The organism is Streptomyces sp. NPDC102490 (assembly GCF_044765285.1).
GTDB lineage: Bacteria > Actinomycetota > Actinomycetes > Streptomycetales > Streptomycetaceae > Streptomyces.
The window spans coordinates 341,523-739,455 of record NZ_JBIWJU010000001.1 but is presented as its reverse complement, the minus strand read 5'-3'; the positions used below and the strand labels follow the sequence as shown (position 1 = coordinate 739,455).

At 72.0% G+C, this 397,933-nt stretch carries 370 protein-coding genes, 4 pseudogenes and 2 riboswitches (1 of these 376 running past the window's edge); of the genes and pseudogenes, 242 read left to right on the top strand and 132 right to left on the bottom strand.

All coding sequences use genetic code 11. The features are described from left to right. Window positions 1–96: 96 nt before the first annotated feature. The 33 genes from ACIRGB_RS03420 (at window position 97) to truA (ending at window position 22,845) form a co-directional block, all read left to right on the top strand. Complete coding sequence (locus ACIRGB_RS03420; RefSeq protein ID WP_403858149.1) at window positions 97–4,428, top strand: DUF6531 domain-containing protein; 4,332 nt, start codon at window positions 97–99, stop codon at window positions 4,426–4,428. Next, entirely contained in the window at window positions 4,416–4,931 is a 516-nt protein-coding gene (locus tag ACIRGB_RS03415; protein ID WP_403858147.1) for a hypothetical protein, read from the top strand. The genes ACIRGB_RS03420 and ACIRGB_RS03415 overlap by 13 nt, the downstream gene beginning before the upstream one ends. A gap of 453 nt (window positions 4,932–5,384) precedes the next feature. Continuing rightward, a complete protein-coding gene (rpsJ, locus tag ACIRGB_RS03410) occupies window positions 5,385–5,693 on the top strand; it encodes a 30S ribosomal protein S10 (protein WP_003948644.1) in 309 nt (102 codons plus the stop codon). A 16-nt stretch (window positions 5,694–5,709) separates the two neighbouring features. Beyond that, window positions 5,710–6,354 (top strand): 50S ribosomal protein L3, encoded by a 645-nt coding sequence (gene rplC / locus ACIRGB_RS03405; RefSeq protein ID WP_104634712.1) that lies wholly within the window; start codon window positions 5,710–5,712, stop codon window positions 6,352–6,354. Between the two features lie 8 nt (window positions 6,355–6,362). Beyond that, window positions 6,363–7,019: a 50S ribosomal protein L4 gene (gene rplD / locus ACIRGB_RS03400; RefSeq protein ID WP_403858145.1), complete on the top strand. Its 657-nt coding sequence runs from the start codon at window positions 6,363–6,365 to the stop codon at window positions 7,017–7,019. After that, the gene (gene rplW / locus ACIRGB_RS03395) at window positions 7,019–7,438 is read left to right on the top strand and encodes a 50S ribosomal protein L23 (protein WP_007443985.1); all 420 of its coding nucleotides are present in this window, start codon (window positions 7,019–7,021) and stop codon (window positions 7,436–7,438) included. The genes rplD and rplW overlap by 1 nt, the downstream gene beginning before the upstream one ends. Before the next feature lie 40 nt (window positions 7,439–7,478). After that, window positions 7,479–8,315 carry a 50S ribosomal protein L2 gene (gene rplB, locus ACIRGB_RS03390; RefSeq protein WP_030400225.1) on the top strand — a complete coding sequence of 279 codons (837 nt, stop codon included), beginning with the start codon at window positions 7,479–7,481 and terminating at the stop codon, window positions 8,313–8,315. Window positions 8,316–8,327: 12 nt separating this feature from the next. Next, the gene (rpsS, locus tag ACIRGB_RS03385) at window positions 8,328–8,609 is read left to right on the top strand and encodes a 30S ribosomal protein S19 (protein WP_003974263.1); all 282 of its coding nucleotides are present in this window, start codon (window positions 8,328–8,330) and stop codon (window positions 8,607–8,609) included. 41 nt (window positions 8,610–8,650) lie between these two features. Further along, the gene (rplV, locus tag ACIRGB_RS03380; RefSeq protein WP_003974262.1) at window positions 8,651–8,998 is read left to right on the top strand and encodes a 50S ribosomal protein L22; all 348 of its coding nucleotides are present in this window, start codon (window positions 8,651–8,653) and stop codon (window positions 8,996–8,998) included. After that, complete coding sequence (gene rpsC / locus ACIRGB_RS03375) at window positions 8,998–9,831, top strand: 30S ribosomal protein S3 (protein WP_003974261.1); 834 nt, start codon at window positions 8,998–9,000, stop codon at window positions 9,829–9,831. Before rplV ends, rpsC begins: the two co-directional genes overlap by 1 nt. Window positions 9,832–9,836: 5 nt before the next feature. Further along, the gene (gene rplP, locus ACIRGB_RS03370) at window positions 9,837–10,256 is read left to right on the top strand and encodes a 50S ribosomal protein L16 (protein ID WP_003974260.1); all 420 of its coding nucleotides are present in this window, start codon (window positions 9,837–9,839) and stop codon (window positions 10,254–10,256) included. Beyond that, the gene (gene rpmC, locus ACIRGB_RS03365; protein ID WP_005481220.1) at window positions 10,256–10,480 is read left to right on the top strand and encodes a 50S ribosomal protein L29; all 225 of its coding nucleotides are present in this window, start codon (window positions 10,256–10,258) and stop codon (window positions 10,478–10,480) included. The genes rplP and rpmC overlap by 1 nt, the downstream gene beginning before the upstream one ends. After that, window positions 10,480–10,767, top strand: coding sequence for a 30S ribosomal protein S17 (gene rpsQ / locus ACIRGB_RS03360; RefSeq protein ID WP_052839851.1), 288 nt, complete (start codon window positions 10,480–10,482; stop codon window positions 10,765–10,767). Before rpmC ends, rpsQ begins: the two co-directional genes overlap by 1 nt. A 106-nt stretch (window positions 10,768–10,873) precedes the next feature. After that, complete coding sequence (gene rplN / locus ACIRGB_RS03355) at window positions 10,874–11,242, top strand: 50S ribosomal protein L14 (RefSeq protein ID WP_003974257.1); 369 nt, start codon at window positions 10,874–10,876, stop codon at window positions 11,240–11,242. Between the two features lie 2 nt (window positions 11,243–11,244). Further along, the gene (gene rplX / locus ACIRGB_RS03350) at window positions 11,245–11,568 is read left to right on the top strand and encodes a 50S ribosomal protein L24 (RefSeq protein WP_104634710.1); all 324 of its coding nucleotides are present in this window, start codon (window positions 11,245–11,247) and stop codon (window positions 11,566–11,568) included. Beyond that, window positions 11,568–12,125, top strand: a complete 558-nt coding sequence (gene rplE, locus ACIRGB_RS03345) for a 50S ribosomal protein L5 (RefSeq protein ID WP_003974255.1) — start codon at window positions 11,568–11,570, stop codon at window positions 12,123–12,125. Before rplX ends, rplE begins: the two co-directional genes overlap by 1 nt. A 5-nt stretch (window positions 12,126–12,130) precedes the next feature. After that, complete coding sequence (locus tag ACIRGB_RS03340; RefSeq protein WP_003948630.1) at window positions 12,131–12,316, top strand: type Z 30S ribosomal protein S14; 186 nt, start codon at window positions 12,131–12,133, stop codon at window positions 12,314–12,316. A 209-nt stretch (window positions 12,317–12,525) separates the two neighbouring features. Beyond that, window positions 12,526–12,924 carry a 30S ribosomal protein S8 gene (rpsH, locus tag ACIRGB_RS03335; RefSeq protein ID WP_026248232.1) on the top strand — a complete coding sequence of 133 codons (399 nt, stop codon included), beginning with the start codon at window positions 12,526–12,528 and terminating at the stop codon, window positions 12,922–12,924. A gap of 24 nt (window positions 12,925–12,948) precedes the next feature. Then, window positions 12,949–13,488, top strand: coding sequence for a 50S ribosomal protein L6 (gene rplF / locus ACIRGB_RS03330; RefSeq protein ID WP_030145478.1), 540 nt, complete (start codon window positions 12,949–12,951; stop codon window positions 13,486–13,488). Between the two features lie 3 nt (window positions 13,489–13,491). Next, the gene (gene rplR, locus ACIRGB_RS03325; protein WP_003974252.1) at window positions 13,492–13,875 is read left to right on the top strand and encodes a 50S ribosomal protein L18; all 384 of its coding nucleotides are present in this window, start codon (window positions 13,492–13,494) and stop codon (window positions 13,873–13,875) included. 43 nt (window positions 13,876–13,918) lie between these two features. Then, window positions 13,919–14,524, top strand: coding sequence for a 30S ribosomal protein S5 (gene rpsE / locus ACIRGB_RS03320; protein WP_133887695.1), 606 nt, complete (start codon window positions 13,919–13,921; stop codon window positions 14,522–14,524). 2 nt (window positions 14,525–14,526) lie between these two features. Beyond that, the gene (rpmD, locus tag ACIRGB_RS03315; RefSeq protein ID WP_003974250.1) at window positions 14,527–14,709 is read left to right on the top strand and encodes a 50S ribosomal protein L30; all 183 of its coding nucleotides are present in this window, start codon (window positions 14,527–14,529) and stop codon (window positions 14,707–14,709) included. Window positions 14,710–14,711: 2 nt separating this feature from the next. Continuing rightward, entirely contained in the window at window positions 14,712–15,167 is a 456-nt protein-coding gene (rplO, locus tag ACIRGB_RS03310; protein WP_043381011.1) for a 50S ribosomal protein L15, read from the top strand. Between the two features lie 256 nt (window positions 15,168–15,423). Next, window positions 15,424–16,737, top strand: a complete 1,314-nt coding sequence (gene secY / locus ACIRGB_RS03305) for a preprotein translocase subunit SecY (protein ID WP_403858138.1) — start codon at window positions 15,424–15,426, stop codon at window positions 16,735–16,737. Beyond that, entirely contained in the window at window positions 16,737–17,390 is a 654-nt protein-coding gene (locus tag ACIRGB_RS03300; RefSeq protein WP_403858136.1) for an adenylate kinase, read from the top strand. Before secY ends, ACIRGB_RS03300 begins: the two co-directional genes overlap by 1 nt. Window positions 17,391–17,545: 155 nt before the next feature. Beyond that, window positions 17,546–18,382, top strand: coding sequence for a type I methionyl aminopeptidase (map, locus tag ACIRGB_RS03295; RefSeq protein WP_052839847.1), 837 nt, complete (start codon window positions 17,546–17,548; stop codon window positions 18,380–18,382). 160 nt (window positions 18,383–18,542) lie between these two features. After that, on the top strand, window positions 18,543–18,764 hold the full coding sequence (gene infA, locus ACIRGB_RS03290) for a translation initiation factor IF-1 (protein ID WP_003948620.1): 222 nt from the start codon (window positions 18,543–18,545) through the stop codon (window positions 18,762–18,764). Between the two features lie 68 nt (window positions 18,765–18,832). Then, window positions 18,833–18,946 carry a 50S ribosomal protein L36 gene (gene rpmJ, locus ACIRGB_RS03285; RefSeq protein ID WP_003974245.1) on the top strand — a complete coding sequence of 38 codons (114 nt, stop codon included), beginning with the start codon at window positions 18,833–18,835 and terminating at the stop codon, window positions 18,944–18,946. 205 nt (window positions 18,947–19,151) lie between these two features. Further along, window positions 19,152–19,532, top strand: coding sequence for a 30S ribosomal protein S13 (rpsM, locus tag ACIRGB_RS03280; RefSeq protein WP_003974244.1), 381 nt, complete (start codon window positions 19,152–19,154; stop codon window positions 19,530–19,532). A gap of 66 nt (window positions 19,533–19,598) precedes the next feature. After that, the gene (gene rpsK, locus ACIRGB_RS03275) at window positions 19,599–20,003 is read left to right on the top strand and encodes a 30S ribosomal protein S11 (RefSeq protein WP_003948617.1); all 405 of its coding nucleotides are present in this window, start codon (window positions 19,599–19,601) and stop codon (window positions 20,001–20,003) included. A gap of 132 nt (window positions 20,004–20,135) precedes the next feature. Continuing rightward, on the top strand, window positions 20,136–21,158 hold the full coding sequence (locus ACIRGB_RS03270) for a DNA-directed RNA polymerase subunit alpha (RefSeq protein WP_003966937.1): 1,023 nt from the start codon (window positions 20,136–20,138) through the stop codon (window positions 21,156–21,158). 183 nt (window positions 21,159–21,341) lie between these two features. Then, window positions 21,342–21,848: a 50S ribosomal protein L17 gene (gene rplQ / locus ACIRGB_RS03265; protein WP_356364095.1), complete on the top strand. Its 507-nt coding sequence runs from the start codon at window positions 21,342–21,344 to the stop codon at window positions 21,846–21,848. A 142-nt stretch (window positions 21,849–21,990) separates the two neighbouring features. Further along, window positions 21,991–22,845 (top strand): tRNA pseudouridine(38-40) synthase TruA, encoded by an 855-nt coding sequence (gene truA / locus ACIRGB_RS03260; protein WP_403858133.1) that lies wholly within the window; start codon window positions 21,991–21,993, stop codon window positions 22,843–22,845. A gap of 16 nt (window positions 22,846–22,861) precedes the next feature. Here truA and ACIRGB_RS03255 read toward each other — a convergent pair whose 3' ends face one another. Continuing rightward, complete coding sequence (locus ACIRGB_RS03255; RefSeq protein WP_403858131.1) at window positions 22,862–23,761, bottom strand: hypothetical protein; 900 nt, start codon at window positions 23,759–23,761, stop codon at window positions 22,862–22,864. A 74-nt stretch (window positions 23,762–23,835) separates the two neighbouring features. Here ACIRGB_RS03255 and ACIRGB_RS03250 point away from each other — a divergent pair, with 74 nt between their 5' ends. From ACIRGB_RS03250 to glmM, 4 genes are all read left to right on the top strand, one after another. Next, a complete protein-coding gene (locus ACIRGB_RS03250; RefSeq protein WP_403858129.1) occupies window positions 23,836–25,041 on the top strand; it encodes a glycosyltransferase family 87 protein in 1,206 nt (401 codons plus the stop codon). 208 nt (window positions 25,042–25,249) lie between these two features. After that, entirely contained in the window at window positions 25,250–25,693 is a 444-nt protein-coding gene (gene rplM / locus ACIRGB_RS03245; RefSeq protein ID WP_031041507.1) for a 50S ribosomal protein L13, read from the top strand. Between the two features lie 42 nt (window positions 25,694–25,735). Next, window positions 25,736–26,248, top strand: coding sequence for a 30S ribosomal protein S9 (gene rpsI / locus ACIRGB_RS03240; RefSeq protein ID WP_052839842.1), 513 nt, complete (start codon window positions 25,736–25,738; stop codon window positions 26,246–26,248). Window positions 26,249–26,472: 224 nt separating this feature from the next. Continuing rightward, the gene (gene glmM / locus ACIRGB_RS03235) at window positions 26,473–27,831 is read left to right on the top strand and encodes a phosphoglucosamine mutase (RefSeq protein ID WP_403858126.1); all 1,359 of its coding nucleotides are present in this window, start codon (window positions 26,473–26,475) and stop codon (window positions 27,829–27,831) included. An 86-nt stretch (window positions 27,832–27,917) separates the two neighbouring features. Here the strand turns inward: glmM and ACIRGB_RS03230 are convergent, their stop codons facing one another. Both ACIRGB_RS03230 and coaA read right to left on the bottom strand, forming a co-directional pair. Beyond that, window positions 27,918–28,859: a DUF389 domain-containing protein gene (locus ACIRGB_RS03230; protein WP_403858124.1), complete on the bottom strand. Its 942-nt coding sequence runs from the start codon at window positions 28,857–28,859 to the stop codon at window positions 27,918–27,920. A 32-nt stretch (window positions 28,860–28,891) separates the two neighbouring features. Continuing rightward, complete coding sequence (coaA, locus tag ACIRGB_RS03225; RefSeq protein ID WP_398912301.1) at window positions 28,892–29,881, bottom strand: type I pantothenate kinase; 990 nt, start codon at window positions 29,879–29,881, stop codon at window positions 28,892–28,894. A gap of 272 nt (window positions 29,882–30,153) precedes the next feature. Here coaA and ACIRGB_RS03220 point away from each other — a divergent pair, with 272 nt between their 5' ends. Continuing rightward, complete coding sequence (locus ACIRGB_RS03220; RefSeq protein WP_403858122.1) at window positions 30,154–30,960, top strand: hypothetical protein; 807 nt, start codon at window positions 30,154–30,156, stop codon at window positions 30,958–30,960. 111 nt (window positions 30,961–31,071) lie between these two features. Continuing rightward, complete coding sequence (gene glmS, locus ACIRGB_RS03215; RefSeq protein ID WP_403858120.1) at window positions 31,072–32,922, top strand: glutamine--fructose-6-phosphate transaminase (isomerizing); 1,851 nt, start codon at window positions 31,072–31,074, stop codon at window positions 32,920–32,922. Window positions 32,923–32,958: 36 nt separating this feature from the next. Here glmS and ACIRGB_RS03210 read toward each other — a convergent pair whose 3' ends face one another. After that, on the bottom strand, window positions 32,959–33,426 hold the full coding sequence (locus tag ACIRGB_RS03210; RefSeq protein WP_403858203.1) for an ASCH domain-containing protein: 468 nt from the start codon (window positions 33,424–33,426) through the stop codon (window positions 32,959–32,961). Window positions 33,427–33,476: 50 nt separating this feature from the next. Then, complete coding sequence (locus ACIRGB_RS03205) at window positions 33,477–34,952, bottom strand: NAD(P)H-hydrate dehydratase (protein WP_403858118.1); 1,476 nt, start codon at window positions 34,950–34,952, stop codon at window positions 33,477–33,479. Between the two features lie 79 nt (window positions 34,953–35,031). Here ACIRGB_RS03205 and ACIRGB_RS03200 point away from each other — a divergent pair, with 79 nt between their 5' ends. Further along, window positions 35,032–35,640, top strand: coding sequence for a helix-turn-helix domain-containing protein (locus ACIRGB_RS03200; RefSeq protein ID WP_403858116.1), 609 nt, complete (start codon window positions 35,032–35,034; stop codon window positions 35,638–35,640). A gap of 120 nt (window positions 35,641–35,760) precedes the next feature. Here ACIRGB_RS03200 and ACIRGB_RS03195 read toward each other — a convergent pair whose 3' ends face one another. Further along, window positions 35,761–36,132: a holo-ACP synthase gene (locus ACIRGB_RS03195; protein WP_403858114.1), complete on the bottom strand. Its 372-nt coding sequence runs from the start codon at window positions 36,130–36,132 to the stop codon at window positions 35,761–35,763. A gap of 62 nt (window positions 36,133–36,194) precedes the next feature. Between ACIRGB_RS03195 and alr the strand changes: the two genes are divergently transcribed. The 4 genes from alr to ACIRGB_RS03175 all read left to right on the top strand — a co-directional run bounded on the left by alr (window position 36,195) and on the right by ACIRGB_RS03175 (window position 39,619). Further along, a complete protein-coding gene (gene alr, locus ACIRGB_RS03190) occupies window positions 36,195–37,364 on the top strand; it encodes an alanine racemase (RefSeq protein ID WP_403858112.1) in 1,170 nt (389 codons plus the stop codon). Window positions 37,365–37,466: 102 nt separating this feature from the next. Continuing rightward, window positions 37,467–38,732, top strand: a complete 1,266-nt coding sequence (locus ACIRGB_RS03185; RefSeq protein ID WP_403858110.1) for an alpha/beta fold hydrolase — start codon at window positions 37,467–37,469, stop codon at window positions 38,730–38,732. Between the two features lie 70 nt (window positions 38,733–38,802). Then, window positions 38,803–39,273: a tRNA (adenosine(37)-N6)-threonylcarbamoyltransferase complex ATPase subunit type 1 TsaE gene (tsaE, locus tag ACIRGB_RS03180; RefSeq protein WP_403858201.1), complete on the top strand. Its 471-nt coding sequence runs from the start codon at window positions 38,803–38,805 to the stop codon at window positions 39,271–39,273. Window positions 39,274–39,418: 145 nt separating this feature from the next. Continuing rightward, complete coding sequence (locus tag ACIRGB_RS03175) at window positions 39,419–39,619, top strand: hypothetical protein (RefSeq protein ID WP_403858108.1); 201 nt, start codon at window positions 39,419–39,421, stop codon at window positions 39,617–39,619. Between the two features lie 33 nt (window positions 39,620–39,652). On the opposite strand, the gene ACIRGB_RS03170 is transcribed toward ACIRGB_RS03175, so the two are convergent. Then, window positions 39,653–40,207, bottom strand: coding sequence for a hypothetical protein (locus tag ACIRGB_RS03170; RefSeq protein ID WP_403858106.1), 555 nt, complete (start codon window positions 40,205–40,207; stop codon window positions 39,653–39,655). A gap of 181 nt (window positions 40,208–40,388) precedes the next feature. Here ACIRGB_RS03170 and tsaB point away from each other — a divergent pair, with 181 nt between their 5' ends. The 8 genes and pseudogenes from tsaB to ACIRGB_RS03130 all read left to right on the top strand — a co-directional run bounded on the left by tsaB (window position 40,389) and on the right by ACIRGB_RS03130 (window position 47,114). Beyond that, window positions 40,389–41,042, top strand: coding sequence for a tRNA (adenosine(37)-N6)-threonylcarbamoyltransferase complex dimerization subunit type 1 TsaB (gene tsaB / locus ACIRGB_RS03165; RefSeq protein ID WP_403858104.1), 654 nt, complete (start codon window positions 40,389–40,391; stop codon window positions 41,040–41,042). Beyond that, window positions 41,039–41,572 carry a ribosomal protein S18-alanine N-acetyltransferase gene (gene rimI / locus ACIRGB_RS03160; RefSeq protein ID WP_076975875.1) on the top strand — a complete coding sequence of 178 codons (534 nt, stop codon included), beginning with the start codon at window positions 41,039–41,041 and terminating at the stop codon, window positions 41,570–41,572. Before tsaB ends, rimI begins: the two co-directional genes overlap by 4 nt. After that, window positions 41,565–42,677 carry a tRNA (adenosine(37)-N6)-threonylcarbamoyltransferase complex transferase subunit TsaD gene (tsaD, locus tag ACIRGB_RS03155; protein ID WP_403858102.1) on the top strand — a complete coding sequence of 371 codons (1,113 nt, stop codon included), beginning with the start codon at window positions 41,565–41,567 and terminating at the stop codon, window positions 42,675–42,677. The genes rimI and tsaD overlap by 8 nt, the downstream gene beginning before the upstream one ends. Beyond that, window positions 42,674–42,922 (top strand): annotated as a pseudogene (locus tag ACIRGB_RS03150) (hypothetical protein); the annotation flags it as partial. The gene tsaD and the pseudogene ACIRGB_RS03150, both read left to right, overlap by 4 nt. Before the next feature lie 171 nt (window positions 42,923–43,093). Continuing rightward, a complete protein-coding gene (locus ACIRGB_RS03145) occupies window positions 43,094–44,146 on the top strand; it encodes a LacI family DNA-binding transcriptional regulator (RefSeq protein WP_403858100.1) in 1,053 nt (350 codons plus the stop codon). 129 nt (window positions 44,147–44,275) lie between these two features. Further along, window positions 44,276–45,313 (top strand): LCP family protein, encoded by a 1,038-nt coding sequence (locus tag ACIRGB_RS03140; RefSeq protein WP_403858098.1) that lies wholly within the window; start codon window positions 44,276–44,278, stop codon window positions 45,311–45,313. Between the two features lie 123 nt (window positions 45,314–45,436). Then, window positions 45,437–45,793: a YciI family protein gene (locus ACIRGB_RS03135; RefSeq protein ID WP_403858096.1), complete on the top strand. Its 357-nt coding sequence runs from the start codon at window positions 45,437–45,439 to the stop codon at window positions 45,791–45,793. A gap of 64 nt (window positions 45,794–45,857) precedes the next feature. After that, window positions 45,858–47,114: an RNA polymerase sigma factor gene (locus ACIRGB_RS03130; protein ID WP_403858094.1), complete on the top strand. Its 1,257-nt coding sequence runs from the start codon at window positions 45,858–45,860 to the stop codon at window positions 47,112–47,114. On the opposite strand, the gene ACIRGB_RS03125 is transcribed toward ACIRGB_RS03130, so the two are convergent. Beyond that, window positions 47,111–48,301 carry a methyltransferase domain-containing protein gene (locus ACIRGB_RS03125; protein WP_403858092.1) on the bottom strand — a complete coding sequence of 397 codons (1,191 nt, stop codon included), beginning with the start codon at window positions 48,299–48,301 and terminating at the stop codon, window positions 47,111–47,113. The two genes, ACIRGB_RS03130 and ACIRGB_RS03125, sit on opposite strands and share 4 nt — an antisense overlap. A 90-nt stretch (window positions 48,302–48,391) precedes the next feature. Here ACIRGB_RS03125 and ACIRGB_RS03120 point away from each other — a divergent pair, with 90 nt between their 5' ends. From ACIRGB_RS03120 to groL, 4 genes are all read left to right on the top strand, one after another. Continuing rightward, a complete protein-coding gene (locus ACIRGB_RS03120) occupies window positions 48,392–49,312 on the top strand; it encodes a polysaccharide deacetylase family protein (protein WP_403858090.1) in 921 nt (306 codons plus the stop codon). After that, on the top strand, window positions 49,309–50,037 hold the full coding sequence (locus ACIRGB_RS03115) for a polysaccharide deacetylase family protein (RefSeq protein WP_403858088.1): 729 nt from the start codon (window positions 49,309–49,311) through the stop codon (window positions 50,035–50,037). Before ACIRGB_RS03120 ends, ACIRGB_RS03115 begins: the two co-directional genes overlap by 4 nt. A gap of 319 nt (window positions 50,038–50,356) precedes the next feature. Next, window positions 50,357–50,665, top strand: a complete 309-nt coding sequence (gene groES / locus ACIRGB_RS03110) for a co-chaperone GroES (protein WP_019329594.1) — start codon at window positions 50,357–50,359, stop codon at window positions 50,663–50,665. Window positions 50,666–50,798: 133 nt separating this feature from the next. Beyond that, entirely contained in the window at window positions 50,799–52,424 is a 1,626-nt protein-coding gene (gene groL / locus ACIRGB_RS03105; protein WP_059300056.1) for a chaperonin GroEL, read from the top strand. Between the two features lie 212 nt (window positions 52,425–52,636). Here groL and ACIRGB_RS03100 read toward each other — a convergent pair whose 3' ends face one another. Together ACIRGB_RS03100 and ACIRGB_RS03095 are read right to left on the bottom strand one after the other, a co-directional pair. Beyond that, a complete protein-coding gene (locus tag ACIRGB_RS03100; RefSeq protein ID WP_403858085.1) occupies window positions 52,637–53,410 on the bottom strand; it encodes an SDR family NAD(P)-dependent oxidoreductase in 774 nt (257 codons plus the stop codon). Between the two features lie 54 nt (window positions 53,411–53,464). Beyond that, the gene (locus ACIRGB_RS03095; protein WP_403858083.1) at window positions 53,465–54,133 is read right to left on the bottom strand and encodes an MOSC domain-containing protein; all 669 of its coding nucleotides are present in this window, start codon (window positions 54,131–54,133) and stop codon (window positions 53,465–53,467) included. Window positions 54,134–54,229: 96 nt separating this feature from the next. Between ACIRGB_RS03095 and ACIRGB_RS03090 the strand changes: the two genes are divergently transcribed. Next, window positions 54,230–55,150 carry a LysR family transcriptional regulator gene (locus ACIRGB_RS03090; RefSeq protein ID WP_403858081.1) on the top strand — a complete coding sequence of 307 codons (921 nt, stop codon included), beginning with the start codon at window positions 54,230–54,232 and terminating at the stop codon, window positions 55,148–55,150. A gap of 116 nt (window positions 55,151–55,266) precedes the next feature. Here the strand turns inward: ACIRGB_RS03090 and ACIRGB_RS03085 are convergent, their stop codons facing one another. Next, window positions 55,267–55,599, bottom strand: a complete 333-nt coding sequence (locus ACIRGB_RS03085; RefSeq protein ID WP_356364186.1) for a WhiB family transcriptional regulator — start codon at window positions 55,597–55,599, stop codon at window positions 55,267–55,269. 381 nt (window positions 55,600–55,980) lie between these two features. Between ACIRGB_RS03085 and ACIRGB_RS03080 the strand changes: the two genes are divergently transcribed. From ACIRGB_RS03080 to ACIRGB_RS03065, 4 genes are all read left to right on the top strand, one after another. Then, window positions 55,981–56,592 carry a response regulator transcription factor gene (locus ACIRGB_RS03080; protein WP_003948568.1) on the top strand — a complete coding sequence of 204 codons (612 nt, stop codon included), beginning with the start codon at window positions 55,981–55,983 and terminating at the stop codon, window positions 56,590–56,592. A gap of 190 nt (window positions 56,593–56,782) precedes the next feature. Continuing rightward, entirely contained in the window at window positions 56,783–57,460 is a 678-nt protein-coding gene (locus tag ACIRGB_RS03075) for a sigma-70 family RNA polymerase sigma factor (protein WP_403858078.1), read from the top strand. A gap of 148 nt (window positions 57,461–57,608) precedes the next feature. Continuing rightward, window positions 57,609–59,114: an IMP dehydrogenase gene (gene guaB, locus ACIRGB_RS03070; RefSeq protein WP_403858076.1), complete on the top strand. Its 1,506-nt coding sequence runs from the start codon at window positions 57,609–57,611 to the stop codon at window positions 59,112–59,114. A gap of 123 nt (window positions 59,115–59,237) precedes the next feature. After that, window positions 59,238–60,362, top strand: coding sequence for a GuaB3 family IMP dehydrogenase-related protein (locus ACIRGB_RS03065; protein WP_003974202.1), 1,125 nt, complete (start codon window positions 59,238–59,240; stop codon window positions 60,360–60,362). A gap of 169 nt (window positions 60,363–60,531) precedes the next feature. On the opposite strand, the gene ACIRGB_RS03060 is transcribed toward ACIRGB_RS03065, so the two are convergent. Next, window positions 60,532–61,740, bottom strand: coding sequence for a nucleotide sugar dehydrogenase (locus tag ACIRGB_RS03060; protein ID WP_403858074.1), 1,209 nt, complete (start codon window positions 61,738–61,740; stop codon window positions 60,532–60,534). Between the two features lie 302 nt (window positions 61,741–62,042). Here ACIRGB_RS03060 and ACIRGB_RS03055 point away from each other — a divergent pair, with 302 nt between their 5' ends. The 8 genes from ACIRGB_RS03055 to ACIRGB_RS03020 all read left to right on the top strand — a co-directional run bounded on the left by ACIRGB_RS03055 (window position 62,043) and on the right by ACIRGB_RS03020 (window position 77,998). After that, complete coding sequence (locus ACIRGB_RS03055; RefSeq protein ID WP_403858072.1) at window positions 62,043–63,749, top strand: glycerol-3-phosphate dehydrogenase/oxidase; 1,707 nt, start codon at window positions 62,043–62,045, stop codon at window positions 63,747–63,749. 100 nt (window positions 63,750–63,849) lie between these two features. Then, on the top strand, window positions 63,850–65,931 hold the full coding sequence (locus ACIRGB_RS03050) for a protein kinase (RefSeq protein WP_403858070.1): 2,082 nt from the start codon (window positions 63,850–63,852) through the stop codon (window positions 65,929–65,931). A 185-nt stretch (window positions 65,932–66,116) separates the two neighbouring features. Then, window positions 66,117–69,425, top strand: coding sequence for a protein kinase (locus ACIRGB_RS03045; protein ID WP_403858068.1), 3,309 nt, complete (start codon window positions 66,117–66,119; stop codon window positions 69,423–69,425). A 145-nt stretch (window positions 69,426–69,570) separates the two neighbouring features. Continuing rightward, on the top strand, window positions 69,571–71,295 hold the full coding sequence (locus ACIRGB_RS03040; RefSeq protein ID WP_403858066.1) for a serine/threonine-protein kinase: 1,725 nt from the start codon (window positions 69,571–69,573) through the stop codon (window positions 71,293–71,295). Between the two features lie 93 nt (window positions 71,296–71,388). Next, window positions 71,389–72,501, top strand: coding sequence for a serine/threonine-protein kinase (locus ACIRGB_RS03035; RefSeq protein WP_403858199.1), 1,113 nt, complete (start codon window positions 71,389–71,391; stop codon window positions 72,499–72,501). 116 nt (window positions 72,502–72,617) lie between these two features. Next, window positions 72,618–74,357: a serine/threonine-protein kinase gene (locus tag ACIRGB_RS03030; RefSeq protein WP_403858064.1), complete on the top strand. Its 1,740-nt coding sequence runs from the start codon at window positions 72,618–72,620 to the stop codon at window positions 74,355–74,357. A 162-nt stretch (window positions 74,358–74,519) separates the two neighbouring features. After that, window positions 74,520–76,133 carry a succinic semialdehyde dehydrogenase gene (locus ACIRGB_RS03025; RefSeq protein WP_403858062.1) on the top strand — a complete coding sequence of 538 codons (1,614 nt, stop codon included), beginning with the start codon at window positions 74,520–74,522 and terminating at the stop codon, window positions 76,131–76,133. 38 nt (window positions 76,134–76,171) lie between these two features. Then, window positions 76,172–77,998 carry a GMC oxidoreductase gene (locus ACIRGB_RS03020; protein ID WP_403858060.1) on the top strand — a complete coding sequence of 609 codons (1,827 nt, stop codon included), beginning with the start codon at window positions 76,172–76,174 and terminating at the stop codon, window positions 77,996–77,998. 143 nt (window positions 77,999–78,141) lie between these two features. Here ACIRGB_RS03020 and ACIRGB_RS03015 read toward each other — a convergent pair whose 3' ends face one another. After that, on the bottom strand, window positions 78,142–79,155 hold the full coding sequence (locus ACIRGB_RS03015) for a hypothetical protein (RefSeq protein WP_403858058.1): 1,014 nt from the start codon (window positions 79,153–79,155) through the stop codon (window positions 78,142–78,144). 362 nt (window positions 79,156–79,517) lie between these two features. Continuing rightward, a complete protein-coding gene (locus tag ACIRGB_RS03010) occupies window positions 79,518–79,805 on the bottom strand; it encodes a chorismate mutase (protein WP_403858056.1) in 288 nt (95 codons plus the stop codon). A 356-nt stretch (window positions 79,806–80,161) separates the two neighbouring features. On the opposite strand from ACIRGB_RS03010, the gene guaA reads away from it, so the two are divergent. Further along, entirely contained in the window at window positions 80,162–81,742 is a 1,581-nt protein-coding gene (gene guaA / locus ACIRGB_RS03005) for a glutamine-hydrolyzing GMP synthase (protein ID WP_403858054.1), read from the top strand. A gap of 24 nt (window positions 81,743–81,766) precedes the next feature. On the opposite strand, the gene ACIRGB_RS03000 is transcribed toward guaA, so the two are convergent. Continuing rightward, window positions 81,767–82,252 carry a pyridoxamine 5'-phosphate oxidase family protein gene (locus ACIRGB_RS03000; RefSeq protein ID WP_403858052.1) on the bottom strand — a complete coding sequence of 162 codons (486 nt, stop codon included), beginning with the start codon at window positions 82,250–82,252 and terminating at the stop codon, window positions 81,767–81,769. Window positions 82,253–82,379: 127 nt separating this feature from the next. On the opposite strand from ACIRGB_RS03000, the gene ACIRGB_RS02995 reads away from it, so the two are divergent. From ACIRGB_RS02995 to ACIRGB_RS02985, 3 genes are all read left to right on the top strand, one after another. Continuing rightward, the gene (locus tag ACIRGB_RS02995; RefSeq protein ID WP_403858050.1) at window positions 82,380–83,183 is read left to right on the top strand and encodes a class II aldolase/adducin family protein; all 804 of its coding nucleotides are present in this window, start codon (window positions 82,380–82,382) and stop codon (window positions 83,181–83,183) included. A 193-nt stretch (window positions 83,184–83,376) separates the two neighbouring features. Then, window positions 83,377–84,672, top strand: coding sequence for a hypothetical protein (locus ACIRGB_RS02990; protein WP_403858048.1), 1,296 nt, complete (start codon window positions 83,377–83,379; stop codon window positions 84,670–84,672). A gap of 152 nt (window positions 84,673–84,824) precedes the next feature. Continuing rightward, complete coding sequence (locus ACIRGB_RS02985; protein ID WP_403858046.1) at window positions 84,825–85,340, top strand: DoxX family membrane protein; 516 nt, start codon at window positions 84,825–84,827, stop codon at window positions 85,338–85,340. A 61-nt stretch (window positions 85,341–85,401) separates the two neighbouring features. On the opposite strand, the gene ACIRGB_RS02980 is transcribed toward ACIRGB_RS02985, so the two are convergent. Further along, entirely contained in the window at window positions 85,402–85,647 is a 246-nt protein-coding gene (locus ACIRGB_RS02980; RefSeq protein WP_403858044.1) for a hypothetical protein, read from the bottom strand. Further along, window positions 85,634–87,028, bottom strand: coding sequence for a PspC domain-containing protein (locus tag ACIRGB_RS02975; protein WP_403858042.1), 1,395 nt, complete (start codon window positions 87,026–87,028; stop codon window positions 85,634–85,636). Before ACIRGB_RS02975 ends, ACIRGB_RS02980 begins: the two co-directional genes overlap by 14 nt. A gap of 180 nt (window positions 87,029–87,208) precedes the next feature. Here ACIRGB_RS02975 and ACIRGB_RS02970 point away from each other — a divergent pair, with 180 nt between their 5' ends. After that, on the top strand, window positions 87,209–88,504 hold the full coding sequence (locus ACIRGB_RS02970) for a PspC domain-containing protein (protein WP_403858040.1): 1,296 nt from the start codon (window positions 87,209–87,211) through the stop codon (window positions 88,502–88,504). Continuing rightward, window positions 88,501–89,247: a response regulator transcription factor gene (locus tag ACIRGB_RS02965; RefSeq protein WP_104635695.1), complete on the top strand. Its 747-nt coding sequence runs from the start codon at window positions 88,501–88,503 to the stop codon at window positions 89,245–89,247. Before ACIRGB_RS02970 ends, ACIRGB_RS02965 begins: the two co-directional genes overlap by 4 nt. Window positions 89,248–89,275: 28 nt before the next feature. Here the strand turns inward: ACIRGB_RS02965 and ACIRGB_RS02960 are convergent, their stop codons facing one another. Further along, on the bottom strand, window positions 89,276–90,331 hold the full coding sequence (locus ACIRGB_RS02960) for an NlpC/P60 family protein (protein ID WP_403858038.1): 1,056 nt from the start codon (window positions 90,329–90,331) through the stop codon (window positions 89,276–89,278). A 307-nt stretch (window positions 90,332–90,638) separates the two neighbouring features. Between ACIRGB_RS02960 and ACIRGB_RS02955 the strand changes: the two genes are divergently transcribed. Beyond that, the gene (locus ACIRGB_RS02955) at window positions 90,639–90,992 is read left to right on the top strand and encodes a hypothetical protein (RefSeq protein WP_403858036.1); all 354 of its coding nucleotides are present in this window, start codon (window positions 90,639–90,641) and stop codon (window positions 90,990–90,992) included. Here the strand turns inward: ACIRGB_RS02955 and ACIRGB_RS02950 are convergent. Further along, the gene (locus tag ACIRGB_RS02950) at window positions 90,970–91,986 is read right to left on the bottom strand and encodes a tellurite resistance/C4-dicarboxylate transporter family protein (RefSeq protein WP_403858035.1); all 1,017 of its coding nucleotides are present in this window, start codon (window positions 91,984–91,986) and stop codon (window positions 90,970–90,972) included. The genes ACIRGB_RS02955 and ACIRGB_RS02950 overlap by 23 nt on opposite strands. A gap of 27 nt (window positions 91,987–92,013) precedes the next feature. Further along, window positions 92,014–93,198: an NlpC/P60 family protein gene (locus ACIRGB_RS02945; protein ID WP_403858034.1), complete on the bottom strand. Its 1,185-nt coding sequence runs from the start codon at window positions 93,196–93,198 to the stop codon at window positions 92,014–92,016. Window positions 93,199–93,204: 6 nt separating this feature from the next. Beyond that, a riboswitch (cyclic di-AMP (ydaO/yuaA leader) is annotated at window positions 93,205–93,385 on the bottom strand. Between the two features lie 253 nt (window positions 93,386–93,638). Between ACIRGB_RS02945 and pcrA the strand changes: the two genes are divergently transcribed. After that, the gene (gene pcrA, locus ACIRGB_RS02940; protein ID WP_403858033.1) at window positions 93,639–96,128 is read left to right on the top strand and encodes a DNA helicase PcrA; all 2,490 of its coding nucleotides are present in this window, start codon (window positions 93,639–93,641) and stop codon (window positions 96,126–96,128) included. Between the two features lie 89 nt (window positions 96,129–96,217). Here the strand turns inward: pcrA and ACIRGB_RS02935 are convergent, their stop codons facing one another. After that, the gene (locus ACIRGB_RS02935) at window positions 96,218–97,888 is read right to left on the bottom strand and encodes a peptidoglycan DD-metalloendopeptidase family protein (RefSeq protein ID WP_403858032.1); all 1,671 of its coding nucleotides are present in this window, start codon (window positions 97,886–97,888) and stop codon (window positions 96,218–96,220) included. A 196-nt stretch (window positions 97,889–98,084) separates the two neighbouring features. Continuing rightward, entirely contained in the window at window positions 98,085–99,080 is a 996-nt protein-coding gene (locus ACIRGB_RS02930; protein WP_403858030.1) for an esterase/lipase family protein, read from the bottom strand. A 440-nt stretch (window positions 99,081–99,520) separates the two neighbouring features. Between ACIRGB_RS02930 and ACIRGB_RS02925 the strand changes: the two genes are divergently transcribed. Next, complete coding sequence (locus tag ACIRGB_RS02925) at window positions 99,521–99,937, top strand: cobalamin B12-binding domain-containing protein (protein WP_003974171.1); 417 nt, start codon at window positions 99,521–99,523, stop codon at window positions 99,935–99,937. Window positions 99,938–100,083: 146 nt separating this feature from the next. Here the strand turns inward: ACIRGB_RS02925 and ACIRGB_RS02920 are convergent, their stop codons facing one another. Both ACIRGB_RS02920 and ACIRGB_RS02915 read right to left on the bottom strand, forming a co-directional pair. Then, entirely contained in the window at window positions 100,084–101,907 is a 1,824-nt protein-coding gene (locus ACIRGB_RS02920; protein WP_403858028.1) for a DUF5691 domain-containing protein, read from the bottom strand. Window positions 101,908–101,915: 8 nt separating this feature from the next. Continuing rightward, entirely contained in the window at window positions 101,916–102,923 is a 1,008-nt protein-coding gene (locus tag ACIRGB_RS02915) for a hypothetical protein (RefSeq protein ID WP_403858197.1), read from the bottom strand. Window positions 102,924–103,142: 219 nt separating this feature from the next. Between ACIRGB_RS02915 and ACIRGB_RS02910 the strand changes: the two genes are divergently transcribed. The 6 genes from ACIRGB_RS02910 to sucD all read left to right on the top strand — a co-directional run bounded on the left by ACIRGB_RS02910 (window position 103,143) and on the right by sucD (window position 112,005). Further along, window positions 103,143–104,264, top strand: coding sequence for an AAA family ATPase (locus ACIRGB_RS02910; RefSeq protein WP_403858026.1), 1,122 nt, complete (start codon window positions 103,143–103,145; stop codon window positions 104,262–104,264). A 105-nt stretch (window positions 104,265–104,369) separates the two neighbouring features. Next, window positions 104,370–106,823, top strand: a complete 2,454-nt coding sequence (locus ACIRGB_RS02905) for a DUF5682 family protein (protein ID WP_403858024.1) — start codon at window positions 104,370–104,372, stop codon at window positions 106,821–106,823. After that, window positions 106,820–108,010, top strand: coding sequence for a VWA domain-containing protein (locus tag ACIRGB_RS02900; RefSeq protein ID WP_403858022.1), 1,191 nt, complete (start codon window positions 106,820–106,822; stop codon window positions 108,008–108,010). The genes ACIRGB_RS02905 and ACIRGB_RS02900 overlap by 4 nt, the downstream gene beginning before the upstream one ends. Window positions 108,011–108,180: 170 nt before the next feature. Then, entirely contained in the window at window positions 108,181–109,158 is a 978-nt protein-coding gene (locus ACIRGB_RS02895; RefSeq protein WP_403858020.1) for a hypothetical protein, read from the top strand. A 749-nt stretch (window positions 109,159–109,907) separates the two neighbouring features. Further along, the gene (gene sucC / locus ACIRGB_RS02890; protein WP_403858018.1) at window positions 109,908–111,092 is read left to right on the top strand and encodes an ADP-forming succinate--CoA ligase subunit beta; all 1,185 of its coding nucleotides are present in this window, start codon (window positions 109,908–109,910) and stop codon (window positions 111,090–111,092) included. Window positions 111,093–111,120: 28 nt separating this feature from the next. Then, the gene (sucD, locus tag ACIRGB_RS02885) at window positions 111,121–112,005 is read left to right on the top strand and encodes a succinate--CoA ligase subunit alpha (RefSeq protein WP_030145560.1); all 885 of its coding nucleotides are present in this window, start codon (window positions 111,121–111,123) and stop codon (window positions 112,003–112,005) included. A 100-nt stretch (window positions 112,006–112,105) separates the two neighbouring features. Here the strand turns inward: sucD and ACIRGB_RS02880 are convergent, their stop codons facing one another. Beyond that, window positions 112,106–113,242 carry a helix-turn-helix domain-containing protein gene (locus ACIRGB_RS02880; RefSeq protein WP_403858016.1) on the bottom strand — a complete coding sequence of 379 codons (1,137 nt, stop codon included), beginning with the start codon at window positions 113,240–113,242 and terminating at the stop codon, window positions 112,106–112,108. A 96-nt stretch (window positions 113,243–113,338) separates the two neighbouring features. On the opposite strand from ACIRGB_RS02880, the gene ACIRGB_RS02875 reads away from it, so the two are divergent. Next, the gene (locus tag ACIRGB_RS02875) at window positions 113,339–115,039 is read left to right on the top strand and encodes a DUF6350 family protein (protein ID WP_403858014.1); all 1,701 of its coding nucleotides are present in this window, start codon (window positions 113,339–113,341) and stop codon (window positions 115,037–115,039) included. 133 nt (window positions 115,040–115,172) lie between these two features. Here the strand turns inward: ACIRGB_RS02875 and ACIRGB_RS02870 are convergent, their stop codons facing one another. Then, the gene (locus ACIRGB_RS02870; protein ID WP_403858012.1) at window positions 115,173–115,952 is read right to left on the bottom strand and encodes a hypothetical protein; all 780 of its coding nucleotides are present in this window, start codon (window positions 115,950–115,952) and stop codon (window positions 115,173–115,175) included. A 294-nt stretch (window positions 115,953–116,246) separates the two neighbouring features. Here ACIRGB_RS02870 and purN point away from each other — a divergent pair, with 294 nt between their 5' ends. Together purN and purH are read left to right on the top strand one after the other, a co-directional pair. Beyond that, window positions 116,247–116,894: a phosphoribosylglycinamide formyltransferase gene (gene purN / locus ACIRGB_RS02865; protein WP_403858010.1), complete on the top strand. Its 648-nt coding sequence runs from the start codon at window positions 116,247–116,249 to the stop codon at window positions 116,892–116,894. Further along, window positions 116,891–118,468, top strand: a complete 1,578-nt coding sequence (purH, locus tag ACIRGB_RS02860) for a bifunctional phosphoribosylaminoimidazolecarboxamide formyltransferase/IMP cyclohydrolase (protein WP_403858008.1) — start codon at window positions 116,891–116,893, stop codon at window positions 118,466–118,468. Before purN ends, purH begins: the two co-directional genes overlap by 4 nt. Window positions 118,469–118,577: 109 nt before the next feature. On the opposite strand, the gene ACIRGB_RS02855 is transcribed toward purH, so the two are convergent. The 3 genes from ACIRGB_RS02855 to ACIRGB_RS02845 form a co-directional block, all read right to left on the bottom strand. Continuing rightward, on the bottom strand, window positions 118,578–120,161 hold the full coding sequence (locus ACIRGB_RS02855) for a serine/threonine protein kinase (protein WP_403858006.1): 1,584 nt from the start codon (window positions 120,159–120,161) through the stop codon (window positions 118,578–118,580). Beyond that, window positions 120,158–120,904 (bottom strand): FHA domain-containing protein, encoded by a 747-nt coding sequence (locus ACIRGB_RS02850; protein ID WP_403858004.1) that lies wholly within the window; start codon window positions 120,902–120,904, stop codon window positions 120,158–120,160. Before ACIRGB_RS02850 ends, ACIRGB_RS02855 begins: the two co-directional genes overlap by 4 nt. 123 nt (window positions 120,905–121,027) lie before the next feature. Further along, the gene (locus tag ACIRGB_RS02845; RefSeq protein WP_403858002.1) at window positions 121,028–121,582 is read right to left on the bottom strand and encodes a hypothetical protein; all 555 of its coding nucleotides are present in this window, start codon (window positions 121,580–121,582) and stop codon (window positions 121,028–121,030) included. A gap of 297 nt (window positions 121,583–121,879) precedes the next feature. Between ACIRGB_RS02845 and ACIRGB_RS02840 the strand changes: the two genes are divergently transcribed. The 9 genes from ACIRGB_RS02840 (at window position 121,880) to ACIRGB_RS02800 (ending at window position 133,976) form a co-directional block, all read left to right on the top strand. Further along, complete coding sequence (locus tag ACIRGB_RS02840) at window positions 121,880–122,734, top strand: bifunctional methylenetetrahydrofolate dehydrogenase/methenyltetrahydrofolate cyclohydrolase (RefSeq protein WP_003974148.1); 855 nt, start codon at window positions 121,880–121,882, stop codon at window positions 122,732–122,734. Next, window positions 122,724–123,299, top strand: coding sequence for a DUF3017 domain-containing protein (locus ACIRGB_RS02835; RefSeq protein WP_403858000.1), 576 nt, complete (start codon window positions 122,724–122,726; stop codon window positions 123,297–123,299). The genes ACIRGB_RS02840 and ACIRGB_RS02835 overlap by 11 nt, the downstream gene beginning before the upstream one ends. Window positions 123,300–123,688: 389 nt before the next feature. Continuing rightward, a complete protein-coding gene (locus ACIRGB_RS02830) occupies window positions 123,689–125,062 on the top strand; it encodes a DUF2690 domain-containing protein (RefSeq protein ID WP_403857998.1) in 1,374 nt (457 codons plus the stop codon). 363 nt (window positions 125,063–125,425) lie between these two features. Beyond that, window positions 125,426–126,415 carry a malate dehydrogenase gene (locus ACIRGB_RS02825; protein WP_052839772.1) on the top strand — a complete coding sequence of 330 codons (990 nt, stop codon included), beginning with the start codon at window positions 125,426–125,428 and terminating at the stop codon, window positions 126,413–126,415. 264 nt (window positions 126,416–126,679) lie between these two features. Next, window positions 126,680–128,209: an aldehyde dehydrogenase family protein gene (locus ACIRGB_RS02820; RefSeq protein WP_403857994.1), complete on the top strand. Its 1,530-nt coding sequence runs from the start codon at window positions 126,680–126,682 to the stop codon at window positions 128,207–128,209. 56 nt (window positions 128,210–128,265) lie between these two features. Next, on the top strand, window positions 128,266–129,798 hold the full coding sequence (locus ACIRGB_RS02815) for a GMC family oxidoreductase (protein WP_403857992.1): 1,533 nt from the start codon (window positions 128,266–128,268) through the stop codon (window positions 129,796–129,798). After that, window positions 129,795–131,057, top strand: a complete 1,263-nt coding sequence (locus ACIRGB_RS02810; RefSeq protein ID WP_403857990.1) for a glycine betaine/L-proline ABC transporter ATP-binding protein — start codon at window positions 129,795–129,797, stop codon at window positions 131,055–131,057. The genes ACIRGB_RS02815 and ACIRGB_RS02810 overlap by 4 nt, the downstream gene beginning before the upstream one ends. Then, window positions 131,057–133,006, top strand: coding sequence for an ABC transporter permease (locus ACIRGB_RS02805; RefSeq protein WP_403857988.1), 1,950 nt, complete (start codon window positions 131,057–131,059; stop codon window positions 133,004–133,006). The genes ACIRGB_RS02810 and ACIRGB_RS02805 overlap by 1 nt, the downstream gene beginning before the upstream one ends. 1 nt (window position 133,007) lies before the next feature. Further along, entirely contained in the window at window positions 133,008–133,976 is a 969-nt protein-coding gene (locus ACIRGB_RS02800; protein WP_403857986.1) for an ABC transporter substrate-binding protein, read from the top strand. 3 nt (window positions 133,977–133,979) lie between these two features. On the opposite strand, the gene ACIRGB_RS02795 is transcribed toward ACIRGB_RS02800, so the two are convergent. Genes ACIRGB_RS02795 through ACIRGB_RS02785 form a run of 3 tightly spaced genes read right to left on the bottom strand, consistent with a single transcriptional unit; the run spans window position 133,980 to window position 135,666 of the window. Next, window positions 133,980–134,714 carry an isocitrate lyase/phosphoenolpyruvate mutase family protein gene (locus ACIRGB_RS02795; protein ID WP_403857984.1) on the bottom strand — a complete coding sequence of 245 codons (735 nt, stop codon included), beginning with the start codon at window positions 134,712–134,714 and terminating at the stop codon, window positions 133,980–133,982. After that, window positions 134,711–135,160 carry a carboxymuconolactone decarboxylase family protein gene (locus ACIRGB_RS02790; protein ID WP_403857982.1) on the bottom strand — a complete coding sequence of 150 codons (450 nt, stop codon included), beginning with the start codon at window positions 135,158–135,160 and terminating at the stop codon, window positions 134,711–134,713. Before ACIRGB_RS02790 ends, ACIRGB_RS02795 begins: the two co-directional genes overlap by 4 nt. Further along, complete coding sequence (locus ACIRGB_RS02785; protein WP_403857980.1) at window positions 135,157–135,666, bottom strand: carboxymuconolactone decarboxylase family protein; 510 nt, start codon at window positions 135,664–135,666, stop codon at window positions 135,157–135,159. The genes ACIRGB_RS02790 and ACIRGB_RS02785 overlap by 4 nt, the downstream gene beginning before the upstream one ends. A gap of 46 nt (window positions 135,667–135,712) precedes the next feature. Here ACIRGB_RS02785 and ACIRGB_RS02780 point away from each other — a divergent pair, with 46 nt between their 5' ends. The 6 genes from ACIRGB_RS02780 to ACIRGB_RS02755 all read left to right on the top strand — a co-directional run bounded on the left by ACIRGB_RS02780 (window position 135,713) and on the right by ACIRGB_RS02755 (window position 142,214). Continuing rightward, window positions 135,713–137,098 carry a PLP-dependent aminotransferase family protein gene (locus tag ACIRGB_RS02780; protein ID WP_403857978.1) on the top strand — a complete coding sequence of 462 codons (1,386 nt, stop codon included), beginning with the start codon at window positions 135,713–135,715 and terminating at the stop codon, window positions 137,096–137,098. Between the two features lie 88 nt (window positions 137,099–137,186). Further along, window positions 137,187–137,555 carry a hypothetical protein gene (locus tag ACIRGB_RS02775; RefSeq protein ID WP_403857977.1) on the top strand — a complete coding sequence of 123 codons (369 nt, stop codon included), beginning with the start codon at window positions 137,187–137,189 and terminating at the stop codon, window positions 137,553–137,555. Between the two features lie 10 nt (window positions 137,556–137,565). Next, window positions 137,566–138,750, top strand: coding sequence for a glutathionylspermidine synthase family protein (locus ACIRGB_RS02770; protein ID WP_403857975.1), 1,185 nt, complete (start codon window positions 137,566–137,568; stop codon window positions 138,748–138,750). Window positions 138,751–138,810: 60 nt separating this feature from the next. Beyond that, a riboswitch (ZMP/ZTP riboswitch) is annotated at window positions 138,811–138,898 on the top strand. A 35-nt stretch (window positions 138,899–138,933) separates the two neighbouring features. After that, the gene (locus ACIRGB_RS02765) at window positions 138,934–140,379 is read left to right on the top strand and encodes a glycine hydroxymethyltransferase (protein ID WP_403857973.1); all 1,446 of its coding nucleotides are present in this window, start codon (window positions 138,934–138,936) and stop codon (window positions 140,377–140,379) included. 44 nt (window positions 140,380–140,423) lie between these two features. Then, window positions 140,424–141,446: a tryptophan--tRNA ligase gene (trpS, locus tag ACIRGB_RS02760; protein ID WP_403858195.1), complete on the top strand. Its 1,023-nt coding sequence runs from the start codon at window positions 140,424–140,426 to the stop codon at window positions 141,444–141,446. Window positions 141,447–141,635: 189 nt separating this feature from the next. Then, a complete protein-coding gene (locus tag ACIRGB_RS02755) occupies window positions 141,636–142,214 on the top strand; it encodes a 2'-5' RNA ligase family protein (protein WP_059302455.1) in 579 nt (192 codons plus the stop codon). A 7-nt stretch (window positions 142,215–142,221) separates the two neighbouring features. On the opposite strand, the gene ACIRGB_RS02750 is transcribed toward ACIRGB_RS02755, so the two are convergent. Further along, window positions 142,222–142,977: a decaprenylphospho-beta-D-erythro-pentofuranosid-2-ulose 2-reductase gene (locus ACIRGB_RS02750; protein WP_403857971.1), complete on the bottom strand. Its 756-nt coding sequence runs from the start codon at window positions 142,975–142,977 to the stop codon at window positions 142,222–142,224. Window positions 142,978–143,013: 36 nt separating this feature from the next. Beyond that, the gene (locus ACIRGB_RS02745; RefSeq protein WP_403857969.1) at window positions 143,014–144,387 is read right to left on the bottom strand and encodes an FAD-binding protein; all 1,374 of its coding nucleotides are present in this window, start codon (window positions 144,385–144,387) and stop codon (window positions 143,014–143,016) included. 133 nt (window positions 144,388–144,520) lie between these two features. On the opposite strand from ACIRGB_RS02745, the gene ACIRGB_RS02740 reads away from it, so the two are divergent. Genes ACIRGB_RS02740 through ACIRGB_RS02725 form a run of 4 tightly spaced genes read left to right on the top strand, consistent with a single transcriptional unit; the run spans window position 144,521 to window position 147,351 of the window. Beyond that, on the top strand, window positions 144,521–145,030 hold the full coding sequence (locus tag ACIRGB_RS02740) for a phosphatase PAP2 family protein (protein WP_403857967.1): 510 nt from the start codon (window positions 144,521–144,523) through the stop codon (window positions 145,028–145,030). Beyond that, window positions 145,023–145,976, top strand: coding sequence for a decaprenyl-phosphate phosphoribosyltransferase (locus ACIRGB_RS02735; RefSeq protein WP_403857965.1), 954 nt, complete (start codon window positions 145,023–145,025; stop codon window positions 145,974–145,976). Before ACIRGB_RS02740 ends, ACIRGB_RS02735 begins: the two co-directional genes overlap by 8 nt. Further along, window positions 145,970–146,440 carry a GtrA family protein gene (locus tag ACIRGB_RS02730; RefSeq protein WP_403857963.1) on the top strand — a complete coding sequence of 157 codons (471 nt, stop codon included), beginning with the start codon at window positions 145,970–145,972 and terminating at the stop codon, window positions 146,438–146,440. The genes ACIRGB_RS02735 and ACIRGB_RS02730 overlap by 7 nt, the downstream gene beginning before the upstream one ends. Next, a complete protein-coding gene (locus ACIRGB_RS02725) occupies window positions 146,428–147,351 on the top strand; it encodes a YihY/virulence factor BrkB family protein (RefSeq protein WP_403857961.1) in 924 nt (307 codons plus the stop codon). Before ACIRGB_RS02730 ends, ACIRGB_RS02725 begins: the two co-directional genes overlap by 13 nt. Here ACIRGB_RS02725 and ACIRGB_RS02720 read toward each other — a convergent pair. After that, a complete protein-coding gene (locus tag ACIRGB_RS02720; protein WP_403857959.1) occupies window positions 147,299–148,573 on the bottom strand; it encodes a D-alanyl-D-alanine carboxypeptidase family protein in 1,275 nt (424 codons plus the stop codon). The two genes, ACIRGB_RS02725 and ACIRGB_RS02720, sit on opposite strands and share 53 nt — an antisense overlap. Before the next feature lie 172 nt (window positions 148,574–148,745). On the opposite strand from ACIRGB_RS02720, the gene ACIRGB_RS02715 reads away from it, so the two are divergent. Beyond that, the gene (locus ACIRGB_RS02715; protein ID WP_403857957.1) at window positions 148,746–148,985 is read left to right on the top strand and encodes an SCO4848 family membrane protein; all 240 of its coding nucleotides are present in this window, start codon (window positions 148,746–148,748) and stop codon (window positions 148,983–148,985) included. Between the two features lie 54 nt (window positions 148,986–149,039). Then, on the top strand, window positions 149,040–150,350 hold the full coding sequence (locus tag ACIRGB_RS02710; RefSeq protein ID WP_403857955.1) for a metallophosphoesterase: 1,311 nt from the start codon (window positions 149,040–149,042) through the stop codon (window positions 150,348–150,350). 3 nt (window positions 150,351–150,353) lie between these two features. Here the strand turns inward: ACIRGB_RS02710 and ACIRGB_RS02705 are convergent, their stop codons facing one another. From ACIRGB_RS02705 to ACIRGB_RS02665, 9 genes are all read right to left on the bottom strand, one after another. Further along, entirely contained in the window at window positions 150,354–151,112 is a 759-nt protein-coding gene (locus ACIRGB_RS02705; RefSeq protein ID WP_403857953.1) for a TetR/AcrR family transcriptional regulator, read from the bottom strand. A gap of 11 nt (window positions 151,113–151,123) precedes the next feature. Further along, entirely contained in the window at window positions 151,124–151,612 is a 489-nt protein-coding gene (locus tag ACIRGB_RS02700) for a thiol-disulfide oxidoreductase DCC family protein (RefSeq protein ID WP_403857951.1), read from the bottom strand. Window positions 151,613–151,616: 4 nt separating this feature from the next. Further along, a complete protein-coding gene (locus tag ACIRGB_RS02695) occupies window positions 151,617–152,024 on the bottom strand; it encodes a hypothetical protein (protein WP_403857949.1) in 408 nt (135 codons plus the stop codon). A gap of 85 nt (window positions 152,025–152,109) precedes the next feature. Beyond that, window positions 152,110–152,520: a VOC family protein gene (locus tag ACIRGB_RS02690; protein ID WP_104634946.1), complete on the bottom strand. Its 411-nt coding sequence runs from the start codon at window positions 152,518–152,520 to the stop codon at window positions 152,110–152,112. A 176-nt stretch (window positions 152,521–152,696) separates the two neighbouring features. Continuing rightward, a complete protein-coding gene (locus ACIRGB_RS02685) occupies window positions 152,697–153,470 on the bottom strand; it encodes a succinate dehydrogenase iron-sulfur subunit (protein ID WP_123625875.1) in 774 nt (257 codons plus the stop codon). After that, on the bottom strand, window positions 153,470–155,224 hold the full coding sequence (sdhA, locus tag ACIRGB_RS02680) for a succinate dehydrogenase flavoprotein subunit (RefSeq protein WP_403857946.1): 1,755 nt from the start codon (window positions 155,222–155,224) through the stop codon (window positions 153,470–153,472). Before sdhA ends, ACIRGB_RS02685 begins: the two co-directional genes overlap by 1 nt. Before the next feature lie 19 nt (window positions 155,225–155,243). Beyond that, window positions 155,244–155,726, bottom strand: coding sequence for a succinate dehydrogenase hydrophobic membrane anchor subunit (locus tag ACIRGB_RS02675; protein WP_030145603.1), 483 nt, complete (start codon window positions 155,724–155,726; stop codon window positions 155,244–155,246). A gap of 5 nt (window positions 155,727–155,731) precedes the next feature. Continuing rightward, window positions 155,732–156,112 (bottom strand): succinate dehydrogenase, cytochrome b556 subunit, encoded by a 381-nt coding sequence (gene sdhC, locus ACIRGB_RS02670; RefSeq protein WP_003974113.1) that lies wholly within the window; start codon window positions 156,110–156,112, stop codon window positions 155,732–155,734. 259 nt (window positions 156,113–156,371) lie between these two features. Continuing rightward, the gene (locus ACIRGB_RS02665) at window positions 156,372–156,866 is read right to left on the bottom strand and encodes a 2-oxo-4-hydroxy-4-carboxy-5-ureidoimidazoline decarboxylase (RefSeq protein ID WP_403857943.1); all 495 of its coding nucleotides are present in this window, start codon (window positions 156,864–156,866) and stop codon (window positions 156,372–156,374) included. A 230-nt stretch (window positions 156,867–157,096) separates the two neighbouring features. On the opposite strand from ACIRGB_RS02665, the gene ACIRGB_RS02660 reads away from it, so the two are divergent. From ACIRGB_RS02660 to ACIRGB_RS02625, 8 genes are all read left to right on the top strand, one after another. Then, window positions 157,097–158,725 carry a glycoside hydrolase family 20 protein gene (locus ACIRGB_RS02660; RefSeq protein WP_403857941.1) on the top strand — a complete coding sequence of 543 codons (1,629 nt, stop codon included), beginning with the start codon at window positions 157,097–157,099 and terminating at the stop codon, window positions 158,723–158,725. A 131-nt stretch (window positions 158,726–158,856) separates the two neighbouring features. Beyond that, a complete protein-coding gene (locus ACIRGB_RS02655; RefSeq protein WP_403857939.1) occupies window positions 158,857–159,414 on the top strand; it encodes a hypothetical protein in 558 nt (185 codons plus the stop codon). Between the two features lie 87 nt (window positions 159,415–159,501). Beyond that, window positions 159,502–160,059: a hypothetical protein gene (locus ACIRGB_RS02650; protein WP_403857938.1), complete on the top strand. Its 558-nt coding sequence runs from the start codon at window positions 159,502–159,504 to the stop codon at window positions 160,057–160,059. 155 nt (window positions 160,060–160,214) lie between these two features. After that, window positions 160,215–160,643 carry a hypothetical protein gene (locus ACIRGB_RS02645; protein WP_403857936.1) on the top strand — a complete coding sequence of 143 codons (429 nt, stop codon included), beginning with the start codon at window positions 160,215–160,217 and terminating at the stop codon, window positions 160,641–160,643. 96 nt (window positions 160,644–160,739) lie between these two features. Continuing rightward, a complete protein-coding gene (locus ACIRGB_RS02640) occupies window positions 160,740–161,357 on the top strand; it encodes an RNA polymerase sigma factor (protein WP_403857934.1) in 618 nt (205 codons plus the stop codon). A 50-nt stretch (window positions 161,358–161,407) separates the two neighbouring features. Then, window positions 161,408–162,283 carry a hypothetical protein gene (locus ACIRGB_RS02635; RefSeq protein WP_403857932.1) on the top strand — a complete coding sequence of 292 codons (876 nt, stop codon included), beginning with the start codon at window positions 161,408–161,410 and terminating at the stop codon, window positions 162,281–162,283. Window positions 162,284–162,659: 376 nt separating this feature from the next. Next, window positions 162,660–163,322, top strand: coding sequence for an RNA polymerase sigma factor (locus ACIRGB_RS02630; protein WP_403857930.1), 663 nt, complete (start codon window positions 162,660–162,662; stop codon window positions 163,320–163,322). Then, entirely contained in the window at window positions 163,322–164,494 is a 1,173-nt protein-coding gene (locus ACIRGB_RS02625) for a hypothetical protein (RefSeq protein WP_403857928.1), read from the top strand. Before ACIRGB_RS02630 ends, ACIRGB_RS02625 begins: the two co-directional genes overlap by 1 nt. A 217-nt stretch (window positions 164,495–164,711) precedes the next feature. Here the strand turns inward: ACIRGB_RS02625 and ACIRGB_RS02620 are convergent, their stop codons facing one another. Further along, entirely contained in the window at window positions 164,712–165,557 is an 846-nt protein-coding gene (locus ACIRGB_RS02620; protein WP_403857926.1) for a L,D-transpeptidase family protein, read from the bottom strand. Between the two features lie 255 nt (window positions 165,558–165,812). Here ACIRGB_RS02620 and ACIRGB_RS02615 point away from each other — a divergent pair, with 255 nt between their 5' ends. Beyond that, complete coding sequence (locus ACIRGB_RS02615; protein ID WP_403857924.1) at window positions 165,813–167,393, top strand: methylmalonyl-CoA mutase; 1,581 nt, start codon at window positions 165,813–165,815, stop codon at window positions 167,391–167,393. A 19-nt stretch (window positions 167,394–167,412) separates the two neighbouring features. Here ACIRGB_RS02615 and ACIRGB_RS02610 read toward each other — a convergent pair whose 3' ends face one another. After that, window positions 167,413–168,855 carry an FAD-dependent oxidoreductase gene (locus tag ACIRGB_RS02610; protein ID WP_403858193.1) on the bottom strand — a complete coding sequence of 481 codons (1,443 nt, stop codon included), beginning with the start codon at window positions 168,853–168,855 and terminating at the stop codon, window positions 167,413–167,415. A gap of 81 nt (window positions 168,856–168,936) precedes the next feature. Between ACIRGB_RS02610 and ACIRGB_RS02605 the strand changes: the two genes are divergently transcribed. Continuing rightward, window positions 168,937–169,587 carry a TetR/AcrR family transcriptional regulator gene (locus ACIRGB_RS02605; protein WP_403857922.1) on the top strand — a complete coding sequence of 217 codons (651 nt, stop codon included), beginning with the start codon at window positions 168,937–168,939 and terminating at the stop codon, window positions 169,585–169,587. Here ACIRGB_RS02605 and ACIRGB_RS02600 read toward each other — a convergent pair. Further along, window positions 169,572–170,582 carry a class I SAM-dependent methyltransferase gene (locus ACIRGB_RS02600; RefSeq protein WP_403857920.1) on the bottom strand — a complete coding sequence of 337 codons (1,011 nt, stop codon included), beginning with the start codon at window positions 170,580–170,582 and terminating at the stop codon, window positions 169,572–169,574. The genes ACIRGB_RS02605 and ACIRGB_RS02600 overlap by 16 nt on opposite strands. A 148-nt stretch (window positions 170,583–170,730) precedes the next feature. Next, window positions 170,731–171,639, bottom strand: coding sequence for a class I SAM-dependent methyltransferase (locus ACIRGB_RS02595; RefSeq protein WP_403857918.1), 909 nt, complete (start codon window positions 171,637–171,639; stop codon window positions 170,731–170,733). Window positions 171,640–172,014: 375 nt separating this feature from the next. On the opposite strand from ACIRGB_RS02595, the gene ACIRGB_RS02590 reads away from it, so the two are divergent. Further along, window positions 172,015–173,124: an acyltransferase gene (locus tag ACIRGB_RS02590; RefSeq protein WP_403858191.1), complete on the top strand. Its 1,110-nt coding sequence runs from the start codon at window positions 172,015–172,017 to the stop codon at window positions 173,122–173,124. 64 nt (window positions 173,125–173,188) lie between these two features. Here ACIRGB_RS02590 and ACIRGB_RS02585 read toward each other — a convergent pair whose 3' ends face one another. From ACIRGB_RS02585 to ACIRGB_RS02570, 4 genes are all read right to left on the bottom strand, one after another. Next, on the bottom strand, window positions 173,189–174,544 hold the full coding sequence (locus tag ACIRGB_RS02585) for a polysialyltransferase family glycosyltransferase (protein ID WP_403857916.1): 1,356 nt from the start codon (window positions 174,542–174,544) through the stop codon (window positions 173,189–173,191). Window positions 174,545–174,547: 3 nt separating this feature from the next. Beyond that, entirely contained in the window at window positions 174,548–175,513 is a 966-nt protein-coding gene (locus tag ACIRGB_RS02580; RefSeq protein ID WP_403857915.1) for a glycosyltransferase family 2 protein, read from the bottom strand. 190 nt (window positions 175,514–175,703) lie between these two features. Next, window positions 175,704–177,038: a polysialyltransferase family glycosyltransferase gene (locus ACIRGB_RS02575; protein WP_403857913.1), complete on the bottom strand. Its 1,335-nt coding sequence runs from the start codon at window positions 177,036–177,038 to the stop codon at window positions 175,704–175,706. Then, window positions 177,035–178,024, bottom strand: a complete 990-nt coding sequence (locus ACIRGB_RS02570) for a glycosyltransferase family 2 protein (RefSeq protein WP_403857911.1) — start codon at window positions 178,022–178,024, stop codon at window positions 177,035–177,037. The genes ACIRGB_RS02575 and ACIRGB_RS02570 overlap by 4 nt, the downstream gene beginning before the upstream one ends. A 198-nt stretch (window positions 178,025–178,222) precedes the next feature. On the opposite strand from ACIRGB_RS02570, the gene ACIRGB_RS02565 reads away from it, so the two are divergent. The 13 genes from ACIRGB_RS02565 to ACIRGB_RS02505 all read left to right on the top strand — a co-directional run bounded on the left by ACIRGB_RS02565 (window position 178,223) and on the right by ACIRGB_RS02505 (window position 193,592). Continuing rightward, a complete protein-coding gene (locus ACIRGB_RS02565; protein ID WP_403857909.1) occupies window positions 178,223–179,560 on the top strand; it encodes a DUF6716 putative glycosyltransferase in 1,338 nt (445 codons plus the stop codon). A gap of 32 nt (window positions 179,561–179,592) precedes the next feature. Next, the gene (locus tag ACIRGB_RS02560; protein ID WP_403857907.1) at window positions 179,593–180,891 is read left to right on the top strand and encodes a cytidylyltransferase domain-containing protein; all 1,299 of its coding nucleotides are present in this window, start codon (window positions 179,593–179,595) and stop codon (window positions 180,889–180,891) included. Window positions 180,892–180,904: 13 nt separating this feature from the next. Next, entirely contained in the window at window positions 180,905–181,843 is a 939-nt protein-coding gene (locus ACIRGB_RS02555) for an N-acetylneuraminate synthase family protein (protein WP_403857905.1), read from the top strand. 43 nt (window positions 181,844–181,886) lie between these two features. Next, window positions 181,887–182,954, top strand: a complete 1,068-nt coding sequence (locus ACIRGB_RS02550) for a hypothetical protein (protein ID WP_403857903.1) — start codon at window positions 181,887–181,889, stop codon at window positions 182,952–182,954. Between the two features lie 239 nt (window positions 182,955–183,193). Next, a complete protein-coding gene (locus ACIRGB_RS02545; RefSeq protein ID WP_403857901.1) occupies window positions 183,194–184,432 on the top strand; it encodes a M20 family metallopeptidase in 1,239 nt (412 codons plus the stop codon). Between the two features lie 170 nt (window positions 184,433–184,602). Further along, entirely contained in the window at window positions 184,603–185,646 is a 1,044-nt protein-coding gene (locus tag ACIRGB_RS02540; protein ID WP_403857899.1) for a BMP family protein, read from the top strand. Window positions 185,647–185,930: 284 nt separating this feature from the next. After that, the gene (locus ACIRGB_RS02535) at window positions 185,931–186,977 is read left to right on the top strand and encodes a BMP family protein (protein WP_403857897.1); all 1,047 of its coding nucleotides are present in this window, start codon (window positions 185,931–185,933) and stop codon (window positions 186,975–186,977) included. Between the two features lie 238 nt (window positions 186,978–187,215). Further along, a complete protein-coding gene (locus ACIRGB_RS02530; protein WP_403857895.1) occupies window positions 187,216–188,811 on the top strand; it encodes an ABC transporter ATP-binding protein in 1,596 nt (531 codons plus the stop codon). Next, window positions 188,811–189,935 (top strand): ABC transporter permease, encoded by a 1,125-nt coding sequence (locus ACIRGB_RS02525; RefSeq protein WP_104634004.1) that lies wholly within the window; start codon window positions 188,811–188,813, stop codon window positions 189,933–189,935. The genes ACIRGB_RS02530 and ACIRGB_RS02525 overlap by 1 nt, the downstream gene beginning before the upstream one ends. Next, window positions 189,932–191,206 (top strand): ABC transporter permease, encoded by a 1,275-nt coding sequence (locus ACIRGB_RS02520; protein ID WP_403857893.1) that lies wholly within the window; start codon window positions 189,932–189,934, stop codon window positions 191,204–191,206. The genes ACIRGB_RS02525 and ACIRGB_RS02520 overlap by 4 nt, the downstream gene beginning before the upstream one ends. Beyond that, the gene (locus ACIRGB_RS02515) at window positions 191,203–191,595 is read left to right on the top strand and encodes a cytidine deaminase (protein WP_403857891.1); all 393 of its coding nucleotides are present in this window, start codon (window positions 191,203–191,205) and stop codon (window positions 191,593–191,595) included. Before ACIRGB_RS02520 ends, ACIRGB_RS02515 begins: the two co-directional genes overlap by 4 nt. 30 nt (window positions 191,596–191,625) lie before the next feature. Then, window positions 191,626–192,903, top strand: coding sequence for a thymidine phosphorylase (locus tag ACIRGB_RS02510; RefSeq protein WP_403858189.1), 1,278 nt, complete (start codon window positions 191,626–191,628; stop codon window positions 192,901–192,903). A 98-nt stretch (window positions 192,904–193,001) separates the two neighbouring features. Further along, on the top strand, window positions 193,002–193,592 hold the full coding sequence (locus ACIRGB_RS02505; protein WP_403857889.1) for a Uma2 family endonuclease: 591 nt from the start codon (window positions 193,002–193,004) through the stop codon (window positions 193,590–193,592). A 1-nt stretch (window position 193,593) separates the two neighbouring features. On the opposite strand, the gene ACIRGB_RS02500 is transcribed toward ACIRGB_RS02505, so the two are convergent. Further along, window positions 193,594–194,514: an AEC family transporter gene (locus ACIRGB_RS02500; protein WP_403857887.1), complete on the bottom strand. Its 921-nt coding sequence runs from the start codon at window positions 194,512–194,514 to the stop codon at window positions 193,594–193,596. A 131-nt stretch (window positions 194,515–194,645) separates the two neighbouring features. Between ACIRGB_RS02500 and ACIRGB_RS02495 the strand changes: the two genes are divergently transcribed. Further along, the gene (locus ACIRGB_RS02495) at window positions 194,646–195,032 is read left to right on the top strand and encodes an STAS domain-containing protein (protein ID WP_104634009.1); all 387 of its coding nucleotides are present in this window, start codon (window positions 194,646–194,648) and stop codon (window positions 195,030–195,032) included. On the opposite strand, the gene ACIRGB_RS02490 is transcribed toward ACIRGB_RS02495, so the two are convergent. Together ACIRGB_RS02490 and ACIRGB_RS02485 are read right to left on the bottom strand one after the other, a co-directional pair. Then, on the bottom strand, window positions 194,925–195,929 hold the full coding sequence (locus ACIRGB_RS02490; protein WP_403857885.1) for a sigma-70 family RNA polymerase sigma factor: 1,005 nt from the start codon (window positions 195,927–195,929) through the stop codon (window positions 194,925–194,927). The genes ACIRGB_RS02495 and ACIRGB_RS02490 overlap by 108 nt on opposite strands. A 127-nt stretch (window positions 195,930–196,056) precedes the next feature. After that, complete coding sequence (locus tag ACIRGB_RS02485; protein WP_403857883.1) at window positions 196,057–197,358, bottom strand: MFS transporter; 1,302 nt, start codon at window positions 197,356–197,358, stop codon at window positions 196,057–196,059. Window positions 197,359–197,421: 63 nt separating this feature from the next. Here ACIRGB_RS02485 and ACIRGB_RS02480 point away from each other — a divergent pair, with 63 nt between their 5' ends. After that, window positions 197,422–198,375, top strand: a complete 954-nt coding sequence (locus ACIRGB_RS02480) for a LysR family transcriptional regulator (protein WP_403857881.1) — start codon at window positions 197,422–197,424, stop codon at window positions 198,373–198,375. 56 nt (window positions 198,376–198,431) lie between these two features. On the opposite strand, the pseudogene ACIRGB_RS02475 reads toward ACIRGB_RS02480, so the two are convergent. After that, a pseudogene (locus ACIRGB_RS02475) lies at window positions 198,432–199,190 on the bottom strand (alpha/beta hydrolase); the annotation flags it as partial. A gap of 135 nt (window positions 199,191–199,325) precedes the next feature. Here ACIRGB_RS02475 and ACIRGB_RS02470 point away from each other — a divergent pair. After that, on the top strand, window positions 199,326–200,516 hold the full coding sequence (locus ACIRGB_RS02470) for an adenosine deaminase (protein ID WP_403857879.1): 1,191 nt from the start codon (window positions 199,326–199,328) through the stop codon (window positions 200,514–200,516). Between the two features lie 140 nt (window positions 200,517–200,656). Continuing rightward, window positions 200,657–201,025 (top strand): ATP-binding protein, encoded by a 369-nt coding sequence (locus ACIRGB_RS02465; protein ID WP_403857877.1) that lies wholly within the window; start codon window positions 200,657–200,659, stop codon window positions 201,023–201,025. 82 nt (window positions 201,026–201,107) lie between these two features. Here ACIRGB_RS02465 and ACIRGB_RS02460 read toward each other — a convergent pair whose 3' ends face one another. The 5 genes from ACIRGB_RS02460 to afsQ1 all read right to left on the bottom strand — a co-directional run bounded on the left by ACIRGB_RS02460 (window position 201,108) and on the right by afsQ1 (window position 204,989). Beyond that, window positions 201,108–201,311 (bottom strand): PspC domain-containing protein, encoded by a 204-nt coding sequence (locus ACIRGB_RS02460; protein WP_030145644.1) that lies wholly within the window; start codon window positions 201,309–201,311, stop codon window positions 201,108–201,110. Window positions 201,312–201,406: 95 nt separating this feature from the next. Further along, window positions 201,407–201,958 carry a VanZ family protein gene (locus ACIRGB_RS02455; protein WP_403857875.1) on the bottom strand — a complete coding sequence of 184 codons (552 nt, stop codon included), beginning with the start codon at window positions 201,956–201,958 and terminating at the stop codon, window positions 201,407–201,409. A 135-nt stretch (window positions 201,959–202,093) separates the two neighbouring features. After that, window positions 202,094–202,705: a hypothetical protein gene (locus ACIRGB_RS02450; RefSeq protein WP_403857874.1), complete on the bottom strand. Its 612-nt coding sequence runs from the start codon at window positions 202,703–202,705 to the stop codon at window positions 202,094–202,096. Further along, window positions 202,705–204,315 carry a two-component system sensor histidine kinase AfsQ2 gene (afsQ2, locus tag ACIRGB_RS02445; protein ID WP_403857872.1) on the bottom strand — a complete coding sequence of 537 codons (1,611 nt, stop codon included), beginning with the start codon at window positions 204,313–204,315 and terminating at the stop codon, window positions 202,705–202,707. Before afsQ2 ends, ACIRGB_RS02450 begins: the two co-directional genes overlap by 1 nt. Further along, complete coding sequence (gene afsQ1, locus ACIRGB_RS02440) at window positions 204,312–204,989, bottom strand: two-component system response regulator AfsQ1 (protein ID WP_003974066.1); 678 nt, start codon at window positions 204,987–204,989, stop codon at window positions 204,312–204,314. The genes afsQ2 and afsQ1 overlap by 4 nt, the downstream gene beginning before the upstream one ends. Window positions 204,990–205,197: 208 nt before the next feature. Between afsQ1 and ACIRGB_RS02435 the strand changes: the two genes are divergently transcribed. Continuing rightward, a complete protein-coding gene (locus ACIRGB_RS02435) occupies window positions 205,198–205,929 on the top strand; it encodes a SigE family RNA polymerase sigma factor (protein WP_356860279.1) in 732 nt (243 codons plus the stop codon). Between the two features lie 293 nt (window positions 205,930–206,222). Here ACIRGB_RS02435 and ACIRGB_RS02430 read toward each other — a convergent pair whose 3' ends face one another. After that, entirely contained in the window at window positions 206,223–206,825 is a 603-nt protein-coding gene (locus ACIRGB_RS02430; RefSeq protein WP_403858187.1) for a uridine kinase, read from the bottom strand. A gap of 192 nt (window positions 206,826–207,017) precedes the next feature. Between ACIRGB_RS02430 and ACIRGB_RS02425 the strand changes: the two genes are divergently transcribed. Continuing rightward, window positions 207,018–207,422, top strand: coding sequence for a hypothetical protein (locus ACIRGB_RS02425; RefSeq protein ID WP_403857869.1), 405 nt, complete (start codon window positions 207,018–207,020; stop codon window positions 207,420–207,422). An 89-nt stretch (window positions 207,423–207,511) separates the two neighbouring features. Here ACIRGB_RS02425 and ACIRGB_RS02420 read toward each other — a convergent pair whose 3' ends face one another. The 3 genes from ACIRGB_RS02420 to deoC are packed head-to-tail and all read right to left on the bottom strand — an operon-like array spanning window position 207,512 to window position 210,880. Continuing rightward, window positions 207,512–208,426, bottom strand: a complete 915-nt coding sequence (locus ACIRGB_RS02420; protein WP_403857867.1) for an aldehyde dehydrogenase family protein — start codon at window positions 208,424–208,426, stop codon at window positions 207,512–207,514. After that, window positions 208,419–209,879: an aldehyde dehydrogenase family protein gene (locus ACIRGB_RS02415; protein WP_403857865.1), complete on the bottom strand. Its 1,461-nt coding sequence runs from the start codon at window positions 209,877–209,879 to the stop codon at window positions 208,419–208,421. The genes ACIRGB_RS02420 and ACIRGB_RS02415 overlap by 8 nt, the downstream gene beginning before the upstream one ends. 5 nt (window positions 209,880–209,884) lie before the next feature. Beyond that, complete coding sequence (deoC, locus tag ACIRGB_RS02410; protein WP_403858185.1) at window positions 209,885–210,880, bottom strand: deoxyribose-phosphate aldolase; 996 nt, start codon at window positions 210,878–210,880, stop codon at window positions 209,885–209,887. 148 nt (window positions 210,881–211,028) lie between these two features. Between deoC and ACIRGB_RS02405 the strand changes: the two genes are divergently transcribed. Further along, a complete protein-coding gene (locus ACIRGB_RS02405; protein ID WP_403857863.1) occupies window positions 211,029–211,727 on the top strand; it encodes a PH domain-containing protein in 699 nt (232 codons plus the stop codon). 82 nt (window positions 211,728–211,809) lie between these two features. Here the strand turns inward: ACIRGB_RS02405 and ACIRGB_RS02400 are convergent, their stop codons facing one another. From ACIRGB_RS02400 to ACIRGB_RS02390, 3 genes are all read right to left on the bottom strand, one after another. After that, window positions 211,810–213,450 carry a phospho-sugar mutase gene (locus tag ACIRGB_RS02400; RefSeq protein ID WP_403858183.1) on the bottom strand — a complete coding sequence of 547 codons (1,641 nt, stop codon included), beginning with the start codon at window positions 213,448–213,450 and terminating at the stop codon, window positions 211,810–211,812. A 453-nt stretch (window positions 213,451–213,903) separates the two neighbouring features. Further along, window positions 213,904–214,728: a purine-nucleoside phosphorylase gene (locus ACIRGB_RS02395; protein WP_403857861.1), complete on the bottom strand. Its 825-nt coding sequence runs from the start codon at window positions 214,726–214,728 to the stop codon at window positions 213,904–213,906. Window positions 214,729–214,820: 92 nt separating this feature from the next. Continuing rightward, window positions 214,821–215,258 (bottom strand): gamma-glutamylcyclotransferase, encoded by a 438-nt coding sequence (locus tag ACIRGB_RS02390; RefSeq protein ID WP_403857859.1) that lies wholly within the window; start codon window positions 215,256–215,258, stop codon window positions 214,821–214,823. Between the two features lie 86 nt (window positions 215,259–215,344). On the opposite strand from ACIRGB_RS02390, the gene ACIRGB_RS02385 reads away from it, so the two are divergent. Together ACIRGB_RS02385 and ACIRGB_RS02380 are read left to right on the top strand one after the other, a co-directional pair. Next, window positions 215,345–216,793, top strand: a complete 1,449-nt coding sequence (locus tag ACIRGB_RS02385; protein WP_403857857.1) for an NAD(P)H-quinone dehydrogenase — start codon at window positions 215,345–215,347, stop codon at window positions 216,791–216,793. 178 nt (window positions 216,794–216,971) lie between these two features. Further along, entirely contained in the window at window positions 216,972–217,949 is a 978-nt protein-coding gene (locus tag ACIRGB_RS02380) for a DeoR/GlpR family DNA-binding transcription regulator (RefSeq protein WP_403857855.1), read from the top strand. 93 nt (window positions 217,950–218,042) lie between these two features. Here ACIRGB_RS02380 and ACIRGB_RS02375 read toward each other — a convergent pair whose 3' ends face one another. Then, window positions 218,043–219,815 (bottom strand): acetyl/propionyl/methylcrotonyl-CoA carboxylase subunit alpha, encoded by a 1,773-nt coding sequence (locus ACIRGB_RS02375; protein ID WP_403857853.1) that lies wholly within the window; start codon window positions 219,813–219,815, stop codon window positions 218,043–218,045. A 374-nt stretch (window positions 219,816–220,189) separates the two neighbouring features. On the opposite strand from ACIRGB_RS02375, the gene ACIRGB_RS02370 reads away from it, so the two are divergent. After that, window positions 220,190–220,675 carry a hypothetical protein gene (locus tag ACIRGB_RS02370; RefSeq protein WP_403857851.1) on the top strand — a complete coding sequence of 162 codons (486 nt, stop codon included), beginning with the start codon at window positions 220,190–220,192 and terminating at the stop codon, window positions 220,673–220,675. Here ACIRGB_RS02370 and ACIRGB_RS02365 read toward each other — a convergent pair. The 4 genes from ACIRGB_RS02365 to ACIRGB_RS02350 form a co-directional block, all read right to left on the bottom strand. After that, window positions 220,644–221,267, bottom strand: a complete 624-nt coding sequence (locus ACIRGB_RS02365; protein ID WP_403857849.1) for a nucleoside triphosphate pyrophosphatase — start codon at window positions 221,265–221,267, stop codon at window positions 220,644–220,646. The two genes, ACIRGB_RS02370 and ACIRGB_RS02365, sit on opposite strands and share 32 nt — an antisense overlap. A 32-nt stretch (window positions 221,268–221,299) precedes the next feature. Then, window positions 221,300–221,428 (bottom strand): morphogenic membrane protein MmpB, encoded by a 129-nt coding sequence (gene mmpB, locus ACIRGB_RS02360; protein WP_403857847.1) that lies wholly within the window; start codon window positions 221,426–221,428, stop codon window positions 221,300–221,302. Between the two features lie 134 nt (window positions 221,429–221,562). Continuing rightward, window positions 221,563–221,772, bottom strand: coding sequence for an acyl-CoA carboxylase epsilon subunit (locus ACIRGB_RS02355; protein ID WP_403857845.1), 210 nt, complete (start codon window positions 221,770–221,772; stop codon window positions 221,563–221,565). Window positions 221,773–221,781: 9 nt separating this feature from the next. After that, window positions 221,782–223,374, bottom strand: a complete 1,593-nt coding sequence (locus ACIRGB_RS02350; RefSeq protein ID WP_403857843.1) for an acyl-CoA carboxylase subunit beta — start codon at window positions 223,372–223,374, stop codon at window positions 221,782–221,784. 110 nt (window positions 223,375–223,484) lie between these two features. On the opposite strand from ACIRGB_RS02350, the gene ACIRGB_RS02345 reads away from it, so the two are divergent. Both ACIRGB_RS02345 and ACIRGB_RS02340 read left to right on the top strand, forming a co-directional pair. Next, window positions 223,485–224,360, top strand: a complete 876-nt coding sequence (locus tag ACIRGB_RS02345) for a biotin--[acetyl-CoA-carboxylase] ligase (protein ID WP_403857841.1) — start codon at window positions 223,485–223,487, stop codon at window positions 224,358–224,360. A gap of 115 nt (window positions 224,361–224,475) precedes the next feature. Beyond that, window positions 224,476–225,621: an adenylate/guanylate cyclase domain-containing protein gene (locus ACIRGB_RS02340; protein WP_403857839.1), complete on the top strand. Its 1,146-nt coding sequence runs from the start codon at window positions 224,476–224,478 to the stop codon at window positions 225,619–225,621. A gap of 73 nt (window positions 225,622–225,694) precedes the next feature. Here ACIRGB_RS02340 and ACIRGB_RS02335 read toward each other — a convergent pair whose 3' ends face one another. Further along, on the bottom strand, window positions 225,695–226,372 hold the full coding sequence (locus ACIRGB_RS02335; protein ID WP_403857837.1) for a hypothetical protein: 678 nt from the start codon (window positions 226,370–226,372) through the stop codon (window positions 225,695–225,697). 212 nt (window positions 226,373–226,584) lie between these two features. Here ACIRGB_RS02335 and ACIRGB_RS02330 point away from each other — a divergent pair, with 212 nt between their 5' ends. From ACIRGB_RS02330 to hutH, 3 genes are all read left to right on the top strand, one after another. Continuing rightward, window positions 226,585–227,385: an enoyl-CoA hydratase/isomerase family protein gene (locus tag ACIRGB_RS02330; protein WP_403857835.1), complete on the top strand. Its 801-nt coding sequence runs from the start codon at window positions 226,585–226,587 to the stop codon at window positions 227,383–227,385. A gap of 604 nt (window positions 227,386–227,989) precedes the next feature. Continuing rightward, the gene (locus tag ACIRGB_RS02325) at window positions 227,990–229,138 is read left to right on the top strand and encodes a diguanylate cyclase domain-containing protein (RefSeq protein WP_403857833.1); all 1,149 of its coding nucleotides are present in this window, start codon (window positions 227,990–227,992) and stop codon (window positions 229,136–229,138) included. A gap of 93 nt (window positions 229,139–229,231) precedes the next feature. After that, the gene (hutH, locus tag ACIRGB_RS02320; RefSeq protein ID WP_403858181.1) at window positions 229,232–230,770 is read left to right on the top strand and encodes a histidine ammonia-lyase; all 1,539 of its coding nucleotides are present in this window, start codon (window positions 229,232–229,234) and stop codon (window positions 230,768–230,770) included. A 115-nt stretch (window positions 230,771–230,885) separates the two neighbouring features. Here hutH and ACIRGB_RS02315 read toward each other — a convergent pair whose 3' ends face one another. Further along, the gene (locus ACIRGB_RS02315) at window positions 230,886–231,215 is read right to left on the bottom strand and encodes a hypothetical protein (RefSeq protein WP_403857831.1); all 330 of its coding nucleotides are present in this window, start codon (window positions 231,213–231,215) and stop codon (window positions 230,886–230,888) included. Window positions 231,216–231,324: 109 nt separating this feature from the next. On the opposite strand from ACIRGB_RS02315, the gene ACIRGB_RS02310 reads away from it, so the two are divergent. Together ACIRGB_RS02310 and ACIRGB_RS02305 are read left to right on the top strand one after the other, a co-directional pair. After that, entirely contained in the window at window positions 231,325–231,678 is a 354-nt protein-coding gene (locus ACIRGB_RS02310) for a hypothetical protein (protein ID WP_403857829.1), read from the top strand. A 230-nt stretch (window positions 231,679–231,908) separates the two neighbouring features. Next, window positions 231,909–233,153, top strand: coding sequence for an Ig-like domain-containing protein (locus tag ACIRGB_RS02305; RefSeq protein ID WP_403857827.1), 1,245 nt, complete (start codon window positions 231,909–231,911; stop codon window positions 233,151–233,153). A gap of 85 nt (window positions 233,154–233,238) precedes the next feature. Here the strand turns inward: ACIRGB_RS02305 and ACIRGB_RS02300 are convergent, their stop codons facing one another. Continuing rightward, a complete protein-coding gene (locus ACIRGB_RS02300) occupies window positions 233,239–234,114 on the bottom strand; it encodes a helix-turn-helix domain-containing protein (protein WP_403857825.1) in 876 nt (291 codons plus the stop codon). Between the two features lie 167 nt (window positions 234,115–234,281). On the opposite strand from ACIRGB_RS02300, the gene ACIRGB_RS02295 reads away from it, so the two are divergent. The 6 genes from ACIRGB_RS02295 (at window position 234,282) to narI (ending at window position 243,211) form a co-directional block, all read left to right on the top strand. After that, entirely contained in the window at window positions 234,282–235,322 is a 1,041-nt protein-coding gene (locus ACIRGB_RS02295) for an NAD(P)-dependent alcohol dehydrogenase (RefSeq protein WP_403857823.1), read from the top strand. Between the two features lie 162 nt (window positions 235,323–235,484). Next, the gene (locus tag ACIRGB_RS02290) at window positions 235,485–236,270 is read left to right on the top strand and encodes an SDR family oxidoreductase (protein WP_403857821.1); all 786 of its coding nucleotides are present in this window, start codon (window positions 235,485–235,487) and stop codon (window positions 236,268–236,270) included. A 215-nt stretch (window positions 236,271–236,485) separates the two neighbouring features. Next, complete coding sequence (locus ACIRGB_RS02285) at window positions 236,486–240,217, top strand: nitrate reductase subunit alpha (RefSeq protein WP_403857819.1); 3,732 nt, start codon at window positions 236,486–236,488, stop codon at window positions 240,215–240,217. Continuing rightward, complete coding sequence (gene narH, locus ACIRGB_RS02280) at window positions 240,217–241,848, top strand: nitrate reductase subunit beta (RefSeq protein WP_403857817.1); 1,632 nt, start codon at window positions 240,217–240,219, stop codon at window positions 241,846–241,848. Before ACIRGB_RS02285 ends, narH begins: the two co-directional genes overlap by 1 nt. Further along, window positions 241,845–242,501 carry a nitrate reductase molybdenum cofactor assembly chaperone gene (gene narJ, locus ACIRGB_RS02275; RefSeq protein ID WP_403857815.1) on the top strand — a complete coding sequence of 219 codons (657 nt, stop codon included), beginning with the start codon at window positions 241,845–241,847 and terminating at the stop codon, window positions 242,499–242,501. Before narH ends, narJ begins: the two co-directional genes overlap by 4 nt. Then, complete coding sequence (gene narI, locus ACIRGB_RS02270) at window positions 242,498–243,211, top strand: respiratory nitrate reductase subunit gamma (RefSeq protein WP_403857813.1); 714 nt, start codon at window positions 242,498–242,500, stop codon at window positions 243,209–243,211. The genes narJ and narI overlap by 4 nt, the downstream gene beginning before the upstream one ends. Window positions 243,212–243,214: 3 nt before the next feature. Here the strand turns inward: narI and ACIRGB_RS02265 are convergent, their stop codons facing one another. Further along, window positions 243,215–244,252: an aldo/keto reductase gene (locus tag ACIRGB_RS02265; RefSeq protein ID WP_403857811.1), complete on the bottom strand. Its 1,038-nt coding sequence runs from the start codon at window positions 244,250–244,252 to the stop codon at window positions 243,215–243,217. Window positions 244,253–244,480: 228 nt separating this feature from the next. Between ACIRGB_RS02265 and ACIRGB_RS02260 the strand changes: the two genes are divergently transcribed. Further along, window positions 244,481–245,077, top strand: coding sequence for a TetR/AcrR family transcriptional regulator (locus ACIRGB_RS02260; RefSeq protein WP_403857809.1), 597 nt, complete (start codon window positions 244,481–244,483; stop codon window positions 245,075–245,077). A gap of 96 nt (window positions 245,078–245,173) precedes the next feature. Here ACIRGB_RS02260 and ACIRGB_RS02255 read toward each other — a convergent pair whose 3' ends face one another. Together ACIRGB_RS02255 and ACIRGB_RS02250 are read right to left on the bottom strand one after the other, a co-directional pair. Continuing rightward, entirely contained in the window at window positions 245,174–245,767 is a 594-nt protein-coding gene (locus ACIRGB_RS02255; RefSeq protein WP_403857807.1) for a hypothetical protein, read from the bottom strand. After that, window positions 245,764–246,357 (bottom strand): DUF4291 domain-containing protein, encoded by a 594-nt coding sequence (locus ACIRGB_RS02250; protein WP_403857805.1) that lies wholly within the window; start codon window positions 246,355–246,357, stop codon window positions 245,764–245,766. Before ACIRGB_RS02250 ends, ACIRGB_RS02255 begins: the two co-directional genes overlap by 4 nt. 197 nt (window positions 246,358–246,554) lie before the next feature. Between ACIRGB_RS02250 and msrA the strand changes: the two genes are divergently transcribed. Continuing rightward, window positions 246,555–247,067 carry a peptide-methionine (S)-S-oxide reductase MsrA gene (gene msrA, locus ACIRGB_RS02245; protein ID WP_403857803.1) on the top strand — a complete coding sequence of 171 codons (513 nt, stop codon included), beginning with the start codon at window positions 246,555–246,557 and terminating at the stop codon, window positions 247,065–247,067. Window positions 247,068–247,130: 63 nt separating this feature from the next. On the opposite strand, the gene ACIRGB_RS02240 is transcribed toward msrA, so the two are convergent. Continuing rightward, window positions 247,131–248,249, bottom strand: coding sequence for a hypothetical protein (locus ACIRGB_RS02240; RefSeq protein ID WP_403857801.1), 1,119 nt, complete (start codon window positions 248,247–248,249; stop codon window positions 247,131–247,133). Between the two features lie 96 nt (window positions 248,250–248,345). Here ACIRGB_RS02240 and ACIRGB_RS02235 point away from each other — a divergent pair, with 96 nt between their 5' ends. Then, entirely contained in the window at window positions 248,346–249,500 is a 1,155-nt protein-coding gene (locus ACIRGB_RS02235; protein ID WP_403857799.1) for a cystathionine gamma-synthase, read from the top strand. Between the two features lie 27 nt (window positions 249,501–249,527). Here the strand turns inward: ACIRGB_RS02235 and ACIRGB_RS02230 are convergent, their stop codons facing one another. The 3 genes from ACIRGB_RS02230 to ACIRGB_RS02220 all read right to left on the bottom strand — a co-directional run bounded on the left by ACIRGB_RS02230 (window position 249,528) and on the right by ACIRGB_RS02220 (window position 251,019). Next, window positions 249,528–249,785: a hypothetical protein gene (locus ACIRGB_RS02230; protein ID WP_403857797.1), complete on the bottom strand. Its 258-nt coding sequence runs from the start codon at window positions 249,783–249,785 to the stop codon at window positions 249,528–249,530. A 94-nt stretch (window positions 249,786–249,879) separates the two neighbouring features. Continuing rightward, window positions 249,880–250,386, bottom strand: coding sequence for a sigma factor-like helix-turn-helix DNA-binding protein (locus ACIRGB_RS02225; RefSeq protein ID WP_403857795.1), 507 nt, complete (start codon window positions 250,384–250,386; stop codon window positions 249,880–249,882). A 132-nt stretch (window positions 250,387–250,518) separates the two neighbouring features. Next, window positions 250,519–251,019: a MarR family winged helix-turn-helix transcriptional regulator gene (locus tag ACIRGB_RS02220; RefSeq protein WP_403858179.1), complete on the bottom strand. Its 501-nt coding sequence runs from the start codon at window positions 251,017–251,019 to the stop codon at window positions 250,519–250,521. Between the two features lie 169 nt (window positions 251,020–251,188). Between ACIRGB_RS02220 and ilvA the strand changes: the two genes are divergently transcribed. From ilvA to ACIRGB_RS02205, 3 genes are all read left to right on the top strand, one after another. Further along, entirely contained in the window at window positions 251,189–252,418 is a 1,230-nt protein-coding gene (gene ilvA / locus ACIRGB_RS02215; RefSeq protein WP_403857793.1) for a threonine ammonia-lyase, read from the top strand. Between the two features lie 171 nt (window positions 252,419–252,589). After that, window positions 252,590–253,597: an ATP-binding cassette domain-containing protein gene (locus ACIRGB_RS02210; RefSeq protein WP_403857791.1), complete on the top strand. Its 1,008-nt coding sequence runs from the start codon at window positions 252,590–252,592 to the stop codon at window positions 253,595–253,597. Next, complete coding sequence (locus tag ACIRGB_RS02205) at window positions 253,594–254,451, top strand: ABC transporter permease (protein WP_403857789.1); 858 nt, start codon at window positions 253,594–253,596, stop codon at window positions 254,449–254,451. Before ACIRGB_RS02210 ends, ACIRGB_RS02205 begins: the two co-directional genes overlap by 4 nt. Window positions 254,452–254,522: 71 nt before the next feature. Here ACIRGB_RS02205 and greA read toward each other — a convergent pair whose 3' ends face one another. Continuing rightward, window positions 254,523–255,020, bottom strand: coding sequence for a transcription elongation factor GreA (greA, locus tag ACIRGB_RS02200; protein ID WP_052839654.1), 498 nt, complete (start codon window positions 255,018–255,020; stop codon window positions 254,523–254,525). A gap of 181 nt (window positions 255,021–255,201) precedes the next feature. Next, window positions 255,202–255,600: a DUF4307 domain-containing protein gene (locus tag ACIRGB_RS02195; RefSeq protein ID WP_403857786.1), complete on the bottom strand. Its 399-nt coding sequence runs from the start codon at window positions 255,598–255,600 to the stop codon at window positions 255,202–255,204. Between the two features lie 128 nt (window positions 255,601–255,728). On the opposite strand from ACIRGB_RS02195, the gene mca reads away from it, so the two are divergent. Together mca and ACIRGB_RS02185 are read left to right on the top strand one after the other, a co-directional pair. Then, the gene (gene mca, locus ACIRGB_RS02190; protein WP_403857784.1) at window positions 255,729–256,610 is read left to right on the top strand and encodes a mycothiol conjugate amidase Mca; all 882 of its coding nucleotides are present in this window, start codon (window positions 255,729–255,731) and stop codon (window positions 256,608–256,610) included. Next, the gene (locus ACIRGB_RS02185) at window positions 256,603–256,839 is read left to right on the top strand and encodes a hypothetical protein (RefSeq protein ID WP_403857782.1); all 237 of its coding nucleotides are present in this window, start codon (window positions 256,603–256,605) and stop codon (window positions 256,837–256,839) included. Before mca ends, ACIRGB_RS02185 begins: the two co-directional genes overlap by 8 nt. A gap of 47 nt (window positions 256,840–256,886) precedes the next feature. On the opposite strand, the gene ACIRGB_RS02180 is transcribed toward ACIRGB_RS02185, so the two are convergent. Beyond that, window positions 256,887–260,150: a tetratricopeptide repeat protein gene (locus ACIRGB_RS02180; protein ID WP_403857780.1), complete on the bottom strand. Its 3,264-nt coding sequence runs from the start codon at window positions 260,148–260,150 to the stop codon at window positions 256,887–256,889. A 560-nt stretch (window positions 260,151–260,710) separates the two neighbouring features. Between ACIRGB_RS02180 and ACIRGB_RS02175 the strand changes: the two genes are divergently transcribed. The 5 genes from ACIRGB_RS02175 to ACIRGB_RS02155 all read left to right on the top strand — a co-directional run bounded on the left by ACIRGB_RS02175 (window position 260,711) and on the right by ACIRGB_RS02155 (window position 268,289). Further along, window positions 260,711–262,204 carry a xanthine dehydrogenase small subunit gene (locus ACIRGB_RS02175; protein ID WP_403857778.1) on the top strand — a complete coding sequence of 498 codons (1,494 nt, stop codon included), beginning with the start codon at window positions 260,711–260,713 and terminating at the stop codon, window positions 262,202–262,204. Then, window positions 262,201–264,618 (top strand): xanthine dehydrogenase molybdopterin binding subunit, encoded by a 2,418-nt coding sequence (gene xdhB, locus ACIRGB_RS02170; RefSeq protein WP_403857776.1) that lies wholly within the window; start codon window positions 262,201–262,203, stop codon window positions 264,616–264,618. Before ACIRGB_RS02175 ends, xdhB begins: the two co-directional genes overlap by 4 nt. Window position 264,619: 1 nt before the next feature. Then, window positions 264,620–265,429 (top strand): xanthine dehydrogenase accessory protein XdhC, encoded by an 810-nt coding sequence (gene xdhC, locus ACIRGB_RS02165; RefSeq protein ID WP_403857774.1) that lies wholly within the window; start codon window positions 264,620–264,622, stop codon window positions 265,427–265,429. 204 nt (window positions 265,430–265,633) lie between these two features. After that, window positions 265,634–266,140 carry a nucleoside deaminase gene (locus ACIRGB_RS02160; RefSeq protein WP_403857772.1) on the top strand — a complete coding sequence of 169 codons (507 nt, stop codon included), beginning with the start codon at window positions 265,634–265,636 and terminating at the stop codon, window positions 266,138–266,140. Window positions 266,141–266,246: 106 nt separating this feature from the next. Beyond that, window positions 266,247–268,289 carry a thioredoxin domain-containing protein gene (locus tag ACIRGB_RS02155; RefSeq protein ID WP_403857770.1) on the top strand — a complete coding sequence of 681 codons (2,043 nt, stop codon included), beginning with the start codon at window positions 266,247–266,249 and terminating at the stop codon, window positions 268,287–268,289. 4 nt (window positions 268,290–268,293) lie between these two features. Here ACIRGB_RS02155 and ACIRGB_RS02150 read toward each other — a convergent pair whose 3' ends face one another. Together ACIRGB_RS02150 and ACIRGB_RS02145 are read right to left on the bottom strand one after the other, a co-directional pair. Then, the gene (locus tag ACIRGB_RS02150) at window positions 268,294–269,025 is read right to left on the bottom strand and encodes a Mut7-C RNAse domain-containing protein (RefSeq protein ID WP_403857768.1); all 732 of its coding nucleotides are present in this window, start codon (window positions 269,023–269,025) and stop codon (window positions 268,294–268,296) included. Between the two features lie 107 nt (window positions 269,026–269,132). Continuing rightward, window positions 269,133–269,837 (bottom strand): hemolysin III family protein, encoded by a 705-nt coding sequence (locus ACIRGB_RS02145; protein WP_403857766.1) that lies wholly within the window; start codon window positions 269,835–269,837, stop codon window positions 269,133–269,135. A gap of 287 nt (window positions 269,838–270,124) precedes the next feature. On the opposite strand from ACIRGB_RS02145, the gene ACIRGB_RS02140 reads away from it, so the two are divergent. Continuing rightward, complete coding sequence (locus ACIRGB_RS02140; protein ID WP_403857764.1) at window positions 270,125–271,954, top strand: phosphoenolpyruvate carboxykinase (GTP); 1,830 nt, start codon at window positions 270,125–270,127, stop codon at window positions 271,952–271,954. Window positions 271,955–272,305: 351 nt separating this feature from the next. On the opposite strand, the gene ACIRGB_RS02135 is transcribed toward ACIRGB_RS02140, so the two are convergent. Continuing rightward, window positions 272,306–272,728, bottom strand: coding sequence for a hypothetical protein (locus ACIRGB_RS02135; protein ID WP_403857762.1), 423 nt, complete (start codon window positions 272,726–272,728; stop codon window positions 272,306–272,308). Between the two features lie 93 nt (window positions 272,729–272,821). Further along, a complete protein-coding gene (locus tag ACIRGB_RS02130) occupies window positions 272,822–274,033 on the bottom strand; it encodes a pyridoxal phosphate-dependent aminotransferase (RefSeq protein ID WP_403857760.1) in 1,212 nt (403 codons plus the stop codon). Between the two features lie 233 nt (window positions 274,034–274,266). Between ACIRGB_RS02130 and ACIRGB_RS02125 the strand changes: the two genes are divergently transcribed. Continuing rightward, the gene (locus ACIRGB_RS02125) at window positions 274,267–275,094 is read left to right on the top strand and encodes a serine protease (RefSeq protein ID WP_403857758.1); all 828 of its coding nucleotides are present in this window, start codon (window positions 274,267–274,269) and stop codon (window positions 275,092–275,094) included. Window positions 275,095–275,130: 36 nt separating this feature from the next. On the opposite strand, the gene ACIRGB_RS02120 is transcribed toward ACIRGB_RS02125, so the two are convergent. After that, window positions 275,131–276,741 (bottom strand): amidohydrolase family protein, encoded by a 1,611-nt coding sequence (locus ACIRGB_RS02120; RefSeq protein ID WP_403857756.1) that lies wholly within the window; start codon window positions 276,739–276,741, stop codon window positions 275,131–275,133. An 11-nt stretch (window positions 276,742–276,752) separates the two neighbouring features. Next, complete coding sequence (locus tag ACIRGB_RS02115; protein ID WP_403857754.1) at window positions 276,753–278,048, bottom strand: amino acid deaminase; 1,296 nt, start codon at window positions 278,046–278,048, stop codon at window positions 276,753–276,755. Between the two features lie 189 nt (window positions 278,049–278,237). On the opposite strand from ACIRGB_RS02115, the gene ACIRGB_RS02110 reads away from it, so the two are divergent. From ACIRGB_RS02110 to ACIRGB_RS02085, 6 genes are all read left to right on the top strand, one after another. Next, window positions 278,238–279,293 (top strand): sugar kinase, encoded by a 1,056-nt coding sequence (locus ACIRGB_RS02110; RefSeq protein WP_403857752.1) that lies wholly within the window; start codon window positions 278,238–278,240, stop codon window positions 279,291–279,293. Next, window positions 279,290–280,054, top strand: coding sequence for an IclR family transcriptional regulator (locus tag ACIRGB_RS02105; protein WP_226025491.1), 765 nt, complete (start codon window positions 279,290–279,292; stop codon window positions 280,052–280,054). Before ACIRGB_RS02110 ends, ACIRGB_RS02105 begins: the two co-directional genes overlap by 4 nt. Beyond that, a complete protein-coding gene (locus ACIRGB_RS02100) occupies window positions 280,051–280,461 on the top strand; it encodes a RidA family protein (protein ID WP_403857750.1) in 411 nt (136 codons plus the stop codon). The genes ACIRGB_RS02105 and ACIRGB_RS02100 overlap by 4 nt, the downstream gene beginning before the upstream one ends. Before the next feature lie 127 nt (window positions 280,462–280,588). Further along, window positions 280,589–282,067, top strand: coding sequence for a GntP family permease (locus ACIRGB_RS02095; protein WP_403857748.1), 1,479 nt, complete (start codon window positions 280,589–280,591; stop codon window positions 282,065–282,067). A 102-nt stretch (window positions 282,068–282,169) separates the two neighbouring features. Continuing rightward, window positions 282,170–282,799 carry a hypothetical protein gene (locus ACIRGB_RS02090; RefSeq protein WP_403857746.1) on the top strand — a complete coding sequence of 210 codons (630 nt, stop codon included), beginning with the start codon at window positions 282,170–282,172 and terminating at the stop codon, window positions 282,797–282,799. 67 nt (window positions 282,800–282,866) lie between these two features. After that, entirely contained in the window at window positions 282,867–284,189 is a 1,323-nt protein-coding gene (locus ACIRGB_RS02085; RefSeq protein ID WP_403857744.1) for an Nramp family divalent metal transporter, read from the top strand. A gap of 52 nt (window positions 284,190–284,241) precedes the next feature. Here the strand turns inward: ACIRGB_RS02085 and ACIRGB_RS02080 are convergent, their stop codons facing one another. Both ACIRGB_RS02080 and ACIRGB_RS02075 read right to left on the bottom strand, forming a co-directional pair. Next, window positions 284,242–285,237 (bottom strand): hypothetical protein, encoded by a 996-nt coding sequence (locus tag ACIRGB_RS02080; RefSeq protein ID WP_403857742.1) that lies wholly within the window; start codon window positions 285,235–285,237, stop codon window positions 284,242–284,244. A gap of 139 nt (window positions 285,238–285,376) precedes the next feature. Then, window positions 285,377–285,721, bottom strand: a pseudogene (locus ACIRGB_RS02075) (hypothetical protein); the annotation flags it as partial. Between the two features lie 8 nt (window positions 285,722–285,729). Here ACIRGB_RS02075 and ACIRGB_RS02070 point away from each other — a divergent pair. Together ACIRGB_RS02070 and ACIRGB_RS02065 are read left to right on the top strand one after the other, a co-directional pair. Continuing rightward, window positions 285,730–286,299, top strand: coding sequence for an RHS repeat domain-containing protein (locus ACIRGB_RS02070; protein ID WP_403857740.1), 570 nt, complete (start codon window positions 285,730–285,732; stop codon window positions 286,297–286,299). A 12-nt stretch (window positions 286,300–286,311) separates the two neighbouring features. Next, window positions 286,312–286,866: a hypothetical protein gene (locus ACIRGB_RS02065; protein ID WP_403857737.1), complete on the top strand. Its 555-nt coding sequence runs from the start codon at window positions 286,312–286,314 to the stop codon at window positions 286,864–286,866. 94 nt (window positions 286,867–286,960) lie between these two features. Here ACIRGB_RS02065 and ACIRGB_RS02060 read toward each other — a convergent pair whose 3' ends face one another. After that, window positions 286,961–288,667: a chitinase gene (locus ACIRGB_RS02060; protein ID WP_403857734.1), complete on the bottom strand. Its 1,707-nt coding sequence runs from the start codon at window positions 288,665–288,667 to the stop codon at window positions 286,961–286,963. Between the two features lie 361 nt (window positions 288,668–289,028). Here ACIRGB_RS02060 and ACIRGB_RS02055 point away from each other — a divergent pair, with 361 nt between their 5' ends. The 13 genes from ACIRGB_RS02055 (at window position 289,029) to ACIRGB_RS01995 (ending at window position 298,932) form a co-directional block, all read left to right on the top strand. Then, a complete protein-coding gene (locus ACIRGB_RS02055) occupies window positions 289,029–289,961 on the top strand; it encodes a hypothetical protein (protein ID WP_403858177.1) in 933 nt (310 codons plus the stop codon). Between the two features lie 78 nt (window positions 289,962–290,039). After that, a complete protein-coding gene (gene cpaB, locus ACIRGB_RS02050; protein ID WP_403857731.1) occupies window positions 290,040–290,747 on the top strand; it encodes a Flp pilus assembly protein CpaB in 708 nt (235 codons plus the stop codon). Window positions 290,748–290,754: 7 nt separating this feature from the next. Next, window positions 290,755–292,011 (top strand): CpaE family protein, encoded by a 1,257-nt coding sequence (locus ACIRGB_RS02045; RefSeq protein ID WP_403857728.1) that lies wholly within the window; start codon window positions 290,755–290,757, stop codon window positions 292,009–292,011. Between the two features lie 14 nt (window positions 292,012–292,025). After that, on the top strand, window positions 292,026–292,421 hold the full coding sequence (locus ACIRGB_RS02040; RefSeq protein ID WP_403857725.1) for a TadE/TadG family type IV pilus assembly protein: 396 nt from the start codon (window positions 292,026–292,028) through the stop codon (window positions 292,419–292,421). A gap of 1 nt (window position 292,422) precedes the next feature. Next, on the top strand, window positions 292,423–292,785 hold the full coding sequence (locus ACIRGB_RS02035; RefSeq protein ID WP_403857722.1) for a TadE/TadG family type IV pilus assembly protein: 363 nt from the start codon (window positions 292,423–292,425) through the stop codon (window positions 292,783–292,785). Window positions 292,786–292,803: 18 nt separating this feature from the next. Continuing rightward, complete coding sequence (locus tag ACIRGB_RS02030) at window positions 292,804–294,141, top strand: CpaF family protein (protein WP_403857719.1); 1,338 nt, start codon at window positions 292,804–292,806, stop codon at window positions 294,139–294,141. 9 nt (window positions 294,142–294,150) lie between these two features. Continuing rightward, complete coding sequence (locus ACIRGB_RS02025) at window positions 294,151–295,095, top strand: type II secretion system F family protein (RefSeq protein ID WP_403857716.1); 945 nt, start codon at window positions 294,151–294,153, stop codon at window positions 295,093–295,095. A gap of 19 nt (window positions 295,096–295,114) precedes the next feature. Next, window positions 295,115–296,017, top strand: coding sequence for a DUF5936 domain-containing protein (locus tag ACIRGB_RS02020; protein WP_403857713.1), 903 nt, complete (start codon window positions 295,115–295,117; stop codon window positions 296,015–296,017). A gap of 331 nt (window positions 296,018–296,348) precedes the next feature. Next, complete coding sequence (locus tag ACIRGB_RS02015) at window positions 296,349–296,549, top strand: hypothetical protein (protein WP_403857710.1); 201 nt, start codon at window positions 296,349–296,351, stop codon at window positions 296,547–296,549. After that, window positions 296,549–297,145, top strand: coding sequence for a pilus assembly protein TadG-related protein (locus ACIRGB_RS02010; RefSeq protein WP_403857706.1), 597 nt, complete (start codon window positions 296,549–296,551; stop codon window positions 297,143–297,145). Before ACIRGB_RS02015 ends, ACIRGB_RS02010 begins: the two co-directional genes overlap by 1 nt. Window positions 297,146–297,178: 33 nt before the next feature. Then, window positions 297,179–297,757, top strand: a complete 579-nt coding sequence (locus ACIRGB_RS02005; protein ID WP_403857703.1) for a hypothetical protein — start codon at window positions 297,179–297,181, stop codon at window positions 297,755–297,757. Window positions 297,758–297,765: 8 nt separating this feature from the next. After that, entirely contained in the window at window positions 297,766–298,386 is a 621-nt protein-coding gene (locus ACIRGB_RS02000) for an OmpA family protein (RefSeq protein WP_403857700.1), read from the top strand. 246 nt (window positions 298,387–298,632) lie between these two features. Then, the gene (locus ACIRGB_RS01995; RefSeq protein WP_403857698.1) at window positions 298,633–298,932 is read left to right on the top strand and encodes a hypothetical protein; all 300 of its coding nucleotides are present in this window, start codon (window positions 298,633–298,635) and stop codon (window positions 298,930–298,932) included. 42 nt (window positions 298,933–298,974) lie between these two features. Here ACIRGB_RS01995 and ACIRGB_RS01990 read toward each other — a convergent pair whose 3' ends face one another. Then, window positions 298,975–299,361 (bottom strand): DUF192 domain-containing protein, encoded by a 387-nt coding sequence (locus ACIRGB_RS01990; RefSeq protein WP_403857695.1) that lies wholly within the window; start codon window positions 299,359–299,361, stop codon window positions 298,975–298,977. 235 nt (window positions 299,362–299,596) lie between these two features. Here ACIRGB_RS01990 and ACIRGB_RS01985 point away from each other — a divergent pair, with 235 nt between their 5' ends. Both ACIRGB_RS01985 and ACIRGB_RS01980 read left to right on the top strand, forming a co-directional pair. Further along, entirely contained in the window at window positions 299,597–300,259 is a 663-nt protein-coding gene (locus ACIRGB_RS01985; RefSeq protein ID WP_403857692.1) for a hypothetical protein, read from the top strand. 35 nt (window positions 300,260–300,294) lie between these two features. Then, window positions 300,295–301,290 (top strand): hypothetical protein, encoded by a 996-nt coding sequence (locus ACIRGB_RS01980; RefSeq protein ID WP_403857689.1) that lies wholly within the window; start codon window positions 300,295–300,297, stop codon window positions 301,288–301,290. Between the two features lie 24 nt (window positions 301,291–301,314). On the opposite strand, the gene ACIRGB_RS01975 is transcribed toward ACIRGB_RS01980, so the two are convergent. Continuing rightward, a complete protein-coding gene (locus ACIRGB_RS01975; RefSeq protein WP_403857686.1) occupies window positions 301,315–301,581 on the bottom strand; it encodes a hypothetical protein in 267 nt (88 codons plus the stop codon). A 204-nt stretch (window positions 301,582–301,785) separates the two neighbouring features. Further along, window positions 301,786–304,509 (bottom strand): BREX system ATP-binding domain-containing protein, encoded by a 2,724-nt coding sequence (locus tag ACIRGB_RS01970; protein ID WP_403857683.1) that lies wholly within the window; start codon window positions 304,507–304,509, stop codon window positions 301,786–301,788. 443 nt (window positions 304,510–304,952) lie between these two features. Here ACIRGB_RS01970 and ACIRGB_RS01965 point away from each other — a divergent pair, with 443 nt between their 5' ends. From ACIRGB_RS01965 to ACIRGB_RS01950, 4 genes are all read left to right on the top strand, one after another. After that, window positions 304,953–305,117: a MerR family DNA-binding transcriptional regulator gene (locus tag ACIRGB_RS01965; RefSeq protein ID WP_107487770.1), complete on the top strand. Its 165-nt coding sequence runs from the start codon at window positions 304,953–304,955 to the stop codon at window positions 305,115–305,117. After that, window positions 305,114–305,383 carry a hypothetical protein gene (locus ACIRGB_RS01960; protein WP_403857680.1) on the top strand — a complete coding sequence of 90 codons (270 nt, stop codon included), beginning with the start codon at window positions 305,114–305,116 and terminating at the stop codon, window positions 305,381–305,383. The genes ACIRGB_RS01965 and ACIRGB_RS01960 overlap by 4 nt, the downstream gene beginning before the upstream one ends. Window positions 305,384–305,413: 30 nt before the next feature. After that, window positions 305,414–306,298 (top strand): alpha/beta fold hydrolase, encoded by an 885-nt coding sequence (locus tag ACIRGB_RS01955; protein ID WP_403857677.1) that lies wholly within the window; start codon window positions 305,414–305,416, stop codon window positions 306,296–306,298. Window positions 306,299–306,824: 526 nt separating this feature from the next. Beyond that, window positions 306,825–309,467 (top strand): AAA family ATPase, encoded by a 2,643-nt coding sequence (locus tag ACIRGB_RS01950; protein ID WP_403857674.1) that lies wholly within the window; start codon window positions 306,825–306,827, stop codon window positions 309,465–309,467. A gap of 41 nt (window positions 309,468–309,508) precedes the next feature. Here the strand turns inward: ACIRGB_RS01950 and ACIRGB_RS01945 are convergent. After that, a pseudogene (locus ACIRGB_RS01945) lies at window positions 309,509–310,010 on the bottom strand (IS5/IS1182 family transposase); the annotation flags it as partial. A gap of 264 nt (window positions 310,011–310,274) precedes the next feature. Between ACIRGB_RS01945 and ACIRGB_RS01940 the strand changes: the two are divergent. The 10 genes from ACIRGB_RS01940 to ACIRGB_RS01895 all read left to right on the top strand — a co-directional run bounded on the left by ACIRGB_RS01940 (window position 310,275) and on the right by ACIRGB_RS01895 (window position 321,299). Further along, a complete protein-coding gene (locus tag ACIRGB_RS01940; RefSeq protein WP_403857671.1) occupies window positions 310,275–310,907 on the top strand; it encodes a hypothetical protein in 633 nt (210 codons plus the stop codon). A gap of 439 nt (window positions 310,908–311,346) precedes the next feature. Continuing rightward, window positions 311,347–311,664 (top strand): hypothetical protein, encoded by a 318-nt coding sequence (locus ACIRGB_RS01935; protein ID WP_403857668.1) that lies wholly within the window; start codon window positions 311,347–311,349, stop codon window positions 311,662–311,664. Then, a complete protein-coding gene (locus ACIRGB_RS01930) occupies window positions 311,661–313,013 on the top strand; it encodes a hypothetical protein (protein WP_403857665.1) in 1,353 nt (450 codons plus the stop codon). Before ACIRGB_RS01935 ends, ACIRGB_RS01930 begins: the two co-directional genes overlap by 4 nt. Before the next feature lie 87 nt (window positions 313,014–313,100). Continuing rightward, the gene (locus ACIRGB_RS01925; RefSeq protein ID WP_403857662.1) at window positions 313,101–313,694 is read left to right on the top strand and encodes a hypothetical protein; all 594 of its coding nucleotides are present in this window, start codon (window positions 313,101–313,103) and stop codon (window positions 313,692–313,694) included. Then, on the top strand, window positions 313,691–314,407 hold the full coding sequence (locus tag ACIRGB_RS01920; protein WP_403857659.1) for a hypothetical protein: 717 nt from the start codon (window positions 313,691–313,693) through the stop codon (window positions 314,405–314,407). Before ACIRGB_RS01925 ends, ACIRGB_RS01920 begins: the two co-directional genes overlap by 4 nt. 9 nt (window positions 314,408–314,416) lie before the next feature. Continuing rightward, window positions 314,417–315,292, top strand: a complete 876-nt coding sequence (locus tag ACIRGB_RS01915; protein WP_403857656.1) for an LLM class flavin-dependent oxidoreductase — start codon at window positions 314,417–314,419, stop codon at window positions 315,290–315,292. 2 nt (window positions 315,293–315,294) lie between these two features. Continuing rightward, entirely contained in the window at window positions 315,295–316,098 is an 804-nt protein-coding gene (locus ACIRGB_RS01910) for a class I SAM-dependent methyltransferase (RefSeq protein ID WP_403857653.1), read from the top strand. A 1,132-nt stretch (window positions 316,099–317,230) separates the two neighbouring features. Next, a complete protein-coding gene (locus ACIRGB_RS01905; RefSeq protein ID WP_403857651.1) occupies window positions 317,231–318,556 on the top strand; it encodes a PhoH family protein in 1,326 nt (441 codons plus the stop codon). A gap of 409 nt (window positions 318,557–318,965) precedes the next feature. After that, window positions 318,966–319,664, top strand: a complete 699-nt coding sequence (locus tag ACIRGB_RS01900) for a lytic transglycosylase domain-containing protein (protein ID WP_403857648.1) — start codon at window positions 318,966–318,968, stop codon at window positions 319,662–319,664. A gap of 162 nt (window positions 319,665–319,826) precedes the next feature. After that, a complete protein-coding gene (locus tag ACIRGB_RS01895; protein ID WP_403857645.1) occupies window positions 319,827–321,299 on the top strand; it encodes an AI-2E family transporter in 1,473 nt (490 codons plus the stop codon). Between the two features lie 74 nt (window positions 321,300–321,373). Here the strand turns inward: ACIRGB_RS01895 and ACIRGB_RS01890 are convergent, their stop codons facing one another. Both ACIRGB_RS01890 and ACIRGB_RS01885 read right to left on the bottom strand, forming a co-directional pair. Next, window positions 321,374–321,910: an alkyl hydroperoxide reductase gene (locus ACIRGB_RS01890; protein ID WP_403857642.1), complete on the bottom strand. Its 537-nt coding sequence runs from the start codon at window positions 321,908–321,910 to the stop codon at window positions 321,374–321,376. 6 nt (window positions 321,911–321,916) lie between these two features. After that, window positions 321,917–322,471, bottom strand: coding sequence for a peroxiredoxin (locus tag ACIRGB_RS01885; protein WP_403857639.1), 555 nt, complete (start codon window positions 322,469–322,471; stop codon window positions 321,917–321,919). A gap of 136 nt (window positions 322,472–322,607) precedes the next feature. Here ACIRGB_RS01885 and ACIRGB_RS01880 point away from each other — a divergent pair, with 136 nt between their 5' ends. Next, window positions 322,608–323,546: a LysR substrate-binding domain-containing protein gene (locus ACIRGB_RS01880; RefSeq protein WP_403857635.1), complete on the top strand. Its 939-nt coding sequence runs from the start codon at window positions 322,608–322,610 to the stop codon at window positions 323,544–323,546. A gap of 59 nt (window positions 323,547–323,605) precedes the next feature. On the opposite strand, the gene ACIRGB_RS01875 is transcribed toward ACIRGB_RS01880, so the two are convergent. From ACIRGB_RS01875 to ACIRGB_RS01855, 5 genes are all read right to left on the bottom strand, one after another. Next, a complete protein-coding gene (locus ACIRGB_RS01875; protein ID WP_403857632.1) occupies window positions 323,606–325,948 on the bottom strand; it encodes an ABC transporter permease in 2,343 nt (780 codons plus the stop codon). After that, window positions 325,945–326,634, bottom strand: a complete 690-nt coding sequence (locus tag ACIRGB_RS01870) for an ABC transporter ATP-binding protein (protein WP_403857629.1) — start codon at window positions 326,632–326,634, stop codon at window positions 325,945–325,947. Before ACIRGB_RS01870 ends, ACIRGB_RS01875 begins: the two co-directional genes overlap by 4 nt. Further along, window positions 326,631–327,155, bottom strand: coding sequence for a PadR family transcriptional regulator (locus ACIRGB_RS01865; protein WP_217164842.1), 525 nt, complete (start codon window positions 327,153–327,155; stop codon window positions 326,631–326,633). Before ACIRGB_RS01865 ends, ACIRGB_RS01870 begins: the two co-directional genes overlap by 4 nt. Before the next feature lie 172 nt (window positions 327,156–327,327). Then, window positions 327,328–327,606, bottom strand: a complete 279-nt coding sequence (locus ACIRGB_RS01860) for a hypothetical protein (protein ID WP_403857625.1) — start codon at window positions 327,604–327,606, stop codon at window positions 327,328–327,330. Beyond that, window positions 327,603–328,541 (bottom strand): SPFH domain-containing protein, encoded by a 939-nt coding sequence (locus tag ACIRGB_RS01855; RefSeq protein WP_403857622.1) that lies wholly within the window; start codon window positions 328,539–328,541, stop codon window positions 327,603–327,605. Before ACIRGB_RS01855 ends, ACIRGB_RS01860 begins: the two co-directional genes overlap by 4 nt. A 248-nt stretch (window positions 328,542–328,789) precedes the next feature. On the opposite strand from ACIRGB_RS01855, the gene ACIRGB_RS01850 reads away from it, so the two are divergent. Next, window positions 328,790–331,114 carry a transglycosylase domain-containing protein gene (locus ACIRGB_RS01850; protein WP_403857619.1) on the top strand — a complete coding sequence of 775 codons (2,325 nt, stop codon included), beginning with the start codon at window positions 328,790–328,792 and terminating at the stop codon, window positions 331,112–331,114. Window positions 331,115–331,195: 81 nt separating this feature from the next. Here the strand turns inward: ACIRGB_RS01850 and ACIRGB_RS01845 are convergent, their stop codons facing one another. From ACIRGB_RS01845 to ACIRGB_RS01830, 4 genes are all read right to left on the bottom strand, one after another. Further along, window positions 331,196–333,376, bottom strand: coding sequence for a SpoIIE family protein phosphatase (locus ACIRGB_RS01845; RefSeq protein WP_403857616.1), 2,181 nt, complete (start codon window positions 333,374–333,376; stop codon window positions 331,196–331,198). A gap of 297 nt (window positions 333,377–333,673) precedes the next feature. Next, a complete protein-coding gene (locus ACIRGB_RS01840) occupies window positions 333,674–334,384 on the bottom strand; it encodes a DUF402 domain-containing protein (RefSeq protein ID WP_403857613.1) in 711 nt (236 codons plus the stop codon). Between the two features lie 89 nt (window positions 334,385–334,473). Beyond that, on the bottom strand, window positions 334,474–335,859 hold the full coding sequence (locus tag ACIRGB_RS01835; RefSeq protein WP_403857610.1) for a class II fumarate hydratase: 1,386 nt from the start codon (window positions 335,857–335,859) through the stop codon (window positions 334,474–334,476). Window positions 335,860–335,951: 92 nt separating this feature from the next. Then, window positions 335,952–337,619, bottom strand: a complete 1,668-nt coding sequence (locus ACIRGB_RS01830) for a fumarate hydratase (protein ID WP_403857607.1) — start codon at window positions 337,617–337,619, stop codon at window positions 335,952–335,954. A gap of 214 nt (window positions 337,620–337,833) precedes the next feature. Between ACIRGB_RS01830 and ACIRGB_RS01825 the strand changes: the two genes are divergently transcribed. Further along, complete coding sequence (locus ACIRGB_RS01825) at window positions 337,834–338,517, top strand: DUF1707 domain-containing protein (RefSeq protein WP_403857604.1); 684 nt, start codon at window positions 337,834–337,836, stop codon at window positions 338,515–338,517. Window positions 338,518–338,624: 107 nt separating this feature from the next. Next, on the top strand, window positions 338,625–339,002 hold the full coding sequence (locus ACIRGB_RS01820) for a WhiB family transcriptional regulator (RefSeq protein WP_052840899.1): 378 nt from the start codon (window positions 338,625–338,627) through the stop codon (window positions 339,000–339,002). Window positions 339,003–339,315: 313 nt separating this feature from the next. On the opposite strand, the gene glpX is transcribed toward ACIRGB_RS01820, so the two are convergent. Further along, window positions 339,316–340,347 carry a class II fructose-bisphosphatase gene (gene glpX, locus ACIRGB_RS01815; RefSeq protein WP_087807460.1) on the bottom strand — a complete coding sequence of 344 codons (1,032 nt, stop codon included), beginning with the start codon at window positions 340,345–340,347 and terminating at the stop codon, window positions 339,316–339,318. A 135-nt stretch (window positions 340,348–340,482) separates the two neighbouring features. Between glpX and ACIRGB_RS01810 the strand changes: the two genes are divergently transcribed. Next, a complete protein-coding gene (locus tag ACIRGB_RS01810; protein ID WP_403858175.1) occupies window positions 340,483–341,007 on the top strand; it encodes a DUF4245 domain-containing protein in 525 nt (174 codons plus the stop codon). Window positions 341,008–341,120: 113 nt separating this feature from the next. Here the strand turns inward: ACIRGB_RS01810 and ACIRGB_RS01805 are convergent, their stop codons facing one another. From ACIRGB_RS01805 to ACIRGB_RS01790, 4 genes are all read right to left on the bottom strand, one after another. Beyond that, window positions 341,121–341,711: a malonic semialdehyde reductase gene (locus tag ACIRGB_RS01805; RefSeq protein WP_403857601.1), complete on the bottom strand. Its 591-nt coding sequence runs from the start codon at window positions 341,709–341,711 to the stop codon at window positions 341,121–341,123. Window positions 341,712–341,868: 157 nt separating this feature from the next. Then, the gene (locus ACIRGB_RS01800) at window positions 341,869–342,135 is read right to left on the bottom strand and encodes an exodeoxyribonuclease VII small subunit (RefSeq protein ID WP_403857598.1); all 267 of its coding nucleotides are present in this window, start codon (window positions 342,133–342,135) and stop codon (window positions 341,869–341,871) included. A gap of 9 nt (window positions 342,136–342,144) precedes the next feature. Continuing rightward, the gene (gene xseA, locus ACIRGB_RS01795; protein WP_403857595.1) at window positions 342,145–343,353 is read right to left on the bottom strand and encodes an exodeoxyribonuclease VII large subunit; all 1,209 of its coding nucleotides are present in this window, start codon (window positions 343,351–343,353) and stop codon (window positions 342,145–342,147) included. Between the two features lie 83 nt (window positions 343,354–343,436). Next, a complete protein-coding gene (locus tag ACIRGB_RS01790; protein ID WP_403857592.1) occupies window positions 343,437–344,819 on the bottom strand; it encodes an APC family permease in 1,383 nt (460 codons plus the stop codon). A gap of 127 nt (window positions 344,820–344,946) precedes the next feature. On the opposite strand from ACIRGB_RS01790, the gene ACIRGB_RS01785 reads away from it, so the two are divergent. Both ACIRGB_RS01785 and ppgK read left to right on the top strand, forming a co-directional pair. Beyond that, window positions 344,947–345,990: a 4-hydroxy-3-methylbut-2-enyl diphosphate reductase gene (locus ACIRGB_RS01785; RefSeq protein WP_403857589.1), complete on the top strand. Its 1,044-nt coding sequence runs from the start codon at window positions 344,947–344,949 to the stop codon at window positions 345,988–345,990. 29 nt (window positions 345,991–346,019) lie between these two features. Then, window positions 346,020–346,760 (top strand): polyphosphate--glucose phosphotransferase, encoded by a 741-nt coding sequence (gene ppgK, locus ACIRGB_RS01780; protein ID WP_403857586.1) that lies wholly within the window; start codon window positions 346,020–346,022, stop codon window positions 346,758–346,760. Window positions 346,761–346,974: 214 nt separating this feature from the next. On the opposite strand, the gene ACIRGB_RS01775 is transcribed toward ppgK, so the two are convergent. Then, complete coding sequence (locus ACIRGB_RS01775; RefSeq protein WP_403857583.1) at window positions 346,975–347,580, bottom strand: DUF6542 domain-containing protein; 606 nt, start codon at window positions 347,578–347,580, stop codon at window positions 346,975–346,977. A 185-nt stretch (window positions 347,581–347,765) separates the two neighbouring features. On the opposite strand from ACIRGB_RS01775, the gene ychF reads away from it, so the two are divergent. Continuing rightward, window positions 347,766–348,854, top strand: coding sequence for a redox-regulated ATPase YchF (gene ychF / locus ACIRGB_RS01770; protein WP_356360745.1), 1,089 nt, complete (start codon window positions 347,766–347,768; stop codon window positions 348,852–348,854). A gap of 107 nt (window positions 348,855–348,961) precedes the next feature. On the opposite strand, the gene ACIRGB_RS01765 is transcribed toward ychF, so the two are convergent. Continuing rightward, the gene (locus tag ACIRGB_RS01765) at window positions 348,962–349,387 is read right to left on the bottom strand and encodes a DUF6003 family protein (RefSeq protein ID WP_403857580.1); all 426 of its coding nucleotides are present in this window, start codon (window positions 349,385–349,387) and stop codon (window positions 348,962–348,964) included. A 534-nt stretch (window positions 349,388–349,921) separates the two neighbouring features. Here ACIRGB_RS01765 and ACIRGB_RS01760 point away from each other — a divergent pair. Both ACIRGB_RS01760 and ACIRGB_RS01755 read left to right on the top strand, forming a co-directional pair. Continuing rightward, entirely contained in the window at window positions 349,922–351,076 is a 1,155-nt protein-coding gene (locus tag ACIRGB_RS01760; RefSeq protein WP_403857577.1) for a globin domain-containing protein, read from the top strand. Beyond that, a complete protein-coding gene (locus tag ACIRGB_RS01755; RefSeq protein WP_403857574.1) occupies window positions 351,073–351,750 on the top strand; it encodes a pyridoxamine 5'-phosphate oxidase family protein in 678 nt (225 codons plus the stop codon). Before ACIRGB_RS01760 ends, ACIRGB_RS01755 begins: the two co-directional genes overlap by 4 nt. A 97-nt stretch (window positions 351,751–351,847) precedes the next feature. Here the strand turns inward: ACIRGB_RS01755 and ACIRGB_RS01750 are convergent, their stop codons facing one another. The 5 genes from ACIRGB_RS01750 to ACIRGB_RS01730 form a co-directional block, all read right to left on the bottom strand. Then, window positions 351,848–352,720 (bottom strand): hypothetical protein, encoded by an 873-nt coding sequence (locus tag ACIRGB_RS01750; protein ID WP_403857571.1) that lies wholly within the window; start codon window positions 352,718–352,720, stop codon window positions 351,848–351,850. A 149-nt stretch (window positions 352,721–352,869) separates the two neighbouring features. Then, a complete protein-coding gene (locus ACIRGB_RS01745; RefSeq protein WP_076976080.1) occupies window positions 352,870–353,112 on the bottom strand; it encodes a DUF6411 family protein in 243 nt (80 codons plus the stop codon). Between the two features lie 138 nt (window positions 353,113–353,250). Continuing rightward, a complete protein-coding gene (locus ACIRGB_RS01740) occupies window positions 353,251–354,438 on the bottom strand; it encodes a phosphatidylserine/phosphatidylglycerophosphate/cardiolipin synthase family protein (protein ID WP_403857568.1) in 1,188 nt (395 codons plus the stop codon). Between the two features lie 126 nt (window positions 354,439–354,564). Then, on the bottom strand, window positions 354,565–354,885 hold the full coding sequence (locus tag ACIRGB_RS01735) for a hypothetical protein (protein WP_403857565.1): 321 nt from the start codon (window positions 354,883–354,885) through the stop codon (window positions 354,565–354,567). Window positions 354,886–355,131: 246 nt separating this feature from the next. Continuing rightward, on the bottom strand, window positions 355,132–357,903 hold the full coding sequence (locus ACIRGB_RS01730; RefSeq protein ID WP_403857562.1) for an AAA family ATPase: 2,772 nt from the start codon (window positions 357,901–357,903) through the stop codon (window positions 355,132–355,134). A 161-nt stretch (window positions 357,904–358,064) separates the two neighbouring features. Here ACIRGB_RS01730 and ACIRGB_RS01725 point away from each other — a divergent pair, with 161 nt between their 5' ends. The 3 genes from ACIRGB_RS01725 to ACIRGB_RS01715 all read left to right on the top strand — a co-directional run bounded on the left by ACIRGB_RS01725 (window position 358,065) and on the right by ACIRGB_RS01715 (window position 361,650). Then, complete coding sequence (locus ACIRGB_RS01725; RefSeq protein ID WP_403857559.1) at window positions 358,065–358,979, top strand: MBL fold metallo-hydrolase; 915 nt, start codon at window positions 358,065–358,067, stop codon at window positions 358,977–358,979. 22 nt (window positions 358,980–359,001) lie between these two features. Then, a complete protein-coding gene (locus ACIRGB_RS01720; protein WP_403857556.1) occupies window positions 359,002–360,495 on the top strand; it encodes a carboxylesterase/lipase family protein in 1,494 nt (497 codons plus the stop codon). 528 nt (window positions 360,496–361,023) lie between these two features. Continuing rightward, window positions 361,024–361,650 (top strand): hypothetical protein, encoded by a 627-nt coding sequence (locus ACIRGB_RS01715; protein ID WP_403857553.1) that lies wholly within the window; start codon window positions 361,024–361,026, stop codon window positions 361,648–361,650. Window positions 361,651–361,673: 23 nt separating this feature from the next. On the opposite strand, the gene ACIRGB_RS01710 is transcribed toward ACIRGB_RS01715, so the two are convergent. The 4 genes from ACIRGB_RS01710 to ACIRGB_RS01695 all read right to left on the bottom strand — a co-directional run bounded on the left by ACIRGB_RS01710 (window position 361,674) and on the right by ACIRGB_RS01695 (window position 364,477). Continuing rightward, a complete protein-coding gene (locus tag ACIRGB_RS01710) occupies window positions 361,674–363,011 on the bottom strand; it encodes a M14 family zinc carboxypeptidase (RefSeq protein ID WP_403857551.1) in 1,338 nt (445 codons plus the stop codon). Then, window positions 362,992–363,126, bottom strand: a complete 135-nt coding sequence (locus ACIRGB_RS01705; RefSeq protein ID WP_403857548.1) for a hypothetical protein — start codon at window positions 363,124–363,126, stop codon at window positions 362,992–362,994. The genes ACIRGB_RS01710 and ACIRGB_RS01705 overlap by 20 nt, the downstream gene beginning before the upstream one ends. A 179-nt stretch (window positions 363,127–363,305) precedes the next feature. After that, complete coding sequence (locus ACIRGB_RS01700) at window positions 363,306–363,803, bottom strand: DinB family protein (RefSeq protein WP_403857545.1); 498 nt, start codon at window positions 363,801–363,803, stop codon at window positions 363,306–363,308. Window positions 363,804–363,850: 47 nt separating this feature from the next. Then, window positions 363,851–364,477 (bottom strand): class I SAM-dependent methyltransferase, encoded by a 627-nt coding sequence (locus ACIRGB_RS01695; protein WP_403857543.1) that lies wholly within the window; start codon window positions 364,475–364,477, stop codon window positions 363,851–363,853. Window positions 364,478–364,616: 139 nt separating this feature from the next. Between ACIRGB_RS01695 and ACIRGB_RS01690 the strand changes: the two genes are divergently transcribed. Continuing rightward, entirely contained in the window at window positions 364,617–365,213 is a 597-nt protein-coding gene (locus ACIRGB_RS01690; protein WP_403857540.1) for a helix-turn-helix domain-containing protein, read from the top strand. A gap of 40 nt (window positions 365,214–365,253) precedes the next feature. Here ACIRGB_RS01690 and ACIRGB_RS01685 read toward each other — a convergent pair whose 3' ends face one another. After that, on the bottom strand, window positions 365,254–366,177 hold the full coding sequence (locus ACIRGB_RS01685) for a LysR family transcriptional regulator (protein ID WP_403857537.1): 924 nt from the start codon (window positions 366,175–366,177) through the stop codon (window positions 365,254–365,256). Window positions 366,178–366,283: 106 nt separating this feature from the next. On the opposite strand from ACIRGB_RS01685, the gene ACIRGB_RS01680 reads away from it, so the two are divergent. The 9 genes from ACIRGB_RS01680 (at window position 366,284) to ACIRGB_RS01640 (ending at window position 375,604) form a co-directional block, all read left to right on the top strand. Continuing rightward, window positions 366,284–367,114: an oxidoreductase gene (locus ACIRGB_RS01680; protein WP_403857535.1), complete on the top strand. Its 831-nt coding sequence runs from the start codon at window positions 366,284–366,286 to the stop codon at window positions 367,112–367,114. Between the two features lie 57 nt (window positions 367,115–367,171). Further along, window positions 367,172–367,558 carry a YrdB family protein gene (locus ACIRGB_RS01675; RefSeq protein ID WP_403857532.1) on the top strand — a complete coding sequence of 129 codons (387 nt, stop codon included), beginning with the start codon at window positions 367,172–367,174 and terminating at the stop codon, window positions 367,556–367,558. Between the two features lie 249 nt (window positions 367,559–367,807). After that, the gene (locus ACIRGB_RS01670; RefSeq protein WP_403857529.1) at window positions 367,808–368,941 is read left to right on the top strand and encodes a DUF4190 domain-containing protein; all 1,134 of its coding nucleotides are present in this window, start codon (window positions 367,808–367,810) and stop codon (window positions 368,939–368,941) included. Window positions 368,942–369,088: 147 nt separating this feature from the next. Beyond that, entirely contained in the window at window positions 369,089–369,841 is a 753-nt protein-coding gene (locus ACIRGB_RS01665) for a GntR family transcriptional regulator (RefSeq protein ID WP_403857526.1), read from the top strand. Window positions 369,842–370,263: 422 nt separating this feature from the next. Beyond that, window positions 370,264–370,455 carry an SPOR domain-containing protein gene (locus tag ACIRGB_RS01660; protein ID WP_403857523.1) on the top strand — a complete coding sequence of 64 codons (192 nt, stop codon included), beginning with the start codon at window positions 370,264–370,266 and terminating at the stop codon, window positions 370,453–370,455. 17 nt (window positions 370,456–370,472) lie between these two features. Further along, entirely contained in the window at window positions 370,473–370,886 is a 414-nt protein-coding gene (locus ACIRGB_RS01655; RefSeq protein WP_403857520.1) for a (deoxy)nucleoside triphosphate pyrophosphohydrolase, read from the top strand. Between the two features lie 42 nt (window positions 370,887–370,928). Beyond that, entirely contained in the window at window positions 370,929–371,375 is a 447-nt protein-coding gene (locus tag ACIRGB_RS01650) for an ATP-binding protein (protein WP_403857517.1), read from the top strand. A gap of 300 nt (window positions 371,376–371,675) precedes the next feature. Further along, window positions 371,676–374,279: a SpoIIE family protein phosphatase gene (locus ACIRGB_RS01645; protein ID WP_403857514.1), complete on the top strand. Its 2,604-nt coding sequence runs from the start codon at window positions 371,676–371,678 to the stop codon at window positions 374,277–374,279. A gap of 188 nt (window positions 374,280–374,467) precedes the next feature. Continuing rightward, window positions 374,468–375,604, top strand: a complete 1,137-nt coding sequence (locus tag ACIRGB_RS01640; RefSeq protein ID WP_403857511.1) for a glycoside hydrolase family 18 protein — start codon at window positions 374,468–374,470, stop codon at window positions 375,602–375,604. 182 nt (window positions 375,605–375,786) lie between these two features. Here ACIRGB_RS01640 and ACIRGB_RS01635 read toward each other — a convergent pair whose 3' ends face one another. The 4 genes from ACIRGB_RS01635 to ACIRGB_RS01620 are packed head-to-tail and all read right to left on the bottom strand — an operon-like array spanning window position 375,787 to window position 379,694. After that, a complete protein-coding gene (locus tag ACIRGB_RS01635) occupies window positions 375,787–376,566 on the bottom strand; it encodes a succinate dehydrogenase/fumarate reductase iron-sulfur subunit (protein WP_403857508.1) in 780 nt (259 codons plus the stop codon). Next, on the bottom strand, window positions 376,563–378,512 hold the full coding sequence (locus ACIRGB_RS01630; RefSeq protein WP_403857505.1) for a fumarate reductase/succinate dehydrogenase flavoprotein subunit: 1,950 nt from the start codon (window positions 378,510–378,512) through the stop codon (window positions 376,563–376,565). Before ACIRGB_RS01630 ends, ACIRGB_RS01635 begins: the two co-directional genes overlap by 4 nt. 26 nt (window positions 378,513–378,538) lie before the next feature. After that, the gene (locus ACIRGB_RS01625) at window positions 378,539–379,375 is read right to left on the bottom strand and encodes a hypothetical protein (protein WP_403857502.1); all 837 of its coding nucleotides are present in this window, start codon (window positions 379,373–379,375) and stop codon (window positions 378,539–378,541) included. A gap of 28 nt (window positions 379,376–379,403) precedes the next feature. Further along, window positions 379,404–379,694: a hypothetical protein gene (locus ACIRGB_RS01620; RefSeq protein WP_403857499.1), complete on the bottom strand. Its 291-nt coding sequence runs from the start codon at window positions 379,692–379,694 to the stop codon at window positions 379,404–379,406. A gap of 303 nt (window positions 379,695–379,997) precedes the next feature. On the opposite strand from ACIRGB_RS01620, the gene ACIRGB_RS01615 reads away from it, so the two are divergent. The 12 genes from ACIRGB_RS01615 (at window position 379,998) to ACIRGB_RS01560 (ending at window position 397,226) form a co-directional block, all read left to right on the top strand. Beyond that, window positions 379,998–382,229, top strand: a complete 2,232-nt coding sequence (locus ACIRGB_RS01615) for an ABC transporter family substrate-binding protein (protein WP_403857496.1) — start codon at window positions 379,998–380,000, stop codon at window positions 382,227–382,229. Window positions 382,230–382,362: 133 nt separating this feature from the next. Further along, entirely contained in the window at window positions 382,363–384,279 is a 1,917-nt protein-coding gene (typA, locus tag ACIRGB_RS01610; protein WP_403857493.1) for a translational GTPase TypA, read from the top strand. Between the two features lie 873 nt (window positions 384,280–385,152). Continuing rightward, window positions 385,153–386,184: an ABC transporter permease gene (locus tag ACIRGB_RS01605; protein WP_403857490.1), complete on the top strand. Its 1,032-nt coding sequence runs from the start codon at window positions 385,153–385,155 to the stop codon at window positions 386,182–386,184. A 109-nt stretch (window positions 386,185–386,293) separates the two neighbouring features. Further along, window positions 386,294–388,096, top strand: coding sequence for an ABC transporter substrate-binding protein (locus ACIRGB_RS01600; protein ID WP_403857487.1), 1,803 nt, complete (start codon window positions 386,294–386,296; stop codon window positions 388,094–388,096). Window positions 388,097–388,208: 112 nt separating this feature from the next. Continuing rightward, window positions 388,209–389,186, top strand: a complete 978-nt coding sequence (locus ACIRGB_RS01595) for an ABC transporter permease (protein ID WP_403857484.1) — start codon at window positions 388,209–388,211, stop codon at window positions 389,184–389,186. A 10-nt stretch (window positions 389,187–389,196) separates the two neighbouring features. Further along, complete coding sequence (locus ACIRGB_RS01590) at window positions 389,197–390,258, top strand: ABC transporter ATP-binding protein (RefSeq protein WP_403857481.1); 1,062 nt, start codon at window positions 389,197–389,199, stop codon at window positions 390,256–390,258. 27 nt (window positions 390,259–390,285) lie between these two features. After that, complete coding sequence (locus tag ACIRGB_RS01585) at window positions 390,286–391,431, top strand: ABC transporter ATP-binding protein (protein WP_403857478.1); 1,146 nt, start codon at window positions 390,286–390,288, stop codon at window positions 391,429–391,431. Between the two features lie 202 nt (window positions 391,432–391,633). After that, window positions 391,634–393,271, top strand: coding sequence for an ABC transporter substrate-binding protein (locus ACIRGB_RS01580; RefSeq protein ID WP_403857475.1), 1,638 nt, complete (start codon window positions 391,634–391,636; stop codon window positions 393,269–393,271). 9 nt (window positions 393,272–393,280) lie between these two features. After that, window positions 393,281–394,204 (top strand): ABC transporter permease, encoded by a 924-nt coding sequence (locus ACIRGB_RS01575; RefSeq protein WP_403857472.1) that lies wholly within the window; start codon window positions 393,281–393,283, stop codon window positions 394,202–394,204. Beyond that, complete coding sequence (locus tag ACIRGB_RS01570; protein WP_403857469.1) at window positions 394,197–395,177, top strand: ABC transporter permease; 981 nt, start codon at window positions 394,197–394,199, stop codon at window positions 395,175–395,177. The genes ACIRGB_RS01575 and ACIRGB_RS01570 overlap by 8 nt, the downstream gene beginning before the upstream one ends. 8 nt (window positions 395,178–395,185) lie before the next feature. Beyond that, entirely contained in the window at window positions 395,186–396,169 is a 984-nt protein-coding gene (locus ACIRGB_RS01565) for an ABC transporter ATP-binding protein (protein WP_403857466.1), read from the top strand. Further along, a complete protein-coding gene (locus ACIRGB_RS01560) occupies window positions 396,162–397,226 on the top strand; it encodes an ABC transporter ATP-binding protein (RefSeq protein ID WP_403857463.1) in 1,065 nt (354 codons plus the stop codon). Before ACIRGB_RS01565 ends, ACIRGB_RS01560 begins: the two co-directional genes overlap by 8 nt. A gap of 132 nt (window positions 397,227–397,358) precedes the next feature. Here the strand turns inward: ACIRGB_RS01560 and ACIRGB_RS01555 are convergent, their stop codons facing one another. Continuing rightward, window positions 397,359–397,933, bottom strand: the 3' portion of a protein-coding gene (locus ACIRGB_RS01555; RefSeq protein ID WP_403857460.1) for a prolyl oligopeptidase family serine peptidase. Its footprint extends 1,549 nt past the window's final position; only the last 575 of its 2,124 coding nucleotides appear in the window; the start codon falls outside the window, past its right edge; it ends in the stop codon at window positions 397,359–397,361.

Here is a 397,933-nt window from a genome sequence, read left to right as displayed (position 1 = left end):
TTGAAGAAGCTGGAGAAGTCGTACGGGATGTGCGGTGACGCGCTCGCGGACTTCTGGCCGAAGCTGGAGCGGGCGCAGGCGCTGGCGGACAGGGCGTTGGTCAAGGCGCGGGAGGCCCGTCAGGACCTGTCCTCGGCGCAGTCGAAGTTGTCCTCGGCGGACTCGTGGGTGACGCGGGCGTCGAAGGAGGCGGACAAGTACAAGGACGATCCGACGGGCAGCAAGTCGGACGCGGACAAGCCGGACGAGGCCAAGGTCCGGGCCGCCACCCGTGACGTCCAGCACGCCAAGACCGCGCACGCCAACGCGCAGTCGGCCGTCGACTCGGCGCAGAGCGCGCTGGACGCGGCGAAGAAGATGGCCGAGGACGCGCGCAAAATGCGTGACGACGCGGCCCGGGAGGCCAAGAACAAGATCGACGAGGCGTCCGACGCCGGCATCCAGAACCGCTCGTGGTGGGAGGACGTCGGCGACTGGTTCTCCGACAACTGGGATTCGATCGTCGCGGTCTGCAAGGTCGTCGTCGCCGTCGTCGGCATCATCGCGATGATCATCGGCGGCCCGATCCTCGGCGCGATCGTCCTCGTCGCCGCCCTCGTCGTCCTCGCCGACACGCTCTACAAGTACAGCAAGGGCCAAGCATCCCTGTGGGACGTGGGACTGGCCGCGCTGGACTGCATACCCGGCATGAAGGGCCTCACCACCCTCGGCGGACTCGCCAAGGGCTTGAGGGCTGCGGGCAAGCTGGGGATCAAGGGCATGGCGCAGGGAGTCAGAGGGCTGGGCAGATCTCTCAGAGGCGGCGCGGGCAACCTCGTGAAGCGGGCCAAGGCACTCGCCGGACGATGCCCTGGCGGTGACCCGATCGACATGGTCACCGGTGAGATGCTGATGTACGAGACCGACATCGAGTTGCCCGGAGTCCTGACGCTGGCACTGAAGCGCACCCATCTCTCGACGTACCGGGAAGGACGGTGGTTCGGCAGGTCGTGGGCATCCACGCTCGACGAGCGGGTCGAACTGGACAGCCAAGGCGTGCTGTTCGCCGCCGAGGACGGCATGATCCTTGCGTACCCGGTGCCGGTTCCTGGCGTGCAGTGTCTGCCACTCGAAGGACCGCAGTGGCCGTTGGAATGGGACGGGCCCGGTCGTGGCACCCTGCGTATCCACGACACGGCGCTCGGCGTCACGCGACACTTCGCGGTGGTCACCGAGCCGCTACCGGACATGCCGTACACGTTGGCGCTTTCCGCGATCACGGATCGGAACGACAATCGCATCGACATCGCCCGGAGTGCCGACGGTACTCCGACCGCGGTTCGGCACTCGGCTGGGTACCACGTCGAGGTCGAGACTTCGGACGGGCTGGTCTCGGGCCTTCGGTTGAGACACGGAAGCCACACCAACGACGCGACGACCGTCCTCCGGTACTCGTATTCGACCGACCGCAACCTCACAGAGATCGTCAACTCTTCGGGTCTCCCGTTCCGCTTCGACTACGACGACAGGGCGCGCGTCGTCTCCTGGACCGACCGCAATGGCAGCTGGTACCGCTTCGAATACGACCACGACGACCGATGTGTGGCGGGGCGAGGGGCTGGCGGGCACCTGAACTGCGTCATCGATTACGACTCCACGCGGCGCGTCACCACGTATACGGACTCGCTGGGCCACGTGACCCGTTACGAGCACAACGAACTGCTGCAACTTGTGGGTGTCACCGATCCGCTGGGGCGGCGGGAGTCGCTCGAATGGGATCGACACGGTCGGCTGCTCACGCAGATGGACCCCATGGGGCGGGAAACCGGTTACACCTACGACGAGGCAGGCAACGTCACGTCCATTGTCGGACCAGACGGCCGACGGGCTACCGCCGAGTACAACCAGTGGCACCTACCCGTGGTGACGGTCGGTGGCGACGGGGCCGTGCGTACCTACACGTACGACGAGCGGGGCAACCGTACGTCGGTGATGGAGCCGGGAGGCGCCAGAACCAGCTTCACCTACGGACCCGGAGGTGCCCTCACCAGCATCACCGATCCACAAGGGGCGTGCGTTTCCATCAGGACGAACGCTGCCGGCCTGCCGATCCGGGTCACGAACCCCACGGGTGCGTTCGTGGAATACAGCCGCGACCACTTCGGCCGGATCGACTCGATCACGGACCCGCTCGGCGGCGTCACTCGCGTCTCATGGACTCCGGAGGGAAGGAAGACCCGAAGAACCGCGGCTGACGGCAGCGTGGAGTCCTGGGTCTGGGACGCGGAGGGGAACCTTCTCACCTACGTCGATCCCAGCGGCGCAACGACCACATCGGCCTACTCGCACTTCGACCTGCTCGTGAGCCGAACCGATGCCACAGGCGCGGTGCTCCACTTCGAGCACGACACCGAGCTCCGCCTCGTGGCGGTCACCAACGCCCGGGGACGTACCTGGCGGTACACCTACGACGCTGCGGGTCACCTTGTCGCGGAACAGGACTTCGACGACCGCTCGCTCAGCTATGTGCGGGATGAGGTGGGTCGGCTGGTCAAGCAGATCAATGGTGCTGGTGAGACCGTCGAGTATCTGCGCGATGTCATCGGCAACGTGGTCGAGAAACGTGCCGGAGACGTGACCACTGTGTTCCGGTACGACGATGCGGGGTTCCTGGCGGAGGCACTGTCGCCCGGAGTTCACCTCACCTTCGCGCACGATGAGTACGGGCGGGTGACGGAAGAGAGCGTGAACGGGCGCACGAGCAGCTTCCGGTACGACCTCGCAGGCCGCCGTACGACGCGTGTCACGCCATCGGGAACCGAGAGTACGTGGTTCTACACCGCCGACGGTCAGCCGCACGAACTGGTGGCCTCCGGCCATGCCCTGCGGTTCGCCTACGACGCCGCGGGCAGGGAGACGGAGATCCGCCTGGAGGACGGGGCTTCCGTGGTGCAGTCCTGGGACGCGTTGCACCGCATGCGCAGCCAGACGGTCGTGGGCCCGCGGCACAAGACCCCGGGTACGCCGTCCGTCGACCGCCAGTACGTCCATGGTCCCGCCGGCCCCCTCGAAGTACGCGAAGGCCAGGGGGCCGGGAAGCATTACGCCTTGGACGTCGCTGGCCGACCCGCCACGGTGAGCGCGCAGGGATGGAGCGAAAGCTACGCCTACGACAGTGGAGGACGACTGGTCGCCTCCCGACGTGAGGGCGCGGAGGGTGTGCACGAGGAACGCACGCAGCGTTTCACCTACGACGGAAACCGCCTCACGCGAGCCGGACGTACCAGTTACGTGTACGACGCCCAGGGCCGGGTGATCCGGCGGACGCGCCGAACGCTCTCGGGGCTCCGCAAGAGCTGGACCTACACCTGGAACTCCGACGACCGCCTGACAAGCCTCGTCACCCCCGATGGGACGACCTGGCGCTACTCCTACGACCCCCTCGGACGACGGGTGGCCAAAGAGCGACTCGACTCCTGCGGAGAAGTCGACGAGGCGGTGTTCTTCGTCTGGGACGGAAGTCGGCTCGCGGAGGAAATCCACGAGCGTCCGTCCGCAACAGGCAATCGCACCAGCGTTACCTGGGAGTACACGCCCGACAGTCACCGCGCCGTGGCTCAGTGCACGCGTAAGTGGCTCCGGGACGCTCCGCAGGAGGAAGTGGACCAACGGTTCCGCCTCATCGTGAGTGACCTCGCCGGGAGCCCCACCGAACTGCTCACCGAAGAGGGGAGTGTGACCTGGAAGCGCAGGTCGAGCATCTGGGGTGCGCCAGAGCATGTCGCCCCGGCGGCGGAAGAAGAATGTCAGCTTCGTTTTCCCGGACAGTACTTCGACCCGGAAAGCGAGCTGCACTACAACCATTTCCGGTACTACGACCCGTATACCGCGCGGTACGTGTCGCCGGATCCTCTGGGGCTCGCTGCGGGCCCCGACCACTACGCGTATGTGCTCAACCCACTGGTCTGGTCCGATCCACTGGGACTTCAGACGTGCCCCACCTTCAAAGGGCTCGCCTGGTTGACCGACAAAATGCTGAAACGCCCCTCGTTCAGGTATCAGCGCGTCGTGTCCGGCACCGACTATGAGCAGATCTGGAAGCTTTCCAACGGTCGTGAGGTGCACCTGGACGGCGGCCCTACCAACGGCTGGATCATGGAAGCCAAGTTCACGGGTGGACGGGAGAGCGAGTGGGCCAAGTCCGCCTATAATCCCGAGAGCTCTCTCTATAATGAGACGAAAATCACCGACCAGGCTGCCAAGCTGTTGAAACTGAATGAAGAGCTTGGTGGCAAGGGTGTGCGCTACGCAATATCAAACGAAGCGGGGGCAGCGCATTTCCGAGAGGTGCTCGGAACTAATTTCCCCGAGGCCATGTCAAATGGTACCCTGTCAGTATTTCATGTACCTGGAAACGGTATGAGCGGAATGAGTAAATGGTTGACGTAAGCGCGGAAGTGGGTCAGTTGTCCGAGCTCGACGAGCTCACGGGGCCGGCGGCGGCAGCCGTTCTCGACGCCGCGGGCTGGACGGGCGAGCGCAGGAATCCGGCGAAGGAGTGGGCGACGACGTGGCGGCGAGCCGACGCCCATGCGTGGATTCAGGGGGAGGGGCCCTCGGTGCAGGTGGAGTTCACCGTCTGGCACCGAGACGTCGACGAGGAGTGGCCGGATCCGGACGCCTACATCGACGAGCTCTACGACGCGGCCACCGCAGAGCTTCCCGGGCTTGTCGCCCAGCTGGAAGCCGGTGTTCCCGGGGGCCGGTTGCAGAGTGTCGATGAGGACTTGACCGACGGCGCGGACTACATCGACCACACCGCATGGCGGATCTCGGACAAGGTTGTCCTGGCCGGAGTCAAGCACGACGACACGGACGCGCCGGTGCAGCTGGTCGTGGTGGTGCGCGACCGCTCGGCCGACACGCACGACGACGGCGGCGAATGGTTGTAGCGGCGCCCGAGATTCAAGAGCGACGGGCCGACGTACAAAAAGACCCGGGTTTGATCTCCGTCACCCCCGGGGTATTCTCTCCGGCCCGATTGGCCAGCCCCCCGCCCCGTATGGCAGACTAGCGGGGTTGCTCGGTCGAGTGCCGATGCTGCGCGCCTCCCGCCGGGGGGACCGGAAGCGAGTCCCACAGTACTCGTCGCTCCTGATCAGGGGCGGACGTACGGGAATCTTCCGGGAAGTGTCAGCGGGGTGCAGGCCAGGCACCCGGTGGGCCTCTCGCCCCCGGCCTGCGGTTCCGGAAGGGCCCGCGACTCCCACTGCAGGGACGTCCCGAAAAGGGACATCCATGTCAGCGAGAGCGCGACACGCCCGACCGCGTGGGTCGGAGGGGGAGCGGAAGAAAAGGGACCACCGGGTCCAGAGCGTTTCGAGAGACAGGACTACTGAGTAGCCATGGCGGGACAGAAGATCCGCATCCGGCTCAAGGCCTACGACCACGAGGTCATCGACTCTTCGGCGAAGAAGATCGTCGAGACGGTGACGCGCACTGGTGCGTCGGTCGCGGGCCCGGTGCCGCTGCCCACTGAGAAGAACGTGTACTGCGTCATCAAGTCGCCGCACAAGTACAAGGACTCGCGCGAGCACTTCGAGATGCGCACGCACAAGCGCCTGATCGACATCCTCGACCCGACCCCCAAGACCGTTGACTCTCTGATGCGACTCGACCTCCCGGCCGGTGTCGACATCGAGATCAAGCTCTGAGGGCGGTGATCTGAAGATGACCAAGCAGATCAAGGGCATCCTGGGCGAGAAGCTCGGCATGACGCAGGTGTGGGACGAGAACAACCGTGTTGTTCCGGTCACCGTCGTCAAGGCCGGCCCCAACGTCGTCACCCAGGTCCGCACGAACGACGTCGACGGCTACGAGTCGGTCCAGATCGCCTTCGGCGAGATCGACCCGCGCAAGGTGAACAAGCCCCTCAAGGGCCACTTCGCCAAGGCCGACGTCACCCCCCGTCGTCACCTCGTCGAGATCCGTACCGCTGGTGCCAGCGAGTACACCCTCGGCCAGGAGATCACCGCTGAGGCCTTCGAGTCCGGCGTGAAGGTCGACGTCACCGCGAAGAGCAAGGGCAAGGGCTTCGCCGGCGTCATGAAGCGCCACAACTTCAAGGGTGGCAAGGCGTCGCACGGTGCCCACCGTGTGCACCGCATGCCCGGATCCATCGGTGGCTGTGCCACCCCCGGCCGTGTCTTCAAGGGCATGCGCATGGCGGGTCGCATGGGCAACGAGCGGGTCACCACCCAGAACCTGACCGTTCACGCCGTTGACGCGGAGAAGGGCCTGCTCCTCATCAAGGGCGCGGTTCCTGGTCCGAACGGCGGCCTCGTCCTGGTCCGCACTGCGGCCAAGGGGGCCTGAGGTAACCGATGAGCACTGTTGACATCCTTTCGCCTGCCGGCGAGAAGACCGGAAGCGTCGAGCTCCCCGCGGAGATCTTCGGCGTGGAGAAGATCAGCATCCCGCTGATCCACCAGGTCGTCGTCGCGCAGAACGCCGCTGCCCGCCAGGGCACGCACAAGACCAAGCGTCGCGGCGAGGTCCGCGGTGGCGGCAAGAAGCCGTACCGCCAGAAGGGCACCGGCCGCGCCCGCCAGGGTTCGACCCGTGCGCCGCAGTTCGCCGGCGGTGGCGTCGTCCACGGCCCGCAGCCGCGTGACTACTCGCAGCGGACCCCGAAGAAGATGAAGGCCGCGGCCCTGCGCCACGCCCTCACCGACCGGGCCCGCCACAACCGCATCCACGTCGTCACCGGCGTCATCGAGGGCGAGACCCCGTCCACGAAGGCCGCCCGGACGCTGTTCGGCAAGATCTCGGAGCGCAAGAACCTGCTCCTGGTCGTCGACCGCGCCGACGAGGCCGCGTGGCTGTCCGCCCGCAACCTGCCCCAGATCCACATCCTGGAGCCGGGCCAGCTGAACACGTACGACGTTCTCGTCTCGGACGACGTGGTCTTCACCCAGGCCGCTTTCGAGTCCTTCGTGTCTGGCCCCAAGGCCGCTGACACCGAAGGGAGCGAAGCCTGATGGCTACGCGTCACCCGAGCATCGCCTCCAAGGCGGCCAAGGCCGCCAAGGCCGCGCGCGTCGCCAAGGCGCGCCGCCACGAGGCCGAGGGCAAGAACACCGTCGTCACCCCGGCCAGCAAGGCGTTCACGGACCCCCGTGACGTGCTGCTGAAGCCGGTCGTGTCCGAGAAGAGCTACGCGCTCCTCGACGAGAACAAGTACACGTTCATCGTCGCGCCGGGCTCCAACAAGACCCAGATCAAGGAGGCCGTCCAGGCGGTCTTCTCGGTCAAGGTCACCGGGGTCAACACGATCAACCGCCAGGGCAAGCGGAAGCGGACCCGCACGGGCTTCGGCAAGCGTGCCGACAGCAAGCGCGCGATCGTGACCCTCGCCGAGGGCGACCGTATCGACATCTTCGGCGGTCCGACCTCCTGACGGAGGTCCGGATCGTCCGGAATCGGACGAGGACTGAGAAATGGGAATCCGCAAGTACAAGCCGACGACGCCGGGCCGCCGTGGCTCCTCCGTCGCCGACTTCGTCGAGGTCACGCGGTCCACGCCGGAGAAGTCGCTGGTCCGCCCGCTGCACAGCAAGGGCGGCCGTAACAACGCCGGTCGTGTGACCGTTCGCCACCAGGGTGGCGGACACAAGCGCGCCTACCGTGTCATCGACTTCCGTCGGCACGACAAGGACGGCGTGCCGGCGAAGGTCGCGCACATCGAGTACGACCCCAACCGCACCGCGCGCATCGCGCTGCTGCACTACGCCGACGGCGAGAAGCGCTACATCCTCGCCCCGCGCAACCTGCAGCAGGGTGACCGCGTCGAGAACGGTCCCGGGGCCGACATCAAGCCGGGCAACAACCTGGCGCTCCGCAACATCCCGGTCGGTACCACGATCCACGCGATCGAGCTCCGTCCCGGTGGCGGCGCCAAGTTCGCCCGTTCCGCCGGTGCCTCCGTGCAGCTGCTCGCGAAGGAGGGCTCGATGGCCCACCTGCGCATGCCGTCCGGAGAGATCCGCCTGGTCGACCAGCGCTGCCGCGCCACGGTCGGCGAGGTCGGCAACGCCGAGCAGAGCAACATCAACTGGGGCAAGGCGGGCCGTAAGCGCTGGCTGGGCGTTCGCCCGACCGTGCGTGGTGTGGTCATGAACCCGGTGGACCACCCGCACGGTGGTGGCGAAGGCCGTACCTCGGGTGGTCGCCACCCGGTGTCCCCCTGGGGCAAGAAGGAAGGCCGTACTCGTTCGCCCAAGAAGGCGTCGAACAAGTACATCGTCCGCCGCCGCAAGACGAACAAGAAGCGCTAAGGACGGGTTGAGATGCCTCGTAGCTTGAAGAAGGGACCCTTCGTCGACGACCACCTGATCAAGAAGGTGGACACGCAGAACGAAGCCGGTACCAAGAACGTCATCAAGACCTGGTCCCGTCGCTCGATGATCGTCCCGGCGATGCTCGGCCACACGATCGCGGTGCACAACGGCAAGACCCACATCCCGGTGTTTGTCACCGAGTCCATGGTCGGCCACAAGCTCGGCGAGTTCTCGCCGACGCGCACCTTCCGGGGTCACGTCAAGGACGACCGGAAGTCGAAGCGCCGCTAACGCGGGGTGGAATGACCATGACAAACACTGAAGGGACAACCATGGAAGCCAGGGCCCAGGCGCGGTACATCCGCGTCACGCCCATGAAGGCCCGCCGCGTGGTGGACCTCATCCGTGGCATGGATGCCACGGAGGCTCAGGCGGTCCTGCGTTTCGCCCCGCAGGCCGCGAGCGTGCCGGTCGGCAAGGTGCTGGACAGCGCCATCGCCAACGCCGCGCACAACTACGACCACACCGACGCCGACAGCCTCTTCATCTCCGAGGCGTACGTCGACGAGGGCCCGACCCTGAAGCGGTTCCGGCCGCGTGCCCAGGGCCGCGCCTACCGGATCCGCAAGCGGACCAGCCACATCACCGTGGTCGTCAGCAGCAAGGAAGGAACCCGGTAATGGGCCAGAAGGTAAACCCGCACGGGTTCCGGCTCGGCATCACCACCGACTTCAAGTCGCGTTGGTACGCCGACAAGCTGTACAAGGACTACGTCAAGGAAGACGTCGCCATCCGTCGGATGCTGACGTCCGGCATGGAGCGCGCCGGCATCTCCAAGGTCGAGATCGAGCGCACCCGTGACCGCGTCCGCGTGGACATCCACACGGCTCGTCCGGGCATCGTCATCGGCCGCCGCGGTGCGGAGGCCGACAAGATCCGCGGGCAGCTCGAGAAGCTCACGGGCAAGCAGGTCCAGCTGAACATCCTCGAGGTCAAGAGCCCCGAGACCGACGCCCAGCTGGTCGCCCAGGCCGTCGCCGAGCAGCTCTCCTCCCGCGTCTCCTTCCGTCGCGCCATGCGCAAGAGCATGCAGGGCACGATGAAGGCCGGCGCCAAGGGCATCAAGATCCAGTGCGGTGGCCGCCTCGGCGGCGCCGAGATGTCCCGCTCGGAGTTCTACCGCGAGGGCCGTGTGCCCCTGCACACGCTCCGCGCGAACGTGGACTACGGCTTCTTCGAGGCCAAGACGACCTTCGGCCGCATCGGTGTGAAGGTCTGGATCTACAAGGGCGACGTCAAGAACATCGCCGAGGTCCGCGCCGAGAACGCCGCCGCGCGTGCGGGCAACCGCCCGGCCCGCGGTGGCGGCAACGACCGCCCGGCCCGTGGTGGCCGCGGTGGCGAGCGTCGCGGGCGCAAGCCGCAGCAGCAGTCGGCTCCGGCCGCCGAGGCCCCCAAGGCCGAGGCGCCCGCCGCTGCCGCTCCGGCTGAGAGCACCGGAACGGAGGCCTGACCGTCATGCTGATCCCCCGTAGGGTCAAGCACCGCAAGCAGCACCACCCGAAGCGCCGTGGTATGGCCAAGGGCGGTACGCAGGTTGCGTTCGGCGAGTACGGCATCCAGGCCCTCACGCCGGCGTACGTGACCAACCGCCAGATCGAGGCGGCCCGTATCGCGATGACCCGCCACATCAAGCGTGGCGGCAAGGTCTGGATCAACATCTACCCGGACCGCCCGCTCACGAAGAAGCCGGCCGAGACCCGCATGGGTTCCGGTAAGGGTTCTCCGGAGTGGTGGATCGCGAACGTGCACCCGGGCCGGGTCATGTTCGAGCTGTCCTACCCCAACGAGAAGATCGCCCGTGAGGCGCTGACTCGTGCGGCCCACAAGCTGCCGATGAAGTGCCGGATCGTCAAGCGCGAGGCAGGTGAAGCGTGATGTCGGCCGGTACCAAGGCGTCCGAGCTGCGCGAACTGGGTGACGAGGAGCTGCTGAACAAGCTCCGCGAAGCCAAGGAAGAGCTGTTCAACCTCCGCTTCCAGGCGGCGACGGGTCAGCTCGAGAACCACGGGCGGCTCAAGGCCGTCCGCAAGGACATCGCCCGGATCTACACCCTGATGCGTGAGCGCGAGCTGGGCATCGAGACGGTGGAGAGCGCCTGATGAGCGAGAGCAACGTGACTGAAGAGACGAAGGCCGCGCGCGGCTTCCGCAAGACCCGTCAGGGTCTGGTCGTCAGCGACAAGATGGACAAGACCGTCGTCGTCGCCGTCGAGGACCGCGTGACCCACGCGCTGTACGGCAAGGTCATCCGCCGTACCGAGAAGCTCAAGGCACACGACGAGCAGAACTCCGCGGGCGTCGGCGACCGTGTCCTCCTCATGGAGACCCGGCCGCTGTCCGCGACGAAGCGCTGGCGCGTCGTCGAGGTCCTCGAGAAGGCCAAGTAAGAAATCTCCTGCGGGGCATTCCTCGCAGGACAGTTCCGCCAGGCTCCGGGAGCCGTTCACCCAGTGAGCGGCTCCCGGGGAACCGGCAGACATTCAGGAGATAGACGTGATCCAGCAGGAGTCGCGGCTGCGTGTCGCCGACAACACGGGTGCGAAGGAAATCCTGACCATCCGTGTGCTCGGTGGCTCCGGCCGCCGCTACGCGGGTATCGGTGACGTCATCGTCGCCACCGTCAAGGACGCGATCCCCGGTGGCAACGTGAAGAAGGGTGACGTCGTCAAGGCGGTCATCGTTCGCACCGTCAAGGAGCGCCGCCGTCCGGACGGCTCGTACATCCGCTTCGACGAGAACGCCGCCGTCATTCTGAAGAACGACGGCGACCCTCGCGGCACCCGTATCTTCGGCCCGGTCGGCCGTGAGCTGCGCGAGAAGAAGTTCATGAAGATCATCTCCCTCGCGCCGGAGGTGCTGTGAGCATGAAGATCAAGAAGGGCGACCTGGTCCAGGTCATCACCGGCAAGGACAAGGGCAAGCAGGGCAAGGTCATCGCGGCCTTCCCCCGTGAGGACCGCGTCCTGGTCGAGGGTGTCAACCGGGTCAAGAAGCACACCAAGGCCGGTCCGACCGCTCGCGGTTCGCAGGCCGGCGGCATCGTGACCACCGAGGCGCCGATCCACGTCTCCAACGTCCAGCTGGTCGTGGAGAAGGACGGCGACAAGGTCGTCACGCGCGTCGGTTACCGCTTCGACGACGAGGGCAACAAGATCCGCGTTGCCAAGCGGACGGGTGAGGACATCTGATGGCTACCACCACCACTCCGCGTCTCAAGACGAAGTACCGCGAGGAGATCGCGGGCAAGCTGCGTGAGGAGTTCTCCTACGAGAACGTCATGCAGATCCCCGGCCTCGTGAAGATCGTGGTCAACATGGGTGTCGGCGACGCCGCCCGTGACTCGAAGCTGATCGAGGGCGCGATCCGCGACCTGACCACCATCACCGGTCAGAAGCCGGCCGTCACCAAGGCCCGCAAGTCCATCGCGCAGTTCAAGCTGCGTGAGGGCCAGCCGATCGGTGCCCACGTCACGCTCCGTGGCGACCGCATGTGGGAGTTCCTGGACCGCACCCTGTCGCTGGCGCTGCCGCGCATCCGCGACTTCCGTGGTCTGTCCCCCAAGCAGTTCGACGGCCGTGGCAACTACACCTTCGGTCTCACCGAGCAGGTCATGTTCCACGAGATCGACCAGGACAAGATCGACCGCACCCGGGGTATGGACATCACCGTGGTGACCACGGCGACCAACGACGCTGAGGGCCGCGCGCTCCTCCGTCACCTCGGCTTCCCCTTCAAGGAGGCGTGAGCGAGATGGCGAAGAAGGCTCTGATTGCCAAGGCTGCTCGCAAGCCCAAGTTCGGTGTCCGCGGCTACACGCGCTGCCAGCGCTGCGGCCGTCCGCACTCCGTCTACCGCAAGTTCGGCCTGTGCCGCGTGTGCCTTCGTGAGATGGCTCACCGTGGCGAGCTGCCGGGCGTGACCAAGAGCTCCTGGTAATCCGGTAATTCCGGGTTACCAAGGCTCTCGGTAAGCATCTGGGTCGGCAGAAGCCCGCCCTCGCATGCCGTAGGCTTGCGGGGTTGGGCGTCTGCCGCCCGTACGACTTACTACGCCGTAGGTCCACCGCGCCGCACCCGTCCCGTCTCGGATCGGGGAGAGGGATGGCGCACCAGGAAACCCCGGCGAGAGAGGCCGAAGGCCAATTCATGACCATGACTGATCCGATCGCAGACATGCTTACGCGTCTGCGGAACGCGAACTCGGCGTACCACGACTCTGTGACGATGCCGGCGTCCAAGATCAAGTCTCACATCGCGGAGATCCTCCAGCAGGAGGGCTTCATCACGGGCTGGAAGACCGAGGACGCCGAAGTCGGCAAGAACCTCGTTCTCGAGCTGAAGTTCGGCCCGAACCGTGAGCGCTCCATCGCGGGCATCAAGCGGATCTCCAAGCCCGGTCTCCGGGTGTACGCGAAGTCCACCAACCTGCCCAAGGTGCTGGGTGGCCTCGGCGTGGCGATCATCTCCACGTCGCACGGGCTCCTCACCGACAAGCAGGCCGGCAAGAAGGGCGTAGGCGGAGAAGTCCTCGCCTACGTCTGGTAACGGAAGGGAACGGAGGAAACAGCTATGTCGCGCATCGGCAAGCTCCCCATCGCGGTTCCCGCCGGCGTGGACGTCACCATCGACGGCCGTACGGTTTCGGTCAAGGGCCCCAAGGGCACGCTGACCCACACCGTCGTGGCGCCGATCGACATCGCCAAGGGTGAGGACGGCGTGCTGAACGTCACCCGCCCCAACGACGAGCGTCAGAGCAAGGCCCTGCACGGCCTGTCCCGCACGCTGGTGGCGAACATGATCACCGGCGTGACCCAGGGTTACGTGAAGAAGCTCGAGATCAGCGGTGTCGGTTACCGCGTGCTCGCCAAGGGTTCGAACCTGGAGTTCTCCCTCGGCTACAGCCACCCGATCCTCGTCGAGGCCCCCGAGGGAATCACCTTCAAGGTGGAGAACCCGACCCACTTCTCGGTCGAGGGCATCGACAAGCAGAAGGTCGGCGAGGTTGCGGCCAACATCCGCAAGCTGCGCAAGCCCGACCCGTACAAGGCCAAGGGCGTCAAGTACGAGGGCGAAGTCATCCGCCGCAAGGTCGGAAAGGCGGGTAAGTAAGCCATGGCATACGGACAGAAGATCCTGAAGGGCGACGCCTACAAGCGCGCCGCGATCAAGCGCCGCCACATCCGGATTCGCAAGAATCTCTCGGGTACGGCGGAGCGTCCCCGTCTGGTCGTTACCCGCTCGAACCGCCACATCGTGGCCCAGGTCATCGACGACATCAAGGGTCACACCCTTGCGTCGGCGTCCACCCTGGACACCTCGATCCGTGGCGGCGAGGCGGACAAGTCGGCGCAGGCCAAGCAGGTCGGCGCCCTGGTCGCCGAGCGTGCCAAGGCCGCGGGTGTCGAGGCCGTGGTCTTCGACCGCGGTGGCAACCAGTACGCGGGGCGCATCGCCGCCCTGGCGGACGCCGCCCGCGAAGCCGGTCTGAAGTTCTGACCCGGTTCCGTATCGCTAGCGGAAACAGAGAGAGGTAATTCCAATGGCTGGACCCCAGCGCCGCGGTGGCGGTGCCGGTGGCGGCGAGCGGCGGGACCGGAAGGGCCGTGACGGTGGCGCAGGCGCCGCCGAGAAGACCGCTTACGTTGAGCGCGTCGTCGCGATCAACCGCGTCGCCAAGGTTGTGAAGGGTGGTCGTCGCTTCAGCTTCACCGCGCTGGTCGTGGTGGGCGACGGTGACGGCACCGTGGGTGTCGGATACGGCAAGGCCAAGGAGGTGCCGGCCGCCATCGCCAAGGGTGTTGAGGAGGCCAAGAAGCACTTCTTCAAGGTCCCCCGCATCCAGGGCACCATCCCGCACCCCATCCAGGGTGAGAAGGCTGCCGGCGTCGTGCTGCTCAAGCCCGCGTCCCCCGGTACCGGCGTGATCGCCGGTGGCCCGGTGCGCGCCGTGCTCGAGTGCGCCGGTATCCACGACGTGCTGTCGAAGTCGCTCGGCTCCGACAACCAGATCAACATCGTGCACGCGACCGTGGAGGCCCTCAAGGGCCTGCAGCGTCCCGAGGAGATCGCGGCCCGCCGTGGTCTGCCGCTCGAGGACGTCGCCCCCGCGGCCCTTCTCCGTGCGCGTGCCGGGGCGGGTGCGTAATCATGGCGCAGCTCAAGATTACGCAGGTCAAGTCCTACATCGGCAGCAAGCAGAACCACCGTGACACCCTGCGCTCCCTTGGTCTCAAGGGGATCAACACGCAGGTCGTCAAGGAGGACCGCCCCGAGTTCCGCGGCATGGTGCACACCGTCCGCCACCTCGTGACGGTCGAGGAGGTCGACTGATCATGGGTGAGCAGAACCCGCTCAAGATCCACAACCTCCGTCCCGCCCCGGGCGCCAAGACCGCCAAGACCCGTGTGGGTCGTGGTGAGGCGTCGAAGGGTAAGACGGCCGGTCGTGGTACGAAGGGTACGAAGGCCCGTTACCAGGTTCCGGAGCGCTTCGAGGGTGGCCAGATGCCCCTCCACATGCGTCTTCCGAAGCTGAAGGGCTTCAAGAACCCGTTCAAGACCGAGTTCCAGGTCGTGAACCTCGACAAGCTGGCCGCGCTGTACCCCGAGGGTGGCGAGGTCACCGTCGAGGGCCTCGTGGCCAAGGGTGCCGTTCGCAAGAACAGCCTCGTCAAGGTCCTCGGCCAGGGCGAGATCTCCGTGGCGCTGCAGGTGACGGTCGACGCCGTCTCCGGCTCCGCCAAGGAGAAGATCACCGCCGCCGGCGGTACCGTCACCGAGCTCGTCTGAACTACTCGGGCGTGTCGATGACATGAGCGATCCCGACCGGGGATGCCCCACAAAAGGGGTATCCCCGGTTGGTCGTTCCAAGGGGAGTGCTCCCGCCGGTAAGGTGGCTTGCGCTGCCCTCTTTCACGGGTGCGTCACATGAGGCACTCTTGGCGGCGGTTCAGCGTTACTCCCTTAGCCGTCCACTTATCAGTCGTCAGTCGAACCTCAAGACCGTCACCCTTGACGCAGTAGCGCGGGGGTCGCAGGAGGCACCGTGCTCACCGCGTTCGCCCGGGCGTTCAGGACGCCCGACCTGCGCAAGAAGCTGCTCTTCACGCTCGGCATCATCGTGGTGTACCGACTCGGTACCCACATCCCCATTCCAGGTGTCGACTACAAGAACGTCCAGGAGTGCGTGGACCAGGCGTCCGGCAACCAGGGCCTCTTCGGCCTGGTCAACATGTTCAGCGGTGGCGCCCTGCTGCAGATCACGGTCTTCGCGCTCGGCATCATGCCGTACATCACGGCGAGCATCATTCTGCAGCTGCTGACCGTCGTCATCCCGCGCCTGGAAGCCCTCAAGAAGGAGGGCCAGGCCGGCACGGCGAAGATCACGCAGTACACCCGCTACCTGACCGTCGCGCTCGCCATCCTCCAGGGCACCGGCCTGGTGGCCACCGCCCGCAGCGGCGCGCTCTTCTCCGGCTGCACCGTCGCCGGGCAGATCGTGCCCGACCAGGCGATCTTCACCACGATCGTCATGGTCATCTGCATGACCGCCGGTACCTGCGTCGTCATGTGGCTCGGCGAGCTGATCACCGACCGCGGCATCGGCAACGGCATGTCGATCCTGATGTTCATCTCGATCGCCGCCACCTTCCCGTCCGCCCTGTGGGCCATCAAGAAGCAGGGCGAGCTGGCCGACGGCTGGATCGAGTTCGGCACGGTCATCCTCGTCGGCCTGGTCATGGTCGGCCTCGTGGTCTTCGTGGAGCAGGCCCAGCGCCGCATCCCGGTGCAGTACGCGAAGCGCATGATCGGCCGCCGCTCCTACGGGGGCACCTCGACGTACATCCCGCTCAAGGTGAACCAGGCGGGTGTCATCCCCGTCATCTTCGCCTCGTCGCTGCTCTACATCCCGGCGCTGATCGTCCAGTTCTCGAACTCGACGGCGGGCTGGGCCACCTGGATCACGAAGAACCTCGCGGACACCGCGGCGACGCCGCACATCATCCTGTACTTCTTCCTGATCGTCTTCTTCGCCTTCTTCTACGTGGCCATCTCGTTCAACCCCGAGGAAGTCGCGGACAACATGAAGAAGTATGGTGGCTTCATCCCGGGCATCCGGGCTGGCCGACCGACCGCTGAGTATCTGAGCTACGTACTCAACCGGATCACCTGGCCGGGTTCGCTGTACTTGGGTCTGATCGCTCTCGTCCCGACAATGGCGTTGGCTGGTTTCGGGGCAAACCAGAACTTCCCGTTCGGTGGCACCAGCATCCTGATCATCGTGGGTGTCGGTCTCGAGACGGTGAAGCAGATCGAGAGCCAGCTCCAGCAGCGCAATTACGAAGGGTTCCTCCGCTGATGCGAATCGTCCTCGTCGGGCCTCCGGGCGCCGGAAAGGGAACGCAGGCCACCCGCCTTGCCGAGACGCTGCACATTCCGCACATCTCCACGGGTGACCTGTTCCGCGCGAACATCAGCCAGCAGACCGAACTGGGCAAGCTCGCGAGGTCCTACATGGACGCCGGCAATCTCGTGCCGGACGAGGTCACCATCGCCATGGCGAAGGACCGCATGGAGCAGCCCGACGCCGAGGGCGGCTTCCTGCTGGACGGATTCCCGCGCAACGTCTCCCAGGCCGAGGCGCTGGACGAGCTGCTCGAGACCGAGGACATGAAGCTCGACGCGGTGCTGGACCTGGAGGCCCCGGAGGACGAGGTCGTCAAGCGGATCGCCGGCCGGCGCGTCTGCCGCAACGAGTCCGCGCACGTCTTCCACGTGACGTACTCCCCGCCGAAGAAGGCGGGCGTCTGCGACGTCTGCGGCGGCGAGCTGTACCAGCGGGACGACGACTCCGAGGAGACGGTCCGCAAGCGGCTCGAGGTCTACCACACGCAGACCGAGCCGATCATCGACTACTACAAGGCGCAGGGCCTGGTCGCCACCATCGCGGCGACGGGCCCCGTGGACGAGGTCACGCGCCGTGCGCTGGAGGCGCTCAAGCGCGACCAGTAGTACGCCGCCCGGCTCCAGCCGCGGTCCCTCGCTCAGGGGGCCGCGGCTGTGCTGTGGGGTGGGGCGGCTCCGCCCCGTATCGTGGGACTGCGCCCCCGTCCCTCCTTCTTCCCCGTCCTCTCTCTCCGGTCCCGTCCAGAAAGGCCGCAGCCCCCATGGTGCAGATCAAGAACCCCGAGCAGATCGCCAAGATGCGCGAAGCGGGGCTGGTCGTCGCCGCCATCCACGCGGCCACGCGCGAGGCCGCCGTGCCCGGCGCGACGACCAGGGACCTGGACCAGGTCGCCCGCAAGGTCCTCGCGGAGCACGACGCCAAGCCGAACTTCCTCGGGTACGGCGGCTTCCCCGCCACCATCTGCACCTCGGTGAACGAGGTCGTCGTCCACGGCATCCCGTCCGACGACGTGGTCCTCAAGGACGGCGACGTCATCTCCATCGACTGCGGCGCGATCATCGACGGCTGGCACGGCGACGCCGCCTACACGGCCTTCGTCGGCTCCGGTCACTCCCCGGAGCTGGTCGAGCTGTCCCGGGTGACCGAGGAGTCGATGTGGGCGGGCATCGCGGCCATGAAGCAGGGCAACCGCCTGGTGGACGTCTCCCGGGCCATCGAGACCTACATCCGCCGCCAGCCCAAGCCCGGCGGCGGCAAGTACGGGATCATCGAGGACTACGGCGGCCACGGCATCGGCACCGAGATGCACATGGACCCGCACCTGCTGAACTACGTCGACCGCCGCCGCGGCAAGGGCCCGAAGCTCGTCCCCGGCTTCTGCCTCGCCATCGAGCCGATGGTCTCCCTGGGCACCCCGCGCACGGAGGTCCTCTCGGACGAGTGGACGGTCATCACCACGGACGGCACCTGGTCCTCCCACTGGGAGCACTCGGTGGCCCTGACCGAGCAGGGCCCCCTGGTCCTGACGGCCCCCGACGGCGGCAAGGCGAAGCTGGCCGAGCTGGGGATCACGGCGGCGCCGGACCCCCTTGCATAACGATCTCGTTTCCGGGGCAGACTTCCTCGTTTCGCCTTTCCGGGGTTGCTGACGTAGACTGACTCGTCGGCTCTCGTGCACACGTATGCCCTTGAAGGTTGAAGGGAAATACGAAAGGTGCGCCGGAGTCGATCAAGGTAGTCGATTCGAAGGGCGAAGCGTGGCCAAGAAGCAAGGTGCCATCGAGATCGAAGGCACTGTCGTCGAGTCTCTTCCGAACGCCATGTTCAAGGTGGAGCTCCAGAACGGCCACCAGGTCCTGGCTCACATCAGCGGCAAGATGCGTATGCACTACATCCGCATCCTCCCTGACGACCGGGTCGTGGTGGAGCTGTCTCCGTACGACCTGACGCGTGGCCGGATCGTCTACCGGTACAAGTAGATCTTGCCCACGTCCCGTGCGCTCCGCGCGCGGGTCCGCCGGCAACTGACCCGGAGAACCTCACACCCATGAAGGTCAAGCCGAGCGTCAAGAAGATCTGCGACAAGTGCAGGGTGATCCGCCGTCACGGTCGGGTCATGGTCATCTGCGACAACCCGCGCCACAAGCAGCGCCAGGGCTGACGCACGACCGTTCCCTCCGCGATTCGCAGGACTTCGCGCGACGCGAGCTGAACATGTTCATACGCAGGACCCGGACGAGCGATCGTCCGACACCCCCGGTTCGGAGGCCGGGGACCCGAGCCGTACCAAGTCTGTGAAAGAGAAGACGCCGGCGGCCGGGGTCCGGTCCTGTGGAAGACCTCCGACAACCAACTGGAGCCATTGAATGGCACGCGTTTCCGGTGTTGACATCCCGCGCGAAAAGCGCGTGGAGATCGCCCTCACCTACGTGTTCGGCATCGGCCGGACCCTCTCGCAGCAGACGCTCGCCGCCACCGGCGTGGACCCGAACACCCGTGTTCGGGACCTCTCCGAGGAGCAGCTCGTCGCGATCCGCGAGTACGTCGACAACAACATCAAGACCGAGGGTGACCTCCGTCGCGAGGTCCAGGCCGACATCCGCCGCAAGGTCGAGATCGGTACCTACCAGGGTCTCCGCCACCGTCGCGGTCTGCCCGTCCGCGGTCAGCGCACCAGCACCAACGCTCGCACCCGCAAGGGCCCGCGTCGCGCCATCGCCGGCAAGAAGAAGCCGGGCAAGAAGTAGTCCGCAGCGGACTCGCCGTCCAGCGGTCTTCGCTGTAGGACCGACCACCTCCCGTAGGAGAACGACATGCCCCCCAAGGGACGTCAGGGCGCCGCCAAGAAGGTGCGCCGCAAGGAAAAGAAGAACGTCGCTCACGGCCACGCGCACATCAAGAGCACGTTCAACAACACGATCGTGTCCATCACGGACCCGACCGGCAACGTGATCTCCTGGGCCTCCGCCGGCCACGTCGGCTTCAAGGGCTCCCGGAAGTCCACGCCGTTCGCCGCGCAGATGGCCGCCGAGTCGGCTGCCCGTCGCGCGCAGGAGCACGGCATGCGCAAGGTCGACGTGTTCGTCAAGGGCCCGGGTTCCGGTCGTGAGACCGCCATCCGCTCCCTCCAGGCGACCGGCCTCGAGGTCGGCTCCATCCAGGACGTCACGCCCACCCCGCACAACGGGTGCCGTCCGCCGAAGCGCCGCCGCGTCTGACCCTCGCGGTCGTTCAGGCATCGCTTCACCAGGGTTTCCGGGCGGTACGGCTCTTTCGGGTCGTATCGCCCGTACCCTTGCAGTACTAGTCGGGCGTCAAATAGCGGGCGCCCCTGACTGAAGGATCACCACATGCTGATCGCTCAGCGTCCCTCGTTGACCGAAGAGGTCGTCGACGAGTTCCGCTCCCGGTTCGTCATCGAGCCGCTGGAGCCGGGCTTCGGCTACACCCTCGGCAACTCCCTCCGCCGCACCCTCCTCTCGTCGATCCCCGGCGCCGCTGTCACCAGCATCCGCATCGACGGTGTCCTGCACGAGTTCACCACCGTGCCGGGCGTCAAGGAGGACGTGACCGACCTGATCCTCAACATCAAGCAGCTGGTCGTCTCCTCGGAGCACGACGAGCCGGTCGTGATGTACCTGCGCAAGCAGGGCCCGGGTCTGGTCACCGCCGCCGACATCGCGCCCCCGGCCGGTGTCGAGGTGCACAACCCCGACCTCGTCCTCGCCACGCTCAACGGCAAGGGCAAGCTGGAGATGGAGCTGACCGTCGAGCGCGGTCGCGGCTACGTCTCCGCCGTGCAGAACAAGCAGGTCGGTCAGGAGATCGGGCGCATCCCGGTCGACTCGATCTACTCGCCGGTTCTGAAGGTCACGTACAAGGTCGAGGCTACGCGTGTCGAGCAGCGCACCGACTTCGACAAGCTGATCGTCGACGTCGAGACCAAGCAGGCCATGCGCCCGCGTGACGCCATGGCGTCGGCCGGCAAGACCCTGGTCGAGCTGTTCGGTCTCGCCCGCGAGCTGAACATCGACGCCGAGGGCATCGACATGGGCCCGTCCCCGACGGACGCCGCGCTCGCCGCCGATCTGGCGCTGCCGATCGAGGAGCTGGAGCTCACCGTTCGGTCGTACAACTGCCTCAAGCGCGAGGGCATCCACTCCGTGGGTGAGCTCGTCGCCCGCTCCGAGGCGGACCTGCTCGACATCCGCAACTTCGGTGCGAAGTCGATCGACGAGGTCAAGGCCAAGCTCGCGGGCATGGGCCTGGCGCTGAAGGACTCGCCTCCCGGGTTCGACCCGACCGCTGCCGCGGACGCGTTCGGTGCGGACGACGACGCGGATGCGGGCTTCGTCGAGACCGAGCAGTACTGAGGGCTCGGGTTCGACGGTTCGTTTTCGGGTGCGGGTGCGCTGTGGCTGGTCGCGCAGTTCCCCGCGCCCCTTCCGAGCACGGTCCCTTCGGGACCTGTGCTCGGATCTCCGACAGGCGACCGCCTGCTCGGATACTGACTCCGGTACCTGATACGGCCGGGGCAGACACCTAGGAGAGACATCATGCCGAAGCCCACCAAGGGTGCCCGTCTGGGCGGCAGCGCCGCGCACGAGAAGCTGCTCCTCGCGAACCTCGCGAAGTCGCTCTTCGAGCACGGCAAGATCACGACCACCGAGGCGAAGGCGCGCAAGCTGCGTCCGTACGCCGAGCGTCTGGTCACCAAGGCGAAGAAGGGCGACCTTCACAACCGCCGTCAGGTGCTCCAGGTGATCACGGACAAGAGCGTCGTCCACACGCTCTTCACCGAGATCGGCCCGCGCTACGAGAACCGTCCCGGTGGCTACACCCGGATCACCAAGATCGGTAACCGCCGTGGCGACAACGCGCCCATGGCCGTCATCGAGCTGGTCGAGGCGCTGACCGTGGCGCAGCAGGCCACGGGTGAGGCCGAGGCCGCGACGAAGCGTGCGGCGAAGGACACCGAGGCCGCTCCGGCTGCCGAGGAGACCAAGGTCGACACGGCCAAGGCCGATGACGAGGCTGCGGCTGAGGAGTCGAAGGACGCGTAAGCGTTCTGCCGGGTGGCTGTGCGGTGGCGGCTGCGGCGTTCGTCGTGGCTGGTCGCGCAGCTCCCCGCGCCCCTTCAGGGCGTTGCGGGTCCGTTCCTTTCGAGGGGCGGGCCCGCTTTTTGGTTGCTGAGAGGATCTCTGGGTGAGTGACGAAGTTGAGGCCGGGTTCGTGCGGGTGCGGCTGGATCTCTCCTACGACGGGAGCGAGTTCTCCGGGTGGGCCAAGCAGGCCGGGGGGCGGCGGACCGTGCAGGGGGAGATCGAGGACGCGTTGCGGACCGTGACGCGGTCGCGGGAGACGTACGAGCTGACCGTGGCGGGGCGGACCGACGCCGGGGTGCACGCCCGGGGGCAGGTCGCCCATGTCGACCTGCCGCGCGAGGTGTGGGCCGAGCACCACGTGAAGCTGCTCAAGCGGCTCGCGGGGCGGCTGCCCAGGGATGTGCGGGTGTGGGCGCTCAGGGAGGCGCCGAGCGGCTTCAACGCGCGGTTCTCGGCGGTCTGGCGGCGCTACGCCTACCGGGTCACCGACAACCCCGGCGGCGTCGACCCGCTGCTGCGCGGGCACGTGCTGTGGCACGACTGGCCGCTCGACGTGGACGCCATGAACGAGGCCGCCCGGGGGCTGCTGGGCGAGCACGACTTCGCCGCCTACTGCAAGAAGCGGGAGGGGGCGACCACCATCCGGACCTTGCAGGAGCTGAGTCTCGTGCGGGGCGAGGACGGGATCGTCACCGCCACCGTGCGGGCCGACGCCTTCTGCCACAACATGGTGCGCTCGCTGATCGGGGCGCTGCTGTTCGTCGGCGACGGACACCGCGGGCCCGACTGGCCGGCGAAGGTGCTGGCCGCGGGCGTACGGGACTCGGCCGTGCACGTCGTACGGCCGCACGGGCTGACGCTGGAGGAGGTCGGCTACCCGGCCGACGAGCTGCTGGCCGCCCGGAACAGGGAGGCGCGCAACAAGCGGTCGCTGCCGGGAGCCGGCTGCTGCTGAACGGGGGCGGTGGCCGTCAGCCCTCCGCCGCCGCGGACGCCTGGGCCTCACCGCGCCGGCGGATCTGCCGGAAGGCGAACTCGGCCAGGTCGTCGCCGGCCCGGAACACGCCGGTGGACTTCTCCGTGACGTCCTTGCCGTTCGTGAACCCGGCGACGGTGAAGTAGGCGTAGCGGCCGTAGGAGTTGGTGGTGGAGCGGCAGACGGCGCCGGTGCAGAAGGACGAGACGCCGCCGCCGGACAGGGAGCGCACGATGCTCTTCTTGTCGGCGTCCTTCTTCGCCCTGGTGGCCTGCGCCTCGGTGTCGAAGAGGGCCACGCCGACGGTCACCGCCGTGTCGCCCTGGGTGTAGGTGACCCGGATCAGGCGCGTGCACCGGTTGGCGTCGAGGACCTTCGGCAGGGTGCCCTGGGCGGCTGAGGCGCAGGTGCGGGTGTCGGCCGTCGGGCCCTTCTTGTAGACCGTCTCGCCCATGGTCAGCTGGGTCCCGGGGAAGAGCAGGTCCGGGCTGAGCGGGGCCTTGTCCTTCTTGACGCTGGAGACGAAGTCCTTCGGGTCCAGCGGAGGCGGGGCGCTGGTCGGGGCGAAGGACGGCTCGGTGGCCGTCGCGCTGGGTATGTCCGCCGTCGACGGGAGCTGCGAGGAGGGGCCGTCGGACGCCTGGTCCGAGCCGTTCGCCGAGACCACGGCCACCGCGACGGCGCTGGCTATCGCCACGGTGGCCAGCGCGCCGCCACCGATGAGGAACAGCCGGCGCCGCTTGGCACGGGCCTCGGAGGCCTCGGCGAGAGCGGCCCAGTCCGGCGTGTCGTCACTGGTCCCGCTGTTCCAGGGCTGCTGCGACGGCTGCGGCTGCTGCGATTGCGGTGTCCAGGGATCCCACTGCGACTGAGGTCCCCCCTGCCCAAAGCTCATGGGCGGCATCTTAGACGGGCCGAAGGGCGTGCTGGTGCGGGGACTTGGGGGCCGCAGGGCCTAGCGTTCCGTTCATGCGGACGGGCAAAAGCGACATCTCCGGGTGGTTGGTGCGGCCGGCGGGCGGATATCCGTGGGCGGTGCTCGTGACGGTGCTGGCGGCGTCCGCCGCGCACGCGGCGCGGACGACCCCGGACGGCGGGATGGACAACGCGATCGTGGTGCGGGCCGCCCGCACCTGGCTGGCCGGCGGCTCCCCCTACGACGACCCGCACTTCCTCTATCTGCCGAGCGCCGTCCTGGCCGCCGTCCCGCAGGCGCTGCTGCCCGGGGCGGTGCTGCGGGTGCTGGTGCCGTGCGCGGTGACGGCCCTGCTGGCCCTGGCCTGGGCCTGCGCGCTGCGGCTGCACCGGGTGCCGCTGGGCAGCCGGCTCGCGGTGCTCGGGCTGACCGGGCTCGCGCTGGGCTTCGCGCCGTTCGGGCACCTGGTGCGGCTCGGCAACTGGACGGTGACGGCGACGGTGGCGCTGCCGCTGGCCCTGCTGCTGGCGAGCCGGGGGCGCTGGACGGGGGCGGGGGTCGTCATCGGGGCGGCCGTGGCGCTCAAGCCGCTGCTCGCGCCGGTCGTCCTGCTCTTCGTCTTTGCCGGGCGGTGGCGGGCGCTGGCCGCGGCCGTCCTGGTGCCCGCGCTGGCCTCCGCCGCGGCGGCCCTGGCGATGCCCGACCCGGCGGGCTTCTTCACCCGCACCCTGCCCTTCCTGCTGCACGGCGACGACGGCTTCGTACGGCTCTACGAAGCCTCCCCGGCGGCCGTGCTGCCCCGGCTCGGGGTGCCGCCGGCGCTCGCGCAGGGACTCGCGGTGGCGGCCGCCTGCGCCGGGGTGCTCTGCGCGTACCGGCGCTGGCGCCGCGCCGACCCGGGCCCACTGCGGCTCGCGGAGACCGGCGCGGGGCTGATGCTCTCGGCGTTCCTCGTCTCCCGGCCGTCCTACGACCACTACCTCCTGGTCGCGCTGCCGCTGCTGCTCGCCGGGCTGCCGTACGCCGGATCGGTGGCCCGCGGGGTGTGGTTCTGGATCGCCCTGGTGCCCCAGGCGCCCGGCCTGACCTGGCCCTGGCTGGAGGGGGAGCGGCGGCGGGCCTTCCGGGACGCGTTCACGCTGTGCGTGCTGGCGGTGGCGGTCGCCCGGCAGGCCAGGACCGGTCCGACGGGCGCCGCCGACCGGGTGCCCCAGGGGCGGGCACCGGAGCCGGAGCGTGCTCCCGCGGCCCCGTTTTGACCCGGCCGCGGGGGCCCGGGTATTCTGCACAGTCGTATGTGTATTGGCTTGCTCATTCTCACGTGAGGGGCCCTTACACCGGTCCACCGGGACCGATGACCAGCGACCTGCACGCGGTATGCGTCACCGCGGTGCGGTCAAGGCTGTCGTGATCGTCTTCGGTGACCAATGTCAGGACCACTCACTGAAGAAGCGAAGGCTACGAACCGTGCGTACGTACAGCCCCAAGCCCGGCGATGTGACGCGCCAGTGGCACGTCATCGACGCTCAGGACGTCGTCCTGGGGCGTCTGGCCTCCACCACGGCCTCCATTCTGCGCGGCAAGCACAAGCCGATCTACGCGCCCCACGTCGACACCGGTGACTTCGTCATCATCATCAACGCCGACAAGGTGCACCTCTCCGGCAACAAGCGGACCCAGAAGATGGCGTACCGCCACTCCGGCTACCCGGGCGGTCTGCGCTCGGTGCGCTACGACGAGCTCCTGGACAAGAACCCGGAGAAGGCCATCGAGAAGGCCGTCAAGGGCATGCTCCCGAAGAACTCCCTGGGCCGTCAGATGCTCTCGAAGCTGAAGGTCTACAAGGGTGACCAGCACCCGCACGGCGCGCAGCAGCCGCAGCCGTTCGAGATCACCCAGGTCGCGCAGTAAGTCCGGCCACCCCCTAAGACTGAAGAGAATCTGAGGAGCATCGTGGCCGAGACCACTGCCGAGCAGCCGCTCGAAGAGATCGACATCGACAGCTACACCACCGAGTCCGAGGTCCCCGTCGAGGGCGAGTACACCTCGGAGTCCATGGCCTCCGCCTTCGGCGAGCCCCAGCCGGCCGCCGGCCTGGGCCGTCGCAAGAACGCCATCGCCCGTGTCCGGATCGTCCCGGGCACCGGCAAGTGGAAGATCAACGGCCGCACCCTTGAGGACTACTTCCCGAACAAGGTGCACCAGCAGGAAGTCAACGAGCCCTTCAAGGTGCTCGAGCTCGAGGGCCGTTACGACATCATCGCCCGCATCGCGGGTGGCGGCGTCTCCGGCCAGGCCGGCGCGCTCCGTCTCGGTGTCGCCCGCGCCCTGAACGAGGCCGACGTGGACAACAACCGCGGCGCGCTCAAGAAGGCCGGCTTCCTGCGCCGCGACGACCGCGCGGTCGAGCGGAAGAAGGCCGGTCTGAAGAAGGCCCGCAAGGCTCCGCAGTACAGCAAGCGCTAAGTCGTACCGGCTGGTACCGGCTGTACTCCGAACGCCCCGGCGGCACGCCACTGTGCTGCCGGGGCGTTCGTTTATCCCCGCCGTTGGGCGTATAACGGCACAAGACGTTCTAAGGCTTATGTGATCGTTGGTCGGGCGCTGTACGCCCGGGCGTTCGGGAGCCGACTGCGCGGGCCGCACTCATCGGCAGCCGCTCCGGAACTGACGTTTCCTCAGGAGGACAAGTGGGACGACTCTTCGGCACGGACGGCGTGCGCGGCGTCGCCAACGCGGATCTGACGGCCGAGCTGGCGCTGGGCCTCTCCGTCGCCGCGGCGCACGTACTGGCCGAGGCGGGCACCTTCGCCGGGCACCGGGCGACCGCGGTGGTCGGCCGCGACCCCCGCGCCTCCGGGGAGTTCCTGGAGGCCGCCGTGGTCGCGGGCCTGGCCAGCGCCGGCGTGGACGTGCTGCGGGTCGGCGTGCTGCCGACGCCCGCGGTGGCCCACCTCACCGGCGCGCTCGGCGCCGACCTCGGCGTGATGCTGTCCGCCAGCCACAACGCCATGCCCGACAACGGCATCAAGTTCTTCGCCCGCGGCGGCCACAAGCTCGCCGACGAGCTGGAGGACCGCATCGAGTCCGTCTACGCCGAGCACCGCACCGGCGCCCCCTGGGACCGCCCGACGGGCGCCGGTGTCGGCCGCGTCCGGGACTACGACCAGGGGCTCGACCAGTACGTCGCCCACCTCGTCGGCGTGCTGCCCAACCGCCTCGACGGACTGAAGATCGTCCTCGACGAGGCGCACGGCGCGGCCTCCCGGGTCTCCCCAGAGGCCTTCGCGCGGGCCGGTGCCGAACTGGTCACCATCGGCGCGGTGCCCGACGGCCTCAACATCAACGACGGCTGCGGCTCCACCCACCTCGACCTGCTCAAGGCCGCCGTCGTCGAGCACGGCGCCGACCTCGGCATCGCCCACGACGGCGACGCCGACCGCTGCCTGGCCGTGGACCACACCGGTGCGGAGGTCGACGGCGACCAGATCCTCGCCGTGCTCGCGCTCGCGATGCGGGAGCGGGAGGCGCTGCGCTCGGACACCGTCGTCGCCACGGTCATGTCCAACCTGGGCTTCAAGCTGGCCATGGAGCGCGAGGGCATCCAGTTCGTGCAGACCGGGGTCGGCGACCGGTACGTGCTGGAGGCGATGAAGGAGCACGGCTACGCCCTCGGCGGCGAGCAGTCCGGGCACGTCATCATCCTCGACCACGCCACGACGGGTGACGGCACGCTGACCGGCCTGATGCTGGCGGCGCGGGTCGCGCAGACCGGCCGTACGCTGCGGGACCTCGCGTCCGTGATGGAGCGGCTGCCGCAGGTGCTGGTGAACGTGCCGGACGTGGACAAGTCGCGGGTGAGCACCTCTGCCGAGCTGGCCGCGGCGGTGTCCGAGGCGGAGCGGGAGCTGGGGAGCACCGGGCGGGTGCTGTTGCGTTCCTCCGGGACCGAGCCGCTCGTGCGGGTGATGGTGGAGGCGGCCGACATCGAGCAGGCTCGGGCTGTGGCGGGGCGGTTGGCGGATGTGGTGAAGTCCGCGCTGGGGTAGTTCTCTGCGCCGGGTTCGGGGTGGGGTGTGCTGTGCGATGCGGGGTGCGGGTTTCGTCGTGGCTGGTCGCGCAGTTCCCCGCGCCCCTAGGTTGGCTTGCTCATCCGGCCTCGTTGGGTGGACCAGAGTGCCTTCTGGGCCAGCAGGGTCAGGGTTCCGGCTACCACGATGCCTGCCAGGTTGAGCAGGAGCTGCTCGGTGGAGCCCACCGTCTGGTTGGTGTCGCCGAAGCTCAGGGCGACGGCGGCGTTCGCGGCCGCCGGGACGGTGGTGACCGAGATGGCGACGCCCACCAGGGCGCCGGACTTGGCCGAGGTGAGGGACAGCGTGCCCGCGATGCCGGCCAGGATCGCCACCACGAACGAGAAGGCGTCGGGGGCGTAGACGAAGCCGGTGTTGGGGCGGTCGCCCTCCAGCTTGCCCTCGCTGAACAGGTCGAACGCGGTCATGATCCAGCTGAAGCCCACCGTCGCCGCCATCGCCACGGCGAAGCCCACCAGCAGGGCGATCGCCGAGCGCAGGGCCAGGCGCGGGGCCCGCTGGACGATGGCGGTGCAGATGCCGGCCAGCGGGCCGAACTCCGGGCCGACCGCCATCGCGCCCACGATCAGGATCGCGTTGTCGAGGACGACACCGCAGGCCGCGATCATCGTGGCGAGCGTGATGAAGGTGACGTAGGTGATGGAGAGCGTCGACTCCTCGTGGGTCGCCTCCTCCAGCTGTTCCCACAGCACGGCGTCCGCGGGCTCGCCGGGGGCGTCCCGCTCCGCCTTGTCGGCGCGCGTGGACAGCGACAGGTCGATGTTCTCGGCGGTGATGGCGCCGCACTCGTCGATGCCCAGCGCCCGGAGCCGGCTGATGATCTCGTCGGCCGCTTCGCGGGCCACGTCGCACATGACGACGTCGCCCTCCGGTTCGCGGGCGGCGCCGGGCAGGACGACGAGGTGGGTGGTGCCGACCGTTCGGTCGATCAGCCGGACCACCTCCTCGGTCCGGTCGGCCGGGGTGATCAGACGCAGATGCAGCATCCGGTATTTCTACAGGCAGCGGGCGGTCGTCGTCACAACTTCCGCAGGCTCAGGCGCTGCACCTTGTGGTCGGGGCCCTTGCGCAGCACCAGGGTGGCCCGGCCCCGGGTGGGGGCCACGTTCTCCACCAGGTTGGGCTTGTTGATGGTGCGCCAGGTGGTGCGGGCGTAGTCGAGGGCCTCCTCCTCCGACACCTGCGTGTACTTGCGGAAGTACGAGGACGGGTTCTGGAAGGCGGTCGCGCGCAGCTTGCGGAAGCGGTTGAGGTACCAGCGCTCGATGTCCTCGGTGCGCGCGTCGACGTACACGCTGAAGTCGAAGTAGTCGGCGAGTCCGACCCGGGTGCGGCCGTCCTTGCCGGGCAGCGCGGGCTGGAGCACGTTCAGGCCCTCGACGATCAGGATGTCGGGGCGGCGGACCACGAGCCGCTGGTCCGGGACGATGTCGTAGATCAGGTGGGAGTAGACCGGGGCGGTCACCTCCGCCTTGCCCGCCTTGATGTCGGCGACGAACCGGGTCAGCGCCCGGCGGTCGTACGACTCGGGAAAACCCTTCCGCGACATCAGACCGCGTGCCTCCAGCTCCCGCGTCGGCAGCAGGAAGCCGTCGGTGGTGACCAGCTCCACGCGCGGGTGCTCGGGCCAGCGGGACAGCAGCGCCTGGAGCAGGCGGGCGACGGTGGACTTGCCGACCGCGACCGAACCGGCGACCCCTATGACGAAGGGGGTGCCGGACTGGGAGCCCTGCTCGCCGAGGAAGGTGTTCAGCGCGCCGCGCAGGCCGTCGGTGGCGCCGACGTAGAGGTTGAGGAGCCGGGACAGCGGGAGGTAGATGTCCCGCACCTCGTCGAGGTCGATGACGTCGCCGAGGCCGCGCAGCTTCTCGACCTCCTCGGCGGTCAGCGGCTGCGGCGTCTTGTCGCGCAGCGCGCTCCACTCGGAGCGGGTGAGGTCGACGTAGGGAGTCGCCTCCGGCCGATGCCGGTGGGCGCTCCGGGGGATCGAGGGGACCGGAGAGATCACAGTCCATTGTTAACGGAGTACGAACGGGGCGGCAGGTGGGGTGCGTCACGCCCGGGAGAGATCACGGTCCGGTCTCGGATGGCCGGTTTCGATCGTACGTGCGATTGCCGTAGGTATCGTGCGGGCAAAGTCGACCGGATTCGAACCTCTGTGGCGACCTGAGTCGACAGAATCCGGCGCAATCCGACATTGCCCGACCCTTTTGGGTCCACTGACCCTCTGGGTCCACTGACCCCTTGGGTCCACCCGCACCCCGACGAAAGAGTGCCGACGTGAGTTCGACCGCTGTCCGCCGTACCGCCCTCGCGGCCTCCGCCGCCGCCCTCGCCCTGCTCGTCACCGCCTGCGGCGGGTCGTCCGACGACGACGGCGCGGCCGGTGACGACAAGGCCACGGCGGAGCAGTCCGCCCAGGCGGGCGGCTCCGACGCGTCCGCCCCGGCGGGCAAGGCGCTGACCGCCGCGGACCTGGAGAAGGTCGCCCTCGCCCAGGCCGACGTCAAGAACGGCGAGGTCACCACCAAGGTCCCGGCCAAGGACGACGTGGCGAAGGACCAGGTCTCGACCGACGACGAGGCGTGCCTGCCGCTCGCCCTCGCCCAGGCCGGGGTGGCCCAGGGCGAGCCGGCGGCGAGCGTGAAGCGCTCCTGGCAGGGGCAGACGGAGGCGCCCTCCGAGAGCAAGGGCCCGGACGGCCAGGACATGATCGACGTCAGCGTCGACAAGATCATGCTGAACCTCGCCTCCTACCCGGACGGCGGTGCCGAGCAGGCGCTGAAGGGGCTGAGCACGGCGGCCGGGAAGTGCGCCGGCGGCTTCCTCGCGACCTCGGGCGAGGACAAGCTGAAGATCACGAAGGTCGGCACGGCCACCGCCCCCGAGGGCGGGGACGAGGCGGTCGCCGTCGACCTCGGCGTCGACGTCGGCAAGGACACCGCCGGGCTCATGAAGCTCGTCGTGGTCCGTAAGGGCGCCACCCTCGCCACCTTCAGCGCCGTCAACCTCTCCTCGATGATGACCGGCGCCGCCTTCGAGGTCCCCGCCGAGGTCGTCGACGCGCAGGTCGCCAAGCTCGGCTGACGCCGGGAGCCCCGGACGGCGTGCGTACCCCCGTGGGAATTTCCGATTTCGGGCACAGAACGGCCGCTTCGGGATCGCTTCACCACCGATCTTGCTCGTAGGCTGCCGCCTATGTGCGGAATCGTGGGATACGTAGGGCCTCAGTCGGCACTCGACGTCGTGATGGCCGGACTCAAGCGGCTCGAATACCGGGGATACGACTCGGCGGGCGTCGCCGTGCTCGCCGACGGCGGCCTCGCCACCGCCAAGCGGGCCGGCAAGCTCGTCAACCTCGACAAGGAACTGTCCGAACACCCGCTGCCGTCCGCCGCCACCGGCATCGGCCACACCCGCTGGGCCACCCACGGCGGACCCACCGACGCCAACGCCCACCCGCACCTCGACAACGCGGGCCGGGTGGCCGTGGTCCACAACGGCATCATCGAGAACTTCGCGCCGCTGCGGGCCGAGTTGACCGAGCGCGGCCACACCTTGGGTTCGGAGACCGACACCGAGGTCGTCGCCCACCTGCTCGCCGAGGAGTACTCGGCCTGCGCCGACCTCGCCGAGGCGATGCGGCTGGTGTGCCGGCGGCTGGAGGGCGCGTTCACGCTGGTCGCGGTGCACGCGGACGCGCCGGACGTGGTGGTGGGCGCGCGCCGCAACTCGCCGCTCGTGGTGGGCGTGGGGGAGGGCGAGTACTTCCTCGCCTCGGACGTCGCGGCCTTCATCGCCCACACCCGGGACGCCGTCGAACTGGGCCAGGACCAGGTCGTCGAGCTGCGCCGGGACGAGGGCGTCAGCGTCACCGCCTTCGACGGCACCCCGGCCGACGTCCGCTCCTACCACGTCGACTGGGACGCCTCGGCCGCCGAGAAGGCCGGCTACGCCTCCTTCATGCTCAAGGAGATCGCCGAGCAGCCGAAGGCCGTCGCCGACACCCTCCTCGGCCGCGTCGACGGCTCCGGCACGCTGAGCCTGGACGAGGTGCGCATCCCCGCCGGGGTGCTCCGGGAGGTCGACAAGGTCGTCGTCGTCGCCTGCGGTACGGCCTTCCACGCCGGACTGATCGCCAAGTACGCCATCGAGCACTGGACGCGGATCCCCTGCGAGGTGGAGCTGGCCAGCGAGTTCCGCTACCGCGACCCGATCCTCGACCAGCAGACCCTGGTCGTCGCGATCTCCCAGTCCGGCGAGACCATGGACACCCTCATGGCCCTGCGCCACGCCCGCGAACAGGGCGCCCGGGTCCTCGCCATCTGCAACACCAACGGCTCCACGATCCCCCGCGAGTCCGACGCCGTGCTCTACACGCACGCGGGCCCCGAGGTCGCCGTCGCCTCCACCAAGGCCTTCCTCACCCAGCTCGTCGCCTGCTACCTGGTCGCCCTCTACCTGGGCCAGGTGCGCGGCACGCAGTACGGCGACGAGATCGGCGACGTCGTCCGCGACCTGTCCGGCATCTCCGACGCGGTCGAACGGGTCCTGGGGACCATGGACCCCGTGCGGGAACTGGCCCGCTCCCTCGCCCACAAGAAGACGGTGCTCTTCCTGGGCCGGCACGTCGGCCACCCCGTCGCCCTCGAAGGCGCCCTCAAGCTCAAGGAGTTGGCGTACATGCACGCCGAGGGCTTCGCGGCGGGCGAGCTGAAGCACGGGCCGATCGCGCTGATCGAGGAGGACCTGCCGGTCGTGGTCGTGGTGCCGTCCCCGCGCGGCCGGTCGATCCTGCACGACAAGATCGTGTCCAACATCCAGGAGATCCGCGCCCGCGGCGCCCGCACCATCGTCATCGCCGAGGAGGGCGACGAGGCGGTCGTCCCCTACGCCGACCACCTCGTCCGGGTCCCGGCCACCCCGACCCTGCTGCAACCCCTGGTGACCACGGTGCCGTTGCAGGTCTTCGCGTGCGAACTGGCGACGGCCCGCGGCAACGAGGTGGACCAGCCGCGGAACCTGGCCAAGTCGGTGACGGTGGAGTAGGTCCGACGGTTCCTCAGCGGTCGGCCCGACGGTTCCTCAGCGGCCGGTGGCGGGCAGCACGGTGACGACCCGGAAGCGTTCCAGGACCGCCGGTGTCGTGTCGTCGACCGTGAACTCCGGGTCGTCCAGCGCCGCGCGCATCTCCTCGCCGTGCCAGAACCGCTCGTGGCCGGCCCGCCACTCGGCCACGCTCGTGTACCCCTCGCCCTCGTCGACCGCGTGGGCGAGGTCCACGTCGGCGAGCGGCACGACGCGCACCTCCGTCACCTCGATGACGGCGACGGGGAGTTCGCGCGAGTCGACGAGCACCTCGCGGCGCCCGGCCCGCGGCAGCGGCTCGCCCTCGTGCGCGTAGTCGGCGACCAGGCCGGTCGTGGCGGTCTTCGAGCCGTCGAGGATGGCCGCGACGAGCCGGTCGCGCAGGGGTCCGGGGAAGCCGAACTCGGCCTTGGGGAGCGAGTCGAGGTCCGAGAGGGGCGGGGGCGGGTCCGGTTCGGGTGTCATGGGGGTCATGGGGTCACCGTACGGGGGAGGCCCGCGCCCGGCCCCCCGGTTCAGTCCCCCCGCGTCCCCGGCCCCCCGTGCACATCCCGCCAGGCCCGCGGGATCGCCTCGGCCACGTCGTGCGCCCCAGCCGGCGCCCCCTCGGTCGCGAAGCGGCCCGCCAGGCCGTGCAGGTACGCGCCCGCGCTCCCCGCGTCCAGCGCCGACAGGCCCGCCGCGAGCAGCGACCCCGCCAGGCCGGACAGCACGTCCCCGCTGCCGGCCGTGGCGAGCCACGAGGTCCCCGTCGCGTTGACCCGGACCGGGCCGCCCTTCGCACTGGCCACCAGGGTCGTCGAGCCCTTCAGCAGCACCGTCGCCCCGTACCGCGCCGCCAGCTCGCGCACCGAGGCCAGCCGGGACTCCTCGACCTCCTCCCGGCCCACCCCGAGCAGCGCCGCCGCCTCCCCGGCGTGCGGGGTCATCAGCGTCGGTGCGCTGCGTGCCCGTACCGCGTCGGCGTCGGCCAGCCGCAGGCCGTCCGCGTCGATCAGCACCGGCACCTCCGCCGCCAGCACCTGGGCCACCGTCGCCGCGTCGTCACCGGCGCCCGGCCCGACCACCCACGCCTGCACCCGCCCCGCCCGCTTCGGCCCCCGGTCGGACACGAGCGTCTCCGGGAAGCGGGCGATCACCGCGTCCCCGGCCGGGCCGACGTACCGCACCGCCCCGGCCCCGCCCCGCAGCGCGCCCGCGACGGCGAGCACGGCCGCGCCCGGGTAGCGGGCCGAGCCGGCGGCGATGCCCACGACCCCGCGCCGGTACTTGTCGCTCTCGGCCGCCGGAACCGGCAGCAGGCGGGCCACGTCCGCGTGCTGCAACGCCTCCAGCTCGGCCGCCTCGGCGGGCAGCGGCAGGCCGATGTCCACCAGCCGCACCGCACCCGCGTACTCCCGCGCCGGATCGATCAGCAGCCCCGGCTTGTGCGTCCCGAACGTCACCGTCAGGTCGGCGCGGACCGCGTCCCCCCGCACCTGACCCGTGTCCGCGTCGACCCCGCTCGGCAGATCGACGGCGACGACGGCGGCCCGGGACCGCGCGGCCGCGTCCGCCAGCGGCACCGCCGCCTCCCGCAGGCCGCCCTTGCCGCCGATCCCGACGATGCCGTCCAGCACCAGGTCGGCCCGCGCGATCGCCTCCCCGGCGGCACCGGAGGCCCCGCCCGCCGCGACCCGCCCACCGGCCCGGGTCAGCGCCGCCAGGCCGCCGCCGTGCGCCCGGTCCGGCGCGAGCAGCACCGCCGTCACGCCCGCGCCCCGCCGGGCCAGCCGCGCGCCCGCGTACAGGGCGTCGCCGCCGTTGTCGCCACTGCCGACCAGCAGCACCACCCGGCTGCCGTAGACCCGCCCGGCCACCCGCGCCAGCACCTGGGCGCAGGCGGCGGCCAGCCCGGCGGCGGCCCGTTGCATCAGCGCCCCCTCCGGCAGCCGGGCCATCAGCTCCCGTTCGGCGTTCCTGACCGTTTCCACGCTGTACGCAGTCCGCATGCCGTCGAGTCTTCCCCGTACGCCCGGAACACGCACGGCCCGCCGCTCGCCGGAATCCGCGATGGGGGACAGTGGACCCATGAGCGGCGGTGACGACGAGACGGCACAGGTGATGACCTCGCTCGGGGCCCGGCTACGCGCCATCCGGCAGGCCCGCGGGCTGACGCTGGCCCAGCTCGCCGCCGTCACCGGCGTCTCCGTGAGCACCCTGTCCCGGCTGGAGTCGGGGCAGCGCGAGCCGGGACTGCGGCACCTGCTGCCGCTGGCCCGGGCGCACCGGCTGCCCCTGGACGAACTCGTCGGCTCGCGCACCGGCGACCCCCGCGTCCATCCCCGGCCCTTCACCCGGCACGGACAGACGTGGGTCCCGCTCACCCGGAACCCGAACGACGGCCTGCACGCCTACAAGCAGATCCTCCCCGCCCCGGCCACCCCGCGGACCGAGTGGACGCCCCGGCCCGAACAGGGGTCGCACGAGGGCCACGAGTGGCTCTACGTCCTCTCCGGCCGCCTGCTCCTCGCCCTCGGCGAGCACGACCTGGTCCTGACGGCGGGGGAGACGGCGGAGTTCGACACCCGCGTCCCGCACGGCATCGCCAACGCCGGGGACCAGCCCGTCGAGTGGCTCGCCCTGTACGGCGCACAGGGCGAACGCATGCACATCCGAGTCCGCCCAACCCCCGACTGACCGCCCCGCGGCCACCGGCCCCGGAGACCGTACGCCGGTTCGCGCCGCGGGCGCGGGGCCCTGCGGACGGCGACAAGGCGCCGTGTCTTTTCTTGCGGCCTGGTCCCGGTCGGACCGGTCCTAGCCCTCCGCGATCACCACCGCCGAGGCGATTCCCGCGTCGTGGCTCAGGGAGACGTGCCAGGACGCCACGCCCAGTTCCGCCGCCCGCGCCGCCACCGTTCCCGTGACCCGCAGCCGCGGCTGACCGCTGTCCTCGACGTACACCTCGGCGTCCGTCCACAGCAGCCCCGCCGGAGCGCCCAGCGCCTTGGCCAGCGCCTCCTTCGCCGCGAAGCGGGCGGCGAGCGAGGCGACGCCCCGGCGCCCGCCGCCGGGCAGCAGCAACTCGCTGTCCCGGAAGAGCCGCCCCGCCAGGGCCGGTGTGCGCTCCAGCGACGCCCCGAACCGCTCGACCTCGGCCACGTCGATCCCGACCCCGATGATGCTCATGCCCGGCACCCTAACCACTGCGGGGCAGGGGCGGCCGGGTGCTCTGAGAGACTGGGGGCACGATGAGTGAGACAGCTGCTCGGCGGGACGCGGTACTGCGCGCCCGGGCCGAGATCGACCTGGCCGCCCTGCGGGCCAACGTCCGCGCCCTGCGCGAACGGGCCCCCGGCGCGGCCCTCATGGCCGTCGTCAAGGCGGACGCCTACGGCCACGGCGCCGTCCCCTGCGCCCGCGCCGCCGTCGAGGCGGGCGCGACCTGGCTCGGCACCGCCACCCCGCAGGAGGCCCTCGCCCTGCGGGCGGCGGAGGCCGGACTGCCGGACGACGTACGCGTCATGTGCTGGCTGTGGACGCCCGGCGGACCCTGGCGGGAGGCTGTCGAGGCCCGTCTCGACGTGTCCGTCAGCGGAATGTGGGCCATGGACGAGGTCGTCGGGGCGGCCCGCGCGGCCGGGGTGCCCGCGCGCGTGCAGCTCAAGGCCGACACCGGGCTCGGCCGGGGCGGCTGCCAGCCCGGCGCGGACTGGGAGGAACTGGTCGCGGCCGCGCTGCGCGCCGAGGGGGAGGGGCTGCTGCGCGTCACCGGGCTCTGGTCCCACTTCGCCTGCGCCGACGAGCCCGGCCACCCCTCCATCGCCGCGCAGCTCACCCGCTTCCGGGAGATGACGGCGTACGCCGAAGGACAGGGCCTGCGCCCCGAGGTGCGGCACATCGCCAACTCGCCGGCCACCCTCACCCTCCCCGACGCCCACTTCGACCTCGTACGGCCCGGCATCGCGATGTACGGCGTCTCGCCCAGCCCCGAGATCGGCACCCCGGCCGACTTCGGACTGCGCCCCGTGATGACGCTGGCCGCCTCGCTGGCCCTGGTCAAGCAGGTCCCCGGCGACCACGGCGTCAGCTACGGGCACCACTACACCACCCCCGGCGAAACCACCCTCGGCCTCGTCCCGCTCGGCTACGCGGACGGCGTCCCGCGCCACGCCTCCTCCACCGGCCCCGTCCTGGTCGACGGCAAGTGGCGCACGGTGGCGGGGCGGATCGCGATGGACCAGTTCGTCGTCGACCTGGGTGGGGACCGGCCCGAGCCGGGCGCCGAGGCGGTGCTGTTCGGGCCCGGCGACCGCGGCGAACCCACCGCCGAGGACTGGGCCCAGGCGGCGGGCACCATCGGGTACGAGATCGTCACCCGGATCGGAAGCCGCGTCCCGCGCGTCTACGTCAACGAGTGACCGGTCCGCGGCGACGCGCGTCCAGGTGAAACAGCGACCGGCAGCGGGTAGGCGCACAGCGGCCCGGTGAACCCGGCGAACCCGGTGAAGAGGAGCGGTGACGTGAGCGAGAGCAGCGGGGAGGCCGTCGCGGCGGCCGTCGCCTCCGCCACGGAGGCCGCCACCGAGGCCGCCGCCGGCGGCTGGCGCCGGGCGACCGGCATCGCCGGGGTCGCGCTCGGCGTGGTCGCGGCGGGCGCCGCGGCCGGCGTGGCGATAGAACGGCTCACCGTCGGCCGCGGGATGCGCCGCAAGGCCCGCCTCGCCCTCGACTCGACGGGCCCGTACGGCGGACTGCGCGGCACCCCCGGCAGGGCGTACGCCGAGGACGGCACCGAGCTGTACTACGAGGTCGACGACCCCGACCCCGACCCGGAGGCCGAGACCGACCGCGCCCCGCGCCGCAGGCGGCTGTTCGGCCGCAAGGCACCCGCGCCCGTCACCGTCGTCTTCAGCCACGGCTACTGCCTCAACCAGGACTCCTGGCACTTCCAGCGCGCGGCCCTCAGGGGAGTCGTCCGCACCGTCTACTGGGACCAGCGCAGCCACGGCCGGTCCGGGCGGGGCGTGGCCCAGACGCGGGACGACCGGCCGGTCAGCATCGAGGAACTGGGCCGCGACCTCAAGGCCGTCATCGACGCGGCCGCACCCGAGGGCCCGATCGTGCTGGTCGGGCACTCCATGGGCGGCATGACCGTGATGGCGCTGGCCGACGCCTTCCCCGACCTGATCCGCGAGCGCGTCGTCGCCGTCGCCCTGGTCGGTACGTCGTCCGGGCGGCTCGGCGAGGTCAACTTCGGGCTTCCGGTGGCCGGCGTCAACGCGGTGCGGCGGGTGCTGCCGGGCGTGCTCAAGGCGCTGGGGCAGCGGGCCGAGCTGGTGGAGCGGGGACGGCGGGCGACGGCGGACCTGTTCGCCGGGATCATCAAGCGGTACTCGTTCGCGTCCCGGGACGTGGACCCGGCCGTGGCCCGGTTCGCCGAGCGGATGATCGAGTCGACGCCGATCGACGTCGTCGCCGAGTACTACCCGGCCTTCAACGACCACGACAAGACCGAGGCCCTCGCCCACTTCGCCGGCCTCCCGGTCCTGGTCCTGGCCGGGGTGCGGGACCTGGTGACGCCGAGCGAGCACAGCGAGGCGATCGCCGGGCTGCTGCCGGACGCCGAGCTGGTGCTCGTCCCGGACGCCGGGCACCTGGTGATGCTGGAACACCCCGAGCTGGTCACCGACCGCCTCGCCGACCTGCTCACCCGCGCGGGGGCCGTGCCGGCAGCGGTTACCGTGGACGGCTATGGAAGCACCAGCAGCAGCGCGGGGCCCGGCTGAGCCCTCCGGTCCCTCCTCCGTCCCGTCCTCCGGCGTCGCGTCCCCCGGTGTCGCGTCCCCCGGCGTCGAGATCACCGTCACCTCGCCCGAGCAGATGCGGGAACTGGGCCGCAGGCTCGCCGGGCTGCTGCGCGCCGGTGACCTGGTGATGCTCAGCGGGGAGCTGGGCGCGGGCAAGACGACGCTGACCCGGGGGCTCGGCGAGGGCCTCGACGTGCGGGGCGCCGTGACCTCCCCGACCTTCGTGATCGCCCGCGTGCACCCGCCGCTCGGCGACGGTCCGCCGCTCGTCCACGTGGACGCCTACCGGCTGTCCGGCGGCCTGGACGAGATGGAGGACCTCGACCTCGACGTCTCCCTGTCCGACTCGGTGATCGTGGTCGAGTGGGGCGAGGGCAAGGTCGAGGAGCTGACCGAGGACCGGCTGCGGGTCCGCATCGACCGGGCCGTCGGCGACACCACCGACGAGGTGCGGCACGTGACGGTGACCGGCCTCGGCGAGCGGTGGGCCGCGGCGGACGTGCGCGTCCTCGCCGGCTGAGCCGCCCGGCGGGGCCCTTCCCGCGGGATTTCCGACAGGACGTCGGCAAAAGATTGCGCTCGGGGACGCGGGCGTGGTCACATGGTATTCAGCTCGTAGTTAGGCATGCCTTACTGCGCCCGCCCCCGAGCTTCAGGAGGCGTCCATGTCGTCCACGTCCCAGGCCCAGCCGCAGGGCCGCCCGAGGCCCCGGCCGTCCGCGCCCACCGGGGTGTCGATGCGGGACCTGCTCGCCTCCTGCGCCGCCGCGACCGCGGTCTCCACGCCGCCGCGCGCCTCCGAGCCCGAGACGCGCCGACCGGTCCGCGACCAGCGGGACCACCACGACCACCGCGAGGCCGCCTGACCCCCGCGCGCCCCGCACGCCCTCCCCGCGTCGTCAGGGGACGACGACGACCGGCCGCCCGATCGTGGCGAACGTCCACACCGCGTTGCCGTCCGCGCGCGACGTGCGGATGCCGCCGGTGGGCCGGTCCGGGTCGGGCGCGGCCGTCGAGCCGTCGACCGCCGCGCTGAACCCGATGGCCACGCCCTGGGCGCCGGCGAAGCGCACCACGTGCTCGACCGGGATGCCGTCGGACCCGGTGACCCGGTTGGACCGGGAGGTGACCGTGTAGGTGCCCGGGGTGGGATCGACCGTGCTGGGCGTGACCTCGAAGGTGCGCCGCACCTTGTTACCGGGGCCGACCAGCCACACGCGGTCGTCGTCCACCGAGTACACCACCCGTTCACCCCTTCCGGACATCGCGGGCAGGGCGTCGGGGTGCCGCCGGTCGCGCGGCGCCTTGGCGGGGCCCGGGGCGGGGCTGCTGGTCGCGCGGGTGCGGCCGAGGTCGTCCGGGGCGCCGACGGACGCCTGGTGGGCGAGGACGCCGATGGTCACGAGGGCCGCCGCGGTGAGGCCGGTGACGATACCGGCGCTGCTGCTTGCCACTGGCGACCACCTCGACGTCGTACTCGTGCGTCCTGCGTGCCGTACCTCCGGGCGACGGTAGCAGTACGTGAGCGGGTGAACGCGGTGCGCGACACGGGGTGGTCGGGTCGCGCCGGGCGAAGGCACCCGGGTTGTCCACAGGGCGTCCGGCGCGGGCCCCGCGGCGCCGTAGGCTGTTTGCGTGCTCTTGCTCGCTCTGGATACCGCCACGCCCGCCGTCACCGTCGCGCTGCACGACGGCACGGACGTCATCGCCTCGTCGAGCCAGGTCGACGCCCGTCGGCACGGTGAGCTGCTGCTGCCCGCCGTCGACCGGGTACTCGCGGAGGCCGGCCTGCGGCTCGACGCCGTCACCGGCATCGTCGCCGGCACCGGCCCCGGACCGTACACGGGGCTGCGCGTCGGCCTGATGACCGCGGACGCCTTCGGGCTCGCGCTCGGCGTGCCCGTGCACGGTGTGTGCACGCTGGACGGCCTCGCCTTCGCCGCCGACCTGGAGGGCCCCTTCGTGGTGGCGACCGACGCCCGCCGCAAGGAGGTCTACTGGGCGCGGTACGCCGACTCCCGCACCCGGCTCACCGACCCGGCCGTCGACCGGCCCGCCGACCTCGCGGACCGGGTGGCCGGGCTCCCGGCCGTCGGCGCGGGCGCGCTGCTGTACCCGGACACCTTCCCCCGGGCGCACGAGCCGGAGCACGTGTCCGCCGCCGCCCTGGCCCGGCTGGCCGCCGAGAGGCTGGCGGCGGGGGAGGAGCTGCCCGCGCCCCGGCCGCTGTACCTGCGCCGGCCCGACGCGCAGGTCCCCAAGAACTACAAGGTGGTCACCCCGAAGTGACCGAGCCAGCCACTGCCGAGTCCGCGTCCGCCGCGCTGCGCGAAATGCGCTGGTGGGACATCGACCCCGTGCTGCGCATGGAGCGGGAGCTGTTCCCGGAGGACGCCTGGTCGCGCGGGATGTTCTGGTCCGAGCTGGCGCACGCGCGCGGGCCCGGGGCGACCCGGCGCTACCTCGTCGCCGAGGAGGACGGCCACGTCGTCGGCTACGCGGGCCTGGTCACCTCCGGGGAGCAGGCCGACGTGCAGACCATCGCCGTCGCCCGCGACCACTGGGGCACCGGCCTCGGGGCGCGGCTGCTGACCGAGCTGCTGCGCGCGGCGACCGACTTCGAGTGCACCGAGGTGCTCCTGGAGTGCCGGGTGGACAACACCCGCGCCCAGCGCCTCTACGAGCGCTTCGGCTTCGAGCCCATCGGCTTCAGACGCGGCTACTACCAGCCGGGGAACGTGGACGCCCTGGTGATGCGCCTGACCGACCCGTCCACCTCCGTACCGGGAACCGAACGAGGAACCGAGAACCATGGCTGACTCACGCGACGAGCCTCTCGTACTGGGGATCGAGACCTCCTGCGACGAGACCGGCGTCGGTGTCGTGCGCGGCACCACCCTGCTGGCCGACGCGGTCGCGTCCAGCGTCGACGAGCACGCCCGCTTCGGCGGCGTCGTGCCGGAGGTGGCGAGCCGCGCCCACCTGGAGGCGATGGTGCCCACCATCGAGCGCGCCCTCAAGGAGGCGGGGGTGAGCGCCCGCGACCTCGACGGCATCGCCGTCACCGCCGGACCCGGCCTCGCGGGTGCCCTGCTGGTCGGCGTCTCGGCGGCCAAGGCGTACGCCTACGCGCTCGGCAAGCCGCTGTACGGCGTCAACCACCTCGCCTCGCACATCTGCGTCGACCAGCTCGAACACGGCGCGCTGCCCGAGCCGACGATGGCCCTGCTGGTCTCCGGCGGGCACTCCTCCCTGCTCCTGTCCACGGACATCACCTCCGACGTCCGCCCGCTGGGCGCCACCATCGACGACGCGGCCGGCGAGGCCTTCGACAAGATCGCCCGTGTGCTGAACCTGGGCTTCCCGGGCGGTCCGGTCATCGACCGGTACGCGCGCGAGGGCGACCCGGACGCGATCGCCTTCCCGCGCGGTCTGACCGGCCCGCGCGACCCGGCGTACGACTTCTCCTTCTCCGGTCTCAAGACGGCCGTGGCCCGCTGGATCGAGGCGAAGCGGGCGGCGGGGGAGGAGGTGCCGGTGCGCGACGTGTCGGCCTCCTTCCAGGAGGCGGTCGTGGACGTGCTGACCCGCAAGGCCGTGCGGGCCTGCAAGGACGAGGGCGTCGACCACCTGATGATCGGCGGCGGCGTGGCCGCCAACTCCCGGCTGCGGGCGCTGGCCCAGGAGCGCTGCGAGGCGGCCGGCATCCGGCTGCGGGTGCCGCGTCCCAAGCTGTGCACGGACAACGGCGCGATGGTCGCCGCGCTCGGCGCCGAGATGGTCGCCCGGAACCGGGCCGCCTCCGACTGGGACCTCTCGGCCGACTCCTCCCTCCCGGTGACGGACCCGCACGTGCCGGGGCAGGGCCACACGCACACGCACGACCACGTGCACGAGGTCAGCAAGGAGAACTTGTACTCGTGACCGTCGCGCTGATGTGGGAGGCGCGGGCCGTGCCCGGCCGGGGCGGGGAGCTGCTGGCCTGGGCGCGGCGGCAGGAGCTGCCGCTGCGGCCGCTGCGCCGGGAGACCCTGCGCGCCCCGCAGGACCGCGTCCTCGTCATCACCTGGTGGGACGCCGTGTACGAGGCCGAACTCCCGGAGCTGCCCGAGCCGGACGACGCTCTGGTGGCGCGGGCGGTGCACCGCTGGCGGTTCGAGTCGGTCGAGTCCGTCGAGCCAGTCGAGCCGGTCGAGTCCGTCGAGTCCGTCGAGTCCGTCGAGTCCACCGAGGGCGACGCCGCCCGGGTCGAATGATTCGGCGTCCGCTTCGAATGTTCCGAGGATGGTCGGTTCGCCGAACCCTTCGTCAGGTGGCCCCATGGGGTTACGATCGCCGCCATGACATCCCCGCAGCCCGCTGAAACCCGGACGCAAAAGCGGTCCGCCCAGACCGCGACTCTCGCCGAGATCGCGCGTGAGGCCGGCGTGTCGGCGCCGACTGTTTCGAAGGTGCTCAACGGGCGCGCCGACGTCGCCCCCTCGACCCGGGCCCGCGTCGAGGAACTGCTCCGCGTCCACGGCTACCGGCGCAGGCGGGCCGAGTCGACCCGCTCGCCCCTGATCGACCTGGTCTTCCACGAGCTGGAGAGCGCCTGGGCGATGGAGGTCATCCGCGGCGTGGAGAACGTGGCCAGGGACACCGGGCTCAGCGTCGTGCTCTCCGAGAGCGCGGGCCGCCTCACCCCCGGCCGGACCTGGGCCGACCAGGTCGCCGCCCGCCGTCCGCACGGCGTGATCCTCGTCCTGTCCGGCCTCGACGAGTCCCAGCGGGCCCTGCTCACCAGCCGCTCCATCCCGTTCGTGGTGATGGACCCGGCCGGCGACCCGGGCGCCGACGTGCCGTCCATCGGCGCCACCAACTGGCAGGGCGGCCTCGCCGCCACCCGGCACCTGGTCGACCTCGGCCACACCCGCATCGGCGCCATCAGCGGACCCACCCGCATGATGTGCAGCCGCGCCCGCGTCGACGGCTACCGGGCGGCCCTGGAGACGGCGGGGCTGCCGGTCGACCCCGGCCTGATCGTGACCGGCGACTTCCACCACGAGGCCGGCTACCGGCAGGGCCTGGAACTGCTGCGCCGCCCGGACCGCCCGACCGCCGTCTTCGCCGGCAACGACCTCCAGGCGCTCGGCCTGTACGAGGCCGCCCGCGAACTGGGGCTGCGCATCCCGCACGACCTGAGCGTGGTCGGGTTCGACGACCTGCCGGTGGCCCGCTGGGTGGGGCCGCCGCTGACGACCGTACGGCAGCCGCTGATGGAGATGGCCGAGGCGGCGGCCCGGCTCGTCCTGGACCTCGGACGGGACGACGGCTCCTCGACGGCGACCCGCGTGGAGCTGGCCACCAGCCTGGAGGTGCGCAGCAGCACGGCGCCGCCCCGGCAGGAATGAGCCGCGAGTCTGAGAATTTCCGCAGAAGCCCGATTCACCTGTTCCAGTTTCAATAATTCGGACTTATGTTCCTTCCGGCGGGGCATCCGGGCGGGGACGCGACGGGACGGGCGGGGCGGGGGCTGACGCATGGCGGCAGGGGGCGGACAGGACGGCCGGAGCGGCCACCGCAAAGGGCTGAAGGTGGCCGGCCTGGCCCTGGCCGGTTCCCTGCTGCTGGGCGCCGGGGCGGCGGGCTGGGCCTACTGGCACCTGAACGGCAACATCCAGAGCGTCGACATCGACAGCGCGCTCGGGGACGACCGCCCCGCGCGGCCGGTCACCGCCCCCTCCGCCGCGGGCTCCGCGTCCCCGGTGCCCACCGGCGCCCTGAACATCCTGGTCCTCGGCTCCGACTCGCGCGGCGGCGAGGAGAACCGGGAACTCGGCGGCGGCGACAGCGGGGGCGCCCGCTCGGACACGGCGATGGTCGTCCACCTCGACGCGGGCCGCACCGCCGCCACCGTCGTCAGCATCCCGCGGGACACGCTCGTCGAGCGGCCCTCCTGCCCGCTGCCCTCCGGCGGTACGACCAGGGCGGCACGCAGCGCGATGTTCAACACGGCCTACGAACTGGGCGGGCCGGTCTGCGCCGTGAAGACCGTCGAGTCACTCACCGGGGTCCGCATGGACCACTACGTCGAGGTCGACTTCTCCGGCTTCGCCGACCTGGTCGACGCGCTCGGCGGGGTCACCGTCACCACGGACGCCGACATCGACGACGACAAGAGCCACCTGCACCTGGAGGCCGGCACCCACCGCCTCGACGGCACCGAGGCCCTCGGCCTGGCCCGCACCCGGTACGGGCTGGCGGGCGGCAGCGACCTCGCCCGGATAGAGCTCCAGCACAAGCTCGTCAAGGCGCTGCTCGAGCAGATCTCCGCCACCGACCTGCTCACCGACCCCGCACGCCTCTACCAGGTCGCCGACGCCCTCACCGGCAGCCTCACCACCGACACCGGCCTGGACTCGCTGGGCGAGCTGACGGACCTGGGCCGCAGCCTCGGGAACCTGGACGCGGCCGCCGTACGCACGCTGACGATGCCGGTGGTGCCCGCGCCCTTCGACCCCAACCGGGTGGTGGCCGACCAGCCGGACGCCGCCGACCTGTGGAAAACGCTGCGCTGAGAAGCTCCCGAAAAAATTCCGGGGGAATCCCGCCGCGGGTGTCGATCCACGGCTCTCCCGTCCGACGCAAGGGGTGAGAGGCCGGGGAGGAACCCCGGCCGCCGACCACCCCGAGGAGTCACCATGCCCCGCTACCTGTCGCTGATCCGCATCGAGGAGTCCGACGCCCTGTCCGGCGGTCCCAGCCCCGAGCTGATCCAGCGGATGGAGAAGCTGATGGAGGAGATGACCAAGGCGGGCGTCCTGCTCGACACGGCCGGGCTGACGCCCACCTCCCAGGGCACCCGCGTCCACTACGAGGGCGGAGAGCTCTCCGTCACTGACGGGCCCTTCACCGAGACCAAGGAGGTCATCGGCGGCTACTCCCTCCTCCAGGCCAAGGACCAGGCCGAGGCGGTCGAGTGGGCCAAGCGCTTCCTGAAGGTGCACGAGGACTACTGGACGGTGACCTGCGAGGTGCGGGAGCTGATGGAGGGCTGAGCCGACGGAGGGCGGGCCGCGTCCCGTTTTGCCCCGGCGCCCCGAGGGTGTTGCATGGTGGGCTGTGGAACCGCAGCCCACCGCCGCCCTCGAAACCGTCTTCCGGCTGGAGTCGCCCCGCGTCATCGCCGGCGTGGCCCGGCTCGTCCGGGACGTCGGCATCGCCGAGGAACTCACCCAGGACGCCCTGGTCGCCGCCCTGGAGCAGTGGCCCCGGGACGGCGTGCCCGACAACCCGGGCGCCTGGCTCATGACCACCGCCCGCCGCCGCGCCGTCGACCTGATCCGGCGCCGGGAGACCTACGCCCGCAAGCTCGCGGAGATCGGCCGGGACCTGCCCGCCTCGGCGCCCCCGCCCGAGGAGCCCGCCGACCCCGAGGACATCGACGACGACCTGCTCCGACTGGTCTTCACCGCCTGCCACCCGGTGCTGTCCGCCGAGGCCCGCATCGCCCTCACGCTCCGCCTGCTCGGCGGTCTGACCACGCCGGAGATCGCCCGCGCCTGCCTCGTCCCCGAACCGACGGTCGCCCAGCGCATCGTGCGCGCCAAACGCACCCTGGCCAGGAAGAACATCGCCTTCGAGGTGCCGTACGGCCCCGACCGCGCGGCCCGCCTCGGCTCGGTCCTGGAGGTCATCTACCTGATCTTCAACGAGGGTTACGCGGCCACCGCCGGCGACGACTGGCTCCGCCCCGCCCTGTGCGAGGACGCCCTGCGCCTGGCCCGCGTCCTGTCCGCCCTGATGCCGAAGGAACCCGAGGTCCACGGCCTGACGGCGCTGCTGGAGTTCCAGTCCTCCCGCACCGCCGCCCGCACCGGCCCCGACGGCGAGCCGGTGCTGCTGAAGGACCAGAACCGCCACCGCTGGAACCGCCTGCTCATCGCCCGCGGCATCACCGCCCTCGACCACGCCCGCGCCACCACCGGCTCCGGCGCCCCGGGCCCGTACGTCCTCCAGGCCGCGATCGCCGCCTGCCACGCGACGGCCTACACGTACGAGGAGACCGACTGGCCCCGCATCGCCGCGCTCTACGGCCTGCTCGCGGCCCGCGCCCCGTCCCCGGTCGTCGAACTCAACCGCGCGGTCGCCGTCTCCATGGCCGAGGGCCCCGCCCCCGCCCTGGCCCTCGTCGACGCCCTCGCCGCCGAACCCGCCCTGCGCGGGTACCACCTGCTCCCCAGCGTCCGCGGCGACCTCCTGCTCCGCCTGGGCCGCGGGGCCGAGGCCCGCACCGAGTTCGAACGGGCCGCGTCCCTGACCCGCAACGCCCGCGAACACGCCCTCCTGCTGCGCCGCGCCCGGGAGGCGGCCGGCTAGCCCGCCGGATGCCCGATCAGCATCGTCGGCGCCCCCGCGACCCGGGTCAGGAACACGGTCGCGGCGTTCGGCCCCTGCGGCCTGACCTTCCTGCGCAGTTCCTCCGGCTCCACCGCCGAGCCCCGCTTCTTCACGGTCAGCGTGCCGACCCCGCGCTCCCGCAGCAGCGCCTTCAGCTTCTTGACGTTGAACGGGAGTTGATCGGTGATCTCGTAGGCGGTGGCGTACGGCGTGCGGTGCCGTTCGTCGGCGGCGACGTAGGCGATGGTCGGGTCGATCAGCCCGCCCCCCACCTCCTCGGCCACCTCGGCGACCAGGTGGGCGCGGATGACGGCGCCGTCCGGCTCGTAGAGGTACCTCCCGACCGGCCGCACCCCGGGGTCCGGGAGCATGGTCTCGGGGGTCACGCGGAGCCCCGCCACGGCGGGCAGCAGCGTCGCCCGCCGCGCCCCCGGCGTCACGTCCCGGCCGAACCACAGCATGGCCTCCTTGACGTCCCCGCCGTCCGAGACCCACTCGGCCGTCGCCTCCGGGGGGATCGCCTCGTGCGGAATGCCGGGCGCGATCTTCAGCAGGCCGACCGGTGCCCCGAGCGCGGCGGACACGGCCCAGGACAGGGGCGGGGAGTACGCCTCCGGGTCGAAGATCCGGCCGCGTCGGGAGGAGCGCCGGGCGGGGTCGACGAACACGGCGTCGTACCCGGCCGTGTCCACCTCCGTCACGTCGGCCTCGCGCACCTCGATCAGGCCGGCGAGACCGAGCGCGTCGGCGTTGGCGCGGGCCGCCGCCGCGGTGACCGGGTCGCGGTCGACGGCGAGCACCCGGATCCCGGCCCGGGCGAACGCGATCGCGTCACCGCCGATCCCGCAGCACAGGTCGGCCACCGACCGCACCCCGAGCGCCCGCAGGCACTCCGCCCGGTACGCCGCCACACTCGCCCGGGTCGACTGCTCGACCCCGTTGGGCGTGAAGAGCATCCGCCCGGCGTCCTCGGCCCCGAACTTCGCCACCGCGCGCTGCCGCAGCCGCGCCTGCCCGAGCGCCGCCGACACCAGCCCGGCGGGATGCGTGCGCCGCAGTCGGGTCGCGACCGCCAACTCCCGCGCGGGGTCGGTGTCGCGCACCTCGTCGAGGAGCGCGCGGCCTTCGGGGGCGAGCAGGGCGAGGAGGGAGTCCAGGTCGTTCACCGACTCATTGTGGGCCAGTCGGTGGATGGTGTGCCTCCGGCGCGGTGTCGGGCCGGGTTCGGCGGCGGGGGACTGCGAGGATCCGGCACCATGCGAGCAGTCGTACAAAATGACAAAAGTCGGGCGTCGCGTCGCGTGTCCCGGGCGCCTCGTGTCACCGCCGTCCTCGCCGTCGCCGCCCTCGCCGCCGGCTGCGCGCAGGGCGACGACCAGGCGGTGCGGGGCGCCGCCGGCCAGCAGGCACCCCCGGCCCGCGCGGTCGACGGCGCGGCCAAGGCGCGCGAGGCCCGGGCCGCCCTGGTCGCCGCCGCCAAGCGCTGGAACCTCGAGAAGGTCCCGCTCACCGCCCCCGCGCCTCCCGGGAAGAAGCCGGAGATCAAGGCCCGCGAGGGCTTCGAGGTCGACGGCCAGGAGGAGGACGGCCTCCCGCCGGTCTTCACCACGGTCCCCACCAAGGAGAAGATCGTCTTCCTCACGATCGACGACGGCGCCGAGAAGGACCCGGCGTTCCTGAGGATGATGAGCGAGCTGAAGATCCCGTACACCGTCTTCCTCACCGACGAGGAGATCAAGGACGACTACGGCTACTTCAAGGAGATGCAGGCCCGCGGCGTCACCCTCAACAACCACACCCTGAGCCACCCCTACCTCCCCGCGCTCTCCTACGAGGAGCAGAAGCAGGAGATCTGCGGCATGCAGGACGTGATGGAGAAGCGCTACGGCAAGCGCCCCGTCCTCTTCCGCCCGCCCTTCGGCAACTACGACGGCGACACCCTGCGCGCCGCCAAGTCCTGCGGCATCGAGTACGCCCCGATCTGGAGCGAGGAGGTGTACGTCGACCACTGGGAGTACCGCGAGTGGGACCAGGACCTGCACCCCGGCGACATCGTCCTCACCCACTTCCGGGGCACCGACGACTGGGACGGCACGATGACCGACATGGTCCGCCGCTTCCTGGACCGGATCACCGCCGACGGGTACGCGGTGGCCCGCCTGGAGGACTACCTGTGAGGCGAGGGCGGTTCCGACCGGCCGGCGCCGTCCTGGCCGCCCTGCTGCTCCCGCTCGCCGCCTGCGACCGACCCGCCGCCCCCGCCGGACCCGCGGCGGCGGCCGGCGACCCCGCCCAGGACGCCGACCAGGGACGGCGGCTGCCCCCGGTCGTGGACCACGTCCGCACCGACGACCCGGTCGTCTTCCTCACCTACGACGACAGCGCCGAGCGCGACCCCGCCTTCGCCGGCCTGGTCCGCGAACGGCACCTCCCGGTCACCCTGTTCCTCACCGACACCGTCGCCGGACCGGCGTACGGCGACTTCGCCCGGCTGCGCCCGTTCGGCGCGAGCCTCCAGAACCACACCCTCGACCACCGCTCCCTGCGCGGCCTGCCGTATGCCGGGCAGCGCGCCGAGATCTGCGGCCAGCAGACCAAGCTCAGGTCGCGCTTCGGCGCCCGCGCCCACCTCTTCCGCCCGCCGCACGGCACGTACGACACCACGACCCTGCGCGCCGCCGCCGACTGCGGCATCACGGCCCTCGTCCTGTGGCGCGCCACCCTCGACGCCGAGGGCGCCCTCACCTACACCCGCGGCGACCACCGCCTCCACCCCGGCGACATCATCGCCGTCGCCCCGGACCACCCGACGGCCACCGACCTGACGGCCCGCACGGAACGTCTGCTGCGGACGATCGAGGGGCGGGGACTGAGGGTGGGCAACTTGGAAAAGTACTTGTGATTACAGCCCGTCCGGCGTTTGAGGACGAGGCCGTCCAGGCCGAAAGCGGGGTCTGGGGGCGCAGCCCCCAGGGAGCCCGGCACCGACGCGGGGTGCCCTCACGGACCGGCGTTCACACCAAAAACCCCGCCGACGCGCCGCCGGCATTGGCACTCCGCTTGACCGAGTGCTAATCGCGGTCATAGTCTCGGGTCTGGCACTCCCCACCGGAGAGTGCCAACACAGCGACGGGCAGGTCCGGCACCCGCGACGACGGATCGACCTGGTCGCCACCTCAGACAGTTAACCCCGTGAGATCTCCGAAGGGGGAGGTCGGATCGTGACGACCGCCAGCTCCAAGGTTGCCATCAAGCCGCTCGAGGACCGCATTGTGGTCCAGCCGCTCGACGCCGAGCAGACCACGGCTTCGGGCCTGGTCATTCCGGACACCGCCAAGGAGAAGCCCCAGGAGGGCGTCGTCCTGGCCGTGGGCCCGGGCCGCTTCGAGGACGGCAACCGTCTTCCGCTCGACGTCAGCGTCGGCGACGTCGTGCTCTACAGCAAGTACGGCGGCACCGAGGTGAAGTACAACGGCGAGGAGTACCTCGTCCTCTCGGCCCGCGACGTGCTCGCGATCGTCGAGAAGTAGAAGTAGCACCTCACTTCACCGAAGCACCTTGCTTTCCAGCTGCGCCCCTGGCTCCCGCGACCATAAAAAGCCGGGCGTCGGGGGCGCAGTTGCCGTATAACCCCAAGATTTCCGGAAGAGGGCTCACGCTCCCATGGCGAAGATCCTGAAGTTCGACGAGGACGCCCGTCGCGCCCTCGAGCGCGGCGTCAACAAGCTCGCCGACACCGTGAAGGTGACGATCGGCCCCAAGGGCCGCAACGTCGTCATCGACAAGAAGTTCGGCGCCCCCACCATCACCAACGACGGCGTCACCATCGCCCGCGAGGTCGAGATCGAGGACCCGTACGAGAACCTCGGCGCCCAGCTGGTGAAGGAGGTGGCGACCAAGACCAACGACATCGCGGGTGACGGCACCACCACCGCCACCGTGCTCGCCCAGGCGCTGGTGCGCGAGGGCCTGAAGAACGTCGCCGCCGGTGCCTCCCCGGCGCTGCTGAAGAAGGGCATCGACGCGGCCGTCGCAGCCGTGTCGGAAGACCTTCTCGCCACCGCCCGCCCGATCGACGAGAAGTCCGACATCGCCGCCGTGGCCGCGCTGTCCGCCCAGGACCAGCAGGTCGGCGAGCTGATCGCCGAGGCGATGGACAAGGTCGGCAAGGACGGTGTCATCACCGTCGAGGAGTCCAACACCTTCGGTCTGGAGCTGGACTTCACCGAGGGCATGGCCTTCGACAAGGGCTACCTGTCGCCGTACTTCGTGACGGACCAGGAGCGCATGGAGGCCGTCCTCGACGACCCGTACATCCTGATCAACCAGGGCAAGATCTCCTCCATCGCGGACCTGCTGCCGCTGCTGGAGAAGGTCATCCAGGCCAACGCCTCCAAGCCGCTGCTGATCATCGCCGAGGACCTGGAGGGCGAGGCGCTCTCCACCCTCGTCGTCAACAAGATCCGCGGCACCTTCAACGCGGTGGCCGTCAAGGCGCCCGGCTTCGGCGACCGCCGCAAGGCGATGCTCCAGGACATGGCCGTCCTCACCGGCGCCACGGTCATCTCCGAGGAGGTCGGCCTCAAGCTCGACCAGGTCGGCCTGGACGTGCTCGGCACCGCCCGCCGCATCACCGTCACCAAGGACGACACCACCATCGTCGACGGTGCCGGCAAGCGCGACGAGGTCGAGGGCCGCATCAACCAGATCAAGGCCGAGATCGAGTCCACGGACTCCGACTGGGACCGCGAGAAGCTCCAGGAGCGCCTCGCGAAGCTGGCCGGCGGCGTGTGCGTGATCAAGGTCGGCGCCGCCACCGAGGTGGAGCTGAAGGAGCGCAAGCACCGTCTGGAGGACGCCATCTCCGCGACCCGCGCCGCGGTCGAGGAGGGCATCGTCTCCGGTGGTGGCTCCGCGCTGGTCCACGCCGTCAAGGTCCTCGAGGGCAACCTCGGCAAGACCGGCGACGAGGCCACCGGTGTCGCGGTCGTCCGCCGCGCCGCCGTCGAGCCGCTGCGCTGGATCGCCGAGAACGCCGGCCTGGAGGGTTACGTCATCACCTCCAAGGTCGCCGAGCTCGACAAGGGCCAGGGCTTCAACGCCGCCACCGGCGAGTACGGCGACCTGGTCAAGGCCGGCGTCATCGACCCGGTGAAGGTCACCCGCTCCGCCCTGGAGAACGCCGCCTCCATCGCCTCCCTCCTGCTGACGACCGAGACCCTGGTCGTCGAGAAGAAGGAAGAGGAAGAGCCGGCCGCCGCAGGCCACGGCCACGGCCACTCCCACTGAGCGCTGCGCTGAGCCTTACGGTGCCCGGTCCCCTGCGGGGGGCCGGGCACCGTTGCTTCGGTGGCGCCGGTGTCGGGGACGCGTCTGGCCCGTCGGGTTCGTTGCCGGGTGCGGTGCCGCTGTGGCTGGTCGCGCAGTTCCCCGCGCCCCTTGGGGGTGCTTCCCCTGACGAGCCTCAGTGAGCAGGCAAGCGGGGGCAGCGGCTCTCCCTTCTACTGCGGCCCGTACTTTCGTCCCGTGCGTGAGGTGATTCCGCCCAGCAGGCCCCGCGGTACCAGCTTCGCCGCGCCCATCAGGGTCTTGTAGCGGGGGTCGGGGATCGACAGGGACTTGCCGCGCGACAGGTCGGCGAGGGCCGCGGCGACGACGTTGTCCGCGTCGAGCCACATCCAGTTCGGGATGTTGTCCGTGCCCATGCCGGCCCGCTCGTGGAACTCGGTGCGCACGAAGCCGGGGGCCAGGGCCATCAGGCGTACGCCGCTGCCGGCCAGGTCCTTCGCCACGCCCTGGGTGAACTGGACGACCCAGGCCTTGGAGGCGCCGTAGGTGCCGCGCGGGACGAAGGCGGCGACGGAGGCCACGTTGACGACGCCGCCGCGGCCCCGTTCCCGCATCGCCTCCACCGCCGCCGAGGTCAGCCGGAGCACCGCCTCGCAGTGCACCTTGAGCATGGTCAGCTCGTCGGCCATCGGCACGTCGAGGAAACGGCCTTTGTTGCCGAAACCGGCGTTGTTGACCAGCAGGTCGACGGGGCTCCTGCGGTCCCCGAGCCGGGCGGCCACCGCGTCGATGCCGGCGTCCGTCGACAGGTCCGCCGTGAGCACCTCCGCCTCGATGCCGTGCCGGTCGTGCAGTTCGGTGGCCTGTTCGCGCAGTCGCTTGGTGTCGCGGGCCACCAGCACCAGGTTGTGTCCGTCGGCCGCCAGCCGACGCGCGAACGCGGCACCGAGGCCCGCCGTCGATCCCGTAATCAATGCCGTTGTCATGGCGCAAGGTTAGGGCGCGGGATCACGGGGGCGGACCGAGCACCTCCGCCTCGCTCAGCCGCCGTACTGCGCCACGTACTTCCGAGCCGACGCCAGCGCCTCCGGGTGCAGCGCGTCGCCCGCCGCGAGCAGCCGGGGGAGCAGCTCGCGCTGGGTGGTCACCGCGCGGAACTGCAGGGCCACCGTCACCTCGTGGGCGGGCCGGTGCACGATCCGCACCGGGTCGCCCGCGCGGATCTCACCGGGTTCGAGTACCCGGAAGTAGGCACCCGGCGCGCCCTTCTCCGTGAAGCGCTTCACCCAGCGCGGTTCACCCAGGTGGCCCTGGAAGGTGCGGCAGGGGATGCGTCCGGACGTGACTTCCAGGAGCAGCTCCGGGCCGACCCGCCAGCGCTCGCCGATGAGGGCACCGGAGAGGTCCAGCCCGGTGGTGGTGAGGTTCTCGCCGAACGAGCCGTTCGGCAGCTCGCGGCCCAGCTCGCGCTCCCAGGCGTCCAGGTCCTCGCGCGCCATCGCGTACACCGCCTGGTCGTCGCCGCCGTGGTGCCGCGTGTCGCAGACGGTGTCGCCGGCCAGGCCGCTCGCCCCGAAGCCCTTCGCGCCGGGCGCCGCGACCCGCACCGGGCCGTCGGCCGGCCGCTTGTCGATGCCGGTGACGCCCTCGGGCTGGTCCGTGTACGGCACCGCCTTCGCGCGACCCAGGTTGACGGACAGGAGCCTCATGGCGGGAAGGTGCATGCGAGAACGGTAGGACATGCGCGGTCAAAGCGGCGACGCAATATTCGTCGTCCGGTCAAAGGGGCGCTTATCCTCGGGGATGTGATCGAGGCTCGACATCTCCGCGTACTGCGCGCCGTGGCATCCACCGGTTCCTTCTCCGCCGCGGGGCGCGAGCTGGGCTGCACCCAGCCCGCCGTCAGCCAGCAGATGAAGGCCCTGGAGTCCTCCGTCGGTACCCCGCTGCTGGTGCGCACCGGGCGCGAGATGCGGCTGACCCAGGCCGGAGAGGCGCTGGTGCGGCATGCCGCCGGGATCATCGCCGGGCTGACGGCGGCCGAGGAGGAGGTCGCCGCGATCGCCGGGCTGCGCGCCGGACGGGTGCGGCTGGTCTCCTTCCCCAGCGGCAGCTCCACCCTCGTACCGACCGCCCTGGCCGCGCTGCGCGCCGCGCACCCCGGCACCCGGGTGTCCCTGGAGGAGGCCGAGCCGCCCAAGTCCGTCGAGCTGCTGCGCGAGGGTGACTGCGACGTGGCGCTGGCCTTCCGCTACGAGGGCGCGGCCGGCGCCGAGGAGTGGGACGACCTGGTCGTACGGCCGCTGCTGACCGACCGGCTGGTGGCGCTGGTTCCCGAGGAGCACCGGCTCGCCCGTACGGAAGGGGTCGGGTCCGTGGCCATCGGGGAGCTGGCCCGGGAGTCCTGGATCGCGGGCTGCCCGCGCTGTCGCGGCCAGCTGGTCGAGGTGTGCGAGGGGGCCGGTTTCATCCCCCGTATCGACTTCGCGACCGACGACTACCCGGCGGTGGTCGGTCTGGTCGGCGCGGGTCTCGGAGTGGCCGTCCTGCCCCAGCTCGCCGTCGAGTCCGTACGGCCCAGGGGAGTGCGGACGGTCGCGCTGGAGCCGGCCGTGCGGCGGGAGATCGTCGCGCTCACGCTGCCCGACCTGGCGCAGGTGCCGGCCGTGACGGCCACGCTGGACGAGCTGGCCCGGGCGGGCGCGCGCCTGTCGGCCGCGCGCTGACCGCGTCGGGGAGTCCTGCGGGGGTCCTTGAGGGGCCTTCGTCGCCTTCTTCCAGAGACTTCCTCCAGAGACTTCCAGAGATTTCCTCCAGAGACTTCTTCCAGAGAAACGTTCCTTCAGTGAGGTGCGGCCGCCTCCCCGCCGGCCGACGCCGATGCCGCCACCAGGCGGTTGCGGGCCCGTCCCATGAGTTCTTCGCGCTCGTCCTCGGTCAGGCCGCCCCACACGCCGTACGGCTCGCGCACCGCCAGCGCGTGCGCCGCGCACTCGGCGCGGACCGGGCACCTCATGCAGACCTCCTTGGCCGAGTTCTCGCGGGCACTGCGTGCCGCACCACGTTCGCCTTCCGGATGGAAGAAGAGCGAGCTGTCCACCCCGCGGCACGCAGCCAGGAGCTGCCAGTCCCACAGGTCCGCGTTCGGTCCGGGAAGGCGGGAGAAATCTGCCATTGCGTGACCCCTTGTAGCCGTTCTGGGTGGATACGGTGTCCACGACCGTACAACTACGATCTAAGGAGATGAAAATATGACTCATTGCGAATCTAGCCGCAGACACCAGCGAAGTGGAAGAAAAGCGGCTAAATGGGGCACCGCTTGTGATGAAACGGCGCGGGTCCCCCGCGCATGTCTGCTGCGTGGCCGCCCCCTCACGTAGAGTGCCGAAGACGACACACAGCCCCGTAACTCTTTCGAGTGACCATCGTTGAGAGTGCGGAGGCGGTTGAAGGAACAAGTGCTCGGGCGGGCGTCCGGGACGGTCGACCGCACAGGTGACGATTTCGTACCAGCCTGGAGGCTCAACGTGACGCGCATCAGCTGCGGAGGACGGCCATGACTTCCGTCCTCGTCTGCGACGACTCCCCGCTTGCCCGAGAGGCGCTCCGCCGCGCGGTCGCGACCGTGCCCGGCGTCGAGCGCGTGACGACGGCCGCCAACGGCGAGGAAGTCCTCCGCCGCTGGGGAGCCGACCGCTCGGACCTGATTCTGATGGACGTGCGCATGCCCGGTCTGGGCGGCGTGGAGACCGTCCGGCGGCTGCTGTCCGCCGACCCCGGCGCGCGCATCATCATGCTCACCGTCGCCGAGGACCTGGACGGCGTGGCCCTCGCGGTCGCCGCCGGTGCCCGTGGCTACCTGCACAAGGACGCCTCGCGCGCCGAACTGCGCGCCACCGTCACCCAGGCCCTCGCCGACCCGACCTGGCGGCTCGCCCCGCGCCGGCTGCGCTCGGCCGAGATGGGCGCCGCGCCCACGCTCACCGCGCGGGAGATCCAGGTGCTCGAGGGCATGAGCCACGGCCGCTCCAACGCGGAGATCGGCCGTGAGCTGTTCCTCTCCGAGGACACCGTCAAGACCCACGCCCGTCGGCTCTTCAAGAAGCTCGGCGCCTCGGACCGGGCGCACGCGGTGGCGCTCGGCTTCCGGTGGGGCCTGGTTCGCTAGGAGCACCCCGTGCGGTGGAGGCCGGTGAGGCCCGTCGGGGAGGTGGCGGTCCCCGCTTATCGCGAGGTGAGCGGGGGTGACAAGGCGACCCGCCGGACGCCCGCTGCTCGTTTCGCCGCGGATGACGCATCCTTGAGGTGTGGAGTTCCTCGGGGACGAGTCGGTCGAGCGGAAGGGGAGGGCGCAGGGGATGAGTTCCGGCGCACCTGCTCATAACGCTTCGGTGCACAACAACGGGCACGGAGCCACGGATCGGACGGCCGCAAGGCACCATGGACCGATGCGTGACGACGAGGCGTCCCCGGACCAGGGGTCGGTCGGTGGGCTCGTCCACCGCGCCGTGGACGGGGACGAGCAGGCCACGCACGACCTGCTCGCCCATGTCCATCCTCTGGCGCTGCGCTACTGCCGCACGCGGCTGTCCCGGCTGCCCGGTGACGCACGGCACTTCGTCGAGGACCTCGCCCAGGAGGTCTGCGTCGCGGTACTGCTGGCGCTGCCCCGCTACAAGGACACCGGACGCCCCTTCGAGGCGTTCGTCTTCGCCATCGCGGCCCACAAGGTCGCCGACCTCCAGCGCGCCGCGATGCGCCACCCCGGCTCCACGGCCGTCCCGTCCGACGAGATGCCCGAGCGGCCGGACGACTCGCTGGGCCCCGAGGAGCGGGCGCTGCTCAACAGCGACGCCGCCTGGGCCAAGAAACTGCTGGCCAACCTGCCGGAGAACCAGCGCGAGCTGCTCCTGCTGCGCATCGCGGTCGGGCTCACGGCCGAGGAGACCGGGCAGATGTTGGGAATGTCACCAGGGGCGGTCCGGGTCGCCCAGCACCGGGCGCTGAGCCGGCTGCGGGCGCTGGCGGAGCAGTAGTTCGGGCGGTTCGCGCGGCCGTCCGCGCGGCGGTCCACCTCGTACAAAAGCACGAAGGTCGCACGCTTCCTTGATCGTGGAATGACCCACGTCCACTTCCCGTTAGCATGGACATCCGCACCGATCAAGGCCATTTGGGGAAGGTGTCATGACTGCCAACGTCGACGGAGTGCCCGAGAAATTCGCGACACTCGGGCTGACCTACGACGACGTGCTGCTGCTGCCGGGCGCCTCCGCGGTGCTTCCGAACGCGGTCGACACCTCGTCCCGCATCTCCCGCAACGTGCGGGTCAACATCCCGCTGCTCTCCGCGGCCATGGACAAGGTGACCGAGTCCCGGATGGCCATCTCCATGGCCCGCCAGGGCGGCGTCGGCGTCCTGCACCGCAACCTGTCCATCGAGGACCAGGCCAACCAGGTCGACCTGGTGAAGCGCTCCGAGTCGGGCATGGTGGCCGACCCCATCACCATCCACCCGGACGCGACCCTCGGCGAGGCCGACGCCCTGTGCGCCAAGTTCCGCATCAGCGGCGTCCCGGTCACCGACGGCGCGGGCAAGCTGCTCGGCATCGTCACCAACCGCGACATGGCCTTCGAGACCGACCGCACCCGGCAGGTGCGCGAGGTCATGACGCCGATGCCGCTGGTCACCGGCCAGGTCGGCATCTCCGGCGTGGACGCCATGGAGCTGCTGCGCCGCCACAAGATCGAGAAGCTGCCGCTGGTCGACGGCGACGGCGTCCTCAAGGGCCTGATCACGGTCAAGGACTTCGTGAAGGCCGAGCAGTACCCGCACGCCGCGAAGGACGGGAAGGGCCGCCTGCTCGTCGGCGCCGCCGTGGGCGCCAGCCCCGAGGCGCTCGACCGCGCCCAGGCCCTCGCCGAGGCCGGGGTGGACTTCCTCGTCGTCGACACCTCGCACGGCCACAACAGCAACGCGCTGAGCTGGATGTCGAAGATCAAGTCGAGCGTCGGCGTCGACGTCGTCGGCGGCAACGTCGCCACCCGCGACGGCGCCCAGGCCCTGATCGACGCCGGCGTGGACGGCATCAAGGTCGGCGTCGGCCCCGGCTCCATCTGCACCACCCGCGTCGTCGCCGGCATCGGCGTCCCGCAGGTCACCGCGATCTACGAGGCCTCCCTCGCCGCCCGCGCCGCCGGGGTGCCCCTGATCGGCGACGGCGGCCTCCAGTACTCCGGCGACATCGGCAAGGCGCTCGCCGCCGGTGCCGACACCGTGATGCTGGGCAGCCTGCTGGCGGGCTGCGAGGAGTCGCCGGGCGAGCTGCAGTTCATCAACGGCAAGCAGTTCAAGTCGTACCGCGGCATGGGCTCGCTGGGCGCCATGCAGTCCCGCGGCCAGGGCCGGTCGTACTCGAAGGACCGGTACTTCCAGGCCGAGGTCGCCTCCGACGACAAGCTGGTGCCCGAGGGCATCGAGGGCCAGGTCCCCTACCGGGGTCCGCTGGCCAACGTGCTGCACCAGCTCGTCGGCGGCCTGCGCCAGACCATGGGCTACGTGGGCGCCGCCACCATCGAGGAGATGGAGTCCAAGGGCCGCTTCGTCCGGATCACCTCCGCGGGCCTCAAGGAGAGCCACCCGCACGACATCCAGATGACGGTCGAGGCGCCGAACTACAGCCGCAGCAAGTAAGCACCCAGGCAGCAGCCTCCCGAGGGCGGCTCCGGACCATCCGGGGCCGCCCTCTGCGGTGCCCCGGCGAGTCCGTCGGGGATACTGGAAGGCGCTGCAACGCATCAGGGAAAGGCCACAGACGTGACTGAGATCGAGATCGGGCGCGGCAAGCGCGGCCGCCGGGCGTACGCCTTCGACGACATCGCCGTCGTCCCCAGCCGCCGTACGCGGGACCCGAAGGAGGTCTCGATCGCCTGGCAGATCGACGCCTACCGCTTCGAGCTGCCGTTCCTGGCCGCTCCCATGGACTCGGTCGTCTCCCCGGCCACCGCCATCCGCATCGGCGAGCTGGGCGGCCTCGGCGTCCTCAACCTGGAAGGGCTGTGGACCCGGCACGAGGACCCGCAGCCGCTGCTCGACGAGATCGCCGAGCTGGACACCGACAACGCGACCCGCCGCCTCCAGGAGATCTACGCCGCTCCCATCAAGGAGGAGCTGATCGGGCAGCGCATCAAGGAGGTGCGCGACTCGGGCGTGGTCACCGCCGCCGCGCTCTCCCCGCAGCGCACCGCCCAGTTCTCCAAGGCCGTCGTGGACGCGGGCGTCGACATCTTCGTCATCCGCGGCACCACCGTCTCCGCGGAGCACGTCTCCGGCTCGCACGAGCCGCTGAACCTGAAGCAGTTCATCTACGAACTCGACGTCCCGGTGATCGTCGGCGGCTGCGCCACCTACACCGCCGCCCTGCACCTGATGCGCACCGGCGCCGCGGGAGTCCTCGTCGGCTTCGGCGGCGGCGCCGCCCACACCACGCGCAACGTGCTGGGCATCCAGGTGCCCATGGCGACGGCGGTCGCGGACGTGGCGGCGGCCCGCCGCGACTACATGGACGAGTCCGGCGGCCGGTACGTGCACGTCATCGCCGACGGCGGCGTCGGCTGGTCCGGCGACCTGCCCAAGGCGATCGCCTGCGGCGCCGACTCCGTGATGATGGGCTCCCCGCTGGCCCGCGCCACCGACGCGCCGGGCCGGGGCAACCACTGGGGCATGGAGGCCGTCAACGAGGAGCTGCCGCGCGGCAAGAAGGTCGACCTCGGCACGGTCGGCACCATCGAGGAGATCCTCACCGGTCCGTCCCGCAACCCCGACGGCTCGATGAACTTCTTCGGCGCCCTGCGCCGCGCCATGGCCACGACCGGCTACAGCGAGCTGAAGGAGTTCCAGCGCGTCGAGGTGACGGTCGCGGACTCGCAGCACCGGCGGTAGTCGCCACGGCATGGGAAGGGGCCGGTCACCTGATGGGTGACCGGCCCCTTTCGCGTGCTCGGGGGCCCTTGAGGGGGCGCGTGACGCGGCGCGGGTGAGGTGGATCCTGCGGCGCAGCTGCCCCCTCACCACCAGCTCCGTGGCACGGTCACCCCCGTGCGCCCCCGCCTCACAACCGGTGCGCCGCTCCCGTGGGTGTGGCGCCCCGGGTGTCCAGGAGGAGCTGGGCCTTGACCGACAGGCCCTGGAGGTCGTACGTGCGGTGCTGCTGGAGGAGGATCGTGAGGTCGGCGTCGGCGGCGGCCTCGTAGAGGGAGTCCGCGCGCGGGACGGGGCGGTCGGCGACGTTCCAGGACGGGATGTGCGGGTCGTGGTAGCTCACCGCGGCGCCCATCGACATCAGGCGGGTCGCGATCTCCTCGGCCGGGGTGGCCTGCTGGTCGGCGAGGTCGGCCTTGTAGGTGACGCCGAGCAGGAGGATCCGGGCGCCGCGCGCGGACTTGCCGTGCTCGTTGAGCAGGGCGGCGGCGCGCTGGACGACGTAGCGGGGCATCTGGGCGTTGACCCGCTGGGCCAGCTCCACCATGCGCAGGCTGTGCGGGGCCCGGCCGGTCAGGTCCTGGGCGACGGAGTGGCCGCCGACGCCGGGGCCCGGGCGGAAGGCATGGAAGCCGAAGGGCTTGGTCTCCGCGCAGCGCAGGACGTCCCACAGGTCGACGCCGAGGTCGTCGCAGAGCACCGCCATCTCGTTGACCAGGGCGATGTTCACGTGCCGGAAGTTGGTCTCCAGGAGCTGGACCGTCTCCGCCTCCCGCGGCCCGCGCGCGCGGACCACCTTGTCGGTGAGGCGGCTGTAGAAGGCGGCGGCCGACTCGGTGCAGGCGGGGGTGAGGCCGCCGATGACCTTCGGGGTGTTGGCCGGGGTGAAGTCGCGGTTGCCGGGGTCCACGCGGCTGGGGGAGTAGGCGAGGTGGAAGTCGCGGCCGGCGCGCAGCCCGGAGCCCTGCTCCAGGAGCGGGCGCAGGAACTCCTCCGTCGTCCCGGGCCGCACCGGCGACTCCAGGATCACCGTGGTGTGCGGGCGCAGGTGGGCGGCCAGGGTGCGGGCCGCGGCCTCCACCTGGGTGAGGTCCAGGCCGCCGTCCGCTCCCGGCGGGGTGGGCGCGCAGATGACGGCGGTGCGGACCCGGCCCAGCTCGGTCGGTCCGGCCGGGGTGCGGAAGCCCGTGGCGAGCATCCGGCGCACCTCGGCGGGGGTGAGCGGGTCGGCCGCGGGTCCGGTGCGGTAGCCGAGGGTGGGGATGCCGGCGGCGACGGCGGCCTGGGCCAGCGGCAGGCCGTACGGTCCGAGTCCGATGACGGCGAGATCTGCGGGCATGGCGTGGGCCGTCCTTCCCAGTAGCCGAAGCGGGACAGGTGCGCAAGCCCGGTGGACAGGACGGGCGAGCACAACGTCAGACTAGGAGTAAATATGACCGATTTGCGGTATTGATCTGCGGAGTTTCGGCGAGTGTCGACCGCACGATGCCCGGGGGTGCGGGCCCGCGGGGAAGTTGTCCACAGGTGGGGGCCTGCGGCTGCCGATGTCGGGCAGGCTGGTCAGAATCCGGGCATGGTGGGTACCAGGAACCTGGCTCGCCCGACGGGTGCGGCCGGCGCGACCGACAGCGGGAGGCAGCAGTGAGGACAGCGACCCTTGGGCCGGCGCAGCGTGCCGAGTCACTCGCGGCCATGGCCGAGCGCGAGCTCGACGTACTGGTGGTGGGCGCCGGCGTGGTCGGTGCGGGCACCGCGCTCGACGCCGTGACGCGCGGCCTGTCCGTCGGCCTGGTGGAGGCGCGGGACTGGGCCTCGGGCACCTCCAGCAGGTCCAGCAAGCTGATCCACGGCGGCCTGCGCTATCTGGAGATGCTGGACTTCGTGCTCGTGCGGGAGGCGCTGAAGGAGCGCGGGCTGCTGCTCGAACGGCTCGCGCCGCACCTGGTGAAGCCGGTGCCGTTCCTGTACCCGCTCCAGCACAAGGGGTGGGAGCGGCTGTACGCGGGCTCCGGCGTCGCGCTCTACGACGCCATGTCCATGGCCCGCGGCCACGGACGGGGCCTGCCGCTGCACCGGCACCTGAGCCGCCGTCACGCCCTGCGCGTGGCACCCGCCCTGAAGAAGGACGCGCTGGTCGGCGCGTTGCAGTACTACGACGCCCAGATGGACGACGCCCGCTTCGTGGCCACGCTGGTGCGCACCGCGGCGGCGTACGGCGCCAAGGTCGCCAACCGCGCCCGGGTCACCTCCTTCCTGCGCGAGGGCGAACGGGTGGTCGGCGCGCGGGTGCAGGACGTCGAGGCGGGCGGCGAGTACGAGGTCCGCGCCAAACAGGTGGTGAACGCGACCGGGGTGTGGACCGACGACACCCAGGCGATGGTGGGCGAGCGCGGCCAGTTCCACGTGCGGGCCTCCAAGGGCATCCACCTGGTCGTGCCCAAGGACCGCATCCACTCCAGCACCGGCCTGATCCTGCGCACCGAGAAGTCCGTGCTGTTCGTCATCCCCTGGGGCCGGCACTGGATCATCGGCACCACGGACACCGACTGGGACCTGGACAAGGCCCACCCGGCCGCGTCCAGCGCCGACATCGACTACCTGCTGGAACACGTCAACTCGGTGCTGTCGGTGCCCCTCACGCGCGACGACGTCGAGGGCGTGTACGCCGGGCTGCGTCCGCTGCTGGCCGGCGAGTCGGACGCCACCAGCAAGCTGTCGCGCGAGCACACCGTCGCCCACCCGGTGCCCGGCCTGGTGGTCGTGGCGGGCGGCAAGTACACGACGTACCGGGTGATGGCCAAGGACGCCGTGGACGAGGCCGTGCACGGGCTCGACCTGCGGGTCGCCGACTGCGTCACCGAGGAGACCCCGCTGCTCGGCGCCGAGGGCTACCACGCGCTGTGGAACGCGCGGGCCCGGATCGCCGCGCGCACCGGACTGCACGTCGCCCGCGTCGAGCACCTGCTCAACCGGTACGGCGCGTTGACGGAGGAACTGCTCGAACTCGTCACCGCCGACCCCTCCCTGGGCGAGCCGCTCACCGGCGCCGAGGACTACCTGCGCGCCGAAGTCGTCTACGCCGCCTCGCACGAGGGCGCGCGGCACCTGGACGACGTACTGACCCGGCGCACCCGCATCTCCATCGAGACCTTCGACCGGGGCACGCGCTGCGCCCGCGAGGCCGCCGAGCTGATGGCGCCGGTGCTGGGCTGGGACAAGGGCCAGGTCGAGCGGGAGATCGAGCACTACGAGAAGCGGGTCGAGGCCGAGCGGGAGTCCCAGCGCCAGCCCGACGACCTGACGGCCGACGCGGCCCGGCTCGGGGCGCCGGACATCGTGGCACGGTAGAGGGGGGCGGCCGGGAACCCTCCGGGCACCCTGGGCGTCGAGCACTTGTCGGGTGAGGGACAATGAAGGCTCTGTCAGGGCGGGTTGCATGAGGGGACGCATGTCGGAGGCGGAGCGGGCGGGGACATCCCGTACGGACAAGAGCGCACGTCTCCTCGCCGGGCGGTACCGGCTGGGAGACGTGCTCGGCCGCGGCGGCATGGGGACGGTGTGGCGCGCCGAGGACGAGACCCTCGGACGCACGGTCGCCGTCAAGGAGCTGCGGTTCCCGGGGAACATCGACGAGGAGGAGAAGCGGCGCCTGATCACGCGCACGCTGCGCGAGGCCAAGGCGATCGCGCGGATCCGCAACAACAGCGCCGTCACGGTGTACGACGTGGTCGAGGAGGACGACCGCCCGTGGATCGTGATGGAACTCGTCGAGGGCAAGTCCCTCGCCGAGGCCATCCGTGAGGACGGTCTGCTGGAGCCCCGGCGCGCCGCCGAGGTCGGCCTCGCCGTCCTGGACGTGCTGCGCTCCGCGCACCGCGAGGGCATCCTGCACCGCGACGTGAAGCCGTCGAACGTACTGATCGCCGAGGACGGCCGGGTCGTGCTCACCGACTTCGGCATCGCCCAGGTCGAGGGCGACCCCTCCATCACCTCCACCGGCATGCTCGTCGGCGCCCCCTCCTACATCTCCCCCGAGCGCGCCCGCGGCCACAAGCCCGGCCCGGCCGCCGACCTGTGGTCGCTGGGCGGACTGCTGTACGCCGCCGTCGAGGGCATCCCGCCCTACGACCGGGGCTCGGCGATCGCGACGCTCACCGCGGTGATGACGGAGAACCTGGAGGAGCCGAAGAACGCGGGCCCGCTCCGGGACGTCATCTACGGGCTGCTCACCAAGGACCCCGACCAGCGGCTCGACGACGCGGGCGCCCGCGCCATGCTCAACAAGGTCATCCACGCCCCGGAGCGGGGGGCCGGGTCCGAGCCGGTCGACGCCACCAAGGTGGTGCCGCTGCCTCCGCAGCCGGACGGGCGCAGGCGCCGCGGCGGTGCCCAGGGGTCCGGCGGCAGGCTGGGCGAGGAGGCCGGGGAGAAGCTTCGCGGAGCGCTGCGCTCCGTGCGCAAGGCGGCCGTCGGGGCCGGTGCGGCCGGTGCCGCCGCCGCCTCGCGGACCAAGCCGGGCGACGGCGGCCGGACGGCGCCGGGAGCCGCGGACGCGACCGCCGCCCACGGCTCCGCCGGTACGGCCCCCGCCCCGCCGGCGCAGCGGGCGGGATCGGCCTCGGGACCGGGCACGGGTACGCGCCCCGGCGGCGACGGCGCCGCCGGGACGGCGGGCTCGGGGACCGGTGCGGCGAACGCGGGCGGCGGAGCGCGGAGTTCCGGCTGGCCCGTCGTGCCGCCGCCGGACCTGCCCGCCCGGCCCGTGCCCCGGGCCCCGCTCACCGACGTGGTGCCGCGCCGGACACTGATCATCATCGCGGTGGTCGTGGCGCTGGCCGTGCTCGGCACCGTACTGGCGCTCACGCTCGGCGGTGGCGACGACAAGAGTGCCGAGGGCGGCAGCGGCGGCAAGCCCGCGGCCTCCGCCGGTGCCAGCGGCGACACCAAGCAGGACGAGGAGAGCGGCGCCGGCACCGACGGTTCCTCGTCCTCCGACCCGGCGGCGAGCGGGGACGCGTCCGGCGCCCCGGACTCCGGGGCGAGCGCGTCCGGCGAGGGCGACGGCCAGTCGGACGACGCGGGGAAGTCCGAGGACGAGGGCGTGGCCGCCACCCACAAGGGCGGCCAGGGCTACCGCATCGGACTGCCCGAGGGCTGGAAGTTCACCACCACGGGCTCCTCGGGCGACCGGTTCACCGGCCCGCGCGGGCAGAAGCTGCTGGTCGCCTGGACCTCCACGCCCAAGGGCGACCCCGTCGCGGACTGGAAGAACCAGGAGCGGTACATGGTCCGCGCGAACTACCAGAAGATCCGCATAGAGAAGGTGGGCTACCGGGGCTGGAACGCGGCCGACTGGGAGTTCACCTACACCGACGGCGGCACCAAGTACCGCACCGTGGACCGGGGCTTCGTCGTCAACGACCACCAGGGCTACGCGCTCATGTACACCGCGAAGGCCGCCGACTGGGGCGGCGATCTGCGCCGGGACACCTGGCGGACCCTGTCGAAGACCTTCGAACCCAAGTCCTGAGCGGACGGCTCCGGGGACGGCTCTCCGGTCCGGGCCGCACGGGCCCGGGTTTGAGCCGCGCGATATCTGGCATCAGCTCATTGCGGGTTGCCTCCGGCACGTATCGTGAGTGGTTGCGGACCGTACGCAGCCGGAACGGCCCGCCGGACGAACGGAATTGACCGACGGCTGCCGGGGGTGGCGACGTGGACGACTACGCGGGACGGGTGCTCGCCGACCGCTACCGCCTGCCCCTGCCGCCGTCCGACGAGTACGAACTCACCGAGACCCGCGCCTTCGACACCTACAGCGGTCAGGAAGTCCTGGTCCGCCAGATCCCGTTGCCCGAGGTCGTCGAGGCCGAGGTGCTCGACGCGGACGGCCTGCCCGAGGGCTTCACGGCCCGGGACGGCGGCGCCCGGCACCCCGGCGCCCGGCACCCCGGCGGGCGGGCCCCGGCCGCGGGCACCGGCCCCAGGCGGCCGGCCGATCCGGTGGTACGGCGTGCCGTCGAGGCCGCGCAGGCCGCGGCGGCGGTGCCCGACCATCCGCGCCTGGACCAGGTCTTCGACGTCTTCGCCGAGGGCGGTTCGTTGTGGATCGTCAGCGAGCTGGTGGCGGCGAGGCCGCTGGCCGCGCTGCTCGCCGAACAGACCCTGACGCCGTACCGGGCGGCCGAGGTGGCCTCCGACGTCCTCCTGGCGCTGCGGGTGCTGCACTCGTACGGCTGGGTGCACCGCAACATCACCGCGCGCACCGTGCTCGTCTGCGACGACGGGCGGGTCATGCTGACCGGCCTGGCGGTCGGGGCGGCGGAGGAGGCGCTGTGCGGGTACGACCCGGTGCCCCCGCCGCCCGACGAGAAGCCGGGCACCGCCGTCGACCCGAACGGAACCTTCGGCCCCGGTGGCGACGCCCCCCGGACCGGCGTCTTCGGCCCCGGCGACGCCGACCGCGAGGCCGCCCGGCGGGCCGCCATCGAGGCGCGCGGCGTCGGCGGGCTCCCCGTGCCCGGGGCTCCGGGGCCGGGTGGAGCCCCCGCCGGACTCGCGCCCGCCTCGCTCGACGCCGCCGGGGACGCCCGTGCCGCGCGCGCCGGTGCGATCGCCGCCTACCGCGCGGGGGCCAGGGCCGCCGCCCGCGTCCAGCAGGCCCAGAACGGCCGCGCGGCCCTGCCGGGCGCCCGCCCCGCCCCCGACGACACCTCGCGGCCCGCCGACCCCGGCACGCCGGGCGGACACCCGGGTTCCACCGCCGCTCCCGGCTCCCCGTACGACGACATCGACACCCCGGGCACCGCGTCCGGAGCGGTGAGACCCGCTCAGGCCGCCGGGCCCCGCCCGGGGACCGGACGGTCGGGCTTCGCCACGAGTCCGGGCCGGGACGCACACCCCGACGCCGCCTCCGCCGGGGCCGACCCGAGGGGTGGAGGGCCGGGCTACACCACCGACCCGGGGCGTGCTCCGGGCCCGGTGGGCACCGATGCCGCGCCCGATGGCCCGTGGGACGACGAGGGCGTCGGTGACCCCGCCTCGTCCGGTGGTGCTGCCGTCGTCCCGCCGGGGCAGATCGCCGACCCCTACGGTGTCCGCACCACCTCCTGGCACGGCGCCGCGCCCCGTAACTCGGGCGGTCCGGCGTCCTCCACAGACCCTCACACCGGCGACCCGGCGTCTCCCACCCCCCGCCAGGCCGGTGAACCGGGTGCGGCCGGGCGAGCCCTGCCCACCGCGCGACAGGAGGGCCCCGTGGGCCCCGCCGCCGCATGGCGGGAGGCCGCCCCAGGTAACGCTGCCGGGCGGCGAGAGGTTGGCTCTGGGGCCGCCGCCGGTCCGTGGGAGGACAGCTCCGAGACCGCCGCTCGGTCATGGGAGGCCGACCCCGGTGCCACCGCCGGGCGGCGAGAGGCTGCCCCTGGGGGTGGAGCATGGCCGCGGGAAGCCTCCCGTGGAACCGGCGCCGGTCCGTGGGAGGACACCTCCGAGTCCGCCGCTCGGCCGTGGGAGGCCGACCCCGGTAACGCCGCCGGGGGGCGAGAGGCCGCTCCTGGGGCGGCCACCGCCGGGTCGCCGGAGGCTGACCCCGAGGCGGCAGCCTGGCCGTGGGAAGCCGACAGCGGGACCGGCGCCGGGTCGTGGGAGGGCAGTCCCGAGGTCGCCCCCGGCGTCGCAGAGCGGGCGGAGACGGGTGCCGCGGTGTCGGAGGGTGGGGCCGGTGCTCGGTGGGACGACGTGGCCGTCCGTGTGTCCGTGCCGCGGGGGCCGGTGACCGCGCTCGGTGCTGAGCGGGCCCGGCAGACGCGGATGGCCGTGGTGGGGCCCGTGACCGAGCGCTGGGCGCCGGAGCAGGCCGGGCCGGTGCACGAGAACTGGCAGCTGGCCGCGCCCATCGGCCCCGCCACCGACCTGTGGGCCCTGGGTGCGCTGCTCTTCCGCGCCGTACAGGGACACGCGCCCTACCCGGAGGAGTCGACGGCCGAGCTGGTGCAGATCGTGTGCGCGGAGCCGCCGGCGTTCGCCGAGGAGTGCGGGCCGCTGCGACCGGTCGTGGAGTCGCTGCTGCGTCAGGACCCCATCGAGCGCATCGAGTTCGAGGAGCTGAGCGGCTGGCTGCGTTCCCTCGTACGGTCCGCGCCCGAGCCGGAGGCGGGCCTGCACGTCATCTCGGCGCCGCCCGTCGAGACCGGCCGGCTGCCGATCGTGCGCCGCCGCGGCGAGTTGGTGCGCAGGCGGCGTGCCGGGCTGCCCGCGCACCACGGACGGCACAAGCGGGACAGGTTGGAGACCGGCCGCTCGCCCCGCAGCCTCGGCCGGACCCTGCTCCTGCTGATACTGCTGGCGATGGCGGGCGCGGTTGCGTACGCCCTGTTCTTCATGCCGAAGAGCGACACCGACGACACGGGCGCCGCCGACCGGACCGGCGCCGCCGGCGAGGCGAGCCAGGCGCCGCCCGCGAACTCACCGGACGTCAGCAGCGAGCCCCGGCCGGACCAGACCTCCCCGAAGCCCGGCCCCGACGCCTCGCGGACGGCGGGCGGCTCCACCGAGACCCAGTCCAACGTCGCCGACGGGTTCACCCTGCGCAAGGACCCGGAGGGCTTCCGCGTCGCCGTCGCCGACGGCTGGAACCGCACGCCCCGCAACGGCAGCGGCCAGGTCGTCTACGGCAAGGGCGACTTCGAGCTGATCGTCGTACCGGGCCGCGACCGCGCCTCCGAGTTCGGCGACGACCCGATGGCCTACCAGCGCGACAGCGAACCCGAGTTGGCCTCGTACCGTGCCTCGAGCTGGGCCACCTCCAGCGGCCTGAAGACCATCGAGGTCGGCGGACGGACCATGGCCGAGGGGCAGTTCACCTGGACCGCCGCCGCCGGCGGCGAGCTGTACGTACGCAACGTCGCCGTCCTGATCGACGGGCGTTACCACGTGGTGCAGGTCCGTGGTCCGGAGGCGGAGCGTGACGAGGTGAGCAGGCTGTTCGAACAGGCCTCGGCCACCTACCAGTACACGCGCTGAACACAGTCCAGCCCGATGGTTGCCTCCCGTCACGGAAAGCGACAACCGTCACAGAGCGGTTTCCATACCACCCCACCCGTTCCCCGGACGCGGGCCGGTCCCTAGTCTGACCCTGACAAGACCATTGCGGGGCAACGTGAATCAGATGCAGGGCCGGCTCGTCGCGGGACGCTACCGGCTCGGGGAAGCCATCGGCAGCGGCGGCATGGGCCGGGTGTGGCGCGCACACGACGAGGTGCTGCACCGGACCGTCGCCATCAAGGAGTTGACCGCGGCGCTCTACGTCTCCGAGAGCGACCAGGCCATCCTCCTGGCGCGGACCCGGGGCGAGGCGCGCGCGGCGGCGCGGATCAACCACTCGGCCGTCGTCACCGTGCACGACGTACTCGAACACGACGGCCGGCCGTGGATCGTCATGGAGTTGGTGGAAGGCCGCTCGCTGGCCGACGCCGTCAGGGACGAGGAGCGGGTCGACCCGCGGGAGGCGGCCCGGATCGGCCTGTGGGTGCTGCGTGCCCTGCGCGCCGCGCACACCGCCGGAGTCCTGCACCGCGACGTCAAACCGGGCAACGTCCTGCTCGCCGACGACGGCCGGGTGCTGCTCACCGACTTCGGCATCGCGCAGATCGAGGGCGACTCCACCATCACCCGGACCGGAGAGGTCGTCGGCTCCGTCGACTACCTCGCGCCCGAACGCGTCCGCGGCCACGACCCCGGACCGTCCTCCGACCTCTGGGCGCTCGGCGCGACGCTCTACACGGCGGTGGAGGGCAGGTCGCCGTTCCGCCGCACCTCCCCGCTCACCACCATGCAGGCGGTCGTCGAGGAGGAGGCCACCGAGCCCCGGTACGCCGGTGCGCTCGGGCCGGTCATCAGCGCCCTGCTGCGCAAGGACCCGGCCGAGCGGCCCGACGCGACCGAGGCCGAGCACCTGCTCGCCCAGGCGGCCGAGGGCCGGCGCCCGGACGCGGCGCAGGCGTACGTGCCGACCACCCGGTACGCGGGCCCCCCGCCGCAGCCGGGCGACACGGCCCACCAGGGGATACCGGGCGCACCGGGGCACACCGGCGGGACCACCGCCACGCCGTACCCGCCGACGACCGGCCCCACGACGTTCGGCCCCGCCCCGACCGGGCACACCGCGCCGGGTCACCCGATGGCGCCGGCGGCGGGCGGCACGGCTCCCGGACGCGCCCGGCGGGCCGGTATGCGCAGGCTCGCCCTGGTCGTCGCCGTCGCCGCGCTCATCGGCGCGGGCACCGCCGTGGTGCTGCAACAGCGCGACGAGTCCGGCTCGTCGGCCGGTGGCGACCCCACCCAGGGATCGTCCGCCTCCGCCTCCCCTTCTCCGTCCGCCTCCACCACGACCGGCAAGGGCCCCGGCGGTTCCGTCCCGGCCGACTGGACACGCCGCGACGACCCGTTGGGTTTCAGCCTCTACCTGCCCGAGAACTGGCAGCGGAAGGACTTCGGCGGCGACAGCGGCGAACTCCGGCAGATCGACTACACCCCCGACGGCGGCCAGCACTTCCTGCGCATATCCGTCGACACCGCGCCCGACTACAACGACCCGTACGTCCACCAGCAGGACCTGGACGCGCAACTCGGCCAGCGGCTCGTCGACTACCAGCGCGTCAGGCTGGAACGCGCCGGCTACCGCGACCGCGACAGCGCCCGGTGGGAGTACACCTTCACCGCGCTGGCGAAGGACACCCAATTCCCCGGCCCGCGCCACGCCGTGTCGCAGACGTACATGTCCCGCGACGGCGTCGAGTACGCCCTCAACATGTCGGGACCGGCGAGCGACTGGCCGACCACGGAGCGGCGGTTCAAGGCGGTGCTGCAAAGCTGGCAGGAGAAGACCGGCTGACCCGCGCCGTCCGCGTGACGCCGCTCGCGCGCTCGTCGGTTGTCGGCCACCCGTGGGACAGCGGCCCGGAGCGGGTGCGTCCGGTGCGGCATGATGGGGCGCATGGTGACCGAGGGGGCGGGCGGGCGTCTCGTCGCGGGCCGTTACCTGCTCCACGAGCGGCTCGGCCACGGCGGCATGGGGATCGTGTGGCGGGCCACCGACCAACTGCTCGGCCGCGAGGTGGCCGTGAAGGCGCTGCCCCTCGACGAGTCCCTCTCCGCGGCCGAGTCCCGGCGGCGCCGTGAGCGCACCCTGCGCGAGGCCCGCGCGGTCGCGCGGCTGCGGCACCCGCACGTCATCGTCGTGCACGACGTGGTCGAGGACGACGAACACGCGTACATGGTTATGGAACTGGTCGACGGCGGCTCCCTCGCCGACCACGTCCTCAGCCGCGGCCCCGTCGACGCCGCCGAGGCCGCCCGCATCGGCATCGCCCTGCTCGATGCCCTGGGCACGGCGCACGCGGCGGGAATCCTGCACCGGGACGTGAAGCCGTCGAACGTGCTGATCGCCGAGGACGGCCGGGTCGTCCTCACCGACTTCGGGGTGGCCCAGGTCGCGGGCGCCACCACGCTCACCGAGAGCGGTTCCTTCGTCGGTTCCCCCGAGTACACCGCGCCGGAGCGGATGTCCGGTGCCGGGACCGGGCCCGCGTCCGACCTGTGGTCGCTGGGCGTGCTGCTGTGCGCCGTCCTCAGCGGCGCGTCCCCCTTCCACCGGGACTCCCTGGGCGGCGTCCTGCACGCCGTGGTCACCGAGGAGATCCGCCCGCCCGCGCAGGCCGCGCCGCTCCTCCCGGTCGTACGGGGCCTGCTGGAACGGGACCCGCGACGGCGGCTGGACGCGGAGTCGGCACAGCGGATGCTGCGCGCCTACCTCAGCACGGGCCGTACGCCCGCGACCGCGGCCCAGGCCGCCACCGGCGAGCCCCGGCGCGCGCGGCCGAGCGTGCGGCGGAACGTGCTCATGGCGGTGCTGCTGGTCGTCGCGGCGGCGGGCGCGGGCGTCTCGGCGGCCGCGCTGCTCGCGGACGGGGGCGACGACGGGGGCGGTACGCCGACGAGTTCGGTGCCCGCCACGGCGCCCCCCACCCCCACGCCCACGCCGCCGACGACGGAGCCCGCGTCGCCGCCGACCGGTTCCCGCCCCGGCACCGGTACCTGAACGGGCTCCGGCACCGGTATCCAAACGGGAGATAAGCGGCAACCCGCGTCACGGGTCTGTGACCGCCGCGCACCGGCGGTGGAAAGGCGCGCGCCCGGCGCGGCATGGATGGACCCATGAGCAGCAACGGGGGGCCCCGCAACGGGGCGGACGAGCCGACCAGTTTTGACCTGCGACCACCGAACCCACCCGCCGGCGTGCCGCATCCCGGCAATCCCTACGCGGCACCCACGCAGGTCGTACCGCCGCGGTCGCTACCTCCGTCGTCGCCACCTGCGACGGCCGCCTCGACGGCCCCGCCGACCGCGCCCGCCCCCTCGGCCCCCTCGGCCACCGCGGCGGAGCCGGGCGCCGGGCGGCTGATCGCCGGCCGCTACCGGCTGATCTCCAAGCTCGGGCACGGCGGCATGGGCACGGTGTGGCGGGCCAAGGACGAGACCGTCGACCGCGAGGTCGCCGTCAAGGAACCCCGCGTCCCCGACCACCTTCCCGAACGCGAACGGGCCAACGTCTTCGAGCGGATGCGCCGCGAGGCGCGCGCCGCGGCCCGGCTGGACCACCCCGCCGTGGTCGACGTGCACGACGTGGCGGTCGTGGACGAGCAGCCGTGGATCGTGATGGAGCTCGTGCGCGGGCGCTCGCTCGGCGACGCCCTCCAGGAGGGCACGCTGAGCGCGCGCGAGGCGGCCCGCATCGGCCTGGAGGTGCTCGGCGCGCTGGAGGCCGCGCACGCCGCCGGCGTCCTGCACCGGGACGTGAAGCCGGACAACGTCCTGCTCGGCCGGCACGACCGGGTCGTCCTCACCGACTTCGGCATCGCCCAGATCGAGGGCGAGACCAGCCTGACCGACACCGGCGGCTTCGTCGGCTCGCCCGAGTACATCGCCCCGGAGCGGGTGCTGGGCCAGCGCCCCGGCCCGGCGAGCGACCTGTGGTCCCTGGGCGTGGTGCTGTACGCGGCGACGGAGGGCGTCTCGCCGTTCCGCCGCAGCAACACCCCCGCCACGCTCCAGTCGGTGCTCAACGCCACGCCCGCGCCGCCCGCCTCCGCGCAGGGCCCGCTGGCCGAGGCGATCACCGGCCTGCTGGACAAGGACCCGGCGCGCCGCCCGGACGCCGCCCGGGTCCGCGCCCTCCTGGACGCCGCCGCGCACCCGCCCGCGCCGCCGCCCACTCAGGTGGTCCGGCTCGACGGGCCCGAGCAGCCGGGCGCGGCGCCCGCGTCCCGCTGGAGCGTCCGGCTGGGCCGCAACGCGTGGATCACCCTCGGCGCGGTGGTCGTCGCGGCGGCGGTGGCGTCGTGCCTGGTCGTCGCGGAGCCCTTCGCGGGGCCGCTCCCGGAGGGCTGGAAGCAGCACAAGCTGGACGGCAAGGTCCGGATGAGCGTCGGCGTGCCCGCCGAGTTCGTGAAGGCGAAGCACGCGGAGGACTGGGACGGCACCAACGAGACCTTCGCCGACCCGAGCGGCGCGGTCACCGTCTCGGTGGACCGGGACATCAAGGCCGACGACAAGACCAACGAGATCCCGGACACCGCCGGCGCCAACGCCTGGGCGGACTGGGAGATGCTCAAGGACGGCGAGTACTCCTGGAACTTCGCCTCCGATCCCGCGCCCGAGGGCGAGCCGAGCGAGACCGAGTACAAGGGCGAGAAGGCCGCCGAGAACACCATCGCGTACACGACCGCGGACACGCAGAACCCCCGCGCGCGCGAGTTCCACATCCTGTACTACCGGGCCGGCAACGGCGACATGTACAAGGTGTCGGTCGACTACCCGCGCGAGGGCTACTTCGCCGACGAGGGACGGGAGATCGCCCGGACGGTGCTCGCCAACTGGGAGGTGGCCGGCCTCTGAGGCGGGAAAAGAAGTGATCGCCTTCCGGTCTTCCGCACAACGCCCTGATCAGCAGGTTTGTTGCCAGCGATCACTGGCGGCATGTGAGCACTCGGTGAATCACCGTGAATCCCCATTACCGACGGGTACACAAAGCCCGCGCGGCGTCATACCCTGCGGCTCATGACGGACGCGCAGGCCCCGGAACTCACCGGCACGAACCCCCTCGCCCCCACCCCGGAGGGCGCCCGCACCGCTGCCGACGTGGTCACGCCCGAGCTGGTCGCCCAGCTCACCAAGGGCGTGGCCGGGTCCGGCCGCACCGCCAACCACACCCCGTTCACCGGCGAGAAGCTGGCCGACCTGCCCGAGTCGACGCCCGAGGACGTGGCCGCGGCCTTCGAGCGGGCCCGCGCCGCCCAGGCCGTGTGGGCGCGCACGCCGGTACGGCAGCGTGCCGCGGTCCTGCTGCGCTTCCACGACCTGGTCCTGGAGCGCCAGGCCGAGGTCCTCGACCTCATCCAGCTGGAGACCGGCAAGGCCCGCCTGCACGCCCACGAGGAGGTCCAGGCCGTCGCCGTCGCCGCCCGGCACTACGGCCGCAAGGCCCCCGCGTACCTGCGGCCCAAGCGGCACACCGGCGCCGTACCGACCCTGACGAAGGTCACCGAGCTGCGCCACCCGCGCGGCGTCGTCGGTCAGATAGCCCCGTGGAACTATCCGCTGGAGCTGTCCGTCGGCGACGCGCTCCCCGCCTTCGTCGCGGGCAACGCCGTCGTGATGAAGCCCGACACCGAGACCTGCCTGACCGCCCTGTGGGCCCGTGACCTGCTCATCGAGGCCGGTCTGCCCGCCGAGGTCTTCCAGGTCGTCCTCGGCGAGGGCCCGGTCGTCGGCCCCGAGGTCGTCAAACACGCCGACTACGTCTCCTTCACCGGCTCCACCCGCACCGGCCGCGAGGTCGCCCGGGGCGCCGCCGCCCGCCTGGTCGGCGTCTCCCTCGAACTCGGCGGCAAGAACGCCATGCTGGTGCTCGAGGACGCCGACATCGAGAAGGCCGCGGCGGGCGCCGTACGCGCCTGCTTCTCCTCGGCCGGCCAGCTCTGCATCTCCATCGAGCGGCTCTACGTCCACGCGTCCGTCGCCGACGCCTTCCTGGAGCGCTTCGCCGCCCGCACCAAGGCCATGCGGCTCGGCACCTCCCTCTCCTACGGCGCCGACATGGGCTCGCTGGTGGGGGAGCGGCAGCTGGAGACCGTGAAGGCACACGTGGCGGACGCCGTGGAGCGGGGCGCCAGGCTCGTCGCCGGCGGCGTCGCCCGCCCGGACATCGGGCCGTACTTCTACGAGCCGACGATCCTCGACGGCGTCGCGGCCCCCATGACCGTGTGCACCGAGGAGACCTTCGGCCCGGTCGTCTCCGTCTACCGCTTCACGACCGAGGACGAGGCCGTCGCACAGGCCAACGCCACGCCGTACGGCCTGAACTCCTCGGTGTGGACGAAGAACGCCCGGCGCGGCCACGAGGTCGCCGCGCGGATGCGCACCGGGACCGTCAACATCAACGAGGGGTACGCCCCCGCCTACGGCAGCGCCCAGTCCCCGATGGGCGGCATGAAGGACTCCGGCCTCGGCCGCCGGCACGGCTCCGAGGGCATCCTCAAGTACACCGAGGCCCAGACCGTCGCCCACCAGCGGCTGCTGCCGATGGCGCCCTCGCTGGGGATGGACGACGAGACGTACGCGGCGTTCATGAGCCGGAGCCTGCGGCTGATGAAGGCGTTCCGCTTCCGCTGATCCACCCCACCACCGCCCGTTCTCAACGAGGAGAGCACGTGTCGCAGGAGAACTCTGTCCAGACCCGGGACGAGAACGGGTACGACTACGACGTCCTCGTCGTGGGATCCGGCTTCGGCGGCTCCGTCTCCGCCCTTCGCCTCACCGAGAAGGGCTACCGCGTCGGTGTCCTGGAGGCCGGCCGCCGCTTCACCCGCGCGTCGCTGCCCAGGAACTCCTGGGACCTGAAGAACTACCTGTGGGCGCCGAAGCTCGGCATGTTCGGCATCCAGCGCATCCACCTGCTCGGGAATGTCATGGTCCTGGCAGGAGCCGGGGTCGGCGGCGGCTCGCTCAACTACGCCAACACCCTCTACGTGCCGCCGAAGCCCTTCTTCGACGATCCCCAGTGGAGCGGCATCACCGACTGGCACGAGGAACTGGCCCCGTACTACGACCAGGCCAAACGCATGCTGGGCGTCCGTCTCAACCCCACGATGACCCCCTCCGACGTGCACCTGAAGGCGGCCGCCGAGCGGATGGGCTGCGGCGACACCTTCCACATGGCGCCGGTCGGCGTCTTCTTCGGCGACGGCGAGGACGCCGACGGCACGGCGAAGGCCGGGCCGGGCCGGCAGGTGCCCGACCCGTACTTCGGCGGCGCGGGCCCCGACCGCAGGGCCTGCAACGAGTGCGGCGAGTGCATGACCGGCTGCCGGCACGGCGCGAAGAACACCCTCAACGAGAACTACCTGTACCTCGCCGAGAAGGCCGGTGCCGTCGTGCACCCGATGACGACGGTCGTGTCCGTCACGGACGACTCGCGCGGCGGCTTCGCGGTCGCCACGCTCCCCACCGACCGCAGGAAGCTCGGGAAGAAGGAGGCGGGCCGCACCTTCACCGCCCGCCGCGTCGTCATAGCCGCCGGCACCTACGGCACCCAGACCCTGCTGCACCGCATGAAGGCGGGCGGCCAGCTCCCCTACCTGTCCGACAGGCTCGGCGAGCTGACCCGCACCAACTCCGAGGCACTGGTCGGCGCCCAGACCGACGACCGGCGCTACCGCAGCGCCACCGGCCAGGCACGGGCCGACTTCACGCGCGGCGTCGCCATCACGTCCTCGATCCACCCGGACCCCAACACCCACATCGAGCCGGTGCGGTACGGCAAGGGCTCCAACTCGATGGGCGGCCTGTCCATCCTCCAGGTCCCCTACGCCGGGCGGACCGCCTCGGGCACGTCCCGCGTCCTGGGTTTCCTGGGCCACGCGGCCAAGCACCCGCTGCTGGTCCTGCGTTCGCTGTCCAACCGCAAGTGGTCCGAGCGGACCATCATCGGCCTGGTCATGCAGTCCGTGGACAACTCCCTGTCCACGCACCTGAAACCGGCGGGCGTCGGCAAGGGCCTGCTCACCGCCCGCCAGGGCCACGGCTCGCCCAACCCCAAGCAGATCAAGGCCGCGACCGAGGGCGCCTCCGCACTCGCCGCCGAGATCAACGGCTTCGCCGGCTCCAACATCGGCGAGCTGATGGGCACCCCGCTCACCGCCCACTTCCTCGGCGGCTGCCCGATCGGCGCCTCCCGCGAGACCGGCGTCATCGACCCCTACCACCGCCTCTACGGCCACCCCGGCATCTCGGTCGTCGACGGCGCCGCCGTCTCGGCCAACCTCGGCGTCAACCCGTCCCTGACCATCACCGCGCAGGCCGAGCGCGCGATGGCGTACTGGCCGAACAAGGGCGAGAGCGACCCGCGCCCCGCGCAGGGCACCGGGTACGAACGCCTGGCCGCCGTCGAGCCCCGGTCGCCGGCCGTCCCGGAGAATGCCTTCGGCGCGCTGCGGCTGCCGTTCCTGAACGTACCGACGGTGCCGCCGAAGCAGTAGCGGCCGCACAGAGGCGAGAAGAGAGCGAAAAGAGAAGCGAGAAGCGAGAAGCGAGAAGAGAAGCAAAAGGTGAGCGGGACCCGCACCCCCCTCCGAGTGCGGGTCCCGCTCACCCAGCCCGTGTCACGCCGCTTCCGCGAGCGTCAGGCGTCCGAACCGGCCCTGCGCCGCCGCGCCACGAACACCGCGCCGCCACCGACGACCACGGCGAGCCCGCCGGCCAGGCCGATCACCGGCAGCGCCGAGTTGGAGCCGGTCGCGGCGAGGCTTCCGGTGACCTCGGGGGTGTCGGCGGCCGGCTTCTCGACGGCGACGGGCGCCCTGCCGCCCTCCTGCGGCTCGGTGCCCTCCGTGTCAGTGCCGGGGGCCACGATCCGGAACTTGTAGGCGACATCGCCGAAGCCGATGCACGCGTCGTCCGCGTCGCCGTAGATGGTCGCGCCGAGGGTGAAGCCGGCGCCGACCGGGGCGTCGGACCGCACGTTGATCCGCATCGGGATGTCGACCTCGTAGTCGGGTGCCAGCTCGTCGGTGTAACCGACGTAACCCACCGCGTAGCCCAGCTCGTTGAGGTCCTCCCAGATCTTGTCCTCGGAGTTCCAGGCCTGGAGGCCGACCTTCTTGCTCTCGAACAGCTCCTCGCCGTCCCGGTCGGCGGAGGCGCCGGCCAGGTACTCGAGGTCCTGGAGCGTGGAGCCGGAGTTGTTGGCCACGTTCAGCGAGAACTTGTGCCAGCCGCTGCCCGCCGCGATCTCGCCGGGCAGGCCCTCGATGTCGACGTCGACCTTGGTGTCCTCGCACACCGACGGCTCGGGGACCGGGATCTCGGTGTCCCCGGGCGCGGAGGTGCTCGGTGACGGGACCGCGGGGGCGGACGTGGTCGTCTGCGAGCCGCCGGGGCCGGGAGTGCCCCCGCCCGTGGTGCTCGGGGGCGGGGAGGCCGGGGAGCCGGGCGAACCCGTGGCCGGGCTCGTCGAGTCGCTCGGGGCGGGCGAGGTCTCGCTCGTCGACCCGCTCGGGGACGGTGAGCTGTCCGACGAGGCGGACGGGGACGGCGACGTACTGCCGGTCGCCGAGGCGGCCGGGGCCGCGAGCAGCGCGGCGGGGGAGATCACTGCCGTGGCGGCGACTGCGGCCAGGGCGCGACGAAGGTTCATGCCCGTTTTGATCAGTGGAACCTGTGAATGGTTGTCCCCGTCTTCACAGAATCCTTATGTGTCCTGTGTCACTGCCGGTCCCGTCGGCCGGCCCCGGGCGTCCCCGGAGCCGGCCGTTCTCTTGGGTGACCGGGCTGCTGTCCCCTGCCGTCCGATCACTTCCTGGAGCGAGGTCCCACGACGCACGGCACGATCCGTACGTCTCATCGCTCCAGCGAGCCACGCGTGGTTCTATCGGGCCCGCCCCTGGCTGGCACGGACACCGGGACCAACGAAGCCGCGCGGGTACCGGTCACGCGCCGTACGGGTGAGAAGGGGCCCGAACTCAGATACGACGACGCTCCCCGGTCGCGCCGCGGGCCTCAGACGCGTCCGCGGCACAGCTCCAGCATCGTCATCGCCAGCGCCGTCCCCGGCCGGCCCAGCGCCTGCCGGTAGTGGTCGAGCACCTCCATCTCGCGGGAGAGGTTCACCCGCCGGCCGCCGGAGGTGATCCGTGCCTCCTGGATGACGGCGGAGACGGCCATGCGTTCCTGGATCAGCCCGATGATCCGGTCGTCCAGGGCGTCGATGCGCTCCCGGGCGCCGGTGATCACGTCGGCGGCCTCGGGGGTGTGGGCGCCGGTCTTGTCTGCTGCGGTGACGGTCATGTCGGTGGCTCCTCGCCGAAGGGCGGCGCACCCGGGACCGGCACGGTCCGCACACGCCAGGCGCCCCGGACCTTGTCGGCCCGGGGCGCCTGGGAAGTCGCTTGTCAGTTGCTCAAGCAGCACGACCATGGCAGCCGGTGGGCCGGTTGCCATAGGTAAACAGGAACGCCTGGTGCTTGTGCATGGGCCCAGTATGCCCCGGCGACGGTCGGTGTCCAAGCCGGTTCGGATGGTGAGACCCGGGGAGGGGCCGGGGGGAGGGGCGACGGCGGCGGCCGACGGCGGGGCCGGGTCACCTGCCCAGCTCGGTAGAATCGGGAGCACAAGCCCCCCGCCCGACCGCCGGAAGGCACCCCGTGTCATCAGCGACTCCCGCTGCCGCCGCCCCCGACACCGTCCTGGTCGTCGACTTCGGCGCGCAGTACGCCCAGCTCATCGCCCGTCGTGTCCGCGAGGCGCGGGTCTACAGCGAGATCGTGCCGAGCTCCATGCCGGTCGAGGAGATCCTCGCCAAGAACCCGGCGGCCATCATCCTCTCGGGCGGCCCCTCGTCGGTGTACGAGCCGGGCGCCCCGACCCTCGACCGCTCCCTGTTCGAGGCCGGCGTCCCCGTCTTCGGCATGTGCTACGGCTTCCAGCTGATGGCGCAGACCCTCGGCGGAACCGTCGACAACTCCGGCGCCCGTGAGTACGGTCGCACCGACCTCGTGGTCTCCAAGCCGTCCTCCACCCTCTTCGAGGGCACCCCGGCCGAGCAGGCCGTGTGGATGTCGCACGGCGACGCCTGCTCCGCCGCCCCCGAGGGCTTCACCGTCACCGGCTCCACGGACGTCGTCCCGGTCGCCGCCTTCGAGAACGACGAGAAGAAGCTCTACGGCGTCCAGTACCACCCCGAGGTGATGCACTCCACGCACGGGCAGCAGGTGCTGGAGCACTTCCTGTACCGGGGCGCGGGCCTGAGCCCCGACTGGACCACGGGCAACGTGATCGAGGAGCAGGTCGCCGCCATCCGCGAGCAGGTCGGCGACAAGCGGGCCATCTGCGGCCTGTCCGGCGGCGTGGACTCCGCGGTCGCCGCCGCCCTCGTCCAGAAGGCCATCGGCTCCCAGCTGACCTGCGTCTACGTCGACCACGGCCTGATGCGCAAGGGCGAGACCGAGCAGGTCGAGAAGGACTTCGTCGCCGCGACCGGCGTCCAGCTGAAGGTCGTGGACGCCGAGGAGCGGTTCCTCAAGGCGCTGGCCGGGGTCTCGGACCCCGAGGAGAAGCGGAAGATCATCGGCCGCGAGTTCATCCGGGTCTTCGAGCAGGCGCAGCTGGAGATCATGCGGGAGGACGGCCCCGAGGTCGCCTTCCTCGTGCAGGGCACCCTCTACCCCGACGTCGTCGAGTCCGGCGGCGGCACCGGCACCGCCAACATCAAGTCCCACCACAACGTGGGCGGCCTCCCCGACGACATCGAGTTCGAGCTGGTCGAGCCGCTGCGCCAGCTGTTCAAGGACGAGGTCCGGATGGTCGGCCAGGAGCTGGGCCTGCCGGACGAGATCGTCCAGCGCCAGCCGTTCCCGGGCCCCGGCCTCGGCATCCGGATCGTCGGCGAGGTCACCAAGGAGCGGCTCGACCTGCTGCGCGAGGCCGACGCCATCGCCCGCGAGGAGCTGACCGCGGCCGGCCTCGACCGCGACATCTGGCAGTGCCCCGTGGTGCTGCTCGCGGACGTCCGCTCCGTCGGCGTCCAGGGCGACGGCCGCACCTACGGCCACCCGATCGTCCTGCGGCCGGTCTCCTCCGAGGACGCCATGACCGCCGACTGGTCCCGGCTGCCGTACGACGTGCTCGGCAAGATCTCGACCCGGATCACCAACGAGGTCAAGGACGTCAACCGCGTCGTCCTCGACGTGACCTCGAAGCCGCCGGGCACGATCGAGTGGGAGTGACCCTAGAGCCCTGGAGGGCGCTCCCTACGTGCGCCTGATGGTGCGCACGGGCTGACCGGGCCGCCAGATCTCGACGACGAGGTACGTGTCGTCCTCGACGCGGGTCCGCACGACCTCCGTCAGCTCGGTACGGAAGAGGTGGAACGGCTCCGGCGGTTCCACCTCTTTCACGTATCCGGCCTTGGTCGCGGGGTCCTCGACCTCGACTGCCCGGCCGGCGATCCGCACGTCCCCGCCGCCCATGCCGGTGCCGTCCCCCGGGTTCGCCTGGAGCGCGAAGCGCGGATCGCGGCGCAGGTCGAGCGCCTTCAGCGAGTGCGGCATCATGCCGAGCCACAGCTCGCCGCCCAGGAAGCGCACCTCCAGGCCGGTGGTGCGGGGCGAGCCGTCCTTGCGGAGGGTGGCGAGGACGTGGTGCGTGTACGCGCCGAAGCGCGCCTGAACGGTGCCGGCCAGGGCGGGCTCGGCGGCGGCGAACCCGGCCCAGTTCACAGGGGTGCGTGACGTCATACGCCGAGTGTGAACGTGAAAACCGACACCCTCTGTCGCGTATTGGTCCCCGGATCTGTCCTCCCGGCCGCACCGCCGGTAACTTCCGGCCCGTAAGGCACATCTGGCGCCGAAGGACAGAGAACACATGCACGGGACGCCCGGGGCCACCGAGCCCCCGCCGCTGCCCACCGACCGGCTGCGGTTCGCGATGCCGCCCAGGCACGACTCGGTCGAGGACGAGCGCCGGCACCGCAAGGAACGGCTCGCCTGCGCGCTGCGCCTCTTCGGGCGGTCCGGGTTCGAGGACGGGGTCTCCGGGCACATCACCGCCCGCGACCCCGAGTACACCGACTGCTTCTGGGTCAACCCGTTCGGCGTGCCCTTCGCCCACATCACGGTGAGCGACCTGGTGCTGGCCAACTCCGAGGGCCAGGTCGTGCAGGGCGGCCACCATGTGAACCAGGCGGCGTTCACCGTGCACTCCCAGGTCCACGCGGCCCGCCCGGACGTCGTCGCGGTCGCCCACTGCCACTCGGTGCACGGGCGCGCGCTGTCGGCCCTCGGCGAGCTGCTCGAACCGATCACCCAGGAGAGCTGCGCCTTCTACGAGGACCACGCCCTGTACGACTCCTACTCGGGCGTCGCCGTCGACGCCGAGGAGGGGCGGCGCATCGCGGGCGTGCTCGGCTCCGGCAAGGCGCTCGTGCTGCGCAACCACGGGCTGCTCACGGTCGGCGACTCGGTGGACGCGGCGGCCTGGTGGTTCCTGTCGCTGGAGCGGTCCTGCCAGGTGCAGCTGCTGGCGAAGGCGGCGGGGCGGCCGGTGCTGATCGACCACCGGCAGGCCGTGGCGACCCGGGAACAGCTCGGCGGCGACCTGGTGGCGTGGATCAACTACCAGCCCTTGTGGCAGGAGGTCACCCGCCGCGAACCGGACCTGTTCGACTGACCGTGCCCGGGGCGGCGCGAGGCGGCGCTGGGCGGGCGCGGGGGCGGGTCGGGGCCGCGTCAACACGGCGGTCCGCGCATCACCCCCGTTGAGCAGACGTAAGACGGAGCGGCGCGCGGACGCGGGCCGGGGTACGGCACAATTCGCTGTCGTTCCAAGGGACTTACCGGGTGCGGGAAGGCGGGCGTCGGGCGTGGCGGTGCAGGAGGCGAGACGCGGGAGCGGCTCGGACAGGGACGCGTACGGGGCGGCCCACGGCGGTGGCTGCACCTGCGGGGACTGCCCGCACGGTGCCCGGGAGGGGCACCGCAGGGCGGTGGCCGCGTTCCTGCTGCGGCGGGACGAGTTCGCGGCCGGGCAGGGGCTGCCGGCCGCGGTGGCCCACTCGGCCTCCGCCTCCCGCCAGTGGGTCTCGGAGGAGCTGACCCAGTCGGCGGAAGCCGTCGCCGAACGCGGCCGGGCCGAGGGCGACGCCTGGCTCGCGGCGCTGGGCCGGCGCACGACGGTCGTCGTGTGGGCCGCGGTCGTCCTGCTGCTGCTCGGGCAGGCGCTCACCGCGGTCGGTGCGGGCTGGTCGGCGGCGCGCACCGCCGGACTCGCGGCGGCGCTGGTGGTGGCCGGCGCGCTGACGGCCGCGTCGTGGTTCCACCGGGCCGGGGGCGGGGCGCTGGCGCCGGTCATCGGCGAGGACAACCGCCTGTCCACCTCCCGCGCGGTGGCGGCGGCCTGGGTCCTCTTCATCGCCTACGCCGTGCTGGTGCTCGCCGGGCAATTGGCCGTCGCCTCCGGACCCGACCGGCGGGACGCGCTGATCTCCGGTCTCGAACTCGGGCGCGGCACCGGCGCGGTGACCGTGCTCGCGGTGGTCTGCGGGATCGCGGTCCTGGTGCGGCGGGTGGTCGGACTGCGCGTCCTGGGGCAGCGGCTGCAAAAGGTACGGGCCGACCGGCCGCGCGCCCGCGACCTGCTGACGGACGACGCGGGCCGCGGGACCTTCGCCGACATCCAGTACGTCGTGATCAGCACCGTGGCCCTGGTGTTCGCGGCGGTACGGCTGGCCCGGCGCCCGGAGCAACTGCCCGACCTGCCCTGGGGACTGGCGGTGGTGGTGCTGGTCTCCGCGGCGACCTACGTGGCCGGGAAGTACGCCGAGGGTGGCCGGCCGGTGATCCTCTCCGTGGTCCGGGCGCGGGAGGCCGGTGACCTGGACGGGCCCATCCGCACGGGCGACGACATCGAGATCCGCGGCGCGGGCTTCGTGCCGCCGGGCGCTCAACGGGCCGACCGGCTGTCCCGGATGGTCGTCCGCATCGGCGCGGTCAACGTCCACGTGCCGCTGGTCCCGGTGACGGGCGGCTTCAGCAACCCCGCGGACGACCTGCTGACGGTCCCGGTCCCGGCGGACGTGGAACCGGGCCGGGTGGACGTCCAGGTGGTCACGGGCGCGGGTGCGGAGACCAACCGGTACGCGATCGACGTGACGGACTGACCCCGCACGTGTGCCCTCGCTCGGCGGCCCGCCGGAACCGGCGGCGGGAAACCGGTTGCCGAGGATTGAGCGGGGCCCCGGTTTCGTACGTATGGTCTGTGGGGGGTCCGGGCGTGCGCGGCGAGAGGCGGCTGGCAGTGATGACTCACGGTATGCGGACGGATGTCCACCTCTCACCCGGGGGCGGGAGGGACTGGCGGGACAACGCCGCCCGCTACGCCCTCCTTCCGCTGCGCGTCTTCCTCGGTGTCACGTTCCTCTACGCCGGTCTGGACAAGCTCACCGACAGCGCCTTCATGAAGGACGCGGGCGCCGGTTCCATCGGCGACATGATGCGTACCGTCCGCGACTCCTCGGCTGTCCCCGCGCTGGTCGACCTCGCCCTGAAGAACCCGCCCGGATTCGGCTACGCCATCGCCCTGGGCGAGCTGGCCGTCGGCATCGGCACCCTGCTCGGGCTGCTCGCCCGCCTGGCGGCGCTGGGCGGTGCGCTGATCTCGCTCAGCCTGTGGCTGACCGTCAGCTGGGCCTCCGATCCCTACTACTACGGCAACGACCTCGCCTACCTCATGGCCTGGCTCCCCCTCGTCCTCGCGGGCGCCCCGCTGCTGTCGCTGGACGCCGTACTGCGCTCCCGGCGCAGGCGACGGACGGGCGGGTACCGGTAGGGGCGGCCTCGCGGCCTCGCGGCCTCGCGGTGTCGTCGGTGTCGTCGGTGTCGCGGCGCCGTCAGCGGGGAAGGTCCGCCCGGGGTGCGTCGGGCGGCGCCGCGCGACGCTCTCCGCGGCGCCGGTGCACGGACCGGGCCACCAGCCCTACCGCGCCCGCGAGGCAGAGCCCGCCCACGACGACCGGGATCACCACGAACCACGGCGTCTCCCAGAGGCCGCCCGCGTCACCGGCGTAGATGACACCGGCCAGCATCAGGAAGAGGCCGGCCACCAGCCGCCCCGGCTGGAACCTATGACGCAGCACGGGACACCTCCGCCTGACCGACGCCGACCTGGAGGTCGAGGTCGAGCGTGCCGGCGTCCTCGCCGCCCCCGGTGGGGGAGAGGGTGATCTCCTTGTGCTTGCCGGGTGCCACGTCCACGTCCTTCTCGTCGTCGCCGGGCAGCTGGATGTCGCCCACGCCCACCTCGACGCTCAGCCGCACGGTCACGTCCTGCGGCACGACCACCCGTATTCGGCCCATGCCCACGTCGGCCCGGGTGGTCACCGTCTGCCCCTCGGCCAGGTCGAGGCGGGAGAGGTCGAGGGTGCCGCTGCCCGCGCCGATGTCGTACTGGCCGCGCACGTCGGCCGCCACCACCGGTTTCCAGGTGGTCCGGACCCATTCGGTCCCGACGTTCTCCGGAACGGCGGCCGACCCGGCCAGCAGGCCCGCCGTGACGACGGCCAGGAAGACCGAACCGGCTCCCGTGCGCCCGACGAAGGCGCTGACCGCGATACCGAGGCCGAAGACCGCCAGCGCGCACGCCAGGCCGGTCTGCAAACTGGTGCCCAGCGGGTGGTCGTCCCAGGTCAGCCGGGTCCCGAGGAAGCCGGCCAGCAGGGCGAGCAGGAACACCCAGCCGCCGATGCCGCGGGGGCCGCGCGGCTGCGGGGACCAGGGGCCCCGGTCGCCCGCCGGACCGCGGTCGCGCCGCCCCGGGACCCCGCGGCCGATGTTGACGGCCGCCGCGATGTCCCGGTCCGCGGAGTCCGGCGGCCCCCACATGTAGCCCGTCCCGCCGTCGTGGGTGCCGTCCTTGACGATGGGCTCGCGCCACCAGGAGGGCCAGGTGTACATGATCGGCGGCGCCTGGGCCTCCGGCGGGGCGTCCGCGACGGCCTGCGCCGAGAGCGGGTCGGGTTCGGGGGCCCTGCGGTGCCGCGACCAGTACCCGGCGCCCGCGAGGAGCAGGGAGAGGACGACGGCGAAGGTCAGCACGCCGCCGTTGCGCAGCATGGTGAGGAAGATCCCGCAGCCGACCAGGGCGAAGAGCACGGCCGTCAGCGCATGGCCGTCGACCCGGCCGGTCAGCAGCTTGCGCACCTCGTTCTCCTCCTCGTCGTCGTAGGGGACGAAGAGCCAGGCGAAGCCGTAGAAGAGGAGACCGATGCCGCCGGTCGCGGAGAGCACCGCGAGGGTGATCCGGAAGATCACCGGGTCCAGGTCGCACTGCCGGCCGAGGCCGGCGCACACACCGGCGAGCACCTTGTGCCGCCGGTCGCGCCGGAACCGGTGCGGCGGCCCGGGGGCGTCCGCACCGGCGTCCGCGGCGGGCGCGGCGTCGTGCGCCCCGGCGCCCCGTGGGGGGCGCGGGCCGGAGCCGGGTCCCGGACCCGTCGCGGCGCGCTCGTGATCTGTCATGGGTCCATGGTGACGGGCGCGGCGCCGTGACGGCAGCCGGTTCGACCCTGGTCGGACCCTGATATCGGCCCTGACTCCGTGCCCGGGCCGTGTTCGAGGCACGCGCGGCCCGAAGATCAGGGGTGATTGGGGGAACGACCCTGATGCTCCGGCTCGGGCACCCGTGTGACCATCTGTGTCATGCCGGAAGCCGCAGCAGCACCCGTCGTCGAACCGCGGCCGCCGCGCAAGCTCTACCGGAGCAGCGACGGACGCTGGCTCGGTGGGGTGGCGCGGGGGCTCGCCGGGCATCTCGGGCTGCCCGTCATCTGGGTGCGGTTCGCCTTCGTCGGCCTGTTCATGGCCGACGGCCTGGGCGCGCTGCTGTACGCGGCCTTCTGGTTCTTCGTGCCGCTGGGCGTCGGGGGAGTGGAGGCGCAGAAGCCGCCGCCGTCGCTCGTCACCTCCGAGGCCGGGCCGGACGGCCGCCGCAGACTCGTGGCCCGCAAGCCGGACAAGGGGCAGCTGGTCGCCCTGCTCCTCATGGTCGTCGTGGCCCTGGTCTTCGTGGGCAACGTCGACCTCGGCGGCGGCGCCAGGGTCTACCTGTGGCCGACCGTGCTCGTCGGCGCCGGTGTCGCCCTCGTCTGGCGTCAGGCGGACAACGCGCGCCGGGCCCGCTGGGCCGAGGTGGGACGCCACCGCCGTACGGTCACGCTGCTGCGCTCGGTGGCCGGCGTCCTGCTGGTGACGGCCGGGGTCACCGGAATCTTCGTCCTCCAGGGGTCCGCGGCCCACCTCGGCTCCGTCCTCCAGGCCGCCCTCGCCGTCCTCGTCGGCATCACCCTCCTCGCCGGCCCCTACCTGGTGCGGATGACGCAGGACCTGTCCGAGGAGCGGCTGATGCGCATCCGCGCGCAGGAGCGCGCCGAGGTCGCCGCCCACGTCCACGACTCGGTGCTGCACACCCTGACCCTGATCCAGCGCAACGCGGAGAACGCGGGCGAGGTGCGCCGCCTGGCCCGGGCCCAGGAGCGTGACCTGCGCTCCTGGCTCTACAAACCGGAGGGCAACGGCAAGGACGAGGACGACGAGCCCACCACCCTCGCCGAGGCCGTGAAGCGCAACGCGGCGGAGGTCGAGGACAAGCACGGCGTCCCCCTCGAGGTGGTCGTCGTCGGCGACTGCCCCCTCGACGAGCGCGTCAGCGCGCAGATGCAGGCCGCGCGCGAAGCGATGGTGAACGCGGCCAAGTACGGTGGCGAGGGCGGCGCCGTACAGGTCTACGCCGAAGTCGAGGGCAGGATGGTCTTCGTGTCCGTCCGGGACCGCGGCCCCGGCTTCGACCTCGACTCGATACCCGCCGACCGCATGGGCGTCAGAGAATCGATCATCGGCCGCATGGAGCGCAACGGGGGCACTGCGCGGCTGCGCGCGGTGCCGGACGGCGGCACGGAGGTCGAACTGGAAATGGAGAGGGCGGAGAAGACGTCATGAGCGACCCGACCGAGGGGAACGGAACGGCGGGAGCGGGCGAGGCGGCCGAGCCCGCACAGCCGGCGAGTGGTGGCGCGGGGGAGCGCCGCGTGCGCGTGGTGCTCGTCGACGACCACCGGATGTTCCGCACCGGCGTGCAGGCCGAGATCGGCCAGACCGCCGAGACCGGGGTCGAGGTCGTCGGTGAGGCCGCCGACGTCGACCAGGCCGTCACGGTGATCACCGCGACCCGCCCCGAGGTCGTGCTCCTCGACGTCCACCTCCCCGGCGGCGGCGGGGTCGAGGTGCTGCGCCGCTGCGCCCCCCTGATGAGCGACGCCGAGCGGCCCGTGCGCTTCCTCGCCCTGTCCGTCTCGGACGCGGCGGAGGACGTGATCGGCGTGATCCGCGGCGGCGCCCGTGGCTATGTCACCAAGACCATCACCGGCACCGACCTGGTCGACTCCGTCTTCCGCGTCCAGGAGGGGGACGCCGTGTTCTCCCCGCGCCTGGCCGGCTTCGTCCTCGACGCGTTCGCCTCCACGGACGCGCCGCCGGTCGACGAGGACCTGGACCGGCTCACCCAGCGCGAGCGCGAGGTACTGCGCCTGATCGCCCGCGGCTACGCGTACAAGGAGATCGCCAAGCAGCTGTACATCTCGGTCAAGACGGTCGAGTCCCACGTCTCGGCGGTCCTGCGCAAGCTCCAGCTGTCCAACCGGCACGAGCTGACCCGCTGGGCGACCGCGCGGCGGCTGGTCTGACGGCTTTGCACGGGGCGGCGTGTGCGCCTCACACCACCCGCGTCGCCCCGGCGAACGGCATCTCGTCGACCGGGGCGACCCGCACCGGAGCCGACGGGTTCGGGGCGTGGATCATACGCCCGTTGCCGACGTAGATGCCGACGTGGCTGATGCCCGAGTAGAAGAAGACCAGGTCACCGGGGAGGAGTTCGGACCGCCCGACGCGGCGGCCCGCGCCGATCTGGGCGTAGGTCGTGCGGGGCAGGGAGACGCCGGCCGCGCGGTAGGCGGCCTGGGTGAGGCCCGAGCAGTCGAAGGCGTTCGGGCCGGTCGCGCCCCACACGTAGGGGCTGCCGAGCTTCTGGTAGGCGTAGGCCACGGCCGCCGCGGCGCGGGAGTCGGGGGCCTTCGCGGCGGCGGACAGGCCCTCCCGGGAGCCGGCGGAAGCGGCGCGGGAGGCGCGATCGCCCGTTCCGTCGCCGACGCGGGCGCGTTCCTCGGCGGTCAGCCGGGACAGCAGGCGGCGGGCCGACTCCAGCGTGCCGGTGACGGTCTCGCGGTGACGTTTCAGCTCGGCCCGGCGCGCCTTCAGCGAGGAGACCTCGACGCGGGCGGCCCCGCGCAGCCGCTCGATCTCCCGCAGTTCCTTGCGTACGCGGCCCACCTCGGCCGTCTGCCGGCTGCCCGCCCGCTCGACGAACGCGGCGCCGTCGAGATACCGGTCCGGGTCGGACGAGAGCGCCAGTTGCAGCGCCGGGTCCAGGCCGCCGCTGCGGTACTGCGCCGCCGCGACCGAACCCAGCGCCTCCCGCGCCGAGTTCAGCCGGTCCTCCTTGCGGGCGGCCTCGTCCCGCAGCTCCTCCAGGCGCCGTTCGGCGGCGTCCGCCTTCTCCTTCGCGCCGTTGTACTTCTCCGTGGCCACCTCGGCCTCCTGGTAGAGCTTGTCCACCTTGGCCCTGACCTGCGCCGCCGTCGGCTGCGGATCGGCGTGTCCGGTCCCGCCCAGGCCCGTGGCGGTGGCCGCGCCCGCGAGGGTGATCGTGGCCGCCGTACGTGCTCTGCCGCCGCCCGTCGCGCGCTGTCGCGGCCTGCGGTGCGTTCCCACCTGCGATCCACGTCCTTCCGTACGACTCGACTCCGGCCCGTGCCGGGTCGGCGCCGGTCCGCTCCGGCCGCCTGGGCCAGGACGCTAGGCGGGTCGGTAACGGTCCGGTGACGGGATGCACGGAAGTGGCGGCAGCGGATCGTGCGGCGACCGTATGTGACCGCAACCAGCTCCAGGGCCCGTCGCCTTCACGCAGGGTGATGACCGATATGCCGGATCGGAGGCGGATGGGGAACGTGAGCTGTTATGGAGCGCCGGGGCGGGCCGGTGTCCGGGCGCGCCCACGCCCTCATTAGGCTCCGGCCTCATGGACGTACTCATCCACCTCTTCGTCGGCCTGCACATCATCGGTATCGCCGCGCTCCTGGGCGGCTTCCTGACCCAGATGAAGGCGATGGGCCGGGGCGCGGCCCGGTTCACCCCCGCGATGCTGCACGGCGCGCTGACGATGCTGGTCACCGGCGCCGTCCTGGTCGGCCTCAACCAGGCCCAGGACTACGCCGTCGACAACGTCAAGATCGGCGTGAAGCTCGCCGTGCTGATCGTGATCCTCGGCCTGGTCTACGTGAAGCGCGACGACGAGAAGGTGGACAAGCCGCTGTTCGGCCTGGTCGGCGCGCTGACCCTGGTGAACATCTTCATCGCGGTGCTGTGGACCTGACCGCCGCCCCGGAGTCCGCTGCCGCGGACCGCAGCCCGGCCCGGGCCCGGACGACCGCCCCCGCCGCGACCGCCAGCCACCCGGCCACCGCGATCCACAGCAGCGCCCGGCCGGGCACGTCCAGCCACGGGACGTCGACGGCCACGGCCACGGACAGCGTCGCCGCCGCCGTCATGCCGAGCGGGAAGACGGTCGACCAGCGGCGCACGTCGTAGCGGAGGCGGGGCCAGGCGATCTCGGCGGCCAGCAGCACGGCGTACCAGGCCAGGTCGAGCGTGAGCAGGAAGACGGTCACGTCGTGCAGGACGGCCTGGTCGTCCGCGTTCCACAGGTACATGCCGGTCCCGGCCGCCGCGAGCAGCTTGGCGCCGGCGAGGGCCGAGATGGCGAGCGCGCCGCCCGCCACCCAGTGGTCCCCCGAGCCACGGGCCACCTGCCGCAGGTCGAAGCGGAACAGCGCGATCAGGTAGAGCACGATCCCCAGCCAGAACGGCACCAGCGCCGCGTGCGCGAGCCAGGGCGTCGAGGTGGCCGCGGCCAGCGTGGCGGCGAGCACGGCGAGCCCCTCCGTGGCCACGCAGCTCAGGAAGACCGCCCCGGGCATCCGCCGCCCCCAGCGCTGCACCACCAGGTACAGCAGCCACGGCCACAGCACGACCGCCAGCGCCAGCAGCACCGCCGCCAGGAGCGACCAGCCGAGCAGCGAGAAACGGGTGCCGAGCACGGTCGTCGCGGCGACGGCGGTGAGCGCCCCCGGCGTCCCGGCCCGCCGTACCCACTGCGCCCGGTCGGCGAGCAGCAGGTAGACGAAGTTCGCGGCCAGTATCAGCCAGGCGGTGCAGGCCAGGACCAGAGCGGTCCGGGACAGGACCTCGCGGCCGGTCAGATGCAGGGCGACCGACACGATGCCGGTCGCCATCACCGCGGCCCCGGCCGCCGGTGGACGCTGCGCCCACCAGGTGCGCAGCGCGGAGGGATGGGTGGCCGATGACATGCGCCCGATGCTAGAGACCCCCGAGGATCAGGCCGGGCGCACCACGCTGTGGATCGACGACTCTCCGTCGTAGAAGATCGACTCCTCGCGGACGTACGCGCCCGGCTTCGGGGCGTGGATCATCATGCCGTCGCCGATGTACAGGCCGACGTGGCTGAGGTCGTCGTAGAAGAAGACCAGGTCACCGGGTTGCGCCTGGGAGACCGAGACGGTCGTGCCAGCGTTGACCTGGTCGTAGGTGACGCGGGGCAGGCTCACGCCCGCGGCCCTCCAGGCGGCCTGGGTGAGGCCCGAGCAGTCGTAGGAGCCGGGGCCCGTGGCGCCCCAGACGTACGGCTTGCCGATCTGGGCGCGGGCGAAGGCGATCGCCTTCTCCGCCTTGGTGCCGTTGGAGGTGTCCGGCGTCGACGAGCCCGACGACCCCGACGAACCGGTACCGCCGGTTCCGGCGCCGCTCTCCTGCTGCTGGGCGGCCTCCTCCCGCCGCTCGCGCTCGGCCGCCTCCCGCGCCGTCTGCTGCTTCGCCAGCTCGGCGGCCTTGCGGGCGGCCTCCTGCTGCTTCTTCTTCTCGATCGCCGCGAGCCGGGCCTTCTCCTCGGCGGTCAGCTCCGACAGCAGCTCCCGCGCGGTGGCCAGCTTCTTCTGGACGGTCGACTTGGCCGTCTTGAGGTCGGTCTGCGCGTCGGTGAGCGTCTCGAGGCTCTCGGTGGCCTCCCGGCGCTTCTTCATCGTCTCGGACTGCTGGGTGACGTAGTCGTCGACGGCGCTCTTCTGCCGGCCGGTGAGCCGGTTCATCAGCTGGTTCTGGTCGAAGTAGTCCTGCGGCGAGTCCGCGAGCAGCAGGGTCGCGGTCTCCGGGACCGAGGCGCCCGTGCGGTACTGGGCGGAGGCGAAGGAGCCCAGCTCCTCGCGCGCGTCGTTGAGGTTCTGGGTGCGCCGGGCGACGTCGTCGAGGAGGGTGTCGACCTTCTTGCGCTGCTTGGAGGTCTTCTCCTTGGCCGCGTTGTACTTCTCGGTCGCCGACCCGGCCTGGCGGTAGAGGTCGTCGACCTTCTTCTCGACCTCTTCGAGGGTCGGCCGGTCGTCCGACGGCGTGGCGTTCGCCGTCTGGGACAGCAGGGCGACGGAGGTGAGGGCCGCGGTGGCGAGGGCCGGGGTCCGTATGCCCGCGACGCGGGTGCCGGTGGGACGCGACTTGCGGTGCGACGCCAAGGAGGCGACTCCTTCCAGTGCTCCGCCTACCGGGTTAGCTGTCGGGTTCGGGCGGTGGTTCGGAAGGGTTGCCCTACGGCGGGTCCGTCCCTCATGGAGGGCGGTGCGGCCGATTCACCCCAAAGTCTCGGTTGGGTCCCCGGCTCCGGCTGCCGTGCGGGCAGGCCGGACTCGGCGGAGGCCGCGCGGCCCGGCGAGGTTCGCCGGAGGGGGTCGAGCGGCCTGCCCGCACCGTAGCCAACTCGTGTGGCCGCTGTGAAGGTTGGTGGGTGATATGCCCGATACATTTTCGTGACCTTCCGCGCGGGCGCCTTTGCGCAGGTGGCGGGCGTCACTCTTCGTGTCGCGGCCGGTCGCGGGGCGTGCCCGGCCCAGGAGTGCCGGGGCATTTTCCGGGGTGGCACCGGGTTGTCGGTGGGGCGCCCTAGACTCGGAGAGCGATGAGCAGCCTCTTTGACGACAGCTTCCTGGCGAGCCTCCAGACCCCCCGGGGTCACGAGGAGGAACCCCCGCCGCCGCCCGAGGACGATCACGGACCGGAGCAGGTCCCGCACGATCTGTTCGGCGGGAAGTTCGACGCGCCCCCGGACCGGGACACCCACTACCGGGACGGCGCCCCGCGCCCCGCCCTGGACGCCGCCGCGCTCCTGGAGGGGCTGAACGACAACCAGCGCGCCGCCGTCGTCCACTCCGGCTCCCCGCTGCTCATCGTGGCCGGTGCCGGCTCCGGCAAGACCCGCGTGCTCACCCACCGCATCGCCCACCTGCTGGCCGAGCGGAACGTCCACCCCGGCCAGATCCTCGCGATCACCTTCACCAACAAGGCCGCGGGCGAGATGAAGGAGCGCGTGGAGCAGCTCGTCGGCCCGCGCGCCCACGCGATGTGGGTGATGACCTTCCACAGCGCGTGCGTCCGCATCCTGCGCCGCGAGTCGAAGAAGCTCGGCTTCACCTCGTCGTTCTCGATCTACGACGCCGCCGACTCCAAGCGGCTCATGGCGCTGGTCTGCCGCGACCTCGACCTGGACCCGAAGCGTTTCCCGCCGAAGTCGTTCAGCGCGAAGATCAGCAACCTGAAGAACGAGCTGATCGACGAGGAGGACTTCGCCGCCCAGGCCGCCGACGGCTTCGAGAAGACCCTCGCCCAGGCGTACGCCATGTACCAGTCGCGGCTGCGCGAGGCCAACGCCCTCGATTTCGACGACCTGATCATGACCACGGTCAATCTGCTGCGCGCCTTCCCGGACGTCGCCGAGCACTACCGCCGCCGCTTCCGGCACGTCCTGGTCGACGAGTACCAGGACACCAACCACGCCCAGTACGCCCTGGTGCGCGAGCTGGTCGGCGTGCCCTCGGAGCACCCCGTCGACGTGCCGCCGGAGGCCGAGGTGCCGCCCGCCGAGCTGTGCGTGGTGGGCGACGCCGACCAGTCGATCTACGCCTTCCGCGGCGCCACCATCCGCAACATCCTCCAGTTCGAGGAGGACTACCCGGACGCGACGACGATCCTCCTGGAGCAGAACTACCGCTCCACCCAGACCATCCTCAGCGCCGCCAACGCGGTCATCGAGCGCAACGAGTCCCGCCGCCCCAAGAACCTGTGGACCAACCAGGGCAGCGGCGCCCGGATCACCGGGTACGTCGCCGACACCGAGCACGACGAGGCGCAGTTCGTCGCCGACGAGATAGACCGCCTCACCGACGCGGGCGAGGCCAAGGCCGGGGACGTCGCCGTCTTCTACCGGACCAACGCCCAGTCCCGTGTCTTCGAAGAGGTCTTCATCCGCACCGGCCTGCCCTACAAGGTCGTCGGCGGCGTCCGCTTCTACGAGCGCAAGGAGGTCCGGGACGTCCTGGCCTACCTGCGCGTCCTGGCCAACCCGGAGGACTCGGTGCCGCTGCGCCGCATCCTCAACGTCCCCAAGCGCGGCATCGGCGACCGCGCGGAGGCGATGATCGACGCCCTCGCCCAGCGCGAGAAGATCAGCTTCCCGCAGGCGCTGCGGCGCGTCGACGAGGCGTACGGCATGGCCGCGCGCTCCTCGAACGCCGTCAAGCGGTTCAACACCCTCATGGAGGACCTGCGCACCATCGTCGAGTCCGGCGCCGGACCGGCGACCGTCCTGGAGGCGATCCTCGAACGCACCGGGTACCTGGCCGAGTTGCAGGCCTCCACCGACCCGCAGGACGAGACCCGCATCGAGAACCTCCAGGAACTCGCGGCCGTCGCGCTGGAGTTCGAGCAGGAGCGGGCCGAGGGGGAGGAGGCCGGGACGCTGGCCGACTTCCTGGAGAAGGTGGCGCTCGTCGCCGACTCCGACCAGATCCCCGACGAGGAGGACGGCGACGGCGTCGTCACCCTGATGACCCTGCACACCGCCAAGGGTCTGGAGTTCCCGGTCGTCTTCCTCACCGGCATGGAGGACGGCGTGTTCCCGCACCTGCGCGCCCTCGGCCAGGCCAAGGAGCTGGAGGAGGAGCGGCGCCTCGCCTACGTCGGCATCACGCGCGCCCGCGAGCGCCTCTACCTGACCCGGTCGACGCTGCGCAGCGCCTGGGGCCAGCCGTCGTACAACCCGCCCTCGCGGTTCCTGGAGGAGATCCCCGCTCCCCACCTGGAGTGGAAGCGGACCGGGGCGAACGGCCCCGCGTCCTCGGTGCCGGTCTCGGGTGTGGCGGCGTCGCTGTCGTCGTCGCGTTCCCGCTCGTCGGCGTCCGGCGCGTCCGGTTTCGCCACCCGCAGGTCGGCCGGCGCCGAGCAGCCGACGGTGTCGCTGGCGGTCGGCGACCGCGTCACGCACGACCAGTTCGGCCTCGGCACGGTGGTCGGGGTCAAGGGCACCGGGTCCAACGCGGAGGCGACGATCGACTTCGGGGACACCAAGCCGAAGCGGCTGCTGCTGCGGTACGCGCCGGTGGAGAAGCTCTGAGGGTGTGAGGCGGGGCGGTGCGGTGAGGGTCCGGGTGTTCGCCCGGGCCGACCGCGGCCGCCCGGCCGGTCCGCCGAGACGTTACGGCGTCAGGTCGGGTTGATGCCGTGGCTGCGCAGCCACGGCAGCGGGTCGATCGACGAGCCGCCCGCGGGGCGCACCTCGAAGTGCAGGTGCGGACCGGTCGAGTTGCCCGAGTTGCCGGAGAACGCGATCGCGTCGCCCGCCTTCACGGTCGAGCCGGAGGGGACCTGATAGCTGGAGAGGTGGCAGTACCACGTCTCCGTGCCGTCCTTCGCGGTCACGATCATCATGTTGCCGTACGCGCTGTTGTACTGCGTCCGCACGGTGCCGTCGGTCGCCGCCATCACCTTCGTCCCGTACGACACGGGGAAGTCGATGCCGGTGTGGACGGACATCCAGTTGATGCCGGCCTGCCCGTAGTAGGCGCTGAGGCCGTGCTGCTCCACCGGGAGCGCGAACTTGGGGCGCAGCCGCTCCTTGCGGGCCGCTTCCTCCGCCGCCCGCCTCTTCTCGGCGGCCTGCTCGGCCTTGAGGTCGATGCGCTCCTGCGTCCGGCTGGCCCGGTCGGCGAAGTCGTCGGCCCCGGCGGCCAGGCTCGTGAGCTGGGTGTCCAGCTTGTTGTTGGCGGCGGCCGGTTTCACCGGTGCGGCCTCCGCGTTGCCCGGGTCCGGTGCCGATGTCGCGGCGTCCGCGCTCTCGTCACCGGTCAGGCTGCCGACGGAGGCGGCCGCGATACCGGCGACGCTCATCACGCAGGCCGACGGCACGGCGATGGTCAGCAGCGCGGAGCGCTTGGCGGGCTGGCGGCGGCGGGAACGCGCCCCGGCGCGGGAACCGGCACGCGAGCCGGTGCGGGCGGCCGGGACCCGCGCGGCGGGCGTGACCTCTTCCTGGTCGTCCAGCAGGGCGGTCACGGTGGGGAGTTCACCGGTGGCGGCCAACTCGCCGTCGTACGGGGAGGCTTCGGTGCTCTCGGCGCTCTCGGTGACGGGCGTGACGTCCGGCGTGGCGTCGTCCGGAGCGGGGTGCTCGGCCGTTCGGGCCGGGTCCTCGACCGTGCCGGTGGCCGCGGGGTCCGGGTTCCACTGCGTGGCGTCGTAGGAGCCGGTGTCCGCGAGGCCGCCCGGGAACGCGCCGGTGTAGAAGGTGCCGGTCGCGAAGGCGCTCGTCTCGTAGGCGCCCGTGTCGAACGCCCCGGTGTCGAAGGTGCCGGTGTCGGCGGTGCCGGTTTCGAAGGTCTGCGTGCCCCAGGCCCACTGCTGGGTCGCGTCGGCGGGAGCGCCGGACTGGTCCGGAAGGCTCCAGTCGCCGGTGTCCCACTGCCCGGTGCCCTCGACGCCCGTGGTCTGCGGCGGTACCGAGCCCTGTTGCGGGTATCCGGCCGTCCACGCCGTCGTGTCGTAGGCGCCGGTGTCGTAGGCGGCGTGCTGCTGGGCCGCGTACGCGTCGTAGTGCGGGGTCTGCTCGCCGCCGGTGGGCCACTGGGCGGTGTCGTAGGAACCCGTCGCCTCGTGGGTGCCGGTGTAGTGGCCCGGCATGCTGCCGAAGAGGGGGTCCGCGTCGAAGGCCGAGGTGTCGGCGGTGCCGGTGGAAAAACCGGTGGAGGTGTAGCCGCCGAACGTGGTGAGGTCGCCGTACTGGGCCTCCCCGGTGCCGTACGACGCGTACTGCGCCGACGCGGCGTCGGAAGCCGGAGCCGGGGGGGTGGTTGTCCCCGACGGGTGACGGTCGTTCACCAACTTCTCTTTCGCCTCGACAACAGGGGCTGCCAGAGCAGTGCGGCGACTGTACCCGGCGGTATACGGGCACGACAATCTTCCCCAGGTTTCGCGAGCGAAGGAAACGGGCAATCGGCCGTGTTTTGGGGGACGGTGGGCACGAGTTTGGCTTTGTGTTCGAAAATTGTTCGAGTCCGAACGGGTTGCTCCGCTCTCAGGCCACGGTCAGCCCGCCGGAACGTTTGCCCGTTTCCTTACCCGTTTCCACACCTGCTGCCGGTCCCGCGGTGTCGAGTGCCTGCCGTATCCCCGTGGCCACGGTGGGGTGCACCGGCAGCGCGAGGTGGCCGATGCCGCTCACCCTCACGTTCTCCACGCTCAGGTCGGGGTGGTCGAGGCAGGCCGTCTCCAGTGGGTCCATCACGCGGTCCAGGTCGCTCCAGAAGCTGACGAACCGCGTACGGCAGCCGGGGGCCGGCCAGGTCAGCTCCTCGATCACCGCCGATCCGGGGCGCATCTGGCGCACGATCGGGTGCGCGTTCGCCAGCGGCACCACCTTGGTGCCGGCGTGTGGGGTGCCGAGCGTCACCAGGGTGCGGACGCGGAGGTCTCCGCCGAGGCGCTGCACGTAGTAGCGGGCGATCAGTCCGCCGAGGCTGTGCCCGACGACGTCGACCCGCTCACTGCCCGTCCGCTCGCAGATCTCCTCGACGTGCCGGCCGAGCAGCTCGGCCGCGGTGCGGATGTCGCAGGTCAGGGGGGAGTAGTTCAGCGACTCGATCTCGTGCCTGCCGTGCTGGGCCAGGCTGCGGCGCAGCAGCAGGAAGACCGAGCGGTTGTCGATGAAGCCGTGCAGCAGCACCACCGGGGGGCTGGCCGGGGCCGGGAGCCTGGGGGGCGGCGGGGACGGCTGCGGGTCCTGGGCGCCCACCGGCCGGAGGGCCTGGGCCGGGCGCCGCTCCTGGATGATCCCCGAGGGGTAGAGGAGGAGGTGCCCGGCGAGGATGGCGGCCTCCAGGGCGCTTGCCTTCAGGAGGGTCAGCGAGAGTCCGGTCAGTCGGCCCGGAAGACCTGCCAGGTCCGGCAGCCCTGGGACGGTGGGGAGCCCCGGAAGTCCGGGGAGTCCCGGAAGTCCGGGGAGTCCCGGAAGCCCGGGCAGCAGACGCTGGAAGAGCGGGAGAAGGGGCAGTGCTGCCGTGGTGACCTTCATGGGCCGACCTCCTGTCGGCACGCGCAGGGACGCCTCTGTCCCCCGTGTGCCCTCGTGGAGCGCCGTGACACCAGTGACTGGTGCTGTTTACGAGGTTTATGCCTACCCGTGTTCCGGCATGCCGTATCAGAGCCCTGTGGGCCGTATGCGGCCTGTGGTGTCGGTGAAACGGCGATGAGGTCCGCTGCCGACCTGCGCTGCCCCTCGCTGCGGCTCTCCGTGCGCGTGTTGCCGCCGCACCCGGAATGGTGCGCGGCGAACGTGTCCCACCGTGTGATTTCCCCCTCTGTATCCACCGCGAAACTGCCGGTTGCGGGATGCTGGCGATAACGTGCGTTCACTTCCCCCGGACACTGTGGTGCGGGGTTCCACGCCGCGAGGACGTGAAGTGTGCGGTACTTGTCGGTACGGATGGATGTAGTCGCTTCATGGAGGCAGTGATGGGTGTGGCAGCCGGTCCGATCCGCGTGGTGGTGGCCAAGCCGGGGCTCGACGGCCACGATCGCGGGGCCAAGGTGATCGCGCGGGCCCTGCGCGACGCCGGTATGGAGGTCATCTACACCGGGCTCCACCAGACGCCCGAGCAGATCGTCGACACCGCGATCCAGGAGGACGCCGACGCGATCGGGCTGTCCATCCTCTCCGGTGCGCACAACACGCTCTTCGCCGCGGTGATCGAGCTGCTGCGGGAGCGGGACGCGGCGGACATCCTGGTCTTCGGTGGCGGGATCATCCCGGAGGCGGACATCGCCCCGCTGAAGGAGAAGGGCGTCGCGGAGATCTTCACGCCCGGCGCGACCACGGCGTCCATCGTGGACTGGGTCCGGGCGAACGTGCGGGAGCCCGCGGGCGCGTAGGTCTTGGCTGTCCGGCCTCGGCCTTGCCGCCTGGGCCGGCGAGCCGTTCCGTTGGCGCGGGTTCCGCCCCCCTGGCGTTCACCGGGACGCGCCCCGGTCTGCCGTGTGCGCGGGCCACGGGGCACGGGTCACGGGGGTGGTGCGCCTCATGACGGCCCCGCGCGGAGTTCCTCGGTCATCGCCGCGCGCAGACGCAGGGTCGTGACGAGCCGCTGGAACGCCTCCGCCCAGTACCACCCGGCCCCCGGCGACGCGTCCTCCGGCTCGTCCGGTATCGCCAGCAGGCCGTCGAGGCGGCTCGCCTCCGAGGGGTCGAGGCAGCGCTCGGCCAGGCCCATGACGCCGCTGAAGCTCCACGGGTAGCTCCCGGCGTCCCGGGCGATGTTGAGCGCGTCGACCACCGCACGGCCGAGCGGCGTGGCCCACGGCACCCCGCACATGCCGAGCAGCTGGAACGCCTCGGACAGCCCGTGCGTCGCGATGAACCCGGCGACCCACTCGGCGCGTTCACCGGCGCTCAGCGTGCCGAGCAGCTTGGCCCGCTCGGCCAGGGACACCGCGCCCGGACCCCCGGCCTCGGGCGCCGTGGGCGCGCCCAGCAGTGCCCTCGCCCACCCGCCGTCGCGCTGCCGTACCGCCGCCCGGCACCACGCGGCGTGCAGCTCGCTCTGCCAGCCGTCCGACACCGGCAGGGCGACGATCTCCTCGGCCGTACGACCCCCGAGCCGGGCCGGCCAGGTGGCCAGCGGCGCCGCCTCCACCAACTGGCCGAGCCACCACGAGCGTTCCCCCCGCCCGGCGGGCGGCTTGGCCACCACGCCGTCGCGCTCCATGCCCGAGTCGCACTCGTGGGGCGCCTCGACGGTGATCGCCGGTGGGGTGACGGTGCGGTCGAGGGACACGCAGGTCGCGGCCCGCGCCGCCATCCGCGCGGCCAGCGCCGAGTGCGGCAGCGCCGAGAGCAACTCGGCCGCCGTGGCCCGTACGTTGCGGCTGCGGTCGGCCAGCGCCTGCTCCAGGAACGGCTCGTCCGCCGCCTCCAGCCCCGTCCGCAGCGAGTCGAGGAACATCAGCCGGTCCTCGGCCCGCTCCGCCGCCCAGGTCGACGCCAGCAGCTCGCGTGCGCCGGCCGGGTCGCGGGCGCGCAGGGACGCCAGGAGAGCGACGCGTTCGGCGAACAGGCCCTCGTCCCAGAGCCTGCGCGCCCGCTCCGCGGCATCGGCATCCGGCGGTGCGGCCGCTCCGCCGGGTGTCGCGCGCAGGGCGAACCGCCAGTCCGGATTCAGCCGGGCCAGCCACCGGGCCCGGGGCCCCGCGAAGGTCAGCGCCGCCGGCCGCAGGTCCGTACGCCCCCGTGCCGCGTCCAGCAGCGCCGGGAGCGCCTGGGGCGGCGCCGCGAAACCGCGGGTGTTCGCCGCCGCCAGCCACTGGGGCAGCAGTTCCATCAGATCGGGCGCGCTGCCTCTGCGGCCACCGCCCGCCGCGCCGGGGCGGTCGGTGAGCAGCGTCGTGAGCCGACGGGCGGCCGCGTCCGGCAGCGGCGGGCGGGGGTCCTCGGGCGCGGGATCGGGGCGCCGGGCCGCGCGGGCCGGTCGCAGTCCTGCTCGGCGGCGCACGGTCTCCGCCGCCGCGGCGTCCAGCAACGCGGCCACGGCTCCGGGCCCGCGCTCGCCACCCGGGGGCGTACGCCGGTCCGTGCCCAGCAGCGCCGAGGTGACCAGCCCCTCCCAGACACCGGGCCCGGAAGCCGACGCGGGCGCGGACGGCGGCGGAGCCGAACCGGCGCCGGGTTCGGAGCCGGGTTCGGCCGGGGAGCCGGTGTCTGCCTGCGGGCCGGTGTCCGTCCGGGCGGCCGCGGGTGCGGCGGGCGGCCACGGCGCGGTGGTCGCAGTCGGTGCGGTCGTGGTCGTGGTCGTGGTCGTGGGAGTGGGTGTCCTGGTGATGTCGTTCCCCTCCGGTTCCGATCCCATGGGGCCGGTCAGCACAGTGGCACCGCCGCACCCGGTTCGCCCGGCCAGGCCGTCAGCGGTGTGAAGCCGCGGTGGCCGCACTCGCCGAAGACCGTGACGGGCGCACCGCCCGACAGCGCGACCAGCCGCCACAGGCCCGGTTGGTTCCCGGCGGTCCGGGCGAGCGGCAGCGCCGAGTCCCCGTCGGCGTCCGCCAGTTGCCAGCCGTCGCCGTCCGGTACGGGGACGACCCGCTCCAGGGCCACCGGCACCGAGTCAAGCCACGGGTCGTCGCGGAGCGCCTCGCCGTAGCGGACGGCCGCCCCCGCCGTCGTCACCCCCCTCGGGCGGGTCCGCGTGGGCGCGGGCGGTGCGAACCTCCGGCCGAGGGCCACCCGCCGCCGGCCCGCGTCCGGATAGGCGGAGACCTCCGCCTCCAGGGCCAGCCCCACCGGCAGCGCCAGCTCCGGTGACCGGCCCGCGGCGCCGTAAGAGAGGAGCAGCACCGTGCGGTCCGTCTCCGCGCCGTACAACCAGATCCGACGGGTCGTCAGCCGGGCGTCCGCGGTGTCGTACTGGGCGAGGACCAGCCAGTGGTCCCGCACCGGCGGGCCGTCCGCGGAGGCGGGCAGCCCCACTCGTGAACGGACCGTCGCCGCCAGGCCGTCCGGCAGCCGCTCGCGGTGCAACCAGCCCTGGTCGAGCAGATGGAGCAGAGCGCACTCCTCGAGCAGCCGCACCGGCCAGCCGGGACCCGACGAGGGTATGACGCCCAACTCCCGCACGCGCGAGGCCAGCCCGGGCGCCTGGGCGTCGACCATGCGGGCCGCAGTCTCCTCCCACAGGCCGGGTCCCGTCTGCTCGGCGCCGGCCAGACCGGCGCGCAGGAGGTCCGCGAGGCGCTGCTCCAGCTCCGTCGCGCCCGCGGTGATCCGCTCGGCCCGCCGCTCCGCCCGGCGCCGTGCCGCCTCGGGATCGGCGACCGCGGGCTGCGCACCCTCCGGCGCCTCCCCCTGCGGCCCCGCGCCCTCCCGCACCGCGCCCTCCCCGCCCGGCTCTCGCACAGCCCCACCCCGTCCCCTCGTCTCGTCACGACTCCCCACCCCGGACCCCCTGCCGAGCCATGCCATCGAAGGTAGGTCCCCCCACTGACAATGGCCCGAGCGAGAGCATTTCCGCAGGTCAGAGCGATTGTCAGTGGCGTGGTGCACCGTGGATGACAGATCGGACCGGCCTAGCTGGAGGGGGAAACGGCCATGCCCGCATTCGAGGAACGGACGTCCGGGGCGCAGGCGCCGCGGCAGGTGCTGCGGCCACACGCCGAGCACGCGTTCGCGGCCGAACTGGCGGCGCTGGCCGCGCTGGACGACCGTCCGCGTCCGGCCCGCTGGAAGCTGTCGCCGTGGGCCGTCGCCACCTACCTGCTCGGCGGCACCCTGCCCGACGGCACGGTGATCACCCCGAAGTACGTGGGCCCGCGCCGCATCGTCGAGGTCGCCGTCTCCACGCTCGCCACCGACCGCGCGCTGCTCCTGCTCGGCGTGCCCGGCACCGCCAAGACCTGGGTGTCCGAGCACCTCGCCGCGGCCGTCAGCGGCGACTCGACCCTGCTCGTGCAGGGGACGGCCGGCACCCCCGAGGAAGCGATCCGCTACGGGTGGAACTACGCGCAGCTCCTCGCCCACGGCCCCAGCCGGGACGCCCTGGTGCCCAGCCCGGTCATGCGGGCGATGACGGAGGGCAGGACCGTCCGGGTCGAGGAGCTGACCCGCATCCCGGCCGACGTGCAGGACACCCTGATCACGATCCTGTCGGAGAAGACGCTGCCGATACCGGAGCTCGGCCAGGAGACGCAGGCGGTGCGCGGCTTCAACCTGATCGCCACCGCCAACGACCGCGACCGCGGGGTCAACGACCTGTCCAGCGCCCTGCGCCGCCGCTTCAACTCGGTCGTACTGCCGCTGCCGGCGAGCGCCGAGGCCGAGGTCGACATCGTCACGCGCCGCGTCGACCAGATCGGCCGCTCCCTCGACCTGCCGTCGGCGCCCGACGGCGCCGACGAGATCCGACGGGTCGTCACCGTCTTCCGCGAGCTGCGGGACGGGCTGACGAGCGACGGTCGTACGAAGGTCAAGTCGCCCAGCGGCACGCTGTCCACGGCCGAGGCGATCTCCGTCGTCACCGGTGGACTCGCGCTGTCCGCCCACTTCGGCGACGGGGTGCTGCGGCCCGGCGACATCGCCGCGGGCGTCCTCGGCGCGGTCGTCCGCGACCCGGCCGCCGACCGCGTCGTCTGGCAGGAGTACCTGGAGACGGTCGTGCGCGAGCGGGACGGCTGGCAGGACTTCTACCGGGCCTGCCGGGAGGTGACCGCGTGAACTCCACGGGGATGCGGACGAGTCGAGAAGGGGCGGGTGCGGCGGTGACCGGGGCGACGGGGGATGACGGAGACTCGAGCTGGACCCGTCGGCGAGGGGGACGGTGTGACGGGCACTGACCGGGCCGGGGGCGGCCAAGCCGGCGGGCCGCGCGGGGCCGAGGAGCCCGGCGGCCGGCCGTTGCTGCTCGGCGTACGCCACCACGGGCCGGGGTCGGCCCGGGCGGTGCGGGCCGCGCTGGACGCGGTGCGGCCGGGGGTGGTGCTGGTCGAGGGCCCGCCGGAGGCCGACGCGCTGATCCCGCTGGCCGCCGACGAGGACATGCGGCCGCCGGTCGCGCTCCTCGCCCACGCCGTGGACGAGCCCGGCCGCTCGGCGTTCTGGCCGCTGGCCGAGTTCTCCCCGGAGTGGGTGGCCCTCCGCTGGGCCCTGGAACACGACGTCCCGGCCCGCTTCATCGACCTCCCGGCCACGCACACGCTGGCGTGGCGGGCGGCGGACGACCACACGGACGACGAAGCGGACGCCCACGTGACCGGCCGGGACCCGGGCGACCGGACCGGCTCCGCGGCCCCCGACGTCCGGGCCGATCCACTTGCCGCCCTCGCCGCGGCCGCCGGGCATGACGACCCCGAGCGCTGGTGGGAGGACGTGATCGAACACCGGGGCCCGGGGGAGGGGGACGTGCTCGCACCCTTCACGGCGCTGGAGGAGGCCATGACGGCGCTGCGCGGGACCGACGGCGGCGAGGACGACGGCGAGGCCGGTGGCGAGGGCGGCGAGTGGGGCGTCGCCGACGCGCGGGACCTCGTGCGGGAGGCGCACATGCGGCTCCAGGTGCGGGCGGCGCAGCGGGAGTTCGCGCAGGGGGTGGCCGTGGTCTGCGGGGCGTGGCACGTGCCCGCGCTGCGGCGCAGGGCGACCGTCGCCGCCGACCGTGCCCTGGTGAAGGGGCTGCCCAGGACCAAGGTGGAGATGACCTGGGTGCCCTGGACCCATCGCCGACTGTCCCGAGCGGGTGGTTACGGGGCGGGTATCGAGTCGCCGGGCTGGTACGGGCACCTGTTCGCCGCGGTCGACCGGCCCGTCGAGCGATGGCTGACCAAGGTGGCCGGACTGCTGCGGGAGGAGGACAGGATCGTCTCCCCGGCCCATGTCATCGAGGCGGCGCGGCTGGCCGAAACACTGGCGGTGATCCGTGGCCGCCCGCTGCCCGGGCTGAGCGAGACGACGGAGGCCGTGCGGGCGGTGATGTGCGACGGCTCGGACGTGCCGCTGGCGTTGGTGCACGACCGTCTGGTGGTCGGGGACGTACTGGGGGAGGTGCCGGCCGGGGCGCCCGCGGTGCCGTTGCAGCGCGACCTGACCCGGACTCAGCGGCGGCTGCGGCTCAGACCCGAGCCGGCGGAGCGGGAGCTGGAACTGGACCTGCGCAAGGAGACCGACGCCCACCGCAGCAGACTGCTGCACCGGCTGCGTCTGCTCGGCGTCGGCTGGGGCGAGCCGGTCGCCGCGCGCAGCACGGGCACCTTCCGGGAGACGTGGCGGCTGCGGTGGGAGCCGGAGCTGTCGGTGCGGGTCGCCGAGGCCGGGGTGTGGGGGACGACCGTGCTGTCCGCCGCCACCGCCAGGGCCGAGGCGGACGCCGTCACCGCGCAGGGCCTCGCCGAGGTCACCGCGCTCGCCGAGCGCTGTCTGCTGGCCGAACTGCCGGACGCGCTCTCGCCGGTGATGCGGATACTCGCCGACCGGGCCGCGCTCGACACGGACGTCGGCCACCTCGCCCAGGCGCTGCCCGCGCTCGTCCGCTCGCTGCGCTACGGCGATGTGCGCGGCACGGACACCGGGGCCCTGGCCGAGGTCGCCGCGGGGCTCGCCGAGCGCGTCTTCGTCGGCCTGCCCGCGGCCTGCGCCGCACTGGATGCCGACGCGGCCGAGGAGATGCGCGGGCACGTGGACGCCGTGCACACAGCCGTGGGCCTGCTCGGCGACGCCCCCGCGCCGGGCCGCGGCGACCTGGGCCCCCGCTGGCGGGCCGTGCTGCGGACCCTTTCCGCGCGGGACGCCGTGCCCGGCATCGTCCGCGGGCGTGCCGTACGGCTCCTGCTGGACGGCGGGGAGCTGGCCCCGGACGAGGCGGCGCGGCTCATGGGCCTGGTGCTGTCCCCGGGGACGCCGCCGACGGACGCGGCGGCTTGGATCGAGGGCTTCGTCGGCGGCGGCTCGGGCGGCGGCATGCTCCTGCTGCACGACGACCGGCTGCTGGCCCTGGTCGACGCCTGGCTGACCGGCGTACCTGCGGACGCGTTCACGGACGTACTGCCCCTGCTGCGCCGCACCTTCTCCGCCTTCGAGCCGGGGGTGCGCCGCAGCCTCGGCGAGCTGGTCAGGCGCGGACCGGAGGCACGGGGGAGTGTGACGACGGCCGGCTCCGGCATACCGGGCTTCGCGACCGGCCTCGACACCGAGCGGGCCGACGCGGTGCTGCCCGTGGTCCGGCTGCTGCTGGGCCGGGACCCGGAGCCGTACGACAACGACCTGGTGGGGGTGGACGCATGACGGGACATAGGGCTGGGCCGGCGGCCGAGCCGGCGGGTGCCGACACGGCGCAGGAGCGGCTGCGCCGGTGGCGCCTCGTGCTCGGCGGCGACCCGGCCGACGGCACCGGCCACGCGCTCTGCGGACGGGACGCCGCGATGGACGGAGCGCTCACCTCGCTCTACGGCAAAGGGGACGCCCCGCGGGCGGGGCGGGACCGTGCGGCCGGACTCGGGGCGTCCGCACCGGCCGTGGCCCGCTGGCTGGGCGACATCCGGACCTACTTCCCCTCCTCCGTCGTCCAGGTCATGCAGCGGGACGCGATCGACCGGCTCGGGCTCGCCACCCTCCTGCTGGAGCCGGAGATGCTCGAGGCCGTGGAGGCCGACGTGCACCTCGTCGGCACCCTGCTGTCGCTGAACCAGGCGATGCCGGAAACGACGAAGGAGACGGCGCGGGCCGTCGTGCGCAAGGTCGTCGACGACCTGGAGAAGCGACTCGCCACCCGCACCCGTGCCGCCCTGACCGGCGCGCTGGACCGCAGCGCCCGCACCGGCCGGCCCCGCCACCACGACATCGACTGGGACCGCACCATCGCGGCCAACCTCAAGCACTATCTGCCGGAGCACCGCACGATCGTGCCGGAACGGCTGGTGGGCTACGGGCGGGCCTCCCGTTCGGTGAAGAAGGAGGTCGTCCTCTGCCTCGACCAGTCCGGATCGATGGCGGCGTCCGTCGTGTACTCGTCCGTGTTCGGCGCGGTGCTGGCGTCCCTGCGCGCGATCGACACCCGGCTCGTCGTCTTCGACACGGCGGTCGTCGACCTCACCGACCAGCTCGACGACCCGGTCGACGTGCTCTTCGGTACGCGACTCGGCGGCGGTACGGACATCAACCGCGCGCTGGCGTACTGCCACTCGCGGATCACCCGGCCCGCGGAGACGGTGGTCGTGCTGATCAGCGACCTGTACGAGGGCGGCATACGCGACGAGATGCTCAAGCGGGTCGCGGCGATGCAGGCGGCCGGGGTGCGGTTCGTGCCGCTGCTGGCCCTGTCCGACGAGGGGACGCCCTCGTACGACCGGGACCACGCGGCGGCCCTCGCGGCGCTCGGCGCACCGGCCTTCGCCTGTACGCCCGACCTCTTCCCGGAGGTGATGGCGGCCGCGATCGAGAGGCGGCCGCTGCCGATACCGGATGCCGGGTGACGATGTGACGAGCCGAGGTGGGCCGTTTCCCCCGGGCAAAACGGATATGACGGCCCAACGGTGCGACCGGGCTTGCGCACCCTCCGGACCTACGTGCGAGTATCGCGCGGCGTGTCGATGCGTTGTGCGACGCGCGTCCCGTTCCGCCGCACGGGAGGAACCTCCCCCTCTTGATCTCGTCAGCAGCCCTGCCCGGTGCCGCTCTGCGCGTTCTGCGCTCGGCGGCCGGGCGGCGTGCGCTGCACGTTGCTCTGCTGGTGGGCGGGGTGTGCGTACTCGGCCTGCTCTTCGGAGGGCGGGCGCAGGCGGCCGACGAAGGGCCGGGGACCCTGACGGACGCGGTCGGCCGGGTCCTCGACGTCTCCGGGCAGTCCCAGAGCCCGTTGGACGCCGGGCCCGTCCAGGACGCCGAAGCGGTGCCGGGGCCGGACTCCGGCGCGTTGCTCCCGGACCTCCGTCCCGTCACCGAGGGTGTCGCCCGGGTCGTGCGGGACCGGGTCGTGCGACCGGTCGGTGACGTGGTGGAGACGGTGACCGGGGCAGTCGCGCTCCCCGGCGCGTCCGGTGCGTCCGGTGCATCAGGTTCATCCGGTCCGTCCAGCCCGACCGGCCCGACCGGCCCGTCGGACTCCTCGGCCCCGATCGACGTGCCGGACCTCACCGAAATATCGGAACTGACCGATGTACCGGGCCCGGCCGACCCGGGCGGTCTTTCCGGCCGTTCACCGTCGGCCGTCCCGGAGCCGCAGGCCGAGCCCGCGCCGGTGACGGCCGACGCCTCCGGTGGCGCGGACCGGGCCGATGCCGCCGCCGCCCGAGTCGTCGAGGGCGCCGGAAGCCCGGCCCGCCTCGTCGGATACGGGCCGCGGCCCGGCGCAGGACCGGCGCCCGACCCGCACACCCGCACGCACCGGGCCGGGACCGCGCACACCGAGTACGCGCCCGCCCGCCCCGCGCCCACCGGCGACCCCGACGGAGCGCTCGGCACCGCGTCCGGCGCCGACCAGGGCACGCCGCGCCACGGGGACACCCACGCGGTCGCCCCGCAGCACCGGCTCACCTTCCGGCTCCTCCCCGGCGCCCCCGAGCGGGCCGAGGCGGCCGGGGTCCGCGAGCCGTGCCGGGACATCCCCGTCTCCCCCGCCTAGAACGACCGGCGCCCCTGCCGCGCACCACCATCAGCCGCCACAGCCGCCACCGGGCCAAGCGCACCCGCCGCATGCGCCGGACCGGGCCGAGAGATCGGCCCGCAGTCCGGACGTCCCCCGCGGTCGGCCCCCACGGCCGGGCGCCCCGTCCCGGCGCACCGGACACCCCAAGCCGGCCCACTGGTCGGCCCCAGGCGGCCCCCACCCGGCCCCCTCCGGCCCCGCCCGGTGTCCGGCGCACGGCACCGGGCACCGGGCGTCCCGTGGGGCCCTGGTTGCGCGCGGCAGGCATGGACCCCGCGGGGCGGCAGGCCCCGGACGGCCGAAATCCGTCGGCCTCCGTCCGGCCGAAACCCCGCGGTCCGGGCGGGCCGCTCCCCATTGGGGTGGGGACCGGCCCGCTCGCACCCCGGCGAACCGCACCCGTGCGGCCGCCGGGGAGCCCACGGGCCTCACCGGGTCAACCCCAGCCCGGTGAGGCCCTTCACCCCCGCGCGGAACGCCCTGAGTCCGGCTCACACCCGGCACCGGGTGCCAGTGAGCGCGGCATCATGTGACAGGCATCACCGCTCAGGTGTGACCCACGATTTAGAGACCCTCCGCAAGCGGCGATAACCTGCGAGACGGACATGCCGCGCGCTCGGACACCGTGTGCGCCCCCCTTGTGACTCACAGCGGACGTCACGTTGCCCTCGCGGCACGCCCACGCATCCAACGAACCGCGAGATCACTGATAGGGACGGAAGCGCGTGGACCTGTTCGAGTACCAGGCGAGGGACCTCTTCGCCAAGCACGATGTACCGGTGCTGGCCGGTGAAGTCATCGACACGCCTGAGGCGGCGCGCGAGATCACCGAGCGTCTGGGCGGCAAGTCCGTCGTCAAGGCGCAGGTGAAGGTCGGTGGTCGTGGCAAGGCCGGCGGCGTGAAGCTGGCCGCCTCCGCGGACGAGGCCGTCGCCCGCGCGACGGACATCCTCGGCATGGACATCAAGGGCCACACGGTCCACAAGGTGATGATCGCCGAGACCGCCCCCGAGATCGTCGAGGAGTACTACGTCTCCTTCCTCCTCGACCGTGCCAACCGCACCTTCCTCTCCATCGCCTCCGTCGAGGGCGGCGTGGAGATCGAGGAGGTGGCGGCCACCCGTCCGGAGGCCGTCGCCAAGACCCCGATCGACGCGATCGACGGCGTGACGCCCGAGAAGGCGCGCGAGATCGTCGAGGCCGCGAAGTTCCCGGCCGAGGTCGCCGACAAGGTCGCCGACATCCTGGTCAAGCTGTGGGACACCTTCATCAAGGAGGACGCCCTCCTGGTCGAGGTCAACCCGCTGGCCAAGGTCGCCTCCGGCGACGTCATCGCCCTCGACGGCAAGGTGTCGCTGGACGACAACGCCGAATTCCGTCACCCGGACTTCGAGGAGCTCCACGACAAGGCCGCCGCCAACCCGCTCGAGGCGGCTGCCAAGGAGAAGAACCTCAACTACGTCAAGCTCGACGGCGAGGTCGGCATCATCGGCAACGGCGCGGGTCTCGTCATGAGCACCCTGGACGTCGTCGCGTACGCCGGTGAGAAGCACGGCAACGTCAAGCCCGCCAACTTCCTGGACATCGGTGGCGGTGCCTCCGCCCAGGTCATGGCGAACGGCCTGGAGATCATCCTCGGCGACCCGGACGTCCGCTCCGTGTTCGTCAACGTCTTCGGCGGCATCACCGCCTGCGACGAGGTCGCCAACGGCATCGTCCAGGCGCTGAAGCTCCTGGAGGACCGCGGCGAGAAGGTCGAGAAGCCGCTGGTCGTCCGTCTCGACGGCAACAACGCCGAGCTGGGCCGCAAGATCCTCACCGACGCCAACCACCCGCTGGTCCAGCGCGTCGACACCATGGACGGCGCGGCCGACAAGGCCGCCGAGCTGGCTCACGCCGCCGCCAAGTAAGCACTCAGGACGAGGACACCAACACACCATGGCTATCTGGCTCAACAAGGACAGCAAGGTCATCGTCCAGGGCATGACCGGCGCCACCGGCATGAAGCACACCAAGCTCATGCTGGGTGACGGCACCGAGGTCGTGGGCGGCGTGAACCCCCGCAAGGCGGGCACCACCGTGGACTTCGACGGCACCGAGGTACCGGTCTTCGGCACCGTCAAGGAGGCCATCGAGAAGACCGGCGCCAACGTCTCCGTCATCTTCGTGCCGGAGAAGTTCACCAAGGACGCCGTCGTCGAGGCCATCGACGCCGAGATCCCGCTGGCCGTCGTCATCACCGAGGGCATCGCCGTGCACGACTCGGCCGCCTTCTGGTCGTACGCCGGCAAGAAGGGCAACAAGACCCGCATCATCGGCCCGAACTGCCCCGGCATCATCACGCCGGGCCAGTCCAACGTCGGCATCATCCCGGGCGACATCACCAAGCCGGGCCGCATCGGCCTGGTCTCGAAGTCCGGCACGCTGACGTACCAGATGATGTACGAGCTGCGGGACATCGGCTTCTCGACCGCCGTCGGCATCGGTGGCGACCCGATCATCGGCACCACGCACATCGACGCGCTCGCCGCGTTCGAGGCCGACCCCGAGACCGACCTGATCGTCATGATCGGCGAGATCGGCGGCGACGCCGAGGAGCGTGCGGCGGAGTACATCTCGAAGAACGTGACCAAGCCGGTCGTCGGCTATGTCGCGGGCTTCACCGCGCCCGAGGGCAAGACCATGGGCCACGCCGGCGCCATCGTCTCCGGTTCGTCCGGCACCGCCCAGGCGAAGAAGGAGGCCCTGGAGGCCGCGGGCGTCAAGGTCGGCAAGACGCCGACCGAGACGGCGAAGCTGGCCCGCGCCATCCTGGCCGGCTGACACCGCCTCGCGCGCGGGCCGAGCGCCCGCGCCGCACCGAGTGGCCCGCCCCCTGTCCGCAGGGGGCGGGCCACTCGGCGTTTCCGTGGGCCGGGCCACGTCATTCGAGGCTCGGGCTCAGCCGTTCCGGCCCGTCCTGCATCTGGTCCCGCAGCTTCTGCCGCAGCTCCAGCTCCTCGTCCGACAGCGAGCCCGGGGCCACCCGGTGCGGCACACCGCGCACCGCCTGCCCGGGGGACACGGGCGGTTCGTAGTGCGTGGGGGCCGTGCGCAGGGTCAGGGCCGTGGTGCCGATGAGGGCGACCGTGAACGCGATCGCGGCCCGGGTCCAGAACCGCGCCCGGCGTTCGCCGCCCCGGCGCACGGCCGGCGGCTCGGCCGCCCGCAGCCGCTCGTTCGACGCCAGCTCGGCCAGCCTGCGGTGCAGCACCTGCGGGTCGGCCAGCGCGGGCAGCCGGTCGGCGACGGCCGCGCGGGCGTGCAGCACCCGGTTCGCCGCCGCCGGGGTGCTCGCCTCCGTCTCCGCCGCCGTCTCGGGCAGGTCCAGGCCCACACCGTCGTACAGCACGAGCGTGCGGCGGCGCCGCGGGGGGAGTCTGAGCAGCGTGTTCAGCAGGGTGCGGTCGCCGGGGTCGGCGGGCGGCGGTTCCGGGTGCCGGTGGCGCGGGCGGAACCGCTGCCAGGGCGAGAGCGCGTACTCGTACGCCGTCGCCCGTACCCAGCCCACCGGGTCCCGGTCGCGGGCCACCTCCGGCCAGCGTTCCCAGGCGGCCTGGAAGGCCCGCTCCACCGACTCGCGCGCCTGCTCGCGCCGGCCGGTCAGCAGGAAGGTCTGCCGTACGAGGGCGGGGGCGCTGAACGCGTAGAGCGCGTCGAAGGCCTGAGCGGGCGTCAGCGCGACGGGCTCGGGCTCGGTTTCCGGTACTGGTTCCGGGGCGGATTCCTGTTTGTCTGCCTGTGCCTGTGCCTGTGCCTGTGCCTGTGCCTTTTCCCGTTCCCGTTCCCGTTCCTGCTGGGCCAGCCGTGCCGCCTCTTCCTCGGCCAGCGTCTTCAGCACCTTCGCGTACGCCTCCCGCTTCCGGCCTCGCGGAGTCGTGCGGCCGCTCTCCCAGGCGCGGACCGTGCCGGGGGTGACACCCACCCGTGCGGCGAGCTGAGTCTGGGTCAGTGCGGCGGTCTCACGCAGGCGTCGGCGTGCCTTGGGGGGTGGGAGCGGGGTCGCGGGGCTGCGCGTCACGAGGCACCTCTTCGTACGAAAAAGTACATAAACATATATTGAGCGACACAACGGGGCTTCGCCCGTTACGCCGGGAAAGCGCGTGTCGTTGGGAGCATGGCGGGCGTGATCCAGACGACCGCTCGCCCAGCCCCGCTCTCCCTGCTGCGCGCCCGGTGGCGGGACCGGTCACCCGGCCTCGCCGCCGGCCTCCTCGGCGGCGTGGTCGCGGCGGTGCTGGGGCTGGCGGCGTGCGCCGCACTCGTGACGCTGCTGTGGATCAGTTCGCCGTACCCCGACAGCGGGCCCGGGGGCGCCCTCCACGTCGCCGCCGCGCTGTGGGTGCTGGCGCACGGGGCCGAACTGGTGCGTGCCGACACGCTCTCCGGCACCCCCGCGCCCGTCGGCGTCACCCCGTTGCTGTTCCTCCTCCTGCCGGTGTGGCTGCTGCACCGCGCCGCCCGGGACGCCACGGACCCCGGCGACGGTGTGGGCGTGGCCGTGGGCGCGGCTCCCAAGGCGGCGGCCGGGGCCCGCCCGGCGTGGCTGGCGGGCGCCCCGGATGCCGGACCGCCGCCCGTCTCCGCGCGCGTGGCCTGGACGGGGGTCGTGCTCGGCTACCTGTGCGTCGCCGCACCCGTCGTGCTGTACGCGCAGGGCGGCGCGCTGCGGCCCTCGTCCTGGTGGGCGGCGGTGTGCCTGCCGCTGGTCGCCATGACAGCGGCGGGCGCCGGGGTGTGGACGGCGTTCGGCCGGCCCGGCGGGCCGGTGGGGCGGGCGCTGCGCGTCCTGCCACGGAAGCTGCGGGAGCTGATGGTGGAGCCGGACGCGCGCCTGGGCGCCGCGACGCGCGCCGCGGGCGCCGGTGCGGCGGTGCTCGTCGGAGGCGGCGCGCTGCTGCTCGCGGTGTCACTCGTATGGCACTCGGCCGCCGCGGGGGAGGCGTTCCTGCGGCTGACGGAGGGGTGGTCGGGGAGGTTCGCCGTACTGCTGCTCTGTCTGACGCTGGTGCCGAACGCGGCGGTGTGGGCGGCGGTGTACGCGCTCGGGCCCGGCTTCGTGCTCGGGACCGGGCATGTCGTGGCGCCCACCGCCTCCGCTCCCGCGGCGCTGCTGCCGCCGTTCCCGCTGCTGGCGGCGGTGCCGGACGCGGGGCCCGGTACCCCGCTGCACTGGGCGGCCGGGGCGGTGCCGCTGGCGGCGGGGGCGGTGGTGGGGTGGTTCACGGCGCGGGCGGCCACGTCGGGCGAGGCGGGTGAGGCGGGCGAGCCGGGTGGACCGGGCAGGCCGGGAGCGGGCTCGGGCGCCGGGGCGTGGTCGTGGCGGCGGACCGCCGGCGCCGCCCTCGTGGCCGCCGTGCTGTGCGCGGCCCTCGTCGCCCTGCTGGCCGCGTTCGCCGGAGGGCCGCTCGGGAGCGCCGCGCTCGCCCGGTTCGGGCCGGTGTGGTGGCAGGCCGGGGGAGCGACGCTGGCGTGGATCGGGGTGGTGGCGGTGCCGGTGGCCGTGGTGGCGCGGGCGTGGCGGTGCCGGGGCGCTGCCGCGCGGGAGGCGGTGGGGGAGGCGTCCGGGACCCATGAGGAGGGGGGTGGCGGCGGAGGTGGGCGCCGGGCGTTGTGGGCGGGGGTTTCGATGCCCTCGCTGCCCTCCGTGGGGCGGTGGGGGAAGCGGGGGGCGAAGGGTGCCGAGGGCGGGGAGCAGGGGGGTGACGAGGACGCGGTGCCGTTCGGGTTGTACGACGACGACGGTGGGGGCGCGTATGACCTGCTGCCGGTCGACGGTCCCGACCGTTCCGGGGAGTCGCCTCGCGGTGGGGGGTGATGGTGCTTTTCTTCGCCCCCGCCGCCCCTTCCCTTCCCGTCCCCGGGGGCTGCGCCCCCAGACCCCCCATTCGGCCTGGACGGCCTCGTCCTCAAACGCCGGACGGGCTGGTGGGGCGACCGGCGCTGGTCAGTCAGTCCTCCGCGCCCAGCAGTGGGCGTAGGTGCTCCGGCAGGTGGCGCTCGCAGGACTGTTGCGCCGCGTTGGTCAGGGCGTCCTCGCGGCACGTGTAGTAGTCGCTGTAGATCAGCTGGGCGCCGAAGGACGCGGCGACCAGGAGGACCGCCAGGGACGACGTGACCAGGCCGCTGATCGCGGCGGTGCGTTGCGGGCGGCCGGTCTGCTCCGCGGGCGGGGCCGGGGTGTCCGGGTCGGCCGCGGCGCGGGGCTTGGCGCGCAGCGCGCTGATGCCCCAGTAGAGCGCCAGGGCGCCGAGCAGCAGGGCCACGTACGGCCAGGTGAAGAGGGCGAAGAAGAGGGCCCACATGCCGCTCAGCAGGGCGTAGCGGGCACGCCGCTGGGCGGGGTCGGTCGGGTCCCAGCGCGGGTTCGGGCCGCCGCTCGGGCTCTCGGGGCCGCCCGAACCGCCGGGCCGCTCGCCGAAGCCGCCGGGGGACCGGCCGGGCTGCCGGTCGCTCCACTGGCCGCCCCACGGGGAACGCCCGCCCTCGCCCTGGGAATCGCCGTCGCCCGAGGGATGCCGCGGCTGCCAGGGGCGGTCCGGCGTGCCCTCCGGGGGCGGTGCGAACGGATTGTCCCGGTCGGTGGAGCCGTCCTGGTCGCCGCCGTTCCTCCGGTCCGAGGGCGTGTCGGGCGGTGACGAGGGGCGCTCGCGCAGCAGCACGGTGTTGCGCTCCCCTGGCTGCGCCGACTGCTGGGGGAACGTGAGCAGTCGCAGGCTGCGGTCCGGCATCAACTGAGCGTCTTCCCCTTGGCGACGGTGAACGGGCGGCTGGTGGAACGGTGAGCTGGTGGAGCGGGCGAACTGTTCGCCACGTCTGGTGAACGCCTGACGCACAGGCCGCGTTCCCGCCCCGGCTCCACGCAGACGCTACCTTCCGGCCACGCCCCCGTCCCGAGGGGGCCGTCCGGTGTGCCGGTATCGTTGCTGACGGTCGGCCGCTTCGTAGACTTCCCCTTATCCCGGGGCGCGAAGCATTCGTACGACCATACAAACAGATCCGCCTCCCCGAGAAAGGCCCCCACCGTGGCCGCCAAGCCCGTGGACCGGCGAGCCAAGCGCCTCGTCGTGCTGGTCTCCGGATCCGGCACCAACCTCCAGGCACTCCTCGACGAGATCGCCGCCACCGGCGCCGAGGCCTACGGGGCCGAGATCGTGGCCGTCGGCGCCGACCGCGCGGGCATCGAGGGGCTCGCCCGGGCCGAGCGTGCCGGGGTGGCGACCTTCGTCTGCAAGGTCAAGGACTACGGGACCCGCGAGGAGTGGGACGCGGCGCTCGCCGAGGCCGTCGCGGCCCACGAGCCGGACCTCGTCGTCTCGGCCGGGTTCATGAAGATCGTGGGGAAGGAGTTCCTCGCGCGGTTCGGCGGGCGGTTCGTCAACACCCACCCCGCCCTCCTCCCCAGTTTCCCGGGGGCCCACGGTGTGCGGGACGCGCTCGCGTACGGCGCCAGGGTCACCGGCTGCACCGTCCACTTCGTCGACGACGGCGTCGACACCGGGCCGATCATCGCGCAGGGCGTGGTGGAGGTCCGGGACGAGGACTACGAAGACGAAGGTGCCGCTCTGCACGAGCGCATCAAGGAAGTCGAGCGAAGGCTGCTCGTCGATGTCGTGGGGCGGCTCGCCCGCAACGGCTATCGCATTGAGGGACGAAAGGTAGTTATCCAGTGACCGCCACCGCCACCGCCGAGAGCAACAAGCGGGCCATCCGTCGCGCGCTCGTCAGCGTCTACGACAAGACCGGGCTCGAAGAGCTCGCGCGCGGGCTGCACGAGGCCGGCGTCGAGCTGGTCTCCACCGGGTCGACGGCCGGGCGGATCGCCGCCGCCGGTGTCCCCGTCACCAAGGTCGAGGAGCTGACCGGCTTCCCCGAGTGCCTGGACGGCCGGGTCAAGACCCTGCACCCCAAGGTGCACGCCGGCATCCTCGCGGACCTGCGCCTGGAGAGCCACCGGCAGCAGCTCGACGAGTTGGGCGTGGCGCCGTTCGACCTGGTCGTGGTCAACCTCTACCCGTTCCGCGAGACCGTCGCCTCGGGCGCCACGGCCGACGAGTGCGTCGAGCAGATCGACATCGGCGGCCCCTCCATGGTGCGCGCCGCCGCCAAGAACCACCCCTCCGTCGCGGTGGTCACCAGCCCGGCCCGGTACGCCGACGTGCTCTCCGCGGTCAAGGACGGCGGCTTCGACCTGGCCGCCCGCAAGCGCCTGGCCGCCGAGGCCTTCCAGCACACCGCCGCCTACGACGTGGCCGTCGCCTCCTGGTTCGCCGCCGAGTACGCCCCCGTCGACGAGTCCGGGTTCCCCGACTTCCTCGGCGCCACCTACGAGCGCGCCCACACCCTGCGCTACGGCGAGAACCCGCACCAGCCGGCCGCGCTCTACACCTCCCCCGAGGGCGGTGGCCTCGCGCGGGCCGAGCAGCTGCACGGCAAGGAGATGTCGTACAACAACTACACGGACACGGACGCCGCCCGCCGTGCCGCGTACGACCACGCCGAGCCCTGCGTCGCGATCATCAAGCACGCCAACCCCTGCGGCATCGCGGTCGGCGCGGACGTCGCCGAGGCGCACCGCAAGGCGCACGCCTGCGACCCGCTGTCCGCGTTCGGCGGGGTGATCGCCGTCAACCGCCCGGTCAGCAAGGCGATGGCCGAGCAGGTGGCCGAGATCTTCACCGAGGTCATCGTCGCGCCGGACTACGAGGACGGCGCCCTCGAAGCCCTCACCAAGAAGAAGAACATCCGCGTGCTGCGTGCCCCCGAGGCGCCCGCCGCCCCGGTCGAGGTCAAGCCCGTCGACGGCGGCGCCCTCCTCCAGGTCACCGACCGCCTCCAGGCCGAGGGCGACGACCCCGCCACCTGGACCCTGGCCACGGGTGAGGCGCTGTCCGAGGCGGAGCTGGCCGAGCTGGCCTTCGCCTGGCGGGCCTGCCGGGCCGTCAAGTCCAACGCCATCCTCCTGGCCAAGGACGGCGCCTCGGTCGGCGTCGGCATGGGCCAGGTCAACCGCGTCGACTCCGCGAAGCTCGCCGTGGAGCGGGCCGGTGCCGAGCGCGCGCAGGGGGCGTACGCCGCCTCCGACGCCTTCTTCCCCTTCCCGGACGGCCTGGAGATCCTCACCGGGGCCGGCGTGAAGGCCGTGGTCCAGCCCGGCGGCTCGGTCCGCGACGAACTGGTCGTCGAGGCGGCGAAGAAGGCCGGCGTGACGATGTACTTCACGGGGACGCGGCACTTCTTCCACTGACGTGCTGACGTGCTGACGGCGAAACGGCGGCCCCCGGTCCCCTCCTCTAAGGGGACCGGGGGCCGCCGCGGTGGTGGAGCCGCCGGGCGGAACCTCGGAACTCCCAGGGTCACTTCCCGCCCCCGGGCGTGTACTCCTTGAGGTGGTGAGCGACGCGGTCGGCGTAGTCGCGGTACTTCGGGGGAACCCCGCCCGCGTCGTTCACCTTCCGGTACGACGTCCGGTAGGCGACCGCGACCAGCACGCTCCGGTCGCCCGGCAGGCCGGCGTCGAGGCGGGGCGTGATCCAGCACAGGTAACGGCCCATCGCCGGAATGGACTCGGCGGGCGGGAACGGCGGCTGGGGCACGGTCTCGCCCGGGGTGCCGTCCTCGTTCATCCACCAGCGCAGCACGCTCGGGGTCCAGCGGGCGATGCCGTACTCGTCCTTGGCCGGGTCGGCGAGGTCCGGGTCGAAGTCGCTCTCCACCTTCAGCATGGCGGCGATCAGGGCCGGGCTGACCTCCTTGTGCCCGCAGTCGTGCGCCGTCTCCACGATCAGCAGGCGGTAGGCGGGCGGTACGTCCCGGTCGGTGCGCAGTTCGGCCGCGCCGTAGGAGGCGGCGGCGACGCTCGCGGTGGCGCCGGGGCGCGGGCCCGCGACGGGGTCCCGGCCGTCGTCGGTCCAGCGGGCGACGCCGTAGCCGAGCGCGGCGAGGGCGACGAGCACCGCGGCCGCGGCGGCCGGGGCCCCGCGCCGGGGGCGGATGCGGGGCCGGCGCGAGAACCGCGCCGGGCCGGTCGTGCCGCCCGCCGCGTCCGTCACCCGGCGCAGCAGGGCGTCGGTGCCGATCCGGTCGGCGTGCGTACGGGTCAGGCACGCCCGCACGATCTCCCGCCACGCGGGCGGCAGTTCGGGGGAGAGGCGGAGCTCGTGGGTGCCGCGGGCGTAGGAGACGGCGGCGTCGCGGCGGGCCGTCGGGGTGCCGCCGGGCAGCGGGAAGGAACCGGTGAGCACCAGGTGGGCCAGGACGCCGAAGGCCCACACGTCGGCGGAGGGGCGGATCCGGCGGCCCCGTTCGCCGATCTCGGACCACAGCAGCTCGGGCGGGGTGTAGTCCGGGGTCGAGAAGGCGGGCGTGTACGCGTGGGTGCCCTCCAGCTCGGCGGCCATGTTGAAGTCGGCCAGCCGCACCGAACCGTCCGCCATCAGCAGCACGTTGGCCGGTTTCAGGTCGCCGTGCACCCAGCCCGCCCGGTGCAGTTGCCGCAGTCCCTCGCAGACCTGCGCGAGCAGCGCGGGCCCGGCCTGCGGGCGGGGCGCGGAGTCGAGCAGGGCGGACAGCGAGCCCTCGGCCCGCTCCAGGACGAGGACGGTGGCGCCGTCGAGCCGGGGGTGGGCGGGGTCGTCGACGGTGAGGGTCTCGTACATCCGGATCAGCCGGGGCCGCCGCAGCCGGCGCAGCAACTCGACCTCGCGCTCGACCAGATCCCGCAGGTGGGACAGTTGCCGCGGGGTGCCGGTGCCGGTGGGCAGGAACTTCAGCGCGACGGTGCCGGGCAGTTCCTCACCCCCGCCACCGGTGCCCACGGCGCGGTCCGCGCGCCGTGCCGCGTACACGCTGCCGAAGGCGCCGGTCGCGAGGGGCTCGCGCACCTCCCAGGCGCCCACCCGGTACCCCCTGGGCACCGGGACGGCGTACGGCTCGGTCATCGCAGGGCCCGTCCGGACGGTGCCGCCAGGACCACCAGGTCGTCCTCGCGGACCAGGTCGAAACGGAGCGCCAGCGAGACCAGCGACTCCTTCTTGCCGTTCAGCCGCGGACCCGGCTCGGCGGTCTCCGGGCCCGGCTTCAGGCGCAGCTTCACGGCGAGGTAGTCGATGTTCCACTGCACCGACGTACGCGAGGCGGCCGGCCAGGACGGGCGGAGCCGCTCGACGACCTGGTCCATGGTCGGCAGCGGCGCGTGCGGCGCCCCGCGCAGCCTCGGCTCGCACAGCGCGGCCAGCACCGCGAAGTACCGCTTGGTGCGGTCGACGGAGAAGGCCGGGGCGGTCGGCTCGCCGTCGGCACCGTCCCCGCCGCGCAGATAGTCGTGACGCGGCGCCCACACCTCGACCGGGAGCAGGTCACCGGCGGCCGGCAGCACGATCCTCGAGAACTCGAACGGCACCGGTGCGTCGAGGCGGCCCGGCGCCACCTTGATGTGCTCGCCCGCGCCCTCCGGGTTCTCCACCACGTAGGTCTGGTGGGCGGAGAGGTTGCTCAGGGTCCAGAAGGTGCCGTGCGCCGCGATCTCCCCGGCTCTGCGGGACACCCCGTCGTGCCCGATCCGCAGCCCGCCGTCGGGCACGGACCGCCCGAAGACGAGCCGTTCGCCGGGCGCGAGCCGGTACTGGGTGCGGGTGGGTTCGTCCTCCGTGGTCGGCGGAGGTACCACGATGATGCTGTACAAGGTGCGTCTCCCCGTGCCTGACGGCTACCCGGGCCAGACTAGGACGACGCGCCAGGGCCGTGCCCCCCTCGTACGGGTGAGACACGGCCCTGGGCGGTGATTGGCGAGAAAGCGCTCCGCCGGTCAGTAGCGGGGGCGCTTGAACCAGGCCGCGCCCTTCGAGTTGCCGACGAACACGGCTATCAGGATGCCGAACACGAGGTGGACGATGCCCACGATGGTGAACGGGTAGAGGGCGAGGATCGCGGTGAGGATGCCGAAGACCAGGGTGGTCACGCGCAGGCCGTTGCCGCCCGACTTGAACTTCGCGGCCAGGAACGCCGCCCAGACGCCCCAGGCCAGCGCCAGCACCATGAAGCCCCACAGGACGCCGGTCGGGTAGTCGGCCAGCTCCTCGAACGCGGCGTCGTCCTTGGCCTTGTCGACGGCCGCGGCCGAGATGCCGAACAGCGCCGTGCCGATGACCTGGAAGCCCACCATGATCCAGAGCAGTATCCGGGCGGTGTTGACCGTACCGGGCATGGTCGTGGGAGCGGCGCCGTACGGCTGCTGCACCGGGGGAGCCTGCGGGTAGCCGTAACCGGGCTGGCCCTGGGGCTGCTGCTGCGGGTAGCCGTAGTTCGGCTGCTGGCCGCCCTGGGGCGGGCCGTAGGGGTTGTTCTGATCGCCGAAACTCATGGCGGGTCTTCCTCCGTCGGTGTCAAGTGCGGGGACGACGCGCGGCTCGACTCGGAGGAGATTCTGCTCGAGCGGTTCGTCCCCCCGGTACGGCCCCGCGGCACTGTGCAGCCCAATCGTTCTTGACCGAACTCTTACTTGTCCAGCCCGTTCACAAGGCGTTGTGCAAGTGCAACAACATCGATCATGAGCGGATACGGCGGGACGTGTCCCGGGGCGTCCCGAAGGTTCCCCGCGCGGTGCCCGCATGCCGACCTGATTGGAACCGGGGGCCGGTCATCCGCGAGGATGGGGGGTATGACCGCCCAGATTCTCGATGGCAAGGCCACCGCAGCCGCGATCAAGTCCGAACTGACCGCCCGCGTGGCGGCGCTGAAGGAGAGGGGTGTCACACCCGGCCTCGGCACCGTCCTGGTCGGTGACGATCCAGGCAGCCAGAAGTACGTCGCCGGCAAGCACCGCGACTGCGCCCAGGTCGGCATCGCCTCCATCCAGCGCGAACTGCCGGCCACGGCCACGCAGGAGGAGATCGAGGCGGTCGTCCGCGAGTTGAACGAGGACCCGGCCTGCACCGGCTACATCGTCCAGCTGCCGCTGCCCAGGGGCATCGACGAGAACCGCATCCTCGAACTGATGGACCCGGACAAGGACGCGGACGGCCTGCACCCGATGAACCTCGGCCGCCTCGTCCTGAACGAGCCGGCGCCGCTGCCCTGCACCCCCAACGGCATCCTCACCCTCCTGCGCCGCTACGGCGTCGAGATCAAGGGCGCCGAGGTCGTGGTCGTCGGCCGCGGGGTCACCATCGGCCGCCCGATGCCGCTGCTGCTCACCCGGCGCAGCGAGAACGCCACCGTCACCCAGTGCCACACCGGCACCCGCGACCTGGCCGCCCACCTCAAGCGGGCGGACATCGTCATCGCCGCGGCCGGTTCCCCGCACCTGGTCCGCCCCGAGGACGTCAAGCCGGGCGCGGCCGTCCTCGACGTCGGCGTCTCCCGCAACGCCGAGGGCAAGATCATGGGCGACGTGCACCCCGGCGTGGCCGAGGTGGCCGCCTGGATCTCCCCGAACCCCGGCGGCGTCGGCCCCATGACCCGGGCCCAGCTGCTCGTCAACGTGGTGGAGGCGGCGGAGCGCAGTGCCGGCTGAGGACACCGACGCCGGGCGCCCGGAGAACGCGGAGCCCGGGCGGCGGCCGGGGGACCGAGAGGCGCCGGACGCCCGCACGAGTACCGCTCCCGAGGAGCGCCCCGACCCGTCCGGCACCGCCGACGAGATCACCGTCCGCGACCCGGTCAGCGCGCCGGACGCGGAGGGCAGGCCGCGCCGGACGACCCGGCGGTTCCCGCTCTTCACCCGCGACACCGCCCGCCCCGAGGGCGGCGGCCGGGCCGCGGGCGGCGACGCCCCGGCGCCCGCCCGGCAGTGGCCGGTGCTCGCGGTGGTGCTGCTGGTCGGGCTCGGCCTGCTGCTGACCGCGCTGGGCGTGTTCCGCTGGGGGCTGGTGCTCATCGGCGCCGCGTTGCTGCTCGGCTCCGCGCTCCGCTGGGCGATGCGCAACGTGGGCATGCTCGCCGTGCGCTCGCGCTTCACGGACATCGCGACCTACGGCGTCTTCGGGCTCTCCATCGCCCTGCTGGCGCTGATGGCCCAGCCGGACCCGCTGCTGGAGATCCCGTTCCTGAAGGACACGCTGCACTTCACGGTCAGCTAGCGGCACGAACGACGGCCCGTCCTTCACCCCCGTGGAAGGACGGGCCGCCGTCTGCACCAACCTTCCTGCACGACGAACGCCCTGTTCAACGCCTGTCAGGGCGCTGTGGCACGGAAGTGACCGTTCCGCTACTCGGCTACGCGCGTCGTTCTCCGGGGTTCCGGTCCGGTCACGGGAACGCCGATGGGACACTGGACCACGAGCCGGTGGGCGTGCGACGGTGCACGTCCGCGGCCTCTGTGCTCCTGTGCGCCCCCACCCCGGGAACTGGGATCCTGACCGGGCGCATCCCTGTGGGTAGCCAGAACCAGGTACCGCGCGGGGGGACGCCGCGCGCGGGCACCAGCGGGGGAACGACCAGCACGTCACCGGGGGAAGAGGGGGAAGCAGTGCCTCGTTGGAAGGCCTTGCCGGACGAACTCGATCCGCAGATCAGGGAGTTCACCAGTCAGTTGCGCCGGCTCGTGGACCGCAGCGACCTGAGCGTCGCGTCGGTGGCCGACGCCACGGGCTACAGCAAGACGTCCTGGGAGCGCTATCTGAACGGCCGGCTGCTGGCCCCGAAGGGCGCCGTCGTGGCCCTGGCCGAGGTGACCGAGACCAACCCCGTCCACCTGACCACCATGTGGGAGCTGGCCGAGCGCGCCTGGAGCCGCTCGGAGATGCGCCACGACATGACCATGGAGGCCATCCGGATCTCCCAGGCCCGCGCCGCGCTCGGCGAACTGGGCACGCCCGCGGCCGCGTCGGGCAATGCCGGGTCCGAGCCGGGCCACGACGGCAGGAGCGGCAAGGGGAGCCGGACCGGCCGGCGCGGTGGCGGCGTCGCCACCGGAATCGCCGGTCCTGCGGGCGTGTCGCCCACCCTGCCGCCGACGGTCCCGGCCCAGCCGACGGCCGCCGACAGCCCCGACTCGGCGCTCGGCGCGGTCCGGGACGGCGGTGGACCCGGTACCGCCCCGGTCCCCTCCTCCGGCGGAGCGACCCACGGCAACTCCTGGGGCCTCGCCGGATACCGGGGCCCCGCGCCGACCGGCGACCGCGCGTCCCGCTCCGGGCCCCGGACCGGCACCGGGCAGGCGGCGGCGCCACCGACCGCACCCGCCGCGCCGTACGGCCCCGGACCCGCCGCGCCCTACGGCCCCGCGTCCGCCGCGCCGTACGGCACCGGCACCGGCGTCGGACCCGGCCACGGCACCGGCCCTTCGGGCGCGTACGGCGAGCCTCCGCACGGCGGCCCCCGTCCGTCCGGTCGGCCTCCGGGCGGCGGGAACAAGCGGATGGCCGCCTTGGCCGCGGGCGTTGTCGGCGTCCTCGTCGTGGTCGCGGGCGCCTTCTTCCTCCTGAGAGACGGCGGCGACACCAAGGACGAGGGCACCAAGCCCTCCCCATCCCCCACCGTGAGCAGCGAACCCGAGCTGCCGCCGGGCGTGAAGTGCGCCGGCGACGCCTGCACCGGCAAGGACCCCGAGGTCATGGGGTGCGGCGGCGACCTGGTGACCACCGGCGCGACCACCGTCGTCGGCACGGCGGCCGTCGAGGTCCGGTACAGCAAGGTCTGTGGTGCCGCGTGGGCCCGGGTCACCCAGGCCGCGCAGGGCGACGAGGTCCGGGTGAGCGCCGGCGGTGCGAACGAGCAGCGGGCGGCGGTCGGCGACGCCGGCGACACCGCCGCGTACACCACGATGGTCGCCGTGCGCTCCGCGGCCGACGCCACCGCCTGCGCCACGCTGGCCTCGGGGCCGCAGGGCTGCACGAAGTAGGGGTGCGAGGGGCGGGCGGCGGGCCGGGAAGAAAAGTTCGCCCGCGGCAGGAATGCTCCGCGGCGTACCGGGCACGCGAGAAGTACCCCCACGGGAGTCCGGCAACGGTACCCCCGAACGGCGGCCGCCTTCGTCCCCCCTCTCCCGGACAGGCGGCCGCCTTCTGCTCGTGGCCGTCTCCGCCCCGTTCCGCGCGCACGGGTGATCCGGCGGCGGTCCTGTGGGCCGGGCCACACCGACCCGGACGTGCCGGACACCACGGGCGCGATAGCCTGACCGCTGGATCGATCTCTTGATACCAAGAGATCGATCAAACGCCCGGGGCCGGGACGCCCCACCGCCAGCTGTCCTACGGAGAACGCCATGACTCGCACTCCCGTGAACGTCACCGTCACCGGCGCGGCCGGCCAGATCGGTTACGCCCTGCTCTTCCGCATCGCCTCCGGCCAGCTGCTCGGCGCGGACGTGCCGGTCAAGCTGCGCCTCCTGGAGATCACCCCGGCGCTCAAGGCCGCCGAGGGCACCGCGATGGAGCTGGACGACTGCGCGTTCCCGCTCCTCCAGGGCATCGAGATCACCGACGACCCGAACGTCGCCTTCGACGGCGCCAACGTCGCCCTCCTCGTCGGCGCCCGCCCCCGTACCAAGGGCATGGAGCGCGGCGACCTCCTGGAGGCCAACGGCGGCATCTTCAAGCCGCAGGGCAAGGCCATCAACGACCACGCCGCGGACGACATCAAGGTCCTGGTCGTCGGCAACCCGGCCAACACCAACGCCCTGATCGCCCAGGCCGCCGCCCCGGACGTACCGGCCGAGCGCTTCACCGCGATGACCCGCCTCGACCACAACCGCGCGCTGACCCAGCTCGCGAAGAAGACGGGCTCCACGGTCGCCGACATCAAGCGCCTGACCATCTGGGGCAACCACTCCGCCACCCAGTACCCGGACATCTTCCACGCCACGATCGCCGGCAAGAACGCCGCCGAGACCGTCAACGACGAGAAGTGGCTGGCCGACGAGTTCATCCCGACCGTCGCCAAGCGCGGCGCCGCCATCATCGAGGCCCGCGGCGCCTCCTCGGCCGCCTCCGCCGCCAACGCCGCCATCGACCACGTGTACACGTGGGTCAACGGCACCGCCGAGGGCGACTGGACCTCCATGGGCATCCCGTCGGACGGCTCCTACGGCGTCCCGGAGGGCATCATCTCCTCCTTCCCGGTCACCACGAAGGACGGCTCGTACGAGATCGTCCAGGGTCTGGACATCAACGAGTTCTCCCGCGCCCGCATCGACGCCTCCGTCAAGGAGCTGTCGGAGGAGCGCGAGGCGGTCCGCGGTCTCGGCCTCATCTGAGCCCGCCCCGACGCCCGCACGGGCCCCGTTCCGGCACCTGCCGGGACGGGGCCCGCGCGCGTTCCCGGCCCCGGGAGCAGCCCGGAGACCAGTACGCCGACCTGGTGGGTTTCACCCTCTTCATCCCTTTTCTCCGTGATGCGCCGCACTTTCGGTGGCCGAATCGGCATGCATACGGGGCAGTGGGGCAGGGGCTCACGGTCCCCGAGAGTGACATGCGTGTGACGCAGGGGCATTGACCAGGAACGGAAGGCACATCCCACCATGGCGAACAGAACGGAAACCCGGACCGAGCGGGCTCACCGGACCATCCACGCGGGCGGCGAGTGGCTCGCGGCGTCCTCCGGCGCCACCCGCGAGATCATCGATCCCGCGGACGCCCAGCCGTTCGCCGTGGTCGCGGAGGGCGACGAGAAGGACACCGACCTCGCGGTGGCCGCCGCCCGGCGCGCCTTCGACGCGGGCGAGTGGCCGCACACCCCGGTCGCCGCACGCGCCGCCCTGCTGCGCCGCGTCGCCGACCTCCTCGTGCGCGACCGCGAAGAACTCGGCCTCCTGGAGAGCCGCGACGCGGGCAAGACCGTCGAGGAGGGGCGCGTCGACATCGACTGCGTCGCCGACGCCTTCCGCTACTTCGCCGACCTGGTCGCCGGGGAGGCCCCCGGCCGGGTCGTCGACGCGGGCTCGCCCGACGTCCACAGCGTCGTCGTGCACGAACCGGTCGGCGTCTGCGCGATGATCACACCCTGGAACTACCCGCTCCTCCAGGCCAGTTGGAAGATCGCCCCGGCCCTCGCCGCCGGCAACACCTTCGTGATCAAGCCGAGCGAGATCACGCCGCTCACCACGATCGCCCTGATCGACCTGCTCGTCGAGGCCGGCCTCCCCACCGGCGTCGCGAACATCGTCACCGGCCCCGGCCACACCGTCGGCGCCCGGCTCGCCGAGCACCCCGACGTCGACCTGGTCTCCTTCACCGGCGGCCTGATCAGCGGCACCAAGGTCGCCCAGGCCGCCGCCGTCACCGTCAAGAAGGTCGCCCTCGAACTCGGCGGCAAGAACCCCAACGTCGTCTTCGCCGACGCCTGCGAGACCGAGGAGGGCTTCGACACCGCCGTCGACCAGGCCCTCAACGCCGCTTTCATCCACAGCGGCCAGGTCTGCTCCGCCGGCGGCCGCCTCATCGTCGAGGAGTCCGTCCGCGAACGCTTCGTCGCCGAACTCGCCCGCCGCGCCGAGAAGATCCGCCTCGGCCGCGGCACCGAGGACGGCGTCGAGTGCGGCCCGCTCGTCTCCGCACAGCAGCGCGCCAAGACCGAGGACTACGTCGCCTCCGCCCTCGCCGAGGGCGCCGTACTGCGCTGTGGCGGCAAGCGCCCCGAGCCGTCGCCCCAACGGCCCGAGAGCGGCTACTTCTACGAGCCGACCGTCCTCGACCACTGCCACCGCGAGATGCGGGTGGTACGGGAGGAGGTCTTCGGACCGGTCCTCACCGTCGAGACCTTCCGTACCGAGGACGAGGCCGTAGCCCTCGCCAACGACACCGAGTACGGTCTGGCCGGTGCCGTCTGGACCGCCGACGCGGGACGGGCCCGCCGGGTCGCGGGCCGGCTGCGGCACGGCACCGTGTGGATCAACGACTTCCACCCCTACCTGCCGCAGGCGGAGTGGGGCGGCTTCGGCAAGAGCGGCGTCGGCCGCGAACTCGGCCCCGCGGGCCTGGCCGAGTACCGCGAGAGCAAGCACGTCTACCAGAACCTCGCCCCGAAGCCCGTCCGCTGGTTCGCCGGCTGACCCCTCCCGTCCCGGTACGTCCCCGCACCATCCGCTCGCCCCACTGGAGTACCCCCATGCCAGAAACCACTCATGTCTACGACTACGTCGTCATCGGCGGCGGCACCGCAGGCTCGGTGATCGCCTCCCGCCTCACCGAGAACCCGGACGTCACCGTCGCCGTCATCGAGGGCGGCCCCAGTGACGTCGGCCGCGACGACGTGCTCACCCTGCGCCGCTGGATGGGCCTGCTCGGCGGCGAACTGGACTACGACTACCCGACCACCGAGCAGCCGCGCGGCAACTCGCACATCCGGCACAGCCGCGCCCGTGTCCTCGGCGGCTGCTCCTCGCACAACACCCTCATCGCCTTCAAGCCGCTGCCGTCCGACTGGGACGAGTGGGAGGCGGCCGGCGCCGAGGGCTGGGGCGCGGTGCAGATGGAGGCGTACTTCGCCCGCCTGAAGAACAACATCGTCCCGGTCGACGAGAAGGACCGGAACGCCATCGCCCGCGACTTCGTCGACGCGGCGCAGAAGACGCTGGGGGTCCCCCGGGTCGAGGGCTTCAACAAGAAGCCGTTCAACGACGGCGTCGGCTTCTTCGACCTCGCCTACCACCCGGAGAACAACAAGCGCTCGTCGGCCTCGGTGGCGTACCTGCACCCCGTGATGGACGAGCGCGCCAACCTCACGCTGATGCTGGAGACCTGGGCGTACAAGCTCCAGCTCGACGGCACCCGCGCCGAGGGCGTCCACGTGCGCACCAAGGACGGCGAGGAGATCCTCGTCAAGGCCCGCAACGAGGTCGTCCTGTCCGCCGGCGCCGTCGACTCCACGCGCCTGCTGCTGCACTCCGGCATCGGCCCGAAGGACCAGCTGGAGGCCCTCGGCATACCCGTGGCGCTCGACCTGCCCGGCGTCGGCGAGAACCTGCTCGACCACCCCGAGTCGGTGATCGTCTGGGAGACCAACGGCCCCATCCCGGACAACTCCGCGATGGACTCCGACGCCGGTCTGTTCGTGCGCCGCGACCCCGAACACGCGGGCCCCGACCTGATGTTCCACTTCTACCAGATCCCGTTCACCGACAATCCCGAGCGACTGGGCTACGAGCGCCCCGAGTTCGGCGTCTCCATGACCCCGAACATCCCCAAGCCGAAGTCCCGCGGCCGCCTCTACCTCACCAGCGCCGACCCGTCCGTGAAGCCCGCCCTGGACTTCCGCTACTTCACCGACGAGGACGACTACGACGGCCGCACCCTCGTCGACGGCATCCGCATCGCCCGCGAGATCGCCGCGTCCCAGCCGCTGGCCGGCTGGCTCAAGCGCGAGGTCTGCCCCGGCCCGGACGTCACCGGCGACGAGGAGCTGAGCGAGTACGCCCGCAAGGTCGCCCACACCGTCTACCACCCGGCCGGCACCTGCCGCATGGGCGCCGCCACCGACGAACAGGCCGTCGTCGACCCCGAGCTGCGCGTCCGCGGCCTGACGGGCCTGCGCATCGCCGACGCCTCCGTCTTCCCGACCATGCCCGCCGTCAACCCGATGATCGGCGTCCTCATGGTCGGCGAGCGCGCCGTCGAGCTGATCGGCGGTGACGCCCGATGAGCACGACCGCCAACACCGCCGCCGCCACCGACGCCGTGGCCGAGCGCCCGCCGGTCTTCTCCGTGGACGGCCTGTGGAAGGTCTTCGGGCCCAAGGCCGCCCGGGTCCCCGCCGATCCGGACCTCGCCGCCCTCAGCCCGGCCGAGCTGCGCTCCCGCACCGGCTGCACCGCCGCCGTCGCGGGCGTCTCCTTCGACGTGCGCAAGGGCGAGGTCTTCGTCGTCATGGGCCTGTCCGGCTCCGGCAAGTCCACCCTCGTACGCTGCCTGACCCGCCTCATCGAGCCGACGGCCGGGGCCATCGCCATCGACGGCGAGGACGTCCGCGCGATGGACAAGTCCCGGCTGCGTGAACTGCGCCGCCACCGTGCCGCCATGGTCTTCCAGCACTTCGGCCTGCTCCCGCACCGCACGGTCCTGGACAACGTGGCCTACGGCCTGGAGGTCCAGGGCATGGGCCGCGCCGAGCGCCGCGAACGCGCCGCCGCGATCGTCGCCAAGGTCGGCCTGGAGGGCCTGGAGCACCGCCGCCCCGGCCAGCTCTCCGGCGGCCAGCGCCAGCGTGTCGGCCTCGCCCGCGCCCTCGCCGTCGACCCCGAGGTGCTGCTCTTCGACGAGCCGTTCAGCGCGCTGGACCCGCTGATCCGGCGGGACATGCAGGAGGAGGTCGTCCGGCTGCACCGGGAGGAGGGCCGCACGATGGTCTTCATCACCCACGACCTCCAGGAAGCCCTCAAGCTCGGCGACCGCATCGCCCTGATGCGCGACGGCCGCGTGGTGCAGCTCGGCACCCCGGAGGAGATCGTCGGCTCGCCCGCCGACGACTACGTCCGCGCGTTCGTCCGCGACGTCCCGCGCGAACAGGTCCTCACCGTCCGCACGGCGATGCGCCCCGCCGCCTCCTCCGACGAGGCGGGCACGGGCCCGGCGCTCCGCCCCGAGGCCACGGTCTCGGAGGCCATCGAGGCGGTGGCCCGAGCAGGCTCCCCGGCCCGCGTCATGAACGAGGGCCGCTGCCTGGGCGTGGTAGACGCAACCGACCTCCTGTCGGTGGTAGCAGGCACAACCGACCCAGCTGCGGACAGTCGTAACCCAGCTGCGGACAGCACTGACCCAGCTGCGGGCAGTCGTGCCGCTGGGGCGGCACGGGTGGGCGATGGGGGTCCCCCCGCGCGAGCGAAGCCGAGCGTGGGGGAGGCACCGGCCACGCGCCGCAAGCCGACCACCCCGCCCCCCGCCCCCACCGAGGAGCCGGCGTAATGGCAACGATCACCGCACCGACGTCGCAGAAAGCCGCCCCGCCGGGCATCCTCACCCACCCCGCAACCCGCAAGCTCCTCACCCTCGCCCTCGCGGCAGCCATCCTCATCCCCATAGCCGCCACGCAGTGGCCCGGCGCCGCTTGGCCCACCCCCCTCACCGTCGACGTCTCCGAACCCCTCGGCAAGGCCAGCGACTGGATCATCGACAACCGGGACAGCCACCCCCTGTTCCTCTACTTCTTCGGCCACGTCAGCAACGTCGTCGTCATCGCCGTACGCGCCGTGTACCTCGCCCTCCTCGCCGTCGGCTGGGCCGGGGTCACCGCGATCGGCGCCCTGGTCGCCTGGCGGGTGGCCGACGTGAAGCTCGCGGCGGGCACCGCCGCCGCGTTCCTGGCCTGCGGCCTGCTCGGCATGTGGGTGCCGACGATGCAGACCCTCGCCCTGATGGTCGTCGCCGTCCTCGTGTCGGTCGTCGTCGGCGCCCTGCTCGGCCTCGCCGCGGGCCTGTCCGACCGGATGGACCGCGTCCTGCGCCCGGTGCTCGACACCATGCAGGTGCTGCCCGCCTTCGCCTACCTCCTCCCCGTCGTCCTGGTCTTCGGCATCGGCGTCCCCGCCGCCGTCCTGGCCACCGTCGTCTACGCCGCCCCGCCCATGGCCCGGCTCACCTCGCTCGGCCTGCGCGGCGCGGACAAGGAGGTCCTGGAGGCCGTCGAGTCCCTCGGCACCACCGCCCGCCAGCGGCTGCTGACCGCCCGCGTCCCGCTGGCCCGCAAGGAACTCCTCCTCGGCGTCAATCAGACGATCATGATGGCGCTGTCCATGGCCGTCATCGCCTCCGTCATCGGCGCCGGCGGCCTCGGCGACCGCGTCTACCAGGCGCTGGCGTCCGTCGACGTCGGCGCGGCCCTCGCGGCCGGCATCCCGATCGTGCTGCTCGCCGTCGTCCTGGACCGCGTGACCGGCGCGGCGGGGGAGCGGCTCGGCGAGACCGGGAAGTCCCCGGTGACCTGGCTGTACGCGCTGGTCGTCGCCGCGGCCGTCGCGCTCGCCGGACGCCTGGCCGGCCTCCTCGACTGGCCCGACGGGTGGGAGGTGGACATCGCCGAGCCCGTCAACCGGGCCGTCGACTGGATGACCGCCCACCTGTACTCCGGCGTCCCCGTCGTCGGCGGTACCGCCGACTGGGCGGCGCACTTCACCAGCTGGGTGCTCAACCCGCTGCGCGACGGCCTCCAGTGGCTGCCCTGGTGGTCCGTCCTCCTGATCGTCGCCGCCCTGGCCTGGCTGATCGGCACCTGGCGCACCGCGCTCACCGCCGTCCTCGCCATGGCCGCGATCGGCGTGCTCGGCGTGTGGGACGCGTCCCTGGACACGCTCTCGCAGGTGCTCGCCGCCGTCGCCGTGACCCTGGTCGTCGGCTTCGCCACCGGCATCGCCGCCGCCCGCAGCGACCGCTTCGAACGCCTGCTGCGGCCCGTCCTCGACGTCTTCCAGACCATGCCGCAGTTCGTGTACCTGATCCCGGTCGTCGCCCTGTTCGGCGTGGGCCGCGCGCCCGCCGTGGCCGCCGCGGTCGTCTATGCCCTCCCGGCCGTCGTCCGCATCACCACCCAGGGGCTGCGCCAGGTCGACCCGGCCGCCCTGGAGTCGGCCCGCTCGCTCGGCGCCACCAGCGGCCAGCAGCTGCGCCAGGTCCAGCTCCCGCTGGCCCGCCCGGCCCTGCTGCTCGCCGTCAACCAGGGCGTCGTCCTGGTCCTCGCCGTCGTCATCATCGGCGGTCTGGTCGGCGGTGGCGCGCTCGGCTACCAGGTCGTCTTCGGCCTGGCCCAGGGCGACCTGGCGACCGGCCTGGTCGCGGGCGCCGCGATCGTCTGCCTCGGCCTGATGCTCGACCGGGTCACCCAGCCCACCGAACGCCGTACGACCAAGAAGGGAGCCTGACATGCGACTGCGACTGCGTATGCGTACGACCTCCGCCCTCGCGGGCATGGCCGCGCTGACCCTGCTGACCGGCTGCGGCGCCGCCGACATGACCAAGCAGGCGTCCCCGTTCGCCAACGCCCAGGGCGCCAAGACCGTCACCCTGTCCGTGCAGTCCTGGGTCGGCGCCCAGGCCAACGTGGCCGTCGCCCAGTACCTGCTGGAGCACGAGCTGGGCTACCGCGTCGACACCGTCCAGGTCGACGAGGTCCCCGCCTGGGACGCGCTCAGCCAGGGCCGCGTGGACGCCATCCTGGAGGACTGGGGCCACCCCGAGCAGGAACAGCGCTACGTCCAGGACAAGAAGACCATCGCCGCGGGCGGCGACCTCGGCGTCACCGGCCACATCGGCTGGTTCGTCCCGACGTACTTCGCCAAGAAGCACCCGGACGTCACGAACTGGAAGAACCTCGACAAGTACGCCGACCTGCTGCGCACCGCGGAGAGCGGCGGCAAGGGCCAGCTCCTGGACGGCTCCCCGTCCTACGTCACCAACGACAAGGCCCTGGTGAAGAACCTGGACCTGGACTACCAGGTCGTCTTCGCCGGCTCCGAGGCCGCCCAGATCACCCAGATGCAGCAGTTCGCCAAGGAGAAGAAGCCCTTCCTGAGCTACTGGTACACCCCCCAGTGGCTGATGGAGAAGGTTCCGATGACCGAGGTGAAGCTGCCGCCGTACAAGGAGGGCTGCGACGCCGACCCGGAGAAGGTCGCCTGCGCCTACCCCGTCACCCCACTGCAGAAGTACCTCAACGCCGGGTTCGCGAAGGACGGCGGCAAGGCGGCCGCGTTCCTGAAGAACTTCAGGTGGACGACCGAGGACCAGAACCAGGTCTCCCTGATGATCGCCGAGCAGAAGATGCGGCCCGAGGTGGCGGCGAAGAAGTGGGTGGACGGCCACGAGTCCGTCTGGAAGAAGTGGCTGCCCTGACCCTCAGCGCACCGGCCGGGCCGCGAGCCGTTCCGCGTGCTCCCGCACCGCCCGCTCGGCCTGCCGCTGGAGCCCCTGCCCGAAGGTGATCCGAGTGGCCCCGAGTCCGCCGAGTTCGGCGGGCGAGGGGCCCTCACCGGGACGCGCGACCACGTTCACCGGCCCCTGGATGCCGGCCCGCAGCAGCGGCAGTACGGCGACGGGGGCGGCGATGGGATACACGCAGTCGGCGCCCGCGGCGACGTACGCCGCCGCCCGGGCGATCGCCGCCCCCGGATCGTCGACACCCCGGAGGAACGTGTCGATCCGGGCGTTCAGGAACAGCCGGTCACCGGCCTCCTCCCGCACCTCGGCCAGCCACTCGGCGTGCTCCGCCGGGTCCTTGAGCCCCTCGCGGGTGGAGTCCTCCAGGTTGCAGCCGACGGCGCCCGCCTCCAGCAGCCGCTCCACCAGCTCCTTCGGCGCCAGTCCGTAGCCGCCCTCGACGTCGGCCGACACGGGCACGTCCACGGCGCGCACGATCCGCGCGACGGCCGCGAACATCTCGTCGGCCGGGGTCCGCCCGTCCTCGTACCCGAGCGAGGCCGCCACCCCGGCGCTCGGTGTCGCCAGCGCCGGGAACCCGGCCTCCGCGAACACCCGGGCGCTCGCCGCGTCCCAGGGACCCGGCAGGACGAGCGGGTCGTCCGGGACCCGGCCGTGGTGCAGGGCGCGGAACGCGGTGACGTCGTGACTCACGGTGTGTAACCCCCCGGTGGAACCCTGCGGCCGACCATCAGCCGGTTCCAGCTGTTGATGGCGGTGATCAGCCCGACCAGATGGGCCAGTTCACCGTCGCCGAAGTGTACGGCGGCCTCCTCGTACACCGCGTCGGGCACGAAGCCCTCGGTCAGCACGGTCACCGCCTCGGTCAGCGCGAGCGCGGCCCGCTCCCGCTCGTCGTACAGGTCCTCCGTCTCCTCCCAGGCGGCGAGCAGACCGAGGCGCTCCTCGGCCACGCCGTTCTCGCGGGCCAGGGCGAGGTGCATGTCCAGGCAGAACGCGCAGTGGTTGAGCTGCGAGGCCCGGATCATCACCAGCTCGCCGAGGACGGGGTCGCCCAGGCCCTTCTTGGCCGCCGCGCTCAGCGCGGACAGCGCCTGCCCGACCCGCCGGTCCAGGAGCCGGGTGCGTGCCGCGCTCACGCGTGCTGCCCGGGCGAGTAGTGCCCCGGCGTCATCCGGCAGGTCACGCCGAACCGGTTCCAGGCGTTGATCGTCGTGATCGCGGCGATCAGCTGCGCCAGCTCCGGTTCGTCGAAGTGCTCGGCGGCCTTCTCGTACACCGCGTCGGGCACGAAGCCGTCGGTCAGCACGGTGACCGCCTCGGTCAGCTCGATCGCCGCCAGCTCCTTCTCCGTGTAGAAGTGCCGCGACTCCTCCCAGGCGGCCAGCTGCACGATCCGCGCCACGCTCTCACCGGCGGCGAGGGCGTCCTTGGTGTGCATGTCGAGGCAGAAGGCGCAGTGGTTGAGCTGCGAGGCGCGGATCTTCACCAGTTCGTACAGCGTCGGGTCCAGCCCCCGCTTCGCGGCGGTCTCCAGCCGGATCATCGCCTTGTAGACCTCGGGCGCGTGCTGGGACCAGTTCAGCCGGACGGGCACCTCGGCGGCGTGGTCCCGGGTCTTCGTGTCATCGGTGTGTGTCGTCATGCCTCGACCCTAGGAAGGAAGCAGCCCAGCGGTATGGTCCATTTCCATGGCAAGATCATGGGCCACTCTCGGCGTCGACCTGCACCTGGAACCCACCGGTCCCGGCCTGCGCCGCGGCCTCACCGACGCCCTGCGCGAGGCCGTCCGCACCGGCCGCCTGGGCCCCGGCACCCGGCTGCCCTCGTCCCGCGTCCTCGCCGCCGACCTCGGCATCGCCCGCAACACGGTCGCCGACGCCTACGCCGACCTCGTCGCCGAGGGCTGGCTCACCGCGCGCCAGGGCTCGGGCACCCGCGTCGCCGAGCGCGTCGCCGCCCCGCCGTCCCGCGCCTCGGCCCGGCGCGCCGGGGGGAACGCCCGCCCCGCCTACGACCTGCGCCCCGGCACCCCCGACCTCGCCTCCTTCCCGCGCACCGCGTGGCTCAGGGCCGCCCGCCGCGCCGTCTCCGCCGCTCCCCACGACGCCCTCGGCTACGGCGACGGCCGCGGCCGGCCCGAGCTGCGCACCGCGCTGGCCGGTTACCTCGCCCGGGCCCGGGGCGTGCGCGCCGACCCCGAGACGCTGCTGGTCTGCGGTGGCGTCGCGCACGGCCTCGTGCTGCTGGCCGGCGCGCTGCGGGCGCGCGGCGTGCACACCGTGGCCGTCGAGTCGTACGGCCTCCACGTCCACCGCGACCTGCTCACCAGGGCCGGCCTGCGGACCGTTCCGCTGCCCGTCGACGACCGCGGGGCGGACACCGGGGCGCTCACGGACGCGGGTGCCGTGCTCCTCACCCCCGCCCACCAGTTCCCGACCGGCGTCCCCCTGCACCCCGACCGCAGAGCGGCGGCGGTGGCCTGGGCGCACCGCACCGGCGGGCTGATCCTGGAGGACGACTACGACGGCGAGTTCCGCTACGACCGCCAGTCCGTCGGCGCCCTCCAGGGGCTGGACCCCGACCGCGTCGTGTACCTGGGCACCGCCAGCAAGTCCCTGGCCCCCGGACTGCGCCTGGGCTGGATGGCGCTGCCGCCGTCCCTGGTCGGGGACGTCCTGGACGACCCGGCGAGCCGCACCCCGGGCGTGCTCGACCAGCTGACCCTGGCGCAGTTCCTCGACTCCGGCGACTACGACCGGCACGTGCGGTCCGCCCGCCTGCGCTACCGGCGCCGCCGCGACGCCCTGGTCGCCGCCCTCGCCGAGCGCGCCCCCGGGGTCCGCGTCAGCGGCATCGCCGCCGGACTGCACGCCGTCCTGCCGCTGCCGCCCGGCACCGAGCGGCAGGTCGCGCGGGCCGCCGCCTGGCACGGGCTCGCGGTCCACGGCCTGGCCATGTTCCGGCACCCGGACGCGTCCCTGCCCCCGCTGGACGCCCTCGTTGTCGGATACGGCACCCCGCCCGACCACGCCTGGGCGGGGGCGCTGGACGCGCTGTGCCGGGCGCTGCCGTAAAGTCCCACCGGCGGCGGGGCCGTACACTCGACCGGCCCAACTGTCGTACAACCGCACGGACACGGCACGGACAACGGGGGACAGGGACATGGCCAAGACCCGGCGACGGCTGCGGTCGAGCACCGTGGTGCTCGGCGGCATGGGAATGCTCGCGGCGGCCCTGAGCGCATGCGGTTCGGACCCCGACCGCCGCTGCGTGGACCGCGACAGCTACGACTACCTCAACGGCTACAAGGTCGTCGCCGACAAGAACTGCAAGTCCGGCTCGTCCGGCAGCTCGTCCGGCAGGGGCGGCAAGGGCGGCAAGAAGAAGACCGGCGCGAAGTCCGTGGGCGACGCCGACTGGTACTACGACGCCGACGTCAGCAACGGCTGGGCCGACTCCGGCACCTTCAGCCGGTCCGAGGCCGTCGACCGGGGCGGCTTCGGCTGCTCGGGCGGCAGCGGCGGCGGCTGAGGACGGGACCGTGGAACGCCGTACCGCCGACCCCCGCCCCGGCTGGCAGCAGACCGTCGAGGAACAGGGGCTGATCTACCCCCTGACCCGCTACCCCGACGACTCCCTGCGCCCCTACTGGGACGAGAGCGCCTACTACGTCTTCTCCCTGCCCGAGGTCGAGGCCCTGGAGGAGGTCGTCGAGGAACTGCACCGGATGTGCCTCGCGGCCGCCGGGCACATCGTCGCCGAGGACCGCTTCGCCGACCTCGGCATCACCGACCCGCGCGTCGTCCACGCGGTCACCGAGGCCTGGCACCGCCGCGCCGAACTCCCCTCCGTCTACGCCCGCTTCGACCTGCGCTACGACGGCACGGGGCCCGCCAAGCTCCTGGAGTACAACGCGGACACCCCGACCTCCCTCGTCGAGGCCGCCTCCCCGCAGTGGTTCTGGATGGAGGAGCGCTTCCCCGGCGCCGACCAGTGGAACAGCCTCCACGAGCGCCTCGTCGACGCCTGGAGGAAGCAGGCCGCGCTCCTGCCGCCCGGCAACCCGCTGTACTTCGCGCACTCCTCGGACGACGAACTCGGCGAGGACCTCATGACGGTCGCCTACCTCAAGGAGACCGCCGAGCAGGCGGGCCTGGAGACCGACTGGATCTCCATGGAGGAGATCGGCTGGGACCGCCTCTCGGGCCGCTTCGTCGACAACAAGCTGCGCTTCATCCGCAGCCTCTTCAAGCTCTACCCCTGGGAGTGGCTCACCACGGACCGCTTCGCCGGCCACGTCCTGGACACCCTCGACAACGGCGGCGGCACCGGCACCACCCTGTGGATCGAGCCCGCCTGGAAGATGCTGCTCAGCAACAAGGCCCTGCTGGCGATCCTCTGGGAGCTGTACCCCGGCCACCCGAACCTCCTTCCCGCCTACCTGGACGGCCCGCGCGACCTGGCCACCACCACCGGCTGGGTGGCCAAGCCCCTCCTGGGCCGCGAGGGCGCGGGCGTCACGGTCCACGCCCCGGACACCGACCCCGCCCCCCGCCCCGAACCCTGCTGCTACCAGGAACTGGCCCCCCTCCCCGACTTCGACGGCAACCGCGTCGTCCTGGGCGCCTGGGTGGTGGAGAACGAGTCGGCGGGCCTGGGCATCAGGGAGTCGAGCGGCCTGGTGACGGACGAATACGCCCGCTTCCTGCCCCACGTGATCCTGTGAGGACGGCCCTTTCCGCATCACGGACACCCACGGCACCGGCAGAGCACACCCGGTAACCTGGCCCCGGGCCGTGACTGGCGCGCTGGGATGGGACGAACCATCGGGAAGCGGCCCGGAACACCGAGAGCCGTGCGCCTGGGCCATCCGTACCGTGAACGCTGAAACCGACGTCCGGAGGACCCCGTGCCCGCAGAGATCTCTCCCGAGTCCACCGCCTACCGAGCCGCGCTCGACGTCATCCGAGCCGTCGAGCCCCGCGTGGCGGACGCCATCGGCCAGGAGGTCGCCGACCAGCGCGAGATGCTCAAGCTGATCGCCTCGGAGAACTACGCCTCCCCGGCCACGCTCCTGGCGATGGGCAACTGGTTCAGCGACAAGTACGCCGAGGGCACCGTCGGCCGCCGCTTCTACGCCGGCTGCCGCAACGTCGACACCGTCGAGGCCCTGGCCGCCGAGCACGCCCGCGAGCTGTTCGGCGCCCGCCACGCCTACGTCCAGCCGCACTCCGGCATCGACGCCAACCTGGTCGCCTTCTGGGCCGTCCTCGGCGCCCGGGTCGAGGTGCCCTTCCTGGAGAAGGCCGGCGCCCGCCAGGTCAACGACCTGACCGACGCCGACTGGGCCGAGCTGCGCCAGGCCTTCGGCAACCAGCGGATGCTCGGCATGTCCCTGGACGCCGGCGGCCACCTCACCCACGGCTTCCGCCCCAACATCAGCGGCAAGATGTTCGACCAGCGCTCCTACGGCACCGACCCGGCCACCGGCCTGATCGACTACGAGGCCCTGCGCGCCTCCGCCCGCGAGTTCAAGCCGCTGATCATCGTCGCGGGCTACTCCGCGTACCCCCGGCTGGTGAACTTCCGGATCATGCGCGAGATCGCCGACGAGGTCGGCGCGACCCTCATGGTCGACATGGCGCACTTCGCGGGCCTCGTCGCGGGCAAGGTGCTCACCGGCGACTTCGACCCGGTCCCGCACGCCCAGATCGTGACGACGACCACGCACAAGTCGCTGCGCGGCCCGCGCGGCGGCATGGTCCTGTGCGACGACTCGCTCAAGGACCAGGTCGACCGCGGCTGCCCGATGGTCCTCGGCGGCCCGCTCCCGCACGTCATGGCCGCCAAGGCCGTCGCCCTCGCCGAGGCCCGGCAGCCCGCGTTCCAGGACTACGCCCGGCGCATCGTCGACAACGCCCGCGCGCTCGCCGAGGGCCTGACCAGGCGCGGCGCCACCCTGGTCACCGGTGGCACGGACAACCACCTCAACCTGATCGACGTGGCGTCCTCCTACGGCCTCACCGGCCGTCAGGCCGAGGCCGCGCTCCTCGACTCCGGCATCGTCACCAACCGCAACGCCATCCCCGCCGACCCGAACGGCGCCTGGTACACCTCCGGCATCCGCATCGGCACCCCGGCGCTGACCACGCGCGGTCTCGGCACCGCCGAGATGGACGAGGTCGCGGGCCTGATCGACCGCGTCCTGACCACGACGGAGCCCGGCACCACCAAGTCCGGCGCCCCCTCCAAGGCCGCCCACGTCCTCGACGCGAAGGTCGCCGACGAGATCTCCCACCGCGCGACCGACCTGGTGGCCGGCTTCCCGCTGTACCCGGAGATCGACCTGGGCTGACGGTCGCCGCCCGGGGGAACGAGCCGCCGGTGGGACCTGAGAGAATGGTGAGCATGGCGAATGACCGACCTCGTGTGCTCTCCGGGATCCAGCCCACCGCAGGCTCGTTCCACCTCGGCAACTACCTGGGCGCCGTCCGCCAGTGGGTGGCCCTCCAGGAGTCCCACGACGCGTTCTACATGGTCGTCGACCTGCACGCGATCACGGTCCCGCAGGACCCGAGGGAGCTGCGCGCCAACACCCGGCTCGCCGTCGCCCAGCTGCTGGCCGCCGGACTCGACCCGGACCGCTGCACGCTCTTCGTCCAGAGCCACGTCCCCGAGCACGCCCAGCTCGCCTGGGTCATGAACTGCCTCACCGGCTTCGGCGAGGCGAGCCGCATGACCCAGTTCAAGGACAAGTCCGCCAAGCAGGGTGCCGACCGCGCCTCCGTCGGCCTGTTCACCTACCCGGTCCTCCAGGTCGCCGACATCCTGCTCTACCAGGCCGACGAGGTCCCCGTCGGCGAGGACCAGCGCCAGCACATCGAACTCACCCGCGACCTGGCCGAGCGCTTCAACGGCCGCTTCGGCGACGCCTTCACCGTTCCCTCCGCGTACATCCTCAAGGAGACGGCGAAGATCTACGACCTCCAGGACCCGACCGCCAAGATGAGCAAGTCGGCGGCCACCCCGAAGGGCCTGATCAACCTCCTGGACGAGCCGAAGGCCACCGCGAAGAAGGTGAAGAGCGCGGTCACGGACACCGACACCGTGATCCGCTTCGACCGCGAGCACAAGCCCGGCGTCAGCAACCTGCTGACGATCTACTCCACCCTCACCGGCGCCGAGATCGCCGAGCTGGAGCGGAAGTACGAGGGCAAGGGCTACGGCGCGCTGAAGACGGACCTCGCCGACGTCGTCGTGGAGTTCGTCACCCCCTTCCGCGAGCGGACCCAGCAGTACCTGGACGACCCGGAGACGCTCGACGCGATCCTCGCCAAGGGCGCGGAGAAGGCCAGGAGCGTCGCCGCCGAGACCCTCGCCCGGGCGTACGACCGGGTGGGCTTCCTCCCCGCCAAGCACTGACCCGTGCCGCCGCCCGGGGTACCGCCGCCCGCGGTACCCCGGCACCGTCCGCGCGCCCCGGCCCGCCGCCGTAGCGCTGCACATCACTCCGGTTGCGCCTGCCCACGGCACGGCGGTGGCCGTACAGTCGATATCCGGGTGTCCGACACCGCGACACACAACGAGCGACACGTAACGACAGGAGACGAAGTGGGGACCGTAACGATCGGCGTGTCGATCGCGGTCCCGGAGCCTCACGGCAGCAAGCTCCAGCAGCTGCGCGCGGGCTTCGGCGACGCCGCCGCTCACGGCATCCCCACGCACGTCACCCTGCTGCCGCCGACCGAGGTCGACGGCGCCGCGCTGCCCGCGATCGAGGCGCACCTGGCGGAGGTGGCCTCGCGCGGCCGGCCCTTCCCGATGCGGCTGTCCGGCACCGGGACCTTCCGCCCGCTCTCGCCGGTCGTCTACGTCCAGGTGGTCGAGGGCGCGGCGGCCTGCTCCTGGCTCCAGAAGCGGGTGCGCGACGCGTCCGGCCCGGTCCCCCGCGAACTGCAGTTCCCGTACCACCCGCACGTCACCGTGGCGCACGGCATCGAGGAGGCGGCGATGGACCGCGCCTACGAGGAGCTGTCCGACTACGAGGCCCAGTGGCCCTGCACCGGCTTCGCGCTGTACGAGCAGGGCGCCGACGCGGTCTGGCGCAAGCTGCGCGAGTTCCCCTTCGGCAGCGCCACCGTGCCCCCGCAGGCCGGTCGCGTGGAGACCGGCTCCCTGCCCACCCGGTAGCCGCGCCTCACACCGGCAGCCGCCGGAACACGGTCCGCGGCAGGTGCCGCAGCGCCGACATCACCACCCGCAGCGCGCCCGGCACCCACACCGTCTCCGAGCGCCGCCGCAGCCCCAGCTCGATCGCCGCGGCGACCGCCTCGGGCGTCGTGGCCAGCGGCGCCTCCTCCAGGCCCTCGGTCATCCGCGACCGCACGAACCCGGGGCGTACGACCATGACGTGCACGCCCGTGCCGTGCAGCGCGTCGCCCAGACCCTGCGCGAAGGCGTCGAGCCCCGCCTTGCTGGAGCCGTAGATGAAGTTGGCGCGGCGGGCCCGCTCACCGGCGACGGAGGAGAGCACCACCAGCGAGCCGTGCCCCTGCGCCTGGAGCGAACGGGCGGCGACCAGCCCGGCCGAGACCGCGCCGGTGTAGTTGGTCTGCGCGACCCGTACGGCGTTCAGCGGCTCGCGCTCGTCGTGCGCCTGGTCGCCCAGGATGCCGAAGGCCAGCAGCACCAGGTCGATGTCGCCCTCGGCGAACACCTTGCCGAGCGCCGCCTCGTGGGACTCGGGGTCCAGCGCGTCGAAGGCGACCGTGCGCACCTCGGCGCCGAGGCCGCGCAACTGCTCGGCGGCCGTGTCCAGGGCGGGCGAGGGGCGTCCGGCCAGCCACACCGTGCGGGTGCGGCGGGCCACCAGACGGCGCACGGTGGCGAGCGCGATCTCGGACGTACCGCCGAGGACGAGGAGGGACTGGGGAAGGCCGAAGGCGTCCTTCACGACTGGCTCCAGACAGGTCGGTGGGGGGCAGGGGCGTCACAGGGCGAGGCGGCGGGCCAGGTCGGACACGAACACCCCGCGCGGGTCCAGCTCCGCGCGCAGGGCGCGGAAGTCGTCCAGGCGGGGGTACATCGCGGCGAGCAGTTCCGGGCGCAGCCGGGAGTCCTTGGCGAGGTAGACCCGGCCGCCCGCGTCCGCGACCTCCTCGTCCAGCTCGTCCAGGAACGCGCCGAGCCCCGGCAGGCCCGCCGGGATGTCCAGGGCGAGGGTCCAGCCCGGGACGGGGAAGGAGAGCCAGCCCGGGTCGGCCTCGCCGAAGCGTTTGAGGACGGCCAGGAAGGACGGGCAGCGGCGGGTGGAGATGCGCCGCACGATCCGGCGCAGGGCCTCCTCCCGGCCGTGCCCGACGACGAACTGGTACTGCACGAAGCCCCCGCGGCCGTACACCCGGTTCCAGTGCGGGACGCCGTCCAGCGGGTGGAAGAAGGTGGAGATCCGCTGGAGGCGGCCCCGGCTGCACCGGGGGGCCTTGCGGTACCAGACCTCGTTGAACAGGCCCACCGTGGTGCGGCCGAGCAGCCCGTCCGGCACCAGGTCGGGGGCGGCCGGCAGCCGGGAGGTGCGGAAGGCCAGCGGCGCGCGCCGCGCGCGGGAGCGGGCGGGCAGCGCGTCCAGCGGGGCGTGGTCGCCGCGGGTGAGCACCGCGCGGCCGGTCGCCCGGCCGCGCGCGAGCAGGTCGATCCAGGCGACCGAGTAGCGGTAGCGGTGGTCGGTGGCGGTCAGCCGGGCCATCAGGTCGTCCAGGTCGCCGGCCCGCTCGGTGTCCACCGACATCAGCGCCGTCTCGACCGGCAGGAGACGCAGCGTCGCGGTGAGGATCACCCCGGTCAGCCCCATGCCGCCCGCGGTCGCCTCGAACAGGGGCGTGCCCGGGGTGACGGTGCGCACCCGGCCGTCGGCGGTGAGCAGCTCCAGGGAGAGCACGTGCCGGGTGAAGGACCCCGACACGTGGTGGTTCTTGCCGTGGATGTCCGCGCCGATCGCCCCGCCGACCGTCACGTAGCGGGTGCCGGGCGTCACCGGCACGAACCAGCCCAGCGGCAGCAGCACGTCCATCAGCCGGTGCAGGGAGACCCCCGCGTCGCACAGCACGGTGCCGCCGGCCACGTCGACGGCGTGCACGCGGTCCAGGGCCGTCATGTCGAGCACGGCACCCCCCGCGTTCTGCGCCGCGTCCCCGTACGCCCGCCCCAGGCCCCGCGCGACGGCGCCGCGGACCCCGCAGTCCCGGACGGCCGCGGCCGCCTCCTCGTACGTCCGCGGGCGGACGACGAGCGCCCCGGTGGGCGCCGTGCGGCCCCAGCCGGTGACGGTGTCCCAGTCGGTGTCGGGAACGGTGTCGGCAGACATGGCGGTGACCGTATCGCCCCTATGTGAATGATTAGTTCCAAAACATTCAAGCCGTCCCTGAAACGGGTGATTAATGGTATGTCGCTCCGACGTGCCCGCCTTCGCGTGCCGCGGGCGTGGACAGTGAGTGCACATGGACGACCTCGACGACATGGACCACCGGATCGTCAGCGCGCTCCGGGCCTGCGGAGCCGACCCGCGCGTGGCCGGCGCCGCGCGCGCCCTGTCCTGGGCGGGGGAGCACGGGGCGCTGTGGCTCGCGGCGGGCCTCACCGCGGCCGCCGTGGACACGCCCCGGCGCACGGCCTGGCTGCGCGGCACCGCGCTCACCGCGGGTGCCCACGTCGTCAGCATGGGGGTGAAGCGGGTCGTGCGCCGCCCCCGCCCCGCGCACGTCGTCCCCCTGGTGCGCACCGCCGGCCGGCACTCCTTCCCCAGCTCGCACGCCACCTCGGCCGCCGCGGCCGCCGTCGTCTTCGGGGCGCTCGGGGTGCGGGCCGCCTGGCCGCTCGCCGCCGCCGTGTGCGCCTCCCGGCTGGTCGTCGGCGTCCACTACCCCTCCGACGTCGCGGCGGGCGCCGCCCTGGGCGCGCTCACCGCCCGGCTCGGCACCGGCTGGATGCGCGGAGGCACCCGTGACTGACACGGCCGTCCTGCGCCAACGCGCCCCCGAACAGCCGCCCGAGCCCGCCCCGCCGCGCCGGGCGAGACACGTACCCGCCGGGCTGCTGCGCACCGCGCGCCCCCGCCAGTGGGTCAAGAACGTCCTGGTCGTCGCCGCCCCGGCCGCCGCCGGCGAGCTGTTCTCCGCGCCCGCGCTGGGCCGGCTCGCCCTGGTCTTCGTCCTGTTCACCGCCTGCGCCGCCGCCGTCTACCTGGTCAACGACGCCCGGGACGCCGAGGCCGACCGCGCCCACCCCGTCAAGCGGCACCGCCCGGTCGCCGCCGGACAGGTCCCGGTACCGCTCGCCTACGCCGTCGGAGGCGTCCTGGGCGTCCTCGCGCCCGTCCTCGCCGCCCGGCTGTGCCCCCCGGCCGTCGCGGCCCTGCTGACCGCCTACCTCGCCATGCAACTGGCGTACTGCGTCAGCCTCAAGCACGTCCTGGTCGTCGACCTCGCCGTCGTCACCACCGGCTTCCTGATGCGCGCGATGATCGGCGGACTCGCGCTCGGCATCCCCCTGTCGCGCTGGTTCCTCATCACGACCGGCTTCGGCGCCCTGTTCATGGTCGCCGCCAAGCGCTACTCCGAAGCCGTGCAGATGGCGGACAAGGAGGGCGCCACACGCGCGCTGCTCACCGAGTACACCACCGGCTACCTCCGCTTCGTCTGGCAGCTCGCCGCCGGTGTCGCCGTCCTCGGCTACTGCCTGTGGGCCATGGAGGAGGGCGGCGTCCCGCACACCAGCGTGCTGCCCTGGCGCCAGCTCTCCATGGTCGCCTTCGTCCTCGCCGTGCTGCGCTACGCCGTCTTCGCCGACCGCGGCACCGCGGGCGAACCCGAGGACGTCGTCCTGCGCGACCGCCCCCTCGCCCTGATCGGCGTGGTCTGGCTCGCGATGTACGGCCTGGCGGTGGCCAATTGGTAGCCGGCCGGCGCGAACTGCTCGGCTTCGCCGGTGTCGGCCTGCTCGCCTACGCCGTCGACCTCGGCCTCTTCACCTGCCTGCGCGGCCCCGCCGGCCTCGGTCCGCTCACCGCCAAGACCCTCTCCTTCGTCGCCGCCTGCTCGGTCGCCTACGCGGGCAACGCCCTGGGCACCTACCGGCACACCCGCACCCGCGGCCTGCGTGCCTGCGCCGTGTTCTTCGCAGTGAACGCCGCCGGCGCCGCCGTACAACTGCTCTGTCTGGCCGTCAGCCACTACGGGCTCGGCCTCACCTCGCAACGCGCCGACACGGTCTCCGGCGCCGGGGTCGGCATGATCCTGGGCACGATCCTGCGCTTCTGGGGCACAAGAACACTGGTCTTCCGGTCCGGAGCCGCACCCGGCGGCCGGACGGGATCATGGAACGGGACGAGCGGGGGCAGGGTCGGATCATGGACTGGCTGAAGAAGCTCCCCGGCGTGGGACCGTGGATCGCACGCCTGATGACCACGCACGCGTGGCGCTCCTACGAGCGGCTCGACCGGGTGAAGTGGTCCCGGCTGGCCGCCGCCATGACCTTCACCAGCTTCGTGGCGCTCTTCCCGCTGCTGAGCCTGGCCGCCGCCGTCGCCGCCGCCACGCTCAGCAAGGAGCAGCAGGACAAGCTCCAGGACAAGCTCGCCGAGCAGATCCCCGGCATCTCCGACCAGCTGAACATCCAGGACCTCGTCGACAACGCCGGCACCGTCGGGGTGATCTCCGCGCTCCTGCTGCTGTTCACCGGCATGGGCTGGATCGAGGCCACCCGGGACTGCCTGCGCGCCGTGTGGGAGCTGCCCGACGAGGAGGAGAACCCGGTCCTGCACCGGGCCAAGGACGCGGGCGTCCTGGTCGGCCTCGGCGGGGCGCTGCTGATCACCGTCGGCATCTCCACCGTCGCCTCGGCGCTGGTCGGCTGGATCATCCGCACGGCCGGCCTCGCCGAGGGCGGGGTCGGCGGCGTCCTGCTGTACGTCGCCGCCTTCGCCGTCGCCGTGCTCGCCGACTTCCTGCTGCTGCTGTACGTGCTGACCCTGCTGCCCGGCGTCCAGCCCGAGCGCCGCCGCCTGGTGGTGGCCGCGCTGATCGGCGCGGTCGGCTTCGAACTGCTGAAGCTGCTGCTCAGCGGCTACATCCAGGGCGTCGCGGCGAAGAGCATGTACGGCGCCTTCGGCGTCCCCGTCGCCCTGCTGCTGTGGATCAACTTCACCGCGAAACTGGTGCTGTTCTGCGCCGCCTGGACGGCGACGGGCAGCAAGGCGCAGGAGCTGGGCGACGAGGGCGTCACGGACGGGTCCGGCGACGGACGAGGTCGGGCAGCGGCCACTTCCGGTTGACCAGGTAGGCGCCGCCCGCGAGCAGCACCAGCACCCCCGCGGCGACACCGGCCGCGATCCCGACCCCGCCGGCGCCGTGCCCGGCCCCCAGGCCCGCCACCGGCCCGGTGCCCGCGCCGCCCTTCCCGGTGCCGCCGGCCTCACCGGACGCCCCGGCCGAGGGGCTCGCCGCGGCGGCGCTGCGCGGGCCCACCAGCTCGCCCACCGGCCGCACCTTCCCGGCCGCCTTGAAGCCCCAGTCGAACAGGCGGGCGGTCTCCTTGTAGACCTCGTTGTGCTCGTCCTTCGCCGGGTTCATCACGGTGACGAGCAGCACCCGGCCGCCGCGCTCGGCGACGCCCGTGAAGGTGGCGCCCGCGTTGGTGGTGTTGCCGTTCTTCACCCCCGCGATGCCCGGGTAGACCTCCATGTCCGCGTCGCCCGACAGCAGCCGGTTGGTGTTCTGGATCTCGAAGGTCCCGCGGGAGGTCTTGCCCTTCTTGTTCTTCGTGGTCTCACCGGGGAACTTCGCGCTGACCGTCGAGGCGTACTCGCGGAAGTCCTTCTTCTGGAGCCCCGAACGGGCGAACAGCGTCAGGTCGTACGCGGAGGAAACCTGCCCCGGCATGTCGTAGCCGTCGGGGCTGACCACGGTGGTGTCGAGGGCCTGGAGTTCGTCGGCGTGCGCGTTCATGTCCGCGACGGTCTTGTCGACGCCGTCGTTCATCGCCGACAGCACGTGCACCGCGTCGTTGCCGGACCGCAGGAAGACCCCGAGCCACAGGTCGTGGACGGTGTAGGTCTCCTTCTCCTTGATGCCGACCATGCTGGACCCGGCGCCGATGCCCGCGAGATCGGAGACCTCGACCTTGTGCTTCGTCGTCTTGGGCCACTTCGGCAGCAGCGTGTCCGCGAACAGCATCTTCAGGGTGCTCGCCGGGGCCAGCCGCCAGTGCGCGTTGTGCGCGGCCAGCACGTCGCCCGACTCGGCGTCCGCGACGATCCACGAACGGGCGGTGAGGTCCTTCGGCAGCACGGGCGCCCCGCCCGCCAGGTCCACCTGCGTCCCGGGCTTCCCGAGCCGCGCGCCGCCCACCGCCGACATCGACGCCGGGGGAGTGGCCGACGGACTCCCCGACGGGCTCGGGGCGGCGAGCGCGGCGGGGGAGAGGAGGGCGAGAGCGGTCAGGGCGGCGGAGGTGACCGTCAGGGATCGCCTGAGGGCCTTCTGGGGAGCGGACACGAGCGGAAACGTACCCCCCGCGACCGGGCCGGTCCCACTCCCCTCCCCACCCCGCGCACGGTTCCGGACAGCGTGCGGCGATACTGAAACCATGCCGTGCTCTTCCGGGGGACAACCCCCGGACCCCCGGCCGGTCTCGGGTGGACGGTGTTGTGAGGAAAGGTCCGTTTTCGTGAAGCTCAGCCGCCCCGTCTCCTGGTTCCTGCTCGCTTTCGGGGTGTGGAGCTGGATCATCTGGATCACTTTCGTCAAAAACCTGGTCAAGGACGGCAGCGGGCTCGCCTTCGACGACGGCGAGCCCACGGCGTACTTCTGGGTGCACCTGCTGCTCGCGATCGTGTCCTTCGTATTGGGGACGGTCGTCGGGGTCATCGGGTTGCGCGGGGTGCGCGCACTGCGCCGAACGTCATAGCCGACGAGGACGTCACGGACGCCCTGGGCGTCCCAACCGAGGGGATACGACGGCATGGCGGTCGTCTTCGTGCTGGTCGCGCTGGTGATGGTGGGCGTCCTGGTGACGGCCAACTGGTACCTGTGGCGGCGCCTGTTCCGCGACACGACGCGCGCTGCGGGCCCCGTGCGCCGGATCGGCGCGGCGGTGATCGCCGGGGGCTGGGTGCTGGCGGTCGGGGCGCTGGTCGCCGAGCGCGCGGGCGCCCCGTTCTGGCTCCAGCGGGTCCTCGCCTGGCCGGGCTTCCTGTGGCTGGCCCTGTCGATCTACCTGCTGCTCGCGGTGCTCGCGGGCGAGGTCGTCCGGCCGCTGCTGCGGAGGTTCCTGGAGCGCCGGGCGGCCGCCCGGCACCCGGAGGAGGCCGAGCCGTCGGTCGCCCCGGCCGCGGACACCTCGCGCATACCGGCCGGGACGGCCCCGCCGCAGGCGCCCGGCACGCCTGACGCGCCCCAGACGCCGGTCCCCGCCCCCGGGAGCGCGAGCACCAGCCCCCTCGCCCTGCCCTCCCGCCGCCTGTTCGTCTCCCGCGTCGTCGCCGGTGCCGCCGCCGCGGCGGCCGTCGGGACGGTCGGGTACGGCACGTACGGCGTGCTGAGCGGCCCGAAGGTGAAGCGGGTCACCGTACCGCTGGCCAAGCTGCCGCGCGCGGCGCACGGGTTCCGCATCGCCGTGGTCAGCGACATCCACCTCGGCCCGGTCCTCGGCCGGGGCTTCGCGCAGCGGGTCGTCGACACGATCAACGCCACGCAGCCCGACCTGATCGCCGTCGTCGGCGACCTGGTCGACGGCAGCGTGAAGGACCTCGGCCCGGCCGCCGCCCCGCTCGCGCAGCTCCGGGCCCGGCACGGCGCGTACTTCGTCACCGGCAACCACGAGTACTTCTCCGGCGCCGAGCAGTGGGTCGCCGAGGTGCGGCGGCTCGGGCTGCTCCCGCTGGAGAACGCCCGCACCGAGCTGCCCCACTTCGACCTCGCCGGCGTCAACGACGTGGCGGGCGAGGACGAGGGCCAGGGTCCCGACTACGCCAAGGCCCTCGGCGACCGGGACCGCACCCGCGCCTGCGTGCTCCTCGCCCACCAGCCGGTGCAGATCCACGACGCCGTCGACCACGGCGTCGACCTCCAGCTCTCCGGCCACACCCACGGCGGTCAGCTCTGGCCCGGCAACCTCATCGCCGGCGCCGCCAACCCGACGCTGGCGGGCCTGGACCGCTACGGCGACACCCAGCTGTACGTCAGCCGCGGCGCGGGCGCCTGGGGCCCGCCCACGCGCGTGGGGGCGCCCTCGGACATCACGGTGATCGAGCTGGCGTCCCGTCAGGCCTGACCGTCAGGCCCGTTCGCCGGGCTCGCGGGCGGCCCTTCGGGCGGCCGGGTCGGGGATCGCCCGGGTCATCCCCGGCAGGAAGTCCGTGAACAGCTCGTGCACCTCGCGCACCAGCGGGCGCAGCACCCGGAAGCGGGCCAGCACGACGCCCCGCGCGGTGAGCCGGGCGCCGCGCTCGGCGAGGCGGTAGCTGCGCTCGCGGCCCTCGGTGCGGTCGAAGATCCAGTACAGGACGAGGCCCATCTGGGAGAGCCACATCAGCTCCGGGAGGATGTCCCGCAGCTCCTCGGGCACCTTGGTCTTCGCCCCGGCGAGCACCGCGCGGTGGATGCTGATGGCCTCCACGCGCGCGTGTTCCGACTCCGGGGAGAAGGGGCTGAGCGGGCTGTCCGGGTCGGCGGCGTTCTTGAAGAACTGCACGGCGAACTCGTGGTACGGCGTGGCGATGTCCAGCCAGACCTTCAGCACGCCCGCCAGCCGGGCCTCCAGGTCGGTCTCCCTGGCCAGCACCTCGCGGACCGCCGCCTGGTGCTCGGCGGCGATCCGGTCGTAGAACCCCTGGATCAGGTGTTCCTTGCCGGCGAAGTAGTAGTACGCGTTGCCGACGGAGACCCCGGCCTCCTGGGCGATGGCCCGCATGGTGGTCCGGTCGTAGCCGCGTTCCTGGAACAGCCGCATGGCCGTCTCCAGGATCAGCGCGCGGGTCTGCTCGGACTTGCTGAGGTGGGCGCCGTCGCCGGGGCCGTCGTTGGTGGCAGGCACGGGTCCAGAGCCTATCCAGTCGTACAGGTGCCGTCGGCACAGCCCGGCCCGGTGTAGATCCACCCCAGGCGCGGCTCGTACACCCAGCCGTCCGCGCGGCGGTACCCGGTGCCGCCCCACTGCCGCTGCCCGGCGCGCCACTTGGCGGCGGCCAGGATGGCCCCGCGGGCCAGCAGGGCGCCCTTGGGCGTACTGAGCCGGTGGGCGAGCCCGCGGTACCGGCGCAGCGCCCACAGGACGACCACCCAGGCGGCGGCGCCGCGGTAGACCTGTCCGGCGTCGCCCACGGCGGTGACCTCGTCGAGGGTGGCCCCGTGGTCGAGCCCGGGGAAGCGCCTGCGCGCCTCCTCCGACGCGGCCGGGACCAGTTCCAGCGGCACCAGCCGGGGCTGGCGCAGCAGCCAGTCCCGTACGTGGGTGCACAGGGCGCATTCGGCGTCGTAGAGGACGGTGAGCCGGCGCACGGGGGCGCCGGCCGTCGTCCCGGGAGCGGGGGCCATCGGATCAGGCCCCGGCCGCCGGGGCCACCCAGCCCTGCGGCGGGACCGGCGGTACCTGCTCCCGCTCCATCAGCCCGCGCCGCCGGATCTTGTTGAGCACGTACACGTTGCCCAGGTGCATCACGCCGAGCACCAGCAGCACCACGCCGACCTTGGTCGACAGCGCCTCGAAGATGCCCCGGGTGTCGGTGATGGTCTCGTCGTCGCTCAGGTAGAGGGCGACGAAGCCGAGGTTGACGAGGTAGAAGCCGACCACCAGGAGGTGGTTGACGGCGTCCGCGAGCTTCTCGTTGCCGTGCAGGACGTCGGCGAGGAAGACCCGTCCGTTGCGGCTGAGTGTGCGGGCCACCCAGACGGTCAGACCGATGCTGACGGCCAGGTAGATGACGTAGGCGATGACGGTGCGGTCCATGCCCCACCCCTTCTTGAACGCGTTCAAAACGCTGACAGGGCTGACTGTAGACCTGTTTTTGAACACGTTCAAGCGCGGGTTCCGCTCAGGGGCGGCGGCCCAGCTCCGGGCGCTTGGAGTAGTCCGTGAGGCCGATGACGTTGCCCCACGGGTCGGCGAACTCGACGGTCCAGCCGGTGGCCACGGGGAACGGCTCGTCCAGCGGCGGCACCCCGGCGTCCCTCAGCGCGCGGGCGGCGACCCGGGCGTCGGTCACCTCCAGCCACACCCGCGCGGAGGGCCACATCGGCGGCTGCCGCCCGAACTCCTCCTCCGCCCGCAGCAGCAGTCCCGGCGTCTCCACGCCCACCTTCAGCAGCGCGATCCCGGCCTCGTCGAGCCGGTAGGCGACCGGGAAACCGGCCCGCTCGTAGAACCCGACGGCCTCGGCGAGGTCCCCGACGGGCAGCAGCACGTTGTCGAACCCGAGCAGTTCGTACGACTCGTCATCTGACATGGCGTCAGGCTAGGACGCTCATCGCCCGGAACAGCCGATTGTCAGCCCTCGCCGGGCGCGCTCTTCGCCCGTCCGGCGGCAAGGACCTCGCCTCGATGGCGCGGCAGATGCCAGAGGGCCCCGCTTCCAGGGGAAACGGGGCCCTCACAGCCGTCAAGCGGCGTACACCGACGGCGTCAGAAGCGGCGCGTGATCAGCGCTCGCTTCACCTCCGCGATGGCCTTGGTGACCTCGATGCCGCGCGGGCAGGCGTCCGTGCAGTTGAAGGTCGTACGGCAGCGCCACACGCCGTCGCGGTCGTTCAGGATCTCCAGCCGCTGCTCGCCGGCCTCGTCGCGCGAGTCGAAGATGAAGCGGTGGGCGTTGACGATCGCGGCCGGGCCGAAGTACTGGCCGTCGTTCCAGAACACCGGGCACGAGGACGTGCAGGCGGCGCACAGGATGCACTTGGTCGTGTCGTCGAAGCGCTCGCGGTCCTCGGCGGACTGGAGGCGCTCACGCGTCGGCTCGTTGGTGTCCTTCGTGATCAGGAAGGGCATCACGTCCCGGTACGCCTGGAAGAACGGCTCCATGTCGACGACCAGGTCCTTGAGGACCGTCAGGCCCTTGATGGGCTCGACCGTGATCGGCTTCTCGGGGCTGAGGTCCTTGATCAGCGTCTTGCAGGCGAGGCGGTTCTTGCCGTTGATCCGCATGGCGTCCGAGCCGCAGATGCCGTGCGCGCAGGAACGGCGGAAGGTCAGGCTGCCGTCCAGGTCCCACTTGATCTTGTGCAGCGCGTCGAGGACGCGCTCCTTCGGGTCGATCTCCAGCTGGAAGTCTTCCCAGGCCGCCTCGGCGGCGACCTCCGGGTTGAACCGCCGGACGCGGAAGGTGACCGTGATGTACGGGGAGTCGGCGAAGCCGGGCTCGGGGGCCTTGTCGCTCTTCTCCATGACAGGGGTAGCCATCAGTACTTACGCTCCATCGGCTGGTAGCGGGTCTGGACGACCGGCTTGTAGTCGAGCCGGATGGACTCGGCGCCGTCGTCGCCCACCTCGCGGTACGCCATGGTGTGGCGCATGAAGTTGACGTCGTCGCGGTTGGGGAAGTCCTCGCGGTAGTGACCGCCGCGCGACTCCTTGCGGGCGAGCGCGGACACGGCCATCACCTCGGCCAGGTCGAGCAGGTTGCCCAGCTCGACGGCCTCCAGCAGGTCGGTGTTGAAGCGCCGGCCCTTGTCCTGGATCGCCACGTTCTTGTAGCGGACGCGCAGCTCGGCGATCTTCTCGACGGCCGTCTTGATCGTCTGCTCGGTGCGGAACACCATGACGTTGGCGTCCATGCACTCCTGCAACTCGCGGCGGATCGTCGCCACCCGCTCGGTGCCGGTGGACGAGCGCAGCCGCTCGATCTGCTCGACGACCAGGGACTCCGGGTTCTCGGGCAGCTCGACGAAGTCCGCCTTCTGCGCGTACTCCGCCGCCGCGATGCCGGCCCGCTTGCCGAACACGTTGATGTCCAGCAGCGAGTTGGTGCCCAGGCGGTTGGCGCCGTGCACGGACACGCAGGCCACCTCGCCGGCCGCGTAGAGGCCCGGCACGACGGTCGTGTTGTCCGCCAGCACCTCGCCCTCGACGTTGGTCGGGATGCCGCCCATGGCGTAGTGCGCGGTCGGCTGGATCGGGATCGGGTCCGTGTAGGGCTCGATGCCGAGGTAGGTCCGCGCGAACTCCGTGATGTCGGGCAGCTTGGCGTCCAGCTGCTCCGGCGGGAGGTGGGTGAGGTCCAGGTAGACGTGGTCGCCCTCGGGACCGCAGCCGCGGCCCTCGCGGATCTCCGTGTAGATGGAGCGCGAGACGACGTCACGGGACGCGAGGTCCTTCATGACCGGCGCGTACTTCTCCATGAAGCGCTCGCCGTCCTTGTTGCGCAGGATGCCGCCCTCACCGCGGGCGCCCTCCGTCAGCAGGATGCCCATGCGCCAGATGCCGGTCGGGTGGAACTGGAAGAACTCCATGTCCTCCAGCGGCAGCCCGCGCCGGTACACGGCCGCCTGGCCGTCACCGGTGAGCGTGTGCGCGTTGGACGTCACCTTGAAGAACTTGCCGGTGCCGCCGGAGGCGTAGATCACGGACTTCGCCTGGAAGACGTGGATCTCGCCGGTCGCCAGCTCGTAGGCCACCACGCCGGCCGACTTCTTGACGCCGTCGACCTCGGTGATCAGCTGGTCCAGGACGTAGAACTCGTTGAAGAACTCCACGCCCTCCTTCACGCAGTTCTGGTACAGCGTCTGGAGGATCATGTGACCGGTGCGGTCGGCCGCGTAGCAGGAGCGGCGGACCGGGGCCTCGCCGTGGTTGCGGCTGTGACCGCCGAAGCGGCGCTGGTCGATCGTCCCGTCGGGCGTCCGGTTGAACGGCAGGCCCATCTTCTCCAGGTCGAGGACCGAGTCGATGGCCTCCTTCGCCAGGATCTCGGCGGCGTCCTGGTCGACCAGGTAGTCACCGCCCTTGACCGTGTCGAAGGTGTGCCACTCCCAGTTGTCCTCCTCCACGTTGGCCAGCGCGGCGGCCATGCCGCCCTGCGCGGCGCCCGTGTGGGAGCGGGTCGGGTAGAGCTTCGTCAGCACGGCGGTGCGGCTGCGCTTGGTCGACTCGATGGCCGCGCGCATGCCGGCGCCACCGGCGCCGACGATGACGGTGTCGTACTTGTGTACCTTCATGATTTTCGCAGCCCCGTGCCTAGCGGATGTTCGGGTCGAAGGTGAAGATCACCAGCGTGCCCAGCAGGATGGTGAACACCGTGGCGGTGTAGAGCAGGCCCTTGAGCCACAGCCGGGTGTTGGGGCGCTCCGCGTAGTCGTTGATGACCGTGCGCAGGCCGTTGGCGCCGTGCAGCATCGCGAGCCAGAGCATCAGGAGGTCCCAGACCTGCCAGAACGGCGAGGCCCAGCGGCCCGCCACGAAGGCGAAGCCGATCTTCGAGACACCGCCGTCGAGCACCAGCTGGATCAGCAGGTGGCCGAGGACCAGGACGACCAGCACCACGCCGGACAGGCGCATGAAGAGCCAGGCGGCCATCTCGAAGTTGCCCCGGGTGGACTTCGGGGTCTTCTTCGTGCGGGCGCGGGGCGCCTCGATGAGCGGCGCCGGGTTGTCGACCGTGTAGAGGGAGGCGCCCTCGACGGGGCCGATCCCGGAAGCGGGGGATTCAGTCGTGGACATTGGCGTCAGCTCCCGAACAGTTCACGAGCGGCGTGGCCGAGGACGGGGTAGATCGCCCCGAGCATCAGCACGACCCACAGGGCGACGACGGTCCAGAGCATCTGCTTCTGGTAGCGGGCGCCCTTGACCCAGAAGTCGACGGCGATGACACGCAGGCCGTTGAGCGCGTGGAAGAGGATGGCGGCGACGAGGCCGTACTCCAGCAGCGCGACGATCGGCGTCTTGTACGTGGCCACGACGGTGTCGTAGGCCTCGGGGGACACCCGCACGAGAGCGGTGTCCAGCACGTGAACGAACAGGAAGAAGAAGATGAGGACGCCGGTGACTCGATGAGCCACCCAGGACCACATTCCTTCCCGGCCGCGGTACAGCGTTCCAGCCGGCACGGAAATTTCCTCCGGGAGCGGGGATTGGGGCCGCGCCGGCTTTCCTTGTCGGTCGGGCCCGGCCGGGTACGGTCCACCGGCCCCCAGCATGGTAGCGACGGTTGCCTGCGGCGCTTACGGGGGGCCTGCCGTTGTGATCAAACTTGCACTCAAAGGAGCAGTGGGTTTGAGCGCGGGGCGGCTACGGGGGTGGGTTTGTCTTGAATGCCGGGTGTGCGTAGTCAGGGGCTGGTCGCGCCCCGCGGCGGAGCCGCTGATGTCACAGCCCCGCGCCCCTTAGGGCGTTGCTCAGCCGTGTCTTTGCCAGGTGCCGGAGTTCCTCTGCCGCTACCAGGCGTTCTTCGTCGAGGTCGTTGTTCAAACGTGACCGGATGGCGGTCAGGACGTGGTCCAGGGCCTCGTCGGGGGGCAGGTCGGACAGGCAGATGACGAACACGTGTCCGAAGCGGGACTCGTAGGCCGCGTGGGCCGCGTTCAGGGCCGTGTGGGCTGCCGCGTACGTGTCCTCGGGGAGGGCGGGCAGTATTTCCGCGGCCAGAGCCTCCGCCAGGTCGTCCGGGGTGAGGTCGTAGGCCGCCTCGTCCGCTGCCGCCAGGAGGGCGGGGAGGTCCGGGTAGGGGCGGTGGGCGGCGAGGCGGTGGGCCCAGGCGCGGCTGTGCAGGCAGGCGAGGAGGGTCTGGACGGCCTCTTCGGCGGGAGCCGTGTTGAAGCACGCCAGCGGGGCGGCCGTTGCCGGTGTGGCGCGTGTTTGCACCGGTACCGGTATGGCCACTCGGCTGGGGAGGTCTGGGAGACGGTGCGCAGGCAGCGTGGGTCCTCGTGGGCTTCACGTGTGGGTCGGCAGGGGATTGTGCGAAAGATGTGGCGTCACGTTATCGAGTGACGGCAACGCGTGTCCGTCCGATGCCCGAATTTCACCCGAACGGGAGAGTTTCAGAACATGTGGTGGACGCATGACGGCAACGGCGGTCGTAGGTTGGCGCTGTGAGCCAGCACGGAGGCCGGATACCGGCGCACCAGGTGAGGCAGCGGGCCGTGATCGCCGGCGCGGTGGTCGCCGCGCTCGGTGTGGGAGTCGGCCTCTGGGCCACCGACGGCGACGGTGACGGCGGCAATGACGGCGTCGGTCCCCAGGCTTCGGCGACCCGGTCGGGCGAGGCGGCCGCCCCGAGTCCCAGCCGCTCCTACCCCCTGTCCAAGGCGCCGCGCACCATTCCCGCCGTACGCGAGCACACCGCGGCCCGCGGTCCCGGCTGGCAGCCGGCGAAGGGGCACCGGGTCGTGGTCGCCGACGCCGGGCTCGCCGACGAGGGGAAGCAGATCGCCGGCGAGCTGGGCCTGACGTACGCCGGGCAGAAGGGCGACGAGCGCGCCGGGGACCTGCTGCTCGACGTCAAGGCCGACAAGGGCGCGAACCCGGAGTCGTACACCATGACCGTGCGCGACGGCCGGGTAACCGTCACCGGGCCCGCCGAGGCCGGCGTCTACTACGGCACCCGGACCCTGAAGCAGGCGGTGGACGGCGGCGGCACCGCGCCGGAGGGCGTGGTGAAGGACGAGCCGGCCAAACCGAAGCGGGGCTTCTCCCTCGACATCGCCCGCAAGCACTACAGCGCCGACTGGATCAAGGACCGCATCCGCGAGCTGGGCGACCTGAAGTTCAACGAGCTGGGCCTGCACTTCTCCGACGACCAGGCGTTCCGCATCGAGTCCGACTCGCACCCCGAGATCGTCTCGGACGAGCACCTGAGCAAGGCGGAGATGAAGGAGATCATCGCTCTCGCCGCCTCGCGCCACATCACCGTCGTCCCCGAGATCGACTCGCCGGGCCACCTCGGCGCCGTGATCGCCGCCCATCCCGATCTCCAGCTGCGCAACGCGCAGGGCACGGCCACCCGCGGCGCCATCGACATCTCCAAGCCCGAGGCCGCGAAGATCGTCGACGATCTGCTCGACGAGTACGCCGACCTCTTCCCCGGCTCCCAGTTCCACCTGGGTGCCGACGAGTACCAGGCGCTCGTGGTGCCCGACCCCGAGGCGTCCTACCCGACGCTGGCCGCCGCCGCCCGCAAGGCCTACGGCTCCGGCGGCACCGTCGCCGACCTCACCACCGGCTGGCTCAACGGCCGCGCCAAGACGGTCATGGCCCACGACCGCACCCCGCGCGCCTGGAACGACGGCTTCTTCAAGGACACCTCCGTCGAGCCGCTCAAGGACATCAAGGTCGCCTACTGGACCGGCAAGGAGATCGGCGCCCGCCCGCCGGGGGAGTACCTGAGCGCGGGCCGCCAGGTCCTCAACTACAACGACGAGTTCCTCTACTACGTGCTCGGGCAGCCGCAGACCTTCGTCTACCCGACCGGCGAGCGCATCTACGAGCAGTGGACCCCGCGCGTCCTGCGCGGCACCGCGGCCGTCGACGCCAAGTACGACCGGCAGATACTCGGCGGCAGCTTCGCCGTCTGGGGCGACTTCCCGAACGCCCAGACCCAGGCCCAGGTCGCCGAGGGCATCCGGCTGCCGCTGGCCGCGACGGTCCAGAAACTGTGGGACCCCGGCAAGCCCGAGCTGTCCTGGGCGGACTTCAAGTCGCTGGCGGACCGGCTCGACTGACGCCCCCGGGACCCGCCGTCCGGACCCGCCCCGGCCGTGGCGCGCCGATTGCCGGGTCCTGCTGCGCACTCCCGTACAGCTGTGGTCGTCTTTTGACCGAGCCGAACCGACACGCCGGGGGGAACCGGGACATGGGCTACTGGGGGTACTTCGTCGTCGGCCGCGCCGAGCGGCCGCTCGCGGAGCTGGAGGCGCTGCCCGGCGCCGCGGACATGACCCTGTGCCGGTCCGCACCGGACGGCTGGCAGGTGTGGCAGTTCGCGGGCGGCGACGGGGACGTCGGCACCATGAGCGACCTGGCCGGGCAGACCGGCGCACCCGCGCTGTTCGGGTACGTGATGGACAGCGACTGCGTGGTCGTGGAGGCGGCGGCGCCCGGGAGCGGGGTGTGGACGACCTGCCTGGCGCGGACCGCCATGGCCGGATACCTGGGCGCCGAGCGGGACGGGCTCACCCTGGAGGACTACTTCCTGGACCCCCGGGACGCCGCCGAGCGCGCCGTCGCCTGGGCCGCCGAGGCGGGGCACACCGCGAGCGCGGACGACCTGGCGGAGGTGCTGGCGGACGACCCGGCGGCGGACGCGGACGCGGGGCCCGGCGCGGACCGCGCTGCGGGGCCCGCCGACGGACCGGTGGCCGAAACCCTCTTCTTCCGGTTCCTCGACCGGCTGGGCGTCGTACCGCTGTGACACTCCCGAGCCGTCGCACGCAGTAAGGGTCAGTGCGGGCTCCGTGCTGGTGGACGGGGCGAAACGGCAGGAACGGGGAGGGACCCGATGAGCCTGGTGGAACTGATCACGCGGGCCGACACGCGCGGACTCGCCGCGAGCGGACTGGCTTGTTTGGATCGCTGCCTTCCGCTGCTGGACGGCGACGACGAGGCCCTCAGACCCCTGTGGGCGACCCTCGCCGACGAGCCCGGACGCGACTGGGCGCGGGGGCTGACCCGGGTGCGGGACGAGCTCGCGGGTCCCGACGCCCCCGGCGAGGACGAGGCCGTGGTCCTGGCCCGCCGCATGCTCGCGGCCGCGCCGGCCGAGTGCTCCGGACCGGCGCTGCGGACCTGGGCCGACGCCTGCTCCGTCGCCTCGCTCCGCATCCACCGGCTGCTCGACCCGGCGGCGGACGCGGCCCCGGAGGCCGACGTCCCGCGCGACGGCGGCGCGGCGGGACTGCCCCCGCTCGTCGCCGCCGAACTGCGCCGCCAGACCGGCGTCCTGGAACTGCTCGCCGGGCACGGCGCGGCCGGGCTGCGTCCGGCCCTGGAGGTCTGCACGGAGGGGCGCCGGGTGCTGCGCGCGGTGGTCTCCCGCCGGGCCAGGGGGCGGGGCTGAACCCGGGACCGTCCGCAGGCCTCCTGTGACCGTCGTGCGGGGAACGCGCGGCGGCGGTGCGGTGGACGTGGGGGAGGTGCGGCGGTCCTGCGCCGGTTGCGGAACGACCGGCTCCCACGTGTGACGCGGCCCCGCCCCACGGCGCTGTAGCCCATATGACGACTGTGACCAGCGGATGGACGAGCGGATGGAGCGGGACGACGAGCCCGCAGCAGACCCGGCCGTCGGCCGCCGCCAGGCCGGTGCGGTGGGCGGCGGACGCGGTGGCCACGATGCGCGAGGGCGCGCGGCTGCGCCTGGACTACTCGGCGCAGAGTCTGTGGCGCGTGGACCGGGTGATCGACGGCATCCGGCGCGAGGAGGCGCCGTACGCCGCCGTGGAGACGGCGCTGCGCGGACTCGGCGCGTACGCCGGGGAGGTGATCGTGCGCGCGTCCGGCGGCGAGTGGTGGACGACCGGTGGCGACCACTGGGTCCGCACCCCGGACGGCCGCCTGTGGGACCCGATCGACGAGGCCCGCCGCTGCTTCGCCGGGGACGGATCGCTCCGCCTGCTGTGCCGGGACGCGACGGCCGCCCCCTGATCTTCCCTGTGACACTTCCGTGCGCCCGGACGCTGATGACCTTGGGGGCGGGCTCACCCGAGCGCGCGCAGGACTCGGTACGGACGAGGACGGTTCTTGGGCCAGCGAGGGGAACCCCGCCGCGTACAGGCGTACGACGGGGAACTGGGCGCGGCCGTCGCGCGGGCCCAGGAAGGTGACGAGGCCGCCTTCGCGGTCGCCTACCGGCTCGTGCAGCCGGGACTGCTGGGCTACGTGCGCGCACTGGTCGGGGAGGACGCCGAGGACGTCGCGGCGGACGCCTGGCTGGAGATAGCCCGTGACCTGCGGCGTTTCAAGGGCGACGGGGCCGGCTTCCGGGGCTGGACGGCGACGATCGCCCGGCACCGGGCCCTGGACCACCTGCGCCGCCAGAAGGTACGGCCCCGGCCCACGGCACTGGAGCAGGACCTCCTGGAGCTGCCCGGGCCGCACACCACGCACGACCAGGTACTGGAGGTCCTCTCCACCCGGGCCGCGCTCGCCCTGGTCTCGGCGCTGCCGCGCGACCAGGCCGAGGCGGTCCTGCTGCGGGTCGTCGTCGGCCTCGACGGGCCGTCCGCCGCGCGCGTGCTCGGCAAGCGGCCGGGCGCGGTGCGTACCGCGACGTACCGGGGACTGAAGCGGCTGGCGCGGCAGCTGGGGACCGACGGTGTGACGGATGACGGTCCCAGGACGCTGGGGGAGTCGACATGAGGGGCGCCGGGGACGGCGGCCCCGCGGACCGAGCGGGAGCGGAGACGGGCATGCGGGCACGGCACGGGGAGGGCGACGGCCGCGACGCCGGTCCCCGGCCCGCCCCGGGCGGCGCCCCGGACACCGAGGCGCTGCTCGCCGCGGCGCTGCGCGGGGAGCGGTCCGACGCCGAGGGCGAACGGCGGGCGGTGGCCGCGTTCCTGGCGGCACGGGAGGCGGAACCGGGCCGGGCGGCGCGCACCCGGCGGCGGGACGACTGGCGGCCGTGCGACGGGCGGCACCCGGGCCGCACACTGAAGACCGCCCTCTCCGTCCTGCTGGCGAGCCTCGCCCTGGGCGGAGTCGCCTACGCGGCGGCCATGGGCGGGGGCGGCTCCGCCGCGGACGACGGCGGCCCGCACCGCGACCGGCCGCCCACCCCCGCCGACAGCGCCTCGGTCCAGCCGGTCGCCACCCCGGCCGCCACTCCTTCCGGCCCCGCCACCACGCCCCCCGGTGCCTCCGCGCCGCCGGACCGCACGGCCGCCGCCGGGGACACCGAGGCTTCCTGCCGCGCCTACGCACGGCTGAAGGGCCGCGGCGGTGCCCTGGACGCCCCGGCCTGGCGGCGACTGGTCGCGGCGGCGGGCGGCGCGGAGCACGTCGAGGACTACTGCGCCGACGGACCCGCCACCGGGACCGGACGGGGACCGTCGAACCCCGACGGGAACGCCGAGGGCGGTAACGGCGCCGACGGGAACACCGACGGAGCCAACGGGGCCGACGGGAACGGCACCGACGGAAACGGCACCGAGGGAAACAGCGCCGCTCCCGGCAACGGTGAGGGAAACGGGGCCGGAGGAAACGGCAACCAGGAGAACGGCGGCACCGGCAGCGACGGCGGCGGCGGTAATGCCGAGGGGCAGGTCCCCGGCCGGGACCGGTAGCGCCGGGACGGGACGCCCCGGGGTGGCCAAGGCAACGGCCGGGGCCGCCACCCCCCACAGGAGAGGCCCCGGCCGTCGCGCGGCACGGGCCGCGCGGCGGCCCGTACTCCCTTCAGCGCCGCGACTGCGTTTTCTGTCACACCTCACCGCGTCACGGGTTAGTTGCATCTTGTACGGCAAGGCGAGAGGGACATGGACGAGTGGCGGTTTCACGACGTAACGTGCCATTCGCGCCGATGCAGCGGGAGGCTCGCTCCCGCGACAGGGTCGCGGGGGACCACCGCGGCCATCAGTTGAGAGTCCACGACGGCGAGGACCACGTCCGCGAGAGCGGCGCCGGTTGAGGCGCGGAAGGGCTGCGCAGAAAGGCTTCTCGGTGCTGGGGGACGACGCGGAGCTGACCGCCGCGGTGCGTGCGGCGCAGAACGGGGACGAGACCGCGTTCCGGACCGTGTACCGCGACGTGCACCCGCGGCTGCTGGGGTACGTCCGCACCCTCGTCGGCGATCACGACGCCGAGGACGTGGCCTCCGAGACCTGGCTCCAGATAGCCCGCGATCTGGAACGGTTCGCCGGGGACGCCGACCGCTTCCGCGGCTGGGCCGCCCGCATCGCCCGCAACCGCGCCCTGGACCACATCCGCATGCGCGGCCGCCGGCCGGCGATCGGCGGCGACGAGACGGAGCTGACGGGCAAGCCCGCGGAGTCCGACACCGCGGGCGAGGCCATGGAGGCGCTGGCCACCGGCAGCGCCCTCTCCCTCATCGCCCGGCTGCCCCAGGACCAGGCCGAAGCGGTCGTCCTGCGCGTGGTGATGGGCCTCGACGCCAAGAGCGCCGCCGAGACCCTGGGCAAGCGGCCCGGCGCCGTCCGCACGGCGGCGCACCGCGGCCTGAAGCGCCTGGCCGAACTGATCGGCGGCGATCCGGAATCGGGCGGCGGGCTCGACGCCCTGCCGCCGCAGCGAGAACCGCGCGGTCGTGCGGTGACGTCCGCGAGTGTGACGCATACGCGCGCGCGGACGCAGAAGGACATGTGATGGCCGACGAGCAGGACAAGTGGCTGGACCGCGAAACGGCGGAGCGCCTGCTGCGCGGAGAGCCACTGGAGGGTGTCGACGGCGCGTCCCGCGACCGGGCCGAACGGCTCGTCGTGGCCCTGGGCGCGCTCTCCGCCCCACCACCGCCGACCGGCGAGGAACTCCCCGGCGAGGCCGCCGCGTTGGCCGCGTTCCGCAAGGTGCGCGCCGAACGGGCCGAAGCGTCGGCCCAGGCGTCGGCCGCCCTCGGGCACGGTGCTGCTCCCCGGACCTCCGACGCCGGTCTCGTCCGCATCGGCGCGCGTGGCGAGGGCGCCCGGCGTCCGCGCCGGAGCCGCCCCCTGCGCCTCGGGCTGGCCGCCGCGCTGACCGTCGGCATGATCGGCGGCGTGGCGGCGGCGGCCGGAACCGGAGTGCTGCCGACGCCGTTCGACGGCACCGAACCGGAACCCGCCGCCACCGTCTCGGCCGCGGTTTCGTCCAGCCGTCCGACCGCACCGCCCTCGCCGCTGGAGGGGGTGCAGGGCGGGGCGGCGACCGGCGCCACCCCGGGCGCGTCCGACGGTGCCGGCGCGCGGGACGACGACGAGGCCGGGGACCGCGACGCCGACGGCCGGGACACGGACGGCGGCGACGGACGGCGGTCGGACCTCACCGCGTCCTGCCGCAAGGTGCGCGCCGGCAAGGAACCCGACGCCGCCCACCGGCGCGCGCTGAAGGAGGCGGCCGGGGGAGCGTCGCGGGTCGTGACGTACTGCGGCAGCCTCCTCGCCGGAACGGATGGCGGCGGCCGGGACGGAGGCGGCCGGGGCGGCGACCCGGCAGAGCCGACCCGCGAGGCTGAGCCGCGCAAGGACACCGGCGGCGGCAACGGCCAGGGCGACAAGAACGGCCAGGGTGGCAACAACGGCAAGGGCGCCAACAGCACCAAGAGCGACAAGGGTGACAAGAACGGCAACGGCGGCAAGGGCAACGGCGGCAAGAAGAGCGACCACGGAGGCCAGGGCGACGACGGAGACGACGGCGGCAACGGCGACGGGGACGAAGCCGACGCCGACATAGCCCCGCCCGTCCGCGATCCCCACCGCCCCGCCCGCCCCCACCGGTCCCACGGCCCGCACGCCCCCTCGGCCCACGCGCCCCACGCCCCGGCCCCCGCGAATACCGCCTGACCTGCGCTTTCGCGCACGGCGGGGATTCTCTCGCCGGGGGGTGTGACACTTTCGGCCGCCGTGGCGCAGTAGAGAGTGAGCCGACTGGTCATCGGCTCCGCACCGAGCCGGGGTTCCCCCCGTACCTGCGGCTCGTGCATCTCGGCGCGGGCGGGACACGTTCCCCCGGTCCCGCCCGCGCCCCTTCGCCCTACGGCGGTGTCGTCGCCCCGCCGCCTCACCGGTACACGACGACCTTGTCGCCGTTCCTCACCTGCGCGTACAGCTCCGCGATCGCCGCCTCGTCCCGCACGTTGACGCAGCCGTGCGAGGCGCCCGCGTAACCGCGGGCCGCGAAGTCGTAGGAGTAGTGCACGGCCTGGCCGCCGCTGAAGAACATGGCGTACGGCATGGCCGAGTCGTACAGGGTCGAGACGTGGTGGCGGGACTTCCAGTAGACCTGGAAGACGCCCTCCCGGGTCGGCGTGTACTGCGAGCCGAAGCGCACGGACATCGTCGACACGGTCCGCCCGTCGATCATCCAGCGCAGCGTCCGGCTCGACTTGCTGATGCACAGCACCCGGCCGGTCGTGCAGCGCGGGTCGGGCGCGGCGGCGGGCTGGCCGCCCATCAGGTACAGCTCCCACGTGCCCGGCTCGTGCGACATCCCGAGCAGCCGCTGCCAGGTGACGGTGTCCGTCCGGCCGGTCCGCGGCAGCCCGCGCTTGCCCTGGAAACCGCTGACGGCGCGCTCGGTCAGGTCGTCGTACGTCCCGGTCGGCCCGTCCACGAGCCACTCGACCTGGCGCAGCCTGGCTTGCAGCTCACGGACGTCCCGGCCGGTGTCGCCCCGCTGCCACAGCACCCTGGCGGCCTTCGGCCCGGCCGGCGGCGCACCGGGTGACCGGCGGTCCTTGGGCGGCGTGCTCTTCGCCGGGGCCCGGGTGGTGACGTCTATGTGCACCGGCGCGTGCCCCTTGCCGTCCGCTCCCGTGCCCTGCACGGTGCAGCCGCCCGCCGCCAGTACGGCCACCAGCGCGACGGCGACCACCCGTCCCGTGCTCCCCATGCCCCTCGTACGCATCACGCCCCCCCGTCTCACGGTCCCGCACCGACGTCCCCTGAGTTGTTCCCGCGGATGACGCGCCGCGAACGGCACGGCATCGTTGTGACCGGGACCGCATCGCGGTTGTGAGGAAGGTCCCAGCGTGCGCCTCTCCACGGGGTGCACGCGCGCGGATACAGTCCGTCGAAGTGGTCGAAGTGTCGGTGGTATCGGCGAGTAAATGACGGGTAGTTCGAGCAAGTCGAACATGTGCTCAGCGGGAGGCATCACACCATGACGCGCGAGTCCGAGTCCGGGCTGCCCATCGAACCGGTCTACGGGCCCGACGCCCTGGCGGACTGGGACGCGGCCGAGAAGCTGGGCGAGCCCGGGAAGTACCCCTTCACCCGGGGCGTGTACCCGTCGATGTACACGGGCCGGCCGTGGACGATGCGCCAGTACGCCGGTTTCGGCACGGCGACGGAGTCCAACGCCCGCTACAAGCAGCTGATCGCCAACGGCACGATGGGCCTGTCGGTCGCCTTCGACCTGCCGACCCAGATGGGCCACGACTCCGACGCGCCGATCGCGAGCGGCGAGGTCGGCAAGGTCGGCGTGGCGATCGACTCCATCGACGACATGCGCGTGCTGTTCGGCGGCATCCCGCTGGACAAGGTCTCCACGTCGATGACGATCAACGCCCCGGCCTCCCTGCTGCTCCTGCTCTACCAACTCGTCGCCGAGGAACAGGGCGTGAGCGCCGACCAGCTCACCGGCACGATCCAGAACGACGTGCTGAAGGAGTACATCGCGCGCGGGACGTACATCTTCCCGCCCAAGCCGTCGCTGCGGCTGATCGCGGACATCTTCAAGTACTGCCGGGCCGAGATCCCGAAGTGGAACACCATCTCGATCTCGGGCTACCACATGGCCGAGGCGGGTGCCTCTCCCGCGCAGGAGATCGCCTTCACCCTCGCCGACGGCATCGAGTACGTGCGCACCGCGGTCGCGGCCGGCATGGACGTGGACGACTTCGCGCCCCGCCTCTCCTTCTTCTTCGTGTCCCGCACGACGATCCTGGAGGAGGTCGCCAAGTTCCGCGCGGCCCGCCGGATCTGGGCGCGGGTGATGAAGGAGGAGTTCGGCGCGAAGAACCCCAAGTCGCTGATGCTGCGCTTCCACACCCAGACCGCGGGCGTGCAGCTGACCGCCCAGCAGCCCGAGGTGAACCTGGTGCGCGTCGCCGTGCAGGGCCTGGGCGCGGTCCTCGGCGGCACGCAGTCCCTGCACACCAACTCCTTCGACGAGGCCATCGCGCTGCCCACCGACAAGTCGGCCCGCCTGGCCCTGCGCACCCAGCAGGTCCTCGCCTACGAGACGGACGTGACCGCGACCGTCGACCCCTTCGCCGGCTCCTACGTCGTCGAGAAGATGACCGACGACGTCGAGGCGGCCGCCCTGGAGCTGATGGGCAAGGTCGAGGACCTCGGCGGCGCGGTCAACGCGATCGAGCACGGCTTCCAGAAGAGCGAGATCGAGCGCTCCGCCTACCGCATCGCCCAGGAGACCGACTCCGGCGAGCGGGTGGTGGTCGGCGTCAACCGCTTCCAGCTCGACGAGGAGGAGCCCTACGAGCCGCTGCGGGTCGACCCGGCCATCGAGGCCCAGCAGGCCGAGCGCCTGGCCAGGCTCCGCGCGGAACGCGACCAGACGGCGGTGGACTCGGCCCTGGCCGCCCTGAAGAAGGCCGCCGAGGGCGAGGACAACGTCCTCTACCCCATGAAGGACGCCCTGCGCGCCCGCGCGACGGTCGGCGAGGTCTGCAACGCGCTGCGGGAGGTCTGGGGCACGTACGTCCCCTCGGACGCGTTCTGACGGGGGCCGGGCCGGGGGGTCAGGCGCCCAGCCCGAACCGACCCAGGTAGGTGGCGAGGCCCTCCGGCGTGTCCCCGGCCCACCCGACGTACCCGTCCGGCCGTACGAGGAACAGCCCCGTCCCGTACGCCCCGTGCGGGCCCCCGCGCACCACCGTCACCGCGGGCCCCACGCCACCGCCGGGGGCGTCGACGCCGAGCGCCAGCAGCGTCCAGTGCGGTCCACGGAAGGCGTCGAAGAGCCGGACGCCGTCCACCCGGCCGTCGGGCGCGCGGTCCCCGGCCCGTACCGCGTCCTCGCCGACGGCGCCCCGCGTCTCCACCGTCAGCGACGAGTCCCGGTACCCGATGCCCAGCTGCCGGGTCGCGCCGCCGCGCCGCACCTCGCCGCGGTGGACAGCGGTCGACAGGTCGAGCATCCGCGCGGCGATCGGGCGCCGCTCCTCCTCGTAGCTGTCCAGGAGCGCGGCCGGGGCGTCGCCCTTCAGTACCGCGTCCAGCTTCCAGCCCAGGTTGTAGGCGTCCTGGACGCTGGTGTTCAGCCCCTGGCCGCCCGCGGGGGAGTGCACGTGCGCCGCGTCGCCGGCGATGAAGACCCGGCCCGCGCGGAACCGGTCGGCCAGCGCCGCCCGGGGCCGGAAGTCGGAGACCCAGCGGACCTCGGTCACGTCCTCGGCGGCGAGGTGCGAGCGCTCCGCGACGACCTTGCGGACGCCGTCCGCGGAGGTGTCCACGACCGCGCCCTGGGGGAACCGCGCCATCACCTGGAAGTCCTCGGTGCCGGCCAGCGGGCAGACGGCGAGCAGGTCGACGCCGTCGCCCGGCGGGAAGACGTGCCAGTTGTCGCGGTCCAGGCCGCTGATCCGGACGTCCGCCACCAGCGTCGGGCTCGGGTCCACGGTCTCGCCGGTCATGCCGATGCCCAGCGCGCGGCGCACCGCCGACCGGCCGCCGTCCGCCGCGACCAGGTAGCGGGCGCGCACCGTCCCGCCCGAGGAGAGGTGCGCGGTGACGCCGTCCTCGTCCTGCGTGACACCGGCGACTTCGTGGCGGAAGGCGACCTTGCCGCCCAGTTCCGCGAGCCGCGCGGCCAGGATCTCCTGCGTGCGCCACTGCGGCACCATCCACGCCCTGTTGTACGGCGAGTCCTCGCTCGGCTCGGCCGGGTCGAACATGTGGTGCTCGCCGACCCGCTCGCCGTTCTTCCAGATCATGCCGACCGGGTAGGGGCCGCCCACCGCGTGGAGCGCGTCCACGACGCCGAGGTCGTCGAAGACCTCCATGGTGCGGGGCTGGAAGCCCTTGCCCCGTGAGCCCGGGAACAGCTCCCCGGCGGCCTCCAGGACCAGCGCGTCCACCCCGCGCCGGGCCAGGTCCACACCGAGGGTCAGACCGGTGGGCCCCGCGCCGACGATCAGTACGTCCGTGTCCAGCACATCCGGCTCCGAGACGTGCGTATCCATGACATTCACGGCAACTCTCCTTAACGACGTTAAGTCCGGTGTGGGTTCGAGGATGGACTTAACGCCGTTAAGCTGTCAAGCGTGAGTACGGAACGACGCGCCCCCCTCGACCGCCGACGGGTCGCGGACACGGCGCTGACACTGCTGAACGAGGTCGGCCTCGACGGCCTGTCCCTGCGCACCATCGCCCGGGCGCTGGACGTCAAGGCGCCCGCCCTCTACTGGCACTTCAAGGACAAGCAGGCCCTGCTGGACGAGATGGCCACCGAGATGTACCGGCGGATGCTCGCCGGGACCCCCCTCGACCCGGCCGACACCTGGCGGGAGCGGCTGCTCAAGGCCAACCGGGGCCTGCGCGCCTGCCTGCTCGCCTATCGCGACGGCGCCAAGGTGTTCAGCGGTTCACGCTTCACCGGCGCGGTGCACGCCGAGTACATGGAGGGCACCCTGCGGCTGTTCACCGCCACCGGGTTCACCCTCGCGCAGGCGGTGCGGGCGACTACCACGACGTACCTGTTCACGCTCGGCTTCGTCACCGAGGAACAGGGCGTCGAGCCCCTGCCCGGCGAGCGCCGGGAGGGCTTCGACGTGGCGGAACGCGCCCGCCTGCTGGCCGACTACCCTTTGACGGCCGCGGCGGGCGCGGAGATGTTCACGGACTACGACCGGCACTTCGAGGAGTCGCTGGCGCTGGTGATCGAGGGTGTCGCGGCGGCCTACGGCTTCGACTGAGCCGCCCCGGCCGCCCTGCCCGCCTGCGCCCGCCGCGCCGCCCGGTACCGGCGCACCGCACGCGTGACCAGAGGCGGCAGCAGGTCCAGGGCGAGCCGCCGGGTGCGCTCCCGCGGGGACGAGGCACGCGCCGCACGGGCCGCCGGACGGGCCGGCGCGCTCTGCCCCGGCACCGGTGCGGCCCCCGGCCGGCCCGTGCCCGGCGCCGGTGCGGCCGCCGGAGCGGGCGCCGGGTGCCGCGAGGACGGCAGCGACGGCGGCCGCAGCCGCTTGCCCCGGGCGCGGGTCCGCACCAGCCGGTGCCCGGCGGCCCGCTCCACGGTCACGGCGATGTCGTCACGCCCGCGCAGCGCCGCCAGCAGTTCCTCCCGCACGGGCTCCGGGTCGCCCCAGGTGCCGTACAGCTTCTGGCTGCTCAGGCAGACCGGGCGCAGCCCGCGGTTGAGCACCGCCTCCCAGGCCGCGACGGCGACGCCCGGGGTGTGCTCGCTGCGGAAGTCGTCCAGGACGACGATGCCGTCGGGCACCAGCAGCTCCCTGGCCGTGCGGATGTCGCCCTCGACGTGCTCGTACAGGTGCGAGGCGTCGATGTGGACGAAGCGGCAGCTGCCCGGCGCGACCTGGTCCACGACCGCGGAACTGGGCGCCTGGATGATCGTCGGCAGGGTGTCGTGGAAGGAGAGGTAGTTGCGCTCGAAGGCCTGGCGGGTGAGCGAGGAGTACGACTTCGCCGCCTCCGCCCGGTTGGCCGCGTCCGGGGGCTCGGCCCCGAACAGGTCGCAGACGGTGAGCGTCTCGCCGTCCCGCAGCCGGTGCCCGAGCAGGATCGCGCTCTTGCCCAGGTAGGCGCCCAGTTCCAGCAGGTCGCCGCGGGTGTCCAGCCGTTCCTGCCGCTCCAGGAACCAGGAGAACAGCACCTGGTCGAGCGGCCAGAACCAGCCGGGGACGTCGTTCAGCTCACCGGGGTACTCGTGCGTGACTTGCGCAGTGGCCATGAGGCGAGGATGCATCCTCGACACCGGAAAGAGAGTCGGCACGCGCAATCCGACGGTCAGAAAATCGCACGAATTGCTCAACGTGCCCGGGTCGGCACCGCACGCAGCCACGGCGCTCCTTCGGCCGTGCCGCTCGTCCCCCGGGGGCTCAGGCCGCCCGCAGGAACGCGGAGTGGGCCGCCCTGCCCAGGTAGGTGAAGCGCGTGGCGCCCGTCAGGTGCTCGTCGAGGGCCTCCTTGATGCCGGGCCACGCGGGGTCGCCGAAGTCGTCCAGGACGACGACCGCTCCGGGCGCGGCGATCTCCTCGGCCCACTGGAGGTCCCGGCGGACGCCCTTCGCCGAGTGGTCGCCGTCGACGACGATGACGCCGTAGGCGCGGTCCGAGACGGCCGCGCGGGTGTCGGCGTCCTCGGAGAAGCCCTGCCGGACGCGGGCCGCGACACCCGCAGGACCGGCCAGGGCGAGGTTGGTGCGTACCGCGTCCTCCGCCACCGGGGTGCCCGTCGGGTCGGGGCGCACCGTGGTGCCGGGCTGGAGCTGGACGCCGGCGAACGGGTCCACGATGGTCAGGCTCGGGCTGCGGCCGGCGCGCTCCATCATCCGGATCAGACCGGTGGAGAACATGCCGTACAGCGTGCCTATCTCCAGGATCTCGTCGTTCGGCGGATCGAGCAGCGGGATGGTGCCGAGCTTGCCGCAGATGTTCATGGTGCCGCCCGCCACCCGGCCCACGCCCAGCGACTCCAGGGCGATCAGGAGGCGGTAGGCGGTGGCCACGTTGCGCTCCGCCGCGCCGCGGTCCCCGGCCAGGGCCGCGACCTCGCGGTGGAGACGCTCCAGGGAGCCCTTGGCCACCATCCGGGACAGGCCCCGCCCGGACGCGCCGACGAGCAGGTCGAGGGTGAGCCGCTGCTTCTCGATCGCGTCGGTGTCCGGAACCGGCCGCCGGGCGTCGGCCGCGCGGATCCGTCGCTCGATGCGCTGATCGATGAGATCGGCCACCGGACGCAGCAGGCGCCGGGAAGCCGGACTGCGGAGCAGGGTGCGGCTGTTCATGGGTCAACGACCTCGATCCGTCACAGAGGTGAACGCGGGTACGTGGAACGCCAGTGGGGTGGGTGGGGCCAGATTAGGGAGGTGCCGCACCGCAGGAGGAGCTGTCGAACGGGCCAGGAGGGGAACTTCTGCGGAACACCGGACGGCCGGACGGGGAAGGACCCCGGCGTTCACCGGAAGGTCACCCACAGGTGGCCGATGTTCATCCCGCGCCGCTTTCGGCGCTCACGGCGCTCTCATAGCCTGCGTCGACGTGCCCGGCGCGCACCCGCGGTCGCGGGGGCGCACGACGCGGGCATCCCGATCCTTTGGCCCGGCCTCCGTGCCCGGCCCGCGCGTCCACCCCGGGAGTGACCACCCATCGCCGCCGAGCCCCTGACCGCCGCCGAGTCCGCACGCCCCTCCGCCCCCGCCCCCGCCCCCGCCTCCGTCGTCGCCGGGGCGAAGGCGGCGCGTCCCCGCGGGGAGCACCGGTACGACATCGACCTCGTCCGGGTCCTGGCCTCGGTAGGCGTCATCGTCTGCCACGCCGCGGGCGAACTCATGAAGGCCGTGGACCGCACGCCCTCGGGGGGCGGGCCCGTCTACTGGACCGCGCTCGCGGGGGACGCGCTGAGCCGGTGCGCCGTACCGCTGTTCTTCGCGATCGCCGGCTGGGTCGTCCTCAGCGGCGCGCCGCCCCGCGACGGTGCGCAGGTCCGCACCCGGCTCACCCGCATCGTCGTGCCGCTGGCCGTGTGGACCGCCGCCTACCTGCTGTGGGACCGGGTCCGGGGCGCGAACACCGACCCCACCCGCGACCTCGCGTGGGACGCGGTGTTCGGCTCCGTGCGGCCCGCCTTCCACCTCTGGTACCTGTACGCCTACGTCCCCGTGATCCTGCTGCTGTCGGTGGCCGTCCTGGTCAAGAACGGCAAGCGGCCCTGGGGCGCGGGCGCCGCGCTGCTCGGCCTGGCGCTCGCCCCGACCCTCCTCGGCGACCTGGGGCGCCTCTTCGACGTCCGCGTTCCGCCCTTCGCCTGGCAGTTCGGCGTCTACCAGATCGCGTACGCCGTCGCCGGGGCCGTGCTGCTGTCGCTGCCGGGGTCCTCGGTCACCGGCCGGCGGCGGCGCCTGCTGTGGCTGGCCGGCGGGCTCGGTGCCTGGGCGGCGGTCGCCGGCTACGAACACCGGGTGCACTTCCCGAGCCCGTACGCCTCGGTCGTGGTGGCGCTGCTGGCGGGGACGCTGCTGATGGCCCTCAACCGGATCAGGGTGCCCGAGCGGTTCCGGCCCCTGCTCGGCCGGCTCGCCGGCGCCTCCTTCGGCGCCTACCTGGTCCACCTGCTGTTCCTGGAGGCCCTCGCCCCGCGGGTGGTCTCGGCGGGCGCGGGCTGGCCGGCCGCCGTGGGCGGGCTCGTGGGGCTCACCGCGGCCACGGTCCTGCTGTCCTTCGCCGCCGCCCTGCTGTGGACGCGGCTGCGGCTGGCCCGCTGGCTCGGCTGAGCCGGGCACCACGAAGGCCGGAGCCCCCCGCCGACCGGCGGGGGGCTCCGGCCTTCCCGCACGGTCACTTCCTGCCGGCGCCCCGCCGCACGGCCCTGCGCACCACCCGCCGCGCCCGCCGCACCTGGAGCTTGGCGCGCAGCTGCGGGCGGCTGCCGGGCAGGCCCAGCTCGGTCAGCCGCAGCTCGGGGAAGTAATGGCCGGGAACGGTCGCCAGGTTGGCCCGCAGCCAGCTCTCCGTCGGCTCGCGCAGCCCGGCGTAGGTCTTGGGCTGCATGCAGAAGCCGATCGCCCGCACCAGCGGCGCCAGCGACTCGGGGGCGGCCCCGACCGGCGCCGGGGCCGCGCCGCCCTCCAGGTCCGGCACCAGGTGGTCGACGACGACGAGCGGCACGCGGTTGCTGTTCGGGTAGGGCTTGAGCCGCTCCGTCACCAGCGCCGTCCCCACCCGGGCGACCGGCACGTCGTAGTAGGCCGACGCGGTCACCATCGCCGTGGAGAAGCAGCCGACGACGAGTTCCGGCGCGCAGTGGTGGTACAGCGTCTCGGCCAGCAGCGGCGCGTCCAGCACGGTCAGCCGCACGCCGGCGTCCGCCGCGGCCTTGCTCAGCGCGGCCGTGTAGCCGGCCGGGGCCGTCGGATGGGGCTTGAAGACCACGGAGCGGTGCCCCGCCCGCGCGGCGCCGGTCAGCATGCGGACGTGGAGGTCCTCCTCCTCCTGCGCGGTCAGGATGTTGATCGCCGCCAGGTACTGGCCGAGCAGGACGGCCGTCGGCTTCTCCCGCAGCACGGGCGCCAGTCCGGGATCGTCCGCCGCGTCCCGGGCGACCTCGTCGAGCACCGCGCGGAACGCCTCGTCGGGGACGGTCACGGGCTCGACGTCGTACTCCGACAGCAGCATCGGCCGCAGGCCCGGTATCAGGTCGAGGTGGAGCAGCCGCTGGACGCGCCGCGCGAGGGTCAGCGGCAGCTTCTCGCGCGTGGGGCCGTAGCTCATCAGACCGTCGGCGTACACGTGGAGGGCGGCCTCGGAGAAGATCGCCGCCAGCGCGCGGGCCGGGTTGACCTGGATCGACTCGACCGCCAGCTCGACCAGGTCCCGTTCGCCGATGCCCCAGGCGAGGCGGAACGCCTTCTGCCACAGGGACACGTCGTTGCCCCGCGGGCCCCAGGCGCTGGGGTGGTGCGGGCGGATCGCCTCGTTCCAGCTGACGACGGTGTCGAACCGCCCGGATATTCGCCCGTACCCGTGCATCTCGTCCAGGCGCAGCGCGGTCTCGGGTATCGCCGCGTTGTTGGAGACCAGCAGGACGCGCCGGGCGCCGTCGCGCGGGCCGAACAGCCCGGCGTCGAGCGCCGCGGCGAGGGTGGCGGCTCCGTACAGGGTGGAGACCTGGAAGATCTGGGTCTTGTGCGGCATGGGTCAGGCAGCCTTCCGCCCGTCACGCAGGCGGCTGAGCAGCCTGCTGCGAGTGCTGTCGATGGTGCGGAGGGTCTCCTCCAGCACGTGCTGGGGCATGCGGCGCAGCGCGTCCCGCGCCTCCCGCCGCAGCCGCTGGGCGGCCGAGGACTCGTACTCGTCGACCTTGCCGAGGTGGAAGGCGATCATCGCGCAGTACGTCCGTACGGCCTTGGGCAGGAAGCGCTCGGCCTCCCGGTCCTGCGACAGGTCCCGCAGCAGCATGTCGTAGGCCGGGATGAAGTCCAGCTGGCGGGAGTCCTTGATCTGGGTGAGCGAGGTGGCGACGCCCCGCCGGTAGAACACCCCGTGCAGGCCCACGGACGCGTACGAGGCCGCCTTGAGGTGCAGGCGCCAGATCCACAGCCGGTCCTCGGCCGTGCGCAGTTCGGTCGCGAAGCGCATCGCGCCGTCGTCGAAGAGATGGCGGCGGTAGAGGCCCGCCCAGACGAAGGGGTAGTCGACCATCGTCTCCATGTGGGGCGGCGCGATCCCGTCGCGCGGGTCCATCACGGTGTCGCGCAGCCGGGCCGGGGGCCGCCGGATCACCCGTTCGGTGCCGGTGGCCTGCACGTGGTCGGTGCGGACGAAGTCGCAGCCCAACTCCTCGGTGACGGACACCAGTTCGGTGAGATAGCCGGGCCCGTACCAGTCGTCGCCGTCGAGGAACGTGATGAAGTCGCCCCGGGCCGCGTCGATCCCGCTGTTGCGCGCCTGCGCTATGCCCCGGTTCGTCTCGTGCCGGATCACCCGGGTGTCGCTGCGCCCCTCTGCCCAGCGGTCGATCGCCCAGGGCGTGGCATCCGTGGAGCAGTCGTCGACGAGCAGGAACTCGAAGTCGGGGTCCGCGTTGTTGGCCAGACTTCTCAGCGTGCTCTCGGCGAAGGCTTCCACATTGTGCAGGGGGACGACGACGGACAGTTTCGGCACGCGGGCCTCTCACGCTCGTGGGTCGGGAAGGGGAACAGGCTATCCACGCGCCCGGATTCGGCGGTGTCGGCAAAGGCGCGAGAAGGCGAACTCCGTTCGCGGCGGAAATGAATTCTTGGTGTTCCAGTCACGACGAAGTCCTCGCCCACCCTCGGGTCGGTCGGCGCCGGGGCGCGGTCCCGGCCGGCCGTCACCGCCCGATCGAGCGCCGGATCGACCGGGCCCGGCGTACCACCCTGCGGGCCGTGGAGTTGTGCGGCAGGAACCCCAGCCGGGCCGGGATGCCGCCCGGCAGGCCCAGGGCGGTGAGCCTGCGCTTCTTGAAGTACCGCCGGGTGCCGGCGTCCAGGTGCGCGCGCAGATACGCCTCGGCCGCCGGACGCAGCTCCGGCAGGACCCTCGGCTGCATCGCGAACCCGACGGCCCGCACCAGCCCGGCCAGTTCCCCGGCGTCCACCTCGCGCCGCCCCCCGGCGACGGCGGCCGGGTCCGACAGGTCCGGCAGCAGCGCGTCCACGAGGGTGGCGGGCACCCGGTTGCTGTTCTCGTACGGCGTCAGCCGGTCGAGCAGCGTCTCGGTGCCGACCCGGGCGACCGGCAGGCCGTACAGCGCGGACGCGGTGAGCAGCGCCGTGGAGAAGCAGCCGACGACCAGCGCCGGACGCATCCGCTGGAACAGCGCCTCGGCCAGCACCGGCGCCTCCACCACGGTGAGGCCGACCCCCAGCTTCCCGGCCTCCTCCTCCAGGACCCGGGTGAAGCGGGCCGGGGCCGTCGGGTGCGTCTTGAACACCACGCGTGTATGCCCGAGCGCGGCGACGCCGGTCAGCATCCGTACGTGCAGGTCCTCCTCCTCCTCGGCGGAGAGGATGCCCAGCGCCGACAGGTACTGGCCGAGCAGCACCGCGGGCCGCTCCACGTCCGGCAGCCCGGCGGCGCCGTCCGCGGTCTCGGCCAGCACCTTGGTGACCGCCGGGGACGGCACGACCTCGGGCTCGACGCCGAACTCCGTCAGCAGCAGCGGCGCGAGCCCCGGCACCAGGTCCAGGTGGAGCAGCCGCTCCACGCGCGTGCCGACCAGCGGGGCCAGCTTGGTGCGGGTGGGCCCGTAGCTCATCAGACCGTCCGCGTAGACGGTCAGGGGCGCGTCGGTGAAGATCTGCGCCACGCCGAGGGCCGGCGGCACGTGGACCGACTCCACGGCCAGCGCCACGTCGTCGTCGCCCAGCCCCCAGGCCAGCCGCAGGTGCCGCTCCCACAGCGGCACGTCCCCGGCCCGCGGCGACCAGTCGCCGGGGTGGAAGGGGTAGATCGCCTCGTTCCACGACACCACGTCGTCGAACCGGTCCCGCAGCCGCTCGAACCCCGGCGAGGCGTCCAGGGACGGTGTCGTCTCGGGCGTCGCCGCGTTGTTGGTGACCAGCAGAATCCGCCGGTCGGCCGCGTCGAAGCAGCCGGAGTCCAGGGCCGCGGCGAGCGTGGCCGTGCCGTACAGGGTCGACGCCAGGAAGATCTGTGTGGTCATGCCGCCGCCCCCTCGGCCGACCGGTCCGAGACCGCGCGACGGCGCAGCCGCCGCAACCGCGTGGCGCGCTCGGCGTCCATCGTGTCGAGCACCTCGTCGAGCGCCTCCTGCGGCATCCGCCGCAGCGCCGCCGCGCTCCGCTCCTTCAGTATCCGGGCCACCGCGGGCTCGAACCGCTCGATGGAGCCGAGGTGGTGGGAGATGATCGCGCAGTACGTGCGGACCGCCTTCGGCACCAGCCGCGCGGCGTCCACGTCCCCGGCCGCCCCCGCGAGCACCTCGTCGAACGCGCGGATGAAGTCGAGCTGGCGCACATCACCGATCTGGGTGAGCGAGGACGCCACCCCGCGCCGGTAGAACACGCCGAGCAGCCCGGTCACCGCGAAGGACTCCGCCTCCCGGTGCAGCTTCCAGATCCACGGCCGGTCCTCGGCCGTGCGCAGCCCGTCGGTGAAGTGCAGCAGGCCGCGCTCGGCCAGCCGGCGGTGGTAGACGCCCGCCCACGCGTAGGCGTAGTCCACGGAGGTGGTGCGGTGCGCGGGCAGGATCGCATCCCGCGGGCGCAGGGCCGTATTGCGGCGGCCGTGCGGGACCCGGTGCAGGGTGCGGTTGCGTCCGGTGCACTGGACGTGGTCGGTGCGCACGAAGTCGACGTCCAGCCGCTCGATCGCGGCCACCAGGTCGGCGCAGTGGCCCGGCGCCAGCCAGTCGTCGCCGTCCAGGAAGGCGAGGTACTCGCCGCGCGCCCGGTCGATGCCGGTGTTGCGGGCCGTCGCCAGGCCGCCGTTGCGCTCGTGTATCACCAGCACCGCCCCCGGCAGCTCGCGCTCCGCGCGCGCGAGGAGGTCCGCGGTCCCGTCGGTGGAGCAGTCGTCGACGAGAATGAACTCGAAGTCGTCGCGCGCGTTGGCGCGCAGACTCCGCAGGGTGTCTGGGGCGTACGGCCGCACGTTGTAGAACGGCACGATGACGGAGAGCTTGGGCACGTGAGCGACGTTATGCGACGGCCCGGGATACGGCTTTACCGGTTTCTTGATTCCCGGTGAACGCGCCGTGGCGAAGCGGTGAATCGGACGCTTTTCCCGGTTCCGGGCGGGCCGATTCCCCATTCGGCGATGTGCTGTTCACCCTTTGTTGGATTCCGGTTGGGCGGTTCCTAGAAATGGCTTCCTAGCGTCTAGGACGTGCCAGCAAGTGCAACGAAGGCCCTCAGAGTCGCCGTCCTGGCGGACTCCGACACCCGGTGGAAATGGGGCGCGCTCACCGCGACCCGCGTCTGCCCCGGGGACACGGAGATCCACCTCGACGGCTACCTCCTGCGCGGCCGAGCCACCCCCACCGCCCGCCAGCTCCAGGAGGTCGGCGTCGGCGCGGACTCGCTCCGCGAGGTGACCGCCGTCGAGTTCCTGCGCGCCATGGAAGGGGCGCGGGGCGCGGACTCCTACGACGTCCTCGTCCTCGCCCTGGTCGGCGGCGGTGTCCAGGCGATGCTGCACGGGCTCGGCCGCGTCTGGCAGCACGGCGCCGAGCGGCCCGTGGTCGTCACCGGCTACGTCGGCGTCGTCTACGAGAAGCTCGCCGACGGCCTGCTGCTGCGCCACGGCGCCGACCTCGTGCTCGCCAACTCCCGTCAGGACGCGGACCGTTTCCGCGCCGTGTACGAGGGCGTCGGCGCCGACGCCGCCGCGGTGACCGAGGTCGCCCTGCCCTTCCTGGGCGGAGCCGCCTACGCCGGTGAGCCGGACCGGGACGAGCGCCCCTACACGGTGGTCTTCGCCGCGCAGCCCTCGGTGCCGGACAGCCGCAGGGACCGTACGTACCTCCTCGAACGGCTGATCCGGCACGCCCGCCGCCACCCCGAGCGCGAGGTGCTGCTCAAGCTGCGCTCCAAGCCCGGCGAACACACCACGCACATCGAGGAACTGCCCTACCAGAAGCTGGCGCAGCGGGCCGACCCGCCGCCCAACTTCCGCCTGGTCTACGGGCACATGGGCGAGGTCCTGGACCGCACCGACCTGCTGGTCACCGTCAGCTCCACGGCCGCCCTGGAATCCCTGCACCGCCGCATCCCCACGGTCGTCCTGACCGACCTCGGGGTGCGCGAGGCGCTCGGCAACCACCACTTCGCGGGCTCCGGCTGCCTCGCCTCCTGGGACCAGCTCGACGCGGGCCACCGCCCGGAACCCGACCCCGAGTGGGTCGCCCGGCAGGGCGTCGCGGCGGACGGCGGCTACGAGACCGCCTTCGACGAGGCCCGGGAGCGCATCGCCGCCCTGCTGGCCCGGCCCGGCGGACTGCCGCCGCTCGCCCCCTACTACACCCTCCTCACCGCGCCCGGCTACCTCCCCGGCATCCTCGCCCGCCACCACCTCGCCCCCGACGGCACCCCGCTGCCCGGCGCGCCGGCCGCCGACCGGGCGCCCGGCCCGGTGCGGCAGGTCGTGCGGCGCGCGGCCCGCGGCGCCTACCGGCACGGCGTCCAGCGGGTCGCCCCGGTGATCCGCCGGATGGGGGAGCTGTGACCGGCCCGAACCGTCTCCAAGGAGTACAGCCCATGTCCCAACCGGAAGCGGGCCGGGGCGCCGACGTGCGCCGGGTGCTCGCCGTGATCCCCGCCCGCGGCGGCTCCAGGGGAGTGCCCGCGAAGAACCTCGCCCCCGTCGGCGGCGTCCCGCTGGTGGTCCGCGCGGTGCGCGAGTGCCTGGCCGCCCGCCTCGTGACGGACGTCGTGGTCTCCACCGACGACCGGGCCATCGCCGCCGCGGCCCGCGAGGCCGGCGCCGAAGTCGTGCTGCGGCCCGCCGCCATCGCCGGGGACACGGCCACCTCCGAGGCCGCCGTGCTGCACGCCATGGACGCCCACGAGGCCCTGCACGGCGCCGCCGTCGACGTGGTCCTGCTCGTGCAGTGCACCAGCCCCTTCCTGGTCCGCGAGGACGTCGACGGGGTGGCCGGCGCGGTCGCCGAGGACGGCGCGGACACCGCCGTCACCGTCGCCCCCTTCCACGGCTTCGTCTGGCGGGACGGCACCGACCGGACGGGCGGGGCCGACGGCGGCCACGGCGTCAACCACGACAAGGCGTACCGCCCCCGCCGCCAGGACCGCCCGCAGGACCTGCTGGAGACCGGCGCCGCCTACGCCATGGCCGCCCCCGGCTTCCGCAAGCACCAGCACCGCTTCTTCGGCCGCACCGAACTGGTCCGCACCGACCCGGCCCGCGTCCTGGAGATCGACGACCCGCACGACCTGGCCCGCGCCCGCGCCCTCGCGCCGCACTTCGACGCCGCCCGGCCCGGCGCCCTGGCTGGTGCCTCTCCCACCCGCCTCCCCGCAGCGGCCGACATCGACGCCGTGGTCCTCGACTTCGACGGCACCCAGACCGACGACCGGGTGCTGATCGACTCCGACGGACGGGAGTTCGTCTCCGTGCACCGCGGCGACGGACTCGGCATCGCCGCGCTGCGCCGCAGCGGCCTGACGATGCTGATCCTGTCCACGGAGGTGAACCCGGTCGTCGCCGCCCGCGCGCGCAAGCTCAAGCTGCCCGTGCTGCACGGCATCGACCGCAAGGACCTCGCCCTCAAGCAATGGTGCGAGGAACAGGGCATCGCGCCCGACCGCGTGCTCTACGTCGGCAACGACGTCAACGACCTCCCGTGCTTCGCCCTCGTCGGCTGGCCCGTGGCGGTCGCGAGCGCCCACGACGCCGTACGCGGCGCGGCCCGCGCGGTCACCACCGTCCCCGGCGGTGAAGGCGCCGTACGGGAGATCGCGACCTGGCTCCTGGGTCCGTCCCTGGACGCCCTCGACCCCGCTGTCGAAACCACCCCCACGCTCACCCAGTCCACGTAAGGAACCCCCTGCCATGAGCACCAACTCCCGCATCCGCACCTTCGGCACCCGCGAGGCCGGCCCCGGCCGCCCCGTCTACATCACCGGCGAGATCGGCATCAACCACAACGGTGAGCTGGAGAACGCCTTCAAGCTGATCGACGCCGCCGCCGAGGCCGGCTGCGACGCCGTCAAGTTCCAGAAGCGCACCCCGGAGATCTGCACCCCGCGCGACCAGTGGGACATCGAGCGGGACACCCCCTGGGGCCGCATGACGTACATCGACTACCGCCACCGCGTGGAGTTCGGCGAGGACGAGTACCGCCGGATCGACGAGTACTGCAAGACCAAGAACATCGACTGGTTCGCCTCCCCGTGGGACACCGAGGCCGTCGCCTTCCTGGAGAAGTTCGACGTCCCCGCCCACAAGGTCGCCTCCGCCTCCCTCACCGACGACGAGCTGCTGCGCGCCCTGCGCGCCACCGGCCGCACGATCATCCTGTCCACCGGCATGTCCACCCCGAAGCAGATCCGCCACGCGGTCGAGGTCCTGGGCAGCGACAACATCCTCATGTGCCACGCCACCTCCACCTACCCGGCGCAGGCCGAGGAGCTGAACCTCCGCGTCATCAACACCCTCCAGCAGGAGTTCCCGAACGTCCCGATCGGCTACTCGGGACACGAGACCGGCCTCCAGACCACGCTGGCCGCCGTCGCCCTCGGCGCCACCTTCGTCGAGCGCCACATCACCCTCGACCGCGCCATGTGGGGCTCCGACCAGGCCGCCTCCGTCGAGCCGCAGGGCCTGACCCGCCTGGTGCGCGACATCCGCACCATCGAGGCGTCCCTCGGCGACGGCGTCAAGAAGGTCTACGACTCCGAGCTGGGCCCGATGAAGAAGCTGCGCCGCGTCAGCGGCGTCGTCGCCGAGGCGGAGATCGCCGCCGCCGCGGGCGAGCCCGTCACCGTCTGACCACCGGCCACCGAGCCACTCACCACGGGACGGTCCCCCACCGATGAGCCCCCGCGCCGGGAACGCCGGCCCCCGCACTCTCGCCTTCGTCGAGAGCCCGGTACAACTGCTGAACGTGCTGGAGTGGGCGCACAGCCGCGCCCCCGGCGCGGAGCTCACCCTCGTGGTCCTCTCGCCCGTCGACCCGATGACCCGCGGCCAGCTGCGCCGCATGGCGGAACTGGCCCGCAAGGAGGGCCACGAGATCCGCTGGGAGGAGGCGCGCGGCGGTGCCACCGCCCCCTTCCGCACGGTCGGCGGCCTGACCACCGCGCTGCGCCAGGCGGACCGGGTCGTCATGGGCGACCCGTTCTCCCGCTACGTGCAGCTCCTGCTCACCATCACCCGCGCCCACGACCTCGTCGTCGTCGACGACGGCACCGCCACGATGGAGTTCGTCACCCAGCTGGCCCACGGCGAACGCCTGGTGCGCTGGCACCGCAAGGGCAGCCGCCCCGGCCCGCGCGACCTGCTCTTCGCCCCGGTCTCCCGATCGGCCCGCCACCGCCTCACCCCGACCCCCGACCGGCAGGTCTCGGTCTTCTCCTCCATGCCCATCGACGACGTCCCCGAAGGCGTCACCGTCGCCGCGAACGACTTCTCCTGGACCCGCTCCCGCTTCGGCCCGCCCCGCATCACCAAGGGCGCCGACATGGTCGGCACCTCCCTGGTGGAGACCGGCGTCGTCGACGCCGACCGCTACGTGGCCGCCGTCCGCGCCCTGGCGCGGACCCACGGGGCCGCCCGCTACTTCGCCCACCGCCGCGAGAGCGCCGAGAAGCTGCACCGGCTGGCCGTGGAGACGGGCCTGCAGATCGTCCGCCCCGACCTGCCCCTGGAGCTGATCGCCCGCCGCGGCCCGATCGGCCGCACCGTCCTCAGCTTCCCCTCCACCGTCGTCCACACCCTCCCGCTGGCCCTGGCCGGCACCGAGGTCCGGGTCGCCGTCTGCGACATCGACCCCGCCTGGCTCACCGAGTCGGCCTCACCGCGGGCCCGCGGGTTCCTGAGCGGCGTCACCGGCTCGGCCCGGGACGTGCACCGGCTGTCGGCGGTGGCGAGCGCGGGGTAGGGCGCGTGGAGCGGGCCACGCGTGGTAACCGTGGGGAAGAGGACGGGTGCCGTGGAGCGGGCGGAACGCTCCCGGTGATCTCATGATCGGCTCGGTCGGAAAGGCGGCCGAGTTTACCCAAGCGAGACGAAGGCTATGCGTAGGGCGGCCGAGTTTTCTTCCCCTAACGGGCTGAATTTTGTTGATCGTGGGTCCATCGAACGCCCGGGAGCCCTACGCTGCAAAGGGTGAACGTGTTGATGTCCCCAGAGTCCGAGGCCGACACTCCTGGTGAAGCCGCGCTGCCCGGCACCTTGCCGGACGCGCTGCGCGCGGAGCTCGTGGCCTTCCGCCGAGACCTGCACATGCACCCCGAACTGGGCAACCAGGAGTTCCGCACCACCGCCGCGATCAAGGAACGGCTGGAGCGGGCCGGTCTCAAGCCCCGCGTGCTGCCCATCGGCACCGGGCTCGTCTGCGACATCGGCACCGGCACCGACTCGGGACAGTGGTCCGGCGGGCCCCGCATGCTCGCCCTGCGGGCCGACATCGACGCCCTGCCCATCCCCGACACCAAGACCGAGTGCGCCTACCGCTCCCAGGTGCCGGACCGCGCCCACGCCTGCGGGCACGACGTGCACACCACCGTCGTCCTCGGCACCGGGCTGGTGCTGGCCGCCCTGCACGAGCGGGGCCTGCTGCCCCGGCCGGTGCGGCTGGTCTTCCAGCCGGCCGAGGAGGTGCTGCCCGGCGGCGCCGCCGACGCCATCGAGGGCGGCGCGCTCGACGGGGTGCGCCGCATCCTGGCCGTGCACTGCGACCCCCGGGTGGACGCCGGGAAGATCGGCCTCCGGGTCGGGCCCATCACCTCCGCCTGCGACCGGCTGGAGATCGCCCTGAACGGCCCCGGCGGCCACACCGCCCGCCCGCACCTCACCACCGACCTGGTCACCGCCGCCGCCCGCGTGGTCACCGACGTGCCCTCGCTCGTCGCCCGGCGCGTGGACAGCCGCAGCGGACTCGCGCTGACCTGGGGGCGGATCGAATCCGGCCACGCCCCGAACGTCATCCCGCAGCACGCCGAACTCGCCGGGACCGTGCGCTGCCTCGACCTCGACGCCTGGCGGCAGGCGCCCGACCTGGTGATGGGCGCCATCGACGAGATCGCCGGCCTGTACCGGGCCAAGTCCGAGATCACCTACGTCCGCGGCGTGCCCCCGGTCGTCAACGAGGTCACCAGCACCGAGCTGCTCCAGGCCGCCATGGTCGCCCGGCGCGGCACCGACGCCGTGGAGGGCACCGAGCAGAGCCTGGGCGGCGAGGACTTCTCCTGGTACCTGGAGCACGTGCCCGGCGCCATGGCCCGCCTCGGCGTCCGCCCGCCCGGCGAGCGCACCGTCCGCGACCTCCACCAGGGCGACTTCGACGTGGACGAGCACGCCATCACGGTCGGCGTGGAGATGTTCACCGCGGCGGCGCTGATCGACGCCGTGCAGTAGGCGTGGCGGAGAAAGTCCCGCTTCGATCCGGTCGTTAACAGGGCGGTAACCGGCCAGCGGCACGAATGGATAACGGCGCCGCGCAATCCCGTTCCCAGGAGGTTCTACGCGCGTTACTGTGCGCCGAACCGAGCACCCGCTGCGGGGCTTTGGAGAATGGGGAACTTCAGATGCGTCGGATATCGAGACTTACCGGTGTCGCGGTGGGGGTCGCGTCGCTCGCACTCGCCGCCACGGCCTGCGGCGGCACCAGCGGCGAGAGCGGTGACGACGGCGGTGACGACAAGGGCCTCGCCATCGCCTACGACGTCGGCGGCAAGGGCGACCAGTCCTTCAACGACGCCGCGTACGCCGGCTTGCAGCGGGCCCAGAAGGAGTACGGCTACAAGACCGCCGACATCGAGCCCACCGACGGCGAGACGGACGCCGACAAGGAACAGCGCCTGACCTCCCTGGCCAAGCAGGGCTACAACCCGGTGATCGGCGTCGGCTTCGCCTACGGCCCGGCGATGAAGGCCGTCGCCGCCAAGTACCCGGACACCACCTTCGGCATCGTCGACTCCGTGGTCGAGGGCAAGAACGTCGCCTCCCTCGTCTTCGCCGAGAACGAGGCCTCCTACCTGGCCGGCGTCGCCGCGGCCAAGGCCACCAAGGCCAAGACCGTCGGCTTCGTCGGCGGTGTGGACGTCCCGCTGATCCACAAGTTCGAGGCCGGGTTCGCGCAGGGCGTCAAGGACACCGACCCGAAGGTCAAGGTGCTCTCGCAGTACCTGACGCAGACCGCGGAGGAGGGCGGCTTCTCCAGCCCCGACAAGGGCAAGGCCGCCGCCGAGGGCCAGATCGAGAAGAAGGCCGACGTGGTGTACGCGGCGGCCGGTCTCTCCGGTCAGGGCGTGATCGAGGCCGCCGCGAAGGCGAAGATCTGGGCGATCGGCGTCGACTCCGACCAGTACAAGCAGGAAGCCCTCGCGGCCTACAAGGACTCCATCCTGACCTCCGCCCTCAAGGACATCAACGGCGCGGTCTTCGCCCTGGCCAAGTCCGTCGAGGACGACAAGCCGCTGACCGGCACCCACACCTTCGACCTGAAGTCCGACGGCGTGGGCCTGTCCGACAGCAACCCGAAGTTCGCCGAGGTCCCCGGCGCCAAGGAGGCCGTGGAGAAGGCCAAGGCGGGCATCGTGGACGGCTCCATCAAGGTCGCGACGGAGTAGCCGCGGCCGCCGTGACCCGCACGGCACGCCACCCGACGAAGCGGACGGGCGCCCCCGGGGCCCGTCCGCTTCCGCGCGCCGCGGCCCCCGCGCCGGGCGTCACCCTCCGCCACCCTCCGTCTGCGTCCGGCGAGCCCCGTACCCCCATACGCGTCACCTTGCTCACGGGCGCATAACAAGGTGGACAGAAGGGGTTTTCAGGCAGGTCTACGCGCGTTAATCTGCGGCGAAGCCAGCGCCGCAGCCGAACCGTCCCCGGCGCTTGTACGACAGGAGCACCAGACATGCGCCGGATTTCCCGGATCACGGTCGCAGGCGCAGCGACCGCCTCCCTGGCCCTCGCCCTCGCCGCCTGCGGTGGTACCTCGACCGACTCCGGTTCGGAGTCCAAGGGGGACAAGGGCCTCGCCATCGCGTACGACGTCGGCGGCAAGGGCGACCAGTCCTTCAACGACGCCGCGTACGCCGGTCTGGCGCAGGCCAAGAAGGAGTTCGGCTACGAGACGGCCGACGTCGAGCCCACCGACGGCGAGACCGACGCCGACAAGGAGCAGCGGCTGTCCTCGCTGGCGAAGCAGGGGTACAACCCGGTCGTCGGCATCGGCTACGCCTACGCCTCCGCCATGAAGAACGTCGCGGAGAAGTACCCGGACACCACCTTCGGCATCGTCGACGACGCCACGATCGAGGCGAAGAACGTCGCGGACCTGGTCTTCAACGAGCAGGAGGCGTCCTACCTCGCCGGTGTCGCCGCCGCCAAGAGCACCAAGACCCACACGGTCGGCTTCGTGGGCGGTGTGGACGTCCCGCTGATCCACAAGTTCCAGGCCGGCTACGAGCAGGGCGTCAAGGACACCGACCCGAAGGTCAAGGTCGTCTCGCAGTACCTCACGCAGACCGCGGAGGAGGGCGGCTTCTCCAGCCCCGACAAGGGCAAGACCGCCGCCGAGGGCCAGATCGAGAAGAAGGCGGACGTCGTGTACGCGGCGGCCGGTCTCTCCGGTCAGGGCGTGATCGAGGCCGCCGCCGCCAACAAGGTCTGGGCGATCGGCGTCGACTCCGACCAGTACAAGCAGGAAGCCCTCGCGAAGTACAAGGACTCCATCCTCACGTCGGCCACCAAGGACGTCGCCAAGGCGGTCTACCACCTTGCGAAGTCGGTCGAGGACGGCAAGCCGGAGACCGGTATCGTTCGGGGCGACCTGAAGTCCGGCGAGGTCGGTCTCTCGGACTCCAACCCGAAGTTCGCGGACGACGCCGAGCTCCAGGCAGCCATCACGTCGGCCAAGGAGAAGATCATCAGCGGCGAGATCAAGGTCAAGAGCAGCTGAACGGCTGAGCAGCACCAGCACCACCTCGAACAGCGTGCAACCGCGCCGGCCCGGCCGCACGGCGGGGTACGGGGAGAGCGTCCTCGCGTCGCCCTCCCCGTACCCCGTCGCGTCGATGTGCCGCCGCCGCTTTGAGATGCCGTAGGGGCGCTACGCGCGTAGACGGCCCCCGTCCCCAGGAGAGTGCGCCATCAACGCGTCCAGCAGCCCTCCGGCCGGAGCGGCGGTCAACGAACCGGTGACCGCCGTCGAACTCGCCGGGATCACCAAGCGTTTCCCCGGAGTCGTGGCCAACCACGACATCCACCTCACCGTCCGCAAGGGCACCGTCCACGCCCTCGTCGGCGAGAACGGCGCCGGCAAGTCGACGCTGATGAAGATCCTCTACGGCATGCAGAAGCCGGACGAGGGCACCATCGCGGTCGACGGCGAGAAGGTGACCTTCTCCTCGCCCGCCGACGCCATCGTGCGCGGCATCGGCATGGTCCACCAGCACTTCATGCTCGCCGACAACCTCACGGTCCTGGAGAACGTGGTCCTCGGCAGCGAGAAGCTGTACGGCATCGGAGCCAGGGCCCGCCGCAAGATCAAGGAGATCTCCGAGCGGTACGGCCTCGGCGTGCGCCCCGACGTCCTCGTCGAGGAGCTGGGCGTCGCCGCCCGCCAGCGGGTGGAGATCCTCAAGGTCCTCTACCGCGGCGCCCGCACGCTGATCCTCGACGAGCCCACGGCCGTCCTGGTGCCGCAGGAGGTGGACGCCCTCTTCGACAACCTGCGCGAGCTGAAGGCCGAGGGACTGTCCGTCATCTTCATCTCCCACAAGCTGGGCGAGGTCCTCTCGGTCGCCGACGAGATCACCGTCATCCGCCGCGGCACCACGGTCGGCACGGCCGTCCCCGCCGAGACCACGCCCCGCCAGCTCGCCGAGCTGATGGTCGGCAGCGAACTGCCCACGCCGGAGACCGCGGAGTCCACGGTCACCGACCGCGCGGTCCTCACCGTCGACGCGCTGCGCCTGGCGGCCCCCGGCGGCAAGGCCCTGCTGGACGACATCTCCTTCACCATCCACGCCGGTGAGGTGCTGGGCATCGCCGGTGTCGAGGGCAACGGCCAGACCGAGCTGGTCGACGCGCTCATCGGCCTGCGCCAGGCCGACTCCGGCAGCATCCGGTTCCTCGACGAGGACATCACCGCGCTGCCCACCCGCAAGCGCCGCGAGCGGGGCGTCGGCTACATCCCCGAGGACCGCCACCGCCACGGGCTGCTCCTGGAGGCCCCCCTCTGGGAGAACCGCATCCTCGGCCACGTCACCGAGAAGCCCAACAGCAAGGGCGTCTGGCTGGACCTCACGAGCGCCCAGCAGGACACCCGCCGCATCGTCGAGACGTACGACGTCCGCACCCCCGGCATCGACGTCACCGCCGCCTCGCTCTCCGGCGGCAACCAGCAGAAGCTGATCGTCGGCCGCGAGATGAGCCACAAGCCGCGCTTCCTCATCGCCGCCCACCCCACCCGTGGCGTGGACGTCGGAGCGCAGGCCGCGATCTGGGACCACATCCGCGAGGCCCGCCGCGAGGGCCTGGCCGTGCTGCTGATCTCCGCCGACCTGGACGAGCTGATCGGCCTGTCCGACACCCTGCGCGTGATCTACGACGGCAGGCTGGTCGCGGACGCCGACCCGGCCGGCATCACCCCCGAGGCGCTCGGCTCGGCGATGACCGGCGCCGCCTCCGGACACCTGGAAGACGAAGAGAGCCCCGAGACCCGGGCCGACGCGGCCGGCTCCCCGCAGTCCGCCGCGTCCCCCGAGTCTCCGGAAGACGAGGCCCGCTGATGAAGAAGTTCGACAAGGAGCGCGTGCTCCTCGCGGTGGCCGGACCGGTCATCGCGCTCGCCGTGGCCTTCGTGCTCAGCGCGATCGTCCTGATCGCCTCGGGCAAGAACCCGGTCGAACCGTTCGCCCTCATGTTCGAGCAGGCCGGATTCTCCGACATCCAGGTCCTGATCATCAACCAGGCGTCGATGTACTACATCGCGGCCCTGGCGGTGGCCATCGGCTTCCGGATGAACCTGTTCAACATCGGCGTCGACGGCCAGTACCAGCTCGCCGCCATGATGGCCGCGATCGTCGGCGCCCACGCCAGCCTGCCGGCCGGCCTCCAGGTGCCGCTGCTGCTCCTGACCGCCGTCCTCACCGGCGCCTTCTGGTCCGGCATCGCCGGTGTCCTGAAGATCACCCGGGGGGTCAGCGAGGTCGTCGCGACGATCATGCTCAACTCCATCGCCACCGCCGTCATCGGCTACCTGTGGCTGCCCGATGTCTTCGGCGTCAAGATCGGCAACAACAACACCACCGGCGAGATGCACGAGTCGGGCTGGATCCCCGGCATCGACATGGGCGCGGCCGGTGAGATCTACGGCCTGGTCATCCTCGCCGTCCTGCTCGGCATCGGCTACTGGCTGGTCCTCAACCGCACCCGCTTCGGCTTCGACCTGCGCGCCTCCGGCGCCTCCGAGTCCGCCGCCGCGGCCAGCGGTGTCGACCCCAAGCGCATGGTGCTCACCGCGATGCTCATCTCCGGCGGCCTCGCCGGTCTCGCGGGCCTGCCGATCCTGCTCGGCGACACCCACACCTACAGCCTCAACTTCCCCACCGGCATCGGCTTCCTCGGCATCGGCATCGCCCTGCTCGGCCGCAACAGCCCGGTCGGCATCGCCTTCGCCGCCCTGCTGTGGGCCTGGCTCGACAAGGCCAGCCCCGAGCTGGACTTCCACGGGTACGACAAGGAGATCGCGGTCATCATGCAGGGCCTGATCGTCCTCTCGGTCGTCGTCTCCTACGAGGCCGTCCGCGAGTGGGGCCTGCGCCGCCAGCAGCGCCGGGTCGGCGCGGAGCTGGCCGCCGGTCACGTCCTCGGCGCCACCGACAACTCGAAGAAGGAGGTGGCCGGCCGATGACCGCTCCGACCACAGCGACCGATGTCAACCAGCCGTCGCTGGAGCACGCACCACCGACCGGCCGCCGCATGTCGTGGCCCGTGCTGCTCCTGGTCATCGCCGGTGCCCTGGCGCTGACCTCGATCGTCCGCCTGATCACCGGCGCCAACGGCATCACCAACGTCAGCCAGATGTCCACCGCGCTCCAGCTCGCCGTGCCGATCGGCCTCGCCGGTCTCGGCGGCCTGTGGGCCGAGCGCGCGGGCGTCGTCAACATCGGCCTCGAGGGCATGATGATCCTCGGCACCTGGTTCGGTGCCTGGGCCGGCTTCCAGTGGGGCCCGTGGACCGGCGTCCTCGTCGGCATCGTCGGTGGCTGCCTCGGCGGCCTGCTGCACGCCATCGTGACCATCACCTTCAACGTCAACCACATCGTCTCCGGTGTGGCCATCAACATCCTCGCCCTCGGCGCCACCCGCTATCTGGCCCCGCTCGCCTTCGAGGGCCACCAGGGCGGCTCGGCCAAGCAGTCCCCGCCGGTCGACTCCCTCGGCCACTTCTCGATCCCGGGCCTGTCCGGCTGGCTGGAAAGCCTCAACGACCGGCACTGGTTCTTCGTCTCGGACATCGCGGGCCTGCTGGGCGGCCTGGTCACGAACGTCTCCTGGCTCACCCTGCTCGCGGTCGCCCTGGTCCCCGCCACCTGGTGGATCCTGTGGCGCACCCCGTTCGGCCTGCGGCTGCGCTCCTGCGGCGAGAACCCGATCGCCGCCGAGTCCCTCGGCGTCAACGTCTACAAGTACAAGTACCTCGCCGTGATCATCTCCGGCGGACTGGCCGGTCTCGGCGGCGTGTTCCTCTCCATCGTGGCCAACCCCTTCTACCTGGAGGGCCAGACCAGCGGCCGCGGCTACATCGGCCTCGCCGCGATGATCTTCGGCAACTGGATGCCGGGCGGCCTCGCCATCGGCGCCGGTCTCTTCGGCTACACCGACAGCCTCAACCTGCGCGGCGGCTCCGCCAACGTGCACGCCCTGCTGCTGCTCGGCGCGCTGCTGCTGGTCGCCGGCGCGATCTGGCTGGCGATCCGCAAGAAGTACGTCAAGGCCGCGATCACCTTCGTCGTCGGTGCCCTGGTCTTCGCCTGGTACGCCGGCACCAACGAGGTCCCCAACCAGGTCGTCTCCGCCACGCCGTACGTCGTCACCCTCGTCGTCCTCGCCCTGTCCGCGCAACGGCTGCGGATGCCCAAGGCCGACGGCATGCAGTACCGCAAGGGCCAGGGCAAGTGACCGGGGCCGACTGGGAGGACCTGCGCACGGCGGCCCGGGACGCCATGTCCCGGGCGTACGCCCCCTACTCCGGGTACGCCGTGGGCGCCGCCGCCCTGGTCGACGACGGCCGCACCGTCACCGGCTGCAACGTGGAGAACGCCAGCTACGGCATCGGCCTGTGCGCCGAGTGCGGTCTGGTCTCCCAGCTCCAGGTGACCGGCGGGGGGCGGCTGACGCACTTCGTCTGCGTCGACGGCGCGGGCGAGGTCCTCGTCCCCTGCGGCCGCTGCCGGCAGCTGCTGTACGAGTTCGGCGGCCCGGAGCTGCTCCTGGAGACCCCGGAGGGCGTTCTCCCGCTGTCCCGGATGCTCCCGCAGGCCTTCGGCCCCGACCACCTCACCAAGTAGTAACTCGCGTTAGGACAGCCAGACATGGCCATGGACGTCATCTCCGTCATCCGCACCAAGCGGGACCGCGGCGAACTCAGCGACGAGCAGATCGACTGGGTCATCGACGCCTACACGCGCGGCGAGGTGGCCGACGAGCAGATGTCCTCGCTCGCGATGGCGATCCTGCTCAACGGCATGAACCGCGGCGAGATCGCCCGCTGGACGGCCGCGATGATCGCCTCGGGCGAGCGCATGGACTTCTCGTCCCTGTCCCGCCCGACCGCCGACAAGCACTCCACCGGCGGCGTCGGCGACAAGATCACCCTGCCGCTCGCGCCCCTGGTGGCGGCGTGCGGCGCGGCCGTCCCGCAGCTCTCCGGCCGCGGCCTCGGCCACACCGGCGGCACGCTGGACAAGCTGGAGTCGATCCCCGGCTGGCGCGCCCTGCTCTCCAACGAGGAGATGCTGGACGTCCTGGACACCACCGGCGCGGTGATCTGCGCGGCGGGCGACGGCCTGGCGCCCGCCGACAAGAAGCTGTACGCGCTGCGCGACGTCACCGGCACGGTCGAGGCGATCCCGCTGATCGCCTCCTCCATCATGTCGAAGAAGATCGCGGAGGGCACCGGCTCGCTGGTCCTGGACGTGAAGGTGGGCTCCGGCGCCTTCATGAAGACCATCGAGGACGCGCGGGAGCTGGCGTCCACGATGGTCGGCCTCGGCACCGACCACGGCGTGAAGACGGTCGCGCTGCTCACCGACATGGCCACCCCCCTCGGCCGCACCGCGGGCAACGCCCTGGAGGTCCGCGAGTCGGTCGAGGTGCTGGCCGGCGGCGGCCCCGCCGACGTGGTCGAGCTGACCCTCGCCCTGGCCCGCGAGATGCTCGACGCGGCGGGCCTGAAGGACGCCGACCCGGCGAAGGCCCTGGCCGACGGCTCCGCGATGGACGTCTGGCGCCGCATGATCGCGGCCCAGGGCGGCGACCCGGACGCGGAGCTGCCCACGTCGAAGGAACAGCACGTGGTGAAGGCCGCCTCCTCGGGCGTCCTGACCCGCCTCGACGCCTACGACATCGGCGTCGCCGCCTGGCGCCTGGGCGCGGGCCGCGCCCGCAAGGAGGACCCGGTGCAGGCCGCCGCCGGCGTGGAACTCCACGCCAAGCCCGGCGACACGGTCACCGCGGGCCAGCCCCTCCTCACCCTCCACACGGACACCCCGGACCGCTTCGAGTACGCGCTCGCGGCGGTGGAGGGCTCCTACGACGTGTCCCCGGCCGGCACGGCCTTCACCGCCTCCCCGGTGGTGCGGGAACGTATCGCCTGACCTGCGCCCGCGGCCGGAGGCCGCTGATGTCACAGCCCATTCGGGTGAACGGGACCGGTGGACCTGTGCCGGTCCCGTTCGGCATGTTGACTGCCCGCATGCGGGAATTCGAGGGCGACTACCTCCTGGCCGACAACGCCTGGGACGAAGTCGTCTGGGTCTGGCGCCGGACGGAGGCACCCAAAGGCTGCAAGGTGGAGATCGTCGAAGGGCTGATCACGGTCGCGCCGCTTCCCTCCGTCGCGCACAACCTCGCCGCCGGACACGTACAGCGACGCCTCTACGACGTGATCCCGGACGAGTGGGGCATCTACCAGTGGCTGCCTCTGGCCGTACCGGCCAGACTCGGCCTCTACGCACCGGACCTCGCCGTGGTGGCGAGTGCGGCGCTGCGTGCCGGGGACGAACAGCTCATCCCCGCCGCCAGGGCCGAACTGGTCGGGGAGGTCACCTCCAGGGCCACGGCGGCCAACGACCGGACCCACAAACGCGCGGGCTACGCGGAAGCAGGCGTCCCGCTGTACCTCCTCGTCGACGGCCTGGCCCCGGGCGGCCCGACGGTCACCCTCTACGGTGAACCCGAGGACGGGACCTACCACGTGCTGCACAGCGGGAGCGTCGGTACCGCGGTCACGTTGCCGGAGCCCTTCGGCTGCACCCTGGAGATCGCCTGGTCGCCGGCCCGGTGACTCACCCCAACACCGCCGCCACCCCCACCAGCACCGGCACCGAAACCACCGTCGACACCAGGATCGCGTCGCGCGCCAAGCGCTCGCCCACCCCGTAGGTCGACGCGTACGTGTACAGGTTCTGCGCGGCGGGCAGCGCCGACGTCACCACCACGTCGAGCAGTTGGGCGCCCCGCAGACCGAAGACCCCCGACGCCAGCGCCCAGGCCACCGCGGGCTGCCCCACCGCCTTCAGCGCGACGGCGAGCAGGACCGGCCGCCGTTCCACGCCCCGCAGCGGCATCGTGGAGCCGCACAGGCCGATGCCGAAGGCCAGCAGCACCGCCGGGACCGACATGTTGCCGATCAGCGTCACCGGGTCCAGCACCGCGTCCGGGACCCGAAGGCCGCTCGCGGCGACCGCGACCCCGGCGAGCGAACCCAGCGCGATCGGATTGCGCAGCGGCGTCAGCAGCCGTCGCCCCAGCGTGCCCTCGGCGCCCCCGCGCGACAGGTCCAGGATCGTCACCGCGACCGGCGTCACCAGCACCAGCTGGAACAGCAGCACCGGCGCCACCAGCGAGGCGTCGCCCAGTACGTACACGGCGATCGGGATGCCGAGGTTGCCGGAGTTGACGTAGCCGGAGCAGAGCGCGCCGATCGTCGTACGGCCCACACCCCAGCCGCGTACGACGCCCACCGCGACGAACGCACCGGCCACCGCCACCGTGGACAGGGCCGTCACCAGGAGCCGGGCGGAGAAGACCACCGACAGGTCGGCCGTCGCCAGCGTGGTGAACAGCAGGGCGGGGGAGGCCACGTGGAAGGCGAGCTTGGTCAGCACCTCGCGGCCCTGCGGGCCCAGGTGGCCGCGCAGGCCGAGCACATAGCCCACCCCGATCACCACCGCGATGACCGCGAACCCGGTCAGCACCCCCTGCACGTCGCCCCCTCCCGGACACGGACGCGGACACCGGGCGACGCGGAGGCGGGAGGGGGTATGTGGGGCATACAGCGAACCCTCTGTCGGAGGGCACGCGCAGGTCAATGTGATCCACGACGGGGCCGGCACCGATGAGTTCCGCCGGCCGGCCGGGTCTACCGCACGTGGACGCCGTGACACCCGCCGTACTCGTGCTGCCGGGGCCCGTCTCTCGAGGGGAGACGCCCCGGTTCTGCGACGAGGTGCGCGCGCTGCTGGAAACCACCCGGGCCGGGGTGGTCGTCTGCGACGTCGGCGGTCTCGGACCGCCGGGGCTCGCCGTCGTCGACCTGCTGGCCCGGCTGGAACTCACCGCCCGGCGGGCCGGGGGCCGGATACGGCTGCGCGACCCCGATCCGGCCCTGCACGCCCTACTGGACCTCGTCGGCCTCCGCTTCGAGACGGAGCGGCAGGTCGAACAGCGGGAACCACCGCTTGGTGTCGAGGAAGCAGTGGAACCCGGTGATGCGGCCGTCTGAGATCTCCAGTACCTGGACCGCCCACGGCGCGAAGCCACCCGCCTCCGGGTCCGGCTTGTAGTGCGCGAAGGCCGGCAGCCCGTTGGCCTGGACCGGCAGCAGCCGGGAACCGGCGCACGCGGCGCCGAGCGTCGCCATGAAGCCGGTGATGTCCGACGGACCGGCCAGCCACAGGTCGAACGGCGGCATCGTCATCACCGCGTCCTCGTGCAGCAGCGCCGTCAGCGCCGTCATGTCGTAGCCCTCGAAGGCCGCGACATAGCGCTCCAGGAGCTTCTGCTGCTCCTCGTCCAGCGGGTCCGACACCGCCGCGTCGGCCCCCCGGTCCTCCCGCTCGGCGAGCGTCGCGCGGGCGCGCTGGAGGGCGCTGTTGACCGAGGCGACCGACGTGCCGAGCAGCTCGGCGACCTCGCTCGCCCGCCACGCCAGCACCTCGCGCAGGATCAGCACCGCCCGCTGCTTGGGCGGCAGCTGCTGGAGGGCGGCCATGAAGGCGAGCCGCACGGACTCCTTGGCGACCGCGGCCTCGGCCGGGTCCGCGGTCTGCGGCAGCACACGGGCGTCCGGCATCGGCTCCAGCCAGGTGTGGTCGGGGCGGGGGGACAGGGCGGCCTGGGCGAGCGGCGTCGCCTCCGTCAGGTCCATCGGACGCGCCCGCTTGTTGCCCGCGGTCAGCATGTCCAGGCAGACGTTGGTCGCGATCCGGTACAGCCACGAGCGCAGGCTGGAGCGGCCCTCGAACTTGTCGTAGCTCCGCCAGGCGCGGACCAGCGTGTCCTGCACGGCGTCCTCGGCCTCGAAGGAGGAACCGAGCATCCGGTAGCAGTACCCCGTCAGCTCGGGCCGGTGCTTCTCCAGCGCGGAGTCCAGCTCCGTCGTCACGGTGCCGTTGGTCATCGTCCACCCACCCCTGTGGCGTCCCGTCGTGCGCGTCTTCGCGCCTCGCACTTCGGAAGCTACCGCAGGGGACTGACAATGGCCTGTGCAGTCAATGAAAGCGCAGGCCGGGGAGGGGGAGGAATCCTCAGCGGGACAGGCTCGGCGTCTTCAGCGGGGTGCTGCCGGACCGGCGGCGGGCGGCCAGCGATCCGGAGACCGTGATCGCCACGACGCCCAGCACCGCGAGGACCCCCACCGCGACCGTCCCGGCCCAGCCGCCGGAGTGGAAGGCCACGGCGCCGACCGTGCTGCCCGCGCTGGAGCCCACGTAGTAGGCGGACTGGTAGAGCGCCGAGGCCTGGGCGCGGCCGTGCTGGGCGGTCTTGCCGACCGCCGAGGAGGCCACCGCGTGCCCGGCGAAGAAGCCCGCCGTGATCAGGACGAGGCCCAGCAGGACCAGCGGCAGCGACGGCGCCAGGGACAGCAGCAGGCCCGCCGCCGTCGTCCCCGCGCCCAGGTAGAGCGCCCCGCGGCGGCCGAGGCGGCCCACCAGACGGCCGGCCGTCGAGGCCGAGACCGTACCGACCAGGTAGACCAGGAAGATCGAGCCGATCAGGCCCTGCGGGAGGGAGAAGGGCGCCTCGGCCAGGCGGTAGCCGATCACCGTGTAGACGCCGCCGAACACCGTCATGAACAGCGCGCCGATCGCATACAGGCGGCGCAGCAGCGGGTCGGCGAGGTGGTCGCGGACCGTGCGGACCAGGACCCGGGGGCGCAGCGAGCCCGGCGTGAAGTGCCGGGGCGCCGGGAGCAGCAGCCGGAAGGCCACCGCGCACGCCACCGCGACGAGGCCGATGACCCCGACGGCCACCCGCCAGCCCCATTCCTGGGCGACCCAGCCGGTGATGACCCGGCCGCTCATGCCGCCGACGCTGTTGCCCGCCACGAACAGGCCGATCGCGGTGACCAGCGCCCGCGGCCGCACCTCCTCCGCGAGGTACGCCGTCGCCGAGGCCGGCAGCCCGGCGAGCGCCGCGCCCTGCACCGCCCGCAGCGCGACCAGCGCCGGCAGTGACGGGGCGAAGGGCACCAGCAGCCCGACGGTCACCGCGACCGCCAGCGACGCCGTCATGACCGTACGCCGTCCGAACCGCTCCGACAGGGCGCTCATCGGCAGCACGAACACCGCGAGGCCACCGGTCGCGGCGGCCACCGTCCAGCTCGCGTCGCTCGCCGTGACGCCGAAGTCGCCCGAGATCAGCGGCAGCAGGGCCTGGGTGGAGTACAGGAGCGCGAAGGTCGCGACGCCCGCGAGGAAGAGGGCGAGACTCATCCGGCGGTAACCGGGGCCGCCCGGCGTCATGCGTGAGTCGGAGGCGTCGGGGACCGCGGAGGCGGCGGATGCGGCGTCCACGACCGTGGACGCCCCGGTATCGGCGGGAGTCATGCCACGAACGTACGAAGCCCCTGACTCATCCGTCCAATGCATGGAATGGCCATAATCGTTCCCATGGTGCATCAGCAAAGCTCACGGCCCCGCCTGTCACCGTCCGGTGACACAGAAGACATCGTCGCGCTGCTCGCGCCCCGCCTCGCGCACTTCGCCGGCGTGGCCCGCACCGAGCACGTCACCCGGGCCGCCCAGGAGATGAACGTCCCCCAGTCGACCCTCTCCCGCGCCCTCGTCCGCCTGGAGGAGGATCTGGGCGTCGACCTGTTCGTGCGCCGCGGCCGTACCCTCGCGCTGACCGTCGCCGGGCGCACCTTCCTCGGCTCCGTCGAGCGCGCCCTGGCCGAGGTCGAGCGCGCCGCCGACGAGGTCCGCGCCGACGCCGACCCGGCCACCGGCAAGGTCGCCTTCGGTTTCCTGCACACCATGGGCGCCGAGACCGTCCCCGGCCTGCTGCACGCCTTCCGCGCCGACCACCCCCGGGTCCGCTTCAGCCTCGTGCAGAACTACGGCGAGGCCATGCTGGAGCGGCTGCGCGCCGGGGAGCTGGACCTGTGCCTGACCTCCCCGGTGCCCGACGCGCCCGACCTGGTCGCCCGCCGCCTGGACGAGCAGAAGCTGCGCCTGGTCGTCCCGGCCGACCACGCCCTGGCCGCCCGCAGGAGGATCCGCCTCGCCGAGGCGGCCGAGGAGAACTTCGTGACCCTGGAGCCCGGTTACGGCCTGCGGCGCATCACCGACGCGCTGTGCAAGGAGGCCGGTTTCCGGCCCAAGGTGGCCTTCGAGGGGGAGGAGGCGGAGACACTGCGCGGCCTGGTCGCGGCCGGACTCGGCGTCGCCCTGCTGCCGCCGCCCGCCGTGCCCCGCCCCGGCGTGGTCGAACTGACGGTCACCGCCCCGCGCGCCGCCCGCGAGATCGGCGTGGCCTGGCTGGCGGGCCGCACGGACACCCCACCGGTGGCGGCGTTCAAGAAGTTCCTGCTGTCACGGCGCGGCAGCCTGCTGCCCTCCTGATCCGCCGCCCGCCGCGCGGCCGGAGTACGCCTACCGGTGAGCGGCGACGCCCGATATCGCCGCAACGACTTCCCGAACCCCGCCGCCAGCGGCATCCGCAGCCCCAGCGGCGGGGGAGCGGCCAGCGCGTCCTCCACCGGACGCGAGAAGGACTGCCCGAACAGCACGCCCATCACGAAGTCCTCGGCCAGCGCTGCCACTTCGTCCCGGTACTGGCGCAGCCCGTGGCCGTCGGAGTGCACCTCGAACCGGCACACGGCGCGGTTCGCCTTCTTCGCCCGGGAGGCGAGCCGGAAGGACAACTCCGGGTCGCTGTGCCCGTCGTTGGTGCCGTGCACGATCAGCACCTGGCGGTTGGCGAGCTGCTTCACCGGTTCGGGTGGCGCGGCCACGTCGTCCTCCGGCAGCCACGGGGCGATCGCCAGCGCCGAGTTGACGGCCTCGTGCCCGGCCGCCCGCAGCGCCGCCCGTCCGCCCATGCCGAGGCCGACCAGGCAGACGGGCACGTCGCCGTAGCGCCGTACGGCCTCGTCGGCGGCCCATTCGGCGTCCCGCGCGAGGTGCGCCTCGGCGCCGTTCCAGCCGCGGTAGCGGTAGTGCACGACATGCGCGGCCAGCCCCTCCTCCCGGCCCGCGCGCGCCAGCCTGCGCCCCAACGCGCGTACGGACGCGGCCGCGAGCAGCGCGGAGGGCCTGCGGTCGGACACCTCGTCGCCCCCGGGGAGCAGCAGCACCACACCGCTCACCGCCGTCCCCTCCGGACCGAGCGTCCGCCCCAGCCGGGCCCGACGGACCGGCGTCGCTTGCTGTGCCATGGCAAAAGATTCTCAGAAGTCCGGGTGTACGGAACCCGTCCGCGCAGTCACCGTTACATATCGGGGAGTCCGTACACCGCGCCGGGTCCCGGCATTCGCCCGGCGTTCTACGCGCGTAGGAGTTAGAGTGCGGAAATGACGAGCCAAAGCACCGAGAAGAGCGCCGCGGCGAACACCGCGACGGTCTCGAAGACACCGTCGCCGGACCGGATCCGCCGGGCGCCGAAGGTCCTGCTGCACGACCACCTCGACGGCGGGCTGCGCCCCGGCACGGTCGTCGAACTCGCCCGCGAGACCGGCTACCGAGATCTCCCCGAAACCGACGCCGACCTGCTCGGCACCTGGTTCCGGCAGGCCGCCGACTCCGGGTCCCTGGAGCGGTACCTGGAGACCTTCTCCCACACCGTCGGCGTCATGCAGACCCGCGACGCCCTGGTCCGGGTCGCCGCCGAGTGCGCCGAGGACCTCGCCGAGGACGGCGTCGTCTACGCCGAGGTGCGGTACGCGCCCGAGCAGCACCTGGAGAAGGGGCTGACCCTCGAAGAGGTCGTCGAGGCCGTCAACGAGGGCTTCCGGGAGGGCGAGCGGCGCGCCCGGGAGAACGGCCACCGCATCCGGGTCGGCGCCCTGCTCACCGCCATGCGGCACGCCGCCCGCTCCCTGGAGATCGCCGAACTCGCCAACCGCTACCGCGATCTCGGCGTCGTCGGCTTCGACATCGCCGGCGCCGAGGCCGGCTACCCGCCCACCCGGCACCTGGACGCCTTCGAGTACCTGAAGCGGGAGAACAACCACTTCACGATCCACGCCGGGGAAGCCTTCGGGCTGCCGTCCATCTGGCAGGCCCTTCAGTGGTGCGGCGCCGACCGGCTCGGGCACGGGGTGCGCATCATCGACGACATCCAGGTCCACGAGGACGGCTCGGTCAAGCTCGGACGGCTCGCCTCCTACGTCCGGGACAAGCGGATCCCGCTGGAGCTGTGCCCCAGCTCCAACCTCCAGACCGGCGCCGCCGACTCCTACGCCGAGCACCCCATCGGGCTGCTGCGCCGCCTGCACTTCCGGGCCACCGTCAACACCGACAACCGGCTGATGTCCCACACCAGCATGAGCCGGGAATTCGAGCACCTGGTCGAGGCATTCGGTTACACGCTCGACGACATGCAGTGGTTCTCCGTCAATGCGATGAAATCAGCGTTCATTCCTTTCGATGAACGACTGGCCATGATCAATGACGTCATCAAGCCCGGATATGCGGAACTGAAGTCCGAATGGCTGTTCCAGCAGACGGCTTCGACCAGCGGTTCTTCGGCATCCGAGGGCTGAGTGCGGGGTGACGGTAATACGGAAACGCGGGCGGGCTTTCACCAACCGTCCGCATTTCGATGTTTGCCGCAGGGGGCGAAGCGTGTTTACGGTCGAGCACCGCTCACATCCCCGTCACCCCATCACGAGGACGCATTTCCATGAAGCAGTCTGCTGCCAAGACCCTCGGTGTCGCCGCCCTCGGTGCCGCCTTCGCCGCCGCCGGCGCGGGTGCGGCCACCGCGGCCCCCCAGCTGCCCGACACCGCGCAGACGGTGGACTCCGTCGCCCGCACCCTCCCCGCGGAGACCGTCTCCCAGGTGGCGCCCGGCGCGGGCAACGTGCTGGAGCAGGGCCGCAAGGTCTCCCACACCGGTCTGACCGCCGCGCAGCCGGTCGTCGAGCAGGTGGTCGCCGAGCAGCTCGCCGAGGGGCCGACCGAGCCGGTCGCCAAGCTGCTCGGCGGGGTGCCGCTGAAGGGGCTGCCCACCCAGGGCCTGCCGGTCAACGGCCTCCCGCTGGGCGGCTGACCCGCCTCCCGCCCACGCGCCGACGGGGCGCACCCGGTCTCGCCGGGTGCGCCCCGTCGGCGTACCAGAGGGGGGACGTGCCTCACCAGGCCGTGCGGGCGGCCTTCTCCTCGGACGGGAGCAGGATCCACAGGGCCAGGTAGAGCAGGAACTGCGGGCCGGGCAGCAGGCAGGAGACCAGGAAGATCACCCGCATCGTGCCGTTGGAGGTGCCGAAGCGCCGGGCCAGCGCGGCGCACACTCCGCCGATCATGCGGCCGTGGGTGGGGCGGGCGAGGCGGGACATCGCGGCTCCTTCGTGAGCGTGTGGGTGGGGCCGCCTTTCGGCTTCCCCTTCATCTGCCCTCCACGCTACGGAGACGAACGGCACAAAGCGTCGCTCTACGGGGCGATACCGACCCTGGGAATCGTCGGGGTCCGACCCTGAGCGGGCTCCTCCCGGGGAACACCCCCGCGTCCGGCCTGCCGGTACCAGCGGCGGAGCCGGGACCGGCCCGCCGGGACCACGGCGAGGTGCGCCAGGGCCACGCCCACCGTGTTCAGCAGCACCGAGTCGATGTCGACGGCCTGACCGGGCACCCCGGTCTGCAACAGCTCGATGCCCACCGACAGCAGGGCGGCCGCGGCCGTGGTGCGCAGCAGGGACGCCAGCGGCGAGACGTGCAGCCGCCCGCCGGCCATCGGCAGCAGGACGCCGAGTGGCGCCAGCAGGATCAGCGCCCCGCCCAGCGAACGGGCCGCCGCGGGCCCGCCCAGCGCCAGGTCGGCGCGGATCCCGGCGAAGGGCCGCACGTTCGGCGGCAGCACCCAGGGGACGTCCAGCGGCCGCAGCGCGAACCAGGCGACGAACGCGAGATGCGCGACCAGGAGAACACTTCCTGTCGCACGGATGCGGAGCGCGGCGCTGCCGCCGGGGAACCCAAGACGCTGCACGTCCCCCTAGACGCGCCCCCCGCCGTGCGCGGTTCCGGGCTCCCGCCCGCAAGGGTGAGGCTTGCGCCACATGGCCCTGCGGGGCCTCCGCGCGGCGCCCCCTCGTGCCCCGGCACGCCGCGCCGGGGCCGTCCGTCAGTCGCCCTTGACCTCGTCGGCCGGCGGTTCGTTGCTGCCGGGGCGGGCCCGGACCTCCTCCGTGCAGGAGTAGCGGCGGACGGTGCGGTCGGCGGGCCCGGCCAGGATCACCGAGCCGGCGCCCTCGGCCGCGGCCGAGTCGGAGAAGGTGCACACGACCTGCGCGAGGGCGTACGAGGTGAGGTCGTCGGGAGCGGTGCTCAGCCGCAGCGTGTCCTCGGGGTCGCCCGAACGCGGCCCCGTCACCGTGATGTCGCGGCGCACGTCCGAGGTGTACCCGGCCTCCTTCTCCGCCGCCGACGGCTGCGCCGCCAGCTCGTCCAGCAGCCCCTGGGCCACCCGAACGCGCCGCCCCGAGTCCGCGGCGCCGTCCGGCACCCGCACCGTGCGGTCCACGGCCACCAGCGACGAACCGCACAGCAGGAACACCTGCGCGGGCAGTCCGGGCGCGGCCCGCGTCGACGCGTCCGGCTCGGCGAGCGAGCAGCGCACCCGCGAGGGCGCGGGACCGTAGTCCGTGGGCACCTCGGTGGCGCGGATGCCGCACCCGGTCAGCAGCACGGCCAGTACCAGGAGCCCGGAGAGGGCCGGCAGCCGGCGTACGGTCATCAGACCTGTCCCTTCGCGTCCTTGCCCTTGCTCCCGTCGCCCGCGGCCCCCGCCGGGTCCCCGGCCTCCTCGTCGGCGGGCGGGGACGGGTCCTGCGGCAGCCGCAGCGTGAACACCGCACCGCCCTCAGGGGCGTTCTCGGCGGTGATCCCGCCGCCGTGGATGTGCGCGTTCTCCAGGGCGATGGACAGGCCGAGGCCGCTGCCCTCGGAGCGCGGCCGGGAGGCGCTCGCCTTGTAGAAGCGGTCGAAGACGTGCGGCAGGACGTCCTCGGGGATGCCGGGGCCGTTGTCCCGCACCCGGATGACGACCTCGTCGTCCGCCCGCGACACGGACACCCGCACCGGCGACCCGCCGTGCTTGAGCGCGTTGCCGATCAGGTTGGCCAGGATGACGTCCAGGCGGCGCGGGTCGAGCCGGGCGTGGATGCCGCGCTCGGCCTCCAGCTCGACGGCGTCCAGCCAGGCCCGGGCGTCGATGCAGGCGGTGATCTGGTCGGCGACGTCCACGTCGTCCAGGACCAGGCGGGCGGTGCCCGCGTCGAAGCGGGTGACCTCCATCAGGTTCTCCACCAGGTCGTTCAGCCGCCGCGTCTCGCTCACCACCAGCCGTACGGCGGGCTCGACCATCGGGTCGAAACTCCCGCCCTCGCCCTCGCCGGCGAACTCCAGCTCTTCCTCCAGCACCTCCGTCACCGCGGTGAGCGCCGTCAGCGGCGTACGCAGCTCATGGCTCATGTCCGCGACGAACCGCCGGGAGGCCTGCTCGCGGCCGGCCATGTCCGCGACCCGCTTCTCCAGGTTCTCGGCGGCGCTGTTGAACGTCCGGGACAGATCGGCCAGTTCGTCGGTGCCGGACACCCGCAGCCGGGTGTCCAGCTTCCCCTCGCCCAGCCGCCGCGCCGCGACCCCGAGCCGGTGCACGGGCTTCAGCACGGTCGTGGCCAGGGCCTGCGCGAGCAGCGCGGAACCGAGCAGGGCGAGCGCGGTGGCGATCCCCAGCGACCAGGCGAGCGAGTTCAGGTCCTTGGCCTCCGGCTCCAGCGACTTGAGCATGTAGCCGGTCGGCCCGCCGCCGATCACCCTGGTGCCGGCCACCAGGTACGGGGTGTCGTCGTCGGTGATCCGCTGCCAGTACAGGTGGTACGGGTGCTTGTTGGCCGAGGTGACCTTCTGCTCCTTGTTCACCGCGGTGCGCAGCGACTCGGGCACGTCGGACAGCGCGAAGCCGCCCAGACCGCCCGAACTGCCGTAGACGGCGGTGCCGTCGGCGTCCTCGGCGACCAGCAGCACGCCGAACCGCTGGCTGCTGTTGGCCATCTGACCGGCGGTGTGCTGCAACTCGTCCTGCGTGGGGTGGGCGGGCAGCGCGCCGGCCCGGTTCTGCATCTCCTGCTCGAAGTCGCGCAGCACGGCGTCCTGGGTGCGGGTCAGCACCGCCTCCCGGTTCAGCCAGTACGCGATGCCGGACGCGGACACGGCGGCGGTGAGCGCCACCAGGCCGAAGACGAGGACCAGCCTCAGGCGCAGGCTGGTGAAGCGCAGCCCGGACCAGAATCCCTTGCGAGCCGCGGCCAGGCCGCGGGCACCCCCCTGGTGTTCCCGTGTCACTGAGGCGGATCCAGCCGGTAACCGACACCGCGCACGGTACGGATCAGGGTCGGGGACGACGGCACGTCCTCGACCTTGGCGCGCAGCCGCTGCACGCACGCGTCCACCAGCCGGGAGTCACCGAGGTAGTCGTGCTCCCACACCAGCCGCAGCAACTGCTGCCGGGACAGCGCCTGTCCCGGCCGCCGGCTCAGTTCGAGGAGCAGGCGCAGCTCGGTCGGCGTCAGCTGGAGGTCCTCGCCGTTCTTCGTCACGGTCATCGCGGAACGGTCGATGACCAGGCTGCCGAAGCTCGCCGAGTCGGTGGACTCCCGTTCCCCGCGCCGCAGCACGGCCCGGATCCGGGCGTCGAGCACCCGGCCCTGGACGGGTTTGACGACGTAGTCGTCGGCGCCCGACTCGAGACCGACGACCACGTCGATGTCGTCGTTGCGCGCGGTCAGCAGGATGATCGGCAGCTGGTCGGTGCGCCGGATGCGGCGGCACACCTCGAAACCGTCGATGCCGGGCAGCATCACGTCCAGCACGATCAGGTCCGGCCGCTGCTCGCGCAACAGCTTCAGACCGTCCTCACCACTGGCAGCGGTGGCCACCCGGTGGCCCTGGCGGGTCAGGGAGAGCTCCAGGGCCGTACGGATGGCGTCGTCGTCCTCGATCAGCAACAGGGAAGGCACGCGCTCATTCTGGCCCATGAGGGGGTGGGTGTTCGACCTGTGGGTGCGGTTGGGGTCCCAGGACACCGCCGGACCCTGTGAAGGAAGGGTGCCGCAGACGTGACGGACCCCTGTGACAGCTCTGTGACAGTCGACGGACACGGCCATGAAGTCGCCGCGGCAAGCTTTTCGTCACCAGCAACCGGCAGTCCACGACGGGGGGCGCGAGATGAACACGCTGAAGGGCACCAACACCAGCGCAGTGGTCACGCGTCTGCACGACGTGCACGCACACCGGGGTTCCGAGAAGTCCGGTGCCGTGAGCGGGCGGGGGTGCGCTCGCGGCACCGGGCGTCAGCACACCGCGTACATGACGGTGGTTGACGCGAACACGGGGGAAACGGGGAACACGGGGGACCGGGGGGAGCGCCGTTCCCTGTCGGAGGCGGAGTTCACCGCCTACGTCCAGGAACGCCGCTCCTCCCTGTACGCGACGGCCTACCACCTCACCGGCGACCGTTTCGAGGCCGAGGACCTGTTGCAGAGCGCGCTGTTCTCGACCTACCGGGCGTGGGACCGGATCAGTGACAAGGCGGCGGTCGGCGGATACCTCCGCCGCACCATGACCAACCTGCACATCAGCGCCTGGCGGCGCCGCAAGCTCAACGAGTACCCGACCGAGGAACTGCCGGAGACGCCCGGCGACATGGACGCGATGCGCGGCACCGAACTGCGCACGGTCCTGTGGCAGGCGCTGGCCCGGCTCCCCGAACTCCAGCGCACCATGCTGGTCCTGCGCTACTACGAGGGCCGCACGGACCCGGAGATCGCGGACATCCTCGACATCAGTGTCGGCACGGTGAAGTCCAGCATCTGGCGCTCGCTGCGCCGGCTGCGCGAGGACGAGGTCCTCAGCTTCGGCCGTGACCAGGAGGACGCCTTCGGCGAACTGGTCGCCTGAAGGTACGGGCCGGGTCGACCGGCCCGAGGGGGGCGGGGGCCCCGTGAAAAAAAGTTCGAGCCGGGGTGTATCAGGGGGAGGGGACCGGGCTCTTACTCACGGGGAAGCACCACGGGGGAACAACGGGGGAACAACGGGGGACCACGGGGGACGGGGATCACGGGGGATCCACGGGGGAGTGGAAAGGGAGCGGGACTGGAGGGCCGGGGGGTCCATCCAGTCCCGCTTCCGCGTGTGCGGCTCCTGCGGGTGCGGCTAGTGGCGCGGGTGCGGCCGGCGGCGCGTGTACCCCGTCACGCCGTCGTACGGGCCGTGGCGCACCGGCCGGCCGCCGCGGCCGCCAGCCGGCCCATCGCCTCGTCCCGGTCGCAGGCGTGGGCGCCCAGGGCCGTCTGCCGGGCGATGACGGACCGCTCCAGCCGCATCAGCCGCCAGCCCCTGCGCAGCAGGAACGGCACGGACTTGCGGCCCTCGCGCAGGTCCCGCAGGAACCGGCGGCGGAACGTCGTCAGCGGTCCCCGGCTCAGGCACAGCGCGTCGGCCAGCACGCCCAGCTCCCGGCAGCGGTCCACCAGTTCCGCGGCGAAGATGCCCTCCGCGAGGAACAGCGGGGTCCGCCCGATGTCGACCGTCGTCTCGCCGGTGCGCGCACTCAGCGCGATGTCGTAGACGGGCACGCCGGTACGTCCCGTGCGGCACAGCTCCCCGATGGCGGCGACCGCCGCGTCCGCGTCCCACGACGCCGGGTGGTCCCAGTCGATGTCGGAACTGAGCGGGACCGTCGGCAGCGTCGGGTCGGTGCCTTCCTTGTAGAAGTCGTCGAGGCGCAGCACCGGGAGACCGGAGCGCGCGGCGAGGAGGGACTTGCCGGAGCCGGAGGGGCCGCAGAGCAGCACGACTCGCGTCGGTATGGGTGGATGGGAGCTCACGGGGCACCAGTCTGCGGCATCGGACGGCCGCCGTACGACCCTGCGGGTGGACTTTGCAGCGCGCGTCACATCTCGCTCGCGCTGTGCGGTGACCTGATCACGGTCCGCACTGTTGTCAGGGCAGTCCGTAGCAACCCACACCAAGAGGTGGCAGCACCGATGGCCCGACACGCGTCCCCCCGCACCCCGCACGCCCAGCGCGCCCTGGTCGCCCTCGCGACCGCCGGGGCCGCCCTGGCGGCCGGAGCGGCGACGGCTTCCGCGGACAGCGGCGAGACGATCGCCGGCCTGGCCCACACCCGCCCCACCTCGCTGGGCAACATCGACCCGCAGGCGGGCGCCCAGGCGGTGACCGGCATCGTCGGCTACGTCACCGGCCCGGTCGCCGACCTCAAGCCGAACCCGCTGGCCGGCACCGGAGTCGACCCGCTGGACAACGGCGTCGGCACGAAGGTCGCCGACTTCCAGCCGCTGACCTCGACGGCCCTCACCGGGCCGGTCGCCCAGGCGCAGTCGCTGGGCGCCGTGCCGGTGCTGGGGCAGGCGACGGAGCTGCTGCGCTGATCCCCGCCCGCCCGCGGCGGACGAAGAGCCGCGCCCTCCCCGGACGGTGGGAGGGCGCGGCTCGTCGGTGGTCGCGGCGCGGTGGTGCCTCAGTACGAGGAACCGGACGCGCCCAGCGCGCCCGTCGGGTGCCAGACCGTCTTGGTCTCCAGGAACGCCGTCATGCGGTCCGTGCCCGGGGTCGCCGACCAGTCGGCGTCGTCCACAGGCTGTGGACGCAGCACGCGCTTGAGGTTGTCCGCCGCCGCGATCTCCAGCTCCTTCGCCAGCGCCTCGTCGGCGCCCGCGAGGTCGATGGCGTTGACGTCCTGGTGGGCGGCGAGCGGGGCGGCGATCTCGGCCGTACGGCCGGAGAGGATGTTGACCACGCCGCCGGGGAGGTCGGAGGTGGCCAGCACCTCGCCGAGGGAGAGGGCCGGCAGCGGGGACTTCTCGCTCGCGATCACGACCGCCGTGTTGCCGGTGGCGATGACCGGGGCGAGCACCGAGACCAGGCCGAGGAAGGACGACCCCTGCGGGGCCAGGACGGCGACGACGCCGGTCGGCTCCGGGGAGGACAGGTTGAAGAACGGGCCCGCGACCGGGTTGCCGCCGCCGACCACCTGGGCGATCTTGTCGGTCCAGCCCGCGTACCAGACCCAGCGGTCGATCGCGGCGTCCACCTGCGCCGCCGCCTTCGACTTCGACAGGCCCTCCGCGTCGGCGACCTCCCCGACGTACTGGTCGCGGCGGCCCTCCAGCATCTCGGCGACGCGGTAGAGGATCTGGCCGCGGTTGTACGCCGTCGCGCCGGACCAGCCGCCGAACGCCTTGCGCGCGGCGACCACCGCGTCACGGGCGTCCTTGCGGGAGGAGAGGGGGGCGTTCGCCAGCCACTTGCCCTTTGCGTCGGTCACCTCGTGCACCCGGCCGCTCTCGGAACGCGGGAACTTCCCGCCGACGTACAGCTTGTAGGTCTTGAAGACCGAGAGTCGCGGTTCGGTCTTTTCGGTCTTCTCAGACATCGAGGTATGCCTCCAGGCCGTGGCGGCCGCCCTCGCGGCCGAAGCCCGACTCCTTGTAGCCGCCGAACGGCGACGTCGGGTCGAACTTGTTGAACGTGTTGGACCAGATCACACCCGCGCGGAGCTTGTTCGCGACCGCCAGGATGCGCGAGCCCTTCTCCGTCCAGATGCCCGCCGACAGGCCGTACGGGGTGTTGTTGGCCTTGGCGACCGCCTCGTCCGGGGTGCGGAAGGTGAGCACGGACAGGACCGGGCCGAAGATCTCGTCGCGGGCGACCGTGTGCGCCTGGGTGACGTTGGTGAACAGCGTCGGGGCGAACCAGTAGCCGGAGGAGGGGAGTTCGCAGGCCGGGGACCAGCGTGCGGCGCCCTCCGCCTCGCCCTGGTCCGCGAGGGCGGTGATCCGGGCCAGCTGCTCGGCGGAGTTGATCGCGCCGATGTCCGTGTTCTTGTCCAGCGGGTCGCCCAGGCGGAGCGTGGTGAGCCGCCGCTTGAGGGAGTCGAGCAGCTCGTCGTGGATCGACTCCTGCACCAGGAGGCGGGAGCCCGCGCAGCAGACCTGGCCCTGGTTGAAGAAGATGCCGGTGACGATGCCCTCGACGGCCTGGTCGATCGGGGCGTCGTCGAAGACGATGTTGGCGCCCTTGCCGCCCAGCTCCAGGGTGAGCTTCTTGCGGCTGCCCGCCACCGTGCGCGCGATCTGCTTGCCGACGGCCGTGGAGCCGGTGAAGGCGACCTTGTTCACGTCGGGGTGGGCGATCAGCGCCGCTCCGGCGCGGCCGTCGCCGGTGACGATGTTGACGACACCCCGGGGGAGCCCGGCCTGGCGGCAGATGTCCGCGAAGAAGAGGGCGGAGAGGGGAGTCGTCTCGGCGGGCTTCAGGACCACCGTGTTGCCCGTGGCCAGGGCCGGGGCGATCTTCCACGCCAGCATCAGGAGGGGGAAGTTCCAGGGGATGACCTGGCCCGCCACGCCCAGGGGGCGGGGGTTCGCGCCGTAACCGGCGTGGTCGAGCTTGTCGGCCCAGCCGGCGTAGTAGAAGAAGTGCGCGGCGACCAGTGGGAGGTCCGCGTCGCGGGTCTCCCGGATCGGCTTGCCGTTGTCGAGGGTCTCGAGGACGGCCAGTTCGCGGCTGCGTTCCTGGATGAGGCGGGCGATGCGGAAGAGGTACTTCGCGCGCTCCGCGCCGGGCAGCGCCGACCACTTCTCGAAGGCCCTGCGGGCGGCCTTCACGGCGCGGTCGACGTCCGCCTCACCGGCCTCGGCCACCTCGGAGAGGACCTCCTCGGTGGCGGGGGAGACGGTCTTGAAGACCTTGCCGTCGGCCGCCTCGGTGAACTCGCCGTCGATGAACAGGCCGTAGGCCGGGGCGATGTCGACGACCGCGCGGGACTCGGGGGCCGGGGCGTACTCGAACGCGGATGAGGGTGCGGGTGCGGGTGCGGGTGCCATGTCGATCAGTCCACCGTCACGTAGTCGGGGCCGGAGTAACGGCCTGTGGCCAGCTTCTGGCGCTGCATCAGCAGGTCGTTCAGCAGCGAGGACGCGCCGAAGCGGAACCAGTGGTTGTCCAGCCAGTCCCCGCCCGCGGTCTCGTTGACCAGGACCAGGAACTTGATCGCGTCCTTGGCGGTGCGGATGCCGCCGGCCGGCTTCACGCCCACCTGGACGCCGGTCTGCGCGCGGAAGTCGCGGACCGCCTCCAGCATGAGGAGCGTGTTGGCGGGGGTGGCGTTCACCGCGACCTTGCCGGTGGACGTCTTGATGAAGTCCGCCCCGGCCAGCATGCCGAGCCAGCTCGCGCGGCGGATGTTGTCGTACGTCGACAGCTCGCCGGTCTCGAAGATGACCTTCAGGCGGGCGGCCGTGCCGCAGGCCTCGCGTACGGCGGTGATCTCGTCGTACACCTTCATGTAGTTCCCGGCGAGGAACGCGCCGCGGTCGATGACCATGTCGACCTCGTCCGCGCCCGCCGTCACGGCCTCGCGCACGTCGGCCAGCTTGACCGCGAGCGAGGCGCGGCCCGCCGGGAAGGCGGTGGCGACCGAGGCGACCTTCACGCCGGAGCCGGCGACGGCTTCCTTGGCCGTGGGCACCATGTCGGGGTACACGCAGACGGCGGCGGTGGCGGGGGCCGTGCGGTCGGTCGGGTCGGGGCGGACCGCCTTCGCGCCGAGCGCCCGGACCTTGCCCGGGGTGTCCGCGCCTTCCAGCGTCGTCAGGTCGACCATCGAGATGGCGAGGTCGAGGGCGTACGCCTTCGCGGTGGTCTTGATGGAACGGGTGCCGAGGGAGGCGGCGCGCGCCTCCAGGCCGACCGTGTCGACGCCGGGCAGCCCGTGGAGGAAGCGGCGCAGGGTGCTGTCGGACGCGGTGACGTCGGCGAATCCTTGAGCGGGTCCGTTTGCGGGGCCCTGGGCGGGGCCGTTCGCGGCGGGTGCAGTGGTGGGCATGGTCACCAGATGAGCATATCTACGCGCGTAGCGGTCTGTACAGCCCCTGTGGGGCGTCCAGGTGCCGGTGCGTGTAGCGGTGCGTGTGCCGGTGCCGTACCGGCACCGCATGTGAGCGTCGGGCCGGGCGTCGGGCACAATCGGCAGCATGAGCACGCCGGAGCCTCAGTCATCCTCGCCGCAGCCGTCGGGACCCGTGTCCAAGGACCGGGTCTACCGCTCGCCCGCGGGTATCTCGGGCGGCGTGCTGGTACTCGCCCTCGCGCTGTGGCTCGGCATCGACGCGCTGGTCTCGGGTGAGGGGGACACCCGCTGGAAGGCGCTCGCGGCGCTGGTCTTCCTCGTGCCGCTCGTCGCCGCGTACACCGTGCGGCCCGCCGTCTTCGCCAACGACGATCGGCTGCGGGTGCGCAATCCGTTCCGGGTGATCGTGCTTCCCTGGGCGCGGGTCGAGTCGTTCCGGTCCGGGTACACGAACGAGGTCTTCGCCGAGGGTGGCGCCAAGTACCAGCTGTGGTCCATCCCGGTTTCGCTGCGGGGGCGCAAGAGGGCCGCTCGGCGGGAGGATCGGCGGGTTGCCGGTGCTGCCGGTGGTGGGGGCAGGCGGGGGAGTGTGCTCGGGGGCGTGGGGCAGTTCGGTTCGCGGGGCGCGGGTGCCGGGGCCGCGGCGGAGGGGCCGGTGCGGGCCGAGGCCGACAAGATCATGGATGAGCTGCGCGAGCTGTGGGAGGCGCGGAAGGATGCCGAGGGCTCTCGGGGCGATGTGACGGTGCGGTGGGCGTACGAGATCGTCGTGCCGGTGGTCGCCGGGGCGGTGGCGTTGGGGGTGCTGTTCGGGGTGGGGTGAGGTGTCCACCGGACCGGTGCGGGTGGCGTGTTCGGTGCGGGTGGGTGAAGCGGGGGTGCCTTTGAGGCACCCCCGGTTTTGTCTAGATGCCGGCCGCCGTCGAGAAGTCGCGCTTGAGTGCCGTCAGGAGGGCCGTCGCCTTTGCGCGGGCGGCCGGGAGGCCGGCGTGCGTGGCCACCGGGACGACCACCTCCAGGTAGCACTTCAGCTTGGGCTCCGTGCCGCTCGGGCGGACGATCACCCGGGCGCCGTCGAGCGTGTAGCGCAGGCCGTCGGTGGGCGGGAGGGTGTCCGTGCCCCGCGTGAGGTCCTCCGCCTTGGTGACGGGGAGGTCCGCCAGGGTTGTCGGGGGCTGCTCGCGCAGGCGGTGCATCGCGGCGGCGATGAGGGAGAGGTCCTCGACGCGGACCGAGAGCTGGTCGGTGGCGTGCAGGCCGTGCTCCACGGCGAGGTCGTCCAGGAGGTCGAGGAGGGTGCGGTCGGCTTCCTTCAGGGTGGACGCCAGCTCCGTGATCAGGAGGGCCGCGGTGATGCCGTCCTTGTCGCGGACGCCCTCCGGGTCGACGCAGTAGCCGAGGGCCTCCTCGTAGCCGTAGCGGATGTTCTCGGCCCGGGCGATCCACTTGAAGCCGGTGAGGGTTTCCACGTGCGGGAGGTTCGCCTTCGCGGCGATGCGGCCGAGGAGGGACGACGAGACGATCGACTCCGCGAACGTGCCGTGCGCTCCGCGGGTGACCAGGTGGGTGGCGAGGAGGGCGCCGACCTCGTCGCCGCGGAGCATGCGCCAGCCGGTGGCGTCCGTGGGGTCGGGTACGGCCACCGCGAGGCGGTCCGCGTCCGGGTCGTTGGCGATGACCAGGTCGGGGGTCGTCTCCCTCGCCTTCGCGAAGGCGAGGTCCATCGCGCCGGGCTCTTCCGGGTTGGGGAAGGCGACGGTGGGGAAGTCCGGGTCGGGGTCGGCCTGCTCGGTGACGAGGGTGGGCGACGGGAAGCCGGCTCGGGCGAAGGCGGCGAGGAGGGTGTCCTTGCCGACGCCGTGCATCGCGGTGTAGACGGTGCGGGCGGTGCGGGGGGAGTCGGGGGCGAGGACGGCGTCCGTGCGGGTGAGGTAGGCGTCCAGGACGTCGTCGGCGAGGGTCTGCCAGCCGGATTCGGGGCGGGGGACGTCGTGGAGGGTGCGCACGGCGTCGATCTCGGCGGCGATCTCGGCGTCGGCGGGGGGCACGATCTGGGAGCCGTCGCCGAGGTAGACCTTGTAGCCGTTGTCGCGGGGCGGGTTGTGGCTGGCGGTGACCTCCACTCCGGCGACGGCGCCCAGGTGCCGGATCGCGAAGGCGAGGACGGGGGTGGGGAGGGGGCGGGGGAGTACGGCCGCCCTGAGGCCGGCGCCCGTCATCACGGCGGCGGTGTCGCGGGCGAAGTCCGCGGACTTGTGGCGGGCGTCGTAGCCGATGACGACGAGGCCGTCGGTGTGGCCCTGCTTCTTCAGGTACGCGGCGAGGCCGGCGGCGGCGCGGATGACGACCGAGCGGTTCATGCGCATCGGGCCGGCGCCGAGTTCGCCGCGCAGGCCGGCGGTGCCGAACTGGAGGGTGCCGGAGAAGCGTGCGGTGAGCTCGGCGTGGTCCTCGGCTTCGATGAGGCGGGCGAGTTCGGCGCGGGTGTCCGCGTCGGGGTCCTCGGCCAGCCATGCCTGGGCTCGTGCGAGGAGGTCGTCTTGCACGTCTTGCACGTCGGTCAGCCTCTCGGGTCGGGTGGTGGGGGGTGGGGTGTGGTGTGGGGTGTGGTGTGGGGTGCCTGCGGCGCCTGTGCGGCTTCGGTGGGGGTGCGCGTAGCGCGGTGCGACCGGTGGGTGGGTCGGGGCCGCGCCGGGGGGTGTCCGTCCTCGGAACGGCGCGGAATCGGTCGGCCACAGATCTCACCGGCTTGACGCGCCAACCGCTGCGGGCGGACACCCCCCGACACGACCCCTTCTCGCCGTACCTACCTAGCTGCGGCCCGTCGCCTCCCGCCCCGCTGCGGGCAGTCGCCACGCCGCCCTAGCTGCGGGCAGTCGTGCCGCTGGGGCGGCACGGGTGGGCGCAGCGGCACCCCGCTACGCCGGGCCGCGCTCCCCACCCCCGCGCCCACACCCACGCCGGGCGGCTGTACGACGCCGGGTCAGTGACCCGTGCTGCTACAGCCGGCCCAGCACCTGCGTGAGCAGCTTGCCCATGCGGGCGGCGGAGTCGCGGCCTGCCTGGAGGACCTCCTCGTGGTTGAGGGGCTCGCCCGTCATGCCGGCGGCGAGGTTGGTGACCAGGGAGATGCCCAGCACCTCCGCACCGGCCTCGCGGGCGGCGATCGCCTCCAGGACCGTCGACATGCCCACCAGGTCGGCACCGATGACGCGGGCCATGCGGATCTCGGCCGGGGTCTCGTAGTGCGGGCCGGGGAACTGGGCGTAGACGCCCTCCTCCAGCGTGGCGTCGACCTCCTTGCACAGGGCGCGCAGGCGGGGGGAGTAGAGGTCGGTGAGGTCGACGAAGTGGGCGCCGACGATGGGGGAGGTGGCGGTGAGGTTGATGTGGTCGCTGATCAGGACCGGCTGGCCGGGGCGCATGCCCTCGCGCAGGCCGCCGCAGCCGTTGGTCAGGATGATCGTCTTGGCGCCGGCCGCCACGGCGGTGCGGACGCCGTGGGAGACGGCGGCCACGCCGTGGCCCTCGTAGTAGTGGGTGCGGCCCAGGAAGACCAGCGCGCGCTTGTCGCCGATGGAGTACGAGCGGACCTTGCCGCCGTGCCCCTCCACTGCGGGCTGGGGGAAGCCCGGCAGGTCGGTGACCTGGAGATCGGCCTCGGGGGCGCCCAGGGCGTCCACGGCCGGTGCCCAGCCGGAGCCCATCACGAGGGCGACGTCGTGGGTCTCGGCGCCGGTGAGTTCGCGCAGGCGGGCCGCGGCGGCGTCGGCGGCGGCGTAGGGGTCGCCCTGGATGTCGTCCGGAAGAAGAGATGCGTTCACGCCGAAGAGGGTAGCCGGTTTGCGGCTACGCGCGTAGATGGCGGAGGTCACGGGATGGTGGTTTTTGGGTTGGAGGTTTTGACGAGGGGTCCTCAGCAGGGGCGCTTGCGGAGTTCCATCACGTAGTCGTGGGGGGCGCCGGCCGATTCGGCGGCGTCCGCCACCTCGCCCAGGTAGCGGGCGGAGGGCAGGCCGCCCTCGTAGGCGTTCAGGACGTAGGTCCAGACGTTCTCCTCGCCCTCCAGGGTGTGGACGCGGACCCGGGCGCGGCGGTAGATGTCCAGGCCCACGCCCTCCCAGCGGTCGAGGGAGTCCTCGTCCATGGGGGCGATGTCGTAGAGGGACACGAAGACCTGGGAGAGCGGGTCCTCCACCAGGGTCGCCAGGGCGCCCTCCCAGCCCATGTGCTCGCCCCCGAAGGTCAGCCGCCACCCGTTCAGCCAGCCGGTGGCGCGCAGCGGCGAGTGGGGGGCGCGGCGGGTCATCAGCCGCGCGTCGAGGTTGCCGGCGTAAGCGGCGTAGAGCGACATGAGGGGAAGGGTACGGCAGGGCCGTCGGGCATCGCTGTCGTAACGGTGGTGGCCCCGGGCAGCCACTCGTTGAAGGGTGCGGGACAATGGGGTACGTGACTCGGATCGTGATCATTGGTGGCGGACCCGGCGGATACGAAGCGGCGCTGGTGGCCGCTCAGCTCGGCGCGGAGGTGACCGTCGTCGACTGCGACGGTCTGGGCGGGGCGTCGGTGCTGACCGACTGCGTGCCGTCCAAGACCCTCATCGCCACGGCTGAGGTGATGACCACCTTTGATTCCTCTTATGAGGAGCTGGGGATCATCGTCGCCGACGACACTCCGCCCATGGAGCAGGCCGCCCGGGTGGTCGGCGTCGATCTGGGCAAGGTCAACCGGCGGGTGAAGCGGCTCGCGCTGGCGCAGTCGCACGACATCACCGCCTCCGTGACCCGGGCCGGTGCGCGGGTCATGCGCGGGCGCGGGCGGCTGGAGGGCATGCAGGGGCTCGACGGCTCGCGGAAGGTCGTGGTGCGGGCCGCCGACGGGAGCGAGGAGACGCTGACCGCCGATGCGGTGCTCATTGCTACGGGTGGGCATCCGCGGGAGCTGCCGGACGCGCGGCCCGACGGCGAGCGCATCCTGAACTGGACCCAGGTGTACGACCTGGAGGAGCTGCCCGAAGAGCTGATCGTGGTCGGGTCCGGTGTCACCGGTGCCGAGTTCGCCGGGGCGTATCAGGCGCTCGGGTCGCGGGTCACGCTCGTGTCGTCGCGTGATCGGGTGCTGCCGGGTGAGGACCCGGACGCGGCGGCCGTGCTGGAGGACGTGTTCCGGCGGCGCGGGATGAACGTCATGTCGCGGTCGCGGGCCCAGTCCGTCAAGCGGGTGGGGGACCGGGTCGAGGTGACGCTGTCGGACGGGCGGGTCATCGGCGGGTCGCACTGCCTGATGGCCGTCGGCGCCATTCCCAACACGGAGGGGATGGGGCTGGAGGAGGCCGGGGTGCGGCTCAAGGACTCCGGGCACATCAAGACCGACCGGGTCTCGCGGACCTCGGCCCCCGGTGTGTACGCCGCCGGTGACGTCACCGGTGTCTTCGCGCTCGCCTCGGTGGCGGCGATGCAGGGGCGGATCGCCATGTACCACTTCCTCGGGGACGCGGTCACGCCGCTCGACCTGAAGACCGTGTCCGCCAACGTCTTCACCGACCCCGAGATCGCCACCGTCGGGTACTCGCAGGCCGACGTGGACGCCGGCAAGATCGACGCCCGGGTGGTGAAGCTGCCGCTGCTGCGCAACCCGCGCGCCAAGATGCAGGGCATCCGGGACGGCTTCGTCAAGATCTTCTGCCGGCCGGGTACCGAGATCGTGGTGGGTGGCGTCGTGGTGGCGCCGCGCGCCTCGGAGCTGATTCATCCCATCTCGATCGCCGTCGACAACAACCTGACGGTCGAACAGATCGCCAACGCGTTCACCGTGTATCCCTCGTTGTCGGGGTCGATCGCGGAGGTGGCGCGGCAGTTGCACACCCGGAAGGCCGGCGGCGAGCAGTAGTCCGGCGGGCGCGGCCGGAAATGACTCCCCGCTGGTCACGGGGAGTTGCGGCGCTTGCGCGCGGCATAGGCGGCCGGGGTAGGCCCGTATACCACTTCCGGTGGTGGCATGCGAACAACTTCTGTTATTCGGCGCATACTGCTGAAAGCAGACGGTCGTTGGGGTTACTGTCAGTTTCGTGTTCGCTGCAGAACGTCGCCAATTGATCCTCGAAATGGTGCGAGCGAACGGGGCCGTATCGCTCCGTGAGCTCGCCCGCGTCGTCCAGACCTCCGAAGTGACCGTACGGCGGGACGTGCGCGCACTGGAGGCAGAAGGACTCCTCGACCGCCGGCACGGCGGTGCGGTACTGCCGGGCGGGTTCACGCGAGAGTCCGGCTTTCCGCAGAAATCCCATCTCGCGACCGCCGAGAAGACGGCCATCGCCGATCTCGCCGCGGGCCTCGTCGAAGAGGGCGAAGCCATCGTGGTGGGGGCGGGTACCACGACGCAGGAGCTGGCCCGCCGGCTCGCGCGGGTGCCCGGACTGACCGTCGTCACCAACTCCTTGTTGGTGGCCCAGGCCCTCGCCCACGCCAACCGGGTCGAGGTGGTGATGACCGGGGGCACGCTCAGGGGGTCCAACTACGCCCTGGTGGGGTCCGGGGCCGAGCAGTCCCTCCAGGGGCTGCGGGTCTCCAAGGCCTTCCTGTCCGGGAGCGGGCTGACCGCCGAGCGGGGGCTGTCCACCTCCAACATGCTGTCGGCGTCCGTCGACCGGGCGCTGGTCCAGGCCGCCGCCGAGGTCGTCGTCCTCGCCGACCACTCCAAGCTGGGGACGGACACCATGTTCCAGACCGTGCCCACCGACGTCATCACCCGTCTGGTCACCGACGAGTCGCCGGGCCACGACGACCGCGCCGCCACCGAGCTCCAGGCCCTGGCCGACCAGGGCGTGCAGATCGCCGTGGCCGGGGCGTCAGGGGGTGGTACGGCTGACGGCACCGGGACATCGGGGACGCCGGGGGGTGATTCCGTGGCGCGTCAGCAGCGTGACGTGCCGCTTCCGGGGCCGCGCCGTCAGGTTCCGGGTGCGGGGCTGCGTTCGGCCGCCGCCCTGGGGGAGCAGGGCGGCGGGGCGGAGCGGGCGCGCGTCGCCGACCTGCGCCGCCGGTAGGCGTCCCGCGGTCCCGTCGGGCAGTGACAGGGGCGCCCGGCGGACCGTGTGAGGTGGTCCGCCGGGCGCCCCTGTCGTGTGGTGCGGGACCCGTCAGTCCTTGATCTCGCAGATCGCGGCGCCCGACGTGATGGACGCGCCGATCTCGGCGCCCAGGCCCTTGATGGTGCCGGACTTGTGGGCGTTGAGGGGCTGCTCCATCTTCATCGCCTCCAGGACGACGATGAGGTCGCCCTCCTGGACCTCCTGGCCCTCCTCGACGGCGATCTTCACGATCGTGCCCTGCATCGGGGAGGCGAGGGTGTCGCCGGAGGCCGCGGGGCCGGACTTCTTCGCCGCCCGGCGCTTGGGACGGGCGCCCGCCGCCAGGCCGGTGCGGGCCAGTGACATGCCCAGGCTGGAGGGGAGAGAGACCTCCAGGCGCTTGCCGCCGACCTCGACGACGACCGTCTCACGGCCGCTCTCCTCGTCCGCCTCGGCGTCCGCGGGGGCGGTGAAGGGCTTGATCTCGTTGACGAACTCCGTCTCGATCCAGCGGGTGTGGACCGTGAAGGGGTCGGTGGAGCCGGTGAGTTCGGGGGCGAAGGCTGGGTCCCGGACCACGGTGCGGTGGAAGGGGATGGCGGTGGCCATGCCCTCGACCTGGAACTCGTCCAGGGCGCGGGCGGCGCGCTCCAGCGCTTCCTTGCGGGTGCGGCCGGTGACGATCAGCTTCGCCAGCAGGGAGTCCCAGGCCGGGCCGATCACCGATCCGGACTCGACACCCGCGTCCAGGCGCACGCCCGGACCGGCCGGGCCCTCGAAGCGGGTGACGGTGCCGGGGGCGGGCAGGAAACCGCGGCCGGGGTCCTCGCCGTTGATGCGGAACTCGAAGGAGTGGCCGCGCAGGGCGGGGTCGTCGTAGCCCAGTTCCTCGCCGTCGGCGATGCGGAACATCTCGCGGACCAGGTCGATGCCGGCGACTTCCTCGGTGACCGGGTGCTCGACCTGGAGGCGGGTGTTGACCTCCAGGAAGGAGATCGTGCCGTCCATGCCGACGAGGAACTCCACGGTGCCCGCGCCGACGTAACCGGCTTCCTTCAGGATCGCCTTGGAGGACGCGTACAGCTCCTCCAGCTGGGCGTCCGAGAGGAAGGGCGCCGGGGCCTCCTCGACCAGCTTCTGGTGGCGGCGCTGGAGCGAGCAGTCACGGGTGGAGACGACGACCACGTTGCCGTGCTGGTCGGCCAGGCACTGGGTCTCCACGTGGCGGGGCTTGTCGAGGTAGCGCTCGACGAAGCACTCGCCGCGGCCGAAGGCGGCCACCGCCTCGCGGACGGCGGAGTCGTACAGCTCCGGCACCTCTTCGAGGGTGCGGGCGACCTTGAGACCGCGGCCGCCGCCGCCGAAGGCGGCCTTGATCGCGATCGGCAGGCCGTGCTCCTTGGCGAAGGCGACGACCTCGTCCGCGCCGGAGACCGGGTCGGGGGTGCCGGCCACCAGGGGCGCGCCGGCCCGCTGGGCGATGTGCCGCGCGGCTACCTTGTCGCCCAGGTCGCGGATGGCGTGCGGGGGCGGGCCGATCCAGGTCAGACCGGCGTCCAGGACCGCCTGCGCGAACTCCGCGTTCTCGGAGAGGAATCCGTAGCCGGGGTGGATGGCGTCCGCGCCCGACTCGCGCGCGGCTTTGAGGACCTTCTCGATGTCCAGATAGCTGGTCGCGGGGGTGTCACCACCCAGGGCGAACGCCTCATCAGCGGCGCGGACATGCAATGCGTCCCGATCCGGGTCCGCGTAGACGGCCACGCTCGCGATCCCGGCGTCCCGGCAGGCCCGGGCCACGCGGACAGCGATTTCGCCACGATTGGCGATGAGCACCTTGCGCACGATTGAGGCTCCCTCCTTGAAACAAGCCGAGTTTAGGGACTGCCGACACGGCACTTCGACCCGTCCCCAATGGTGAGCTTGCCCACACGGAGCGTGATTCGAGGCCCGCTCGACCCGCGAAAGCCCTTGTAGTACCGCGCTACGCAGGACTCCTGGGGGAAACCCTAGCCCTCCGGTGTGGTCAAGGTCTCTGTAAGGGCGTGCTGCGGGCCACTCGGTTTCTTTGTGGAGTCCCTACTAATGGCCCAATGATTCTTTGCTCGTGCCGGAACCCTTGTGGCGAGGTTTACCCGTTAGTAGCGTTCGGGGAGTCTCGAACGTACTTGGGGTAACAGCTGTCCCGTGCGACAGCGGTCGAAGGTGGGTGGGGACCGGTGTCAGTGCGCAGGCCGGTGGCGTGGGCCGTGGCGGTCGTGCTCTTCGTGGAGGCGGTCGGCGTCGCGGCGCTGAACTGGTTCCTGGCGGTCGTCGTCGACCGGCAGGACATGTCCCTGGCCGGTCTCGACCCGGACATGATGTCCCTGTCCTCGAAGATCGGCGGGGTCGTCTTCGGGCTGTACTTCGGACTGTGCGCCCTGGTCGCCCTGCTCGTGGCGGTGCGCGACCGCGCGCCCGCGGGGCTCGGCCGGGTCCTCCTGATCAGCGCCGCGGTGGTGCACGGGCTGCTCGGCGCCTTCAGCTGGGGCCTGGTGGGACCCGGCGCCTTCGTCGTCATGATCGCCGTACTGGGCCTGATCGTGCTGCTGCTGATGACGTACGACGCCCGGGAAGCGCCCGTGGCCGCCGCACAGCGGCCCGAGGACGGCCAGGGCGGCGACGGCTCGCCGGTCAGCCCTCCGCCGGCGCCCACAACTCCGTGATACCGGTGCCGAGCTCGGCGAGCAGCCGCCGCAGCAGGGGCAGGCTGAGGCCGATGACGTTCCCGTGGTCGCCCTCGATGCCGTCGATGAACGGGGCCGAGCGGCCGTCCAGGGTGAACGCCCCGGCGACGTACAGGGGCTCCCCGGAGGCCACGTAGGCGGCGATCTCGTCGTCGGTGGGCTTGCCGAAGCGGACGACCGTGGACGCGGTCGCCGAGACGTGGCGGCCGGAGGCGGTGTCCCAGAGGCAGTGGCCGGTCTGGAGCGTGCCCGCCCGGCCGCGCATCGCCTTCCAGCGGGCGGTGGCCTCCTCCGCGTCCGCCGGCTTGCCGAGCGCCCGGCCGTCCAGGTCGAGCACCGAGTCGCAGCCGATCACCAGGGCGCCGTGCACCTCCGGCTTCGCGGCCACCACGGACGCCTTGGCCTCGGCCAGGGCGAGCGCCAGCTCGGCGGGGGTGGGGGCGGTGACGGCCTCCTCGTCGACCCCGCTCACCAGCACCTCCGGGGCCAGCCCGGCCTGGCGCAGCAGGCCGAGCCGGGCCGGGGACTGGGAGGCGAGAACGAGTCGGCGGCGGGGCTGAGCAGCAGTCATGGGGTCACATTAACCACCTGGGGCGGGGCGGTTCACCCCAGACCGAGCACGAGCATCGCCAGGACCATGGCCAGGGCCAGGAAGACGCTCAGCCGCCGCAGCATGTCCTGTGTGACGCGCAGTTCCTCGGGCGGCTCGTTGTCGGGGTCGGACCACAGCATGTCACTAGCGTGGGGCTTGGCCGGGGGCGGCGCTTGAGTACGGGTACTTATTTGGGGCGCCGGGGTTCCGGTGACGTGCGCCCACGCGGCGGAGCCGCAAATCGACACAGCCCCGCGCCCCTGGGTATCCGTCCTCAGCTCGGCCAGTACGTGCGGCCCCACGACGTCGGGCCCGGGTGGGGCATGCGGTGGGTCGCGATGCGGGACGGGTCGGACCAGGCGTCGCGCGGGTGCGCGGTGGTGGGCGGCTCCGCCTCCGCCGCCGCGGCGCGGGCCCTGACCACCGCCAGGGCGGCGGCCAGTTCTTCCGGGGTGGGGTTGCCCCGTACGACCTTGATGGTCACAGCGGCTCCTTACAGGGGGATGTTGCCGTGCTTCTTCGGGGGCAGGGACTCGCGCTTGGTGCGCAGCTGGCGCAGGCCGCGGACGATGTGGCGGCGGGTGTCGGACGGCATGATCACCGCGTCGACGTAGCCGCGTTCGGCCGCCGTGTAGGGGTTGAGGAGGGCGTCCTCGTACTCCTGGATCAGGCGGGCGCGGGTGGCCTCGGCGTCGTCGCCGGCGTCGGCGATGGTGCGGCGGTGCAGGATGTTGACCGCGCCCTGGGCACCCATGACGGCGATCTGGGCGGTGGGCCAGGCCAGGTTGAGGTCGGCGCCCAGGTGCTTGGAGCCCATGACGTCGTAGGCGCCGCCGAAGGCCTTGCGGGTGATGACCGTGATCAGCGGGACGGTGGCCTCGGCGTAGGCGAAGATCAGCTTGGCGCCGCGGCGGATGATGCCGTCGTGCTCCTGGTCCACGCCCGGCAGGAAGCCGGGGACGTCCACGAAGGTGAGGACGGGGACGTTGAAGGCGTCGCAGGTGCGCACGAAGCGGGCCGCCTTCTCGGAGGCGGTGATGTCCAGGCACCCGGCGAACTGCATCGGCTGGTTGGCGACGATGCCGACCGGGCGGCCCTCCACGCGGCCGAAGCCGGTGAGGATGTTCGGCGCGAACAGCGGCTGGGTCTCGAAGAACTCGGCGTCGTCCAGGACGTGCTCGATGACGGTGTGCATGTCGTAGGGCTGGTTCGCCGAGTCCGGGACGATCGTGTCCAGCTCGGCGTCCTCGTCCGTGACCGCGAGGTCCGTCTCCTCCGGGAAGGCGGGGGGCTCGGAGAGGTTGTTGGACGGCAGGTACGACAGGAGCTGCTTGACGTACTCGACGGCGTCCTTCTCGTCGCCGGCCATGTGGTGGGCCACGCCCGAGGTGGAGTTGTGGGTGCGGGCGCCGCCCAGCTCCTCGAAGCCGACGTCCTCGCCGGTGACGGTCTTGATGACGTCGGGGCCTGTGATGAACATGTGGCTGGTCTGGTCGACCATCACCGTGAAGTCGGTGATCGCGGGGGAGTACACCGCGCCGCCCGCGCACGGGCCGACGACCAGGCTGATCTGCGGGATGACGCCGGAGGCGTGGGTGTTGCGGCGGAAGATCTCGCCGTAGGCGCCGAGGGAGGCCACGCCTTCCTGGATGCGGGCGCCGCCGGAGTCGTTGATGCCGACGACCGGGCAGCCGGTCTTCAGCGCGAAGTCCATGACCTTGACGATCTTCTGGCCGTAGACCTCGCCCAGCGCGCCGCCGAAGACGGTGAAGTCCTGGGAGAAGACGGCGACCGGGCGGCCGTCGACGGTGCCGTAACCGGTGACGACGCCGTCGCCGTAGGGGCGGTTGGCGTCGAGGCCGAAGTTGGTGGAGCGGTGCCGGGCGAACTCGTCCAGCTCGACGAAGGAACCCTCGTCGAGGAGGAGGTCGATGCGTTCACGAGCCGTCAGCTTGCCCTTGGCGTGCTGTTTCTCGACGGCGCGTGCGGAACCGGCGTGCGTCGCTTCCTCGATACGGCGCCTGAGATCCGCGAGCTTGCCCGCGGTCGTGTGGATGTCGGGCTGCTGCTCTTCCGGCTCGGACATCGGGATGCGGCTCCCTGCCTGCTCAAAAGGGGGGACGGTTACTCGTTCGTAGAGTAGTGGGGGGCCTTCCGTTCGGCAGTGCGGTGTTTCCCACACCTAGGGTGGGTTGCATGACGCCCCGAGATTCCTCCGACTCCCCAGGTTCCCCGCGCGGCAGGTGGTCCGACCTGGACCGGCCGCCCCTCAGCAGCACGTCCCTGCGCCGGGGACTGGTGCGGGACGGCGGGCTGTGGCGGCAGGTCGACGTCGTGCAGCGCACCGGGTCCACCAACTCCGACCTCGTGGCCCGGGCCGCCGAGGGCGGCCTGGCGGAGGGCGTCGTCCTCGTCGCCGAGGAGCAGAGTGCCGCGCGCGGACGCCTGGACCGGCAGTGGACGGCACCCGCCCGCTCCGGGCTGTTCTTCTCCGTACTGCTGCGGCCCGCCGAGATCCCCGTGACCCGCTGGGGCTGGCTGCCGCTGCTCACCGGCGTCGCCGTGGCGACCGGGCTGTCCCGCGTCGCGGGCGTCGACACCGCCCTGAAGTGGCCCAACGACCTGCTGGTGACCGTCGGCGACGAGGAACGCAAGGCCGGCGGCATCCTCCTGGAGCGGGCCGGGGACGACGGCGTCGTCATCGGCGTCGGCATCAACGTCTCGCTGCGCGCCGACGAACTGCCGGTCGCGCGGGCCGGGTCGCTGGCGCTGGCCGGGGCCGTGAACACCGACCGGGACCCGCTGCTGCGCGGGGTGCTGCGGTCGCTGGAGGACTGGTACGGGCGCTGGCGCGAGGCCGGGGGCGACCCGGCGGCCAGCGGGCTCCAGGAGACGTACGCGGCGGGCTGCGCGACGCTCGGGCGCAGGGTGCGGGCGGAGCTTCCGGGGGACCGGTCGCTGGTGGGGGAGGCGGTGGCCGTGGACGGCGACGGGCGGCTGGTCCTCGCCACGGAGGCGGGGGTGCAGGAGCCGGTGGGAGCGGGCGACATCGTGCATCTGCGGTTGGCGTGAGCGCGGCCCCGGGGCACGCTCGGAGTACGGGACGCACGGGAGTGAGCTGGGGCACACCTGACGTAAAGTTGGGGCCGGTCGAACCTGACCGCGGCAGATCGGAAAGGCAACAGGCGTGACCGTCGACGACACCGGCTCCGGCGCGGACGGGGACGGCCGGGTGGACCCCGAGCCCGCCCCGGACTCCGCCGACCCCGGCGATGACCCGCTCGCGCTGCGCCTCGAAGGGCTCATCCTGGGCGCCGAGCGCCGCTACACCCCTTTCCAGGCCGCCCGCAGCGCCGGCGTCTCCATGGAACTGGCCTCCCGTTTCTGGCGGGCCATGGGCTTCGCCGACATCGGCCAGGCCAAGGCGCTCACCGAGGCCGACGTCCTGGCCCTGCGGCGACTGGCCGGCCTGGTGGAGGCGGGGCTGCTCAGCGAGGCGATGGCCGTGCAGGTCGCCCGGTCCACGGGGCAGACCACCGCCCGGTTGGCCGAGTGGCAGATCGACTCCTTCCTGGAGGGCCTGACCGAGCCTCCCGAGCCCGGGATGACGCGCACCGAGGTGACGTACCCGATCGTCGAGCTGCTCCTTCCCGAGTTGCAGGAGTTCCTCGTCTACGTCTGGCGGCGCCAGCTCGCCGCCTCGGCCGGCCGGGTCATCCAGGCCGGGGACGACGAGGAGATGGTGGACCGGCGGCTCGCGGTGGGCTTCGCCGACCTGGTCGGCTTCACGCGGCTGACCCGGCGGATGGAGGAGGAGGAGCTCGGCGAGCTGGTCGAGGCGTTCGAGACCACCTCCGCCGACCTGGTGGCCGCGCGCGGCGGACGGCTGGTCAAGACCCTCGGCGACGAGGTGCTCTACGCCGCCGACGACGCCGGTACGGCCGCCGAGATCGCCCTGCGGCTCATCGAGACGATGGCCAACGACGAGACCATGCCGGAACTGCGCGTCGGCATCGCCTTCGGCACCGTCACCACCCGGATGGGCGATGTCTTCGGCACGACCGTCAACCTGGCCTCCCGGCTCACTTCGATAGCCCCCAAGGACGCGGTCCTCGTCGACACCGCCTTCGCGGAGGAGCTGATCCGCACCCAGGACGCCCCCGCCTCGGAGGCCGTGGCGGCCGAGGAGGCCGCCACCGCGGAGAAGGAGGGCGAGGAACCGCCGGTGTACCGCTTCGCGCTCCAGCCGATGTGGCAGCGTCCGGTGCGCGGCCTCGGCGTGGTCGAGCCGTGGCTGCTCACCCGCAGGGACGGCGGCGGCGGGGAGTCGTAGGGGAGTCGTAGGCGGGGCGTCGCCAGGCCCCGTCCGTCGGGCGCCGTGGGGCGGGGCCTTCGGTCCTCGTCCGTCAGCCGTCACCGCCGAGCAGGTCCACGCAGAGGCCGATGACCGGCACGCACAGGCCCGGATCGTCGGGTTCCGGCTCCGGATCGGACGTCGGTGGCGTGCCGCGGTCCGGTGGCGGGGTCGGCGCGGGGGACGGTGCGGGGCGGCCGGACCGGGACGGCTGCGGTGTCCCCGGGGCGGGGGCCCGGTCGCCGGTGTCCGCCGTCTGTTCCCCGCCTTCTCTCCGCCTCTCCCGTTCCCGGTCTCCCGGACCGCGGCCGTCGGGTGTGTCCGGCCCGGTCGTGGTGGTGGGGAGTGGGGCCGTGGGTCCGCTCGCGGCCGGGGTGGGCAGGAGACCGGGTACGAGGCCGGGTCCGGGGGAGCCGCTCAGGCCGCCCATGGCGGACGTCGCCGAAGGGCCCGCTCCGGGCGGTCCGCCGTCGGTGGCCGCGGCGGCGGGCGCCGTCGCCCGGTCCGAGGCCGCGCGCCGGCCACCGTCCTCCACGCGCGGCCCGGCCTCGGCGCCGAAGCCACCGAGTCCGCCGCCGGGCTCGGGCAGCAGGCGTACGACGCTCAGCGCGCCCGCCGCCAGGGCGAGGCCACCGGCGGCCAGCAGCACCCTGCGGGGGCGGGGACGGCGGTGCCGGCCGCGGCGGCCCCACGCGTACCGCGGCTCTGTCGGTGTGCCGGTCGTCGTCATGATCCCTCCCCGGTGCGCACGCGCCCCCGCTGCGCCGTGGCGGAGCGACGCTACGGTCTGCCGCGGGCCGGGGTACGGCAGTCGCTCGCATGTCACTCGAACGGGTGGGCGGGGGTGGGGTGCGCAGCGGGCGGGTCCGGCCTTCCCCCGGCGCGGGTCCGCCTGCGATGATCGGGTGGTCGACTGTTAACACGCGTTAACCGGAGGGTGTCATGAGCGAGGAGCGGTTCGGAGAGTTCGTCCTGGTGCGGCGGCACGCGGACGGGCATGTCGCGGAGCTCGCGCTCGACCGGCCGAAGGCCATGAACGCCGTCTCGACCGCGATGGCCCGGTCCGTGAGCGCGGCCTGCGCGGCGCTGGGCGAGGACCGGGACGTGCGGGTGGTGGTGCTGACCTCGACGCACGAGCGGGCGTTCTGTGTCGGGGCGGACCTGAAGGAGCGCAACTCGTTTTCCGACGCCGACCTGCTGCGGCAGCGGCCGGTGGCGCGGGGGGCCTATACCGCGGTCCTCGAACTGCCGGTGCCGACGATCGCGGCCGTGCACGGCTTCGCGCTGGGCGGCGGGTTCGAGCTGGCGCTGTCGTGCGACGTGATCGTGGCCGACCGTACGGCCGTGGTGGGGCTGCCGGAGGTGTCCGTCGGGGTGATCCCGGGCGGCGGCGGCACCCAGCTGCTGCCGCGCCGGGTGGGGGCCGCGCGGGCGGCCGAGCTGGTGTTCACGGCGCGGCGGGTGGCGGCCGGGGAGGCGCGTGAGCTGGGGCTCGTGGACCAGTTGGTGGAGGAGGGGCGGGACCGGGAGGAGGCGCTGGAGCTGGCCTCCCGGATGGCCGCGAACTCGCCCGTGGGACTGCGTGCGGCCAAGCGCGCGCTGCGCCTCGGGCACGGCCTGGACCTGCGCGCGGGGCTGGAGGTCGAGGACGCGGCCTGGCGGTCGGTGGCCTTCTCGGGCGACCGCGCGGAGGGCGTGGCGGCGTTCAACGAGAAGCGGGCCCCCCGCTGGCCGGGTGAGTAAGCCGACGACACGGACACGCTGAGGGCCGCGAGCACCGGCCGGCCATCCGGGCGGTGGTCTCGTCCGGGCTGCCCGCCCGGGGGTGCCGGGCGTCTGGGCTGCCCGCCTGGGGGTGCTGGGCGTGTGGGCTGGCCGTTGGGGCCGTCGGGCATCTGGGCGGCCCGCTTGGAATTGCCGGGCATTCGGGCTGCCCGCCCGGGGTTGCCAGGCATCTGAGCTGTCCGCCTGGGGTCGGCGGGCGTCCGGGCTGACCGTCCGGAGGTGCCGGGGTCCGGGCTGTCCGCCTGGGATTGCCGGGCATCTGGGCGGCCCGCTCGGGGTTGCCGGGCGTCTGGGCTGACCACCTGGGGGCGGCGGGCATTCGGGCTGTCCGTCCGGCCTTGGGCAGGCATCTGGGCTGCCCGCGCGAGGCCGCCGGGCGTCCGGGCCGCTCGCCCGAGGTCGCCGGTCGGCGGTCGTCGTTCGGTGCCCCGCCGGGAACCGTCGCCCCGGCGCAGCCGTCGTCGGCCGGGCTTGTGAGGGAGGCTCCGGGCGGGTCGCTGATAATCGCCCGGTTCGCCCCGTTTACGTAACGTTTCTTCGTGAACTTCCCTAGCCTGGAGTGATGGGTGACGACAGGCGGCTCGCGGCCGTGGTGGCGCTTGCGCAGGGGATGGCCGCCGCGCACAGCGCGCGGGAGGCGTGGCGGGCGGCGGCCCTCGGCGGGTGCCTGGCGCTGGGCGGCAGCTTCGCCGCGCTGTCGGTGTGGGAGCGGGAGCTGGGGCGGCTCCGGGTGCTCGTGAACGTCGGCCGGCGGGCCGAGGACGAGGAGGAGTTCCCGGAGGACGAGTCCTACCCGGTGCACCAGTTCGCGGAGATCACCGAGTTCCTGCACGAGCGCTGGGCGGGCGGCGGTGAGCCCGACGCCTGGGTCGAGACGGCCGCGGGGCCCGCCGCCGGGCGTCCCGGGTACGTCCACCAGCGCGTCGCCGCCCTGCGCCGCCGCGGCCGCGGCTGCTGCGTGGTCGCGCCGATCGTGCTGCACGGGCGGGCCTGGGGCGAGCTGTACGTGGCCCGGCCGGTGGGGGAGCGGGTCTTCGAGCGGGCCGACGCCGACTTCGCCACCGTGCTGGCCTCCGTCGTCGCCGCCGGGATAGCGCAGACCGAGCGGCTGGAGGAGGTCAGGCGGCTCGCGTACACCGACGCGCTCACCGGGCTGGCCAACCGCCGCGCCGTGGACTCCGCGCTGGACGAGGCCGTCGAGCGGCACCGGACGGAGGGCGTCGTCGTCAGCCTCGTCGTGTGCGACCTGAACGGCCTCAAGCGAGTGAACGACACGCACGGTCACGCGGTCGGGGACCGGCTCCTGGAGCGGTTCGGGTCGGTGCTGTCGCTGTGCGGGGCGATGCTGCCGGGGGCGCTCGCGGCCCGGCTCGGCGGGGACGAGTTCTGTCTGCTCGCGGTCGGACCGAGCGCCGACGCGGTGGTCAAGGCGGCCGAGGAGCTGTGCCGCCGGGCGGCCGAGCTGGAGCTGGGGGACGGCGTGGCCTGCGGGGTCGCGTCCACGGACGACCCGGTCGGGCCCGTCCGCTCCGCCCGCCGGCTGTTCAGGCTCGCCGACGCCGCCCAGTACCGGGCCAAGGCCGAGCGCGCGGCCGGGCCGGTCGTCGCGGGGCGCGAGGGGCCCGGCGACCCCGTCGTGCGGCTCGCGGACCAGCCCTCCCGGGAGGAGGACGGGGAGCGCAGGCGGTTCCGCGGGCGGCACTCGCCGTGACGCCGAGCCGGTAAGGGGCGCAGCCGGGCCGCATCCGTGACGTACCCCCTCGTGACATCATCGAATTCACTGCGTAGGCTCCTGAATATGGATATGCACACTGTGGTGGTGGGGACGGCCGGGGTCACCGCGTCCGACGTCCTCGCCGTGGCGCGCGGCGGCGCCCGGATCGAACTCTCCGACGACGCGGTCGCCGCCCTGACCGCGGCCCGCTCCATCGTGGACGCGCTGGCCGCCAAGCCGGACCCCGTGTACGGCGTGAGCACCGGCTTCGGCGCCCTGGCGACCCGGCACATCAGCCCCGAACTGCGGGCCCAGCTACAGCGCAACATCGTCCGCTCGCACGCCGCCGGGATGGGCCCGCGGGTCGAGCGCGAGGTGGTCCGCGCGCTGATGTTCCTGCGGCTGAAGACCGTCTGCTCCGGGCACACCGGCGTCCGCCCGGAGGTCGCGCAGACCATGGCGGACGTGCTCAACGCCGGGATCACCCCGGTCGTGCACGAGTACGGCTCGCTCGGCTGCTCCGGCGACCTCGCCCCGCTGTCGCACTGCGCGCTGACCCTCATGGGCGAGGGCGACGCCGAGGGCCCCGACGGCACCGTACGGCCGGCCGGCGAGCTGCTCGCCGCGCACGGGATCACCCCGGTCGAACTGCGCGAGAAGGAGGGCCTCGCCCTCCTCAACGGCACCGACGGCATGCTCGGCATGCTGGTCATGGCCCTCGCCGACCTCGACACCCTCTACAAGTCGGCCGACATCACCGCCGCCCTGACCATGGAGGCCCTGCTCGGCACCGACAAGGTGCTCGCCCCCGAGCTGCACGCCATCCGCCCGCACCCGGGGCAGGCCGCGAGCGCCGCCAACATGGCCGCCGTGCTCACGGGCTCCGGCCTGACCGGGCACCACCAGGACGACGCCCCCCGCGTCCAGGACGCCTACTCGGTCCGCTGCGCCCCGCAGGTCGCGGGCGCCGGACGCGACACGATGGCCCACGCCGGTCTCGTCGCCGAGCGCGAGCTGGCCGCGGCCGTGGACAACCCGGTGGTCCTGCCCGACGGGCGGGTGGAGTCCAACGGCAACTTCCACGGCGCCCCGGTCGCCTACGTCCTGGACTTCCTCGCCGTCGCCGTCGCCGACCTCGGCTCCATCGCCGAGCGGCGCACCGACCGGCTGCTGGACAAGAACCGCAGCCACGGTCTGCCGCCGTTCCTCGCCGACGACGCGGGCGTCGACTCCGGTCTGATGATCGCCCAGTACACGCAGGCCGCCCTGGTCAGCGAGTTGAAGCGGCTCGCCGTACCGGCCTCGGCGGACTCCATCCCGTCCTCCGCGATGCAGGAGGACCACGTGTCGATGGGCTGGTCGGCGGCGCGCAAGCTGCGCACGGCCGTCGACAACCTGGCGCGTGTGATCGCCGTCGAGCTGTACGCCGCCACGCGCGCGATCCAGCTCCGCGAGGGACTGACCCCGGCGCCCGCGTCGCAGGCCGTCATCGACGCCGCCCGGGCGGCCGGGGTGGCGGGACCGGGACCGGACCGCTACCTGGCGCCCGACCTCGCCGCGGCGGACGCGTTCGTGCGCTCCGGGCAGCTGGTCGCGGCGGCGGAGACGGTCACGGGGCCGCTGCGCTAGCGGTTCGTGACGTGACCGAGGGGCCCCGGCGGGTGACACCGGGGCCCCTCGTACTGCCCGCGGACGGCCGGGACGGCTCAGCCGGTCAAGAGTGCCAAAAGAACGTCAAGTTCTCTCAAAAGCCGAGGCGTTCCCGACGCACCGAGTAGCCCACGAAGCCGGCGCCCAGGCCGAGGCAGACGGCGCCGCCGACGACGTACGGCGTGCTGTCGAAGCTGCCGGTGTCGGCCAGCCGGGTCGTGCCCTCGCCGGTCGCCGCCGTGGCCGTGGACGTGTCCGCGGCGGCGGCTCTCGCCTGGGCCGTGACCTGCGGGGACGGGGTCGCGGCCGCGGACTCGAGCACCGGTGTCTCCGGTGTCGCGTTCGCCGACGGGACGAACCACAGGGCACACAGCAGGCCGCCCGCGGAGGCGGCGGTCAGCAAGGAACGGCGAGCGGATGACACGGAATATCGATCCCCTTGTGGCGCTGGCGAATTGGCCGTGTGGGCAGATGTTAGTGAAAGGCGCGGGTCACGGGAAAGTCACGGGAGCGGTCGGCCTTACGCTCCGGGCATGAGCACTCCTGAGACATCACGGTTTGTACGTATTCGCGTCGAGCTGGTTCTCGAGGTCGACGACGAGGAGGCCGTCACCGGGGCCGCCCTTCAGGCCCTTGCCGACGACGCCGAGCTGTCCGACGCGGAACGGGCCGACTCCGAGCGCGCTGTGACGGAGGACACCGCCGAGGCCCTGGCGCATCTGGTGGACCCGTTCGACCTGGTCAGCGCGGTGCCCGGGGTCGAGCTCCGGCAGGCCTCCTGGAGCAGTGAGCAGATCGACTACGACCCCGACTCGCCCGAGTGGGACCTCGACGAGGATGATGGCGGCGAGAACGACCCGGAAGACGAAGAAATGACGGTCGGCTGACGCGCTGTGGGGAAATTCCCGACCCCGGGCGGCAACCACCGTCCGGGGTTTCGTCGTCTCACGGTGCGCACGGACCGACACCTGCCCGCATCGCCCCGGCATCCGGTGGCAAACGTGGCATGCCCCACATCCGTGAGCGATGTGGAACGGGACGAACCGGTCGTAGCGTTGAAAGTTCTTGACGGGGTATCTCGGGGTTTCGGGAATCGGCAACGATGGAGAAGCGTGTGATGACGGACGGTAAGCGGCGCAAGGGCCTGATGGCCGCGTCCGCACTGCTCGGCGGTGTGCTGGTGCTCTCGGCATGTTCCAGTAGCGACGCCGACACCTCCGGGGGTGGGGACAAGACCTCGCAGGCCGAGGTCGACGAAGCGGCGGCCAAGAAGACGTCCGAGGCCCAGATCGAGATCACGCCCAAGGGCGGCTCGGACAACGCCTCCATCAACAACGCCGCCGGTGTCACCGTGAGCAAGGGCACGCTCACCGAGGTGAAGATGACCGCCTCGGACGGCACCGAGGTCAAGGGCGAGATATCCGCCGACAAGACCAGCTGGAAGCCCAGCGGCCAGCTGGAGCGCGCCACCAAGTACCAGATCACGGCGACCGCGCAGGACTCCGAGGGCCGCGCCGCCCACGAGAACGCGTCGTTCACCACGGTCTCCCCGCAGAACAGCTTCATCGGCACCTTCACCCCGGACGACGGCAAGACCGTCGGCGTCGGCATGCCCGTGTCGATCAGCTTCGACAAGCAGATCACCGACAAGGCCGCCGTCCAGAAGGGCATCACGGTCAACAGCAGCAGCGGCCAGGAGGTCGCCTGCCACTGGTTCTCCACCCAGCGCATGGACTGCCGCCCCGAGAAGTACTGGCAGGAGGGCTCGACCGTCACCCTCAAGCTGGCGCTCGACGGGGTCGAGGGCGCCGACGGCGTCTACGGCGTCCAGCAGAAGACGGTCACCTTCAAGATCGGCCGCAACCAGGTCTCCTACGTCGACGCGAAGACCAAGCAGATGAAGGTCACGCAGGACGGCAAGACCGTCAAGACCATCCCGATCTCGGCGGGCTCCCCGGACAACAAGACGTACGAAGGCCAGATGGTGATCTCCGAGAAGTACAAGGAGACCCGGATGGACGGCTCGACCGTCGGCTTCACCGACGACGACGGCAAGGGCGAGTACGACATCAAGGACGTGCCGCACGCCATGCGCCTGAGCACCTCCGGCACCTTCATCCACGGCAACTACTGGGGCAAGGGCATCTTCGGCAGCGTCAACACCAGCCACGGCTGCGTCGGCCTCCAGGACGCCAAGGGGGCCAACGACCCGAACACGCCGGGCGCCTGGTTCTACAACAACTCCATCGTCGGTGACGTGGTCGTCGTCCAGAACACCGGCGACAAGACCATCGCCCCGGACAACGGCCTCAACGGCTGGAACATGGACTGGGCCCAGTGGAAGGCGGGTTCGGCGGTCTGACGCCGAACCCCCCGAGGACCCACGGCACTTCGCACGGGCGCCCGCCCCTCCCCGCACGGGAGCGGCGGGCGCCCGCGCCTGTCCGTCACGTCGGCAGCGAAGCCGCCGCCTCCGTCCCCCAGCTCGCCAGGAGCCGCAGCGCGTCCGCCGACGGGGAGCCCGGCTCGGCGTGGTACGTGATGAACGCCTGCTCGTCGTCGTCGACCATGCGGAACGTCTCGAAGGACAGGGTCAGGTCACCGACCAGCGGGTGCCGCATCCGCTTGACGCCGTAGCTCTTCTCCTTGACGTCGTGCGTGGCCCACAGCCGCCGGAACTCCTCGCTCTTCACCGACAGCTCGCCCACCAGCGCGGACAGCCGCGGGTCGTCCGGATGCCGGCCCGCGTCCATGCGCAGGAAGCTGACCATGTCGTACGCTTTCTGGTCCCAGTCGATGAACAGCTCGCGGTAGTCCGGGTTCAGGAAGACCAGCCGCGCCCAGTTCCGCTCGGCGGCCGGCAGCTTGCCCCAGTCGCCGAAGAGGGCGGCGGCCATCCGGTTCCAGGCGAGGATCTCCGAGCGGCGGCCCGTCACGTACGCCGGCACCGTGTCGATCGACTCCAGCAGCTGGAGCAGCGCCACCCGCACCGGCTGCTTGCCCCGCGGGGCACCGGACCGCCTGCGCTGCTGCCTCGGCTTCGCCAGGTGCGTCAGGTGGGCCTGCTCCGCGTCGGTCAGCCGCAGCGCGCGGGCGATGGCGTCCAGCACCTCCGCCGACACGTTCTGCCCGTTGCCCTGCTCGAGACGGGTGTAGTACGCCACCGACACCCCGGCCAGCTGCGCCAGCTCCTCGCGCCGCAGCCCCGGCACCCTGCGCTGCCGCCCGAACGACTCGAGCCCCACGTCCTGCGGCTTCAGCCGCGCCCGCCGGGTGCGCAGGAACTCGCTCAGTTCGGCCCGCCGGTCAAGCTGTCCATCCATGCTTCCAGTATCGCCGGACGTATTCCCGGTCGTACGTCCACGAGCCTGACCCCGTCGGTGGTACGCACGCCGGTCGTACGCAAAGCCGTGGCCTGGGTGGATCAGCCGGACGCAGGCAGGGTGGAAGCATCACCCAGTCACGTCGAGAGAACACCGGAGAACCCGGAATGACCACTGTCGCCGCGTACGCAGCACCCGCCGCCAAGGCGCCGCTGGAGCGCACCACCATCGAGCGGCGCGAGGTGCGGGAACACGACGTCCTGATCGACATCAAGTTCGCCGGCATCTGCCACTCCGACATCCACCAGGTCCGCGAGGGCTGGGGCGACGCCATCTTCCCGATGGTCCCCGGCCACGAGATCGCGGGCGTCGTCTCCGAGGTCGGCCCCGGCGTCACCAGGTTCGCCGTCGGCGACCGGGTGGGCGTCGGCTGCATGGTCGACTCCTGCCGCGTGTGCGAGAACTGCAAGGCCGGCCGGGAGCAGTACTGCACGGGCGGCAACGTGATGACGTACAACGGCATCGGCAAGGACGGCGAGCCCACCTACGGCGGCTACTCCGAGAAGGTCGTCGTCGACGAGAACTTCGTCCTCGGCATCCCCGAGGGCATCTCCCTGGACGAGGCCGCGCCCCTGCTGTGCGCCGGCATCACCACGTACTCCCCGCTCAAGCGCTGGAACGCGGGCCCCGGCAAGAAGGTCGCCGTCGTCGGCCTGGGCGGCCTCGGCCACATGGCCGTCAAGCTCGCGCACGCCCTGGGCGCCGAGGTGACCGTGCTGTCGCAGTCCCTGCGCAAGAAGGACGACGGCCTGAAGCTGGGCGCCGACCACTACTACGCCACCAGCGACCCGGCCACCTTCGAGGAGCTGGCCGGCACCTTCGACCTGATCGTCTCCACGGTCTCGGCCCCCCTCGACCTCGGCGCCTACCTGGGGCTGCTGAAGACGGAGGGCACGCTGGCCAACGTCGGCGCCCCCGAGGAGCCGGTCTCGCTCAACCTGTTCGCCCTGCTCGGCGGCGGCAAGTCGCTCGCCGGTTCCATGATCGGCGGCATCGCCGAGACCCAGGAGATGCTGGACTTCTGCGCGGAGCACGGCATCGGCGCCGAGATCGAGCTGATCGCCGCCTCCGAGGTCAACACGGCCTACGAGCGGGTCATGGCCAGCGACGTGCGCTACCGCTTCGTGATCGACACCGCGACGATCTGATCCCCCGGGGAAGATTTCTCTCGGATTCTTCCCTCCTCCTGTCACACCGCCGCCCCGCCCCGGGTCATACCGCCACCACATACGGCGGACGTCCGGGCGGGGCGGTCCCACATCGGTTCCCACCCCGCCTCCCGGACGCCACGGACACCGGGAGCAGCGGCCATGACCCACCCCTCGACCTCCACGACGCCCCTCCTCGTCACCGGCGGCACCGGCACCCTCGGCGGCCACGTCGTCCCGCTGCTGCGGGCGGCCGGCCAGGAGGTGCGCGTCCTCACCCGGCGCCCCCGCCCCGACGCGGACGGCGTCACGTACGTCACCGGCGACCTGCGCACCGGCGCGGGCGTCGCGGCCGCCGTCGACGGCGTGCACACCGTGCTGCACCTGGCAGGCGGGCCCAAGGGCGACGACGAGGCCACCCGCACCCTGGTGGACGCCGCCGTGCGCGCGGACGTACGGCACCTCGTGTACATCTCGGTCGTGGGCGCCGACCGGGTCCCGCTGGCCTGGCTGCGCACCAAGCTGGAGTCGGAGCGGGCGATCGCCGGCTCGGGCATCGGCTGGACGGTGCTGCGGGCGGCCCAGTTCCACGAGCTGACCCTCACGATGATCGAGAAGATGACCCGGCTGCCGGTCCTCCCGGCCCCGGGCGGGCTGCGTCTGCAACCGGTCGCCGCCCGCGAGGTCGCCGCGCGCCTGGCCGAGCTGACCCTGGCCGGGCCGTCCGGCCGGGTCCCCGACCTGACCGGCCCGGAGGTCCTCGATCTGGCCACGCTGGCCCGTTCCTATCTTGACCTGCGCGGCGGACGCCGGCGCCCGAAGCTGCCGGTGCGCATTCCCGGGAAAGCGGGGCGCGCGTACCGTTCTGGCGAGAATCTCACGCTGGAAGACGCGCTGGTCGGCAAGCTGACGTGGGCGGAATTCCTGGCGGAACGGTTGGCCTCATAGGTTCTTTGGGCCTTTGTGGCCGAAAGTCGGCGCACCTGAAGAATATGCGCATGACAACAATGGCAAAGCGGATGAAAACCTTCGCCCCCACCTCCGCAAAGGGCGCTGGAATATCGTTTCTTCAACGAATTCCGGCGCGATGCTGAATGCGGCACACAGCATGCCCGCCGAGCCTCGCGGGCATCGCTCCGGCGCGTTCGCAAGGAGATGGCAACGTGGTGCGAAGCAGGGCGAAGGCCGCGGCCGACGCCGCGGACCGGCTGCTGAAGGCCGGTCAGCTGCTGCGGAAGTCCCCGACCACCCTCGATCTGAGGGCCGTGTACCGCACGGACCAGAAAGTCAATGACCGTCCTTATCGGGAGCGGTGGGCGCACGACAAAGTCGTGCGCTCCACGCACGGCGTCAACTGCACGGGCTCCTGCTCGTGGAAGGTGTACGTCAAGGACGGTCTGATCACCTGGGAGACCCAGCAGACGGATTATCCGAGCGTCGGACCCGACCGGCCGGAGTACGAGCCCCGCGGCTGCCCGCGCGGCGCCTCCTTTTCCTGGTACACCTATTCGCCCACCCGCGTTCGCCATCCGTTGGCCCGCGGGGTCCTGGTGGAAATGTACCGGGACGCCAAACGCCGGCACGGCGGCGACCCCGTGGCCGCCTGGGCCGAGCTGACCGGTGACCCCGACCGGCGGCGCCGCTACCAGCGCGCCCGCGGGCACGGCGGCTTCGTCCGCGTCGACTGGGACGAGGCGCTGGAGATCGCCGCCGCCGCCCAGGTGCACACGATCGCCGCGTACGGCCCCGACCGCGTCGCCGGTTTCTCCCCGATCCCCGCCATGTCGATGGCCTCGCACGCGGTCGGCGCCCGCTACCACTCCCTCATCGGCGCCCCGATGATCTCCTTCTACGACTGGTACGCCGACCTGCCGATCGCCTCCCCGCAGGTCTTCGGCGACCAGACCGACGTACCGGAGTCGGGGGACTGGTGGGACGCGGCCTACCTGATGCTGTGGGGCTCCAACGTCCCCGTCACCCGCACCCCCGACGCCCACTGGATGGCGGAGGCCCGCTACCGGGGCCAGAAGGTCGTCGTCGTCTCCCCGGACTACGCGGACGCCACCAAGTTCGCCGACGAGTGGCTGCACCCGCACCCCGGCACCGACGGGGCGCTCGCCATGGCGATGGGGCACGTGCTGCTCACCGAGTTCTTCGTGCGCCGCCAGGTGCCGTACTTCACCGACTACGTCAAGCGCTTCACCGACCTGCCCTTCCTGGTCGCCCTCGACGAGCACCCGCAGGGGCAGGCCGAGGGGCGTACGGCGGGCCGCCGCACGCCCGGCAAGTTCGTCACCGCCGCCGACCTCGGGCTCGGCCGGCACGCCGACGCCGGGGCGCGGGCCTGGATGCCGGTGCTGATCGACGCCGACACCGACGACGTGGTCGTGCCCAACGGCACCCTCGGCGACCGGTGGGGCAAGGACGGCCAGGGGCGCTGGAACCTCGACCTCGGCGGGGTCGACCCGCTGCTCACCCTGCACGGGCACACCGACGGCCGCGGTGACAACGGTGTCGAGGTGGTGCTGCCCCGCTTCGACGAACCGGGCGCCACCGTCGTGCGCGGCGTACCGGCCCGGGAGATCGGCGGCCGGCTCGTCACCACCGTCTACGACCTGCTGCTCGCCCAGTACGCCGTGGCCCGCCCCGGACTCGCCGGCCACTGGCCCGGCGGCTACGACGACGCCGACGAACCCTGCACCCCCGCCTGGCAGGAGCGCATCACCTCCGTGCCGGCCGACGCGGCGGTCCGCGCCGCCCGGGAGTTCGCGCGCACCGCCGAGCAGACCCGGGGCCGCTGCATGATCGTGATGGGGGCGGGCACCAACCACTGGTTTCACTCCGACACCATCTACCGCTCCTTCCTCTCCCTGCTCATCCTCACCGGCTGCCAGGGCGTCAACGGCGGCGGCTGGGCGCACTACGTCGGCCAGGAGAAGGTCCGCCCGTACACCGGCTGGCAGCAGCTGGCCACGGCCGCCGACTGGGTACGGCCCTCGCGGCAGATGGCGGGCACCCCGTACTGGTACCTGCACACCGGCCAGTGGCGGTACGAGTCCCACGCCGCCGACGCCCTCGCCGCGCCCACCGCGCCCGGCACCTTCGCCGGGCTCCACACCGCCGACCTGGTCGCCCAGTCGGCCCGGCTCGGCTGGATGCCGTCGTACCCGACCTTCGACGCCAACCCGCTCGACCTCGGCCGCCGCGCCCGCGAGAGCGGTCGGGAACCCGGCGACTGGCTCGCCGATCAACTCGGCTCGGGCGCCGTCGACTTCGCCTGCGAGGACCCGGACGCGCCCCGCAACTGGCCGCGCGTGCTGACCGTGTGGCGGGCCAACCTGATCGGCTCCTCCGCCAAAGGCAACGAGTACTTCCTGCGCCACCTGCTCGGCGCCCGCGACGGCGCCACCGCCGACGAGGCGCCGCCCGGGCACCGGCCGCGCTCCGTGGCCTGGCGGGACGACGCCCCCGAGGGCAAGCTCGACCTGCTGCTGAGCCTCGACTTCCGGATGACCTCCACGACGCTCTTCTCCGACCTCGTGCTGCCCGCCGCCACCTGGTACGAGAAGCACGACCTGTCCTCCACGGACATGCACCCCTTCGTGCACGCCTTCAGCCCCGCGATCAACCCGCCGTGGCAGGCCCGCACCGACTTCGAGATCTTCCACTCCCTCGCCCGCCGCTTCGGCGAACTCGCCGCCGGCCGCCTCGACACGGCCCACGACCTGGTCGCCACCGCCCTCCAGCACGACACCCCCGGCGAAACGGCCCAGCCCGGCGGCCGGGTCACCGACTGGCGGGACGGCCGCACCCCCGTCGAGCCGGGCCGCAACGCCCCGGCCGTGACCCTCGTCGAACGGGACTACACGGCCGTCGCCGACCGGCTCGCCGCCTTCGGGCCGCTGGCCGAGGAACACGGCATGACCGTCAAGGGCGTCACCGTCAACCCGCACGAGGAGGTCCGCTGGCTCGCCGCCCGCTGCGGCACGGCCCCCGCAGGACCGGCTCACGGCCGCCCGCTGCTCGACACCGACGTCAAGTTCTGCGAGGCGATCCTCGCCCTGTCCGGCACCACCAACGGCCGCCTCGCCGCCGAGGGCTTCGACCGCCTCGCCGACCGCGTCGGCCCCGGCGCCGGACTCGCGGAGCTGGCCGCGTCGGTGGGGGAGCGGCGGGTGGTCTTCTCCGACACCCAGGAGCGGCCGGTGCAGGTCGGCGCGAGCTTCGAGTGGTCCGGCAAGGAGGCGCCCGACCGGCGCTACTCGCCCTTCACCGTCAACACCGAGCACAAGAAGCCCTGGCATACCCTCACCGGCCGCCAGCACTTCTACGTCGACCACGACTGGATGGCGGAACTGGGCGAGCAGCTCCCGGTCTACCGGCCCCCGCTGAACCTCGCCGAGCTGGGCGACGCCCCGGCCTCGGCCGGCGACGGCCGCGCGGTGACCGTCCGCTACCTCACCCCGCACGCCAAGTGGTCCATCCACTCCGAGTACCAGGAGAACCTGCTGATGCAGACCCTGGCCCGCGGCGGCCCCGTCGTCTGGATGAGCCCCGCCGACGCCGCCGCGATCGGCGCCGCCGACAACGACTGGGTCGAGGCCGTCAACGCGCACGGCGTCGTCGTCGCCCGCGCGATCGTCTCGCACCGCGTCCCGGACGGCACGGTGCTGATGTACCACGTCCAGGAACGCCTGGTGAACGTGCCCAAGTCGGAGGCGAACGGCCGCCGGGGCGGCGTCCACAACTCCCTCACCAAGCTGCTGGTCAAGCCCACCCACCTCATCGGCGGCTACGGCCAGCTCTCCTTCGCCCCCAACTACTACGGCCCCACCGGCAACCAGCGCGACGCCGTCACCACCATCCGGCGCCGCTCCCAGGAGGTCACGTACTGATGCGCGTCATGGCACAGGTGGCGATGGTCATGAACCTCGACAAGTGCATCGGCTGCCACACCTGCTCGGTCACCTGCAAACAGACCTGGACCAACCGCACCGGCACCGAGTACGCCTGGTTCAACAACGTCGAGACCCGCCCCGGCCAGGGCTACCCCCGGGGCCACGAGGACCAGGAGAAGTGGAAGGGCGGCTGGCGGCTCAAGGGCGGGCGCCTCGTCCCGCGCAGCGGCGGCCGGGCCCGCCGCCTCGCCCGCCTCTTCGCCAACCCGGACCTGCCCACCCTGGACGACTACTACCAGCCCTGGACCTACGACTACGAGAACCTGACCACCGCCCCCCTCGGCGACGACATCCCCACCGCGCCGCCCCGCTCGGCGATCGACGGCCGCCCCACCGCGATCACCTGGGGCCCCAACTGGGACGACGACCTCGGCGGCGGCCCCGACCAGCTCGCCGCCGACCCGCTGCTGGCCCGGATGAGCGAGCGGGTCCGCCTCGACTACGAGCGGGCGTTCATGTTCTACCTGCCCCGCATCTGCGAGCACTGCCTCAACCCGTCCTGCGTCGCCGTCTGCCCCTCCGGCGCCCTGTACAAGCGCGTCGAGGACGGCATCGTCCTGGTCGACCAGGACCGCTGCCGGGGCTGGCGGATGTGCGTCAGCGGCTGCCCGTACAAGAAGGTCTACTTCAACCACGCCACCGGCAAGGCCGAGAAGTGCACCTTCTGCTACCCGCGCATCGAGGCCGGCGACCCCACCGTCTGCTCCGAGACCTGCGTCGGCCGCCTCCGCTACCTCGGCGTGATGCTCTACGACCCCGACAAGGTCGGCGCCGCCGCCTCCGTCACCGACGAGAAGGACCTGTACGAGGCCCAGCTCGGCTGCTTCCTCGACCCCGACGACCCCGAGGTGGCCCGCGCGGCCCAGGCGTCCGGCATCCCGCACGACTGGGTCGAGGCCGCGCGCCGCTCCCCGGTGAACGCCCTCATCACCCGCTACCGCGTCGCGCTCCCGCTGCACCCGGAGTACCGCACCATGCCGATGGTCTGGTACGTCCCGCCGCTCTCCCCGGTCGTCGACGCCCTCACCGGCAGCGGCCACGACGGGGAGGACCCGGCCGCGCTGTTCGGCGCGATCGACACGCTGCGCATCCCCCTCGGCTACCTCGCCGAACTCTTCACCGCGGGCGACCCCGGGCCCGTCGAGGCCGCCCTGTGCCGGCTGGCCGCGATGCGCTCCCACATGCGGCGCGTCAACCTCGGCGAGGAACAGGACCCGCGGATCGCCGAGGCGGTCGGCCTCGACGAGACGGGCATCCTGGAGCTGTACCGGCTGCTCGCCCTCGCCAAGTACGACGAGCGGTACGTCATCCCGACCGCCTACACCGGCTCCGTCCCCGACCCCGGCGGCACCGGAGCGGGGTGCAGCCTGGACGGCGTGGGCGGGCCCGGGATGATGCCCGAGGGCGCCGGCTTCGACCCGGACTCCTTCCACGCGCCGCCCACCGCTTCCGGCACCGCCACCTCCCTGCGCAACCGGGTCAACCTCCTGAACTGGAACGGGAAGGGACGCCCGGACGGCCTCTTCCCGCGCGCCCGCGGCACCGTGCGGACGGAGCCCGAGCTGTGAGCCGCAGCCGTACCGCCCACACCGCCCACGCCACCGTCGTCTTCCAGGCCGCCGCCCTGCTCCTCGGCTACCCGGACCGGGACTGGCCCCGCCGCCCGCGCACCGTCCGCGAGACGGTCGCCGCACTCCCCGGCCCCGAGATCCAGCTCCTGCTCTCCTTCTGCGACCGGGCGGAGCGGGAGGACCCGCTCGCCGTCGCCGCCCGCTACGTCGCCACCTTCGACCGCAGCCGCCGCCGCTGCCTCTACCTCACCTACTACACCGACGGCGACACCCGCCGCCGGGGCGCCGCACTGGCCCGCATCAAGTCCGTGTACCGCGGCCACGGCTGGCTGCCCCCGGACGACGAACTGCCCGACTTCCTGCCGCTGATGCTGGAGTTCGCCGCCCGCGCCCCCGAGGCGGGCACCGCCCTGCTGACGGACCACCGCGCCGCGATCGAGGTCCTGCGCTACGCCCTCGAAGCCCACCGCAGCCCCTACGCCGCCCTCCTCCAGGCCGTCTGCCGGTGCCTGCCGGGCCAGGCACCGGCCAGCCGTGAGGAGGCCCTGCGCCTGACCCGTACCGGCCCGCCGGCCGAGGCGGTGGGCCTGGACGTCCTGGGACCCTTCCCCGCCCAGCCCCGGCCGCACGACGAGGGAGCCCGCCGATGAGGCACCTGCACATCGCCCTGTGGGGCGTCCTGCCGTACCTGACGCTGGTGGTGCTGGTGGCGGGCACCGCCTGGCGCTACCACTACGACCGCTTCGGCTTCACCACGCGCTCCAGCCAACTGCACGAGAGCCGCCTGCTGCGGGTGGCGGGCCCGCTCTTCCACTACGGCCTGCTGTTCGTGATCGCCGGGCACGTCGCGGGCCTCCTGGTCCCCGAGTCGCTGACCGACCGCCTCCACGTCAGCGAGCACCTCTACCACGCCAACGCCCTGATCGCGGGCGGCACGGCGGGCCTGGCCACGCTCGCGGGCCTTGCCCTCCTGCTGTACCGCCGGGTGCGCACCCCCGCGATCAGAGCGGCGACCAGTCGCAGCGACCGCGTGGTCTACCCGGTGCTGCTCACCGTCGTCCTCGCCGGACTGACGGCCACCGCGTCCGGCGCGACGGCCGAGTCCGCGTACGACTACCGGCTCGGCGTCTCCGTCTGGTTCCGCAGCCTGTTCGCCCTGGACCCGGACGTGACCGCGATGGCCGAGGCGCCGCTGGTGTACCGCCTGCACGCGCTGCTCGCCATGGCCCTGTTCGCCCTGTGGCCCTTCACCCGCCTGGTGCACGCCTTCACGGCGCCGCTGGGCTACCTGGTGCGGCCGTACGTCGTGTACCGCTCCCGGGGCCGCGGCGAGGTGCGGGCGGGCCGGCCGGTCCGCTGACGCTCAGCGGGCCGCCGGGCGGCGCCGACGGCGCAGCGCCGGGTCGAGCAGCGCGGGCGTGGCGTCGAACTTCTCGTGCGCCGCCAGGTCCGTGCCGGGCGGGACGATGGCGTCGATCGCGTCGAGGACGTCGTCGGAGAGCACGGTGTCGGCGGCGGCGAGCTGGGAACGCAGGTGGTCCAGCGTGCGCGGGCCGACGAGCGCGGCGGTGACGGCCGGGTGCGCGGTGACGAAGCCGAGCGCGAGCTGGATCAGGGTGAGCCCGGCCTCGTCGGCGACCGCGGCCAGCTTCTCGACGGCGTCCAGCCTGGCCCGGTTGGCGGGCAGCGCGGTGTCGAAACGCTCCGGCAGGACCGCCGACCGGTGCGTGGCGACCTCCCGCCCGGCGCGCACCGCGCCCGACAGCCACCCCGAGGCCAGCGGGCTCCACACCAGCACGCCGAGCCCGTACCGCTCGGTCACGGGCAGGACGTGGCTCTCGACGCCGCGCTGGAGGACGGAGTAGCTGGGCTGCTCGGTGACGTACCGGCCGAGCCGGTGCTCGCGGGCCGCCCACTGGGCCTCGACGATGCGGTAGGCGGGGTAGGTCGAGGAGCCGAAGTACCGGATCTTCCCGGCGCGCTGCAGATCGGTGAGCGCGGACAGGGTCTCCTCGTCACTCGTGTTCGGGTCCCACCGGTGGATCTGGTAGAGGTCCACGTGGTCGACGCCGAGCCGGCGCAGGCTGTTGTCCAGCTCGGTGACCAGCCAGCGACGGGAGGCGCCCTGGTGGTTGGGCTCGTCGCTCATCGGCATGTACGCCTTCGTGGCCAGCACGATGTCGTCCCGGCGCCCGGCGATCGCCTTGCCGACCATCTCCTCCGACTCGCCGCCGCTGTACCAGTCGGCGGTGTCGATCAGGTTGATCCCCGCCTCCAGGGCGGCGTCGACGAGGGCGGTGGCCTCGTCCTGGGTGGTGCCCCCGATGCTGCCGAAGTTCATGGCGCCGAGCGCGAGCGAGCTGACCTGCACACCGGTGCGGCCCAAGGTGCGGTACTGCATGACGGTTCCTCCACTGGGGTGGTTCGCGTAGGGGTCGAGGCATGACTTGGTGGCGGGCTCGACGCTCTGGCATCATGGAGAGGCCAAGCGGAACACCGTCCCGTTTACTCGTCCAACGATACGGAACGCTGTCCCGTTTATCAACTGCGGCGGTGCCGACACGGCGACGAGGGCGAGAACGGCAACGGGATCGGGCATGGCACCGGGAACGGCGAAGGGACGGAATCGGTGAAGGACGGCGAAGCGGCGACGGGGCGGACAGCCTCCCGGCCCAAGCGTGCGGACGCCCGGCGCAACGAGAAGTCCCTGCTCGACGCCGCGGCCGCGGTGTTCGTCAGGTCGGGCGTGGAGGCCCCCGTACGCGACATCGCGGCCGAGGCCGGCGTCGGGACGGCCACGATCTACCGCCACTTCCCGACCCGGGCGGACCTCATCATCGGCGTCTACCGGCACCAGGTGGAGGCCTGCGCCGAGGCGGGCCCCGCGCTGCTGGCGAGCAGTTCCACCCCGTACGCCGCCCTCGCGACCTGGATCGACCGGTTCGTCGACTTCCTGGTCACCAAGCACGGCCTCGCCGCGGTCCTCCAGTCCGACCAGGCGGGCTTCGAGGCCCTCCACGCCTACTTCCTCGACCGCCTCGTCCCCGTGTGCACCGACCTCCTCGCCGCCGCGACCGCCTCCGGCGAGATCCACACCGACGTACCGGCCATCGCCCTCATGCGCGGCGTCGGCAACCTCTGCATCGGCGCCGAGACCCCCGACCCGCGCTACGACGCCCGGCAACTGGCGGGGGTGCTGGTCGCGGGGTTGCGCGCCGGGGGCTGACCCCGGCGGGCACACCGGGTGACGTCCGTCCGCTCAGCGCGCCCCCAGCGACAGGCCGACGCCGACCAGCACGCCGACCGCGACGAGGTCACTCCTTCACAGCCCGGATGGGTGGCTGGACAGCCAGTCCACATGACAGCCGCGCAGTCGGTCGCGCTCGCCGGGCTTGGCGAGCACCACGTCCGCACCGCCGTCGTACGGGTGGTGGATACGGCGCAGCTCCGTGTCCGTGACGAACACCTCGACCAGCGCCTCGTCGGCCACGGCGCGCAGCAGGGCGTCGAGACCGCCGCGCTGCCAGGGCCGCCGGTCCGCGTAGAGGCGTGTGTGGGTGTGAAAGGCCGGGTCGGGGTCGTCCTCGTCCGACTCGGTCCACCAGTGGACGCCGTTGGGGTGGAGTTCCCGCCGTGGTGTCGGGAAAGCGGCGGGCCCGTCGGGCGTACCGGACCAGTCCGTGGTCACGACGTACACCTCTTCGCCGGAGAACAACTCGTCGAGCACCGTGTTGTACCGGTGCAGCGCGATCGCGTACTCGTCCTCGCCCTCCGGATACCGCTTCGATCCGGGAAGGCTGTGGAAACGGACCCAACGGTCGGCGTACGCGCTGCGGAACGTGTGCGCGACGGGCGGACCCGAGGGGCGCCGGGCCCGCCACAGGGCGGCGAGCGTGTCGGGGAAGCGGTCCTTCACGGGCGCAGGTTACTCAGCAGTCCTTCCGCGGCGGGGTACGGCTGCTCCTCGGGCAGCAGGTTCCGTGCCGAGTCGAGGTCGCCCGCGCGTACGAAGCCGTGGATCTCGTGGGCGAGAGGGGTGACGTCGCGGATCCCGACCGTCCACTCGTCGGCGTACCGGCGTGCGGCCTCGCCGGAGAGGCCGAGTTGGAGGGAGCGGTACGGCAGGGGCCGCAGACGCAGGTCGCGTTCGGGGTCCCACTGGACGCGGGTGGGTGAGCGCTTCAACTCGCGCTGCCAGGTGGCCCGGTCGGGGTGCACGCCGGGCTGGTAGCCCGACAGGCACGCGTTGCGCAGGGCCCACTCGAAGCCCTCGCGGCTGATCTCGACGGCCAGCACGGTCTCCTGCCCCTCCTTGGCGGCCCATCCGCAGCGGTACATCATCCACAGGAACGACGGCTTGATCCACGTCATCCTGTCCCGCTTCCAGGCAGCGGGAAAACGTCCCTCGCTGGCGGCGGGGAGGCCGATCTCCGGGGCGTATGCCTGGTAGACGGTGACGGTGGACGCCGTGTGGACTGCCCGGACCTCGTGCTGGGGCTGGTGCATGGCGTACAGCGTGGGGCCGGGTGCCACGGCCCGGCCACTGCTTTTCGCCCGGGAAGACCGGATGCGCCTTCCGGCGTGGTGCCCGGCCATGGAATCGTTGGACGGCCTCGTGTGTTGCACACAGGGTGGACATGGGGCCGGCGACGTGCGGGCCGAGTGGCCCGGACGACCGAGCCGAGAGATTTTGGAGGGCCGCGATGGCTGCGCAGACGCAGAGGGCCGTGCTGGCGGGCGGATGCTTCTGGGGGATGGAGGAGCTGATCCGTCGGCTCCCGGGCGTGACCGCGACCCGGGTCGGATACACCGGGGGTGACGTGCCGAACGCGACGTACCGCAATCACGGTACGCACGCGGAGGCCATCGAGATCCTCTTCGACCCCGAGGTGACCGACTACCGCGCGATCCTGGAGTTCTTCTTCCAGATCCACGACCCGAGCACCAAGAACCGCCAGGGCAACGACATCGGCCTCAGCTACCGCTCGGCGATCTACTACGTGGACGACGAGCAGAAGCGGATCGCCGAGGACACCATCGCGGACGTGGACGCCTCCGGACTGTGGCCCGGCAAGGTCGTCACCGAGGTGGAGCCGGTCGGCCCCTTCTGGGAGGCCGAGCCCGAGCACCAGGACTACCTGCAGCGCTACCCCGACGGGTACACCTGCCACTTCCCGCGCCCGGGCTGGCGGCTGCCCGCCCGCAGCGAGGGCTGAGGGGATTGCCGAGAAGCGGTCCGGCCGGGTTTGCGGCCGGACCGTTTCTCGTGTGCGGGGCGCTCAGTGCGGCAGCGTCGCCGGGCTGCCCCCGTTCGCCTCGTACCCCGCCACCGCCAGCGCGCGGTAGACCGCGAACTCCGCCGCCGGGTCGGCCGACAGGGTCCAGGGCAGGGCGCCGACGTGGCCGTCTATGACCATCAGCTGGTTCATCGCCTCGGCCCAGCGCTCGCCGCGGACCAGGAAGAAGACCAGCAGGTGGCGGACGTGCGCCTGCATCGGGTCGTCCGGGTGGGCCGAGTGGACCGCGTGCAGCGCGCCGTGGACGGCCTTGGTGACGACCTCGCTCTGGTAGAAGCCGCTGACCAGGTTGACCTCGGGCAGGTGCTCGAAGACCGCGAAGAGCGGCATCGCCGCCAGCAGGGAACCCCGCGGGGCGCGCGCGGCCGCGGCCTCCGCGAAGGAGTACGCCAGCTCGCGCGAGCCGTGCCACTTCTCGCACCAGTACTGGAGGGCGGCCAGGTGCGCGCCCATGTGGTTCGGAGCGCGGTCCAGGATCTTCAGCCAGAGCTGCTCGAACTCCTCGCGCGAGTAACCGAGGCCGCGGGCCACCGACAGCTCGATGATGCAGGGAACCGGGTCCCCGGGCGCGAGGAGGGCCGCCTCGCCGCAGGCCGCCTTCGCCTCCTCCATGATGATCCGGAAGTCGTCCGAGCCCGGCGTCGCCGTGCGCCACGCCTGCTGCACCAGGAACTCGGCGTGCACCGCCGCGCCCCCCGCGTCCTTGGGCGCCTCCGCCCGCCACACCCGCAGCCACTGCCCGCCCGGTGTCTCCCCGACACCGCCGGGCCGCTGCCGCAGCTCCAGCGACGCGGCGCCCGCGAAGGCCTGCACACGCTGCCAGCGCCGCTCGCCCTTCGCCTCCGTACCGGCGAGGAGCTGCTGCGCCCCCCGGTAGTCCTGGGTGCGCTGCACCAGGTCCAGGACGTCCAGCAGGTCCTCGTCCGGACCCGGCATGCGGATGTCCAGCTCCTCCTCGCGGGCGAAGCCGTAGTTCGCGGGGTCGGCGGCGTCCGGGTGGCCGGGCTCGACCAGGCCGACCGCGCCGCGCCGGCGCCGCAAGAGCGGGAGCAGCACGAAGCCGAGCATGACCAGTGCCATCAGGACCCAGAGAATCTCCATGTCTCAAGCGAACCAGACGCCGCCGACAATTGGCCAACCTGTCCCCCGCCCTGTGGAAAACCCGCGAGGCGTTCCGCACGGCTACCCTCGGTGCCCATGAGCGACAGGCACATCAGTCAGCACTTCGAGACGCTCGCGATCCACGCGGGCAACACCGCCGATCCCCTGACCGGCGCGGTGGTCCCGCCGATCTATCAGGTGTCGACCTACAAGCAGGACGGCGTCGGCGGGTTGCGCGGCGGCTACGAGTACAGCCGCAGCGCCAACCCGACCCGTACGGCCCTGGAGGAGAACCTCGCCGCCCTGGAGGGCGGCAGGCGAGGTCTCGCGTTCGCGTCCGGACTGGCGGCCGAGGACTGCCTGTTGCGTACGCTGCTGAGCCCCGGCGACCACGTGGTGATCCCGAACGACGCGTACGGCGGCACCTTCCGCCTCTTCGCCAAGGTCGCCACCCGGTGGGGCGTCGAGTGGTCCGTGGCCGACACCGGCGACGCCGCCGCCGTGCGGGCCGCACTCACCCCGAAGACCAAGGCGGTGTGGGTGGAGACGCCCTCCAACCCGCTGCTCGGCATCACCGACATCGCGCGGGTCGCGCAGGTCGCCCGGGACGCCGGCGCCCGGCTCGTCGTCGACAACACCTTCGCCACCCCGTACCTCCAGCAGCCGCTGGCGCTCGGCGCGGACGTCGTCGTGCACTCGCTGACCAAGTACATGGGCGGCCACTCGGACGTGGTCGGCGGCGCGCTGATCGTGGACGACCAGGAGCTGGGCGAGGAGCTGGCCTTCCACCAGAACGCGATGGGCGCGGTCGCCGGGCCCTTCGACTCCTGGCTGGTGCTGCGCGGCACCAAGACCCTCGCGGTGCGCATGGACCGGCACAGCGAGAACGCGACCAAGGTCGCCGACATGCTCTCCCGGCACGCGCGCGTGACGAGCGTGCTGTACCCGGGGCTGCCCGAGCACCCGGGGCACGAGGTCGCCGCCAAGCAGATGAAGGCGTTCGGCGGCATGGTGTCCTTCCGCGTCGAGGGCGGCGAGCAGGCCGCCGTCGAGGTGTGCAACCGCGCGAAGGTCTTCACCCTCGGCGAGTCCCTGGGCGGTGTCGAGTCGCTGATCGAGCACCCGGGCCGGATGACGCACGCCTCCGCGGCGGGCTCCGCCCTGGAGGTGCCCGCCGACCTGGTGCGGCTGTCGGTCGGCATCGAGAACGCCGACGACCTGCTGGCGGACCTCCAGCAGGCGCTGGGCTAGAGCAGGCGCTCGGCCGGCGGAACGGGCTCACCAGCCCTCCCAGCCGGTCACGGGTGGGGTCGTCTCCGAGGGCGGCTCCACCCACGGCTGGACGGTCAGCGCCCACACCGTGAACGCCACGGCCGCGGCGCCCAGCAGCAGCCACATCAGGCGGCGGGCGGCGGTCCTGCGGCGCAGCATGCGGCCGCCCCGGCGGACGGCCTCCGCACAGAGGCCGGGCGGCACCCGCGGCGGCGACTGCTCCATGATCTGCCGCGCGGCGGCCTCGCGCCGGGGACGGTTCACCGGCACCTCCCGGTCCGCCACGCGCGCGTGCCGGCCGTCGCGCGCCTCGCCGGGCACGTCGCCGTACGGCTGCTCCGGGCGCTCGCCGGGCCGGTCACGGCGTGGCCGCCTTCGCTTCCGACGCCACCGGCCGGGCCGGTGCGGGCGACGGGTGCAGCAGGGTGGCCGTCGCGCGGTCGCAGAGCGTCCGTACCCGTTCCACGGGCAGGCCCAGCAGCGCGGCCGTCTGCTCCTCGGCGACGCCTTCGTACAGCCGGAGCACCAGGACCAGGCGTTCCTGCGGGGCGAGCGCGCCCAGAGGGCCCACGGGCCGCCGGCGGGCCCGGCCGAGGACGCCGTACCGGTGCCAGGCCTCCCGGGCGAAACGCGTGGCCAGGTACTGGCGGGCGCGGTCGTACGGGTCCTCCCCGTGCAGCCGGTCCCAGTACGCGTACATGTGGGCCAGACTCAGCGCCAGCAGCCGCCGCGCGCGAGGGTTGGCGTCCGGGGCCTCGGCGGTGAGCAGGGTCGCGGCGTGCAGCAGCCGCCCTGCCGCGCCCGCGACGAACGCCTCGAACTCGCGGGCCCGGCGGGCGTTCCGGGACGCATGCCGTTCTCGCACCGCGCCTCCCGCCCCTGCGGCGACGACCCCTGAGGTCTCATATCAGGCCAGGGGCGGCCCGCCGGTCAAGGGTTCGGCGCGAACCCGCTCCGAAAGCTCCGGAAAGCCGCGGAACGGCGTGCGAGGCGTCGCTCAGGAGCCCGCCTGCGCGTCGGTGGACGCCGCGCCGGAGGGGGCCATACGGGCGGACAGGGCGCCGTTGAACCGCGCGAGGAGCGCGCAGAACGTCTCGCGCTCCTGCGGCGCCCAGTCGTGGGTCAGTTCGGCCATGAGCTGACGCCGGGAGGAGCGCACCTCCTCCAGCCGCGCCACGCCGCGCGGCGACAGTTGCAGGACCACCGCGCGGCCGTCCTCGGGGTGGGAGGTCCGCTTGACGAGTCCGGTGTCGACGAGCGGGGCCACCTGCCGGGTGACCGTGGAGGAGTCGATCCCCATGCTCGCGGCGAGCGCCTTCACGCCCATCGGGCCCTCTTTGTCGAGGCGGTTGAGCAGCAGGTAGGCGGCGCGGTCCATGGAGTTGCGCACCTGGCCGACCCCGCCGAGCCGGGTCTGTTCGGCGCGTCGGGCGAAGAGCGCGACCTCGTGCTGGAGCGTCTCGAGAAGACCGGTGTCACCGGCGGTCGTCATGTCCATCGACATTTCAGGTGTTGTGGGCATGGCCGGGGGCTCACTTCGTGGAGGGCTGCTGATTGGGGGACAGGGTACGCGGCCGGGCGACAGGGCGTACCGGCGCTGGGCAAAGCGGGTCTCGGAGGTTGGTCACAACGGCGCGGGGCGGCCGGGAACTGCGATGCTGGAGGGCATGAGCTACAGCACGACGCGACTGGTCGCTCCCGTCACCCTCGACGACGTGCGCGGCGCCCAGAAGATGCTCTCGGGCGTGGCGCGGGTGACGGCCATGGAGGGCAGCAGGCACCTGTCCCAGCTGGTCGGCTCGCCGGTGCACTTCAAGTGCGAGAACCTCCAGCGGACGGGCTCGTTCAAGCTGCGCGGCGCCTATGTCCGGATCGCCGGGCTGCTGCCCGAGCAGCGGGCCGCGGGCGTGGTCGCGGCGAGCGCGGGCAACCACGCGCAGGGCGTCGCGCTGGCGTCGTCGCTGCTCGGGGTGCGTTCGACGGTGTTCATGCCGCAGGGGGCGCCGCTGCCGAAGATCAGCGCGACCCGGGACTACGGGGCCGAGGTGCGGCTGCACGGCCAGGTGGTGGACGAGACGCTGGCCGCCGCGCAGGAGTACGCGGAGCGCACCGGCGCGGTCTTCATCCACCCCTTCGACCATCCCGACGTCATCGCGGGCCAGGGCACGGTCGGGCTGGAGATCCTGGAGCAGTGCCCCGAGGTGCGGACCGTCGTGGTCGGCATCGGCGGGGGCGGACTGGCGGCCGGGATCGCGGTCGCGGTCAAAGCGCTGCGGCCGGACGTGCGGATCGTCGGCGTGCAGGCCGAGGGCGCGGCCGCCTACCCGCCCTCGCTGGCCGCGGGGCGCCCGGTCGCCGTCGAGAACCCGGCGACGATGGCCGACGGGATCAAGGTGGGGCGGCCCGGCGACGTGCCGTTCGGGATCGTCGGCGAGCTGGTGGACGAGGTCCGCACGGTCTCCGAGGACGAGCTGTCGACCGCGCTGCTGCTGTGTCTGGAGCGGGCCAAGCTGGTCGTGGAACCGGCCGGGGCGAGCCCGGTGGCGGCGCTGCTGAGCGCGCCGGACGCCTTCGAGGGGCCGGTCGTGGCGGTCCTGTCCGGCGGCAACGTGGACCCGGTGCTGATGCAGGGCGTGCTGCGGCACGGCATGGCCGCGCAGGGCCGCTATCTGGCGGTCCGGCTGCGGCTGACGGACCGGCCGGGAGCCCTGGCCACGCTGCTCGGGGTGTTGTCCGTGGTCGATGCCAACGTCCTCGATGTGAGCCACGTCCGAACCCATCCGCGGCTCGGGCTCACGGAGGCGGAGGTCGAACTGCACCTGGAGACGAAGGGCCCGGAGCACTGCGCCGAGGTCGGCCGCGCGCTGCGGGAAGCGGGATACACCGTCATCGCCTGAGCCCCCCGGGGCCCCTGTGCCGGAGTCGGCAGCCACCTGGTCACTCGTTCGGGGAACTGCATTGTGAGACGCGATACATCGCGTTATGGTGTGTCATAAATCGCTCGCTGAGCGCGGCGAAACGTACAAACCTAGGCTTTCCGAAGAATCCCCGACGACGTGGAGACTCATATGCCAGGCGCCATCTATGCCGAAGGCCTGGTGAAGACCTTCGGTGCCGTAAGGGCTCTGGACGGCGTCGACCTCGACGTTCCCGAGGGCACGGTCCTGGGCCTGCTCGGGCCGAACGGCGCGGGCAAGACCACCGCCGTCCGCTGCCTGACGACCCTGCTCCGCCCCGACAGCGGCAAGGCGGTCGTCGCGGGCATCGACGTCCTCAGGCAGCCCAACGAGGTACGCCGTTCCATCGGCCTCTCCGGCCAGTTCGCCGCGGTCGACGAATACCTGACCGGCCGGGAGAACCTGCAGATGGTCGGGCAGCTCTACCAGATGAAGGGCAAGGCCGCGAAGGCCCGCGCCATCGAGCTGCTCGAGCAGTTCCACCTCTCGGACGCCGCCGACCGTCCCACCAAGACCTACTCCGGAGGCATGCGCCGGCGGCTCGACCTGGCGGCGGCCCTGGTCATCTCCCCGCCCGTCATGTTCATGGACGAACCCACGACCGGCCTCGACCCCCGCAACCGCCAGGAGCTGTGGGAGGTCATCAAACAGCTGGTCGCCGGCGGTACGACCCTGCTGCTGACCACGCAGTACCTGGAGGAGGCCGACCACCTCGCCCACGACATCGCGGTCGTCGACCACGGCCGCGTCATCGCCCGCGGCACCTCCGACCAGCTCAAGGCCCGCACCGGGGGAGAGCGCGTCGAGGTCGTCGTCCACGAGCGCGACCACATGGGGACGGCCTCCGAGGTGCTCGCCGGGTTCGGCAAGGGCGCGACCACCGTGGAGAAGCACACCCGCAAGCTGACCGTCCCCGTCACCGGCGGCGCGAAGCTGCTCGCCGAGGTCATCCGCGAGCTCGACGTCCGCGGCATCGAGATCGACGACATCGGCCTGCGCCGCCCGACCCTCGACGACGTCTTCCTCTCCCTCACCGGCCACGTGGCCGAGGCGAAGGACGAGACGAACGGCTCGGCGGACGACGCCGGCCACGAGCAGGAGAAGGAGGCCGCCAAGTGAGCGCCGCCACCGACGCCGCGCCGGTCACGGCGCCCGCCCACCCCCTCGCCCAGTCCGTCCGCGACTCGCTGGTCATCGCCCGCAGAAACCTCATCCGGATGACCCGGATCCCGGAGATGGTCCTGTTCGGCGTCATCCAGCCGGTGATGTTCGTGGTCCTCTTCACGTACGTCTTCGGCGGCTCGTTGAAGATCGGCAACACCACCGACGCGGGCGTCTACAAGGACTTCCTGATGGCGGGCATCTTCGCCCAGACCGTCACCTTCGCCACCGCGGGATCGGCGGCCGGCATCGCCGACGACATGCAGAAGGGGCTGGTCGACCGCTTCCGCTCGCTGCCGATGGCCCGCGGCGCGGTCCTCACCGGCCGCACCGTCGCCGACCTCGTGCAGACGGCCATCACCCTGCTCGTCCTCGCGATCGTCGCGCTGATCGTGGGCTGGCGCACCGGCTCCGCCGACCCGACCAGCGCCGGCGAGATCCTGGCCGGATTCGCGCTGCTGCTGCTCCTGGGGTACGCCTTCACCTGGATCGGGGCGCTGATCGGTCTGTCCGTGCGCACCCCGGAGGCGGCGACCTCGGGAGGGATCATCTGGCTGTTCCCGGTGACCTTCGTCTCGAACGCCTTCGTGGACTCCAGTCAGATGACGCCCTGGCTGCGGCACATCGCGGAATGGAACCCGTTCAGCGCCACGGTGCAGGCCTGCCGCGAGCTGTTCGGCAACCCCGGCGTGGTGCAGTCCGACGCCTGGCCCATGCAGCATCCCGTCTGGGCCTCGCTGATCTGGTCCGTCCTGATCATCGCGGTCTTCCGGACGCTGGCGGTGCGCAAGTACCGCTCGGCGGCCATCTGACCGGGAGGCGACGTGACGAGCCCCCGGTGTCACGGGGACACCGGGGGCTCGTAGGACTGGTGAGCGGCGCGTCAGCCGTTGTACGGCTCGGCCTTGAGGATCTTCACCGAGGCGGGCTTGCCGTTGGGCAGCTCGTACTGCGCGTCGTCGCCGACCTTGTGGCCGATGACGCCCGAGCCCAGCGGGGACTGCGGGGAGTACGTCTCGATGTCCGAGCTCGCGTACTCGCGCGAGGCGAGCAGGAAGGTCAGCGTGTCGTCCTCGTCACCGTCGAAGGCGATCGTGACGACCATGCCGGGCGCCACCACGCCGTCGGCGGCCGGGGCCTCACCCACCTTGGCGCTCTCCAGCAGCTGGGTCAGCTGGCGCACGCGGAGCTCCTGCTTGCCCTGCTCCTCCTTCGCCGCGTGGTACCCGCCGTTCTCGCGCAGGTCCCCCTCCTCGCGAGCCGCGGCGATCTTGGCAGAGATCTCGGTGCGCGCAGGACCAGTAAGGTATTCAAGCTCCTCCTTGAGCTTGTTGTACGCCTCCTGGGTCAGCCAGGTGACGTTCTCGCTGGTCTGGGTCACGGGTGCTCCTCGTTGGTACTGGGAATACAAATCAACGCCCTACCCAGAAGGATGTTCCTTCACGGAAGGGCGAAACCACGAGCCTAACAATTCAGTGGCCAAAGGGGGAGGACATAAGCCGCCAGATTCCTGTCACCGCAGGTCAGACGGCTGGTATTGGGGGGCATTGGGCCCCGCCGGATCACTCCGGGTGGCAGCCGAGCAGCTCCGCCGTCGTCCCCGCGGCCTTGGTGCGCAGGGTGACGACCTTGTCGATGCGGGTGTCGTCCCCGTCGAAGCGGAAGTCGGCCCGGCCCACCTCGTCGCCGTCCTCGGCCTGGGAACGCACGGTGCAGTAGCCGGTGACGCCGGCGTCCTTGCGGACCTCCAGGTGCACCTGCACCGAGTCCTCGGCCAGCTCGAAGCCGATCAGCTCCCCGCTGATCTTGTTCTGGCCGACGTAGTGGTAGCCGAACCAGCCGATCAGGGCGAGCAGGAGGGCGCCGAGCACGGCGCCGACGACCTTGAGCGTGCGGTCGGCCCGTTCGTCCGAGGAGCGGCCGTACCGACCCTGGGGCGTCCGTGTGCTCGCCGTACTCATGATCGTCCTCTCCGTGGGAGCGGGTCCGAGTTCCGGGCCCCGGAATTATTCCGCCCCCCATTCGGTCACTATAGAAGCCGCCGATTGCGCCGACGCACACGGGCGCCGACTGACCCAAGGATTGAGTCTTGACTGACCAGCTGCGACTGATGGCCGTTCACGCCCACCCCGACGACGAGTCGAGCAAGGGCGCGGCCACCATGGCGAAGTACGTGTCCGAGGGGGTGGACGTGCTGGTGGTGACCTGCACGGGCGGGGAACGCGGCTCCATCCTCAACCCGAAGCTCCAGGGAGACGCGTACATCGAGGAGAACATCCACGAGGTGCGCAGGAAGGAGATGGACGAGGCCCGGGAGATCCTGGGCGTCGGGCAGGAGTGGCTCGGCTTCGTCGACTCCGGCCTGCCCGAGGGCGACCCGCTGCCGCCGCTCCCGGAGGGCTGCTTCGCCCTGGAGGACGTCGACAAGGCGGCCGGTGAGCTGGTGCGGAAGATCCGCTCCTTCCGGCCCCAGGTGATCACCACCTACGACGAGAACGGCGGCTACCCGCACCCCGACCACATCATGACCCACAAGATCACGATGGTGGCCTTCGAGGGCGCGGCCGACACCGAGAAGTACCCGGAGGGCGAGTACGGACCGGCGTACCAGCCGCTGAAGGTCTACTACAACCAGGGCTTCAACCGGCCCCGCACCGAGGCGCTGCACCACGCGCTGCTGGAGCGCGGCCTGGAGTCGCCCTACGGGGACTGGCTCAAGCGCTGGGACGAGTTCGAGCGCAAGGAGCGCACCCTCACCACCCACGTGCCCTGCGCCGACTTCTTCGAGATCCGGGACAAGGCGCTGATCGCGCACGCCACCCAGATCGACCCCGACGGGGGCTGGTTCCGGGTGCCGATGGAGATCCAGAAGGAGGTCTGGCCCACCGAGGAGTACGAGCTGGCGAAGTCCCTCGTGGAAACCTCCCTCCCCGAGGACGACCTCTTCGCGGGCATCCGCGACAATGCCTGACATGAGTGCAAGCGCAAGCCAGGCAATGACGCACCTCGTCACTCTCGCCGAGCTGGACGAGGACAAGGTCACCCCCGGCGTCCTCGGGTTCATCGTGTTCGCGGTGATGGCTCTGGCGGTGTGGGGACTGATGAAGTCCATGAACCGGCACATGGGCAAGGTGGACTTCAAGGAGGCGGCGGAGCAGGACGCCCCCGGCACCGGTGAGGCGAAGCCCCAGCGGGGTTAGACCCCGCCGGGGACGCAGCCCCGCGCGGCGGTGCGGCCCGGCGGGTGCTACGCCGTGACCGCCACGCCCATCACCTCCCTCGCCTGGCGGCCCGGGACCATGCCCAGCCGCCAGGCCTGCCAGCCCGCCTCCAGCTGGACACCGCGCTCCAGGAGCAGCTGGTAGGCGTCCACGTAGTCGTCCAGCTTGGGGTCGCGGGCGGGATGGCGGGCGCGGGACAGCTGGGCCAGCTCCTCCTGCGCCACCGCCGTACCGACCTCCACACCGCCGGGGGCGGCGTACGGCAGCAGCGTGCAGCGCAGGAAGCGGGCCCAGTCCTCGCCCCGCCGGTCGCCGTACCCGGCGAAGAGGGCGGCCGCCTCGTCGCACAGGGCCAGTGCCTGCGGCGTGCGCGCGTTGCCCGCGTCCACCACCGCCAGCTCCAGGCACGTCCACGCCTCCCCGTGCCCGACGCCGATGCGCTGGAAGTCGGCGCGCGCGTCGACCAGGAGCTGCCGGGCGAAGCCCGAGTTGCGCAGCGAACCGGTCTGGGCGGCCCGCTGGTCCCGGGTGACCCGCGCCGAGTGGTGCCGGGCGCAGGCCAGGCCGTACACGTCCCGCATCCGGGAGAACATCGTGCGGGAGCGTTCCAGCTCGCGCACGGACTGGTCCAGGTCGCCGGTCTCCTCCAGTGCCTGGCCCAGGTAGTAGACCGTCCAGGCCTCGCCGCGGGCGTCCTCGTTCTCGCGGTGCCGGGCCGCCGCCCGCCGCAGATCCTCCACCGCGTCCGAGGCGTCGCCGTCCACCAGGCGGACCCGCGCCAGCTGGGTCAGCGCCCAGGCCTCGCCGCGGGCGTCCTGGGTGCGGCCGTACAGGTCGAGGGCCGCCCGCAGGTCCGACTCCGCCCCCGGCACGTCACCCATGCGCAGGTGCAGCTGGCCGAGCTGGAAGTGGGCCCACGCCTGGCCGTGCACCGACTCGCCCGCCCGGTGCAGCACCAGCGACTCGGTGAGCAGCTCCAGGGCCTCCGCCAGCCGGGCCCGGTCGCGCTGCACCGCCGCCAGCGCGTGCAGCGTCCACGCCCGGTCCGTGGCCAGCTCCGGCGCGGCCTGGAGGTCCAGCGCCTCCTGGAGCTTGGCCGCCGCGTCGGTCAGGTTGCCCTGGTGGTGCAGCGTGATCCCCAGCGAGCACAGCGCCCGCGCCGCACCGGCGTCGTGGTGGGCGTCCCGGTACAGGTCGACCACGGAGGCCAGCGTCGTACGCGCCTTGTCCAGCTCGCCCAGCTGGCGGGCCGCGATACCGGTGCGCCACTGCACCGAGCGCACCAGCAGCCCCTGGTCCACGGACTGCGCCAGCTCGCTGATCTCCCCCAGCCGGTACAGGTCGCCCCGCAGCAGGCAGTAGTCGCACAGCGCGCCCAGCAGGTTCAGCACCGCGCCCTGGTCGACGCCCTCCGCGTGCCTGAGCGTCGCCGTGATGAAGCTCGACTCGTCGTCCAGCCAGCGCAGCGCCTCGTCCAGGGACGTGAAGCCGTACTGCCCGAACTGGTGGGAGCGGGTCGACATGTTCCCGTCGACCAGGCGCAGCACGGAGTCGGCCAGCTCGGCGTAGTTCGCGATGAGCCGTTCCTGGGCGGCCGTCCGGTCGGCGGGCTCCTCCTCGTCGGCGAGCCGGGCGCGGGCGAAGGCGCGCACCACGTCGTGCAGGCGGTAGCGGCTGCCCCGGACGTGGTCGATCAGGCCCGCCCGCGACAGCGCCGCCAGCTGCCGGGTCGCCTCCGTCTCGTCCGTGGCCAGCAGCGCGGCGGCGGCCGCGGCACCCAGCGAGGTGCGTCCCGCGAGCGCCAGGCGGCGCAGCAGCCGCCGGGCGGGCTCCGGCTGGTCGGTGTAGCGCAGCCACAGCGCCCGCTCGACCGGCTCCACCGGACCGTAGGCGCCCAGGTCGGTCGCCAGCGCGCGCGGCGAGCGCGGGCCCAGCGACGACCCGGCGACCCGCAGCGCCAGCGGCAGCCCGCCGCACAGCTGCCGGATCAGCTCGCTCGACTCGGCGTCGTAGGGCCCCGTGGCGTCCTCGGCCGCGGCGCCCAGCAGCTCCTCGGCGCCCGCCGCGTCCAGCTCCTCGACGGGCAGGTCGTACACCCGCGCGGGCAGGTCGGGCGGGAGCCGCAGCGGATGGCGCGCGGTGACCAGCACCAGGCTGTCCGAGCGCTCCGGCACCAGCGTGCGCACCTGCTCGGGGTCCGAGGCGTCGTCGAGGACGACGGTGACCGGGACGCCCGTCAGATGCTGGTGGTACAGCTCGCTGAGCCGCTTGACCTGCTGGTCGGCGGAGGAGCGCTCCCGGAACAGCAGCTGCTCGCGCGGCGCCCCGAGCCGGTTCAGCAGGTGCAGCAGGGCGTCCCGGGTGCTCAGCGGCGACTCGCCGCCCTCCACGGAGCCGTCCGCTCCGGATCCGCCCGCCCCGGAGCCGCCCGTCCCGGAGCCGCCCGACCCCGTCCCGGCCCCGCGCAGGTCGACCAGGCAGGCCCCGCGGAAGTAGTCCCGCAGCTCGTGGACGGCCCGGACCGCCAGCGTCGTACGGCCGCTGCCGGGCGCCCCGTGCAGCACCACCACCGTCGGCTTGGTCTCCGTGCTCGCGCGGGCCGCCTGCACCCACTGCCGCAGCCGCGCCATCTCCTGCCGCCGGCCCGCGAACACGCCCTCCGGCTGGGGCAGTTGCCCGAACGACTGCTCCAGGGCGTTGCGTCCCCGGGCGGCCGCGCTCTTGTCGGCGCCCCGCAGCTTCGGCCCGGTCTTGGCCGGCCCGGTGGACGCGGCGAGCATCCGCTGCTGGTCGAGGAAGGGCCGGATGCCGCGCACCTCCAGCGCGGTGAGCCATTGCAGCCGCAGCTGCTCGGGCCCGCCGGGCTGGCTGACCGCCCCGGCGCGGTGGTGGGCGGCCGGCACATGGGCGCCGACCACCTTGACCACGGTCGCCGCCGCGCCGACCACCCCGACCGTCACGCCCGCGCCCACCGCGGTGCCGGTGCCGGTGCCGAGCGCCACGTCGGCCACCACCGCGGCGACCGCCGCCACGGCGGCCACCAGCAGGGGAGTGCCGGCGCCCTCACGGGCGTAGCGCTGGCGGAAGGTGAGCTGCCCGGCCGCTGCCTCGTCCAGGGCGCGGGTGTAGGCCTCGTACTCCTCGCCGGCCGTCCCCGCCATCGCGTCGAGTGCCGCGCGGGCCCGGGAGAGCAGCACGGTCCCGTCCGTGCGTCCGCCCGAGCGCCGTACCTCCTCCTCCACGGCCCGCCTGAGCAGCCCTTCGGCCTCCGCCCGATGACTGTCCCGCATGTCGCGCCCCCTCCGGCGGCATCGGTGTCCTGCCGGGGCGCCCCAGGCGCCCCGGTGGCCCCAGGAGTCCAGAGCCCTCCCCGCCCATCCCCGGGTCCTTCCCCGGTTATGCGTGAGTCAAGTGTCCTGCCGCGAGGAGACCCTGGGGAGGGCCGGTCCGCACCGGCCGGGAAAGTCGACGCATTCCCCTCTTGACCCCCGTGACCGCAGCCACTAATTTTCGAAGGAAGCAGACCCATGACTACCGACAGGAGGCGACCGGCAGATGTGCACCAATTCTGACCTGAGCCGCCTCGCCCGCCGCACGGTGTGGGTTTCGGGCCGGGTCGCGCACGGCTGCTGACGCGCCGTTCCGCTGTGCCCGCGTGGGCACATTCCGGGTTTCTCCTTCTGCTTCACCCTCTCTTTCACCACTTCCCGGCATGCCGTTGTCGCGTGCCGATGTGCGCCTGCTCCTCTGCTGCGGCGCGTCCGGACTCAGAAAGCTGCCTGAAATTGGCGAACATGATGCATCGACCTGTCCCGAATCGACCTGCCCCTAGTCGAAATGAAGGTCTGTCATGGTGACGGCACGGATCACGGTCAACGGAAAAGAAGCACCGATCGCACCGGCCGCGCCGCACACCACGGTGCTCGACTTCCTGCGCGAGCGCGGCCTCACCGGCACCAAGGAGGGCTGCGCCGAGGGTGAGTGCGGCGCCTGCTCGGTCCTGGTGGCCCGCCCCGGCGTGAACAAGCCCACCGACTGGGTGCCGGTCAACGCCTGTCTCGTCCCGGTCGCGGCGCTCGACGGCCAGGAGGTCGTCACCTCCGAGGGCCTCGCCACGGTCGAGGCACCCGGCACGCCGCCCGTCCTGCACCCGGTGCAGGAGGAGATGGCGGTCCGCGGCGGCTCCCAGTGCGGTTACTGCACGCCGGGATTCGTGTGCAGCATGGCGGCCGAGTACTACCGGCCCGACCGCTGCGCGCACGCGGACCGGGGCTCGGACCCGGCCGAGGGTGCCGGCGGCGGCGCCGGTCCGGACGCCGAGCACGGTCCGAACGGCTTCGACCTGCACGCGCTCAGCGGCAACCTGTGCCGCTGCACCGGCTACCGGCCCATCCGCGACGCCGCGTTCGCCGTCGGCGCGCCCACCGACGAGGACCCGCTGGCCCGGCGCCGCGAGCAGGACCCGCCCGCGCCGGTCGCCACCGAGTACCGCCGGGACGACAGCGTCTTCCTGCGCCGCAGCACCCTGGCCGAGACGCTGCGGCTGCTGCGCGAGCGGCCCGACGCGGTGGTGGTGGCCGGCAGCACCGACTGGGGCGTCGAGGTCAACATCCGTTCCCGCCGGGCCGATTGCGTGGTCGCCGTCGACCGGCTGCCCGAACTGCGGGAGCTGCGGGTCGAGTCCGACCACGTCGAGATCGGGGCCGCGCTGACGCTCACCGAGATCGAACGCCGCCTGGACGGCACCGTTCCGCTGCTGGCGCAGCTGTTCCCGCAGTTCGCGTCCCGGCTCATCCGCAACGGCGCGACCCTCGGCGGCAACCTGGGTACCGGCTCGCCCATCGGCGACAGTCCGCCGGTGCTGCTCGCGCTGGAGGCGTCCCTGGTGCTCGCCGACGCCGACGGTGAGCGCGAGGTGCCGCTGGCCGAGTACTTCACCGGCTACCGGCAGAGCGTGCGCCGACCCGGCGAGCTGATCCGCGCGGTGCGCGTCCCGCTGCCGCTGTCGCCGGTCACGGCCTTCCACAAGATCGCCAAGCGGCGCTTCGACGACATCTCCAGCGTGGCGGTCGCCTTCGCGCTCGACGTCGAGGGCGGGACCGTCCGCAAGGCGCGCATCGGCCTGGGCGGCGTGGCCGCCACCCCGGTCCGCGCGCTCGCCACCGAGGCCGCCCTGGAGGGCAGGCCGTGGACCACCGAGACCGCCGAGGCCGCGGCCGAGGTGCTGCGGGGCGAGGGCACACCGATGAGCGACCACCGAGCCAGCGCCGGCTACCGCTCCGCGATGCTCGGCCAGAGCCTGCTGAAGCTGTACGCACAGACCACCGAGGCGGTGCCGTCATGAGCCACCTGTCCGAGCGTCCCGAGAAGCCCGCCGTGGGCCTCTCCATGCCGCACGAGAGTGCCGTCCAGCACGTCACCGGCGCCGCGCTGTACACCGACGACCTGGTCCAGCGCACCAAGGACGTGCTGCACGCCTACCCGGTCCAGGTCATGAAGGCCCGCGGGAAGGTCACCGCGCTGCGCACCGAAGCCGCCCTCGCGGTGCCCGGCGTGGTGCGGGTGCTGACCGGCGCCGACGTGCCCGGTGTCAACGACGCCGGCATGAAGCACGACGAGCCGCTCTTCCCCGACGAGGTCATGTTCCACGGCCACGCGGTCGCCTGGGTGCTCGGCGAGACCCTGGAGGCCGCCCGGCTCGGCGCGGCGGCCGTGGAGGTGGACCTGGAGGAGCTGCCCTCCCTGATCACCCTGCCGGAGGCCATCGCGGCCGCCAGCTACCACGGCGCCCGGCCCGTCATGACGCACGGCGACGTCGACGCGGGCCTCGCCGACTCGGCGCACGTGTTCACCGGCGAGTTCCAGTTCTCCGGCCAGGAGCACTTCTACCTGGAGACGCACGCGGCGCTGGCCCAGGTCGACGAGAACGGGCAGGTGTTCATCCAGAGCAGCACCCAGCACCCGTCCGAGACCCAGGAGATCGTCTCGCACGTGCTCGGGGTGCCCTCCCACGAGGTGACCGTGCAGTGCCTGCGGATGGGCGGCGGCTTCGGCGGCAAGGAGATGCAGCCGCACGGGTTCGCGGCCGTCGCCGCGCTCGGCGCCAAGCTGACCGGCCGGCCGGTGCGGTTCCGGCTCAACCGGACCCAGGACCTGACCATGTCCGGCAAGCGGCACGGGTTCCACGCCACCTGGAAGATCGGCTTCGACGCCGAGGGCCGCATCCAGGCCCTCGACGCCACGCTGACCGCGGACGGCGGCTGGAGCCTGGACCTGTCCGAGCCGGTCCTGGCCCGGGCGCTGTGCCACATCGACAACACGTACTGGATCCCCAACGCACGCGTCGCCGGCCGCATCGCCAAGACCAACACGGTCTCCAACACCGCCTTCCGCGGCTTCGGCGGACCGCAGGGCATGCTGGTGATCGAGGACATCCTGGGCCGCTGCGCGCCGCAACTCGGCCTGGACGCCAAGGAGCTGCGGGAACGCAACTTCTACCGGCCGGGCCAGGGCCAGACGACCCCCTACGGGCAGCCGGTCACCCAGCCCGAGCGGATCGCCGCCGTCTGGCAACAGGTCCAGGACAACGGCCACATCGCCGACCGCGAGCGCGAGATCGCCGCCTTCAACGCCGCGCACCCGCACACCAAGCGGGCCCTCGCGGTCACCGGGGTGAAGTTCGGCATCTCGTTCAACCTCACCGCCTTCAACCAGGGCGGCGCGCTGGTGCTGATCTACAAGGACGGCTCCGTCCTGATCAACCACGGCGGCACCGAGATGGGCCAGGGCCTGCACACCAAGATGCTCCAGGTGGCCGCGACCACGCTGGGCATCCCGCTGCACAAGGTGCGCCTCGCCCCGACCCGGACCGACAAGGTGCCCAACACCTCCGCCACCGCGGCCAGTTCCGGCGCCGACCTGAACGGCGGGGCGGTGAAGAACGCCTGTGAGCAGCTGCGCGAGCGGCTGCTGCGGGTGGCCGCGAGCCAGTTGGGTTCCAACGCCTCGGACGTGCGCATCGTCGAGGGCGTCGCGCGGGCCCTGGGCGGCGACCGGGAGCTGGCCTGGGACGACCTGGTGCGCACCGCGTACTTCCAGCGGGTCCAGCTCTCCGCGGCCGGCTACTACCGGACCGAGGGCCTGCACTGGGACGCCGCGAAGTTCCAGGGGTCGCCGTTCAAGTACTTCGCCATCGGCGCCGCCGCGACCGAGGTGGAGGTGGACGGCTTCACCGGCGCCTACCGCATCCGGCGGGTGGACATCGTGCACGACGTCGGCGACAGCCTGTCCCCGCTGATCGACATCGGCCAGGTCGAGGGCGGTTTCGTGCAGGGCGCGGGCTGGCTGACGCTGGAGGACCTGCGCTGGGACACCGGTGACGGACCGAACCGCGGGCGCCTGCTGACCCAGGCGGCGAGCACGTACAAGCTGCCGAGCTTCTCGGAGATGCCCGAGGAGTTCAACGTCACGCTGCTGGAGAACGCCACCGAGGAAGGGGCGGTGTTCGGGTCCAAGGCGGTGGGCGAACCCCCGCTGATGCTGGCGTTCTCGGTGCGCGAGGCGCTGCGGCAGGCCGCCGCCGCGTTCGGGCCGAAGGGGACCGCCGTCGAACTGGCCTCGCCCGCCACGCCGGAGGCGGTGTACTGGGCGGTCGAGTCGGCCCGGCGGGCCGGCACCACCGGGAACGGCGGCGCCCGTGACGAAGCGGCCGTCGGCGGCGCGGTCCGCACCGGCGTGGAAGCGCTGAGCGGTGCCTGACATGACCTGGGTCGCCGCGGTCGCGCGGTTGCGGGCACGCCGGGAGCCCGGCGTGCTGGTGACCGTCGCGACCGTGCGCGGTCACGCCCCGCGCGACGCCGGTGCGAAGCTCGTCGTGGGGCGGACCGGGACCTGGGGCTCGATCGGCGGCGGCAACGTCGAGGCCGTCGCCGTCGACCGGGCCCGGGAGATGATCGCCGCGGCCGAACCGGCCCCGGAGATGCTCGACTTCGCCCTCAACGACAAGGTGACCAACCGGCACGGCGTGCAGTGCTGCGGCGGCACCGTCGCGGTGCTGCTCGAACCGCTGCCGGTGGTCCGGGCGGTGGCGGTCTTCGGCGTCGGGCACGTCGGTCTGGAACTGGCGCGCATCCTGGCCCGCCAGGACCTCGACCTCCACCTGATCGACAGCCGCGCCGACCTGCTGACCGAGGAGCGCCTGGACGTGCTGGCGGACGCGGTGGCGCAGGTGCACACGCACCACACGCCGCTGCTGCCGGAGGAGGTGCTGGCCGAGCTGCCGCCCGGCACCCACGTGCTGATCATGACCCATGACCACGCCGAGGACGCCGCCCTGTGCGACGCGGCCCTGCGCACCGGCCACCTCGGTTCCATCGGGCTGATCGGTTCGGCGGCCAAGTGGGCGCGGTTCCGCAAGCGCCTGGCCACCGAGGGCGGGCACGACGACGCCGTCATCGACCGGATCAAGACCCCGATCGGGCTGGCCGACATCACCGGCAAGGAGCCCGCGACCATCGCCGTGAGCGTCGCGGCCGACCTGCTGCGCACCTTCGAGGCCGAGGGCGGCTGACCCCTGCGGGGCGGTCGCCGGCCCTCCTGCCCGCCCTTGTAGGAAGCTATGAAGCGGCGGTCGCGGCCGGTCCGTAGTTCATGTTTTCGGCCCCTGGCCGGGTCTCGTCGGCGAGCTGTGTACTGCTCCTACGCATCCTCCCCGTGCAGCGCACCGGCCCGCACGCCGTACTGCCGCCCGCCGCCCGCCCAAGAAGGAGCACGCATGACGACCACCGACACCCTCGAGACCGGCATCCGCGAGCTGGAGCGCGCCTGGATGGACAAGGCCATCGAGCTGGCCACCGCCAGCGTCCGCAACGGCGGCGGTCCCTTCGGCGCCCTGATCGCCAAGGGCGGTGAGATCGTCGCCCTCGGCAACAACCAGGTCACCGCCGGCCTCGACCCCACCGCGCACGCCGAGGTCAGCGCCATCCGCGCGGCCTGCAAGGCGCTCGACACGTTCAGCCTGGAGGGCTGCACCCTCGTCACGTCCTGCGAGCCCTGTCCGATGTGCCTGTCCTCGGCGCTGTGGGCCCGCGTCGACCGCCTCGTCTTCTCCGCCGACCGCCACGACGCCGCCGTGGCCGGTTTCGACGACCGCAAGTTCTACGACCTGTTCGAGAAGCGGCCGCAGGCGAGCTGGCCCATGACGGTGGAGCACCTCGACCTGCCCCACCGCACCCAGCCGTTCGACGCCTGGCTCGCCAAGTCGGACCGCGTCGACTACTGAGCCGGCCGCGGAGCAGCAGCCTCCCCGAGGCTCCGCCGCCCCGTCCGTGCGCCCCTTCCACCGTGGCGTCCGGGCGGGGCGGCGGCGCGTGCGCCAGGATGGGGGCATGCCGAACCGACTTGCGCAGGCGACGTCCCCCTACCTCCTCCAGCACGCGGACAACCCGGTCGACTGGTGGCCGTGGGAGGCCGAGGCGTTCGAGGAGGCCCGACGGCGCGGCGTCCCCGTCCTGTTGAGCGTCGGCTACAGCGCGTGCCACTGGTGCCACGTCATGGCGCACGAGTCGTTCGAGGACGCGGCCACCGCCGAGTACCTCAACGCGCACTTCGTGAGTGTCAAGGTCGACCGCGAGGAGCGCCCCGACATCGACGCCGTCTACATGGAGGCCGTGCAGGCGGCGACCGGGCAGGGCGGCTGGCCTATGACCGTGTTCCTCACGCCGGACGCGGAGCCCTTCTACTTCGGCACCTACTTCCCGCCCGAGCCCCGGCACGGCATGCCCTCCTTCCGCCAGGTGCTCCAGGGCGTCCAGCAGGCGTGGGCCGAGCGGCGCGACGAGGTCGACGAGGTCGCCGGGAAGATCGTCCGGGACCTCGCCGGGCGGGAGATCTCCTACGGCGACGCCGAGGCACCCGGCGAGGAGCAGCTCGGGCAGGCGCTGCTCGGACTGACCCGGGAGTACGACGCGCAGCGCGGCGGGTTCGGCGGGGCGCCCAAGTTCCCGCCGTCCATGGTGATCGAGTTCTTGCTGCGCCACCACGCCCGCACCGGCGCCGAGGGCGCGCTCCAGATGGCGCGGGACACCTGTGAGCGGATGGCACGCGGCGGCATCTACGACCAGCTGGGCGGCGGCTTCGCCCGCTACTCCGTGGACCGCGAGTGGGTCGTGCCGCACTTCGAGAAGATGCTGTACGACAACGCCCTGCTGTGCCGCGTGTACGCCCACCTGTGGCGGGCCACCGGCTCGGACCTCGCCCGCCGGGTCGCCCTGGAGACCGCCGACTTCATGGTGCGTGAACTGCGCACCGCCGAGGGCGGGTTCGCCTCCGCGCTGGACGCGGACAGCGACGACGGCACGGGGAAGCACGTCGAGGGCGCCTACTACGCGTGGACGCCCGCCCAGCTCACCGAGGTGCTCGGCGCCGAGGACGCGGAACTGGCCGCGCAGTACTTCGGCGTGACCCAGGAGGGCACCTTCGAGCACGGCGCCTCTGTGCTCCAACTGCCGCAGCAGGAGGGCGTCTTCGACGCCGCGCGGATCGCGTCGGTCCGGCAGCGGCTGCTCGCCGCGCGGGCCGGGCGTCCCGCCCCGGGCCGGGACGACAAGGTGGTCGCCGCCTGGAACGGTCTGGCGATCGCCGCGCTCGCCGAGACCGGCGCCTACTTCGAGCGCCCCGACCTGGTCGAGGCCGCCGTCGCCGCCGCCGACCTGCTGGTGCGGCTGCACCTGGACGAGCAGGTCCGCCTCACCCGCACCAGCAAGGACGGCAGGGCCGGGGCCAACGCCGGGGTGCTGGAGGACTACGCCGACGTGGCCGAGGGCTTCCTCGCGCTGGCGTCGGTCACCGGGGAGGGCGTCTGGCTGGACTTCGCCGGTTTCCTGCTCGACCACGTCCTCACCCGCTTCACGGACGCCTCCGGCTCGCTGTACGACACCGCGGCCGACGCCGAGCAGCTGATCCGCCGCCCGCAGGACCCCACCGACAACGCCACCCCGTCCGGCTGGAGCGCCGCCGCGGGCGCCCTGCTGTCGTACGCCGCCCACACCGGCTCCGCACCCCACCGCACCGCCGCCGAGCGCGCCCTCGGCGTGGTGAAGGCACTCGGCCCGCGCGTCCCGCGCTTCATCGGCTGGGGGTTGGCGGCCGCCGAGGCGCTGCTCGACGGCCCGCGCGAAGTCGCCGTGGTCGCGCCGGACCCGGCCGGCCCCGCGGCGCGCGGGCTGCACCGTACGGCGCTGCTCGGCACGGCGCCCGGGGCGGTCGTCGCCTTCGGCACCGAGGGCGGCGACGAGTTCCCACTGCTCGCCGACCGGCCGCTGGTGGGCGGCGCCCCGGCCGCGTACGTCTGCCGGAACTTCACCTGCGACGCGCCGACCACCGACCCGGAGCGGCTGCGCGCCGCGCTGGGCGCCGCCCCGGGGCTCTGACCCCTCAGCCGTCCCGGCCGCTCCGGCTCACGGCGCGCTCCACGATCGCCTCCAGCTGCTCGTGGTGCGCGCCCCGCCAGTAGGCGCGGCCGCACGCGGTGCACTGGGCGAACACGTCGTACGAGCGCTGGGTGCCGCCCTTGAGCTGCTCCGCCACCTCGTCCTTGGTGGCCGGCCTGAGCGGCCCGTTGCAGGCGGTGCACCGCGTCCAGGGGCGCAGCGCGGGCCGGAACCGGTCCAGGACCTCCTGGAGCTGCTCGTCGGGGCGGGTGCTGTAGACGTAGGCGCCGGCCCACAGCTCGCGGCGGCGCAGCAGCCCGCGGTCGCGGCTGAGCAGGACCCGCTTCTCGGCCGCGGACAGCGCGGCGAGCGCCGGGTCGCCGAGGTCGGTCGACTCGTACGCGGTGTCCACGCCGAGCAGCCGCAGCCGGCGGGCGAGGGTGCCGAGGTGCACGTCGAGCAGGAACCGCAGGGGAGCGCCCGGGACCCGCTGGGGGTGCCGGACGGGCCGTACGCGCACCGACTCGCCGCCCGCCGGGATGTGCCCGGGGGGCACCTCGCGGCCGTCGACGAGCAGGGTGCCGACCTCGGTCAGCGGCACGCCGAGGGATTCGACGAGGTGGCCGAGGGTGGAGACGCCGTCGGTGGCCGCGCGGGCGGCGCCGGTGGGGCGGGCGCGCGGGACGAACAGGTGCAGTTCGGGGGCGAACTCGACGTGGATCTCGGGACCGTTCACCCGGTCAGAATGCCACGGGGGCCGGGACCGGGCCGCGGCCTTTTCGGCGGCCCTCCCGAGCAGCTTCCTCCGCTCCCGCGACCCCGGCAGGAGGCACACGGCACCCCCTAGTACGCGATCAGCGAGATCCCCACGTAGTGCGCGATGAATGCGGCCAGCGTGAAGGAGTGGAAGACCTCGTGGAAGCCGAACCAGCGGGGCGAGGGGTTGGGGCGCTTGAGGCCGTAGATCACGCCGCCCGCGCTGTAGAGCAGACCGCCGACGATCACCAGCACGAGGACGGCGACGCCGCCGGCCCGCATGAACTCGGGCAGGTAGAAGACCGCCGCCCAGCCCATGGCGAGGTAGCACGGGGTGTAGAGCCAGCGCGGGGCGCCGACCCAGAAGACGCGGAAGACGATCCCGGCCGCGGCGGCCGCCCAGATGCCCCACAGCAGCCACTCGCCCTTGTCGCCGGGCAGCAGCAGCATCGTCAGCGGGGTGTAGGTGCCCGCGATGATCAGGAAGATGTTGGCGTGGTCGAGGCGGCGCAGGACACCGTCCATGCGCGGGCTCCAGTTGCCCCGGTGGTAGAGCGCGCTGACGCCGAACAGCAGACAGGCCGTGAGGACGTAGACACCGCAGGCTATGCGGCCCTCGTGCGTCTCGGCGAGGGCGGTGAGCACCAGACCGGCGACCAGGACGGCGGGGAACATGCCGAGGTGCAGCCAACCGCGCAGCTTCGGCTTGACCGGATGCGGAAGGGAGAGCGCCACGGGCCCGTGGCCGTCGGCCGACAGGTCCCTGGGCGCGTCGGGGACGGACGCAGTCATGGACGCCATCGTACCTACGGTTCCGTAAGTTACGCATCAGTACGGACGGGTGCCCCATGGCGAGTGGTCATCGTCTCACGGGGAATCCGGCGGCGCACTCCCGGTGGGGGCACGTGGCGATCCTCACGCCGCTCAAGTGTGACGCCCTCTGGACAGATGGGCGCTCGCGTCGGATGATCAAATGAGTGCGGTCGACACCGGATGAGCGCCCACGAGGTCAACGACACGCGTCCGGGTCGCAGCCCCCACGGGGCCTCCAACAAAAAACCCCTCATTTAGGAGCAATCGTGGCGCGCGACATCGCGGCTCCCTCCGTCCCCACCAACCACCAGGAACTGATCTCGTGGGTGAACGAGATCGCCGAACTGACCCAGCCGGACGCAGTGGTCTGGTGTGACGGATCCGAGGCCGAGTACGAGCGACTGTGCGGGGAGCTCGTCGAGAAGGGCACCTTCCGCAAGCTGGACCCGATCAAGCGCCCCAACTCCTACTACGCGGCCTCCGACCCCTCCGACGTCGCCCGCGTCGAGGACCGGACCTTCATCTGCTCCGCCAAGGAGGAGGACGCCGGCCCGACCAACCACTGGAAGGACCCCGCCGAGATGCGGGAGATCTTCACGGGTGAGCAGGGGGAGGGCGGTCTGTTCCGCGGCTCCATGCGCGGCCGGACCATGTACGTCGTGCCCTTCTGCATGGGCCCCCTCGGCTCCCCGCTCTCCGCGCTGGGCGTCGAGATCACCGACTCCGCGTACGTCGCCGTGTCCATGCGCACCATGACCCGCATGGGACAGCCGGTCCTGGACGAACTGGGCGACGACGGCTTCTTCGTGAAGGCCGTGCACACCCTCGGCGCCCCGCTCGCCGAGGGCGAGGCGGACGTCCCGTGGCCGTGCAACAGCACCAAGTACATCTCGCACTTCCCCGAGGACCGCGAGATCTGGTCCTACGGCTCCGGTTACGGCGGCAACGCCCTGCTCGGCAAGAAGTGCTACGCCCTGCGCATCGCCTCCGTCATGGCCCGCGACGAGGGCTGGCTCGCCGAGCACATGCTGGTGCTGAAGCTGACCCCGCCCACCGGGGAGCCCAAGTACGTCGCCGCCGCCTTCCCGTCGGCCTGCGGCAAGACCAACCTCGCCATGCTGGAGCCCACCATCTCCGGCTGGACCGTGGAGACCATCGGCGACGACATCGCCTGGATGCGCTTCGGCGAGGACGGCCGCCTGTACGCCATCAACCCCGAGGCCGGCTTCTTCGGCGTCGCGCCCGGCACCGGTGAGCACACCAACGCCAACGCGATGAAGACCCTGTGGGGCAACTCGGTCTTCACCAACGTCGCCCTCACCGACGACGGCGACGTGTGGTGGGAGGGCATGACCGAGGAGACCCCGGCCCATCTGACGGACTGGAAGGGCAACGACTGGACGCCCGAGTCGGGCACCCCGGCCGCGCACCCCAACGCCCGTTTCACCACGCCCGCCGCGCAGTGCCCGATCATCGCGCCGGAGTGGGAGGACCCCAAGGGCGTGCCGATCTCGGCGATCCTCTTCGGTGGGCGCCGCGCCACCGCCGTACCGCTGGTCACCGAGTCCTTCGACTGGAACCACGGCGTCTTCCTCGGCGCCAACGTGGCCTCCGAGAAGACCGCCGCCGCCGAGGGCAAGGTCGGCGAGCTGCGCCGCGACCCCTTCGCCATGCTGCCGTTCTGCGGCTACAACATGGGCGACTACATGGGGCACTGGGTGGACGTGGCCAAGGACAAGGACCAGTCCAAGCTGCCGAAGATCTACTACGTCAACTGGTTCCGCAAGGACGACGAGGGCCGGTTCGTCTGGCCCGGCTTCGGCGAGAACGGCCGCGTCCTGAAGTGGATCGTGGAGCGCCTGGAGGGCACGGCGGACGGCGTCGAGACCCCGATCGGCGTGCTGCCGACCAAGGAGTCCCTGGACACCGACGGGCTCGACCTCGCCGACGCCGACCTGGAGTTCCTGCTCAGCGTCGACAAGGAGGTGTGGCGCGAGGAGGCGGCGCTCGTCCCCGAGCACCTGAACACCTTCGGCGACCACACGCCCGCCGAGCTGTGGGACCAGTACCGGGCGCTGGTGGAGCGCCTGGGCTGAGCAGTACCCGCACCGCAAAGCTCCGTGGCCGGTCCGACTAGCCCTGACCCGCGAAGTCGTCACGAAGGCCGGTCACGAGGGGGTCTCCCCGCGCTCCAGTAGCTCATCGCAACCCCCGGAGCGCGGGGAAACCCCGCTCGGGCCGGGTCCCCGCACAACGGCGTGCGACGGACCCGGCCCTTCGGTGCGTCCGGACCCGCCCGGCATCGCGGCCGGTCCGCCGGCCGTTCCGCGTCCTCGTCCTGACGGTGATCTTCGGCTGACCCGCCGGGCGGCGGGGTGTGTGGCGCCCGGTCCGCGCGTCGCTGCGGGTGCACGCGGACCGGGGCCGTACGAGGGGCCCGGGAGGGCTCAGCCGGCGGCGAGTTCGCGCGGCTCCAGGGCCGCGGAGTGCGCGTCCATGCGCTCGGCGGCCAGGATCGCGACGCCGGTGTCGGCGCGGGAGGCGGCGACCACCAGGGCACGGGCCGCCAGGGTGTGCGCCCGCCGGTGCAGGGCCGCCGGACGGGGCTCCGGGCGGGTGGCGGCCACCTTCAGGCGGACCGGCGCCTGACCTCCCCGCAGCCGGGCCACCTGCTCGGTGAGCCGGTCGGCGGCGGCGTCCAGACCCGCGTCGGGGGCCAGCGCGCGCAGCTCGTCCGTGACGGCGAGCAGAGCCGCGAGATGGCCCGCGAGCTGGATGTCCAGCTCCTCGTCCCGGGACCGGTGGGGGAAGTCCGTGGGGCCGTCGGCCATCGTGCTGTGGACCGACTTGCTGCGGATCGGCTCGTACATGGGATGGCCTCCTGAGTCGTTCAGGAAACCATCCTACATTGGATTCAATCTAAAGTTGACGGGATTCGGGAGACGGCCCGGGAGGGCTGCGGCTCAGTGCTGGCCGTATCCGTCCAGGAAGTTCCCGATCCGGCCCACCGCCTCGCGCAGGTCCAGGGCCGTCGGCAGGGTCACCACCCGGAAGTGATCGGGTTCGGGCCAGTTGAATCCGGTGCCCTGGACGACCATGATCTTCTCCTGGCGCAGCAGGTCCAGGACCATCCGCCGGTCGTCCTTGATCTTGAAGACCTTGGGGTCGAGCCGCGGGAAGAGGTACAGCGCGCCCTTCGGCTTCACGCAGGTCACGCCGGGGATGCTGGTGAGCGCCTCGTGGGCGGCGTCCCGCTGCTCGCGCAGCCGGCCGCCCGGCAGCACCAGGTCGTTGATGGTCTGCCGTCCGCTGAGCGCCGCGACCACGCCGTGCTGGCCCGGCATGTTGGCGCACAGGCGCATGTTCGCCAGGACCGTCAGGCCCTCGATGTAGGACTCGGCGTGCGCGCGCGGCCCGGAGATCGACATCCAGCCGACCCGGTAGCCGGCCACCCGGTACGCCTTCGACATGCCGTTGAAGGTGAGGGTGAGCAGGTCGGGGGCGATCGCGGCGGTCGGGGTGTGCGTGGCGTCGTCGTAGAGGATCTTGTCGTAGATCTCGTCGGAGCAGACCAGCAGGTTGTGCCGGCGCGCGATGTCCGTCAGCCCGCGCAGCATCGCGTCGTCGTAGACCGCGCCGGTCGGGTTGTTCGGGTTGATGACCACGAGCGCCTTGGTGCGGTCGGTGATCTTCCGCTCCACGTCCGCGAGGTCGGGCATCCAGTCGGACTGCTCGTCGCAGCGGTAGTGCACCGCCGTGCCGCCGGACAGGGAGACGGCGGCCGTCCACAGCGGATAGTCGGGCGCCGGGACGAGCACCTCGTCGCCGTCGTCCAGCAGGCCCTGCATCGCCATCACGATCAGCTCGGAGACGCCGTTGCCGATGAAGACGTGCTCGACGTCCGTCTCGATGCCGAGGGTCTGGTTGTGCATGACGACCGCCCGGCGTGCCGCCAGCAGGCCCTTCGCGTCGCCGTAACCGTGCGCCGTGGAGACGTTGCGGAGGATGTCCTCCAGGATCTCCGGCGGGCACTCGAAGCCGAAGGCGGCCGGGTTGCCGGTGTTCAGCTTCAGGATGCGGTGACCGGCCGCCTCCAGCCGCATCGCCTCCTCGAGCACCGGGCCCCGGATCTCGTAACAGACGTTGGCGAGCTTGGTCGACTGGATCACCTGCATGTCCGCGAGCTTACGACCCGGTTACGACCCATGGGCCGTGTTTTCCACCACGTGAGACGCGTCCGTCCGGGTGGTCGCCGCCGCCTCCGTCCCCGCCCGGTGGGCCGGATCGCGCCAACTGGCGTCCGGATACCGTCCCTTGCCCGCACCCCTCGCCGTCATGAGAATGCTCATGACAATAAGGTGCCGTCCGGACGACCTCCGGCCGGTGCCCTCCATAGAGGGGACCCCACATGAACAAGCCTCTCCTTGCCGCGCTCGCCACCCTGGCCGTCACCGGGTTCGGCGTGGCACCGGCGGCCGCGTCACCCGCGGCTCCCACCGTCCGCGCCGTGACCTTCGCCGGCACCGTCTCGCTCAGCAACTGCTCCGGCTCGGTCGTCCGCCTGCCCGCCTCCGAGGACGACGACCCGGCGCTGGTCATGTCCAACGGCCACTGCCTGGAGACCGGCTTCCCGGCGGCCGGCGAGGTCGTCGTGGACCAGCCCTCCAGCCGCACCTTCGGGCTGCTCAACGCCTCCGGCACCCGCGTCGGCACCCTGCGAGCCAGCAAGATCGCCTACGCGACGATGACCGACACGGACGTCTCGCTCTACCAGCTCACCAGCACGTACGCCCAGATCCGCGGCACCTACGGGATCAGCCCGCTCACCCTCAACGACACCCACCCCGCGGCCGGCACCGCGATCACCGTCGTCTCCGGCTACTGGAAGCGCACCTACGCCTGCAACGTCGACGGGTTCGCCTACCGCCTCAAGGAGGGGGAGTGGACCTGGAAGGACTCGGTCCGCTACACCTCCGCCTGCCGGACCATCGGCGGCACCTCCGGATCGCCCGTCGTCGACAACGCCACCGGCAAGGTCGTCGCCGTCAACAACACGGGCAACGAGGACGGCGGACGCTGCACGGACAACAACCCGTGCGAGGTCGCCGCGGACGGCACCGTGACGGTCCGCGAGGGCATCAACTACGGCCAGCAGACCTACCAGATCCCGGCCTGCTTCGGCCTCGACAGCAAGCTCGACCTCTCCCGCAGCGGCTGCGTCCTGCCCAAGCCGTAGCGCCGGCCCGGTGGGCCGCGCCGGACGGACCCCGGCTCAGCGCGGAACCCGGCGCACCGACCGCCCGGCCAGCACGTCGGTGCGCCGCCCGTCCTCCATCACGAACCGCCCGTCCACCAGCACGTACGGGATGCCCGTCGGCAGCACCCGCGGGTCCGCGTAGGTGCTGCCCGCCGCGACCGTCGCCGGGTCGAAGAGCACCAGGTCGGCCCGGTACCCCTCGCGGACCAGGCCCCGGTCCGGCAGCCGCAGCCGGGCCGCCGGGCGCGAGGTGAGGTGGGCGACGCACTCCTCCAGCGGGAGCACGCCCAGCTCGCGCACGTAGTGGCCCAGGTAGTGCGGGAAGGTGCCGTAGGCGCGCGGGTGCGGCTTGGCGCCCTGGAGGATGCCGTCCGAGCCGCCGGTGTGGACCCGGTGCCGCATGATCGCGCGCACGTTCTCCTCGTGGCCGACGTGCTGGAGGATGGTCGGCGCCAGCCGGTCGGCCAGCAGCAGGTGCCGGGCGACCTGCCACGGGCTCTCGCCGCGCAGCCGCGCCGACTCCAGGACCGTACGGCCGACGTACTCCCCGAGGGCCGGGTCGCCCGTGCCGGAGATCTCGATCGTCTCCCACTCCATGGGCACGCCGTGCGAGCCGTCGGAGCCGATCTCCTCCATGTGGTGCCGGATGCGCTCGGCGGTGTCGTCGTCCGCCAGCCGCTTCATGATCTGCTCCGGGCCGCCCTCGCTCGCCCAGCTCGGCAGCAGCGCCACGAGGGTGGTGCAGCCGGGGGTGTACGGGTAGGTGTCGAGGGTGATGTCGGCGCCGCCGGCCAGCGCCTCGTCGAGCAGGGTCAGCAGCTCGGGCGCCCTGCCCTTGTTCACGCCGAAGTTCATGGTGGCGTGCGCCAGGTGCAGCGGGCAGCCCGCCTCGCGGGTCAGCTCCACCATCTCCTCGTACGCCCGCAGCGCCCCGGCCCCGTACGAGCGGTGGTGCGGGCAGTAGTAGCCGCCGTACGACGCCACCACCCGGCACAGCTCGGTCAGCTCGGCGTCCTTGGCGTACATGCCGGGCGTGTACGTCAGCCCCGACGACATGCCGACCGCGCCCTGCTCCAGGCCCTCGGCGACCAGGCGCCGCATGTGCTCCAGCTCCGCCTCGGTCGCCTCCCGGTCGTCCCAGCCGACGGCGAGGGCGCGCACCGTGCCCTGCGGGATCAGATAGGCGGCGTTGACGGCGATGCCGCGGTCGAGCCGGTCCAGGTACTCGCCGACCGACCGCCAGTCGAAGTCGACGTCGTCGCCGGGGCCGTTCCACCCCGCGATCGCGCGGCGCACCTCGCCGAGGGTGCGGTCGTCGACCGGCGCGTACGACAGCCCGTCCTGGCCGATGACCTCCAGGGTGACGCCCTGGGCGGCCTTGGCGCTGTGGTCCGGGTCCCGCAGCAGCGCCAGGTCGCTGTGGGCGTGCATGTCGATGAAGCCGGGGGAGAGGACCAGGCCCTCGGCGTCCAGCTCGCGGCGTGCCTCGGGGCGCTGGCAGCCGGCGGCCGCCGCCTCCTTGACGATCGAGACGATCCGGCCGCCGTCGACCACGACGTCGGCGCGGTAGGAGTCGGCGCCGGAGCCGTCCACCACGTCGGCGTCCCTGATGACCAGCTCTTCCATGACCCGCTCCCTCAGAAGAACGTACGGATGTAGTCGACGACCGTCCCGTCCGCCTCGGCGACCGGGATGAGCTGCCACTTGTCGAAGGAGGTGCACGGGTGGGACAGGCCCGCCCCGAGCCAGTCGCCGACCTCCAGGTCCGCCTCCCCGGTCGTGCGCACCCAGGCGTGCTGGTCGGACAGGCCGGTCACCTCGACGCCGGTGGCGGGGCGCTGGACGCCGTCGCGGCGCACCACCTGGGCGAAGGGCAGGTGGAGGTCGTACGCCGCGTCCCGCTTGCCCGCGTTGGTGAACGCCTGCTCGGGGGAGGGGCGGGAGACGACCTGGCTCCACAGCCGGAAGGCGGGCTCCAGGGCGCCCTCCTCGGGGACCCGGTTGAAGGGGGTCAGCTCGCGGTAGTGGCCGTCGTCGTGGGAGACGTACGCACCCGAGCGCAGCAGCTTCAGGACGGGCCGGGAGAGGCCGGGGACCTCGGCGAACACGTCGGCCACCGCGTCGAACCAGGCGCTGCCGCCCGCGCTGAGCACGATCTCCTCCAGGCCCTCGAACCGCCCCGCCTCGTCGAAGTCGGCGGCGAGCGCGACCAGCCGCCGCAGCCACGCGTGCACGCGCTCGGGATCGGCGTCCGGGACCTCGCCCTCGTACCCGGCGACCCCGGCCAGCCGCAGCGTCCGCGCCCCGGCCACCGCGTCGGCGACCGCCGCGCACCCGGCCTCGGTGCGCACGCCGGTCCGCGCGCCCTCACCGGCGGCCAGTTCGACCACGACGTCCAGCGGGCGGGCGGCGCCCGCGTCCGTCAGGGCCGCGTCCATCAGCTCGACGCCGCGCACGGAGTCGACGTAGCAGACGAAGTGGAAGTCCGGGTCGGCGTCCAGCTCGGCGGAGATCCAGCGCAGGGCGGCGGCGTCGACCAGTTCGTTGGCCAGGAAGACCCGCCCGATGCCGAAGGCCCGCGCCACCCGGACCTGGTGCGGCACGGCGAGGGTGATGCCCCAGGCGCCGTGCTCGATCTGGCGGTGGAAGAGCTGCGGGGCCATGGAGGTCTTGCCGTGCGGCGCGAAGGCGAGGCCGTGCCGGGCGGAGTAGGTCTCCATGAGCTTCAGGTTGTGCTCCAGGCGCTCGGCGGACAGCGCGAGCACGGGGGTGGTGAAACCGCCGGTGAAGAGATTGCGGCGCTGTCCGGCCAGCTCGGCGACGGTCAGGCCGTACGCGTCCGGCGGAAGGCCCTTGAAGCGGTGGTCGACGTGCTCCTCGGCCAGCCTGGCGAGAGCGTCGCGGCCGTCGGTGGGGCCGGAGTCGAGGGCCATGGAGCCTCCCTGATCTGATGCGTTGCAAATTCTGCAACGACCATTGCGTATATCGCTTACTGCTGTCTAACATCTCGGCGAACGCGGGGTCAACGGAGCAGCCGCCCGCGAGACGCGAAGAACGCTCCGCGGACAGCCCAGGACAGCCCAGGACAGCGCGGACCCCGCAGACGAGGAGCCCCCACCATCGTGACCGCCACCGGACGAACCAGCACCGCCCCCGACGTCGTGGACGTCGTCGCGCTCGGCGAGTCCATGGTCACCTTCCTCCCCTCCCGCCCCGGGCGCCTCGCCGACGTCCCCTCCTTCGACCGGGCCATCGGCGGCGCCGAGTCCAACCTGGCCTGCGTGCTCGCCGCCGCCGGACACTCCGCGCGCTGGGTCGGCCGGGTCGGCGCCGACGGCTTCGGCGACCACCTCGTCGAGGCGATCGGCGCCTACGGCGTCGACGTCTCCGCCGTGCGCCGCGACCCCGCCCGCCCGACCGGCGTCTACTTCCGCACCGCCGGGGACCGCGCCACCGACGCCCACGAGGTGGCGTACTACCGGGCGGGCTCGGCCGCCTCCGCGATGTCCGTGGACACCATGGACCTCGACGCGATCCGCTCCGGCCGCGTCCTGCACCTGTCCGGCATCACGCCCGCGCTCTCCGCCGACTGCCTCGGCCTGATGCGCGAGCTGACCGCCCGCCGCCCCGGCCGGCCCCTCGTCTCCTTCGACGTCAACCACCGCCCCGGCCTGTGGCGCGACGCCGGTCACGGGCACGGTCCCGAGGTGCTCCTCGACCTGGCCCGCGGCGCCGACCTGGTCTTCGTCGGCGACGACGAGGCACGGGACGCCTGGGGGCTCGGCGGTCCCGAGGCCGTGCGCGCCGCGCTGCCCGAGCCGGAGCTGCTCGTCGTCAAGCAGGGCGCGAGCGGCGCCACCGCCTTCCACGGCACCGACGTCACCTCCGTGCCCGCCCTGCACGTCGACGTCGTCGCCGCCGTCGGCGCGGGCGACGCCTTCGCCGCCGGGTTCCTCTCCGCCACCCTGCGCGGACTGCCCGTGCGCGAGCGCCTGCGCCACGGTCACCTCATGGCCGCCGCCGCCCTCACCGTCCCCGGCGACCTCGCCACGCCCCCGGCCCGCGACCACGCCGACCGCCTGGCCGCCCTCGACGACACCGCGTGGGGGAGACTGCGACTCGGCCCCGGCTGGACACAGGACGTCCGAGGGGCCGACGAGGAGGTACGTACGCCATGAGTCAGACCGTCGACCGCGCGCTCAGCATCCTGCCGCTGCTCGCCGAGGGCCCCGCCGACCTGGGCCGGGTCGCCGAGCGCCTGGGCGTGCACAAGTCCACGGCCCTGCGCCTGCTGCGCACCCTGCACGAACACGGCTTCGTCTACCGCCAGTCCGACCAGCGCTACCGCCTCGGCGCCCGGCTGATCTCCCTCGCCCAGGAGGCGATGGAGAACCTCGACGTCCGCGAGATCGCCCACCCCCACCTCGTACGCCTCAACGAACAGGTCGGGCACACCGTCCACCTCGCCGTCCACGAGGAGGACGAGGTCCTCTACATCGACAAGGTCGAGAGCCGCTACCCGGTCCGCATGTACTCCCGGATCGGCAAGCCCGTCGCCATCACCGTCGCGGCCGTCGCCAAGCTGCTCCTCGCCGACCTCCCCGAGAACGAGCGGCGGGCCGTGGCCGAGCAGCTCGACTACCCCATGTACACGGCCCGTTCGACACCGAACGCCGACGGGTTCCTCAAGGAACTCGCCAAGGTGCGCGAACAGGGCTGGGCCACCGACCTCGGTGGCCACGAGGAGTCCATCAACTGCGTCGCCGCGCCCATCCGGGGCGCCGACGGCCGGGTGGTCGCCGCCATGTCGGTCTCCGCGCCGAACGTCGTCGTCACCGCCGAGGAACTCCTCACCCTGCTCCCGCTGGTCCGCCGCACGGCGGACGCCATCAGCGGCGAGTACTCCGGCAGGACCCCAGTCAAGGAAGTCACCGCATGACCGACAAGATCGCTCTCGTCCCCGCGACCCACACCGTCCCCCCGGCGAAGTTCTCCCACGGCGTGAGGAAGGGCAACATCCTCCAGGTCGCCGGCCAGGTCGGCTTCCTGCCCCACCAGGAGGGCAAGGCCCCCACCCCGGCCGGTCCGACCCTGCGCGAGCAGACCCTCCAGACCCTCGCCAACGTCAAGGCGATCCTGGAGGAGGGCGACGCCTCCTGGGACGACGTGATGATGCTCCGCGTCTACCTCACGGACGTGGACCACTTCGCCGAGATGAACGAGATCTACAACGCCTACTTCGAGGAGCAGGGCCTCACCCAGCCGCCCGCCGCGCGCACGACCGTGTACGTCGGTCTGCCCGCCGGCCTCCTCATCGAGATCGACGCGCTCGCCGTCCTCGGCTGACCGCCCCCGCCGTCTCGCCCGTCTGACCGCCTGTCTGTGAACGGCACGGCGTCCCCCGCCCCCGGGGGCGCCGTGCCGCGCTCCACCCTGCCCGAAAGCTCCATGTACTTATCCAGAGGACCCCCGAATGTCCCACGCGTCCCTCCAGTTCGCCGCCGCCGAGACCCCACCCCACACCGGCGGTCTGCTCACCCTGATCGACGGCACCGCCGGGCTGCTGACCGTCGCCGCCCTCGGCATCGCGCTCCTGCTCTACCTCATCATCAAGGTGCGGCTCCAGCCCTTCGTCGCGCTGCTCGCCGTCTCCATAGCCGTCGGCCTGCTCGCCGGCCTGTCGGTCACCGAACTCTTCGGCACCGTCCAGAAGTCGGACGCCGTCTCCACCATCGAGTCCGGCATGGGCGGCATCCTCGGCCACGTCGCCATCATCATCGGCCTGGGCACCATGCTCGGCGCGATCCTCGAAGTCAGCGGCGGCGCACAGGTGCTGGCCTCCCGGCTCCTCGGCCTCTTCGGGGAGAAGCGCGCCCCGCTCGCCATGGGCCTGACGGGCCTGATCTTCGGCATCCCGGTCTTCTTCGACGTGGGCATCTTCGTCCTCGCGCCCATCGTCTACGCCGCCGCCAAGCGCTCCGGCAAGTCGATCCTGCTCTACTGCCTGCCGCTGCTGGCCGGCCTGTCCATGACCCACGCCTTCCTGCCGCCGCACCCCGGCCCGGTGGCCGCCGCCGGACTGCTGAAGGTGGACCTCGGCTGGGTGATCCTCATGGGCATCGTCTGCGGCATCCCCGCCGTGCTCGCCGCCTGGGCGTTCTCCGCCTGGATCGGCCGCCGCATCTTCGTGCCGGTGCCGCAGGACATGGTCGAGGCGGCCGAGGAGGCCAAGCAGGCCGTCGTCGACGAGCAGCGCAAGGCGGGCGTCGCGCCGACCGAGACCCCGGTCGCGCTCGGCACGGTCCTCGGCATCATCGGCACCCCGCTGGTCCTGATCCTCGCCGCGACCTTCTCCTCCATCGCCCTGGACCCGTCCACCCTCCGCTCGGTGATCGAGTTCTTCGGCAACCCGTTCGTCGCGCTGACCATCGCCCTGTTCCTCGCCTACTACCTGCTCGGCATCCGGCGCGGCTGGTCCCGCAAGTCCCTGGAGACCGTCTCGACGGCCTCGCTGAAGCCGGTCGGCAACATCCTGCTGGTGGTCGGCGCGGGCGGTGTCTTCGGCGCCGTCCTCAAGGCCAGCGGCGTCGCCCAGGCCCTCTCCGACACCTTCAACGACGTCGGCCTGCCGGTGATCGTCCTGGCGTACCTGATCTCCGTGGTGCTGCGGGTCGCCCAGGGCTCGGCGACGGTCGCCATCGTGACGACGGCGGGCATCGTGGCGCCGCTGCTCGCCGAGGGCGACCACTCGCAGGCGTTCGTCGCCCTGGTCATCATGGCCATCTCGGCCGGCTCCATCTTCGCCTCGCACGTCAACGACGGCGGTTTCTGGATGGTTGCCAAGTACTTCGGCATCAGCGAGCGGGACACGCTCAAGACGTGGACCGTGCTGGAGAGCGTGCTGTCGGTCGCCGGGTTCGTGGTGGCGGCGGTGGTGAGCCTTTTCGTGTAGGCGACACGTGTTGGCGTCTCGTGGAGGCGTCTCGTGTAGGCGTCTGATAACGAAGTTGGGGCTGGCTGTGCCCGGCACAGGATCGTCGACCATACTGCCCGCGTGGAGCAGCGCAGAGGATCGACGAGCCAGCCCCTGGAAGGCGCCGGATTCGACCCGGCATTCATCCCCGGGCTCACCGCACCCGTGTCCGGTGGGCCGGAGGACGTGAGACGCGACGAGGCCGAAGCGGTCGAGGACGCCGAAGCGGAGACCGAGGAGTCCGTCCGGTCCGCGCAGTCCTCGGCGTCCTCGGCCGTCGGCGAACCGCCCGCCGAGGACGCCGCCGAACCGGACGACGAGGCCCCCGTGGACGGCCCCGTCTTCGAGGCCGCCGACCGCCGCGCCAGGATCGTCGCCGACCACCGGGGCGTACGCCTCTCCCTCGACGACCAGGAGTGCGAGTTCCGCTGGGACGAGGTCGGGGCCGTGGAGACGGAGACCGGCCGCTTCGGCAAGCGGTTCACGGTCACGGTGCACACGCCGGACCGCCGCTGGTACCCGATCGAGATCGAGGCCACGTCCCGGAGCCGCTTCCCGGAGTGGGAGTCGGCCCTGGACGAGGTCCTGGACGCGTACTTCGAGGACGGCGAGGCGGAGGCGAAGGAGACGGCGGACACGGCGGACTCGGCGGACTCGGCAGAGAAGGCCGCCGAGAAGGACGCCGGGGAGGCCGCGCCCCGCGCGGAGTAGGCGCATCGGGTGAAGATCCGTGCACGCCCTCTTGCCGCACCGGCGGCCATGGGCTTTCTTGACCTCCATGGCGGACACCACGGGCAACACCTCAGACGTAGGCGTATCGGGCGGTGCCGACGCGGCTCCCCGTAAGTCCAGTTGGCGCTACATCGGCCCCGGCATCGTCGTGGCGGCGACCGGCGTGGGCGCCGGCGACCTCGTGGCCACCCTCATCGCGGGCAGCAACTTCGGCTACACCCTGCTGTGGGCGGCGGTCATCGGCTGCCTGGTGAAGATCTCCCTCGCCGAGGCGTGCGGCCGCTGGCACCTGGCCACCGGCCGCACCCTCTTCGACGGCTGGGCGAGCATCGGCTCCTGGACCACGTGGTTCTTCGCGATCTACGCCGTGATCTGGGGCTTCGTCTACGGCGCCGCGGCGATGTCGTCGAGCGCCCTGCCGCTCCAGGCGCTCTTCCCGGACGTGATGGGCCTCGAATGGTGGGGCATCGCCTGCGGCCTGGTGGGCCTGGTCTTCGTCTGGTTCAACCAGTACAGCGTCTTCGAGAAGGTCATGACGGTCCTGGTGGGCGTCATGTTCGTGGTGACGGTGTACCTGGCGATCCGCGTGACCCCCAACCTGGGCGACGCCTTCGCCGGACTCCTCCCGGTCCTCCCGGACGAGAAGGACTCGGTCCTCAACACCCTGGGCCTGATCGGCGGCGTGGGCGGCACCATCACGCTGGCCGCGTACGGCTACTGGGTCAACGCCAAGGGCTGGACCAACACCGGCTGGATGAAGGTCATGCGCCTGGACAACCGGGTCGCCTACGCCACCACCGGCATCTTCGTCGTCGCGATGCTCTTCGTCGGCGCCGAGCTGCTCCACTCGGCCAACATCGCGATCGCCAGCGGCGACAAGGGTCTGATCCAACTCGGCGACATCCTGGAGCAGGAGTACGGCACGGCGACCGGCAAGCTCTTCCTGATCGGCTTCTTCGCCACCAGCTTCACCTCGCTGATCGGCGTCTGGCACGGCGTGAGCCTGATGTTCGCCGACTTCCTGGCCCGCCGCCGCGGTGAACGGGAGGCGCGGGGCGACGAGTTGGCCTCGGGACGCCGGGAGCGCTCCTGGGCCTTCCGCGCCTACCTGCTGTGGCTCACCTTCCCGCCCATCATCCTGCTCTTCCAGGACGAGCCCTTCCGCCTGATCATCATCTACGGCGTCCTGGGCGCCGCCTTCATGCCCTTCCTCGCCCTCACCCTGATGTGGCTCCTCAACTCCTCCCGCACGCCGCGCGAGTGGCGCAACGGCAGCCTCAGCAACGGCATGCTCACCGTCGCCGGGCTGCTGTTCCTGGTCCTGTGCGTGAAGCAGATCTGGGACCAGCCGTGGTCGGAGTTCTTCTAGTCCTCTTCGCGCGGCGGACGTGCCCGCCCCCGACACGACGAGGTCCCGGCGATCAGCTGAGGTCCATCTCGTCCCCGTCGACGTCCATCGGCTCGGGCGAGGCGGCCCTCGGCGCCTGGCCCCCCGGCGCCTGGGCCTCTGCCGCGAACCTCTCCCTGGCGATGTTCGCCAGGTTGTCGCGCAGCGCCGGGATACGGGAGTCGCCCGACTTGATGGCCGGTTGGAGGTTCCGGCTCCAATAGCCCTCGACATCGGCGGGAGTACGGCACCCGGCCGCCTTCAACAGGCCGGCGACCTGATTGTCGTCGCCCTTGTGCTTCGCGACGTCGGGCTTCTGGATCATGCGGTCCAGATAGTTGAGGATCAGTTCGTCGCGCGAGATATGGTCACCCGTAACGACAGCATCCCCTTCGACCTGCATCGATTCCTTCAGGTCGAACGGGTTGTTGAACCCCATCTCGCCGGACACGTCGAACTGGAACTCCGGCACCTTTTCGTTCTTGCAGTAGATGGACTGCACATGGTTGCCCTTGGCGCTGACTTGTCCGGACCAGGCGCCCGAACGCTCCATCTCCTGGAAGAGCCTGTTCATGTTGTCATCGTTCGACACATCGATGTCGATGTCCTGCGGCGCCCTGGCTCCCCCGTAGATGTACGCGATGAGGCTGCCGCCGAACCGGTACCCGACCTCGATGCTGCGCATCCAGGCATCGAACTCCTGGAGGACGTAGAGAAGTTTGTCCCACCTGGCCTCCTGTTGCTTGGCCAGCTCCGGATTCTCGACCTTCAACGCCTCGAACCGCTCTTTCACGGCCGACAGCGTGAGGCCGATCTTGGCCCCCTCCGGAGCGGCGGGCCCACCGCCCGCCGGTGCCCGCTGCACCACCTGGCTGTACGCCTGGTTGCCGATGGCCCGTTGCAGCACCATGGCCGAGTGCGGAGCACCGGGCATCCGCGTGGCGGTCGCCGCGGCGTTGTCGGCACGGCGGGGCACCGTACGGGTGTTCCCGGGCCGAGGAGCATGGTGGTGTTCGTCGTGGGCGTGCATGGTGCGTCCTCCTGTGGGGCAGGGCCTGTTGGCACTCTAGCCGCGCGCCTTCACGAGGCTGCCCGGTCGGAGGGCGGAGAAGGGTACATCGGGGCATCAGGTCTGCCCCAAGGAGCAGTTGACCGATGCTCCGGCACCGTCACCGCACCGCGTCCCCTTCCTCGCTGAGCGTGATCTTCCGCAGCTGCTCCATGGTCGGCGCGGGGGCGTCCCGGGTGGCGTCCTTGTTCTGGTCGCCGGTGTTGAAGGCGCCGATCACCACGCGGAAGCCCTCCTGTCCGGGGCGCAGCGCGTCCACGCTCCACATCACCACGCCGGAACCGGCCTTCTCGCCGGGCCCCTGCCGTGTGACCAGGCGCGTGCCGTCGGGCCGGATCTCCCCGCCGACGTACAACTGCCCGGCGCTGTCGGCCATCCCGTGCCGGACGTTGACCTGGACGAGGCTGCGGCCCCGCCCGTCGTCCACGACGAGATAGGCGTACTGACACCGAGTTGCGTCTCGTCGAGGTCACCAATGCCCAGGGGATGCGCTGGAACTACATCCACGACGCGGTCGGCCGACTAGTGCGTGAATCCGACTTCGACGGGCGCGTCGTTTCCTATGCCTACGTCCACAATCCGCACACCGGGACCGACCCGCTCGGACTGGCCCCTCGGTGCGATGACACGATCCCTGGCCTCCGCAAACAGACCGATCACCCGCTGAGCAAACGGATACACATTGGAGAAGATGGCAAGGTCACTATCACCGGCAAGGGCGCGCTCTACGTCAACCTGAGTGGCGACGTTGGGCATACTGTCCGTTTCCGAGGCGAAGGCGGGCAGATCGTCGAGTTCCAGATATCGGCCGAGTTCCGCGAAAAGATCAGACGGACCGCTGTGCCTCAGGAGGAGCCCGGTCTGGGGTTCAGCAGGGCCGAGTGGAAACAGATGAAGAGAATTTGTCCGGAGATTTCGGACCCGACCATGGGAGACGACTTGTACGGCATTCCCAGTGGAATGCTCAATGAGTTCAGGGAAGAAGTGGCGAAGTGCCCGGGCAGAGTTGTTCAGGAAGGTTAGGAGACGTTCCGTATGATGCACGAGATCGAGGACATCGAGCAGGAACGGCTCCGATTGTCGCGGCGACCTGCCTTGCAGGAGACGCCTCCTGTCATCGGCGTATTCGACGTACGCATCAGTTGCCCGGTCGCGGAATTCGCCGACAGGGTACGGTCCGTGCTCGATCCTGCACTCCGGCTGGCGGTTGCACACCCTTTCGAAGGTGAAGATCTACCAGTCGATGCGATCCCCGATTGGTTCGTTGCCGTCGCCCGTGGAAGTGCCGAACCGGCCCCCGAGTTCGCAGTCCGCGGCGCTGAGCGATACGCGGCCGCTGTCGGACGCGGTGCGTGGGACCTTCAAGAGTGGCTCTACCAGTTCGATCCCGAATCCGAGTTTCGTGGTTGGGCGTGGTGGGGTCTTACGCAATCGGGTGAACGTGAAGTGCGGCTGTGGGTGGACACGTGGGGTGAGTCCTTCTTCGCCTGCGATGAACTGCGATGGCTCGCGTACGTCGCCGGTGCCGTAGAGATCGACGGGCCGAGTCTGGAGAGGTCCGACGCCTGGGTTGCCGCAGCGCAGACCTGACGCGCAGCGACAGGCCCCCGCCCGCGTGGCAGCGGGCAGGGGCAGGGGCCGGGGTCGGGGTCGGGGTCGGGAGAGTCAGCCGGGTCGGTCGGGGCTACGGCAGCGCGTGGACGTGGGCGCCCACCGTGCTCGACCAGGTGTTGCCCGCCGTCGCGTCCCAGTTGGTGGACCAGGTCATCGCGCCCCGCAGGTCGGGGTAGGTCCTCGGCGGCTTGAAGGAGCCGCAGTTGGTGGCCTTGGTGAGGCAGTCCAGGGCGGCGTTGACCACCGACGGGGCGACGTAGCCGCCGCCCGCCGCGCGGGTGGAGGCCGGCAGGCCGAGGCCCACCTGGGACGGGGCGAGGCCGCCCTCCAGCTGGATGCAGGCCAGGGCGGTGAGGAAGTCGACCGTGCCCTGGGCGTAGACCTTGCCGTCGCAGCCCAGCATCGTGCCGCTGTTGTAGTACTGCATGTTGACGACCGTGAGGATGTCCTTCACGTTCAGTGCCGTCTGGAAGTAGCCGCCCTGCGTCGACTGCATGTCGATCGTCTGCGGGGCCATGGTCAGGATCATGTCCGGGCCGGCCTTCGCCGACAGGGCGCGCAGGGCCTGGGTCATGTAGGTCGGGTTGAGGCCGTTCTCCAGGTCGATGTCGACGCCGTCGAAGCCGTACTCCTGCATGAGGGAGTGGACGGAGTTGGCGAAGTTCGTCGCGGAGGCGGAGCTGTTCACCGAGACGGTGCCCTTCTCGCCGCCGACCGAGATGATGACCTTCTTGCCCGCGGCCTGCTTGGCCCGCACGTCCGCCTTGAACTGGTCGACCGTGTAGCCGCCGAGCCCGGCCGAGTCCAGGCTGAAGCTCACGGCACCCGGCGTCGTGGTCGCGTCGGCGAAGGCCACCGCGATGATGTCGTACGCGGACGGCACGTCGGAGATCTTCTGGACCGCCGCCCCGTTGTTGAAGTTCTGCCAGTAGCCGGTCACCGCGTGCTTGGGCAGGTCGCCGCCGTTCCCGCCGTCGTCGGGCGCCGTGGTGCGGGCCGTGACCGCCGCCGACTTCACCGACTCACCGGCCGCGTTCGTCGCCGTGACCTGGAAGGAGTACGAGGTCGAGGCCGCCAGGCCGGTGACCGTCGCCGAGGTGCCGGTCACCGCGGTCACCTTCGTGCCGTCGCGGTAGACGCTGTAGCCGGTGGCGCCCGAGACCGTGTTCCAGGCGAGGGACGCGGAGTTCGGGGTCGTACCGGAGACCCTCAGGCCGGCCGGGGCCGAGGGGACCGTGGGGCCGGGGCCGTCGCCGCCACCGCCGTCGGGGCCGAAGACGGACAGGTCGTCGACGTAGTACGCCGACTGCCCGTACCAGCCGTGCGTGTACACCGTCACGGAGGTCGTCGAGGAGCCGGTGCTGAAGGTGGTCTTCAGCTGCTTCCAGGAGGCCGAGTCGGGGGTCCAGGTCGACACGTCCGTCGTGCCCGTGCCCGTCACGCCCAGGTAGGAGTACCCGCCCTGCACCCACGCGCTCAGCGTGTACGTCGAGTTGGGCTTCACCGCGACGCTCTGCGCACAGCGGGCGTTGTCCTGCCCCGCCGGGGTGGCCTTCAGCGCGGCCGAGCCCGCGTGCACCGGGGAGGCGACGGTGGTGCCGCTGTTGGCCGAGCAGGTCCAGTTGCTCAGCCCGGACTCGAAACCGGCGTTCTTTGCGTTGTTGACGTCGGCGGCCGATGCCGGGCCGACGGCCGTGAACGCGAGTGCCAGGGCGGCGGTGACGGCGCCCGTCAGGGAGCCGAGACGTCTTCCGCGCCGTCTGCGTACGGGGTCCACTGCTGCCTCCGGGGGTGAGGTGGGGCGGATCGGGGGACGGTGGCCACCGTTGACGTACAAGGTGGTCCAGACCAATTGAAGGTGTCAAGAGGTAGGTACGGACCAAGTTCGCCGCCCGGACGGCGCGGCCGACGCGTTCTCGAAAATGCTCAACCTGCCCCGGTTTGGCGCATCTTGTGCAACACAAGTTGTTCCACAGCTACAGAAACGCTGTTCTCCGCTCACAGACGCGTGGATACAGTGCTCAGGTAGTCACGCAGTGAAGTCATCCGGGTGTGCCGGAGTAACACCGGCGGACCGACGGGCTTGGGAGACCGGGGAGCCGCGCGTGCCAACTGCCATTGCCGTGACCAGTGCCGACATGGCACTGCCGCCGCAGGACGAACGGACGCTGCCCGCGGCCGTGCTCCAGGACGTCGGCCGGCGCCCCCTGGAACAGGTGCTGGCCGAGCTCCAGGCGCTGGTGGACCAGCACGGACACGTGATCGTGGTGTGCTCCCAGGCCGTCCCGGCGGGCGTGGAACGGCGCCTGCACACCGTCCGCGCCCTCCTGGAGTCCGACCGCATCGCCCTCTTCCGGCCGCCCCTGCCACCGCTCGGCATCGCCGTACTGGCCCGCCAGTTGCGCCAGCTGGCCTCCTGCGACCTCAGCCCGGGCGTCCTCGCCTCCGCCGGCCGGCTGCTCACCCACTACATCCACGCCGGCGCCCTGCTCGGCTCCGTCGCCCGGCTCGACCACGTCCCCGTGGGCCTGAAGGCGCACGCCAGGTCCTGGGTGCCCGGCAGCCAGTTCGGCGTCGTCGCCCACCCGGTGCCGCAACTGGTCAAGGTCGCACCCGAAGCCGCCCTGGACGGGCCCGAGTTCGGCACCTGGCTGCTGGTCGCCAAGGGGCAGCTCGCCTCCGACTGGGTCACCTCCACCCTCGCCCCGTCCTGGCGCGTGCAGGGGCTGCGCGAGACGGCGCTGCCCGCGGAGTCCACCGCATGGTGGGGCACGGGGCGGCTGACCGAGTTCTGCGCGTACCTCCCCGACCTCTCGGTCCTCTACCAACTGGTCACATCCGTACGGCGGAGCGTCTGCCACTGGTGCGGCATCGACGTCATCGGTGACCGCTGCGTGTTCTGCTCCGCGACACCACCGGCGTACGGCGACGGCGGCAGCGGCGGCGGCAGCGGCAGTGGCAGCGGCGGCGGGAGTGGCAGCGGGCGCGGCAGCGGCCGGGACCAGGCGCTGGACCACCGCCGCGCCCCCGCCCTCGGCCGCCGCCGTGAGAGACGGGCCCTGACTGGGTAGGCCCGTAGCGCCCGGTCCGCCCGCCCCAGTCCGTCCGTCCGCCCGGACATCCGACCCCCCAATGAGGTTGCACGGCCCATGAACTCCCGTCAGCGCCGCGGCATCATCCTGCTCCTCCTCTCGGTCCTCTGCGCCCTCGGCGCCTTCGCCGGCGTGCTGTCCGTCATCAACGACGTGAAGTCCAAGGTCGGTCCCGAGGTGGCCGCGTACCGGGTGAGGAGCGACATCGAGCCCTACACGCAGCTCGGCGCGGCGCAGTTCGAGAAGGTCGAGATGCCCGAGCGCTGGCTCTCCGAGAACGCCGTCACCGACCTGTCCCAGGTCCGCGGAAAGATAGCCGTGACCAAGCTGAAGGCCGGCTCGCTGCTCCAGAGCGACATGATCGTCGACACGCCCGCCCTGCGGCCCGGACAGCAGGAGGTCGCCATCATGATCGACGCGGCGACCGGCGTCGCCGGCAAGATCACCCCGGGCTCCACCGTCAACGTCTACGCCACCTTCGAGGGCCCCCGTGAGGGTGACCCCGACCAGTCGAAGATCATCGTGACCAACGCCAGGGTCATCGACGTCGGCGAACTCACCTCACTGGAACCCGACGAGGACAGCCGCGACCGCGAGCCCACCGACGCCGTCCCCATCACCTTCGCCCTGTCCACCATCGACGCCCAGCGCATCACCTACGCCGAGTCGTTCGCCCGGCGCGTCCGGCTCGCGCTGGTGGCCCCCGGCGGCGACACCGACGTCCCCGACCAGGACCGGACGTACGAACTCGCGAAGGACAAGTGAGAGCCGCATGGCCACGAGGATCCTCCCGGCAGTCGGCGACCCGGACGCCGTACGGTCCCTCACGACACTGCTCAGCCAGCTCCCGGAGGCCGAACCGGTCGCCCCGGTCGCCGACTCCACCCAGCTCGTCGACACCCTCGCCCGGCTCGCCGCCGAATCGGTCGACGAACTGCCCGAGGTCGTGATCGTCCACGAGCGGATCGGACCGGTCCCGGCCCTGGAGCTGATCCGCGAGGTCGCCCTCCGCTTCCCGGCCGTCGGCGTCATCCTCGTCACCTCCGACCCCGGCCCCGGCCTCTTCCAGGCCGCCATGGACCACGGCGCCCGCGGCCTGGTCGCCCTCCCGCTCGGCTACGAGGAACTCGCCAGCCGCGTCCAGGCGGTGGCCCAGTGGTCGGTGGGCGTACGCCGGCACCTCGGCGGCGCCGTCGACGTGTTCACCGGTGCGGGCGGCACCGTCGTCACCGTCAGCGGCGCCAAGGGCGGCGTGGGCGCCACCCTGACCGCCGTCCAACTCGCCCTGGCGGCCCAGGCGTCCGGCCGGTCCACGGCCCTGCTCGACATGGACCTCCAGACCGGCGACGTCGCCTCCTACCTGGACGTCCAGTTCCGCCGCTCCGTGGCCGACCTGGCCGCCATCACCGACCTCTCCCCGCGCGTCCTGGCCGACGCCGTCTTCCGCCACGACAGCGGCCTCGCCCTGCTGCTCGCCCCCGGCGAGGGCGAACGCGGCGAGGAGGTCACCGACCGCGCCGCCCGCCAGATCGTCGCCGCCCTGCGCTCCCGGTACGAGGTCGTCGTCATCGACTGCGGCGCCCAGCTCGGCGGGGCCGGCGCCGCCGCCGTGGAGAGCGCCGACACGGCGCTGCTGGTCACCACCCCGGACGTGGTCGCCGTACGGGGCGCCAAACGGACGGTGCGGATGTGGGAGCGGCTCCAGATCCGCAAGGCGCAGGAGACGACCGTGGTCGTCAACCGGCACACGCGGGCCACGGAGATCCAGCCGCCGCTGATCCAGAAGATCACCGGCACGGCGATCGCCGCCACCACGGTCCCGGCCAACTTCAAGGAACTCCAGGGCGCCGTGGACGCCGGCCGCGTCCACGAACTGGACGGCAGGAGCACCGTGAAGCAGGCCCTGTGGACCCTCGCGGGCGAACTGGGTCTGGCCGGCGTGCCCGACGCGGGCCGCAAGGGACACGGCCGCCTGCGGGGAGACCGGGGCGCGGCCGGCCTGCGGCGCCGGAAGGACGGTGCGGGGTGAGCGGACGGTGCGCGGTGAGCGGGTTACCCGGCCGGGCCCCGGACCGGGAGAGCGGCCAGGTCACCATCGAGTTCCTCGGCATGACCCCGGTGATCATCGCGACGCTGGTGGTGCTGTGGCAGCTCGTGCTCGTGGGATACACGTACACGCTCGCGGGGAATGCTGCGGACGAGGCGGTACGGGCGGCGACGGCGGCCGATCGCGGGGCGCGGGCGGGCGCCTGCCGGGAGGCGGGCCTGGACAAGCTGCCGGGCGCGTGGGAGGGAGGCGCCGAGGTGGACTGCGCTACCGCGGGCGGTTACGTCACCGCCGACGTGCGCATCGAGGTCCCCCTGCTCTTCCCGGGCACCCTCAGCGTCCCCTTCACCGTGCACGGGCACGCCGGGGCTGTGGAAGAGGAGGACGACTGAGATGCCGTACTCCCGCAGGGGACGAGCCGGGGACCGGGGCCAGGTGGCCATCGAGTACCTCGGCTTCCTCCCCATCCTGATCCTCGTCGGCATGGCCGTCGTCCAGCTCGGCCTGATCGCGTACGCCGCCCAGCAGGCCGGCACCGCGGCCCGCGCGGGAGCGCGCGGCGCCTCGCTCCAGGAGAGCGCGCAGACGGCGTGCGCGGCGGCCGTCAGCGGCGGGCTGGCCGGCGGCACCCACTGCACGCCGTCGTACGGCGGGGACGAGGTGACGGTCACCGCCGCCGTCGAGATCCCGTCGATCGTGCCGGGCTGGGACTTCGATCCGGCCCGCAAGACCGCCACCATGCCGCTGGACCACTGACCGAGGAGCCGAGGACGCATGAGCCTGCGCGCACGCATCCACTCCCCCGAGGAGCACGGCAGCCGGGGCGAGGACGGACACCTGGTCGCCTCCTACCGGGCCAAGCTCCTGGAGGAGATCGACCTCGCCGAGATGAGCGCGCTGGCGATGGCCGAGCGCCGGGCCCGCCTGGAGCGCGTGCTCGGGCACATCATCAGCCGCGAGGGCCCGGTCCTGTCGACGGTCGAACGCTCCCAGCTGATCCGCCGGGTCGTCGACGAGGCGCTCGGCCTCGGCATCCTGGAACCGCTCCTGGAGGACGCGTCGATCACCGAGATCATGGTCAACGGCCCCGACGCGATCTTCGTGGAGCGCGCGGGCCGCGTCGAGCAGCTCCCGCTCCGCTTCGCCTCCCACGACCAGCTGATGCAGACCATCGAGCGCATCGTCTCGACGGTCAACCGCCGCGTGGACGAGTCGAACCCGATGGTCGACGCCCGCCTCCCCTCCGGCGAACGCGTCAACGTCATCATCCCGCCGCTCTCCCTCACCGGCGCCATCCTCACCATCCGCCGCTTCCCGCGCTCCTTCACCCTCCACGAGCTGATCGGCCTCGGCTCGCTCGACGAGAACATGCTCTACCTGCTGGCCGGCCTGGTGCAGGCCCGCTTCAACATCATCGTCTCGGGCGCGACGGGCACCGGGAAGACCACCCTGCTCAACGCCCTCTCCGGCCTGATCCCCGAATCCGACCGCATCATCACCATCGAGGACTCGGCCGAACTCCAGCTCCAGCAGGCGCACGTCATCCGCCTGGAGTCCCGCCCCCCGAACGTCGAGGGCCAGGGCCGCATCACCATCCGCGACCTGGTCCGCAACTCGCTGCGGATGCGCCCCGACCGCATCGTCGTCGGCGAGGTGCGCGGCGGCGAGTCCCTGGACATGCTCCAGGCCATGTCCACGGGCCACGACGGCTCGCTGGCCACTGTCCACGCAAACAGTGCCGAGGACGCCCTGATGCGCTTGCAGACCCTGGCCTCGATGTCGGACGTGGAAATCCCCTTCGTCGCCCTGCACGACCAGATCAACAGCTCCGTCGACGTCCTGATCCAGCTCACCCGGTTCGCCGACGGCGCCCGCCGCATCACCGAGATCGCCCTGCTGGCCAGCCACGGCGGCGAGCCGTACCGCCTGGCCACGGTCGCCCGCTTCAACGCCCGCCCGATGTCCGCCGACGGCCGCGTCGTCGGCGCGTACGAGTACCACCCCCTGCCGCAGCGCACCGCCGAGCGCCTCTACATGGCGGGCCAGCCCATCCCGCAGGCCTTCGGCGTGGCCCACACCCCGGACCAGCTCACCACCCGAGAAGCCAGGTAGGACCGCCCGATGGAACTGGACACGCTCGTCACGCTCACCACCGGCATCTCCCTGCTGACCTGCGTCCTGGCGGTCGTCGGCCTGCACTCGTACGCCGCCGGGAAGGCCCAGCGCGCGGCCCTGGTCGACCGCCTCACCGCGACCGGCCGGACACCGGTGGCCGGACGCCGGCGCCGCTTCCCGGGGCTGGACCGCCGCCTGCGCCGCACCAGACTCGGCCGCGACCTGGAACGCCGCCTGTCGGCCACCGGCCTGGACGTGACCCCCGGCGAGTTCTTCGCCTACATGCTGGCGACCGTCGCGGGCCTGTGGCTGATCGGCCAGGCCGCCCTGGCCCCCTTCTTCGGCCCCCTGGCCGGCCTGCTCGGCATCGGCGTCGCCGTCCAGTTCCTCAACTGGCAGCGCCAGCAACGCATCGAGAAGTTCATCAACCAGCTCCCCGAACTCGCCCGCATCCTCGCCAACGCCACCCAGGCCGGCCTCGCCCTGCGCACCGCCATCGGCATGGCGGCGGAGGAACTGGAGGCCCCGGCCGGCGAGGAACTGGGCAAGGTCGCCGACCAGCTCGCCATCGGCGCCTCCATGGACGACGCCCTCGGCGAACTCGCCGGCCGCCTCCCCTCCCGCGAACTGGTCGTCCTCGTCACCACCCTCGTGCTGTCCAACCGCGCCGGCGGCCAGGTGGTCGGCGCGCTGCGCAACCTGACGGAGACCCTGGAGGAACGCAAGGAGACCCGGCGCGAGGTCCGCACCCAGCTCTCCCAGGTCACGCTGACGTCGTACGCCGTCCCCGTCCTGGGCATCGGCTCGTTGCTCCTGATGAACGGGGTGAAGGACGGCGCCCTGGAACGCATGACGGGCTCCCCGGCCGGCCAGGCCGCGGTGATCACCGCCTTCGCGCTCTACGCCGTCGGCTTCGTCCTCATCCGCCGCCTGTCCCGCATCGACGTCTGAGAGGAGGCGAGCCACACACATGGGACTCCCGCTCCCCGGTATCCTCCTGGCCCTCCTCATGGCCCTGGCCGTCTGGGGCGTCTTCGCCGGCCTCCGCATGTACCGGGCGGAGGCCAAACTCCCCGACGACCTCGCCCTCGCCCTGGAGGTCGGCGCCACCCGCACCGGCGCGGCGCACTCCCTGATCGATCGCATGGGCATGCGCTACGCCCCCGCCGTACTGCGCCTGATGGGCCCGGCCCTGGTCGCCAGGTACCGCCGCAGGATCGACCTGGCCGGCAACCCCGGCGGCCTCACCATCGACCGCTACGCCGCCCGCCGCGCGGTCTACGGCTTCCTGGGCGCCCTCGGCTGCCTGGTCTTCCTCCTCCGCGGCCAGTACCTGGTGGCCCTCCTCCTCCTCGCCTTCGGCGCGTTCTGGACGGAGGTGGGCATCTGGTCGGCGATCCGCATCCGCAAGGACGTCATCGAACGCACGCTCCCCGACTTCCTGGACGTCCTCGCCGTCGTGGTCAGCGCGGGGCTGGGCTTCCGCCAGGCCCTGGACCGGGTGTCGACGCGGTACGAGGGCCCCTGGGCCGACGAACTGCGCATCACGCTCCGCCAGATGGACCTGGGCATGAGCCGCCGGGAAGCCTTCACGGAGCTGCGCCGGCGCAACGACTCCGAACAGGTGGCGATGTTCGTGACGGCACTCCAGCAGGGCGAGGAACTGGGCGCCCCGATCGTCGACACCCTGGTCTCCCTGGCCAAGGACATGCGCCGCACGGACGCCCAGAACGCCCGCCGCAAGGCCGCCCGCGCGGTCCCCAAGGCCACGCTGATGATCACGACCTTCATGGTCCCGGCCACGATGATCCTCCTCGGGGCCGGCCTGATCCTGGGCTCGGGGACGGACTTCGGCACGATCACGGGCGAGTAGGGGAGGAGGAACGGCGACATGACGGTCAACCGCCCGGGAGGGAAGCAACGCGTACACAACAACAGTGCGACTGCACACGCGCCACCAACGCCAACAACGTACGACGCTGGGCCCATTGCGGCCCATTCCGCACAATACCTTTCGCATCTGCAATCAACTGTGGGACAGTCGTTGCCTGGTACTCCCGACAGGTCGAGGTCCCAACCGAGCGCAAGGGGGGTGGAGATCGTGGACGCCGTCACGTCCGGCACGACCAGCCGGCAGATCCCCGCCGCCCACCCGCACGTTCCGACCTCGGAACGCGACGCCGCCCACCCTGGAGGGGAACACCATGACCAACTGGCTTCACACCGCCGCCGCCCACCTGCACACCCGCACCACCACCCACCACGACAAGGGCCAGACGGCGGTCGAGTACCTGGGCATCATCGCGGTGGTGGTGGCGATCGTGCTGGCGATCACGGGGACGGACATTGGGCAGACGATCTACAACGCGATCACGGACAAGATCACCGAGGTCACCGGCATCTGATGCGCCTCCGTGCGAACGGAGACGATGGGCAGGCTTTCCCCATCTACATCACGGTGGTGGGGGGCCTGCTCTTTCTCGCGCTCGCGTACTTCGCGGTCGGTCAGGCCGCGGCGACTCGCAGTGAGGCGCAGACAGCGGCGGACGCCGCAGCGCTCGCGGCGGCCCTGGAGACGCGAGACCGCCTCACGGACCAGTGGATCACCCACGTTCTGGAACCGGATGCGTGGCAGGACATCTTCGAGGGCGATACTCCGGTGCCCAATGGATGCTGGCGCGCCCACGACTTGGCAGCGCGCAACGACGCGAGCGTGGATTGCGAACCGGACGGCCTCCTGGGTTACACAGTCGTCGCCGAGACGAACGACTCTGTCGGGGACACCATCGTGCCGGGCACAGAGAACCGAAAAGCGACACAGACCGCCACCGCCGTGATCGAAGCCCGTTGCTGGTTCGAGCCGCTCGCCGAGGATGCCGACGACGATACGCTGCCAAGCCTTTCCTGCAAGGGTGGCCACGTCTGGGACCTGAATCCGGATGACCTCTCGGACCTACCGAAGCCCGAGGACCTGTTCGATGTCCATCTGGCCGACAGCTGACAAGCGAACGAAGAGGACCAAGGAAGCGGAGTCATGAGCATTCGGTTCACAACAAGGGCCCGCGGAGGATTGGCAGCGTGGCCCATCGCCGCCGTACTGGCGTTCGGCATGGCGGGCTGTGGCGGTGGAGGTGGCGACGACAAGCCGGAAGCACCGGTGAGTTCCTCCAAGGGCGGCGACTCCAAGCCGGATACCCAGGAAGGTGACGCGGGGGAGACTTTGGCCGAGCTGAGGGGGCCCAGTGGTCTGTTCCTCAAAGTCACCGAGGCGCAGCGGGACGGGGGCGGCTTCGTCACGGTCAGCGGAGACCTCAAGAACGACGGGGACAAGGCGGTCAACGTTCCTGCTCAGTTGAGCGGGAACGAAACAGAGATCATTCGGAACGGCAAATCGCTCGGCGGCGCCACTCTGGTGGATTCCAGGGGCAAGAAGCGCTACTACGTGCTGCGCGATACAGAGGGACGCCCGCTCACGACAACGAAGTTCCCACCCCTGAAGGCGGGCGAGTCCCTGCCGGTGTTCATGCAGTTCCCCGCGCCCCCCGCCGACACGGCCGAGGTGACGCTTCAGCTGCCGATGTTCACGACCGGCACCATCGAGATCTCGGGGTGAGGCACGCCATGACCTCACCACCTCGCCTGATGGCCGCAGTAACCCTCATGCTCGCCACCACCGTGTACGGCACCACCACCGCCCACGCCGACGACGACCCCAACGACCCCCCGGGCACGGAACCCTCCGCCTCCGCCCCCGTGAAGGTGGACCCCAACGACCCCGACCTCAAGCTCCCGGACGGAGCCACACTCGCCCAGGCGAAGGTCCTGGACATCAAGTCGGTGGTGGAAGAGCAGAGCGGCGACGAACGCCGGGAGGACACCAACACGAGCGTGACGCTCGCCCTCCAGGCCGAGGTGCTGTTCGGGAAGGACAGCTCCAAGCTCGGCGCCGAGGCCAAGTCCCGCATCAGCGGCATCGCCGACGAGATCAGAACCCAGAACGCCACAAGGGTCCGCGTCTTCGGCTTCACCGACGACCTCGGCTCCTCCGCCCACGGCGACGTACTCTCCAAACGGCGCGCCAACGCCGTGCACGACGTCCTGTCCCAGTCCCTCAACGACGCGGGCATCACCTACGAGGTCCGCGGCTACGGCGAGCAGTACCCCATCGCCGACAACTCCACGGAGGCCGGCCGCAAGAAGAACCGCCGGGTCGAAGTCTCCTTCCCCCGCTCGGAGCCCTGACGAACCATGACCAGGCGACCGCACCCTCACTCCAAACCCGCCCGCACGGTCCTGTCGGCCCTGGCAGCACTGACGGCCCTGACCACGACAGCGGCATGCAGCACCACGCACCGAACGGACGACGAGGCAGGCCCCACACCCCGGAACCGCCCCACGACTTCCCGCCCCGCACCGGAGCCCCCCGCCTCCTCACCGGCGGACGGCACCGACGTCCGTGCCTGCACCGACGGCAACTGCGAGATCGCGGTGACCGAGCCCGTGACCCTCCACTTCCAGGCACCGGGCGACGCCGGCCGGGCAACGCTGTCGGTGACGACGGTCGGCCCGAACGAGATCGAGTACGAGGTGAAGTCCGGCAACAACCGTTCCACCGGCGGCGCGAGCGGCCCGGGCCAAGGCTGCCTCACGTACCTCCGCGAACACGGCAGCGGCAACTCCTGCGGCGCCCTCGACCCCACCCGCCCGAGCCCGCAGCCCGACGCCGTGGTGATCCAGGCGACAACGGGCCCGAACGGAACAGCCCTCCTCCACATCGTCTCGCCCTGAGCAAGCTCCCGTCGTGTCGACCAGCAACCGGTACACGCACGACTAGCCCGCCGGACCCTCCACGATCTCCACCCGTGCCCCCGTCCGCACCCCCCACCCGCTCATCACCCCGGCCTCCGCCTCCAGCACATGCCGCGCCCGCAACCGGGGCAGCCCCAGCCTGCCCGGCCGCATCGTGCGCACGGCGATGACGGCGAGCCGCCGATCGAGGTAGGCCACGTCGATGGCCATCCGCATCCGGAACGTGTGCACGCTGTTGGCGGGACTCAGCAGCATCGCCCCTTCGACGGAGTCCCGCCCCAACAGCCCCTTGGTGCGCGCCCGATACGAACTCGCGATCTCCAACGGAACGCGAACCCCCTCACCACCTCCCCCCACCACGACCAAAACCCCGCCCCCGTCCCGCCACCGCCGCCGCCGCCGTCCCATACAAACCCCCTCCGTCCAGCCCCGTCGAAGGTAGCGGCCTAGCAACGACTGGCACCGGGACCCCTTTGCCGCGTCCGGTGTGTTACGGAACCGTTATGGCCCAAGAAGTCACACGTACAGTGCATGCGAACTCCCGGGTGGCAGCGGGGAGACAGGTGTCACCCTGGTGCCGTCCGACCCCGGTGGATAGCGTTGCGTCGCTGAAGAGAAGCCTCGTCCCACCCAGGAGCCGACAGTGAATCGCCGCCGCCCCACCCTCCTCGCAGCGCTCACGCTGACCGCCACAGCGGCCTTGACGCTGTCCGCGTGCGGCAACGACGACAGTTCCGACAAGGGAGAGGACAAGATCGCCGGAGCGGACACCGGCAGTCCCACCCCCTCGGCCTCACCGACCGCGTCCGAGCCGTCCGAGCCCGGCCGACCGAAGATCGAACTGCCCGATGACCTGTCGTACACCTTCGACTGGCCGAAGACCGGAGACAAGGACAAGGACGCCGTCCTCGCCGACGGGGAGGAGTCCATCAAGGCCGTGGACCTGGCGATCGTCCATCAGGACCCACTCGACAAGGCTTACCTCTATTACTACGAGGGCGAAGCTGCGGCCGGTACGCAGGAGTTCATCCAGGCTTACGTCAAGGAGAACGCGCGAGTGACGGGTGCGTACCGCTTCTATGACGCGGTGGTCAACATGCGCGGAAATGACAGTGCCTCGCTCGTGTACTGCGAAGACCAGGGCAAAGCCTACGACATGTATCTGAAGCCGAAGAAGGTCAACAAAACGCCCGTCACCAAGAACAGTTACGTGCTGTACAACACCCAATTGAGTAAGAACGACAAGGGCGTCTGGGTTGTCCAGAAGATGTTGTCCCAGAGGGGGAGCGACAAGTGCCAGCCCTGACTCCAGCCACGCGTGCCTTGGCTGTGCCAGTCGTGATGGCTGCCTTCTTCGTGTGCGCGACACCCGCCGTCGCCGACAACAAAATCGGTGGCGGCGCTCAGACGCCCAGTACGGAAGCTCACGGTGAGTCCGACGGAAAGGGCACCGTCTCGGCGACCGCCGGTGCCGTCGTCTACGACCGTTCGAAGAACGGCTCGGGGGCATCCGTGGGCCCGGTGGCCGCCGCGACGAACTGGACACCGCCCGCTTGCTACTACGCCCCGAAGTACACCCCGGAGCAGCTCCAGAAGGCCAAGGAGCCCGTCTGGGAAGCCGAATCGACGGGCTACCAGTGGGATGCCAAGCAGCGCGACAGGTACGTGAACGGGAAGCCGTACAAGGACTTCAACAAGGAGAAGACAGGCGAGGGCTACTGGTGGGACTCCTACGTCACGCCTGGCCGGGAGGGTGACCCGGGGGCGCTCGACTGCAAGGAGGACACCTTCTGGGTGGACACCGATGACGATCCGCCGGCGGACATCCCGCAGGCGATCACGCCGGAAGTCCTCGCCCAGCTCGCCTACGCGGAGATCCGCGTCCCCACCACAGAGGTGGAGCTCAAGCCCGCCGGGACGACGAAGGTGAATCTGCCGACCTGGGTGTGGCTCGACGCAACGGACTTCAAGCCCGTGTCGGTGACGGCTTCGGTTCCTCTCCTGGGCGTTCAGGCCACCACCACGGCGGAGCCGGTATCGGTGAAGATCGACCCGGGTACGGCAGACGCCCAGACCTACCCGGCGTCCGGGGTGTGCGAGGCCGCGAACGGCAGCATTGGTGAGCCCTACGCGAAGGGCAAGGCCGATGAGACGCCGCCCTGCGGGGTCAAGTACCTGCGTTCGTCAGGCGACGGCTCGTACCAGCTGAAGGCCACGGTCACCTGGAAGATCCACTGGACCGGTACCGGCGTGGCCGGCGAACAACAGCTGCCCGACGGCGACTTCGGAGGTGAGCAGGACGTCATCGTCCAGGAGATCCAAGCCGTCAACCGCTGATTCCGCGGGTCGAGACCTGGCCGACTAACCGTAGGGGTTCGCGGAGAACTCAGGGTGATCGCCCGGGAAGTCGGGAGGAAAGAACGGAACGACCGTCGCACGGGTGAGTTCGTGGACGTCGGCGTGCGTGCCGTCCTCGCAAGATTCCCGGGCCCTGGCGACAGACGCGTTGAGCGCGGCCATCAAGTCCAGCACGCCCTCGGGCTGGTCAGGCTCCGGCGCGGCCGGCGGCTCACGGTGCTCGCGCTTGGCCACGATGATCTCGCTGAGCGCGAGCACGTCCGCGATCAAGCGCGGAGTGGGACCCCTCGTGCCAGCCAATCGAGACAGCTTGTAAGCCGCCCGCCGTCGTCTTCCTCGTCTGCACGCTCATTCGCAGGCGTCGCCTCAAGACGGCGCGCTCTTGATCCTGTTACGAGCTCCAAAGAGCGCAGCTCGCCGGCCTTCCGGGCGGCATTCGCCGTACCGCGACAGGGCACGCACGCTGCCGGCCCGTCAGGGAAGCCGCAGGTCCCGCAGCTGTCGCCGGGAGGTGATACTCAGCTTGCGGAAGATGCTGCGGAGGTGGGCCTCAATGGTGCGCGGGCTCAAGAACAGCTGTGCGCCGACCTCCCGGGAGGTCGCCCCGGTAGCTACCAGCCGGGCGATCGTCAGCTCCTGTGCGGTGAGCGCGTCCGAGGGCTGGGCGGACCGGCCGCGTGGGTGCTCGCCGGTGGCGCGCAGCTCGCGGGCGGCGCGCGCGGCGAACGCTTCCGCACCCATGTCAGACAGCATCTGGTGGGCGGTGCGGAGCTGCTGGCGGGCGCCTTGGCGGCGGCCCTCGCGGCGCAGCCACTCGCCATAGACGAGATGAGTCCGGGCCAGCTGGGTGGCCACTCGGCAGTTTCGTAGCTGCTCGATCGCCTCGCGGTAGTACTCCTCGGCGGCCGGGCCGGTGCTGACCAATGCCCGTGAGCGCGCTGCCAGCCCGAGCCCCCACGGGGTGCCGCTGGCCAGCGCCCGTGAGCTGAGCTGGTCCAGCGCAGCGGTCGCACGCTCCGGCCGGCCGCTACGGCATGCCGCTTCAATGAGCTCGGAGTGGGCCAGGTTGCTGTGGGTCAGCTCGTCGGACTCGAAAGCCCGCGTCGCAGCGACCAGAGCCGCCGGGTAGTCGCCCAGACCGTTGTGCAGCACCGCCATGGCGTACTGCGCCAGGAAGTCCTCAGTTCGGCCCCCGCGTCCAACCGCTTCCCGGACCATGGTCGCGTGGACCTCGGTGGTCTCGTCCGAGCGGCCGCGCCAAGCAGCCAGGATGAGCTGGCCGTGGAGCACGGGCACAGTTCTGGTCGCGGCCGCGATCGCGGTCTGCTCGGCGGCACGGGAGAAGTCACCGGAGAGCACCAGCATGACGGACTGGACGAGCAGTGCTGCCGGGAGCGTGGCCAGTGCGCCGGCTTCCCTGACCAGCCGGACATGACGAGCGGCCAGCGCGTGCACCATCTGGTCGTCGAAGACCGACATCGCGGTCCGGCCGGCCAGCCACAGCCAGCGGCGGTCATCGCCGTCGTTCACGGCATGATCGTCCCGCTCGTGACGATTGAAGGCGTCCAACGCCCGCCGCAGCCCGGGCACTCCTGCCGCGTAGCCCTGCGTGAACGTCGTCACCAGCCCGTCGAGCAACAGATCCACCGGCCTCGGTGGCTCCGGTGGTGCGGGCGCGGCCCGGGCTGCGTCGGCCACCGCACGCACGCCGCCGGGTCCGCGGTCGCCAGTAACGATCGCCGCATCGAGCGCGTCCAGGTAGGTCTCCCGGGACAGCGCCGGGTCCAGCGGGGCGAGGCTCTTGGCGGCGTCCAGCAGCATCCGCGGCCCCTCGCCGCCCCTTGCCCCGTGGAACGCGATCCGAGCATTCAACAGCTCCAGGCGGGCCCGCGCCACGGCGTCCAACGGCCCGGCCGCGGCGACCGTCAGCAGCTCCAGGGCCCCGGGCGCACCGGCCTCGTGCTTGGCGTGCGCAGCTTCCAGGGCCCGTTCCGCCCGGACGGCCGGCCCAGGGGTCAGCTCGGCCGCACGCTTCAGGAACGCCGCCGCGGCGGCCAGCCCGCCGCGGGCGCGGGCCCGCCCGGCCGAACGCTCCAGCTCCGCGGCGGCGTCCTCATCAGTCCCCACCACCGCCTGCGCGCGGTGCCAGGCACGCCGGTCCGGATCGACCTGCTGGTCGGTGGCGGCGGCCAGCGCGCCGTGCGCCCGGCGCCGGTCGGCCGGTGTGGCCGCCCGGTAGACCGCCGAGCGCACCAGCGGGTGCCGGAATCGCACACGGAAGTCGAACTCCAGCAGCCCGGCGGCCTCCGCGGGCGCAGCCGCCTCGCGGGCGATCCCCAGCTCCGCGGCCGCGCGCCACAGCAACGCCGCATCCCCGGTCGGCTCGGCCGCGGCAACCACCAGCAGCATCCGCGCGTCGGCAGGCAGGCTGTTCGCGCGACGCCGAAAGCCGTCCTCGATCCGGCGCGGAACGCTCACCACGTCCGGCAGCTCGAACCCGCCTGCGAACTGCACCGCCGGAGCACCCCGGGGCAGCTCCAACAACGCCAGCGGATTGCCGCGCGCCTCGGCTACGATCCGGTCGCGCACCACACCGTCCAGCGGTGCGCGGACCGCGGTGGCCAGCAGCGTCTGGGCATCGGACGCCCCCAGCCCCGCCAGGCGCAGCTCCGGCAACCCGCTGAACGCCGCGACGTCGGTCGCACCGGGATCGCGCAGCGCAAACACCATCACCACCCGCTCGGCCCCCACCCGCCGGGCCACGAAAGCCAGAACCTGCGCAGACGCCTGATCGAGCCACTGCGCATCATCGACCACACACAGCAACGGCCCGTCCTCGGCCAACAGGCTCAACACCGCCAACCCCACCAGGAACCGGTCCGGCGCAGCACCCTCGCGCAGCCCGAACGCCACCCCGAGCGCGGCCTGCTGCGGCTCGGGCAGCTCGACCGCCCGCGCCAGGAACGGGGCGCACAACTGGTGCAGGCCCGCGAACGCGAACTCTGCCTCGGCCTCCACCCCGGCCGCGTCGTGAACCCCGAATCCCATCGCCACGGCGGTCTCCCGCATGTGCTGCAAGAGGGCGGACTTGCCGATGCCGGCCTCCCCGCGCACCACCAGCACCCCGCTGTCGCCGCCCTGCGCCCGAGCCAGCAGCTGCTCGAGCGCCGCCTGCTCGGCGCGCCGTCCCACGAGCATCGCCTGGTCCTCCCCTGGCGTCGACACGGCGTCTATTCGGTAATTGTCACCGACGCGAAGCGCGCGGGCAGCATCGGGCCGTCAAGATGCCGGCCGCCCCCGCGCCAGGGTCGGTGACGGGCTAAGGGATTTCCACCGACGCGGACCAGGCGCCTTCCCCGCGACTCTGAGAGCCGACAGCAGAGCGACCGGGAAGGGAGCGGCCACCGTGATCAGCACCGAGGTGTTCTTCCCCGCCGACGAGGAGTCCTCCCGTTACGGCAGCAGCGCGAGCGGGTCGCCGTCCACGCCCTGGCCCACCGGGAGCTGCACGGCGGTGGGGCGGGCTGTCGGAGGCCGATCGCCGGCGCCGGCTCACGCACCCCTGACCACGCCGAAGACATGTGGGCCGAAGACATGTGGGCCGACGACACGTCGGTCGACGACACCTGAAGGGAACAGCCGTGGCCTGGAGACCCCGCCAACTCGCCGAACTCGCCGGCACCACTGTGGGTGCGGTGCGGCACTACCACGACGTCGGCCTGCTGGAGGAGCCGCCGCGGCGCGCCAACGCCACGACACGGCGACGAACCTGCCCCTCGACCTCCTCGGCGGACCTACCGCCGTGACCGCGTTCGCCCCCGGCCTGGATGACGCGACCACCCGTTTCGACCGCAACGAGCCACAGCTCAACGTCTCCACCGGCCCAGACGACGAGCGCGACACCACCACACCGGCCGCCATCGTCGAGAGCATGCGGGCGATGCCCCTCGGTGGCGGCCTGCGGCCGGCCGGCCGCGAGCGGATCACCACCTCGCTCGTCCCGAACACCACCGGCGACGCCACCATCGCCGAGGCGACAACGATCGCGGTACGGCGGCTCGTCGGTCAATAGCAGGCACACCCCCCTCGGAAAGGAAAGATCATGGGACACGTAACCATCGGGAACGAGAACAGCACGCCGGTCGAGCTCTACTACGAGGACCAGGGCGCGGGTCAGCCCGTCGTCCTCATCCACGGCTACCCGCTCAACGGCCACAGCTGGGAGCGCCAGACGCGCGAGCTGCTCTCCGCCGGCTACCGCGTCATCACCTACGACCGCCGCGGCTTCGGCCGCTCGTCGAAGGTCGGCACCGGCTACGACTACGACACCTTCGCCGCCGACCTGAATGCCCTGCTGGAGACCCTGGACCTGCGCGATGTCGTCCTCGTCGGGTTCTCGATGGGCACCGGCGAACTCGCCCGCTACATCGCTCGATACGGCCACCAGCGGGTCGCGAAGCTCGCTTTCCTGGCCTCCCTGGAGCCCTTCCTCGTCGCTCGGGACGACAACCCGGACGGCGTGCCCCAGGACGTCTTCGACGGCATCGAGGCCGCGGCCAAGGGCGACCGCTACGCCTGGTACGAGCAGTTCTTCTCCAACTTCTACAACCTCGACGAGAACCTGGGCCACCGCATCGGCCAGGAGGCGGTCACAGCCAGCTGGAACGTCGCCGTCTCCAGCGCCCCCGTGGCCGCCCATGCCGTCGTCTCCTCGTGGATCGAGGACTTCCGCGCCGACGTCGAGGCCGTCCGGGCCGGCGGCACGCCGGCCCTGATCCTGCACGGCACCGCCGATCGGATCCTCCCCATCGAAGTCACGGCCCACCGCTTCCGCCGGGCCCTGCCCGACGCGCAGTACGTGGAGATCGACGGCGCCCCGCACGGGCTGCTGTGGACTCACGCCGACGAGGTCAACGCCGCCCTGCTCGCCTTCCTGGGAGACCCACTCCCCAAGGGCGTCCGCCCCGGTTCGCAGGAGTCGCCATGACCACGGCCACCGGCGCCTCGCCCCGCGGCGCCGACCTCGGCGTGCGCCCGCGGCGAGCGCCTCGCCCCTACGCTGCCCGTGCCGTGGCAGCGGTTCGGCGTGCTCGATGCGCAGGCTCGTCGTCGGCGATCGACGAACGGGACCCGACCCTCACCGCGGCGGCGGGGCCATCGGTCAAGGTACTCGGGCCCGTGGTCTGCGGGCCCAGAAGCACCTGCGGCGGGCCGCTGAGCATGCGCACACCCTTCACGGACAGGTCGGCACCACCGAACGGGACCCGGCTCGGTGGGGTGGCACTGCCACGGCAGGGGCCCGAGGATGCGCTCATCAGGATCAGAGCGGGGCTCACCGGCATCGCGCTCGTGCACGGGGTCGGCGTCCTCGTCGGGGCGTCGGACGATCCCGCCGACCTCGGACGGTACGGCACGGACCTCTGGGGCCGGAAGATGGTCACGGCTGAGAGGACGCGATGAGGGCAACCGGTGCTCCGGCTCCACTCGTCGGACGACAGGCGGAGATCGCTGCCGTGACCGAGGTGCTCGACCGAGCCCGCCGTGGCACCGGTGGCGCCCTGGTGATCTGGGGTGAGCCGGGCATCGGCAAGACCGCACTTCTCGACCACGTCACCGCGGCGTCTCCCGATTTCGCCCCGCTGGCGGTACAGCCCGCACGGTGCGAGTCCGGGACCCCCTTCGCCGGCCTGGACACGCTGCTCCGGCCGGTCGAGCACCTGATCGCGATGCTTCCGGTGTCCCAGGCGGCAGCGTTGCGAGGCGTGCTTGCGGGCGAGGTCACCGGAGCGGGCCGGTCGCTCACCGCCGTGGCGGTCCTGTCCCTGTTGTCGGCGCTGGCAGTCGACCGCCCGCTCCTGATCGTCGTGGACGACGCACACCGGCTCGACGCGGAGACCGAGTTCGTGCTCGGATTCGTCGCCCGGCGGGTGGGGACCGATCCGGTGGTGGTCCTGGTCGCCGGCCACGACGCGCCCGCCGGCGGAACGTGGGAGGGGGTCGATCCGCTCGCCGTGAATCCTCTCGCCGACGACCACGCCGCCCAACTGGTCGCCGCCGCCCACCCCGGCCTCGACGGCCCCGAGGTCACCCGCGCGGTGAAGGCAGGTGGGGGCAACCCGCTGGCACTGCACGAGCTGCCTCTACCAATCGACGATCTTGCCGCCGGCACGGTGCCCGTGGGGCCCCGGCTGCGTAAGGCCTTCGCCGAGCGCCTGCAGACCATGCCGACCCCGGCACGCGAGTTCGTCGTGCTCATGGCCGCGGCTCGTGCCGACGGTGATCAGCTCACGCTCGCACGGTCAGCACGTTCCCGCGACGCCGAGGAGCCGGTCTGGGAGGAGACGACCTGGTCGGGTCTGCTCGCCGGGACGCCCGACCGGCCTGCGCTACGGCACCCGGTGGTCCGGGCCGCTGTCTACGCGAGCGCCTCCCCGTCTGAGCGCCAGAACGCCCACCGGACCCTGGCCGCCGCGCTTCCCCCGGGCAGTCGCGGGCATGTCTGGCACCGGGCCGCGACCGTTCACGGCGTCGACGAGGAGATCGCCGGGCTGCTCGAGCAGACGGTGCCCTCGGGCGCCGGCGCGGTACCGATCCTGCGGCGGGCCGCCGAGCTGTCCGCCGACCCGGCCGCTGCGACCCGCAGGCTCGCCGGCGCGGCCGTGGCCGCCTGGCACGGCGGCGATGCCACGATGGCGCGTCGGTTGCTGGCCGATGCCCGCAGCCTGACCGACGAGGTCCTGACCACCCGCGCCAGCCGCGGCCTGCGCGGGGTACTCGAACTCGCCGAGGGGTCTCTGGAACGAGCCCACCGATCGATCAGTCGCGACATCGCCGCGTTCGATGATCCGCGCATGAGAGTGGAGCTCGGCGCCGCTGCCCTGCACGCGGGATGGTCCGCGGCCCGCGACGACCTCGTCGGCGAGACCCTCACTCGTCTCGCGGGGCTGACGACCCCTGGGCTGCCCGACGTCCTCCCGATCGTCCGGACGTGGTGGGGGCCGGCGACGGACCCGGCACGGGCAGCGTCGTCGGCAGAACTCGGTGACGTCATGGCGCACATCTCCCGGGTGGAGTCGCAGCTGCTCCCGGCGTCGCCGCTCGGACTGGTGTGGGGCCTCGACGAGCCACTCGCCGATGCCGTGCACGCCCTTGTCCGCAGGCACCGCCGTCACGCCGATGGCACCTCGCTTGCTGCGGCGCTGGCTCGGATCGCGCGACTCGACATCGCCGCGGGCCGGTGGGGCGCTGCGGAGGAGGCCGCGGCCGAGGGGCTCGCGTCGGCCGAGCGGATCGGTGCCGAGCACATCGCTGCGGAGTGCCGGAACTGCCTCGGGTGGCTCGCCGCCGCCCGCGGTGACGGCCGCAGCGTCGACCAGCTGACCGTTCGGACCCTGCGGCTGGCCGGGCCGCGCCGCGACCGTGCGGTCAGCGCCTCGGCCCACTGGAACCGTGGAATGGCCGCACTGGCGGCCGGTCGCGCCGATGCCGCACTCGACCTGCTCGCCCGCTTGGACGAGCACGGGCACGAGGCAGCACATCCGATCGTCGCTTTGCTGGCAAGCCTGGACACGATCGAGGCCGCCGTGCAAGCGCGGCGGCCGGAGATCGGCCAGCGCCGCGCCGAGGCGCTCGACGCCTGGGTACGGCGCACCGGCGCGCACTGGGCGAGATTCACAGCGCACCTGGCACGCGCACTGCTGGACGAACCCGCCGCCGAACGGTCCTACCGGGCGGCGCTGGACGTGCCCGGTGCGTCCCGGCGCCCGTTCGACCACGCACGGGCCCGGCTGCTCTACGGCGAGTGGTTGCGGCGACAGCGGCGGCGCCGAGACGCCCGCCAGCAGCTCGACGCCGCTGCCGAGACGTTCCACGCCCTGGGAGCGCACCCGATGCTCGAGCGGGCCCGGCGTGAGCAGCGTCTGATCATGGCACCCGCACGCCGTGACACTGCCGTCGGCACGGGCATGGCAACGCTGACGGCACAGGAAAGCCGGGTGGCCCAGCTTGCCGCCGGCGATCTGACCAACCGGGAGATCGGGGCCCGTCTGCGGATCAGCGACCGCACCGTCGGGCATCACCTGTCCAACGTGTTCGCCAAGCTGGGGCTCTGCTCACGGCGCGACTTGGCGGCCACCGGCATCGCCGGACGGAGATGATCCCGGCTCGGGAGCGGGTGTTGGGCCTGTACCTCCGGTTGGCGGATGCGCAGGCGTCGGAAGCCGTGCAGCCAAGAAGTGGTGCGTTCGACGACCCAGCGGATGGTGCCCGGGCCGGTGCCGTGTGGCAGGCCCGCGTTCGGCGATCGCCGGGCGAATGCCTCGCTCGCGCAGAAGTCGGCGGTACGTGTCGTGGTCGTAGCCGCGGTCCGCGAAGAGCGTGTCGGGCCGTCGACGGGGTCGCCCGACGGTCCCGGCCACGGCCGGGATCTTGTCAAGCAAGGGCAGCAGTTGGGTGGTGCTTGCTGCCCGGCCGTGCGCGGTCGACCGGGCTGGGACCGCTTTGGGGCCCCGGCGTGCGGCCCGGACGTGGGAAGAGTTGATCACCGCCCTCGACCAGTCGAGTTGGTTCTTTCAGCAGGAGCCCGTGCAACTGGTCCCAGACGCCGGCCTCGTTCCAGGCCGCCAGCAGGTCACCCCGGAGCCGATTAACGACCACAGTTCATCCGAGACGATCCACGGCCGCGACTGTCTCTTCCCCACGACCACACCAACGATCCAGCCAGCCGACAGTCACATGATCAACAGCTTTTGTTAGAGCCAGTAAGAGGCAGAGCGCGCTGTCCTTCACTCTGACCTCACGACCGTCAGGCGAAAGGAACTGTCATCAAGTCCTGTTGGGGCCGCAGAGGGAGAGGTCTCACCCTGGTGTCCCTCGGCGCCGGTGGATAGCGTTGCGTCGCTGAAGAGAAGCCTCGTCCCGCCCAGGAGCCGACAGTGAGTCGCCGCCGCCCCAACCTCCTCGCAGTGCTCACGCTGACCGCCACAGCGGCCTTGACGCTGTCCGCGTGCGGCAACGACGACAGTTCCGACAAGGGAGAGGACAAGATCGCCGGAGCGGACACCGGCAGTCCCACCCCCTCGGCCTCACCGACCGCGTCCGAGCCGTCCGAGCCCGGCCGGCCGAAGATCGAATTGCCCGATGACCTGTCGTACACCTTCGACTGGCCCAAGACGGGTGACAAGGACAAGGATGCAGTTCTTGCCGATAGCGAGCAGTCCATCAAGGCCGTGGATTTGGCAATCGTCAACCAGGACGCACTCGACAAGGATTACCTCTACTACTACGAGGGTGAGGCTGCCGTCGGCACCCAGAAGTTCATTGAGAACTACGTGGATCAAAAGGCCGCAATCACCGGAAGTTACCGCTTCTACGCCCCTGAAGTGGTAGTCGACAAAGACGGTACTGCTTCCTTCTCGTACTGCGAAGATCAAGGCAAGGCGTACGTGAAGTACCTCAAGACCAACAAGGTCAGGAAAACTGAGGTGACTGCAAAGAGCTACGTCATCTACCACACGTCGCTGAAGAAGAACGGCGCAGGCGTCTGGGAGATCCAGAACATCGCCTCGCAGAGTGGGAGCGCCAAGTGCTGGCCCTGACGCATGGGTCCAAGGTGCTGCCGGTCGCGATTGTTCTGATGGGGTGCCGGTCGCCTTTCGCCCTGCCCGGAGCCGCGCATGCCGCAGACATCCTGGACGGCAGCACGCAGAACTCGGGACGGAGCAACAAGCCAACGCCGACGGCAAAGGGAACGTGTCGGTGACCGTGGGTGGTGTTGTCTTCGACCGTTCGTACGGACGGGAGCGGTGATTCGGGCGGTGCAGTGACGTCGTCCACGTCGTGGTCGCCGTCGGCGTGCTGGTATGCCCCGGAGAGCCACTGGACCGGCAGTGGCAACGCGGGCGGAGACCTCTCCGCCGTCAACCGCTGAGCGGTCTCGCCAGTCCTCAGGGCGGCGGCGGTCTCCGGAGCGTCACGGAAAACGGATGACGTCGTTCCTTTCATCGGTGTGGTGGATCGGTGAGAGGGGACGGGCGGGTGGCGGAGCGGCTTGCCGTGGACGGGGACGAGCTCGGGCGGTTCATGAAGTCGCTCAAGGAGTCGTCGACTTCGCTCCGGGGCGTGCGGAAGGCGCTGTCGGACGCGACGATCGCCGGGCTGGGCACGGATGAGCTCGACTCGGCGTGCGAGGCCTTCCAGGAGGACTGGACGTACGGCTCCGAGGAGATCGGCAAACAGACGGAGGACCTTGCCGACATCATCGGCAAGAGCAAGGACAGTTACCTCGAGGTCGACAAGGCGCTCGAGGCTGCGGTGCGGGCGTCGCGCGAGGCCAAGGGCGGCGGCGGGACGTGACCGTCACGGCCGGCCACGACCAATACGGTGCCGCTCTCGACCCGCAGTCGCGGGCGGACCTGGGCAAGCCGCAGGGGCTCAAGTCCGCTCCGCCCATCCCGAACCCGGCGTATCCGCACCTCGGCTTCAATCCCGTGCCGGGGGACACGGAGACCGTTCGGGGGCTGGAGAAGAAGCTCAGCGGATGCGCGAAGGTGCTCCAGGAGGCGTACGACCTCGTCACCAAGCTCCTCGACGGCAGCTGCTGGAAAGGCGACGCCGCCGTTGCCTTTCGCGAGCAGCTGGACGGCGGCCCGTTGCCGCTGAACCTGAAGAACGCGGCGCACTCGATTCGCAAGGCGGCCAGGCAGCTGGACCGCTGGGAGGGCGAGCTCGACGACTTTCAGCGGCGGGCCAGGAAGCTGGAGGACGACGCGAGGGACGCCCAGGCCGCGGTCGACCGTGCACAGGGGCGCGCGGACTCGGCGGGTCGTGATCCCGGCCTGAAGGAAAAGGGGGTCGATGGCGACGCCGCGCAGAAGGCGCTTACGCGCGCGAACGGTGAGCTCGACGATGCCCTGGCCGAGCTGAAGAAGATCATCGGCAAGGCGAAGAGGCTGGCCGAGGAGCATGAGGAGAAGGCCGGGTACCGGGCGCGGAAGATCCGGGACGCCACGAAGAAGCTGGTGCCGCACGAGCCGGGGTGGTTCGACGAGGCACTCGACTGGCTGGGCGACAACCTCCCGGACATCCTCAGCTTCGTGGCGGGGGTGATCGGGGTCGTGGCGCTTCTCTTCGCCGGGCCGCTGGGGTTGGTGACGGTGGCGGCGTTGATGCTGACGGCGTCTGGGCTGAGTGCTACGGCTCTTGGTCTGCGGCTCGGTGACGCAGAGGTACGTGCCTCCCTGATGGACGGCCTCACCAAAGGGGAACTCGACGCGGATTTCTGGAGCAACGCGGTCTCGGTGGGGGCGGATTTTGCAGGAGTTTTGCCAGGGCTGGGAGCTGTGGCAAAGGGAAGTAAAGAAGCGGCGCATGCAATTCGGACTGGCGGGCAGTCACTCAGTTTCTGGCAGAGAGCGTCATCTTATGGTTCAAAGTCACTAGACGAGGCCGGGCGCATTGCAGGGCTGGAGAACGGACTTGTTGCGCGAGCAGTACGTGGTTTCAGTAACCCGGAGAAGGCGGCAGATGTAGTGTCCGCAGTCTCGGGTGTTGCTGGGGTCGGCACCGGAGGTTTCGGGTTGTACAACAAGGCGGTGGACGCTGAAGACGACGGCATCAAGGATGGGGCCGTCGCAGGGATCGACGGCTCGCGCTTGGTCCTCGACAACGGTGGAATCATCGGCCTCGTCCGCCATGTCTTCTAACGCTCACAGGGAGAGTTGGCTGTGAATCCTGTCGCATGCACGACAGCTTGGGATCACCTTCCCACGCGAAAGGCATGGATTTCTCACATGGCCATGAATATTATCGGGCTGATCTGTTGGCCGGGCGGCTGGGTCGCACTCCTAGGGGTTTCGCTGCACACCCCGAATTGGGTTGTATGGCTCTTCATGCCGTACTTCATCTACGCGCCTTATCGAGGACTGACGCAGCTGAAGTATTTCCCGGCCGCCTTCTTGATGCTCCGCATTCTTCGCACGTACCCGTGGCAGTTGGAGCGTGATGTTGTCCGGGGGCTGACGAAGCGTCCCGAAGTGGTAGCCAAGCAGTATGGGTGGTTTGAGTTTCCCAACCCGGCCAATGAGGAGCAGCAGTTGCCGCTTGTGTTCTCCGAGCATCTCCGCACGGAGTGGTGGGCTCGCCGTATGGCTCCTCGTGCCAAGCCACGCCTCAAGGCTGAGATCGAAACCATCTGGTTCGCTGGGGACCCGCGCTTCATCGGGCTCGTTGCCGCACCTACTCGCAGGGGAACGGGTCCTCGCCGTCTGCATGTGGTCGAGCAGCGAATCGACGTGCAGAGTGGCTGGCGCTTCGCCGACTGGGGCGCTACTCCCGATGACATTGAGCGCGGACGACGTGCCGGTGTCTATCCCGTCCACTCGTGAACCCTGGAAGGGGGCATGCCGTCTGGCCCGCTGCCGTCACCGTCCACGAATCCGTCCAGGATCCACACGCAGAGCTCTGGTTTGCCGAGCCGGCAGGGTTCACGGCGCTGCCCATGAACGCCCTGCTTGCCGAATGGAACACGCCGGAGGCGGAGCTACTGGTTGCGGCTGCTGCGCCGTTGCTCGCCTCGGCCCCGAACGAAATGGCCCGACAGCAGTTCATCGCGTTCTTCGCCTCGGGACAGCAGGCGCTGGGAGCGTTACGCGAGTTCGGGACGGTCCACTGCTCCGTCGGCCTGCACCGTGACGACGTAGGCGGCGGAGCGCAGCCGTTGCTCTCTCTGTTCACCATCACCTGGCGGGACACCGCTACGGCTCCGCGTGCCGCGACCGCGGCCCGGGCTGTTACCGCATCGGGCGGGCACCGCCATGTCGAGTATCTCGAACTGCCCTGTGGCCCCCTCACCATCAGTGAGGTCCTACGCCGTCCGGCGGCGGAGAGCGGGCTCCCCCACGTCCCCCTCCTCCAGGTCCACGCCCACCTCCCCCACCCCGACTGCAAGCGGCTGGCCGTGTTCACGGTCAGTACTGTCGCGGTCGCGCGTCGGGAGGAGTACCGGGCGTTGCTGAGGGGGATGGTGGAGACCGTTCGTTTCGAGGACCCGTTGGGGTGGCGTCGTAATGGTGTTGAACGGGGCCTCGGCCGACGGTAGGAAGGCAGCATGACTGGACTCGGTGCCGTATTCCGCCCTCAGCTGGCCCCCGAGCGACTGCGTGCCGTGGCTCGTGTCGCCGATGAGGTGGGGCTCGAGGAGTTGTGGCTGTGGGAGGACTGTTTCCGCGAGGGCGGTATCTCCACGGCCGCCGCCGCCCTCGCGTGGACCGAGCGGGTGCGGGTCGGCGTCGGGCTGTTGCCCGTGCCGTTGCGGAACGTGGCCGTCACCGCGATGGAGGCCGCCACGCTGCACCGGATGTTCCCCGGCCGTGCCGTCCTCGGCGTGGGCCACGGGGTGCAGGACTGGATGGGGCAGGTCGGAGCGCGGGCCGAGTCGCCGCTGACGCTGCTGCGGGAGCATCTCGTGGCGCTGCGGGCCTTGCTGGGCGGAGAACGCGTGACGTCGAAGGGGCGCTACGTCCGCCTCGACGACGTCGCGCTCGACTGGCCGCCGGAGCAGGCCGTCGAGGTGCTCGCCGGCGCCACCGGGCCCCGTTCGCTGCGGCTGGCCGGTGAGGCCGCCGACGGGACCGTGCTCACCGCGAACACCCCGCCGGACGGGGTGAGCCGCGCCCGGCGGCTCATCGACGAAGGGCGGGCGGCGGCCGGGCGGACGGACGCGCACAAGGTCGTCGTGTATCTCCTCGCCGCCACCGGCCCCGGCGCCGCTGAACGGCTGCGGAACGAGCTGGTCGCCGAAGGCGTCGGGGACGTCCCGGACCTCGGGGCCGCCGGGGACGCGGAGGCCGTCGCCGACGCCGTGCGGCGGCTGGCCGAGGCCGGGGCCGACACCGTGATCCTCCAGCCGACCGGCGACGAGCCCGACCCGGAGGGATTCGTACGGTTCGCCGCCGAGCGGGTACGGCCCTTGGTGGGGGAGTAGTCATGTCCGCGCACCGTTCCGGCCGACGCGACTTCGACGAGCTCGTGGCCGAGGGCGCCTCCGTTCCCACCGAGGGGTGGGACTTCTCCTGGTTCGGGGGGCGGGCCACCGAGGCCCGGCCGTCCTGGGGGTACGCGCGGTCCATGGCGGAGCGGCTGGCCGGGGCCAGTGCCGTACTGGACGTGCAGACCGGGGGAGGGGAGGTGCTGGACTTCGCCCTCGAAGCCGCCGGCCCTCACCGTGCCCCGCTCGTCGTCGCCACCGAGGGCTGGGCGCCCAACGTCGCCGAGGCCACCCGACTGCTGCGCCCGCGCGGGGTCCCCGTGGTCGCCTCGGCGGACGACGTGCCCCTGCCCTTCGCGGACGGCGCCTTCGACCTGGTCGTCAGCCGGCATCCGGTCGAGCCGCACTGGGACGAGCTCGCCCGCGTGCTCGCGCCCGGCGGCACCTACTTCGCCCAGCACGTCGGTCCCGCCAGCGTCTTCGAGCTCGTCGAGTACTTCCTCGGGCCGCTGCCGGAAGAAAGCCACCGCCACCGGCATCCCGAGCGTGAGCGTGCCGACGCCGAGGCTGCGGGGCTGGAGGTCGTGGAGGTGCGGGCGGAGCGGCTGCGGATGGAGTTCTTCGACATCGGTGCCGTGGTCCACTTCCTGCGCAAGGTGGTGTGGATGGTCCCCGGATTCACCGTCGACGCCTACCGGGACCGGCTGCGCGAGCTGCACGAGCGCATCGAGGACGAGGGGCCCTTCGTCGCCCACAGCTCCCGTCATCTCTTCGACGTGCGCAAGCCGCAGGCAATACCCTGACACGCCATGCCCTGACACGCCATGCCCTGACACGCCATGCCCTGACACGCCATGCCCTCACACGCGATGCCCTGACACGCCGTGACATGACGCCGCTGCGGCTCCGGCAGCCGCCGAGTCCGCGTCCTCACGCGTGCGCCCCCGGGAGTGGGGATCTTTCGGGCCTAAGGGGGCGCACCTTCGCAAATGTTCGCGCGCCCGGAGGCAGGGTACGGAATCACCCATCGATCCTCACCGGGTGGCCACATCGTTATTCAGCGTTGTCCTTCTCGGGTCGTACTCGGCCCACCCGATCGCGTAAGTTCGAGCCCAGGTAATTCGCGTGAGCAAAGCCGCGTGCGTGGCACCGCGCAGTGGAGGGGGCTGCGCGGTGCCGGAGCGAGAGTCGGGTCCCCATCGGTCGGGCGCCTCGTCAAGCGTCGGGTCAAGCCCGTGTGCGCCGGTGACGTCACCCGGATGGGGGAAGCGGGAAAGCGTGCCGCGGCGCCTCTCATCGGCCCGGCCGGTCACCTCCGTCGCACCCGAATCGGTCGTCACCTGGGGACACGCGGTGATTTGGCCACCGTTCGGGGCGGAATGAGGGCTTCCGTGGGCATCCGGGCGTCGCCGGTCGACTTCGGAGAGTAGTTGTGGCACGCCGATGCACGCAGCATCACTTACGAAGGGTTATGGTGGAAACCCCCCCTCGGGCCGGTCCGTCTCCCCCCCCACGGACCGGCCCGTTTTTTTGCGCCCTCCCGGGCCGCGTCCCGGGCCGCTTCCAGGGCCACATCCCGGGCTGCCTTCCGCGCCGTCTCTCGGGCGCCCCCCGAGCGGTACGCCCGTAACGAGGAGTTCACCGGTGCGCCGACCTGTGTCGTGGCATGGCCGCGCTCGTTCGAGGGAATAAGCCAAGCAGGTCGACGCCCGAACCACGGGTGTCGGTTCTCAGCGGACGGCACGGAGCCGTCCGCCCGGGAGGCCCTTTGCACCAGCCCCACCGTGCGGTCACGGCACGGAAGACGCGGCGGAGGGCCGGTCCACGGCCCGCGCCAGTGCAGGGCGGCCCTCGACCGGCCGGATCGTTACGGCCCTCCCGGTCCAGCGTCCACTCCGTCGCTCCCCGACCTCTTCCGAGGGGGTACGTCCTTCCGTGGTGACCAGCACAAAGCGCCACAAGCCCGACAGGCGCACCTACGTTCTCGACACCAGCGTCCTGCTGGCCGACCCGAACGCCCTGAGCCGCTTCGACGAGCACGAGGTCGTGCTCCCCATCGTCGTGGTGACGGAGTTGGAGGCCAAAAGGCACCATCCCGAACTCGGGTACTTCGCCCGGCAGGCCCTGCGCCTGCTCGACGAGTTCCGGGTGCGGCACGGTCGCCTCGACGCCCCCATCCCGATCGGGGACCTCGGCGGCACCGTCCGTGTCGAGCTCAACCACTCGGACCCCAGCGTGCTGCCCACCGGCTACCGCCTGGGGGACAACGACTCCCGCATCCTCGCGGTCGCCCGCAACCTGCAGGCGGAGGGATTCGACGTCACCGTCGTCTCGAAGGACCTCCCGCTCAGGATCAAGGCGTCCTCCGTCGGCCTCCTCGCCGAGGAGTACCGCGCCGAGCTGGCCATCACGGACTCCTCCGGCTGGACCGGGATGTCCGAACTCACCCTGCCGGGCGAGCAGGTGGACGTGCTCTTCGAGGAGGGCCGGGTCTACGTCCCCGAGGCCGCCGACCTGCCCGTGCACACGGGGCTGACCCTCCAGTCGGAGCGCGGCAAGGCGCTCGGCCGGGTCACGCCCGACGGGAACGTCCGGCTGGTGCGCGGCGACCGGGAGGCGTTCGGCATCAAGGGCCGCAGCGCCGAGCAACGGATCGCGCTCGACCTGCTCCTCGACCCGGACATCGGCATCGTGTCGATGGGCGGCCGGGCCGGCACCGGCAAGTCGGCGCTCGCGCTGTGCGCGGGGCTGGAGGCCGTGCTCGAACGCCGGCAGCACCAGAAGGTGATGGTCTTCCGTCCGCTGTACGCGGTGGGCGGGCAGGAACTCGGCTATCTGCCCGGCTCCGAGGCCGAGAAGATGAGCCCCTGGGCGCAGGCGGTCTTCGACACGCTGTCGGCCGTCACCAGCCGGGAGGTCATCGAGGAGGTGACCGCGCGCGGGATGCTGGAGGTGCTGCCGCTCACCCACATCCGGGGGCGCTCGCTGCACGACGCGTTCGTGATCGTCGACGAGGCCCAGTCGCTGGAGCGGAACGTCCTGCTGACCGTGCTGTCCCGGGTCGGGGCCAACTCCCGGGTCGTGCTCACCCATGACGTGGCACAGCGGGACAATCTGCGGGTGGGCCGGTACGACGGGGTCGTCGCCGTCGTCGAGAAGCTGAAGGGGCATCCGCTCTTCGCGCACGTCACCCTGACCCGCTCCGAGAGGTCCCAGATCGCGGCACTCGTGACCGAAATGCTGGAGGACGGTCACATCTGACCCGACAGAAGTCGGTTACCCGTCAGTTCGGCGCCGTCCGGAAAGGCCCAGAGCCTAGCCGGGCGGCGCCTCGGTGTGGGGGGATTTCCGTGAATCCCCTGGGCCAAACGGGATGTGAGCTTTCACACGCAGCACAGAATTGCCTCACCCGCCGGGTTACGGCAGAGTCTCCTTCCTGTCAGGCCCCGCATACGACACAGCCGTACCCTCAGCGGTACGGCGCCCCAGAAGCACCAGATCCAACTCCATAGCAGAGTCGTATGCCGCCCGAGCACCACGCGGCGCTCCCGACGAGGGAGTCGTCCACCGGGCCCGTGCCTCCCGTGACCCGTAGTTGGGGAGGCCAGCGTCAGGGGCACGATTGCGTCCGCGAGGGTCACCGAAGCGGGCGATGCTGGAAGGAAACCGTGTGAGCCGGATCTCGGTCCGGGGATTCGCAGTGGCCTCGGCCACGGCGGTCACCGCCGTCGGAAGCGTCGTCGGCGTTGCCTCGGGCAGCGTCGCGCAGAGCAACGACGACGCGGAGGCGACGGCAGCAGGCACGACCCTGCTTGCCGACATCCCCATGGGTGAGCAGGCGCAGGTGCAGACCGCGTCCCTGACGCAGCAGGCCGACGTGCAGGCCATCGCGGCGGACGCGAGCGCCAAGAAGGACGCCGAGGAGGCGGCCCGCAAGGCAGCCGCCCAGACCGCCGTGGCCAAGCAGGAGAAGGCCAAGAAGGCGGCCCAGGCGGCGAAGCAGCGCGAGGCGGCGCAGGAGGCGGCCAGCCGCGACGCCAAGCGGGAGTCCACCACCTTCGCCGTCCAGAGCTCCTACAGCACCAGCCAGATCCAGGCGATGGCCCGTCAGATGGTGCCCAGCGGTCAGTTCCAGTGCTTCAGCAACATCGTGAATCACGAGTCCAGCTGGAACTACCAGGCCGTGAACGCCTCCTCCGGTGCCTACGGCCTCTTCCAGGCCCTCCCCGCGGGCAAGTACGCCTCCGCGGGCGCCGACTGGCGGACCAACCCGGCCACGCAGATCAAGTGGGGCCTCGGTTACATGGACAGCCGCTACGGTAGCCCGTGCGAAGCCTGGTCCTTCTGGCAGGCCAACCACTGGTACTGAGCCCGCCGTCCGGCCGTCGTCGCCGTCGGCGCGGCCCACGCTCAACCTCGCGCAGCCCCTCACCGTCCTAGGGTGAGGGGCTTTCGCGTTCCCGCCATGTACGGTCGGACCGGAACGACTCCGGGGGGAGTGGTGGGGAGAGACGGGGGAAGAGGACGGATCATGTCACGAGTGCCAGGGTGGCTCGGCCGGGTCGGCGCTGGACTGACGCGGTTGAGCGAGCGGTTGGAGCAGCGCCGCGAAGAGGCGCGGCGGGCCGACGCCGACGACGGACCGGTGCCGGCCCCCCATCCCGTGCGGCGGCCCCTGGACGACCCGGCCGAGGACGCGACCGCGGGCGCGAGCGGCGACCCGGCCGCGGAGCACCCCGAGGCACACCGTCCGGTCGTCGTCGGCTACCGCCCCGACCCGGCGCAGGCCGTGCCCTGGGGAGTACGGGTGGCCGCGGAGGCCGGCTGGCGGCTGCTGGTGCTCGCGGGCACCGTGTGGGTGCTGATGCGGGTCATCAGCGCCGTACAACTGGTGGTGCTGGCGTTCGTGGCCGCGCTGCTGATCACCGCGCTGCTCCAGCCGGCCGTGGCCTGGCTGCGCCGGCGCGGGGTGCCGCGGGGGCCGGCCACCGCGCTGACCGCGATCCTCGGATTCGTGATCATGGGTCTGATCGGCTGGTTCGTCACCTGGCAGGTGATGGAGAACATCGACAACCTCTCCGACCAGGTCCAGGACGGCATCGACGAACTGCGCAACTGGCTGCTGAACAGCCCGTTCCACGTCACCGACAAGCAGATCAACGAGATCGCCAAGAACCTGCGGGAAGCGGTCGGCGCCAACACCGACCAGATAACGTCCGCGGGACTCGAGGGCGTCACGGTCGTCGTCGAGGCGCTCACCGGCATCCTGCTGGCCGCCTTCTCGACGCTCTTCCTGCTCTACGACGGCAAGCGCATCTGGCAGTGGTCGCTGAAGCTGGTGCCCGCGGCCGCCCGGCCGGGCGTGGCCGGGGCCGGTCCGCGCGCGTGGCGGACGCTGACCGCCTATGTGCGCGGCACGGTGATCGTCGCGCTCATCGACGCCATCTTCATCGGCCTCGGCATCTACTTCCTGGACGTGCCGATGGCCGTCCCGCTGGCCGTGTTCATCTTCCTGTTCGCCTTCGTGCCGCTCGTCGGCGCGGTGGTGTCGGGCGCGCTCGCGGTCGTGGTGGCGCTGGTGACGCAGGGCGTGTTCGCGGCGGTCATGACGCTCGTCGTGGTGCTGGCGGTGCAGCAGATCGAGGGGCACATCCTCCAGCCGTTCATCCTCGGGCGGGCGGTGCGGGTCCATCCGCTGGCGGTGGTGCTGTCGGTGGCCGCCGGCGGCATGGTGGCCGGCATCGGCGGCGCCGTGGTCGCGGTGCCGCTGGTGGCGGTGACCAACACCGTCGTGGGCTATCTGCGGGCGTACTCACGTGAGGCCGCCCTGCGGCAGACGCCCGGGCCGCACGGCGCCACCTCGTCCGACGCCGCCCCGGCGGCCGACCGGCCACCCGGGCCGCCGAAGAGCCCGGAGTCCCCGGAGGCCCCGGCATCTCCGGAGGCCCCGAAGCCACCGGAGTCCCCGGTGGACGGCCCGCCGTCGGACTCCTCCCCGGCCTAGACACGCGAACGGGCCCCGCCCACCTCTCGGAGAGGTGGGCGGGGCCCGTGCCGTGTGTGCCGCGCGGAGCGGGACTACTCGGCGGCCAGGACCGCCTCGGCGTCCAGCGTGACGCCGACGGCCTCGACCACGGCGGCGATCTTGAACGCCTCCTGGATCGTCTCGCGGTCCACACCGGCCTTGCGGAGCACCTGCTCGTGCGAGTCCAGGCACATGCCGCAGCCGTTGATGGCGGACACCGCGAAGGACCACAGCTCGAAGTCGACCTTGTCGACGCCCGGGTTGCCGATGACGTTCATCCGCAGACCGGCGCGCAGGGTGCCGTACTCGTGGTCCGACAGCAGGTGCCGGGTGCGGTAGAAGACGTTGTTCATCGCCATGACGGCGGCGGCCGACTTGGCGGCCGAGTACGCCTCCGGCGACAGGTTGGCCTTCGCCTCCGGCTCCAGCTCGCGCAGCACGAGGGGGGAGCGCGAGGCGATGGCGGTCGCCAGCACGGTGCCCCACAGCTGCTGCGCCGGGAGGTCGGAGTTGCCGATGACCGAACCCAGGTTGAGCTTCAGGTCCTTGGCGTAGTCCGGCACGGCGGACTTCAGGGAGTCGAGGGACATGTCAGCTCACTCCCCCGACAGCAGCGCGACCGGGTCCAGGGTCTCGTCGCCCTTGCTCCAGTTGCACGGGCAGAGCTCGTCGGTCTGGAGGGCGTCGAGGACCCGCAGGACCTCCTTGGGGTTACGGCCGACGGAGCCGGCGGTGACCATCGTGAACTGGATCTCGTTGTTCTGGTCCACGATGAAGACCGCGCGCTGCGCGAAGCCGTCCTCGCCCTCGATGCCGAGGTCGCGCATCAGCTCGTGCTTGGAGTCGGCCATCATCGGGAAGGGCAGGTCGGTCAGGTCCGGGTGGTCCTTGCGCCAGGCGTGGTGCACGAACTCGGAGTCGCCGGAGAAGCCGAGGAGCTGGGCGTCACGGTCGGCGAACTCGTCGTTCAGCTTGCCGAAGGCGGCGATCTCGGTCGGGCACACGAAGGTGAAGTCCTTGGGCCACGCGAAAACGACCTTCCACTGACCCTCGTAGGTCTTGTGGTTGATCTGCTGGAACTCCTTGCCCTTCTCCAGCGAGACGCAGGCGGTCAGGTCGAACTCGGGGAACTTGTCACCGACAGTGAGCACGCGCTCTCCAAAAGTGCAGCGAAGAAACACCCGCTTTGCGAGCGTTTCCATGGGTTGGACGCTGTTGATGTTGGCACAGGGTGCATTGATTAGTGAAATAGCTACAATCGGTCGAGTTGATCGGAGGTGGCTATTAGTGACCACTAAGAAGAGGCAGCCCAGCCTCGCTCAGCTGCGGGCTTTCGACGCGGTCGCCGAGCACCTGCATTTCCGCGACGCCGCCGCCGCGATCGGTATGAGCCAGCCGGCGCTCTCGGGTGCCGTCTCCGCCCTGGAGGAGGCACTGGGTGTCACGCTCCTGGAGCGTACGACGCGCAAGGTGCTGCTCTCGCCGGCCGGGGAACGGCTCGCGGTGCGGACCAAGGCGGTCCTGGCGGAGGTCGGCGCGCTGCTGGAGGAGGCGGAGGCGGTCCGGGCGCCCTTCACCGGCGCGCTGCGGCTCGGCGTCATCCCGACGGTGGCGCCGTACCTGCTGCCGACGGTGCTGCGGCTGGTCCACGACCGCTACCCCGACCTCGACCTCCAGGTCCACGAGGAGCAGACCGCGAGCCTGCTGGACGGGCTCACCACCGGCCGCCTCGACCTGCTCCTGCTCGCGGTCCCCCTGGGCGTGCCCGGCGTCAGCGAACTCCCGCTCTTCGACGAGGACTTCGTCCTGGTCACGCCGCTCGACCACCGGCTCGGCGGCCGGGAGGGCCTGGAGCGCTCGGTGCTGCGCGAGCTGAGGCTGCTGCTGCTCGACGAGGGGCACTGCCTGCGCGACCAGGCCCTCGACATCTGCCGCGAGGCGGGCCGCGCGGGTGTCCCGGCGACGACCACGGCCGCCGGACTGTCCACGCTGGTGCAGCTGGTGGCGGGCGGCCTCGGGGTGACGCTGCTGCCGCGCACCGCCGTCCGCGTGGAGACCTCCCGCTCCAGCCAGCTCCTCACCGCGTCCTTCACCGACCCGGCCCCCACCCGCCGCATCGCCCTCGCCATGCGCACGGGCGCGGCCCGCTCGGCGGAGTACGAGGAACTGGCGGCGGCCCTGCGGGAGGCGATGGCGGACCTGCCGGTGCGGACGGTGCACGCCTGAGGGACCGAACGACCGCCCCAGGGGCGGTCCTTCGGTCCCTCGGCCCCGCCACGGCGGAGCTACTCCGTGCGCAGGCCCTCCGGCCGCATCAGCCGCAGCAGCGGCGGCAGGCTGCACAGCGTCACGGCCAGGACGACCGCCGCGCCGATGCCGGTCATGGACAGGACGCCGGTCCAGTCGACGCGCACCGGGGTGCTCGTCATCTTCAGCAGCACCGTGCCCAGGGTCAGGCCCACGACCATGGAGAGCAGCAGCCCGAGCACGATGGGAATCGCCGTCTGCCACAGCACCGACATGCTCAGCGTGCGGCGCCGGGTGCCGAAGGCGACCAGGGCCGACAGCAGCTTCTTCCGCTCGCGCAGCTGCTCCAGCTGCGAGACCAGGAGGCTGGCGCCGATCAGCGCCAGCACGCACGCCGCGCCCACGAACAGACCGGTGCGGATGGCGTCGAACCGGTCGGTCCGCTGGGTCTCCGACCAGGTCACGGTGTCGGCCAGCGGGTCGATGCCCACCGCCGTGTTCCGCACCAGGTCCTGCACGTCCGCCACCGACTCGTCCACCTTGAGGTAGGCGTGCCCGTCCAGCGCCGGCCCGAGCGCGTCCGGCAGCGCCCCCGGCGTGATCAGGAAGCCGCCCCGGTCGGACCCGGCCACCAGCCCCTCACGCGCCTTCGCCGTCTTGATGCCCTGCGGGACCGTCCAGGGAACCGCCGAGCGCTTCGGTCCGCCCTCGTAGGTCGGGTCCGCGTACAGCTTCCGGCCGGGGGCGGCCAGCTTCGCCATGTCCTCCCCGACGTCCCACTCGGCGCCGTGCACGGCGAACACGTCCCCGTCCGCGCACGAGGGCAGCCGGGAGACCTCCCGCAGCGAGGCGCAGTCGCCCACGGTGATCATCGTGCCGTGCTCCGGCTCCCGGGCACGGTCGCCGAGGTAACCCTCGGAGAAGGCGTAGACCGCCTCCACGCCCTTGGTGTCGCGGAACTTCTCGGCCGCCGGGGCCATCGGGACCCCGCTCGGCAGCTGCGCCTCCATCTGGGCCCGGGACACGTCCTGGCCGGTGGACTTGGTGTAGTCGTCGTCCACCCCGGCGAAGAGCATCTGGAGGGCGATCGCCCCGGCGACGGCCACCGCGATGCCGTTGACCATCCGGGCCGCCGTACCGCTGCTCAGCTGGAGCCTGCGCACGGCCAGCTGCCAGGCCACGCCGCCGGAGCCGAGCCGCGCGACGACGCTCTCCACGATCCACGGCAGCAGCGCGGTCACGCCCACCAGGAGCAGGACGACACCGCCGGTCACCAGGTACTGGTTGAAGTCGCCGTTGTCCCGGCCGTCGCCGATCATCGGGTAGAGCATCGCCAGCCCGGCCAGCGGCAGCAGCAGCCGCCACCACAGCCGGCGCCGGGCGGGCCGGCCCGCGCGCACCACGCCGAGCGGTTCGATGACGACCCCGCGCAGCGCGAACAGCGTCACCAGCACCGCCGCCGCCGGTACCGCCACCGCGACCAGCAGGGCCAGCAGCGGCGAGGGGTTGAGATAGCTGGGGAACACGCTGGTGCGGAACACCTCGGCGTTGCCCGCCAGTTGCCGCCCCACCAGGAAGAACCCGGCGCCGAAGACCAGCCCGAGGATCGCGCCGGCCATGGCCTCACCGGCGGCGATGCGCCGGGTCATGCCGCTGTCGGAGCCCACCAGGCGCAGTGCCGCGAGCCGCCGGTCCCGCCGCTCGCCGCCGAACCGCACGGCGGCGGCGATGAACACCGCGACCGGCATCAGCAGCACCACGAAGACGACGAGGATCAGCAGGAGCAGCACCGGGTCGGACCGCTCCTCCGCGGGCTCCGGGTCGCCGAACCGGTCGATGCGCTCGATCCGGCCCGGGATGATCTGCTCGGCGAGCCCCTCCGCGCCCCGGTAGAAGGCGAGTTCGGCCGAACCGATCAGCCCGTCCTCCGCGATCGTGCCGACGATCCGGTCCGGCAGCCGCTCCCGCAGCAGCGCGCCGGAGTCCGACTCGAGCAGCTCCTTCAGCGCGGGGGAGACCACCATCTCGCCGACCGCCGGGAACTTCTCCACACCCGGCGGCAGCGGTGCCCGCGGTCCTTCGGGCTCCAGGGCCCGGCCCCGGACGTCGTCGTCGCGGAAGTACGTCTCGACGTCGGCGACCAGGAGCGTGTCGTTCGCCTTCGGCATCGTGTCGGGGGCGAAGGTGATGTCGGAGCGCGCCGCCTCCCGTTCGTGCCGGACGGTGAGGGCGTTCGGGAGCGCCGTCGTCAGCAGCAGCAGCGCCACGCCGAGACCGACGCCGACGGCCGTCAGCACGGCCCGGGTCCAGCCCTCGCGGCCCCCGGTGAAGGCGAAGCGGGCGCCCAGCGACAGGTCGGCCGCCCACTGCCGGGCGCTCATACGACCCGCTCCATGTCCCTGGACTTGCCGTCCCGTACGACGATCTCGCGGTCGGAGTAGGCGGCCACCCGGGCCTCGTGCGTGACCAGCACGACCGCGGCGTTGGTGGAGCGGGCGGCGTCCGTGAGGAGTTCCATCACGCGCTCCCCGTTGAGGGAGTCCAGCGCGCCGGTCGGCTCGTCCGCGAAGAGCACCCGCGGGTTGGTGACCAGCGAGCGGGCCACCGCGACCCGCTGGCCCTGGCCGCCGGAGACCTCGCCCGGCCGCTTCTTCCTGAGGTCGTCGACCTCCAGCCGCTCCATCCAGGTCAGCGCGGTCCGCTCCGCCTCCTTGCGCGAGGTGCCGTTCAGCCGCAGCGGAAGGGCGACGTTCTCGACGCAGGTCAGCTCCGGCACCAGCTGGCCGAACTGGAACACGAACCCGAAGTCCGAGCGGCGCAGCGCACTGCGCTGGGCGTCGGACATCGCCGACAGCTCGCGCCCGTTGTACGTGATCGTCCCGGAGTCGGGCGGCACGATGCCGGCGAGGCAGTGCAGCAGCGTCGACTTGCCGGACCCGGAGGGGCCCATCACGGCGACGACCTCGCCGGGGTGGATGGAGAACTCGGCGCCGTCGAGGGCGAGGGTGGGGCCGTAGGCCTTGCGGAGCGCCTCGGCGGAGAGCAGGGAGCCTGCGGGGGGAGTCATCGGGTTACCGCCTCACGGAGCTTGTCGAGGCGCGCGGCGGTCAGTTCCAGCCAGCGCAGGTCGGCCTCGAGATGGAACAGGGCGTGGTCGCAGATGAGCTGGTCCGCGAGGTCGCCCTTGCGCTTGCGGTCGGTGAGGATGCGCATGCTGCGCAGGTGCTCCGAACGCTGGGTGTCGAGGATGTCGGCGGCGTCCCGGTGGGTGAGCAGCGCGAGGACGACCTTGGTGTACAGCGTCGACTGGAGGTACGGCTCGGGCTTCTCCGGCGTGGCGAGCCACCGCTGTACGTCGGTGATCCCCTCGTCGGTGATCGCGTACCGCTTGCGCTCGGGACCGCCGCCCGTCTCGATGCCGTCGACGACGACGAGACCGTTCTTCAGCAGGCGGGACATCGTCGAGTAGACCTGGCCGTAGTGCAGCGGCCGGTCGTGACCGAACTTCTCGTCGAAGGCGCGCTTGAGGTCGTAACCGTGGCGCGGCCCGGACTCCAGGAGCCCCAGGAGGGTGTGACCGATGGACATGCCGAGCACTCTACACACGGTGTATACGCGCTATGTATACGCACCGTGCAGAGACCGTGGCGGCGGGTTCACGACGGCGGCCGAGCCGCAGGTCGGAGGCGATTGTCACGGTTCCGCTACGGCGGAGGCCGCGCCTCCGCATCGCTGCGCGGGCGCGGCCGGCCACGGGCGGTCAGGGCGGCGGCGCGGCCCCCGGGCCACCGTCCCTCGGCGGGCGGCCGCGGCGCGGCAGCGGCCCGGTGTCGCCGGGCAGCCGGCCGGCCTCCGCCAGCGCCCTGCGGAGCAGGAACTCGATCTGGGCGTTGGCCGACCGCAGCTCGTCGCCCGCCCAGCGGGCCAGCGCCTCGTACACCTGCGGGTCGAGCCGCAGCAGCACCTGCTTGCGCTGCCGCGGCCGACGCTGCGGTGCCGGGCCCTCGGACGGCGCGGAGCCTTCGGGCGGGGTCGTCACTGGTAGAGCGTCCCCGTGTTCAGGACCGGCTGGGCGGCGCGGTCCCCGCAGAGCACGACCATCAGGTTGGACACCATCGCCGCCTTCCGCTCGTCGTCCAGCTCCACGATGCCCTGCTCGCTGATGCGGACGAGCGCCGCCTCGACCATGCCGACCGCGCCGTCCACGATCTGCCGCCGCGCCGCGACCACCGCACCGGCCTGCTGCCGCTGGAGCATCGCCGAGGCGATCTCCGGGGCGTACGCGAGGTGCGTGAAGCGGGACTCGATGATCTGCACCCCGGCCGCCTCCACGCGCGCGTGCAGCTCGACGGCGAGCTTCTCGGTGATCTCCTCGGCGTTGCCGCGCAGCGAGAGGCCGTCCTCCTCGTGGGCGTCGTAGGGGTACTCGATGGCGATGTGCCGCACGGCCGCCTCGGTCTGGGTGGAGACGAACTCGACGTAGTCGTCCACCTCGAAGGTGGCCTGCGCGGTGTCCTCCACCCGCCACACCACGACCGCCGCCAGCTCGATGGGGTTGCCGTAGGCGTCGTTGACCTTCAGGACGGCCGTCTCGTGGTTGCGCACCCGGGTCGAGATCTTGGTGCGCGAGGTGAGCGGGTTGACCCAGCGCAGGCCGTCCTGCCGGATCGTCCCCCGGTACCGCCCGAAGAGCTGCACCACGCGGGCCTCGCCCGGCGCCACCATGTTCAGCCCGCACATCGCGAGGAAGGCGGCCACGGCGATCACGATGCCCGCGATGATCAGCACCGCCTTCGCGCCGGTGGAGGCGACCGCGGTCGCGGTGACGATCAGGCCGGCGCCGACCGCCAGCCCGACCAGCCCCAGCAGCAGCGCGAGGCCGCCGCCGATGCTGTGCGCCTGCTCCTCGCGGACCCGGGGCGTCGGCATCTCGGGCACATCGGCGGTGACCTGTGGGGCGTCGTGCGTGGACATGGGTGGTCCCCCGTTCTCTCTTTGATGACTAAGTGATATCACTTTACACGTCGATCACAACCCTGAACCCCTCTCGTACGTCGGTTCCTGTGGAACGGGTGCTGATTCTCACGTCCGTACAAGGCTGGATCGGTTGCCGTTTGTCACATCTCCCGGTGTTAGCTTTCTGAGCTGACCTGAGCGACGAACCTGTGTGACGCGTGAGTGAGACGTGCCCACAGATGACCGAAGCGGAGCGGATCGGACCCATGGGACGAGCGGAAGAGAGAAGAGCGCGACAGCGCGGTGGACGCCGCGCGGCGCCGAAACGCCGCCGTTCGTCGCGCGCGGCCCAGGGCGCGGGCGGGAAGGGCCCGATACGCCGGCTGTTCACGTGGAAGAAGATCCTCGGCACGTTCTTCGGCGTCTGCCTGCTCGGCATGGGCGCCTTCATCGTGCTGTACATGATGATCGACATCCCCGAGGGCAACCCCGAGGCCGAGTTGCAGAGCAACGTCTACAAGTACAGCGACGGCAGCATCATGGCCCGCACCGGCGAGCGCAACCGTGAGATCGTCGACCTCGCCAAGATCCCCAAGGACGTCCAGCGCACCTTCGTCGCCGCCGAGAACAAGACCTTCTACAAGGACGCCGGCGTCGACCTCAAGGGCACCACCCGCGGTGTGCTCAACACCCTTGCCGGCAAGGGCGCGCAGGGCGGTTCGACGATCACCCAGCAGTACGTCAAGAACTACTACCTGAGCCAGGAACAGACGGTCTCGCGCAAGCTGAAGGAACTGGTCATCTCCCTCAAGCTGGACCGGGAGAAGTCCAAGGACTACATCCTGGCCGGCTACATCAACACCAGCTACTACGGCCGCGGCGCCTACGGCATCCAGGCCGCCGCCCAGGCCTACTACCGCGTCGACGCCGAGGACCTGACGGTCGAGCAGGGCGCGTACCTCTCCGCGCTGCTCCAGGCACCGAACCAGTACGACTGGGCGATCGCCAGCGAGACCGGCAAGAAGCTCGTCCAGGAGCGCTGGAACTACGTCCTGGACAACATGGTCGAGCAGAAGTGGCTGAGCGCGGGCGACCGGCAGGGCATGACGTTCCCGAAGCCCAAGGAGCCCAAGGCCGCCGCGGGGATGGAGGGCCAGACCGGATACCTGGTGGACGCGGCCAACTTCGCGCTCAAGAAGCAGCTCGTCGCCCAGGGCGCCGCCGAGGACATGGAGCAGGCCAAGGCCCTGGTGGACCTCGGCGGCTACACCGTCACCCTCAACATCGACAAGAAGAAGCAGGCCGCGCTGGAGAACGCGGTCAAGGAGAAGCTCACCAGCAAGCTGGACCCCGACCGGCGCAAGGTCGACGCGGACGTCCAGGCCGGAGCCGTCTCGGTCGACCCGAAGACGGGCTCCGTCGTGGCGATGTACGGCGGCGTGAACTATCTGAAGCACTACACCAACAACGCCACCCGCGACGACTACCAGCCCGCCTCCACCTTCAAGCCGGTGATCCTCGCCGCCGCCGTGGACCACGACGCCGAGACCCAGGACGGCGTGCCGATCACGGCCAACACCCTCTACGACGGCGACAGCGAGCGCCCCGTGATGGACGGCGACCAGAAGGTCGGCTTCGCACCGCCCAACGAGGACGACCGGGACTACGGCGAGATCGACGTCCAGGAGGCGATGAACAAGTCGGTCAACTCCGTCTTCGCGCAGATGGGCATCGACGTCGGCATGCCCGAGGTCATGAAGGTCGCGGGCGAACTCGGCATGGACACCGAGGGCGAGCAGGCCGTGCCCGCGCAGACCCTGGGCAGTATGGGCGCCAGCCCGCTGGAGATGGCCGGCGTCTACGCCACCTTCGACAACCACGGCAAGAAGGTCACCCCGGCGATCGTGAAGTCGGTCGAGCACAAGGACCGCACGATCGAGATGCCCGACCCCGTCGGCGAGCAGGTCATCAGCCGGGAGGCCGCGGACACGGTGACCTCCGTGCTCACCGGCGTGGTCGACGACGGTACGGCCAAGACGTCCGTACGGGAGAACCCGCTGCGGGACGGTCAGCAGGTGGCCGGCAAGACCGGTACCTCCGACAACAACAAGTCGGCCTGGTTCACCGGCTTCACCCCGGGTCTCGTCACTTCCGTCGGCCTGTTCGGAGAGGACGACAAGGCACCGCACCCGCAGGTCCCGATGTACAAGGCCGCCGGCGTCGACTACCGCGTCAACGGTGGTGGGCCCCCGGCGGAGATCTGGGCCGCGTACACCTTCGGCGTCATGGACGAGGTCACCAAGTTCCAGCTGGAGACCAAGCAGGGCGCCGCCGTGAAGCCCAGCAGGTCGCCGTCGACCTCCCAGTCGCCGAGCCACTCGCCGTCCAAGGAGCCGACGACCGAGGCGCCGCCCCCGTCCAAGGAGCCGACGACCGAGGCACCCTCGTCGAACGATCCGACGACCGAGGCGCCGCCCGAGTCGCCGACGAACTCGCCGTCGAACAGCCCGTCCACCGAACCCCCGCCGGACGGCGGCGGGTCCACCGAGTCGGGAGACCCCGAGTTCCCCGGCGGGGACTGGGTGCCGTAGACCGTCGGGAGACGCGGACCCGCGCGAAGGGGCGCCCGGTGAGCACCGGGCGCCCCTTCGCGCGTTCGCCGCTTCCCGGCCTCAGCCGCGGTTCAGCTCGAACCACACCACCTTGCCGGTGCTCAGCCGCGTCGCGCCCCAGCGCCGGGCCAGCCGGTTCACCAGGTACAGCCCGCGCCCGCCCTCGTCGGTGGCGCGGGCCTGCCGCAGCCGGGGCAGCTGCGGCACGTCGTCGCCGACCTCGCAGCGCAGCACGTCCGTGCGCAGCAGCCGCAAGGTGACCGGTTTCGACGCGTACCGCACCGCGTTGGTGACGACCTCGCTGACGAGCAGCTCCACGGCGTCCGTGAGGTCCTCCATGCCCCAGCGGGCGAGCGCCCGCCGGGCCAGGCGACGGGCACGGCCGGGGGCCGCGTCCTCGGGCTCCAGGAACCAGTACGCCACGTCGCTGGGCGCGATGCCGTCGAAACGGGCGGCGAGCAGCGCGATGTCGTCGTCCCGGTCGCCCGGGCCGAGCATGTCGAGCACCTCGTCGCACAGGGCTTCCAGGGGCGGCGGATGGTCGGGTCCGGTGAGCTGCGCGGTCGCCGCCAGCCGCTCCCGCAGCTGCTCTATGCCGGTCCACACGTCGCGCAGCCGGGACTCGACCAGCCCGTCCGTGTACAGGAGCAGCGTCGCACCGGCCGGGGCGTCCAGCTCCACGGCCTCGAAGTCCACGCCGCCCACCCCGATCGGGGCGCCGGCCGGCACCCGCAGCACCTCGGCGTGGCCGTCCATGTGCAGCAGCACCGGCGGCGGGTGGCCGGCGTTGGCGACGGTGATGCGGTGCGAGACCGGGTCGTACACCGCGTACAGACAGGTCGCCATGCGGTCGGTGCCGAGCCGCTGGGCCTGCTCGTCCAGGTGGTGGAGCACCTCCTGCGGCGGCAGGTCGAGCCCGGCCAGGGTCTGCGCCGTGGTCCGCAGCTGGCCCATGATGGCCGCCGAGGTCATGGAGTGGCCCATGACGTCCCCGACGACCAGCGCGACCCGGCTGCCCGGCAGCGGGATGGCGTCGTACCAGTCGCCGCCGACCCGGGCGGTCTCGGCGGCCGGGAGGTAGCGGGAGGCCAGCCGTACGCCGGTGCAGCGCGGCAGGTTCTCCGGGAGCATGGTGCGTTGCAGCTCGTCGGCGATGTACGCCTCCCGCCCGTACAGCACCGCCTTGTCGATGCCGAGGGCGCTGTGCGTGGCGAGTTGGGCGGCCACCAGCAGGTCGTCGGCCTCGAAGGCGACGCGCTCCGGGCCGCGCAGGAACAGCGCGGCGCCGATCACCCGGCGCCGGCCGCGCAACGGGGCGAGGATCGCCCTGCGTCCGTCGGGCAGGGCGATGTCGCGCTCCTCGCCCAGCAGTTCCGGCAGCGCGGCGCGGGCCGCGGGCGTGTCCGTGAACACCGGGCGCACCCCGCGCAGCACCTCGGCCAGCGCGCTGCCCGGCCGCACCTCGCACAGCTCGGCGCCGACCGTCTCCAGCTCGGAGGGCTCGGGCGGGGCCGCGGGGGTGAAGCCGCCCTCGGTGTCCCGCTCGGCCGGTATGCGGTCGGTGCGCCGCAGCCGCAGCACCAGGGGACCGGTGGGCCGCTCGTCGCCGACCGGCAGCGGCTCGCGCAGATAGACCAGGATGGCGTCCGCGAAGGTGGGCACGGTGGCCCGGCACAGCCCCATCACGATCTCGTCGAGGTCCATGCCCCGCGCGATCCGCCGGGTCGCGGCGCCCACGAACCGCAGCCGGTCCCCGTCCCGCCGCATGGGCGTGGGCCGGCCGGGCGCGGTGGGCTGTCCCATGCGCCGGTCGGGCTCCGGCGGCGCGCCACGGCGCCCCGGACCCGCGGCCCCGGAGCCCGGCCGCACCAGACCGGCCTGCCCGCCGCCCGCGGACACCCCGTCCGTGGAGAGGCCGCCGGGGCTGACGCCCGCCGGGGGCGGGTCACCCGACGGCGCACCGTCCGGTCGCCCGTCCGGCTGGGCCGGGACGCCCTCGGCCGCGGGCCGCGGCCGGTGTGCGTCGGGCTCGGCGGCCTGCTCGGCGCCCGGCTGGGAGTGCTCGAAGACCGCCGGGGCGTCCTCGCCCGCGGCGGGCGGCGTCTGACCGGCGCGCCCCTGGGCCGGTAACGCGGACCCGGAGGCGCGCGGCGGCACGGGGGTACGCAGGAGCGCCCCGCGGGGATCCGCGGGGTCGGCGCCCGGCGAGGGGCGGTCGAAGGAGGTCGGGTGCTCCGTCACGCGTGTCGAATCCATCCGTCCGGGACTGCGCGCGGCGCGTGCAGTTCGTCCCGCAGAAATCCCGATACCCGCAATCCATGCCCAAGGAACGGGGTTCCCGCGTGGTCAGAGGCTGTTCCTGTGTCACCGGCGGACCGTCCGCGGTCCGTCTGCGTGTTGCCCTCGTACCCCTCGCTCACGTCCTGCCGCCCCTCGGTGACGATCGGTCAAGCACAGCGCACGCTCCGCCGGTTGCCGCTGCCGCGCTCATTGCGGAGGACGATCCTACGTTTGTTGCCGGGGGGCACATCAAGGGTCTCATGAGGAGACGTGCGCGGGCGTGCGATCCCAGTCCCCGGGGAGGGACGGTACCGGCCACGCCGGATCGGGCCGCCAGTGCTCCCAGCCGTCGGCGAACGGCGAACCCCAGGCACGGATCTGCGCGACCGCGGCCCGCCCCGCCCGGCGCACCCGCCCGGCCAGCGCCGGGTCGACCAGCCGGTCCCGCTGGGCCTGCGCGAACTCGTCCTCGTCCCGCCAGTGCCAGGTGCGGTCCGGGTGGACGGAGATGTCCAGGAAATGGTCCTCCGAGTCGACCCCGCCCTCCCAACGGGTCAGCGGCTCCTCCAGGTTCACGTACCAGTTCTTGAACCGCCAGCCCTGGTCCCAGAACAGCCACACCGACCAGGCCTCGCCGGGCCGCGCCAGCTTCAGCACCCCCGTGCCGAACCACCGGTCGCGCTGCACGGTGCGCGGCTTGGTGTAGCGCGTGGCCAGCGGTTCCAGGTGCACGGGCGTACCGTCGGCGAGGACCGGCTTCACACACTCGGTGCCGGGAGCCAGCCACACGGCGAGCAGCTCGGCGTCGTCCCGTACGACGGTGACGGGGCGCGCGATGTGCGGGTGCGGTCCGCCGTTCTCCCGGTATCGCCACAGGATGTGGCTGCCCGGCGCCCAGTGGTCCGCCGGGCCCGCCGGGCCGTCCGCTCCCGGTGTTGCCGCCGCGCTCACCGCTTCTCCGTCTGCCATGGAGAGATATTAGGTGCCCCGGCCAAGTGACGCCCCGCGGATCCGGAGAGCGTGCGCCGGCGTACGCCCCCGGGCCGTGCCGGGGCTCCTCACGGACGGGTCATCCGCAGCACGTCCAGCGCCTCGTCCAGCTGTGCGTGCGTCAGGTCGCCGCGCTCGACGTACCCGCCCTCCAGCACGACCTGACGGATCGTCTTCCGCTCGGCCAGCGCCTTCTTGGCCACCTTGGCGGCCTCCTCGTACCCGATGTACTTGTTGAGCGGCGTGACCACGGACGGCGACGACTCGGCGTACTCGCGGGCCCGTTCGGGGTGCGCGACGATCCCGTCCACGGTCCGGTCGGCGAGCAGCCGGGAGACGTTGGCCAGCAGCCGCACCGACTCCAGTACGTTCTTGGCGATGACCGGCAGCATCACGTTCAGCTCGAAGTTGCCGGCCGCCCCGGCGGCGGCGACCGTCGCGTCGTTGCCGGTGACCTGGGCGGCGACCATCAGGACCGCCTCCGGGATCACCGGGTTGACCTTGCCGGGCATGATGGACGAGCCGGGCTGGAGGTCGGGCAGGGAGATCTCGGCGAGCCCGGTGCGCGGCCCGGACGCCATCCACCGCAGGTCGTTGGCGATCTTCGTCAGCCCGACGCCGATGGTCCGCAGCTGCCCGCTCGTCTCGACGATGCCGTCCCGGGCGCCCTGCGCCTCGAAGTGGTCGCGCGCCTCGGTCAGCGGCAGCCCGGTCACGCGGGCCACCTCCGCGATGACGGCGGCGGAGAAGCCGGGCGGGGTGTTGATGCCGGTGCCGACCGCGGTGCCGCCCAGCGGCAGCTCGGCGAGCCGGGGGAGCGACGCCCGGAGCCGCTCGACGCCGTACCGCACCTGGGCCGCGTACCCGCCGAACTCCTGGCCCAGCGTGACGGGCGTGGCGTCCATGAGGTGCGTACGCCCGGACTTCACCACGTCGGCGAACTCCTCCGCCTTGCGCTCCAGGGCGTCGGCGAGGTGGTCGAGGGCCGGGATCAGGTCGCGGGTGACGGCGGCGGTGGCGGCGATGTGGATCGAGGACGGGAACACGTCGTTGGACGACTGGGAGGCGTTGACGTGGTCGTTGGGGTGCACGTCGCGGCCGAGGCGCTCACCGGCCAGGGTGGCGATGACCTCGTTGGTGTTCATGTTGGACGAGGTCCCGGACCCGGTCTGGAACACGTCCACGGGGAAGTGCTCGTCCCACTTCCCCTCGGCCACCTCGGCGGCCGCCTCCCGGATCGCGGCGGCGACGTCCGCGTCGAGGACCCCCAGCTCGGCGTTGACCTTGGCCGCCGCGCCCTTGATCCGCGCCAGCGCCTCGATGTGCGCGCGCTCGATGCGCTGCCCGGAGACGGGGAAGTTCTCGACGGCACGCTGCGTCTGGGCGCGCCACTTGGCGTGGGCGGGGACGCGGACCTCGCCCATGGAGTCGTGCTCGATGCGGTAGTCGCTCATACCGGGTACAGCGTGCGGGGCGGGGCGGATGTTCCGGGGGAGGGCTGGATTCGCTCCCCCGGGCCCCGCTCCGCGCACGCCGGAGGGAGGGGCTACGCCAGCCCCGGCCCCCGCACCGGAATCGTCGTGAACGTCGGCGCCGGCGCCGGGTCCTGGAAGAAGTCGTTGCCCTTGTCGTCCACCACGATGAACGCCGGGAAGTCCTCGACCTCGATCTTCCAGACCGCCTCCATGCCGAGTTCCTCGTACTCGACGACCTCCACCTTCTTGATGCAGTCCTGCGCGAGCCGGGCCGCGGGACCGCCGATCGAGCCGAGGTAGAAACCGCCGTGCGTGTCGCACGCGTCGGTGACCTGCTTGCTCCGGTTGCCCTTGGCCAGCATCACCTTGGAGCCGCCCGCCGCCTGGAACTGCTCCACGTAGGAGTCCATGCGCCCGGCGGTGGTCGGGCCGAAGGACCCGGACGCGTACCCCTCGGGCGTCTTCGCCGGGCCCGCGTAGTACACCGGGTGGTCCTTGAGGTACTGCGGCATCTCCTCGCCCGCGTCCAGCCGCTCCTTGATCTTGGCGTGCGCGATGTCGCGGGCCACCACGAGCGGGCCGGTCAGCGACAGCCGGGTCTTGACCGGGTGCTTCGTCAGCTCGGCCAGGATGTCGTCCATCGGCCGGTTGAGGTCGATCTTCACGACGTCTCCGGCCTCGTCGAGGTGCTCGTCCGTCGTCTCCGGCAGGAACCGCGCCGGGTCGGTCTCCAGCTGCTCCAGGAAGACACCCTCGGCGGTGATCTTCGCGACCGCCTGCCGGTCCGCCGAGCAGGACACGGCGATGGCGACCGGGCAGGACGCGCCGTGCCGGGGCAGCCGCACCACGCGCACGTCGTGGCAGAAGTACTTGCCGCCGAACTGCGCGCCGATGCCGATCTTCTGGGTCAGCTCGAAGACTTTCTCCTCCAGCTCCTTGTCCCGGAAGCCGTGGCCCAGCTCCGAGCCCTCGGCCGGGATCTCGTCCAGGTAGTGCGCGGAGGCGTACTTCGCGGTCTTCAGCGCGTACTCGGCGGACGTGCCGCCGACCACGATCGCCAGGTGATACGGCGGGCAGGCGGCCGTACCGAGCGAGCGGATCTTCTCCTCCAGGAACTTCATCATGGAGGACTCGTTCAGGACGGCCTTCGTCTCCTGGTAGAGGAACGACTTGTTGGCCGAGCCGCCGCCCTTCGCCATGAACAGGAACTTGTAGGCGCCGCCGTCGGTCGCGTACAGCTCGATCTGGGCGGGGAGGTTGGAGCCGGTGTTCTTCTCCTCCCACATGGTGAGCGGGGCCATCTGCGAGTAGCGCAGGTTGAGGTTCTGGTACGCGTCGTAGATGCCCCGGCTCAGGGCCTCCTCGTCGCCGCCCGCCGTGAGCACGTTCTGGCCGCGCTTGCCCATGACGATCGCCGTGCCGGTGTCCTGGCACATCGGGAGCACGCCCGCCGCCGCGATGTTGGCGTTCTTCAGCAGGTCGAGGGCGACGAACTTGTCGTTGCCGGACGCCTCGGGGTCGTCGATGATGCGGCGCAGCTGCGCCAGGTGGGCCGGGCGCAGGTAGTGCTGGATGTCGTGGATGGCCTCCTCGGCCAGCTTGCGCAGCGCCTCCGGCTCCACCTTGAGGAAGGTCCGCCCGTCGGCCTCGAAGGTGGCGACGCCCTCGGCGGTCACCAGCCGGTACGGAGTGGTGTCCTCGCCCTGGGGGAGCAGATCGGTGTACGCGAACTCAGGCATCTCGCCCATTCCTCACTCGACATCACGCGCGGCTGGATTCCTCAGCAACGACGGCTGGCCTCCGTTGGCAGCGCCAACCAGCGTAAAACCTGCCGAGGGCGCCGAGCTGGTGAGGTAAGACTCAGTAGGAAGTCCCGGTACGGGACAAGGTTGTCCGCGGCAAGGTTGTCCACAGGGCTAGTCGCGATCTATCGCGTTTCGGTACGCTGCTGCCGTGGACCTTCACAAGCACGCCCCAGCCGCCCCGCGCACCTCCGAGCTGCGCGCCTCGGACGCCGACCGCGACCGCGTCGCCGACATGCTGCGCGAAGCCCTCGCCGAGGGACGGCTCACCGCCGACGAGCACGCCGAGCGCGTCGAAGGCGTGCTGGCCGCCAAGACCGTCGGCGAGCTGGACGTCTTCGTCCGGGACCTGCCCGCCGCCCACCGCGCCCGGGACACCACCGCCCCGGCCGCCCCCCACCGCCCCACCGTCGGCGCCATCCCGGCGGAAGCCGACGAGAACGTGGTGGCGGTCTTCAGCAGCGCCGTCCGCAAGGGCCGCTGGCGGGCGAACCGCCGCATCCACGCCTACGCCGTCTTCGGCAGCGTCGAGATCGACCTCAGCGAGGCGGTCTTCGAGTACCAGCAGGTCGTCATCAAGGCGTTCGCCGTCTTCGGCAGCGTCGACGTGCGCGTCCCGGAGAACGTGTCGGTGCGCGGCGCGGGCGGCAGCGTGCTCGGCAGTTTCGAGGTCCACACCCTCGACTCCAGCGAGGCCGAGGCCCCCGTCATCTACGTGGACGGCTGGGCCGTGCTGGGCAGCGTCGAGGCCCGCCCCAAGCGCGGCAAGGTCGTCGCGGACATCCTGGACCGGGTGCACCACCGCGTCGAGAAGAGTTTGCGCAAGCACCTGTAGCGCCGGCACCGGCAGCGGGGCGGAAACCCAGTGCATAGGCGCGCGTACAACGGGTAAGCCTTGACGCATCGTCTCTCGCTAGCGAAGCCGTCGTCAGGAGTAGACCCGTGCTGCAACCGCCGCATTCGTCCCTGCAGGTAGCTGCCGTTCCGGCCCAGCGGGTGCCCGTGCGGGACAGGGACCAAGACGCTCCCTGGCACACCGAGGCGGTGTGCCGGCGCGACGAGGCCGGACTGTTCTTCGCCCCCTCCAAGGAACCGACCGCCGCCCGCCTCTCCCGCGAAGAGGCCGCCAAGCGCGTCTGCGCGCGGTGTCCGGTCATGGTCGAGTGCCGCGAGCACGCCCTCCTCCAGCCCGAGCCCTACGGCGTCTGGGGCGGCCTCACCGCCGCCGAACGCCGCGTGGTCCTGGCCCGGCGCCGCCGCCGCGACGTCGAACTCAAGAAGGCCGCCCGCACCACGGGCCGCATAGCCGCGGCCGGCTAACCCCCGGCCCCCCGAAAAGGCACCCTCTCCGCACAGAGGGTGCCTTTCCGTTCCCGCGAACCGCGACCGCCCCAGGGGCCCGGGGCTGTGAGGCCGTAACTTCCCGGCGCCGCGAACCGCAGCCAACCCAGGGGCGCGGGGCTGTGTCCGTCTGCGGCTCCGCCGCGTGGGCGCGACCGGCCGTCACGTCCTCACGCCGGGGACAGCAACCAACCCAGGGGCGCGGGGAACTGCGCGACCAGCCACGACGGCGCCGCAGACGCCACACGACACGCACCCCCAACTCAATGGGCGCCCCGCGAAACCGACAGCGTCACTTCGCCCGGTCGAAATCAACCGCGCTGTACGCCCGCAGCTTGCTCAGCCGATGCTCGGAGTCGATCCTCCGCACCGTCCCCGACTTCGACCGCATCACGATCGAGTCGGTCGTCGCCGTCTCCGACCGGTACCGCACCCCCCGCAGCAGCTCGCCGTCCGTGATGCCGGTCGCGACGAAGAAGACGTTGTCCCCGGAGACCAGGTCGTCGGTGGTCAGCACCCGGTCCAGGTCGTGCCCCGCGTCGACCGCCCGCTGCCGCTCCTCGTCGTCCTTGGGCCACAGCTTGCCCTGGATGGTGCCGCCCAGGCACTTCACCGCGCAGGCCGAGATGATGCCCTCCGGCGTACCGCCGATGCCGAGCAGCAGGTCGATGCCCGTGCCCTCGCGCAGCGCCAGGATGGAACCGGCCACGTCGCCGTCGGAGATCAGCTTGATCCGGGCGCCGGTCTCCCGGACCTCCTTGATGAGGCCCTGGTGCCGCGGCCGGTCGAGGATGACGACGGTCACGTCCTCCGGCGTACGCCGCTTGGCCTTGGCGATCCGGCGGATGTTCACGGCGACGGGCGCGTTGATGTCGACGAAGTCGGCGGCCTCGGGCCCCGTGACCAGTTTGTCCATGTAGAAGACCGCGGACGGGTCGAACATGGAACCGCGCTCGGCGGCGGCCAGCACCGCGATCGCGTTGGTCATGCCGTTGGCGGTCAGCGTCGTGCCGTCGATCGGGTCGACGGCGATGTCGACCTCGGCCCCGGTCCCGTCGCCGACCCGCTCCCCGTTGAAGAGCATCGGGGCTTCGTCCTTCTCGCCCTCGCCGATGACGACGACGCCGTTCATCGAGACGGTGTGGACGAGGGTCCGCATGGCGCGCACCGCGGCACCGTCGGCGCCGTTCTTGTCACCGCGCCCGACCCAGCGGCCGGCGGCCATCGCCGCGGCCTCGGTGACCCGCACCAGCTCCATGGCGAGGTTGCGGTCGGGGGCCTCTGAGGGGACGTCCAGCTCGGACGGGAGATGATGCTCGGTCATCGGAACGCACCTTTCTGATACGACGACGGCCGGATGAGGGTGTGGCCACGACTCTATCGTCAGTCCGACAAAATGAGCAGGGGACCCCACGTATGAGCGGATCAGGCACCTGCGACGATAGGGGACGTGGCAGGTATGAAAGGCAAGCAGAAGTCGGCCCGGGACATGATCCTCTCCCTCGGCGTCATCGTGTTGGCGGCGGGCGTGATCTGGATCTTCATTCCGCACGGCGACGGCGAACCGGACGTCAAGCGGGTCGACTACCGGGTCGAGTTGCTGACCGCGCAGCGCGCCGCGTCGTACCCGGTGGCGGCGCCCGAGGGGCTGTCCGAGGAGTGGAAGCCGACCTCCGTCCGCTTCCGGGGTGACGACTCCGACGCCTGGCACCTGGGCTTCACGGCCCCCGACGGCGAGTACGTGACGATCGAGCAGTCCACGAAGAAGGCGTCGACCTTCATCCACGACGCCAGCCAGGGCGCGCAGGCGACCGAGCGGACCGAGGAGATCGGCGGCCGGACCTGGACGCGGTACACGGGCGGCCGGTACGACGCGCTGGTGCTGCACGGCGCCGACGACATGAAGGGCGCGACGACGATCGTGGCCGGCACCGGGTCGTTCGAGCAGCTCGGCAAGATGGCGGCGGCACTGAAGCTGACCTGACCTGACCTGACCTGACCTGACCGGCCACCGGGCCCCGCGGCCCGGCCCCCACGTCACGACGAAGCCCCCGGCGAGGTGCCGGGGGCTTCGTCGTACGCGCGGTGCCGTGTGCCTCAGACCGTGGTGACGACCTGGTCGTAGGCGAGGCGCGGGGAGCGCGGGAACCAGGCGTCCGGGCCCGGACGGCCGATGTTCACGACCATCAGCGGGGTGTGGTCGTCGTCCAGGAACTCCTTGCGCACGCCCTCGAAGTCGAAACCGGTCATCGGCCCGGCGGCCAGCCCGGCGGCGCGGACACCGACGATGAAGTAGGCGGCCTGGAGGGCGGCGTTCAGGGTGGCCGCGCCCTCGCGGACCGGACGCTCGCTGAAGAAGGCGTCCTTGGCCTGCGGGAAGTGCGGGAAGAGCTCCGGCAGCTCCTCGTGGAACTCGTTGTCCGCGGACAGGATCGCGACCAGCGGGGCGGCGGCCGTCTTGGGCCGGTTGCCTTCCGCCATGTGCGCGACCAGGCGCTCACGGGCCTCGGGGGAGCGGACCAGCGTGATGCGCAGCGGCGACTGGTTGAAGGCGGTCGGGCCGTACTTGACCAGGTCGTAGATCGCCTGCACCTGCTCGTCGGTCACCGGCTCGTCGGTGAAGGTGTTCGCGGTGCGGGCCTCGCGGAACAGCAGGTCCTGGGCGGCGGGGTCAAGAACGAGAGACATGCGTGATCTTTCTCCGGGGGTGCGTCGACTCCGCGCGGCGCGCGGCCGGGGAGCCGTTGACGCCTGTGACACTACGCCAAAGAAGTTCAAGCTTCAACCAAAACGGGAGCGTGGTGATCCGCTTCACAGGGTCCCGCGCACGAGGGGCCCGCCCGGGCTAGGGGGTGCCGTCGCTCCCGGCGGCCGCGTCCTCCGGGCCCGTCTCCTCCTCGGCCAGCGCCGCGTCCAGGCGGGCCCGCGCGCCGTCCAGCCGGCGGCGGCAGACCTTCGCCAGCTCCTCGCCCCGCTCCCACAGGGCGAGGGACTCCTCCAGCGTCGTACCGCCGGCCTCCAGCCGCCGGACGACCTCGATCAGCTCGTCCCGCGCCTGCTCGTACCCGAGCGCCTCGGACATCGCCGTCGGCTGCTCCACCTCGCTGGTCATCCACTCACCCTATGCGTCGACTCGTACGGAGAAATCGCCCTCGGAGACCCGGGCGCGCAGCGTCTCGCCGGGCTCCACCTCGCCGGGGTCGCGGACCGCGTGGCCGTCGGCCCGCTGGAGCACCGCGTACCCGCGCTTGAGGGTCGCGGCGGGGGAGAGGGCCACCACGCGCGCGTGCGTGTGGGTCAGCTCGGAGTCGGCCCGGTCGAGGTGGTGCCGCAGCGAGCGGCGGCCACGCTCCAGCAGGGCCGTCACCTGCTCGGCCCGCTCCTCGATCATCCGGTGCGGGTCCTGTATCGACGGCCGGGCCAGCGCGTGGGCCAGCCCGCGCTCCTCGCGGTCGACGAACGCCGCCACGCACCGCCGCGCGCGGTCCCGCAGCAGCCGTACCCGCTCGTACTCCTCGCCGACGTCCGGCACGACCTTCTTCGCGGCGTCGGTCGGCGTGGACGCGCGCAGGTCGGCGACCAGGTCGAGCAGGGGGCTGTCCGGTTCGTGGCCGATCGCCGAGACGACCGGCGTACGGCAGGCGGCCACCGCCCGCACCAGCTGCTCGTCGGAGAACGGCAGCAGGTCCTCCACGCTGCCACCGCCGCGCGCGACGACGATCACGTCCACGTCGTCCAGCGCGTCCAGCTCCTTCACCGCCTGCACCACCTGCGGCACCGCGTGCACGCCCTGCACCGGGACGTTGCGCACCTCGAAGCGGACGGCGGGCCAGCGGTGCCGGGCGTTCTCCAGCACGTCCCGCTCGGCCGCCGACGCCCGCCCGCACACCAGGCCGACCAGCTGCGGCAGGAACGGCAGCGGCTTCTTGCGCTCCGCCGCGAACAGCCCCTCGCGCGCGAGGGCCTTCTTCAGCTGCTCCAGCCGCGCGAGCAGCTCACCGACGCCCACCGGCTTGATCTCGGCGGCCCGCAGCGACAGCTGCCCCCGCGGCGCGTACCACTCCGGCTTCGCGTGCACGACCACCCGCGCGCCCTCGCCGACCACGTCCGCCACGGCGTCGAACACCTGCCGGTAGCAGGTCACGCTCACGGAGACGTCGTACGACGGGTCGCGCAGCGTCAGGAACACCACCCCGGCGCCCGGCCGCCGCGACAACTGGGTGATCTGCCCCTCGACCCAGACCGCGCCGAGCCGGTCGATCCAGCCCCCGATCAGCCGTGAGACCTCGCCCACGGGCAGCGGGCTTTCGGGGGAGGAATTGGCAGCCATGCGCCCGAGCGTAACGGCCGGGTCCGACAACGGGACCCACCGAGACCGCCCCCGACACACGCCCGCCCGTCACCGCCCGCCCGTCACACGCCCGCCCGGTCCGGGTCCCGCCGCCCCCTCCACTGCACGGCCAGCACCACCAGACCCACCGCCAGCCAGATCGCCCCGACCACCTGCGCGGTGCCCGACGCCTCCACGATCACCGCGATCGTGATCGCCGCGCCGAGCACCGGCACCACCAGATGCCGCCACCAGCTCACCCGGCCCGCGCCGCGCCGGACGACGAACCAGCCCACCACGCTCGCGTGGAGCAGCGTGAACGCGGTCAGCGCCCCGACGTCGACCACCGAGACCAGGTGGTCGAGACCGTCGTCCCGGCGCGCCGCCCACACCGCCGCCGCCATCGTGATCACCGCCGACACCAGCAGGGCCACGCGCGGCACCCCGGCGTCCGTCCGCGACAGCACCCCCGGCAGCCGGCGGTCCCGGCCCATCGCGAAGAGCAGCCGTCCGGCCGCCGCCTGCCCGGCCAGCGCCGCGAACGCCGCGCCGATCGCCTTGCTCACCGCCACCAGATCGTGCAGCCACGTGCCCACCGACGCGTCCACGGCGTCGTAGAACGCCGACCCCTGCCGCTCCGGCTCCGCCGCAAGCCGCGCCGACGACACCGGCTCCAGGAGCGCCACCAGGTACGTCTGCGCCACGAACAGCACGCCCGCCAGCGCCAGGCAGAACAGCAGCGCCCGCGCGACCTTCGCCGAGCCGCCGGTGACCTCCTCCGCGAAGGTGGCGATCGCGTCGAAGCCCAGGTACGACAGCACCGCCACGGACACCGCGCCGACCACCGCCGACAGGGCGAACGCCCCCTGGGTGCCGTCCCCCGACAGCGGCGACAGCCAGTCGCGCTCGGCCCCGTCCTGCGCCAGGACCACGATCGCGGTGGCCACGAAGACGAGCAGTACGACGATCTCCATGGCGAGCACCAGGAAGCCCACCCGGGCCGCCGTCCGCACCCCCCACACGTTCAGCAGCGTCGTGACGACCACCGCGATCGCCGTCCACACCCACCGCGACACCTCGGGGACCAGCGCCTCCATGGCGATGCCGGAGAAGAGGTAGGCCACCGCCGGGATGAGGACGTAGTCCAGCATCGCCATCCAGCCCGCGATGAACCCGGCCCCGTTGCCGAGTCCCGCGCGCGCGTACGCGAACACCGATCCCGCCTGGGGGACCACCCGCACCATCTGCGCGTAGCTGAATGCGGTGAACGCCATCGCGACCGTCGCGACGACGTACACGAGGGCCACCGCGCCGTGCGACTTGGCGTCCAGCGTGCCGAACACGCCGACCGGCGCCATCGGCGCGATGAACAGCAACCCGTAGACGACCAGGTCCCTGAAGCCCAGACTGCGCTTCAGCTGCTGTTCCTCACCGGCCCCCGGGGCCGTCGTACCGGTCTGTGCCATCGTGCCTCCGCCTGTGCCTGGGTTCCCGCCCCGGTTCTCCTTCGGACTCCGCCTCGGAACGTTCCCGCCAGTCTCCCCGGCAACGCCGCACCCACGCGATCTTTGACCCGCCGAACGCGGCCTTACGATGGGTGCCATGACTGCTTCGCCTGGCCGCCGTGTCCTGCTCGCCGCCCCCCGTGGCTACTGCGCGGGTGTGGACCGCGCCGTGATCGCCGTCGAGAAAGCCCTGGAGCAGTACGGGGCTCCGGTCTACGTCCGGCACGAGATCGTCCACAACAAGTACGTCGTCCAGACCCTGGAGAAGAAGGGCGCGATCTTCGTCGAGCGGACGGAGGAGGTCCCCCCGGGGAACATCGTGATGTTCTCCGCGCACGGCGTGGCCCCGGTCGTCCACGAGGAGGCCGAGCGCGGCCGTCTCGCCACCATCGACGCCACCTGCCCGCTCGTCACCAAGGTCCACAAGGAAGCCGTCCGCTTCGCGAACGACGACTACGACATCCTGCTGATCGGCCACGAGGGCCACGAGGAGGTCATCGGCACCTCCGGCGAGGCCCCCGACCACATCCAGCTCGTCGACGGGCCCGAGGACGTCGCGAAGGTCGAGGTCCGCGACCCGTCGAAGGTCGTCTGGCTCTCCCAGACCACCCTCTCCGTCGACGAGACGATGGAGACCGTCGACGCGCTCAAGGACAAGTTCCCGCAGCTCATCTCCCCGCCGAGCGACGACATCTGCTACGCCACGCAGAACCGCCAGCTCGCGGTGAAGCAGATGGGCGCCGAGGCCGAGCTGGTGATCGTCGTCGGCTCCCGCAACTCCTCCAACTCCAAGCGCCTGGTCGAGGTCGCCAAGCAGGCCGGCTCCCGCGAGGCGTACCTGGTGGACTTCGCCGACGAGATCGAGGAGTCCTGGCTGGACGGCGTCAGCACGGTCGGCGTCACCTCCGGCGCCTCCGTCCCCGACGTCCTGGTCGAGCAGGTCCTGGAGTGGCTCGCGCGGCGCGGCTTCGAGGACGTGGAGATCGTCAAGGCCGCCGAGGAGTCGATCACCTTCTCGCTGCCCAAGGAGCTGCGCCGCGACCTGCGCGAGGAGGCGGCGACCCTGGTGGCGGAGCGGGGCGGCTCGGGGGCCGCGGGTACCGCCGGGACCGCGGGTGCACCCGGGGCGTGACCGTCAGTCGTCCGTCGTAACGTAGGGCCATGCAGATCTTCGGCGTGGACATCGGCGGATCCGGGATCAAGGGCGCCCCTGTGGACCTCGACAAAGGCGACCTGGCCCAGGAGCGCTGCAAGGTGCTGACCCCGCACCCGGCGACCCCCGACGGGGTGGCCGACGGGGTCAGGCAGGTCGTCGAGCACTTCGGCTGGACCGGCCCGGTCGGCCTCACCTTCCCGGGCGTGGTGACGGGCGGCGCGACGGTGCGCACGGCGGCCAACGTCGACAAGGGCTGGGTCGACACCGACGCGCGCGCCCTGTTCAGCGAACGGCTGGGCGGGCTCGACGTGACGGTGGTCAACGACGCGGACGCGGCGGGCGTCGCCGAGATGCACTTCGGCGCCGGGCGCGGCCGCAAGGGGACGGTCATCCTGCTCACCTTCGGCACCGGCATCGGCAGCGCGGTGTTCACCGACGGGGTCCTGGTCCCCAACACCGAGCTGGGCCATCTGGAGCTGGACGGTCACGACGCGGAGAAGCGGGCCTCCAGCAAGGTCAAGGACGACCACGACATGTCGTGGGACCACTGGGCCCACCGGGTCCAGAAGTACCTCGCCCACGTCGAGATGCTGTTCTCGCCGGAGCTGTTCATCATCGGCGGCGGCGTCAGCCGCAAGTCCCACAAGTTCCTGCCCCACATCGAGGGCATCCGGGCGGAGATCGTCCCCGCCCAGCTCCAGAACAACGCGGGAATCGTGGGCGCGGCGATGCACGCGGCGGGCTGAGCGGGGGGCGGCCGCGAAGGGGCGGTCACGCGGCGGGTAGCCCGGTCACGCGGTCGGTTGGCCTGTCACGCGGCGGTAGCCCGGTCACGCGGTCGGTTGGCCCGTCACGCGAGCCGGGGGCCCGGTTCACGCGGCCGGGAGCCCGGTCACGCGGCCGGGAGCCTCGTCACGCGGGCCAGTGCCCGGTTCGCGGGTCACGCGGCCGGGAGCCTCGTCACGCGGCCGGGGCCCGGTTCCGGGCGGCGGCCCGTCGCCGCACCAGCCGGATCCGGCGGACGATCACCGCCGACCCGGCGACCAGCGTCCCGCCGTACAGCCACCCGGCCTCGGTGGCGAGCGCGGTGACGAGCCCCATCAGCCGCCCGGCGGGACCGTCCCCGCTCTCCGCCACGGGCACCAGGCCCACGGCGAAGGCGATCGGCACCACGACGGGGGCGGTCAGCAGGTCGCCCCGGCGCACCCAGAGCGCGGTGAGCAGGCTCACCGGCACGAACAGCACCCCGTACACGGTCAGGGACGCGCCGAACAGCAGCTCGTCCAGGAAGCCCAGCAGGGTCATCACGGCCGCGCAGAACAGACCGCTGCCGAGCCCCGTCAACCGCGGATTGGGCATCCCGCGCACGGCCCGCACGACCCTGGCCACCGGTGAACCCGCCCCCGGAGCCGGGCGTGCCGGGCCCTCGGGCCGTCCCACCGGCCGCCCGGCCACCCGGCCCGCCGGCGGCCGCGCGGCGGCGGCACCGCCCCGGCCCTGTGCGGGCAGCGGCGCCCGGCTTCGTCGCGGTCCGTACTGCGCAGGTCGCGTCCTGTGTTGCTCCACTGGACCAACTTAGGTCGGTTTATGTGCCGAATAGGCCGACAGACACGCCGTGGGGCGCGCCTTGGCCAAGCGTTCGACTCCGAGCGGGCCCGGCACGGCACACCCCGTAGACTGGTGGATCGGCCCCTGTCCGGCCTGCCCCATCCCACCCGCCCCTCCGCATCTCACGTACGGGAAGTCGCAACGTGTCGCTCACGATCGGAATCGTCGGTCTGCCGAATGTCGGCAAGTCGACCCTGTTCAACGCCCTGACCAAGAACGACGTGCTCGCGGCCAACTACCCGTTCGCCACGATCGAGCCCAACGTCGGCGTGGTCGGCGTCCCGGACCCCCGCCTGGCGAAGCTGGCCGAGATCTTCTCCTCCGAGAAGATCCTCCCGGCGACGGTCGACTTCGTCGACATCGCGGGCATCGTGCGCGGCGCCAGCGAGGGCGAGGGCCTGGGCAACAAGTTCCTGGCCAACATCCGCGAGTCCGACGCGATCTGCCAGGTCATCCGCGCCTTCAAGGACGAGAACGTCGTGCACGTCGACGGCAAGGTCTCGCCGAAGGACGACATCGAGACGATCAACACCGAGCTGATCCTCGCCGACCTCCAGACCATCGAGAAGGTCCTCCCGCGCCTCCAGAAGGAGTCGCGCATCAAGAAGGACGTCGCTCCCAAGGTCAAGGCCGTCGAGGAGGCCAAGGAGATCCTGGAGAAGGGCGACACGCTCTTCTCCCGGGGCATTCTCCAGGGCACCGAGCGCGCGGAACTCCTCCACGACCTCCACCTCCTCACGACGAAGCCCTTCCTCTACGTCTTCAACGTCGACGAGGACGAGCTGACCGACGACGACTTCAAGGACGAGCAGCGCGCCCTGGTCGCCCCCGCCGAGGCGATCTTCCTCAACGCCAAGCTGGAGGCGGACCTCGCCGAGCTGGACGAGGACGAGGCCCTCGAACTCCTCCAGTCCGTCGGCCAGGAGGAGCCCGGCCTCGCCACCCTCGCCCACGTCGGCTTCCGCACCCTCGGCCTGCAGACCTACCTGACGGCCGGCCCCAAGGAATCCCGCGCCTGGACCATCAAGAAGGGCGCCACCGCTCCCGAGGCCGCCGGTGTCATCCACACCGACTTCCAGAAGGGCTTCATCAAGGCGGAGGTCATCTCCTTCGACGACCTGGTCACCACCGGTTCGGTGACCGAGGCCCGCGCCAAGGGCAAGGCGCGCATGGAGGGCAAGGACTACGTGATGCAGGACGGGGACGTGGTGGAGTTCCGCTTCAACGTCTAGCGGATGACGTACGCCCCTTCGCACCGCGCGCGGTGAGGCCCCCGCACCGCATGGCGGCGCGGGGGCCTCACCGTCGAGACGTACGGCGGACGGCGGGACAGCAGGTGTCAGGCGCCGGGGGTCTGGGCGACCTCTGACGGGTCCAGGCCGGTGAGTTGGGCGATGCGGTGCGCGGGGACGCCTCGGGCCAGGGCCTGGCTGATCATGCGTTCGCGGTCGTCGTTCGTATGGCGGAAGGCGCGGAGTTCCGCCTCGACTTCCGCGGTCGAGCGGGGTGCGCAGGCTCCGCGGACGCGGTCGGCCTCCTCCGCGCTGAGGGGGATGGGCAGGCGTTCGGCGTCCTCGGGGATGCTGCCGCCCGCCTCCTGGGGGATCACCCTGAGCAGGTCGCTGCTCGCGGTGACGTCGTGGGCGTGCAGCCGCGCCAGCAGGGCAGGGGTTTCCATGCACTCGAGTTCGCCCACTGCCGCGGCCGGCGCCCCCAGTCGGGTGTGCGGGTCGGGCAGCACGAACAGGTAGGCCGCCTCAGCCATGGTGACGGTCATCTCTCGTTGAGATGCGGAGCGAAGCACTGCGATGCTAGCGGAATCCGTCCGCGGGTGCCGCGAGTGCCCACGGGGGCCGGGCCCGGTGATGCTCCCGGTGCGGAGCGTCGGCGCAGGCCGGCCGCCGGAGGGAGGGGCGGCGGACCCATCGACAGCCGTAAAGCGGGTAGTAGGCCCCGGGATTGGCATTCCGATGAGTGTGTAGTCTCGGGTCGCCTCACTCGTTTGCCACAGCTGTCGGCTTACGCTAAATGTTGCCATGAAACAAATAATCAGCAGTGAGGTATGCGGTCAACCGGAACGAGTAAGTGATCGGAGCGACGTGCAGGGGCAGTGCGGGGACACGACGGTCAGACCGGTGCCGACCGGTGAGCGGGGCGCCGGGTGACGCTAGGCACCGACCCTTCCCACGTCGAGGGCTACCGCGGCGGCCCGCCGGTGTCCGGGGCCGACCCGCGGTCCCGTCCGCCCCGGGTGGCAGCCGCTCTTCCCCAGCCCTTGAGCCCTCCTGAGTGCGAGCTCGTGCGCCGCAGCCTCGCGGTGATCGAGCCGCAGGCCGCGGAGGTCGCCGTCTACTTCTACGCCATCCTGTTCGTGCGCTATCCCGGCGTCCGTGATCTCTTCCCCGAGGACATGGACGTGCAGCGGGACCGGCTGCTGCGGGCCCTGCTGCGGATCGTGGATCTCGTCGACTCCCCGGAACACCTGGCGCGTTTCTGCTCCCGACTCGGCCGCGACCACCGGAAGTTCGGCGCCGTGACGGCCCATTACGCGGCCGTGGGCGAATGCCTGCTGGAGACGCTCGCCCGCTACGCGGGGCCCGCCTGGACGCCGGAGATCTCCCTGGCCTGGCAGCGCGCCTACGGGATCGCGTCCGAGGCGATGATCCTCGCCGCGGAGGACGACACCCGGCTGCGCCCCGCGGTCTGGGAAGCCCGCATCGTCGAACACCGCCGCCTGGGCAACGCGCTGGCGGAGATCACCGTGGCGACGGACCCGGTCTACCCCTACCGAGCCGGCCAGTACGTCAGCATGGAAACGCCGTGGCGGCCCCGCGTGTGGCGGCACTACTCCCCGGCCAACGCCCCCCGGTCGGACTCGACCCTGACCTTCCACGTCCGCCATGTGTCCGGCGGCCACGTCAGCCACGCGCTCGTCTACCGGGCGCAGGTGGGCGACGTCGTGCGCCTCGGTCCTCCGGAGGGCGACATGCTGCTCTCGGCGACCACCGCGCGCGATCTGCTCTTCGTGGCCGGAGGCACGGGTCTCGCTCCGGTCAGGGCGCTGGTGGAACAGCTCGCGGCGGAGCAGAGTCACCCGGAACGGCGGGCGAGCGTCTTCGTCGGAGCGCGCACCGGCGACGAACTGTACGGCTTCAACGACATGCTCCGTATGGCTCAGCGTCACCACTGGCTGTCGGTCCGGGCCGCCGTCTCCCACGAGTACGTTCCCGGAGCCCAAGGGTTCCTGCCGGACGTGATCGCCGCGTCCGGCCCGTGGGATCACGCGGCCGCGTTCGTCAGCGGGCCGCCCGGCATGATCGCCGCCACGCGGGAGGTACTTCTGAGGGCCGGGATGCCCGCCTCCCGCATCCACCACGACCCGTTGGGCGTCCCGGTGCTGGACGCCCCACTGGAGCCGGTACACCAGGAGCAGGAAGAGGACTACCGCATATGAACGACCGGCCCGCAGGCCCCGGCTCCGCAGGCGAACGTCTCCTACAGACTCACCTGGGCACGGCCGACCGCGCCGCGGTCTTCTACGACCGGCAGGTCCAGCCCGAACTCACGGCCCCGATGCGGGAGTTCATCCGGAGCCAATACATGGTGTTCCTGTCGACCGCCGACGCGGCCGGCAACTGCGACACCGGATTCCGGGCCGGGCCCCCGGGCTTCGTCATCGACCTCGACGCCCGCACCCTCACCTACCCCGAGTACCGGGGCAACGGGGTCCACGCGGGCAATGGGAACATCGTCGAGAACCCGCACCTGGGCATGCTCTTCATCGACTTCACCCACCACCACATAGGGCTGCACGTCAACGGAACGGCTCAGGTGGTCAGTGACGCCGAGCAGCGACGCGTCTACCCGCACCTGCCCGTCGACACCGCCCAGAGCCGGAAGCCCGCCCTGTGGGTCCACCTCACGGTGGACGAGGCCTACGTCCAGTGTTCGAAGTACATACCGCACCTCGAACCGGCGCCCCGTCCCAGAGGGGCGAACCGGCCCAAGGACAGCGACTACTTCGTCCCGCCCGTGCCCCAGCCTCACCCAGCCGGGCAGCAGGGCCCCGGGCCCGGCCTGCCCGTCCGGGAGCATGAACGGCTACGGCTCGTCCCCGACCAGACCTGAGGCGCCACCCGGCTCCGGCGCCACCCGGCTCCGGCGGCGACCGGTGCGGAGACCGCCGGAGCGGGGCGTCGAGAGCGGCTGTCGAGCGCGGCGGTGGTCAGCTCTGCTGGTTTCCGCCCTGCAACGCCTGATCGGTCATGTCGGCCACCTGGCCGGCCGACGGGGCCTTGGCGTCGACCTCGGTACCGAAGTCCGAGAACTGCATCACCGTGCTCACCTTGACCTGCTGCGGGGACGCGCCGGTGCCCGGCTTCGCGGACGCGGAAGCGGGAGCCTTGACGGTCATGTCGACCCGCTGCTGCCGGAGCCGGCCCTCGTCGTCGAGCCAGACCTGCATGGGCAGCGTCGGGCCGATCTGCCGGCTCAACCGGTCGCCGCCCGGCAGTTTCGAGACGTCCACGGACACCTTGTAGTGCGTGGTGTCGACTCCGTCGACCTTCTCGGTGCCGACCTTCTTGACGCCCTTGTCGGTGATCGCCTTGGCGTAGGCGGCGGTCTGCGCAGGGTCGCCGATCTGCTGGTTGCTCACCCCCTGCTGCGCGGCCACCTTCTTCAGGTCGATCTTGATCCAGGGCTTGCCGCCGGGGGCCTTCTGGCCGGGGGTCTTCTGGTAGAGGACCTGGTCGACCACGCGCTGCTCGATGCTCTTGTCCTGCCCGGTGACGGTCATGACGCTGTTCCCGTCGTCCAGGTCGATGACACCCTTGCCTTCGGTCGTGATCGTCTGGCCCTCCGCCGCGGCCTTCGTCTGGAGGGTCATCCGCGCCGACTCGGCTTCGGCGGTCTTGTCGTAGGCCGCTCGCACTTCCGTAGTGCCCTGCTCGCGGGCGCCGTCGCTCCCGCTCGCGCTCGGCGACGCGTCGGAGCCCTTCGACTCGGACTCGTCGCCCCCGCCGCATCCCGACAGGACGAGGCTTCCCACGATCGCGGCGACCGCGATCGCACCGGCCCTCGTCCCGTTGACACGCATGTGCGTCCCCATGTCCCCAGCCCCTCTTCGATGTGTGGTAGCCGGCGTCGCATCACGCCCGCACGCCGTACCGAATGCCCCGAAAGATTCCCAACGCACCTACGAAAAAGGGACTTTGGGGCGGGGGCCGGGTCCAGTGGTGATGCGTGTCAGAACGGCATGTGGCCACGGGCCCGTCGGCCGGCCGAACCGCTGCGGCCAACGGCCTTGGAGCTGCTCCGGAAGGGCTTGCTGAAGGCGCGACCGAGGATGCCGGGGGCCTTCCCTCCGGCTCGGGACCCGAGGCCGAGCGTGCGCTGGGTCCCGCGTTGCGGGTGGTGGGAGAGGCGCGGGACGAGAAAAGCGAGGACGGCGAGAACGACGCACACGGCGACGATTCCTACGATCATCATGATGAGACTCCAGAATCCAGGGATCTCCGACGTGTCTGTCGGTTGCCCTGGATACGGGCCGCCATGCGCCGGGCCGCGCCTGCCCCGGGACCGGACGCCTCGCTCGCGGTCCGGTCCCGCGCCGGCCGCTCCGTCAGGTCACAGGAACCGGCGCAGGGGCAGGACGGCCGTCTCCCGGAGGCGTTGCAGGGCGGCGCGGCGCTTCCAGCGGTCCGGGTCGATGGCGGTGCTGCGTTCCAGGTCGGCGTCGAAGTCCCGGTCCAGGCCGGCGGTGAACTCCTGGTCCAGGACGGCGAGCATGATTTCCTCGTCGTGGTCCATGGAGCGCCGGTTGAAGTTGGTGGACCCGATCAGGGCGGCCAGCCCGTCCACGGTGATGATCTTGGCGTGCAGCATGGTCGGCTGGTACTGGCGGATCGACACCCCGGCGTCCAGCAGACGGGCGTAGTGGTACTGGCCGGCCAACTGGCAGGCCCGCTGGTCGGTGTGCGGGCCGGGGAGCAGGATCTCCACCGCCACGCCGCGCCGGGCGGTGGCGCAGAGCAGGTCGATGAAGTAGGTGTCCGGGGCGAAGTAGGCGGTGGCCAGGCGGAAGCGGTGCTCGGCGGAGGTGAGCATGACGCGGATGAGGGTCTGCATGTCCTGCCAGCCGAAGCTGGCCGAGCCGCGCACCACCTGGACGATGGAGTCGCCGGGCTGGGTGTGTTCGGAGAACCGGTCCCGGTCGTCGTACAGCTCGTCGTGGCACTCGGCCCAGTTCTGGGCGAAGGCCGCGGCGACACCGTCCACGGCCGGGCCGCGCAGCCGGACGTGGGTGTCGCGCCACTCGCCGGGGTCGCGGGCGTCGCCGCACCACTCCTCGGCGATGCCGACTCCTCCGGTGAAGGCGGTGTGCTCGTCGATGACGAGGGCCTTGCGGTGACAACGGTGGTTCTGCTTGAACGGCGACAGCCACAGCGGTTTGCGGAACCAGGCGATCTGTACGCCCGCAGCCCCCATGGCATCCAGCAGGTCCCGCTCGATCTCCTTGGCGCCGAAGCCGTCCAGCAGCAGCCGGACCCGTACTCCGGCCCGGGCCCGGTCGGCGAGGGCGGCGGCGAAGTCGCGGGCTATCTGCCCGCGCCAGTACACGAACGTCATCATGTCGATCGTGTGCTCGGCCGCCCGGATCGCGCCCAGCATGGCGGGGAAGATCTCGTCGCCGTTGCGCAGCGCGACGAGTTCGTTGCCCTCGGTGGCGGCGACGCCGATCAGCCGTTCCAGGCGGCGGCGCAGCCGCTGGATGCTGACCCGGTCGGTGCCGGGGTGCTGTTCGGCGACGGTCATGCCTGGTCCTTACGGGGAGAGCGGGCCTGCCCCGAAGCGTCCTTCCGGGCGCCGTCGGGCGCCGGGAGTCTATCCCGGCCTCCCGGTGCTAGGCCGCCGCGCCGGAGGGGTGGGTGTGCCGACGGGTCAGGCGGCCTGGTCCCACCCGTCCGGGGAGTCGTCGTCTTCCTCCTCCGCCGCTTGCCGCTGTGCGGCTTTCTCGCGGGCGCGCAGGCAGGCCCAGGTGAGGGCGGCTGCGGCGGTGAGGTACCAGGGCAGGGGCCACAGCGCGTGCCACCAGGTGCCGTGCGGGGCGAGGAGCAGATCGGCGGCGGCGGTGGCCATGCCGGCGGCGAGGCTCCAGCACAGCAGGCGACCGGCCCACTGGGCGGCAGCAGTGGACCGGCGCGTGGCGGAGCGGCACCGGGTGGGGTGGGAGCAGGGCATGCGTCTGCCGGGTGTGCTCATCGCGGGGTGTCCTTCGACAGCGGGGGCGGTTGCCGCGGGCTGGGGGACCACGCATGCAGGGCGGGACAAGTGTGCATTTCCCGGGTCGGTGGGCCCAGGGGTCCGCCTCGCCGAGTAGTTGCCGTAAGACAAGCAAACAATCGACCATACCACCATGAAGCGACCGGGAAAGCTGAGCAACAGGGACGGAACGGGCAGTCCGGTTGCGCCGGATCTGGCCTGAATCTGCCTACGCCGACAGGGCGGTCACCGATCGACCGAACGCCGCGCCGCCGACTCACCGGTCACGTCGCGCAGTTGGGAGCGGGCGGTGACGCCCAGTTTGGGGAAGACGCGGTAGAGGTGCGAGCCGACGGTGCGCGGGGAGAGGAACAGCTTCTCCCCGATCTCCCGGTTGGTCAGGCCGCGGGCCGCCAGCCGGACGATCTGTTGCTGCTGAGGGGTGAGTTCGGTGATCGCGCCGGGGGCGACGCCGTTCGGCTCGATGCCGGCGGCGCGCAGTTCTGCCTGCGCGCGTTCGATCCACGGGCGGGCGCCGAGCCGCCGGAACGTGTCGAGCGCTCCGGTCAGCAGCGCGCGGGCCTCGGCGATACGGCGCTGCCGGCGCAGCCACTCGCCGTAGTCCAGCCGGGTCTGGGCCCGCTCGAAGGGCCAGTGCTCGCCCGCTTCGTCCGCCAGCGCCGCCCGGTAGTGCCGTTCGGCGTGCTCCGGCCCGGCGAGCAGGGCGCGGCTCCGCTCGGCCAGGAGGCGGACCCGTGCCGACAGGACGGTGCCCGGACGCCGCGCCGACTGCTCCAGCAGTTCCGCGGCGGGTTCGCGCCGTCCCCGGCGGACGGCCGCCGCGGCGAGGTCGGCCAGGACGGTGGGGGAGACGTGGTAGTGGACCGGGTCGCCGTCCTCGGTGAAGGCGGCGCGGAACTGCGCGTACGCGGTGTCGTAGTCGCCCTCGGCCACCGCCGCCAGCCCCAGGGCGCGGCGGGCGAAGACCGCGACGGAGCGGCTTTCCAGGGGATCGACGAGGGCCAACGCCCGCTCGGCGTTCCCGCGGGCCTCGGCCGGCTCACCGAGCAGCGCCAGCACGGTCGCGTCGAGGGCCCGCGCGCACGCCTCGGCGTGGTCCAGTCCGGCCTGCGCGGCCACCTCCGCGATCTCGGCGGCCACCGAGCGGGCCTCGGCCCAGCGGCCCTGTTCCAGATAGGCCCAGCCGGCGGCGCAGGCCAGACCGGCCGGCAGCGGGCCGTGGGCCTGCCAGCGGCCGAACGCCTCGTCGAAGGTCCTGGCGGCGAGGGGGGTCTGGTCGAGCAGCCAGGCCACGACGGCGAGCGCGGTCAGGGACCCGGCGTCGTCCCCGGCCTCGGCGATCAGCCGGGGCAGCACCGGGGCGAGGGCGGCTCCCGCGCCGGTGGGATCGGAGACGGCCAGCGTCCAGGCGCGCAGCGCGCCGCCCGAGGGCGAGTCCGGTAGCGCGCGGAGGAGGTCCTCGATGCGCCGCCGCTGGGACTCCTCGCCCGAGTAGTAGCGGACCACCGCTGCCGTGGCGAGCGCGTCCAGCAGGCGGGACGACCGGGCGTCCGCCGCCTCCTCGGCGATGCGCGACAGCAGCGCGAAGGCAGCCGAGTGGTGCGGACCCAGAGCCATGAGCTGCCCCGTCGCCAGCGCGGCCCGGCCGGTCAGCGCCGGATCGTCGCTGCGCCTGCGGACCTCGGCGGCCAGGTGTTCCACCCAGCCGAGCTGGCCGGTGTAGACGGCCGTCCCCGCGGCATCGGCCAGCAGCCGCGCCTGGTCCGCGCGGCGCGGGCTGAGTTCCGCGGCGCGCTCCAGGGCGGCGGCAGCGGCGGCGTGGCCGCCCCGGCGCCGGGCGCGGTCCGCCGTCTCCAGGAGGAGCGCCGCCACCTGCTCGTCGGGCCGCTCGGTCGCGGCGGCGAGGTGCCAGGCGCGGCGGTCGGGCTCCTCGCCCAGCAACTGGGCGAGCGTCTGGTGGGCCCGCCTGCGTTCTGCGAAGGGCGCGGCGTGGTAGACCGCCGAGCGGACGAGCGGGTGCCGGAAGGAGATCCCGGTGCTGTGCCGCCGTACGAGACCCGCCCGTTCGGCGGGCACCCACATCGTGTCGTCCGCCCCGGGCAGGCCCCGCGCGGCCACCGGCGCGTCCGGCGCGTCGGCGGCGGCGAGCAGCAGCAGGGCGCGGCGGGTGGCGTCCGGCAGATGCCGCAGGTGCCGGGCGAAGACCGCTTCCAGCCGGTCGGTGACGGGCAGCGGACCCTGCGCCGCGCTGCTCTGCGGCGGCCGGCCCGCGGCGGCCGCGGCACGGGTGAGTTCGACCAGGGCCAGCGGATTGCCCGCCGCCTCCCGCAGAATCCGGGCCCGGGTGCGGCCGGTGGGCCGCTTCGGCTGCTCATCCAGCAGCCGGTTCGCCGCGTCACCGCTCAACGGCCCGATCTCCAGCCGCTCGTAGCCCTTGTCGAAGCCGGGCAGCACGGCCGCGGACCGTACGCCCATCAGCAGCGTCACGGGTTCGCTGTCCATACGCCGGGCCACGAAGGAGAGGACGTCCAGTGACGCGCGGTCGATCCACTGGGCGTCGTCGACCACCACGAGCAGCGGTGCCGGTTCCGCCAGGTCCGACACCAGGGTCAGCACTGCCAGGCCGACGAGCAGGGGATCGGGAGCCTCCCCGTGATCGGGGTGATCGGTGGGGTCGGCCAGTCCCAGCGCGATCCGGAGCGCGGAACGCTGCCGGGCAGGCAGGCCGTCCAGGCCGGCGAGGACCGGGCGGAGCAGCTGGTGCAGACCGGCGAACGCGAGAGGGGCCTCGGACTCGCTGCCGACCGCTCGCAGCACCCGATGGCCGGCGCCGCGCGTCCGCCGCACGGCGAGATCGAGCAGGACGCTCTTGCCGACACCGGGTTCGCCCTCGACGACCAGCACCGCGCCGTGGGACCGGTCGGGGGCGACGCGCTGCATGACGGCCGCGGTCTCGGTCTCCCGGCCCAGCACCGTCTGACCTCCGGGAACTGGCATCTTCCCGACGATAGCGGGGTGGTGCCGCATCCGCGTCGCAGGGCCGGGCCAGGTGCAGTCACCTGACGCATACCGCGGCCCGGCAGCGCGGCGCACCCTTGCGGAACAGGTGCACGGGGGAGCGCCGAGCACGCGGAACCGATCGAACGGAAGAGACCACCATGGACACCATCGCCCTCGGCGATGTCACCGTGACCCGAGTCCGGGAGTACTACGGCCCCGTCGGCCTGACACCCGAGGAGTTCGTCCCGGAGAGCCCGGCCCAGGCGTGGGACACGCACCGCTCCTGGCTGGTGCCCGACTTCCTGGACGCCGAGACCCGGATCGTGAACACCGCGATCCAGACCTGGGTGCTGCGCAGCGAGGGCCGGACCATCCTGGTCGACACCGGCGTCGGCAACCACAAGGACCGGCCGTACGCGCCGGTGTGGAGCCGTCTGGACACCGACTTCCTGGGCAATCTCGCCCGCGCCGGGGTCCGCCCCGAGGACGTCGACATCGTGATCAACACGCACCTGCACGTCGACCACGTCGGCTGGAACACCTACCTCGACGGCCGGACCTGGGTACCGACGTTCCCCCACGCCACCTACCTCATGGCGAAGGCGGACTTCGACTACTGGAACCCCGCCAACGAGATCAGGACCCGGCTCGGCCGCGGCAACCAGAACGTCTTCGAGGACAGCGTCGCCCCCGTGCACGCGGCCGGCCTCACCCGGCTGTGGGAGGGCAGCCACCGGATCGACGCCAACCTGCGCCTCGACCTCGCCCCCGGCCACACCCCCGGCTCCTCGGTGCTGCGGCTGGAGTCCGGCTCCGACCGGGCCCTGTTCGTCGGCGACCTGCTGCACAGCCCGGTCCAGATCCACGAGCCCGACGCCAACAGCTGCTTCTGCGAGGACCCCGCCGAAGCCCGCGCCACCCGCCGCAAACTCCTGGGCTCGGCGGCCGACGACAACGCCCTCGTCTTCCCCGCGCACCTCGGTGGCCACGGCGCCGCCGAAGTCGTCCGCCAGGGGGACAAGTTCGCCGTCAAGGGCTGGGCGCCCTTCTCCACGTACACCGAGCAGGCCTGAGGTCCGCGGAAGGACACGCGCCATGAACCACCACCCCGACCCCGTCGTGACCACCGCGCGGGGCACCGTTCGCGGCCTGCGCCGGGGCGGCACCCTCACCTTCCTGAACATCCCGTACGCCGCCCCGCCCCGCGGCGCCGGCCGGTTCGCCCCGCCGCGCCCGCACGAGCCGTGGCAGGGCGTACGGGACGCCACCGTGCCGGGACCCACCGCCCCGCAGGCCGAACGCAGGCTCGGCGCCATCGACATGACCCCCTACTTCGGCACCGGCTGGAGCCGCGGCGAGGACTACCTCACCGTCAACGTCTTCGCGCCCGCCGCCGGAGGGGGCGGACGGCCGGTCATGGTGTTCGTCCACGGCGGCGGTTTCGTCGCCGGATCGACACGCGCCACCCTGTACGACGGCTCCGCGTTCGCCCGTGACGGCGTCGTCCTCGTCACCCTCAACTACCGGCTCGGGATAGCCGGGTTCCTCGACCTCCCCGGGGCGCCCGCCAACCGCGGCCTGCTCGACGTCGTCGCCGCGCTGCGCTGGGTGCGGGAGAACGTCTCCGCCTTCGGCGGTGACCCGCACAACGTCACCCTCTTCGGCCAGTCGGCCGGGGCGACCACCGTCGGCGGCGTCCTCGCCACCCCCGAGGCCGCCGGACTGTTCCACCGCGCGATCGTGCAGAGCGGCAGCGGGCTGGGCGCGTTCACGCCCGAGCAGGCCGCCCGCGTCACCAGGGCCGCGGGCGAGGTGCTGGGCGTCGAGCCCTCCGTCGACGCCTTCGCCGGCATCCCCGACGAGCGGCTCGTCGAGGCGGCCGGCCGGCTCGTCGGCCTCGACCTGCGGACCGGAACCCACCGCGACCCGCTGATCGGGCTCAGCCCCTTCAGCCTGGTCCTGGACACCCAGCCCGCCGCATCCGTCGCCGCCGGCCGCGCCGCCGACGTCGACCTGCTCGTCGGCACCACCACCGAAGAGGGCAACCTCTACCTGGTCCCGGCGGGCACGTACGCCACCTCCACCGCCGCCGATGTCGACGAGGCCGCCGCCCGCTCGCACCCCGATCCGGCGCGGCTCGTCCAGACCTACCGCGCGTCCCGCCCCGGGGCGTCCTTCGCGGAACTGCGCTCCGCCGTCATGACCGACGCCCTGTTCGGCGCGGGCAGCCGCGCCCTGGCCGACGCCCACGCGGCCCACCACCCGCGATCCGCCACCTACGCCTACGAGTTCGCCTGGCGCTCGCACGCCCTGGACGGAGCACTCGGCGCCGCCCACGGGGTCGAACTGCCCTTCGTCTTCGACCTCGCCGACCGCCCCGAACTCAACGGCCCCGAGGCCCTGCTCGGCCCCGGCAAGGCCCCCGTGGACCTCGCCGCCCGCGTCCACGACACCTGGGTCCGGTTCGCCCGGACCGGCGACCCCGGCTGGGACCCGTACGACACCGACCGCCGGGCCACCATGCGCATCGACACCGAATGGACCCAAGTCGACGACCCCCGCGGCCGGGAACGGCGGGCCTGGAGCTGAACGCGGGTCAGCCGTGGGAGCCGTGTCCGGGCCCGCCCAGGCCCTCGACGGCGATTCCCATGACGGCGATGAGCAGAGCGCACTCGTTGACTCGTCCCGTTGACACCGGTGCACCGGAACGTCACGGGGAGTCCTCCGGTCCTGGGTGCGGGCGTAGCGGGGCAGGCCCGGCGACGTCGCGCGCATGGTCTGCCATCCTCCCGGGCGCGGGAGTGGCCCCCTCCCGGAGAGGTCTCACGTGGCGGACGGTGGCGCCTGCCGTCTGTCAGACTCGCGAGGGGATGCGCGGCCGCGCGAGCGGCGCCGGGAGGGGGCGGGGGAGTCATGAGTCTGGCCATGTGTCCGCTGTGCAGTGAGGACGAGGACATCGAGGTGGTCCGGTCCCTCGATGGCGGGCGCCGGGTCGTGAGGCACCGGTGCGGTTATGAGTGGGAGCCCCCGGCGCCTGCCCGGCCGCGCGGGCAGTCGATGCGCTCCTTAGGTGATCTGGAGGCCAGGTTTCCCAAGCCGGAGGATGTCGGACCCGAGGTGAGGGAACGCGTGGCCCGGCTCAAGGCCCGGTACCTCGACACCAGGCCCGACTTCGATCCCGAAGTCGCGGCCTACTGGTCGAAGTACCAGGAAGTCTTCTCCCCGGACGGGTTGCGGACGTGCAACCCCCGGGTGCTGAAGGACTTCGCCAACTCCGAGGTCGGAGCACACCCCGGGAACCAGGCCACCTTCAACTCCGCCTGGAACGCGATGGGTGACGCCGCGGCCGCGGAGTCGACCCGCCAGACCATCGAGTACCTGCTGTACGGGCCCGAGGACATTCCGCTCGCCGACCGGCTCCAGCACCTGTTGACGGGTGCGAAGCCGTTCGCCATGACCGGGTTCAAGGAAGCACTGCTCACGCGGGTGCTCTGCGTGGTGCAGCCCGACCGGTTCCTTACGATCCTCAAGTACCAGACGGATGCCGGGGGCAAGCGCGAGATCGCCCGGCTCGTCTACGGGCTGGAGCTGCCCGATCCGGAGACGGTGAACTGGACCCTCGGCCGGCTCATCCTGTGGAGCAACGACCTTCTGCACGCTCTGGCCGGCGACGGCTTCGCCAACCAGCAGCACGCCGCCGCATTCCTGTGGTGGGCCAAGGACCGGCCCGATGGGGTGGGGTGAGCCGCGGGTTCACCCCAGACGCGTCAGCGCCTCAGCGCGCACTCCGCCGCCGCTACCACCGTGCGGGTCTGGAGTGCCACCTGGTCGGGCACGGGCACCCAGCGCAGTCGCAGGGACTGCTCGAAGTCCGTGCACCAGGTGGTGAAGAGTTCGTCCAGTTCGTGGTGGAGTACGTCGGCCGCCGGGTCGTCGGCCGCCCGCAGCAGCCGCAGCAGGAGCCCGGCCGCGCGCAGCGGCTGGCGGCGCGCGACGACCTCGAGGGCGCTGATCCCGGCCGTCGTCAGCCGGGGTGAGGCCGCGGTGCGGGAACCCTCGTCCGGCTGCCGGAGCAGGGGCTCCCAGGATTCGGTCACCAGGTCGTACAGGCCGTCGGCCATCCACTCGAGTACGCGTCTGGGCGGGCTGTCCCCGGTCGGCGGCAGGAAGCCCCGGGCCTTCTCGAAGACGGCGGTCACCTGCCGTCCGCCCTCCCGCACCAGCCCGGACAGCTCGCGCAGGGCACCGGCCGGGTCGGGGTGCGGGGACAGGTCGTCGGCCCTACCGGTCGCCCACAGGGGGACTTCGACGATCGCCGTGACACCGCCGTACCGCTGGGGCGCGCACCAGGTGGACAGGCCGATGTTCTCGGAGCCGGCCGCCAGCCGGTCGGTGCTGTCCGGCGCAGGCAGGACGTGGATGCCGGGGGCCGGGTTCTCCCAGTACAGGGCGTCGTACGTGCCGTGCTGGACCGGGACGCCGACCGCGGTGGCGGACGCGCGGAAGGGCGCCGCGAGGCCGGGGAGGCCGCGGGTCAGCTGGATCCACGTGCCGCCGACGTCGACGCTGTGCAGCGAGCACTGGAGAACGGGCCGCAGCTCGTCGATCGCGTCGAACAGCGCACGGCTCTCCGGGAGTCGCCGCCCCTCGATGGGCGCCCACTCCGGCTGCTCCGCCGCGACCGGGCGGAAGGCGGCGCGGTAGTAGCGGTCCAGGGTGTGTCCGGGAGCGGCCGTCGCCGCCTCCAGGCCCTCGCTCAGGGCCGCGCCGTCGGGGTCGAGACACAGGACGATGTCCCAGGTGACGGCGTCGGGGTCGGTCGCCCGGGATCGGCGGTCGCCGTCGGCCACCCGCTCCGCCAGGACCAGCGCGGTCGCGCCGCCCACCGGCTCGTCCGAGTGCGGCCGGGCCACCACCAGGACGTGCCGCGGCCCATGGCCCACGGAGAGCATCAGGATCGGTCGGCCGGCCCGGGAGGTACCGATCCGGCGCAGGCGGCAGACCCCGGGGAACCGGGAGACCAGCCGCCGCGCCGACTCGGTGACCTCCGCGACCGTGAGGTAGCGGTGCGTGGGGCGCGTCCGGTCAGGCGCCGCCGTTGCCACCGCTGTCGCCCGTGGTCTCCTTCTTGTCCAGCGGGCGGATCTCGATCTTGTTCGCCATGCCGTCTCCTTCCGATGGTGCCTGCGGCCTGCGATGACTGCCGTGCCTGTGGCACACGCGGTGCCTGTGGGTGTGCGGGGCACTCTGTGCCCTTGCCAGCGTTCGCCCACCCCATCACTGGTGTCAACGTCCCTTGTCGACCGTGTGGTTGGGGAATGCGAGGTCGGCGCGGAAAGATCGGTGGCGCAACCGCCGCTCACGCCGGTCCGCGGGCGCGGCCTGAGGGACCGGCCCCGTCAGCGCCCCGTCGTGCCGTCGATCAGCTCGCGCAGGATGTCCGCGTGGCCGGCGTGGCGGCCGGTCTCCTCGATCATGTGGGTCAGGGCCCAGCGGACGCTGGGCGCGGGCCGGCCCGGGCGGGACCGGGGGAGCGGTTCAGCGAGGTCGGCGCAGTCGTCGAGCAGGCGGTTCGCCCGGTCGACGGCCTCGCGGTAGCGGGCGACGACCTCGGCCACACCGTCCTCGGGAGCGGCCCGGAAGGTGGCCGGCCAGCTGCGCACCTCCGCCCCGAGGAAGAGCGCGCGCTCGACGTGGGTCACGTGGGTGAGCAGACCGAGCAGGTTGGTGCCGGACGGCACCGCGGCGGTGCGGACCTGCGGTTCCGGGGCGCCCTCGACCTTGCCGGCGATCGAGGTCCGCAGATAGTCGAGGAACCCGCGCAGGGTCTCGGCCTCGCTGCCGCCGGTCCGGGGCGGCGGGGTGTCCCGGCGGTGGGTGCGGGGGGTGGTGGGCATGGTGACCGGCCTCCAGAGGGGGATAGGGCGGGCGGGCGTACGGTCCGTCAGCCCGTGCGGCGGACGAGCAGGACGTGGTCGACGACCTCGGCGGTGCGCCCGTCCGGGCCGGACGCGATCCGGCGCGGGGCCTCGGCCCGCTCGACCCGCCAGGTCGCCGGGTCCAGGGCGAGGTCCGCCGCGACCTCCTCCGGGGAGGGGTACCGCACGTCGGGGTCCTGGTCCCACGACCACGGCGCGGTCGAGCCGTGGTCCACGACCAGCAGCCGCCCGCCCGGGCGCAGCGCGTCGGCGGCCGCACGCAGGACCGACGCGCGGTCCAGGCCGAAGGGGGTGTGGAGGTAGTGGGCGCAGACCAGGTCGAACCGGCCCTCGGGGAAGGACCCGCGCAGGTCGTGCCGTACGGCGTCCACCAGGTCGCCGAGGCCGTGCGCGCGGGCGAGCCCCGCGAGCCGCTCGGCCGCCACGCCGGAGATGTCCACGGCCCTGACCCGCCAGCCCCGCCGGGCCAGCCACAGCGCGTCGCCGCCGCTGCCGCACCCCAGGTCCAGGGCGTCGCCGGGCGGCAGGGCGGTGACCGTCTCGACGAGGCGGGCGTTCGGTCGCGGGGCGTCGGGCGCCGGGCGGGCGGCGTACACGCCGTCCCAGAACGTGACCGCATCGGTGGCGCTCATCACAACTCCTTCGTCGGCTGTCGGGCGGCTGTCGGCCGGCTCGGCCCGGCAGGACCGGGTACGAGCGACGGACGTGGCCAGTGTCGACAGCGACCGCCCGATCCGGCACGAAAACTTGCCGTTATGACAAGGTGGCCCGATGGACGCCGGAACGGACGACGTACTCGACGCCGTGGGCCCGCGACTGCGCGCGCTGCGCCGCGAGCGGGGCATCACCCTCGCCCACCTCTCGGCGGCGACGGGCGTGTCGGAGAGCACCCTGTCCCGGCTGGAGAGCGGACAGCGCCGCGCTACCCTGGAACTGCTGCTGCCGCTCGCCCGGATCTACGACGTCCCCCTCGACGACCTCGTCGGCGCCCCGCGCACGGGCGACCCCCGCATCCACCTGAAGCCGATCCGGCGCTACGGGATGGTCTTCGTGCCGTTGTCCCGGCGGCCGGGCGGCACCCAGGCCTTCAAGATGATCATCCCGAGCCGCCCGGCCCCGCTCGAACCGACCCCGCAGACCCACGAGGGCTTCGAGTGGCTGTACGTGCTCGGCGGCCGGCTGCGGTTGCTGGTCGGGGAGCGCGACCTGACGCTGTCGCCCGGTGAGGCGGCCGAGTTCGACACCTCCCTGCCGCACTGGCTGGGCAGCGCCGACGGCGGCGCGGTCGAACTGCTCGTGCTCTTCGGGCTGCAAGGAGTGCGGGCCCATGTGCGCGGCGGCGGCGCCGGTGGAAGCGGGGACGACTGAGCGGCCGTCCGGGGGGTGGCCGCGGGGGAGCCGGGGCGCCTCAGGCGCGGTCCGTCACCCGGCGGCACGCCGCCACGTACCCGCGCACCAGCGTCCGCGCCTCGTCCTCGCGGCGCCAGGCCAGGACGTAGCGGCTGGGGGACAGGCCGCGGACCGGGCGGGTGGTGACGCCGCCCAGGGTGATCAGCGGGGCGTTGCCCGTGGCCACGAGGCAGATGCCGAGACCCGCGACCAGCGCCTCGTACGTCTCCTCCGTGCCGGAGATCTCGGCGCCGACGCGCGGTGGGCGGGCGGCGGGTCCGCCGAGGGCCCGCCGTTCGTCCAGCGCCAGCCAGAAGTCGCGCAGCACGCCCGCCTCCGGGGGCAGGGCGAGGAACGGCTCGTCGGCCAGGTCGGCGAAGTCCAGTTCCCGGCGGGAGGCGAGGGGATGGGTGTCGGGCAGGGCGACGAGGCGGGGCTCCTCGGCGACCACCGTCCAGGCGTAGCGGTCGGCGTCGGGCAGCGGCAGCCACACGTACGCGACGTCGGCCGTGCCGTCGGCCAGGCCCGCGGTCGGGTCCTGCCAACCGGTCTGCCGCAGCCGCAGGACCGCCTCGGGGTGGGCCGCCGTGAAACGCGAGCGGATCGCCGGCAGCAGCCCGCCGCGGCCGGGGCTGGTGCTCATGCCGACGAGCAGCGTGCCGCGCCGCGCGGCACGGGTCGCCTCCACCGCCGCCGCGCCCTCGGCCCAGTCGGCCAGCACCCGCCGGGCGTACGGCAGCAGCGCCGTGCCCGCCTCCGTGAGGGTCACGCCCTGATGTTCGCGGCGGAACAGCTCGGCGCCCAACTGCCGCTCCAGCGCCCGGATCTGCTTGCTCAGCGCGGGCTGCGACACGTACAGGCGCTCGGCCGCCCGGGTGAAGTGCAGCTCCTCGGCCACCGTCGCGAAGTAGCGCAGCTCCCGCACATGTACGTCCGTCGTCATAACCGTTGGCTATCACCGTGGGTCTTGGACGAGCAACCCGCCCGTGGGCGAGGGTGGTTGGTGCCGGAGCAACGGATGCCCGGACGAGGGACACGAGGGAGTCGGAATGAACAAGGTTTGGCTGATCACCGGGGCGAGCAGCGGCTTCGGGCGGGCGATCGCCCAGGCGGCCCTGGCCGACGGCGACGTCGTGGTCGGCGCGGCACGGCGCCCCGAGGCGCTCGACGACCTCGTGGCCGCGCACCCGGACCAGATGGAGGCACTGCGCCTGGACGTCGCCGACACGGCCGCCGCCGGGGACGCCGTACGGGACGTGCTGGCCCGGCACGGGCGGATCGACGTACTCGTCAACAACGCGGGCCGCACGCACGTCGGCGCCCTGGAGGAGACCGGCGAGGAGGAGCTGCGCGCGCTGTTCGACGTGCACGTCTTCGGGCCGGCCGCGCTGACCCGGGCGGTGCTGCCGTCCATGCGGGAGCGGCGCTCGGGCGCGATCGTGCAGATGAGCAGCATGGGCGGGCAGATGTCCTTCGCGGGCTTCTCGGCGTACAGCGGCACGAAGTTCGCGCTGGAGGGCATGTCCGAGGGGCTCGCGGACGAGGTCCGGGACTTCGGCATCAGGGTGCTGATCGTCGAGCCGGGCTCCTTCCGCACCGGCCTGTTCGAGGCCGGGAACGCCGGGATCAGCGCGGACAGCGGCGTGTACGCGAAGGTCGGCGAGACCCGCGGGCTGATCGCCGCGGGCGACGGCAACCAGCCCGGCGACCCGGCCAAGGCCGCGGCGGTCATCCGGGCTGCCCTCGCGGCCGAGCACACCCCGCTGCGCCTGCCGCTGGGCGACGACGGCGTCAGCGCGGTCCTCGGCCACCTCGACCAGGTCCGCGAGGACGTCGAGGCGTGGGAGAAGCAGACCCGGGCCACGGCCTTCGACGACTGAGCCCCGGCGCGGGGGACGTCCCGGTGTTGTTCGGTTCATGGCGATAATGCCGGCAGCGTGTCCCCGCACCCGCCCGTGTCCGCGCCGAACCCGGAGTCCGCCGTGCTCGCGTCCCTGAAGGCCCTCAACCTGCTGCTGATGTTCCTGCTCGAACTCGCCGTGTACGCCGCGGTCGTGCTCTGGGGGACGGCCGTCGGGGACGCGTGGCCGGCCGAGGTGGCCCTGGGAGTGGGCGCGCCGGTCGTGATGATGACGGCGTGGGCGCTGTTCGGGGCGCCCCGCGCCCGGTACCCGGCGCGCGGGGGCGGACGGGTCGTCCTGGAAGTGCTGTGGTTCGGCGCCGGTGCCGCCGCCCTGGCCGCCTCCGGCAGACCGGTCCCGGCGGCCGTCTTCGCCGGGGTCTGCCTGGTCAACGCGGCGCTCAGACGGCTGTGGAGGCAGTGACGCCCGACGCGTGGCGCCGTCGCCGCCGCTCGCGTCCGGCCCGTCCGCCGCTCGCGTCCGGCCCGTCCGCCGCTCGCGTCCGGCCCGTCCGCCGCTCGCGTCCGGCCCGCCCGCCGCTCGCGTCCGGCCCGCCCGCCGCTCGCGTCCGGCCCGCCCGCGGCCCGCGCGCCACGGCCCGCGCGAACCGTGCTTACGATGCGCGAGGCCGCACCCGTCGCCGCATCCCTCGCGAACAGGAGCCCGGTACCCGTGTCCATGCCGCCCCCGCCCGGACCCCCAGGGCACTACCCCCAGGGCCCGTACGCTCCCCAGTGGGGCCATCCCCTGACGCCGTACCCCCGGCAGGCTCCCGTCAACGGGCTCGCCGTCGCCGCGTTCGTGCTCGGGGTGCTGTGCTTCGTGCCGGCGGTCGGACTCGTCCTCGGGCTGGTCGCGCTGGCCCGGATCCGGAAGCGGGGCGAGCGCGGCAAGGGGTTCGCGGTGGCCGGGTGCGTGCTGTCCGCCGTGGGGCTGGCCCTGTGGGTGCTGATCCTCTCCACGGGCGCCGCCGGCGACTTCCGGGACGGCTTGCGGGACGCCGCGCGCGGCGAGGGCACCCCCTACTCCCTCGAGACGGGCCAGTGCTTCACCACCCCGGGCGGCTCCCTCCAGGGGGTGACGTACGACGTCGACCGGGTGCCCTGCGCGCAGGAGCACGACGGCGAGGTGTTCGCCGCCTTCGACCTGCCCGACGGGTCCTACCCGGGCGACGCGGAGATCACGCGCGCCGCCGACGACCGGTGCTACGCCCTCCAGGACGGCTACGCGATGGACCGGTGGGCGCTGCCGACCGACGTCGACGTGTACTACCTGACCCCGACCTCCGGGAGCTGGCGGACCGGTGACCGCGAGATCACCTGCCTGTTCGGGAACACCGAGGAACGGGACGGGCTGACCGGCTCGCTGCGCAACGACGGCGCGCGGCTCGACCCGGACCAGCACACCTACCTGCTCGCGGAGGGCTACCTGAACCGGGCCATGGACGAGGTGCCCGAGGCGGAGGCCGTCGAGGGCGACTTCGCGGGCTACCGGGTCTGGGCCGGGCAGGTCTCGGAGGCGCTCAGGGGCGAGATCGCGATGCTGGACGGCCACGACTGGCCCGCCGGCGCCGAGCGCCCGGTCGCCGAGTTGACCGAGGACCTGCGGGAGGCGCAGCTGGAGTGGGGCCGGGCGGCGAAGGCCGCCGACGTCGACGCCTACTTCGAGCACTACGGCAAGGGCTACGACCTCGTCGTGGCCGACAGCACGGTCACCGCCCGCGAGGCCCTCGGCCTGGCCACCACACCGCCGGACCACGAGGGCGGTGGCGAGAGCGGGGGAGACGACCCCGGCGTGGAGGTGTGAGAGCGGCCCAGGTGGGGAGAAAGTGCCTGCGTAAAGCCCTCGGGCCGCACAAGTCATCACATCGAGTGATTCTTTGGCCTTTGCTTGCCTGGACGAACCCACGGTTGCCACGCTGTTGCTGTCTGTACAACCTGATGGGAGCGGCCAGTGACATTCGGTGAGCAGCCGGCGTATCTGCGTGTCGCGGGTGATCTCCGCAAGAAGATCGCCGACGGCCTGCTGCCGCCCCATACCCGCCTCCCGTCCCAGGCGCGGATCCGCGAGGAGTACGGCGTCTCGGACACCGTCGCGCTGGAGGCCCGCAAGGTGCTGATGGCCGAGGGTCTCGTCGAGGGGCGCTCCGGGTCCGGCACCTATGTGCGCGAGCGGCCCGTCCCGCGACGGGTCGCCCGCTCCGGGTACCGGCCGGCCGGCGGGGCCACGCCCTTCCGCCAGGAGCAGGCCGACGCCCACGCGCACGGCACCTGGGAGTCGCGCAGCGAACAGGCCGAGGCGAGCGGTGCCGTCGCCGAGCGGCTGGGGATCAAGCCCGGTGACCGGGTGATGTGCACGCGGTACGTCTTCCGGGAGGCCGGTGAGGCCGTCATGCTCTCCACCTCCTGGGAGCCGCTGGACCTGACCGGCCGCACCCCCGTGATGCTGCCCGAGGAGGGGCCGCTCGGCGGCATGGGCGTCGTCGAGCGGATGGCCGCCATCGACGTCGTCGTCGACAACGTCACCGAGGAGGTCGGCGCCCGCCCCGGCCTCGCCGAGGAGTTGCTCGCCCTGGGCGGCGTACCGGGGCACGTGGTGCTGGTCGTCCAGCGCACCTTCTACGCCTCCGGGCGCGCGGTGGAGACGGCCGACGTGGTCGTCCCGGCCGACCGGTACCGGGTGGCGTACCACCTGCCGGTCAAGTAGCCCGTCAAGTAAGGCCCCGATCGGGGGAATTCACCCGCTGCGCGCCCTCTCGCGGCGTGCGGCGGTGCGCTGCGGTGTGAGATGGCGCACGCCCGTCGTGCGCCTCCCGTGCTCCGCTGCCCCGCCCGCGCATCCGTCCGGGACCGCGCCGCCCTGCGTGCCTGCGCCGCAATCCGGTCGTTCCCCCAGGTCGCCTCGCCCCGCCCCGGCAAGCCCGTGACCGGAGGCATCGGTGTGCCAAGACGGCGCGTTCCGCAACGTGCGCCCCCTGCGTTCTGGCTGGTTGCGTACCTCTTTGTGCAAACTCGTATTCGCTCCGTGAAGGTTGGGCGTAGGCTCGGGCATATGCGGATTGCGGTTTCCTTGGCGGCCGGGGCGCGGCGGGAGCCGCGGGCGGCGCGAACGGGAGGTGGAGGGGCGCGATGAACGACAGCACGGTCACTCTTCCCTGGCTGGTCTTCCGGCAGGACGACAACGGCAATCGCTACCGCGTGGGCAGGTACGCGACCCGGGCGGAGGCCCAGCAGATCGCGGACACCCTCGACGGTCGCGGACACAAGCAGCTCTACTCGGTCGAGAAGCTCGGCACCTCGGGACCGGGCGCGGCGGACTGAGCCGTAGGCTCCGGCGCATGACGGAACGGATCGTGGTGGGCGCCGCCCTGGTCGACGGCGGGCGCCTGCTCGCCGCGCGCCGCAGCGCACCCGCCGAACTGGCCGGGCGGTGGGAGCTGCCCGGCGGCAAGGTCGAGGCGGGCGAGACGCCCGAGGCGGCGCTCGTGCGCGAACTGCGCGAGGAACTCGGGGTGGCGGCCGAGCCCGGTGAGCGCGTCCCGGGGCAGTGGCCCCTGAGGGCGCCCTTCGTCCTCCAGGTGTGGACCGCCCGCCTGCGCCCCGGCTCCGCGGCCCCCGAACCCCTCGAGGACCACGACGAACTGCGCTGGCTGACCCCGGCCCGGGTCTGGGAGGTGCCCTGGCTCGACCAGGACGTACCGGCCGTCGAGCAGGCGCTCGCCCACCTGGGACTCCAGGCGGGACCCCGGTGAACGGTACTGAGCCCGGATAAAGGGTATGTGCCCATTAACCCCATGAAAACGGGCAGATATGGGTCGTCGGCCGGGGAAGTGATCGGCGTGCGTGACGGCGAGGGCGACTGTGCCGAGTGGGTCTTTCCCGCGGCGCCGGACGCCGTGCGCACCGCCCGCTCCCTGGTCCGCCGCACCCTGGACGCATGGCGGCTCGACAGCGTCGGGGACATCGCCGCCCTGCTGGTCAGCGAGCTGGTCACCAACGCCCTGCGGCACGCCACCGGCCCCATCGGCGTCCGCGTGGTGCGCGACCCCGCCGGAGCCGCCGGGGTCCTGCTGGTGGAGGTCTCCGATCCGCTGCCTGACCCGCCGCGCGAGCGTGCCGCCCGTCCCGACGACGAGGACGGCCGGGGTCTGCAACTGGTCGCGTCCGCCGCGCGGCGCTGGGGCACCCGCCCCGGCGAGGCGGGCAAGACCGTGTGGTTCGAACTCGCCCTGCCCGGCTAGCGCGACGGGCTCGTGACGCACCGTCGCCGCCACGCCGGTCGAGCGTCCGGAATGTCCCCACAACGCCGCTGGTCCTGGCCGTCAACCGGTTCGGGCCGGAGACAGTTGTGGAACCGCGTGATTCGATGCCGTGTCCGCTGGTTAGAAGACTGGAAGTGTTGTCACGGTCCGGACCGAAAACCATCGGGACCGTGCTGTGATCGTGAACACCGTGTCGTGCGGCGCCGTAGTGCTGGATACTGCGGGCAGCCGCCTCCGGTGACCGGTGCCGGACGCGGTGAGCTGGAGGGGACGGTTCGCGTGAGCGAGATACCAGCGAGGGCCAAGGAGCCCACGGAGTCCACGGAGTCCGAGGGCCCGTCGGCAGACGCGCCACTCGGTGACGCGGTGTGGCAGAGCAGCCCGCCCGGCTCCATCTACGACTACATCAAGGTCGCCTCCTTCTCCATCGGCCCCGACGGACTCGTCGACCAGTGGAGCCTGCGCGCGGAGCAACTGCTCGGCATCCGGGCCGAGGACGCCGTGGGCACCGATCCCATCGAGGCGTTCATCGATCCCGACCTGCGCGAACGCGGCCAGCGCAAGATGACCGAGATCCTCGACGGGCGGGAGTGGACCGGCGTGGTTCCCTTCCGGGCACCGGACGAGGCCGAGGGGACCGGCGGGCACCCGGGCGGCCGACGCGGGCTCGCCGAGGTGTACGTCATGCCGACGCGCACGGAGGACGGGGAGAAGGCCGCCGTCTGCATCGTCGTCGACGTCCGCGTCCTGCGCAGCATCGAGACCGACCTCGCCGCGTCGCAGGCCATATTCGGCCAGTCTCCCTTCGGGTTCCTGCTGATCGACCCCGACCTGCGGGTGCGCCGCGCCAACCAGCGGTTCGCCGCCACCTTCGGCGGCACCCCCGACGACCACCGGGGCAAGGGCGTCCACGACTACCTGCCGCGCGCCGAGGCCGACCGGGTCTCCGCGACCCTGCGCCGGGTGCTGGAGACCGGCGACTCCATCACGGACATGCACGTCACGGGCTTCGTGCCGGGCACGGAGGAACGCCGCCACTGGTCCGTCAACCTCTACCGCGTGCACAGCGGTTCCGGCCGGCCCATCGGCGTCGCCTGGCTCGGCACCGACATCACCGCCCGCCGCCAGGCCGCCCGCGAGGCCGCCGCCGCCCGGCGCAACCTCGCCCTCCTCAACGAGGCCGGCGCCCGCATCGGCAACTCCCTCGACCTGGAGACCACCGCCCGCGAACTCCTCGACGTCGTCGTCCCCGGCTTCTGCGACCTGGCCACCGTCGACCTCTACCAGGGTCTGCTGGTCGGCGACCAGAGCCCGCCGGGACTCGCCGACGGCAGCGCCGAACTGCGCCGCGTCGCCTTCTCCAGCGCCGTCTCGGACGCGCCCTTCCTCGGCACCGGCGAGCGGGTCAAGCTCGGCGCCGTCCACCACTACCCGTTCAACTCGCCCTGCGCGGACGCCCTGCGCACCGCCCGGCCGCGCACCGTCCCCGCCGAGGACGGCGGCCTGGTGCAGTCCACCCTCGCCGTGCCGATGGTCGCCCACGACACGGTCGTCGGACTCGTCCAGTTCGCCCGCACCAAGGGCAGCGAGCCGTTCGGCGACCGCGACCGCGACCTCGCCGTGGAACTGGCCGCCCGCGCCGCCGTCTGCATCGACAACGCCCGCCTCTACCGGCGCGAACACGAACGCGCGCTGATACTGCAACGCTCGCTGCTCCCGCCCGGCGACCCGGAGGCGTCCGGTCTCGACATCGCCTGCCGCTACCTGCCCGGCAACGCGGCCACCGGCCGGGCCAGCGAGGTCGGCGGCGACTGGTTCGACGTCATCGAACTCCCCGGGCACCGCACCGCGCTGGTCGTCGGCGACGTCATGGGCCGCGGTCTGCGCGCCGCCGTCGCCATGGGCGAACTGCGCACCGCCGTACGCACCCTGGCCCAGCTCGACATCGAACCGGCCGAGGTGCTCTCCCAGCTGGACGAGATCGCCCGCGGCCTCGGCGCGCCGGGAGGCGTCCAGCAGGCCACCCGGGCCGCCCGCCGCCCCCGCGAGGCCGACCTGTCCGAGGTCTACCTGGCGACCTGCGTGTACGCCGTCTACGACTCGGTGACCCGGCGCTGCACCTTCGCCAACGCGGGCCACCTGCCGCCGGTCCTGGTCGAGCCCGGCGAGCCCGCGCTGATGCTGGACGTGCCGCCGGGCCTGCCGCTCGGCGTCGGCGGGGAGCCCTTCGAGGAGGTGGAGGTCGAACTGCCCGAGGGCGCCCTGCTCGCCCTCTACACCGACGGACTGGTCGAGAGCCGCGACCACCCCCTCGACGAGGGCCTCCAGGCCTTCGTGGGCGCCCTCACCGACCCCACCCAGCCCCTGGAGGACGTCTGCGACCAGGTCCTCAACACCCTCGACAGCCACCACGGCGAGGACGACATCGCCCTGCTGATGGCCCGCGTCCAGGGCCTGCCCGGCGACTCGGTCGGCGACTGGACCCTGCCGCGGGAGCCGCGCAGCGTCGGCCGGGCCCGCGAGTACGCCCGCGCCCAGCTGCTCGCCTGGGACATGGAGCCGCTGGTCGACACCACCGAACTGCTCGTCAGCGAACTCGTCACCAACGCGCTCCGCTACGGCGAGGGCGAGATCAGGCTCCGCCTCCTGCTCGACCGCACCCTCGTTTGCGAGGTCTGGGACTCCGGCCTGGTCCAGCCGCGCCGGCGCCGGGCCCGCGACACCGATGAGGGCGGCCGCGGCCTGCAACTGGTCGGCCTGCTCAGCGCGGCCTGGGGCTCACGCCGTACGCCGCGCGGCAAGACGGTGTGGTTCGAACTGCCCCTGCCGGGCGCCGACACCCAGCTCACCGACCCGGCGGAGGCCCTGCTGAGCCTGTTCTGACCCGCCCCGGAGTCGTACGCGTCCGGGCCCGCCGGACGCGGCGCACATGCCCGTACCCGGCCAGCAGCAGGGCCGCCCCGGCCGTGACCAGGGGCGGCACCAGATCGGCGGAGAGCATCGTCACGCACCCCTGACCGCAACCGGAACACCGGTTCGAGTCGTCCCCGCTGGCACCACGCTCGCAGCGTATGCGCGGCGACCGGTCACCGCGACCGGTGCCGCGCCACAGGGAGGGGACACCGATGGAGGACACGGAGCCGAAAGCGACCGAACCGGCAGCCGCCGACGGCACCCGGCCCCCGCCGGGGCCGAAGAGAAAGCGGCTCCGCCGCACCCGCCGCATCACCCTCGCCGTCCTCCTCGTCCTGCTCCTCCCCCTCCTCACCGCCGAGACCGCCCTGCGCCTCAACTACCTGGGCGACCCCGCGGACGGCACCCACACCCGCGACCGCGACGCCATCTGGCTCGGCCACGCCTGGGTCGACGGCCGGAAGAAGGACGCGGACCTCACCGCGCTGGCCCGGGACCTGGAAACCACCGGCATCCGCGACCTGTACGTGCACACCGGCCCGATGGAACACGACGGCACGCTGCCCGAATCGCGGTACCCGAGGGCCCGGTGGCTGGTGGACGCCGTGCACCGCGAGCTGCCCGGCGTCCGTGTCCAGGCCTTCCTCGGCGACGTCCTCGCCACCGAGAGCCCCGACGGCATGCGCCTGGAGAAGGCCGCCACCCGGGCCGCCGTCGTCGCCTCGGCCCGCCAGGTCCTGGACGCGGGCTACGACGGAGTCCACCTGGACCTGGAGCCGCTGCACTCGGGCGACCGGAACTTCCTCTCCCTCCTGGACGACGTGCGCGCCGTCACCCGCGCCCGCGACGCGCGGCTCTCCGTCGCCGCCCACCAGATCGACCCGCTGCCGGGCTTCCACTCCTTCTGGGGCACGGTCGCCGGACACCCCAAGTGGTGGTCCCAGAAGTTCTTCGGCCAGGTCGCCCGCCGCGTCGACCAGATCGCCGTCATGTCGTACGACACCATGCAGCCGTTGGAGAGCCTGTACGGCGGTTACGTCGCGCAGCAGACCTCACTGGCCCTGGAGGCCACCCCGCCGACGACCCACCTGCTGATGGGCCTGCCCTTCTACCACGAGAACCGCTTCGGCCACTGGAACCACGCGGAGACCGTCGCCGCCGCCGTCCGCGGCGTCCGCCTCGGCCTGTCCCGCACGGACGCCGACCGGGAGCGGTTCGGCGTCGCCGCCTACATCGACTTCGCGGCGACGCAGGAGGACTGGAGGTCGTACCGGGAGGGCTGGGTACAGCGCTAGGGGGTGTCGTTTGGATCTTGCCGGGGTCGCGGGGTCTGGCACGCACATCTGCGGCGTTGTCGTCGGTTGCCAGGGCTCCGCCCTGTCGCCCTCCTCCGCCTTGCAGCTGCACGCACCAGACCCCGCTCGGGTCGGGAACAAGGCGCCGTCGCCCGGAGCCGGCCTGATCCAAACGACACCCCCTAGGACCGGTCCCGGGACCGGCGTCCGATCTTCGACCCCAGCCACACCAGCGGGTCGTACTTGCGGTCCACGGCCCGTTCCTTCAGGGGGATCAGCGCGTTGTCCGTGATCCTGATGCCCTCGGGGCACACCTCCGTGCAGCACTTGGTGATGTTGCAGTAGCCCAGGCCGTGGTCGTCCTGGGCGGCGCGTGACCGGTCCAGGCCGGTGTCACCGGCGGCGTCCAGCGGGTGCATGTCCAGTTCGGCGACGCGCATGAGGAAGCGCGGGCCCGCGAACGCGGGTTTGTTCTCCTCATGGTCCCGCACGACATGACAGGTGTCCTGGCACAGGAAGCACTCGATGCACTTGCGGAACTCCTGCGAGCGGTCCACGTCCTCCTGCATCATCCGGTACTCGCCCGGCCCGAGACCGGCGGGCGGGACGAAGGCCGGGACCTCGCGGGCCTTGGTGTAGTTGAAGCCGACGTCCGTCACCAGGTCCCGGATCACCGGGAAGGCGCGCAGCGGCGTGACGGTGACCGTCTCCTCCCGGGTGAACACGGACATGCGGGTCATGCACAGCAGCCGGGGCCGGCCGTTGATCTCGGCCGAGCACGAACCGCACTTGCCCGCCTTGCAGTTCCAGCGCACCGCGAGGTCGGGGGCCTGGGTGGCCTGGAGGCGGTGGATGATGTCGAGCACCACCTCGCCCTCGTTCACCTCGACCGTGAAGTCCGCCAGGCCGCCGCCCTCCGCGTCACCGCGCCACACCTTGAACCGGGCCTCGTAGCCGCTCATTCGGACCGGCCCTCCAGCTCGTCGTCGGCGAGGTACTTCACCAGCTCCTCCTTGTCGAAGAGGGCGAGCAGGTCGGGCCGGATCGGCTCGGTGGTCTGCCGCTCCAGGGCGATCCGGCCGCGCTCCGGGTCCGCCGCCGCGAGGTCGCCCGCCGGGTCGGCCAGCGAGCACAGCAGGTTGGCCGGGCGCCAGCGCCGGTCCATCGACGGATGGTCCTCACGGGTGTGCCCGCCGCGCGACTCGGTGCGCTCCAGCGCCGCCCGCGCCACGCACTCGCTGACCAGCAGCATGTTGCGCAGGTCCAGGGCGAGGTGCCAGCCCGGGTTGAACTGCCGGTGCCCCTCCACCCCGGCCCGGCGGGCGCGCACCCGCAGCTCCGCCAGCTTCTCCAGGGCCTGCTTCATCTCCGCCTCGCGGCGGATGATCCCCACCAGGTCGTTCATGGTCTGCTGGAGTTCCTGGTGGAGGGTGTACGGGTTCTCCGGCGGCCCCGCGTCCGGCTCCTGCGTCTCGGCGGAGAACGGCCGCAGCGCCTCCGCGGCGGCGTCGGCGACCTGCGCGTCGTCGACCCGGGTGCGCGCACCGCCGTCCGACCGGTCCGCCGCGTACTCGGCCGCGTACCGCCCCGCCCGGCGCCCGAACACCAGCAGGTCGGAGAGCGAGTTGCCGCCCAGCCGGTTGGAGCCGTGCATACCGCCGGCCACCTCTCCGGCGGCGAACAGCCCCGGCACCCCGCGGGCGGCGGCGGTGTCGGAGTCGACGGCGACGCCGCCCATGACGTAGTGGCAGGTGGGCCCGACCTCCATGGCCTCCGCCGTGATGTCGACGTCCGCCAGCTCCTTGAACTGGTGGTACATCGACGGCAGCCGGCGCCGGATCACGTCGGCGGACATCCGGGTGGACACGTCGAGGAAGACCCCGCCGTGCGGTGAGCCCCGGCCCTCCTTCACCTCGGCGTTGATCGCGCGGGCGACCTCGTCGCGGGGGAGGAGTTCGGGCGGGCGGCGGTTGTGGTCCGGGTCGTCGTACCAGCGGTCGCCCTCGGCCTCCGACTCGGCGTACTTCTCCTTGAAGACGTCCGGGATGTAGTCGAACATGAACCGCTTGCCCTCGGAGTTGCGCAGCACCCCGCCGTCGCCGCGCACCGACTCGGTGACCAGGATGCCCTTCACCGAGGGCGGCCAGACCATGCCCGTCGGGTGGAACTGCACGAACTCCATGTTCAGCAGCGGCGCCCCGGCCAGCAGCGCCAGGGCGTGGCCGTCGCCCGTGTACTCCCACGAGTTCGACGTCACCTTGAACGACTTGCCGATGCCGCCGGTGGCGATCACCACCGAAGGCGCCTCCAGTACGAAGAAGCGGCCGCTCTCGCGCTCGTAGCCGAAGACGCCGGAGACCTCGCGGCCCTCCTTGAGCACGCGGGTGACCGTGCACTCCTGGAAGACCTTCAGCCGGGACTCGTGGTCCCCGGTCTCGCGGAAGTCCTCCTGCTGGAGCGAGACGATCTTCTGCTGGAGGGTGCGGATCAGCTCCAGGCCGGTACGGTCGCCGACGTGGGCGAGGCGCGGGTACTCGTGGCCGCCGAAGTTGCGCTGCGAGATCCGGCCGTCCTTCGTACGGTCGAACAGCGCGCCCCAGGTCTCCAGTTCCCACACCCGCTGCGGGGCCTCCTGGGCGTGCAGCTCGGCCATCCGCCACTGGTTGAGGAACTTGCCGCCGCGCATGGTGTCGCGGAAGTGGACCTGCCAGTTGTCGCCGGAGTTGACGTTGCCCATGGAGGCGGCGATGCCGCCCTCGGCCATCACGGTGTGCGCCTTGCCGAACAGCGACTTGCAGACCACGGCCGTACGGGCGCCCCGCTCGCGGGCCTCGATCGCGGCGCGCAGCCCGGCGCCGCCCGCGCCCACCACGACGACGTCCCATTCCTGCCGGTCGACCACGGACATCAAAGGGCCTCACTCATCGGAAGTCGTCAGAACAAGCGCGGATCGTCGAAGACACCGGACGCGACCAGGTAGACGTAGAAGTCGGCGAGCGCCACGCTCACCAGCGACGCCAAGGCGAGCTGCATGTGCCGGGCGTTGAGCCGGCCGACCAGCTGCCACATCCGGTAGCGCACGGGATGCCGCGAGAAGTGCCGGAGCTTGCCGCCGACGATGTGCCGGCAGGAGTGGCAGGAGAGGGTGTACGCCCAGATCAGCGCGATGTTGGCGAGGAACACCAGGGTGCCGAGCCCCATGTGGCCCCACGCGTAGTGCTCGTCGCGGAAGGCGAGCACGGTGTCGTAGGTGAGGATGCCCGCGACCAGCAGCGCCGCGTAGAAGAAGTACCGGTGGACGTTCTGGAGGATCAGCGGGAAGCGGGTCTCGCCGGTGTACTTCCGGTGCGGCTCGGCCACCGCGCAGGCCGGCGGGGACGCCCAGAAGCCCCGGTAGTAGGCCTTGCGGTAGTAGTAGCAGGTCAGGCGGAAGCCGAGCGGGAAGATCAGGATGATGATCGCGGGGGAGACGCCCCACCAGGTGCCGAAGAGCTCCCAGTTGGGTCCCGAGCGCATCGGCTCGCAGTTCTCCGCCAGGCAGGGGGAGTAGAAGGGCGAGACGTACGGGGCCGCGTAGTAGTCGGCGTTCGCGAAGGCCCGCCAGGTCGAGTAGGCGATGAAGGCCAGCAGGCCCGCGGCGGTGGCGGCCGGTGCCAGCCACCAGCGGTCGGTGCGCAGGTGCCGGGCGCGGATGGCGGCGCGCGTCGGGGCGTGGACGCCGCCCGCCGGGGGACGGTCATCGGTGGCTGGAGGTTCGGTGCCAGTTGCCACTGGGCGACTCCGGTCGGTCGGGTCGGTTTCAGGGAGCGCGGCGGTCGCGGGCGCCGAGGCCCTCGTCGTCCGAGTCCGTCCACAGCGAGCCGTCGTAGGGCGTGTCCGGGATCGAGACGAGGTCCGGGCGTCTGGGGGCGTCCGGCGCGACCACCGCCGCCCGCAGCAGCGCGAGGCTCTCGCGCAGGTGGTCGGCGTCGGTGCGGACCCGGCGGACCTCCAGGCCACCGCTGCCCAGCTGCTGTTCCAGCCGGGCCACCGTCCGGGACAGCTCGTCGAGGCTGCGCTGCACCGATGACAGATCGTCGTGCACGGACAAGATGTGTCCTCACTTCCGTCGGGACACCGCGGGAGGCGGCCGGGCTCGGGAACGACGCTCGTGCGCCTGAGAGTGTCGCGCGTCACACCAGTCGCTGGGAAGGGATGTGCAGTGATTGGCCGGAGTGCGCCGGTGCGCCGCGGGTGGCGTTGAGCCGGACGAGTGGGCTTACGCACCGTTGTCGTCGTGTCTCCCAGCGTCGCCGAACCGTTTCCCCTTCAGTGGCCGCATCCCCGTCCGGATACAAATGATCAACCTGAATACCGCAAATCTCGCAAACGCGGCCTTCCGGAGGTAGCAGAGATGTCCCACGTCGGCGTCGGACCGCGCGCGGTCATGCGTTCGGTCGCCTTCCTCACCGCGGGGGTCCTCACGGTCCCCGCGCTGGCCGGCTGCACCTCCGAGGACCGGTCGGGCAAGCCGCTCGCCGAGCAGGACGTCGCCGCCGCGGCCCGTGCCCGGATCTCCGACGGCGGCACCCTGCGCTGGGCCGTGGACTCCGTACCGGACACGCTGAACGCCTTCCAGTCGGACGCCGACGCCACCACGACCCGCGTCGCGCAGGCCGTGCTGCCCTCGATGTACCGCGTGGACGAGACCGGCAGCCCGGTGCGCGACCCCGACTACCTGGAGTCGGCCGAGGTCGTCGACACCGAGCCCAAGCAGGTCGTCGTCTACAAGCTGAACCAGCAGGCCGTCTGGAGCGACGGCCGGGAGATCGGCGCCGCCGACTTCGCCGCCCAGTGGCGCGCCCTGTCCGGCAAGGACAGCGCCTACTGGACCGCCCGCAACGCCGGCTACGACCGCATCGAGAAGATCGAGCGCGGGGCGAACGACCTGGAGGTCAAGGTCACCTTCAGCCGGCCCTACGCCGACTGGAAGGCCCTGTTCACGCCCCTGTACCCGAAGGACGTCACGGGCACCCCCGACGCCTTCAACGACGGCGCCCGGCGGACGCTCAAGGTCACCGCGGGACCCTTCGCGGTCAAGAAGGTCGACACCAAGGGCGAGCGGGTCGTCCTCACCGGCAACCCGCGCTGGTGGGGCGAGCCGGCGAAGCTGGACCAGATCGTGCTGCGCGCCGTCCCCCGCGACGAGCGGGTCTCCGCACTGGTCGCCGGCAAGCTCGACCTGGCCGAGATCGACCCGGAGACCGCCGACGAGGTCAGCCTGGCCGCCGGGCCCCGGGAGCCCGCCACCCGCACCCCGCTCATGGGCCCCGGGGCCGCCCCGGCCCCCGGCCCGCAGGGCGGGTCCGCGGCCGAGGCGCTGCGCTCCTGGGCCGTCGCCAATGGCTCCGACGAGGAGGCCGCCGAGGAGGAGGTCCTCGCCCGCGAGGAGCGGAGCGAGGCCGAGGCGAAGGCCCGGCGCCGCCAGCAGGCCCTCAGCGGCTTCGAGGTCCGCAAGTCGCTGGAGCCCGCCTACACCCAGCTCGCCCTCAACGGCTCCGACGGCCCCCTCGCCGACGAGCGCGTCCGCAGGGCCGTGGCCCGCGCCCTGGACCGCGGGAAGCTGGCCGAGGCGGTGCTCAAGCCGCTCGGCCTGCCCGCCGAGCCCGTGGGCAGCCACCTCGCCCTGTCCGGCCAGCCCGCCTACGCCGACGGCAGCGGCGCGCTCGGCGAGCAGAACGCCAAGGAGGCCCGGGCCCTGCTCGCGGACGCCGGATGGGTCCCCGGCGGCCCCGTGAAGAAGAAGGACGGCGAGGAGGCGGCCGGCGCCGAGAAGGACAAGAAGGACAAGAAGGACAAGAAGGATAAGAAGGACGAGCAGCAGTCCGAGGGCGACGACGACGGCACGTACATCGTCGGCGAGGACGAGAAGAACGACGACGGCGCCGACCAGGAGAGCGGCGAGAAGCACAGCGGCGGCAGGAACACCGCGCAGGGCGGCGCGCCCGGCGCCTACGCCCCCAAGGGCACCGCGGCCCCGGCGGGCCCGGCGGCGGCCCCGCTCGCCAAGGACGGCAAGGCGCTCACCCTCCGCTTCGTGCTCCCCTCCGGCCCCGGCTCCGAGACCCTGCGCACCGTGGCCGACCGCGTCACGGACATGCTGACGGAGATCGGCATCGGCACCGAGGTCACCAAGGTGCCGGACGAGAGCTACTTCAAGGACCACATCGCGGCCGGCGAGTACGACCTGGCGCTCTACTCCTGGCCCGCCTCCGCCTTCCCCGCCACCGACGCCCGCCCCATCTACGCCAAGCCCGTCCCGGCCGCCGACGGTTCCCTGAACGTCGCGCAGAACTACACCCGGGTCGGCACCGACCAGGTCGACCAGCTCTTCGACCGGGCCATGGCCACCCTGGACCAGAAGGAGGCCCGGGACCTGCTGCGCAAGGCCGACTCGCGGATCTGGGCGGCGGCCGGCTCCGTCCCCCTCTACCAGCGCCCCCAGCTGGTGGCGGCCCGCGAGAACCTCGCCAACGCGGGAGCCTTCGGCTTCGAGACGCCGGTCTACGAGGACATGGGCTTCCTCAAGAAGGGCGCCCGGGGCTCTGGGCCCTCCGCCCCGTCCTCGGCCTCGCCCTCGTCCTGAAACCCTCCTGGCAAGCCGCAGTCCCCGGGGCCCCGTACCATTGGGTGAGGCCGTGGCATGTACCGCCCGGCAGGCCCGCGTGACACGGACGTCCGCGACGGCCGTCCTCACACCCTCCGGGAGTAAGCCACTTATGGCCGCGTCTACAACGCGTCACGACATCCGCAACGTCGCCATCGTCGCCCACGTCGACCACGGCAAGACCACCATCGTCGACGGAATGCTCAAGCAGGCCGGCGCCTTCGCCGCGCACCAGCTCGAAGGCGTCGACGACCGCATGATGGACTCGAACGACCTGGAGCGTGAGAAGGGCATCACGATCCTGGCGAAGAACACGGCGGTGAAGTACCACCCGAAGGATGGCGGCGACGTCATCACCATCAACATCATCGACACCCCCGGCCACGCCGACTTCGGCGGCGAGGTCGAGCGCGGTCTGTCGATGGTCGACGGTGTCGTGCTGCTCGTGGACGCCTCCGAGGGCCCGCTGCCGCAGACCCGCTTCGTGCTGCGCAAGGCGCTCAGCCAGCGGCTGCCGATCATCCTGTGCATCAACAAGACGGACCGCCCGGACGCCCGGATCGACGAGGTGGTCAACGAGACCTACGACCTCTTCCTCGACCTGGACGCCGACGAGGAGCAGATCGAGTTCCCGATCGTCTACGCCTGCGGCCGGGACGGCGTCGCCTCCCTCACCAAGCCCGAGGACGGCACGGTCCCCTCCGACTCCACCAGCCTGGAGCCGTTCTTCTCGACGATCCTGGACTACATCCCGGCGCCGACCTACGACGAGGACGCCCCGCTCCAGGCGCACGTGACCAACCTGGACGCCGACAACTTCCTCGGCCGCATCGCGCTGCTGCGCGTCCACCAGGGCGAGCTGAAGAAGGGCCAGACCGTCGCCTGGATGAAGCGCGACGGCTCCGTGCAGAACGTGCGGATCTCCGAGCTGATGATGACCGAGGCGCTCACCCGCAAGCCCGCCGAGAAGGCCGGCCCCGGTGACATCTGCGCGGTCGCCGGCATCCCGAACATCATGATCGGCGAGACCCTGGCCGACGTGGAGAACCCGGTCCCGCTGCCGCTGATCACGGTGGACGAGCCCGCGATCTCCATGACCATCGGCACCAACACCTCCCCGCTGGTCGGCCGCGGCGCCACCGGCAAGGGCGCGGACAACAAGGCGGTCGTCAAGGACCGCAAGGTCACCGCCCGCCAGGTCAAGGACCGCCTGGACCGCGAGCTGATCGGCAACGTCTCGCTGCGCGTCCTGGACACCGAGCGCCCGGACGCCTGGGAGGTGCAGGGCCGCGGCGAGCTGGCGCTGGCCATCCTGGTCGAGCAGATGCGCCGCGAGGGCTTCGAGCTGACCATCGGCAAGCCGCAGGTCGTCACCAAGGAGGTCGACGGCAAGACGTACGAGCCCGTCGAGCGGATGACGATCGACGTGCCCGAGGAGCACATGGGCGCCGTCACGCAGCTCATGGGTGTGCGCAAGGGCCGGATGGACAACATGTCCAACCACGGCTCCGGCTGGGTCCGCATGGAGTTCGTGGTGCCCTCGCGCGGCCTGATCGGATTCCGGACGGAGTTCCTCACCCAGACCCGCGGCACCGGCATCGCCCACTCCATCCACGAGGGCCACGAGCCCTGGTTCGGCACCCTGACGACCCGTAACAACGGCTCGCTGGTCGCCGACCGCTCCGGTGCCGTCACCGCGTTCGCGATGACCAACCTCCAGGAGCGCGGCGTGCTCTTCACGGACCCCGGCACCGAGGTGTACGAGGGCATGATCGTCGGCGAGAACTCCCGCGCCGACGACATGGACGTGAACATCACCAAGGAGAAGAAGCTCACCAACATGCGCTCCTCCTCGGCCGACTCCTTCGAGGCGATCGTGCCGCCGCGCAAGCTGTCGCTGGAGCAGTCCCTGGAGTTCTGCCGCGACGACGAGTGCGTCGAGGTGACCCCGGAGGCCGTCCGCATCCGCAAGGTGAACCTGGACGCCCGCGAGCGCGCCCGCGCCGCCAGCCGCGCCAAGCACGGCTGACCCACCGCACGCCGAACGGCACCGGACACCACGGCTCACGTGGTGTCCGGTGCCGTTTGGCGTGATGCCGACGCGGGCGGGGCGCAGGCGTAGGGATAACCCTCGATTTCCCGGCGGGGCGGGGCAGGGCGGTCAGTCCCGCACTAACCTGCGCGGAAGCACGGGACCCGGCGGCCGGCGCCGACGGACGTGCCGGGCGCGGGACATACCTGCGGGTCAGCTTGCACCCACCGCACGTTACGCGCAATCAATTTCTGCCGCGCGGACGTCCGTTATACGGACAGTCACTACCGTTAGATGTGTAACAAGTCCGTTTCGCAGCGATCTCGCACCAAACCCTTTGTCCGGATTTTGAAAGATCTGGCCCCTATCTGTGATCGAACCGAGACCTCGAACCTGTGGTTCGTTCCCCGGAAGATGGCAGATAGTTAGGCGCGTAGAGCTCGGATAAACGGGTCACGCGCTGACGGGGCGCAGGCTCGCGAGCGTGAGGGTGCCAGGCGATCTCATCACCGGCCGGTGGCCGGAATGTGTCGCAAGCTCCTCTTTGCGGTGAACCAGCGGATTCATGAGGAGGAACCCATGCGAGGTGCCACAAGCGCCATATGGGTCGTGTCGTCCCCGATGGCAGGTGTAGGCCCCGCGGGTGCGTTCAGTGCCGTCACGGTTGACGCGGCAGCGGCCCGGCGTCGCGAACTTCCTTGACGTCGTGCGCCGTCGGTCGGTAGCCGCCGACCGCGAGCCAGGGTTCTCCCGGGGCCGTGCCGCCCCTCCGTCTTTGTTCCCCTCGCGCGCTGCGGAAGACGTACGCCGTGCGAAGGCCGTCGGCCGCGTGCACTCCCGACGACCTCCTACCTGTGAAATGGACGAATCATGACGAGTCCAATCGAGATTGAGGGTGCTGAAGCCTCTTCCGTCTTGGACAAAGAGAGCGCGCCGCAGGGCGACGCCCCGAAGCCCAAGGAGCCGGAAGGGCGCAAGCCCGGCCAGTTGATGTGGGCGCGCTTCAAGCGCGACCGGGCCGGTGTGATCTCTGGCTGCATCGTCCTGTTCTTCTTCGTGATCGCCGCGGCGGCGCCCCTGATCTCGAAGGTCTACGGCAAGGACCCGTATACCCTCTACGGGCAGGAGAACCCCGACCTCCTGGACATGTTCACCATGCCCGCCGCGCCCTTCGGCGGCATCGACGGCGACTTCTGGTTCGGCATCGAACCGGGCCTGGGCCGCGACGTGTTCACCCAGCTGCTGTACGGCATGCGCAACTCGATGGCCACCGCGCTGGCGGCGACCCTCATCATGACGGTGCTCGGCGTCCTGATCGGCCTGGCCGGCGGCTACTTCGGCGGGAAGATCGACTACTGGCTCGGCCGGATCACCGACTTCTTCATGGCGCTGCCCAGCCAGCTCTTCTTCGTCGCCGCGATGCCCGTCATCACCACGGTGTTCGTCGCCCCGGACAAGGAGACGCCCACCTATGTGCGCGCCTCCGCGATCATCATCGTGCTGTCCTTCCTGGGCTGGATGAGCATGGCCCGCATCGTCCGGGGCGCCACGATGTCCCTGCGCGACCGGGAGTTCATCGAGGCGGCCCGCATTTCCGGGGCCTCGCCCTGGCGCATCCTCCGCAAGGAACTGCTGCCCAACATCGTCACTCCGACGCTGGTACAGGCGACGCTCACGCTGCCGAGCACCATCCTCAGCATCGCGTTCCTGTCCTTCGTGGGCGTGGGGTACGTCGAGCCCACGCCGGACTGGGGGCGGATGTTCGCCATCGGCGCGGACATCGTCGAGCAGGACCCGTACTACATGCTCTTCCCCGGCGTCGCCATGGTGGTCTTCATGGTGGCCTTCAACCTCCTCGGTGACTCGGTCCGGGACGCCTTCGATCCCAAGGGAAACCGCTGAGGCCAGGGGGACCCCCCACATCCTCGCCCGGCCGGTTCGGTGCCGCTCAGCCCGGCCCCGGCCACGTACCAGCAGTGCTCACTACTCACAGGCAGGTGGATTCGTCCCTATGAGCATTCTCCGCAACCGCACCGCCACGGCCGCCATAGTCGCGGTCGCAGCCGGCGCCCTCACCCTCACCGCCTGCGGCGGCGGCGACGGCGGCAGCTCCTCCAAGGACAACAGCAAGAAGAAGGAAGACGCCAAGTCGCAGTCGAAGCCGGTGCAGATCGGTGACGCGCAGGCGTCCACCGGCCCGGCCCCCGAGGTCCCCGGCGCCAAGCCGGGCGGCGTCGCGACCGTGTACCAGGAGGCGGACTTCTCCCACCTGGACCCGGGCCAGATCTACGTCTCGGACGGCAAGCTGCTCAGCCGCCTCATCTTCCGCGGTCTGACCCAGTACGACGAGGACGAGAACGGCAACCTGACCGTCGTGGGCGACCTCGCCACCGACGCGGGCAAGGCGTCCGACGGCGGCAAGACCTGGACGTACACCCTCAAGGACAACCTGAAGGACGCGAACGGCAACCCGATCAACTCGGCGGACATCCGGCACACGATCGAGCGCCTGTACGCCAGCTACATCACCGACGGCCCGACCTACCTCCAGCAGTGGCTGTCCGGTGACGGCACCACCTACCGCGACGCCTACGCGGGCCCGGACAAGGGCAAGCACCTGCCCGACTCCGTCCTGGAGACGCCGGACGACAAGACGATCGTCATGCACTTCAAGAAGGCGCGTCCCGACCTCCCGCAGATGCTGACCATGCCCGGTTACAGCGTCGTGCCGGAGGAGACGGACACCAAGGAGAAGTACGACAACGCGCCCGTCGCCGTCGGCCCGTACAAGATCTCCGACTTCAAGCCGGGCAAGTCCATGAAGCTGGTCAAGAACACCCAGTGGGACCCCAAGTCCGACTCGGTGCGCCACCAGTACGTGGACGGTTTCAACATCGAGATGAACCACGACGACGAGGACCAGACCAAGACCCTCCTCGCCGACCAGGGCCAGGCCAAGAACGCCATGATGTTCACGGGCCAGGTCGCCACCACGCAGCTCCAGAAGGTGGTGGGCGACAAGGACGCGATGAAGAACCGCACGATCCAGGGCTACGCCCCCTACGTGTGGCAGCTGAACTTCAACATGGACCGCATCAAGGACAAGAAGCTCCGTGACGCGATCACCCTGGCGCTGCCCTCCGACTCGGTCTTCAAGGCCGACGGCGGTGCCTACGGCGGTGAGGTCGCCAACTCGCTGATGTCGCCCACGACCCCGGGCTACAACGACAAGTTCGACCCGTTCAACCGGCTGAAGAAGCCCAACGGTGACATCGCGGCCGCCAAGAAGCTGATCAAGGAGGGTGGCTTCGAGGGCAAGAGCCTCGTCTACGCCTACGGCAACACGCCGACCCGCCAGAAGCAGGCCGTCCTGATCGCCGACGCCCTGGAGAAGATCGGTCTGGACATCCAGAAGAAGGAGATCGACTCCGCCACCTGGTACGAGCAGGTCGGCAAGGTCAAGAACGGCTACGACCTGTACATGACCGGCTGGGGCCAGGACTGGCCGTCCGCCTCCACGGTCATCCCGCCGTCGTACGACGGCACGCAGATCCAGGACGGCGCGTCGAACTACTCGCACATCAACGACAAGCACGTGAACTCCGAGATCAAGCGCATCGAGACGATCACGGACACGGCGGAGGCCACCAAGGCCTGGGCCGAGCTGAGCGAGTACATCTCCAAGGAAGTCAACCCGGCCGCCCCGATCTACTACACCAAGGTCTTCCAGATCTTCGGTTCGAACATCGGCGGCATCCGCTACAGCTCGGACTCGAGCTACGTGGACGTGACCCGGATCTTCCTCAAGAAGTAGTCCGCTCGGTCGGGAAACCGGTGGGGGCGCGCGGCGGAGCGCCCCCACCGGGCCCTGATCCCCTCCAGACCTCCCCATCCGACTGCCGCAGTCCTGAGAGCAGCTGTCTGCCATGCTTCAATTCCTGATTCGCCGGACCTTCGGCGCAGCGCTGATCCTGGTGTTGATCAGTGCCTTCACCTTCTTCATGTTCTTCGCGATCCCGCAGGACCCGGCCATGCTGGCCTGTGGCAAGAACTGCACTCCGGACGCGCTGGCGATCATTCACCAGAACCTGGGCCTCGACAAGCCGGTCCCGGTGCAGTACTGGAACTTCCTGGTCGGCATCTTCGCCGGCCGTGACTTCGCCGTCGGCCACTGCAGCGCTCCCTGCTTCGGCGTCTCCTTCGCCAACAACCAGAACGTCTGGGACACGATCCTGGACCGCTTCCCGGTGACCATCTCGCTGACCGTCGGCTCGCTGGTCGTCTTCCTCTTCCTCGGTCTCGGTGCCGGCCTGCTCGCCGCCAAGAACCGCGGCACCTGGATCGACAAGGTCTTCAGCTCCGGCTCGCTGGTCGTCAGCTCCCTTCAGATCTACTTCCTCGGCCCGCTCGTGGTGCTGGCGCTCGTCTACAGCACCGGCTGGCTCGAGAAGCCGAAGTACGTGCCGATCTCCGAGGACGTCGCCGGCTGGTTCGCCGGTCTGCTGATCCCCTGGATCGTGATGGCGACCATCTTCACCGCCAACTACACCCGGATGAGCCGCTCCTCGATGATCGAGCAGCTTCAGGAAGAACATGTGAGGGCGGCCCGCGCCAAGGGCATGTCGGGCAACTACACCTTCTTCCGCTACGCCTGGCGCGGCTCGCTCGTCCCCATCGTGACCATCCTCGGCATCGACCTGTCCGCCCTCATGGGCGGCGGCATGGTGACCGAGATGACGTTCGGCCTGGCCGGGATCGGCCGGCTCGCACTGAAGTCCGTCACTGACAAGGACCTGCCGATGCTGATGGGCGTCATGCTGGTCAGTGCCGCACTCATCATCGTCTTCAACCTGATCGTGGACGCCCTGTACGCCGTCATCGACCCGCGCGTGCGCCTGTCCTAGGAGAACCACCGTGACCACTCAGACCAAGCCCGAAGAGGCCCCGGCCGCCGCCGCGGGGGACGCGTTTCTCTCGGTGCGCGACCTCAAGGTCCACTTCTCCACCGAGGGCGGCGTCGTCAAGGCGGTGGACGGGCTCTCCTTCGACCTGGAGCGGGGCAAGACCCTCGGCATCGTGGGCGAGTCCGGCTCCGGCAAGTCGGTGACCAACCTGGCCGTCCTCGGCCTGCACGACCGCCGCAGGACCGCGATCGAGGGATCGATCACGCTGGACGGCCAGGAGCTGACCGACGCCAGCGAGAAGCAGATGGAGAGGCTGCGCGGCAAGAAGATGGCGATGATCTTCCAGGACGCGCTGACCGCGCTGTCGCCGTACTACACGGTCGGCCGGCAGATCGCGGAGCCGTTCATGAAGCACAACGGCGCGTCCAAGAAGGACGCCCGGGTGCGCGCCATCGACCTGCTGCAGAAGGTCGGCATCCCGCACCCGCAGCAGCGGGTCGACGACTACCCGCACCAGTTCTCCGGCGGTATGCGCCAGCGCGCCATGATCGCGATGGCCCTCTCCTGCGACCCGGACCTGCTCATCGCGGACGAGCCCACCACGGCGCTCGACGTGACCGTCCAGGCCCAGATCCTCGACCTGCTCAAGGACCTCCAGCAGGAGTTCGGCTCCGCGATCATCATGATCACCCACGACCTGGGCGTGGTCGGCAACATGGCCGACGACATCATGGTCATGTACGCGGGCCGGGCCGTCGAGCGCGGCACGGTGCGCGAGGTGCTCAAGTCCCCGCAGCACCCGTACACCTGGGGCCTGCTGGGCTCGATGCCGAACCTCACCTCCGACGTCGACGAGCCGCTGCTGCCGATCCCGGGGTCGCCGCCCTCGCTGCTCAACCCGCCCTCCGGGTGCGCGTTCCACCCGCGGTGCCGCTTCACCGACCTGGTCTCCGGAAACCGCTGCTCGGCGGACCGTCCGGTGCTGCCGGGGGGACGCGCCGCCGCCTGCCACCTGACGAGGGACCAGCGGCAGCAGGTGTTCATCGAGAAGATTCAGCCCCGGCTGGGCTGAGCGGAAACCGGCGACTGGGGCATCACCATGAGCGACAACAGCAAGACGAACACAGCGGTGGCCGACGGCTTCCCGCAGCAGCGCGACGGCGACAGCACGCCGCTTCTCAAGGTCAGCGGGCTGGCGAAGCACTTCCCGATCAAGGGCGGCTTCCCGATCAAGCGCACCGTCGGCCACGTCAAGGCGGTCGACGGCGTCGACTTCGAGGTCTACCCGGGCGAGAGCCTCGGCCTCGTCGGCGAGTCCGGCTGCGGCAAGTCGACCACCGGCCGGCTGCTGACCCGCCTGTACGAGCCCACCCACGGGACCATCGAGTACAAGGGCCAGGACATCAGCCGCGCCAACCGGCGACAGCTGGCGCCGATCAGGTCCGAGATCCAGATGATCTTCCAGGACCCGTACGCGTCGCTGAACCCGCGGCAGACCGTCGGCACGATCATCTCGGGCCCGATGGAGATCAACGGGATCAACCCGCCCGGCGGCCGGGAGAAGCGCGTCCGGGAACTCCTGGAGATCGTCGGTCTCAACCCGGAGCACTACAACCGCTTCCCGCACGAGTTCTCCGGCGGCCAGCGCCAGCGCATCGGGGTGGCGCGCGCCGTCGCCCTGGAGCCGAAGCTGATCGTCGCCGACGAGCCCGTCTCGGCCCTCGACGTGTCGATCCAGGCCCAGGTGGTGAACCTGCTGCAGGAGGTGCAGCGGGAGATGGGGATCGCGTTCGTCTTCATCGCCCACGACCTGGCGATCGTGCGGCACTTCTCGCAGCGCATCGCGGTGATGTACCTGGGCAAGATCGTGGAGATCGCGGACCGCGACTCGCTCTACAACCGCCCCCGCCACCCGTACACGCACGCCCTGCTGTCCGCGGTGCCGGAGGTCGACCTCGACGCCGAGAAGAAGGAGCGCATCCGGCTCGAGGGCGACGTGCCCTCGCCGATCTCGCCGCCCTCCGGCTGCCGGTTCCGCACCCGGTGCTGGAAGGCGCAGGACAAGTGCGCCACCGAGGAGCCGCCGCTCGTGCAGCTCTCCGGGAACCGTGAGGGCCACCTGACGGCCTGCCACTTCCCGGAGGAGGGCTCGACGGAGGCCAGGGCCGAGGACATCGTCATGGACCCGGGCCTGAAGGCGCTGGAGGACGACGCCGACGGCGGCGCCGCGGTCTCCAAGGCCTGACCGGCACGCGGAGGCGGCCGAAAGGGCGGCGGCGGGAGGAGGACTCCCGCCGCCGCCCTTTCGCGTGCCCCCGTACCTCCTGCACCCGTCCGGAGGACACCGGCAACCCGTACGGACCGGACGGGTGTGCGCCCCCGGGCACGTCCCCCGAGGCTGGACCGGAACGGACCAGCGGACGAGTCAGGGCACGAGGAGGCACTCCATGCGCGGAGCCACGCACGCCAAATGGGCCGCAGGCGCGGCGGCGGTAGCCCTCGCGGCGACGGCCTGCGGCGGCGGGGGCGGGGACGGGGGCAGCGGCGGGGACGGCGGCGGCGTGCTCAGCTCCTCCTGGGGCGACCCCCAGAACCCGCTGGAGCCGGCCAACACCAACGAGGTGCAGGGCGGCAAGGTCCTCGACATGATCTTCCGGGGCCTGAAGAAGTACGACCCGAAGACCGGCGAGGCCAAGGACATGCTCGCCGAGAAGATCGACACCTCCGACTCGCGGAACTTCACCGTCACCGTCAAGGACGGCTGGACCTTCTCCAACGGCGAGAAGGTCACCGCCCAGTCCTTCGTGGACGCCTGGAACTACGGCGCGAGCCTCAAGAACAACCAGCGCAACGCCTACTTCTTCGCGTACATCGACGGCTACGACAAGGTGCACCCCGAGGACGGTGGCAAGCAGAGCGCCGACACGCTCTCCGGGCTGAAGGTGACCGGAGAGCGCACCTTCACCGTCAAGCTCAGCCAGAAGTTCTCGACGTTCCCCGACACCCTCGGCTACCCGGCCTTCGCGCCGCTGCCCAAGGCGTTCTTCGACGACCACGACGGCTGGCTGAAGAAGCCGGTCGGCAACGGCCCCTACCAGGTCGACAACTACGCCCGCGGCTCCCAGATGTCCCTGCGCACCTGGGACGACTACCCCGGCCCGGACAAGGCGCAGAACGGCGGCGTGGACCTCAAGGTCTACACCGACAACAACACCGCCTACACCGACCTGATCGCGGGCAACCTCGACCTCGTCGACGACGTCCCGGCCGCCCAGCTCAAGAACGTCAAGAACGACCTCGGCGACCGGTACATCAACACCCCGGCCGGCATCATCCAGACCCTCGCCTTCCCGTTCTACGACGACGCCTGGAACAAGTCCGGCTCCGACAAGGTCCGCACCGGCCTGTCCATGGCGATCGACCGCAAGCAGATCACCGACACGATCTTCCAGAAGACCCGCACCCCGGCCACCGACTGGACCTCACCGGTCCTCGGCGAGGACGGCGGTTACAAGCCGGGCCTGTGCGGGGACGCCTGCGAGTACGACGCCGACCGGGCCAAGAAGCTGATCAAGGAGGGCGGCGGACTCCCCGGCGGCCAGGTCAAGATCACGTACAACGCGGACACCGGCTCCCACAAGCAGTGGGTCGACGCGGTCTGCAACTCCATCAACAACGCCCTGGACAACGACCGCGCCTGCGCCGGCAACCCGGTCGGCACCTTCGCCGACTTCCGCAACCAGATCACCGGCAAGAAGATGAGCGGCCCCTTCCGGGCCGGCTGGCAGATGGACTACCCGCTCATCCAGAACTTCCTCCAGCCGCTCTACTACACCAACGCCTCCTCCAACGACGGCAAGTGGTCCGACAAGGAGTTCGACGGGCTCGTCGACAAGGCCAACGGCCAGACCGACACCGCCGAGGCCGTCAAGACCTTCCAGCAGGCCGAGGAGGTCGTCCGCGACAACATGGCCGCCATCCCGCTCTGGTACCAGAACGGCAGCGCCGGCTACTCGGACCGGCTCTCGGGCGTGCAGCTCAACCCGTTCAGCGTCCCGGTCTACAACGAGATCAAGGTCGGCTGAGGAGGCGCCATGGGACGCTATGTCGTCCGGCGGCTGCTCCAGATGATCCCGGTCTTCATCGGGGCCACGCTGCTGATCTTCCTGATGGTCAACGTGATGGGCGACCCCATCGCGGGCCTGTGCGGCGACCGGGAGTGCGACCCGGCGACGGCCGCGCAGCTGCGGCACGAGTTCGGCCTCGACCAGCCCGTGTGGCGGCAGTACGCCACCTACATGGGCAACGTCTTCACCGGCGACTTCGGCACCGCGTTCAACGGCCAGCCGGTCACCGAGCTGATGGGCACGGCGTTCCCGGTCACCATCCGGCTCACCCTCGTCGCGATCCTCTTCGAGATCGTCGTCGGCATCGTCCTCGGCGTGGTCACCGGCCTGCGCCGCGGCCGCCCCGTCGACACCGGGGTGCTGCTGCTGACCCTCGTCGTCATCTCCGTGCCCACCTTCGTCACCGGCCTGCTGCTCCAGCTGCTGCTCGGTGTCAAGTGGGGCTGGATCGACCCGGCCGTCTCCTCCGAGGCGGCCTTCGGCGAGCTGATCGTCCCCGGCCTGGTCCTCGCCTCGGTCTCGCTGGCCTACGTCACCCGGCTGACCCGCACCTCCATCGCCGAGAACCGGCGCTCCGACTACGTCCGCACCGCGATCGCCAAGGGCCTGCCCCGGCACCGGGTCATCACCCGGCACCTGCTGCGCAACTCCCTGATCCCCGTCGTCACCTTCATCGGCACCGACATCGGCGCCCTGATGGGCGGCGCCATCGTCACCGAGCGGATCTTCAACATCCACGGCGTCGGCTACCAGCTCTACCAGGGCATCCTGCGCCAGAACACCCAGACCGTGGTCGGCTTCGTCACCGTCCTGGTCCTCGTCTTCCTCGTCGCCAACCTCGTCGTCGACCTCCTGTACGCCGTACTCGACCCGAGGATCCGCTATGTCTGATCAGGAGCCCTACGAGCCCGAACGCGCCATCGCCGGCACCGGCATGGGCGGCACGATGGACCTCGGCACCAGCGAGGCGGTCACGCTGGAGCAGCCGCCGGGCCCGGACGGGGCGGACCCGCGGGACAAGCCCCGCAGCCTGTGGTCCGACGCCTGGCACGACCTGCGCCGCAACCCCGTCTTCCTCATCTCGGCCCTGGTGATCCTCTTTCTGATCGTCATCTCCATCTGGCCCTCGCTGATCGCCTCCGGCAGCCCGCTCAAGTGCGACCTGGCCAAGGCCCAGGAGGGCTCCCAGCCCGGCCACCCCTTCGGCTTCAACGGCCAGGGCTGCGACGTCTACACCCGTACCGTCTACGGCGCCCGCACCTCGGTCGCGGTCGGCATCCTCGCCACCCTCGGGGTCGCGATCCTCGGCAGCGTCCTCGGCGGCCTCGCCGGGTTCTTCGGCGGCGGCGGGGACGCGGTCCTGTCCCGGATCACCGACATCTTCTTCGCGATCCCGGTCGTCCTGGGCGGACTCGTGCTGCTCTCCGTCATCACCAGCAACACGGTCTGGCCGGTCATCGGCTTCATCGTGCTGCTCGGCTGGCCGCAGATCTCCCGCATCGCCCGCGGCTCCGTCATCACCGCCAAGCAGAACGACTACGTGCAGGCGGCGCGGGCGCTGGGCGCCTCCAACTCCCGGCTGCTGCTGCGCCACATCGCGCCCAACGCGGTCGCGCCGGTCATCGTCGTGGCGACCATCGCGCTCGGCACCTACATCTCCCTGGAGGCGACCCTGTCCTTCCTCGGCGTCGGCCTGAAGCCGCCCAGCGTCTCCTGGGGCATCGACATCTCCGCCGCCGCCCCCTACGTCCGCAACGCCCCGCACGCGCTGCTGTGGCCCTCCGGAGCGCTCGCCGTCACCGTCCTCGCGTTCATCATGCTCGGCGACGCGGTGCGCGACGCCCTCGACCCGAAGCTGAGGTGAGCCGCCGCATGCTGCTCGAAGTGCGCGACCTGCACGTGGAGTTCCACACCCGCGACGGCGTCGCCCGGGCCGTCAACGGCGTCAGCTACGGCGTGGACGCGGGCGAGACCCTCGCGGTGCTCGGCGAGTCCGGCTCCGGCAAGTCGGTCACCGCCCAGACCGTCATGGGCATCCTCGACGTCCCGCCGGGCCGGATCACCGCGGGGGAGGTCCTCTTCGAGGGCCGGGACCTGCTGAAACTGAAGGAGGAGGAACGCCGCAGGGTCCGCGGCGCCGAGATGGCGATGATCTTCCAGGACGCCCTGTCCTCGCTGAACCCGGTCCTGACCGTCGGCGCCCAGCTCGCCGAGATGTTCACCGTGCACCGCGGCATGTCCCGCAAGGACGCCCACGCCAAGGCGATCGAGCTGATGGACCGGGTCCGCATCCCGGCCGCCAGGGAGCGGGTGAAGCAGTACCCGCACCAGTTCTCCGGCGGCATGCGCCAGCGCATCATGATCGCGATGGCGATGGCCCTGGAACCCAAGCTGATCATCGCCGACGAACCGACCACCGCCCTGGACGTCACCGTCCAGGCCCAGGTCATGGACCTGCTCGCGGAACTCCAGCGCGAGCTGCACATGGGCCTGATCCTCATCACCCACGACCTCGGCGTGGTCGCCGACGTCGCCGACAAGATCGCGGTCATGTACGCGGGCCGGATCGTCGAGACGGCGCCCGTCCACGACATCTACAAGGCCCCGGCCCACCCCTACACCCGCGGCCTGCTGGAGTCGATCCCGCGCCTGGACCAGAAGGGCCAGGAGCTCTACGCGATCAAGGGCCTGCCGCCCAACCTCACCCGCATCCCGCCCGGCTGCGCCTTCCACCCCCGCTGCCCGATGGCCCAGGACGTCTGCCGCACCGACGTCCCTCCCCTCTACGACGTCACGGAGTCCGACGCCGAGCGGGGCAGCGCCTGCCACTTCTGGAGGGAGTGCCTGCATGGCTGAGACCACCGAGCCGATCCTCGCCGTCCGCGGCCTGGTCAAGCACTACCCGCTGACCTCCGGCATCCTCTTCAAGAAGCAGGTCGGCGCGGTCAAGGCCGTCGACGGCGTGGACTTCGACCTGGCCCGCGGCGAGACCCTCGGCATCGTCGGCGAGTCCGGCTGCGGCAAGTCCACGGTCGCCAAGATGCTGGTCAACCTGGAGAAGCCGACGGCGGGGGAGATCCGCTACAAGGGCGAGGACATCACCCGGCTGTCCGGGAAGGCGCTGAAGTCCGTGCGCCGCAACATCCAGATGGTCTTCCAGGACCCCTACACCTCCCTCAACCCCCGCATGACGGTGGGCGACATCATCGGCGAGGCGTACGACATCCACCCGGAAGTGGCCCCGAAGGGCGACCGCCGGAAGCGGGTCCAGGACCTGCTGGACGTGGTCGGCCTGAACCCGGAGTACATCAACCGCTACCCCCACCAGTTCTCCGGCGGCCAGCGCCAGCGCATCGGCATCGCGCGGGGCCTGGCGCTGCGCCCGGAGATCATCGTCGCCGACGAACCGGTCTCGGCCCTCGACGTGTCCGTGCAGGCCCAGGTGATCAACCTGATGGGCCGCCTCCAGGACGAGTTCGACCTGTCCTACATCTTCATCGCCCACGACCTGTCGATCGTCCGCCACATCTCGGACCGGGTCGGCGTGATGTACCTGGGCCGCATCGTGGAGACGGGCCGGGACGCGGAGATCTACGACCACCCCACGCACCCCTACACCCAGGCGCTGCTGTCCGCCGTGCCGGTGCCCGACCCGGAGGCCCGGGAGCGCCGCGAGCGGATCATCCTGACCGGCGACGTGCCGTCCCCGACGAACATCCCCTCCGGCTGCCGCTTCCGCACCCGCTGCTGGAAAGCGCGGGAACGCTGCGCCCTGGAGGTGCCGGCCCTCGCGGTGCCCGCCGAGTTCCGCTCGGTCTCCGGCCCCGCGGCGCACGACTCCGCCTGCCACTTCGCGGAGGAGAAACAGGTGGTGCCGCCCGAGGAAGAGGGCGACGGCAGCGGGCCGGGGTGACATGGACCCCGGCCCGCTTACGGCACCCGCACGGCCGTACGCCGATCAGCGTGGCGCGGCCGTGTGTCGCGGCCGCTTCGGCGAAGTTACCCGCGTGTCAAAGGCGTTGGCGTACGGGTGACGCGGCGGGTGTCACGCCGGGGCGGGCAGCGACCGTTTGAGGAAGTCCACCTGGAGCCGCAGCAGGTTCTCGGCGACCGACTCCTGCGGGGTCATGTGCGTGACGCCGGACAGGGGCAGCACCTCGTGCGGCCGGCCGGCCGCCAGCAGGGCCGAGGACAGGCGCAGCGAGTGGGCGACCACCACGTTGTCGTCCGCGAGGCCGTGGATGACCATCATGGGCCGGTGCGGCTCGGCGGCGTCGACCAGTCCGGCGTCGTCGATCACCGAGTTGCGGCGGTAGACGTCCGGCTGCTCACCGGGGTCCCCGAGATAGCGCTCCTGGTAGTGGGTGTCGTAGAGCCGCAGGTCGGTGACCGGGGCGCCCACCACCGCGGCGTGGAAGACGTCCGGCCGGCGCAGCGCCGCGAGGGCGGCCAGATAACCGCCGAAGGACCACCCCCGGATGGCGACGCGGTCCAGGTCCAGCGGGAAGTCGGCGGCCAGCGCGTGCAGCGTGTCCACCTGGTCCTGGAGCACGACGGCGGCCACGTCGTCCTTGACGGCCTTCTCCCAGGCGGGGGAGCGCCCCGGGGTACCCCGTCCGT

What these genes read in the sequence shown, in the direction of transcription:
- ACIRGB_RS01605 (WP_403857490.1), top strand. Translation starts at nt 385,153, where the DNA reads ATGACGAGTCCAATCGAGATTGAGGGTGCTGAAGCCTCTTCCGTCTTG.
- ACIRGB_RS02650 (WP_403857938.1), top strand. Translation starts at nt 159,502, where the DNA reads ATGAGCCTGGTGGAACTGATCACGCGGGCCGACACGCGCGGACTCGCC.
- ACIRGB_RS01850 (WP_403857619.1), top strand. Translation starts at nt 328,790, where the DNA reads ATGGGACGAGCGGAAGAGAGAAGAGCGCGACAGCGCGGTGGACGCCGC.
- trpS (WP_403858195.1), top strand. Translation starts at nt 140,424, where the DNA reads ATGGTGAGCATGGCGAATGACCGACCTCGTGTGCTCTCCGGGATCCAG.
- ACIRGB_RS02385 (WP_403857857.1), top strand. Translation starts at nt 215,345, where the DNA reads ATGGGGTACGTGACTCGGATCGTGATCATTGGTGGCGGACCCGGCGGA.
- ACIRGB_RS02510 (WP_403858189.1), top strand. Translation starts at nt 191,626, where the DNA reads ATGGACGTCATCTCCGTCATCCGCACCAAGCGGGACCGCGGCGAACTC.
- ACIRGB_RS02845 (WP_403858002.1), bottom strand. Translation starts at nt 121,582, where the DNA reads ATGAGTTTCGGCGATCAGAACAACCCCTACGGCCCGCCCCAGGGCGGC.
- ACIRGB_RS01895 (WP_403857645.1), top strand. Translation starts at nt 319,827, where the DNA reads ATGTCACGAGTGCCAGGGTGGCTCGGCCGGGTCGGCGCTGGACTGACG.
- rplD (WP_403858145.1), top strand. Translation starts at nt 6,363, where the DNA reads ATGAGCACTGTTGACATCCTTTCGCCTGCCGGCGAGAAGACCGGAAGC.
- ACIRGB_RS03140 (WP_403858098.1), top strand. Translation starts at nt 44,276, where the DNA reads ATGGCGGCAGGGGGCGGACAGGACGGCCGGAGCGGCCACCGCAAAGGG.
- ACIRGB_RS02085 (WP_403857744.1), top strand. Translation starts at nt 282,867, where the DNA reads ATGGCGGACACCACGGGCAACACCTCAGACGTAGGCGTATCGGGCGGT.
- ACIRGB_RS01800 (WP_403857598.1), bottom strand. Translation starts at nt 342,135, where the DNA reads ATGACCAGCGAGGTGGAGCAGCCGACGGCGATGTCCGAGGCGCTCGGG.
- ACIRGB_RS03205 (WP_403858118.1), bottom strand. Translation starts at nt 34,952, where the DNA reads ATGCGGACTGCGTACAGCGTGGAAACGGTCAGGAACGCCGAACGGGAG.
- ACIRGB_RS02635 (WP_403857932.1), top strand. Translation starts at nt 161,408, where the DNA reads ATGCGGGCACGGCACGGGGAGGGCGACGGCCGCGACGCCGGTCCCCGG.
- ACIRGB_RS03300 (WP_403858136.1), top strand. Translation starts at nt 16,737, where the DNA reads ATGCGAATCGTCCTCGTCGGGCCTCCGGGCGCCGGAAAGGGAACGCAG.
- ACIRGB_RS02010 (WP_403857706.1), top strand. Translation starts at nt 296,549, where the DNA reads ATGCGCCTCCGTGCGAACGGAGACGATGGGCAGGCTTTCCCCATCTAC.
- ACIRGB_RS01890 (WP_403857642.1), bottom strand. Translation starts at nt 321,910, where the DNA reads ATGTCCCTCGACTCCCTGAAGTCCGCCGTGCCGGACTACGCCAAGGAC.
- ACIRGB_RS01915 (WP_403857656.1), top strand. Translation starts at nt 314,417, where the DNA reads ATGACTGGACTCGGTGCCGTATTCCGCCCTCAGCTGGCCCCCGAGCGA.
- rpmJ (WP_003974245.1), top strand. Translation starts at nt 18,833, where the DNA reads ATGAAGGTCAAGCCGAGCGTCAAGAAGATCTGCGACAAGTGCAGGGTG.
- ACIRGB_RS03025 (WP_403858062.1), top strand. Translation starts at nt 74,520, where the DNA reads ATGACGGACGCGCAGGCCCCGGAACTCACCGGCACGAACCCCCTCGCC.
- ACIRGB_RS03250 (WP_403858129.1), top strand. Translation starts at nt 23,836, where the DNA reads ATGCGGACGGGCAAAAGCGACATCTCCGGGTGGTTGGTGCGGCCGGCG.
- ACIRGB_RS01640 (WP_403857511.1), top strand. Translation starts at nt 374,468, where the DNA reads ATGCGCGGCGACCGGTCACCGCGACCGGTGCCGCGCCACAGGGAGGGG.
- ACIRGB_RS02785 (WP_403857980.1), bottom strand. Translation starts at nt 135,666, where the DNA reads ATGACGACACACACCGATGACACGAAGACCCGGGACCACGCCGCCGAG.
- guaB (WP_403858076.1), top strand. Translation starts at nt 57,609, where the DNA reads ATGACTGCCAACGTCGACGGAGTGCCCGAGAAATTCGCGACACTCGGG.
- ACIRGB_RS02595 (WP_403857918.1), bottom strand. Translation starts at nt 171,639, where the DNA reads ATGAACAGCCGCACCCTGCTCCGCAGTCCGGCTTCCCGGCGCCTGCTG.
- ACIRGB_RS01865 (WP_217164842.1), bottom strand. Translation starts at nt 327,155, where the DNA reads ATGTCCATCGGTCACACCCTCCTGGGGCTCCTGGAGTCCGGGCCGCGC.
- ACIRGB_RS02160 (WP_403857772.1), top strand. Translation starts at nt 265,634, where the DNA reads ATGACGACCACCGACACCCTCGAGACCGGCATCCGCGAGCTGGAGCGC.
- ACIRGB_RS02690 (WP_104634946.1), bottom strand. Translation starts at nt 152,520, where the DNA reads ATGTCAGATGACGAGTCGTACGAACTGCTCGGGTTCGACAACGTGCTG.
- ACIRGB_RS01875 (WP_403857632.1), bottom strand. Translation starts at nt 325,948, where the DNA reads ATGAGCGCCCGGCAGTGGGCGGCCGACCTGTCGCTGGGCGCCCGCTTC.
- ACIRGB_RS01925 (WP_403857662.1), top strand. Translation starts at nt 313,101, where the DNA reads ATGGCCATGAATATTATCGGGCTGATCTGTTGGCCGGGCGGCTGGGTC.
- ACIRGB_RS01615 (WP_403857496.1), top strand. Translation starts at nt 379,998, where the DNA reads ATGTCCCACGTCGGCGTCGGACCGCGCGCGGTCATGCGTTCGGTCGCC.
- ACIRGB_RS01910 (WP_403857653.1), top strand. Translation starts at nt 315,295, where the DNA reads ATGTCCGCGCACCGTTCCGGCCGACGCGACTTCGACGAGCTCGTGGCC.
- ACIRGB_RS02470 (WP_403857879.1), top strand. Translation starts at nt 199,326, where the DNA reads ATGACGAGCCAAAGCACCGAGAAGAGCGCCGCGGCGAACACCGCGACG.
- ACIRGB_RS01955 (WP_403857677.1), top strand. Translation starts at nt 305,414, where the DNA reads ATGGGACACGTAACCATCGGGAACGAGAACAGCACGCCGGTCGAGCTC.
- ACIRGB_RS01745 (WP_076976080.1), bottom strand. Translation starts at nt 353,112, where the DNA reads ATGATGATCGTAGGAATCGTCGCCGTGTGCGTCGTTCTCGCCGTCCTC.
- ACIRGB_RS02555 (WP_403857905.1), top strand. Translation starts at nt 180,905, where the DNA reads ATGAGCACCAACTCCCGCATCCGCACCTTCGGCACCCGCGAGGCCGGC.
- ACIRGB_RS03255 (WP_403858131.1), bottom strand. Translation starts at nt 23,761, where the DNA reads ATGAGCTTTGGGCAGGGGGGACCTCAGTCGCAGTGGGATCCCTGGACA.
- ACIRGB_RS01805 (WP_403857601.1), bottom strand. Translation starts at nt 341,711, where the DNA reads ATGTCTCTCGTTCTTGACCCCGCCGCCCAGGACCTGCTGTTCCGCGAG.
- ACIRGB_RS02005 (WP_403857703.1), top strand. Translation starts at nt 297,179, where the DNA reads ATGAGCATTCGGTTCACAACAAGGGCCCGCGGAGGATTGGCAGCGTGG.
- rpsK (WP_003948617.1), top strand. Translation starts at nt 19,599, where the DNA reads ATGCCCCCCAAGGGACGTCAGGGCGCCGCCAAGAAGGTGCGCCGCAAG.
- map (WP_052839847.1), top strand. Translation starts at nt 17,546, where the DNA reads ATGGTGCAGATCAAGAACCCCGAGCAGATCGCCAAGATGCGCGAAGCG.
- ACIRGB_RS02950 (WP_403858035.1), bottom strand. Translation starts at nt 91,986, where the DNA reads ATGTCATCGGCCACCCATCCCTCCGCGCTGCGCACCTGGTGGGCGCAG.
- ACIRGB_RS02135 (WP_403857762.1), bottom strand. Translation starts at nt 272,728, where the DNA reads ATGTACGAGCCGATCCGCAGCAAGTCGGTCCACAGCACGATGGCCGAC.
- rpsQ (WP_052839851.1), top strand. Translation starts at nt 10,480, where the DNA reads ATGAGCGAGAGCAACGTGACTGAAGAGACGAAGGCCGCGCGCGGCTTC.
- ACIRGB_RS01635 (WP_403857508.1), bottom strand. Translation starts at nt 376,566, where the DNA reads ATGAGCGGCTACGAGGCCCGGTTCAAGGTGTGGCGCGGTGACGCGGAG.
- ACIRGB_RS03015 (WP_403858058.1), bottom strand. Translation starts at nt 79,155, where the DNA reads ATGAACCTTCGTCGCGCCCTGGCCGCAGTCGCCGCCACGGCAGTGATC.
- ACIRGB_RS02740 (WP_403857967.1), top strand. Translation starts at nt 144,521, where the DNA reads ATGGACGACCTCGACGACATGGACCACCGGATCGTCAGCGCGCTCCGG.
- rpmC (WP_005481220.1), top strand. Translation starts at nt 10,256, where the DNA reads ATGTCGGCCGGTACCAAGGCGTCCGAGCTGCGCGAACTGGGTGACGAG.
- ACIRGB_RS02015 (WP_403857710.1), top strand. Translation starts at nt 296,349, where the DNA reads ATGACCAACTGGCTTCACACCGCCGCCGCCCACCTGCACACCCGCACC.
- ACIRGB_RS01765 (WP_403857580.1), bottom strand. Translation starts at nt 349,387, where the DNA reads ATGGCTGAGGCGGCCTACCTGTTCGTGCTGCCCGACCCGCACACCCGA.
- ACIRGB_RS01790 (WP_403857592.1), bottom strand. Translation starts at nt 344,819, where the DNA reads ATGGCACAGACCGGTACGACGGCCCCGGGGGCCGGTGAGGAACAGCAG.
- ACIRGB_RS01570 (WP_403857469.1), top strand. Translation starts at nt 394,197, where the DNA reads ATGTCTGATCAGGAGCCCTACGAGCCCGAACGCGCCATCGCCGGCACC.
- ACIRGB_RS02180 (WP_403857780.1), bottom strand. Translation starts at nt 260,150, where the DNA reads ATGCGGGACAGTCATCGGGCGGAGGCCGAAGGGCTGCTCAGGCGGGCC.
- ACIRGB_RS02610 (WP_403858193.1), bottom strand. Translation starts at nt 168,855, where the DNA reads ATGGATACGCACGTCTCGGAGCCGGATGTGCTGGACACGGACGTACTG.
- ACIRGB_RS01685 (WP_403857537.1), bottom strand. Translation starts at nt 366,177, where the DNA reads ATGACGACGGACGTACATGTGCGGGAGCTGCGCTACTTCGCGACGGTG.
- ACIRGB_RS03080 (WP_003948568.1), top strand. Translation starts at nt 55,981, where the DNA reads ATGACTTCCGTCCTCGTCTGCGACGACTCCCCGCTTGCCCGAGAGGCG.
- ACIRGB_RS02485 (WP_403857883.1), bottom strand. Translation starts at nt 197,358, where the DNA reads ATGACTCCCGCCGATACCGGGGCGTCCACGGTCGTGGACGCCGCATCC.
- sdhA (WP_403857946.1), bottom strand. Translation starts at nt 155,224, where the DNA reads ATGAAGGTACACAAGTACGACACCGTCATCGTCGGCGCCGGTGGCGCC.
- ACIRGB_RS02350 (WP_403857843.1), bottom strand. Translation starts at nt 223,374, where the DNA reads ATGTCCGAGCCGGAAGAGCAGCAGCCCGACATCCACACGACCGCGGGC.
- ACIRGB_RS02625 (WP_403857928.1), top strand. Translation starts at nt 163,322, where the DNA reads ATGGCCGACGAGCAGGACAAGTGGCTGGACCGCGAAACGGCGGAGCGC.
- ACIRGB_RS03095 (WP_403858083.1), bottom strand. Translation starts at nt 54,133, where the DNA reads ATGAGGCTCCTGTCCGTCAACCTGGGTCGCGCGAAGGCGGTGCCGTAC.
- ACIRGB_RS02025 (WP_403857716.1), top strand. Translation starts at nt 294,151, where the DNA reads ATGGAACTGGACACGCTCGTCACGCTCACCACCGGCATCTCCCTGCTG.
- ACIRGB_RS02490 (WP_403857885.1), bottom strand. Translation starts at nt 195,929, where the DNA reads ATGACCAACGGCACCGTGACGACGGAGCTGGACTCCGCGCTGGAGAAG.
- ACIRGB_RS03085 (WP_356364186.1), bottom strand. Translation starts at nt 55,599, where the DNA reads ATGGCAGATTTCTCCCGCCTTCCCGGACCGAACGCGGACCTGTGGGAC.
- ppgK (WP_403857586.1), top strand. Translation starts at nt 346,020, where the DNA reads ATGCAGATCTTCGGCGTGGACATCGGCGGATCCGGGATCAAGGGCGCC.
- ACIRGB_RS02265 (WP_403857811.1), bottom strand. Translation starts at nt 244,252, where the DNA reads ATGCAGTACCGCACCTTGGGCCGCACCGGTGTGCAGGTCAGCTCGCTC.
- ACIRGB_RS02105 (WP_226025491.1), top strand. Translation starts at nt 279,290, where the DNA reads ATGAGTCAGACCGTCGACCGCGCGCTCAGCATCCTGCCGCTGCTCGCC.
- deoC (WP_403858185.1), bottom strand. Translation starts at nt 210,880, where the DNA reads ATGCCCACCACTGCACCCGCCGCGAACGGCCCCGCCCAGGGCCCCGCA.
- ACIRGB_RS02145 (WP_403857766.1), bottom strand. Translation starts at nt 269,837, where the DNA reads ATGACTGCGTCCGTCCCCGACGCGCCCAGGGACCTGTCGGCCGACGGC.
- ACIRGB_RS02970 (WP_403858040.1), top strand. Translation starts at nt 87,209, where the DNA reads ATGCCGGAAGCCGCAGCAGCACCCGTCGTCGAACCGCGGCCGCCGCGC.
- xdhB (WP_403857776.1), top strand. Translation starts at nt 262,201, where the DNA reads ATGAGCCACCTGTCCGAGCGTCCCGAGAAGCCCGCCGTGGGCCTCTCC.
- ACIRGB_RS02035 (WP_403857722.1), top strand. Translation starts at nt 292,423, where the DNA reads ATGCCGTACTCCCGCAGGGGACGAGCCGGGGACCGGGGCCAGGTGGCC.
- rpsE (WP_133887695.1), top strand. Translation starts at nt 13,919, where the DNA reads ATGGCTGGACCCCAGCGCCGCGGTGGCGGTGCCGGTGGCGGCGAGCGG.
- ACIRGB_RS02525 (WP_104634004.1), top strand. Translation starts at nt 188,811, where the DNA reads ATGAAGAAGTTCGACAAGGAGCGCGTGCTCCTCGCGGTGGCCGGACCG.
- ACIRGB_RS02875 (WP_403858014.1), top strand. Translation starts at nt 113,339, where the DNA reads ATGGCGGGCGTGATCCAGACGACCGCTCGCCCAGCCCCGCTCTCCCTG.
- ACIRGB_RS02965 (WP_104635695.1), top strand. Translation starts at nt 88,501, where the DNA reads ATGAGCGACCCGACCGAGGGGAACGGAACGGCGGGAGCGGGCGAGGCG.
- ACIRGB_RS03030 (WP_403858064.1), top strand. Translation starts at nt 72,618, where the DNA reads ATGAGCAGCAACGGGGGGCCCCGCAACGGGGCGGACGAGCCGACCAGT.
- ACIRGB_RS02235 (WP_403857799.1), top strand. Translation starts at nt 248,346, where the DNA reads ATGAGCGACAGGCACATCAGTCAGCACTTCGAGACGCTCGCGATCCAC.
- ACIRGB_RS02655 (WP_403857939.1), top strand. Translation starts at nt 158,857, where the DNA reads ATGGGCTACTGGGGGTACTTCGTCGTCGGCCGCGCCGAGCGGCCGCTC.
- ACIRGB_RS02030 (WP_403857719.1), top strand. Translation starts at nt 292,804, where the DNA reads ATGAGCCTGCGCGCACGCATCCACTCCCCCGAGGAGCACGGCAGCCGG.
- ACIRGB_RS02310 (WP_403857829.1), top strand. Translation starts at nt 231,325, where the DNA reads ATGAGCACTCCTGAGACATCACGGTTTGTACGTATTCGCGTCGAGCTG.
- ACIRGB_RS01725 (WP_403857559.1), top strand. Translation starts at nt 358,065, where the DNA reads ATGGACACCATCGCCCTCGGCGATGTCACCGTGACCCGAGTCCGGGAG.
- ACIRGB_RS02615 (WP_403857924.1), top strand. Translation starts at nt 165,813, where the DNA reads ATGACGCGCGAGTCCGAGTCCGGGCTGCCCATCGAACCGGTCTACGGG.
- ACIRGB_RS02550 (WP_403857903.1), top strand. Translation starts at nt 181,887, where the DNA reads ATGAGCCCCCGCGCCGGGAACGCCGGCCCCCGCACTCTCGCCTTCGTC.
- ACIRGB_RS02345 (WP_403857841.1), top strand. Translation starts at nt 223,485, where the DNA reads ATGACGCCCCGAGATTCCTCCGACTCCCCAGGTTCCCCGCGCGGCAGG.
- rpmD (WP_003974250.1), top strand. Translation starts at nt 14,527, where the DNA reads ATGGCGCAGCTCAAGATTACGCAGGTCAAGTCCTACATCGGCAGCAAG.
- ACIRGB_RS02175 (WP_403857778.1), top strand. Translation starts at nt 260,711, where the DNA reads ATGGTGACGGCACGGATCACGGTCAACGGAAAAGAAGCACCGATCGCA.
- rplO (WP_043381011.1), top strand. Translation starts at nt 14,712, where the DNA reads ATGGGTGAGCAGAACCCGCTCAAGATCCACAACCTCCGTCCCGCCCCG.
- ACIRGB_RS02405 (WP_403857863.1), top strand. Translation starts at nt 211,029, where the DNA reads ATGAGCACGCCGGAGCCTCAGTCATCCTCGCCGCAGCCGTCGGGACCC.
- ACIRGB_RS02900 (WP_403858022.1), top strand. Translation starts at nt 106,820, where the DNA reads ATGACGGGACATAGGGCTGGGCCGGCGGCCGAGCCGGCGGGTGCCGAC.
- ACIRGB_RS01855 (WP_403857622.1), bottom strand. Translation starts at nt 328,541, where the DNA reads ATGTCCACGCACGACGCCCCACAGGTCACCGCCGATGTGCCCGAGATG.
- ACIRGB_RS02210 (WP_403857791.1), top strand. Translation starts at nt 252,590, where the DNA reads ATGCCAGGCGCCATCTATGCCGAAGGCCTGGTGAAGACCTTCGGTGCC.
- ACIRGB_RS02045 (WP_403857728.1), top strand. Translation starts at nt 290,755, where the DNA reads ATGGCCACGAGGATCCTCCCGGCAGTCGGCGACCCGGACGCCGTACGG.
- ACIRGB_RS02925 (WP_003974171.1), top strand. Translation starts at nt 99,521, where the DNA reads ATGGGTGTGGCAGCCGGTCCGATCCGCGTGGTGGTGGCCAAGCCGGGG.
- ACIRGB_RS02325 (WP_403857833.1), top strand. Translation starts at nt 227,990, where the DNA reads ATGGGTGACGACAGGCGGCTCGCGGCCGTGGTGGCGCTTGCGCAGGGG.
- rplW (WP_007443985.1), top strand. Translation starts at nt 7,019, where the DNA reads ATGGCTACGCGTCACCCGAGCATCGCCTCCAAGGCGGCCAAGGCCGCC.
- rplB (WP_030400225.1), top strand. Translation starts at nt 7,479, where the DNA reads ATGGGAATCCGCAAGTACAAGCCGACGACGCCGGGCCGCCGTGGCTCC.
- ACIRGB_RS02975 (WP_403858042.1), bottom strand. Translation starts at nt 87,028, where the DNA reads ATGACAGATCACGAGCGCGCCGCGACGGGTCCGGGACCCGGCTCCGGC.
- narH (WP_403857817.1), top strand. Translation starts at nt 240,217, where the DNA reads ATGCGCGTCATGGCACAGGTGGCGATGGTCATGAACCTCGACAAGTGC.
- ACIRGB_RS02800 (WP_403857986.1), top strand. Translation starts at nt 133,008, where the DNA reads ATGCGACTGCGACTGCGTATGCGTACGACCTCCGCCCTCGCGGGCATG.
- sucD (WP_030145560.1), top strand. Translation starts at nt 111,121, where the DNA reads ATGGCTATCTGGCTCAACAAGGACAGCAAGGTCATCGTCCAGGGCATG.
- ACIRGB_RS01755 (WP_403857574.1), top strand. Translation starts at nt 351,073, where the DNA reads ATGAACGACCGGCCCGCAGGCCCCGGCTCCGCAGGCGAACGTCTCCTA.
- rpsM (WP_003974244.1), top strand. Translation starts at nt 19,152, where the DNA reads ATGGCACGCGTTTCCGGTGTTGACATCCCGCGCGAAAAGCGCGTGGAG.
- ACIRGB_RS02685 (WP_123625875.1), bottom strand. Translation starts at nt 153,470, where the DNA reads ATGGCTACCCCTGTCATGGAGAAGAGCGACAAGGCCCCCGAGCCCGGC.
- ACIRGB_RS02020 (WP_403857713.1), top strand. Translation starts at nt 295,115, where the DNA reads ATGGGACTCCCGCTCCCCGGTATCCTCCTGGCCCTCCTCATGGCCCTG.
- ACIRGB_RS02520 (WP_403857893.1), top strand. Translation starts at nt 189,932, where the DNA reads ATGACCGCTCCGACCACAGCGACCGATGTCAACCAGCCGTCGCTGGAG.
- ACIRGB_RS02195 (WP_403857786.1), bottom strand. Translation starts at nt 255,600, where the DNA reads ATGAGTACGGCGAGCACACGGACGCCCCAGGGTCGGTACGGCCGCTCC.
- ACIRGB_RS01660 (WP_403857523.1), top strand. Translation starts at nt 370,264, where the DNA reads ATGAACGACAGCACGGTCACTCTTCCCTGGCTGGTCTTCCGGCAGGAC.
- ACIRGB_RS02305 (WP_403857827.1), top strand. Translation starts at nt 231,909, where the DNA reads ATGACGGACGGTAAGCGGCGCAAGGGCCTGATGGCCGCGTCCGCACTG.
- ACIRGB_RS02505 (WP_403857889.1), top strand. Translation starts at nt 193,002, where the DNA reads ATGCGGGAATTCGAGGGCGACTACCTCCTGGCCGACAACGCCTGGGAC.
- ACIRGB_RS03120 (WP_403858090.1), top strand. Translation starts at nt 48,392, where the DNA reads ATGCGAGCAGTCGTACAAAATGACAAAAGTCGGGCGTCGCGTCGCGTG.
- ACIRGB_RS02240 (WP_403857801.1), bottom strand. Translation starts at nt 248,249, where the DNA reads ATGGAGATTCTCTGGGTCCTGATGGCACTGGTCATGCTCGGCTTCGTG.
- xdhC (WP_403857774.1), top strand. Translation starts at nt 264,620, where the DNA reads ATGACCTGGGTCGCCGCGGTCGCGCGGTTGCGGGCACGCCGGGAGCCC.
- ACIRGB_RS02805 (WP_403857988.1), top strand. Translation starts at nt 131,057, where the DNA reads ATGGCAACGATCACCGCACCGACGTCGCAGAAAGCCGCCCCGCCGGGC.
- ACIRGB_RS02290 (WP_403857821.1), top strand. Translation starts at nt 235,485, where the DNA reads ATGACCCACCCCTCGACCTCCACGACGCCCCTCCTCGTCACCGGCGGC.
- rplC (WP_104634712.1), top strand. Translation starts at nt 5,710, where the DNA reads ATGACCAAGCAGATCAAGGGCATCCTGGGCGAGAAGCTCGGCATGACG.
- ACIRGB_RS01970 (WP_403857683.1), bottom strand. Translation starts at nt 304,509, where the DNA reads ATGCTCGTGGGACGGCGCGCCGAGCAGGCGGCGCTCGAGCAGCTGCTG.
- ACIRGB_RS02365 (WP_403857849.1), bottom strand. Translation starts at nt 221,267, where the DNA reads ATGACTGCTGCTCAGCCCCGCCGCCGACTCGTTCTCGCCTCCCAGTCC.
- ACIRGB_RS01750 (WP_403857571.1), bottom strand. Translation starts at nt 352,720, where the DNA reads ATGCGTGTCAACGGGACGAGGGCCGGTGCGATCGCGGTCGCCGCGATC.
- ACIRGB_RS02645 (WP_403857936.1), top strand. Translation starts at nt 160,215, where the DNA reads ATGACGACTGTGACCAGCGGATGGACGAGCGGATGGAGCGGGACGACG.
- groL (WP_059300056.1), top strand. Translation starts at nt 50,799, where the DNA reads ATGGCGAAGATCCTGAAGTTCGACGAGGACGCCCGTCGCGCCCTCGAG.
- ACIRGB_RS01565 (WP_403857466.1), top strand. Translation starts at nt 395,186, where the DNA reads ATGCTGCTCGAAGTGCGCGACCTGCACGTGGAGTTCCACACCCGCGAC.
- ACIRGB_RS01835 (WP_403857610.1), bottom strand. Translation starts at nt 335,859, where the DNA reads ATGAGCGACTACCGCATCGAGCACGACTCCATGGGCGAGGTCCGCGTC.
- rplF (WP_030145478.1), top strand. Translation starts at nt 12,949, where the DNA reads ATGTCGCGCATCGGCAAGCTCCCCATCGCGGTTCCCGCCGGCGTGGAC.
- ACIRGB_RS02425 (WP_403857869.1), top strand. Translation starts at nt 207,018, where the DNA reads ATGGCCCGACACGCGTCCCCCCGCACCCCGCACGCCCAGCGCGCCCTG.
- ACIRGB_RS01575 (WP_403857472.1), top strand. Translation starts at nt 393,281, where the DNA reads ATGGGACGCTATGTCGTCCGGCGGCTGCTCCAGATGATCCCGGTCTTC.
- ACIRGB_RS02780 (WP_403857978.1), top strand. Translation starts at nt 135,713, where the DNA reads ATGGCAAGATCATGGGCCACTCTCGGCGTCGACCTGCACCTGGAACCC.
- pcrA (WP_403858033.1), top strand. Translation starts at nt 93,639, where the DNA reads ATGAGCAGCCTCTTTGACGACAGCTTCCTGGCGAGCCTCCAGACCCCC.
- ACIRGB_RS02185 (WP_403857782.1), top strand. Translation starts at nt 256,603, where the DNA reads ATGCCTGACATGAGTGCAAGCGCAAGCCAGGCAATGACGCACCTCGTC.
- ACIRGB_RS01655 (WP_403857520.1), top strand. Translation starts at nt 370,473, where the DNA reads ATGACGGAACGGATCGTGGTGGGCGCCGCCCTGGTCGACGGCGGGCGC.
- ACIRGB_RS02390 (WP_403857859.1), bottom strand. Translation starts at nt 215,258, where the DNA reads ATGTCGCTCTACGCCGCTTACGCCGGCAACCTCGACGCGCGGCTGATG.
- rplX (WP_104634710.1), top strand. Translation starts at nt 11,245, where the DNA reads ATGAAGATCAAGAAGGGCGACCTGGTCCAGGTCATCACCGGCAAGGAC.
- rplE (WP_003974255.1), top strand. Translation starts at nt 11,568, where the DNA reads ATGGCTACCACCACCACTCCGCGTCTCAAGACGAAGTACCGCGAGGAG.
- ACIRGB_RS02815 (WP_403857992.1), top strand. Translation starts at nt 128,266, where the DNA reads ATGCCAGAAACCACTCATGTCTACGACTACGTCGTCATCGGCGGCGGC.
- ACIRGB_RS02115 (WP_403857754.1), bottom strand. Translation starts at nt 278,048, where the DNA reads ATGGCCCTCGACTCCGGCCCCACCGACGGCCGCGACGCTCTCGCCAGG.
- ACIRGB_RS03270 (WP_003966937.1), top strand. Translation starts at nt 20,136, where the DNA reads ATGCTGATCGCTCAGCGTCCCTCGTTGACCGAAGAGGTCGTCGACGAG.
- ACIRGB_RS01650 (WP_403857517.1), top strand. Translation starts at nt 370,929, where the DNA reads ATGAAAACGGGCAGATATGGGTCGTCGGCCGGGGAAGTGATCGGCGTG.
- ACIRGB_RS03135 (WP_403858096.1), top strand. Translation starts at nt 45,437, where the DNA reads ATGCCCCGCTACCTGTCGCTGATCCGCATCGAGGAGTCCGACGCCCTG.
- ACIRGB_RS02540 (WP_403857899.1), top strand. Translation starts at nt 184,603, where the DNA reads ATGCGTCGGATATCGAGACTTACCGGTGTCGCGGTGGGGGTCGCGTCG.
- ACIRGB_RS02120 (WP_403857756.1), bottom strand. Translation starts at nt 276,741, where the DNA reads ATGGAAGAGCTGGTCATCAGGGACGCCGACGTGGTGGACGGCTCCGGC.
- ACIRGB_RS02220 (WP_403858179.1), bottom strand. Translation starts at nt 251,019, where the DNA reads ATGGACATGACGACCGCCGGTGACACCGGTCTTCTCGAGACGCTCCAG.
- glmS (WP_403858120.1), top strand. Translation starts at nt 31,072, where the DNA reads ATGTGCGGAATCGTGGGATACGTAGGGCCTCAGTCGGCACTCGACGTC.
- ACIRGB_RS01630 (WP_403857505.1), bottom strand. Translation starts at nt 378,512, where the DNA reads ATGTCCGTGGTCGACCGGCAGGAATGGGACGTCGTCGTGGTGGGCGCG.
- glpX (WP_087807460.1), bottom strand. Translation starts at nt 340,347, where the DNA reads ATGACCGAGCATCATCTCCCGTCCGAGCTGGACGTCCCCTCAGAGGCC.
- ACIRGB_RS03340 (WP_003948630.1), top strand. Translation starts at nt 12,131, where the DNA reads ATGGCGAAGAAGGCTCTGATTGCCAAGGCTGCTCGCAAGCCCAAGTTC.
- ACIRGB_RS02460 (WP_030145644.1), bottom strand. Translation starts at nt 201,311, where the DNA reads ATGTCCCGCCTCGCCCGCCCCACCCACGGCCGCATGATCGGCGGAGTG.
- ACIRGB_RS02870 (WP_403858012.1), bottom strand. Translation starts at nt 115,952, where the DNA reads ATGCCGGACCGCAGCCTGCGACTGCTCACGTTCCCCCAGCAGTCGGCG.
- rpsJ (WP_003948644.1), top strand. Translation starts at nt 5,385, where the DNA reads ATGGCGGGACAGAAGATCCGCATCCGGCTCAAGGCCTACGACCACGAG.
- ACIRGB_RS02415 (WP_403857865.1), bottom strand. Translation starts at nt 209,879, where the DNA reads ATGGCACCCGCACCCGCACCCGCACCCTCATCCGCGTTCGAGTACGCC.
- ACIRGB_RS02155 (WP_403857770.1), top strand. Translation starts at nt 266,247, where the DNA reads ATGCCGAACCGACTTGCGCAGGCGACGTCCCCCTACCTCCTCCAGCAC.
- ACIRGB_RS02535 (WP_403857897.1), top strand. Translation starts at nt 185,931, where the DNA reads ATGCGCCGGATTTCCCGGATCACGGTCGCAGGCGCAGCGACCGCCTCC.
- ACIRGB_RS03040 (WP_403858066.1), top strand. Translation starts at nt 69,571, where the DNA reads ATGCAGGGCCGGCTCGTCGCGGGACGCTACCGGCTCGGGGAAGCCATC.
- ACIRGB_RS03035 (WP_403858199.1), top strand. Translation starts at nt 71,389, where the DNA reads ATGGGGCGCATGGTGACCGAGGGGGCGGGCGGGCGTCTCGTCGCGGGC.
- ACIRGB_RS02250 (WP_403857805.1), bottom strand. Translation starts at nt 246,357, where the DNA reads ATGCACCAGCCCCAGCACGAGGTCCGGGCAGTCCACACGGCGTCCACC.
- ACIRGB_RS01580 (WP_403857475.1), top strand. Translation starts at nt 391,634, where the DNA reads ATGCGCGGAGCCACGCACGCCAAATGGGCCGCAGGCGCGGCGGCGGTA.
- ACIRGB_RS02620 (WP_403857926.1), bottom strand. Translation starts at nt 165,557, where the DNA reads ATGCGTACGAGGGGCATGGGGAGCACGGGACGGGTGGTCGCCGTCGCG.
- ACIRGB_RS01700 (WP_403857545.1), bottom strand. Translation starts at nt 363,803, where the DNA reads ATGCCCACCACCCCCCGCACCCACCGCCGGGACACCCCGCCGCCCCGG.
- ACIRGB_RS01560 (WP_403857463.1), top strand. Translation starts at nt 396,162, where the DNA reads ATGGCTGAGACCACCGAGCCGATCCTCGCCGTCCGCGGCCTGGTCAAG.
- ACIRGB_RS02545 (WP_403857901.1), top strand. Translation starts at nt 183,194, where the DNA reads ATGTCCCCAGAGTCCGAGGCCGACACTCCTGGTGAAGCCGCGCTGCCC.
- ACIRGB_RS02995 (WP_403858050.1), top strand. Translation starts at nt 82,380, where the DNA reads ATGCACGGGACGCCCGGGGCCACCGAGCCCCCGCCGCTGCCCACCGAC.
- ACIRGB_RS02100 (WP_403857750.1), top strand. Translation starts at nt 280,051, where the DNA reads ATGACCGACAAGATCGCTCTCGTCCCCGCGACCCACACCGTCCCCCCG.
- ACIRGB_RS02295 (WP_403857823.1), top strand. Translation starts at nt 234,282, where the DNA reads ATGACCACTGTCGCCGCGTACGCAGCACCCGCCGCCAAGGCGCCGCTG.
- rpsC (WP_003974261.1), top strand. Translation starts at nt 8,998, where the DNA reads ATGGGCCAGAAGGTAAACCCGCACGGGTTCCGGCTCGGCATCACCACC.
- ACIRGB_RS02000 (WP_403857700.1), top strand. Translation starts at nt 297,766, where the DNA reads ATGACCTCACCACCTCGCCTGATGGCCGCAGTAACCCTCATGCTCGCC.
- ACIRGB_RS01785 (WP_403857589.1), top strand. Translation starts at nt 344,947, where the DNA reads ATGGGTGCCATGACTGCTTCGCCTGGCCGCCGTGTCCTGCTCGCCGCC.
- ACIRGB_RS03010 (WP_403858056.1), bottom strand. Translation starts at nt 79,805, where the DNA reads ATGACCGTCACCGCAGCAGACAAGACCGGCGCCCACACCCCCGAGGCC.
- ACIRGB_RS02955 (WP_403858036.1), top strand. Translation starts at nt 90,639, where the DNA reads ATGGACGTACTCATCCACCTCTTCGTCGGCCTGCACATCATCGGTATC.
- ACIRGB_RS02080 (WP_403857742.1), bottom strand. Translation starts at nt 285,237, where the DNA reads ATGCACGCCCACGACGAACACCACCATGCTCCTCGGCCCGGGAACACC.
- ACIRGB_RS02725 (WP_403857961.1), top strand. Translation starts at nt 146,428, where the DNA reads ATGGACTGGCTGAAGAAGCTCCCCGGCGTGGGACCGTGGATCGCACGC.
- ACIRGB_RS03200 (WP_403858116.1), top strand. Translation starts at nt 35,032, where the DNA reads ATGAGCGGCGGTGACGACGAGACGGCACAGGTGATGACCTCGCTCGGG.
- msrA (WP_403857803.1), top strand. Translation starts at nt 246,555, where the DNA reads ATGGCTGCGCAGACGCAGAGGGCCGTGCTGGCGGGCGGATGCTTCTGG.
- xseA (WP_403857595.1), bottom strand. Translation starts at nt 343,353, where the DNA reads ATGGCTGCCAATTCCTCCCCCGAAAGCCCGCTGCCCGTGGGCGAGGTC.
- ACIRGB_RS02065 (WP_403857737.1), top strand. Translation starts at nt 286,312, where the DNA reads ATGATGCACGAGATCGAGGACATCGAGCAGGAACGGCTCCGATTGTCG.
- ACIRGB_RS02495 (WP_104634009.1), top strand. Translation starts at nt 194,646, where the DNA reads ATGAGTTCCGCCGGCCGGCCGGGTCTACCGCACGTGGACGCCGTGACA.
- ACIRGB_RS02825 (WP_052839772.1), top strand. Translation starts at nt 125,426, where the DNA reads ATGACTCGCACTCCCGTGAACGTCACCGTCACCGGCGCGGCCGGCCAG.
- ACIRGB_RS02910 (WP_403858026.1), top strand. Translation starts at nt 103,143, where the DNA reads ATGCCCGCATTCGAGGAACGGACGTCCGGGGCGCAGGCGCCGCGGCAG.
- ACIRGB_RS02920 (WP_403858028.1), bottom strand. Translation starts at nt 101,907, where the DNA reads ATGGGATCGGAACCGGAGGGGAACGACATCACCAGGACACCCACTCCC.
- ACIRGB_RS02985 (WP_403858046.1), top strand. Translation starts at nt 84,825, where the DNA reads ATGCGGACGGATGTCCACCTCTCACCCGGGGGCGGGAGGGACTGGCGG.
- ACIRGB_RS01840 (WP_403857613.1), bottom strand. Translation starts at nt 334,384, where the DNA reads ATGGCAGACGGAGAAGCGGTGAGCGCGGCGGCAACACCGGGAGCGGAC.
- ACIRGB_RS02300 (WP_403857825.1), bottom strand. Translation starts at nt 234,114, where the DNA reads ATGGATGGACAGCTTGACCGGCGGGCCGAACTGAGCGAGTTCCTGCGC.
- ACIRGB_RS01870 (WP_403857629.1), bottom strand. Translation starts at nt 326,634, where the DNA reads ATGACTCCCCCCGCAGGCTCCCTGCTCTCCGCCGAGGCGCTCCGCAAG.
- ACIRGB_RS02095 (WP_403857748.1), top strand. Translation starts at nt 280,589, where the DNA reads ATGTCCCACGCGTCCCTCCAGTTCGCCGCCGCCGAGACCCCACCCCAC.
- ACIRGB_RS01680 (WP_403857535.1), top strand. Translation starts at nt 366,284, where the DNA reads ATGAACAAGGTTTGGCTGATCACCGGGGCGAGCAGCGGCTTCGGGCGG.
- ilvA (WP_403857793.1), top strand. Translation starts at nt 251,189, where the DNA reads ATGAGCTACAGCACGACGCGACTGGTCGCTCCCGTCACCCTCGACGAC.
- ACIRGB_RS02775 (WP_403857977.1), top strand. Translation starts at nt 137,187, where the DNA reads ATGGCCAAGACCCGGCGACGGCTGCGGTCGAGCACCGTGGTGCTCGGC.
- ACIRGB_RS03050 (WP_403858070.1), top strand. Translation starts at nt 63,850, where the DNA reads ATGTCGGAGGCGGAGCGGGCGGGGACATCCCGTACGGACAAGAGCGCA.
- ACIRGB_RS02820 (WP_403857994.1), top strand. Translation starts at nt 126,680, where the DNA reads ATGGCGAACAGAACGGAAACCCGGACCGAGCGGGCTCACCGGACCATC.
- ACIRGB_RS01730 (WP_403857562.1), bottom strand. Translation starts at nt 357,903, where the DNA reads ATGCCAGTTCCCGGAGGTCAGACGGTGCTGGGCCGGGAGACCGAGACC.
- ACIRGB_RS02930 (WP_403858030.1), bottom strand. Translation starts at nt 99,080, where the DNA reads ATGAAGGTCACCACGGCAGCACTGCCCCTTCTCCCGCTCTTCCAGCGT.
- ACIRGB_RS02420 (WP_403857867.1), bottom strand. Translation starts at nt 208,426, where the DNA reads ATGTCTGAGAAGACCGAAAAGACCGAACCGCGACTCTCGGTCTTCAAG.
- rplV (WP_003974262.1), top strand. Translation starts at nt 8,651, where the DNA reads ATGGAAGCCAGGGCCCAGGCGCGGTACATCCGCGTCACGCCCATGAAG.
- rplR (WP_003974252.1), top strand. Translation starts at nt 13,492, where the DNA reads ATGGCATACGGACAGAAGATCCTGAAGGGCGACGCCTACAAGCGCGCC.
- ACIRGB_RS02600 (WP_403857920.1), bottom strand. Translation starts at nt 170,582, where the DNA reads ATGGCCACTGCGCAAGTCACGCACGAGTACCCCGGTGAGCTGAACGAC.
- ACIRGB_RS01990 (WP_403857695.1), bottom strand. Translation starts at nt 299,361, where the DNA reads ATGGGACGGCGGCGGCGGCGGTGGCGGGACGGGGGCGGGGTTTTGGTC.
- ACIRGB_RS01585 (WP_403857478.1), top strand. Translation starts at nt 390,286, where the DNA reads ATGAGCGACAACAGCAAGACGAACACAGCGGTGGCCGACGGCTTCCCG.
- ACIRGB_RS03100 (WP_403858085.1), bottom strand. Translation starts at nt 53,410, where the DNA reads ATGACAACGGCATTGATTACGGGATCGACGGCGGGCCTCGGTGCCGCG.
- ACIRGB_RS02675 (WP_030145603.1), bottom strand. Translation starts at nt 155,726, where the DNA reads ATGTCCACGACTGAATCCCCCGCTTCCGGGATCGGCCCCGTCGAGGGC.
- mmpB (WP_403857847.1), bottom strand. Translation starts at nt 221,428, where the DNA reads ATGCTGTGGTCCGACCCCGACAACGAGCCGCCCGAGGAACTGCGCGTC.
- ACIRGB_RS01735 (WP_403857565.1), bottom strand. Translation starts at nt 354,885, where the DNA reads ATGAGCACACCCGGCAGACGCATGCCCTGCTCCCACCCCACCCGGTGC.
- ACIRGB_RS01720 (WP_403857556.1), top strand. Translation starts at nt 359,002, where the DNA reads ATGAACCACCACCCCGACCCCGTCGTGACCACCGCGCGGGGCACCGTT.
- rplQ (WP_356364095.1), top strand. Translation starts at nt 21,342, where the DNA reads ATGCCGAAGCCCACCAAGGGTGCCCGTCTGGGCGGCAGCGCCGCGCAC.
- ACIRGB_RS02585 (WP_403857916.1), bottom strand. Translation starts at nt 174,544, where the DNA reads ATGCCGCACAAGACCCAGATCTTCCAGGTCTCCACCCTGTACGGAGCC.
- ACIRGB_RS01740 (WP_403857568.1), bottom strand. Translation starts at nt 354,438, where the DNA reads ATGACCGTCGCCGAACAGCACCCCGGCACCGACCGGGTCAGCATCCAG.
- ACIRGB_RS03230 (WP_403858124.1), bottom strand. Translation starts at nt 28,859, where the DNA reads ATGCTGCATCTGCGTCTGATCACCCCGGCCGACCGGACCGAGGAGGTG.
- ACIRGB_RS02710 (WP_403857955.1), top strand. Translation starts at nt 149,040, where the DNA reads ATGGCGGTCGTCTTCGTGCTGGTCGCGCTGGTGATGGTGGGCGTCCTG.
- hutH (WP_403858181.1), top strand. Translation starts at nt 229,232, where the DNA reads ATGCACACTGTGGTGGTGGGGACGGCCGGGGTCACCGCGTCCGACGTC.
- ACIRGB_RS02745 (WP_403857969.1), bottom strand. Translation starts at nt 144,387, where the DNA reads ATGTCTGCCGACACCGTTCCCGACACCGACTGGGACACCGTCACCGGC.
- ACIRGB_RS03075 (WP_403858078.1), top strand. Translation starts at nt 56,783, where the DNA reads ATGAGTTCCGGCGCACCTGCTCATAACGCTTCGGTGCACAACAACGGG.
- ACIRGB_RS02575 (WP_403857913.1), bottom strand. Translation starts at nt 177,038, where the DNA reads ATGACCACACAGATCTTCCTGGCGTCGACCCTGTACGGCACGGCCACG.
- ACIRGB_RS01600 (WP_403857487.1), top strand. Translation starts at nt 386,294, where the DNA reads ATGAGCATTCTCCGCAACCGCACCGCCACGGCCGCCATAGTCGCGGTC.
- ACIRGB_RS02560 (WP_403857907.1), top strand. Translation starts at nt 179,593, where the DNA reads ATGTCCCAACCGGAAGCGGGCCGGGGCGCCGACGTGCGCCGGGTGCTC.
- ACIRGB_RS02695 (WP_403857949.1), bottom strand. Translation starts at nt 152,024, where the DNA reads ATGGACCGCACCGTCATCGCCTACGTCATCTACCTGGCCGTCAGCATC.
- ACIRGB_RS03175 (WP_403858108.1), top strand. Translation starts at nt 39,419, where the DNA reads ATGTCGTCCACGTCCCAGGCCCAGCCGCAGGGCCGCCCGAGGCCCCGG.
- ACIRGB_RS01595 (WP_403857484.1), top strand. Translation starts at nt 388,209, where the DNA reads ATGCTTCAATTCCTGATTCGCCGGACCTTCGGCGCAGCGCTGATCCTG.
- ACIRGB_RS03210 (WP_403858203.1), bottom strand. Translation starts at nt 33,426, where the DNA reads ATGACACCCGAACCGGACCCGCCCCCGCCCCTCTCGGACCTCGACTCG.
- rpsS (WP_003974263.1), top strand. Translation starts at nt 8,328, where the DNA reads ATGCCTCGTAGCTTGAAGAAGGGACCCTTCGTCGACGACCACCTGATC.
- ACIRGB_RS01830 (WP_403857607.1), bottom strand. Translation starts at nt 337,619, where the DNA reads ATGCCTGAGTTCGCGTACACCGATCTGCTCCCCCAGGGCGAGGACACC.
- tsaD (WP_403858102.1), top strand. Translation starts at nt 41,565, where the DNA reads ATGGCTGACTCACGCGACGAGCCTCTCGTACTGGGGATCGAGACCTCC.
- rpsH (WP_026248232.1), top strand. Translation starts at nt 12,526, where the DNA reads ATGACCATGACTGATCCGATCGCAGACATGCTTACGCGTCTGCGGAAC.
- ACIRGB_RS02810 (WP_403857990.1), top strand. Translation starts at nt 129,795, where the DNA reads ATGAGCACGACCGCCAACACCGCCGCCGCCACCGACGCCGTGGCCGAG.
- ACIRGB_RS02450 (WP_403857874.1), bottom strand. Translation starts at nt 202,705, where the DNA reads ATGACCGTACGCCGGCTGCCGGCCCTCTCCGGGCTCCTGGTACTGGCC.
- ACIRGB_RS02855 (WP_403858006.1), bottom strand. Translation starts at nt 120,161, where the DNA reads ATGACCGAGCCGTACGCCGTCCCGGTGCCCAGGGGGTACCGGGTGGGC.
- ACIRGB_RS02055 (WP_403858177.1), top strand. Translation starts at nt 289,029, where the DNA reads ATGGCACTGCCGCCGCAGGACGAACGGACGCTGCCCGCGGCCGTGCTC.
- cpaB (WP_403857731.1), top strand. Translation starts at nt 290,040, where the DNA reads ATGAACTCCCGTCAGCGCCGCGGCATCATCCTGCTCCTCCTCTCGGTC.
- rplP (WP_003974260.1), top strand. Translation starts at nt 9,837, where the DNA reads ATGCTGATCCCCCGTAGGGTCAAGCACCGCAAGCAGCACCACCCGAAG.
- ACIRGB_RS02335 (WP_403857837.1), bottom strand. Translation starts at nt 226,372, where the DNA reads ATGACGACGACCGGCACACCGACAGAGCCGCGGTACGCGTGGGGCCGC.
- ACIRGB_RS01810 (WP_403858175.1), top strand. Translation starts at nt 340,483, where the DNA reads ATGAAAGGCAAGCAGAAGTCGGCCCGGGACATGATCCTCTCCCTCGGC.
- narI (WP_403857813.1), top strand. Translation starts at nt 242,498, where the DNA reads ATGAGGCACCTGCACATCGCCCTGTGGGGCGTCCTGCCGTACCTGACG.
- typA (WP_403857493.1), top strand. Translation starts at nt 382,363, where the DNA reads ATGGCCGCGTCTACAACGCGTCACGACATCCGCAACGTCGCCATCGTC.
- ACIRGB_RS03415 (WP_403858147.1), top strand. Translation starts at nt 4,416, where the DNA reads ATGGTTGACGTAAGCGCGGAAGTGGGTCAGTTGTCCGAGCTCGACGAG.
- ACIRGB_RS01695 (WP_403857543.1), bottom strand. Translation starts at nt 364,477, where the DNA reads ATGAGCGCCACCGATGCGGTCACGTTCTGGGACGGCGTGTACGCCGCC.
- ACIRGB_RS02840 (WP_003974148.1), top strand. Translation starts at nt 121,880, where the DNA reads ATGACCGCCCAGATTCTCGATGGCAAGGCCACCGCAGCCGCGATCAAG.
- ACIRGB_RS01690 (WP_403857540.1), top strand. Translation starts at nt 364,617, where the DNA reads ATGGACGCCGGAACGGACGACGTACTCGACGCCGTGGGCCCGCGACTG.
- ACIRGB_RS02700 (WP_403857951.1), bottom strand. Translation starts at nt 151,612, where the DNA reads ATGGCCCCCGCTCCCGGGACGACGGCCGGCGCCCCCGTGCGCCGGCTC.
- ACIRGB_RS02130 (WP_403857760.1), bottom strand. Translation starts at nt 274,033, where the DNA reads ATGCAGGTGATCCAGTCGACCAAGCTCGCCAACGTCTGTTACGAGATC.
- ACIRGB_RS01980 (WP_403857689.1), top strand. Translation starts at nt 300,295, where the DNA reads ATGGCTGCCTTCTTCGTGTGCGCGACACCCGCCGTCGCCGACAACAAA.
- ACIRGB_RS03195 (WP_403858114.1), bottom strand. Translation starts at nt 36,132, where the DNA reads ATGAGCATCATCGGGGTCGGGATCGACGTGGCCGAGGTCGAGCGGTTC.
- ACIRGB_RS03000 (WP_403858052.1), bottom strand. Translation starts at nt 82,252, where the DNA reads ATGACGTCACGCACCCCTGTGAACTGGGCCGGGTTCGCCGCCGCCGAG.
- ACIRGB_RS02330 (WP_403857835.1), top strand. Translation starts at nt 226,585, where the DNA reads ATGAGCGAGGAGCGGTTCGGAGAGTTCGTCCTGGTGCGGCGGCACGCG.
- ACIRGB_RS02480 (WP_403857881.1), top strand. Translation starts at nt 197,422, where the DNA reads ATGGTGCATCAGCAAAGCTCACGGCCCCGCCTGTCACCGTCCGGTGAC.
- alr (WP_403858112.1), top strand. Translation starts at nt 36,195, where the DNA reads ATGAGTGAGACAGCTGCTCGGCGGGACGCGGTACTGCGCGCCCGGGCC.
- ACIRGB_RS03060 (WP_403858074.1), bottom strand. Translation starts at nt 61,740, where the DNA reads ATGCCCGCAGATCTCGCCGTCATCGGACTCGGACCGTACGGCCTGCCG.
- ACIRGB_RS03145 (WP_403858100.1), top strand. Translation starts at nt 43,094, where the DNA reads ATGACATCCCCGCAGCCCGCTGAAACCCGGACGCAAAAGCGGTCCGCC.
- ACIRGB_RS02465 (WP_403857877.1), top strand. Translation starts at nt 200,657, where the DNA reads ATGAAGCAGTCTGCTGCCAAGACCCTCGGTGTCGCCGCCCTCGGTGCC.
- ACIRGB_RS02125 (WP_403857758.1), top strand. Translation starts at nt 274,267, where the DNA reads ATGAACAAGCCTCTCCTTGCCGCGCTCGCCACCCTGGCCGTCACCGGG.
- ACIRGB_RS02435 (WP_356860279.1), top strand. Translation starts at nt 205,198, where the DNA reads ATGAACACGCTGAAGGGCACCAACACCAGCGCAGTGGTCACGCGTCTG.